Genomic DNA, 403518 nt, shown 5'->3' on the forward strand with positions numbered 1-403518 from the left:
CACGATCACCCAGGCCAAGTCCGACGGCACGTACGAGAAGATCTACGTCAAGTGGTTCGGCAAGAAGCCCGGCGAGCTGGGTTGATCCATGACGGATCGCCTCCCACCACCGGTGGCGGCCGGGGGGGGGGGGGGCGGCCGGCCCCCCCCCCCCCACCCCCCTCGCTGAAAAAGGCAGTGCAGAAAAGACGCTCGATCCGTAGCTGGAACGGAGAAAACTCCAGCCCGTCTTTCCGCGCCTTCGGCATGACCATCGAAGCGCAACAACTGCCATTCCCGTAGCGCGAGCAGAGCGCACGGATGGCGCGTTCACTCACCATTCTTCGGGGGAATTCCATGTTCAAGCGAGCGATGGCCGGCCTCGCGGCCGCCTCGGTGCTCTCCGGCGGCTTCGTCACGCTGGTCGCGGCCACGACCACGTCGAGCGCCAGCGCTTCTGTCGGCACGACCGGCGCCGCCACGTGTGGACACAGCTGGGGCTGTGGCTGCCGCTGGCGTTGCGGCGGGTGGGGCGGCCGCGGCAACGACGGCCGTTCGCGGGTGAGGATCCGCCTGCACATCCACAACAACAACGTCAACAACAACGACAACCGCGCCGACGCCGACGCCGTCGCGGTCAACCGCGAAGAGGACTGACCCACCGGGTCCGGCCCACCGGGACGAGCCCTGAACTCGTCCCCCGAGTGCCTGTGTCCGTCGTGGCTGCCGGGAGGGTCCTGCCCTCCTGCGAAGCAGCCGCGTGGGCGCAGGCACTCGCCTTGTCCGCGCAGATGAGTCATCACACTTCGAGGAGTTCTTTCGTGTCCACGTACAAGCACGCGATCGCCGGTGTCGTCACCGCTCTCGCTCTGACCGGCGGCGTCGTCGCGATCGCCGCCGGCACCATGTCGTCCGCCTCGGCCACGACCCCCGGCTTCCAGGCCGACGGCGGCCACCGCAACCGGGTGAAGGTGCGCATCACGCTCCACAACAACAACGTCAACGACAACGACAACCGCGCCGACGCCGACGCGGTCGCCGTCAACGTCGAACGTCCGCGCCCGACGGTCACGGTCACCACCAAGGGCCCCGGTCAGTAGGAGCCCGACGCACGTCTCCGGAGAGCCCGCGCCCCCACGGCCCAGCTCGCGGGGGCGCGGGCTCTCCCTTTGCCCGGGGGCAACCTGTCATCGCACTTCGAGGAGTCCTTCTCATGTCCGTCCACAAGCACGCGATCGCCGGTGTCGTCACCGCCGTCGCTCTGACCGGCGGCGCCGTGGTGATCGCCACCGGCACCACCACCGTGTCGAACGCGTCGGTCACGACCCCGAACTTCCAGCCGTGGCCGCGCTGGCGTCTCCGCAACGACAACGAGAACTTCGGCCGCATCCGCATCCGCATCCGGAACAGGAACAACAACGTCGCCGTCAACCGCAACGACGCCGACGCCGACGCGACGGCGGTCAATGTCCGGCCGCGACCGACGTTCACGCCGACCCCGCCTCCCGGGAAGTAGGCGGGCCCGGCAACTCGCCCGCAGTCACGGGGCGACACTCCGGCGCGCGAGGGTGAGCCACCTGTCCGCGCCGGGGTGCCCGGCGGCACGCGCCCGGCGGCCGGTGCTCAGGCGGACTTGCGCGCCTTGCGCTTGGGCGCGGCCTTCTCCTCGGCCTTCTCCTCGGCCTTCTCCGTGCCCTTGCGCGTGCCCTTGCCCGCCCCGGACGCGGCCCGGCCCGCCGGCTTGCGGCCCTTGGCGGGCTCGCCGCCGCGTTCCCGCTTGGCGGCCTCCACGCTGGCCCGCAGCGCGGCCATGAGGTCCACGGCCGGGCCGCCCTCCTCCTCGGCCTCCTGCGGCGCGACGACCTCCCTGCCCTCCACCTTGGCCTCGATGACCTGCTGGAGCGCCTCACGGTAGGCGTCGCGGTACTCCGTGGGGTCGAAGTCCGACTCCATCGTCGTGATGAGGGACTCGGCCATCTTGAGCTCCTGTGGCCGTACCTCGATGTCCTCCTCCAGGAACTCGAAGTCCGGCTTGCGGATCTCGTCCGGCCAGAGCATCGTCTCCAGGACGAACACCCCGTCGCGCACCCGCAGCGTCGCCAGCGACTCGCGCTGGCGCAGCGCCACCTTGACGACCGCCACCTGTCCCGAGCTCTCCAGCGCGTCGCGCAGCAGCACGTACGGCTTGGAGCCCTGCGCGTCCGGCTCCAGGTAGTACGCCTTGGCGAAGTAGATGGGGTCGATCTGCTCGGCGGGAGTGAACTGGAGCACGTCGATGCGGCGCGACGTGCTGAGCGGCAGGTCCTCGAAGTCCTCGTCGCTCAGCACCACCATCTCGCCGCCGGCCAGCTCGTACCCCTTGGCGATGTCGGAGTAGGGGACCTCCTCGCCGTCCACCGTGCAGACCCGCTTGTAGCGGATGCGGCCGCCGTCCTCGCGATGGACCTGGTGGAAGGCGACGTCCTTCTGCTCCGTGGCGGAGAAGAGCTTGACGGGGATCGTGACCAGCCCGAAGGAGATCGCACCCTTCCAGATGCTGCGCATGGTCACTCCTCAAGCGGTAACAGATGACTGGCCAAGGAGCACATACCCGTCGCGGGGCGACCAATGCCATACCCGGCGCCACCCCGAAGGGTTAGACCCGATCTCCCCGGGGAGGTGGCCTGACGCGTGCGAGAACGGAGGTCGCCCGGTGAGCAAGGTCCCCGTCCGCGTCGACGGGCGCGAGCTGGTGCTCAGCAACCTCGGCAAGATCCTCTATCCCGAGGACGGCTTCACCAAGGCCGAGGTCATCGACTACTACACCCGCGTCGCGCCCGCCCTCCTCCCCCACCTCCGGGGCCGTCCACTGACGGTCAAGCGCTACCCCAACGGCGTCGAGGGCCCGTTCTTCTTCGAGAAGAACGCCCCCGAGCACACCCCCGGCTGGGTGCGCAGGGTGCGCCTCCCGGTGCCCGGCAGCATCAAGAACCGCGAGACCATCGACTTCGCCGTCGTCGACGACCTGCCCACGCTCGCGTACTACGCCAACCTGGCCGCGCTGGAGCTGCACGTCCCGCAGTGGCGGGTCTCCGGCGACGGCGCGGCGCTGCCGCCCGACACGCTGGTCTTCGACCTCGACCCCGGCCCCCCGGCCACCGTCGTCGAGTGCTGCGAGGTGGCGCTCCTGCTGCGCGACGTGCTGCGCGCCGAGGGGCTGACCGCCCGGCCGAAGACCAGCGGCAACAAGGGCATGCAGCTGTACGCCGACTGGGACTGCCGCGAGGAGCCGTCCGCGTACGCCAGGCGGCTCGCCCAGGTCCTGGAGAAGGAGCGCCCGGACCAGGTGGTGAGCGTCATGGCCAGGAAGGCGCGCCCCGGCAAGGTGTTCATCGACTGGAGCCAGAACAACCCGGCCAAGACGACCGTGGCGCCCTACTCGCTGCGCGCCCGGCAGCACCCGACCGTCTCCACGCCGCTGCTCTGGGAGGAGGTCGAGGGCTGCGAGCACCCCGACGACCTGGTGTTCACCGCACCGGACGTGCTCGACCGGGTCGCGCAACACGGCGATCTGTTCGCCCGGGCGTAGTCTGGTGACGGTCCACACAGTCTGGCCGACGGTCCACATCTGGAAGGGGACTTCACATGTCGGAGATCGACGACGACCGCACCTTCGAGGACGAGGACGAGATGTCGATCGAGGCGCCGGAGGCCGACGCCCTGGATCAGCACCGTCCAGCCCGCGAGGACACCGGAGGCCGGCGCCCCAGCCTTCCGCTGGAGGCCGACCCCGCCGACGCCGCCGACCAGGACCGCGTCGTGGACCTCGATGACGACGACTACCGGTGAGGTCGCCTGACCCGCACGTAGGATGTGCCGACACGGCACACTGAACAGACCCATGGGAGACCCGCGTGACAGCAACCCCGGACGCCAAGCCCCGGGGCACCCGGCTGCCCCGACTCGCCCGCCGCCGGCAGCTGCTCAGCGCCGCCCAGGAAGTGTTCGTCGAGAACGGCTACCACGCGGCCGCCATGGACGAGATCGCCGACCGGGCCGGGGTCAGCAAGCCGGTGCTCTACCAGCACTTCCCCGGCAAGCTCGAGCTGTACCTCGCGCTGCTCGACATGCACGTGGACGACATGGTCAACCGGTGCCGCGAGGCCCTCGCCTCCACCCACGAGAACAAGCTGCGGGTCCAGGCGACGTTCGCGGCGTTCTTCGACTTCGTCTCCAGCCAGGGCGAGGCGTTCCGGCTGGTGTTCGAGTCCGACCTGCGCAACGTCGCGCCGGTGCGCCAGCGCGTGGAGCGCTCGCTGCGCGAGTGCGCGGAGATGGTCAGCGCGGTGATCCAGGAGGACACCGGCTGCACCAGCGACGAGGCCCATCTCCTGGGCGTCGGCCTGGTCGGCATGGCCGAGGTGAGCGCCCGCTACTGGGTCACCACGCACGGCTCCATCCCCAAGGAGGCGGCCGAGCAACTCGTCGCCCGCCTCGCCTGGCGTGGCATCAGCGGTTTTCCGCGTACGGCTTAACCCGTTCGCTGGGCGCGATCACCCCGCCCGCCCGGCCCCCGCAGGGGTGACCATGAGAGTGCCAGCCCCCGTCGAGCGCGAGCTCGGAGCGGCCGCGTCCACAGGCACGAAAGGGAGCATGATGGAAGTCAAGATCGGTGTACGGTCCGTGCACCGCGAGCTCGTCATCGAGACCGAGCTGTCGGCCGAGCAGGTCGAAGAGGAGATCAGGAACGCCCTGGCGGTCGAGCGCGGCGTGGTCGCGCTGACCGACGTCAAGGGCAGGCGCGTCCTCGTGCCGACGTCGTCGCTGGGGTTCGTCGAGATCGGCGAGGACGAGTCCCGCCCGGTCGGCTTCGGCGGCACCCTCTGACATGAGCCACGGGTGAGGGGCTCATCCCCTCACCCGCCGGGCTCTCCCCCGCGCTGTCCCATCCCCTGACCGGGTTTCTGTGCCGGGACGACGGTGTCGCCCGATCGGGCGGGCGCGCGAGCCGAAACGGCTGTACCGTGCCATTATGAGGGCCTGGCGCCGCCACGGCGGTTCCTTGACGAGATGCGGACCCGATCGCTGGACCCCGCGCCCCGTGCTCCGCAGGGAGAGCGCACGCTGCCCAGCCACCGAACCACCGCGGGAGGCGCTGCCCGCCCGCCGGCCTCCCCGGGGCTGCCGCCTCGCCCGCCAGGGCATCCGCGCGCACCATCCCTGACCCGCCCCACCGGTGACCCGCCGCGCCGGCCCCCCAGGGGGCGTCACAGGTCGCAGGAGCGTCGCGGGCTCGTCAGAGGCTCAGGGCCGTCATGCGCAGCTCGTCAGAGGCCCAGGGCCGTCATGCGCTTGCCGTGCTCCTCCGTCAGGCGGGCGAACATCCGTGAGATCTCGGCCTGGTCGTCCGCGTCGGCGGGCACCAGCATGCGCGCCAGCTCCGGCCGCGCCGCCGCCACGCGCTGCCCCTGGCTGAGCGCCTCGCCGACGAGCCGCCGCGCCCACAGCGCCAGCCGTCCCGCCGCGACCGGATCGGCCTCCAGCGCGGCCCTGACCCGCTCCACCGCGAACTGCGAACGGCCCTCGTCGGCGAGCACCACGTCCACCAGCTTGGCGAGCGGCGGGTCCAGCCGCCTGGCCGCCTCCCGGTAGAAGTCGAGCGCGATCCCCTCCCCCACGTACGCCTTGACCAGAGCCTCCAGCCAGTCGCCCGGCGCGGTCTGGGCGTGCCAGCCGTCGAGCGCCGCCACGAACGGCGACATGGCCTCCTCGGGATCGGCGCCGAGCTCGGCGAGCTGGTCGCGCAGCAGCCGGAAGTGCGCGTACTCCGCCACGGCCAGCTCGCTCAGGGCGGCCCGGTCCGTCAGGGAGGGCGCCAGCGTCGCGGCGTCCTCGGTCATCCGCGCGAACGCGCTGAGCTCGGCATACGCCAGGACACCGAGCAGATCGACCACACCAGGAGACTCCTTCATGGAACGCAGCGTACTTCGCGAAATCTTCGGGAACATCCGGAAGCTCGGTCAGCGTTGTGGTATCGAGTACACTGCTCTGTGAAAGTGCGACCGCACTGTGTAAATTCGGGGGATCCCCCGAAAACCCCCGACTCCCCGGGCCCGCGGTCGCTTATGACGCGAGAGGGCTGGCTCTACCGCGAGGACCCAGGCGACGGCGAACGTTACGCCCATCGGTCCCGGCAGGCCCGCCTTCATTTGAGACTGAGGCAGGCCACGCTGACGACTTTCCGAGACCTCGGAGTCACTCCAGAAATCGCCGATGCCCTCGAGACCGAGGGCATCACCACGCCGTTCCCGATCCAGGAGATGGCACTCCCGCTCGCACTGGGCGGCCAGGACCTGATCGGACAGGCCCGCACGGGCACCGGCAAGACCTACGCGTTCGGCATCGCGATGCTCCAGAGCATCGGCAAGCCGCGCAAGAACCGCAAGAAGCCGCGCGGGCTCGTCGTCGTGCCGACCCGCGAGCTGGCCACGCAGGTCAGCGAGGACCTCGTCACCGCCGCGGGCAAGCTCGGCTCCCGAGTCCTGACCGTGTACGGCGGGCGCGCGTACGAGCCGCAGATCGAGGCGCTCAAGGCCGGTGTCGACGTGATCGTCGGCACCCCCGGCCGCCTGCTCGACCTGGTCAAGCAGAAGCACCTCGACCTGAGCCAGATCACCTCGCTCGTGCTCGACGAGGCCGACCGCATGCTCGACCTGGGCTTCCTGCCCGACATCGAGCGGATCTTCAAGCTCATCCCCGAGCAGCGGCAGACCATGCTGTTCTCGGCGACCATGCCGGGCGAGATCGTCGCGCTGTCGCGCAAGTACCTCAACCGGCCCACCCACGTCCGCGCCGAGCACGACAGCGGCGAGGGCGAGGCCACGCCGCAGGTCCGCCAGCTCGTGTGGCGGGTCCACCGGATGGACAAGATCGAGATCGTGGCCCGGCTGCTCCAGGCCGACGGCCGCGGGCTCACCATGGTCTTCTGCGAGACCAAGCGGGCCTGCGACATGGTGTCCGAGCAGCTCGACACCCGCGGGTTCGCGGTGGCGGCCGTCCACGGCGACCTCGGGCAGGGCCAGCGCGAGCAGGCCCTGCGGGCGTTCCGCAACGGCAAGATCGACGTGCTCGTCGCCACCGACGTCGCGGCGCGCGGCATCGACATCGACGACGTCACCCACGTGGTCAACTACGACGCCCCCACCGACGACAAGACCTACGTGCACCGCGTCGGCCGCACCGGCCGGGCCGGGCGCACGGGCATCGCGGTCACCTTCGTCGAGTGGGAGGAGCTGACCCGCTGGAAGATGATCAACCAGATGCTCGGCCTCGAGTTCGCCGAGCCCGAGGAGACGTACTCGACGTCCCCGCACGTCTACTCCGAGCTGAGCATCCCCGAGGGCACCAAGGGCGTGCTGCCGCACGCCAACCGCTCGCGGGCGGGGCTGTCGGCCGAGCGCCTGGAGGATCTCGGTGAGACCGGCCGTTCCCGCACCCGTGGCCGCCGCCGCGACGAGCGCGAGGAGCGCGAGGAGCGCCCGGCGCGCACGCCACGCCAGCGCCGCCGCACCCGTGGCGGAAGGCTGGCCGAAGACGCTCCCGTAGAGACGCCGGAGGTCGAGCTCGTGGACAACCGCTCACGCAAGATCGACGAGACGCCCGCGATCATCTCCGCGGACGAGGTGGAGGCCGTGGCCGCCGAGCCGCGCCGCCGTACGCGCCGCACGGCCGCCCAGCCGGCCGCCGACGCCACGGACACCGCCGACACCACCCGGCGCCGGACCCGGGAGACCGAGGCCGACACCGGCCGGCGTCAGGCGCGGGAGACGGAGCGCGAGACGCGGGAGACTTCGCGCGAGACTCGCGAGACGGCGCGCGGCGAGGTGCGGGAGACGGTGCGCGAGGTGCGGGAGACGGAGCCGGTCGCCGAGCGCGCACCGGAGCCGAGCTTCCTGTCCACCCCGCCGCCTCCGGTCCGCACGGAGCCGGAGCGGATCATCCCGCCCAACCCGTTCACGGTGATCTTCCAGTCGCCTGACCTGGCCACGGACGACGACGACATCGCGCCGTCGGCGGCGACGGAGCGCAAGCAGCAGCGCCGCCAGTCCCGTGGCGGTGGCGGTGGCGGCGGTCGCCGCCGCGCCGGCTGACGCACGGGCACGAGCGAGCAGGGCGCGCACCTTCACGGGTGCGCGCCCTGTCGCGTTTCACCTCAGGGCCCCCCAGGAAGGACAGACGGCGCAAGTCGCCAGAAGTCGCACCAGCGTCCTCAGTTCGCCGGTGTCGGAGCGCTGACCTCGGGGTATTGTTGCCCCACGTGAGTACGCCGCGATTCCTGAACCTGCCACCTGGCGTCACGCCGCTGAAGCTGGAAACGCCCCAGGGCGTTTTCGCGGCGCTGGAGGCGCTACCCGTGAGCGGCGTGGTGGAGCGCTGGCCGGCCCTGCTGGTGCCCGGCCTGACCGGGAGCAAGGAAGACTTCATCGCGGTCCTGCAGACGCTCGCCCAGTCGGGCCGCCGGGTGCTCGCGGTCGACCTGCGCGGGCAGTACGAGACGCCCGGCCCCGACGACCCCGGCGCCTACACGTGCGCCGCGCTCGGCGCCGACATCGACCTGCTGGCCCAGATCGTCGGCGACGGCGAGCCGCTCCACCTGGTGGGCCACTCCTTCGGCGGGCTGGTCACGCGGGAGGCGGTCATCGACGGGCGCACGAAGTTCGCCTCGTTCACGCTGATGAGCTCGGGCCCGGCCGCGATCGTCGGGCGGCGGGCGCACGCCAGCCGCCGGATCATGGAGGAGGTGCCGCGGTTCGGCCTGGAGCAGGTGTGGCACGACAGCTTCGAGCCGGAGGCCCTGTCGGCGGGGGTGCCCGACGACATCCTGGCGTTCCTGCGCAAGCGGCTGCTGTCCAACTCCCCGGTCGGCCTGTCGCGCATGGCGCGGGAGGTCGTGACCATGCACGACCGCACCGAGGAGCTGCGTCAGGTCGAGGTGCCGACGCTCGTCCTGTACGGGGAGCACGACGACGGCTGGCCGGCCGACGTGCAGGCCGAGATGGCCGGAGCGCTCGGCGCGGAGATCGTGGTGGTGCCCGGCGCCGCCCACTCGCCGGCCGTGGAGGCCCCGGAGACGACGGCCGCGGCGCTCATCAGGTTCTGGAACCGGGCCGAGACCCGCCACATGGACACCAGGTCCGCCTCCGTGTAATCCTGCTGCCCATCATGGCCGGCATCGACGAGATCGTCGTCCAACCTCCCGAGAGCGCCACCTGGCGGGTCCACCTCGACCGCGCCATGTGGGTCGGCGGTGTCCGCGGCCTCATGCTCCAGGCGCTGCATCCGGTCGCCATGCGCGGCGTCTGGCAGAACTCCTCCTTCCAGGACGACCCGTTCGGGCGGCTGCGCCGCACGGCCGACTTCGTGGGCCGGATGACGTTCGGCAGCCCCGAGGAGGCGGCCGAGATCGGCCGGCGGGTGCGGGGCATCCACCGGAGCCTGCGCGCCACCGATCCCGTCACGGGCGCGACGCGCCGCGTGGACGACCCCGAGCTGCTGCTCTGGGTCCACTGCGCCGAGGTGTCGTCGTACCTGGAGGTGGCCCGGCGCGGCGGGCTCGGCCTCACGGAGGAGCAGGCCGACCGCTACCTGAGCGAGCAGCGCAGGAGCGCCACGTACGTGGGTCTGCACGCCGAGGACGTGCCCGGCTCGTGCGCCGAGATGGACGCCTACTTCAAGGCGGTACGGCCGTCGCTGCGCGTCACCGAGGAGGCCGCGGCGACCGTGCGGTTCCTGCTGTGGCCGCGGCTGCCTCGCGAGCTGCGGATGCTGTCGGCGGGCAAGCCGCTCTACTTCCCGTTCGGGGCGCTGTGCTACTACTCGCTGCCGGAGTGGGCGCGGCGGATGTACGGCGTGCTGCCCGAGGTGCCCCCCGGCCTGGTGACGGCGGGGCTGCGGGCGTTCCGGCTGCTGTTCAACGGCCTGCCGGAGCCGATGCACGACCGGGCGTTCATGCCGGCCACGCGGGCCATGCTGCGGGGCTGCCGCGAACGGCTCGGCGCGGCCGGCTACGACGTGAGCAGGGGTCTGCGCGGCCTGACCGACCCGCGCCGCCGGCCGATGCGCTGACCGGTGCCGCGCCAGGACGCGTCGGCCCGGCTGTCCAGGACGACATCGAAGGGCCTGATCCTCTCTCCGAGAGATCAGGCCGCGTGATCGACGAAAGTGCCGGCGCTAGTCCTGGGCAGGCTGATCGCGGGAGCTGTTGATCCGCAGCGCCTCGGCGAGCTGGTCCTCCAGGATGATGATGCGGCAGGCGGCTTCCAGCGGTGTGCCCTGGTCGACCAGTTCGCGGGCCCGCGCGGCCAGGCGGAGTTGGTAGCGGGAGTAGCGGCGGTGACCGCCGCTGGAGCGCTGCGGCTCGATCAGCTTGGCGGCGCCCAAGGAGCGCAGGAACGCCGGGGTGACCTGGAGCAGCTCCGCGGCCGCGCCCATGCTGTAGGCGGGGTAGTCCTCGTCGTCGAACCTGTCGTCGGCGCTGCCGTGCCCGAACAGGGCGGCGCCGGCGGTTGGGGGTGTTTGATCCATACGGGCCTTTCATCATGCGACAGGGGGCCCCGGCGCGTGTCGCGCCGGGGCCCCGAAGAGGTTCAACACCATCTACCGGCCATTTGGCCGGCTCACTGTTATCCGCATCGGCCGAAGTGCGCGGCGATGCGGGGATCGCGGATGCGTGACCGTAGACCACCTTCCTATCTGTGGAACTGCGGTACCCGTGCGGCGAGGACTTCAGCCGGCGACGGGCGATCCTGGATGGCGTCCAACACTCCCTTCATTACTTTGTTCTGACCCTTACCAACGGCAGCGCGTCCACGATCAGGGCCCCTTACCACTGCGCTGGCCCGTCACGTCCGACCTTCTGCCCTCAACTTCCACTTCGTACGACATGCCGGGTAGTTCGTCGTGATGCTGGTCTTCCTGTGCTACCCGGTTTTCGTTCCTTACGATGACAGAAACATTAGCCCCGCTGGCCGCGAATGTCTACTCTCGCCACTACAGATTTCCGGCACCCGCCAAAGCAGCTGCTCAGGCGGCGACGCCGTGGTGGGGCGTGAGCAGTTGGAGCCCGAGGGCGCGTCGCACGTCGGCACTCGGCGCGGCAGAGGACAGCGGCAGAGGACATGGGCCACGGGGTCTGAGGGGACGAGGGCGGGCACATGGCCGTCCCGCGGGCCGCTCGCCGGCGGGGACAGCCGGCCGGCTGCGCGTGTATGCACGGACGCTGCCTGGAGGCCGGATGTGCGTGTGTGGCCAGGCGCTACCTGTCGGGGTCCAGCACAGCGCCCGAGCACAGGGCGTCACCCTCGCTCGGGCGGCTGCTGCCACGTACCTGTCCCGGGTCCCGCCGGCCTCGACCGCAGCCTGGCGGTGGCGGCGTCGGCGTCGGCGAACGCCCAGCCGGCTATTCGGCCAGGCCGTCCCAGGGGTTGCGGTCGGGGCCGGCGGTCCGGCCCTCGGGGCAGTGGCGGCGGAAGTCGCACCAGGAGCAGATCGGCCCCGGGTTGGGCGCGAACAGCGCGTCCACCTCGGCCGGCACCTGCGGCGCCTCCTGCGCTGCCCGCTCCTGTGCGGCCTGTCCCTGCCTGGCCCGTCCCCGGGCGGAGCCGGGAGGCGCGGCCACGGCCTCGCGGTAGCGCTCGTCGGCGACCGACGCCTCCTCCGCCACCTCCTCGGCCCGCCGCAGGTGACGTCCCAGCGACTCGTCCGTGTGCCGCCACTCGACGATCTCGCCGGTCGGCAGATGGTGCAGCTCTACCTGGTGGCAGGGCGTGCGCATCATCCGGGACGCCGCGATGGCGTAGACGGCCAGCGCGAGCGACGAGCGGGCGTCGTCCTGGGTGAGCGGGCGCCGCCCTGTCTTGTAGTCGACGACCACCAGCTCCTCGCCCCGCCGGTCGAGCCGGTCGATCCGCCCGGACAGCGCGACGACCTTGGTACGGGTGGCGACGGTGCGCTCCACACCGACCGGGTCGTCGGCGGGGTCGAGGGTGCTGACGTAACCGGAGACGAGGTCACGGGCGCGGCCGAGCCAGCGCGCCGACTGCTCCTCGTCGCGGAAGCCCTCCTTGATCCACCCGTTGGTGAGTAAAAGGGCCGCGGTCAGCGGGGTGCGCCGCTCGTACGGCTCGCGCCACCAGCCGGCCAGCGCGTTGTGCACGCTGGCGCCGACGCTGTTGTGGGCCCACCCCGGCCCCTTGGCCGGCTGCGGCCGGTCGAGGTAGGTGAACCGGTAGCGGCGCCGGCAGTCGAGCCAGGTGTTGAGCCGCGACGGCGTGCACGAGTAGAGCCGCCGCGGCATCCCCTCCAGGGGAAGCTGCTCCATGTTCATGGCCTCCACTCCGCGGAGGCGGCTCGCTCGCTCAGACCCGCCGCCTTCCCTCGTCGCTCTGGTCGCTACGCTCCCGCCACTCCTCAGTCCAGGCGACGGCGCTCCCTCGCGGGCTCATGGCCTCCACTCCGCGGAGGCGGCTCGCTCGCTCAGACCCGCCGCCTTCCCTCGTCGCTCTGGTCGCTACGCTCCCGCCACTCCTCAGTCCAGGCGACGGCGCTCCCTCGCGGGCTCATGGCCTCCACTCCGCGGAGGCGGCTCGCTCGCTGGAGGGTCGCCGCACCCTAGTCGTCGTCCGGGTCGAGTTTGATGCCGGCGATGCGGGTGCCGTCGGTGAGCGGGCCCTGCTCCTCGTCGGCGGCGGTGCGGGTCAGCGAGCCGGACACCCAGTCGTCGAAGTGGGGCTCCAGGTCGCCGATGGTCACCTCGTCACCGTGGACGGGCAGCACCCGGGTGTCGCCCGGCAGGGTGAACAGGCGCCCGCCGATGGCGGTGAGCTGGTCGGGCAGGGCGGGATACTCGCCGCCGAGCTTGCCGGGGCCGTCGGCCTGCAGCGTCTTGCCGGTGAACACCGCGCCCAGGGCCTCGGAGTACAGCGACACGCCGCCGGGGCTGATGCCGGGCGTCTCCATGACGTCGAGCTGGATGTCGGCGACGCCGAAGACGCCGTCGTCCTCCATCTCGATGTCGGGCCACGTCTCGGACCAGGTCTCCCGCCACAGCGGCTTGTCCTTGGGGTGGAGGGCGATGACGGCCTCGTCCCGGCTGGCCACCTCGATGGCCGCACCGACGTGGTCGGGCAGGCCATGGGTGCAGATGACGGCGAGCACCTCACGCTCGCCGACCTTCTCCAGGATCTTGTCGGCGTCACGCGCCGGGTCGATGACGATCACCTCGTCGTCGTCGCCCACGATCCACGTGTTGTTCTCGACCTTGTGCTCGGCGCCGTCGATGTCGACGACGCCCTCGGTCACCACTCGCTCGATACGCGCTGTCACGTTTCCGAAGCCTAGTCCGTCCGGCCGTCGCAGCGTACTGCTCAACGGCCGAGGCGTGGCGAGAACGCGCCGAAAGGCAGGTCGAACTCATGGTCGCGCAGATCGAGAAGGCTCAGGTCGGTGAGGGCGATCAGGCAGCCCGCGTCGGCGGGCCAGGCGATCGTCCAGATCCAGTTGCCGAGCGCCTCGCCGGCGTAGACGGCGCGGTCGGCCGCCCCGCCGACGCACCACAGCGGCGTGGGGTGGCCGAGCACCTCGACCTTCGCGTTCGGCGGCCCCGCGTCGAACCCCGCGCCCGGGTCGGGCCCGCTCAGCCCGGCGAACGCCGCGCCCAGCCCCACGCCCGGCTCCTCGGCGACGACCAGCAGGTCGGCGGGCCCGTGGCTGAGCGACGGGCCGCTGAGCGCGACCACGCTGGCCCGGCCGCCGCTGCGCTCGTCACCCGCCTCGGCGAACCCCGTGACCAGCCACCCGGCGGGCAGCGGCCAGGGCATCCACACGGGGACGACCGAGCTCTTGCGCAGCGCCTCGGCGGCGACGTCGGAGGCCGGATACGGGGGCTGGAAGGGCAGCACGTCGCCGTGCGCGTCGCACCGCCATGCGCTGGACCACACGTTGGGCCCGTGAAGCGGGCCAAAGCACCGTGGGCAGGTCGGAGCCGCTTTCACAGTCATCAACGGTGCGTCGTGGAGCACGGTGCCGTCAAGGCCGTGGCCGTCCTGTCGCCGTAATGTTGGTCAGGTGCGCGTAAATTGTGTGGGCGCGGTGATCACGGACGGGCAGGGCAGGCTGCTGCTCGTGCGGCGCGGCCACCCGCCGGGCGAGGGCCTGTGGTCGATCCCGGGCGGCCGGGTCGAGCCGGGCGAGACGGACGTCATGGCCCTGGAGCGCGAGGTGCTGGAGGAGACGGGCCTGCGCGTGGCCGTGGGCCGGCTCGCGGGCGTCGTGGACCGGCCAGGGCCGGGCGGGGTGACGTACGAGATCCGTGACTATCTGGCCGCCGTGACGGGCGGCGCGCTGGCCGCCGCCGACGACGCGGCCGAGGCGCGCTGGTGCTCGCCTCGGGACGTGGCCCGGCTGCCGCTGACCGAGGGGCTGGCCGAAATACTGCGCGAGTGGGGCGTGTGGCCCCTGCCCGCGTGACCCGCCTGACCGGCATGCCATGACAGGCCGGGCAGGCGCGACGTGACCCGCCTGCCCGGCAGAACGTGACCCGCCTGCCCGGTGGGACGTGACCCGCCTGCCCGGTGGGACGTGACCCGCCTGCCCGGTGGGACGTGACCCGCCTGTCCGGTGGGACGTGATCCGCCTGGCGCCGGCTCGGCGGCCTGTCTCTCGTGTCCCTGACGATCCCCCTGGGCGGTCAGCGGCTGGACGTCAGGGTGGAGGTCCACAGGATCAGGTGGTCGGCGTCGTAGGTGGTGCTGCGGCCGAGGCCCACCACCTCCGATCCGGCCACCGTGACCGCCGCCAGCCACTGCATGCCCGGCCCGCCGAGCCGGTCCTTGGTCAGGTCGGAGCGGGTCCAGGACGTGCCGTCCTGGGAGATCCACGCGGCGCTGTCGGCGTCGCCCGGCGTGCCGTGCCAACCGACCGCCACCAGCCCCTGGTCCGTCGCCGCCAGGTCGTCCACGTCCGCCGCCTTCTCGACCGGCAGCCACGCCGTGCTCCAGGTGGCGCCGTCGTCCCGCGAGACCGCCGCGAAGACCCGGCGCGCGCCCTGCACGCGGGCGGCTCCGATGGCGACCAGTCTGTCCTGGTACGCGGCGACGTGGCTCAGCCCGGCCGAGGACGCCCCGTCCGGGAGGACCCGCTTGCGGGCCTTCCAGTTGAGGCCGTCCTCCGACACCCAGACCACGCCGCGCTCCCCGTCGCCGCCGCCGGCCACACCCACCGCGACGTAGCCGTCCGGGGTGGCGGTCAGGTCGTGCACGCGGACGCCGGCGCCGCCCTGCGGCAGCTTGCGCGAGCGGGTGAACCTGCGCAGGTCGCGGGTGAACCAGAGCGCCGGACCGGTCGCGCCGGAGGCGTTCGTGTCCTCGCCGGCCAGCACGTACCCGTCCGGACCGGCCGCCACGGCCGTCACGGCGAGACGCGGGTGGTCCTGCGCGCGGGCCAGGTCGCCGGTCGCGGGGATCGTCCTCCAGGAGCGGCCGTCGTCGGAGGAGACGAGCAGCGGCTCGGTGACGCCGATGCCCGCCTGCGTGGAGCCGGCCGCGAGCCAGCCCCGGCGGCCGTGGACGACGTCGGCGAGCTGCTGCTCGCGCGGGCCGCCGAGGCTCATCGAGGTCCAGCTCTTCCAGTTGAGGCTGGTCCAGATGCCCGCGTCGCCGGAGGCGCTGCCGACCGCGACGTACCTGCCGTCGTGGGCGGCCAGGCCGTTGGTCTGGCGGGCGATCCGCGACAGGCCCTCCACGTCGGCCAGCCGTACGCGGGACGCGGCACCGCGCGGCGGCGCGGACAGCAGCACGAGCTGGTTGTCGACGTCCGCCGCCGCCCGGTCGCCGCCCGCGAGCAGCGTGCCGGACCGCGTGATCGAGAACCCGCGCAGCGTGGCTCCCTTCAGACCCGACAGGTCCGCCCGTTTCGTCCAGGTGCGTCCGTCGGAGCTGTTCAGCACCGCGTACGAGTCCAGCTTGGCCTGCGCCACCACGGCGACGCCGCCCGGATGGGTGATCACCGATTCGACGCCGGGGCTCTCGCCGTCGAGCCCGCCGATCGAGCCGCACTGCGCCCACTGCTCCCCGGACGGTGAGCAGTAGACCCGTACGGTGCCCTCGATCGTGCGCTGCCGGGTGGGCACGAGCACGAACTGCTTCGGCAGCACGGCCAGCGACCCGGCGCGCGGCAGCGCCTCCGGGAGCTGGAACCCGGTCGCCCGCCAGGTGCGCCCGCCGTCGGCCGAGCGCACCACCCGGGAGCCCTCGCCCTGCGTCGGGCGGGCCACCGCGACGACCGTGTCGCCCCTGGCCACGACCGCCCGCAGGTCGAACGCGTCCAGCTCGCGCAGATCCGTCCGCCGCCAGGCGCGCCCGTCGGCCGACCACCAGGCCACCGGGCCCACCCCGCCGTCCGCCAGTGCCGTGCCGCCCACCGCCACGAACCCCGACCGGGTCACCGCGATGTCGGCCACCACGTCGCCGTTGCGGAACGCCGCGAGACCGCTCTCCTCCACGGCCGTCCAGGCCAGGCCGTCGGCGCTCGTCCACAGGCCGCGTCCGCCGCCGGCCGGGTCGCCGCCGATGGCCAGCCAGCGGCCGTCGCCGCCGACGACCCGCCGCACCGTGGAGGTGGTCGCGCCGCCGCTCACCCGGCCGAGCCGCCAGGTCTTCCCGCTGTCGGAGGAGACGAGGAACAGCGGGCGCGGGGTCGGGCTGGTCGTGTCGCTGCCCACGGCGACCACGGTCGCGCCGGTGGAGGCCATGTCGTTGAGCACCTGGTTGGAGCCGTCGCCGGCGGACGGCACCGTGAACAGGTCGTCGCCGGACCGGCCGGTGCCGGCCGCCAGGCGCAGCGCGGGGCCGGCCGGGGTGCTCCACCGCCACACGATCACGGTGGCGGCGATGATCAGGGCGAGCGTCAGGACGACGGCCACGGGGGCGACCATCCCGCGCCGGCCGCGCACCGGGCCGGCCCTGCGGACGGCCGAGGGGGCGGGGCCCCGGTGGTGGCGGCCGCCGGGGACGCCGGAGCGGGGCGGGCCGGAGGCGACGAGCAGGTCGGGTCGCGTCGGCCGGCCGCCGGGCGGCCTGCCCACCCGCCGCACCTCGGGCTCACGGCCGGACTCGTCCCCGCGCTCGTCCCCGTGTTCGTCCCTGTGTTCGTCTACGTGCTCTTCTCTGGGCGCGTCCGCGCGTTCTTCTTCGAGCGCTTCTTCGGGCTCGTCTTCGGGGTACCCGCCGAGGGCGGCGTGACCGGGCACGCCGTGACCGGGCGCACTGTGACCGGGCGCGTGGTGCGGCGCGTCGGCGCCTTGCTCGTGAGGCGTGGCGTCGCGGTGCAGGGCGTCTGCCCGGAAGGCGGCGTTCCCGTGGACAGACGCGTCACCCTGGGCGGACGTGCCCTCGTGGGCGGACGCGTCCTCGTGCAGTGAGCCCTGGGTATGGGGCGGGGCGTCGATCAGGGGAAAGGGGGCGGCGACGTACGGGCGGGCCCGGGAGGGGAGGCCGTCGGACTCGTCCTCGTCGGGGCCGCGGGCGGCGTCCGGGCCATGAGCGGCACCCGGGCCATGGGTCACGGGCGGATCGATGATCCGGGGAGCCCTGTGGACGTCCTCCGGGCTGATGATCGCATCAGGGTCCCGGGGCGGGTTCGGGTCCGGCGCGCTGTCGTCCTTCTCGAACCACGAGCGCGGCACCACCCCGGTCGGCAGCACCCCCGGATCCACCACCTCGGGCGGCGCCACCCCCGCCGGCACGACGCCGGGCGGCAGGTCGTCCCTCCGCTCCGCCGCATGGGCCGGGCGGCTCTCGTCCTGGCGCGGTGGGCGGGGCGGCTGGGGACGGGGCGGGCCGCTGGCGACGAGCTTGTCGGGCCGGTTCACCAGCCGCCGGGGCCTGCGGCGCGGCTCGGCCTCCGGTTCGGCGGTCGGCGAGCTGTACGGCCGGCGTCCCCGGGGCGGCTCCTGCGGCTCCTCGTCCTCGGGCACGGGCGACGAGAACGGCGGCATGCCCCAGGGCGACGCCAGCGGTAATCCCCTGGCCCGGTCGTCCGTGGGGCCGGGCGGGGAATGCCTGATGCGCGGCTCGTCACGGGCTGACGGGTCCGGGGTGGACGAGGGCGTCACGGACGGGTCGGGGGCAGGGGCCGGGTGAGGGTCGTCGTCACCCGGCGGTCGCCGTGGCGGGTCGCTGGGGCCGGAGGCCACGCGGCGCACCTCCTAGTCGAGCTCGTCGAACGGGTCGAACCTAAGGAACAGGGCAGAAACCACACTTCCGGGATCCGGCCGGGCGATGAGGACCGCTCCAGGGCTTGTGTCCACTTGCAGGTGCCTGTTTCGGGTCCATGCGCCCAGAGCATGGAAGGTTGGCACGCGTCGACAAGTACCCCGCCAGGCAGAGATGATCACCTCCGCTATCCTCGCCTCCCCACAGGATCCAGACCAGCACGCCGAAGCCAGAATGGCGAGACCTCTCTAGCGAGATTCCTCAGACCAGCCACCGGATTCATCCGGAAAAGACGTTGATTGACCGCTTTTTCGCGAGATAGAGAACCCCACCGGCGAACACCCCGAGCTGCACGACGGTCCCCGCGAGCGCCTGCCACGGCACCGCCCCCTGCCGCAGCGCCTGGTCCAGGTTCCCCGCCGCCGCGCTCAGCCCGAAGGCCATCATGTTGTTCACCACGTGCAGCGCGATCGGCGCCTCCAGCCCTCCCGTCCGTACGGCCAGCCACCCCATGACCGCCCCGAACGCGAACACGTCCACGATCCCCGCCCCCGTGTAGCCGTGCAGGGAGGCGAACAGCGCGGCCCCGAGCACGATCGCCCACACCGGGTTGCGCACGTGCGCGCCCACCGCCTGGAGCACCCAGCCGCGGAAGATGTACTCCTCGGCCGCCGCCTGGAAGGGCACCAGCAGCACGATCACCACCAGCGCCGGCAGGAACTCCGTCCAGCCCGCCCATCCGAACATGTCGGAGGTGTCCTCCCCGGTCAGCGCGAGCGCCGCCGCCTGGGCGGCCTGCCCCAGCACCAGGGCGAGCACGGCGAGCCCCGCGCACCACAGCAGCCACGGCCAGCGCAGCCGCCCGGCCACCGACGAGAGCGTGCCGGGCCGGCGCCGCTGCACGAGCGCGGCCGTGCCGAACACCAGCGGCAGCACGGCCGCGATCGACAGCAGCAGCACCGCCATCCCGAAGACCGGGTCGCCGAACGTCTCGTCCGGGGTGATCGGCATGGGCAGCCCGGCGAGCGCCGCGAGCACGGAGCCGGCGAGGACCACCACAACCCCAACGACCACGAACCCGACGGCGACCGTCAGGGTCCCGACGATCTCCCGCCACGGGCGGGCGAGGGGCGTCCTGGCCAGGTGGTCGTAGCGGGCGCCCGACGGCGTGGGCGCGAACCAGGGCACCGGCTGCGGCAGCGCCGCCCCGGGATAGGGCGGCTGGCCGGGATACGGAGAGACACCAGGCTGGCCGGCGTACGGAGAGACGCCGGGCCCGCCGCCGTACGGGGCGTCTCCGGGCCGGCCACCGTACGGAGGAGCGGGTGCCGCGCCGTAGGAGGGGCCTTCCGGCCCGGGCGCCGGGGGCTGGGGTCCTGCGTTCTCCTGCATCTTTACATTCTGTCCACCCGATGCGCATTAGTTCACAGACGGCGCCACGTTTTGGGCGGATGATCGGGCTGTCAGCATGTCGACCCTGGGAGCGGATCCAATGTCAAGGCTGGGACCTGTCCTCACCCTGGCGGCCGGAGCAGTGCTCGCCGCGGGGCTCGGTGTCGCCAGCATCACCGCGACACCCGTGGCGAACCGTACCCCCGCCGCGAGCGACACCGGCGCGTCCGGCGACGCGACCGCCAACGAGACCAACGACACCACCGATACCGGCGCCGAGACCCCCGCGCCGGAGCAGAGCACCCAAAAGGGCACGAAGGAGAGCACCCCGGAGGCCACGCCGTCGCCGTCCCGCACGGCCAAGGGCCCGGTGAAGGCCGACTACGCCGGCCGCGTCGACCGCAACGGCGGCCTCATCGCCATCTCCGTCCGCGGCGACAAGGCCATCGGCTACTTCTGCGACGGCCGTACCGAGGCGTGGTTCAAGGGCGACGCGGCCGAGGGGAAGATCGGCCTGGCGGGCTTCGGCGGCGCGGCGGCCGGGGCCGGCCTGGGCGGCGGCAAGGCCACGGGCTGGCTGAAGGTCGGCGGCAAGCGCTGGACGTTCACCGCGCCGACGGTCAAGAAGCCGTCGGGCCTGTACCGGGCGAGCGCCCAGGTGCGCGGGGCGAAGATCCGCGCGGGCTGGATCGTGCTGAAGCGCCCGCAGGGCGGCTTCACCCAGGTCGGCGCCGCGTTCGCGGGCGAGGAGCAGATCGACGTCCCCCAGCTCAACGGCGACCGGCCGACCGACCCCGTGACCGCCGGTGACACCACGCTCTACCCGAAGGACGTCGACGGCTTCATCGAGGAGATGCGATGACCACCACCGTGCGCCGCCGCCGGCCCACCGGCTCGGCCGTCCTGCTCACCCCGCTGCTCGTGGGCGCGCTCGTGGCGGTGGCGCTGGGCGTGTACGGCCGCCTCCACGCCCCCACGGGCTTCGCCGTCGGACCGGCGGGCTTCTCGGGGGCCCTGCCGATGAAGGCGTGGCTGACGATGGGCGCGTTCGCGCTGGCGATCGTCCAGGTCATCTCGGCCCTGTCGATGTGGGGCAGGCTGCCGATCCCCATCTCGCCGCTCGTGCACCGCTGGTCGGGCCGGCTCGCGTTCATCCTGACGATCCCGGTCGCGTTCCACTGCCTGTACGCGCTGGGGCTCCAGTACGACGTGCCGCGGGTGCTCGCCCACTCGCTGCTCGGCTGCTTCTTCTACGGGGTGTTCACCGCGAAGATGCTGGCCCTGCCCAAGCGGGGCACGCCGGGCTGGACGCTGCCGGTGCTGGGCGGGCTGGCGTTCACGGCGCTCGTGGGGCTCTGGCTGACCTCGGCGTTCTGGTTCTTCACCAGCGTCGGGGTGACGCTCTAACGGGCTTCGCCGGGCTGGAACGTCTTCGTACGGCTCAGCCCGGCGGCGCGCCCCTTGGCGGCGACGACCAGCGCCATCTTGCGCGACGCCTCGTCGATCATCTCGTCGCCCAGCATGACGGCGCCGCGCCGCTCGACCGTCGTGTGGTACTCGTACGCGTCGAGGATCAGCTCGGCGTGGTCGTAGTCCCCCTGGCTCGGCGAGAAGACCGCGTTGGCCGCGTCCACCTGTGACGGGTGCAGCACCCACTTGCCGTCGAAGCCGAGCGCGGCGGACCGCCGGGCCACCCGCGTGAAGCCGTCGACGTCCTTGATCTGGAGGTACGGCCCGTCGATCACCTGGAGGTCGTGCGTCCGGGCGGCCATGAGCAGCCGCATGAGGATGTAGTGGTAGGCGTCGCCCTCGGTGTAGCCGGGCGGCTGCTCGCCCACGACCAGGGTGCGCATGTTGATGGAGGCCATGAAGTCGGCGGGGCCGAACACCAGCGTCTCCAGCCGCCGGGAGCAGCCCGCGATCGTGTCGACGTTGACCAGCCCGCGCGCGCTCTCGATCTGCGCCTCGATGCCGATGCGGCCCACCTCGAAGCCCATGGCCTTCTCGATCTGGGTGAGCAGCGTGTCGAGCCAGATCACCTCGGTGGAGTCCTGGACCTTGGGCAGCATGAGGCAGTCGAGCCGGTCGCCGGCGCCCTCGACGACCTCGATCACGTCCCGGTACGTCCACTGGGTCGACAGGTCGTTGACCCGGACGACGCGGCTCTTGCCGGTCCAGTCGCCCTCGCGCAGCGCGGTCACCACGTTGGCGCGGGCCTCGTCCTTGGCCAGCGGCGCGACGGAGTCCTCCAGGTCGAGGAAGACCGCGTCCACCGGCAGGGTCTGGGCCTTCTCCAGGAACCGGGGGTTGCTGCCGGGCACTGCCAGGACCGAACGACGTGAGCGCATGCCGCACACGCTAGTGGTTCCGCCTGGAGACGGTGACGGCCGGCGCGGTTCCCGGTCGGAATCGACATGTCTTGATCTCAAATGATGACATCATCTAGATTGTCATATCATCTGGAAGGGGTGCGACGGTGAACGTCCCGGAGATCGACCTCACCGATCCCGACGTGGTCGGCGACCCGTTCACGGCGTACGGCAAGGCGCGGGAGCGGTCACCGCTGGCCCGGGTGATCACCCCGGGTCTTCCGCCGCTGTGGACGCTGACCCGGCACGAGGGCGCCCGGGCGATGCTGGCGGACCCCCGGTTCGCGATCACCTCCGGCAGCTTCCTGCGGCCGGACGTGCCCGCGGACTGCCTGCCGTACATGCGGACGATGTCGGAGATGGACGGGCCCGAGCACCTGCGGCTGCGCCGGCTGGTCGCGCCCGCGTTCACCGCGCGCCGGGCCGCGGCCCTCCGGCCCGCGATCGAGCGAGTCGTGGAACGCCTGCTCGACGCGCTGCCGAGCCACGCGACGAACGGCGCCACCGACAGCGGGACGGACCAGCCGGCGAACCGCGCCACCGGCAGCGGGACGGAGCTACCGGCGAACCGCGCCACCGGCAGCGGGACGGAGCTACCGGCGAACGGCGCCACCGGCAGTGGGGTGGACCTGCTGCGGCACTTCGCCGCGCCGCTGCCGATGGAGGTCATCTGCGAGCTGGTGGGGGTGCCCGAGCCGGACCGGGCGCGCTGGCACGAGTACGGCGCGCTGGTCGCGGCGGGCGCGGGCCGGGGATTCGCCGCGGCCATCCCCGGGATCATGGCCGGCGCCAGGGAGGCGGTCGCCCGCCGCCGCGCCGAAGCGGGCCCCGACCTGCTGTCCGAGCTCATCCGCGCGCAGGCCGAGGACGGCGACCGGCTCACCGACACCGAGCTGGTCACGCTGGTCTGGCACCTGGTCCTGGCCGGGCAGACGCCGGCGAACCTCATCGCGAACGCCGTGCACGCCCTGCTGTCCGAGCCGGATCAGCTCAAGGCGCTGCGCGAGGACCCCGCCCTCATGCCCCGCGCCGTCGAGGAGCTGATCCGCTGGTGCGGCCCGATCCTGCTGACGGTCCCCCGCCACGCGCGCGAGGACGTCGAACTGCACGGCGTCACGATCCGGGCGGGCGACGCCGTGACGGCCTCGGTCGCCGCCGCCAACCGGGACCCGCGCGCGTTCGCCGCCCCCGACCGGCTGGACGTCACGCTGTCCCGCGAGGCGACCCACCTGGGGTTCGCCCACGGGGCGCACTTCTGCCTCGGCGCCTCGCTCGCCAGGGTGGAGACCGAGGCGGCGCTGGCCGCGCTGCTGCGCCGCTTCCCGGGCCTCGCGCCCGCCCCGGAGAGGGCGCGGCGCGCCCCCGACCCGGGCACGTGGCGCCTGGTCTCACTCCCCGTGACTCTGTGACAGCTCCAGCAGCCCCTCCAGCACGTCCGCCGAGCGGGTCCACAGCAGCGAGCCGCCCTCGTCGGGCAGCACGCGCAGCCGGGATCCGGGGATGCGGCGCGACAGGACGGCCCCGTGGTCCGGGGAGTGGACGGTCCCGGGGTCGTGCCCGCCGCACCAGAGCTCGACCGGCACGGTGATGCTCTCCACCGCGAACGGCCACGGACGGTAGGCGAGCACCAGATCGCGCGCGTACCCGGCGGCGCCCTGCGCGAAGCCCTCCTCCAGCGCCCGCCGGTAGGCGGGGGCGAACGCCGGGTCGGTGTAGAGCGCGACGTCGGACGGATGGCTCAGCTCGGTCACGAGCCGCCACATCATCTCCGCGCCCGCGTCGCGCGTCATGGCCGCCTCCAGCCCGTCCGGGTCCTCCCCGGCCGCCCGTACGAGCCCCGCCACACCGGGATCCAGGAGCCCGGCCAGCTCGGGATGAGTGAGCTCGTCCAGCCCGGACACCACCGACGCCGCCGTCACGACCCCGGCGGCCGCGCACGCCAGCGCGAACGGCGCGCCGTGCGAGAAGCCCACCACCGCCGCGCCGCCCGTCAGGCCGAGCCCGCCGACGAGGTCGCGGACGTCGTCCGCCCAGGTCAGCAACGTACGCTCCGGGTCGGGATCGGAGGCGCCCAGTCCCGGCCGGTCCACCGAGACCAGCCGCACGCCGAGCCGTGCGAGGTCGTCCGCGCCGAAGCCGAGGCTCCTGCCGGTCGCCGCGCCGGGGAAGAACAGCACCGGCGTCCCGTCCGCCGGCCCCCACTCCGCCCAGCCGAGCCCCCGCCCGTCGCGCAGCGTCACCCGGCCCAGCCGCTCCGGCTCCCGCACCCCATATTTCACGACAAATCCCTCCTAGTACGTTCCCGACCGGCGACTGTAGGCGGGCAGCCGCGTGGCCTGCCACCGGATTACCGGCCTGGACTACAGTCGGGACGTGAGCGACACACGCGCGGCCATCGAGGAGGGCGCGAAGAAGTCCGGCGTCCTCTGGCTCGGCCTCGACCGCCCCCGCCTGGCCTGGCACGCCTGGCACGACGGCGCCGTCTACCTCGTGACCGGCGGCGGCGAGCAGGAGCTGCCGGGGCTCGCGGACCTCAAGCGGGTCCGCGTCACCCTGCGCAGCAAGGACAACGGCGCGCGGCTGGTGGACTTCGAGGCGGCCGTCGAGGTCGTGGACCAGGAAGCGGAGCGGGAGGCGGTCGCGGCGCTGGCCAAGGAGCGGCTCAACGCGCCCGACGGCGCCCATCTGACCGACCGCTGGGCCCGGGAGTCCACGGTCGTCCGCCTCACTCCCCTCGACTCCTGACCCGGCCACCGGCCGCCCCGCTCCGGCCGCCGCGCTCCCCCTGCACGGTCAGGCGAAGGCGAAGTCAGCCGGAGGCGCGGTCGAGGCTGAGCCGTCCCTCCGCCTCGGCGGCGGACGCCGGCTCCCCGGCGGGCGCGGGCGCGCCGCCCCGGGAGGCCGCCGTCTGGGCGAGCAGCGCCCCCGACAGCACCAGCAGCCCACCGACGATCTGGAACGCCCCGAGCGCCTCGCCCACCAGCGCCCAGGCCACCACCGCGCCGCCGATGACCTCCAGCGACGCCACCGTCGCCCCGACGGCCGCCGAGAGGCGGCGCACCGCGTTGACACCCAGGATGTACGCCGCGACGGTGGCGACCAGCACCATCCACAGGTAGGCCGCGAACGCCGGCAGGGTGAGGCCGCCTCCCTCGGGCGTGGCCAGACGGGTGAACGCCTCCCACGGGATCCCCCAGGGCCGGGCGAACGGCACGAGCACCACGGCCGCCCCGAGCATGCCCCAGGCGATGAGGCCCAGCGGGTCCACGTCGTCCCCGAAGCTATCGCTCATCAGGAAATATCCGGCGCAGCACGCCCCGGCGATCAGCGCCAGCAGCAGCCCCAGCGCGTCCAGCCGCAGGCCGTCCCAGACCTCGACGACGATGCCGAGCCCGACGACGGCGACCACCGCGCCCAGGTACGCCGAGCGCGCCAGCCGGATCCTGCGCACGAACCGCACCCACACGACCACCATGACCGGCGCCATGTACTCCAGCAGCAGGGCGACCCCCACCGGCAGCCGGGTCAGCGCGGCGAAGTAGAGCGACTGCACCCCGGCGACGGCCACGACGGCGTACACCCCGAAGAACGGCAGGCGCGAGCGCGGGATGCGCAGCGCCGACGGCTTGACCACCGCCAGCACGGCCACCATCAGCAGCCCCGCCCCGGCCATGCGGGTCCAGACCGCCTCGATGGGCGCCAGCCCCGCCGCGTTCAGGTACTTGGCCATGGGCCCGGAGAACGCGAAGCACCACGCCGAGACGAAGGCCATCGCGAGACCCGAATATCGCATCGCCACACCATCCGTAATTACCGTTCCTACCTTTTGATACTGACATGTCGGGCGCCCGGTGCGCAATGCCTCCCGGCTGTTAGCCTGCTGAATGTGAAGATCTTCGTGGCCCGTCTGGCCGGGGTTTCGGTCTTCGACCCGGCCGGCGACCAGATCGGCCGGATCCGCGACGTCGTGGTCGGCCTGCGCGGCCCCCTGCGGCCCGCCGTCCACGGCATGGTGGTCGAGGTCCAGCCGCGCCGCCGCGTCTTCCTGCCCATCACCCGCGTACGCGGCATCGAGGCCGGGGCGGTCGTCTTCACCGGCCGGCTCAACATGCGCCGCTTCGAGAAGCGCTCGACCGAGACGCTGGTCATCGGCGAGATGCTCGACCGCGCCGTGACCGTCGACGGCGAGCGGATGACGGTCTTCGACCTCGCCATGGAGGAGACCAGGCCGTCGGCCTGGGAGATCACCAAGGTCGCCGCGTACCGGGGCCGGCGGCGGCGCGACCCCCGGATCGTCGCCTGGGAGGAGGTGTCCGGCTTCGACGAGCTCCAGCGGGACCAGGGCGCGGCCGGACTGATCGCCGCGTTCGAGTCGATGCGCGCCGCCGACATGGCCAGCGCCCTGCACGAGCTGCCCGGCAAGCGGCGCATCGAGGTCGCCCGCGCGCTCGACGACGACCGGCTCGCCGACGTGCTGGAGGAGCTGCCGCCCCGCGACCAGATCGGCATCCTCGGCACCCTCGAACCCGCTCGGGCCGCCGACGTGCTGGAGGAGATGGACCCCGACGACGCGGCCGACCTGCTCAACGACCTGCCCGCCGACCAGGCCGCCCACCTGCTGGCGCTGATGGAGCCGCAGGAGGCCGCGCCCGTACGGCGGCTGCTCACCTACCCGCAGGACACGGCCGGCGGCATGATGACCAGCGAGCCGGTGATCCTGCCCCCGAGCGCCACGGTCGCCGAGGCGCTCGCGCACATCCGGCAGAAGGACCTCTCGCCGTCCGTCGCGGCGCAGGTGTACGTGACCCGGCCGCCGAACGAGACGCCCACGGGGGCGTACCTGGGCGTCAGCCACTTCCAGCGGCTGCTGCGCGACCCGCCCTCGACGCTGCTGGGCTCGGTGCTCGACCCGTCGATCGACCCGATCCGGCCCGGCTTCACGCTGCCGGAGGTCGCCCAGTACCTCGCCAGCTACAACCTGGTGGCGGCGCCCGTGGTCGACGAGCTGGGGCGGCTGGTGGGCGCGGTCACGGTGGACGACGTGCTCGACCACATGCTGCCGGCCGACTGGCGCGAAGGCGCGCGCCCATGACCGCCGAGCGGCTGGACCAGCCGCGCGACCTGCGCCGCACCCTGCGCCCGCACTACGACCCGGAGGCGTTCGGCCGCCTGTCGGAGCGGATCGCCCGCTTCCTGGGGACCGCGCGGTTCATCGTCTACATGACGGTGGTCGTGGCGATCTGGGTCATCTGGAACGCCGTCGCCCCGGCCGAGCTGGCCTTCGACCCGTACCCGTTCATCTTCCTCACGCTCATGCTGTCGCTCCAGGCGTCGTACGCGGCGCCGCTCATCCTGCTCGCCCAGAACCGGCAGGCCGACCGCGACCGGGTGCAGTACGAGCAGGACCGCGAGGCCGCCGACCGCAACCAGGCGGAGATCGAGTACCTGACCCGGGAGATCGCGGCGCTGCGGATGGCCCTGAACGAGGTCGCCACCCGCGACTACCTGCGCTCGGAGCTCCAGCACCTGCTGGAGGAGCTCAGGGAGCGCCCGTAGCGCCGGCATCGGGCGCGGGGGCCCCGTAGCGCCGGCGAGGCGGCGTCGGGCTCAGGAGGCGTCCGTAGCGCCGGCGAGGCGGGTCACGAGCTCGCGCACGTGGCCGATCTCGTCCGGGCCCAGGACGTCGAGGAAGTGCGCGCGGACGCCGCGCAGGTAGGTGGGCGTCGCCTCGGCCAGCCGGGCCGCCCCCGCGTCGGTCAGCACCGCGAACAGCCCCCGGGCGTCGCTCTCGCACGCCTCGCGGCTCACCAGCCCGTCGCGCTGCAGCCGGTCGATCAGCCGGGTCAGGCCGCTGCGAGACAGCAGCACCCGGCCCGCCAGGTCGTTCATCCGCAGCCGCCGCTCCGGCGCCTCGGCGAGCTGTGACAGCACGTCGTACGACGCGAGCGGCAGGTCGTGGGCGACCAGCAACTCGGCCTCCAGGTGACGCGTGATCCGCACCTGCGCCCGCTGCAGCATCCGCCAGACCGCCAGCTCCTCGACGGTGAGGCCCTCGTCGCGCAGAAGAGTCACGGAGTAACCTTAGTTTGTTGCACGCACACCTAAACAGTCCGTCGTGCAGCGTGGATTAACCGCGCCGCGCCTCTGGTTCATACCATGGAGGGGCATCCTCACCGGCGTGCAGCGCCTGTCACACAGAGACCACTAAGGAGGGACGGCACTCCCTTCGTGCCGAGACTTCGATGGCACCAACCCAGGAACAGGTGACGGCCGCCCTCGCCACCGTCATCGACCCCGAGATCCGTCGTCCGATCACCGATCTCGGGATGGTCAAGAGCGTCGACATCATGCCCGACGGCGTGGTGCGTGTCGGCGTCTACCTCACGATCGCGGGCTGTCCGCTGAAGGACACCATCCGCCGCGACGTCACCGCCTCGGTCTCCCGGCTCGACGGTGTCACGGGTGTCGAGATCGAGCTGGACGTCATGAGCACCGAGCAGCGCAAGGAGCTGCAGACGAAGCTGCGCGGCGACCGGGCCCCCGAGAAGGAGATCCCGTTCAACCAGCCGGGCTCGCTGACCCGCGTCTTCGCGGTGGCCAGCGGCAAGGGCGGCGTCGGCAAGTCGTCGGTCACGGTCAACCTGGCCGCCGCCATGTCCGCGAGCGGCCTCAAGGTCGGCATCGTCGACGCCGACATCTACGGCCACAGCATCCCCCGCATGCTGGGCGCCTCGGAACGGCCGACCAAGGTCGAGGACATGATCATGCCGCCCGTGGCGCATGACATCAAGGTCATCTCGGTGGGCATGTTCAAGCCGGAGGGCAACACGCCGGTGGTGTGGCGTGGCCCGATGCTCGACCGGGCGCTGCACCAGTTCCTGGCCGACGTCTACTGGGGCGACCTCGACGTCCTGCTGCTCGACCTGCCCCCGGGCACCGGCGACATCGCCATCTCGGTCGCGCAGCGCCTGCCGTCCGCCGAGATCCTCGTCGTGACGACGCCCCAGATGGCGGCCGCCGAGGTGGCCGAGCGGGCCGGCTCGATCGCAGCCCAGACCCACCAGCAGATCGCCGGCGTCATCGAGAACATGGCGTGGCTGCCGTGCCCCCACTGCGACGAGCGCATCGCGGTCTTCGGCGAGGGCGGCGGCCAGACCGTCGCCGACGCGCTGACCCGCACGCTCGGCTCCCGGGTGCCGCTGCTCGGCCAGGTGCCGATCGACCTGCGGCTGCGCGAGGGCGGCGACGAGGGCAAGCCGCTGGTCCTGACCGACCCCGACGCGCCGGCGGCGGCCGAGCTCCGCTCGATCGCGGCCGCGCTGAGCAAGCGCGGCTCCAGCCTCAAGGGCATGCAGCTCGGGCTGTCGCCCAACCGCCGCTAGCTCCGCCGCACGTTCCGGGCCCGCTCGCATGCGAGCGGGCCCGTCGCTTTTCCTCGGACGGGGGCTCGGCTTCTCGGGGCAGGAGCCGGACGGGTCAGGTGGCCTCGGAGTCGTACGGCGGGATCTCGCCGACGCCCAGCTCGTCCACCGGCTCCGGCAGGGCCGGGGCGGTGAGCACCGGCTCCTCCGCCGGCTTGGCGTTCCAGGAGTCCTCGATGTCGTCCAGCAGGTGCTTGCGGACGAACGCACGCGGGTTGAGATCGGCGGGGTCGAAGTCGCGGTACTCCGGCGGCAGGCCGGCCCGCAGATCGTCGCGCGCGTTGGCGGCCATCCGGCGCAGGTTGCGCAGCGTCTTGCCGGCCTGCGCCGCCGCCTGAGGCAGCTTGTCGGGCCCGAAGACGAGAAGCGCGATGACGATCAGCGCCCCGACCTCAAGCCACCCGAGTCCGAACACCGTGAGCTCCTAGCGCAGTCCTGATGCACCGAGGACAACCCCGGCGTATTCCAGACTAAGGGCTCCGGCGGTCGGATCGACCGCCCGCCCCTGACGCCTCGGCCTGCCCATCCGGCCGCCCCTGGATCAGGACGGCGACGGCGTGGGCTCGTCGTCGGCCGTCACCGTGAGGGTCGCCGTGCGCTCCTGCCCCGCCCGCTGGTACTTGACCGTGATGTGGGACCCCGGAGCCTTGCTGCGGATGAGGGCGATCAGCTCGTTGCCGTCCTGCAGGCGCAGGCCGTCGAGCTCCAGGATGATGTCGCCCGCCTTCAGCCCGGCCTTGGCGGCGGGACCGCCCGGGTCGACCGGCTGGCGGCCCTCGGCGGGCTCGGAGGCGATGCGGACGCCCTGGCCCTTGTAGTCGGGGTCGAGCACGATGCCGATCTTGGGGCGCTTGGCCTTGCCGCTCGTCACCAGCTCCTCGGCCACGCGCCGCGCCTGGTTGACCGGGATGGCGAAGCCGAGGCCGATGCTGCCGCTCTGGTTGGTCAGCGAACGGCTCAGCGTGGCGATCGCGGAGTTGACGCCCACGACCTCGCCCTTGCCGTTGACCAGCGGACCGCCGGAGTTGCCGGGGTTGATGGCGGCGTCGGTCTGGATGGCGCTGATGTAGGCGGGCTCCTCGCCGCCGCCGCCGCTCTCGTCGCCGGCGATGACCGGGCGGTTGAGGGAGCTGACGATGCCCGTGGTGACCGTGCCGGTCAGGCCGAGCGGGGAGCCGACCGCGAGGACGGGGTCGCCGACCACGACCTGGTCGGAGTTGCCGAGGGAGATCTCCGGGGTGCCGAAGGTGTCCTCGGGCTTGACCACGGCCAGGTCGGAGCCCGGGTCGCGGCCCACGATGCGGCCGGTCGTGGTCTTGCGGTTGTAGAACTGGATCTTGATCTCGCCACCCTTGGCGGCCATGGCGACCACGTGGTTGTTCGTCACCACGTAACCGTTCTTGATCAGGAAGCCTGAGCCGGTGGCGCCCTCGGTGTTGCTGCCGTTGCCCACCTCCAGCGAGACCACGCTGGGCAGCACCCGCGCGGCCACGCCCGCCACCGAGTCGGGCGCCCGGTTGGTGGCGCCGCTCGGGAGCGGGCCGAGGCTGTAGGACGGGTCTGTGCCGTTGGTACGGGTGAGCAGGTAGGTGCCGACGCTGCCGAGCGCGGAGGCGACCAGGGCGACGACCACGGCCAGCACGACGAGCACACCGGTGCCGGGGCCGCGACGCGGGGCCGCCGTGGCGCCGCCGGAGGGCGGAGGGGCCCAGCCCGGGCCCATGCCGAGCGCGTGGCGCGGGGGCGGCGGGGGCGCGTCGCCGCCGTAGGGCGGGGCGCCCGCGGAGAGGCCGAAGAACGGGCTCTCGTAGGTGCGGGTGGAGGACTGCTCCTGGCCTTCGGCGCCGAACGCGGCCTCGCCGCCGTCGGGCCGGCCGAAGGGGTTGTCACCGGCGCGCGCGAAGGGGCCCTCGCCGCTGTCGGGTCGCCCGAAGGGCGTGTCAGTGCCGTCGGGTCGCCCGAAGGGCGCGTCACCGCCGTCGGGCCGGCCGAACGGCGGGTCGCCGCCCTCCGGCAGGCCGAAGGGCCTGTCGCCGGCGTCGGGCCGACCGGCGGGCTCGCCACCGGGCGCGCCGCTGTCCGGACCCCGCTCGTACGGCGAGCGGCCACCCGCTCCGCCGTCACCATGACCGCCCTCGTCCGGGCCGCCCTCGCCGGGGCCGTGCCCCGAGGCCGCCTGGAACGGCGACCCGCCGGGCCCGCGCCCGTCAGCGGAGCCGGCCCCCCGGTCACCGGACGGGCCCCCAGGAGACGAGAAGGAGGCCGAGGGGCCGCCGGACGAACCCTCCGGAGACCCGAAGGAAGGCGAGGGGCCGCCGTTGGAGCCCTTAGGAGACCCGAAGGAAGGCGAGGAGCCGCCATTGGGGCCCTCAGAAGAGCCGAAGGAAGGCGAGGGACCGCCATTGGGGCCCTCGGGAGACCCGAAGGAAGGCGAGGGACCACCGTAGGGCCCCTCGGGAGGGCTGAAGACGGGCGCGTCGCCCGGCGGCCCCGACGGGGCCCGCCAGCCACCCTGCGAGCCCACGGCACCCACGGCACCCACGGAGCCCTCCGGGCCCTCCGAGGCTCGCGACGGGTCGGAGGGTGAGCCCCACGGTCCCTGGGCGGCCGACGAGGGGGTCCCGGGCCCGCCGCCAGGCCGGTCGGCCTGGCCGTCCGCGGGCAGGAACTCCGGGCGCCCCTGCGGCGCAGGGAAGTCCGACGGCATGCGTCCTTCGCCCGGGCGCGTCTCGTCGGTCATCTACGTCTCACCACTCCTTGCTCGACACCGCAATCCTGGTGCGATCGGCATACGAGAGTCGTAAAGCAATGGTCAGGAACCACGCCTCTACCGGCGGTTCCCCTCCAAAACCCCGAACTCCGATCGTATGCCCCCGACGCCATGGACTACGCCACCGAGTATCCCAGGCCGTCGTGTCCCGGTCAGGGCGTGGCGGTGGGCGGTGTGGCCTGGGAGGAGGCGGGCGTGTTCTGCCGGAAGAGCTCGACCGGGGGCGGCGTGTTGCTCTGCCCGGCGCCGGACACGGCGAAGAAGGTGCCGAGGGCCACGGCGGCGGAGACGACGCCGACGGCCACGTACGTGCCGCGCCGCCTACCCCGGCGGCCGGGGCCGGAAGCGCCGCCGCTCGCGTCCCTGCGGGGACGGTTGTCCAGGGGCGCGATGGTATGAGGGCCCGGCAGCGGGACACCTCCGAAGGTCCGCGCGGGGAAAGGCCGCTCGCGGGGCGGCAACGGGCCGCCCGGCTCGGCCATCCGCAGCAGCGACATCGTCAGATCGGCCGGCATGGCGAGCTCGTCGAGCGAGCGCAGGCGCGACTTCAGCGCCCGCATCGACTCGACCTCCCGCCTGCAGTCGGCGCAGAACGTCAGATGCGCCAGGGCGCGGTCACGCTCGGCGTGGTTGAGCTCGCCATCGACGAGCGCACTCACGCGTTCTCCAAGATGCGACATATCAGACTTCCTCCCCACGGGGCCCCGACGGGAATGCTGGCGGGGGGAGTTGTGAGTGTCGGGGGGCCCGGTGTTCGAGCGCCTCGCGCAACTGCGCCCGGCCACGGTGAATTCGGCTCCGGACCGTGCCCAGCTTGACCCCGAGCGTGGCCGCGATCTCCTCGTACGACAGGCCCTCGATGTCACACAGCACGATCGCCGCCCGGAACTCGGGGGCGAGCGCGTCGAGCGCGGCCTGGATGTCGGGTTCGAGGTGGGCGTCGTCGAACGCCTGCGCCGGTGACGGCTCGCGGCCGCGCAGCCTCTCGGCGGCGTCGTCGGCCAGTCCCTCGAAGCGGATGCGCTGCTTGCGCCGCGCCATGTCGAGGAACAGGTTGGTCGTGATCCGGTGCAGCCAGCCCTCGAACGTCCCGGGCGTGTAGCTCGACAGCGACCTGAAGACCCGTACGAAGACCTCCTGGGTGAGGTCCTCGGCGTCATGGACGTTGCCGGTCAGGCGGTATGCCAGCCGATAAACGCGCGCGGAGTGAGTCCGCACCACTTCCTCCCAGGTGGGAGGTGTCCAATCAGACACGGGAGCATCGGCCTGGTGGTCACTTTCGTCCACCAGAACTCCTCTCTCTGGGACCACCGCTACCGCCATAGTGCCTGGTTTCGTCCCTTCATGCGCACTGCCTGCCTTCCGGACCGGCAAAGCCCGTTTAAACCTGCAACGCCTCAGCGTGCTCCTGAGTTCCCGTCCTGCCGCTACTCCCCTAGGCTGCGATCGGTGACCAATCGCACGAAAGTGGGGGGAGGAGGCCGATGACCAGTCAGGCGGAGGCCACTCTGGCCTATGCGGAGCAGTTCCATCCCGAGGATGAGATCCTGCGCGCGGCGCGGCAGCGCGGGCTGGAGATGGGCGCGGTGCCCATCCTTCCCGGAGGCGGGGCGGCGCTCTGCTTCCTCGCCACGGCGCTCAACGCCAAGTCGGTCGTCGAGATCGGCACCGGCTGCGGCGTCTCGGGGCTCTGGCTGCTGCGCGGCATGCGCCCCGACGGCACGCTGACCAGCGTGGACGTCGAGCCCGAGCACCAGCGGCTGGCGCGGCAGGCGTTCGCGGAGGCGGGCTTCGCGGGTGGCCGGGTGCGGCTGATCAGCGGCCGCGCGCTCGACGTGCTGCCCCGGCTGTCGGACGGCGGCTACGACATGGTCTTCGCCGACGCGGCCAAGCAGGAGTACGCGGACTACCTGGCCGAGTCGGTCCGGCTGCTGCGCGTGGGCGGCATCGTGGCCTTCGACAACGCGCTCTGGCACAACCGCGTGGCCGACCCGGCCCAGCGCGACCCCGACACGGTCGCCCTGCGCGAGCTGGGCAAGCTCGTACAGGGCGACGACCGTCTCCGGTCGCTGCTGATGCCGCTGGGCGACGGCCTGCTCGCCGCCGTCAAGATCGCCGGCTAGCGGTCACCTGCGGGCCAGTCGCTCCAGGCGGCCGGCGGTCACCCGCAGGTCAGCCGTGCCAGACCGGCCGGCGGTCACCCGCGGGTCAGCCACTCCAGCAGGACCCGCACCCCGAACCCCGTGGCGCCCTTGGTCAGGATGCCGTCGTCCACGGTGCTGCGCCCCACCCCGGCGATGTCGAGGTGCGCCCACGGCCGCCCGCCCGCGAACTCCCGCAGGAACAGCGCCGCCGTGATGGACCCGGCGCCGTAGGTGGACCCGCTCTCCACGTTGGCCAGGTCGGCGATCGGCGAGTCGAGGGCGGGCGCGTACTCGTCGATGAGCGGCATGCGCCACAGCCGGTCGTCGCTGTCGCGCCCCGCCGCGAGGAGCCCCTTGGCGAGGTCGTCGTCGGTGGAGTAGACGGCGCCGACGTTGCGGCCCAGCGCGACGCTGATGGCGCCCGTCAGCGTGGCGATGTCGACCACGGCGTCGGGGTCGAGCTCGGCGTCGGCGTAGGCGAGCGCGTCGGCCAGCACGAGGCGCCCCTCGGCGTCGGTGTTGAGCACCTCGACCGTGCGCCCGCCGTAGTGGGTGATGACGTCGCTGGGCCGCTGGGCGGTGCCGGACGGCATGTTCTCGGCCGCGGCGACCAGGCCGGTGACGCGGACCGGGGCGCCCATCCGGGCCAGTGCCCCGATGACGGCGATCACCACGGCGCCGCCCGCCATGTCGGTCTTCTGCGTCTTCATGTTCTCGGTCGGCTTGAGCGACAGGCCGCCCGAGTCGAACGTGATGCCCTTGCCCACGAGCACCACGTGGCGCTCGGCGGGCCCCTCGGGGACGTAGGAGAGCTGGATGAGGCGAGGAGGGTTGGCCGAGCCGCGGCCGACCGCGAGGATGCCGCCGAACCCGGCCGCCTGGAGCTCCTCCTCGTCCCACACCCGCACGGGCACGCCCTGCTCGCCGGCGCGCTCGGCCAGCCAGGCGGGCGTCTTGACCGACGACGGCGTGTTGGCGAGGTCACGGGCCAGCGCCACGGCCTGGGCGACGGTCTCGCCCCGCCGTACGGCCCGCTCGTCGGCGGAGACGAACCGCAGCGCGCGCACGGGCGTCTTGCCCGGGGCGCCGATGCGGAAGGAGTAGGCGGCGAGCAGCGCGGCCTCGGCGAACGCGGTGGCGTCGCCCTCGGGCACCACCACGGTCAGCTCGTCGCGGCCCCGGGCCCTGCGGGTGAGCCCGGCCGCCGCCTTGCGCAGGGCCTTCGGCGAGCCGTCGCCGACGCCGTACAGCAGCACGCGCCCGACGCCGTCCTCCCGCGCCACGGGGACCTCGATGATCTCGCCGACCTCCCCCTTGGCCTCGTAGTGGGCCAGCAGGCCGGGCAGGGGCACCGGCAGGTCGAGCTCGACCGCCGGGACCAGCTCGGACGTGTAGGGGACAGCCAGCAGCTCGGCGCCGTCGGGGACGCCGGCGACCACCGATGCAGTGGTCTCAATGGGCACGGAACCTTCTCCTCGAACGTCGGCGACCCTGGCGCGCGGATACGCCAGGGCCGTGGGACAGGTCTGTCTCGGGAGCTCTCAGCCGACGACGTTCTTCAGCGCCTCGCCGAGCGCCTTCGCCTCGTCAGCGGAGATCTCCACGACGAGCCGGCCGCCACCTTCCAGAGGGACCCGCATGACAATGCCGCGCCCTTCCTTGGTGACCTCGAGCGGACCATCGCCGGTCCGCGGCTTCATCGCCGCCATGCGTGCATCCCTTCCTGCCTTGGGCTCCCGCGGCCCGCGATTTTTTGTCCGCCCGCCAGGGAGGGCGGTATTCACGTCTTCTGTGATGTCCTATTCTCCCGCATCGCGAGCGCTCATGGGTAACGATCTCCTCCCAGAATGCGTTGTCCAGGGTGGCGAAGACGTCCAAACTGGACAGCGTGCACGCACGAGCTGCCCTGTTCGACCTCTATGGGGACCACCTGCGCCCACGCGGCGGACGGGCCTCCGTGGCGGCTCTCGTACGCCTCATGAAACCGCTGGAGATCGCCGCTCCAGCCGTGCGCACCGCTGTTTCGCGCATGGTCCGGCAGGGCTGGCTGGAGCCCGTCAGATTGCCGCAGGGGGCCGGCTACGGGCTCACGCCCAAGTGCGTCAGAAGACTGGACGACGCCGCGTCGAGAATTTACCGAGCGGGAACACCGTCCTGGCAAGGCCGGTGGCATCTGATCGTTTTGGAACCCGTGAAGGATCGGCCGCGTAGAGAGCGGGTCAAGGCCGTTCTCGCGTTTCTCGGCTACGCGCCGCTGTCGGAGGCGACCTGGGTCGGGCCGCGCTCCTCACGCGAGGTGGACCACCTGCTGGCGAGCGAGGGACTGCGGGCCGACCGGTTCGACGCGGCGCTGGAGGGCGACCCCCGCGAGCTGGTCGCGCGAGCCTGGGATCTGGCGGCCGTCGGCGAGGCGTACGAGCGATGGCTGTCGGAGGCTGCCACGCTGGTCGGGGCGCTGCCGGGCGACGCCCCGGACGACCGGGTGTTCGCGACGAGGAGCAGGCTCGTGCACGGGTGGCGCAACTTCCTCTTCCGCGACCCCGGTCTGCCCCCCGAGCTGCTGCCGCCCGGCTGGCCCGGTGAGCGGGCCAGGACGTACTTCGAGCAGGAGGCCGCCCGCCTGCTGCCCTCAGCCGCCGCGTTCGTCGACAGGGAGCTGCCGTGATCCGCTATGACGTGACCGACGCCGTCGCCACCGTCACGCTCGACCGGCCGGAGGCGATGAACTCGCTGACGGCCGAGGTGAAGTCGGCCCTGCTGGAGGCGCTGCGCCACGCGGCCGCCGACGACGGGGTGCGCGCGGTGCTGCTGACCGGCACCGGCCGGGCCTTCTGCGCCGGCCAGGACCTGCGCGAGCACGCCGACAACCTGGAGGCGGGGCGTGGGCTCGCCGGGACCGTGCGCGAGCACTACAACCCGATGGTCGAGCTCATCGCCACCATGGGCAAACCGGTGGTGGCCGCCGTCAACGGCGTCGCGGCCGGCGCCGGCGCCTCGCTGGCCTTCGCCTGCGACCTGCGGGTGGCCTCGGACAAGGCCAAGTTCGCGCTCGCGTTCTCCGGCGTCGGCCTCGCCCCCGATTCCGGCGCGTCGTGGACGCTGCAGCGCCTCGTCGGCGCCGGGCGCGCCACCGAGCTCATGCTGCTCGGCGAGCCGCTCGACGCGGCGCGGGCGCTGGAGCTGGGGCTGGTCACCCGGGTCGTGCCGTCGGAGGACGTGCTCAAGACCGCCACCGAGCTCGCGGTACGGCTCGCGCAGGGCCCCACGCTCGCGTACGCGGCCACCAAGGCGGCGCTGGCCTACGCCGCCACGAACGCGCTGCCGGAGGCGCTGGAGATGGAGGCCGTCCTGCAGGATGCGTGCGCCGCCACCCAGGACCACATCGACGCCACCCGGGCCTTCCTGGCCAAGCAGCGCCCGTCGTTCAACGGCCGCTGAGCGCGCTCTCCCGGGCGCGCGCCACGCACCCCTCGATGTGGTCGTTGACCAGGCCGATCGCCTGCATGAGCGCGTACGCGGTGGTCGGCCCGACGAACCGGAAGCCGTGCCGCTTCAGCTCCTTGGCCAGCGCCTTCGAGCCGGGCGTGACGGCGGGCACGTCGGCCATCGTCCGCGGCACCGGGGAGTCGGGATCGGCGTGGCGCCACACCAGCTCGGACAGGCCGTCGGGCAGGTCGAGTGCGACGCGGGCGTTGTTCACGACGGCTTCGATCTTGGCGCGGTTGCGGACGATCCCGGCGTCGCCGAGCAGCCGCTCGACGTCCTGCTCGGTGTAGGCGGCGACCTTCGGGATGGAGAAGCCGTCGAACGCGGCGCGGAAGTTCTCGCGCTTGCGCAGGATCGTCAGCCAGGACAGGCCGGACTGGAACGCCTCCAGCGCCACCCGCTCGAACACCAGGTCGTCACCGCGGACGGGACGGCCCCACTCGTCGTCGTGGTAGGCGGTGTAGATCGGGTCGGTCAGGCCCGGCCAGGTGCACCGGATCATGTCGGTCACGCGCGCTCGTCCCCGTCCTTGCCCGCCGCCGCCCGCACCGGCCGCCCCTCCCCCTCGTCGTGCCCGTCGATCCCGACCGCCTCGTCGTCCTTCTCGTCCTTCTCGTCCCGCTCGTCCCGCTCGTCGTCCTTCTCGCCGCTCCTGAACTCGGGCCCGGGCGCTCGCTCCGGCTGCTCAGTGTGTATCTCGGCGTGTATCTCGGTGCTCTCCGGCTGCTCGGTGTGCTCGGCGCTCTCCGGCTGCTCCGGGGCCGGGACGTCGTCCGTCGAGACGTCCCGCGCCGGGGCGAGGGCGGCCGGCGCGGCGACGACCGGGTCGCCGTTCTCGGGCAGCATGGGCAGTTCGGCCGGCCCCTCGGGCTCGTGATCGGTGCGAGGACCGCCGCCCGGCGAGGCGTACAGCTCCTGGCGCGCGTACAGGCGGCTCGACATCAGCTCCGAGACCCGCTGCTCCAGCACCGCGATGCGGGTGTCGCGCGCGCTGATCGCGCTGGCGGCCCTGCGCAGGGTCTCGTCGACGCTCTGCGTGTGATAGCCGACGAGATTGACCGGAAGCTGCAGCGCCATGAAGTCGACCGCCGTGAGCTGCCCGGCCTCGGGCAGGTCGAGAGGCGGCACGTCCGGCGGGAACTCGGTCAGCTCCCCGCCCCTGCCGAGGGAGACCAGCACCACGCAGGCCAGGATCGCGAGCGCGGCGATGGCGAGAATGACCAGCACATGGGCATCGTACTCATACCATCGAGGCATGAGTCCCGCAGTTGTCGCACCCGGTGCGCCTCCGGACCCCTCCTGGACTCCCGCGGGCTCGCCCGCGGAGGCCGCCGCGCTGGCGCGCGCGGGCGCGACCGTGCTGGTCACGCTGCCCGCGCCGCTCGACGCGGCGCTGGCCGCCGCGGCCGTCTACCGCTGGCACGGCGCGGGCGTGTTCGTCACCGAACACACCGAGCAGGTACGCCAGGCGCTGGAGATGACCGACTCGCTCGCCGGCCGGCGTCCCCCCGCCCTGGCCCGCCGCGCCCTGGCCTGAGAGCCGGACGGGCAGGCGCCGCATCCTGGTCCGAGAGCCGGGCGTGTCGCGCGGGCGGGCTCAGCCCGTGGCCTCGCCGAGTTCCTCGGCCGTGGGGCGCACCGGGCGGGGGCGGCCCTCGATGTGGTCGAGCGCCTCCTCCACCGACGACGTCCACGCGATGGCGTCGAAGACGTTCGCCCGGGTGAACCCCTCGTCGTACATGTGCTCCACGAGCCCGCGCAGCGAGGCGTAGAGCCCCCACGGGTCGAGGACCACCAGCGGCCGGTCGTGGATGCCGAGGACCCGGGCCGTCCAGATCTCGAACAGCTCCTCCAGCGTGCCGATGCCGCCCGGCAGCACGAGGAAGGCGTCGGACCGCTCGTCCATGGCCGCCTTGCGCTCGCGCATGCCGGGGGTGACGATCAGCTCGTCGGAGTCGCGGTCGGCGATCTCGATGTCCACCAGCACCTGGGGGATCACGCCGACCGTGCGGCCGCCCGCCGCGCGGGCCGCGGCGGTGACGGCGCCCATGCAGGAGACGGTGGCGCCGCCGCTGACCAGGGTGTGACCGCGCCTGGCCAGCTCGGCGCCGACGCTCGTCGCCAGCTCCACGTACTTGGGGTCGATCTTCTGACTGGAGGCGCAGAACACACAGACATTCACGACATGACAGCTTAAATGCCGATTATGCGGGGTTACTGCGGCTCCGCCGGCTGGCTCGCGACCGCCTCCAGCTCCTCCTCGCGCTGCCGGGAGCGCGCCCGGTCGGCGTCGACGATGATCCGCACGGCCTCGTCCACGTCGTCCGTGACGGTGATCAGGTCGAGGTCCTGCTCGGCGATCTTCCCGGTGCCCAGGAGCGTGCTCTTGATCCAGTCGACGAGCCCGCCCCAGAACTCCGACCCCATGAGCACGACCGGGAACGAGGTGACCTTGTGCGTCTGCACCAGCGTCAGTGCCTCGAACAGCTCGTCCAGCGTGCCGAAGCCGCCCGGCAGGGCGATGAAGCCGCACGAGTACTTCACGAACATGGTCTTGCGCACGAAGAAGTAGCGGAACTCGATGCCGAGGTCGACGTAGTCGTTCATGCGCTGCTCGAACGGCAGCTCGATGCCGAGCCCCACCGAGACGGCTCCGTCGACCTCGGTGGCGCCCCGGTTGGCCGACTCCATCACGCCCGGCCCGCCGCCCGTGATGACGGCGTAGCCCGCCTCGGCGATGGCCCGGCCGAGCGCGCGGCCCATGGCGTACTCGGGCGTGCCGTCGGGGGTGCGGGCCGAGCCGAAGACCGTGACGGCGGGGGGCAGCTCGGCGAGCTGGCCGAAGCCCTCGACGAACTCCGCCTGGATGCGCAGCACCCGCCACGGGTCCATGTGGACCCAGTCGGTGGGGCCCTGCCGGTCGAGCAGGCGCTGGTCGTGCGTGGAGTCGGGGACGAGCTTGCCACGGACCACGGCCTGGCCCTGGCGGCGCTCGCGACGCGTCGTGTCCATGCGGATCACGCTAGCCCTCCTTCGGTGCCCCTGCGGCCGGGGCCGTCCCCTCCGGCGCCGGCTCACCTCCCCGTGGACCGGGCCGTGAACGGCCCACGGGCGGGCCGTCCCAGCAAAATAGCAGGTCAACGGCCGTCTGAGGAGCGGCAAAAAATCATGAAAAAAGTAGGGAACCGGATTTCGACCACCCTGCGTCTAACTGCCGAGGGTGCTGCTCGGGACTGAAAGTGGCTTTCCCCGCCAAATGGCCGGCGAGGAAAGCCACTTTCACGTTCCGGGGTCTTCCGAGGGGCCCGCGGGCAGGTCAGGCCGAGAGCCAGGCGAGCATCGCCCGCTCGCTCTCCACGATCTTCGGCAGCGCCACGTACTCCCCCTGCTGGTGCGCCAGGTTGGGGTCGCCGGGACCGTAGTTGACGGCCGGAACGCCCAGCGCCGAGAACCGTGCCACGTCCGTCCACCCCAGCTTGGCCCGCGGCTCGCCGCCCACGGCCGCGGCGAAGGCGGCCGCCACCGGGTGCGTCAGGCCCGGCCGGGCGGCGGGGGCGCTGTCGGTGAACTCCACCTCGAACCCGTCGAAGACCTCGCGCACGTGCTCCCGCGCCTGCTCCTCGCTGAGGTCGGGCGCGAACCGGTAGTTGACCGTGACCACGCACAGGTCGGGGATGACGTTGCCCGCGACCCCGCCGCGCACGCCCACGGCGTTGAGGCCCTCGTGGTACTCCAGCCCGTCGACCACCGGCCGCCGGGCCTGGTAGGCGTTCAGGCGGGCCAGCACCGGCTCGACGCCGTGGATGGCGTTGACCCCGAACCAGGACCGGGCGCTGTGCGCGCGCTTGCCCCTGACCACGACCTCGGCCCGCAGCGTGCCCTGGCAGCCGCCCTCGATCACGCCGTCGGTCGGCTCCATGAGCACCGCGAAGTCGGCGGCCAGCCAGTCGGCGTGGTCGCGGGCGATCCGGTTGAGGCCGTTGCGCTCGGCCTCGACCTCCTCGCAGTCGTAGAAGACGTACGTGACGTCGCGGTTGGGCGCCGGGAGGGCCGCGGCGAGCTTCAGCGCGACGGCGACGCCCGCCTTCATGTCGGAGGTGCCGCAGCCGTAGAGCAGGTCGCCCTCGACGCGGCTCGGCAGGTTGCCGTGGACGGGCACCGTGTCGAGGTGCCCGGCGATCAGCACCCGCTCGCCGCGCCCGAGCGAGGTGCGGGCGACGACCGTCTCGCCGGACCGCTCGACCTTCAGGTGCGGCAGCACGCCGAGCGCCCGCTCCACCGCGTCGGCCAGCGCGCGCTCGCCGCCGCTCACCGACTCGATGTCGACGATCGCCGCGGTCAGGTCGCGGACGTCCTGGGTCAGGTCCAGCATCACGTGTTCACCCCGTGCTCGCGCAGCGCCTCGTTGAGCGCCGCCTTGTCGTGCCGCTGCCCCGGCTCCAGCCGCTTGATCACCAGCACGCACGGCAGGCCGAACGTGCCGCCGGGGAACTCCTTCTGGCGGGTGCCGCCGACGGCCACGCACCAGTCGGGCACCCGGCCGCGCGCCAGCTCCTCTCCTGTCTCCACGTCTATCACCGGCATGGACGCCGACAGGATCGTCCCCGCCCCGATGACCGCGCCGCGTCCCACCCGGGCGCCCTCGACGATCATGGCGCGACTGCCGACCAGCGCGTCGTCCTCGACCACCACCGGGAGCGCACCGGGCGGCTCCAGCACGCCGCCGATGCCCACGCCGCCCGACAGGTGGACGTTCGCTCCGATATGGGCACAGGAGCCGACCGTGGCCCAGGTGTCGACCATCGTGCCGCCGCCGACGTACGCGCCGATGTTGACGAACGACGGCATCAGCACCACGCCGGGCGCCATGTACGAGCCCCAGCGGGCGATGGCGCCCGGCACCACCCGGACGCCGTCGAACGTGGTCTTCAGCGGCACCCGGTCGTTGTGCTGGAAGTCGCCCACCTGTGTCCGGGCCATGCCGAGCACCCTGAAGGCGAGCAGGATCGCCCGCCGGGCCCGCTCGTCCACGACCACCTCACCGCCCGACAGCTCGGCCACCCGGGCCTTGCCGGTGTCGAGCAGGTCGATCGCGCTCACCACGGTGGCGCGCGCCTCCGTGTCGCGGGGCGACAGCTCGGCGCGCCGCTCCCACAGGTCGTCGATCGCCGGAGCTATCGGGGACGGCGGGCTCTGGTCACTCATGGCCACGGAGCTTATCCGGCCGGGTAGGTTTTCCAGAGTGCGCGTCCGCTTCTCCCGCGGTGTCATCACGATCGCCGCGATCGTCGTCGTGCTCGCGGTGGCGATCTCCGTGGGCCTGTACAACCTGCTCAAGAAGGTCCCGCAGCCGCTGGCGATCCCGGAGGCGTACTGCGTCGTCCGCGCCTCCACCCCCGGCGACGACCTCAGCCTCGACATCGAGCAGGCGCAGATGGCGGCCACCATCGCCGCCGTCGCGGCGCGCCGCAGGCTGCCCGAGCGGGCCGTGGTGATCGCGTACGCCACCGCGCTCCAGGAGACGAAGCTCAGGAACCTCGCCTACGGCGACCTCGACTCGGTCGGGGTGTTCCAGCAGCGCGAGTCGCAGGGGTGGGGCAGGAAGAAGCAGCTCATGGACCCGGTCTACGCGACCAACAGGTTCTTCGCTGCGCTGGTCAAGGTCAAGAACTACCGGAAGATCCCGCTGGCCGACGCCGCCCAGGAGGTGCAGCGCTCGGCGGGCGGCTACGCCTACGCCCCGCACGAGGACAACGCCAAGATCCTCGCCGCGGCGTTCACCGGCCGGGTGCCGCGCGCCCTGCACTGCTGGTATCCGCCGGCCAAGGGCCAGACGGCGCCGCCCAAGCCCAGGACCGCCGAGGCGCGCCGTCAGCTCGCGCGGGCCCTCGGCGACCCGGCGGTCACGAGCACGCGCCGGGGGTGGCTGATCGCCGCCTGGTCCGTCGCGTACGCCCAGAAGTACGGGCTGACCCGCGTCGGGTTCGGCGGCGCGGTGTGGAAGAACGAGGCGAAGGCGGAGGGCTGGACGACCGGCGACAAGTCCGGCGCCACCCGGGTGGAGCTGTCGTAGCCGGGCGGGCTCACGCGGCACGGGGCCCCGGGTGCCGATCGGGCGGGCTCAGGGGGCGCCGACCGGGCGGGCTCAGGGGGCGCGGCTGACGACGGCGATGGAGCCGGGGGCCAGCGGGTTGGCGTAGCTGGCCGTCCACGAGCCGCCCTGGATGCGCTCGAACGACAGCAGCCTGCCGTCGGAGGCCCGGTAGTCGGCGAAGTCGAGCAGCCCGCGCTCCGGGAGGCCGGTGTCGCCCTCGCTGCGGAAGGCCGCGGTGCCGCGCTCGATCGGGAAGAACTCGACGCCCTCCATGACGATCATGCTCTTGGCCGGGACCATGCCCTGGGTGGGCACCTCCGTCCACATGAACACCTCAAGGTGCGGCGGATCACCCTGGCGCGTCTCGACCGACAGCCACTGACGGCGGCGGGCGGTGTCGCGCAACAGGAACTCGGTCCACTCCTGGCCCTGCCACGAGATGTACATGGCGCCCAGCACGCGCGCGGGCGAGCCGTGGACCTCGATGCCGTCGCCGACTTTGAGCGTGCGGGGGTCGGCGTAGTCGGATCCGGCATACCCCACCACGCCCACCGGCGCCGGCAGCGGGGTCTCGAGGGGAGCGACCTCGACCGGCGGCTCGGCCGTGCGGCCCTTCCTGTCCTGCCGCAGGGTGGCCAGGAAGGCCCCCAGCAGCAGGAGGACGGTGGCGATGCTCAGTCCGAGTACGACCATGGAGGTCATGCTCATAGATCAGCTCGCTCCACTCGCGGTCTGTCTCGGCGAACGCCCTTATTAACGTGTGCGCGCCCGCCGGGGGTGACGGGCTGTGTCGGGATCCTACTGGAGCCGGCGTACCGCCGCATCGACGCGCTCGTCGGTGGCGGTCACCGCGACGCGGATGTGCTGCGTACCAGCCGATCCGTAGAATTCACCCGGCGCGACCAAAATACCGATTTCAGCGAGCTTGCCGACCTGATCCCACGACTTTTCTCCGTTCGTCGCCCACAAGTAGAGACCGGCTGTCGAATGGTCGACGCGCCAGCCCGCCGCCTCCAGCGCGGGCCGCAGCCGCGCGCGTCGCGAGGCGTACAGCTCGCGCTGCTCGTCGGCGTGCCGGTCGTCGTCCAGCGCGGCGGCCATCGCCGCCTGCACCGGAGCCGGCATGATCATGCCCGCGTGCTTGCGGATCTCCAGCAGGCGGGCGACCAGCGCCGGGTCTCCCGTGACGAACCCCGCTCGGTAGCCGGCCAGGTTGGACCGCTTGGAGAGCGAGTGGACGGCGAGCAGCCCCTCGTGGGAGCCGCCGCAGACGTCGGGATGCAGGATGGAGATCGGGCGCTCCTCCCAGCCCAGCTCGATGTAGCACTCGTCGGAGGCCACGATCGTGCCGCGCTCGCGGGCCCAGGCGACCACCTTGCGCAGGTGCTCGGCCGGCAGCACCCGGCCCGTCGGGTTGCCCGGCGAGTTGATCCACACCAGGTCGGGACGCTCGGGGCCGAGCGCGAGCAGTCCGTCGGAGGCCAGCGCCGAGGCGCCCGCCAGCCGCGCGCCCACGTCGTAGGTGGGGTAGGCCAGTTCGGGCAGCACCACCCGCTTGGCGCCGAGATAGGTCGGCAGCCAGGCCACGAACTCCTTGGAGCCGATCAGCGGCAGCACGTCGCGCTGGTCCACCGTGACCTCGTGCCTGCGCCGCAACCACCCCGCCGCGGCCTCGCGCAACCGCGCGGTGCCGTGGGTCAGCGGGTAGCCGGGACTGTCGGAGGCCCCGGCCAGCGCGTCCTGGACCGCCCGGGGCACCGGGTCGACCGGGGTGCCGATCGACAGGTCGACGACCCCGTCGGGATGGGCGCGGGCGCGCTCCTTGTAGGGCTCCAGCTTGTCCCAGGGAAAGTCGGGCAGGTTGTTCACGGAACTCCAGGTCTCGGTGATGCGCCGCGGGACCGCGGGCACGTCGTCGAACCGGCGCGCCAGGGCGCCGGAGCACGCCGCCGCGCCGGGCCCGGCCGGTCGACCCGCGACGTACGGCGGCTAGTGGTCCTCGCCCTGCGGGGGCAGCGCCGCGACGACCGGGTGGTCCTTCTCGATCTTGCCGACCTTCGAGGCGCCGCCGGGCGAGCCCAGGTCCTCGAAGAAGTCGACGTTGGCCTTGTAATAGTCCTTCCACTGCTCGGGAAGGTCGTCCTCATAGAAGATGGCCTCGACCGGGCACACCGGCTCGCACGCGCCGCAGTCCACGCACTCGTCCGGGTGGATGTACAACATGCGCTCGCCCTCGTAGATGCAGTCGACGGGGCATTCTTCGATGCACGCCTTGTCCAGGACGTCCACGCACGGCTGCGCGATGACGTAGGTCACCTCGAGCTCCTTCTTCTCCGCCACATGGCTGAATCTGACCGCGGTTTGCTAGGCCCTAGTATTGCCGTGCTTGTCGGCTGGCCGAAACGGAGGGTGGCAAAGTCATGGCCGCTCGCCTCGTGATCACCGTCACAAGCGCCGACGTGGGCGCCCGCATCACCACGCGCAGGCGGGTTCCCGGCGGGTTCCGCGACGCGGTGGGTGTGCTGGAGTCGTGGGAGCACGGCGTGTTGCGGGTGCGTAAAAAGGACGGCACGATCGTGGAGATCCCCGAGGAGAGCCTGGTGGCGGCCCGTGTCGTACCGGCCGCGCCTCCTCGACCTGGGCGCTCGTAACGGCGAGTATCGCCGTGTGACCGTACGTATCTGTGCCGCCGCGGCAGCCATCCTCGTCAGCGCCGGGTGCGGCGCGTCGTCCACCACCAGCACGCCGTCCAAGCCGCTCCCGCCGGTGAACGTGCGGGCCCTGTCGCTGAAAGAGGGCTTCGGCGACATGGACCGGCTCGCGGCGGCGGCCCGCCAGGAGGGCTCACTCAACGTCATCGGGCTGCCCCACGACTGGATGAACTACGGCGGGCTCATCGCCACCTTCACCGAGAAGTACGGCGTCAAGGTGAACGAGATCGAGCCCAACGCCAGCAGCGCCCGGCAGATCCAGGCCGCCTCGCAGCTCAGGCCCGACGTGTTCGACCTCACCCTGGACGTCGCGGTGGCCCACGCCAACCGGTTCGCGCCCTACCGGGTGGCGGGCTGGCAGGACGTGCCGGACGACGTCAAGGACCCGTCCGGCTCCTGGTACGCCGCCTACGGGTCGTACATGTCGATCGGCTACGACCCGCGCGTGCCCGCGCCCGCCTCGTTCGCCGACCTCGCCAAGCCCGGCTACACGGTCGCGCTCGACGGCGACCCGCTGCGCTCGGAGGCGGCCTTCGACGGCGTCATGGCGGCCTCGCTGGAGCGCGGCACGCCGCACGTCCGGCGCGGGGTGGAGCTGTTCGGCAAGCTCGGGCAGGCCGGACGGCTCACCGATCCGGCCAGGGCCAACGTGATCGTGACCTGGGACCACGTCAACGCCCGCCGCGCCGCCCAGCGCCCCGACGGGTGGAAGGTGGTCATCCCGAAGGACGCGCCGCTCGGCTCGTACCACGTGCAGGCGATCTACAAGAACGCGCCGCACCCGGCGGCGGCCCGGCTGTGGGAGGAGTTCCTGTTCTCCGACGAGGGCCAGAACCTGCTGCTGCGCGGGTACGCCCGGCCGGCGCGCGCGGAGGCCATGCTCATGCACGGCAAACTGGACACCCAGATGGGCGCCAAGCTGCCCGTGCCGCCCGGCCCGCCGGTTCTCCTCACGATCCCGCAAACCGACGCTGGAAAGTCCTATCTGAAGAGAGAATGGACAAAGAGCGTCCGGTGAGACCGATGTGACTTGGTATGTCATAGCGACGCTCAGCCTCTAAAGTGAACGGGCAGCACGGCCACGGGGGCCCGATGTCTGAGAATGTGAGCTGATCGTCTTGCGATATGACACACCGAGCTTGGAGCGGTGGAGCAGTCGCGCCTACGACGGCAGTTTCGGCTACGTCTCCACCCAGGGCGCTCCCCTGGTCGACCTGCTGGACCCGCGGCCCGGGGAGCGCGTGCTCGACCTGGGCTGCGGCACCGGCGTCCTGACCGCGCAGATCGCCGCGCGCGGCGCCGAGGTGCTCGGCATCGACGGCTCCCCCGCCATGATCGAGAAGGCGCTCGCGCAGCACCCCGGCATCGACTTCATCGTCGGCGACGGCCACGACTTCACCGTCGTCCAGGGGTACGACGCCGTCTTCTCCAACGCCGCGCTCCACTGGATGAGCCGCGACCCCGCCACCGTGATCGCCAATGTCCGCGAGGCCCTGGTCCCCGGCGGCCGGTTCGTCGCCGAGATGGGCGGGGCCGGCAACTGCGCCGAGCTGACCGCCGCCATGCTGACGGCCTGGCGGGAGTACGGACTGCGCGAGCCCGACCTGCCCTGGTACTTCCCCACGCCCGCCGAGTACGCCCGCCGCCTGGAGCAGGAGGGCTTCGTGGTGCGGCTGCTGGAGTACTTCGACCGCCCCACGCCTCTCGACGAGTGCCCCGGCGGGGCCGCCGACTGGGTGCGGATGTTCGCCTCCTCGGTCATCGAGGGCCTGCCTCCGGAGGTCGTCGCGCCGCTGCTCGGGCGGGTCAACGAGCTGGCCGCTCCCGCGCTGCGCAGGGAGACCGGCTGGATGGCGGATTACGTGCGTCTACGCTTCGCCGCTGTCCGGCGCTGATGCGTAGTCCATGATGCGTAGGGCTGTTTTGCCGGACTATGGTCTGTTCCGTGGGCGGTGAGACTGTGCCCGCACCGCGATACGCACGTTTTGATGAGCTTGACGAGCCTTTGCGACGACACGGCGGCGTGAGGGGCCGGTGAACGGAACGGGATGAACTTCAGCCTGAGCGACCTCGTACCACCGTTGAGGTGGAGCGACGCGTCCACGATCACGCTGCTCACCGGGCAGCCGGACCTTCCGGACGCCTGGTGGCGCAGCCTGCCGCTGCCCCGCGTCCTCGCGGTCATCGGGCCGGAGGCGCTGGGAGAGCTGCTCACGGAGGTCGCGCTGGAGCAGTGGCCCGCCGCCGCCGTGGGCGACGTCCTGCCGGCGCTGCACGTCCTCGACCCCGAGGAGGCGGACGAGCCGCACGTCGCGATCGCGCTCGACCGGGCCGGCTCGTGGGCCGGGCTGCTCACGCTGACCGGGCGGGAGCTGGTGGACCAGCCGTTCATCCAGGCGCGCGCGGTGCTGGGGACGCTGTTCTCGGCGGTGTTCGCCCGGCTGTCCCCCGTGCCGTCGGGCCCTCCGGTGCCTTCTGCCCACGCGGTCGAGGCGCCCGCCGCGTTCGCCGCCCCGTCCGTGGCCGCCCCTTCTGCGGCCGCCGTGAGTCACGCGCCAGAGGCCGTGGACCGGCCGGAGCCGGAGCCTGAGGCGGCGCCCGAGGCGGGCGAGCCGGACGACGCCGAGGCCGGGCGAGACGAGGTCGCAGCCGCGCACGCCGAGCCGGGTCCGGCCGCGGCCGAGGACGCCGAGCCCGAGCCCGGCCAGGCCGAGGCTGACTCCGACGAGCCGGAGCGTGCCGAGATCGAGCACGCCGGGGCTGAGCACGCCGAGGGTGGTCAGGACGCGGCCGAGGACGCCGAAGCCGAGCACGCCGAGGGCGCGCGGTCTGAGGACGACGCGCGGCCCCAGGGCGAGGACGCCGAGCAGGCGGAGGCACCGGAGGTCGGCGACGCGCAGGCCGAGCACGCTGAGGGCGCACCGGCCGACGAGGCCGGGGAAGCCGAGGACGCCGGGGAAGCCGAGGACGCCGGGGAAGCCGAGGAGGCCGGGGATGCCGGGGATGCCGAGGCTCAGGACGAGGAGCCCGAGGAGGCCCGCGCCGAGGACACCCAGGACGACGAGGAGCTCGTCGAGCCGGAGCCCGCGCCCGACGGCGCCCCCGAGCCCGAGGACGCCGCGGCCGCCGCGGCGCAGCGTGACCTGTCCGACCTGATCGAGGCCGCCTTCGCCGGGCTCGACGACAAGAGCTGGGCCGTCGCCCAGAACCGCGTGTTCACCGACGAGCCGTCCGCCGTGGATCAGCTCGCCAAGCTGTTCGCCGTCCCGCCCGCCGAGATCGTCGAGACCGAGGCGGGGCTGCGCGCCCTCGTGGACCGGTGGCTGGGCAGCGACGAGGCGGCCCCGTTCCGGGCGCATCTGGACGAGCTACGCAGGACGATCGGCCCGGCCGCGCCGCGGGACGAGCTGATCGGCGCCGCCTCCTGGCACACCAAGGAGATCAAGGCACTGGAGGTGCCGGCCTGGCAGGTCGTGCTGGCCACACTGCCGGCCCGGCCCGCGCAGGGACCTCCGCACGCCGCCGGCGGCGCGCCGGCCGCTCCCCCCGGGCCGCCCGGGAAGGCGGGCCCGTCCGTGTTCCACGCCTTCACCCCGGCCGCGCCGCCGGCCGGGCAGAGCAACGGCGGCTCCGGCGAGCACCACCCGGACGCCGCCGAGCAGCCCGCCGCCGAGCAGCCCGCCGCCGAGGAGCCCCCGGCCGTCGAGCCCGTACCCGTGCAGCACGACGTCCCCCGGGGCGGCGAGCAGCAGATCGGCAAGCCGTACCAGCCACTGAAGGACGTCTCCCAGACGCGGCGCTGCTTCCGCCAGCCGGACGGCAGATGGTGGCTGCGCGTGGACGTGACGGCCGAGCAGCTCGCGGGCGGCGAGTGCCCGCTGCCGACCGGGTTCGCCGCCTACCTGGGGCTCTCGCCCGGCGAGACGCGCACGGTGCGCAGCGCGGCGGGCGAGCTGACGATGACCTGGCACGGCCGGCCGGTGATGGAGTCGGTGGAACGGCTGCTGGTGGACGTCGGCGCGAAGGAGGGCGGCCACCTGTTCCTCACGCTGTCGGACGAGGGCGTGCTGCGGGCCCGGCACCTGCCGGTCGCCGCGCAGGGCGCCGAGAAGATCACCAAGGCGCTCCGCCTGGTCGGCTACACCGCTCCGGGCGGCACGCGTGACCAGGCCGCCCGGGTGATCGCCACCCGGATCGGCCTGACGGGCCCCGTGGCCCTGCCGGACCTGCTGAACCGGCTGCGCGAGCGCGGCGACCGCGACCTGCTCGCCCTGCTGGACTGAGGCGCCGTGCCGCGGCTCGCGATCGGCCCCGGGCTCCCCGGGCGGCTCAGCGCACTGGCACAGCCGGTGCGCAGGGACGCCGTGGTCGCGTTACGCCGCTTCCTGCTCAACGTGGCGGGCGGGCCCCATCCCGAGCGGGTGCGCGGCGCCCGGGACGCCCGGGTGGCGACGCTGCGCCTGGGCGAGGGGCATCGCGGGGTCGTGGTGCGGCAGCGGGACGTGTACTGGCTGCGCACGGTGCTGCCCGACGCGGAGGCGTGGTCGCACGCCCGCCGGCACCGGTACGGGATCAACCCGGTCCTCGGCGTGGTCGAGGAGTGGGACGCCGACGCGCTCGAACGCGTGGAGCCGGCGCTGCGCCGGTCGGCGGGCGCCACCCGGCTGTTCGACCCGATCTGCGACGGCGACCTGCTCGCGCTCGGCATCGACGTGCGCGCCCTGCCCCTGGTCCGGCTGATCACGGCCGAGACGGACGTGGAGGCGCTCGAACCCTTCCTGCCGCCCACCCAGCACGCCCCGCTGTCGGCGCTGGCGCGCGGCGGGTCGCTGTCGGAGGCGTGGCGGGAGCTCGACGGCTGGCGCGCCGTGGACGAGGAACCGCGCCAGATCGACACCGAGGACCTGCACGCGGCGCTGTGCCGCAGCCCGGACCGGGCCGTGTTCGTCGCCGACAAGGTGGAGCTGGACCGGGTGCTGGGCGCGCCGGAGTGGTGCACGTTCCTGCGCCCGCCGCAGCACCGGCTGGCCCGCGCCGGCCGCTACGAGCAGCCGGTGCTGGTCATCGGCGGCCCGGGCACCGGCAAGACGCTCGTGGCGCTGCACCGGGCCGCGCATCTGGCCGCCCGGGGCAAGGGCCCGGTGCTGCTGGTGACGTTCTCCCAGAGCCTGGGCGAGGACCTGGCGGCCCGGCTGGACACGCTCATCGACGACGAGACCGTGCGCAAGCGGGTCGAGGTGGGCAACCCCGAGCGGCTGGCCATGCGGATCGTCAGCGAGGCCGAGGGCCGCCGTCCCGCGCTCATGGGGCCCGGGGCGCGCACGCTGGCCGAGCTGACCGACGAGGCGCTGCGGCTGCTGTCGCGGGCGACGGGTGACCTGCTCGACGACGTGGACCCGGGACGCAAGCCGTACCGGCACATCGTCGTGGACGACGCGCAGGACTACAGCCCGGCGCAGTGGCGGCTGCTGCGGGCGGCGGCGCCGCACGCGCACGACGACCTGTTCGTCCTCGGCGACCCGCACCAGCGGGTGACCGACACACGGGTGGCGCTCGGCGCGCTCGGCATCCCCGCCGAGCAGCGCACGCTGCGGGTCTCCTACCGGCTGTCGCAGGAGGTGCTGTCGTTCGCGGTGCGCCTTCGGGGCGGCGGTCCGGTGGACGGCCTGGTCAAGGGCATGTCCCCGTTGTACGGACTGCACGCGGAGCGGATCGGCGAGCGGCCGGTGGTGCTGGCGTACGAGTCGCCGGAGGCGGAGCTCGCGGGCCTGGCCGCCACCGTCGGCGCCTGGCTGGAGGAGGGCGTGCCGCCCGGCGGGATCGCGGTGGCCGCCCGCACCCCCGCCCTGGTCCGGGCCGCCCGGCGGGCGCTGGGCGACCGGGACGTGCGGGTCTCGACGTTCCAGGGCCTGAAGGGGCTGGAGTTCGAGCGGGTGGCGGTCATCGGCGTGTCCGAGGGCGTGGTGCCCGAGACGCCGCCCGACGATCCCGCCGCGAGAGCCCGCGCGCTCCAGCGTGAACGCGGCATGCTGTACGTGGCCTGTACCCGGGCCAGGTCGATCCTTTACGTCTCGCACTCCGGAAGAGGCAGCCCTTTTCTGTCGTTCTGAACACATAGTCTGAACTGCGGATATCTTCCCATTGCCGGTTGGTTGGACCCGAATGAATCTCAGCCTGAGCGACCTCGCGCCACCCGTGCGCTGGACCTCTCCTGGTCAGGTCGCGCCCATCGCGGAAGATCCCCAGCTGCCCGAGGCGTGGTGGCAGGCGATCCCGCTCGACCGCGCCTGCGCCGTCATCGGCCCCCAGGGCGTCGCCGGCCACCTCGCCGACCTCGCCGTGGCCTGCTGGGGCCATCTGATCCTCGGCGACATCCTGCCGCTGCTGCGCTTCTCCGACCCGGCCGAGGCCGAGCGCACGCCGGAGATGCTGGGCAAGGACGTGGTGCAGAAACTGTTCGGCGGGGTGTTCGAGCGGCTGCTCGAACCCGTCGCCGACGCCCCGGCGACGCCCGCCCGGCGCGACAAGCCGCTGCCCGACCTCATCGACGGCCTCTTCCGGTCCCTCGACGACCGGCAGCGGGCCATCGCCCGCGACCGGCTCTACGCCGCCCAGCGGGTCACGCTCGACGAGCTGGCGCAGCGTTTCTCGGTCACCCGGGAGCGCATCAGGCAGATCGAGCGCGACCTGCGCGACCACGTGGAGGCGTGGCTCGGCGGACCCGACGCGGTGCCGCTCGTCGCGCACGTCACCTGGCTGCGCGGCCGGCTGGGCTCCGCCGTGCCGTCCGACGACCTCGCCGCGGCCGTGCCGTGGCACCGCGCGGAGCTGCGCGCGCTCGGCATCCCCGCCTGGAGGTTCGTGCGCACCCTGCTGACCGGCTACGAGCAGGCCGAGGGCTGGCTCGTCGCGGGCGGCGCCGAGGAGCTGCGGGAGAAGACCCGCCAGCTCTTCACCGACGGGCCCCGCCCGCTGGCCGAGGCCGTCACCATGGTCGCCCAGCTCGGCGTGCGCGAGGACGTCGCCGAGCGCTGGATCAAGTCCGTGCCGCAACTGCGCGTGCTGGAGCAGCACGTCGTGCCGTGGCCGCGCAGCATCAACGAGAAGGCCGAGGCCGTGCTGGCCGTCGCCGGCAAGCCGCTGTCGCCCGAGGAGATCCAGGAGCGCATCGGCGAGGACTACAGCCTCGTCGGCATCCGCAACCAGCTCACCGCCGACGACCGGTTCCTGCGGGTCGACCGCAACAAGTACGGGCTGACCAGGTGGGGCGGCGACGAGTACCTCGGCATCCGGGAGATGATCGCCCGCGAGATCGAGCGGGCCGGCGGCGAGGCGTCCGTCAGCACCATCGTCACCAACCTCACCTCGCGCTACGACGTCAGCGAGAGCTCGGTGCGGGCCTACTCGGGCGGCCCCGGGTTCGAGCGGACCCAGCGCGGGTGGATCCGGGTCGCGGGCACGTCCCCGGCCGGCGGGACCGCCGAGCCGTACCAGCCGCGCAAGGACGTCTCGCTGACGCGGCGCAGCTTCCGCAGCCGCGACGGGCGGTGGTGGCACCGGGTGGACGTCAACGCCGAGCACCTGCGCGGGTCGGGCTCGCCGCTGCCGACCGGGTTCGCCGCCTACCTGGGCATGGCGCCCGGCGGGCAGCTCACCGCCTCGACGCCGTCCGGTGACGTGGTGGTGAGCTGGCACAACCAGCCGACCATGGGATCGATCCGCAACGTGCTGGCCGATTTCAAGGCCGGTGAGGGCGACCACGTCTTCCTGACCGTCTCCGACGGCGGCGAGCTGCTGACGCGGTACCTGCCGGCCGCGCCGGTGGCGATGCCGCCGCTCAACCGGGCGCTCTACCTCATCGGCTACACCGCGCCGGTGACCTCCGAGGCGGAGGGGCTGCGGCTGATCGGCGCCCGCGTCGGGCTGCCCGACACGGCGACGCGTGACGAGGTGCTGGCCCGGCTGCGGGAGCGCGGCGACCGCGACATCCTCGGCTTCCTGGGCGGCTGACCGCCGTTCTCGCGAGCGGTTCGCGGGGGCGGCCCGGTTAGGCTCGGAGCCATGCTGCGGATCCACGACAGCCGGACCGGGACCATCGGGGAGCTCGCGGTGGGGCGGGCGCTGCGGACGTACGCGTGCGTGCCCTCCGTGGACGGGCGGCCCCGTCTCGGCGAGCTGCGGCCGCTCCTGGTGGCGGACCTGATCAGGCGGGTGCTCGAACGCGGGCGTGTCCGGGTGCTGGCCTGCCGGCCGCGCGGCCTCGCGCCGGGCGGCTCCCTGCCTTCGTACGGCGGCTCTCCGGACTTTTCGGGGGGTGGCTTTTCGGGAGGCGGCGGTTCTCCGGGTGAGGCTGGGGAGCGGGACGCCGCCGACCTCAACGTCCGGCCGGCCGAGCACGCGCCGCTCCCGGACGAGACCGTCCCCCTCGCGGTGCGGCTCGTCGAGGCGCTCGTGCAGAGAGGGCACGCGTACGCGGCGCCGGGCGGGCCGGTCTTCTTCGACGCCGGGACGTACCCCGGCCTCTCTGCGGGCGTGCCGGAGGACGGCGAGGAGGCCGGTGGGCGGCGCTCCCCCGGCGACTGGGTGCTGTGGCGCCCGGCCGGCACGGAGCCGTCCTGGGAGTCCCCCTGGGGACGGGGCGTGCCGGGACCGCACGTGGCGTGCTCGGCCGTGGCGCTGGGGCTGCTCCGCGGCCGGGTGGACGTCCACGTGAGTGGCGGCGCGTACGACGATCGTGAGCGCGCGCAGGGCGACGCGGCGGCCGGTCAGGAGGTCGTGCGGCACTGGGTTCGCACGGCGGAGGTGTCGTTCGACGGCGGCTCGGCGGACGGCGGCTCGGCGGACGGCGGCTCGGCGGACGGCGGTTCGGCGGACGGCGTCGTGGAGGCGGAGGCGGAGGCGGACGGCGGGACGTCGCTGTCCGGCGGGACGTCGCTGTCGGGCGTCGTGGAGGCCGGGCTGGACCCGCTGGCCGTGCGCATGGCGTTCCTGGAGCACCATCACCGGCGGCCGATCGAACTCACCTGGGACGCCCTGCGCGCCGCCGACCGGGCCGTGCGTCACTGGCGGGCGCGGGTGGCGCGGTGGTCGGAGTCGCCCAGCGCGCCCATGGCGGCCGAGTACGTCAAGCGCGTCGAGGCCGCGTTCGACGACGATCTCGACACTCGGGGCGCGCTGCGGGTGCTGCGGGAGCTGGAGGACGACGCGTCGGTGTCGCCGGGCGCGCGGTTCGAGACGTTCCTGCACGTGGACCAGGTGCTGGGGCTCGACCTGTCCGCCGACATCGGCCGGACCCCCTGATGCCCCCTCCCGGGCCTGTCCCCCACAGAACGTGATCATGAATGAATGCCCGGTGACGCCGGGGTTCCAGCTCCTCCGGAACCCGGCCGCAAGCGGGCGAGAGGAGTGATCGGGGCCTGTCAGACTAAGGGTCCGGCGCGGGAGGACGCGGAGGATCGGAGGTTTTCGTGAGGTTGAGGCCCTACGCCTGGCTGCCGTGGCCGTTGCGCTGGCTGGCGCGGGCGCTGACCGTTCTCCTCGCCCTCGCGCTGGTGCTGACGGGCGTCGTCGTCCACACCGTCCGCAAGTCGTACCCCCAGGTCGACGGGTCGCTGCGGCTGCCCGGCTTAGCGAGCAATGTAGAGATTTATCGCGATAAGTACGGAATTCCGCAGATCTATGCGGACACCTCCGAAGACCTGTTCATGGCGCAGGGATTCGTCCACGCGCAGGACCGCTTCTGGGAGATGGACTTCCGGCGGCACGTGACCGCCGGGCGGCTGTCGGAGCTGTTCGGCAAGGCCACGCTCGACAGCGACAAGGCGATCCGCACCATGGGCTGGCGCAGGGTGGCCGAGCAGGAGCTGTCCGAGCTGTCCGAGCGCACCCGGCGCTACCTCGACGCGTACGCCAAGGGCGTGAACGCCTGGCTCAGGGCCAACCCCAACGCCTCCGACCGCAGCCTCGAATACTCCGTGCTCAAGCTGACCGGCGTCGACGCCAAGCCCGAGCCGTGGACGGCGCTCGACTCCGTCGCCTGGCTCAAGGCCATGGCCTGGGACCTGCGCTCGAACATGGAGGACGAGATCGACCGCGCGCTCGCCCTCACCAGGCTGCCGCGCGAGCGGGTGGAGCAGCTCCACCCCGGATATCCGTTCGAGGAGCACGCGCCGATCGTGACGCGCGGCGCGATCCGGCAGGAGCAGTTCGACCAGACGGCCTCGCCGCGCCGCGGCCAGGGCACGCGCCCGCGCCGGCCGGCCGCGGCCGCGCTCGCCCAGGCCGCGCGGACGCTGGACGCCGTGCCCGGCACGATGAGCGGCGCCGACCGCGACGGCATCGGCTCGAACTCGTGGGTCGTCTCCGGCGAGCACACCCGGAGCGGCAAGCCCCTGCTGGCCAACGACCCGCACCTGTCCGCCGCGATGCCGTCGGTCTGGTACCAGGCGGGGCTGCACTGCCGCGAGCTGTCGGAGCGGTGCTCCTACGACGTGACGGGGTTCACGTTCTCGGGCGTGCCCGGCGTCGTCATCGGCCACAACGACAAGATCGCCTGGGGGTTCACCAACCTCGGGCCGGACGTGGCCGACCTGTTCCTGGAGCAGGTGTCGGGCGACACGTACCTGTACCGGGGCGAGCGGGTCAAGCTGGAGAAGCGGCAGGAGAAGATCAAGGTCGCGGGCGGCGACACCGTCACCATCGAGGTGCGCTCCACCAGGCACGGCCCGCTGATCAACGAGGTCATGGGCGACGTGCGACCGTCCGACGGCGCGAACGCGGTGGCGCTCCAGTGGACCGCGCTCATGCCCGGCCGCACCGCCGACGCCATCTTCGCGTTCAACGAGGCGGGCGACTGGCACGAGTTCCGCGCCGCGGCGGCGCTGTTCGAGGTGCCCGCGCAGAACCTCGTGTACGCCGACACCTCCGGCAACATCGGCTACCAGGCGCCCGGCCGGATCCCGGTGCGCGAGAAGGGCGACGGCACCTGGCCGGTGCCCGGCTGGACGGGCGAGTACGACTGGAAGACGGCGCCCATCCCGTACGACCAGCTCCCGTCGGTCGAGAACCCGGCCGAGGGCTACATCGTCACGGCCAACAACGCCGTCATCGACCCGCGGCGCTACCAGCCGCTGCTGACCAAGGACTGGTCGTACGGGTATCGCTCGCAGCGCATCACCGACCGGCTGAGGCAGGCGACCGCCAAGGGCGACGTGGACGCCTCCACCATGGCCGCGATCCAGCGCGACACCCGCAACGGCCTGGCCGAGACGCTGGTCCCGGCGCTCATGGACGTGCGGATGGCGGGCCCCGCCGTACAGGCGCGGGACCTGCTGAAGGGCTGGGACGGCTCGCAGGGCGCCGACTCCGCGCCCGCCGCCTACTTCAACGCCGTCTGGCGTCACCTGCTGAGCGACGCCTTCGACGACGACCTGCCCGAGGCAGCCCGCCCGAGCGGCGGCGACCGGTGGTACGTGGTGGTGCGGCGGCTGCTCGACTCGCCCGACGACCCGTTCTGGGACGACACCACCACCAAGGGCTTCCGGGAGACCCGCGACGACATCCTGCGGCAGGCGATGGCCGACGCGTACCAGGAGGTGTCCGAGGCGCTCGGCTCCGACGTCCGCGCCTGGCGCTGGGGCGACCTGCACCGGCTCACGCTCACCAACGCCTCGCTCGGCACCTCGGGGATCGCGCCGGTGGAGGCGCTGTTCAACCGGGGGCCGCTGAGCGTGGCGGGCGGCAAGGACGCGGTGGACGCCACCGGCTGGAACGTCGGCAAGGGGTACGAGGTCACGTCGGTGCCGTCGATGCGGATGGTGGTGGACCTGGCGGACCTGGACAAGTCCCAGTGGATCAACCTGACGGGGGCGTCGGGGCACGCCTTCCACGCCAACTACTGGGACCAGGCGGAGACGTGGGCGAGGGGCGAGCTGACGCCGATGCGGTCGAAGCTGGAGTCGGTGCGGCAGTCTGCGGTCCACACGCTCCGCCTCCGCCCGTGAGCTGCGGGTCTGTGGCCCGTACGACCCTGGTCGTATCGCGGAACCAGCCCTCGGGTTGACGCGCCCGAGCCCTCGCCTTCCGCACCATGGAGGCATGAACAGGCTCTGGTACACGATCGCCGCGGTGATGGTCCTTGCGGGGCTCGCCCATCTCGGCCTGCTCCTCATCGACGGCGGCCCGTGGGACGGCCCCGTGTCGTGGCGCAAGCCGTTCACGTTCGGGGTGTCGTTCGGGCTGAGCGTGGCGACGCTGGCCTGGGTGACCGGGCTGGCCGGGCTGCGCCCACGGCCGCGCGCCGCGCTGGTCGGCGTGTTCACGGCCGCGTCCGCCGTCGAGCTGACGCTGATCACGATGCAGGCGTGGCGCGGGGTGCCGTCGCACTTCAACTTCGCGACGGGCTTCGACTCGCTGGTGAGCGCGACCCTGGCCGCGGGCGGCATGGTGCTGGTCGTGGTGACGATCTGCGCGACGGTGGCGGTGTCGCGCCGGCGGCCGGGGGTGGCGCCCAGCGTGCTGCTGGCCGTACGAGCGGGGTTCGGCACGCTGCTGGCCGCCATGGCGTTCGGCGCCGTCATGATCGCCCAGGGGGTGACCCAGGCGCGCACGGGCCACCAGGACACGGCCTACACGGTGGCCGCGGCCCTCAAGCCCGCCCACGCGGTGCTCATGCACGGCATCCTGCTGCTGCCGGCGCTGGCCCTGCTCGCGGGCCGCGCGCTGCCCGAGGAGGGGCAACGGCTGCGCCTGGTCCGGCTGGCGCTGGGGGCGTACGCGGTGGTGGCGGGGGTGGTGTGCGGCCTGTCGCTGGCGGGCGTCACGGCGGCCGCCCCGGCGACGGCCTCGGTCCTGTCGGCGGGCACCGTCTCCACGGTCGCCATCGCCGCCCTGTTGTGGCCGCGGCTGACGAGGGGACGGCTCGCCTCCGCCGGGGGCGCGCGGGGGCTCCGCCACGACCGCGAAGAAGCCCCCCGAACGGCGTGACCGTCAGGGCCTCAGCCCGTTTCCTGGTTCCGGCTGAAAGGGACCGCCCGTTCCGGTGGCGGTGCGGCGGTCGAACCGGAAGCCGCGCCGGTCACGACGCGCGCCCGACGGCGATGGCCGTCTCCCGGCCCGGCCTGGGCAGCAGGAACGCGTGGAGGCCACCAGGGCCAGGGCCAGGGCCGTGCGCGAGGTGCGGCGGGCGGGCTCATGGGCGATCCTCTGGGGGCGTCCCGCACCGCTTCCAGGGCGGCGGGCCCGGGGAAGGAACCGGACGCGCCCGGCCTCCGACGCCGGAGGGCGAGGAGGGCCTGCAGTTCCTCGCCGGGCAGCACCGGCACGCCCAGCCGCTCCGCCTCGCTGACGCGCTCGTTCGGGTAGACGTCGTCCCGCTCGAACACGGCGTCCACCAAAGGCGACACCTCGTCCACGACGTTCGCCCCGGCCCTCCGCAGCCGCATCTTCACCTTCGCGGCCGGCTGCCCGCGGAATCCGCCCGCCAGGACGAAGGTCTTGCCTCGAAGATCCATAGCTGGGCAGGAGAGGCGCCCCCTACGACGATCCGCGATCGATCTCCCAGCCTCACCCGCCGACCGGCTCACCGGCTCCCATCCGCTCACTCGCCGCCGAGACGCCGGACGTGGCCTCCTCACGCACGTCCCGGTGCGCCGCCGAGGCCCCGGACGTGGTCTCCTCGCTCGCGTCTCGATGCGCCGCCGAGACACGGGCCGAGGCGGGCACGCTCGCGTCCCGATGCGCCGCCGAGACACGGGCCGAGGCGGGCACGCTCGCGTCCCGGTGGGCCGCCGAGGCGCGGGCCGTGGCGACCTCGCGGACGGGCCGGCGCGCCGCCTCCCGGTCACGCCGCCGCCCGGCTTCCCGCGCCGGTTCACGACGCGAGGCGGGGACCGGCACAGGCACCTTGTCCTCCGCCGGCTCGCGAGAGGGAGCGCACGCGGGGGTGAAGGCGCGGGACTCCCCCACCGCCAGGTCCCACAGGTCCTCGCGGGCCAGGCCGTGGGCCTCCCACTCCGCGCGGGCCTGCTCCACCGGCACCATCAACGGCTCGCTCGACAGCACGAACGTCCCCCAGTGCATGGTGGCCATCCGGCGGGCCCCCACGTCCAGGCAGCCGCGCACCGCCTCCGCCGGGTTGACGTGGGCCGCCTTGGCGAACCAGTGCGGGTCGTACCCGCCCACCGGCATGAGCGCCAGGTCGAGCCCCGGGTAGCGTTCGCCGATCTGCGCCAGCCGCTCGCCGTACCCCGTGTCGCCGGCGAAGTAGACGGAACGGCCGATCACCCACCCGCCCCACAGCGTCCTGCAGGTGTCGAAGACGCCGCGCCGGCTCCAGTGATGGGCGGGGACGAAGTCGAGCGTGACCCCGCCGACGGTCGCGGACTCCCACCAGTCCAGCTCGGTCACGTCCGTGAACCCGCGCCGGTCGAACCAGGGCTTTAACCGGGCCGGGACGAACATCGGCGTGTCACGCGGCAGCCGCCGGACCGTGGGAGCGTCCAGGTGGTCGTAATGGTTGTGGCTGATGACGACGGCGTCGATCTTCGGCAGGTCGCTCCAGGCCACTCCGGGAGGAGTGAGGCGACCCCGCACCCCGGGGATCTTGCGTGACCAGACGGGGTCCGTGAGGATCGTCAGCCCCCCGATCTGCACGACGAAGGTGGAGTGGCCCACCCACGTCACCATGGTCCGGCCGGCCTCCGGGCGGGGCAGGCCGCCCTGGCGGCGCACCGGGATGAGGTCGGCGTCACCGAGGCAGGGCCGGACGCCGCCGTTCCAGGTGACGCTCAACAGTTCGCGGTAGGCGGGGAGGGGGGCCGTAAGTCGATCCTTGAAGCCATCTGGCCACTTTCGCGGTGGATTGGGAGACTTCGTCATGATCCGCCCCTGCCCTGGGTGACGGATCAGTCACTTATGCCGCTTCTCACCTGCGCCAGCGCAGGGGCGCGCGCGGATAGCCGCCGTCGTCCAGGCCCGCCAGGCGTTCGAAGACGTTGTACGAGGCCTGATGCCCGCACACGATCACCGACACCAGCATGGACAGCAGATACAGCGGCAGCATCGGCAGCCCGACACACCAGGCCCACTGGGTGGCGTGCCGGCCCTCATGGAGGATGAGCCGCTCGTCCAGCTCGGTCCGGCGGGTGAGGACGACGTTGCCGACGGTGAACGCGCCCGCGATGGGGAAGCGGTAACGGTAGCCGTGGGCGAGGATGAGCCCGTTGGGCCCGGACTGCCTGCTGGCTCCGCCGATGACGGAGATGAGAAGACCGAGCGGAGTGGAGAGATTGACGTAGTTCACCACCCGCCGGAACCGGTAGCGCCCGTTCATGCGTCTCAGCCTTGACCAATCTTGACAAGTCGGAATAATGATCTGGGTCCTGAAATCTCCCCTGAGAGCAGGATTATGAGATTAATGACGCTGGGGGCGCTGCTCGGTGCGCTGGCCTTGGCCGGTGCCGGTGGCATCGCGATCACCCAGACCTCATCCACTGATCCCCTGGGCTTGTCCGATCCCCCTCTTCGGGTCGTGGTCGCGTCGACCCACACACCCACTCCCACGCCGACGCCGACCCCCACGGTCGGGAAGTACACCGCGAAGACGAGGGTCGTCAAGAAGGACGGCGTCTCTCATCTGAACGTCTCGATCGCCTACGACGGCGCGGCGCGCTTCACGGTCAAGCAGCGGGTCTGCAAGGGCAGGTCGTGCAGGACGGCCACCACCGAGCTGCCCGTGACCACCGGCGCCGGACAGACCAGCAAGAAGCTCGGCAAGGGCACGTACAAGGTGCGGGGCAAGCCCCAGGTGAAGGCGCGGGCGCTGCCGTGGCCCACGCGCACCGTGACGGCCACCCCCACGGCGAACCCCACCACGACGGTCACGGCCACCCCCGAGCCCGCCGACACGGTGACGGTCACCACGACGGCGAGCGGCGCCACGCAGCAGGTCACGTCGACCGTCACGGCGACGGCGCCGGCCCAGACGGTCACCGTGACGGCACCGGCGGAGACGGTGACGGCGACGGTCACGTTCATGTGCCGGCCGTCCACGGAGCCGCCCGTCCCGGTGACGCCGGAGACGCCTGTTCCCGGGGCTCCGTCGGACGTCGCCGTGACGTCCACGCCCACGGCGGTGACACCGCCGACCGACACTTCGGCCCCGGAGCCGCCCGCGACGCCGACCTCCACCACGCCACCGGCCGACCCCGTCTCCCCCACCGTCACGGAAACGCCCACGGGCACGCCCACCGTCACGGAAACGCCCACCGCCACGCCCACGGCCCCGCCGGAGCCGATCCCCACCTGCCCACCGACCACGGCCCCGCCGTCCGACCCGCCGTCGGACCCGCCGTCGGAGGCACCCCCTTCGACGCCGCCCACACCGGAGCCGACCACACAGCCGACCACGACCCCACCCCAATAGGCGGGCCCGGGCGATCCTCAGGCCGATCCCGCCACGTCAGAGCCCGGCAAGCCACTCGCCTCGACCGCGAGCCGCCTGCCGGGCTCTCGCATGCGCCGGGCTCTGTGGAAACCACGGCCCCGGCCGACGTCGCGCGCGTCGCGGCGCCCCGCCCCGCGCGCTGGAGGAGCGTGCCCCTGGACAGAGCCGAGCCACGTGCGGCGTCCGGGCCCTCCCGTGCTCCGCCGTAAAAGCAAGAAAAACCACGAACTCAGCGCGAAGTCCCGTACCGGCCGTTGTGGTAAAGGAGGGGGGCGGAGTCGGACGGAGTGCCCAGATGGGTGACCTCGCCGACGATGATCGAGTGGTCCCCCGCGGGATGGACCGCCGTCGTCCTGGCCTCCAGCGTGGCGATAGCCCCGTCGAACAGCACCACCCCCGACGGCGAGCGGTGGTGGGGCCAGCGGGAGAGCGGAGCGTCGAGCGGCCGGCCGCGGTGGGCGAAGAAGCGCGAGACGTCCTCCATGGACGCCGGCAGCACCGAGACCCCCCACACCCCGGCCTCCAGCACCGCCGCGTGGAAGCGCGCCGCCGTCTCGGCGCAGAAGAGCACCAGCAGCGGCTCCAGCGAGACGGACGTGAACGAGTTGACCGTCATCGCGTGATCCACGTCCCCGAGCCGGGTCGTGACGACCGCGACGCCGGTGGCGAACTTGCCGACGACCTTCCGGTACGTCCGCTGGTCCACGGGCCGGCTGAGGGAACCATGGTGCACGGATGTACTTTACGTCGGCTTTCGCGGAACGTGCCCGCGCAGGAGCCAGGAACCGCGCGACGACGTCGGCGACAGCAGGAAGGCCGCCGCGGCCGCCAGGACACCCCCGTACAGGTAGACGTAGCCGGCCGGGCTGTTGGAGATGACCAGGTCGCCCGACGAGAGCTGGACCGAGAACGGCATCGACACCAGCAGCCACCCGGCGGCTGTCACCGCGGCCCCGACCCGGGTCCGCAGCATCCTGCCGGCCCCCAGGCAGACGCCGAACAGCGCCAGCAGCCAGCCGACCGCCGCGACGGGGACGGCGCCGACGTGCCAGGCCGCCTGGGTGAACCCGCCCACGACGCCCATGACGAGCCCCAGCACGAACAACATGCCGTAGACGGCGCCGCCCAGCGCCGAGCCGGGCCGCCCGGGCTCCTCGGTGTCGAACAGCACCGCACCGGCCTGCTCGCGATCCTCCATGTCGAACGAGGTTAGTGGATTCCGGCGAACAGGTCGTTCTCGCGGGTGTGGGGCTCGCCCAGGCCGCCGGCCTCGACGGGGGCGCCGGGCACCGACGGCCCCGGCACCCCGATCGACAGCACGTAGTGCTCGACCCCGAGCGCCTCCTGCCCGACGCCGTTGGACAGCGCGAACCAGGGCTCCCGCACCGTCACCTGCGTGGCGTGGGCGCGCAGGGCGGCCAGCTTGGCCCCCACCCACGGCCGCGCGTCGACCTCGGTGGTGATCGCCTCGTCGGGGCTGCCGAACGGCATGTCGTCCACGTCCTCGACGATGAAGCCCGACCTCGCCTCGCGCAGCGCCTCGGCCGTGCGCCGCATCACCGAGCGGGCCGCGGCCGTGTGGTAGAGCTTGGCGATCTGCCACGGCTCGCCCTCGCCGAAGCCCGGGTCGGCGGCCAGCTCGAACGCCCGCCGCGACACCCGGTTGGCCTGGATGTGGTCGGGGTGCCCGTAGAAGCCGTTGGCGTCGTAGGTCACCAGCACCTGGGGCCGCACCTCACGGATGACCTTGACCAGCTCCCCGGCGGCCTCGTCCAGGTCGGCCTGCCAGAACGCGCCGGGACGCTCGTTGGAGGCGACGCCCATCATCCCCGAGTCGCGCCACCGCCCCGGCCCGCCGAGGAAGCGGTGGTCGCGCACGCCCAGCGCCTCGCAGGCCGCCGACAGCTCCCCGATCCGGTACGGCCCGAGCGCGTCGTCCCGGTCGGCGGCCAGGTGCGCCAGGTGCTCGGGGATGACCTCGCCCTCCTCCCCGAGCGTGCAGGTCACCAGCGTGACGTGGGCGCCCTCGGCCACGTAGCGGGCCATGGTGGCGCCGGTGCCGATCGACTCGTCGTCGGGATGAGCATGCACGAGCAACAGCCGTCGATCGGTCATGAGTCCGAGCGTAACCAATTCCCGCTTCCTGGCAGGATGAGGGCCATGAGTGAGAGCTTCCCGCGTATGTCGGCCAGGACCCGCCGGTTCACCCTCGGTGTGCCCAGGGGCTTCACGATCTCCCCTGACGGATCCAGGGTGACGTTCCTGCGGACCAGGACCGGCACCGACCCGGTCACGTGCCTGTGGGAGCTCGACACCGACAACCACGTCGAGCGCCTCGTCGTCGACCCGCGCGCGCTCGACGCCGACGAGGGCGACCTGCCGCCCGAGGAGCGCGCCCGGCGCGAGCGCAGCCGCGAGCAGGCCGGCGGCGTGGTGGCCTACAGCACCGACGCCGGCGTGACGACGGCCGCCTTCGCCCTCGCGGGCGGCCTGTACGTGACGGAGCTGGCGAGCGGCGCGACCCGCCGCCTCGACGTGCCGGGCGCGGTGATCGACCCGCGCCTGTCGCCCGACGGCCGGCACGTCGCGTACGTCTCCGAGGGCTCCCTGCGCGTGCAGGACCTCGCCTCGGGCGAGGACCGCGCGCTGGCGACCCCCGAGGCGCCGACCGTGACGTACGGCCTGGCCGAGTTCATCGCGGCCGAGGAGATGGACCGGATGCGCGGCCACTGGTGGTCTCCCGGCGGCGACGCGCTCCTGGTGGAGCGGGCCGACGAGGCGCCGGTCCACACCTGGTACGTCTCCGACCCGGCCAACCCCGACCGGCCGGCGACGGCCCAGCGCTACCCGGCCGCGGGCACGCCCAACGCGGTGACCGAGCTGTTCGTGCTGGGCCTGGACGGCTCGCGCGTGCCCGTGCCGTTCGCCGACGAATACCTGACCACCGCCGCCTGGGACTCCCACGCGCTGTCGATCGTGACGATGCCGCGCGACCAGAAGGCGCTGCGCCTGTTCTCGGTGGACCCGGCGACCGGCGCCTCGACGCTGGTGCGCGAGGACACCGACCCCGCGTGGGTGGACGTCGTCACCGGCGTGCCGGCCCACCTCGACGACGGCTCCCTGGTGTGGGTGGCCTCGGCCGACGGCGGCCACCGGCTGTTCGTCGGCGACCGCGCGGTCACGCCGCCCACGCTGCAGGTGCGGGCCGTGCTCGACGTCGACCACGACAGCGTGCTGTTCAGCGCGAGCGGCGACCCGACCGAGGTCCAGCTCTGGACGTGGGACGGCCACTCGCTGCTGCCGGTCTCGACCCGTTCCGGGGTGTTCTCGGGGCGGATGGCCGGGGGCGTCGGCGTGCTCACCGAGCAGAGCCTCGACGCCGAGGGGGTGTCCACGACGGTCGTGCGCCGCGACGGCGTGGCGATCCCGATCCCGTCCGTGGCCGAGCGTCCCGGCCTCGACCTGCGGGTCTCGCTCGGCCGCTCCGGCCGTCGCGAGCTGGCCACCGCCGTGGTGCTGCCCTCCTGGTACGAACCGGGCTCGGGTCGGCTGCCCGTCCTCATGGACCCGTACGGCGGGCCGCACGCGCAGCGCGTGCTCAACCGGCGCGGCGGCTACCTGGAGAGCCAGTGGTTCGCCGAGCAGGGGTTCGCGGTGGTCGTGGCCGACGGCCGCGGCACCCCGGGCCGGGGGCCGGAGTTCGAGCGGGCCGTGCTCAACGACCTGGCCACCCCCGCCCTGGAGGACCAGATCGACGCACTGCAGGGCGTGGCCCAGCAGTACCCCGACGACCTCGACCTGGGACGGGTGGCCATCCGCGGCTGGTCGTTCGGCGGCTATCTGGCGGCGCTCGCGGTGCTGCGCCGGCCGGACGTGTTCCACGCGGCCGTCGCGGGGGCGCCCGTGACCGACTGGCGGCTGTACGACACCTGCTACACCGAGCGCTACCTGGGCCACCCCGACGAGCAGCCGGACGTCTACGACAACTCGTCGCTGTTCGGCGACGCGGCCAAGCTGGAGCGGCCCCTGCTGCTCGTGCACGGCCTGGCCGACGACAACGTGGTGGCGGCCCACACGCTGCGCCTGTCGTCCGCGCTGCTCGCGGCGGGCCGCCAGCACAGCGTGCTGCCGCTGTCGGGCGTCACCCACATGACGCCGCAGGAGGTCGTCGCCGAGAACCTCCTCCTGCTCCAGGTCGACTTCCTCAAGCGCGCGCTGGGCGACTGACCCCGAGCCGGGCACCGGAGGACAGAAGATGGCCGCGATCCTTCCTAGGGTCGCGGCCATGTCCTCACCGACCCCTTTTCACATCGACGTCCCCGAGGCCGAGCTGGACGAGCTGCGGCGCCGGCTGGACGCCACCCGCTGGCCCGCCGACCTGCCCGGCGCCGGCTGGACCCGCGGCACCCCCGTGGAGCACGCGAAGGAGCTGGCCGCCTACTGGCGCTCGGAGTTCGACTGGCGCGCCCAGGAGCGGCGGCTCAACGCGCTGCCGCAGTTCACGACCGTCATCGACGGCCAGAGCGTGCACTTCGCCCACGTGCGCTCGGACGATCCCGGCGCGCTGCCGCTCGTGCTGCTGCACGGCTGGCCGATGTCCTTCGTGGAGTTCCTGGAGGTGGTCGAGCCGCTGCGTGAGCACTTCCACCTGGTGATCCCGTCGATCCCCGGGTTCGCGTTCTCGTCGCCGCTCGCCGAGCCCGGCTGGACCGCGGGCCGCGTCGCCGGGGCGTTCACGCGGCTGATGGAGCTCCTCGGTCACGACCGGTACGGCGTGCACGGCGGCGACACCGGCGCGTTCGTCGCCCCGGAGATGGGCCGCCTGGCCCCCGGCCGGGTCGTCGGCGTCCACCTCACCGGCATCCTGTCGTTCCCGGCGGGCGACGCGGAGGAGGACGCCCGGCTGACGGAGGTGGAGCGCGAGCGGGCCGCCGGGCTGGACGAGGCGACCGCCGGGTACGTCGCGATCCAGTCGCGCTCGCCGCAGACCCTCGCCTACGGCCTGACCGACTCCCCGGCCGCGCAGCTCGCCTGGATCGCGGAGATGTTCCATCGCTGGGCGGGCGGCCCGGTGGACCGCGACCTGTTCCTCACCAACGTCACCCTCCACTGGCTGACGGGCACGGCCGGCTCGGCGGCGCAGATCTACTACGAGCAGGTCAACGACCCGGCGGGCTGGGCGCCCCGGCCGCGCGGCACCGTCCCCACGGGCGTGCTGCTGGCGGGGACGAACGAGTACGGCATCCGGCCGTACGCCGAACGGGACCACGCGATCGTCCGCTGGTCGCAGCAGGACACCGGCGGCCACTTCCTCGCCATGGAGGAGCCGGAGGTGTTCGCCGAGGACGTCCGGACGTTCTTCCACGCGCTCGCCTAGGGCCGATCGCGGCCGGGAACCGGCCGCGATCGGTGGCAGAGTCGTCGTGTGCTGGAGACCTCCGCCCGGCTGCTCCGACTGCTGGGCCTGTTGCAGGGACGCGCCGACTGGCCCGGGGCCGAGCTGGCCGAGCGGCTCGGGGTCAGCCCGCGGACGCTGCGGCGCGACGTCGGCAAGCTGCGCGCGCTCGGCTACCCCCTCGACGCGGTGGGCGGGGTGGGCGGCGGCTACCGGATGGGCAGCGGCGGCGGCCTTCCGCCGCTGCTGCTCGACGACGAGGAGGCGGTGGCCGTGGCCGTGGCGCTGGGCACGGCCGCGGGCGGCGCGGTCACCGGCATCGCCGAGACGTCCGTGCGCGCCCTGGCCAAGCTGGACCAGGTCCTCCCCTCGCGGCTGCGCCACCACGTGGGGGCGCTCGGCGCCGCGATGGTGGCCATGCCGGCCGCCGGTCCCACCGTGGAGCCCGCGACGCTGACCGCCATCGCCGCCGCGGTGCGCGACCGGGAGCGGCTGCGGTTCGGGTACGTCGCGCGCGAGGGCGAGCGGAGCGCGCGCGACGCCGAGCCGTACCGGCTGGTCAGCGGCGGCCGACGGTGGTACCTGCTCGGCTGGGACACGTCCCGGGACGACTGGCGCACGTACCGGGTGGACCGGATGTCCCTGCGGGTGCCGAACGGCCCGCGCTTCGTCCCGCGCCCGCTGCCCGACGAGGACGTGGCGCGCTACCTGGCCCTGGCCACGGCCACCCGGCCGCACCGCCACCAGGCGGTCCTGACCATGCACGCCCCGGCGGCGGAGGTGGCCGGCGAGGTGCCGGCCACGCTCGGCGTGGTGGAGCCGGTCGACGAGCGCACGTGCGTGCTGCGGATCGGCTCCGACAGCCTCGACCACCTGGCGGTGTGGGTGGCCGCGTTCGGGTTCGAGTTCGAGGTGCGGGAGCCGCCGGAGCTGCTGGAGCACCTGCGCGCGCTCACGGGGCGGCTCCGGCGCGCCGCCTGGCCCCCGCACCGGTCCCGCGAAGACGGATGAGGAGATCGATGGACGTCCCGGCGGGCCCTCAGCCGCTCGTACCGGCCGGGACCTCCACGGCGGGCTCTCCACCCTTCCCCCGCCCTGGAACGCCGTGCCAGCTGCTCCACAGCGCCGCGTACGAGCCCTCGGCGGCCACCAGCTCCTCGTGCGGGCCCAGCTCGGTGATCCGGCCGTCCTCCACCACCGCCACCCGGTCGGCGTCGTGGGCCGTGTAGAGGCGGTGGGCGATCGCGATGACCGTACGCCCGTCCAGCACCGCGGCGAGCGAGCGCTCCAGGTGGCGGGCGGCGCGCGGGTCGATCAGCGACGTGGCCTCGTCGAGCACCAGCGTGTGCGGGTCGGCCAGCACCAGGCGGGCCAGCGCGAGCTGCTGCGCGTGGGCGGGCGAGATCGCCGTGCCGCCGGAGCCGACGACCGTGTCGAGGCCGTCGGGCAGGGCGAGCACCCAGTCGAGCGCGTCCACCGCCGTGAGCGCGGCGCGCACGGCCTCGTCGTCGGCCTCGGGCCGGGCGATGAGCAGGTTGTCGCGCAGCGTGCCCTTGAACACGTGGTGCTCCTGGGTGACCAGCGCGACGTGCCCGCGCAGCTCGTCCAGCGGCAGCTCCACCAGCGGCACGCCGCCCACCGACACGGTGCCCTCGCGCGGCCCGTGGATGCCGGCCAGGAGCCTGCCGAGCGTGGACTTGCCCGCGCCCGACGGCCCCACCATGGCCAGCCGCTCGCCCGGCCGCACGGTGAGGGACACGCCGTGCAGCACGTCGCGGCCCTCCCGATAGGCGTAGCGGACGTCGTCGGCCTCCATCAGCTCGCCGGAGGGCCGGACGCCGGAGGGGGCCCGGTCGTCGCGCACGTCGGCCACGCCGAGCAGCCTGGCCATGGCCGCCCCGCCCACCTGCAGCTCGTCGATCCACATGAGGAACCGGTCGAGCGGGTCGATGAGCTGCTGGGCGTACAGGGTGGCGGCGGTGACCTGCGCCAGCGTGACCTGGTCGTCGATGTAGAACAGCCCGCCGACGAGCAGCGTGGACACCACCGGGATGACGTAGCCCAGCTCCACGGCCGGGAACCAGATCGTGCGCAGGCCGAGGGTGTAGCGCTCGGCGCCGAACGAACGGGCGATGTCGTGGTCGGTCCGCTGCCTGCGCCGCTCCTGCAGGCCGAGCGCCTCGACCGCCCGCGCGCCCTCCACGGTCTCGGCCAGGCCCTCGGTCATGTCGGCGTAGGCGGCGTTCTCGCGCAGGTAGCCGTCGCGGGCCCGCTTGAGGTACCAGCGGGTGGAGAACCACAGCAGCGGCGCGGCCACCAGCATCGGCAGCATGAGCATCGGCCCGACCAGCACCAGCGCGCCGAGGGTGATCGCGAACGTGACGACCGCGATCAGCGTCTCGGGCACCGCGTGCCGCACGGTCCTGGACAGCGAGTCGACGTCGCGGGAGGTGCGGGTGATGAGGTCGCCGGAGCCGGCCCGCTCGACCGTCGAGAGCGGCAGGCCCAGCACCCGGTCGACGAACTCCTCGCGCAGCTCGGCCAGGACCTTCTCGCCGAGCCGGGCCGAGGCCAGCACCGCGTACCGCACCAGCAGGCCCTGGACCAGCAGGAACGCGCCGATGCCGGCCGCGACCAGCCCCACGTTCACCGGGGCGCCCAGCTTGACGTCCTGGACGAGCCGGCCGAGCTGCCACGGCACGGCCAGCCCGGCGACGGCGGCCAGCCCGTGCAGGACGAGGGCGGTGGCGAGCCGGCGCGGGTACCTCAGCGTCAGCCGCCGGGCGTAGGCGCGCACCCGCGCCTGGTCGGCGACCGGCAGGATCTCGCGGGCCATCGTCAGTCCTCCCCTCGGGTCACGGTGGCGGCGTAGGCGGGCGAGGACTCCAGGAGCTCCCGGTGGCTGCCCTCGGCGAGCACCCTGCCGTCCTCGACGTAGATCACGTGGTCGGTGCGGTCGAGCACCAGCGGGCTGGTCGTGCAGACCAGCGTCGTACGGCCGGCCCGCGCGCGGGTCAGCCGGTCGGCGATGCGGGCCTCGCTGTGGGCGTCCACGGCGCTGGTCGGCTCGACCAGGATGAGCACCTCAGGGTCGGCGACCAGGGCGCGGGCCAGCCGCAGCCGCTGCTGCTGACCGCCGGAGAACTCCCGGCCGCCCTCGGCCACCCGCGCCTCCAGCCCGTCGGGCAGGGCCTCGACGATGTCCTCGGCGCAGGCGGCGCGCAGCGCCCGGCGCACCTCGTCGTCGGACGCCCCGCCACGCACGTCCAGCTCGTCGCGGAGCCGGCCGGTGAACAGGCGGGCGCCGTTGTCGGCGACCAGGATGCGGGAGCGGACCTCCGCGATGGGCAGCTCGGCCAGGTCGGCCGTGCCGAAGGTGACGTCGCCCGCGGTGTAGCGGCCGAGCCGGTCGGCGATGGCGATCGCGTCCTCGGGCGCGGCGGCGGCCACGGCGGTGAGCGTGCCCGGCTGGAGGGTGACGCCGCTGAACGTGTCGCGCAGCACGCCGCCCGCGCTGGTGCCGGTGCCGCCGGACACCTCGGGCTCCATCGCCAGGATGCGCACCACCCGGCGGGCGGCCACGTGGCCCTTGGTCAGCTTGTCGGCGGCCTCGGTGAGCGTGCGCATGGGACCGATCAGGAAGACCGCGTAGCCGTAGAAGGCGACGAGCTGGCCGGTGGAGATCTGCCCGCCGATCGCGAACGACGCGCCGACGCCGGTGACGGCCGCGATGAGCAGGCCCGGCAGCAGGATCTGCGCCCCTTCGAGCAGCGACTCGACCCCGGCCACGGAGACCCCCGCATGGCGGACGCGCTGCGACTCCTCGCGGTAGCGGTCGGCGAACACCCGCTCGCCGCCGATGCCGCGCAGCACCCGCAGGCCGGCCACGATGTCGGCGGCCCTGGTGGACAGCTCGCCGGTCAGGTCTCGCTGGGCCTTCTGCCGGCGGTGCAGCGGCCTTAACAGCGGCCCGACGGCCACGGCCATGAGCGGGACGCCGACCAGCACCATGAGCCCCAGCGGCAGCGAGGTCGAGATGAGGATCACGGTCACGGTGACGATCGCCACGATCGAGCCGGTGCCGCGCAGCAGGATGTCCATGGAGTTGCCGATGTGCGCGATGTCGGAGTTGCCGACGCTGACGACCTCGCCGGTCGAGAGCCGCTTGGGCAGGGTCGCGCCGAGCCGGGCGGCCTGCCGGGCGGTCACCTGGACCGTGCGGTACGCGGCGGCCAGCCAGTTGTAGACGGCCAGCCGGTGCCGCATGAGCCCGGTGTACGCCTGGAGCAGGCCGAGCCCGAGCAGGACCAGCGACCAGAGCACCAGCGAGCGGGCGTCCTCGGCGGTGACGGCGTCGACGCCCTTCCCGATCACCGCCGGCACGAGGGCCTGCACGAGCCACCAGACGGTGGCGAAGCCGATGCCGCCCAGCAGGGACGGCAACTGGCGGCGCGCGTTCCACCACAGGTAGTGGAGCGGGCCGCGGATGTCGGGCACGCCGGGATCGGCTTGAGGAAGGGAGCGCATGGCCAGTCAAGGTTGACAAACGTCCCGACAGCCCGGCAAACCATTTTCCGGCCCTGGAACGTCCCTCCCTGGGCCGTCATAGTCAACGGCTGTCCACCGGTGCGCCCGGCGTGGCGGTAGGCGAGAATCGGTCTCTGTGAGGCACGGGTACACCAACAGCACGGTGGGCGACGGCGCGCTGGTCGTGAAGTGTTACGAGGGCCCCGAGGCGGAGGTCCGGCTGCGCACGGAGAGCAGGTTCCTGCGCCGGTTGAGGGGGCGTCTGCCGGTGCCGCGCATCCACAAGATCACGCCGACGAGCGTGACGACCCGTTTCGTGCCGGGGGCGCACGGCCAGGACCTCCTGGACGACGGCCGCGCCGCGGAGGTGCTGGGCGCCTGCGGGCGCGCCCTGGCCGGGATCCACCGGCTGGGGATCGTCCACGGCGACTACGGCCCGCAGAACATGCTGTTCGACCCGGAGACGTACGAGCCGGTGGCCATCCTCGACTGGGAGTGGGCGCACCCGGGCCCGCCGGTCGAGGACCTGTCGTGGTGCGAGTGGATCGTGCGCACGCACCACCCGGAGCACGTGGCGCTGCTGCCGCGCTTCTTCGACGCCTACCGCGAGGGGGGCGGCCTCGACGTGCCCGCGTGGGACGCGCGGCACGCGGCGATGCTGGCCCGCTGCCGCGACCTGCTGGACTTCACGGTCCGCCGGGAGCCGGGCGGCGGCGGTGAGAAGCTCTGGCGCGAGCGCCTCGACACCACCTCCGCCTGGACGGCGGCCTGACCCGGGGGCGCGCGGCCCCCGGGCACGGGGTACGGCTACTTCTTGTTGGCCTGGAGGTAGTCACTGTTCATGCGGGCGATCGTGTCCAGCGGGATGCCCTTGGGGCACACCGCGGTGCACTCGCCGGTGTTGGTGCAGCCGCCGAAGCCCTCCGCGTCCATCTGGTCCACCATGGCCTTGGCGCGGGTGACACGCTCCGGCTGGCCCTGGGGCAGCAGGCTCAGGTGGGTGATCTTGGCGGCGGTGAAGAGGGAGGCCGAGCCGTTCGGGCACGCCGCGACGCAGGCGCCGCAGCCGATGCAGGTTGCGGCGTCGAAGGCCGAGTCGGCGTCCTCCTTGCGCACCGGCACGCTGTGCGCGTCCGGCGCCGAGCCGGCCGGCACCGAGACGAAGCCGCCGGCCTGGATGATGCGGTCGAACGCCGACCGGTCCACGACCAGGTCCTTGACCACCGGGAACGGCGCGGCGCGCCACGGCTCGATGGTGATGGTGGCGCCGTCCTCGAAGTGGCGCATGTGGAGCTGGCAGGTCGTGGTGGCCCGCTGCTCGCCGTGCGCGACGCCGTTGATGACCATGCCGCACATGCCGCAGATGCCCTCGCGGCAGTCGTGGTCGAAGGCCACCGGGTCGTCGCCCTCGATGATCAGCCGCTCGTTGAGGACGTCCAGCATCTCCAGGAACGACATGTCGGGCGAGACGTCCTGGACCTTGTACGTCACCATGCGCCCGGCGTCGGCGGGGCCGCTCTGCCGCCAGACCTTCAAAGTCAGGTTCACTTGTAGCTCCGCTGGGTCATCTTGACGTAGTCGTACTCGAGCGCTTCCTTGTGCAGCACCGGCACGCGCTCCGGCGAGTACTCCCACGCCGACACGTGCGCGAAGTTCTCGTCGTCGCGCAGCGCCTCACCGTCGGCGTCCTGCGACTCGGCCCGGAAGTGGCCGCCGCACGACTCGGTGCGCACCAGGGCGTCCAGGCACATGAGCTCGGCCAGGTCGAAGAAGTCGGCGACGCGGCCGGCCTTCTCCAGCACCTGGTTCAGCTCCTCGGCGGTGCCGCTGACCTTGACGTTCTCCCAGAACTCCTTACGGAGCTCGGGAATGCGCTCCAGGGCCTTGCGCAGCGACTCCTCGGTGCGCTCCATGCCGCAGTAGTCCCACATGAGCTTGCCCAGCTCGCGGTGGAAGGAGTCGGGCGTGCGGGTGCCGTTGACCGACAGCAGGCGCTCGATCCTGGACCGGACCTTGATCTCGGCCTCGGCCACGGCCTCCTCCTCGACCTCGCCGAACGGCCCGGCCGCCAGGTAGTCGCCGATGGTGGTGGGCAGCACGAAGTAGCCGTCGGCCAGGCCCTGCATCAGCGCGGAGGCGCCGAGGCGGTTGGCGCCGTGGTCGGAGAAGTTGGCCTCGCCGATCACGAACAGGCCGGGGATCGTGGACTGCAGGTCGTAGTCCACCCACAGGCCGCCCATCGTGTAGTGGACCGCCGGGTAGATGCGCATCGGCACGTCGTAGGGGTTCTCGCCGGTGATGCGCTCGTACATCTCGAACAGGTTGCCGTACTTCTTCTCCACGGCGTCCCGGCCGAGCCGGTTGATGGCGTCGCGGAAGTCGAGGTACACGCCGAGCCCGCCGGGGCCGACGCCGCGGCCCTCGTCGCAGACGTTCTTGGCGGCGCGCGAGGCGATGTCACGCGGGACGAGGTTGCCGAAGGCCGGGTAGATGCGCTCCAGGTAGTAGTCGCGCTCGTCCTCGGGGATGTCGCCGGGCGCGCGGTCGTCGCCCTTGCGCAGCGGCACCCACACGCGGCCGTCGTTGCGCAGCGACTCCGACATCAGCGTGAGCTTCGACTGGTACTCGCCCGACACCGGGATGCAGGTCGGGTGGATCTGCGTGTAGCAGGGATTGGCGAAGTAGGCGCCGCGCTCGTGGGCCCGCCAGATGGCCGTGGTGTTGCAGCCCTTGGCGTTGGTGGACAGGAAGAACACGTTGCCGTAGCCGCCGGTGGCGAGCACGACCGCGTCGGCGACGTGCCGCTCGATCTCGCCGGTCACCATGTCGCGCACGATGATGCCGCGGGCGCGGCCGTCGGCCACGATCAGGTCGAGCATCTCGTGGCGGGTGAACATCTCCACGGTCCCGGCCGCGACCTGCCGCTCCAGCGCCTGGTAGGCGCCGAGCAGGAGCTGCTGGCCCGTCTGGCCGCGGGCGTAGAAGGTGCGCGAGACCTGGGCGCCGCCGAAGGAGCGGGTGTCGAGCAGGCCGCCGTACTCGCGGGCGAACGGCACGCCCTGGGCCACGGCCTGGTCGATGATGTTCACCGAGACCTGGGCCAGGCGGTAGACGTTGGACTCGCGGGCGCGGAAGTCGCCGCCCTTCACGGTGTCGTAGAACAGCCGGTAGATCGAGTCGCCGTCGCCGCGGTAGTTCTTGGCGGCGTTGATGCCGCCCTGGGCGGCGATGGAGTGGGCGCGCCGGGGCGAGTCCTGGTAGCAGAAGGACTTGACGTTGTAGCCCAGCTCGCCGAGCGTGGCGGCGGCCGAGCCGCCGGCCAGGCCGGTGCCGACCACGATGACGTTGAGCTTGCGCTTGTTGGCCGGGTTGACGAGCTTGGCGGCGAACTTGCGCTTCTCCCACCGTTCCTCGATGGGACCCTCGGGCGCCTTGGTGTCCCGGATCTCCGGGCCCTCTACGAACTTCACTTCACGACTCCGAAGGTGATGGCGAGCGGCGGGGCGAGGAAGCCGACGACGAGCACGGCCGACAGGAGGGAGGCGGTCGCGCGCAGCGCCTTGTAGCGGGCGCGGTTGGCCCAGCCGAGCGTCTGGAAGGCGCTCCAGACCCCGTGCCGCAGGTGCAGGCCCACCATGACGACGGCCACGAGGTAGAGCAGCGTCACCCACCAGCGCGACAGGTCGAACCCGGCGATCATCCGGTCGGCCGGGGCGGAGTCGAAGCCCTTGGGGTTGACCACGCCGAAGGTCAGGTCGAGCAGGTGCCAGACGACGAAGAGCGCGATGGTGATGCCGCCGTACCGCATGATGTGGGTGGCGTAGCCGCCGGCCTGCGACTTCTTGGCGACGTATTTCACCGGCCGTGCCTGCCTGGCCCGCCGGGCGAGGGAGATCGCGGCCCACATGTGCAGCACCACGGACGCGACCAGGACGATCTCCAGGATCGTCAGCACCGTCCGGTAGGGAGCGATGGGCTCCAGCAGGGTGCGCAGCGCGTGGGCGTAGTCGTTGAACGACTCGCGCCCGAGGAAGATCTTGAGGTTGCCCAGCATGTGCAGCAGCAGGAAGCCGACCATCACGGCGCCGGTGACGGCCATGACCGCCTTCTTGCCGTTGGAGGAGGCCATGAACGGACGCGGCTTCCGGCCCGCGGGCTTCTGCGCCGGTGGGGCGGACTTGGGGGAACTAACAGGCGCGGTGGCGGAACCGCGCTCTATCGTGGCAGTCACGTTTCCTGACGCTAGGTATGCAGGAATGATCCGTCCAAGTCATCACGGGCCTGGTTTCCATAGCCGCTGGCTATGATGTCTGCTTTGTACGGCTAACCTGCGCGGTCCGGCGCGCGCCGGTGCGAGGAAAATCACATGCAGTTGCAGCAGCTCTCCTACTTCGTCGCGGTGGCCGAGACCAGGCACTTCACCCAGGCGGCCGAGCGGATGCGGGTCGCCCAGCCCTCGCTCAGCAAGCAGATCAAGGCGCTGGAGGCCGACCTCGGCGCCCCGCTGTTCTCCCGGGCGCGCGGCAACGTCACGCTGACCGCCGCGGGCGAGGCGCTGCTGCCCCTGGCCCGCCGCATCCTGGCCGACGCCGAGACCGCCCGCCAGGAGGTCGCCGAGCTGGCCGGACTGCGCAAGGGCCGGGTGCGGCTCGGCGCGACCCCGTCGCTCTGCACCGGGCTGCTGGCCGACGCGCTGGCCCGCTTCCACCGCGACTACCCCGGCATCGAGCTGCTCGTCGAGGAGGGCGGCTCGCGTGACCTGGTCCGGGCGCTGGCCCGCGGGCAGATCGACCTGTCGCTGATCATCATGCCGCTGCAGGGCGACGACCCGGCCCTGGTCACCGAGGAGATCCTGCGGGAGAACCTGGTCGTGGTCACCTCCTCCCATGAGCCGCTGCGCAAGCCGTACCTGCGCATCGAGGACCTGCGCGGCCGGCCGATGGTGATGTTCCGGCGCGGCTACGACCTGCGCGAGGCCACGCTGGCCGCCTGCCGGCAGGCCGGCTTCGAGCCCCGGCTGGCCGTCCAGGGCGGCGAGATGGACGCGGTGCTGCGGTTCGTGGAGGCGGGGCTGGGCGTGGCGGTGGTGCCGTCGATGGTCCTGGACGGGCGTCCCGGGCTGGCCGCCACGCCGCTCGCGCCGCCGGGGCTCAGCCGTACGGTGGCGCTCGCGCACCGCAGGGACGTGGAGCCGACCAGGGCCGCGCAGGCGTTCCGCGCGACGCTCCTGGCGTTCGTGGTCGAGGCGGGGCAGGAGGGGACGCTTCCGCAAGGGGTGGAGCTCATCGCAGAATGAGCTGCGACAGTCCTACTGCTGTGAAGAGGCCCACGTGTGACGGCATCCCTGACCGAACCTCTGACGCTGCTCCTCGTCGAGGACGACGACGGTGACGCCTTCCTGGTGGAGGAGCTGCTCAAGGAAGCGGAGGCGCCGCCGAGGATCATCTGGGTGCGCAGCCTCCGCGAGACCAGGCCGCGGCTCACCGGCGCGATCCAGTGCGTGCTGGTCGACCTGACGCTGCCGGACGCCTCGGGCCTGGAGGCGCTGCGCGAGGTGCTGCGGCTCGCGCCGCACGCGGCCGTGCTCGTGCTGACCGGCCTGCGCGACGCCCACGTGGGCGTCGCCGCGGTGCAGGCGGGCGCGCAGGACTACCTCGTCAAGCAGGACATCGACGCCCGGCTGCTGGCCCGGGCCATCCGCTACGCCATGGAGCGCAAGCGGGCCGACCTGGCCCAGCTCCGCCTGGTCGAGGCCGAGCTGATCGCCAAGGAGAACGCCCGGCTGGAGCGCGGCCTGCTGCCCGTCGCGCTGCTGCGCGGCGACCGGGTCGAGCAGTCCACCCGCTACCTGCCCGGCAACCAGGGCACGCTGCTCGGCGGCGACTTCCTCGACACCGTGCAGACCCCCGACGGCGCGATCAACGTGGTGATCGGCGACGTGTGCGGGCACGGCCCCGACGAGGCGGCCCTCGGCGTCGCGATGCGCATCGCCTGGCGCACGCTGGTCCTCGCCGGGCACAACGGCGAGCGGCTGCTGCACACCCTCGACGCGCTGCTGCGGGCCGAGCGCAAGGCGCCGGAGATCTTCACGACGCTGTGCACGGCCACGATCACGCCCGACCTGCGTCACGCCCGGATGCGGGTCGTCGGCCACCCGCCGCCGCTGCTGGTGCGCGACGGCGTGGTGGACGTGGTCGACGGCACGCCGTCCGGACCGCCGCTCGGCATCTTCTCCGACGCCGCGTGGAAGGTCATCGACGTCCCCCTCGGAGCGGAGTGGTCGATCATGCTCTACACCGACGGCCTCATCGAGGCCGCCCGGGGCGGCCATGACCGGCCGCTCGGCGTGGAGGGCCTGGTCGAGCTGGTACGCGAGCACGGCTCGATCGACCTCGACCGGCTCATCGAGCACGTGGGCACGACCGACGACGACCTCGCCCTGCTGCTCGTGCGCGGGAGGGGCGCGTGAACACCGGCGGGAGGATCCGGCCGCTGCCGTCGCTGCCCGCGCCCACCGGGTTCGGGCGCCTGCCGATGGGCCGCTGGTTCGCCGTCGTGGGCACGGCGTTCACGCTCGCGTTCGTGGTCGGGATCGTGCTCACGGCCATGCTCATCGAGCAGGTCCACGCCGCCCGGCCGCGCCCGGAGGTCGAGGTGCACCTGTCCCGGCTGTACGTGGCTCTCGTGGTGCTCCTGGTGCTCCTGCTGGCGGCCGGCGTGGTGCTGTTCCTCGTCGTGCGGTACGTGGTGCTCAAGCCCATCGCCAGCCTGGCCGAGCAGGTGCGCCGGGTGGCGGCCGGCGACTTCGACCACCGGCCGAGCGTCGAGCAGCCGGCGGAGCTGGCCGAGCTGTCCGGCCACGTCGACGCCATGCGCGAGCGCATCCTGGCCGCCTGGCGCAACGCCGAGGACCAGGCGGCCGAGCTGCGCCGCTCCAACGGCGAGCTGGAGCAGTTCGCCTACGTGGCCAGCCACGACCTCCAGGAGCCGCTGCGCAAGATCGCCAGCTTCACGCAGATGCTGGACCAGCGTTACGGCGACCGGCTCGACGAGCGCGCCAAGCAGTACATCCACTACGCGGTGGACGGGGCCAGGCGCATGCAGCTCCTCATCAACGACCTGCTCGACTTCTCCCGCGTGGGCCGGGTCAGCGGCGGGCGGACCCCCGTCGACGCCGGCGAGGCGCTGTCGGCGGCCCTCGACAACCTGTCGGCCACCCTGGAGGACGCCGGCGCGAGCGTCACCGCGGGCCCGCTCCCCCGCGTGCTCGGCAACAGGCTCCAGCTCACGCAGCTCTTCCAGAACCTGGTGGAGAACGCCGTCAAGTTCCGCGCGGACGATCCGCCCCGGGTCCGGATCGAGGCCGTGCGCCGGGACGGCATGTGGGAGTTCGCCTGCTCCGACAACGGCATCGGGATCGAGGGCAAGTACGCCGACCGGATCTTCCTGATCTTCCAGCGCCTGCACCCGCGCGACGTCTATCCGGGGACGGGCATCGGGCTGGCGCTCTGCCGCAAGATCGTCGATTACCACGGCGGGCGGCTCTGGCTCGACGATGACGCCCCGGGGCCGGGCGCGACCTTCCGCTGGACCCTCCCCGCGGCCGGCGACCCGGCCCCGTCCGAGGACGGTGAGGACGCGTGATGGAGGGCCGTCCCATCGAGGTGCTGCTGGTGGAGGACGACCAGGGCGACATCCTGCTGACGCGGGAGGCGTTCGAGTTCAACAAGCTGCGCAACCGCCTGCACGTGGTCAACGACGGCGAGCAGGCGATGGCCTTCCTGCGCCGGGAGGAGAGCTACGGCGACGCGCCGCGGCCCGACCTCGTGCTGCTCGACCTCAACCTGCCGCGGATGGACGGCATGGAGGTGCTGCGCGAGGTCAAGGACGACCCGGACCTGCGGACCATCCCGGTCGTCATCCTGACCACCTCCGAGGCGGAGGAGGACATCCTCCAGGGCTACCGGCTGCACGCCAACGCGTACGTCGCCAAGCCGGTGGATTTCGAGCAATTTATCCGAGTTGTCCGGCAAATAGATGATTTTTTCGTCACGGTGGTTAAGTTGCCGCACCAGGGGAACCGCCTCTGACGCGTGGACGTGACAGGAATCACAGCGGGTCATCGAAAAAGTGAGTGACCCTTGTCACAAATGCTCACGCGGGCGTCGTAACGTATCCCCCACCAATGCGCGCCCGAGCGGAGACGACGCCCCGCGCCACGCGCAACCAGCGAGCAACCCGGACCCCAGGCGAGCGAAGGGTCCGCGGGAGGTGGAGAGGTCCCCGATGAGCCAGACGACGTCCGACGCGCCCGTCAGAAGGCAGCGCGCGCAGATCAAGGTGCGCACCCTGCGCACAGACCGATGGTGGCTGGCCCCGCTGCTGACCTTCCTCGGACTCAGCGCCTTCCTCGTCTACGGCGTGTGGGCCATCTTCGACACCCCGTACTACGTGCCCGGCGCCGAGTACATCGCGCCGTTCTCCTCCCCCTGCCTGGCGACCTCGTGTCCCGAGGGGGCGCGGCTGTTCGGCCTGGCGCCGTTCGGCGACTGGTACACCCTGCCGCCCGGCCTGCTGATCCTCGGCCTGCCCGGCGGGTTCCGGCTGACGTGCTACTACTACCGCAAGTCCTACTACCGGTCGTTCTGGCTGTCGCCGCCCGCCTGCGCCGTGCAGGAGCCCCACGGCAAGTACACCGGCGAGACCCGCCTCCCGCTGATCATGCAGAACATCCACCGCTACTTCTTCTACGCGGCCATCGTCATCGGCGCCATCCTCTCCTACGACGCGATCCTCGCGCTCGTCCACAAGCCGCTCGGCCTCGGCTCCTGGATCCTGCTGCTCAACGCCGTCCTCATCGTCGCCTACACGCTGTCGTGCCACTCGTGCCGGCACATCACCGCGGGCAGGCTGAACCACTTCTCGCGCCACCCGGTCCGCTACCGCGCCTGGACCTTCGTCTCCAAGCTCAACGCCAAGCACCAGCCCCTCGCGTGGGCCTCGATGTTCTCCGTCATGGGCGCCGACTTCTACGTCCGCCTGGTCGCCAAGGGCATCATCGCCTTCCCGTACGCGTAAGGAATCTCAGTGGAAATCGAGCGTCACGAATACGACGTCGTCGTCATCGGCGCGGGAGGCGCCGGGCTGCGGGCCGCCATCGAGGCCCGTCAGCAGGGCAAGCGCACCGCCATCGTGTGCAAGTCGCTGTTCGGCAAGGCCCACACGGTCATGGCCGAGGGCGGGGCCGCCGCCGCGATGGGCAACGTCAACCCCGACGACAACTGGATGGTGCACTTCCGTGACACCATGCGGGGCGGCAAGTTCCTCAACAACTGGCGCATGGCCGAGCTGCACGCCAAGGAGGCTCCCGACCGCGTGTGGGAGCTGGAGGCGTGGGGCGCGCTGTTCGACCGCACCAAGGACGGCAAGATCAGCCAGCGCAACTTCGGCGGCCACGAGTACCCGCGCCTGGCCCACGTCGGCGACCGCACCGGCCTGGAGCTGATCCGCACCCTCCAGCAGCGCGTCGTCGCCCTCCAGCAGGAGGACTACGAGCAGCACGGCGACTACGAGGCCTACATCAAGGTCTTCGCCGAGTGCACGATCACCCGCCTGCTCAAGGACGGCGACCGCATCTCCGGCGCGTTCGGCTACTGGCGCGAGAGCGGCAGCTTCGTCGTCCTCGACGCCCCGGCCGTGGTGCTGGCCACCGGCGGCATCGGCAAGTCGTACGTGGTGACCTCCAACTCGTGGGAGTACACCGGCGACGGCCACGCCCTGGCGCTGCTCGCGGGCGCCAACCTGATCAACATGGAGTTCATCCAGTTCCACCCGACCGGCATGGTCTGGCCGCCGTCCGTGCGCGGCATCCTGGTCACCGAGTCGGTCCGCGGCGACGGCGGCGTGCTGCGCAACTCCGCCGGTGAGCGCTTCATGTTCAACTACATCCCCGAGGTGTTCAAGGACAAGTACGCCACCACCGAGGAGGAGGGCGACCGCTGGTACACCGACCAGGCCAACAACCGGCGGCCCCCGGAGCTGCTGCCCCGTGACGAGGTGGCCCGCGCCATCAACGCCGAGGTGAAGGCCGGGCGCGGCTCACCCCAGGGCGGCGTCTTCCTCGACGTCTCCAGCCGCCTGCCCGCCGAGGAGATCAAGAGGCGGCTGCCGTCGATGCACCACCAGTTCAAGGAGCTGGCCGACGTCGACATCACCGCCGAGCCCATGCAGGTGGGCCCGACCTGCCACTACATCATGGGCGGCGTCGAGGTCGACGCCGACACGGGCGCCGCCGCGGTGCCCGGCCTGTTCGCCGCGGGCGAGGTGTCCGGCGGCATGCACGGCTCCAACCGGCTCGGCGGCAACTCGCTGTCCGACCTGCTGGTCTTCGGCCGCCGCGCCGGCGCGGGCGCCGCCGCGTACGTGGACGCGCTGCCCGCCCGGCCCAGGATCGGCCAGGAGGAGCTGGACGAGGCCCGCGAGGAGGCACTGGCCCCGCTCCAGCGCACCGGCGAGAACCCGTACGAGGTCCACCACGAGCTCCAGCGCACCATGAACGAGCTCGTCGGCATCATCCGCAAGGCCGAGGAGGTCTCCGAGGCCCTGGAGGTCGTCGAGAAGCTCAAGGAGCGGGTGCGCCTCGTCGGCGCCGCCGGGACGCGCATCTACAACCCGGGCTGGCACCTGGCGCTCGACCTGCGCAACATGATCCTGGTCTCGGAGTGCGTGGCCCGCGCCGCGCTGCTGCGCCAGGAGAGCCGCGGCGGCCACACCCGCGACGACTTCCCCGGCATGAACCCCGAGTGGCGGCGCAAGCTGCTCGTCTGCTCCACGGCCGACGGCTCCTCGATCACCGTCGAGGAGCAGCTCCAGCCGGCGATGCGCGACGACCTGATCACCCTGTTCGACCGCGACGAGCTGAAGAAGTACCTCACCGACGAAGAGATGTCCGAGTTCGACGGGATTTCGAAATGAGCTACAAGGCGAAGTTCAAGGTCTGGCGCGGTGAGGGCGGCGAAGGCAAGCTCGAGGACTTCACCGTCGAGGTCAACGAGGGCGAGGTCGTCCTCGACATCATCCACCGGCTCCAGGCCACCCAGGCGCCCGACCTGGCGGTCCGCTGGAACTGCAAGGCCGGCAAGTGCGGCTCCTGCTCCATGGAGATCAACGGCAAGCCGCGGCTGGGCTGCATGACCCGCATGTCCACCTTCGCGGAGGACGAGACGATCACGGTCACGCCGATGCGGACCTTCCCCGTCATCAAGGACCTGGTCACCGACGTCTCGTTCAACTACCAGAAGGCGCGCGAGATCCCCTCGTTCACGCCCCCGCAGGGGGTGCGGCCGGGCGAGTACCGCATGCAGCAGGTCGACGTCGAGCGGTCCCAGGAGTTCCGCAAGTGCATCGAGTGCTTCATGTGCAACAACATCTGTCACGTCATCCGTGACCACGAGGAGAACAAGCCGGCCTTCGCCGGGCCGCGCTTCCTCATGCGGATCGCCGAGCTGGACATGCACCCGTACGACGTGGCCGACCGTCAGGAGTCGGCGCAGGAGGAGCACGGGCTCGGCTACTGCAACATCACCAAGTGCTGCACCGAGGTCTGCCCCGAGCACATCAAGATCACCGACAACGCGCTGATCCCGATGAAGGAGCGCGTGGTGGACCGCAAGTACGACCCGCTGGTGTGGCTGGGCAACAAGATCTTCCGTCGTCCCAAGTGACCTGACGCGACGAGGCGGCCGATGGAGTTTCCACCGGCCGCCTCTGTTCGTGCGTGGGGTTCTAGCGGGAGCGTCTTCGTGCGTGGATCTAGCGGGTGCGGCGGTGCCTGCCGCCGCCGTCCGGGTCCTGGCCCGGCAGGTGGTCGATCAGCGTCGCGTCGCCCGTCTCGGCGCCCGTGGCCGGGCTCGCCGGGTGTTCCGGCGGCCCCGCGTACGGGGCGGCGCCGCCCGCCGGGATGTCGGCCGGGGGCTGCTCCGGCGGGACCGCCGGCTCGAAGGGCGCCCGGTACGTCCCCTGGGGCTCCTCGTGCACCGGCTCGTTGCTGTAGTCGTCCGGGTGCAGCACCACGGGCTCGGGGGCCGGGTCCGGGCCGGTCTGGCCGGGCGGCGGGAGCACCGGCAGGCCGGACTCGTCGTACGTGGCCGGGTCCGGGTAGACGGCCCCGTACTGGACCGGGCCGCCGGGGTACGCCTGGACCGGCACGAAGCTGAGGATCGGCGCGTACGCGGTGGTCGCCGGGTAGCCGGGGGGCATGCCGGTGGAGGCGTAACCGGGGCCCGCGGGGTATCCGGCGGTCGGGTAGCCGGGAGCACCCGGGCCGGGCGGATAGCCCGGGCCGGCCGCGTGGGCGCCGGGGCCGGTCGGGTACCCCGCACCGGCCGGATAGCCGCCGGGCGGGAAACCGTGGCCGGCGGGATAGCCGGGAGCCGTGGGATAGCCGGGGCCGGCCGGGTCGGGCCGGGGCGGCCCGGCCCGGCGGACTGCCGCCGCGTGCGCCATGCGGCGCAGCCGGCCCTCGAAGATCAACACGGCGAACAGCACCAGCAGCACCATGACCAGCGCCGGGATGCTCAGCTTCTGCGCCATCTCGGCCTGGTCGAACTCCGGCGTGGCCGCGCGCACCTCGAGCTGGACCGACTCGCTGGTCGTGGTGTCCTGCGGCGTGGGGGGCGTGGTCGGCGTCTGCGAGGGCGTGTCCGTGCCCGCGACGCTCGGGAGCTGCACGCTCTGCTCTTCCGTGGGCTCCGTGGCCGGGACGCTCGGCGGCTCCGCCGACGTCTCCGGCGGCTGCACGGGCGGCAGGTTCTGCGTCGGGCTGCTGGGCGGAGGGGTCGGCGCCGCGCTGGTCGCGGACTTCTTCGGCGTCGGCTTGGGCGACTTGGTGGCGGTCGGCGACTTGGTGACGGTGCGGGTGATCGTGGTCTCCGGGTCCTCCTCAGGCGTGGGGAGGGTGGTGGTGACCGTGACCGTGACCTCGGGCGTGCTCTCGCAGGCCTGGTCGTTGTCGCACGGGTCGACGTTCGGGTCGTAGGCGACCACCGACGCGCTGGCGCTCTGGATGACGAACGGCGCGGCGCCGATGCCGGTCAGGCCCAGGGACAGGACCATCGCGGAAACGGCCGTCGCTCGCGTGCGTGCCACCTGTGCCCTCCGCGATCCGGAACCATGGTCAAAGGAATCTTAGTCCGGTAAAAGACACAGTAAAGACGGAATTACCCCATGTTTTCCTGACAAATGCGTGTACTGCCGAGACTGCGCGAACCAGCATGCGAGGTCACCGGGTGCGCAGCACGTCCTCGACCGCCCGCATGACCGGCAGGTCCGCGCCCAGCCACGCCACGTCGTAGTACTCGCCGGGCGCCAGCCACCGCAGCGCCAGATGCTCCTTGGCCACCGGCGTGCCGTCGGCGAGCGAGCACAGCCACACCCGCATGACGTACCCCTCGGCCAGCGCCCAGTCGCCGCCGACCCGCTCGCCCACGGCGACCTCCACGCCGAGCTCCTCGCGGCACTCGCGCACCAGCGCCTCGGCCTCGCTCTCCCCCGGATCCACCTTGCCGCCCGGGAACTCCCACCCGCCGGCCAGCGCGGGCGGCTCCGCGCGCTGCGCGGCCAGCACCCGGCCCCGCGGATCCACGATCACCGCCGCCACCACGACCACCGTCATAGCGACCGCAGTTTCTTGAGCTGGTCGACGACGTCCGGGTTCTGCAACGGCCGGGTGAAGCCCACGATGTTCCCGCGGCCCTCGTACCCCGTCACCTTGATCGGCCCGCACAGCCGGCACCGCGCCTCGATCATCTTTCCCTTCGACACGACCATCCCCACATGACCGGGGTTGTCGGGCGACGTGCCCGGCCCCGCGTTGAAGAACACCAGATCGCCCGGCTGTTCATCCCCCTGCGCCACCTTCACGCCGAACGGCCACTGCTGGAAGGTGGTGCGCGGGATCCTCAGGCCCGCGGCCTGGTAGGCCGCGTAGATGATGCCCGAGCAGTCGAACGCGTCAGGACCCGTGCCGCCCCACAGGTACGGCTTGCCGCGCTGCGCCAGCGCGAACGCGAGGATCTCGCCGACCACCTCGCTCGGCGCGGCCTCCACCAGCGGGTCGTCGCAGGAGTCGTCGGCCTCCGGAGGCGTCTCGACGTCGCCGCTCTTGGCGTAGCGGCGGGCGATCTCCTCCACCTGGTCGACGTACCACCAGGCGCGGTTGTAGACGAACAGCGCCCGCCGCACGTTCTCCGGGGCGCCGTTGCGCTTGAGCATCTTGGCGGCGCCCAGGATCGCGTCGGCCGGGTTGTAGACGTCGGCGATCCCGTCGCCGTCGCCGTCGGAGGCATAGCCGCTGACCGACGACGACATCGGGATCCTCGCCTTGCCGCCCCACGTGCTGATGAGGAACTGCATGGGGCCGGCCGCGCCCGCGTAGTTCGTGCCGCTCTTGACGCCCGGCAGGTCGGACCGGCCGTGGTCGGTCTCGCGCTTGCCGACGGCGGCGAGGATCGTCCACTGCACGCCGATCTTCTCGCCGTTCTTCTTGTACAGCTCCAGGTACTCGGACGGGATGTCGGAGGCGGCCGAGTCGGACGCCTCCTGCGCCTTCCTGCCACCGGCGCAGTCGGGCTGCTCGCCGCCGTTGCCGATGAACGACGGGATCGAGGTGAGGAGCATCGGCGAGACGATGACGAGCGCGAGCAGGACCGCCCCGGCCGCGCCGAGTGCCAGGGCGACGCGCGTACGGGAGAGGTTCACCCCGACTCGTCCCCCTTCTGGCCGTCCCCGGCGGGCTGGATGTCGAAGACCCTCCAGTCGGTGCCCATCTCGCTCACCGTGACCGCGTAGTCGTCGGTGAGCTGCTTCGCGCCGCTCTTGGCGGTGATCTGCTGGGTGCCGGTGACGACCAGGACCACGGACGTCTTCTCGACCGACCTGATCTCCTTGACCTTGGCCGTGCCCGTGGACACCACCTCGTCGGCCTGGTTGCGCTCGACCGTGCCGGGCGAGGTCAGCGTGCGCGCCAGCACGCTGCCGAGGTCGGCCGTGGTGAACGCCTTGACCCGGTCGGCGTACGCGGCCGGCTCCTCGTCGTAGCGGAACGTGCCGTACGCGGCGGTGAACCGCTCGGCCAGGTCGGCCGCCGCCGCGAGCTGCTCCTTCGTCAGCGGAAGGTACGCGTAGATGTCGAACGGGGCGTTGCTCGCCGTGGCCAGCGGCGTGCTGCGCGGCACGGTCACCACGCTGCGCGGCGTGCGCCCGGCGGCCGGCTTCTCCTCCGGGGAGTCGCCGGAGCCGGGCCACATGGTGAGGTAGAGGCCGACGGCGGCGATCACCACCACGATGGCGGCGAACGCCAGCCCCCGCTTGTCACCGGGCTGGGCCATCGTCAGTCCTTGTCCTGACTGCCGGGCTTGAGCCAGAACGGCACGGGCGGCTCGTCACCGCCGGAGCCGTTGCCGCGCCGGCTGGGCAGCCAGAGCGGGGGCGGCTCCTCCGCGCGACCGCGCGACCCATCACGCGACGACCCGCCGAAGATCCCGCCGCCCGACGAGCGCGAACCACCCGAGTCGCCCCACCCGGAACCGCCGGAGCTCCTGCTTCCGCCACCGCGTGAACCTGACCCACCACCGCGCGACCCGGACCCGCCGCCGCGTGAACCGGACCCGCCGCCGAACAGACCGCCGCCCGAACCACCGGACCTCGACCCGCCCGACCCGGACCCGCCCGACCCGGACCCTCCGGACCTGGAGCCGCCGCCGAACAGGCCACCGCCGGAACCGCCCGACCTCGACCCGCCCGACCCGGACCCACCGCCGAACAGGCCACCGCCGGAACCGCCGGACCTCGATCCCCCGGACCTCGCCCCGCCCGACCTCGACCCGCCTGATCCGGAGCCGCCGAAGACCCCGCCACCGGTACCGGAGCCGCCCGACCGGCCGGCGCGCGAGGCCCAGCCGCCACCGGACCGGCCGCCGAACCAGCCGCCGCCCGCCGAACCCGAGCCACCGGAACCACCCGAGCCGCCCGACCCGCCGCCGGACGAGCCGCCATGGCCGCTGCCGCTGCCGCCGCCCGCCGCGGCCGACAGCCGGGACGCCGCCCCGGCGCCGCCCGACACCCGCGGACCGCCGCCGGACACGCGCGGCCCCGCGCCACCCGCCGAACCGCCGGCACCGCCCCGGCCCCCCGAACCGCTCCGGCCGCCTGGAGCACCCGCAGCACCCGCAGCACCCCCAGCGCCGCCGGCCGCGCCGCCCGTTGCCCGGGGGCCACCGGCTGCCCCGGCGCCGCGCGCCCGGGCCGGCGTGCCGCCGAGGTTGAGCGGCGGCGCCGACCCCGGACGCGGCGCGGGCACCTGCCGCGACGCCGCCTTGCCGCCCTGCTGGTCGGTGCCGAGCGGAGCCGCCGTGGCGGGCACCCGCGTGCCCTGCTGCGTCGCGCCGGCCGCTGCCTCCTCGGATCGGACCCGGCCCTGCGCGACCGCGCTCGCCGCGGCCGTCCCCGCCGCCGCGCCGGTCGCTGCGGCCTGGATGAACGGCTCCGCCTTGCGCACGCCCCAGCGCCCGATGCGGGCCGAGGCCACCGGCGGCAGCGCCACGGCCGACCGCTCCAGCGTGCGGGAGCTGGCCGCCTCGCCGAGCATGCGGGTGGCCAGCGTGTGGCCGTTCATGGAGGCGAACAGGTGCTGGAACGGCCTGCGGTAGAAGAACACCGCGATCGTCAGCAGCGCCATGAACAGGATCTGCAGGCCCCACGGCATCGCGGTCGAGATGATCAGCGCGTAGCCGTACACGAGCACGCCCAGCACCAGGGCCAGCACGGCCTGCCGGAGCAGCGTGCCGACGAGCATCTCCACCCAGCGCATCGCGATGATGCGCCCGCTGCCCGGGTGCACGCCGATCAGCAGGAACACCGGGCCGAGGATCAGCAGGAGCAGGAACCCGACCTTGAGCACCAGCAGCGAGACCGCCACCAGGAAGATCAGCACGCCCGCGACCAGGGCCGCGATGAGCGCGCCGATGGCCACGCCGAGCCGGGAGGTCCAGTCCTTGCCCTGGAAGATGGCGAAGCGCGGGTCGTTCTTGAGCTGCTCGGCGATCTCGGCGTACTTGGCCTGGTGCGCCCCCGCGTCGGCCGCCTGCTGGCCGGCCTGCGGCGCGGGGATCGCCTGCGTCTCCAGCATGAGCCGGCCGTAGTCGCGCACCACCGGCGCGTTCGGGTCGGCCGTGCCGAACAGGCCCACCAGCCACGGCTTGCAGACGAGCGTGGACCACAGGGCGTCGGCGTTCTGGTCGACGCCCGGCGTGCCGGTCTGGCCGTAGCCGCCGGCCTTCACCTGGGGATTGGTCTGGCCGGGACCGGGCAGGCAGGACGCGCCGCCCGCGCCGGGCAGGCCGGAGAAGGCGGAGTTGACCACCTCACCGGTCTTGTCCGTGACGACCTTGCCGAGGCCCGTGAAGTCACCCGGCCGGCTGAAGAACCAGGTCGCGACCGTGACCGCCAGCACCATCCAGATGACGCCCTCGGCCGTGGTCGTGGCCCGCTTCCGGATCAGCCCGTACCAGGCCAGCCAGATCGCGCCGAGGATCACGATCGGGCGGAGGAACGGCCAGTACATCGCCTCCGACAGGTTCGTCACGATGTCGTCCACCACGTCCTTGATGGACTGGAGCGGACCTTCCGTGGCGGCGGCCTGGTAGGTGGTGATCGTCACCCGGTCGATCGCCTTGGCCCACAGGAAGACCGTGTTGGCCCAGCCGTTGCCGAGGACGGCGACGATGTCGGAGCAGCCCAGTCCGTAGGTGTGCCAGAACTGGCCGCTCATGCCGAACTGCGCGTAGTTGGTGACCGGAGCGGGAACCGTGCCCTCGGGCTTCGGCGGCTGGATCATGCCGTCGACGCCGCTGCCGATCACCTCGGGGGTGAGCGCCGGCGACAGGTCGCACGGGCCCGCGGCGGCCGGCGACACCCCGCCCACCACGAGCGGGACCACGAGGATGCCCGCGATCAGGGCCAGCGCGAGCGCGAGCCGCCTGGGTAGCCGGACCTTCATGACCGTACCTCCTGCGCTCGGCCCACTCCCCCTTGAAGATCATGCCCGCTGTCGCCGGGTTTGTCGTGGGTCGGATTCGTGTCGAGCCAGCGCAGCAGCTCCTCCGAGATCAGGTCCACTGCGATGCGGCCGGCCCGGCCGTCCAGATCACGGAAGACGCACTCGCCGTTGCCGAGCGAGCGCAGCACCGCCTTGTGCTCCTCCGACGGCTCCACCCCGAGCAGGGACATGACGTGGTCCACCTCGACACGCTCGGTGGACCGGAACGCGAACACCGACGACAGGCAGTTGGTCACCTGTTCGTTGAGCAGGTCGCCGGCGTTCTGCGACACGAGGACGAGCGCGGTGTTGCGGGACCGGCCCATCCGGCTGACCTCGGGCACCAGCTTGGCGCCCTCCGGCGTGGACGTGATCGCCCACGCCTCGTCCAGGAAGATCGCCTTCGGGGCGCGGCGGTCGAGCCCGTTCATCAGCCGCCGCGCGAACTGTGACACCAGGTAGAGCAGCGCCACCGACAGCCGCTGCTCGTAGGAGTAGTCGTCGCGGCCGGTCGCCGCGTCCGGCAGCGTCAGCCCGCCCAGCGTGAACACCGTCGTCCAGCCCTCGCTGTCGATCTGCTCGCCGCCCGACGGGTCGAAGCACAGCCTCGCCAGGTGCATCTCCGACATGGAGCGCAGCACCGCGCCGAGGTTCTTGGAGGCCGCGTCCTCCGACTGCTCCAGGAACTCGACGACCTTGCCCAGCGACGGGTCCGGCTGGTTGGACACGGCGGCGACGGCCTGGATCATCGCCGACTCCCGCTCCTCCGACATGCGCGGCAGCAGCAGGCGCAGCGTCTCCGTGGCCATCGTCTTCTTGGCCGCGATGTCGTCGCCGAACGAGAACGGGTCGAGCAGCCCCGGCGCGGCCGAGCCGAGCGGGATGACGCGCGCCCTGCGTTCCCGCTTCTGCAGCAGCTCCACCAGCGACTCGGCGTCACCCTTCGGGTCGATCACCGCCACCGTCACGCCGCGCAACGCCATCTGGTAGATCATCAGCAGCGCGAGCGTGGTCTTGCCGCCGCCCGGCTCGCCGGTGATCGCGATGGCCGTCGGCCGGTTGCGGGTCGCCGCGACCAGCGGGTCGAAGTGGACGATGCTGCGCGCCCGGCCCACGGTCTCGCCGATGTACGGGCCGTGCCAGCCCTCGCTGCCCTCGCCGAGCCGGTCACCGAGATCGACCGTGGCCGTGAACATGCCGCCCGCGATCGTGCGCAGCGGCTGACGCTGGGCGTAGGCGTTGACCCGTACCTTCTCGCCCGGCAGCGCCTCGCAGAACAGCGAGAACTGGTCGCCGGTCGAGTTGACCACGTCGATGCCCATGTCGCGGTAGTGCTCGACGACCGCCTCCACCCGCTGCACGCAGATGTCCTCGGTCGGGGCCGCCACGATGAGCCGGTGCCAGCCGTACACGAACGGCAGCCGCTCCTTGGTGATGCCGTGCTCCAGCATGCGGGCGGCGTCGATCTGCTCGGCCAGCGCGATCGGCGCCTCGGCGCCCGCCTCCCGGATGTGGATGTCCATGTCGCGGGCGTGCGCCAGCTTGCGCGCGACGTCCTTGGACGCCTTCACCGGCGGGATCAGCCGCATCCGCGACGAGATCTCCACCGGGAACGGGAGCTGGTCGGCGAAGTGCATCCACGGCTCGCCGTCCGGGAACGGCATGAGGTCGGGGAAGCGGGCGAACGACAGGTGCGCCACGTACGAGTCGCCCTGCGGCTGCACGATGCGCAGCAGCGACCGGCCGTTGTGGATCTCCCCCTCGACCAGCGACTCGATCTCGCCCTTGCCCCAGCGCCGCTTCGGGCTGGCCGACGGCGGCGGGTCGCCGATGCCGCCGGCCGCCGCGTGCTGGAACAACCACGCCACCTCGGTCGAGGTGGCGTGCCGGGCGTACAGGGCGCTGGAGGCCAGCGCCCGGCCGAGCCGCTCGGCCTGCTCGGTCCAGCGGGCGATCTCGCCGTCGGGCACGTGGTCGTCATCGATGCCGAGCACCTTCTCGGTGCGCTGGTAGAAGCCGAACAGCTGCGACAGCACGCCGCCGCCGATCTGCCGGCCGCGCGGGCCCAGCCGTACGCCGAGGTAGACCTCCTTCGTCCAGAAGTCCTTCGCCCAGACGTGCCGGTACATCTCCTCCAGGTAGTCGCGCCAGCCCGGCCCCTCGTCGGAGGTGCCGTTCAGCGCCATCGCCCATTCGGCCGCCGGGTACGTGCGGTGCGCCACCCGCAGGTGGACCTCGGCGTCGGGCATCCGGATCGCGGCCAGCGCGATCGTGATGTTGGTGGCCAGCGCCTCGCGTTCGTCGGGGGTGACGAACTCGTAGCTGACCGTCGGCAGCCGGAAGTACGCCCATGCGCTGGTGTCGGTGAGCAGGATGCGGTCGTCGAAGTAGCGGACCGCGAGGCGCTGGTGCGCTCTGGACGCCCGGCTCATGCCACCCCCTCGGCGCATGAGCCGGGCGTCCCCGCTCGCTCGTTCACTTAACGCTCACCGATTCTCGTGCCCGGGGGGTCACTCGCCAACTCCTCTTCGCTCACTCGGACGGACTGTGCCGCGAAGCCCGCGACCACCACGCCGGCGAGAGCCAGGTAGGCCCGGCGCCCGGCCGCGCGCAACTGCCCCGGGTCGACGAGCTCGGCGCCCCCCGGCGCCAGGTCGTCCTCCCAGGGGACCCGGACGATGGCCCGGCACCTGCCACGGGCCACCGCCTCCGCCTGCTCGACGTCGGACATCGAGCGCCTGCTCACCCCGTTGACCACCATGACCGACCGCCTGCGCAGATCGGCGCAGCCGTGCCCGTCCAGCCACTCGAACGTCATCGCCACCGCCTCCGCCGCCTCCTCGCTCGCCGGGACCACGAGGACGAGCTGGTCGGCGTACGGCAGGACGCGGGCGGCCAGCGCGGCGGCCGGGTCGACGACGGTCAGCTTGTAGTGGCGGTCGAGCAGGTGGATGACCTGGCCGAGGCGGTGGTCGGAGAAGAGCGCGCGGTCCGACAGGCGCCGCTCGGCGTCGGCGTCGGTGTCGGCCCCGATCACCTCCAGGCCGGAGGCGGTGCGGGTGGTGTAGCCCCGCATCGACAGGTAGCCGCCGACGTGGTCGAGCCCGGCCAGCAGCGAGGCCAGGGTCTCGGGCGTCTCGGGGGCCACCCTGCTCGTCAGGGTCTCGCCGCCGGTGTTGGCGTCGACGGCGATCACCTTGTCGTCGCGGTACCTGGCCAGGGTGTGGCCCAGCATCAGGGCCGTCGTGCTCTGACCGGCGCCGCCGGTGCAGCCGAGGACCACGATCCTGCGGCTGCCGTTGAAGACGCCCCGCGCCCGGGCCTCGTCGATCTCGGACCCGTCGCTGCGCACCCCGCCGCCGCCGACCACGACCTGGGCGATGCGCCGCCACCCGCCGGAGTCGCGGCCGACCACGGACTCGACCCTGCGCACGCGCCCCTCACGGGACCCGCCCCCGCCGACCCGCTGCACCGGCCGCCCACCGGGCTGCCCGGCACCGCCGGCTCCCTCGGCCGGCGCGCCGGACGCCTGAGGACCGCCCTCCCGGGACATGGCGACCGTCTCACGCTCACCGGACCCGGGGACGACCCGCTCACGGTCATGGTCACTGGGTGAAGCTTGCTCACGGTCACCCGAGGCAACCTGCTCACGATCACCCCGAGCAACCTGCTCACGATCACCCGGAGCAGCCTGCTCACGGTGGCCGGGCGCGGGAGCGGGCCGCTCGCCGTCGCCGGAGGTGCGCGCATTCCGGCGCTCGCTCGTCGTGGACGTGTCGCGCTCGCTCGTCGTGGACGCTGCCTCGCCTCCGCTCGTCGCGGGCGTCCTACGGTCTTCGGGCGCGGACGCGTCACGGCTTTCGAGGGCGGGGCCGTCGCGGTCCACGGGTGCGGGGGCAGCGCGGTTTCCAGACGCCGGGACGTCACGGTCTACGGACGCCGGGACGTCACGGTCTACGGGCGCGGGCGCAGCGCGATTCCCGGACACGGGGACGTCGCGATTCTCGTGCGTGGGGACGTCGAGGCCGCCGGGCGTCGGCGTCACGTTCTGGTCGTCGCCCGGTGTCGGGGCGACAGGCTCGCGAGCGTCCGACTGCTTGGCATCGGGGACGTTGAGGACCGACGGGACGAGCCGAACGGGCTTGGCGCCGGACTTGGTACCGGACCCCTGCGACGGCCGTCCCTGCTGCGTGCCCGGCATCGGCGACACCTGCCGGGGCGGCTGCCCCTTGCGGTGCTGCATGCGCGCCGCCTCGTCGTCACGCCGCTCCGCGCTGCCCGACCGCCCCTCACCACGCGCGGCCGTCCCACCGGACGCCCCAGAAGCTGCGCCCGAGACCGCCCCGCCAGAAGCCGCCGCGCCCGGGACCGAACTGCCCTGAGCAGCCGCCCCGCGAGCGGCGCCGCCCTCGGCAGAGGGGATCACCTCAACAGACGGCGTGACCGGAGCAGACGGGGAGGCGTCGGCGGAGGTGGAGACATCGGAGGGGGTGGAGACGTCGGCGGGAGTGGAGACGTCGGCGGGAGTGGAGACGTCGGCGGGAGTGGAGACGTCGGCAGACGGGGAAGAGCCGGCAGACGGGGAGGCGGCCGCAGGTGCTGAGGCGTCGGCAGGTGCTGGGGCGTCCGCAGCCGAGGAGACGTCAGCAAGCGAGGAGGCGTCGCCACAGGCCTCCTCGGACGGCGTGGCCCCTCCGGCCTCACGGACGGACGCTGGTGACACCTCCTGCGTCTCTGACGACTCCGGCAGACCGATTCGCGGCGAGGCGTCGCCGCGAACCTCCGCAGCCTGCGGGGACCCGCCGGGCTGACCGACGGACCGCGACACCTCCTGCGACACGGACGATGCGGGTGCGTCGGCTTGCGCGCCAGGCACGGACGGACCAGCTTGCGGACTGGGCGCGGACGGAGCAGGTTGCGGGTTGGGCGCGGGCGCGTCGCTTCGCGGGCCGGAAAGCGCGGACGCATCCTGACCAGGCATCGCGGACGAACCCCGACCGGACGGCTCGGACGAACCCTGACCGGACGAGGCGGACGAACCCTGACCGGATGACACGGACGAACCCTGACCAGGCATCGCGGACGAACCCTGACCAGGCCGCGTGGACGAGCTCTGACCGGGCACAGCGGGTGAGCCGCCGCGAGAGGCTGAGCGTTGCGGGTCGGCGCTGGCCGCGAGCTTGCGCAGGCGGCGGAGGGCCTCCGTGTCGATGGGCTTGCCCACCACGGGCTCCTGACGGGCTCCTGAGCGCTCGTCACGCCGCGCGGCGGGCTCGCGTTCCCCGCCGCCTTCAGAGACGTCCCGGTGTGCCGGGTCTTCGGCAAGCTCACCGCGCCCCGGCGCACGGTCGGCCTCTCCCGCGACGTCCTGATCCTTGGGCCGGTCGCCTTCTTCCTCGGGCGCGCCTCCGTCCGCGAGCCGCACGTCCTCACCCGAGGCCCGCTCCGCCCCCTCCTCGCCGTACAGCTCGCCCCACCGCACCGGCGACGGCGTCTCCCCTCGTACGGTGACCTCGCCCTCCACGTGGACGTCACCCCGTACCGTCACGTCACCCCCGACCGTGACGTCGCCCCGGAGGGTGACCGTCGACGCCTCCCCCTGCACGGTCACCGGTTCGTCCCGGTGGCCGAGGGCGGGGGCCGTGCCGCGCCTGGCGGTGACGCCGCGGCCCGTGCGGCCGTTGCCGGCGGCGGTGACGGGGGTGGGCTCGGCCACCGGGGCCTGCGCGGCGGCGGCAGCGGCGGCCGCGACGGCGGGGCGCACGGCGCGCGGCCCGGCGGGCGCCTCGACGGCCCGCGACCTGCGCTGCGCGGCGCCGGCCTTGCGGGCCTTCTTCGGGCGCTTCACGCGTACGGGAGCCGGCGCGGTGTGCCAGATGCGCCCGGAGAAGCTGACGGTCTCGGGCTCGGACATCGGCGACAGGCGGTACCAGGCGCGCGGCTGCCCGAGGTAGCGAAGCTGGGACTCCAGCAGTTCGGTGAGCCGCTTGCCCTCGATGACGGGACGGGTCGACAGCCAGGTGACGATGCCCGGCGGCACCAGGAACAGCACGTGCCAGGGCATGGCCACGGGCACGCCGACCAGCACGAGCAGGAGCGACCACGGGACGAAGACCCCGACGAACACGCCTATCCAGACGATCGGCAGCGGCATCGGCAGCCGTAGGTCGTAGAGCTTGTAGAGCCGCTTCTCGATGCGCCAGATGTTCGTGTACGTGGGCAGGTCCACGCGGTCCTCCTCTCCACCCGCTCGTTCATGACCGCCGTGAAGCGGTCTCAATCCTCTACTTGATGCCTAGCGCGCCCGCGATCGCCTTCGCCGTCACCTCGATGATGTTGGGCACGTAGAAGATCACGCCGATGGCCACGGCCAGGATCAGGAACTGCACGAATCTGGTGATCTCGCGGGTGAAGAGGAAGAACAGCGCGACCACCGACACGACGACCAGGAACAGCGGAGCGAAGAAGGCGCGCAGGAAGTCGGCGAGCCCCTCGGTGTTGACGCCGGTCGGCGCGGGCGACGGCGTCATGTGGATCAGGTTGAGCACTATGGTCTTCAAGATCACTTCTTGTCCTCCCGGGGGGTGCCGATCAGCAGCGCGGTCGTGCGTCTATCCAACGGCCCGACCGGCACCGCGGATGTCCTTGACGTACCACTTGTCGCCCTGCTTCTCGACGGTGAGGCGGTAGGCCTGCTCGATGCGGCCGGCCGCCGCGCTCGCGTCGGCGCCGGCGTCGGCCGACGGCGAGGCGCCGGGCACGACCCACACCACCACTGCCTCGACCTCGCGGGTGGCACCCCCCACAGGCACCACGAGATCCTGCAACCCGCCGAAGGTGAACGCGCCGCCGAAGCTCGGCACGCTCGCCCCGACGGCGAGATAGCGCTGCAACCCCGCGGCGTCCCCCGAGGCGTAGTCCTTGAAGAAGCCCTCCATCTGGGGCTTGAGCTCCGCCTCGGCGACGTCGTCGGTCTCGGCCGCGGCGACCTGGGGCAGGTCGGCGGGCGCGGGCGCGGGCAGGATCGCGGGCCTGCCCGAGACGACGAACCGGCCGCCGGCGTCGTCGCCGGAGTAGTAGATCGGCACGGACAGCAGCATCCTGCGCGTGCCCGACTGGAAGGCGACCGAGACGACGGCGTTGTCGGCGTCCTCGGCCTTGATGTCGTACGGCTGGATGGCGACGGCGGCGAACTTGCCGTTGCCGTCCCACCCGAGCTGCGGCGCCATGCCCTCGGCCAGGAACGCGGCGAGCTTGCCCTGCCTGCTCGTGGCGTCGGCCGGGCTGAAATTCAGATAGACGCCCGCGAACTGGGCGGCGAACGCCAGGCCGCGCTGGGTGGGGAATCCGGTGCCCGTCGCGGGGGACGCATTCGGTGCGGGGGCGTTTTGCTGGGTAAACCGCTCAAATGGTGCACGGACCCCATTGACCACGATTACCACGATAAGCGCCCACAGAATGGCGCGGCCCATCCAGACCAGCCAGCGCCCGCCGCCACCCGACCAGCGCCCGCGGCGCGGCCGCCGCGCGGGCGGAAGGTCGTAGTCGGAGAGCTCAGGGCGCGCCGAAAGCTCGGGGTCGCCAGCGATCCGAGGACCGTGCTGGACGGTTGACCTACGAGCCATCACGCCTCCGCTCGCGCCAATCCCCCCGGCTGGCGCGGTGTCGTCCGTTGCCGATCCCCATCATCCGTGGTGAAGCAGTCACCCTATCCGGTCTCCGCCATTGTTCCAGGAAAGCCACGCCCATGCTGCAGGCATCGCCGCCCGGGGGCAAACCGAGTACGCATGACTGCCCGGAGTGTTGGTTCTTGCGCCGAACGCGCGGAATAGGCATTTGACCAGGCCAGATGCCCTTTGTCGCATTACCCGGCGGCCAGAGGTTCCTGTCCAAATGGCGTAGGGACTGTCGCGACCTGCGTATTTGGTATAAGACGGGCAGGCCGCACGCCTCAACGGGCGTGCGGCCTGATCAGCGCCTATACCGCGGAACGGGGGTCGCGAGGAGGCGTTACGCGCTCCGCGTACACGCAGCCGGCAACCCTTGAGAGAACGGGCTCAGGCGGCCGGCTCGGAGTCTCCCGCGGCGGCCGGGCCGCGCACGGCGCGCATGTCCCGGGCCGCGGTCGGCAGGTCACGCCCGGCCGTGGCGGACAGATCGCGTCCCGCCGTGGCGGACAGATCGCGTCCCGCCGTGGCGGACAGGTCGCGGACGACCGGTGCGGGCAGGTCGCGCCGGGGGACGGTGCGCTCCAGGGTGCCGCGCAGCTCGGCGAGCATGCCGGCGGCGTCGCGCTCGCGCATCCACATCGCCAGCTCCTCCCGCTCGTCCGCCTTCCTGCGCAGGTACGCCTCGCGGTTCACCCGCAGGCCGTACATCAGCTCGACCCTGAGCAGGGCGAGCTCCTCCTCAAGGGTGATCCCCGTGAGCGAGGGTGCGGGACGTCGTTTCCGGATGATGCGACGGATCATGAGGGCCCTCCCGAGTCAGCGTGAACGCCGTGACGATTCGACGCTTAGGTGCCCAAAGTGGTTGACGCCTCATCCTTTTCCCGGGTGGCCGAACCCTCAACCGCGCGCGGCGCCCTCCTCCCGCTCCAGCCGGTGCGGCATCCGCCAGCCCTTGGCCAGGCGCGACGGGCGCAGGTTGGACCCGCCGCCGAAGAACTCGCAGAACTTCATGATCAGCGGGTCCCAGCCCACCGGGTCCACGTAGTGCGTGCCGGGGATGATCAGCTCCTCGTCCACGTGCGCGCGCACCACCCTGACCTCGAAGGCGGTCACGTTCCCGTCCGGGCCACCGTACGGGTGGGCCTGCTCCACGACGCATTCGAGCTGCACCGGGCACTCCAGAACCCTCGGGGCCTTCACCAGGTCGGCCGCCTGCTCGGTCAGCCCCGCCACCGCGAACTTGTTCCGCTCGTGCCGGTAGCCCTGCTCCACCCGGCGCTCGTTGATCACCGCGTTCGCGGTCAGCAACGCCAGCCGGTCCACGGCGTCCACCAGGGACGACGGCACCAGGTTGAGCACGCACTCCCGCTCACGGGCCAGGTTGGCCGAGGTCTGGGAGCTGTTGCCCACACCGAGCATGGCGTGGTCGCCCAGCCACCATGCCGACGACATCGGCATGAGGTTGGACGAGCCGTCCTCGTTGCGCGAGCCGATCAGCACCACCGGCGTGCCGAAGTACAGCACCTTCAGGTCGGAGATCGTGTGCATTCCCGCTGGTCCTCAACTTCCGCATAGGGGTCGGTCGTGACGACTCTCCCCGATCCGGACGCGGGACGCCGGTGGAAATCGGACCTCGCGTACGCGTGCGGCCTCAGACGTTGAAGCGGAACTCCACCACGTCGCCGTCGCGCATGACGTAGTCCTTGCCCTCGATGCGCGCCTTGCCCAGCGAGCGCGCCTTGGCGATCGAGCCCGACTCCATCAGGTCGTCGAACGAGACGACCTCGGCCTTGATGAAGCCGCGCTGGAAGTCGGTGTGGATGACCCCGGCCGCCTCCGGCGCGGTCGCGCCCTTGCGGATCGTCCAGGCCCTGGTCTCCTTGGGCCCGGCCGTCAGATAGGTCTGCAGGCCGAGCGTCTCGAAACCGACCCGGGCGAGCTGGGACAGGCCGGACTCCTCCTGGCCGACGGACTGGAGCAGCTCCAGCGCCTCCTCGTCGTCGAGCTCGACCAGCTCCGACTCGATCTTGGCGTCGAGGAACACCGCCTCGGCCGGGGCCACCAGGTCGGCGAGCTGCCGCCGCAGGTCGGCGTCCGTCAGCTCGTCGGCGTCGAGGTTGAAGACGTACAGGAACGGCTTGGCCGTCAGCAGGTGGAGCTCGCGCAGCCCCTCGCCGTCGAGCCCGCTCTCGAAGATGGTCTTGCCGGTCTCCAGGACCTTCAGGGCGCTCTCGGCGGCCTCCAGCGCGGCCTTCTTGTCCTTGTTGTTGCGCGCCTCCTTCTGCAGGCGCGGGACGGCCTTCTCGACCGTCTGCAGGTCGGCCATGATCAGCTCGGTGTTGATCGTCTCGATGTCGCGCTTGGGCGAGATCTCACCGTCGACGTGGGTCACGTCGGGGTCGCTGAAGACCCGGATCACCTGGCAGATCGCGTCGGTGTCGCGGATGTTGGCGAGGAACTGGTTGCCCCGGCCCTGGCCCTCGGAGGCGCCCTTGACCAGGCCGGCGATGTCGACGAACTCCACCTTGGCGGGCAGGACGCGCGCCGAGTCGAAGATCGCGGCCAGCTTGGGCAGCCGGTCGTCGGGCACGCCGACGATGCCCACGTTGGGCTCGATGGTGGCGAACGGGTAGTTGGCGGCCAGCGCGTTGCCGGTCTTGGTCAGCGCGTTGAACAGCGTGGACTTGCCCACGTTGGGCAGGCCGACGATGCCGATGGACAGGCTCATGCGTGCTCCTTAACCGGCCGCACGAGCCCCCGGCCGCTGCTGGTGATGGTTGCCTGGCTGCGCTCGCTCACGTCCAGCGAGTCTACTTGCTGACGAGACGCAGGCAGGTCACCGGCCGGTAGGCCCCCCGGGCCCGCAGGTAGCGCTGCGAGCCCTTCGGGCAGCTCCGCGGCCTGGCCTCGAACGAGGTCACCCGCGCCCACGCGCCGCGCGACCGGCACCCCACCCGCGTGATCGCGGCGCGGTCCACCGTCTCTCCGGCCGGCCTGGCCACGCACATGCCGCGGTCCAGCACCTGACCGCCGGGCCCCAGGCAGGCGACGGGACCGGCGCCGACCGTGTCGAGCGTGCCGGAGGGGCAGGACGAGGCCCGCGTCTCGATCGCCAGCGCCCTGCCGTACCAGCCGCGCTGCGCGCAGGGCCGCTCGCGGCCGTCGAGCGTGACGCAGTCGCCCGCCCTGAGCATGCCCCCGCCGGCGCCCGGCGCGCCCAGGTGCGGGTCGAGGTAGGAGCGGACGCAGGCCGTGCGGCCGTCGCCGACCCGCACCACGTCGTCGGTCTCGTCGGGACAGCCGCCGTGGCCGGGCGGGTCCGCGGCGATGGCCAGCACCTCGTACTGCCCCCCGTTGCACGGCGTCAGGACGTAACCGGCGTCCGAGCCGTTCACGCAGGCGCCCGGCTCCCAGCGGAGGGGCGCCCTGGTCGCGTCGGGAGCGGACGGCCCCGTGCGCACGGCCGTTCCCGCCAGCACGACCACGCCCGCCACCCCGAGGGCCGCCACGGCGAGCGACAGCGCCGTGCGCAAACCAGTAGTCATGTGGGTACTCTGCGTGACGGTGGAGGGTCGCGCAAGCGTGTCTCGCCGATCGGGCCGGGCGATCCTGCCATCATCGCTGTGATGGACGTCGTCTCGCTTCTCGTCGGACTCACCGCCGGTCTCGCCATCGGCTTCCTGATCGCCCGTACGAGGGCGGCGGTGCGGGTGGCCGAGGCGGAGGCGCGGGCCAGGACCGCGGACGAGAAGCTCGCATACGTCGAGGATCAGCTCACCGAGCGTTTCCAGGCCCTGTCCACGCGTGCCCTCGACGTCAACAACCTGCGCTTCCTCGAACTCGCCGAGACCCGGCTGGCCGCCACCCGCGCCGAGGCCGCGGGCGACCTCGACCAGCGCAGGAAGGCGGTCGAGCACCTGGTCGAGCCGCTGAAGGACGCGCTCGCCCGGGTCGAGGCGCAGCTTCGCGACACCGAGGCGGGGCAGCGCGCCGCCCGCGCCGAGCTGGCCAAGCAGATGGAGTTCGTCCGGCAGAGCAGCCAGGAGCTGCGCTCGCAGACCACGGCCCTCGTACGCGCCCTGCAACGGCCCGAGGCGCGCGGCCGGTGGGGCGAGCTGCAGTTGCGCCGGGTCGCCGAGATCGCCGGCATGCAGCGCCACTGCGACTTCGACGAGCAGGTCACCGAGGGCTCCATGCGGCCCGACATGGTGGTGCGGCTGGCCGGGGGCAAGAACATCGTCGTCGACTCCAAGGTGTCGCTGGCCGCCTACCTGGAGGCCGCGGAGGCGTCCGACGAGTCGCTGGCCTCCGTACGCCTCGACGCGCACGCCCGGCACGTCCGCGAGCACATCGACCGGCTGGCGGGCAAGTCCTACTGGCAGGCGTTCAACCCGTCGCCGGAGTTCGTGGTCCTGTTCATCCCCGGCGAGGCGTTCCTCGCCCCGGCGCTGGAGCGCGACCCGGGGCTGCTGGAGTACGCGATGACCCGGCGCGTGCACATCGCCACCCCGACCACGCTCATCACCATGCTGCGCACCGCGCACTACGCCTGGCAGCAGGCCGCGCTCAGTGAGAACGCCCGTGCCGTGTTCGAGCTGGGCAAGGAGCTGTACGAACGGCTCGCGTCGCTGGGCAGGAACGTCGATACCCTCGGTAAGTCGCTCACCCGGGCCGTCGAGGCGTACAACAAGACCGTGGGATCCCTGGAGAGCCGCGTGCTGGTCAGCGCGCGCAAACTGCACGATCTGGGCGTCGTGGATGGCGAGCTCGGCTCACCCGAGATGCTGGAGGGCCTGCCGAGGGCGCTCGCCTCACCCGAACTGCTGGAAACCCCGTCTCTGATTTCCCCGGTCAACGGTAAGTTGGCCAACGGATCGCAGTAAGGGGGCGGGGGCCGGTGAGTGAGAAGGGCAGGCGCTCGGGCGTGAAGTTGACCGCCCGCGGCGCCATCGTGCTCGCCCTGGCCGTCACCGTGGCCGCGTACGCGCTGGCCGGGCCGCTCGACCTGCCGTTCCTGGTGGGCGCGGTGTTCGTGGCGGCCAGCCTGGTCGGCGTGCTGCTGGTCAACCCGCGCGACCTGCTGTCGCTGGTGGTGACGCCGCCGCTGGTGTTCTTCGCGGCGACGCTCGTCGTCGAGTTCGTCCGCGCGCTCGGCTCCGGCAAGCTGGCGCAGTCGCTGGCGATCGGGTTGTACTCGTCACTGTCGGCCGGCGCGCCCTGGCTGTTCGCGGGCTCGGCCGTGGTGCTCGGCGTGGCCCTGCGGCGCGGGCTGCGCGACAACGTGCGCGAGCTGCGCGAGGAGCTGCGGGCGGGCGCCGAGACGGCCCGCCCGTCACGCAAGCAGGCGTACGAGCCGGAACCCGAGGGCTACTTCGAGCCCCGGGTCTACGGCACGCCCCGGACGCAGACCGAGGACTGACCCCGGGGGGCCGCCCGGTGACCCCGGAGGGCCGCCCGGGCCGCGAGCCGGGTCAGGAGGCGCGCAGGTCCTTGCGCAGCTCGTGGGGCAGCGCGAAGCGCATGCTCTCCTGCACCGACTCGACCTGCTCCACGTCGCCGAACCCGTGACGGGCCAGATGGGCGAGCACCTCGTCGACCAGCTCCTCGGGCACCGAGGCGCCGCTGGTCAGACCGACCGTGGTGACGCCCTCCAGCCACTCGTCACGGATGAACGAGGCGTTGTCGACGAGGTAGGCGGCGTCGGCGCCGTGGTCCTTGGCCACCTCGACCAGGCGCTTGGAGTTGGAGGAGTTGTCGGAGCCGACGACGATGACCAGCTCGGCCTGGGCGGCGATCTCCTTCACCGCGACCTGGCGGTTCTGGGTGGCGTAGCAGATGTCGTCGCTCGGCGGGTCGATCAGCGTCGGGAAGCGCTCCTTGAGCCGGGCGACCGTCTCGGTGGTCTCGTCGACCGACAGCGTCGTCTGCGACAGCCAGACCAGCTTGGACGGGTCCTTCACCTGGACGTCGCCGACCGCGTCGAGGCCGTCGACGAGCTGGATGTGGTCGGGCGCCTCGCCGGAGGTGCCCTCCACCTCCTCGTGGCCCTCGTGGCCGATCAGCAGGATGTCGTAGTCCTGGGCGGCGAACCGCTTGGCCTCGTTGTGCACCTTGGTGACCAGCGGACAGGTGGCGTCGATGGTGCGCAGCCCGCGCTGCCTGGCCTCGCCGTGCACGGCCGGGGAGACGCCGTGGGCGGAGAACACCACGATCTCGCCCTCGGGCACCTCGTCGGTCTCCTCGACGAAGATGGCGCCCTTGGCCTCCAGCGTCTGGACGACGTGGGTGTTGTGCACGATCTGCTTGCGGACGTAGATCGGCGCTCCGTACTGCTCCAGAGCCTTCTCGACCGCGACCACGGCCCGATCGACGCCGGCACAGTAGCCGCGGGGCTTGGCTACGAGGACTCTGCGGGAAGTACGGGGCTCCATACTTGGTAATGCTACGTGGAGGACGGACAGGACCGCGCGTGCACGCCTGCTCGCCGTTTGCCACACTGGCCCTCCGATACAGACCTCCCAGGGAGACGTCATGTCCCTCAGCGACGTGATACGCAACATCGCCAAGACCGTCACCGACAAGGAGAAGGCCAAGGAGCTTCCTCTCATCGTCGTCCAGTCCACGTTGAGCGCATTCGGGCAGGGATTGCTGCTGGTGGACCGGATGAAGAACTCCATCAAGGGGCTGGGCTCCAAGGAGGAGGAGACCGAGACGCGGTCCCCGGCGGCGGCCGGTGAGACGGCCGCGCCGGTCGAGGAGGAGCGGCCCGCCCGCAAGGAGCCGGTCATCTTCGCGCCGCGCCCGTCCGGCGCCGCCGCCGAGAAGACCGGGGACCAGAACGGCTCCGCCACCAAGACCAGGCCCGAACCGGTGATCTTCACCCCCGCCAAGCCGGCCGCGGAGGCCCCCGCCGCGCCCGCCACCCCCGAGCCCGCCACCCCTGAGGCCGCCGCTCCTGAGGCCGCCGCTCCGGAAGCTGCTGCTCCGGAAGCTGCTGCTCCGGAGTCGGGCGCCGCCGAGCCCGTCGCCGCCCCCGAGCCCGCCGCGGCACCCGAGCCCGTCGAGGCGCCTGAGCCGGTCGCCGCGGCCGAGCCCGCGCCGGGCGCGGAGCCCGCCGAGGCCGCCAAGCCGGTCACCGTGACACCCGAGCCCGCTCCCGCCGCAGAGGCCGAGCCGGAGACGAAGCCGGAGGTCAAGCCGGAGACCGTGGACGGGGCGCCGGCCGCGCCCGAGGCGGAGGCGAAGCCGAAGGCCGCCGCGAAGCGCACCGCCAAGCCCAAGGCCGAGGCCAAGCCCAAGGCTGAAGCCAAGACGGAGGCCAAGGCGGAGGCCAAGCCGAAGGCCGAGGCCAAGACCGCCGCGAAGGCCGCGAAGCCGGCGAAGACCGCCAAGCCCGCCGCCAAGCCCGCCGCTGAGCCCGCCGCGCCCGCCACCCCGGCCGCCGAGCCGACCGGCGCGCTCGCGGAGGCCGCCGCCGCGACCCCCGAAGCCGCCGCTGCCGCCGAGGCCGCCGACGGGGCCGCCGGCGCTACCACCCTGGCCGAGCCGCTGCCCGGCTACGCCGAGCTGACGGTGGCCTCCCTGCGCGCCAGGATGCGCGGCAAGTCCGCCGAGCAGATCAGCGGTCTGCTGACGTACGAGCAGGCCACGGCCGGCCGCCCCGAGGTGATCAAGATGTTCGAGAACCGCCTGGCCAAGCTCCAGGCCGGGGAATAGCCGCCGCGGCCCCGTAGTCTTCCGGCATGACCACGAAGACCTCGCCCGAGTCCCCGCTGCCGATCCGCACCGTCCTGCAGATGGTGGGCGGCTGGATCGGCAAGCTGGGCACGGTCTGGGTGGAGGGCCAGATCACCGACCTGAGCGCGCGCGGCGGCACGGTGTTCCTGACGCTGCGCGACCCGGTGGCCAACGTCTCGGCCCGGGTCACCGCTCCACGCGGCGTGTACGAGGCGGCCGTGCCGCGTCCGGCCGACGGCGCCCGCGTGGTGGTCCACGTCAAGCCCGACTTCTGGGTCAACCGAGGGTCTTTCGCCTTCACCGCGCTGGAGATCAGGCCGGTCGGCGTGGGCGAGCTGCTGGCCCGGCTGGAGCGGCTGCGCCAGTTGCTGGCCGCCGAAGGGCTGTTCAACACCGACCGCAAGCGGCGGCTGCCGTTCCTGCCGGACACCGTGGGCCTGATCTGCGGTCGTGACTCCGCGGCCGAGCGCGACGTGCTGGAGAACTCCCGGCGCCGCTGGCCCGCCGTGCGCTTCAAGGTCGAGGAGGTCGCCGTCCAGGGGCCGTACGCGGTGGGCGAGGTCACCGAGGCGCTGCGGAAACTGGACGCCGACTCCTCGGTGGACGTGATCGTCATCGCCCGGGGCGGCGGCTCGCTGGAGGACCTGCTGCCGTTCTCGGACGAGACGCTGGTGCGGGCCGTGGCCGGCTGCCGTACCCCGGTGGTGAGCGCGATCGGCCACGAGCAGGACAGCCCGCTGCTGGACCTGGTGGCCGACGTGCGGGCCTCCACGCCCACCGACGCCGCCAAGAAGGTGGTGCCGGACGTCGGCGAGCAGCTCACGCTGGTGCGTCAGCTCCGCGACCGCGGGCGGCGGGTGCTGAACGGCTGGCTCGACCGGGAGATGTCGTGGCTCACGTCGGCCCGCTCGCGGCCGTCGCTGGCCGACCCGGTGCGCGAGCTCGAACGGCGCGCGGAGCAGGCGGAGGCGCTGCGCGACCGGGCCCGGCGCTCGCTGGCGGGCTCGCTCGACCGGGCCGGTGACTCGCTGACGCACCTGCGCGCCCGGCTCGTGGCGCTGTCGCCGGCCGCCACGCTCGAACGCGGCTACGCGATCGTCCAGCACCCCTCGGGCGACGTCGTACGGCTGGCCAAGGACGTCTCACCGGGAGCGCTGCTGACGATCCGCCTCACCGACGACCGTCTCTCGGTCCGCGCCCTGGGCCCGGACGCGGAGGACTCCCCCGAGAGCCCGCAGGACCAGCCGAAGCCCGCCAGAGCCCGCAAACCCCGCACCAAGCCGGCCGCCGACCAGGGCTGACGCTACGCCTCGGCGGGGCGCCCGCCGTGCGGGGCGTGGAGGACGGCCGCGGTCAGGGCGTCCAGCCCGGCCTTGAACGCGTCCAGCGACCTGCCGCGCTCGACGAGCTGGGAGTGGATCAGGCGGACGTTGACGGGGGCGAGCAGGGCGTCCGCGAAGAAGCCCGCGTCGAGGTCCGGGCGCGCCTGTGCGAGCAGCGCCGCCACGTGCGTGTGGTGGATCCGGTACGGCCCGCTGTACCCCGGCGCCTTGGCCGCCGCCAGTTCGAGCTGCAGGTAGATGTCCTGCTGCGCCACCATCCGGTCCACCAGCGCCCGCAGGAAGGCGCGCAGGCGGGCGTCCGGGGGCGCGCCGGGGCCGACCGGCGGCGGCCCGGTCATGAAGGCGACCTGGAAGCGCCGCTCGTGCTCGTCGATGAGCGCCCACACCAGCCCGGTCCGGTCACCGAAGCGGCGGTAGACCGTGCCCACGCCGACGCCGGCCTCGCGGGCGACCTCGTCCAGGGAGAGCTGGTGGGCGCCGCGCTCGGCGATGAGCCGGGAGGCGACGTCGATGATGCGCCGGCGGTTGCGGGCGGCGTCGGCGCGTTCGGGCTGGGGCTGCCCGAGGACGGGCAGAGGCTCACGTCCGCACACGCGCAGAGCATACCTCCGCCTTCTCCCCGGAACAGCTTGTAACCGGAATTTTCTCCGCTTAGGCTGGGCTGACATACAAACGGAGAAGTTTCCGGTTCAAGGAGCACGGTCATGGCCAACGATTTCAACCAGCAGGTGATCGACGAGTTCCGCGCCAACGGCGGCAAGGTCGGCGGGATGTTCGAGGGCGCCCCTCTGGTGCTGCTGACCACCACGGGCAGGAAGAGCGGCAAGCAGGTCACCACGCCGGTGATGTACCTGAAGGACGGCGAGCGGGTGATCGTGATCGCGTCCTACGCGGGCGCGGACCACCACCCCGCCTGGTACCTCAACCTGGTCGCCCACCCCGAGGCCACGGCCGAGATCGGCACCGAGACGTACCACGCCAAGGCCGAGGTCGTGGAGGGCGAGGAGCGCGACCGGCTCTACGCCCGGATGGTGGAGCAGGCCCCGGGGTTCGCCGAGTACCAGGAGAAGACCGAGCGCCGCATCCCCGTCGTCGCCCTCGACCTTCAGCCCGCCTGACACCGGCCTGCCGGAGGACGGCGGGAGAGGGGCTAGAAGGGGGCGTCGTCGTCGCGGGCGGCGCCCGCCTCGGTGCGGCGGGCCATCGCGGCGGCGAGCTTGACCCTGGCCCCCTGCAGCCACTCCTCGCAGATCGCGGCCAGCTTCTCGCCCCGCTCCCACAGCTCGATCGACTGCTCCAGGGTGAGCCCGCCGGTCTCCAGGCGGCGCACCACCTCGGTCAGCTCCTCGCGGGCCTGCTCGTATGAGGGCGTCTTCTCGTCTGCCACGTCACCACCCTAGAGTCACGGGCGCGCGGACGAGCCAAGCCCCGCCGCTCCGCCTGCCCCGGGGCGACCGGGTCAGCTCTTCGGGCGCTGCTGGAGCGCGGCCGCCAGCTCGCCGAGCTCGGGCCAGTCGGCCGTGCCCGTGACCACGAGCGTCACGTCCGGCAGGACGCGCACCAGCGACCGCTGCTTCTTGTCCTCACGGAAGCGGCGCTCCCACGTCTGCCCGGCGACCTGCTGGCCGCCGATCGCCTTGTCGGTGTTGGCCATGCGGCTGGCGAAGCCGGCCGCCGGCTTCTCGTCGCTCTGCATCAGCATGGCGTGCTCGCGCTTGGCGGTGGCGTAGCCGATGGAAAGGACCTGCGCGCCGCTCTCCCCCTTGGCGATGCGGTTGCTGTTGGGGATCCAGCCGGCCGGGTCCTGCTTGGGGGCCCACACCTGGTACGGCACGGTGCGGGCGAAGTTGGCGACGGTGATCGAGTAGTCGCGCCGGGGGATGTGCTCCTGGCGGCTCTGCGGTGCGACCAGCAGGAACAGGCCCGCCGCCCCCAGGCAGACGAACAGCGCTACCGCGTAGCCGTAGAACCCCTCAGTGAACCGTCGCACACCTGGCGAGATTACCCGTTGGCCGCACCGGTCGCCGAAGCGGCCGGTCGGATCTGGCCGATGATGGCGAGCACGTCCTCGGCCAGGTCGCGGTCGCCGGTGCGCACGACCTCCGACACCGCCGCCGCGAGCGCGCCCGTGATCACCACGACCAGCGCGCCCTCGTCGTCGTCGAACAGGGCGGCGTTGCGCTCGGCCCACTTGCGCAGCCGGTCGCGCATGACCACCTCGAAGCCGGGCGGCCCGTCGCCGCGCAGGAACAGCGCGGCCACCTCGCGCTCCTCCAGGCACCCGTCGAGGTAGGCCCGGGCCGCGCGGATGAACACCTTCATCGGGTCGCTCTCGCCCTCGGCGCGCGCCTCGCGCGCGGCCTGGCTGGTGCGCTGGGCCTGCTTGGCCTGGAACTCCTCGAACAGCGTGAGATAGAGGTCGGCCTTGCCGGAGAAGTGGTGGTAGAGGCTGCCCACGCTGGCCTCGGCCCGGCCCACGACGTCGGTGACGCCGGCCTCGGCGAAGCCCTTGGACACGAAGACCTCTTTGGCGGCCTTGAGTAGCGCGGTGCGCGTGGCAGCGCCCCGCTCGGAGGTGCGGGCTGTGACCGGCTGTTCCACATCGCTGCTCATGGCAGGCACATTATCCTCCGCTGTCCGGGGATACATGGACAACCGGCATCCACCCGGCCGGGGTACACGGACGTGGCCTCCGGGACGGCTCGGCGCCGTCGCCGCGCACCCCCGGCTTGTCGGCACGACGGCGTCACGAGATCATCGGGCGCCAGGCGTTCCACCCGTGGGAGGGGTACCCGTGCCGGAGGTCAAGGCCGAGATCGACGAGCTCATGCGCGCCTTCATGGGGGCGTTCACCAACACGGGCGGCGCGCGGCCGGACGTCGACGTCGTCCGCGAGCTCTTCATCCCGCAAGGAATGATCATCAAGAACGTCGGGGACGAGCTGGTGGTCTACGACCTGGACGCGTTCATCGACCCCCGGAAGAAGATCCTCACCGACGGAACGCTGACCGGGTTCTCCGAGTGGGAGGTCGCCGAGCGGACCGAGATCTTCGGGTCGATCGCCCACCGGTTCAGCGAGTACCGGAAGTCGGGCTTCCTGGACGGCGAGTGGTTCGAGGGCTCCGGCCACAAGACGACCCAGTTCGTCCGGACGCCCGTCGGTTGGCGCATGAGCTCGATGGCCTGGGACGACGTGTAGACGCGTTCACGCGGCCCATTTCTCGGGTGACCTTGGGTACCTGACTACCATCGAGTCAGTTGTCCACGAGGAGGGCCCGCCATCATGTCCGATCAGACGACCGTACCCCCAGCGCTGGCGACGGGTGAGCACGCCCCCGACCGCAACCTCGCCCTGGAGCTGGTACGCGTCACCGAGGCGGCCGCGATGGCCGCCGCCCGCTGGGTCGGCCGGGGCGACAAGAACGGGGCGGACGGCGCCGCGGTCAACGCGATGCGCCAACTGATCAACACGGTGTCCATGAACGGCGTCGTCGTCATCGGCGAGGGTGAGAAGGACGACGCCCCGATGCTGTTCAACGGCGAGCACGTGGGCGACGGCAGCGGGCCCGACTGCGACGTGGCCGTCGACCCCATCGACGGCACCCGGCTGACGGCGCTCGGCATGCCCGACGCCGTGTCGGTGATCGCGGTGAGCGAGCGCGGCTCGATGTACGACCCGTCGGCCGTCTTCTACATGGAGAAGCTGGTCACCGGGCCGGAGGCGGCCGACGTGGTGGACATCGAGGCGCCGGTCGCGGCCAACATCGCGGCGGTGGCCCGGGCCAAGGGCTGCTCGGCCTCCGACGTCACGGTCGTGGTGCTCGACCGGCCCCGGCACGACCAGCTCGTCAAGGAGATCAGGGAGACCGGGGCGCGCATCAAGTTCATCGTGGACGGCGACGTGGCGGGCGCCATCATGGCCGGCCGCGTCGGCACGGGCATCGACCTGATGATGGGCATCGGCGGCACCCCCGAGGGCATCGTGGCGGCGTGCGCGCTCAAGTGCCTGGGCGGCGTGATCCAGGGCAAGCTGTGGCCGCGCGACGACGCCGAGCGCGGGCGGGCCGTCGACGCCGGGCACGACCTCGACAAGGTGCTCACCACCAACGACCTGGTCCGCTCCGACGACGTGTTCTTCGCCGCGACCGGCATCACGCAGGGCGAGCTGATGCAGGGCGTGCGCTACGGCAAGGGCGTGGCGATGACCAGCTCGCTGGTCATGCGCGGGCGCTCGGGCACGATCCGCAAGGTCGACAGCGAGCACCAGCTCTGGAAGCTGCGCGCCTACAGCGCGATCAACTTCGACACCGCGGGCTGAGGCCGCGGGCGACTTCGACACCGCGGGCCGAACCCGCGGGCGCCCGGGCTCCGTCAGCGGCGGCGCTTGCGGCGGGGTGGCTCCTTGACCTTGACGTCGCCGGCGAAGTTGGTGGTGCGCACCTCGACCACGGGCGCGCCCGGCTCGGTGGGCTGCTTGGTCAGCCGTACGGTCTTGTCCTTGGTCACCCGGATGACCTCCAGGTCCTCCGGCACGTGGATCTCCAGCCCGCCGAAGACGAGCGTGGCGTTGATGACGATGCGCCGGTTCTGGAGGATGGCGTCGCGCAGGTCGAGCTTGGTCGTGCCGAACATGGCGGTCACGTCCAGCTCGGCCGGCACCACCCAGCGCCCGCCGCGCTGCTCCTGCTTGAAGAACGCCGACACCGGCCGGCCGTCGAGCCGCAGCGGCTGCTCGTCGGCCGGGAGCAGGTCGGCGGTCAGGTCCACGAGGTCGCCGAGGGTGCGGGCGGAGTAGACGATCCCGAGCCGCTCCTCCAGCTCCTCCAGGGTGATCCGGCCGTCGGCGTGGGCGTCCTGGAGCACCTGCGCCACGCGCTCGCGGTCGTCGTCGGAGGCGCGCAGCTCCTGCGGCTGGGGAGTGTCGGGCCTGGCGGGGCGCCGGGCGCTGATCCACTCCTCGGCCAGTCGCTCGCCGACCTCCTGCAGGCGGGGCAGCCAGGCTCCCGGGCGCTCGTTCACATCTCGACGATATCCGGCGCAAGGCCCGCGTGCTGGCCGCCGCGGGTCCGGCCAAGGTGACGAGTCCGTACGAGTCCTGGTTTCGTACGGTCATGGGCGGCCATGGGCGGCCATGGGCGGAATCCGGCGGCGGGCTCGCCCGTTGACCGGAGCAAGGCACGCCGCCCGGCGGCGGCCCGGAGGGAGGCGGCTGGTGCGGCAGGCGGCGCGATGGGGGCTCGGCGCGGTGGGCGCCGGCGTGGCGGTGGTCGCCGGTCTGGACCTGGCCGGGGCCGGGACCGGCGAGATCAACCCGCTGCGCAGGACCATCAGCGAGCACGGCCTCGGCACGTACGGCTGGGTCTTCGGCCTCGGCGTCGCGCTGCTCGCGGCGGGGTCGGCGGCCATCGGCGTCGCGCTGGCCCGCACCCGGCTCGCGGGCGTGCTCGGCACGCTCGCGCTGATGGCGTGGAGCGTCGGGCTGCTGGTGACGGCCTGGTTCCCCAAGCACGACTGGTCGGTCGGCCCGAGCCTGAGCGGCAGCATCCACCGGGTGGGGAGCCTGGTGGCGTTCCTCAGCCTGCCGGTGGCGGCGCTGGTCATCGCCCGCCCCTGGCGGCACGCCGGGCGGCGCGGTCCGGCGCTGGCCGCCTTCGGCCTGGGCCTGGGCTCGGTGCTGTGGGTCGTGGGCATCGTCGCGGTGGTGCTGGTGGGGGCGCGCAGCGGCCTGGCGTGGTGGCAGGTCATGCCGCTCGGCCTGGTGGAACGCGGTCTGGCCGCCACGGAGGTGGCCGCCGTGGTGGCTCTGGGTGCGTGCGCCCTGGCGAAAGGGCCGGTCGAACGCTAACCTGACCGCGCCTCACGTTTGCTGGACCCCCCGCGCTCAACCCCCCCACATGGAGGCCGCCGTGCCGACCCCCCGTGATTTCCAGGCCCGCATCGCCACGTACGTCGCCTACGCCGTGCAGGGACTGTCGTTCGCCACCCTGCTCACCCAGGTCGCCAACCTGCAGAACCGGCACGGCCTCGACGAGGGCACACTGACCCTCCTCCTGCTGGTCGTCCCGGTCTTCGCGGGGGTCGGCAGCGTGGCCGCCGGCTCCTACGCCGCGCGGCGGGGCAGCAAGCCGCTGCTGCGGGCCGCGCAGCCGACCGTGGCCGCGGGCGTGGTGCTCGCCGGGCTCGCCCCGAACGTGCCGGTGCTGGTGGTCGCGCTGCTGGTGTTCGGGCTGGCGGTCGGCGCGGTCGACGCGGGCATCAACATGCAGGGCGTGGCCGTCGAGCGCAGGTACGGCCGGGCCGTGCTCAACGGCTTCCACTGCGTGTGGAGCGTCTTCAGCCTGTTCGGCGCGCTGTGGGCGTCGGCCGCGTCGGGCCTCGACCTCGGGGTGGTCATGAGCGTGCCGATGGTGCTGGCCGTGGCGGCCTCGCTCTACGCCGGGCCGCGGCTCTGCACGGTCGAGGAGGAGAAGGTCGAGCACACGGAGGCGGCGTCCGGCGCCCGGTTCCCGTGGCGACCGATCATCCCGCTCTGCCTGGCGATGGGCTTCCTGTACGTCGGCGACGCCGCGGTCTCCAACTTCAGCACGGTCTTCATGAAGGACGTCCTGTCCGCCTCCCCCGGCGTGGTCCCGCTGGCCTACGCCGCCTACCAGGCCACGACCCTGGCCGTACGCCTCGGCGGCGACCTCGCGGTGCGCCGGTACGGCTCGGCGGCCATCGTGCGGATCGGAGGGGCCATAGCGACGCTCGGCTTCGTCGGCATCGTGGTCGCGCCCAGCCAGCCGCTGGCCATCGTGGCGTTCGGGCTGACCGGCGTGGGCCTGTCGGTGGTGGCGCCGCAGTCGTTCTCGGCGGCGGGCCGGCTGGACCCGGCGGGCACGGGCGTGGCCATCGCCCGGGTCAACCTGTTCAACTACGTGGGGTTCATCGTCGGCGCGGCACTGGTGGGGGCCCTGGCCGACTCCTTCGACATGCGGATCGCGTTCGCCGCGCCGCTCGTGCTGGCGGGCGTGATCATCGTGCTGGCCAGGGGCTTCGAGCCCGCGGTCAAGGCTGCGGCCTGAACGCCTCAGCGCGGCCTGACGTCTCAGCCCGTGGTCTGACGCCTCAGCCCGCGGCCCCTGCCGACATGCGGAGCTTCAGCTCTCGTACGGCCTCCGCCGCCCGGTGGACCGGCAGCCGGGAGAAGCCCGCCGCCACCGCCGGGCGGCCCGGCGCGAAGCGCATCGGGCCCACGGCCTCCATCGCGAGGCCCAGCTCCCGCGCCACCGCGACCACCCGCTCCTCGTCCCAGCCGGCCGGCAGGTCGAGATGGGCGTGCAGGCCCGCCTCGATGCCCCGGACGCGGACCTCCGGCAGGTGCTCGGCCAGCGCCCTGACCAGGGCGTCCCTGCGCCGCCGGTACTCCCGGCGCATGCGCCGCAGGTGCCGGTCGTAGCCGCCGGTGCGCAGGAAGCCGGCCAGCGCGTACTGCTCGATCACGGGTGAGCCGAGGTCGAACTCGCTGCGCGCCAGCCGGACCGCCCCGGCCAGCGCGGGCGGGGCCACGACCCAGCCGAGCCGCAGCCCCGGCGCCAGCGCCTTGCTGACGCTGCCCACCAGCACCACGCGGTCGGGGGCGAGCCCCTGCAGGCAGCCCACCGGGTCGCGGTCGTAGCGGAACTCGGCGTCGTAGTCGTCCTCCAGCACGACCGCGTCGCTCTCGCGCGCCCACTCGACGAGCGCGGCCCGCCTGCCGGGCGAGAGCACCACGCCCGTCGGGTACTGGTGGGCGGGCGTGACCAGCACGGCCCGGGCCGGGCGCTCGCGCAGCGCGGCCACGTCGAGGCCCCGCCCGTCCACCGGCACCGGCAGCAGGTCGGCTCCGGCGCGGCGCAGCAGGGGGACCTGCCGTTGGCTGGTCGGGTCCTCCACGGCCAGCCCGATCCGGCCGGCGCGTCCGCCCGGCCTGGGCCGGCCACCGTTTCCGGCCGCTCCGGCCCTGCCGGCCCTGTCGGCCGCTCCGGGCCTGCCGCCCCTGTCGGTCGCCCCCAGGCGGCCCTCGCGTTCGGCCAGCACGTGGAGCACCAGGCTGAGGCCCTGGGCGACGCCGCCCACGATGATGAGGTCCGCCGGGTCCACTTCGGCGGCGCGCACCCGCCGCAGGTAGCCGGCCAGCTCCTCGCGCAGCTCCGGGATGCCGCCCGGGTCGCCGTAGTCGAGGGCGTCGGACGGGATGGTGGCCAGGGCGTGCCGCAGGGCCGCCAGCCAGCGCTCGCGCGGGAAGTGGCCGAGATCGGGCGAGGTCGCCCGGCTCTGGTAGTCGCAGTACGACTCCGGGAGCTCCGCCGCGACCGCGCGGCCGCGGGTGGCGGCGGGGGCCACGCGGGTGCCCGAGCCGACCCGCGAGACGAGGAAGCCCTCCGCGACGAGCTGCTCGTACGCCTCGACCACCACCCCGCGCGACACCCCGAGGTCGGCCGCCAGGTCACGGCTGGACGGCAGGCGGTCGCCGGGGGCCAGCCGACCCGAGCCGACCGCCTCGCGCAGGCCGGAGGCCACCTGCGCGGCCACGCCGCCCCGCTCATGGTCCAGCGGGACGTACAGATCGCCCATATTGGTCCCCGTTCACCGCAGAGGATTGGACTGTTTGCGTGGACCATTGTCTCCCTAGCATCCTCGGACATGAGCAACGGAGTCGTCGGCGCCGCGTGCGCGATGTTCCTGGTGGGGACGCTGGCCGGGGTGTCCGGCCTGGTCAAGGACTATCCGGTGTACGGCGGGCAGGCGGTGCGCTACCTGGTCGCCGCGGTCGTGCTGCTGGCCATGGTCCGGGCCACGGGACAGCGGTTCGTCCGGCTGACGCCGCGGGAGTGGGCGCTGCTCGGCGCGCTGTCGTTCACCGGCCTGGCGCTGTTCAACGTGTGCGTGACCGAGTCGGCCCGGGCCGCCGGGCCCGCGCTGGTCGGCACCGTGCTCGGCGCCGTGCCGCTGGCGCTGGCCCTGGCCGGCGGGCGGCCCGCGCCCCGGCTGCTCGCGGGCGCGGGCGTCGTGGTGGCGGGCGCGACGCTGGCCACCGGGCTCGGCAGCGGCAACCTGACCGGGCTGCTGTGGGCGCTCGGGGCGTTCGCCGGGGAGATCGCCTTCTCGTTGCTGGCCATCCCGCTGCTGCCCCGGCTGGGGGCGATGCGGGTGAGCGCGTACTCGACCGCCCTGGCCGTGCCCATGCTCGCGACGATCGGGCTGGTCACGGAGGGGTCCGGCATGCTGAGAGCGCCGAGCCTCGCGGAGGCGGCCGGGTTCGCCTACCTGGCCCTCGTGGTGACCGTGGTGGCGTTCTTCCTGTGGTACTCGGCGCTGCCGCGGCTCGGGCCGGGACGGGCGGGGCTGTTCGCGGGCCTCATCCCGGTGGGGGCCATCGCGACGGGGGCGGTGCTCGGCATCGCGACGCCGTCCGGCTACGACCTGCTCGGCGCGGGGCTGGTCGTGGGCGGCATCGTCATCGGGCTCACCGCCCGCCGTCCCGCGCCGCCCGCCGCGTCCCCGGGCTCGCCGGGGTCGCCGGGCTCCACGCCGCGCGTGGTGACCGAGCGCACCTGACGGCCGGGCGGGAGTGCGCCCCGCGTGGGCGTACGCTTTGGGGGATCGAAAGGATGGGCATGGCCGAGTTCGACTACACCGATCTTCTCCCGCTGGGCGCCGACGACACCACGTACCGGCTGATCACATCGGAGGGGGTGCGGAGAGTCGAGGCGGCCGGCCGTACGTTCCTGGAGGTCGACCCCGAGGCGCTGCGGCTGCTCACCGAGACGGCCGTGCACGACATCTCCCACTTCCTGCGCGCGTCGCACCTGGCCCAGCTCCGCAAGATCATCGATGATCCGGAGGCCAGCGGCAACGACCGGTTCGTGGCGCTCGACCTGCTGAAGAACGCCTCCATCTCGGCCGGCGGCGTGCTGCCCATGTGCCAGGACACCGGCACCGCGATCGTCATGGGCAAGCGCGGCCGCCACGTGCTGACCGACGGCCGCGACGCCGAGCACGTCGCACGCGGCGTGTACGACGCCTACACCCGGCTCAACCTGCGCTACTCCCAGATGGCCCCGCTGACCATGTGGGAGGAGAAGAACACGGGCAGCAACCTGCCCGCCCAGATCGAGCTCTACGCCGAGGACCCCCACGGCCACCCCGACGAGTACAAACTGCTGTTCATGGCCAAGGGCGGCGGGTCGGCCAACAAGTCGTTCCTGTACCAGGAGACCAAGGCGGTCCTCAACGAGAAGCGCATGCTGGCCTTCCTCGAGGAGAAGATCCGCTCGCTCGGCACGGCCGCCTGCCCGCCGTACCACCTGGCGATCGTCGTCGGCGGCACGTCGGCGGAGTACGCCCTGAAGACCGCCAAGTACGCCAGCGCCCGCTACCTCGACTCGATCCCCACCGAGGGCTCGCCCTCCGGGCACGGTTTCCGCGACCTGGAGATGGAGGCGAAGGTCTTCGAGCTCACCCAGAAGCTCGGCATCGGCGCCCAGTTCGGCGGCAAGTACTTCTGCCATGACGTGCGGGTCATCCGCCTGCCTCGCCACGGCGCCTCCTGCCCCGTGGCCATCGCCGTCTCCTGCTCGGCCGACCGGCAGGCGCTGGCCAAGATCACGCCGGAGGGCGTCTTCCTGGAGCAGCTCGAGACCGACCCGGCCCGCTTCCTGCCGGAGACGACTGACGAGCACCTCTCCGACGACGTGGTGAAGATCGACCTCAACCGTCCCATGGCGGAGGTCCTCGCCGAGCTGACGAAGTACCCGGTCAAGACGCGGCTCTCGCTCACGGGCCCCCTCGTCGTGGCGCGGGACATCGCCCACGCCAAGATCGCCGAGCTGCTCGACGGCGGCGGCGAGATGCCGCAGTACCTGAAGGACCACGCGGTCTACTACGCGGGTCCGGCCAAGACGCCCGAGGGCTACGCGTCGGGCTCGTTCGGGCCGACCACGGCCGGGCGGATGGACTCGTACGTGGAGCGCTTCCAGGCGGCCGGCGGGTCGATGGTCATGCTGGCCAAGGGCAACCGGTCGCGGCAGGTGACCGAGGCGTGCCAGAAGTACGGCGGCTTCTACCTGGGCTCCATCGGCGGCCCCGCGGCCCGGCTGGCGCAGGACTGCATCAAGAAGGTGGAGGTCCTGGAGTATCCGGAGCTGGGGATGGAGGCGGTGTGGAAGATCGAGGTGGAGGACTTCCCCGCGTTCATCGTCGTGAACGACAAGGGCGACGACTTCTTCACCGACCGCACCGGCCCGGTGCTGTCGATCGGCCGCCGCTGATCGGGGCGCACGGGCCGATCTGAGCCCGCCGGCCCGACCGGAGTCGTGATCAGGCCCCGCCGGCCCGCCGGCCGGGGCCTCACGACTGCGCCTCCCGGGTTTCTCGTGGGTCAGGCGAGCGCGGGGGCGCGGTGGGGCGCCACGACGGTGCCGTCGGGCAACAGGAGGCCGGTGTCCTCGAAGAGCACGACGCCGTTGCAGAGCAGGCTCCAGCCCTGGTCGGGATGGGCCGAGATCACGTGGGCCGCCTCACGGTCGGGCGATCCGGCGGCGGGGCAGAGGGGGAAGTGACAGCACATCGTGCACCTCTCAGAGGACGCTCCTGCGATGGGGTTTTCAGAAGGGCAGCTTGCGCCCCGACGGCGTGCGAAGGTCGAGGGATGGACCGGCCGGCTTCCTGGGCCGGGGGCGAACCTGGGTCTGGCGCATCCTCATCACGTCCTTCGGGTGAAGCCGTCATGGTCGCTGACTTGGTCGTACCTCCGACGCGTGCTCCCCATTCTGCCGATCGTGGCGAACACTTTCCGGATTCTTGAGGAGTCGCCTCGTAAGTAGCTTCACTCTGCCCCCACCCCCTTACGACACCCTTACAACCGGCCTACCGCACCCCAGAGTTCCCCGCGCGGCCCTTGCCCCGACGGCACGAACCCCTTTATCGGCGTAATAGGCATTTCTCCGCACCTGGGCGAGCCACCGCGAAAAGGGCCTTGGAGCTGGGAGAACGCCATTCCGCTCCGCCCGGAGAGGGGCGGGAGCCCCGGCGGTTCCGACGGGGAAGGGCGGCGGGCGCGGACGAACCGGGTCTCGCGCGTCTCTTGCGGCGAGGCCACCCGGACCCCCACCATGTGGACGGGCACGACAGTTCGCGTGCCCATGGGGGCGCTTGAACAGGCTCGCTGACGCGGCGAGTCAGACGGGTTGACTTGGATTCGCAACATTTTATCGGCCGGGCCTCTACTGGTCGGTTTACACAAATAGGTAAGCTGCCAGGCATGCGTGCGCCCTCCGGTTACCTTCTCGCCGCGCGCTACCGGCTCCTCGAACCGGTCGGACGCGGCGGCATGGGCACCGTGTGGCGGGCGCACGACGAGCTGCTCGACCGCTACGTCGCGGTCAAGGAGGTGCGCCTGCCGACGGTGCTCGACGAGGAGCTGCGGGCCGAGCTGTGCGCCCGCACCGAGCGCGAGGGCCGGGCCACGGCGATGGTGGCGCACCCGTCGGTCATCACGGTCTTCGACGTCGTGACCGAGGACGACCGGCCGTGGATCGTCATGGAGCTGCTGAACGCGAGGTCCCTGGAGCAGCTCATCCAGCAGGAAGGACCGCTCCATCCCCGTCGCGTCGCGGAGATCGGCCGGCAGGTCCTGGGCGCGCTGCGCGCCGTCCACGCCAAGGGCATCCTGCACCGCGACGTGAAGCCCAGCAACGTGCTCGTCACCGACGACCGGGCCGTGCTCACCGACTTCGGTCTGGCGGCGCTGGAGGGCGACGTCTCGATCACGCAGGCGGGCATCGTGCTGGGCTCGGCCGGCTACATCGCGCCGGAGCGCGTCCTCGGCGCCAAGGCCAGCCCCGCCGGCGACCTGTGGTCGCTCGGCGCGACGCTCTACACCGCCGTGGAGGGCCGTGGCCTGCACGGCCGCCGTACGGCCGCCGCCGCCCTGGCCGCGCTGACCAGCGGCGAGCCCATCCCCATGACCAAGGCCGGCCCGCTCGCGCCGGTGCTCGACGCGCTGCTCCGCATCGACCCGCAGACCCGCCTCGACTCCGTGCGCGCCTCGCTCATGCTGGCGCGGGTGGCGGCGGGCGGCTCGGCCGAGGAGCCGCTGGCCTCCCGCCGGCCCGCACGGCAGGCGCAGGCGGTGACCGTGCCCTCTTTCCCACGCAGGCCCGCGCACCGCGGGCTGCACCGGGCCGACGCCATGGGCAGGGCCGACACGATGGCGGCGCCGGTCCCGGTGCCCTCTCCGCGGCAGGAGCGCAGGCCCGGCGAGGGCGTCCATCGCCGGCGCGTGGAGCCCCGACCAGCGGTTCCCTCGATTTATGCCCGCTTCATGACGACGGTGATAAAGTTGTTCCTTCCTCGGCGGTTCTGGCCAAGAGAACTTCGCAAGCGAGGCTAAAGCACTTTCCAAGCGAAATAGATATCTTCTTCTCATGCCGGAACCACAGACACGTGTGCTCGCCGAGCGCTACGAGCTGATCTCGCCGCTCGGGCGGGGGACGATGGGCACGGTGTGGCGTGCCAGGGACCGCGCCCTCGGCCGCGAGGTGGCGGTCAAGGAGATCCGGCAGGACCCCGGGCTCACCGAGGAGCAGCGCGCCGAGCTGCGTGAGCGCATGGTCCGCGAAGGTCGCATCGCCGCGCGCATCAGCCACCCCGCCGTCGCCGCCATCCACGACGTGCTCATCCAGGACGACAGCCCCTGGATCATCATGGAGCTGGTCGAGGCGCGATCCCTGGAGCAGGTCATCGACGAGGAGGGGCCGCTGCCACCCCGGCTGGTCGCCGAGATCGGCGTCGACCTGCTCGGCGCGCTGCGCGCCGCGCACGCCCAGGGCATCACGCACCGCGACGTCAAGCCGGGAAACGTGCTCATCACCGAGACCGGCCGCGTGGTGCTGACCGACTTCGGCATCGCCAAGGCCGAGGGCGACCCCAAGCTGACCAAGACCGGCATGGTGATCGGCTCTCCCGGCTACACCGCGCCGGAGCGGGCCCGGGGCGAGTACACCGGGCCTGAGTCCGACATCTGGTCGCTCGGGGCGACGCTGTACTTCGCGGTCGAGGGACGCCCCGCGTACGAGCGGGCCTCGATCGCCGAGACGCTCGCGGCGCTGCTGAGCGAGAACGCCGACCCGCCCACCCAGGCGGGACAGCTCGGCCCCGTGCTGACCGGGCTGCTGCACAAGGACCACAAGAAGCGGCTGAACGCGGCCAAGGCCGAGACCATGCTGCGGATGGTCGCCGACACGCCCACCCACGAGATACCGGTCATCACCGCCGAGAGCCCGACCGGTCAGGAGACCTCCGTGCCCGACGCCAGCCATCCCGCCAGCGGCTCCAGGACGCCGGGGGCGTCCGGCCCCCAGCAGGGAGCGGGTGCGCGTCCTCAGGGCGGCCGGTCGGCCGCCGCACCGGGCTCCGGCCCGCAGAGCGCCGGACCGCAGGGGGCGCCGGGTGGACGGCCCGCCGCGCAGGGCCCCGGCGGCGAGGGCGGGCAGCCCAGGCACGACCCGGAGCGCACCGTGGCCCTGAAGCGGCCCAAGACCCCGCTCCCTGGCCGCCCGCAGCCGGGCGCGCCCGTGGACGAGGGCGCCATGGCCACCCAGCGCATCCAGACGCCGCGGCCCTACAACGCCCCCGGCCACCAGGTCTACCCGCCGGCGCAGCAGCCCGGCCGTCCCGTGCCGCCGGGCGGGCAGCCTCCGCGGCCGGTGCCCGCCGGGCACGCGGTGTCCCACCCGGGGCCCGCTCAGGGGTATCCGCCGGGCCCTCAGGGGCCGCAGGGCATGTCCACGGAGCGGCCCGACTCCAAGGGGCTCGGCACCGACCTGTTCGCCATCGCCGGGCCCGAGGAGCGTCCCACGGGCAACCGCACGGGCATGCTCGTCCTCATGGGGGTGGCCGCCGCGGCCGCCGTCATGATCGCCATCCTCATCGTGGCCGTCCTGCAGGGCTGAGCACCCGCCGAGCCGACCGCGCGCGATCCGGCTTGAGACGGGCCTCGTGGGACAGACTGGGGGCATGAGCGAGTTCCGTATCGAAACAGACTCGATGGGCGAGGTGCGCGTGCCCGCCGGGGCCAGGTGGCGCGCGCAGACCCAGCGGGCGGTCGAGAACTTCCCGATCTCCGGACGGCCGCTGGAGCCGTCGCACATCGCCGCGCTCGGCCTCGTCAAGGCCGTGGCCGCCGAGGTGAACGCCGAGCTGGGCGTCCTGGACAAGGACCTGGCCGAGGCGATCGCGCAGGCCGCGGCCGACGTCGCCGAGAACGAGCACGACGACCACTTCCCCATCGACGTCTTCCAGACGGGCTCCGGCACCTCGTCCAACATGAACGCCAACGAGGTGATCGCCCACCTGGCCCAGGAGCGGCTGGGCCGGCCCGTCCACCCCAACGACCACGTCAACGCCTCGCAGTCGTCCAACGACGTCTTCCCCACCTCCATCCACGTGGCGGCGGCGACCGAGGTGACCTACCACCTGCTGCCGTCGCTGGAGCACCTGGCGGCGAGCCTGCGGGCCAAGGCGCTCCAGTTCGACCAGGTGGTGAAGTCGGGGCGGACCCACCTGATGGACGCGACGCCGGTGACGCTCGGGCAGGAGTTCGGCGGCTACGCCTCGCAGATCGAGCACGGGCTGGTACGGGTGAAGTCGGCGCTCGGCCACGTGCTGGAGCTGCCGCTGGGCGGCACGGCCGTGGGCACCGGCATCAACACCCCGCCCGGGTTCGCCGAGAAGGCCATCGCCAAGCTGCGCGAGGCGACCGGCATCCCGTTCCGCGAGGCGCTGGACCACTTCGAGGCGCAGAGCGCGCAGGACTCGATCGTCGAGCTGTCGGGCCAGCTCAAGGTGGTGGCGGTCTCCCTCAACAAGATCGCCAACGATCTGCGCTGGATGGGCTCCGGGCCGCGCGCCGGCCTCGCCGAGATCAACCTGCCCGACCTGCAGCCCGGCTCGTCCATCATGCCGGGCAAGGTCAACCCGGTGATCCCCGAGGCCACGGCCATGGTGGCGGCGCAGGTCATCGGCAACGACGCCGCCATCACGTTCGCGGGCGCCTCGGGGACGTTCGAGCTCAACGTGCAGCTCCCGGTGATCGCGCGCAACGTCCTGGAGTCGATCCGGCTGCTCGCCAACGTCTCGCGGCTGCTCGCCGACCGCTGCGTGGCGGGCATCACGGCCAACGTCGAGCGGATGCGCGAGTACGCGGAGTCCTCGCCGTCGATCGTCACGCCGCTCAACCGGTACGTCGGGTACGAGGAGGCGGCGAAGATCGCCAAGCAGGCGCTGGCCGAGCGCAGGACGATCCGGGAGGTGGTCGTCGAGCGCGGCCACGTGGCGTCCGGGAAGATCACCGAGGAGCAGCTCGACGCGGTCCTCGACGTGCTGGCGATGACGAACTCCGACAAGGACGACTGACCGCCCGGGGCTCACCGGCCAGGGTTCGCCGATCGGGGCTCAGCGATCGGTGGCGCGGGCCCAGCGGGTGAGGAGCGCGGCGGCGGCACCCGAGTCGACGGCGTCGGCCGCGCGCTTGCGGGCCGCCTCCAGGGCCGGCGTCAGCTCGGCGGCGGGCGGCGTGCCCTCGGCGGCCACCAGTGCGGCGGCGGCGTTGAGCAGCACGATGTCGAGCACCGGCCCCGGCCGGCCCGCCAGGACCGCGCGGGCCACCGCGGCGTTGTGCTCGGCGTCGCCACCGCGCAGGTCCTCCGTACGGGCCCGCGGGACGCCGAGGTCGGCGGGGTCGAACGGGGTCGCGGTGACCGTGCCCCGCCGTACCACCCAGATCGTGGACGGGCCGGTGGTGGTCAGCTCGTCGAGGCCGTCGTCGCCGCGGAAGACGAGCGAGGAGCAGCCGCGCTCGGCCAGCACGCCCGCGATCACCGGTGCCATGCGGGCGTCGGCGACGCCCACGGCCTGGGCGGCGGGCAGCGCCGGGTTGGTGATCGGGCCGAGGAAGTTGAAGAACGTGGGCACGCCGAGCTGGCGCCGCACGGGCGAGGCGTGTCTCATCGCCGGGTGGAACGTCCCGGCGAAGCAGAAGGTGATCCCCACCTCCTCCGCGACCCGCACGACCTCGGCGGGCGGCAGCTCCACGCGCACGCCCAGCGCCTCCAGCACGTCGGCCGCGCCCGTGGTCGAGGAGGAGGCCCGGCCGCCGTGCTTGACCACGCGGGCCCCGGCCGCCGCGGCCACGACGGCCGCCATGGTGGAGACGTTGACCGTGCCCGCCCGGTCGCCGCCGGTGCCGACGAGGTCCACGGTCTCGCCCGGCACCCTGATCGCGTACGAGCGGGCCAGCATGCCGTCGGCCAGGCCGGTCACCTCGGCCACCGTCTCGCCCTTGGCGCGCAGGGCCACGGCGAAGGCCGCGATCTGGGCGTCGGTCGCCGCACCGGACATGATCTGCTCCATCGCCCAGGCGCTCTCGTGCGCCCGGAGGGAGGCGCCGTCGAGGAGCGTGCCGAGCAGGGAGGCCCAGGTGATCGTCATGTGAACGCCCTTTCGCTGGTCGAGGTGCTCGACGGGGGGCGTCCCGGACATGCGGGCGGCCGCCTCGTCGAGGCGGCCGGGATGCGTATGCGCGTGCGGGTCCGCCTAGGAGGCGGGCCACCACTGGTGCGAATACGCGGTCATGCCGCAGATCGTACCATCCGGGTCCGGCCACATATGTGGATCATGATCTGTGTGGCCCGGCCCCATGCTCCGTGCCGAGCCCCGGGCTTAGGGTCGAGGTATGGCGAACGAAGTGACCGGTGAGCTGTCGGGGCGGACCGCGCTGGTGACCGGGGCCGGCGGCGGCATCGGGGCCGCCTGCGCGCGACGGCTGGCCGCCGCCGGGGCGCACGTGCTCGTCGTGGACCGTGACGGCGACGCCGCCGGGAAGGTGGCGGCCGGGATCGGCGGCACGGCCGTGCTCGCGGACCTGGGCGAGGCGGGCTTCGCCGAGCGGCTGCCCGCCGACGTGGACATCGTGGTCAACAACGCCGGCTTCCAGCACGTGGCGCCCATCGAGGAGTTCCCGCCCGAGGTGTTCTCCACCATGCTGCGGGTCATGGTCGAGGCGCCGTTCCTCATCGCGCGGCGGGTGCTGCCCGGCATGTACGCCCGGCAGTGGGGCCGGTTCGTCAACATCTCGTCGGTCCACGGGCTGCGCGCCTCGCCGTACAAGTCGGCGTACACGACGGCCAAGCACGCGCTGGAGGGGCTGTCCAAGACCATCGCGCTGGAGGGCGGCCCGCACGGGGTGACCTCGACCTGCGTCAACCCCGGGTACGTGCGCACCCGGCTCGTCGAGGACCAGATCGCCGACCAGGCCAGGGCGCACGGCATCGCCCCCGGTAAGGTCGTCGAGGACATCATGCTGAGGCCCGCGGCGATCAAGCGCCTCATCGAGCCGGAGGAGGTGGCCGAGCTGGTCGCGTACCTGTGCGGGCCGGGCGGCTCGTTCATCACCGGCGTCTCGCTGCCCGTGGACGGCGGCTGGACGGCCCGGTAGCGGCCTCCCTGAAGGTGGAGGCGACAAGCACGTGATCACTCGCTACCTGGAGCTGCTGGGGCGTGAGGCTTCGGCGGTGGAGTTCGAGGGGCCGATCATCGAGGCGCGGGCCGCCGGGGCCGACGCGGCGACGATCGAGGAGCTCGAACGCGCCAAGGTCGAGGCGCTCAAGGTGCGCGCCCTGCTGAGGCGGCGGGCCAGGCGCGAGGCGGAGCTGTCCGCCCTGTACGACACGGCCGGCGACCTGGCCGCGCTGCGCGACCTCGACGCGGTGCTGGAGGCGATCGTCCACCGGGCCAGACAGCTCCTGGCCACCGACACGGCGTACATGACCCTGCACGACCCCGAGCGGGGCGACACGTACATGCGGGTCACCGACGGGTCGATCTCGGCGAAGTTCCGGGCGCTGCGGCTGGCCATGGGCGCCGGGCTCGGCGGCCTGGTGGCGCAGTCGGCGACCCCGTACGCGACGGCCGACTACTTCGCCGACGCCAGGTTCCACCACAAGGACCACATCGACGAGGCCGTCCAGGAGGAGGGGCTGGTCGCGATCCTCGGCGTTCCGCTGCGGCTGGGGCAACGGGTGATCGGCGTGCTGATGGCCGCCGACCGCAGCGCCCGGCCGTTCCACCAGGAGGAGGTGTCGCTGCTGGCGAGCCTGGCGGCGCACGCGGCGGTCGCCATCGACAACGCCCGGCTGCTCCAGGAGACGCGCAACGCGCTGGAGGAGCTGTCCACGGCGCACCGCACCGCCCGCGCGCACGCCGAGGCGGTCGAGCGGGCCGCGCTCGCGCACGACCGGATGACCTCGGTGGTGCTGCGGGGCGGCGGCATCGAGGACGTGGCGGCCGTGGTGACCGACGTGCTGGGCGGGTCGCTGGCCGTGCTCGACGACCTGGGCCGGCCGATCGCCGGGCCGCTCGACGGCGCCGTGGGCGAGCTGGACGCGGGCGTGTTCGAGGCCGCGCAGGCGTCGCGGGCGCTGGGCCGTACGGTGCGCAAAGGCGACCTGCGGATCGCGTCGGTGGACGTCGGCGGGGAGCCGCTGTGCACGCTGGTGCTGCGCAGCGACGACGCCGACGAGCGGATCCTGGAGCGGGCGGCGCTGGTGTGCGCGCTGCTGCTGCTGTTCCGCCGGAGCGTGGCCGAGGCCGAGGGACGGGTGCGGGGCGAGCTGCTGGACGACCTGATCTCCCGCCCGGAGACGCCCGGACTGGCGGACCGCGCGCGGCGGCTGGGCGTCGACCTGAGCGCGCCGCACGTGGTCGTGGTCGCGCGGCACGACGGGCAGCGGGAGCGGGCCGCGTTCTGGGCGTCGTCGCAGGCCGCGGTGCGGCGCGGGCTGGCCGCGGGCCGGGCCGGCGAGGTCGTGCTGCTGCTGCCGGGTGAGGACGCGGGCGCGCTCGCGCAGCGCGTCGCCGCCGAGCTGAGCGCGTCGCTGAGCTCCCCCGCCACGGCCGGGGCCTCACGGGCGGGCGGCACGGGAACGAGCGGCGGGGCCGTGCGGGCGGGCGTCGTGGCGGCGGCCTACCAGGAGGCGCGGCGGTGCGCGGAGGCGCTGGTCGCGCTGGGCCGGGCCGGCGACGGCGCGAGCGCCGCCGAGCTGGGCTTCGTCGGCCTGCTCATCGGCGAGGGCCGCGACGTGCGCGGATTCGTCGCCTCGGTGCTCGGTCCGGTCGTCGACTACGACGCCCGCCGGGGCACCGCGCTGGCCGCCACGCTCGCCGCCTACTTCGGCACGGGCGGCTCGCCCTCCCGTACGGCCGAGACCATGCACATCCACGTCAACACCGTCACGCAACGGCTCGACCGCATCGGCAAGCTGCTCGGCGAGGGCTGGTCCGATCCGGAGCGGGCCCTGGAGATCCAGCTCGCGCTCCGCCTGCACCGCCTCGGCCACACATCGGAGCCGTAGACTGTGGGCTTCGCCCCCATATGAGTGACCCCCGTCACTCCCTAGCGTGACGGCATGGCCACTTCCATCAAGAAGGTCGTCGGCGCCAGCCTGATCGGCACCACCATCGAGTGGTACGACTTCTTCCTGTACGGCTCGGCAGCCGCCCTCGTGTTCAACAAGCTGTTCTTCCCCGAGGCCGATCCGCTGACCGGCACCCTCCTCGCGTTCCTCACCTACGCCGTCGGGTTCATCGCCCGCCCCCTCGGCGGCCTGGTCTTCGGTCACTTCGGCGACCGGGTCGGCCGCAAGACCCTCCTGGTGGTCAGCCTGCTCATGATGGGCGCGGCCACGTTCCTCATCGGCTGCCTGCCGACGTACGTGAGCGTCGGCGCCGCAGCGCCGCTGCTGCTCACGACGCTGCGGCTGGTGCAGGGCTTCGCGCTCGGCGGCGAGTGGGGCGGCGCGGTCCTGATCGTCTCCGAGCACGGCGACGCCGAACGGCGCGGCTTCTGGGCCTCCTGGCCGCAGGCGGGCGCGCCCGGCGGCAACCTGCTCGCGACCGGCGTGCTGGCGATCCTGGCCGCCACCCAGTCGGACGAGGCATTCCTGAGCTGGGGCTGGCGGGTGCCGTTCCTGCTGTCGGGCGTGCTGGTGCTGATCGGGCTGTGGATCCGGCTGTCGATCACCGAGTCGCCGGTCTTCCAGCAGGCCGAGCCCGAGCCGACCGCGCCGATCGTCGGCGTGCTGCGCCACCACTGGCGCGACGTGATCATCGCCATCGGCGCGCGGCTGGCGGAGAACATCTCGTTCTACCTGATCACGGTCTTCGTCATCACGTACGCCAAGACCACCGGCATCGCGAACTCGACCGTGCTCAACGCGGTGCTGATCGCCTCGGCCATCCACTTCGTCACGATCCCGATGTGGGGCGCCCTGTCGGACCGGCTGGGCCGCCGCCCGATCTACCTGGCCGGCGCGGCCGGGATCGGGGTGTGGATCTTCGCGTTCTTCCCGCTCGTGGACACCGGCAACTTCCTGGCGATCACGCTGGCCGTCACGGTCGGCCTGCTCTTCCACGGCATGATGTACGGCCCGCAGGCGGCCTTCTTCTCCGAGCTGTTCGGCACGCGGATGAGGTACACGGGCGTGTCGATCGGCGCGCAGCTCTCGGCGATCGTGGCCGGGGCGCTGGCCCCGATCATCGCGGTGGCCCTGCTCAAGGACTTCGGCAGCAGCCTGCCGATCTCGGTCTACCTCGGTGCGGCGGCCGTCCTCACCCTCGTCGCCGTCTTCGCCGCCCGCGAGACCCAGGGCCGCGACCTGGCCGAGAAGGTGCGCGCGTGAACACCGCGCCGGAGGCGCGCGTGAACACCGCGCCGGAGGCGCGCGTGGACACCGCGCCGGTGTTCGTCTCCACGCGGGTCACGACGCGGCGGCTCACCCAGCACGTCGTCACCGTCGAGGGCCGGACCGGCGCGCCGGTGCTGTTCGTCCACGGCAACGTCTCCTCCTCGGCGTTCTGGCACACGAGCATGGCCGCGCTGCCGGACGGCCTGCGCCCGCTCGCGGCGGACCTGCGCGGCTTCGGCGGGACCGACCCGGAGCCGATCGACGCGACCCGGGGTCTGCGGGACTTCTCCGACGACCTGCTGGAGCTGGTGGACGCGCTGGAGCTGCCCGCCGTCCACCTCGTCGGCTGGAGCCTCGGCGGCGGGGTCGTGCTGCAGATGCTGCGCGAGCGGCCCGCCGCCGTGAGGTCCGTCACGCTGGTCAACCCGATCTCGCCGTACGGGTTCGGCGGCACCGAGGGGCCGGACGGCCGGTTGACCCATCCCGACGGCGCCGGGTCGGGCGCGGGCGCGGTCAACCCGGAGTTCGTGGCCCGGCTGAAGGGCGGCGACCTGTCGGACGAGGACCCGGCCTCGCCGCGCTCGGTGTTCCGCGCCGCGTACGTGGCGAGCCCGGTGGACGACGAGGACCGCTACGTCGCCGCCATGCTCACCACCCGCGTCGGCGACGACCACTACCCGGGCGACGCCGCCACCTCGGCCGCCTGGCCGGGCGTCGCGCCCGGCCGGCGCGGCGTGCTCAACGCGCTGGCGCCGACCCGCTTCCGCATCGACGACCTGCACGAGATCACCCCCAAGCCGCCCGTCCTGTGGATCCGCGGCACCGACGACGTGATCGTCTCCGACACCTCCCTGTTCGACCTGGCCCACCTGGGCGCCATCGGCGTGGTGCCCGGCTCCCCCGGCACCCCCGCCCAGCCGATGATCACCCAGACCCGGGCCGTGCTGGAACGCTACGGCCCGTACCGCGAGGCGGTGCTGGACAAGTGCGGCCACAGCCCCCACCTGGAACGCCCCGACGACTTCCGGCGCCTGCTGGCCCGGCACCTCCTGGAGGCCTGATGCTCGTCGCCCTCTCCCTCGTCGCGAGCCTGCTCACGCCCTTACCCGCCGCGGCCCAGGCCCGGCCGCTGACCGTGCCGGGCGCCGAGCGCGCCGTCACGGCCGAGCTGGACGACCTCACTACCGCCGGCACCGTACGCACCGGGCACACCGACCCCGCCGACTGGGCCGGCCTGCACTCGGCCGCCACGGTGAACCCCACCGGCGTCCCCGGCGTCCAGATCGACGGCTACTTCCCCGACACCTCCACCACCAATGCCACCCACGGCTGGAACCACGACGCCCAGTTCGTCATCCGGCTCCCCGAGCACTGGAACGGCGGCCTCGTCGTCACCGGCACGCCCGGCAACCGGGAGCAGTACGCCAACGACTTCACGATCGCGGATTGGGTGCTGGCCAAGGGCTACGCCTTCGCCGCCACCGACAAGGGCAACACCGGCCTGAACTTCCACACCGACGGCCGGCGCCCCGGCGACGCCATCGCCGAGTGGAACGAGCGGGTCACCCAGCTCACGGTCGCCGCCAAGGCCGTCACCGCCCAGCGATACGGCCGGGCCCCGAGGCGGACGTACATGGCCGGGATCTCCAACGGCGGCTACCTGGTCAGGTGGCAGCTGGAGAACCGCGGATGGCTCTACGACGGCGGCGTCGACTGGGAGGGCACGCTCTGGCGGGTCAAGGGCGACAACCTGCTGAACTACCTGCCGGAGGCGCTCAGGGCGTACCCGGACGAGACCGGCGTGCGGCAGGCGGGCTTCGCGGCCGGCTCAGAGTTCCTGTGGCCGTTCCACCGGCAGTACTACTGGGAGCTCACCCAGCAGCTCTACCAGAAGGAGCTCGACCCGTCCTACGACGGCGCCGCGGCCGACTACGACTACGACACGCGCCGCCCCTACGCGGCGGTCGCCCGGATCGCGCTGACCGGGCGCATCACGAAGCCGCTCATCACGCTGCACGGCACGCTCGACTCGCTGCTGCCCATCGAGCGCGACTCCGACGTCTACGCGCGGATGGTCGGCCCGCACCGGCCCTTCCGCTACCACCGGGTGGAGGGCGGCAACCACCTCGACAGCCTGGTGGACGTCCACCCGGACCGGCTCAGGCCGATGCTGCCGGCCTTCCGCGACGCCTTCGCCGAGCTGGAGGAGTGGACCGGCCGGTAGGCGCCGATCCTCGCGGTACGGGCGTCAGTCCTTCAGGTAGGCGTCAGTCCTTCAGGTAGCGGTGCCTGCCCGCGCGTGCCAGCCGTACGAGGTGGCGGGCGCCGGGCAGGCGCCGGCCGATCCGGTGCAGGGCCGTGTCGCGGCCGAGCGGCGAGCGGCGGCCCGGGTCCACGGCGGCGGTGGGGCGCACCATGACGGCGCCCCGCCGGATCTCCAGCCCGAACCGCAGCCCCACCTCGTCCTCGGCGGTGCGCAGCGACGGCAGCCACCGGCCCGGCCCGAGCACGTCCGGCGGCGCGAACATCCGCCGGATCGGCAGCTTGGCCACGAGCTGGCCGGCGATGCGGCCGGCCAGGCCCGGCTCGACGAGGGCGGGCGCGCTCACCTCGCGAGCCCGGCGTCCGGTGCCGCGCAGCACGAGCTCCAGCGGCGGCCCGCCGCTCGGCGGCACGTACGGCACCGGCAGCACGACGTACAGATGGCCCTCCTGCCGCCTGACGGTGACGCCCGGCGAGACCAGCGCGATGGACTCGGCGAACGAGCGCGGCTCGACGGCCAGGCCCAGCTCGCCCTCGTCGGTCCAGCACGGCACCACCAGGCGGGTCTTCGGGCGCTCGGCCAGCACGCCGAGGCAGTTGAGCGGGCCCTCGGAGCGGCGCACGCGGCTGCGGGCCTGGTGTGCGCCGCCGTACATGCGGACGTGGACCTCCCACTGGCCGGAGCGCAGCGGCCGGCCCATGGCGGCCTCGGTGGCGTCCACGCGGGCCTCGCCGACGATGCGCACCCGGATGTGGCGGCGCCCGTCCGCGACCCGCTCCACCCGGTACGCGACGGGCAGGAAGTGGATGACGCCCGTCTCGGAGTGCCGGACGTAGACCTCGATGCGGGCTCGCTCGACCGCCTGGGTGACGTCGGTGACGCCGTCCGGCAGCAGCGCGGGGTCGAGCGAGCGGGGCGGGATCCAGTGCAGCCGGTCGCCGTCGGCGCGGAAGACGGTGGGCCGGCCGTCGCCGCCCAGCACCTCGACGGTGAGCCCGAGCACGAGCACCTGCCCGTCCCAGCGGACCTCGGTCAGGTCGGCGCCCAGGCCCGCGCGGCGGGTGGAGTTGGCCAGCAGGACGAGCTGGTCGAGGCGGCCCGCCCGCAGGAGCGCGGCCACGGCGCGCAGGTGGACCGGCAGATAGCGGTCGAGCCGCTCGGGGAAGCGCTCCAGCACCAGCTCCCTGAGCAGCGTGAAGTGCATGCCGCGGTCGATGGAGGAGCCGGCGAACCTGCTGGTGAGGAACGGGCGCAGCGCCGTGGAGCGGAACCAGTAGGCGTGCATGCGGTCGCGGTGGCGGCCCTCGCCGATGCGGGCGTCGATGCCGTCGAGCAGCTCGCGCAGCTCGGCCACGACCGTGGCGGGGTCCTCGTCGGGCTCGGGGCGCTCGCCCAGGTGGCAGCAGACCTGCTCGGCGAGGACGGCGACGACCTTGGCCTCAAGGTAGGCGCGCACGGAGAACGCCTGCTCGGCGAGCTGGCCGCCGGGCGCGGCGAAGGCGAGGGCGTGCTGCTCCAGGAACGCGCGCCGGTAGAGCTTGTGCGGGGTGAGGAGCGAGAAGAGCCGGTCGCGCAGGACGTCGGCGCGGGCCCGGCTCTGCTGGAAGGCGCCCATGGGCGGCCCGGTGTCGCGGGCGAGCCGCCCGACCAGGACGTCGGCGTCCGTCTCCACGGCCCGGTCGTACATGCGCTCCAGCGCCTCGCGGGCCAGCCGGTCGCCCTGGGTCATCAGGTAGACGTACTCGCCCTTGGCCGCCGCGATGCCGACGTTGCGTCCCCTCATGGGCGAGCCGCTGTGCGGCAGGTGCAGGACCCGGACGTTGCGGCGCACTGCGGCGACGGTGTCGAGCCGTTCGGCGATCCCGTCGGTGGACCCGTCGTCGACGAAGATCACTTCGTAGTCGTCGGCGGGCAGCGTCTGGTCCAGGACGGACCGCAGGCACGCGTCGGCCGAATCACCCGGGTTGTGGACATCGACGATCACACTGACCTTCACAGCCATGGGGCCAGCGTGCGCCCGCCCGCGTGGACGGACGCGGCGGCTTGCCGATTGCTGAGGGAAAGATGACCTGTCAGTACCAACCCGTGGACTGCGAGTGTCCCCAGGCGCCGCACGGCGTGCCGTAGCGGCCCTTGATGTAGCCGAGGCCCCACTTGATCTGGGTGGCCGCGTTGGTCTGCCAGTCGCCGCCGGCCGAGGCCATCTTGCTGCCGGGCAGGGACTGCGGGATGCCGTACGCGCCGGAGTAGCGGTTCATGGCCCGCTCGTTCCAGCCGCTCTCCTTCTGCCAGAGCCGTTCGAGGCAGCCCCACTGGTCGGCGCCGAAGCCGGCGCCGGCCAGCATGGACCGCGCGATGGCCTTGTTGCTGCCCGGCGACGGGGTGCTGCCGGGCGGGAAGTTGGCGGGCGGGAAGCCGTTGCCGCCCGGGGCCTTCTTCTTGACCTCGACCCAGTCGAATCCGGTCTTCGCCCCGGAACGGGAGTCCTTGAGCTTGTCGGCCTTGTACGCCTGGACCGCGGCCTCCTTGAGGGCGTCGGTCTTGCGGTCGTCCCCGCCGAACTGCCCGCTGGCCAGGGCGCCCATGTCGGTGATCGACATGGGCTCGGCGGCGCGGGGCGCGTTGGCGTTCTGGACGGCGCGGTAGGCGGTGAAGCCTCCGCCGCCGAGCACGACGACGGCCGCCAGGCCGATGCCGAGCACCCGCTTCGGGCTCACGCGCGAGGAACGGGCCGGTCGGCTTGCCGAGCGGGGGGATTCGGGGGCGCGGCGCTCACTCAACTGCGGACCTGGGCTCACGAGCAATGAGCTTGCCCTGTCTTGGGGGGTGGTCCGCAACCGAAACGGGACAATCGGCAGGACAACACTGGCCCCACCAGCCACCTGGCGTGGAGTTTCCCGCATGATGTGATTTTCGTCACAGGCTGACGGAGGCTTTTCCCGCGGCTGGGGCGGCTCTGACACTGCCCCGTCTTTTTTGTGGTCGTGTGAGTGAGATGTCACAGTTCTATGACGCTCGTCTGATGCATCCCTCAGCGGGGCGAATAATGTGCAGGTGGCCGGCATCCTCCTCATCGAAGACGACGCCTCCGTGCGCACAGCCCTGGAGCTGGCGCTGACACGGCAGGGGCACTCCGTCACCTCCTACGCCACGGGCGAGGAGGGCCTGGACCACATCAGGTCGCGCCGGCCCGAGATCGCCATCCTCGACGTCATGCTCCCGGGCATCGACGGGGTCGAGGTGTGCCGCCGCATCCGCCGGCTCGACCAGCTCCCCGTCATCCTGCTCACCGCCCGCGGTGACGACCTCGACATCGTGGTGGGCCTGGAGGCCGGTGCCGACGACTACGTGGTCAAGCCCGTCGAGCCGCGCGTGCTCGACGCCCGCATCCGCGCCATCCTGCGCCGCGCCGAGTCGGCGGCGTCCGACCGCATCACCTTCGGCGACCTGGTGATCGACCGGGGCGCGCTGAAGGTCACGCTGGCCGGCAAGGAGATCCACCTGACGCCGACCGAGCTGCGGCTGCTGCTGGAGCTCGTCCGTCACCCCGGCCAGGTGCTCAACCGGCGCTACCTGCTGCGGGAGGTGTGGGACCACACGCACGTCGCGGACTCCCGCCTGGTGGACGCCTGCGTGCAGCGCGTGCGCGCGAAGATCGAGCCGACGCCCGCCGAGCCGGTGTTCATCCACACCGTGCGCGGATTCGGCTACCGGTTCAGCCCTCCATGATCAAGAAGTTGCTCGGACGCGTGGTCAGGCTGCCCACCGGGCTGCGCGCGCGGCTCGTCATCACCTTCACGCTGGTCGCCGTCACCGCGTCGGTCCTCGTCGCCACCATCGGCTTCGAGCTGGCCAAGAGCGCGCTGGTCGAGCGGGCCGAGGACACCGCCGTGGACGTGGTCGAGCGCGAGCTCGACCGCATCGCGTTCCCGATCGGCCGGCTGCGGCCGGGCGAGGCGCCGCCCACCGCGAAGAACCTGGAGGAGCTCGGCCAGTCGCTCGACGGCCCCGGCCGCGGCGTCGTCGTCGAGTACCGCGGCCTGCTCTACGCCGACGGCCCCATGACCATGGACGACGTGCCCAACGAGCTGTACGGCCGGGCCAAGCAGAACGTGGTCACCCAGCGCAGGGTCATCCACAACGAGCTGTGGCTCATCGTCGGCGCCGAGGTCTACCGGCGCGCGGACGCCGTCGTCGAGCCCACCGGGCTGCGCACGTTCGTCTTCTTCCCGCTGCGCGACGAGCAGAGCCGGCTCTCCACCCTGCGCAGCAAGCTCACCCAGGGCGGCGCCAGCATCGTGGCCATCGCGCTGGTCGTGGCGCTCCTGTCGGCCCGGCAGGTGCTGCTGCCGGTGCGCCGCCTGAGCGCGGCGGCCCAGGCGCTCGGCCAGGGCCGGCTCGACACCCGCCTGCCGGTCCACGGGCAGGACGAGCTGGCCGAGCTGACCGCCCGCTTCAACGACGCGGCGGCGGCGCTGGAGCTGAGCGTGTCGGAGCTGCGGGCGCTGGAGGCCATGTCGCGCCGGTTCGTCGCCGACGTCTCCCACGAGCTGCGCACGCCGCTGACCGCGATGACCGCCGTGGCCGAGGTGCTCAACGACGACCTCGAACGGCTGCCCGCCGACACGGCGCAGGCCGTGCGGCTGGTGCTCAGGGAGGTCGAGCGGCTGCGCGAGCTGATCGAGCACCTCATCGAGATCAGCCGCTTCGACGCCGGCACGGCCACGCTCAACCTGGAGCCGGTCAACGTCGCCGAGGCCGTCCACGGCTGCCTGGACGTGCGCGGCTGGGGCGAGAAGGTGGCGGTGACCGCCTCGCCGGGCCTGACCGCCAGCCTGGACCCGCGCAGGTTCGACGTCATCGTGGCCAACCTCGTCGGCAACGCGCTCAAGCACGGCGGGGAGCCGGTCACCGTGAGCGCCAGAGGCACCGAGAACGGCCTGGAGGTGAAGGTGCGCGACCACGGCAAGGGCATACCGCCCGAGGCCCTGCCCCACGTCTTCGACCGCTTCTTCAAGGCGGGGGCCGGGCGCACCCGCAGCCAGGGCAGCGGCCTCGGCCTGGCCATCGCCCGGGCCAACGCCCAGCTCCACGGCGGCACGATCTCGGTGCGCCCGCAGACGCCGGGCACGCTCTTCACGGTCTGGCTGCCGCGCGCATGAGGGACCGTACGAGGAGGACGTGCCACAGCCGCCGCGCGCGGGGCGCCCTGGCCCTGCTGACGGGCGTCGTGCCGGTGGTGGCGGGCTGCGGCATCGCGCCGACCGACGCGCGGGAGGTGGCCAGGCCGCCGACCGTCCAGGTGCCGCCGCCGTCCAAGACCATCTATCTGCTCAAGGACGGCAGGCTGACGAAGGAGCCGGCCGACGTCGAGTCCGACACCGTGGAGAGCCTGCTGACGGCCCTGTTCGCGGCCTCCAGGCAACCGCTCCAGGACGGCCGTGACACCGCGCTGCGCGGCTTCACGCTGGAGGGCATCAAGGACTCCCTGAACCCGATCCGGCGCGACGAGGTGCAGCTCCCCCGCACCTCGACGCTCACGGTGATCGTCAAGGGCGAGGGCACGCTCTCACGGCCCGCCAAGGCCCAGATCGTGTGCACGGCACAGCAGGACGCCGCGTTCGAGCAGGTCAAGATCGTCCGCAGGTACGAGAACCGCCCCTCCACGGTGGAGGGACGGTTCATCTGCGGCGACCTGAAGTGAGCCCGGCTAGAGGGTGATGTCCTCCAGCATCTCGGTCACCAGGGCGGCGATCGGCGAGCGCTCGGATCGCGTCAGCGTCACGTGGGCGAACAGCGGATGGCCCTTGAGCTTCTCCACCACGGCCACGACGCCGTCGTGCCGGCCGACGCGCAGGTTGTCGCGCTGGGCGATGTCGTGGGTGAGCACCACGCGGGAGTTGGCGCCGATGCGGCTCAGCACGGTCAACAGCACCCCGCGCTCCAGCGACTGGGCCTCGTCCACGATCACGAACGCGTCGTGCAGCGACCGGCCGCGGATGTGGGTGAGCGGCAGCACCTCCAGCATCCCGCGGTCGTGCACCTCCTCGATCACCTCGGGCGTGGTGATCGCGCCCAGGGTGTCGTAGACCGCCTGGCCCCACGGGCCCATCTTCTCGCCCTCGGTGCCGGGCAGGTAGCCGAGCTCCTGGCCGCCGACCGCGTAGATCGGCCGGAAGACGATCACCTTGCGGTGCTGGCGGCGCTCCAGGACCGCCTCCAGGCCCGCGCACAGCGCCAGCGCGGACTTGCCGGTGCCGGCCCGGCCGCCGAGCGACACGATGCCGATCTCCGGGTCCATCAGCAGGTCGAGCGCGATCCGCTGCTCGGCCGAGCGGCCGTGCAGGCCGAACACCTCGCGGTCGCCGCGCACCAGGCGCACCGACTTGTCGGGGAGCACGCGGCCGAGCGCCGAGCCCCTGCTCGACAGCAGCCGCAGACCCGTGTGGGTGGGCAGGTCCCTGGTCTCGTCGAGCTCGGCCGAGCCCTGGTCGAACAGGGTCTGGACGCCCTCGTCGGTCACCTGCACCTCGGCCATGCCGGTCCAGCCCGACTCGACGACCAGCTCCGCGCGGTACTCCTCGGCGGCCAGCCCGATCGAGGCCGCCTTGACCCGCATGGGCAGGTCCTTGGACACCAGCACGACGTCGCAGCCCTCGGCGGCCAGGGCACGGGCCACCGTGAGGATGCGCGTGTCGTTGTCGCCCAGACGGAAGCCCACGGGCAGGATGGACGGGTCACTGTGGTTGAGCTCCACCCTGAGGGTGCCGTCCCCGGCCGGCATGGGCTCGTCCAGCCGGCCGTGTCTGACGCGCAGGTCGTCGAGGTAACGCAGAGCCTTGCGCGCGAAGTAGCCCAGTTCGGGATGGTGCCGCTTCGCCTCCAGCTCGGTGATGACGACGATCGGGAGGACGACCTCGTGCTCGGCGAACCGGGTCATCGCCGCCGGGTCGGCGAGCAGGACCGAGGTGTCGAGCACGTACGTGCGCTTACCGGGCTGAGTGGACGGGTTGCTCGAGGACACTGCCACACGTTCTCCCCCGGGCGCCCCTGGCGGGGGGCACCCTGCAGACGAGGTGGGAATCGGACCGGACCCGTGTCCCCGGCCGCGACGTGCCGGCGACGCCGGATTCCGGCCCCCTCGGCAAGTGTTGGCGCAAGGATGGGGCCCTCTCCGGAGTGTCCGGCCCGTGGCCGGACACTTCCAACGTTACGTCTTGGATACCCAGATGTCGGGTCAGGAACCGTAACGCCGGTGCCTCGCGGCGTAGTCGCGCAGCGCCCGCAGGAAGTCGACCCTGCGGAAGTCAGGCCAGTAAGCCTCGTGGAAGTAGAACTCGGAGTGAGCGCTCTGCCAGAGCATGAAGCCGGACAGCCGCTGCTCGCCCGAGGTCCGGATGAGAAGGTCCGGGTCGGGCTGGCCGCGAGTGTAGAGATGCTCCGCGATGTGCTCCACATCGAGTACCTCGACGAGGTCCTCGATGCTGGCCCCCTTGCTGGCTTGCTCCTGGAGGAGTGAGCGCACCGCATCGGCAATCTCACGTCTTCCTCCATACCCAACTGCAACGTTCACAATCAGGCCAGGACGGTGCGATGTTGCTTCTTTCGCGTTTTTCAGGACATTGGCCGTCCGGTCGGGGAGCAGATCGAGCGCTCCGACCGGGCTGATGCGCCAGCCCTGGTCCACGAGCTCCTGCGTGACGTCCTCGATGATCCGCAGGAGCGGCTCCAGCTCCTCGCTGGGCCGGTTGAGGTTGTCGTTGGACAGCATCCACACCGTGACCACCTCGACGCCGCTCTCGCGGCACCAGGTGAGCAGCTCGGAGATCTTGTCCGCGCCCTTGCGGTGCCCGGTGGACACGTCGCGCATGCCCATGGCGCGCGCCCAGCGGCGGTTGCCGTCGATGATGACCCCGACATGCCGGGGGACGCTGTCCTTCGACAGCTTGGCCTCCAACCGGCGCTCGTACAGCCGGTAGACCAGGTCGCGCAGGCCCACGGAGTCCTCCCCAGCGGTGCTGTGCCTTCGGTCGAGTGACCTAACAGGCAATTATCACCGCGATTTCCTGTGTCCGCGCCCTCACGAGCTGAGATCTTCCCCGGAACGCCGTCGTTCCTCAGGGCCGCCGAGACAGCCGTCCGCCTCGTCGACGAGCGCGTGCACGAAGCCCGCGAGCTCCGCGGAGGTGAGCACCGCCCGCATGCCGACGCCTTCCGCGCCCCACGCCTCGACGATGGCGCGGCGGGTCAGCCGCCACCGCCCGGGCCGGTCACGCCCGGGGACCCAGAGCGGGATCGTGCGCAGGCAGCAGCGCAGCTCACCGCCTCCCACCAGGGCCGACCTCGTACGATACCGGAAGGCGAACAGTTCGCTGTCCGGCTCCTCCTCGGGGAACCTGTCGTCCGGATCGGGCCAGCGCGCGGCCTTCCCGCGCCCGGCACGGGCCTCGTCCACGCCGTGCGCCAGGCGCCGCAGCAGCCAGCCGCACCGCTCGCCCACGGTGCCGTACGGGGTGCCGTCGCGCGCCAGCTCCAGGGTGATCTCGTACGGCATGCCGACGCTGTCCGTGCACGCGACGGGCGTGACGGTCAGGAAAGATCCATCGACGCAGCGTAGTCCCCCCACATCGGCAGCTTATCCATCCCAAACTTCCCTAAACCCAGGAAAACGCCCAGCCATAAACCCCCGGGCAAGATCACCCGATTTCGTAAAAACGTCGCGCGGTTTCGCCCAGGACCAGGTCCCGGTCCGTGCCCCCCAGCAGGGACGACGTCACCTCCCAGACCGTCCGGTAGTCGGAGGCGAGCAGCGCCACCGGCCAGTCGCTGCCGGCCATCAGCCGCTCGGGGCCGAACGCCCCCACCGCGTGGTCCACGTACGGCCGCAGGTCCTCCACGGTCCAGTTCGCGTGGTCGGCCTCGGTGACCAGCCCCGACACCTTGGCGTACACGTTGGGCAGGGCCGCCGCCCGCGTGATCTGGGAGGCCCACGGCTCCCACACGTGCTCCCTGACGCGCGGCTTGGACAGGTGGTCCACGACGACGCGCAGCGTGGGGTGGCGCTCGGCCAGCGTGACGACGTGGTCGAGGTGCCGGGGCAGCAGCGAGACCACGTCGAAGGTCAGCCCGGCCGCCGCCAGCAGGCCCAGCGACTCCAGCACGGTCTCCTGGACCACCCAGTCCGGGTCCGGCTCGTCGTGGATGAGGTGCCGGACTCCGCGAAACTTCGGATGTCTGGCGTACCGTTCGATGGCGCGGGCCGCCTCCTCCGGGCGGTCGAGCGGCACCCAGCCGACCACCGCCGCCACGAAGTCGTGGGCCTCGGCCAGGGCCAGCAGGGCGTCGGTCTCCGCGTACGAGTCGGCCGCCTGCACCAGCACCGTGGCCTCGACCCCGGCCACGGCCAGCTCCGGCGCCAGGTCGGCCGGCCGGTAGCTGCGGTACAGCACGCCCTGGTCCGGGGTCAGCCACGGGTAGGAGCCGGTCTCAAGGTCCCAGAAGTGCTGGTGCGCATCCACGATCACGCAGCAAACCTAGGATGTCTGGCTCTCCCGGGCAAGGGCCTCAGGGGGCCACGCGGCCGGCCCGGCGCCGTTGACGGGCCGGCCGCGGAAGGCCAGGGGGATGGCTTTACCTCGTCGCGCGCCCTAGGACAGGCGGTCGAGCAGCGCGTTGTACTCGTCCCACAGCTCCTTGGGCAGGTGGTCGCCGAAGGTGTCGAAGTGGGCGCGGATCTGCGCGGCCTCGTCCCGCCACACCTCGGGCTCGACCGACAGCAGCGTGCGCAGGTCCTCCTCGGGCAGGTCGAGGCCCTCGGTGTCGAGCGTCTCGGGCAGCAGGCCGATCGGCGTCGGCACGGCCGTCGCCTCGCCGTTGAGGCGCTCGACGATCCACTTCAGCACCCGGCTGTTCTCGCCGAAGCCCGGCCAGACGAAGCGGCCGTCGGCGTCCTTGCGGAACCAGTTGACGTAGTAGATGCGCGGCAGCTTCGCACCCTGGCGCCGGCCGATCTCCAGCCAGTGGCCGAAGTAGTCGCCCATGTTGTAGCCGCAGAACGGCAGCATCGCGAACGGGTCGTAGCGCAGCTCGCCGACCTTGCCCTCGGCCGCGGCGGTCTTCTCGGAGGCGACGTTGGCTCCGAGGAAGACGCCGTGGTCCCAGCTCAGCGACTCCGTCACGAGCGGCACCGCGCTGGCGCGGCGCCCGCCGAACAGGATCGCCGAGATGGGCACGCCCTCGGGGTCCTGCCACTCCGGCGCGATGGTCGGGCACTGGGAGGCGGGCGTGGTGAAGCGGGCGTTGGGGTGGGCGGCGGGCTCGGCGTCGCCGGGCGTCCAGGAACGGCCCTTCCAGTCGGTCAGGTGCGCCGGCGGCTCGTCGGTGAGCCCCTCCCACCACACGTCGCCGTCGTCGGTCAGGGCGACGTTGGTGAAGATGCTGTTGCCCCAGAGCGTCCTGACCGCGTTGGCGTTGGTGATCTCACCGGTGCCGGGGGCCACGCCGAAGAACCCGGCCTCCGGGTTGATCGCGCGCAGCGTGCCGTCCTTGCCGAACCGCATCCAGGCGATGTCGTCACCGACGGTCTCGACCTTCCAGCCCGGGATCGTCGGCTGGAGCATGGCGAGGTTGGTCTTGCCGCAGGCGCTCGGGAAGGCCGCGGCGATGTAGCGCACCTCGCCGGAGGGCGGCGTGAGCTTGAGGATGAGCATGTGCTCGGCCATCCAGCCCTCGTCGCGGGCCATGGTGCTGGCGATGCGCAGCGCGTAGCACTTCTTGCCGAGCAGCGCGTTGCCGCCGTAGCCGGAGCCGTACGACCAGATCTCGCGGGTCTCGGGGAAGTGGCTGATGTACTTGGTGGAGCTGCACGGCCAGGGCACGTCCTGCTCGCCCGGCTCCAGGGGCGCGCCGACGCTGTGGACGCAGCGCACGAACTCGCCGCGTTCCTCGATGAGCCGCAGAGCCCGCTCACCCATCCGGGTCATGATCCGCATCGAGACGGCGACGTACGGCGAGTCGGTGATCTCCACGCCGAGCTGGGAGATCTCGCCGCCGAGCGGGCCCATGCAGAAGGGCACGACGTACATCGTCCGGCCGCGCATGCAGCCCTTGAACAGCTCGCCGAAGGTGGCGCGCATCTCCGCGGGCGCGATCCAGTTGTTCGTCGGCCCGGCGTCCTCCTCGCGCTCGGAGCAGATGAACGTGCGGTCCTCGACCCGGGCGACGTCGCTCGGGTCGGACTTGGCGTAGAAGCTGTTGGGCCGCTTGGCCAGGCGGGTGAAGGTGCCCTGCTCGACCAGCAGGTTGGTCAGGCGGGTCCACTCCGCCTCCGAACCGTCGCACCACTCGATCCGGTCGGGCTGGGTCAAGGCGGCGATCTCGTTCACCCAGGCAACCAATTCGGCATTGCTCGTCGGGGCGGGTACTTCGACGGAAAGGGACACGGCTCCGGCTCCTCCACGGTGTTCAGGGCCCAGTCATCATTAACGACGAAGCCGCGGGAAAGCCAATTGGCATAGACCTTTTCGCGTCGGCGTCGCCGCAGGCAGGGGCCTTGACGATTGAGGGAGCCTACCCATCCCGAACGGTTTTAAAAGAAATTCCTCCGGCACCTCCACCGGCCTCCGGAGCATGGTCTAAACCAATTCCCGGAGTGGTATAAACCATTTCCCGATTCGTTTTCGCTGCGTGCTCTCAGTTCTGGACGTCGGGCCCGGAGGAGCGGACGCGGTCGACGTGGCTCAGGGCGTCCCGCAGATCCGCCAGCCACGTGTCGGTGTGTCGGCCGACCAGGCGCACGCACCACGCGAGCGCGTCGCTGCGGCTGCGGGCCACGCCGGCGGCCACGAGCGTGTCGAGGACCTGCCGCTCCGACTGCCGCAGCCGGGTCATCACCGGCACGGACAGAGTGGTGAACATCACAGTGAGGTCGCCACAGGTGACGCCCCAGGACACCTTCTGCCGGAACCTGCGCTCGGCCTCGCGCGCGATCTCGATGCGGCGCTCCCGGGTCTCCTCCCTGAAGCGCAGGGCCAGCCCCTCGACGAGGGCCTCCCGCTCCTCCTCCGGCGTCTCGCCGGACGGCTCGGGCAGCGTGCCGATGACCGCGATCTCCTCGCGGTCGCGGACGATCTCGGGCGCCCCGGTGAACCAGTCCTCGGGCAGGCGGCCGGTGAACCACGCGCGTACCTGTGCGGTGCTTTCTACGCTTTCCATGTAATCAGAATTACACCATTGCTGGGCGCACGCACGCACCGGAGGGTGCGAAGCGGATGACCGCGGGGTTACCTGACCCTGGCCGAGAGGGCAGGGCTGATCCGGACGACGCCGGCGAGGTTGCGGGTGTGCACAGGACTGATCTTGACCACGTCGCCCGTGCGCGGCGCCTGGATCATCTTGCCGCCGCCCCAGTAGATGGCCACGTGCGAGATGTAGCCGGGATTGGTCGGGTCGCTGCGCCAGAAGATGAGGTCGCCCGGCTGCGCCTGCGACAGCGGCACCTGGGGGCCCGTCACCCACTGCTGGTGGGTCACGCGCGGCATCTTGACGCCGGCCTGGGCGTAGGCCCACTGCACCAGGCCCGAGCAGTCGAACGTGTCGGGCCCCTCGGCGCCCCACACGTACGGCCGGCCGAGCTTGGAGGCCGCCGCCTTCAGCGCCACGGTGATCTGCGCGGCCGAGACGAGCGCGCCGGCGGCCCACACCCGCGCCTGCTTCTTGGCCGGCGGCAGCACCGGGTTGACCATGGCCACCTGCGTGCCCTTGGGCAGCGCCTTGAGCAGGGAGTCGCGCAGCTTCGCCGAGTTGGCCTTGGGAGCACTGACGATCAGCGCGTTGTCGCGGGGCAGGCCGAGCCGCTGCCCGGTCTGCCGGGAGACGACGGCGTCCACCGCGCCGAAGCCCGTCGTGGCGTACGCGCCGATGCGCAGCGGGCCGGCCGGGCCGTTCACGCGGCTGTGCAGCGACAGCCCGCCGTCGTTGCCGAGCACGAACGAGACCGCGACGTCGCCCGCCGCGACGTTCTTCCACAGCGCGTCGGAGGCCGCGGTGACCTTCGGCGTGTAGGAGCGGAACGTGGAGGGATCGACCGCGAGGGTCTGCACCCGCTTGCCGTCGAGCGTGATGGAGGCCGCGTCGGCCAGTTCCAGCGCCCGCACGCCGCGTAAGCGCGCCACCTTCTCCAGCAGCTTCGTGGTGAACGGCTTGCGCGTGACGACGAACAGGTTGGGCTTGTGCAGCGTGCCCAGCGGCTTGACCTCGGGCGCCGGGCCGGACTCGGCGACCAGCGTCTGCCGGGGCGAGGGCCGCTCCTGCAGGGGCGCCGTCGCCGCGGCCTGCCCCTGCCGCAGCGGCGTCTTCGGTACGCGGGGCTGCACCAGCAGGAGCACGTCGGCGGTCAGCACCGCGACGAGCGCCACCACGATGACCGGCACCAGCCGCGCGTGGTCACGCCGGCGGCGCGGAGGCGGCGCGTACGGGCCCTGGGGATGGCCGTGCGGGTGACCGTAGGGGTGGCCGTGCGGGTGAGCGTGCGGGTGCTGCGCCGGGGACTTCAGCAGGTAGCTCAGGTCCTGCTTGATGGCCGAGCCGCGGCGCAGCCCCGGGGCAGCAGAAAGCGCCGCCGGGCCGTCGTGGGCCCGGCGGTGCGTGTCTCCGGGGGTCAGTTCCCGATGTACGGCACGGCCTCGAGGATCTCGACCGTGTTCTGACGGCCGTTGGGCATGCTGTACGTGGCCTTCTCACCGATCTTCTTGCCGTTGATCGCCGCCCCGAGCGGGGACTTGGGCGAGTACACGTCGATCGGGGCGCCGCTCTCCTCGCGGGAGGCGAGCAGGAAGGTCACCTCGTCGTCGTCGCCGACGAACCGGATCGTCACGGTCATGCCCGGGCCCACGACGCCCTCGGTCTTGGGAGCCTCCCCGACCTTCGCGTTGTCGATGATCTGGCGGAGGTGGAAGATGCGGGCCTCCATCTTGCCCTGCTCGTCCTTGGCCGCGTGGTAGCCGCCGTTCTCCTTCAGATCACCCTCTTCGCGGGCGGCCTCGATCTTCTTGGCGATGTCGACGCGCCCTGGGCCCGAGAGATATTCGTACTCCGCCTTCAGGCGGTCGTACGCCTCCTGCGTCAGCCATGTGACGTTCTCATCGCGAGAGTCGGCCACGGGTTCTCCTTGCTTGCCTAGGGGCCCTGGAACACTGAGGACGCCTGTGCGGTCGAATTGCGAAAGGCTAACAAGCCGGCCGCGCCAACGCTTCCCCAAACGTCTTATTCTATGAGATTGCAGTACTGGATGTGGACCGAAGCGGCCTCGGCGGTGGTGTCCAGCCGCTCCTTGAGCTGCTTACTACCCTCTCCCGGCCCGATTCTTACGTCCTTGGTGCCCACCTCGGCATGCCCGGCGTCCAGGGCCCTGAGCTGACAGACGGCCGCGCGGTCGTCCGGCTTGGCCACGGTGAAGACGATCTCGGCCTGACTCGGCTCCACGGTGAACGACACCACCTGCGCCACGGCGCCGGACGTGCTGCCGGTCATCGACCACATCACGTAGCCCCATCCGCCCGCGATGATGGCCACCAGCACGCCGATGACGACGTGCACGACGAGACGGCCGCCTCGCTTGGGACGGTCCGGGTAGTCGTCGGGTGTGCCGAGAACTGGCCCGTTCCCGACATCTCTGGTGGCCATGGCGGAATCTCCCTGCACTCCCTCAGCGTTATCCGAGACAATTGTCGCCCGCGGGGGCAGTGCCCTCGCGACCGCCCAGCAGAAAGTAACCTCTCTGGGCGCCTGTTCGGTCCGACTGAGGAGACATCGAGCCCGTGAGTGCACCGCTGAGGCTGATGGCCGTCCACGCCCACCCTGACGACGAGTCCAGCAAGGGCGCCGCGACGATGGCCCGTTATGTCCGCGAAGGCGTGGAGGTGCTGGTCTGTACCCTCACGGGCGGTGAGCGGGGCTCGGTGCTCAACCCGAAGATGGACCGGCCCGAGATCGTGGCCAACATCGCCGAGGTGCGCAAGGCCGAGATGGACCGGGCGCGCGAGATCCTCGGCGTGCGGCAGCAGTTCCTCGGCTTCGTCGACTCCGGCCTGCCGGAGAACGAGGACGAGGCGCTGCCCGAGGGCTGCTTCGCCCTGCAGAAGCTGGAGGACGCCTCCCGGCCGCTGGTCGCCGCCGTGCGCGAGTTCCGCCCGCACGTCATCATCACCTACGACGACGACGGCGGCTACCCGCACCCCGACCACATCATGACGAACAAGGTCTCGGTGGAGGCGTTCGACGCCGCCGGCGACCCCGACCGCTACCCGGGCACGGGCGAGCCGTGGCAGCCGCTGAAGCTCTACTACCAGATGGGCTTCACCAAGGAGCGGTTCGAGGCGCTGCACGAGGCCATGACCGCGCGCGGCATGGGCTCGCCGTACGCCGACTGGATCGCGCGCTGGGAGGACCGCCCCGCCAAGTGGCCGGTGACGACCCGCGTGCCGTGCGCTGACTACTTCGAGATCCGCGACGAGGCGCTCAAGGCGCACGCCACGCAGATCGACCCCGACAGCTGGTGGTTCGTCTGTCCGCGCGAGCTCCAGCGCGAGATCTGGCCGACCGAGGACTACCACCTGGCCCGCTCGCTGGTCGACACCGAGCTGCCCGAGGACGACCTGTTCACCGGCATCCACGCCGACGAGGTCTCGCCCGCCTGCCCCTGAGCGGCCCCCGGGCCGACCTGCACAGACCCGGCCCCTGGGCCGACCGCGGCACCCCGGTGGCACACTGGAAAGGTGACAGTTCTCGCAGCCGGTGACGTGAGCCCGGGCCTGCTCGGTTTCGTGGTGGTCGCCCTCATCGGGGTGGCCTTGTACTTCCTCATCAAGTCGATGAACAAGCAGATGTCGAAGATCAAGGTCCCGCACGAGGGCGACACGGACGACAGGAAAGCCGAGTAGATGGCCATCGAAGTAGTCGACGACCCGGCGCGGAGCCGGTTCGAGGTTCTCGTGGACGGCGAGGTGGCCGGGTTCGCCGACTACCGCCTGCTGCCCCAGAAGATCGTCTTCACCCACACCGAGGTGCGGCCCGAGCTCGAGGGCCAGGGCCTGGCGGGCCGGCTGGTCGCCCACGCGCTCGACATGAGCCGCGACACCGGCCTGCGGGTCGTCCCGCTCTGCCCGTACGTCGCGAAGTACATCGAGCGTCACCCCGAGTACAAGGACCTCGTGGACCCCGAGGGCGCCTGAGCCGGCGACGGTCAGTACTCCTTGGGGGACCACGCGCGTTCCAGGGCCAGCGGAAGCCCCCACCACCCGAGGGGCGTGAGCACGTCGTCGGCGTCCACGATGCCGAGATGCCCCCACAGCGTCACCACGGCCGCGAAGAGCCGCTCGCTGCCGCGCAGCTCGTCGGGGTCGCTCATGTCGACCTCGGTCGTGATGTCCGGGGACTCGGCGATGAGCCGCGCGATGCGCTCCGGCGAGGCCAGCACGCCCGGGCCGAGCCGGACCAGCGCGGCGGCCGCCGCGACCCAGTCGGCGTACTGGATCTCGCACAGGGCGGCGAGCACCTGGTCCTCGTGGCTCACCTCGCCGTCCAGGTCGGTGAACTCCTCGACGGTGTCGTCCTCCTCCGACAGGTCGGAGATGGGCCCCGCGACGCCCGCGGCCACCGACAGCCACAGCTCCATGTCGTCATCGGGCATCGGCCGGCCCTCGAACCCGGCGCAGGCCCGCAGCACGTTGGCCGGGTAGCCCGGCTGGCCGAGCAGCACCCGCAGCCGCGCCGCGGCCACCTCCAGGTCGGCGACCGGCAGCTCCGGCTGTCTCGGCAGGCCGGCGACGATGCGGCGCAGCTCGCTGAGCGCCATCGCCTCCTGCTCCTCGAAGACGGCCATCAGCTCCTCGTTCTGCTCGTCGGCGACCGCGAAGCCCGGCACCCGCCCGTCGGGCAGCGGCGTGTTCAGCCACCGGTCCTGCAGCTCCTCGTACGCGCGGCGGGCTCCCTGGTCGCCCCGCAGCAGCGCGTCGGAGTCGATCTCGCCGGCCCGCACCCGCTCCTCCAGGTGGCGCACGAGCCGGGAGAACATCTCCTCACCCACCGGCCCGCGCTCGTCCTCCTCCGGCCAGATGAAGAAGCCGGGCGTGAGCAGGATCGGCTCGGTGCCGGTGGACTCGACCCAGCGCTGCACCTCGCCCACGGTGGCGACACACGCCTCGATCTGCAGCAGGATCTCCTTGGCAGAGTCCCAGAAGACCGGCGACAGCGGGTTGCCCGCGGCGGCCATCGCGCGCCGCAGGTCGGGCAGGGCCACCAGCGACATGCCCGACGGCACGGACAGCAGCGCCCGCGCCACGTCCCTGCGGGTCAGGTCCGTGACGCGGCGCCCGGCGTGGGCGCGCACGTACTCGAGGTCCACTCTCCGTAACCTACGCCTCCACGCCCCGGTACGCGCGCGAAGCCGGTATGTGACCGGGAGCCGCGGGCAGGTAGGCCCCGTAGGGTGACCCGGGGAGGTCATGATGAACCGCTTGAACAACTCGACGAGCCCGTACCTGCTCCAACACGCGGACAACCCGGTCGAGTGGCACCCGTGGGGCGAGGAGGCGTTCGCCGAGGCGCGGCGGCGTGACGTGCCGCTGCTGATCAGCGTCGGTTACTCGGCGTGCCACTGGTGTCATGTGATGGCGCACGAGAGTTTCGAGGACGCCGAGACGGCGCGGCTGATGAACGCGAACTTCGTCAACGTCAAGGTCGACCGCGAGGAGCGGCCCGACGTCGACGCCGTCTACATGGGCGCCACCCAGGCCATGACGGGCCAGGGCGGCTGGCCCATGACCGTGTTCGCCACCCCTGACGGCCATCCGTTCTACTGCGGCACCTACTTCCCGCGGCGCGACTTCCAGCGGCTGCTGGCGGCCGTCCACGAGGCGTGGACGGACAAGCGCGAGGCGGTGCTGCGGCAGGGCTCGCAGGTGGTCTCGGCGCTCACCTCGCAGACGACGCTGCCCGGCGGGCCGCTGCCCACGGCGGAGACGCTGGAGCGGGCCATGGACGACCTGCGGGCCACGTTCGACCCGGCGCACGGCGGCTTCGGCGGGGCGCCCAAGTTCCCGCCGTCGATGGTGCTGGAGTTCCTGCTGCGTTCGGGCGAGCGGGAGATGAGCGGGAAGACGCTCGACGCGATGGCGCGGGGCGGCATCTACGACCAGCTCGGCGGCGGGTTCGCCCGCTACAGCGTGGACGCGCGGTGGGTCGTGCCGCACTTCGAGAAGATGCTCTACGACAACGCCCTGCTCCTGCGGGTCTGCACCCACTGGTGGAAGGCGGGCGGGGGCGAGCGGGCCCGGCGGATCGCGCTGGAGACCGCCGAGTGGCTGCTGCGGGAGATGCGCACGCCGGAGGGCGGCTTCGCCTCGGCGCTCGACGCCGACAGCGAGGGCGAGGAGGGCAGGTTCTACGTCTGGACGCCGGAGCAGCTCGGCGAGGTGCTCGGCGCGGACGACGGCGCCTGGGCGGCCCGGGTGTTCTCCGTCACCGGCACGTTCGAGCACGGCACGTCGGTGCTCCAGCTCCTGGAGGACCCGGACGACGCCGAGCGCTTCGCGTCCGTGCGCGCCCGGCTGCTCGCCGCCCGGGAGACGCGGGTGCGGCCCGGGCGCGACGACAAGGTCGTGGCCTCCTGGAACGGCCTGGCCGTCGCGGCGCTGGCCGAGACCGGCGCGGTGTTCGAGCGGCCCGACCTGGTCGAGGCCGCGGTGGCCGCGGCCACGCTGCTCGACCGCGTCCACCTGCGCGACGGCAGGCTGCTGCGCACCTCGCGCGACGGCCGGGCCGGGACGAACGCGGGGGTGCTGGAGGACTACGCGAACGTCGCCGAGGGCCTCATCGCGCTCTACGGCGTCACCGGCGACACCCGCTGGTTCCGGGCGGCCGGCACGCTGCTCGACGCCGTGCTGGCCCGGTTCGCCGACGGGACCGGCGGGTTCTTCGACACCGCCGACGACGCCGAGCGGCTGTTCCAGCGGCCCCAGGACCCCACGGACAACGCCACGCCGTCGGGGCAGTACGCCGCCGCGGGGGCGCTGCTGTCGTACGCGGCGCTGACCGGGTCGGAGCGGCACCGGGAGGCGGCCCGCGCGGCGCTCGGCACCGTGTCGGTGCTGGCCGGCGCGCACGCGCGCTTCGCCGGCTGGGGGCTCGCGGTGGCCCGGGCGGCCCTGGACGGGCCGGTGGAGGTGGCGGTCGTGGGGCCGCCGGACGACGCGCGCACGCGGGCGCTGCACCTTGAGGCGCTGCTGGCGGACGCGCCCGGCCTCGTCGTGGCGCTGGGGAGCCCGGACGACGATTCCCCGCAGGACGGGCCCGCCCTGCTGGAGGGGCGCGGGCTCGTGGGCGGGGCGCCGGCCGCGTACGTGTGCCGGGGCTTCACCTGCCGCATGCCCGTCACCACGCCCGAGGAGCTGCGCCGCGAGCTGGCCGGAGGGTGAAGCCAGGCCGTGGGCCCAGGGCTGCGGGCCGGCTAGCCGAAGGGTGACCTCGGGGGGCCGCCCTGGTCGTCGGGCGGGCCGTTCGGGGTCTCCGGCTGCTGGGTGAAGCCGCCGCCGTCGTCGGGGAGGTCAGGCGGGCCCTGCTCGTCCGGTCGCTGCGTCTGGGGCGGGTCGGTGAGCTCGGGCTGCGGGGTCTCGGGAGGCCCGCTCGGCTGGGGGGCGGGCGAGTACCCGTTGTCGTCGGGGACGCGCGGGTCGGGCTGCCCGTAAGGGTTGTCGTACGGCGAGGTGTAGGGGTCGCGGGAGCCGTAGTCGGACGGCTCGGGGAACTCCTCGACGGGCTTGCCGCGCATGGCCTCGGTCATGAACGCCCGCCACACCTGCGCCGGGAGCTGCCCGCCGAACTGCACGCCGTACCCGGGGATGGTGACCGTCCTGTTGTCGGCGCGGAACATGTCGACGGCGACCGCGAGCTGCGGCGTGAAGCCGTTGAACCAGACCGACTTCGACTCGTCCGTGGTGCCGGTCTTGCCGGCGACCGGGCGGTCGTAGAGCCGGGCCCCGGTGCCGGTGCCGTACTTGACGACCTGCTGAAGGGCGTACGTGGTGTCGGCGGCGGCCTGCTCCGCGATCACCTGCCGGGACGACGGCTTGACCACGTTCTTGACGCCCTTGCCGTCGGTGACCGACCTGACCACGTGCGCCTCCACGTGGACGCCCTTGTTGGCGAAGGTGGAGAAGCCGGAGGCGTTCTGCACGGCGCTCACCGAGGCGACGCCCAGCGGGAACGTGGCCGCGGCCTGGTGCGGCCGGAGCTGCGCGGAGGGGATGCCCGCCGCCTCGGCGGTGGCGGCCACCTTGTCGAGGCCGACCTTCTGGCCGAGGTCCACGAACGCCGTGTTGACGGAGTTCTGGGCGGCCCGCACCAGGTCGATCGTGCCGTACGAGCGGCCGCTGTCGTTGGGGATCGGGTGCGCGGGGTCGGAGGCCACGCGCATCGGCGAGTTGCCGTTGACCTGGGTGGACAGGTCGTAGCCGTTGTTGAGCGCGGCGGCCAGCGTGTACGCCTTGAACGTGGACCCGGCGGGCACCTTGGCCGAGAAGGCGTTGTCGTACCCGGTGAGCTTGGGGTTGCCGCCGTAGAAGGCGACGATCTCGCCGGTGGCCGGGTCGACGGCCGCCAGCCCGGTGCGCACGGCCTTCGGGGTGGCGGCGGGCACGGTGTTCTTGACGGCCCGCTCGGCCGCCTGCATGAGCTTCTTGTCGAACGTGGTGACGACCCGCAGGCCGCCGCTGTTGATGTCCTCGTCGCTGTAGCCGCGCCGGTTGAGCTCGGCGGTGACCTGGTCGAGCATGTACTGCGCCTGGCCTCTGAGCACGAACGGCTTCTTCGGCGCCGTCAGCTTGGGGAACGTCTGGGCCGCCGCCTCCTGGGCGCCGAGCGTGCCGGTCTGGCGCATCGCCTCGATCACGGCCTGCCAGCGGGTCCGGGCGGCCTCCAGGTCGGCGCCCTCGGGGTCGGCGAAGCGGCTGGGCTGCTGGATCACCGAGGCGAGGTAGGCCCCCTCGGCCACGGTGAGCTTGCCGACGTCCTTGCCGAAGTACGCCTGGGAGGCGGCCTGGATGCCGTTGGCGCCGCGGCCGAAGTAGATGGTGTTGAGGTACTGCTCCAGCACCCAGTCCTTGGACTTGGACTGGTCCACCTTGATCGAGATCATGATCTCTTTGATCTTGCGGGTGATGGAGCGCTCCTGGCTGAGCCCGCTGTAGTAGTTGCGCACGAGCTGCTGCGTGATGGTGGAGCCGCCCTGGAGCTGCTGCCCCGTGAGCGTGGACCACAGGGCGCGGCCGGTGCCCTTGACCGAGACGCCGGCGTCCTCGTAGAAGGAGCGGTTCTCGGCCGCGATGACCGCGTCGCGCACGTGCTGGGGCACCTTGGCCAGCTCGACGAGGCGGCGGTCCACGCCCTGCCGGGCGAGGACGCTCTTGCCGTCGCGGTAGTAGATGACCGAACCCTGCGCCGTGGCCTGCTTCTGGGTGCTGTCGGGGATCGGCGTCATGGCGTACGCGACACCGAACGCGACGATCGCCAGAAGGAGTCCAGCACCTCCGGCGATCAGCAACCGCCTCAGGACCCGACGTTTCCGCTTGCCCATCCCACCACCGCTCCGCACCTCGCAAACCCCCGTATGCTGGGCGAACGTCAAGGTTAGGCGACCGGCGACGGTGCCTCGTCCCTACGTGGATCGTACGTACTGGTGACCGCTGTGGCGCGGGACATCCTCCACCAGCGGGAGCACCCGGTACGGAACGGGCGTGTCCAGGGCGATGACGGACGAGGTCCGGCGCACGCCCCGCACGTCCACGATCTGGTCGATGACCCGCTGGAGATCGGCGTTGGTGCGGGCCACGACCCGGCAGAGCAGGTCGCTGCCGCCGGTGATCGTGTGGACCTCCAGCACCTCGGGGATGCGCGCGAGGCCGTGCGACACGGGATCGTGCCCGGCCTCCTGCCTGATCTCCAGCGTGACGAACGCCGTGACGGTGTAGCCGAGGGCCACGGGCGACACGTCGGGCCCGAACCCCGTGATCACTCCCCTGGCCAGCAGGCGGTCGAGCCGGGCCTGGACGGTGCCCCGGGCGACGCCGAGGCGGCGCGAGCACTCCAGCACGCCGAGGCGCGGCTCGGCGGCGAGCAGCCCGATGAGGCGGGCGTCGAGATCATCGATCGTCATGGTGTACAGGCACTCCGGCGTTTTCCCGAACTCACTGGGCAGATTGTCCACTGATCCAAGCAACTCTTGCACAACCCGCCCAGATAAGTCGAGATTTAGTGCCATGACTGATGTCTTTCCGGTTAACGGCATGGACGCCGTGGTGTTCGCCGTCGGCAACGCCAAGCAGGCCGCTCACTACTACTCGACCGCCTTCGGCATGCGGCTGGTGGCCTACCGCGGGCCGGAGAACGGCAGCCGCGACGAGGTCGCCTACGTCCTGACCTCGGGCTCGGCCCGCTTCGAGCTGCGCTCCTCGATCAGGCCCGGCACCGACCTGGCCCGGCACGTGGCCGAGCACGGCGACGGGGTGATCGACCTGGCCATCGACGTGCCCGACGTGGAGTCCGCCTACGCCCACGCCGTACGGCACGGCGCGCGGGGGCTCGTGGAGCCGTACACGGTGGAGGACGAGCGCGGCAAGGTGACGCTGGCCGCCATCGCCGCCTACGGCGAGACGCGCCACACGCTCGTGGACAGGTCCAACTACGGCGGCGTCTACCTGCCCGGCTACGAGGCCGCCGAGCCGCTGGTGGCGGCGCCCGCGGTCAGGAACGGCCGCCTGTTCCAGGCCGTCGACCACTGCGTGGGCAACGTCGAGCTCGGCAAGATGGACGAGTGGGTGGAGTTCTACCGCCGCGTCATGGGCTTCACCAACATGGCCGAGTTCGTCGGCGACGACATCGCCACCGAGTACTCCGCGCTCATGTCCAAGGTCGTGGCCGACGGCACCCGCAAGGTCAAGTTCCCGCTGAACGAGCCGGCCGTCAGCCGCAAGAAGTCGCAGATCGACGAGTACCTCGAGTTCTACGGCGGCCCCGGCGTCCAGCACATCGCGCTGGCCACCAACGACATCCTCACCACGGTCGACCACATGCGCGCGGCCGGCGTGCAGTTCCTCGACACGCCCGACTCGTACTACGACGACCCGGAACTACGGGAACGGATCGGTCAGGTGCGGGCGCCCATCGAGGAGCTCAAGAAGCGCCGGATCCTGGTGGACCGCGACGAGGACGGCTACCTGCTGCAGATCTTCACCAAGCCGGTGCAGGACCGGCCGACCGTGTTCTTCGAGCTCATCGAGCGGCACGGCTCGCTGGGCTTCGGCAAGGGCAACTTCAAGGCGCTGTTCGAAGCCATCGAGCGCGAGCAGGACCGCCGGGGTAACCTCTGAGAGGTCCGAGCGTGACCGCGCCGAGGCCGCGGGGCTCCCTGCGCGCTCGTGACACCGCGTAAGCTACGTGTCACGCTACGAAGGGGGAGCGCGACTCCGATGAGGTTCACCCGCCAGGCGACCGCCGCGCTGGTCGCGCTCCTGACCCTGCCCGCCTGCGCGCCGAGCGACGGCGCCGCCGCCACCCCGGCGGCCTCCGGCAAGGGCACGCCCGCCCCCGTCGCCGACGCCGGCGCGGGGGCGCCCGGCATCGGCGACAGCGACTTCCCGCTCGACGGCAACGGCGGCTACGACGTCGGCCACTACGGCGTCACGATCGGCTACACGCCCGCCACCAAGCACCTCGACGGGGTCACCACCATCGACGCCACGGCCACCCAGCCGCTGTCGCGCTTCAACCTCGACCTGCGCGGGCTGGAGGTCAGCGAGGTCACCGTCGACGGCGCCAAGGCGGGCTTCGACCGCCAGCGCGACGAGCTGGTCGTCACCCCGGCCACGGCGCTCGCCAAAGGCGCCCGCTTCACGGTCAAGGTCACCTACGCCGGCGAGCCCAAGCCGGTCAAGGACCCGTCCAACCTCGGCACCTACGGCTTCATCCCCACGACCGACGGCGCGTTCGTGGCCTCCGAGCCGTCCGGCTCCAAGACCTGGTTCCCCAACAACGACCACCCGGCCGACAAGGCCACCTTCGACTTCCGGATCACCGTGCCGCGGGGCCTGACCGCCCTGGCCAACGGCGAGCTGACCGGCAAGACGGCCGCACCGGGCGGGCGCACCACGTTCACGTGGCGCGAGACCCACCCGATGGTCACCTACCTCGCCACGGCGACGCTCGGCAAGTTCGAGCTGCGCCAGGGCAGGACCCCCGGCGGCATCCCCAACGTCGCCGCGGTCGACCCCGCCTACCACGCCGCGCTGGGCAAGCTCTACCGCGTCTCCGGCGAGGTCACCGACTACTGGAGCAAGGTCTTCGGCCCCTACCCGTTCTCCGCGACCGGCGGGGTCGTCGACAACTTCTCCGCGGGCTACGCCCTGGAGAACCAGACCAAGCCGATGTACGGCGGCTTCGACCCCGACACCAGCATCATCGCCCACGAGCTGGCCCACCAGTGGTTCGGCGACAGCGTCAGCATCGAGCGCTGGAAGGACCTCTGGCTCAACGAGGGCTTCGCCACCTACGCCGAGTGGCTGTGGTCGGAGCACACCGGCGAGTCGACGGCCGAGGCGCTGTTCCGCCGGCAGTACGCCGTGAAGAACGACCCGATCTGGAAGTACCCGCCGGGGCGGGCCAGGCCCGGCGACCTGTTCAACCAGTCGGTCTACCGGCGCGGCGCCATGACGCTGCAGGTGCTGCGCCGCGCCGTCGGCGACGAGACGTTCTTCAAGGTGCTGCGCACCTGGGTGGCCGACCACAAGTACGGCAACGCCACCACGCCCGAGTTCATCGCGCTGGCCGAGCGGCTGTCGGGCAAGCAGCTCGACACGCTGTTCGACGCCTGGCTCTTCCAGCCCAGCCGTCCCGAGGCGTGACGGCGCGCGGGGTCAGCTACCGGCCGGCGGCTGACCCTCGCCGTCGACGTCGTTCCAGCTCGGGTTGTCGACCACGACGCACGGCTCGACCGGGCCCTCGACCACGGACCCGCCGAACTGCCAGAGCACGCTCGGCTTCTTGCTCGACGCCGCCTTCGGGTCCTCGGCGTACGTGAGCACCGCGGTCCGGTTCTTGCCGAGGTACTTCGGGTCGAGGTCCACGCCGTCCTTGGTATGGCGGATGGCCTTGCCGGAGATTGACTTGTCCCAATCGTCGGGGTTGTCGCTCCCGAGGACCTTGCCCCTGCCCTCCTTGCACCACGTGCCGGGCTTGAGATAGGTCACGTCGGCCGTGACGCCCATGCGTGCCAGGTCCGCCTCCAGCTTGTCGGCGTCCCTGAACTCCTTGATCTGGACCCGGATCGTGCCGTCGGTGTTCTTGGTCACCGCGTACGCGGGCGACTCGGTGCCGGTCAGCAGCGGCACGGCCACGGCCGCGGCAGCGGCCAGCCCGGCCACCGCCGCCCCCGCGAACAGACGGCGGACGGTCACCCGGCGGCGGCGCTCCACCCCGCGGGCGGCGACTTCGGCTTTCAGTTCCATCAGCAGGCGCTCCTCGAAACTCATCCTGTGGTTCCTTCCATGACGAGGGGAACGTCGCGCAGCACGCGGCGGGCGCGGTGCAGCCGGACCCGGGCGGTGCCCTGCCGGATGCCGAGGGCCTGCGCGGCCTCCGTGACGGTGAGCTGGTCGATGGCGACCAGCTCCAGCACGGCGCGCTCCCCTTCCGGCAGCCCGGCCATGGCCTCCAAGGCCCGCCTGGCCCTGCCCTCCGCGTCGATCCGCTCCTCCAGGCGGGCGACGTCGTCGGAGTCCAGCAGCCGCCGCCCGCTCACGCGGTCGGCCAGCCTGGACTCCCTGAACGCGCGGCGCCGCTCGGCCGAGAGCGTGTTCCGCGCCACGCCGTACAACCACGCGATCTCGCTGCCCCGGCTCTCCCGGTAGGTGTGGGCGGAGTCGAGCACCGCCACGAACACCTCGGCCACCAGGTCGGCGACCGTGTGCGGGTCCTCCACCCGGCGGGCGAGGAAGCGGGTGATCGCGTCGACGTGCCGCCGGTAGAAGGCTTCGAAGGCCACGGGATCCGTGGCGATCTCCACCTGTTTGCGACGCACCGGCCATGCTCCCTTCGTCGATCTACACCCCTGCTTGGAAGGAGCCCGCGGAAGCGTTACAAGCCTGACAGGAGTGACGTATGACACGAATCACCCAGGTGTCGGCCGCCGCGGCGTGCGGACCGTGCGGGAGCCGGGCGCGGGAGCCTCTACCCTGGCCGTCATGCGCAAGATCGTGGCCCTCCTGGGCGTCGCCGTCGTGGGCGTCGTGGCGACCGGGTGCGGCGTGCCCGCCCCGCCTCCGGCGCCGGGCGTACTGGGGCGGCAGCAACAGGTCATGGCCGCGTGCATGAAGGGACGGGGCCTGGCGTACACGCCGGCCGCACCGGGGACTCCCGCGCCGCCGGCCGCCGACGAGCTGCGCCGCCGCGCGGGCGACCACGCGGCCATGCGCGAGTACCGGGCGCGGTACGGCTTCGGGGTCTTCGCCGAGCTCGTCCACCCGGCCGATCCGCTCGCGTACGCACCGGAGACGCTTCCGCCGCTGGCGGCCCTGCCGGACGCCGATCCGCTGCTCGCGACGGCCCCCTCCGAACGGCCCGCCGTCCCCGCCGCCACCCCCACGGGCGCCCGCGTCCCGGAGCCGCCCGCCATCGGCACCCCCACCACGGAGGCGCACGTCCCCGACGGCCCCGCGGGCACTCATCCGGCCATCGGGACACCCGTCGCCGTCGAGCCCGGCACTCCCCCGGTGAGCGAGCGCGGAACGGACGGCGGCTCCGCCGACGCGTACGCCGCGGCCACTGTCGAGTGCTACGTCAGCGCCGTCAGGCAGACCCTCGGCCGGGACGTCACCGACGCGGCCCACCTGCGCCGGAAGTACGTCCGGGCGCTCGGGCTGGCCTGGAAGAACGAGCTGGACACCGACCGGGGGCTGATCGCCCTGGCCGAGTCGTACGCCACCTGCCTGACCGGCAAGGGGTACGAGGTCGACACCACGGCGCCGACCGAGCTGGCCACGCTGGAGCGCGACCGGTTCGCCGCGCTCAAGGAGAAGCTGGAGCAGGCCGCCACGCGCCGCCACAAGGACGGCCAGGGCGAGCGCGGGGACGGCCGGGGCGACCGCAGAGTCGGCCAGGGCGACCTTCGGGACAGCCGTGACGACCTCCGGGGGCCCCGCGACGACGCCAGGACCGGCCGCGGCGACGCCGGGACCGGCAGCAGTGACGCGGAGGCGGGCCGTGACGACGCCAGGGCCACCGACGCAAGAGTGGGCCGTGACAGGCCCGGCGGGCGCGAAGGGGAAGGCCCGTCCTCCGTCGTGGACGTGTCGGCCGAGTCGCCCCCGGCGCTGCCCGCGCGCCTCGCGAAGCCGTACCTGCGCCGGGAGATCGCCACCGCCCTCGACGACCTGGAGTGCGGCAAGCGGTTCTTCGCCGTCTACCGGCCCAGGCAGGAGGCCGTGGCGGAACGGCTGGCCGCGACCTGGGGGCTCGACCAGTAACGGTCGCCCGCGAGGACGAGCGCCGCCGCGCCGACGAGCCCGGCGTCCTGGCCGAGCGCGGCGGGCGTCACCCTGACCCGCCGGGCGAACCCCATCCGGGCGTGCGCGCGCAGCGCCTCCTCCAGCGGCCCGAACAGCGGCTCCCCGGCCTGCGCCAGGCCGCCGCCGACCGTGACGAGTTCGAGGTCGCACAGGTGCGTGGCGGACGCGATCGCGACACCGAGCGCGTGCCCGGCGCGGCGCATGGCCGCCAACGCCACCTCGTCGCCCGCCCGCGCGTCCGCAGCGAGCGCCCGCGCGGTCACCTCCCGGTCCTCCCGGTACGGGTGCGCGTCCCGGCGCGTCCCCTTCTCCGGGACGTCCTGAGGACGTACCGGACGGTCCCCACGACGTCCTCCGGGGTGTCCCTGACGTCCTTCGCCGTCCCCCCGACGTCCTCCGCGTCCCCCAGGACGTCCCGGCACGTCCTCGGGACGTCCTCCTTCACGTCCGCGACATCCCGCGACCTCCTCAGGTTCTCCTGCACGTCCGGGACGTCCCGCGACGTCCACAAGACGTCCTCCTCCACGTCCGACGGGACGCCCCGCGACGTCCTCAGGTGTTCCAGGACGTCCGGCCACGTCCTCCGGATGTTCCTCCCCACGTCCCAGACGTCTCGTGACGTCCTCGGGACGTTCCGCAGGACGTCCGAGACGTCCCGTCCACTCCCCCGGCGGTCCCTCCACGTCCGCGGGACGTCCTTCTTCGTCGTCGAGACGTCTGCCTCCGTCGCCGGGACGTCCCGAGAGGTCCGCCGGTACGCCGCCACCCGGGACCCAGCCGCGGGCCAGCGCCCAGGCCGTCAGGGCCGGTCCACGGGCCACCGCCTCCAGGCAGCCACGCCCCCCGCACCCGCACGGCGGGCCGTCCACGGGCTCCACGACCACATGGCCGATGTGCCCGGCGTTGCCCGTGCCGCCGTCCACGAGCCGGCCGCCCAGCACCAGCCCGCCGCCCACCCCGGTCGAGACGACCATGCCCAGCATGTCGCGGGTCCCCTGGCCGGCGCCTCGCCAGTGCTCGGCCACGGCCACGCAGACCGCGTCGTTGTGCAGGCGTACCGGCACGCCGGGGAACCGCTCGGCCAGCCGGGCGCGCAACGGGAACCCGCGCCACCCCGGGATGTTGAGCGGCGAGACGTCGCCCGCGGGCCAGCGCATCGGCCCGCCGCACGCGACCCCGACCCCCTCGACCGGCCCGACCCCCGGCGCGACCAGCGACTCCACGAGGCCGACGAGCGTCTTCCACAGCGTCTCGGCGTCGGCGCCCCGAGGCGTCGCGACGCGCCGCGCCTCCACCACCACCCCGTCACGACCGACCGACCCGGCGGCCAGCTTGCTGCCGCCGACGTCGATCGCGAGGATCACGCGTCGCCCGTCGCCCCCGACGAGAAGACGAGCACCGACGCCGTGAAGCCGTGCACGTGGTTGTGCCCGCCGACCGGTCCCACCTCCCCCGCCGCGAAGAAGCCGGCCATGCCGATCGGGCCCAGCGTCTCGCGCAGCGCCACCGGGTCGTGGTCGGCGCTGCCGAACATGGCCGAGCCCCGCCCGTTGCAGGAGAACAGCAGCGCCCCGTCCGCCTGCCCGAACTCGGCCTTGTGCGCGTCGAGCAGGTCGTACAGGTCCTCGTCGGCGGTGGCGGCGTCGCGCACCTGGAAGCGGACGGTACGCCCGACCTCCACGATGTCGCCGATGGCCACGGCCTCGCGCTCCGGGTCGATGCCGATCACGCCCCGGATGAGGAAGTCGCCGCGTTCGTGGCGCTCGGCGTACTCGTCGATGGCGATCCCGATCTGCAGGCCGGCGGCCACCAGCTCGCGGTCGTCCTCGTCCAGCTCGCTGACGATGTCCTCCAGGCGGGCCAGCGCGGGCTGCCCGGCGAGCTCCAGCAGGAGGTTGTCCTCGGCGCGAGTGACGACCATGGACGGCCCGATCGGACGGCAGCCCTGGCTGACCACCGTGCGGATGCGCACGGGGCCGCTGAGCACGACGCCGATCGCGCCCTCGGTGTAGACCTCGCCGTCGGCGAACAGCCGGACGGAGCCGCGCCCCCCGACGCCGTTGGCCAGGCCGCCGATCAGCGGGAGGTCGCCGAGCACGTCCGCCGAGCGCTCGACGAACGCGTCGGTGGGGAACGAGTAGGGGTCGGCGAGCAGGATCGCCACGTGGTCGTCGGGGTTGCGGTCCGGCAGGCCGACCACCACGAACCGGTCCTCGGCGTTCAGGGTCTCCAGCGCGAAGGTCGTCAGCCGTGCCTCCCCGAGCGTGGCCGCCCAGGCGCTCACGGAGGGCGTCAGCTCGACCCCCTCCCCGCCGCCGATCACTCCCGTGGCGCTGCAGCCGATCACGTGCGCTTCGGGGGCGAGCGCCATCGCCCGCTGCCCGGCTCTCGCGACGTCGTCGGGGTCGTCGCCGCAGATGAAGAAACAGACCAGGTCGGCCTGCTCGCCGAGTCGTGACAGCGCCTGCCCGACGGCGCGCTCGGCGATCTCCTCAAGGTCCGCACCCACGGCGAGGCCGTCCGCGAAGCGGCTCGTCATCAGGGCCACGCTTCCCGCCTCCCTCGGCAGCTCCAAGTTCCCTAGGCTCCGATTCTCCCCACTAAAGGAACAAGCACGCACACAACGCGTCACTCAATCCTCAAGATCCGTAATCTGCGCCGGACGCGAAACCTCTGCCGCATTCGTGCCGGGCGACGTAGTCTCGATCCCGTGCATCAGCCTCTAAATGTCCGCGAGTTGCGAGAAAGCGGTCACGTTCATCGCACCGTGAAAGCAGAGGTCCGCGAGAACCTGCTGGCCAGGCTGAGGGCGGGCGAGCCCCGCTTTCCAGGCATCGTGGGCTTCGACGAAACCGTCCTGCCCCACCTCGAGCGGGCTCTGCTCGCCGGGCACGACCTGGTCCTCCTCGGTGAGCGCGGCCAGGGCAAGACCCGGCTGATCCGCACGGTGACCGGGCTGCTCGACGAGTGGACCCCGGTCGTCGAGGGCTGTGAGATCAACGACCACCCGTACGCGCCGGTCTGCACGCGCTGCCGGTCCCTCGCCGGGGAGCTGGGCGACGAGCTGCCCGTCGCGTGGAAGCACCGGGACGAGCGCTACGGCGAGAAGCTCGCGACCCCCGACACGTCCGTGGGCGACCTGATCGGCGACGTCGACCCCATCAAGATCGCCGAGGGGCGGCGGCTGGGCGACCCGGAGACCGTCCACTACGGGCTGGTGCCGCGCACCAACCGGGGCGTCTTCTCCGTCAACGAGCTGCCCGACCTGGCCGAGCGCATCCAGGTCGCCCTGCTCAACGTGCTGGAGGAACGCGACATCCAGGTACGCGGCTACAACCTGCGGCTCCCCCTGGACGTCCTGCTCATCGCCAGCGCCAACCCGGAGGACTACACCAACCGCGGCCGGATCATCACGCCGCTGAAGGACCGGTTCGGCGCGGAGGTGCGCACCCACTACCCGCTGACGGTCGAGGACGAGCTGGCGCTGATCCGGCAGGAGTCGATGCCCGACATCGGGGCCGACGTGCCGGAGCACCTGGTCGAGACCATCGCCCGGTTCACCCGCCTGGTCCGCGAGTCCACCTCCGTCGACGCCCGCTCGGGCGTCTCGGCGCGCTTCTCCATCGCCGCCGCCGAGACCGCGGCCGCCTCCGCCGTGCGCAGGGCCGCGATCACCGGCGAGGAGCGGCCGGTCACCCGGGTGTGCGACCTGCCGTGCGTCGTCCACAGCCTGCGCGGCAAGGTGGAGTTCGAGGTCAGCGAGGAGGGCAGGGAGACCGAGATCCTCGCCCACCTGCTGCGCCGGGCCACGGCCGAGACGTTCCGGAGCCGGCTGGGCGGGATGGACCTGTCGGCGCTGACCGACAAGTTCGCCCAGGGCAACCAGGTGGAGTCCGGCGAGCTGGTGCCGGCCGGCGAGCTGCTGCACCGCATCGGCCCGGTCGAGGGCCTCGCCAAGATCATGTCGCGGCTGGGCATGGGCGAGGGCGAGGAGTCGCCGGGGCACGCCGCGGCGGCGCTGGAGTTCGCCCTGGAGGGCCTGTACCTCATGCGCCGGCTGTCCAAGGACGACCTCGACGGGATGACCGTCTACCGGACGTGAACATCTGTGGCCTCTCCCGCGTCAGAGTGGATGATCCAGCACTCTGACCCGGGGGACCATCCCATGCGCCTGCTCGCCCACGCCACAGCCCTGGCCCTGTGCGCCCTCCTCTGCGCGCCCGCGATGCCCGCCGCCGCCAGCGCGCGCGCCGACACAGCCGCACAGGCGGGGGCGACCGCACGAGCCGACACGACCGCACAGGCGGGGACGACCGCACGAGCCAAGACGGAGGTCGTGTTCGGCTACGCCTGGGCCGACGGCGCCGGCACCCTGCGCGTCACGCCCCGCGCCGCCGCGTACCGCAAGCCGCTGCACCGCTTCACCGCCCTCGCCGGCGCCCGGCCGCTCCGGCTCGCCTACACCGGGGCCGCCTACCGCCGCGTCACCGTGGCCTGCGACCTCAAGGAGACCGAGGGCCAGGTCGCGATCGACCGCCAGGGGCGCGGCACCACCCGGTGCACCCCGGACGACCTGGCCGACAGCCTGCGGCGCGGCCCGGTGCCCGTCCGCGTCGAGCACCGCGACGGCCGGGCGGTCACGGTCAGCGAGGTCCTCGCCCAGCCGTCGCCGTCCCGGGTGGTGCGGGGCACGCTCCGCCGGGCGGGGGACTCGGCCGTGCTGTTCACCCGCGCCGGCCGTACCGTGTGGCTCGGCCGCACCGGGGCGGTGTCGTTCAGCCGCGTGACGCGGAGGTGCGGTGACGGGTGGCTCGCCGGCGCCCCGGTCAACGCCGACCGCAATGGCCTCGGCCGCAAGGCGTGCACGGCGGCCGACCTGGACAAGGCGCTCAAGGGCGCCGGGCACCCGGTGGCGGTCCAGGTCGACTACGTGCCGATCACCGAGGAGGTCCAGCAGGTCTGGGAGGTCTACGGGGACGCGTGAGCGGGCTCGTAGGGGTTAGCGTGGGTCCGTGATGGCCTACCGCTATGGCGAGTACCACGACGGCCCCGACCCCCTGGCCCCGCCGTACGACGTGCGGGCGGCGCTGGACGAGATGGGCGACGCCATCCTGTCCGGCTCCACCCCCGTCCACGCCCTGCGTGACCTGCTCAAGCGCGGCCTGCCCGGCGCGCACGACCGCAACGGCCTCGACGACATGCTGCGCGAGGTGCGCCGCCGCCGCCGCGAGCTGCGCGAGAGCGGCCGCCTCGACGGCACCCTCGAACAGGCCCGCGCCCTGCTCGACAAGGCCATCGGCCAGGAGCGGGCCGAGCTGTTCCCCGACCCGTCCGACGACGCGCGGCTGCGCGAGAGCGAGCTCGACGCGCTGCCCGACGACACGGCGAGCGCCATCCAGGAGCTGAGCTCGTACGAGTGGCGCTCGGCCGCCGCCAGGCGGACGTTCGAGGAGCTGCGCGACCTGCTGCGGCGCGAGGTGCTCGACAGCCAGTTCCGGGGGCTGCGCGACGCGCTGGCCGCCCCCGACCCGGCGGCCATGGAGCGGGTCCGGCAGATGATGGCCGACCTCAACGACATGCTCGACAAGGACGCCAGGGGCGAGCACACGCAGGCCGACTTCGACGCGTTCATGGACACGTACGGCGACCTGTTCCCCGAGCACCCGCGCGACCTGGAGGAGCTCGTCGACATCCTGGCCCGCCGCGCCGCCGCCACGCAGCGCATGCTGGCCTCGATGACGCCCGCCCAGCGCGAGGAGCTCAACAACCTCATCAACCAGACGCTCGACCAGGCGGGGCTGTCCGACCAGATGCGCCGGCTCGGCGAGTCGCTCTACGCCCGCCGCCCCGACCTGGCCTGGAACACCCCCGAACGGCTCAGCGGCGAGGAACCGCTGGCCATGGGCGACGCCGTCTCGGCGCTGGAGGAGCTGGCCGACCTGACGCGGCTGGAGTCGGCGCTGCGCCAGGACTACCCGGGGGCTCGGCTCGACGACATCGACGAGGCCGCGGTCCGGCGGGCTCTCGGCCGCTCGGCGGTGGACGACCTGGAGGCGCTGCGCCGGATCGAGCGCGAGCTGGAGGAGCAGGGCTACCTGCTGCGCCGCAGGGGCAAGCTGGAGCTCACCCCCAAGGCGGTGCGGCGGCTCGGCGAGACCGCGCTGCGCCGGGTGTTCTCCTCGCTGGACGCGGGGCGGCGCGGCGACCACGACCAGCGCGACGCGGGCGCGGCGGGCGAGCTGACCGGCTCCTCGCGGCCGTGGCGCTTCGGTGACGAGCAGCCCATCGACGTGGTGCGCACGCTCGTCAACGGCGTCCGCAACGGCGGCCTGCGCCGGACCGAGGAGACGACCGGCTCAGCGGTGCGGCTGTCGGTGGACGACTTCGAGGTGGCCGAGACCGAACGGCGCAGCGCCGCGGCCGTCTGCCTGCTGGTCGACCTGTCGTACTCGATGGCGCTGCGCGGCACCTGGGCGGCGGCCAAGCAGACCGCGCTGGCCCTGCAGGCGCTGGTGGCCTCGAAGTTCCCGCAGGACGCCGTGCAGATCATCGGGTTCTCCAACTACGCCCGCGTGCTGCAGCCGGACGAGCTGGCGGGCCTCGACTGGGACATGGTCCAGGGCACCAACCTGCACCACGCGCTGCTCATCGCGGGCCGCCACCTCGACCGGCACCCCGACTTCGAGCCGGTGGTGCTGGTGGTCACGGACGGCGAGCCGACGGCGCACCTGATGCGCAACGGGCACTCGGCGTTCGAGTGGCCGCCCTCGGCCGAGACGCTGGAGCTGACGCTGGCCGAGGTCGACAAGATGACCAGGCGGCGGGCGACGCTCAACGTCTTCATGCTCGCGGCCGACGAGCGGCTGCAGGAGTTCGTGGACGAGGTGGCCCGCAGGAACGGCGGCCGGGTCTTCTCCCCCAGCGCCGAGCGGCTCGGTGAGTACGTGGTCAGCGACTTCCTGCGGCTGCGCCGGGCCCGCTGAGAGCCGAGGAGCTCTCAGGCGTCGATGAGCCGGGTGTAGAAGTCGAGGGCGACGTCGAAACCGTCGCGGCAGTTGCGGTGGGAGCGGTAGCAGGGGCGCCAGGCGGTGCTGGAGCCCACGCCCTCGCGGGCGTCGGTGAGCGCCGCCGGCACCCGCTCCGGCCGGGGCAGCAGCCCGCCGCCCAGGTAGCGGACGCCCGACAGCTCGGTGTGCCGGTCGGCGCCACCGCCGAGATAGCGGCCGAGCCGCCAGCCGCTCTCCTCGTCCCACACCAGGGCGGTGCCGTCGGCGAGCTGCACGGTGACGGCGCGGGGGTCGCACGGACCCTCCCACCAGTCGGAGACCTCGGTGCCGAGCTGCTCGACGACGAGGCTCGCGTAGCAGGCCGGCTGCTTCAGCCACTCATCGGTGTACGGCTCGACATGCCTGATGGCCACGGAAGACACCCCCATGTGTCCAAAGGGTGAGAAAAGTGGGACGGTCCCCAACCATACCCGGGCCGAACTTATTCCGTTGCCACACCGTCTAGTCATTACGGACGATATTTACGTCCGCAACGGGGAAGGAGGGGAGCCTCATGTTCGCCATGATCGTACTGATCGTCTTCATGGTGGTGGCCGTGGTCACCACCGAGCTCGTCACGCGCTGCTCCCCGGACGGCAAAGACTGCGCCGAGACGCCCCTGGGTGTCGAGCCCACGGTCGAGATCGCCGGGGACTAGTCTCAGCGACATGTCGTCCCTGCTTCTCTGGCTGCACATCGGCTTCGCGATCTTCACCGTGGGCCCGCTCACCGCGGTGACCATGGCCGCGCCTCGCGCCATCCGGGCCAAGAACGTGCCCGTCCTGCAGAACATCCAGCGCACGACCCGCATCTACGGCGTCGCGTCGCTGGGGGTCCTGGTGTTCGGCATCGCGCTCGGCGCGGCCCTGGGCGGCGCGATCCTCGGCAAGTGGTACATGACGGCGTCGATGACGCTGTTCATCGTGGCCATCGTGCTCATCGTGCTCATCGACCGCGACCTGCGCACCGCCGTACGGGCGCTCGCCAGCCCCGACGCGCAGGACGACGCGAAGGTGCAGAACGGCCGGATCGCCGCCATCAGCGGGCTGCTGGCGGTGATCTGGCTCGTCATCCTCTTCCTGATGGTGGTGCCCAGGTAGGCGTCCGCCGCGCCGGGCGCCCGGCTCAGCCCAGCGCCCGGGTCAGGTCGGCGAGCAGGTCGTCGATCGTCTCGATGCCGACCGACAGCCGCACCAGGTCGGCGGGCACCTCCAGCGGCGAACCGGCCGCGGAGGCGTGCGTCATGCGGCCCGGGTGCTCGATCAGCGACTCGACGCCGCCCAGCGACTCGCCCAGCGTGAACAGCTCGGCCCGGTTGCACACCTCGACGGCCGCCTCCTCGCCGCCTTCGACGCGGAAGGACACCATGCCGCCGAACCGCTTCATCTGCTTGGCCGCCGCCTCGTGCCCCGGGTGCTCCTCCAGCCCCGGGTAGAGCACCTGGGTGACCCGCGGGTGGGCGAGCAGGAGGTCGACCACGCGCTCGGCGTTGTCGCAGTGACGGTCCATGCGCACGCCCAGCGTCTTCAGCCCGCGCAGCGTGAGCCAGGAGTCGAACGGCCCGGCGACCGCGCCCATGGCGTTCTGGTGGTAGGCCAGCTCGTCGCCGAGCCCGCGGTCGGCCGCGATCAGGGCGCCGCCGACCACGTCGGAGTGGCCGCCGACGTACTTGGTGGTGGAGTGGACGACCACGTCGGCGCCCAGCGCCAGCGGCTGCTGGAGGTACGGCGAGGCGAAGGTGTTGTCCACGACCAGCAGCGACCCGTTGTCGTGGGCGAGCTGGGCCAGGGCCTCGATGTCGGCGATGCCGAGCAGCGGGTTGGTGGGCGTCTCCACCCACACGACGCGGGTCTTCTGCGTCATCGCCGCGGCCACGGCGTCGAGGTCGCCGAGCGGCACCGGGTCGAAGTGCAGGTCCCAGCGGGAGTTGACCTTGGAGAACAGCCGGTAGGTGCCGCCGTAGGCGTCGTTGGGGATGATGACGTGGTCCTGGGGCTTGCACACCGTGCGCAGCAGGGTGTCCTCGGCCGCCAGGCCCGAGGCGAAGGCCAGCCCGCGCGCCCCGCCCTCGACCGCCGCCAGGGCCTCCTCCAGCGCCGTGCGCGTCGGGTTGGCCGAGCGGCTGTACTCGTATCCGGAACGCAGGCCGCCGACACCGTCCTGCTTGTACGTGGACGTCGCGTAGATGGGCGGCACGACCGCGCCGGTCAGCGGGTCGGGCTCCTGACCTGCGTGGATCGCCAGGGTTTCGAAACCGTTCGTCATAGGCCCCACGGTAACGGACACCCGGCGTCCGGCGGCGGCGGGCTCCGTGCCGCTCGTCCCGGCCCGCGGATCAGGCGGCGGCGGGCTCGTGCCGGTCGTCGCGCTCCTGCTTCGCCAGCCGCAGCACCCGGGCCTCCTCGCGCGGCACCTCGATGTGGCGGCCGCTGCCGCCCTCCGCGTGCTCCCCGTTGATCCGCGAGAGCAGCACCGGGTCGGCCAGCGCGAGCAGCAGCGCGACGACCAGCCCGACACCCAGCAGCGTGAATCCGATGACCACCATGGCCTCGTCCCCCTTTCGGACTCCTCCAGCATCCGTCGCCGGCCCCCGCCGCCGCCTCCGCTGAAGGGCCGGTCCTGGCCTGCGGCGCTCGGCCGAACGGCCGATACGGGCACTCCGACTTCCGGCTTAGGCTCCAGGGCGTGGCGGACGGCAAGCGCATCGTGTACTGGATCAGACGGCTGAGCGAGATCGCCGTGCTCGGCTGGCTGGGCATGATGCTGCTGCTGGACCTGGCCGTCGCGGCCAAGAACGGCGGGCCGCAGTGGCTCGTCCCCGTCACGGGCGCCGGAGGCATGGTGGCGGTGGCGCTGCGCCGCCGGTGGCGGCTGGAGGGGTTCGCGGCGGTGGCGGGCATGTCCGTGGCCGTCACGCTGGTCTTCGCGGTGACCTCCACACCCGGCGTGCCCGGGGCGGCCGAGACCGGCGCGCTGCTCGTCCTCACCATCGGCGTGCTGCGCCACGCGGAGCCGATCCGGCGGGCGGCCGTGCTGTGCGTCGTCACGCTGGTCGTGCTCATGGCCGAGGGCGCCTGGCGGCTGTCCGACGGCACCGGGCTCGCGTTCTCGTTCCTGCTGTTCGCCGGCTGGTCGACGGCCGCCGGCATCGGCGGCTACCTGCGCTTCCAGCAGGAACGCCGCAACGAGGCCGTCCACGCCGTACGCCGGTCCGAGCGCCTGGAGCTGGCCAGGGAGCTGCACGACCTCGTCGCCCACCACATCACCGGCATCGTGGTCCAGGCCCAGGCGGCCCGCACGGTCGCGGAGACCAGGCCGGAGGCCGTGGTGCCCGCCCTGGACGCCATCGCCGGGGCCGGCGGCGACGCGCTCAGCGCCATGCGGCGCCTGGTCACAGTGCTGCGGGCGGAGGACGAGGCGGCCCGCACCCCCGGCACGTCGCTGGTCGACCTGCGTGAGCTGGCCGAGCGATTCTCCGCCAACGGGCCGAAGGTGGCGTTCGACATCGGGCAGGGCATCGACGACCGCACGCTGCCGCCCGAGGTGATGACCACGCTGCACCGGGTGCTGCGCGAGTCGCTCACCAACATCCGCAAGCACGCGCCGGGGGCGTCGTGGATCCAGGCGGGCCTGCGGCTGGCCGGCCGGGTCGCGGTGCTGCGGGTCAGCAACTTCGGGTCAGCGTCGGATCCGCGGCTCGCGCGGCTGGGCGGCGGGTTCGGACTGGTCGGGATGGCCGAGCGGGTGGAGGCGCTCGGCGGCAGGCTGTACGCGGGCCCGACCCCCGAGGGCGCCTGGGAAGTGGTGGCCGAGTTCCCCCTCCCCTGAGCTGTGCGGTTCCCCCTCCCCTGAGCTGTGCGCTCCCTGTTCCCCCTCCCCTGAGCCGCGCCGGCCCGAGGTGTAGGCGTCGTGCCAGACGGCCTCGCCGAGCGCTTCCCGTACCCGGGTGGTGATCCGGTCCACGTCGAGCCGTTCGGCGGCGGGCAGCGGCGCCCCCGCCGCCTCCCGCGTGGCGGCCGCCGCGCCCAGCAGGCGCGCCGCCTCGGTCTGGTCCCCCGCGAGGGACACCGCGCCCGCGAGCCCCTCCAGGGCCAGCGCGACCGCGCGCGGGTCGCCGCTGGCCCGGGCGGCCTCGTGCCCGGCCCGCTGCCGGGCCAGCGCCGTCGCGGTGTCGCCGCGCTGCTCGGCGGCGAAGCCCAGCTCCGCCATGACGAACGCGATGCCGGGCGTCCCGCGCACCTCCCGCAGCCAGCCGAGCCACGGGGTGAGCAGCGCCTCCGCCTCGGCGTACCTGCCCTGCCGCCGGGCGCTCACGGCCAGGCCGAGCACGGCGTACTCCTCGGCGGCCTTGTACGACTGCGCCACGGCCAACCGCCGGGCCCGCTCGTGCCGCTCGTCGGCGGCGGCGTAGTCGCCGGCCAGCAGCGCGATCCGGCCCAGCGCCGACAGCTTGAACGGCACCTCGAAGCCGAGCCGCTCGGCCAGGCGCAGCCCCTCCTCGCGCAGCCGGGCCGCCTCCGCGTGGTCGCCGCGCGCCTCGGCGAGCCGGTCGAGGGCGTCCATGGCCTCCATCCGGCCCCAGTCGTCGCCCAGTTCGGTGAACATCGCGAGGCTGCGCTCGCCGTCGCGCCGCATCGCGTCCAGGTCGCCCCGGACGAGGTCCAGCTTGGCGCGCAGGGCCAGCGTGGCGGCGACGCCCCACCGGTCGCCCATCCCGTCGAACACGGCCAGCGCCCGGTCGGCGGCGGCCCGATGCTCCTCCTGGTCGCCGTACGCCCACCGGACGTGGCTGAGGAACCACGAGGCGAGGGCGTCGGCGTGAGCGTCGAGACCGGCGCACAGGACCTCGGCCGGGGTCTCGCCGCTGAGCAGGGTCATCCCGGCCAGCCACACGGACGCCACGGCCGCCTCGGCCGGGACGGGGGCGGGTGTGGCGGGCGCGCCGGCGCGGGCCAGGGCGGCGGTCAGGGACCGGCGGGCCTCCCCCAGCCGGCCGCGCAGGTACCAGTACCACGTCAGCGCGTTGACCAGGCGCAACGGCTCGGGCCCGGCCAGCGCGAGCCGCAGGTTGGCGGTTTCGAGGTCGAGCCGTTCCAGCCATTCGACCTGGCGCGGCCCGCGCAGCTCCGCCCGTACGGCCAGCTCCGTGTAGTGGCGGGCGTGCCGTTCCCTGACCACGTCCAGCTCGCCCGCCTCGGCGAGCCGCTCGGCGCAGTACGCGGACACCGACTCCAGCAGCCGGTAGCGCGGCCCCGGCGTGACCACGACCAGCGACCGGTCCACGAGCCGGGCCACGGCGTCGAGCACGTCCACGCCGGGCTCGGCGCAGACCTCCTCGGCGGCCTCCAGCGTGCAGCCGTCGGCGTGGACGGACAGCCGGCGCAGGACCACCCGCTCCGGCTCGGTCAGCAGCTCCCAGCTCCAGTCGATCGCGGCCCGGAGCGTCCGCTGCCGGGCGGGCGCGTCGCGCATGCCGGCGCTGAGCAGCCTGAACCGGTCGTCGAGCCGCTCGGCCACGCCCCGTACGCCCAGCGCGCGCACCCGCGTGGCCGCCAGTTCCAGGGCGAGGGGGATGCCGTCCAGGCGGCGGCAGATGGTGGCGACGGCGTCGTCCGGCTCGACACCGGCGCGGGCCGCGAACAGCCGCACGGCCTCGGGCTCCGGCAGCGGGGCCACGGGCAGCAGCCGTTCTCCCGTCACGCCCAGCGGCTCCTGGCTGGTGGCGAGGACGCGCAGCCCGGGCGCCGCCTTCAGCAGCCGCGCCACCAGGCCGGCCGCGTCGGCCACGACGTGCTCGCAGTTGTCGAGCACGATCAGGGCCCGCTTGCCGGCCAGGGCCCGCGCCAGGCGGGGAGGCAGCGGGCCGGCGCCGTCGTCGCGCACGCCCAGCACGGCCGCCACCGCCTCGGCCACGTCCCCGGTCCCCGCCAGCTCGACCAGCCACATCCCGTCGGGGAACTCCCCCGGGCCCGTACGGGCGCGGGCCGCTTCGAGGGCGAGACGCGTCTTGCCCACGCCGCCCGGCCCGGTCAGCGTCACCAGGCGGCTCGCGGCCAGCAGGTCGCGGACCGCGGCCAGCTCGCCGTCCCGGCCGACGAGGTCACTGAGAGCCGCGGGCAGGTTCGTGACCGGCCGGTGGCGGGCGCCGGACGCCCCCGAAGCGGCGACCGCATCGGAAGCGGCCGGCCCACCGGAGGTCGGGGGCACGTCAGGAGCGGCAGGCTCACCCGAGGTCGCGGGCCCGTCCGCAGGGGCAGGCCCGTCAGGAGGGGCGGGGGCGCCCGAGGTGGCGGCTGTCCCGGACGCCGCGCGCGGGCCGGGCGTGGATGCGCCCAGGACGGGCGCGGAGAGAGCCGCGGAGGGCCCCGTGAGGGCGTGCATGCCCAGGGCGGGGTCCTGGCGCAGGATGGCCCCGTGCAGCGCCCTGAGCTCCGGTGACGGGTCCAGCCCCAGTTCGTCGGCCAGGAGGTCCCGCAGCTCACCGTAGCTGGCCAGGGCCTCGCTCTGCCGTCCGCGCCGGTAGAGCGCGAGGATGTGGAGCGCGCGCAACCGTTCGCGCAGGGGGTGGAGCGCCACGAGGCCCGCCAGCTCGGCGTCCTCGCCGAGCGCCAGCCGCGCCTCCGCCCGCTCTTCGAGGGCCGCCAGCCGGGCCTCCTCCAGGCGGGCGATCTCCGGCCGGGCGAAGCCGGCGTCGGCGAACTCGGCGTACGCGGGCCCGCGCCACAGCGCCAGCGCCTCGTCCAGCCGCGCCAGCCGCTCCCGCGGCGGCACGACCTCCGCCTCCCCCGGCGCTGCTCCCCACGACGGGGCCCGTCCGGGGCCGTCGCGTCCGACCAGGGCCAGGAAGCGGGACGCGTCCGTGTCCGCTGGCGCGAGGCGGTAGCCCGCCGGCCCGTACGTGATCAGCCCCGGGACGCCGAGCGCCCGCCGGAGCTGCGAGACCCGCGCCTGGAGCGTGCCCGCCGGGTTGCGCGGCAGCCGCTCGTCCCACAGGTCGTCGATGAGCCGGTCGGCCGGCACCGGGCCGCCTCCGTGCGCCAGCAGGTCGGCCAGCAGGGCGCGCACCTTCGGCTCGGCCACCCGGACCGGGCCGCCGTCGTCCGCCCACACCGCCAGCGGGCCGAGCACACCGAAACGCACCACGATGATGCCAACCCGTAGCGGGCCCGAAGGAATTCCGTAGCGGCCCGGCGCAGGCTGGGCCGCATGACTGATGTGACGGTGATCGGCCTCGGGCCGATGGGCGCGACGATGGCGGCGACCTTCCTCGCCGCGGGCCACGACGTGACGGTGTGGAACCGCACGGCGAGCAAGGCCGAGCCGCTGGTGGCCAAGGGGGCGCGGCTCGCCGCCTCCCCCGGCGACTCGGGCGAGCTGCTGGTGATCAGCCAGCTCGACTACCAGGCGATGTACGACAGCCTCGGCGACCTGCGGCTGGACGGGAAGGTGCTGGTGAACCTCAGCTCCGGCACCCCGGACGAGCTGCGGGCGGCGGCCCGGTGGGTGACCGAGCGCGGCGGCGCGCTCGTGACGGCCGGGATCATGGTGCCGCCTCCCGGCATCGGGCAGCCCGGCGCGTACGCCTTCTACAGCGGCCCCGAGGACGCCGTGGACCGGCACGCCGAGACGCTGAGGGCGCTGGGCGACGTGCACTACATGGGCTCGGACGAGGGCCTGGCGATGATGTTCTACCAGGCCCAGCTCCTGGTCTTCTGGTCGAGCCTGACCAGCTACATGCACGCGCTCGCGCTGCTCGGCACGGCCGGGGTGGAGCCCGCGGTGTTCCTGCCGTACGCCCGGGAGACCTTCACCCAGCTCGGCGGCGACGGCCCGATGGGGTTCGCCAAGATCCTGGCCGAGGAGGTCGCGGCCGGGGTGTACCCGGGCGAGCTCAACAACCTGACCATGCAGGCCGTCGGCATCGGCCACGCGGTCCACGCGCTGCGGGACGCGGGGGTCGAGACCACGGTGCCCGACGCGCTGAAGGCGCTCTTCGAGCGCGCCGCCTTCACCGAGGGGCGCGGCCACGAGGGCCTGGGCACGGTGTTCGAGTCGATCAGGAAGCCGTAGCGCGCCAGGGCTGTTACGTTACGTCCCGATGAGACAACAGGTGCATATCCCCCTGCCGGACGGCGGCTCGCTGGCCGCGACCGTGGCGCTGCCGGAAGGAGAGGCGCCCGCGGGAGGATGGCCGGGCGCCGTGGTCGTCCACGAGATCTACGGCGTCGAGCCGGACATGCTCGACGTGGTGGACCTGTTCGCCGCCCACGGGTACGCGGCGGTCCTGCCCGACCTGTACAGCCACGGCAGCAGGGTCGGATGCCTGGCCCGGGCCATGCACCAGCTCACGACCGGCAAGCCCGGCCAGCCGGCCGCCGACATCGACGCGACCCGGGCCTGGCTGGCCGGCCGCGACGACGTCGACGGCGACCGGCTCGGCGTGATCGGGTTCTGCATGGGCGGCGGGTTCGCCCTCGCGTACGCGGCGAGCGCGCCGCCCGGCGTACGGGCCGCCTCGGTGAACTACGGCCTGGTCCCCCGCGACCAGGAGGAGCTGCGGCCGGTGTGCCCGGTCGTCGGCTCCTACGGCGGTCGCGACCAGGGCTTCCGCTCGCACGGCGCCCGCCTGCGCGAGCACATGCGGGCGCTCGGGATCGAGCACGACGTCGAGATCTATCCGGCCGCCGGGCATTCCTTCATGACCGACGGCCACCACCCGGTCGCGCGGCTCGCGCTGTTCCCCCTGAGCCACGGCCACGTGGCCGCGGCGGCGGACGACGCGTGGCGGCGCACGTTCGCCTTCTTCGACGAACACGTCGCCGGCCACGCGTAGCGCGCCCGGGGAGCCGGCTCAGTGGTTGGCGAGGAAGGCCAGCAGGTCCTGGCGGGTGATGAGCCCGGAGGGCTTGCCGTCCTCCAGCACCACCGCGGCGTCGGCCTTCTCCAGCGCCTCGACGGCGCGCGCCACCGGCTCGCCGCTGCCGAGGGTCGGCAGCGGCGCCGACATGTGCTCGGAGATCGGGTCGTCGGACGACAGCTTGCCGTGGTAGAGCGCCTCCAGCAGGTCGCGCTCGACGATCGAGCCGACGACCTCGGCGGCCATGACCGGCGGCTCCTCCTTCATGACCGGGAGCTGCGAGACGGAGTACTCGCGCATGATCGCGATGGCCGTGCCGACCGACTCGTGCGGGTGGGCGTGCACGAACTCCGGCATGTTCGCGCCCTTGCGCGCCAGCACGTCGCCGACCAGGCCCTCGTCCGAGGTCTCGGTCAGGAAGCCGTAGTCGGCCATCCAGTCGTCGTTGAAGATCTTGGACAGGTAGCCGCGCCCGCCGTCGGGCAGCAGTACGACCACGACGTCGTCGGGCCCGGCCTTGGCCGCGACCTGGACGGCCGCCACCACGGCCATGCCGCAGGAGCCGCCGACGAGCAGCCCCTCCTCGCGGGCGAGGCGGCGGGTCATGGTGAAGGAGTCCTTGTCGGAGACCGCGATGATCTCGTCGCAGATCTCGGTGTCGTAGGTGGCGGGCCAGATGTCCTCGCCGACGCCCTCCACGAGGTACGGCCGGCCGGAGCCGCCGGAGTAGACCGAGCCCTCGGGGTCAGCCCCGATGATCTTGACTCGGCCGCCGGAGACCTCCTTGAGATAGCGGCCCGTGCCGCTGATCGTGCCGCCGGTGCCGATGCCGGCCACGAAGTGGGTGATCCTGCCCTCGGTCTGCTCCCACAGCTCGGGCCCCGTCGAGTGGTAGTGGGAGTCGGGGTTGTTGACGTTGGAGTACTGGTCGGGCTTCCAGGCGTTGGGCGTCTCCCGGGCGAGGCGGTCGGAGACCGAGTAGTACGACTCGGGGTGGTCCGGGGCGACGGCGGTCGGGCAGACCACGACCTCGGCGCCGTAGGCCCGCAGCACCGCGATCTTGTCCTGGGCGACCTTGTCCGGCACCACGAACAGGCACCGGTAGCCCTTCTGCTGGGCCACGATGGCCAGGCCGACCCCCGTGTTGCCGGAGGTCGGCTCGACGATGACACCCCCGGGCCGCAGCTTGCCGGACGCCTCCGCGGCCTCGATCATGCGGACGGCGATCCGGTCCTTGACCGAACCGCCGGGGTTGAAGTACTCGACCTTGGCGAGCACCTGGGCGGGCACTCCCGCGGAGACCTTGTGCAGCCTGACGAGCGGCGTGTTGCCCATGAGCTCGACCAGGGAATCGTGTACGCGCACCGAGGTGTTCACCTTCTTTACCAAAGCTTGATCAGCTTGTCCGTCGCCGAGGACCCGTGGGGGTGGCGGACGCTCGGCTAGTTTTCAAGCAAACGCTACCGCCGAGTTCGGATGAGGGGAGAACCCACATGGTCTGGGCAGCGGGGGTGGCGCGGGCCGCCCGGAAGATCGCCATCGCGGCGGCTCTCGGAGGCGGCGGCCTGACGGCCCTGGGAGCCACGGCGTACGGGCTGCTGCTCGTGGAGGGCCTGGTCGCGCGCAAGGCCATCGGCCGGCCGCACGGGCTGGACGGGCCGCCCTCCGACGGCGTCTACGGCGCCTACACCGGCCCTCCGGTGCGGCTGGTGATGCTGGGCGACTCCACCTCCATCGGGCTCGGCGTGAGCTCCCACGACAGGACGCCGGGGGTGCTCCTCGCGGAGGGCCTGGCGCACGTGGCCGAGCGGCCGGTCCGGCTGGACGTGCTGGGCAAGTCGGGCGCGCCGTCGGCGGCGCTGGCCGAGCAGGTGGACCAGGCGCTGCGCCTGGACCCGGACGTGGCGGTCATCTTCGTCGGCGCGAACGACGTGGTGACGCAGACGCCGCCGGCGATGGCCGTGCGCCACCTGGTCAAGGCCGTGCGGCGGCTGCGGGAGGCGGGCGCCGAGGTGGTCGTCGGCACCTGTCCGGACCTCGGCACCGTGCGCCCCATCGCGCAGCCCCTGCGCTGGGTGACGCGGCGCTGGAGCCGCCAGCTCGCCGCGGCGCAGACCGTGGCGGTGGTGGACGCGGGCGGCCGGACGGTGGCGTTCGCCGACCTCCTGGGGCCGGAATTCGACACAAATCCGGGCGAGATGTTCGGACCGGATCGTTTCCATCCATCTGACCGAGGTTACGCCTCGGCCGCTTACGCGGTGCTACCTTCTGTATGCACTGCGTTGGGGTTGTGGCCCGAACCGCGACCCGCGCGCGGCGAAGGACTGCAACCGATTTACCTCGCGGCGGCCACGGCCGCGGAGGAGTCCGGCACCGAGGTTTCCGCGACCCGGGTCGCGGGGCGGGCGACGGGTCCCCATGGCAGATGGGTCACGTTGTTCCGCCGCCGCCCCGGCGAGATGGTCAACGACGCCTGACACCGGTCACCCTCCGCTCCTGGGCCGTCACCCCTCGTCCCCTTTGGAGTGGATGGACCGTGCTCCGGCCCCTCGCGCAACCCGCCCTCGCTCTCGCCGGCGTCCTCGCCGCGACCACCACCCTGGCCGGCTGCTCCGGCAGCGACGCGGCCACGGCGGCCTTCCCGGCCTGGCACGACACCCAGGCCAACGTCGTCAGCCGGATGGTCACCGCCGGCGGGGTGGTCGCGGCCACGTCGATGAAGCCCGACGGCACGCTGGAGACCGTCGCCACCGGCCTGTCCGACGGCAAGCGGCTGTGGGCGCACCCGGCCACGATGGCGGGCCGGCTGCCGGGCATGGGCGTCTCCGCCCCGGCCCTCGTCGACTTCCCCGGGCAGGGCGGCGGGCGCCAGGCCGCGGTGGTGGCGCTCGACCCGGCGCACAAGGGCCGCTGGACCGCCACGCTCGTCGCCCGTGACGCCCGCACCGGCCGGCAGCTCTGGACGCGGCCGATCCACTCCACCTTCGGTCCGCAGCGCTGCGGGCCGTACGTGTGCCTGGCCGAGAACACCGCCCTGGCGTCGGCGCGCGTGGTCGTGCTCGACCCGGCCACGGGAGCGGTCAGGTGGAAGCTGCCGGGCATCGCCGAGGTCGAGTGGTCCGACGACGAGCGGGTGCTCGTGCTGCGCCTGGCCGCCGAGCCGACGATCGAGTCGTACGAGCTGAAGACCGGCAAGCCGCAGTGGCAGCAGCCGATCGAGCAGGCGCTCGGCCCGGGCATCGACCTGTCGGGCGGGTGGGCGTTCGGCGCGGCGGGCCCCGACCTGGTCGGCTACCTCGCCCCCTACACCAACCCGCGCACGAAGAAGATGTCCACGTTCGGCCTGTTCTCGGTGAAGATCGCCGACGGCACGGTCAACTGGATGCGGCCGTCGGTGGTGCGCGTCTACCCGAGCGGCAGCCCCGGCTTCGCGCCGGTGGTGCGCCCGGTCGACCAGCGGGGCGGCTACGGCGGCTTCGCCCGGCTCGACGCCGGCACGGGGCGGGTGGTCGGCCAGATCACCGCCGCCGAGGTGCCCGGCTCGGGCTGGTGGCTGGCCTTCCCCGACCGCATGGAGAAGCTCGGCTTCCTCAAGCACGGCGCGAAGGGCACGGTCTTCGACCTGTCCGCCGGCCGTCCGGTGCCGGTCGAGGAGGAGCGCGGCTGGTCGTTCTGCGTGACCGACCCCAAGCCGCTGCCGCTGCGCGGGCAGCCGGCCGGGTTCTACTCGGTGGCGTCCCTGTGCGAGTACGACCTCGCGACGGGCAAGCGGGTCTCCGGCGAGCAGCCCCCGCCGTCGTGGTTCACCGGCAGCCAGAACGGCTGGCGGCTGTGGCGCGACGAGAAGGGCGGCATGCACGCCGTCAACGACAACACCGCCCCGACGCCCGGCATGTACGGCTGACCGCCCGGCCGCCTGGCCCCTCCGCAGCGCTGGAATATAGTTCTGGTCAGAGTGCTGACAAAGGAGGGGCCACATGCCCGAGGCAGTCATCGTCGCCACCGCCCGCTCGCCCATCGGGCGTGCCTTCAAGGGGTCGCTCAAGGACCTGCGGCCCGACGACATCACCGTGCAGATGATCCAGGCGGCGCTGGCCAAGGTGCCGCAGCTCGACCCCACGACGATCGACGACATCATGCTGGGCTGCGGGCTGCCCGGCGGCGAGCAGGGCTTCAACATGGCCCGCGTGGTCGCCGTGCTGCTGGGGCTGGACAACGTGCCCGGCACCACGGTCACCCGCTACTGCTCGTCCTCGCTCCAGACCACGCGCATGGCCTTCCACGCGATCAAGGCGGGCGAGGGCGACGTGTTCGTCTCGGCCGGCGTGGAGATGGTCTCGCGGTTCGTCAAGGGCAACTCCGACTCGCTGCCCGAGACGCAGAACCCGGTCTTCGGTGACGCCGTCGCGCGGACGAAGGCGTTCGGCGAGGGCGGCCGCACCTGGCACGACCCGCGCGAGGACGGCCAGGTGCCCGACATCTACATCGCCATGGGCCAGACCGCCGAGAACCTCGCCCAGCTCAAGGGCGTCACCCGGCGCGACCAGGACGAGTTCGGCGTCCGTTCCCAGAACCTCGCCGAGAAGGCGCTGGCCGACGGCTTCTGGCAGAAGGACATCACCCCGGTGACGCTGCCCGACGGCACCGTGGTGAGCAAGGACGACGGCCCGCGGCCCGGCACCACCTACGAGGGCGTGGCCGGGCTCAAGCCGGCCTTCCGCCCCGACGGCACGGTCACGGCCGGCAACTGCTGCCCGCTCAACGACGGCGCCGCCGCGGTGGTCGTCATGAGCGACGTGAAGGCGGCCGAGCTGGGCATCACGCCGCTGGCCCGCATCGTCTCGACGGGCGTGACGGGCCTGTCGCCGGAGATCATGGGGCTCGGGCCGGTGGAGGCGTCGCGGCAGGCCCTGGCCCGCGCCGGGATGGCGATCGAGGACGTGGACCTCGTGGAGATCAACGAGGCGTTCGCCGCCCAGGTCGTCCCGTCGTACCGGGACCTCGGGATCGAGCTCGACCGGCTGAACGTCAACGGCGGCGCCATCGCCGTGGGCCACCCGTTCGGCATGACCGGCGCCCGCATCACCTCCACGCTGATCAACAGCCTCCAGCACCACGACAGGACGATCGGCCTGGAGACGATGTGCGTGGGCGGCGGCCAGGGCATGGCGATGATCCTGGAGCGCCTCTCCTGAGCGCGTGACGGGCCCTGACGGCGCGCCGGCCGCCCGGTCCTCATCGGGCGGCCGGGGCGCCGCCATCGGGCGCCACGGGGCCGGTCAGCCGCGCGCGGGCCGGTCAGCCGTGGACGTCCGGACCGGCGTGGGTGGGCGTGACCAGGAGGACGACCCGCCGCTCGCGCTCCATGGCCGCGCGGTAGTCGTCCCAGTCGGAGTGCTCGCCCGAGATGTCGCGGTAGTAGGAGACCAGGTGGTCCATGGCCTCCGGCAGGCTGACGACCCGCGCCGTGCCGTCCACCTGCACCCACTCGCCGAAGAAGCCGTCGGTGAACGCGCAGATCGACACCTGCGGGTCGCGGCGGACATTCCGTGTCTTGACCGCCGTCTCCCGCGTGCTGATCACGATGCGCCCCTCGGCGTCCACGCCCACCAGCACCGGCGAGAGCTGCGGGCGCCCGTCGGCGTGCCGGGTATGGAGGACGGCGCGGTGCGCGCGCCGCAGGAAATCGCGTGCCTTGTCCAGATCCATCTGTTCATGATGACGCGCCCGAGCCGGCGGCACGGGCGCGTCAGCGGGACTTGGGAGCCTCTAGATGAAGCCCATGCGGTTGCGGCGGTGACGCTCGTGCTCGTGGACGATCGCCGCCGCGTAGCCGTGCGTCAGCCCGTGCTCCTGGGCGAGCCAGTTGGCCCGTTCGTCACACCGGAGGAACGATGGGCCGTTGTCGATGGCTTGGAACCACTCGGGGAGTTCGCGTCCCGTTATCGATGGGACCCTTGCGATCAGCTTCGTTTGCGTCTCCGGTGAGTGGTTCAAGGACATGGGCACCTCCACGGAATAAGGTCCTTTGCTTGACACTGCAACACTCAACCCGTGATCGCAACCCCCAAGTCGCCACCACTTCGTTACGCGGGGTTCATCATCGGACGCTATGCGAAGGGGCCCCGCCGGATCGGCGGGGCCCCTTCGGGTGTTCGCGCGCTCGCTGAGCCGGGGCTCAGTCGCTGTTGGTGAAGTAGCTGATGAAGCGCAGCACCTCGAGGTAGATCCAGACGAGGGTCAGCGTGAGGCCGAACGCGCACTGCCAGGCGAACTTCTCCGGAGCGCCCTGCCGGACGCCCTGCTCGACGGCGTCGAAGTCGAGCAGGAGGAAGAAGCAACCGAGCAGGATCATCGCGATGCTGAAGACCCAGCCGATCGGGCTGTCGGTGCGCAGGCCGAGGCCGGTGCCGTTGAAGATGCCGACCAGGAGGTTGACCACCATGAGGCCGAGGGCGGCGATGCCCGCGGCGGCGACGTACTTCACCAGTTTCGACGTGACGCGCACGATGCGCAGCGCGTAGACCGTCAGGACGGCGCCGAAGGCCAGCGCCGTGCCGAGCACCGCCTGGATCACGATGCCGGGGAAGTACGCCTCGAACACCCGGCTGATCGCCCCGAGGAACACGCCCTCGAAGAGCGCGTAGCCGAGGATGAGGGCGGGGTTGGTGCTCTGCTTGAAGGAGGCGACCAGGCCGAGGATCAGGGCGACGATGGCCGCTCCCACGGCGACACCCGTCGGCACCTTGAAGTACCAGGCCGCGGCGGCCCCCACGACGAGCGTGCCGAGGGTCATGAACCCGCGGACCACCACGTCGTCGAGCGTCATCGTGCGGGGAGGGGCGTACGAGGGGGTCTCGTACATGTCCTGCAACTGCGCGGGGGTCGGGGTGGGCGCGCCCCACCCGGCTGACTGCTGTCGTGTCCTGCTGAAAACCGGGTTCTTGCTCTCCATCGCTGCCCTCCTGTGCGCCGAGCCTAGGGGACGGGTGGCCGCCCGGGCCGGCTCGCGCTCAGATCTATGTGGTTTCGAGACTTCAACGCGATGACAACGAACGTGGGTTCCGGTGAGTTCCCGGACACCGTTCGTGAACGAAAAAGGCATTTCCCGTGGTAGAAGCAGGTGCCCCCGGCGGGATTCGAACCCGCACGTCAACCCTTTTAAGGGGTTTGCCTCTGCCATTGGGCTACGGGGGCGCCGCAATCATACGAAACGGACCATGCTTCCGTTGAGCACAACTTCGCATCATGAGTCACAACTGTGAAGTCTGCTGTGAAGTGATAGGGCTCCTGGCACTGTGTCCAGGAAGGGCAGCCCCATCGCATGGTCCCGTAAGTGCGGAATACCCCCGGCTAAGGAGGCATCGGCTTCGATGGTGACGGGATCTCTCGTTCCTCGCAAGCAGTGCAGGTGAGGGCATCGAAGGCCGGTGCCGCCGGACTTACCGGGCCCGCCTTTCACGACCGGGCCGGTTCGACGGGACGGAAGGTGATCTCGGAGTCGAGGCCGGAACCGATCTCCGCGAGATCGCGCGCGAGCCCGCCGGTGTCGACCGCCCGGGGCAGTTCGACGTCGGCGATGAGCACGTACAGGTGGCCGGTCAGGCGGGTGCTCATGCCGGTGATGTTGCCGCCGACGGCGGCGAGCACGGTGCTGACGGCGGAGATGATGCCCGGCCGGTCGGGGCCGTGGAGGGTCAGCACGTAGCCGTGGCCGTTGGAGGCGCAGCCGAAGTGGCGGCGGGCCTCCACGGCGGCCGCGGTCACCACGAGGTCGTGGGTGCGCAGCCGTTTGGTGATCTCCTCGGCGTCGAGGCCGCCGGAGACCAGGAACATCATCGCGATGTGGCCGCCGAGCAGCGTCATCGTCGAATCGGTGATGTTGGCACCACACTCGGCCAGCGAGCCGGTGACCGCGGCGATGACTCCGGGCCGGTCGATCCCGAGCACGGTCACCGCTGAGAGCGCCACCCGCGCATCCCCTTTCGTTCGGCAGGACGCGGGCGCCGGAACGCCCCGGCGCGAGGGCACCGGGGCGTTGCCGTACATGTGCTCAGTGGCGCATCGTCGCGACGGCGGCGCGGAATCCGTCGCGGGGGTGCTCGACCTCGCCGAGCGAGATCGTCTCCCGCTTGAAGAACAACGCCAGGGTCCAGTCGACGACGACGCGGACCTTGCGGTTCAGCGTCGGCACCCGCGACAGATGGTAAGTGCGGTGCATGAACCACGCAGGGAATCCGCGAAGCTTCACTCCGTAGACATTGGCCACACCCTGGTGCAGGCCGAGACCGGCGACCGATCCCACATACTTGTGGCGGTAGTCGACCAGTTGCTCCCCGCGGAGATAGCGGATGATGTTGTCGGCGAGGACCTTCGCCTGCCGCACCGCGTGCTGGGCGTTGGGGGCGCAGTACTGACCGGGGTTGGTCACGTCGGGCACTCCCGCGATGTCGCCGGCGGTGAAGGCGTCCCTGGTGCCGGCGACGGTCAGGGCGGCGGTGGCCTTGATCCGGCCGCGCTCGTCGAGCGGCAGGTCGGTGGAGTTGGCGACCACGCTCGGCTTGACGCCGGCGGTCCAGACGAGGGTGTCGGCCTCGAACTCCGAGCCGTCGGAGAGCACGACGTGGCCGCCCACGCACGACTCCAGGCGCGTGTCGAGCTTGACCTCGATGCCGCGCTCGCGCAGCTGCTCCAACGTCCACCTGCCCATCTCGGGCCCGACCTCGGGCAGCACCCGGTTGGTGGCCTCGACCAGCACCCAGCGGATGTCGGCGGGGGTGAGGTTGCGGTAGTAGCGCGTGGAGTCCTTGGCCATGTCCTCCAGCTCGGCGAGCGCCTCGACGCCCGCGAAGCCGGCGCCGACCACGACGAAGGTGAGCGCCCGGCGGCGCACCTCGGGGTCGTCGGTGGACTCGGCCACGTCGAGCAGGTGCAGGACGCGGTTGCGCAGCGCGATGGCCTCGCCGACGGTCTTGAAGCCGATGCCGATGTCGGTGAGCCCGGGGATCGGCAGCGTCCGCGAGATGGAGCCGGCGGCCATCACGATGACGTCGTAGGAGACCTTGCGCGCCTCGCCCTCGGCGGGCTGGAAGGTGGCCACGCGGGCGGCGTGGTCCACCTCCGTCACCGTGCCGTTGAGGATCCGCACCTTCGGCAGCACCCGGCGCAGGGGCGCGACCATGTGCCGCGGCGACAGGTTGCCCGCCGCGGCCTCCGGCAGGAACGGCTGGTAGGTCATGTAGGACTGGGGGTCGATGATCGTGATGCTCGCCTCGCCGTTGCGCAGTTCGCGGCCGAGCTTGCGCTGGAGGCGCAGAGCGGTGTACAGGCCGACGTAACCACCGCCGACGATCAAGATGTGCTTGTTCATCGTGAGGCCCATCCCTCGAAGAGCTTGTGAAAGCATTCACAAGCCTATGTCAGGGTGGTCCGAAAACTCCAATCCGTGAGCAATGCAACGCGTCACACCGAGAGCTCGCGGGCCCGCAGGAAGACGTCGTCGAGCATCTGGGCGGTCACGCGGCCGGTGAACGTGTTCTGCTGGCTGGGGTGGTAGCAGCCGAGCAGCGTCACCGGCGTCCCCTCGTGGGCGATCGCGACCTCGGCCCCGTGCCCGAACGGCGGCCTGACCCGCGGCAGGGTGTATCCGGCCTCCTTCAGCGCGGGCCACCCGGCCTGCCAGGCGTAGCCGCCGAGCGCCACGATCACCCGCACGGACGGCGCGGTCAGCTCGATCTCCCGCGTCAGCCACGGGAAGCAGGCGGCCTTCTCCTCCGGGGTCGGCTTGTTGGCGGGCGGCGCGCACCGCACCGAGGCCACCACGCGCGCGCCGATCAGCCGCTGGCCGTCGCCCGCGTGCGTGCTCGTCTCCTGGACGGCCAGGCCGCAGCGGTGCAGCGAGGCGAACAGCCAGTCGCCGCTGCGGTCGCCGGTGAAGATGCGGCCGGTCCGGTTGCCCCCGTGGGCGGCGGGGGCCAGCCCGACGATGAGGATCCGCGGGCGCTCGTCGCCCCATCCCGGGACCGGCCGCCCCCAGTACGTCTCGTCCGCGAACGCGCGCCGCCTCACCCGGGCGACCTCTTCGCGCCACTCCACCAGGCGGGGACAGGCACGGCAGACGGACTGCCGGGCCGTGAGCTCCGCGAGGGTGCTGCTGGTGGCGGCGAGGCGGCGCACGTCCGCGGGGTCCTGGGCGACCGGCGTGTCAGCGGTCGCCGGGTCGCCGGGCCAGCCGGTGCCGGGAGGTACGAAGCTCATGCCTTCGATGGTGCCCGATCAGCGGGACCGCTTCGGCGTGGGCGTGGCGGCGGGCTTGGCGGGGGTCTCCTCGACGGGGTTCTCCTCGCCGGGGGTCTCCTCGGCGGGGGTCGGCGTGGCCGTGACGCTGGCCGTCGCCTCCGGCTGCGTCGGCGGCACGCTCGGCATCGGCGAGGGCGCCGAGGCCGTGGGACACGGGGCCGTCGAGTGCGCGACGCCGGAGTCGTCCACGGTGTACTCCTCGGTGATCAGCGGCAGGGGGTAGCGGTTGAGTATCACCTCGCCACAGGACCGATTGACGGTGTAGCCGTGGTTCTCCGGGTGGGTGATGACCGGGTTGCCGTCCTGGTCGTAGAGGTAGACGTCGGTCAGCGGGGTGCCGTCCTTGGCGTACGGCTTGATGTTGTAGACCTCGCCGTCCACCCCCGAGGCGGTCTCCATGAGGACGCGCGGGTTCGCCCGGATGTTCCGCAGATCCTCCTGATAGCCGGCGAGGTGCCCGGCGGTCACGAAGCCGCCGAACAGCCCCAGCCCGGCCACCACGTTGACGGCGACGGCCAGCAGGCGCGCCGCCCGGTCGCGGGCCCGCCTGCCGAACCACACCGACGCGCAGACCATCGCGACGACCACCACCCACTCACCGGGGTTCGCGGGAGCGATGTGGTCCTCGCCGCGGCCCGCGAGGTTGAGCACCAGCAGGGCGACGACGTAGCCGCGCAGCAGCCACCAGCCCGGCCGTAACTCGGGCAGGAAGGCCACCAGAGCGCGGTAGGGCGCCTGCCGGAGCAGCGTGGCATGGAGGTCGCCCAGCCGCCTGCGCAGTTCCAGGCGGCGTCTCTGACGGCCCGCCGGCCGGCCCCCGTAGGCGGCCGCGAGCTCCTCTGCGTAGGCGGCCGGCGGCCCCAGCCGCTCCTCCAGCGGCACGTCCGACTCCGCCGCGATCTCCGCCAGGTGGTCGTCCAGGTCCTCCAGCAGTTCCTCCCGGTCCGGGTGGTCGGCCAGGGCATCCCGTACGGCCTGCGCGTACGCTGCGATGCTTGTCATGCGTGTCCCTCCTTGACCAGGGATGCCATGGTGGCGGCGAACGAGGCCCAGATCCCGGCGTAGGAGGCGTACATGCGCCTGCCGGTGTCGTTCAGCCCGTAGTACTTGCGGTGCGGCCCCTCGTCGGAGGCCACCACGTAGGAGTTGAGCGCGCCCGCCTTGAAGAGCCTGCGGAGCGTGCCGTAGACCGAGGCGTCGCCCACTTCCTCCAGGCCCGCCTCACGCAGCCGGCGCACGACGTCGTAGCCGTAGCCGTCGCGCTCCGCCAGGACCGCGAGGACGGCCAGGTCGAGGACGCCCTTGAGGAGCTGGGTGCTATCCACGCACCGCACACTACTGTGGTTTGCGCAGTACTGCCAACAAAAGAAAACCGGATGGCGTCACGGGGACGCCATCCGGTTCAGATCACCCGGTGTGCCGAGCCGTTCAGCTGGTCGCCGCCGGCTTCGGGCAGACCGCCGAGAAGGCGGCGTTGCCCGAGGTGACCGAGTTCGGGCTCACCACGACGAGCTCGATGTTGCCCTTGGTCTCGGTGGCACTGTGCGTGCCGCCGACACCCCAGGTCACGTCGAGGCTGCCGTTCACCTCACGGGACAGGTCGCCGCCGTCCTTCTGGCCGTTGACCAGCCAGTAGTACTTGACGGTGGTGGGACCCGTGCTGGTGAGGGTGGCCTTGAAGTCCACGCCGGGGCCGCGCTTGTCGGCGCACATGTCGTTGCGCTGACCGGTCTGGGAGACCGCCGACACCGAGACGGTGGGCTTGGGAGCCTGGCATGCGGCGTACGACTGCGTGATCGAGTCGTGGCTGCCCGCGCCGGACACCGTCAGCGTGATCTTGCCGCCGTTGGCCGCGTCACCCGAGAGCACGCGGTCGTCGAGCGTGACGGTCCGCGAACCGCCGTTGGAGAAGTACGCGGACCCGCTGTCCACGGCCTTGCCGTTCACCCACCACGTGTACTCGACGCGGGCGCGGCCGGTCGAGCTCACGGTGGCGTGGGCGCCGACCTTGCAGCCGTCGTTGTTGGTCGCGGTCACCAGGTTGGTGGCCGAGACCCGGGTGGCCGGGGTCTCGTCCTCGCACAGGACCTTGTAGTAGGCCCGGTTGGAGGACTCGCGGCCCGGACCGAGGATCTCCAGCTGCGCGTAGCCGCGCTGGCTCTCGCGCGGGGAGATGCCGAAGCCGACCCGCTTGGTGTCGTAGACCTTGGCCCGGCCGTAGTCGACGACGCGGCCGTTCAGGACCCAGCGGTACCGGACCCAGGCCGGGTCGCTGACCCGGATGACACCGGTGAAGTCGACCTTGTCACTGGAGGTGGCGCAGGTGCCGACGTAGTTGCTCGGGCTCGCCCAGACGCGCGCCGAGACCTCCGGACCCTGCTCCTCCTCGATGACGATCGGCTTCTGGCAGCCGACCGAGAAGTAGCCCTTCTTGGAGGTCGCCTTGCGCGGGCCGAGGACCTGGACGGCCTCCCAACCCTTGACGTCCTCCTCGAACTTCAGCTTCTCGGACACCTTGACGTACTTGGCCCCGTGGCCCTTGAGCCTGATCGTCTTGATCTTGCCCTTGGACCCGTCCCCGTGCAGCCAGCGGTAGGCCAGCGTGGTCTTGCCCGAGACGGTGACCTTGATCTTGGAGGTCATGGTCACGTTGACCGGGCAGGACCCCTCGTAGTTCCCCGTGGAGGCCTTCGGCGTGGAGATCGAGACCTTGGGCGACTTCGAGGCGGTCGCGGCGGCGGCCAGGGCCGCCTTGCCGGCGGCCGGCGCCGGAGCGGCGGCCGGGGTGGCGGCCTGGGCCGGGCTGGCGACCAGCGCCGCGACCATGCCCGCCAGCACGGTGGCGGAGGCGCCGAACGCCACAGCCTTACGCGCTAAGGGAGAGGACTTCATGTGAGAGTGCTCCATTCCGTGAGGGAAAAGATGCGCTCGGGAACGGTCGCCACGCCGGCACTACCTGTGCACAGCAATATGGCAAAGCCCCCGTTTTGCCCCTTTACCTAAGCACAAAACTGATTGCACGCTCAACACGAACGCGAAGATGAAATGTCCGGATTTACCGGGTTTTCAGATCAGAGACCAGGCAATTCCATCCAGGATGTCGTGCTCACTGACCACGACCTGCGAAAACGCGAAACGCCGCACGATCCGGTCCAGGATGAGCGCCCCCACGCCGATGACGTCCACCCGGCCGGGATGCATCACCGGAATCGCCGCCCGCTCACCATGGGTCATCGCCAGCAGCCGCCGCGTCACCTCGTGGACCTGCTCGGCGTCGATCCGCGCGTGGTGGATGCGGGCCGAGTCGTACTCCGGGAGGTCCAGGACGATGCCCGCGACCGTCGTGACCGAGCCCGCCAGACCCACCAGCGTGTGGGCCCGCTCGACCGGAACCGCCTCGGTCACCTTGTCCAGCGCGTCCTCGATGTCGGCCGTGACGGCCTCCAGCGCGGCCTCGGACGGCGGGTCGCCGGCGTCGCGCAGATGCCGCTCCGTGAGCCGCACGCAGCCGATGTCGACCGACAGGGCGGCCTCCGCGTGCGCCGAGCCGAGCACGAACTCGGTCGAGCCGCCGCCGATGTCCACCACGAGGTACGGCGGCATCGGCCCCTGGGGATGCTCGGTCTCGGGCGACAGGCGGACCAGCCCCCTGGTCGCGCCCGTGAACGACAGCTCCGCCTCCTCCGAGCCGGTCACCACCTCCGGGTCCACGCCGAAGATCTCGCGCACCCCGGCCACGAACTCGTCGCGGTTGGCCGCGTCACGCGTGGCGCTCGTCGCCACGACCCTCGTGCGCACGGCCCCGTGCTGGTCGATCAGCTTGCGGTACCCGCGCATCGCGCCGAACGTGCGCTCCAACGCGTCGGCGGCCAGCCGGCCGGTCCGGTCGACGCCCTGTCCCAGGCGCACGATCTCCATCCGCCGCTCCACCTCGGTGAGCGTGTCGTCGGAGATGTCCGCGATGAGCAGGCGAACGGAGTTGGTACCGCAATCGACGGCGGCTACACGCATGGTCCGTCACTCCACCAATCGGGGAGGGCATCGAGCGCCTCCCTGCCGAACGGGTTGGTCCCGGGGACCGCCAGCTCGTGCGCGACGAGCGCGTGCAGGCACTTGACCCGCAGCGGCATGCCCCCCGTGCTCTGCATGCCACGAGGAAGCGGTTCCATGCCCTCGTCCTCGGCCGCCTTGTCGCGCCTGGCGACGTAGTCGTCATGCGCGGCCTGGTAGGCGGCGGCCAGCTCCGGGTCGTCGGCCAGCCTGGCCTGCATCTCCCGCATCAGGCCCGAGCCCTCCAGCGTGCCGATCGCCGAGGCGGCCCGCGGGCAGGTCAGGTAGTACAGGGTCGGGAACGGCGAGCCGTCGTCCGGCAGGCGCGGCGCGGTCTCGACCACGTCCGGGTTGCCGCACGGGCAACGATGCGCCACCGCGCGCAGCCCCCGCGGCGGCCGGCCGAGCTGCCGGCGCACCGCCTCCACGTCCCGTTCGGCGACCCGGCCCTCGCCGGCCTCGTTCTCAGGGCTTTCCAACGCTCTCCTTCTCTCCTGTCCCCACCTGGTGGCCCTTGCCCGAGTCGGCGGCCTCGACCGACCGCCAGAGCGTCTGGTACCACGGCGGCGGCGCGGCGGGCTGCTTCACCGTCGCGGGCGTCCTGCCCTCGTCGGCGTCCATCACCACGTAGCACTTCTCGCCGGCGCCGCAGTAGTGCAGCCGCTCCTTGGCCGTGCGCTTGATCCAGTTGGGGTCGCGGATCTGCTGCACCCGCGCCTCCAGCGTGCGCCGGTCCGCCTCGACCCGCGCCTTCTCCGCCTGCAGCGCCGCGATGGCGCGGCGCTGGGCGATGTACTCGCGCACAGGGTAGGCGAGGCTCATCGCGATCGCGCACACCACGACCGCGAGAATGGCGGCCCGGCCGGTCAGCTGCGGTCTCCTGGCCATGCTCCCCCTCACATCGAGCCCGCGTGGCGGGCCCGGGAACGGGCCCGCGGTCGATCGGCGGCCGCGGGGACCGTACCCGAAACTAGCGGCGGAAACGCGGGAAGGCCGCGCGACCCGCGTAACGGGCGGCGTCGTCGAGCAGCTCCTCGATGCGCAGGAGCTGGTTGTACTTGGCCACGCGGTCGGAGCGGGCCGGGGCGCCGGTCTTGATCTGGCCGCAGTTGACCGCGACGGCGAGGTCGGCGATCGTCGTGTCCTCGGTCTCGCCCGAGCGGTGGCTCATCATGCAGCGGTAGCCGTTGCGGTGGGCCAGGTCGACGGCGTCGAGCGTCTCGGACAGGGTGCCGATCTGGTTGACCTTGACCAGCAGGGCGTTGGCGGTGCCGCTGCCGATGCCGCGCTCCAGCCGCTCGGGGTTGGTCACGAACAGGTCGTCGCCGACGAGCTGGACCCTGTCGCCGAGGGCGTCGGTGATGGCCTTCCAGCCCTCCCAGTCCTCCTCGTTCAGCGGGTCCTCGATGGAGACGAGCGGGTAGTTGTCGACCAGGTCGGTGTAGAAGGCGATCAGCTCCTGGGCCGACATGCCCTTGCCGTCGATCGTGTAGACGCCGTCCTTGTGGAACTCGGAGGCGGCCACGTCGAGAGCCAGCGCGACGTCCTCGCCCGGGGTGTAGCCGGCCTTCTCGATGGCGACCAGGATGAGGTCGAGCGCGTCACGGTTGGAGGGCAGGTTGGGGGCGAAGCCGCCCTCGTCGCCGAGGCCCGTGGCGTAGCCCTTCTCCTTCAGCACCTTCTTGAGCGCGTGGTAGACCTCGGTGCCCATGCGCACCGCCTCGCGGAACGTCCCGGCGCCGATCGGCGCGATCATGAACTCCTGGATGTCCACGTTGGTGTCGGCGTGGGCGCCGCCGTTGAGGATGTTCATCATCGGCACGGGCAGGACGTGGGCGTTGGGGCCGCCGAGGTAGCGGAACAGCGGCAGCTCGGCGCTGTCGGCGGCGGCCTTGGCCACGGCCAGCGAGACGCCCAGGATGGCGTTGGCGCCCAGCTTGGACTTGTTCGGCGTCGCGTCCAGGTCGATCATGATCTGGTCGATGATGCGCTGGTCCTCGGCCTCGACGCCGTGGATCTCGTCGAAGATCTCGTCGGTGACGGCGAGCACGGCCTTCTCCACGCCCTTGCCGCCGTAGCGCTCGTCGCCGTCGCGCAGCTCCACGGCCTCGAACTGACCGGTGGAGGCGCCGCTCGGCACGGCCGCGCGGCCGCTGCTGCCGTCGTCGAGGACGACCTCGACCTCCACCGTGGGGTTGCCCCGGGAGTCGAGGATCTCGCGGGCGTAAACGACCTCGATGGTAGCCACGGGATGCGCTCCTAAGTCGAAAGGCGATATGCCTTCAGAGCCTATCGGTACCCCTACCGCCCACCCCGCAGGGTCCACGCGCGCATGGCGCCCCCGACGGCCGCGACCAGGCCCGGACGCCCGTCGACCGTTCCCGCCGCCAGGGCCGTGACGGCGCCCTCCGCGTCTCCGCCGCCTCCCGTGTCTGCCGCGTCTCCTGCCGCGTCTCCCGCGTCTCCCGCGTCTCCCGCCGCGTCTCCCGCGTCTCCCGGAGGCAGGAGCGTGGCGACCTGGTCGCACGTGCGCGCGTCCCAGACGCGCAGCCCACCGTCGTCCGACGCCCCGGCGAGGAAGGGGCGGCCGTCGGCCTCGGTGAGTGCCAGCGCGGTCGTGCCCGGCGCCTCGTTCCCGGTGACCCGGCACACCTGCCGCCCCGTCCGCGTGTCGTACACCGTGGCGCCCCCGACCCCCTTGACGCTCGCCGCGACGAGCGTGCCGTGGCTCACGATGCGGGAGACCGGACCGCCCACCCGGACGCTGACCGCCTCCGGACGGTTCCACAGATCGACGATCGTGAACTCCGTCGCCCCGGTGCCGAACGCGACCCGCGACCCGCTCCCGGGCCAGGCCACCCCGGTCACCCCGACGGCGCCGGCGAAGAACCGGCCGGACTTGCGCCCGCTGAGCAGGTCCCACGCCTGCACCCTGCCGTCGGCGCAGCCGACCACCGCCGCCGGGCCCTCCTCGCGGCTCACCACGGCCATCACGGCGGAGGGGCGCTCGCTCGCGCACACCTCGAACGCCCGCACCGCTCCCGACCGCGCGACGGCGGCGAACGCGGCGGGCTGGGCGTATGCGCCGCGCGTGCCTGTGGATGCGCCGGGCTGGACGGACGTGCCGCCCGTGTCTGTGAACGCGGCGGGCTCGGCGAGTGAGCCGGCCGCGGCGGCGAGTGACGGGGTCCAGCGGGAGACGCGGCCGTCCGCGCTCGCCCACACCACCGCGGGCGCCCCGCCGACCTCGGCGAACGCCAGCGAGGTGATGCCTCCGCCCTCCTCCGGCGCGGTGGCGGTCAGCTTCCTGCCCGTGGCGACGTCCCACAGCTCGACGGAGCCCCTCTCCGGGGCGACGGCCACGACGGTCCTGTCGCCGATCCGCCCGACCGCGAGCGCGGCGGCCGCCCGGCCGCCCAGGGGCACGCCTCCCTCCGGGCCGTACGCCTCGGCGACGCCCGTTCCGCCCGTCCGGCCGCTCCCGGCGGCGGGCGGACGCCCTGAAGAGTGCGCGCCACCCCAGTTCAGGCCCAGTGCCACGCCGCCGAGCACGAGCACGGCCAGACCGCCCCCGGCCAGCACCTGCCCCCGCCCGGTCATCGAGAGCCCGCCCCGTTCCCCCCTCCGGCGGCCTCTCGGGTCCGGATGGTCCCGCCTCACGCGCCCCTCGAAGCGCCCGTCCGCTCCCCGCGCGACGTCCGAGCGCCCGTCCGCTCCCCTGGGCGAGCGCCCGTCCGCCCCCCGGGCAACGTCCGAGCGCCCGTCCGCCCCTCTGGGTACGTCCGAGCGCCCGTCCGTCCCTCTGGGCATCTTGGAGGAGCGCCCGTCCCCGCTGCCGGGCGCCTCGGCGGACCACCCGTCCGCCATCCCGGGCGCCTCGTCACGGCCCGTCATCCGGGCCCGCCGCGCGGCCCTCGCGGGCGGGCCCTTCCGGGAGGGCTCAGCCCGCCCGCGCCCGGCCCCCACGAGCCCGCCGTCCTCCCGCAGGTCGTCCTCCAGCAGGTCGCCCGCCAGAGGACCGTCCTCCAGCAGGACGTCCGCGAGAGGGTCGTCCTCCAGCGGGACGTCCGCCGGCCCACAGTCCGCAGGCCCGTAGTCCGCCGGCCCGGACCCCGCGAGGCCGCCCTCCATCAGCACCGACAGCACGTCGGCGGCCGAGGGCCGGGTCTCGGGCCGCTTGTCCAGGCAGGCCGCCAGCAGCGAGCGCAGCGGCTCGTCGATCCCCGACAGGTCGGGCTCCCCGGTGAGGACCCGGTGCATCACCGCCGGGATGGACTCTCCCGCGAACAGCGACCGGCCCGTGGCGGCGTACGCCATCGTGGCGGCCCAGCCGAACATGTCCGAGGCGGGCGTGGCCGGCTCGCCCGCGATCTGCTCGGGCGACATGTAGCCGGGCGTGCCGACCACCGTGCTCGCGGAGGTGGCCGCCTCCATGGCCTTGGCGATGCCGAAGTCGATCACGCGGGGCCCGTCGGGCCCGCACAGGACGTTGGCCGGCTTGAAGTCACGGTGCACGATCCCCGCCCGGTGGATGGCGCTCAGGGCGGCCACGGTGCCGACGGCCAGCCGGTCCAGCGCCCCGCCCGCCCGCGGCCCCTCGTCCGCCACCAGCTCGCGCAGCGACGGCCCGGGCACGTACTCGCTCACGATGTACGGCCGGCCGTCGAGCACCCCCGAGTCGATCACCCTGGCGGTGCAGAACGCGGCGACCCTGCCCGCGATGACGCATTCCTGGAGGAAGCGCCGCGTGGCCCGGTCGTGGCCCATGAGCCGCGCGTGCAGCACCTTGACCGCGACCTGCCGGCCGTCGGCGTCCTCCCCCAGGTACACCGTCCCCTGGCCGCCGTCGCCGAGGCCGCCCAGGAGGCGGTAGCCGCCGATCTCGCGTGGCTCCCCGGCGTGCAACCTGCGTGGCTGAGGCACCCTTGATCACCCCCGTAACCCCGCGATCCTGACATTTCACCGCCACCCGGCGCCACCGGATCGGACGATCCGCGCGAGCGGCGGACCGCGTCAGGACGGGAGGGAGGGCCGCGTCAGGACCGGGAGCGGGGCCGCGTCAGGACCAGGAGGGGGGCCGCGTCAGGACCGGGAGGGGGGCCGGGTCAGGACGGGGAGGAGGGCCGGGCCTCCCAGGCGAGCACCCGGTCGCGATAGGCGCGGGCCGCCGCGCGCAGCTCCGCCTCGGGGTCCACCCCGGCCTCCTGCGCCCGCCGTACCAGGTCGAACAGCTCGTGCCCGAGACCCTGGCCGATCCCCGCGGCCAGCGCGTCCGGGGCGCCCCCGCGCCCGGCGCGCCGCAGGAGCTGGGCCGCGAGCGACAGCGCCGGCTGGCCCAGCGGCACCCCGTCCAGCACGGACGGCTCCTCGTTCCGGGCGGCCCGCTCGGCGGCCTTGATGGCCTCCCAGTTGTCGTTGACCTCGTCGGCGCTGTCGGCGCGCACCGTGCCGAAGACGTGCGGATGCCGCCGCACCAGCTTGTCGACGATGCCGGCGGCCACGTCGTCCACGTCGAAGCCCTCGGCCACCCGCGCGTGGAACACCACCTGGAGCAGCAGGTCGCCCAGCTCCTCGCGCAGCGCCGCGTGGTCGCCCTGCTCGATGGTCTCCAGCACCTCGTACGCCTCCTCCAGGAGGTACGGCACCAGCGACTCGTGGGTCTGCTTGCGGTCCCAGGGGCACTCGGTCCGCAGCCGGTCCATCACCGCGACGAGGTCGAGCACCCGGGCGCCCGGCAGGTCGTACGAGCCGGGCACGACCTCGATCACCGGCGGCTCGTCCAGGGCGATCGCGGCGTGCCCGACCGCCCGCATGAAGTCCTCGTCGTCCTCGGCCAGCCACACCACGGTGTCCGCGACGGCCTCCCGGGCCAGCCGGGCGGCGTCGGGCTCGGCGACCGTCACCTCGATCCCGGCCTCGGCGAGGTACGGGAGCTGGGGGTGGGACGCGGAGGCCGCGAGCACGCGGCCGGAGCGCAGCGCCTGCCACGCCTGGTGGCTGAGCAGCCCCGGGGCGACCCGGGGCGAGCTGGTGACGACGATCAGCGGCACGGGTTAGCCCTGCTGCTGCGCGGCGTCCTGCGTCGCGGCCTTGCCGAAGCGGCCGGCGTCGGCGAACAGGCCGGGGCTCTGCTGCGAGCGCTGCGTGTTGAGCACCCCGTACCGCGGACTGTAAGTGATCTTGATGGCCGCGGCCTCCTTCTGCACCCGCTCGCTGCCGCGCTGCTGCGCCGCCTGGTCGGTGCCGCCGCCGTACTGGGCGAGCAGCTTCTGCAGGCCCACCGAGACGCGCATGAAGCGGCGGCCGTTGCTGGGCGCCATGCCCTGGGAGACCATGTACTGCTCGAAGCTGCCGCCCTGCTGGGTGGCGCCGGCGATCGCCTGGTCCACCTCGGCATCGGTGACGTTGACCTTGGCCTTCTCGACGAGCTGCTCGGCCTGCTCGATGTTGGCGAGCTGGTAGAGCACCACCTCGGTGGTGGAGCCGGGGATGCCGAGCGACTGGGCGCTGAGCCCGGTCTTGGCCAGCGCGGCGTCGTACTCCTTGACGTTGCGCTTGAGGTCGCCCGCCGAGATGCGCTCGTGCCCGACGACGGCCGCGGCGCCGGCCTCCAGGGGCGCGGAGCAGGCGGTCAGCGCGACGAGGCTCGCCCCTGCCGCGGCGGCGGCCACAGCCATTCGAATCGACTTCACTTACGTCCCTTTCCGACAAAAACCCGGCGCTAGCTTACCCGCATGGGCTCCAGGAACAGCGCCTCGACGAGATCACCACACCACTTGAGCAGCTCCAGGTCACGCAGCGGCTGCCCGCCCAGCGGCTTCGTCTTGGGCATGGGCACGAGCAGCGTCTCGGCCGCGTGCTTGTAGACGGCCTTCTTGTAGAGCCGGTCGAGCCGCACCTGCTGCGACTCGCGCAGGCTGACCGGGCCGAACTTGATGTTCTGCCCCTGCAGCGTGACGTCGGTGAGCCCGGCCTGGCGGGCCTTGAGCCGGAAGCGGGCGACCTCCAGCAGGTTGTCCACCTCGACGGGCGGCCGGCCGTAGCGGTCGGTGAGCTCCTCGCGCACCTCATGGATGTGGATCTCCGTGGCGATCGCGGCGATCCGCTTGTACGCCTCCAGCCTCAGCCGCTCGGAGGTGACGTAGTCGTGCGGGATGTGCGCGTTGATCGGCAGCTCGACCTTGACGTCGTGGACCTCCTCGCGGGCCTCGACGCCGGACAGCTTCGCCTTCTGCTCCTCGACCGCCTCGGCCATCAGGCGGACGTACAGGTCGAAGCCGACGCCCGCGATGAACCCGGACTGCTCGGCGCCCAGCACGTTGCCCGCGCCGCGGATCTCCAGGTCCTTCATCGCGACGTACATGCCGGCGCCCATCTCGGTGTGCTGGGCGATGGTCGCCAGGCGCTCGTGGGCGGTCTCGGTGAGCGGCTTCTCCGGCGGGTACAGGAAGTACGCGTAACCGCGCTCCCGGCCCCGGCCGACGCGGCCGCGGATCTGGTGGAGCTGCGACAGGCCGTAGTTGTCGGCCCGGTCGACGATCAGGGTGTTGGCGTTGGGCACGTCGAGCCCGGACTCCACGATCGTGGTGGAGACGAGCAGGTCGTACTCCCGCTCCCAGAAGCCCACCATGATCTTCTCGAGCTGGTGCTCGTTCATCTGCCCGTGGGCCACGGCGACGCGCGCCTCGGGCACCAGCTCGCGCAGCCGCGCGGCCACCTTGTTGATCGAGGACACGCGGTTGTGCACGAAGAAGATCTGGCCGTCGCGCATCAGCTCGCGCCGGATCGCCGCCGTGATCTGCTTCTCGTCGTACGGCCCGACGAAGGTGAGGATCGGGTGCCGCTCCTCCGGCGGCGTGAGGATGGTCGACATCTCGCGGATGCCGGTCAGGCCCATCTCCAGCGTGCGCGGGATCGGCGTGGCGGACATCGCCAGCACGTCGACCTGGGTGCGCAGGTGCTTCATGGCCTCCTTGTGCTCGACGCCGAAGCGCTGCTCCTCGTCGATGATGATGAGGCCGAGGTCCTTGAAGCGCACCTCCGGGCTGAACAGCCGGTGGGTGCCGATGACGACGTCCACGGCCCCCGAGCGGAGCCCTTCGAGCGTGCCCTTGACCTCGCCGTCGGTCTGGAAGCGGGAGACCGGCTTGATGCTCATGGGGAAGCCGGAGAAGCGCTCGGTGAACGTCGACAGGTGCTGCTGCACCAGCAGCGTGGTCGGCACGAGCACCGCCACCTGCTTGCCGTCCTGCACCGCCTTGAAGGCGGCGCGCACGGCGATCTCGGTCTTGCCGTAGCCGACGTCGCCGCAGATCAGCCGGTCCATCGGGACGCCGCGCTCCATGTCGCGCTTGACCTCGTCGATGGCTTCGAGCTGGTCGCCCGTCTCGGCGTAGGGGAAGGCGTCCTCCATCTCGCGCTGCCAGGGCGTGTCGGCGCCGAAGGCGTGGCCGGGCGAGGCCATGCGCGCGGAGTAGAGGCGGATCAGCTCGCCGGCGATCTCCTTGACGGCCTTCTTGGCCCGGGTCTTGGCCTTGGCCCAGTCGGCGCCGCCCATCCGGTTGAGGGTGGGCGCCTCGCCGCCGACGTAGCGGGTGACCTCGTCGAGCTGGTCGGTGGGCACGTACAGGCGGTCGCCCTTGGCGTACTCGATGACGAGGTACTCGCGGGTGGCGCCCTGGACGGTGCGCTGGACCATCTCGACGTAGCGGCCGACGCCGTGCTGCTCGTGGACGACGTGGTCGCCGACCTTGAGCTGGAGCGGGTCGACCATGTTGCGCCGCCGGGACGGCAGGCGCCGCATGTCCTTGGTGGACGCCTTCTGGCCCACCAGGTCGAGGTGGGTGAGCACGGCCAGGCCGGGCGTGACGAAGCCGTGCTCGATCAGCCCCGTGGTGACGTGCACGACCTTGGGCTCCGGCGGCTGGTCGAGGTGGGTCTCCAGCCTGGCCGGGACGTCCACGCCCTTGAGCATCTCGACCAGGCGCTCGGCCGGGCCGTGGCCCTCGCTGATGAGCACGACCGCCTTGTCCTCGGCGAGCCAGCCCTTCACGTCGGCCAGCGCCCGCGCGGTGTCGCCCCGGTACGCCTCGGAGTCGTGCGCGTCGAGCTCGACGCCCTCGCCGAACGGCGCCAGCGACCACCACGGCTGCCCGAGCACGTCGGCGCCCAGACGGATCTCCTCCAGCGTGCGGAACGCCGCCGCGCCGAGGTCGATCGGCGCCTCGCCGCCGGCCGCCGCGTTGATCCAGGACGCCTCCAGGAACTCCTGCGAGGTGTGCACGAGCTCCTCGGCGCGTCCCCTGATGCGCTCGGGGTCGCAGACGAACACCGCGGAACGCGCGGGCAGGTGGTCGATCAACAGGTCCATCTCGCCGGCCAGGACCGGCGCGAACGCCTCCATGCCCTCGACCGGGATGCCCTCGGCGAGCTGGTCGAGCACCTCGGCCAGCGCGGGGTACTGCCCGGCCAGCTCCCTGGCCCGCGCCCGCACCTCGCCGGTCAGCAGCAGCTCGCGGCAGGGCGGCGCGAACAGGCCGCCCTCGGCCGCCTCCAGCGAGCGCTGGTCGGCCACCTTGAACCAGCGGACCTCCTCGACCGTGTCGCCCCAGAACTCCAGCCGCAGCGGGTGCTCCTCGGTCGGCGGGAAGACGTCGAGCAGGCCGCCGCGCACGGCGACCTCGCCGCGCCGCTCCACCATGTCGACGCGGTGGTAGCCGTTGTCGACCAGCCGCGCCACGACGTCCTCGAGATCGGCGTCGTCGCCCGCCCGCAGCCGGATGGGCTCCAGGTCGCCGAGCCCCTTCATGATCGGCTGGAGCAGGGCGCGGACGGGGGCGACGACCACGCTGAGCGGCCCGGCCGCCGGGTCGTCCTTGATCGGGTGCGCCAGGCGCCTGAGCACCGCGAGCCGCTGGCCCACGGTGTCGCTGCGCGGCGAGAGCCGCTCGTGCGGCAGCGTCTCCCAGCCGGGGAAGACGGCGACGGCCGAGGGGTCGATGAGGCTGGTCAGCGCGGCGGCGAGGTCCTCGGCCTCGCGGCCGGTCGCGGTGATCGCGAGCACGGTGCGCTGGTCGTGGCCGGACAGCGCGGCCACGGCGAACGGGCGCAGCGCGGCAGGCGCGACCAGCGCGACGTCGCCGCCCTCGTCGAGGGCGGCGGCCAGCTCAGGGTCGGCGGCAACAAGGTTCAGCAGCCCGGTAAGACTCATCAGATACGCCCACAGCCCCACGACGGCAACACGACTACCCCCGGCCGGGTCTGGTCGCGGGGGTCTCAGCCATCAAGGGTACTTGGCGGCGCCGTCCCCCGGTGACCGCGTATCGGGCGCGGAAGGGGCGCGTCGGCCTCGGTGACCGCGTAGCCGGGCACGGACGGCCAGCGCACGGTCAGGACCTCCGACTCCTCCTCGGCCAGCCACGAGTGGTCCACCCCCGGCCCCCACACCACGTAGTCGCCGCGCCGCTCCAGCAGGACGCTGCGGCCGGGCAGCTCGACCCGGAACCGGCCGCTGATCAGGACGAGCAGCGCCGTGCGGCGCTCGCCGGTCACCCAGGCGGCCCGCTCATGACCGGCCGGGTGGACGCCCCACTTGATCTCGACGTCCTCGCTGTGGCGGGGGTCGCCGTACGGCTTGAAGTGCCCGAGCAGCCAGCCGGCGTCGGCCGCGCCGTCGGCTCCGGCGTTCCCCACGTACACGGATTCACCCATGTGGGGGCAGGCTAGCCCACCACCGCGCCGGGCGCGCCGCCACCTCTGTGCACGGAGGGTCATATAGTGATGACTGTGAGTAGCACGTCTGACTTGCGTCCGGTCGCCGCGCCGCGCGACCTCTTCGTCCAGCGCCTGCGCGAGCAGTGGGCCGAGCAGCTCGGCCGCCGCCTCGACGTGCTGGTCGCCGGCTGCCTGCACGACGAGCCGCGGACCCTCGGCCGGATCGAGACGCTCCTGACCGGCGTCGACGAGGACCTGCCGGCGGTCAGGGCCGCGACGGCGGCACGGGCCGACCTGTCCAGGTGCCTGCTGGGCGACCTGCGCTCGGCGCCGATCCGGCCGAGGTCGTTCGACGTCGTCCAGGTGTCGTTCCTGCTGGAGCGCATCCACCACGCCGAGCTGGTGCTCGACCGGCTGCTCCAGGCGCTGCGGCCGGGCGGGCTGGTCCTGCTGCGCATGCGCGACCGGTGCTCGGCGTACGGGCTGTGCGAGCGGCTGGCCCCGCGGTGGCTGCGCCGCCATCTGACAGGAGTCGACCTGCCGGCCGTGTACGAGCCGCTCACCTCGCGCGACGGCATCCACGCCTTCTGCCTGAGCCGCGGGCTCATGATCACCGATGACGAGACCGCGGCGAGCGCGCCGGCGCCGACCCCGCTCGGGCGCACCGCCGTGACGCTGGCCGACCGGCTGACCCGCGGCCGTTGCCCCGCGACGCACGACGAGATCACCATGGTCATCAGGAAGCCGCACAACCACTTCGCCCGTCTCATCTAGCGACACCCGCGCGACACCCGCTAGACTCCTTTCCTACCAATTCAATCGGAATAGTTGGGATGGCGAGACGTGGAGTGGACCCCCGAGGCGCGGGAGCTGGCCGACCTTGAGCTGCTGCTGTCCGGGGCGTTCGAGCCGCTGACGGGCTTCCTCGGCCACGACGACCTGCACGCGGTCCACGAGCGCGGCACCCTGGCCGACGGCACGCCCTGGCCGGTGCCCGTCACGCTCCACCTGCCCGAGGAGGCCGCCCCGGGCGGCGAGGTCACGCTGCTCGACCCGGAGGGCGTCCCGCTCGCCGTGCTCACCGTGACCGAGCGCGGCCACGACGGCCTGGCCGCCGGTCCGGTCCGCGGTCTCGGCGCGGCCGAGCACGGGCCGTTCGCCCGGCTGCGGCGCACGCCCGCGGAGGTCCGCGACCTGCTCGGCGACCGCCCCGCCCTCGCCGTCACGATGCGCGGGCCGCTCGACGACCTCGCTCTCACCGAGGTGACCGCCACCGCCAAGGAGCTCGACGCGGTCGTCGTGCTCATGCCCCTGTCGTACGGCGAGCCCGGCCCCGCCGTGGTCCGCGCCGCGCTGAAGGCCAAGGACCGGCTTCCCGAGGACACCCTGGTCGTGTCCGTGCCGCTCGCGCCGCGCGAGGAGGCCGAGCTGGACCTGGAGCTGCGCGAGCACGTCGCCACGGCCTACGGCGCGGCCGAGCACCTGGCCGGTCCCGAGCCGGTCAGCATCCCGGGGCCGCCGCACCGGCGCGGGCTCGTGGTGTTCTTCACCGGCCTGTCCGGCTCCGGCAAGTCCACGATCGCGCGCGGCCTGCGCGACGGGCTGCTGGAGCTGGGCAGCCGCACCGTCACCTATCTCGACGGCGACGTGGTGCGCGCCCTGCTGTCGAAGGGCCTGACGTTCTCCAAGGCCGACCGCGACCTCAACATCCGCCGCATCGGCTTCGTCGCCGCCGAGGCCGCCCGGCACGGCGGCCTGGCCATCTGCGCGCCCATCGCGCCCTACGCGGCCACCCGCGCGGAGGTGCGGGAGATGGTCGAGTCGGTGGGCGCCGACTTCCTCCTGGTCCACGTCGCCACCCCGCTGGAGGAGTGCGAGCGGCGTGACCGCAAGGGCCTGTACGCCAAGGCCCGCGCGGGGCTCATCCCCGAGTTCACCGGCGTCTCCGACCCCTACGAGGAGCCCGACGACGCCGACCTGGTCCTCGACACCACGCACATCTCGATCGAGGCGGCCGTCTCCCAGGTGCTGGGGGCGCTGCGGAGCGGAGGATGGGTCCGTTGATCGACCTTCCCCTGATCGCCGGTTCGTTTCTCGTCGCCGTCGTCGTCGGCCTGACCGGCATGGGCGGCGGCGCCCTCATGACCCCGATGATGATGCTGTTCTTCAACGTGCCGCCGCTCGCGGCGGTCTCCAGCGACCTGGTGGCCTCGGCGGCGATGAAGCCGGTCGGCAGCTTCGTCCACCTGCGGCGCGGCACGGTCAACCTGCGGCTGGTCGGCTGGCTGTGCGCGGGGTCGGTACCGGCGGCGTTCTGCGGGGTGTTCGTGGCGCGGGCGTTCGCGGTGGGCGACGGCGTGAAGTACGCGCTCGGCGTCGCGCTGCTGCTGGCCGTGGCGGGGCTGGCCGCGAAGACCCTGCTGGGCGGGCGGGGCGGCGCGGCGGAGGCGAACGAGATCGTCGTACGCCCCATCCCGACCCTACTGGTCGGTACGGTAGGTGGCCTGATCGTCGGCGTGTCGTCGGTCGGGTCCGGCTCGCTCATCATCGTGGCGCTCATCGCGCTCTACCCCATGCTCAAGGCCAACCAGCTCGTCGGCACCGACCTCGTGCAGGCCGTGCCCCTGGTCACCTCGGCCGCCCTCGGCCACCTGCTCTTCGGCGACTTCCAGCTCCACCTCACGGTGTCGCTGCTCATCGGCTCGATCCCCGGCGTCTACCTCGGCGCCCGGATCTCGTCCCGGGCGCCCGGCGGCCTCATCAGGGCCATGCTCGCGGTCGTGCTGCTCGCCTCCGCGCTCAAGCTGCTGAACGTCGGCAACACGCCCACCCTCTGGGCGCTGGCCGGGGCCGTCGCCGTCATCGCGGCCGGCCGGATGTGGCAGGTCAGGGCAGCGGCACGGACGTCGAGCGAAAGTGCGGATCTCGTGCGAGCGCGCTGAAGGCCCGGCCGGCCTCGGGCTCGGCGTCGAAGCGGGTGTCACCGCGCGGCGCCCGCGGCGAGTCGAAGTACACCAGCGCCTTGATCTGCGGGTAGCGTCGCACCTGGGTGTGCACGGACTCGAAGAAGGCCCGCTGGAACGCCCGGTCCTCGCCCCGCAGGAACGCCCCCCACTCGGCCACCATGACGGGCTTGCCGGGGAAGCGGAGCTGCGTCCACCGGTAGAAGCCCGGCCAGCGGGGGTAGTCGGGGCGGGTCTTGTTGACCAGGCCGTCGAAGTCGCGCACCCGGTCGTCGGCGTACGGGTCCATGGCGACCCAGTCGACCACGTCGTCCCCCGGGTACAGCTCCTCGAACCACGGCTTCGACGCCCAGTTCGGCGCCCCCATGTACGTCATGACCGTGACCGCGTTGCGCACCCCCTTCTCGCGCAGCCGCAGCACCACGTGCCGGTACATCGCCGCGTAGTCGGCCGCCTCCATGCCCGAGCCGGGGCCCGGGCGCACGTCGTCCTCGGGCTCGTGGTGGATCGTCAGGAAGAACCGGTCGGGGAACACGCGCCGGATGTGCGCCGCCAGGCGGTCGATCCGGCCGTCGACGGCGCCGTCGGCGATCTCGGCCCACGTACGGTCCACCGACGGCTTCCAGTTGACCAGCAGCAGCCGGGGATGGGCCGGGTCGCGGGCCACGGCGATCTCCCGGCGGGTCGGGAACAGCTCCTTGCCCCGGTGGTAGACGTGGACCACGTCGGCCCGGGCGCCCATGCGGGTCTCCGCGCGATGCAACGCCTTGTCGACGGGGGCGCCGGTGAAGATCTCGGGCGCCACGCCCCACCAGGCGCCGCAGGACGGGATGAGCTTGTCGGTCACCGCACAGGCGGGCGCCGCCGTGCCCGCAGGCATGGACGGGCCCCCTTTCACCCCGGCGGCCTCGTCTCTCCCGGCGGCTTCGTCTTTCCCGGCGGCGTGCGTGCCCGCGCCCGCCTGCGGGCCCACCGTCCCGCCGACGCCACCGCAACCTGTCGCGGCGGCGAGGGTCGCCACGACCAGGAGCGCCACGGTCGCGGCTGTGCGGGTGTGACCCGTTCCCGCGTTCAGCTTCGTTCTTCGCATTCCATGCCGCATTTCATGTGGATGGCGTGAATTGTCAGATGGCAGCACGACCGCCCGCCCCTCTCACCGGAAGACCCCCGACACGTCAAGAACTGAACCATGCCATGTGATTCTCGTGAACGTCAGCTGGTGAAGGTGTTCCCGCTGGTGACCCCAGGTGCAAGCCCGCCATTTCGTGCCGAAATTTCGGTTTATGGGTGGGCAAACCACTTCCCTTAGCGCAGAAAATCTCGCGTATTCGGCTTGGGTGATATCCGTCCCGCCTATAGTGGACACACCTTCCGTCCGTGACGCACCGTCGCCGCATGGCGACGGAACGCACACACCCCCAGGGAGCCTCATGAGCCTGCCGCCGGATCTCCCGGCCCGCCGGTCCGGCGCCGACCTGGGTGACCACCTGTCTCTGCTGAGCCGACGCCGGCTGATCTTCGCCGGGTTCGTGCTGGCCGGCGGCGCGGCCGGGCTGGGGCTCATGCGGCTGACGCCGCCCGCCTACACCGCCACCACACAGGTGCTGGTCGCCGCCGTGGGCGTGCAGGAGCAGGGCAACCAGGTGACCAACCGGCAGCGCGAGCCGCTCAACCTCGACACCGAGGCGCAGGTCGCCGCCTCCGCCGTCGTCGCCGCCCGGGCCGCCCGGCTGCTGAAGACCACCGCGCTGGAGCCGGTCGAGGTGGCCGTGCCGCCCAACTCCGCCGTGCTGTCGCTGTCCGTCACCGCCGCCACCCCGGACTCGGCGGCGGCCCGGTCGCGCGCCTACGCCGAGGCGTACCTCGCCAACCGCTCGGCCACCGCGCAGGCCGCGCTGGCGCTCCAGCAGAAGGCCATGCTCGCCAAGCTCAAGCAGGTCAACACCACGCTCGCCACCGTCACCAGGGAGTTGCAGACGCTCCGCAAGGGCACCGCCGAGCACATCCTGGCGACCCATCGGCAGAGCGTGCTCAACCGGCAGGCCTACAGCCTGACGCTGAAGTACGACGCGCTGAAGACGACGACCGTGACGCCCGGCTCGGTGATCAGCGACGCCGTGCCGCCCACGGACCCGGCGTCGCCCAGCCTGCCGCTGTTCCTGGGTACGGGCCTCATGCTGGGGCTCCTGCTGGGCGCGGGGGCCGCCATGCTCCGCGACCGCCTCGACACGCGGCTGCGCACCCCTGCCGACGTCGAGCGCCTGACGGGCCTCCCGGTCCTCGCCACCCTGCCCCTCGGCGACCACGACGACCGCGGTCAGGTCCTGAGGTCGGGCTCGGGCTCGGGCGACCCGAGTGTCGGCCGGGTAGGGGGCGCGGGGTTCGCGATCACGGGCGGAGAGGGAACGGGCTCTCCGGTCGCGGGCCTCTCGGTCGCAGGGGCGGAGGGCTCGGAATCTCCGCTCGCGGACGGGGGATGGCACAGGAGGACGCCTCATGGCGCGGGCGCGGAGGGCGCGCGACATGCGGGCACGTCCCCTGTCACGAACGCCGAGGTCGGACCCTTCACCGGACCGGCTCGTATCGCGAGCGGCGAGCACAGATCACTCACACACGAGCACCACCGCGCGAGGGGCGAGAGCGGAGAGGGCGGGCGGCGGGCGGGCGCGGCCCGTGGAGGCGACCGGCAGGGCGGGCGGCGCACGACCGCCTGGCGCGCCGGAGCGAAGCGCGCGCGCGGCGATCGGATGGGAGGCGGGCAGGCCGGTGCGGCGTTCGCCGACGCGTTGCACGAGCTGGCCAGTGCGGCGGTCGCGGCGTGCCCGGGCAAGCGGCTGCTGGTCCGCGCCGTGCCCGCCGGCCTCGCCACGACCACGGTGACGTCCTCCCTGTCGGCGGGCACGCTGCTGTCGGTCCTGGACGGGTCCGACACGGCCGACCTGGCCCGCGCCGACGCCGCGCTGCTGATGGTGGAGCTGGGCCGGGCGACGTCCACGGAGGTGCTGGCCGCCGCACGCCACCTGGGCAGGCACCGGGTGCCCGTCATCGGCGTGGTGACGACGTACGGCGAGCCCGCGTCCCCGTCTCCCGCGCCGCCGTCCTCGCAGACCGGGCTCGGAAAGCTGGTGGCCGGTTCCAGGCGCGACCCCGCGGCGCTCACCGACGGCGGCCCCCCGACCGATCCCAACGCGACGCTCCTCCGGAACCCCACGACCGCTGCCTCCGGCCTCACCGGCTCCCGAGGTTCCGGAACGACCGCCCCCATCCCGACCGGCTTCGGCCACCCCGGCTCGACGGGACCAGGGACACCCGGTCCCACGCGGGCCGGAGCTCGATGGCCCCGCCCTCCCGGCACCCCCTCGTGAGAGGACCCGCGTGGCCCGTCGGCGCGCTGCTCCTCGGCTACCCCGTGTGGTGGGCGCTCGGGTTCGGCGGGCTGGCGGTGGTCGTGCTGGCCGTGCCGATGGCGGTCATCCTGTGGCGGCGCAGGCCGGTCCGGGTGCCACGCGGGTTCGGGCTGTGGCTGCTGCTGCTCGCCGGCTACGGCCTGAGCGCGCTCATGCTGTCGGAGTCGCCCCCCGGCACCTACGGCGAGCTGGGCGCGGGCCGGATCGTCGGCTACGCGATGCGGCTGGCCCTCTACGTCTCCCTGCTGATCCTCGTGCTGTACCTGGGCAACCTGACCGATCAGGAGTTGCCGCAGCTCACGCTGGTGCGGATGCTCGGCGTGCTGTTCGTGGCGACCGTGGCGGGCGGGCTGCTCGGCGTGCTCGCCCCCGGCTTCTCCTTCACCTCGCCCGTGGAGCTGCTGCTGCCCGACTGGATCGGCGGCAACCCGTTCGTCCAGAACCTCGTCCACCCCACCGCCGCCCAGACCCAGAAGGTCCTCGGCTACGCCTCCCCGCGCCCGGAGGCGCCGTTCGAGTGGGCCAACGCCTGGGGCAGCAACGTGTCGGTGCTGCTGGTCTGGTTCGTGGTCGGCTGGTGGGTGCACGGCGGGCGGGCGCGCAGGGCGGCGGCCGTGGCGCTGGCGGCGCTGGCGGCGGTCCCCGTCGTGTACTCGCTCAACCGCGGCCTGTGGATCGGGCTCGGCCTGAGCGCCCTGTACGTGGTCCTGCGGGTGGGCGGCCGGGCCCGCCTGGCGCTGTGCGGGGCGGCGGTGGCCGGGGCGCTGGTGTTCGCGCTGAGCCCGCTGGCGGCGCTGGTCGGACAGCGGCTGGACAACCCCCACTCCAACGACATCCGGGCCTTCACGGTGACGGCGACGATCAGGGCCGCCGCCCACTCCCCCGTGATCGGCTACGGCAACACCCGCAACGCCCTGGGCAACCACCGCACGATCACCACCGGCAAGACCGCCTGGTGCTCCGGCTGCGGCCATCCGCCGCTGGGCAGCGACGGCCAGCTCTGGCTGCTCGTCATCACGCAGGGGTTCACCGGGGCGGCCCTGTACGTCGCGTTCTTCGTCGGCGCGATCCGCCGCCACTGGTCCGACCGCAGCCCCGTCGGGCTGGCCGGCGTGCTGGTGATGGCCCTCGTGCTGCTCTACATGCTCGTCTACGACGGCCTGGTCACCCCCCTCATCCTCTATCTCATCTCCTTCGCCCTGCTGTGGAGGAACAGCTCGTGAACGACGCCAAGATCCGCCTGGGCTACCTCGACGACACGGTCCGACTGCTCTATCCCGGCCCGGGCTCGCCCCGGGCCCACAGCCTGCTGCCGCATCCGCTGCTGCCGCGCCGGCTGGCGCCGCGCCGCTGGTGGCATGTCGGCCGCCGGTTCGTGGTGCCGATCGAGGGGTCCATCTCGGCCCATCTGGGCGAGCTGTTCGGCGTCCCCGTCGAGACCGTCCTGCACGTTCGGCCCGCCCGGCGGGCCAACCGCAAGCCGGTCCTGGAGGTCCGCTCCGGCCGGGAGCTGCTCGCGTACGTGAAGGTCGGCGACACCGAGCGGACCGCCGCGCTGGTCGCCAACGAGGCCGCGGCGCTGCGGAAGCTCGCCGCCCTGACGCTCAAGACCGTGATCGCGCCGGCCGTGCTGCACCACGGCCGCTGGCGCAGCCTGGAGCTCCTCGCCGTCTCGCCCCTGCCCGTGCGCCGGAGCCGGACGCCGCGTCCCGGCCGGTCCAGGGTGCCCGCCGAGCTGCTGACGGCCGCCGTGCGTGAGATCGCCGGCACCGGAGAGCCCGGCAGGGCCGCCTGGCACGGTGACCTCGCCCCGTGGAACATCGCGCCGTCCTCCGACGGGCGGCTCCTGGTCTGGGACTGGGAGCGGTACGAAGTGGGCGTGCCCTACGGGTTCGACGCGGTGCACCACTTCTTCCAGCGGGCGCTGCGCCGGATGGACCCGGCGACGGCCGCGCGGGCGTGCCTGGCCCAGGCCGTACGGCTGCTGGCGCCGCTCGGCGTGTCAGGCGCGCAGGCGCGGCGGACGGCGCTGCTGTACCTCATCAAGCTGGCCGACCGGCACGCCGCCGACGGCCACAGTCCGCTGGGCCCGCCGGACGTGTGGCTCAGCCCCCTCGTCGACCACCAGGAGCTGCTGCCGTGAATGCCGGGAAGCACGCGGTGCTGTCCATGTCGCGCACCGCCGGCAGGCTGACGTCCGGGGCGCGGCTGCTGCCGTCGTTCCTGATCACGGGTGCGCAGCGGTGCGGCACCACGTCGCTCTACCGGGCGCTGGCCCAGCACCCGGCGCTGTTCAAGCCGGTGCTGCACAAGGGCGTCCACTACTTCGACGTCGGCTACGGGCGCGGGCTGTCCTGGTATCGGGCGCACTTCCCGCTGCGGGCCGCCGCGTCGCTGCCGGCGAGCCGCCACGGCGCCCGGCCGCAGGCGTTCGAGTCGTCGCCGTACTACCTGTTCCACCCGCTGGCCGGTGAGCGCATCGCCGCCGACCTGCCCGGCGTGAAGCTGCTGGTCCTGGTGCGCGACCCGGTCGAGCGGGCCTGCTCGGCGCACGCGCACGAGCTGGCGCGGGGGTTCGAGACGGAGTCGCACTTCGAGTACGCGGTGGAGCTGGAGGCCGCGCGGCTGGACGGGGCCGAGGAGAGCCTGCGGGCGCGCCCGTACTCCCTGCACCACTCCCACCGCCACCACGCCTACCTGGCCCGAGGCCGCTACTCCGAGCAGCTCGACCGGCTGGAGCCGCTGTTCGGGCGCGAGCGCATCCTGGTGCTCGACAGCCACGCGTTCTTCGCCGAGCCGGAGGGCGTCTACGACCGGGTCCTGGAGTTCCTGGGGGTGCCGCACCTGGGCCACCCGGTCTTCGAGCGGCACAACGGCCGGTCGCGGCCCAAGTCGCTGCCCGAGTCGGTGCGGCGGCGGCTGAGCGACCACTTCGAGGCGTACGACACACGGCTCGTGCGCTGGCTCGGAGGTGAGCCGTCGTGGCGTCGCTGACGCAGGCCGTGCTCCGGCGCCCGCTCCTCGGCGCGGCGTCGCTGACCCAGGCCGTGCTCCGGCGCCCGCTCCTCGGCGCGGCGTCGCCCCTGGGACAGGTCGCGCGGGCGGGCGCCGCCGGGCTCGCCGGGGCCGCCGCCGGCGCGCTGGCCCAGTTCCTCCTCGTGGTGGTCATCACCAGGGCGTTCACCGCCGAGCAGGCCGGGGCGTTCTTCACCACGACCGCGCTCGCGCTCATGGCCGCCGGGGTGGCCAAGCTGGACGCGGGCAACGGGCTGGTGTTCTTCATCGCCCGGGCCGCCACCTACGACTACCGCGGCATTTCCGGATATATCCGGGCGGCGTTGGTGCCGTGCGCGGTGGTCTCCGTGGCCGCCGCCGCGCTGCTGCTCCCCCGGCTGGGGTTCCTGTCCTTGGCGCTCCCGGTCATCGTCGTGGCCGACGTGCTGCTGGCCGCCACCCGCGGGTTCGGCGCGATGCGGCCCACCGTGCTGCTCGACGGGCTGCTGCTGCCGGTGGCCCAGCTCGCCCTGGTGACCGCCGCCGCCCTCGCCGCGGCCCCCGCGTGGCTGCCGTTCGCCTGGGCGCTGCCGTACCTGCCGGTGCTCTTCCTCGCCGCGTACGGGCTGCGAGGGCGGACACCGCGCACCCCCTACCTGCCCGGCACGGCCCACGACCTGTGGCGGCACACGGCCCCCCGGTCGGTGGCCGGGGCGGTCCAGGCGGTGTTCCAACGGCTCGACATCGTGGTCGTCGCCCTGCTCGGCGGTCCCGCCCAGGCGGCCGTCTACACGGCGGCCACCCGGTTCAAGGTCGTCGGCCAGCTCGCCGGCCAGGGCATGACGCAGGCCGTACAGGCTCGGCTCGTACGGGCGCTGGCCGACGGCGAGCACGCGCGCGCCCGGGAGCTCTACCAGGTGACCACGGCGTGGCTGGTGCTGGTGACGTGGCCCGTCTGGCTCGGCTACGCCGCGCTCGCGCCGTGGGCGCTCGGCCTGTTCGGGCCCGGGTACCCGGCGGCGGTCCCCGTGGCGCTGGTGCTGGCCGCCACGATGATGGTGGCGACGGCCTGCGGCCTGGTGGACGTGGTCCTGACCGCCGCCGGGCACACCGCGGCCAGCCTGGCCAACCTCGTCGCCGCCACGGCCGTGACGATCGCGCTCGACGTGGCGCTGATCCCCGGCCACGGAGCGCTGGGCGCCGCGCTCGGCTGGTCGGGCGGCACGCTGGTGAAGAACCTCCTGCCGCTGTGGCGGCTGCACCGCCGCTACGGCCTGCGTCCGTTCGGCCGCCACACGCTGACCGCCTTCCGCGTCCGTTCCTGGGCCGCCGGATGACGGCCGGTCCGCCCGTTCTCGTCACGGGTCTGCCGAGGAGCGGCACGAGCTGGACCGGCAGGATGCTCACGGCCGGTCGTGAGGCCGTCTACGTCAACGAGCCGCTCAATCCCCAGCGCCCGCCCGGCCGCTCCCCCGGCGTCCTGCGGGCGAGCGTGACGCACCGGTTCCAGTACATCTGCGAGGACAACACCGGCGACTGGCTGCCCGCCTTCCGCGACACGGTCGCCCTGCGCTACCGGTTCGGCGCCGAGCTGCGCGCCAACCGCTCGCCGTCCGACCTGGCGCGGATGCTCAAGTACGGCACGTCGTTCACGCTGGGCCGCATGGCGGGGCGGCGGGCGCTGCTCGACGACCCGTTCGCGGTGCTGTCGGCCGGCTGGTTCGCCCACCGGCTCGGCTGCACGGTGATCGCGCTCGAACGCGACCCGGTCTCCTTCGTGGCGAGCTGGCAGCGGCTCGGCTGGACGATCTCCTTCCACGAGCTCCTCGACCAGCCGCTACTGGTCCGCGACCATCCGGAGCTGCTGGAGCTGCGTCCGCTGGCCGGCTCCACCGACCGGGTCGCCACGGCGGCGGCGCTGTGGCGGGTGACGCACCGGATCCTGGCCCGCACGCCGGGGATCCTCGTCGTGGCGTACGAGTGGCTGGCGGCCGATCCGGTGGCCGGGTTCCGGCACCTGTACGGGCACGCGGGGCTGACCTGGTCGCGGGCCGTGGAGCGCAAGGTGCTCAGGGCGTGCACGGGCGGCGCGGGCGAGGGGCGTGGGGGGTTCGCCTGGTCGGGGCTGTCGCGGACGGCGTACCGGCGGATGGACTCCCGTCAGGCTCTGACCAGGGCCGCCCGAGGACTGACGCCCGAGGACGTCACCCGCGTCCGCGCCCTCACCATCGCCCCTTGACCCGCGGTGACGACAGGGCGGGGTGGCGGGTCAGGAGGCTGGTGGCCAGGAGGCGGGCGGCGAAGGGCAGGTCGTCCACGAGGTAGCGGCGCGCCAGCCGTCCCGGCTCCGTCACCAGGCGGAACGCCCACTCCAGCCCGGCCCGCCGCATCCACCGGGGCGCCCTCGGCACCGTACCGGCGGCGAAGGCGAGGGCCGCCCCGCAGCCCACGAACCAGGCGTCCGGAAGCCGCTCGCGCAACACGGCCACGAGCCGGTCCTGGCGCGGGAACCCGAGCCCCACGAACACGATCCTGGGCCGGGCCGCCACCACCCGGCGCAGCACCCGCGCCGTCCCGGCGGCGGTCCGGTCGAAGGCGTACGGCGGGGACTCCACCCCGCACACCCTCAGCGCGGGAAGGCGGCGGACGAGAGCCCGGGCCGCCGACACGGCCACCCCGGGCGGCCCTCCGAGCAGGTACACCGGCCACCCGCGCTCGGCCGCCGGGCCGCTCAGCGACCAGATCAGGTCGGCCCCGGTGACGCGCTCGGGCAGCGGCACACCGAGCAGGCGCGACGCCCACACCAGCGGCATCCCGTCGGCCACGACCAGGTCGGCGGTGTTGACCAGCTCCCTCAGGGCGGGGTCGGCGGCGGCGGCGCGGCAGATGTCGACGTTGGGGGTGACGATGCGTCCGCCGCGACCGGCGGCCAACCCGGCCACCACGCGCGCCACCACCTGCGCCTCGCTCAACGCGTCCACGGTCACCCCGCCGACGAGCACGCGCCGGGGCGCCCGAAGCTCATGACCGCCGTCTCTCACTGGCGCCTCCTTCGCCCTGCTGCCCTTTCTCAGCGGAAGCGCCTCCCCTGGCGGAATCCCGCCCTGTCGGCGCCGATTGCTCTCCCGCATCGCCGCCTCGTCTCGACGGGAACGCCTCCGCCCCGCCACCCCCGGCCTTTCTCAGCGCCGCACCCGCACCGCCACCCACGACCTGCCTCGCCGCCTCCTCCACACCGCCACCCACGACCTGCCTCGCCGCCTCCTCCACATCGCCACCCACGACCTGCCTTGGCGTCTCCTCCGCGCGGCCAGCCCCCGCCGGCGCGTCTCCTGCGTGGCTCACGAGCCGCGCCGATCGAGGCCGATCCGCCGGGGCGCGTACTTCGCTCGGCGAGACAGGGCCGACCGAACCGAGAGCGCCGCCCCAGGCGAGTCAGGGCCGGACCGAACCGCCCGCGCCTCGCCCCGCGAGACGGCATCGGGCCGGGTCAAATGCCGTGTCCCCGGTCGTGGAGCAGCGACAGCACCCTGGCCGCCGGGATGAGCCCGGCCGCCACCGCGAGCGCGATGGGCGCGCGCGGCTCCGAGCGCCGGGCGGCGAACGCGCGCAGCGCCCAGCGTCCCGCCTCGCGCCGGTGGCCCAGCGCGGCGTGGTGAAAGGCGAGCTGGCCGTAGACGCGGGCGGCGCCGCGCGGGTCGTCGGACAGACCGGCGTGCCGGGCCAGCATCCACTCCAGCCCGGCGATGCGCTCGCCCCACCGCGCCACGTAGTGGGACGAGCCCCAGCGGACGCGTACGAGGGGACGGTCGACGTTCGCGAGCGGATGGCGGCGGGCGGCGCGCAGGGCGAGGTCCCAGTCCTCGTTCTGACCGCAGGGGGCGCTCTCGTCCACCCACAGCGTGCCCCGCCGGAACAGGAACGTCGAGGAGTGCACCATCACCATGCGCGAGCGCAGCAGGTCGGCCTCGGTCACGGTGGTGGCGCCGGCCAGCCGCGGCACCCGCCGTCCGCCGTGTTCGACCTCGATTCCGCAGCTCGCGAACTCGGCGCCGGTCTCGGCCAGCGCGGTGATCTGGGCGGCGAGCTTGCCGGGCAGCCACTGGTCGTCGTCGTCGCAGAACGCGATGAGGTCGGTGTGGGAGGCGGCGATCCCGGTGTTGCGCGCGCCGGGGAGGCCGGGGGTGAGGCAGTTGGGCAGCACCCGGACGTCGCGGCCGGCGCTCGTCGGAACGCCGGCGAGCCGGCCGGCCACCGTCTCGTGCGATGTGCCGTCGGCCACCACGACCACGGAGATCCTGCCCGGGTGCTCCTGCGCGAGCGCCGCGCGTACGGCGACGCCGAGGTGGGCGGGCCGGTCTCCGCGGGTGGGGATCACCACGCCGACCGACGGCGCCGCCTCTCCGGCGGGCCCGGTCATGCCGCCACCCCGTGGCGGCCGTACCGGAACGGCGGCCGCCGCGTCATGCCGTCACCCCGTGGTAGCCGTACCGGGATCGCAGTGGCCAGGTGAGGGCGGCGACCAGGCCGCGATGGGCGCCGGAGCGCCACGACTCGTCGAGCGCCAGCCCGACCGGCCCCACCGCGAACCTCATGGGGTTGCCCGACACCGTGTGGGCCGTGGTGATGTGCGCCGTCGAGCCGGTGACGAACGGGAACTCGGCGCGCAGCCCGAGCCGGTGCGCGAGATCGGTCAGCGTGGCCTCCGGCGCGGCGATGAGGTCCTCGTACCGCAGCCGGGTGACCTGGACGTCCGCTCCGCCGCGCCGATCGCGGCGGGCGAGGAGGTCGAGCGCGACGTTCTGGGCGCTCCAGTGGAGCGCGGTGCGGGCGGGGCCCCAGCGGGTCATCGGCCGCCCGTTCTCGGGCCGGCGTACGGCCTTGCGCCAGGAGTGGGCGACGGCCCGCGGGTCGCGCACCACGTGGACGACGTGGATGCTCGCCCCGCCCTCGGCCAGGCAGTGGGCCAGGGAGGCGTGCTTGCTGGAGTCGATGACGACGGAGGCGCCCGCGACCCGTGCGGCGGCGTCGTGGACGCTGCGGTAGGCGCGGACGTACTCGTCGAGGTCGGGGTGGCGGATGCGCAGGACGCGGCGGGTGCGGTCGACCCGGCGGCGCAGGGCGAGGACCCGCTCGGCCAGCGGCCGGGTCCATCCGCCGAAGGCGTGCTCGCCGACGGCCGTCCAGAACGGGCACGCGCCGAACGGCCGGCCGCAGCCGCACGGCTCACCGGCCAGGACGCCGCGGGCCCAGAGGTGTACGACCTCACCGAGGGGCGCCACGCCGGGCAGCTCCCCCAGCAGCCTCTCCAGCAGCGTGGTGCCGCTACGGCCGAGGCCGCCCAGGAAGACCACCCGGGTGGCTGTCGAAGGGTGAGTCACGGGGGATGGGCTTTCCTGTGCTAGTCGTTACACGGAACGTGACGAGACTAGCGCGGTGCGTAATGGGATCGTCAGTGAAACCCCAAAAGATCTAACCGAAAAGCCGCCCGGCCCCACCCCGGAGGGGACGGAGGCCGGGCTGCGACGCGGGCTGACGTCTTGGAGAGGACGGGGACCAGTAGCGACGCGGCCCGCCACCCGAGAGACGACGGAGGCCCGGGGGACGACGCGGGCCGGCGCCCCGGAGAGGCGAAGACCACGCGGCCCCCACCCGAGAGAGGACGGGGGCCGGGCGACGACGCAGGCCGGCGTCCCGGAGAGGGCGAAGGCCACAAGCGGCGCGGCCTCCGGCCCGGGGAGGGACGGAGGCCGGGTGGCGACGCGGCTGGGGTCAGCGGGCTTCGAGGATCATGCCCGCGGCGACGGTGCCGTTGGTGGCCTCGTCCACCAGGATGAAGCCGCCCGTGAGCCGGTTGCGGGCGTAGTTGTCCACGAAGAGCGGCTGCGTGACCCGCAGCGACACGCGCCCGATCTCGTTGAGGCCGAGCGAGGTGGCCTCCTCGTCACGGTGCAGCGTGTTGACGTCGAGCCGGTAGTGCAGGTCGCGCACGAGCGCCCGGGCCGTACGGGTGGTGTGCTTGATGGTGAGCTTGGTCCGCGGCGCCAGCTTGGCGCCGTCGGCCATCCAGCAGACCATGGCTTCGAGGTCCTGGGCCACGTGCGGCCGGTTGTTGGGCCGGGCGATCATGTCGCCGCGCGAGATGTCGAGGTCGTCCTCGAAGCGGAGGGTGACCGACATCGGGGGGAACGCCTCCTCGACGGGGCCGTCGAAGGTGTCGATGGAGGCGATCCGGGTGTTCAGGCCCGAGGGCAGGTGGACGACCTCGTCGCCCGGCTTGAGCACGCCGCCCGCGACCTGCCCCGCGTAGCCGCGGTAGTCGTGGAAGGCGTGGTCGTTGGCCTTCTGCGGACGGATGACGTACTGGACGGGGAACCGCACGTCGACCAGGTTGCGGTCGGAGGCGATGTGCACGTTCTCCAGGTGGTGCAGCAGCGACGAGCCGTTGTACCACGGCATGTTCTCCGACCGGGAGACGACGTTGTCGCCGTTGAGCGCGGAGATCGGGATGAACGTCAGGTCGCCCACGTTGAGCTTGGAGGCGAACGCCGTGAACTCCTCGCGGATCTCCTCGAAGCGCTCCTGGGAGTAGTCGACCAGGTCCATCTTGTTGACGGCGAGCACCAGGTGCGGCACCCGCAGCAGCGAGGTCAGGAACGCGTGACGGCGTGACTGCTCCAGCACGCCCTTGCGGGCGTCGATGAGGATGATCGCCAGGTCGGCGGTGGAGGCGCCGGTGACCATGTTCCGGGTGTACTGGATGTGCCCGGGGGTGTCGGCGATGATGAACTTGCGGCGTGGCGTGGCGAAGTACCGGTAGGCCACGTCGATCGTGATGCCCTGCTCCCGCTCGGCCCGCAGGCCGTCGGTGAGCAGCGACAGGTCGGTGTACTCGGTGCCGCGGTCGCGCGAGGTGCGCTCGACCGCCTCCAGCTGGTCCTCGAAGATGGCCTTGGAGTCGAAGAGCAGGCGCCCGATGAGGGTGGACTTGCCGTCGTCGACACTTCCCGCCGTGGCGAAACGCAGAATGTCCATCGGTTCTAGAAGTAACCTTCCCGCTTGCGGTCCTCCATGGCGGCCTCCGAGGCGCGGTCGTCGGCCCTGGTGGCCCCGCGCTCGGTGATCCGGGTGGCCGCGATCTCCTCGATGATCTCCTCGACCGTGGCGGCCGTGGACTGCACCGCCCCGGTGCAGGTCATGTCGCCGACGGTGCGGTAGCGCACCACGGCCTCGAACAGCGGCTCGTCGTCGCCGCGCTGGACGACCTCGGCGTCGGGCAGCAGCATGCCGTCGCGCTCGAACACCTTGCGCGTGTGGGAGAAGTAGATCGACGGGATCTCGATGCCCTCGCGCCGGATGTAGTCCCAGACGTCGAGCTCGGTCCAGTTGGACAGCGGGAAGACCCGGATGTGCTCACCCTTGCGGATGCGGGAGTTGTAGAGGTTCCACAGCTCCGGACGCTGGTTCTTCGGGTCCCACTGGCCGAAGTCGTCGCGGAAGGAGAACACCCGCTCCTTGGCCCGGGCCTTCTCCTCGTCGCGCCGGGCGCCGCCGAAGACCGCGTCGAACTCGTGCTCCTCGATGGCGTCGAGCAGCGTCGTGGTCTGCAGGCGGTTGCGCGAGGCGCGGCGGCCGGTGTCCTCGACCACGCGGCCCTGGTCGATCGAGTCCTGGACGCTGGCCACGATGAGCCGCGCGCCGAGCTCCTCGGAGCGGCGGTCGCGGAACTCGATGACCTCGTCGAAGTTGTGACCGGTGTCGACGTGCATGAGGGGGAAGGGCATCGCCGCCGGCCAGAACGCCTTCTCGGCGATGCGCAGCATGACGATGGAGTCCTTGCCGCCGGAGAAAAGCAGACAGGGACGCTCGAACTCCGCCGCGACTTCGCGCATGATGTGAATGGCTTCGGCCTCGAGCACGTCGAGCTGCGACGTCGTGTAGTCGCGCTGGAGCATGGGAGCTTCCTCCGGCGGTTAGCGGTGCAGGTCCCGGATCCCGGCGAGCAGGGTAGACGCCAAGTCCGGTAGGGAAACAAGGATATCCGGTAGCGAGGGGTCCGGTCTGTTGTAGGTGAGCGGCGTGCCGTCGATGCGACTGGTGTGAGCTCCCGCGGCCTGTGCGACGGCCACCGGCGCGGCGGAGTCCCACTCGTACTGGCCGCCGGCGTGGACGTACGCCTCGACGTCGCCGGTGAGCACCGCGGAGATCTTCGCACCGGCCGAGCCGATGGGCACGAGGTCGGCGCCGACGAGGTAGGCGAGCTTCTGGACGAACTCCGGCGGGCGGGTGCGGCTGACCGCGATGCGGAAGCGGCCGCGCTGGGCCGGCAGCTTGGGCGGCTCGCCGGTGCTGAGCGTGCGCCCCTGGGCGGGCAGCGCCACGGCTCCGGCGGTGAGCCGGTCGCCCTCCCACAGCGCCACGTGGACGGCCCAGTCGGACCGACCCTCCTCGGCGAACTCCCGGGTGCCGTCGAGCGGATCGACGATCCACACTCTGGGAGCGCTCAGCCGGCGCGGGTCGAGCCGGTCCTCGCGGCTGGACTCCTCCGACAGCACGCAGTCGCTCGGGCGCAGGCGCGACAGCGACTCCATGAGGAACACGTGGGCGGCCCGGTCGCCGAGGGCGCGCAGCCCGGCCGGGTCGGCGAAACCCTCGCGGGCGCGGAGCGCGAGCAGCCGCTCGCCCGCCTCTGTGGCCAGGTCGGCCGCGAGGGCATGGTCGTCGCGAATCGTCATCAGTAAGCTCCTTGCCCGCGGGCGACGGCCGACCAAGTCTTCCACAGGATCTGCAGGTCGAGCATGAGGGACCAGTTCTCCACGTAACGCAGGTCGAGGCGGACGGATTCCTCCCACGACAGGTCGGATCTGCCGCTCACCTGCCACAGGCCGGTCAGACCGGGGCGTACGAGCAGGCGGCGGCGCACGTCGTCGCCGTACCGGTCGACCTCTTCGGGGAGCGGCGGACGGGGGCCCACGAGCGACATGTGCCCGAGGACCACGTTGACGAGCTGCGGCAGCTCGTCGAGGGAGTGGCGGCGCATGAGGGAGCCGAGCGGGGTGACCCGGGGATCGTTGCGGATCTTGAACAGCACCCCGTCGGCGTCGCTGACAAGGGTGATCTTCTGGCGCTCCGAGCCGCGCCGCATCGTGCGGAACTTCAGGATCGTGAACGACCTGCCGTCCCGGCCGACGCGGGTCTGCCGGAACAGGGCCGGGCCGGGGCTGGTCGCGCGCACCGCCGCGGCCAGCGTCAGCAGCAGCGGGGCCAGCAGGACCAGCAGGGCGGCGGCCACGACCCGGTCGAAGGCGTTCTTGACGAGCTGGCGGGCGCCGGTGAGCTCCGGGTGCTCGACGTGCAGCAGCGGGAGCCCGGCGGCGGGCCGGATCGTGGTGCGCGGCCCGGCCACCTCCATCAGCGCGGGCGCCACCACCAGCTCGGTGTGGGTGCGCTCCAGCCGCCAGGCGAGCCGGCGCAGCGCCACGCCGTCCATCTCGGGGCAGGCCAGCACGGCCACGGTGTCGGCGTGCGCCTGGTCGACGACGATGGGCACGTCGCTGAAGTCGCCGCCGACGGGCACGCCGGCCACCCGGCCGCCGGCGGTCTCGGCGGGCAGACAGGCGGCGACGATCTCCATGCCGTGGTACCGCTCACGCCGGAAGAGCTGCACCAGCTCGGCCACCGAGGCGGCGTGACCCACGGCGACGACCCTGCGCATGCAGGCGCCACGGGCCCGGCGGCGGTGCAGCGAACGGCGCAGGGCGTACCTGAACAGCAGCGTGAGGAGCGTCACCAGCGGCAGCGCGAGGACGACGTAGCCGCGCGCGACGTCGGTCTTGGTGAGGTAGGAGCCGATGGCGGTGGCGGCGGTCAGCGCGACGCCGCACTGCACCACGCGGCGGAACTCGTCGGAGCCGATGCCGATCATGCGCGGCTCGTACGCGCGGTTGAGCGCGACCGCGATGATCCACACCACCGGCAGCAGAGCACTGACCAGGAGGTACGGCGCGGCGTAGGGCGTCAGCTCGCCGAAGCGCAGGAAGAAGGCCCCGGCGGAGCCGGCCGCGGCGCCGAGCAGGTCGGAGGCGAAGGCGCGCACGCGGTAGGCCCGCACCCATCCGGGCAGCCGGGGCCGCACGCTCCATGAGGAGTCGGGGCCGAAACCGACGACGGTCAGCAGGCCCTCGCCGTCGCTCACCGCAACGCCCCCTGTGATCAGCTCGTAACCGACAGTCACCAGATAGTAGCGTCAGCCACCTCGGCGTAGTCGCGAACGGACCTATGTGGGGATCAGCGTGGAGGGCCGGAAATCTTGAGATCTGCCCGGTGGAACTCGTTCTGGGTTACTTCGAGCCCGCGCTCCATGAGCGACTCGACCACGTCGGCGGCGCGGTCCACGAGGAAGGGCAGGTCCTTGCGCTCGGCGGTGGCGAAGTCGCGCAGCACGAAGGCGGCCGGGTCCATGCGGCCCGGCGGGCGCCCGATGCCGAAGCGGACCCGGAGGTAGTCGCGGGTGCCCATCGACTTGGTGATCGACTTGAGGCCGTTGTGGCCGTTGTCGCCGCCGCCGAGCTTGGCGCGCAGCGCGCCGTAGGGCACGTCCAGCTCGTCGTGGACGACGATCAGGCGGTCGGGACCGATCTTGTAGAAGTCGGACAGGGCCTTGAGGGGGCCGCCCGACAGGTTCATGTACGTGAGCGGCTTGGCGAGGATCGCGGCGCGCGTCTCCAGCACCTCGGCCCTGCTCTTGTGCGCCTTGAACCGGCCGCCGGCCCGCGCGGCCAGCTCGTCGAGCACCATGAAGCCGGCGTTGTGCCGGTGGCCGGCGTATTCGGCGCCGGGGTTGCCCAGCCCGGCGATGAGCCAGCGGTCCATGAAGTCTCCTCAGGCCGGAGTGGTCAAGACGCGGGGACGGGGCGGCCGGACGTCGCCGGCCGCCCCGTCGTCCGGTGACTACTCGGCGGCCTCGGCGCTCTCGCCCTCGGCGGCGGCCTCGGCGGTCTCGCCCTCGGCGCCCTCCTCCTCGGCGGGGGCCTCGGTCGGCTTGGCGATGACCTGGAGGATGACGGCCTCCGGGTCGGCGGTCAGCGTGGCGCCCTGCGGCAGCTTCAGCTCGCCGGCGGTGACGGCGGTGCCCACCTCCAGGCCCTCGACGTCGACCTCGACGCCGGTGGGGATGTGGGTGGCCTCGGCCTCGACGGCGACGGACGTCATCTGGAGGTCCAGGATGCCCTCGGGGTTGACGTCGCCGACCGTGGTGACCGGGATCTCGACGGTGACCTTCTCGCCCCGCTTGACCAGGAGCAGGTCGACGTGCTCGACGAAGCCCTTGATCGGGTCGCGCTGGACGCCCTTGGGCAGGGCCAGCTCGTCGACGCCGTCGCCCTGGAGGCGGATCAGCACGTTGGGCGTGCGCAGGGCGAGGAGGACCTCGTGGCCCGGCAGCGTGAGGTGCTTCGGGTCGATGCCGTGCCCGTAGAGGACGGCCGGGACCTTGTCGGCGCGACGGATCTTGCGGGCGGCGCCCTTGCCGAACGTGGTGCGCGACTCGGCGGCGATACGGACTTCGGACATGACATCTCCTAGGGATGCTCAGAGAACGGGATCTGTGGCGCTCACCCTCAACCGCCCTAGCGGAAGGCGTTACGAGCGCGACCAACCCATGTTACCGGCTTACGTATCGCCCTCGAACAGGCTGGTGACGGAGCCGTCGGTGAAGACCTCGGTGATGGCCCGGGCGATGAGCGGCGCGATGGACAGCACGGTGAGCTTGTCGAAGCGGGCCTCCTGCGACAGCGGGAGCGTGTTGGTCACGATGACCTCGCTGATGCGGGAGTTCTTCAGCCGGTCGACGGCCGGGTCGGAGAAGACCGCGTGGGTGGCGGCGACGATCACGTTGGTCGCGCCCTGCTCGTACAGGGCGTCGGCCGCCTTGCAGATCGTGCCGGCCGTGTCGATCATGTCGTCGATGAGCACGCAGGTACGGCCCCGCACCTTGCCGACGACCTCGTTGACCTTCACCTGGTTGGCCACGTCGAGGTCGCGCCGCTTGTGGATGAAGGCGAGCGGCGTGCCGAGCGTGTCGGCCCAGCGCTCCGACAGCCGGACGCGGCCGGTGTCGGGCGAGACGACCGTGGTGGTGGCCAGGTCGAGCTTGTTCTTCAGGTAGCTCTCCAGGACCGGCATGGCGAACAGGTGGTCCACCGGGCCGTCGAAGAAGCCCTGGATCTGCGAGGTGTGCAGGTCGATCGACATGAGCCGGTCGGCGCCCGCGGTCTTGAACAGGTCGGCCATCAGCCGGGCGGTGATGGGCTCGCGCCCGCGCCCCTTCTTGTCCTGGCGCGCGTAGCCGAAGAACGGCATGACCACGGTGATGCGCTTGGCGGAGGCCCGCTTCAGCGCGTCGACCATGATGAGCTGCTCCATGATCCACTGGTTGATCGGCGAGGTGTGGCTCTGGATCACGAAGGCGTCGCAGCCGCGGACGGATTCGAGGTAGCGGGCGTAGATCTCGCCGTTGGCGAAGTCGACCAGCTTGGTCGGGGTGAGCGAGACGCCGACGTGCTCGGCGACCTCCTCGGCCAGTTCGGGGTAGGCCCGGCCCGAGAAGAGCATGAGGTTCTTCTCGCCCGGCTGCTTGATGCTGGTCACGTCGTGCTCCCCTGCTGGTGCTGGTCGGCCGCCTCCTGCTCGGCCAGGGCGCGCTGAGCCGCCGCGGCCGACTTGGTGCCCGCGCGCCTGCGCAGGACCCATCCTTCGATGTTGCGCTGGCGGGCGCGGGCCACGCCGATCGCGCCCGGGGGCACGTCGCCGTCGATCACCGAACCCGCCGCCGTGTAGGCGCCGTCGCCGACGGTCACCGGGGCGACGATCATGCTGTCGCAGCCGACGAACGCGCCGTCGCGCACCGTGCTGCGGTGCTTGTTGACGCCGTCGTAGTTGACGAACACGACCGCCGCGCCGATGTTGACGTCGTCGCCGATCGTGGCGTCGCCCGCGTACGACAGGTGGGGCACCTTGGAGCGCTCGCCGACCTGCGTGTTCTTCATCTCGACGAACGTGCCCGCCTTGGAGCCGCGCCCGAGGACCGTGCCGGGGCGCAGGTAGGCGTACGGGCCGACGCTCGCGCCGGGGCCGACCTCGGCGGAGTCGCAGACGGCGTTGCGCACGACGGCCCCGGCGCCGACCCGGGTGGAGGTCAACGTGGTGGCGGGGCCGACCTCGGCGCCGGACTCGATGACGGTGCGGCCGTGGAGCTGGGTGCCGGGGTGGACGACGACGTCGGGGCCGATCTCCACGTCCACGTCGATCCAGGTGCTGGCCGGGTCGACGACGGTGACGCCGGCGCGCATGTGGCGCTCCAGGATCCGCCGGTTGAGCACCTGGCGGGCCTGGGCGAGCTGGACCCGGTCGTTGACGCCCTCGACCTCGGCGAAGTCGGCGGCGGTGTGGGCGCCCACCCGGTGGCCGTCCTCGCGCAGGATGGACAGCACGTCGGTGAGGTACTCCTCACCCTGGGCGTTGTCGGTGGACACCCGTTTGACGGCGTCGGCCAGCAGGGCGCCGTCGAAGGCGTAGATGCCGGAGTTCATCTCCTTGATGGCGCGCTGCTCGTCGGAGGCGTCCTTCTCCTCGACGATGGCGAGGACGGCGCCGGCCGGGTCGCGGACGATGCGGCCGTAGCCGGTCGGGTCGGGCACCTCGGCGGTCAGGACGGTGACCGCGTTGCGGTCGGCGGCGTGGCGGGCCAGCAACGCCGAGAGCGTCTCGGCGCGCAGCAGCGGCACGTCGCCGTAGGTGACGAGGACGGTGCCGTCGATGGCGCCGACCTCGTCGAGGACGGTGCGGACGGCGTGACCGGTGCCCCGCTGCTCGCGCTGGACGACGGCGAGCGCGTCGGGGCTGGTCTCGGCGAGGTGGCCGCCGACGCGTTCGCGCGCGTGGCCGATGACGACGATCAGCCGCTCCGGGCCGAGGTCACGGGCGGCGTCGAGCATGTGGTCGAGCAGGGCTCGGCCGCACACCTCGTGCAGGACTTTGGGGGTCTGGCTCTTCATCCGGGTGCCCTCGCCTGCGGCGAGGACGATGACGGCTGCCGGGCGCGGCACACTCACGGACTGAGGCTCCCTGTGGCTGGACGGATCAGGGCCGGATGCGGGCCACCGCACCGCAACCCTCCCGACACCGCGAGGATACCTGTCCCGCCCCCGCTTCTCCCCGCAGGGGCATGCCTCAATGCTCCCGGAAGAGGACTCGAACCCCTACAAAGTGGACCAAAACCACTTGTCCTGCCGATTAGACGATCCGGGATTAATCAGACACGCGTGGCATCCGACACACCTACGATACCGAGCCCGCGCCCCGTCGCGCGCCCGCATCGGCAACGCGGCAGGGGCTGTGCCGGATTGACGACATCCCGCCCGGGTAGGGCGAGCCGTTAGCAGATGTGCCCAAATCCCGCAAGGTACGGAATGCACTCTGGTCCGGCGGCGAACCGTTGCCCATTGCACATTCGCGGCTTAGGGCTTCCTTACTTACGATGGCGTAGGTTACGGTTGCGTAGCTCGGACATTCATCCTCATACACGACGTGAGAGGTAGCCCATGACCGTTGTCGCCGAACGCCCCGCCCCGGGTCCGAAGCCCGACGCCGAACCCGAACCGCGGAGCAAGGCGGAGCTCGTCACCTTCGCGCTGGTGGTCGGCCTTCCGCTGATCGCGTTCGTGGCCGCCGTGCCGCTCGCGTGGGGATGGGGGCTCGGCTGGACGGACATCGTGATCATGTTCGTCTTCTACGTCGTCTCGGGGCTCGGCGTCACCGTGGGGCTGCACCGCTACTTCACGCACGGCTCCTTCAAGGCCAAGCGGCCCCTGAAGATCGCCCTCGGCATCGCCGGCAGCCTCTCGCTGGAGATGTCCGTGCTGGACTGGGTGGCCACCCACCGCAAGCACCACAAGTTCTCCGACAAGGAGGGCGACCCGCACTCGCCGTGGCGTTTCGGCCCCGGCTTCCGCTCGATGGCCAAGGGCCTGCTGTACGCCCACATGGGCTGGATGTTCGACGCCGAGCGCACCAACCGCGAGAAGTACGCCCCGGACCTGTGCAAGGACCCGGACGTCATGAAGCTGCACAAGTGGTTCGGCCCGCTGGCCCTCACCTCGCTCCTGCTGCCCGGCGTGCTCGGCGGCCTGCTCACCTGGTCCTGGCAGGGCGCGCTGACCGCGCTGTTCTGGGGCTCGCTGGTCCGCATCGGCCTGCTGCACCACGTGACCTGGTCGATCAACTCGATCTGCCACGTGTTCGGCGAGGAGGAGTTCCAGGTCCGCGACAAGTCGCGCAACGTGTGGTGGCTGGCGATCCCGTCCTTCGGCGAGTCCTGGCACAACCTGCACCACTCCGACCCGACGTGCGCCCGCCACGGGGCCCTGAAGGGCCAGATCGATCTGAGCGCCGAGGTCATCCGCGGCTTCGAGCGCCTGGGCTGGGTCTACGACGTGCGCTGGCCGACTCCCGAGCGGCTGGCGGCGAAGAGGGTTGCCTGACAGCGACTCCATGGTGACCGGTCTCGCGTCCGGCACCGCCATTATGGAAACCGTGACCGAACCCCGATCTCGCAGGCGCATGACCGGAAGAGAGCGACGCGAGCAGCTGATCCTCATCAGCCGCACCCTGTTCGCCGAGAAGGGGTTCGACGGGACCTCCATCGAGGAGATCGCGGCGACCGCCCAGGTCTCCAAGCCCGTCGTGTACGAGCACTTCGGCGGCAAGGAGGGCGTCTACGCGGTCGTCGTGGACCGCGAGATGCAGAAGCTGCTCTCCATGATCACCGAGGCGCTGTCCGCCTCCCACTCGCTGATCAAGCTGGAGCGGGCCGCCCTGGCGCTGCTCCAGTACATCGAGGAGAGCAGCGAGGGCTTCCGCATCCTCGTGCGCGACTCCCACGCCGCGTCCGGCACGGGCTCGTTCGCGAGCCTGATCAGCGAGATCGCGAGCCAGGTCGAGGACGTGCTCGCCGACGAGTTCTCCTCCCGCGGCTACGACCCGAAGCTCGCCCCCATGTACGCCCAGATGCTGGTCGGCATGGTCGCCCTGACCGGCCAGTGGTGGCTGGACGTGCGCAAGCCCGGCCGGGAGGAGGTCGCGGCGCACCTGGTCAACCTCGCCTGGAACGGCCTGACCGGGCTCAACCCGCAACCCGCGATCACGGTGGCGACCCGCGCGCTCCCGACCGCGGCCAAGCCCCTCCGGCCCAGCGACAAGGAGCTGCGCGAGCTGGAGAGGGCCCGCGAGAAGGAGCTCAAGGAGGCCGAGAAGGCGCGCCAGAAGGAGCTGCGCGAGGCCGAGAAGGCCCGCGTCCGCGAGCTGAAGGAGCGCGAGCGGCTGCTCAAGGAGGCCGAGAAGGAGCGGGAGCGGGTGCTGAAGGAGGCCGAGAAGGTCCGCGAGCGCGAGGAGAAGCTGCGCCAGCGGGAGGCCCGGCTCGCCGAGCGTGCCGCCCGGTTGGGGCAGGGCGAGGAGATCCGGCCCAACAGTCTTGACCAGCAAGAATAGGTCGTTGCCGAGTAGTTAACGTTCTGTTCAGATAAATAGGGCATATTTCACATATGTCCGTGGAACCGCTGCGTCCGGAAAGCGATCTGACCCTGCCTCAAGAGAGGTTCCTCAACCGCGAGGAGAGCTGGCTGCAGTTCAACGAGCGGGTGCTGGAGCTGGCCGAGGACTCGTCGCTCCCGCTCCTGGAGCGGGTCCGCTTCCTGGCCATCTTCGCCAGCAACCTCGACGAGTTCTTCCGGGTACGGGTGGCCGGGCTGAAACGGCGCATGGCCACGGGCCTGCTGCTGCGGACCAAGAGCGGGCTCAAGCCCCGCGAGGAGCTGGTCCGCATCTCCACCATCGCCGACGAGCTGGCCGGCCGGCACGCGGCCCTCTTCCACGACACGATCGTGCCGCGGCTGGCGGCCGAGGGCATCGAGATCGCGCGCTGGGCGGACCTCGGCCGCGAGGAGCGCACCGAGCTGCGCAAGCTGTTCAGGGAACGGATCAGGCCGGTCCTCACGCCGCTGGCCGTGGATCCCGCCCACCCCTTCCCCTACATCTCGGGCCTCAGCCTCAACCTGGCCGTCGTGGTGCGCAACCCGTCGACCGACCACACCGTCTTCGCCCGGGTCAAGGTGCCCTCGCAGCTCCCCCGGTTCGTGCAGGCGTCGCCGAGCCGGTTCGTCCCGCTGGAGGACGTGATCGCCGCCCACCTCGGGCAGCTCTTCAAGGGCATGGAGATCGTCCAGCACCACGTCTTCCGCGTCACCAGGAACGAGGACCTCGACGTCGACGAGGACGTCACCGAGAATCTCATGCAGGCCCTGGAGAAGGAGCTGCTCAAGCGCCGCTTCGGCCCGCCCGTGCGGCTGGAGGTCGAGGACACGATCACGCCCGAGGTGCTGGAGCTGCTCGTGGACGAGCTGGGCGTGGCGCCGCACGAGATCTACCGCATCGCCGGGCCGCTGGACCTGACCGGCCTGCACGCCATCGCCGACCTCGACCGGGGCGAGCTCAGCTACCGGCCGTTCGTGCCCGCCGAGGTCATCAGCGCCGACGACGACATCTTCAGCGTGCTGCGCGAGCGCGACGTGCTGCTGCACCACCCGTACGACTCGTTCTCCACCAGCGTGCAGCGCTTCATCGAGATGGCCGCCGCCGACCCGAGGGTGCTGGCCATCAAGCAGACCCTCTACCGCACCAGCGGCGAGTCCCCCATCGTGGACGCTCTCATCGACGCGGCCGAGGCCGGCAAGCAGGTCGTCGTCGTGGTCGAGATCAAGGCCCGCTTCGACGAGCACGCCAACATCACCTGGGCCCGCAAGCTGGAGCGCGCCGGCTGCCACGTCGTCTACGGCGTCGTCGGGCTCAAGACCCACTGCAAGCTCGCCCTCGTCGTCCGCCAGGAGCCCTCCGGGGAGTTGCGCCGCTACTGCCACATCGGCACCGGCAACTACAACCCCAAGACCGCCCGGCAGTACGAGGACTTCGGGCTGCTCACGGCCGACCCGCTGGTCGGCGAGGACGTCACCGACCTGTTCATCCACCTGACCGGCTACTCCAACCACTCGGCCTACCGGAGGCTGCTGGTCGCCCCGCACTCCCTGCGCGGCGGGCTGCTGGCCAGGATCGAGCGCGAGATCGCCCACCAGCGGGCCGGCCGCCCGGCGCGCATCAGGATCAAGACCAACTCCCTGGTGGACGAGCCGATCATCGACGCCCTCTACCGGGCCTCGCGCGAGGGCGTGCCGGTGGACCTGTGGGTGCGCGGCGTGTGCATCCTGCGGCCCGGTGTCCCCGACCTGTCCGAGAACATCCGGGTCAGGTCGATCCTGGGCAGGTTCCTGGAGCACTCGCGCGTGTACGAGTTCGGGCTGGGCAGGAGGCCCGAGGTGTGGATCGGAAGCGCCGACCTGATGCGCCGCAACCTGGACCGCCGGGTCGAGGCGCTGGTCAAGGTCACCTCGTCGCAGCACAAGACGTACCTGATCGACCTCATGGACCGGGCCATGGCCGAGACCACCAACGCCTGGTGGCTCGACGGCGACGGCAAGTGGGTCCACCACCCTGGCGTGGACCTGCAGAACCACCTCATCCTGTCGCGTCGCTGGAGCACCGTTGACGACTGACGACCGGCTGCGCGCGGCCGGGGCCGTCGTCTGGCGGGGCGACCCGGCCGCGCCCGAGGTCGCCGTCGTCCACCGCCCCCGCTACGACGACTGGACGTTCCCCAAGGGCAAGCTCAAGCCGGGCGAGCACCCCGTCGTCGCCGCCCTGCGCGAGGTACGCGAGGAGACCTGCCTGACGGTGGTGCTCGGGCGCGCGCTGCCGACGGTCCACTACCTGGTCGGGGGCCGGATCAAGCGGGTGGACTACTGGACGGCCCGGGTCGTGGAGCAGGAGGTGTTCGAGCCGGGCGACGAGGTGGACGAGCTGCGGTGGGTGCCGGCGGAAGAGGCGCGGTCCCTGCTCACCTACCCGTGGGACACCGGCCTGCCGGACGCGCTCACGGCCGCGCCGCTCGACACCACGCCCCTCGTCCTCATCCGGCACGCCACCGCCGGGTCCCGGCGGGACTGGGACGGCGACGACGCCCTGCGCCCCCTGGACGCCGGGGGGCGGGCCCAGGCGGCGACGGTGGCCGGGGTGCTGGCCGCCTACCGGCCCGAGGAGATGGTCAGCTCGCCGAGCCTGCGCTGCGTGCAGACGGTCGAGCCGTACGGTGCCCGGGCACGGCTGGAGCCGCTGCTGAGCGAGGAGGGCCAGGACCCCGAGAAGACGACGGCGCTGGTGGCCGCGCTGCGCGGGCCGGCGGCCGTGTGCAGCCACGGCAAGGTGCTGCCGGAGCTCATCCGGCGGCTCGGCGGCGAGGAGACCGAGCTCGGGGAGCTCGCGGAGCTCGACAAGGGGGAGCTGGCCGTGCTGCACCGCGCGGACGGACGGGTGGTCGCGGCGGAGCGCCACGCCACCTGACCTGTGGTCATGGCGCGAGCTTCTTGAGTGCCTTGCGGACCTTCCTGGACGTGCGGGCCCACACCTCGGGGAAGTCCTCCATGGCCCGGTCGGCGCGGGTGCGCTCCAGGCCGATCAGCACGCCGTAGGTGAAGGTGTCCTCGCCCGCCTCGCGGGCGGCCCCCGACTCCTTCACCAGGGTCTCCTGCGCGACCACCGCGTCCTGGTGCTCGCCCAGCGCGTCCTGCACCCCCTCGGCCAGTTTGCCCAGCCGCGCCGCGCCGGGGCCGAGGACGTCCTGGAGCGCCTCGGCGGTGTAGCGGGCGCGCTTGGCCGCCTTGCGCACGTCGTGCATCGCCGTCTCGTGGCGTTCCGGCTCGGTGATCTCCTGGGCCGCGTCGTACCGGTGCGCCACCCGTTCCCAGTTCGTGGTGGCCACGGCGGGCAGTTCCTCCGCCGCCGGCCCGGCCGCGCGCTTGCCCAGCTCCGGCGCCGCCGTCAGCTCGTCCAGGGCGTCGAGCAGCAGGTAGTAGCGGTCGCCGCTCAGCGCCTCGCGGATCCGCCCGTACGCCTCCGCCTCGCGCCCGTGCAGGCCGTCGCCGAGCCTGCTCCGGATCGGGCCGGTGACCAGCTCGGGCGCGAGTCCCGAGAGCTCCCCGGCGAACCTCTCCCGGATCACCTCCAGGTCGCGGGCCTCGCCGAGGACCATTCCGAGCCACTTCAACTCTTCCTGGACGTGGGCGGTGTTCCCGACGATCTTCTTGAACGCCTTGAGCGCGCTGCGCAGGCGCCGGGAGGCGACCCGCATCTGGTGGACGGCGTCCTCCTCGGCCCGCCGTACCCGGGGATCCTGCGCGAGCAGCGCGCCGACCTGGGAGGCCAGGTAGCCGACCACCACCTCGCCGGCGCTGCCCGGCTCGGTCACGGCCCGGCGCGGCGCGGGCACGTCGAGGAGCCTCAGGAGCTTGCTCGACGCCCCGGCCGGGGTCGCGCCCGCCTTGCGGAGCCGCTTGCCGACCTTGGCGAGCACCTGCGCGTCACCGTCGAGCAGTTCCGCCTCGACCTCGCGCCAGCGGACGATCCGCGACTCCTCGCCGAACACCGTGCCCTTGACGTGGTCGTCGGCGACCTCGACGAGACGCCGCTCGCCGTCGCGGACGACCGTGACGCTCCTGCGGGTCTCCAGCTCGGCCACCGCCTGGAGCGGGGCTCCCCGTGTGTAGGCGCGAACCAGCTCGCCCAGTTCGTCGGGCACGACCCTGACGCTGCGGGTGAGGGGGTGGTGGATCTCCTGGCGGGCGCCCTTGGCCTTGGGCAGCTTGAGGTGCCATCCGGCGTCGTCGCCGCCCCTGCGGCGTCTGAGGGTGACACCGTGCGCGGCCAGCCGCAGGTCGGGCGTGTCGTAGTAGAGCGCCACGAGCGTGTGGGTCTTCGGCCCCACCACCTCGCCGACCCGGCTCAGGTCCGGAATCGCGTAGTCGGGGGGTACGTCGAACTTGTCCTCGATCTCGATGCCCACCGCACCTCACAAAGGTCCTGATTTATAACAATCATGCCACTGTGAGGTGGAGAATCACATGAGTCCTGATCGGTTACTGATCGGCGGCCTTGTGGGCCACCACGAAGATCCTGCGGAACGGGAACGGCGTGCCGTAGTTCTTGGCCGGATAGACCTCGGCGAGCCGCGGCGCGAGGTCGTTGGTGAAGGCGGCGTGCTCGCTCGGGTCGAGCCGGTCGAAGACGGGCCGCAGGGCGGTGCCGGAGATCCAGTCGAGGACGGCGTCCTCGCCCTGGAGCACGTGCGTGTACGTGGTCTCCCAGGCGTCGACCCGGCATCCGAGCGCGGTCAGCAGGTCCAGGTACTCGACCGGCTCGCCCACCTCGGCGCCGCGTCCCAGGTCGCCGAGCCGTTCCGCCCAGCGCGGGGAGGCGCAGACCTCGCGGATCGCGACGTGGCTGGGCGCATCGAAGTTCCCCGGCACCTGGAAGGCCAGCCAGCCGTCCTCGTCGAGCGCGTCCACCCAGTGTTCGAGCACGTCACGGTGCTCGGGCACCCACTGGAGCACGGCGTTGGACAGCAGGACGTCCACCGGGCGGTCGGGCCGCCACATGGTCACGTTCGCGACGGCGAACCTCGGCGCGCCGTCCAGCTCCCGCGCCTTGGAGATCATCGCCGGGGACGAGTCGAAGCCCTCCACGGTCGCCCCGGGCCAGCGGCGGGAGAGCTCCAGGGTGAGCTCGCCGCTGCCGCATCCCGCGTCCACGACGTAGTCGGGCTGCTCTGCGCCCACGCGGGCGAGCAGGTCGTGGAACGGGCGTGACCGCTCGTCGGCGAACCTGGCGTAGGTTGCGGGATCCCAGATATCTCTTGACATAAAGATAATTGATATCGAGATACATATCTCGATGTCAAGACAGTACACTCGGTGTCATGACGCAGGATGCGCAGGACGAGGTGGACCGGCTCGTCGCGGCCTGGCGGGCCGAACGGCCCGACCTCGACGTCGAGCCCCTCCAGGTGCTCTCCCGCGTATCGAGGCTGGCCAAACACCTCGACCGGGCAAGACGTGCCGCATTCGCCGAGCACGGCCTCGAACCGTGGGAGTTCGACGTGCTGACGGCGCTGCGCCGGGCCGGCAAGCCGTACGAGCTGAGCCCGGGGGCGCTGCTGCGCGCCACGCTGGTCACCTCCGGCACGATGACGAACCGGATCGACCGCCTGGCGCAGGCCGGGCTCGTGGTGCGCCGGCCCGACCCGGAGGACCGGCGCGGGGTGCTCGTGTCGCTCACGCCGGCCGGGCTCGACCGCGTCGACGCCGCGTTCGCCGGGCTGCTGCGCCGGGAGCACGAGCTGCTGGCGGGGCTGGGCGCGGAGGATCAGCGGGCGCTGGCCGGCCTGCTCCGCACCCTCCTGGCCCCGTTCGACTCCTGACCCGCGCTCTGTTCGACACCTGACCCGCGCCCGGTCCGGCTCCTGACCCGTCGCGCTCGGGAGGGTCAGTCGCCGAGGCGGTCGGCGAGCTCCAGCCAGGCCGCCTCGACGTCGTCCTTCTGGGCCAGCACATCGCGTAGCTGCGCGTCCAGGGAGCCGAGCCTCTCGTAGTCGGCCGCCGCCTCGGCCATGGCCGCGTGCAGCTTGGCCTCCTGCTCGCCCAGCTTGTCGAGCTGCCGTTCGAGGCGGTTGAGCTCCTTGCGCAGCTCCCGTTCCTCCTTGGCCGAGAGCCCCGCGGGGGTTTCCGCCGGGCTGTCGAGCGCGTCCTTCGCGCCCAAGGTGCCCGAGGTGGTCGCTCCGACGCCGGTACGGGCCGTCAGCGCGGCTCCCGCCGCCCGCCGTTCGAGGTACTCGTCCACTCCACCCGGCAGCATCGACAGCCGCCCGTCGCCCAGCAGGGCCACCGAGCGGTCGGTGACGCGCTCCAGGAAGTAGCGGTCGTGGCTGACCAGGATCAGCGTGCCCGGCCAGCCGTCGAGCAGGTCCTCCAGCTCGTTCAGCGTCTCGATGTCGAGGTCGTTGGTCGGCTCGTCGAGCAGCAGCACGTTCGGGTCGTCCATGAGCAGCCGCAGGAGCTGCAGCCGCCGCCGCTCGCCGCCCGACAGGTCGCCGACGACCTTCCACTGCGCCTCGCCCTTGAACCCGAGGCGTTCGAGCAGTTGCGAGGCCGTCCACTCCTTCTTGCCGACCTGGATGTACTTGCGGATCTCCTCGACCGTCTCCAGCACGCGCCGCGCCGGGTCGAGCTCGGCCAGCTCCTGCGACAGGTGCGCCAGCCGCACCGTCCGGCCGCGCACGACCCGGCCCGAGTCGGCCTCCACCGTGCCGGCCAGCAGGCGCAGCACCGAGGACTTGCCGGAGCCGTTCACGCCGATCAGCCCGATGCGGTCGCCCGGCCCGAACTGCCACGTGGTGCGGTCGAGGACCAGCGGCCCCGCGCCGGGACCGCCGGCGTGCAGGGTGACGTCCTCCAGGTCGTACACGGTCTTGCCGAGCCGCGCCGTGGCGAACTTCACCAGCTCGACGCTCTCACGCGGCGGCGGCTCGTTCGCGATGAGCGCCTGGGCGGCCTCGATGCGGAACTTCGGCTTGGACGTACGGGCGGGCGGACCGCGCCGCAGCCAGGCGATCTCCTTGCGCATGAGGTTCTGCCGGCGCTCCTCGGCGGCCTGGGCGATGCGCGCCCGCTCGGCCTTGGCCAGCACGTACGCGGCGTACCCGCCCTCGTAGCGCTCGACCCGCCCGTCCACGACCTCCCAGGTGCGGGTGGACACGGCGTCGAGGAACCAGCGGTCGTGGGTCACCACCACCAGCGCGCTCCTGCGCCCGGACAGGTGCGCCGCCAGCCAGGCGATCGCCTCGATGTCGAGGTGGTTGGTGGGCTCGTCCAGCATGATCAGGTCGTGCTCGTCGATGAGCAGCCGGGCCAGCGCCGTGCGCCGCCGCTCGCCGCCGGACAGCTCGCCCGCCCTGGCGTCGAGGTCGAGGTCGCCGATGAGGTTGGCGAGGATCTCGCGGACGGCCTGGTCGCCGGCCCACTCGTGCTCCGCGCGGCCGCCGAGCACGATCTCGCGCACCGGCAGGGCCGGGTCGAGGTCGTCGTGCTGGGAGAGATGGCCGATGCGCAGGCCCCGCGTGTGGGTGACGCGGCCGCTGTCGGGCTTCACGCCACCGGCCACGACCGACATCAGCGTGGTCTTGCCACCGCCGTTGCGGCCGACGACGCCGATGCGCTCACCGGCGCTGACGCCGAGGGAGACGTCGTCGAGGAGCGGCTTGGGGCCGTAGGCATGGGAGACGGACTCGAGATTGACCAGATTCATCGTCCCACCAGCGTATCGGCCCCCACGGGGGTGGCGATCCCGTGGGCCGCTTCAGGATCTCCGTGGGCCGCTTCAGGACCTCAGTGGGCCGCTTCAGGACCTCAGTGGACCGCTTCAGGACCTCAGGAGGGGCGTGGGCCCGGGACGGGGCCGTGGGCGGCGAGGGCCGTGCGGCAGGTGGGCAGATGCGACAGTGTGTCGGCCAGGCGCAGGGCGTGGTCGGCGTCGGTGGCGAGGAAGGCGCAGGTGGGGCCGGAGCCGGACACGAGAGCGCCCAGGGCGCCGGCCCGGCGGCCCGCCTCCAGGGTGTCGCTCAGGTCGGGGCGCAGGGAGAGCGCCGCGCTCTGCAGGTCGTTGCCGAGCTGCCCGCCCAGCGCCTCGGCGTCGCCGGTGCGCAGCGCCGCCAGCAGCGGCTCGCTGAGCTGGGGCCACGGCACCTCGACGCCCGCCGTCTCACGCAGCCGGTCGCACTCCGCGTACACCTTGGCGGTGGACAGGCCCTCCCTGGCCACGGCGAACGCCCAGTGGAACTGCCCGCCCGTCGGCACGTCGCTCAGCCGCTCGCCGCGCCCGGTGCCGACCGCCGTCCCTCCGAGCAGCGAGAACGGCACGTCGCTGCCCAGGTCGGCGGCGATCTCCATGAGGTCCTCCAGCGGCAGGCCGAGACCCCAGAGCTCGTTGCACGCCACCAGCGCGCCCGCCGCGTCGGCGCTGCCCCCGGCCATGCCGCCGGCGACCGGGATGGACTTGTGGATGACGAGCTGGGCTCCGTAGGTGCGTCCGGCGTGCTTGGCGAGGGCGCGGGCGGCCTGGATGGCGAGGTTGCCGTCGTCGACCGGCACCTGGTCGGCCCAGTCACCCGCCACCGACACGGTGATGGACTCGGACTCCTTGGCGACGACCTCGTCGAAGACGGACACGGCGTGGAAGACGTTGACCAGGTCGTGATAGCCGTCCTCGCGCAGCGGCCCCACGGACAACTGGACGTTGACCTTCGCGGGCACCCGTACGGTCACCGAACTCATGAATCTTCTGCCACTCTCATCGCCTGCCGGGAAGGACACCCGATGGTATACGGGCGCGTAGCCCGGTCACGCGGTTCTCCGGGAAGTGACCGGGGGATCACCGCGGGAGTGTGCGCCATTGTACGGTTATGTGCTGAACTGGGGTTTTGCGCGCTGGGTGGGCTTGGTGGGCTCGCTGGGCGCGGCGGCTCGCGGGGCTCTCGCGGACTCGGCAGCTCAGCGGGCTCAGCGGGCTCAGCGGGCTCGGCGGGCTCGGCGGGCTAGGTGGCTCGGTAGGGGCTCTGCGGGCTCGGTTGGGCTTTGCGGGCTCGGTTGGGAGGCATGGTGGGGCAGACGGTCGCGGCTGCGGCGAGGTCCGACGTGACGGTCGTCGAGGTGCCGCAGTGGCGTGGCTCCGGCGCGCCCACGGCCGAGCGGCTGCGCGAGGGCGCGAAGCTGCTGGCCGACATGATGCCCGCCACTCACCGCGTACGCGTGGAGGTCGATGACGACGACCTGCCGGAGACGGCGGCGCGGGTACGGTCGGCGGTGTCGGGGGCCGCGGGCTTCGTCGTCACGGCAGGAGGCGACTGCGGGGTCGAGCTGGAGCCCGTGGCGGAGGCGATGCGGCGTCACGGCGACCGGCTGGTGGTCGTGTGGTTCGACGCGCACGGAGACCTCAACACCCCGGCCACGTCGCCGTCGGGCGCCTTCCACGGCATGGTGCTGCGCGCGTTGACGGGCGAGGGCCCCGCCGGCCTGGTGGCGGACGCCCCGCTGGACCCGCGCCGGATCGTCCTCGCCGCCGTCCGCGACCTGGACCCGGGAGAGATCGCGTTCATCGAGGCCACGGGCATCCGGCGGGTCACCGGGCCGGATCCGGCCGCCCTGACGGAGGCGATCGCGGCGGCGACGCCTCCCGGCCGGAGCGCGGCCGTCTACATCCACATCGACCTGGACGTGCTGGACCCGCGCGCCTTCGCCGCCGTCGGCTCCCCCGCCCCCGGCGGCCTGCAGCCGGACCAGCTCCTCGCCATGGTCGAGGCGACCGCGAACCGCTTCGAGGTGGCCGGGCTCGGCATCACCGAGTACGAGCCGTCCCGCCCCGAGGACCAGGCCCTCCTCGCCTCCCTCGTCCCGAGCCTGGTGGAGGCGTGCACCGCCCCGAGAACCTGAGACCGGGGGAGGGTGGAGACGCCAGGCCACCCCGAAAAACTGAGCCCCGGGGACGGCGAAGAGGCCACACCACCCCAAAGACCCGAGACCCCGAAACGACGAAGACACCACGCCACCCCAAAGACCCGAGACCCGAGGCCCGGGGCTTTTCCTCAGTCGTCGGTGTCGAGGCGGGCGTGCATGTGCATGTCGTGCCAGCCGTCGGCATGCAGGGCCTCGCGGCGTTTGACGCCCTCCAGGGCGAACCCGGCCGCCTCTGCCACCCGGCACGACGCCGGGTTGGCCGTGGAGTGGTTCAGCTCCATGCGGTGCAGCCCGAGCGCGGCGAAGGACCACGCGGTCACGGCTGACAGGGCTCGCGGGGCGATCCGACGGCCGCGCGCCGCCGGCAGCACCCAGTACGACACCTCGGCCACCCCGTCGCGGAAGTCCAGCCGGCGCAGGCTCACCTGGCCGACGACCGCCCCCGCGTCCACCACGGCCCATCCGGCGCCGGTCTCCTGACGCCAGCGCCCGGGCCAGGACTGGATCCAGTCGTGGGCCTCCTCGTCGGTCATGGACCGGCAGTGCCAGCGCTGGATGGCCGGATCGGCGTATCCCGCCAGGACGGCGGACCGGTCGGACTGCTGCCAGGGCCGAAGCAGGACGCCTCGGGCATCGATCGTGGGCTGCGCGAGCGTCGCCATCCTGCCGGCGGACAACGAGGGTCGAACGAGCAAGGGCACGCGCCGATTATCCCGGTGAACAGCCTGCCCCGGGGGCGCGGTCAGCGGACCGGGCACACCGCGAGGCGCTTCCGGCCGGGTGTGGCCCGGGAATCGCCGACCGTCTCCTCCCCCGGCCACCGCGTGCGCCGGAGGCGTTCCGATGGGCCGTCCATCGTGCGGACCACCCATCGTGCGGACCACGCTGACCACGCGGTGTCGTGCCAGCGACCACCTCAGCACGGCAACGGCCCAGCACCGCGCCAGCAACCACCACAGCACAGCAACCGCCCAGCACCGCGCCAGCGACCACCACAGCACGGCAACGGCCCAGCGTCGTGTCAGCGACCACCACAGCACGGCAACGGCCCAGCGTCGTGTCAGCGACCGCATCAGCACGGTGACGGCCCTGCGTCAGAGCGGTCGGCGATCGTAAAGGCCATGAACGGAACGGCGACTGAGGCCCTGAGCCCGGGGGCGATCCGCTTTGGCGATCCGACCTGAGCGATCCAGACACCCTGCGGCACTCCCAGGACCTCATTCCACCAACGGCCCGTTCGATCTGAACCTCGTGACAACTTTCGAAGGAGCACCGCCATGTCCGTCACCCTCACCGACCAGAACGCCCAGACCCTCCGGACCGCCGGCTGGGGCGTCGTCTCGCTGGTGGCCGTCGCCGGTGCCGACGGCTCGGCCCACAAGGTCGCCACGGCCGCCTCCATCGCTCTGTCCTCCGCGACCGGGCCGGTCGGGCACGTGCTCAACAAGGCGCCGAAGGGCCTGAAGGGCAAGACCACCGCCGAAATCGCCGACCAGGTACTGCCGGCCCTGACGGCCTCGATGAGCCTGCTCAACCAGCAGGATCCGGCAGAAGCCGACAACTTCCGCCGCACCGTCCTCGTCGCCGTCGATGCCGCAGCCTGGGCCCAGAAGGGCGAGCCCACCCCCATCCTCGCCGAGATGGCCCGCAAGATCACCGAGGCCCTCGACGCTGCCTGATGGATGTCCACCTGCACAGTCACCGCTCGGTCGCAGGGGTCCCGTCCGGACCCCTGCGACGCGACTGCGTGGTGGTTCAGGAGATGACGTCCACGAAAGCGGCCCCGGTCACACCCGGCCGCCCGCCTCCTTACGGCCGCAAGGCCAGGTGAGATCCCCCGACCTGGCCCGACCCGATCCAACCTGGCACGCCCCAATCCGACCTGAGCTGAGCTGAGCTGGGACTGGGCTGAGCTGGGCCGAGCCGAGCCGAGCCGAACTGAGCCTGGACTGAGCTGAGCTGAGCTGAGAACTGGGCCGAGCTGAGAACTGGGCCGAGCTGAGAACTGGGCCGAGCTGAGGCCTGGGCTGACCTGAGCTGACCTGAGCTGACCTGAGCGGAGCTGACCTGAGCGATCACACGTTCATCACCGCGCTGATGAGCGGCAAGCTCCTGCCGACGGCGCTGCTGGCCGATACGTGCACGCCGGAGTCCAAGGCTGGCGTCGAGGGCGCTGGCGCCGCCACGCAGTGGCACCGAGTGACGACCGAATGACATCGGTGGTGCCTTGTGGCGCTGCGTCATGACGCCCTGCGGGGCGGCGTGCTTCGGCTACCGCGTGACATGCAAGAGGGTTTGGTGCGTAGTCATCATGCGTCGCGAGGACCTCAGGCAGATCCGAGCACGTTGTACCGCTTCGGCAGGACCCCGCCCAGCCTGGTCACGCCTTCAAGCACCGCAGGCGTAGTCCCACCCGGATCCCGTCCCGACAGAAGGCTGGGCGGCGCGGCCCCTCCCAGCGGTCGGGTGGGACGTCGTGGGGTCAGCCTGGGCGTACGGCGCCTCGGTAGCGAGGGCGGTAGTGGGATGAGTCGAGGAAGCTGGTCTTGCGTACTACGTCTCCGGTCTTCGGGGCGTGGATCATGATGCCGTCGCCGAGGTAGAGGCCCACGTGCGTGGGGTCTCCCGTGCCTCCGCCGAAGAAGACCAGGTCGCCCTTGCGCAGGGCGGTCACCGGCACTCGGTGGCCTTGGCGGAATTGCGAGCCGGTGTAGTGGCCGAGCTTCACGCCTGCCTTGGACCAGGCGTACAGGGTGAGGCCGCTGCAGTCGAAGCCTGTGGTGCCGGCGCCTCTGCCGACGCCTCTGGTCGGGCCTGTGGAGGCGCCGCCGCCCCAGGAGAACGGGGTGCCGAGTTGGTCCAGGGCAGCGGCTACGGCGATTTCGCCGCTGGTGCGGGTGTCTGCGCGGTCCGTCTTGTCTGCCCGGTCTCTCTTGTCACTGTGCTCTGAGTAGCCTCCGTACTCCGACTTGGCTCCCTGGTCGCGGTTGGTTTCCTGGTCGTGGGTGTCTGCGGGGCGGGGAGGCGTCGGTGCATGCCTGCGGGGCTTCTGGCTTGTCGTGGTGCTCGGCAGGCCAGTGCTCGGCAGCTCTTGGGTGGGGTGGAGATCCGGAAGGGGCTGGCCGTAGGTCGGGGGTATCGGGAGGGCGGGGGGCTGGGGCGTGGGGAGTTCGGGGTGTTGTGGCGGGTTGGGGTTGTCGGGTGCTTCGTTCTGGAAGCTTCGCCAAAGAGGTTGTGGCCTCCATCCCGAAGGCGTGGCCCGGTATGGCCACAGCGGCCACCATGTGGGGAAGGTGGGCGGCGTCGGGGTGGGGTGGGTGATGGTGATGCCTGCTCGATCGAGGGCCGCCGTCAGAGGTGGGCTTCCCTCGCACGCCTGAGGAGGGAGGGTCACCACGAGGCGCACCTCCCCCTGGGCGAGGCTGCCGGGGCGGGCCGCGAAGAGGATCGGCCGGGCGGTGCCCTTGAGGTGGCGGGGTCTGCTGCTGGACAGGGCGTCCGGGTCGGTCAGATGCCGGTCGGTCAGGAGCCTTGCGTACGTCTTGGAGAGCGTGACCGTGCCGAAGCAAGGTGCGGTCGTGGGCGTGGCGGACGCCGGGCCTGGCAGGGCGGTGAGGCCGGCGAACAGGCTGCCGCCGATCGCCACCGAGGCGCGGCAGAGCAGGGACGGGGTGAGGACGGGACGGGGGGACATGGGGGCCTCCGGTGCCGGTGAAGGGTGGAGGCCTCAGGATCGGTCGGGCGGTGGTTGGGTCGGGGGGCCGAGCGGGGTTCTGGGGATAAGGGGGCGGTGGTGGTGGCGGGCTGTGGAAAAGCTCGTTCGGGCTTCGGGCTTCGGGCTTCGGGTTCCGGGCTTCGGGCTCCGGGCTCCGGGCTCCGGGCTCCGGGCTCCGGGCTCCGCAACAGTCACAGGTCACGGGTCACCCCAGTCACGGGTCACCCCGTCACGGGTCACCAGCCGCCAGCCGCCAGTCACCGATCACCAGCCGCCGGTCACCAGTCACCGGTTGGGGGATGCGGCTGGCTCCGGCTTGTGTTCCGCTATGCGGGCGAAGGCGTGGATGTCCAGTTGCTCGCCGCGTGCCGACGGGTCCACGCCCGCCCCTCGCAGGGCCTCCTCCGCCGCCGGCGGGCTGCCCGCCCAGGACGACAGCGCCGCGCGCAGGGTCTTGCGGCGCTGGGCGAACGCGGCGTCGATCACCGCGAACACCTCCTCCCGCGACACCTTCGTCGCCGGCGGGTCGCGGCGCACCAGCGAGACCAGGCCCGAGTCCACGTTGGGCACCGGCCAGAAGACCGTCCGGCCCACCGGTCCCGCCCGGCGTACGTCCGCGTACCAGGCGGCCTTCACCGACGGCACCCCGTACACCTTGGAACCCGGCCCCGCCGCGAGCCGGTCGGCCACCTCGGACTGGACCATGACCAGGCCCTTCTCCAGCGACGGCAGCGCCTCCAGCAGGTGCAGCACCACCGGCACCGCCACGTTGTACGGCAGGTTGGCCACCAGCGCCGTGGGCGTGTAGCCGCCCAGGTCGGCGAGCGAGACGCGCATGGCGTCGGCCGCCACCACGGTCAGCTTGTCGCCGAGGCCGCGCTCCCCCACCGTGAGCGGCAACTGGGTCGCCAGCACGGGATCGATCTCGACGGCCACCACGTGTCGCGCCGACGGCAGCAACGCCAGGGTGAGCGACCCGAGGCCGGGCCCCACTTCGATCACCACGTCTTCCGGCGACAGGTCCGCTGCCCGTACGATGCGCCGGACGGTCCCTCCGTCGATGACGAAGTTCTGTCCCAGCTTTTTCGTGGGACGAAGATCTAGCTTGTCCGCCAAAATACGTATTTCTGTTGGGCCCAACAGCCTCATCATCCAACCAGTCTCCCGCATCGAAGAACGTGCGATGGCGTACGGGGGGACCACAGGGGAGGATGGCGTGGAACAGGAAGGGACGTCCCTGATGGAGCCAACGGGCGCCGCACCCCTTCGCCCGACGGATCTGCGGGAGATCGGGCCTTACCGGTTACTCGGCCGCCTCGGCGAGGGCGGCATGGGCACCGTGTTCCTGGCCCGCGCTCCCACGGGGCGGTTCGTGGCGGTCAAGGTGGTGAAGGCGGAGTTCGCCAACCAGGAGGGGTTCGCGGTCCGCTTCCACGCCGAGGTGGAGAACGCGCGCAGGGTGGCCTCGTTCTGCACCGCCCAGGTCCTCGACAACGGCAACACCGGCGACGGCCGGCCGTACATGGTGACCGAGTACATCGCGGGCACCCCCCTGTCGGCCCAGATCTCGCAGTACGGCGCGCTCGACCCCGGCCCGCTGCACGGCGTGGCGCTCGGCGTCGCGGCGGCGCTGGCCGCCATCCACGTGGCGGGCCTGGTCCATCGCGATCTCAAGCCGGCCAACGTCATCCTCTCCCTGTCCGGGCCGCGCGTGATCGACTTCGGCATCGCGCGGGCGCTGGACCGGGAGACCGGGTTCACGCTCTCCGGCGAGTTGCTCGGCAGTCCGGGCTGGTGGGCGCCCGAGCAGGTACGCGGCGAGACGATCACCCCGGCCGTGGACATCTTCGCCTGGGGCTGCCTGGTCGCCTACGCGGGCAACGGCCGCCATCCGTTCGGCCGGGGTGACGTCATCACGCTGGCCTCGCGGGTGCTGCACTCGGCACCCGAGCTGGGCACGCTTCCCGCCCCGCTCAACGATCTCGTACGGCGGGCCACCGCGATGGACCCCGCCCAGCGGCCGTCGGCTCAGGAGCTCGTGATCGCCCTGGTCGGCGGCGGGCTCCCCGGCGCGGGGGCGACGGTCACGGCCCCGGCCGCCGATCCGCCCACGCTGGTGGCCACCGAGTTGCTGAGCGAGTGGCAGGCGCCGCAGAACGTGGTGGACGAGCCCGACATCACCGCGACCTTCGCCACCCCACCGCCGGCCGACACCCTGGCGACGCCGGGTCAGTCCTCCTCGGGAACCGCTTCCCCACCTGCGTCCCCCTCTTCCACGCCAAGCTCCTCACCCGCCTCGTCCCCGTCAGGTCCCGTCTCTTCTGCGCCCACGTCTTCGTCACGGCCCGCCGCAAAAGGCCCGGCGGCACACACCTCGGCGCCGGGCGGGTCGGCGACACACACCTCGGCGCCGGGCGGGTCGGCGGCGCCGGGCCCCGCCTCGGACGGGCCCACCCGGATGGAGAAGCCGGGCGCCCTGTCGCAGGAGGAGCTGGCGCGGCGCGAGGAGCTGGCCGCCCGCGAGCAACTGGCCCAGTGGGATGTCCAAGCCCAGGCGCGGGTCCAGGCTCAGGCCCAAGCCCAGGTCCAGGCGCTGTCCCAGGGTGAGCCCGCAGCCAAGAGTGATGGCAGCCAGGCCGCCCGCGGTGAGCCGCGTGCCGCCGTCTCGCGCCCGCTGGAGACCTCCGACACCATCCCACCCCAGAACCAGCAGGACCAGCAGGACCAGCAGGCCCGGCGTCCCCGCGGCACCCGCTGGCTCATCGCCGCGGCCGCCGCCGTCCTCGCCATCGCCGTCACCGCGGCCGTCCTCATCACCACCTCGCCCCGCGACGTCGCCTCCCCCATCCGCACCCGCAGCGCCTCCCCGGCGGCGCAGCGGCAGCCGGCCGATCTCGGCCGCCGGTTCCCGCTCGGCACGTCGTTCGACGACCCCGTGCTGGTGGTCGCGACCGCGCCGACGTGCGGGCTGAAGGAGTACGAGGGCGCGCGGCAGACCCAGGGGCAGCTCTGCGTCGTGCGCTGGTCGATGATCAACCCGGGTGGCGCCCTGCGGGAGATCGGCAGCCCGGCCGTGTCGCTGGTGGACGACCAGGGCGGCCGGCACGATCCCGCGCCGGTCCGGCTTCCCGACGTGATCGCGCCGGGTGGCCGCCTCGACCGGGCCTACGTCTTCGACCTGCCTCTCTACCGCACCCCCGTCCGGCTCACGGCGACCCTGCTCAAGGGGGGCCGCCAGGTGGAGGTCAGGCTGTGATCACCCTGCGCGCGGCGCTCCTCACCGCGGTGATGCTGTCCACGACGGCCGCGGGCATGGCGAGCCCCGCGACCGCCGACGCCACGGGCAGCACGAGCACCGCAAGCAGCGCGACCACCGACGCCGCGGGCAGCACCAGCGCCGCAAGCAGCGCGACCACCGACGCCGCGGGCAGCACCAGCGCCGCAAGCAGCGCGACCACCGACGCCGCGGGCAGCACCAGCGCCGCAAGCAGCGCGACCGCCGCGAGCGCCGCGGCCCGCGACAACGCCGCCTGCACCAGTCCGAACGACTTCGACGGTGACGGCGTGGACGACGTGGCCGTCGGCGATCCGTTCGCCGACGACGACAAGGGCGCCGTCCACGTGATCTCCGGGCAGAAGGTCGTGCCCGTCCCGGTGCCCGGTCTGGCGGCAGGAGACGGGTTCGGCTGGTCGGTGCGGCTGGCCAAGGTCAACGCCGACGCCTGCGCCGACCTGGTCGTCGGCGCGCCGTTCACGGACGTGCGCGGCAGCGAGGACGCCGGCGCCGCCTACGTCGTGTACGGCGGCGGCGCGGCGCCGCCCCGGCAGTTCACCGCGCCCGAGCCGCAGCGCGACGCCCACTTCGGCTGGTCCGTGGCCGGCAAGGGCGACCTGGTCGCGATCGGCGCACCGTACGAGGACGAGGCGCGGCTGGCCGACACGGGCGCCGTCTACGTGGCCAAGGGCGAGGGCCGGCCCCGCCGGATCAGCCAGGAGTCGCAGGAGGTGCCGGGCAACGGCGAGGTGGGCGACCAGTTCGGCTGGGCGCTGGCCTTCGGCGCGGGTAACCAGCTCATCGTGGGCGTGCCGTACGAGAACGACGACGGCGCGGGCCGCCAGGTCGGCACCGGCAAGATCGACTCGGGGTCGGTCGTCGTCCTCGCCGACGCGCTCGCGCCCGAACTCTCGGGCGTCAAGCTCGACTCCCCCACCGACGCCGACGGCGACCGGTACGGCTACGCGGTGGCGTACGCCGACGGCGCGGGCCTCGCGGTGAGCGCACCCGGCCCCGGCTACGTACAGCTCCTGAACCCCAAGCTCGCCCCCGTCAGGACCGTCCGGCAGGGCGGCAAGCAGGCGTTCGGCTTCTCCCTGGCCGCCTCGGCCGACGGCAGGCTGGCCGTCGGGGCCCCGTACGGCGGCGGCGTGCGGGTGCTGTCGTTCCGCAACCCGGCCGACGAGCGCGTGCTGCCCGCCGCCGACGACCTGGCCGGCTACGCCGTGGCCTTCAGCGGCAACAAGCTGTACGTGGGCCGGCCCGACGCCGCCCCGTACGGGAAGGTCGCGGTGACCGGCCGCAACGCCGAGGAGCCACAGGACGTGCAGCCCGCGAAGGGCGCGGACTTCGGGATGTCCCTGGGCGGCTAGGTCACCACGCGCCGAAGACGGCCACCCCGTTGGCCTCGATCGCCTCGCACAGCGCGTCCGGCTCGACGCCCTTGATCTCCGCCAGGCAGCGCAGCGTCAGCGGGATCAGGTAGGGCGCGTTGGGCTTGCCGCGGTGGGGCACCGGCGGCAGATAGGGGGCGTCGGTCTCGACGAGCATGAGCTCCACCGGCGCCACCCGGGCCGCCTCGCGCAGGTAGCCGGCGTTCTTGTACGTGACGGGCCCGGAGAACGACAGGTAGTAGCCCGCCGCCGCGCACTCGGCCGCCATCTCGGCGTCGCCCGAGAAGCTGTGGAACACCACGACCGGCGGCGCCCCCTCCTCGGCCAGCACCTTGAGCACGTCGGCGTGGGCGTCGCGGTCGTGGATGACCAGCGCCTTTCCGGTGCGCCTGGCGATCTCGATGTGCGCCCGGAACGAGGCGTGCTGGTCGTCGCGGCTCGCCCAGTCGCGGAAGTAGTCGAGGCCGGTCTCGCCCACCGCGCGCACCTCGGGCCGGCCGGCCAGCTCCTCGATCTCGGCCAGTGTCTCGGGTGTGGCGGCGTGCGCCTCGTTGGGGTGGATCGCCACGCCGGCGTACACGTCGGCGTGGGCGGCCGCCACCTCGGCGTTCCACCGGGACGACGGCAGGTCGTAGCCGATCGTGACGAGCCGGGTCACCCCGACGGCGCGGGCGGCGTCGAGGATGCCGCTCACGGTGGCCGAGGCGGCCTGCGCCGCCTGGGCGACCGGGTCGCCCGAGGACGCCTGCCGGTCGCCCACCATGATGTCGAGGTGGCAGTGGCTGTCGAACACCGGAGCCGGCAGCGGCTCCGGCGCGACGGGAGGCGCGGCGGGGGGCTTGCTCACGGTCACTCGCCCAGCCGGGCCAGCTCCTCGTCGACCACCTTGGGGTCGAGCTTCTTGAACAGCGGCACCGGCGGCGCGAGCGGGGTGCCCGGCTGGATCGGCCGGTGCTCCCAGCGGGCCCCGTCGGCGTAGTCGCCGGTGATCACCGGGTAGGAGGGGCCGCCGTCCTCGTCGACCTCGCGGATCTCCGGCATGCCGGCCCACACGCCCTCGCCGCCCAGCATGGCGTGGACCTTGTTGGACGAGCCCGGCAGGAACGGCGTGAGCATGGTCTTGGCGTCGTCGACGACCTGGAGGGCGACGTGCAGGATCGACTTCTGCCGCTCCGGGTCGTCCTTGAGCTTCCACGGCTCCTGCTCGGCGAGGTAGCGGTTGGCGTCGCGGACCACGTCGAGGGCCTCGGTGATGGCGTTCTTGAACCGCGAGCGGCCCAGCTCGGCGCCCACCGGGCCGAACGCCTCGCGCGAGCGCTGGAGCAGCGCCCGGTCGGCGTCGGTGAGGTCGCCGGGCTCGGGGATCTGGCCGAAGTTCTTGGCGGCCATCGAGATCGACCGGTTGACCAGGTTGCCCCAGGCGGCCACCAGCTCGCCGTTGTTGCGGTTGACGAACTCCTGCCAGGTGAAGTCGGTGTCCTGGGTCTCCGGGCCGGCCACGGCGATGTAGTAGCGCAGGGCGTCGGCGTCGTAGCGCGCGAGGAAGTCGCGCACGTAGATGACGACCTGGCGCGAGGAGGAGAACTTGCGGCCCTCCATGGTCAGGAACTCGCTGGAGACCACCTCGGACGGCACGTCGAGCTTGCCCAGCGACCCCGGCCGGCCGTCGCGCGCCCCCTGGCCGCTGTAGCCGAACAGCATCGCCGGCCAGATCTCGGCGTGGAAGACGATGTTGTCCTTGCCCATGAAGTAGTAGCCGCGGGCGTCGGGGTTCTGCCACCACTGGCGCCAGGCGTCGGGATCGCCGGAGCGCCTGGCCCACTCGATGGAGGCCGACAGGTAGCCGATGACCGCGTCGAACCACACGTACAGCCGCTTGTTGGGCTGGTCGCGCCAGCCGTCGAGCGGGATGGGGACGCCCCAGTCGAGGTCGCGGCTGATGGCCCGCGGCTGGAGGTCACCGAGCAGGTTGAGAGCGAACTTCAGCACGTTGGGCCGCCAGTCGCCCTGCTTGGACTGCAGGTACGAGCCGAGCACCTCGGCGAAGGCGGGCAGGTCGAGCATGAAGTGCTCGGTCTCGGTGAAGACCGGGGTCTCGCCGTTGATCCGGCTCTTCGGGTTGATGAGCTGGATCGGGTCGAGCTGGTTGCCGCAGTTGTCGCACTGGTCGCCGCGCGCGCCGTCGTAGCCGCAGATGGGGCAGGTGCCCTCGATGTAGCGGTCGGGCAGGGTGCGCCCGGTGGACGGCGAGATCGCCCCCATCGTGGTCTTGGGGAAGATGTAGCCGTTGTCGTACAGGCCCTTGAAGATCTCCTGCGTGACCGCGTAGTGGTTGCGGGTCGAGGTGCGCGTGAACAGGTCGTAGGACAGCCCCAGGCCGGTCAGGTCCTCGGCGATGACCCGGTTGTAGCGGTCGGCGAGCTCCCTGGCGGTCACGCCCTCCTTGTCGGCCTGGACCTGGATGGGCGTGCCGTGCTCGTCGGTGCCGGAGACCATCAGCACCTTGTTGCCCGCCATCCGCTGGTAGCGGCTGAAGACGTCGGACGGCACGCCGAATCCGGAGACGTGCCCGATGTGGCGAGGGCCGTTGGCGTACGGCCACGCGACGGCGGTCAAGATGTGCTGGGACATGGTTCCAAGCCTACGGGGCGGGGGCGGGCACCACGAACGGGTTACCGCCCCGCCGGGGTCAACGGGTGGTGGTGTCCTCGCGGGGCGCCTGCTCGGCCTGCTCGCCGGCCGTCTGCCCGGCCTGCTCGCGGGAGACGATCTCGGCGGCCTCCTCGGCGGCCTTGGCGGCCACGTCGGCGGGCGTCTCGCGGGTGCGGCGGATGCCGAGGATGCTGACGAACAGCGCGGCGAAGATGGTCTGGAAGCTCATGACGAGCGCCGTGGCGGAGGGCACGACGATGCGCAGCGACTCGCGCGGGTCGAGCTCGCCGAAGCTGCGGATCTGCCAGTGGACCAGCGACATCACCAGGCCGACGAGACCGGCCAGGGCAAGCAGGCCGCCGGCCACGAGCCCCTTCTCCAGGGTGACGATGTCGATGAGCTTGCGGATGCGCGGCGACTCCGGCAGGAACCCCTCCTCGGCCGCGTAGACCTTGGTGAAGACCGCGAACAGGACCGCCTGGAAGCCGATCACCACCGCGGCCGACGCGCCGACCAGGGTGTCGACGTCGAAGGCCAGCTCGCCGATCTCGACCGGGCCGAAGGTCAGGGCGGTGCCGGCGACCAGGCCGAGCGCCATCATGACCAGGCCGGGGTAGAAGAACAGCCACTTGGGGCTGTACAGCAGCAGGAAGCGCAGGTGGCGCCAGCCGTCGCGCCAGGAGCGCAGGTGCGGCGGCCGGGAACGGCCGTCGGGCGACAGCGTGGTGGGCACCTCGCGCACGTCGAGGCCGGACAGCGTGGAGCGGACCACCATCTCGGAGGCGAACTCCATGCCGCCGGTCTGGAGCTGCAGGCGCAGGATCGAGTCGCGCCGGAACCCGCGCAGGCCGCAGTGGAAGTCACCGATGGCCGAGGGGAAGAACAGCCGGCCGATGAACGACAGCACCGGGTTGCCGAGGTAGCGGTGGAGCGGGGGCATGGCGCCCGGCGCGATGCCGCCCCGGAACCTGTTGCCCATCACCAGGTCGGCGCCGTCGCGCAACTGCTCGACGAACGGCACCAGGGCGGTGAAGTCGTAGGAGTCGTCGGCGTCGCCCATGATGACGTACTTGCCGCGGGCGGCCCTGATGCCGCCCATGAGGGCGTTGCCGTAGCCCTTCTCGTCGACGTGGACCACACGGGCGCCGGCGTCGCGGGCGATCTGCTGAGAGCCGTCCGTGCTGCCGTTGTCGGCGATCAGCACCTCGCCCTCGATGCCGTGCTCCTCCATGCACGCCAATGCCTTGCGCACACAGACTTCCACGGTCTCGGCCTCGTTGAGGCAGGGCATGACCACCGTCAGTTCCACGTCTCAACCCTTCAGTTAGGACACTTCCAGCACACCATCATGCCCTCTGCCCAGACTTGGTCGCGGCAAGTCCTAGAAACGGCTGGCATTCTTTACAGCATGGTGAGCGTCGCGGAGATTACCCCTGTGGACCACTCCGCCCCTGGCCGGACGGCGCGTGCGCTGGCCTTTCTGCGCCGTCATCGGGTGTTCGCCGTGGCCTTCGCCCTGGGCGGGGTGCTGCGGCTCGTCACCATGCTCGGATACGGGCCGGCGATGTGGTTCAACGACTCCTACGAGTACGTCTCGGTGGCGCTGCACCCCCGGCCGCACCCGATCAGGCCGAGCGGCTACGGGTTCTGGATGATGATCCTGAAGCCGTTCCACAGCTTCGCCCTGGTGGTGTTCACCCAGCACCTGATGGGGCTGGCCACGGCCGCGCTGATCTACGCGCTGCTGCGGCGCAGGTTCGCGCTGCCGAAGTGGGGGGCGACGCTCGCGGCGGCGCCGGTGCTGTTCGACGCCTACCAGATCCAGCTCGAACAGCTCATCATGTCCGACTCGATGTTCATGCTGCTGGTCGTGGGCGTGGTCACGATGGTGCTGTGGCACCGGCGGATGTCGTGGAAGCTCGGGGCGGTGGTGGGCCTGCTGCTCGCCCTGACCTGGCTGACCCGCTCGATCGGGCTGCCGATCCTCGCGCTCGTGGTGGCCTACCTCGTGGTCAAGCGGACGAGCTGGAAGGCGGTCGTGGCGGTCATCGTGGCCTGCGCGGTGCCGATCCTCAGCTACATGGGCTGGTTCGCCGCCAGCATGGGCAAGTTCGCCATGACCAACAGCGACGGGCTGATCCTCTACATGCGCACGGCCATCTTCGCCGACTGCTCGAAGATGAACATCGACAAGTACAAGGAGATCCAGCTTCTCCTGCTGTGCATCAACGACCCCGTCGACCAGCGCAAGGACTACGCCCAGTGGTACCTGTGGGGCCAGGGCGGCGGCGGCACGGGCACCGGCGAGGTGCTGCACCGGTGGGGCGCCGGCAAGAAGTTCACCGAGATCACCAACGAGGCGGCGAGCGCGTTCGCCACGCGGGCGATCATGTCGCAGCCGGGCGACTACCTGACGGTGGTGGCGCGCGACTTCTTCCGCGCCTTCCGCTGGGACCGGCGGCAGTTCCCCGACGCGGCCACGTTCAACATGTACGAGTTCCGCCCCTACTACGACCTCGACACCAACGGGCGGCCGAAGCGGCTGCCCAACTGGCCCGCCTACCAGGGGCGCACCGACACCGACGCGTTCTCCTACGAGCAGGGCCCGCCCGAGACGCGGATCGTCTCGCCGTTCGCGGAGATCATGAGCAGCTACCAGGACGTGTTCTACCTGCGCGGCATCATGCTCGGCGGCATCATGCTGGTCGGCCTGTACGGCGTGGCGGTGCGCTGGCGCAGCGTCGGCGGGCCGGTGGCGCTGCCGTGGCTCGGGGCGTTCGGGCTGCTGCTGGCGCCGGCGGCGACGGCGGAGTTCGACTACCGGTACGTGTTGCCCGCGGTGCCGCTGGCCTGCATCGCGGCGGGGATCACGCTGCGCCGCGGCATCACTTGGGGGCGGCCTCGACCCACGAGCGCATCAGCATCCGAGCCCACCACTGTGCCTGCGTGATCGTCTCGCCGGTCAGCACGGGATACAGCCACCAGAAGTTGATCAGCACGACGAGGGCGAGCGCGCCGGCGACGGCGGAGCCCGCCGCGCGCCGCCCGGGCCGGGCGTCCTGGCGTCCGAGCGCCAGCCCGGCGACCAGGGTGAGCCCCAGCACCATGAACGGCACCACCGGGATCATGTAGAACAGGTACATCGTGCGGTGGTCGGCGACGGCGTAGTAGAACCACGGCAGCCAGCCCGCGGCCACGGCGAGCAGCACCGCGCCGGCCCGCCAGTCACGGGCGGAGGAGTACCACACGACGCACCCGAGCAGGGCCAGCCAGGCGGCGAACCAGAGGGCGGGGGTGCCGGCGCCGATCACGGTCTCCGAGCAGTCGCGGGCGCCGCAGCCGGTCCCGCCGGTCTCCTGGGCGAACAGGACCGGCCGGAACAGCACCGGCCACGTCCACGGCTCCGACTTGTACGGGTGGTAGAGGTCGAGCCCGGTGTGGTAGCCGAGCACCTGCACCTGGTACTGCAGCCACGACCGCACCGAGTCGACGACGAAGAACAGCGGCCCGGACGAGGTGGCCTGCGCCCAGCCGCGCCCGTAGCCGCCGTCGCGGGCGAACCAGCTCGCCCACGACGCGACGAAGGTGAGCGCCGGGGCGAGTCCCATCGCGGCGGTGGCCTGCGGCAGGTCCAGCGCGAAGGTCCCCTTGTAGGGCTCGCGCAGCCCGACGGCGCGCCTGGCCCCCATGTCCCACACGAAGCTGAGCACGGCGAACGCGACGAGGAAGAAGATCCCGGACCACTTGACCGCGCAGGCGGCGCCCAGGCAGACGCCCGCGGCGACGCGCCACGGCCGTGGCCCGAGCCGGGGGCCGTACGAGGTGAGCGGGTGGGTCTCGCACCAGGCGGCGAGCCGGTCCCGCGCCCGGTCGCGGTCGACCACGAGGCAGGCGAACCCGGCCAGCACCCAGAACATGAGGAAGATGTCGAGCAGCGCCGTGCGCGACAGCACGAGGTGCAGGCCGTCGAGCGCGAGCAGCAGACCGGCCAGGCAGCCGAGCAGGGTCGAGCGGGTCATGCGCCGCGCCACCCGGGCGATCAGCAGGATCGACAGGGTGCCGACGACCGCGGCCGCGAAGCGCCAGCCGAACGGGTTCATGCCGAACATCCACTCGCCGAGGCCGATCATCCACTTGCCGAGCGGCGGGTGCGCGACGAAGGCGGCGCAGTCGGAGGGCTCCGGGCAGTGCTTCCAGATGTCGAGGTTCCCGGCCAGGATGCGCCGGTCGGCGATCGGGTCCTTGACGTCGCCGAGGGTGTGGCGCTCGACGCCGAAGGTCAGCAGGGAGTAGGCGTCCTTGATGTAGAAGGTCTCGTCGAAGACGACGGCGCGGGGATCGCCGAGGCGCACGAAGCGCAGGATCCCGCCGAAGACGGTGACCAGGACGGGCCCCAGCCATCCCCACAGGGGGGCGCCCTGCATCGGCGGCACGAGCCTGCGTGGTGAAACCCCCCAGTTCTTCACGACCTGCACCCTAAGGGGTGAGAGATCACCTGTGCACTGCGTCGTAGAGCTCCCGCTTGGGCATCCCGGCGGCCTTGGCGACCTCGGCGACGGCGGCCTTGCGCTGCTCGCCTGCGGCCACCCGGCGCTCCACCTCCGCGACCAGCGCCTCCAGGTCGGGCGGCCCCTCGTCGGGGACGTGGCCTCCCACCACGACGGTGATCTCGCCCTTGACCCCGCCGGCCGCCCACGCGGCCAGCTCGGCTAGGCCGCCGCGGCGCACCTCCTCGTAGGTCTTGGTCAGCTCGCGGCAGACGGCCGCGGGCCGCTCGGCGCCGAACGCCTCCGCCATCGCCTCCAGCGACTCGGCCAGCCGGTGCGGCGCCTCGAAGAACACCATCGTGCGCTCCTCGCCGGACAGCGCCGACAGGCGGCGGGCGCGCTCGCCCGTCTTGCGCGGCGGGAAGCCCTCGAAGCAGAAGCGGTCGCTGGGCAGCCCGGACACGGCCAGGGCGGTGGTGACGGCGCTCGGGCCGGGCAGCGCGGTGACCGTGACGCCCTCCTCGACCGCGAGGCGGGTCAGCCGGTAACCGGGGTCCGACACGCCCGGCATCCCGGCGTCCGTGATGACGACGACCGTGCGGCCCTCCTTGAGGGTCTCGATGAGCTCCTGGGCCCGGCCTGCCTCGTTGGCGTCGTAGTAGGAGACGACCCGGCCGCCGATCTCGACGCCGAGGTCGGCGGCCAGCCTGCGCAGCCGCCGCGTGTCCTCGGCGGCGACCACGTCGGCGCTCCGCAGCACCTCGCGAAGCCGCGGCGAGACGTCTCCCGCCTGGCCTATCGGGGCTCCCGCCAGCACCAGTCTGCCGTCTTCTCTCACCCGGCCATTGTGGCAGGACGTCCCGATAGGACGGTGTTCACGGGTGAACATCGGCCTCAGCCCCGTACGATGTCCGAATGGCGGTGACCGATTTCGCGTACCACGCCTTTGGTGAGCCGAAGGCCGACGAGAGCAGTCCCCGTGCACGTTCCGTGCGCGAGCGGATGGTCCCGCCCATGCCCTCCAACCCGCTGTGGGGATGGCTCGGGCCGCTGCTCGTCGCCGCCTTCGGCGGGATCCTGCGCTTCGTCGACCTGGCGCATCCCCGGGCCGTGGTCTTCGACGAGACCTACTACGCCAAGGACGCCTACTCGCTGATCACCTGGCTGGTGGAGCGGGTCACGATCAAGGACGCCGACAAGGCGATCCTGGCCGGCAACCTCGACATCTGGCAGAAGTGCGCGCCCGACCAGCTCGACAAGTGCGCCTCCTACGTCGTCCACCCGCCGCTCGGCAAGTGGATGATCGGCGTCGGCGAGTGGATGTTCGGCATGAACCCGTTCGGCTGGCGCTTCGCGGCCGCGGTCGTCGGCACCCTGTCGATCCTGCTGATCGCCCGGGTGGCGCGGCGGATGACCCGCTCGACCGTGCTGGGCTGCTTCGCCGGTCTGCTGCTGGCGCTCGACGGCCTGCACTTCGTGCTGTCGCGCACGGCGCTGCTCGACATCTTCCTCATGTTCTGGGTGCTGGCCGGGTTCGCCTGTCTGGTCGCCGACCGCGACTGGGCCCGGCGGCGGCTGGTGGAGTGGTACGAGACCGGCCCGCTGTCGCCCGAGGGCCCGTCGCTGGGCCTGCGGCCCTGGCGGATCGGCGCGGCGCTGTGCCTGGCCGCGGCCTGCTCGGTGAAGTGGTCCGGGATCTTCTTCCTGGCCGCGTTCGCCGTCATGTCGGTGATGTGGGACTTCGGGGCGCGGCGGGCGGTCGGGCTGCGCCGGCCGTACGCGGGGGCCCTGGCCAAGGACGTGCCGCCCGCGGTGGCGGCCTACGGCGTGGTGTGGTTCGTCGCGTACATGGCGACCTGGACCGGCTGGTTCGCCACGGCGACGGGCTACGGCCGCAACTGGGCGCAGGCCACCTCGTCGGGGCCGTTCTACTTCGTGATCGACTCGATGCGGTCGTGGGTGAAGTACCAGTGGCAGGTCTTCACCTTCCACAGCGGGCTGGAGACCTCCCACCCGTACATGTCGGAGCCGTGGCAGTGGCCGCTGCTGCTGCGTCCGGTCGCGTTCTACTACGAGGGCAAGCAGAACGTCTGCGGCGCGCGCGACTGCTCGGAGGCCGTGCTCGGCGTGGGCACGCCGGTGATCTGGTTCGGGTCGCTGCTCGCGCTGGTGGCCCTCATCGCCTGGTACGTCGCCTCGCGCGACTGGCGGGCCGGGGCGGTGCTGCTGTCGTACGCGGTGGGCTGGCTGCCCTGGTTCTACTTCGCCATCACCGACAACCGGACGATGTTCCTGTTCTACGCGATCCCCATGGTGCCGTTCATGGTGCTGGCGATCACGCTGTGCGCGGGCTGGCTGATCGGGCCGGCGAAACGCACCGAGAGCGGCGCGCTGCCGATGCGGCGCACGATCGGCGCGGCGGTGGTCGGGGCGTTCGCGCTGCTGGCGTTGATCAATTTCTGGTGGTTGCACCCGATCCTCACGGCCGAGCTCATCCCCTACACCGAATGGAAGGCCCGCATGCTCTTCGACAAACGGTGGATCTGACAGTGCCGGTCCACTTATCAGTTGTTTCGTAGGGTAGATCCGTGCAAGACCCAATACGCACCGGTTTCGGGCATCGTCAGGCCCGGGGTCGATACGGCAAACTTCGAGGCATGAGTGCACCAGACGTCACCGCGCTCCTCGCCGAGCTGGAGCGCTCCGAGCCGGACCTGGCCGAGGAGGCCAGGACGGCTGTCGAGTGGCTGACCGGCGGCGACCCGCTGGAGACGGTGACGCAGCTCGATGTCTGCGAGTTCCTCTGGTACACGCTCCCGCTGAAGGTCGGCGGCGACCACGAGCGGCTGGCCCGCTCGCTCGGCCGCCTGCTCCACCTCGGCGGCCTGCGCCGGTACGCCGCGCTGTGCGTCTCCCCCACGACCCTGCAGATCCTGCGCACGTACGCCCGCGAGGGCGAGGACGCGGGCACCGCCGCCTACCAGGAGGCCCTGGAGGCCACGGGGGTGCTGCCGCCCGACGTGCCGGAGCTCCAGTGGAGCACGATCATGGGCCCGGAGGAGCTGGGCGCGCACGTGGCCTGCTCCGCGGCCCTGGAGCTGGCCATCCTCGCCGGCGACGACGAGCTCGACCGGGTCGCCCTCACCCGGCGCTGGCTCACCGAGCCCCGGACCGACCTGGGCGGCGACAGCTGGCTCAACCGCGTCCACGGCGAGCGGCTCAACCGCTGGGTGCTGGGCCGCGGCCCGGCCCGCAGGGAGCTGGCCCAGCCGTTCGAGGTCCGGCTGCACGCGCCGGTGGCCGCCCAGTCGGTCCCCCCGCTCCACGGGCTGCTGTCGCTGGCGGCCTCCGAGGAGAGCCTGCCCCTGCGTCTCGCGCCCTCTCCGGAGGCGCTGCGCCTGCGCGACCTGGCCGAGCGGGAGCTGAACGCGCTGCGCCGCGACGGGGCGCGGCTGACCATCACCGCCGTGGGCAGGCGGCTGCTGCTGTCGCCCGAGGCGATGTGGGAGGCGGTGACCCGGCTGCTGCTGCCCAAGGGTGAGCAGGAGTTCGAGCTGGCGGCCCGCGAGGCGGCGCTCATGTTGCTGGCCGACGGGTCGCTCATCTCGCCGGCCGAGCTGCGGCGCCGCGTCGCCGAGGTGGTCGGCGACGAGGGCTGGCATCCCGCCACGGAGCCGGGCGACGTCGCCAAGCCGGTGGACGACCTGGTGGGGCGGCTCACGGCGCTCGGGCTGGCGTTCGGCGACGAGCTGGCGGTGCGCATGTCGCGGGTGGGCCACTTCGCGGCCCTGGCCGCGCTGCGCGCCCACGCGCTGCGGCCCCGGCAGTACGTCAGCGCGGGCTGACGCGTCCGTACGCTGCGCCTTCCGTACGTCGGCGCGGGCCTGCGCGTTCGTACGCCGCCCCTTCCGTACGTCGGCGCGGGCCGGCGCGTTCGTACGCCGCCCCTTCCGTACGTCGGCGCGGGCCGGCGCTTCCGCCCTGCCCCTTCGGCGCGTCCTCGAAGGGGTTCAGGGCGCGTCCTCCGGGGCGTTGACGTTCCGGATGGCGCGCTTGAAGTCGGGGCACTCCACGAGCGGGTCGTGGTCGCAGACGGACGCGTGGCGCAGGCTGTCGCGCAGCCGGGTGAGCTGCCGCACCCGCGCGTCCACCTCCCGCTCCTTGGCCGCCATGCGCTCGCGCAGCGTCGTGTCGGACGGCCGGGCCACCAGGAACGCGCCGATCTCGGCCAGCGTGAACCCCGCGTCGCGGGCGCAGCCGATCAGCGCCAGCCGGTCGAGCGTCTCCGGCCGGTACGCGCGGCGCAGGCCGTTGCGCGCGGCCGGCTCGATGAGGCCCTTGCGCTCGTAGAACCGCAGCGCCGAAGGGGCCAGGCCCGACCGCAGGGCCACCTCGCCGATGTCCAGCAGCGCCTCGTCCACCTCGCCGACGTCCAGCAACGCCCCGTCCACCTCGCCGACGTCCAGCAACGCCTCGTCCGCCTCGCCCGTGCCGAGCGGTGTCCCGTTCCGTTCCTCGGTCATGACGCCTCCCCTCGCGCTCGACATGAAGCGCGCTTGACTTGAACCGCGGTTCAAGTCGCATTGTAGGCGTATGAAGATTCACCACCTCAACCTCGGCTCGATGCGTGAGATCGAGTCCACCACCGGCCTGCCCACCGCCCCCGCGGTCTGCCACGCCCTGCTCATCGAGACGCCGTCCGCGGGCCTCGTGCTCGTCGAGGCGGGCCTCGGCCTCGACGACGTCGCGCGGCCCGCCGAGCTGCTCGACACCGAGTGGGTGGAGCAGGTGATGCCCGCCCTCGCCCCCGCCGAGACCGCCGCCCGGCAGCTCCCCGCGCTCGGGTTCGACCCCGCCGACGTGCGGCACGTCGTGCTCACCCACCTGGACGTGGACCACACCGGCGGGCTGCCCGACTTCCCCGGCGCCGCCGTCCACGTCATGGCGGCCGAGCTGGAGGCCGCCGCGGCCGAGGCGCCGAGCCGGCGCTACCGGCCCGGCCACTGGGCGCACGGCCCCCGCTGGGTCACCTACGGCGAGGGCGGCGAGACCTGGTTCGGCATGGAGGGCGCGCGGCCCCTGGAGGGGCTGGACGACGTGCTGCTCGTGCCGCTCGGCGGGCACTCGCGGGGACACGCGGGCGTGGCCGTCAGGGACGGCGACCGCTGGCTGCTGCACGCGGGCGACGCCTACCTCTACCACCGCGAGCTCGAACCGGAGCCCGTCGCGCACCCGCTGATGGACTTCGTCCAGCAACTGGCGCAGGTGGACGCCGAGCTCCGGATCGCCAACCAGGCCCGGCTGCGGACACTGGCCCACGAGCACGGGGTGGACGTGTTCTCCGCCCACGACCCGTGGGAGCTCGCCCGGCGGGTGGGCTAGGCGGTGAGGGTGGCGTGCAGGCGGCGGGCCTCGCGGACCAGGCCGGTCACCCGGCTGCGGCCGGCCAGCTCCGCGACCGGCTCCAGCGCGCCCCGCGCGCCCGCCCAGCCGGCCACGTCGGCGGCCAGCGTCATCATCCGGGTGTGCGTGCTCGTGGCCCGCTCGCCGGGCCCCGGCAGGTACGCGGCCAGCAGCCCCGTCATCACCCCCCACACCTCCCGGTGGGCGCCGCTCCGGGCGAGCTCCTCCAGCGCCCGCAGCACCTCGACGGGGCTGTAGCAGCGGTACTCCCACCGGGTCGCGTCGTCGCGGAGCAGCGCCGCGAGCTGCCGGCCCGTCTCCTCTCCGAGCCCACCGGAAGCGGCCAGATCCAGCAGGAGCGGCACCGCCTCCTCGGGGTGACGGCACAGGTGGTGGGCCGCGAGGCACCCCACACTCGGTCCGGCGGGCCCCTCGGCGGTCGCGAGCGCGGTCAGGGCGTCGGATTCGAGCTTGCTGTACGGGCCGTAGGACTGCATGGCGTGGACGGCGAACGCCGCGGCCACCTCCCGGTGGGCGGGCAGCACCGGGAGGAGCTGGTCCAGCATCTCCTCCGATCCGGCGGACGTCATCTGCCCGTCCAGCACGGTTATGCCGGGGCTGTCCCAGGACAGAACGGGCGTGATCCGGGGGCCGTGCGAGCCCTCCTTCCACCGCAGTTCCACGCGGGGCTCGACGCGCTCGCCGGACAGCAGGCGGGCGACCGCGCGGCCCGCCGCACCGGTCAGCCGGGCGGCGCGCTCGGCCACCTCGCCGGGGGCGGTGCGGGACAGGCGGAGCAGCGCCTGCTCCAGGTCCACGGGCAACGGCTCCATACCGTCGCGCTCGTAACCCTCCAGGCGCTCCACCAGCACGGCCGCGTCGAGCCGGCCGCTGACGTGGGTGGGCGTGGCCAGCAGGTACGGCGGGAGCGCGCCGTCCGTCAGCGCCTGGTAGACCTCCGCGTAACGGCGCAGCGGCATGCGGAGGCTCGGCTTCGCGTGCCCCGCCTCGGGGATCCGTTCCTCGACGGCGGCGGGCCGGTCACCGGCCAGGACGGCGTTCGCGGTCCTGCGCTCGACGCCGGGGTCGCTCAGTTCCTTGGCCATGGCCATGATCCATGGCTCGGTGTCCCACCACGGGCGCCTCCAGTAATCCCGGGTGCGGAAGCGGCCGGCGGTGGTGGCGAGGGCCCCGGTCAGGGCCGGTCGGTCGCCTGCGGCCAGCCGGACGAACCCGTCCAGCCAGCGCTCCGCCGGGAGCCAGTCGCCCCTGAACGGCCACAAACGGAGCAGTTCTGCGGGCGTGGCGACCGGCACTGGCATGGGGGTGGGCTCGGGGGCCGGCGGCAGCGGAGGCGAGGCGAAACGGCTCTCCGGCGCGGCGGGCACGGCGTCGCCCCCGAACGCCTCGGCGAGCGCGACGCCCTCCCCCGGCGGCATCAGCGCGACCGCGTCACGGATCGCCGCCGCCCCGTCCGGGGTGAAGCGGGCGGCGTACCCGAGCACCAGCCGCGCGGCCCGCTCACGCGCCTCGCCCGCCTCGCACATCAGCGCCGTGGCCAGGGCCGGGGCGTAGCCGTCGAGGTCGCCCGGGTGGTCGCGGAGGAGCCGGTCGAGCCAGATCAGCCCGGCGCGCACCAGCTTGCCCTCCGCGCGGAACAGCAGTCCCTCCACCGCCTCGCGGGCCTCCTCGGGCTCCAGCCCGCCGACCGCGCGCAGCCGCCTGAGCGCGAGGTCGGCGACGTTGGCGGGGGCGGCGGGCAGCAGCGCCGCGTAGTCGCGCCGCCGCTCGGCCACCTCGGCCGCCGACGGGGCGAGGGCTTCGTGGAGACGGACGAAGAAGCGCAGGTCGGCGGCCGTACCGCCGCGCAGGAACCGGCTGAGGCAGCCGTCGAGGAGGAGCGCGCGGGAGACCCGGCCGCTCGCCGCCAGAGCGGCCAGCCGGGCCGGGCGCTCCTCGTCGCCGCGCAGCAGCCGGCCCACGCCCTCGGACGCGAACACGCGCGGCAGCATGGCGTCGAGCAGCGGCGCGTCGCCCGGGTCGGCCGGCCAGGCGTCGATCCAGGCCAGGGTGAGCGGGTCATGCTCCGGCGGCTCGGCTCCGGTGCGGCGCAGCAGCTCCAGCACCAGCCGTACGGCCCTGGACCGTCCGGGCTCGGTGCCGCGCAGGCGCAGCGCGAGACGGACGGCGAGGTCGGCCTGCCACTCCGGAGGGCGGGCGGCGACCACCTGAAGGATGTGCGGGACGTCGTCGGGGTCGTTCCAGAAGCGGCGGAAGTCGCGACCGTTCAGCCATGTGACGACGGCGGCGGCCCCGGCGATCGTGCCCGCGCCGGCGACCCGCATCGCCTCCGACCAGCCCAGGTTCTCGTCGGCCGACCAGATCGACCGGGCGCCGGCCCGACCATGGCCGAAGCTCCTGAGTGTGGCCAGGAGGCCGGGCAGCTCGCGGGCCACCTCGCGGCGCTCCTCGTCGGTGAGCCGGGCGACCACGGCCGCCGTGGCGGCGGCGTCCTCCCTCTGGACGGCGGCGCGGACCGCGTCCCAGGCCCCGCTCGGCGCGGCGGCGTGTCCTGACACCTTCATGATCGGGGACCATAGTGGCGGCCACCGACAAGGACCGGGGGCTCAGTCCGCCGCACGCTTCATGAGCTCGCACGCTTCATGAGCTCGTCCGCTTCATGAGCTCCAGCCAGAACCGCCTGGCCTCCTCACCCCGGTAGCGCCGGGCTCGGACGCGCGTGTGGCCGAGATAGAGGATGACCTCGGTCGTCACCGTGACGCCCGCGCCGTCGCCCTCGATCTCCAGGAGGGTGCGCAGGCTCACCCACTCCTCCGGCCGCGGACTCCAGTCCGGGAAGGCCATGCGGCCCGCCTGTATGCGAAACGCCTGAAACCAGCGCTCCTCCCCCGAGGTATGCACATGTCCACAGTCTCAGGACACGAGCGAACACCAGGGGAAAACGCGTGAGTCAGGGCTTACGACCCACTCCACAGACGGCGCTGACCGGGTCGGACGGGTTGTGGCCCTCAGGCCCGGGCCGCCACTGCGGCGTCGGCACCACGCCCGGCTCCACCAGCTCCAGGCCCTCGAAGAACGTGGCGATGTGCTCCGGGGCGCGCAGGTTGTAGGGGTAGGCGGCCCGGGAGTTGTAGCTCTCGACGGCCGCGACGAGGGCCGGGTTGGAGTTCGTGCCGTCGCTGAGCGCGAGGTGGCTGCCGGGAGGCAGGCGGTCGAGCAGCCGGGTCACGATGCCGTTCGGGTCCTCGGCGTCGCTCACCTGCCCCATGATGCTCAGCATGGTCAGGCCGACCGGGCGGCTGAAGTCCAGGACCTTGGCCGCGCCCTCCAGGATCCGGTCCGGGTCGCGGACGTCGGCGTCGAGGTACTCGGTGACGCCCTCGGGCGTGCCGGCGAGCAGGGCGCGCGCGTGGACCAGCACGAGCGGGTCGTTGTCGACGTACACGATGCGGGACTCCGGGGCGACCGACTGGGCCACCTCGTGGGTGTTGTTGGCCGTGGGCAGGCCCGTGCCGATGTCCAGGAACTGGCGGATGCCCACCTCCCCGGCCAGGAAGCGCACCGCGCGGTTGAGGAACTGCCGCTGGAGACGGGCGACCTCGGCGAAGGCCGGGAACAGGTTCAGGATCGTGTCGCCGGCCTCCTTGTCGGCGGCGTAGTTGTTCTTGCCGCCGAGCAGGTAGTCCCAGACGCGGGCCGAGTGCGGCTTGGTGGTGTCGACCCGCTCCCAGGCGGAGTGGGCGCTCTGGTTGTCCATCGGGCTCCGATCGGAGGGGTCAGTCGCCGGCGGGCACGCGGCCGACGCCGGCCAGGATGCCCGGACGGTCGAGGTCGAGGTCGGGGCCGGGCTCCACATGGGGGTCCCAGGCGTCCACCGGCACGATGCCGGGCGGGAGCGGCTCCAGTCCCTCGAAGTACGCGGCGATCTGGTCGTAGCCGCGCCGGGCCAGGCCGCCCGAGGTGGTGCCCGCGTAGACGGTCTGGCCGGCGTGGGCCATGTCGTCGGTGGCGTTGCCCTCGTACAGGTGGGACAGCACGAGGTAGGAGCCGGGGGCCAGCCGCTCGCGGATCCGTGCGACGATCTTGGCGGCCTCGGCGTCGTCGGTGATGAAGTGCAGCACGGCGACGAGCAGGACGGCGCACGGGCGCGAGAGGTCGACGTGCCCGGCGACCTGGGGGTCGTCGAAGATCGCGTCCGGGTCCCTGAGGTCGCCCGCGAGGGCGAGGACGTCGGGGTCGCGGGCGAGCAGGGCCCGGGCGTGGGTCAGCACGATGGGGTCGTTGTCCACGTAGACGACGCGCGATCCCGGGGTGTGGCGGTGGGCGACCTGGTGGACGTTGTCCTGGGTCGGCAGGCCCGCGCCGATGTCGACGAACTGGGTGATCCCCCTCTCGGCGAGCAGGCGGACGGCCCGGCCGAGGAAGCCGCGGTTGGCCTGGGCGATCTGGCGGGCGTCGTTGCCCATGGCCCGGCCGAGCTCGATCATCTTCTCGGCCGCCTCGCGGTCGGACGCGAAGTTGTCCTTGCCGCCGAGGTAGTAGTCGTACATGCGGGCGACGCTCGGGACACGGGTGTCGACTCCGGGCGGTGGCACGCGGTCCAGGTCGCTCACGCGACCCCCTCTCAGGGTGATCATTTTGAGCCTGATTCTAGGAAAGATCTGGACTCCTGCCACAAGATCCGGCCATCCCGTCCGAGTGGGATTCGGCACAGATCATCAAGGTGGCGCGGATCACCCGGACGTGACCGGGTCCGCCGCGGCTCCGGACGCGGCCGGGTCCGCCGCGGCTCCGGACGCGGCCGAGTCCGCCGCGGCTCCGGACGCGGCCGAGTCCGCCGCAGTTCCTGACGCGGCCGAGTCCGCCGCAGGGAGAGGCAGCGTGGCCTCCACGCGGGTGCCTCCACCGGGCTCGGGGCCGACGACGCACACGCCGCCGAGCTCCGCCGCGCGTTCGCGCATCGAGCCGAGGCCGACGCCCGCCCGGTGCCCGTCGGGCAGGCCCCGGCCGTCGTCGCTGATCCGCACCCGCAGCGCCGCCGGGTCCCGCCGCAGCGCCACGCGGGCGTGACGGGCGTCGGCGTGCCGCCGCACGTTCGTCAGGGCCTCCTGGACGATCCGGTAGACGGCCACCTCCGTGGCGGCCGGCAGGCCGCTCAGGTCGCCGTCCGCCTCCACCTCGATCACGGTCTCGGCCGAGGACTGGCCGGCCAGCTCCCGTACGGCCCGGGCCAGGCCGAGGTCGTCGAGCGCCGGGGGCCGCAGGCCGTACACCAGCTCGCGGATGTCGCCCGCGACGGCGTCCATGCCCGAGCGCAGGTCCTGGAGCAGCGCGTCGGCGGAGTCCGGGGAGTTCTTGAGCCGGCTGCGGGCGATGTTGATCGTCATGGCCATGGCCCCCAAGGTCTGGCCGAGGCCGTCGTGCAGGTCCCGGCGCAGGCGGCGGCGCTCCTCCTCGCGGGTGGTGAGGATGCGTTCCCGCGATCGTTGCAGGTCGGCGGCCATGCGGACGGCGTGGGCCACGTCGGCGACGTACGGCGTGAGCGTGGCCAGCACCCGCTCGTCGTGGGCGGCGGGGAAGCGGCGCGGCCCGGGCGGCCCGACGAGCAGCCGGCCGACCCGCTCGCCGTGCCAGACGAGCGGCACCTCGCGCGGACGGTCGCCGACCCGGCCGCTCTCGACGTAGCGGGGCTCGCCGTCGGCCACCTCCACCGCCGCGCCCTCGACCGCGAGGCCGTCGCGCAGCACCCCCACCACCGAGTTCAGCGCCTCGGCCGGGTCGGCCCGGCGCACCTCCTGGGTGAGCCGCGCGGCGAGCAGCCGCGGGTCGCCGACCTCGCCGTAGAGCATGCGGTCCACGGCGCGCTGCAGCGCCCGCCGCAGCGGCTGGAAGAACGCCCCGGCGAACAGGGCCGCGGCCAGGCCCGCGATCTGGTCGTACCCGGAGACCACCAGCCCGGCCAGCGCGCCGACGCCGAAGTACACGGCGCTGACCACGGCCAGCAGGCCCGCCGCCACGAACGTCCGGCTGATCACGGTGTCGATCCCGTAGAGCCGGTACCGCGTCACCGCGAAGGCGACCGCGATCGGGATCAGCGCTGCCCAGGTGATCGACAGCCAGGCCAGGCCGGGCTCGAACGCGCCCGCGACCAGGAAGACGATGTACCCGGCGTAGGCGAACAGCGGCCAGCCGATCTGCCGTCTGCCGACGGGGTCCGCGCGGCGCATCCGCACCAGCAGCGACAGGGCCGACAGGGCCATCGAGGTGTAGATGGCGGTCCAGGCGACCGTGGAGATCGTGTGGTTGTACGGCGCGAGCTCGGGGATCTGGAGCGGGTTCGGGATCACCGCCGGGTACGGGTACCGCGCCGGCGGCGGATCCGGGCGGAACACGTTCCTGAGCAGTTCGACGGAGAGGGCGGCCGTGCCCAGCGCGACGACCGGGCGCCAGCGCGGCGAGGGCAGGCGGCCGTCGGGCGAGAACAGGGGCAGCAGCGTGGTCAGGGTCACGCCGCACACCGCCCAGCCGATGGCGGCGGCGATGCGCAGGTGGCCGGCCGTGACGAGGTCACCGTCGGCGGCCACCCGGAACATCAGCGCCGACGCGAAGTCGCTGACCCCGGCCGCCAGCCCGCCCACGCACATCAGCCAGGCCAGCTTCAGGCCCGGCCGATGATGGATCATGAACGCCCCGACCACGGGGAACGTCAGGGCGGCGGCCGACTGGGGGGTGGAGGCGAGCGAGGGGTGCCAGGCGTCCGGGAGGTTCGCGAGGATCAGCAGCGCGGTGATCTCCAGGACGGGCCCGAGTGCGGCCATCACGGCGGCCCCGGCCTGCGCGACCACGGCCCGCGGGTCCTGGCGCGCGCCTCCGGGGGTTTCGGCGGCCTCGCCGGTCGCGCTCCCGAGGGTTTCGGATGTGTCGCCGGTCGCGCTCCCTCCGGGCTCGGGGGCGTTCCCTGGATCGCCGGTCGTGTCGTCCGTACCGGTCAGTCCGGCCATCCTGTCCCCGCTTCCTCGCCCGGCGTGCCACCGCTGGACAGGATTATGACTCCTACAAGGTGACATTTCGCCCGTCGTGGCCAGGCCGTTACGGGCTCGCCGGGCGAAGGGGGAGTGTGGCGGGGGCCACTACGTAGACGCCACCCCTACTCAGGAAATAGGTACCTATATCGGGATTTCTCACGTCCCTCTGCCCGAAGGTGTGAGGGACGCTTAAGACCTGAGCAAACCGCTCGGGGGAAGCAAGGAGCGAGGGTCCCAACCATGAGTCACCACCGGACCGCAGGCCCGTCAGTGGACCTCCACGGCGGCGACGACGACACCCGTCAGGGAGGCGAGCGATGAACGCGCGTCCCTGGCTCTCTCTGATCGCCGCCATCAGCGGCACCGCCACCGCGGGATGCCGGGTCGCCTCCTGGCGCTTCCCGTCCCGCCCGGACCAGGTCGGCAGGGCACGCCGCCTGGTTCGCAGGAAGCTGGCCGCCTGGGGTCACTCCGCGCAGAGCGAGATCGCCGAGCTGCTGGTCAGCGAGCTGGTCAGCAACGCGATGGAGCACGCGTACGGGCCGGTCGGCGTCAGCCTCACCGAGGAGGAGGGCCTGCTGCGCGTCGAGGTCGAGGACTGCGACCCGGAGCTTCCGCAGGTCCGGCTCTCGCGCCGCCACGACGAGCGCGGACGCGGCCTGCAACTGGTCGACATGCTCGCCTGCTGCTGGGGCGGCGACCACACCCCACGCGGGAAGGTCGTCTGGTTCGAGCTGCCGGCTCCCGTCCCGGAGCCCGCGCCGGAAGGTCCCGACGGCGCGGGCTCCGCCAAGCACACCGAACGCGGCCACTCCTGGGGACTGGCCGCCATGAGCGCCAAGCCATTCTGAGATCCCCCGCGGGACGCCGGGGCCGTGCAGGTCACCGGGTTAAGGACGGCCCCGGCGTCTCGACCTCTCAGTAGCCCGTAAGCCCACGGTCCCCTCCCCGTGGTCCCCCTCCCCCTTCGGGCCGCGGTCCTCGCACCTCTCCCCTGAGGACCGCGGCCCCCTCGGTCGTCCCCCTCCCCGGGGCCGCGGCGCTCCCGCCTTCCCCTTCGCGCCGCGGCCCCGTCCCCTCCCCCTCCTGTCGCGCGAGGGGATCTCCGTTCCCCGATAATCTGCTCGTGCGCGGATACACCCGGCGATCTCTCCTGCTGCTGGGCGGAGCGGCGGCGGCCGGAGCGGTGATCCCGGTGGCCGCCACCGGCCTGTGGGGTGACGCGTTCGACCTCCTGCGCCGCCAGTGGACCGAACTGACCACCGCCCCGGTGTCCCGGGTGGCCGCTCTCCCGCCGTACCGGGAAGGGCTCGCCGAGCTGGGACGCGCGGCGGGCCGGCACCGCGACACCATGGCCCCGGACCGCGCCTCGCTCTGGCCCGGCCTGCCCTACCCGTCCTTCACCGACACCCCGGAACGGCTGCGCGCGATGGCCCGCGCGTACGCGCTGCCCGGCACCGGGCTGACCGGCGACCCGGGCCTGGCCACGGCCGTCGCCGCGGGCATCGACCACTACCGTCGCCACGTGTACGCCGCCGGGGCGCGCCCGGAGGGCAACTGGTGGAACTGGCGGATCGGCGTGCCCAAGGTCCTGCTCGACGCGGCCGTGCTGATCGCCCCGCACCTCACGGCCGAGCAGGCGGGCGGGCTGCGCGACGCCGTGGACCACTTCGTGCCGCCGAGGCGCCTGCACCACTACGGCGGCCTCAGCACCGGCGCCAACCGGGTGGACCTGTGCACGGTCATGCTGCTGCGCGCGATCCTCGGGGCCGACCACCTCCGGGCCGAGCTGGCCGCCTCCGCGCTGTCACCCGTCCTGCGGTACGTCGAGGAGGGCGACGGGTTCTACCGGGACGGCTCCTTCATCCAGCACACGTACGTGCCGTACCAGGGCGGGTACGGCATGGTGGCCCTGGCGGGGCTCGCGGCGCTGTTCACGGTCCTGCGCGGCACGCCGTGGGAGATCCCCGAGCAGCAGCGGCGGGTGGTCCACGACAGCGTGGAGCGCTCGTTCGCGCCGGTGATCCACGACGGGTTCTGCATGGACCTGACCGGCGGGCGCGGGATCGGACGCCGGCCGTTCGGTGACCACCGCAGGGGACGCCTGATCGCAGCGGCGGTCCTGCTGCTCGCCGAGACCGCGCCGGAGGCGGACCGGGCGCGCTGGCAGGCGATGGTCAAGGGCTGGGCGGCGCGCGACACGGCGCGGCCGATGCTCGACGCCGCCGAGAGCGAGGGCGAGTTCGGCTTCCACGCCCGGCTGGCGGCCGTCGCCGCCGACGCGCGGATCCCGGCGGCCCCCGAACCGGCCGGGCACCGGTTGCTGCCGATGAGCGCCCGCGCCGTTCACCGCGCGCCGGGCTGGTGCGCGGGGCTCAGCATGGCGTCGTACCGGATCGGCCACTACGAGCACGGCAACGGCGAGAACCTGCGCGGGTGGCACACCGGCTCCGGAATGCTCTACTGGTGGGCCGAGGGGCACGGCGACCACTACTCCGACGGCTTCTGGGCGACCGTGGACCCGTACCGGCTGCCCGGCACCACCGTCTCCACCAAGCGGCTGCCCGACGGGGCCGGCCCCGGATGGGGCGACACGTGCCCGCCCGGGCGGTGGGTGGGGGGCGCGACCGACGGCGCGTACGCGACGGTCGGGCAGCACCTCAACGGGCTGGAGAGCACGATGGAGGCGTTCAAGTCGTGGTTCTTCCTGGACGACGCCGTCGTGTGCCTGGGGGCGGGCATCACCTCCCGCGACGGCGTCCCGGTCGAGACCGTCGTCGACAACCGGCGCACCGGCGCGCCCCTCACGGTCGAGGCGACGTGGGCGCACCTGGAGGGGCACGGCGGCTACGTCCTGCCCGGCGGCGGCCCGCCCCTGCGCACCGTCCAGGAGCGGCGGACCGGCCCGAACGGCATAGCGCGTGACGCCCTCACGCGTGACTACACGACGCTCTGGCTGGAGCACGGCACCGACCCGCGCGAGGCCGCCTACGTCTACCTGCTGCTGCCCGGCGCCACCGAGGAGCGCACCCGGGCCCGCGCCGCCGACCCCGGCTGGGTCGGCGTCCTCGCCAACACCCGCCGCCGGCAGGGCGTCCACGTCCCGTCACTCGGGCTGACCGCCGTCAACTTCTGGAACCCCGGCACGGCCGGTCCCCTCACCGCCTCCGCTCCCTGCGCGGTCCTCGTCCGGGAACTGCCGGACGGCACGGCCACGCTCACCGTCGCCGACCCGCGCCGCGACCTGGACGAGCTGACCGTCACCTGGCGCCGGCCGGTGGCGGCCCTGGCCCACGGCCATCCGCGGCTGTCCGGCGCCACGGCGGGCCCGGCGCTCACGGCCCGCTTCGACGGCCTCGCCGACCGGCTCGGCGGCTCCTGCACGATCACGCTGCGCCTGGCCTGAGAAGCGAGGGTCGCGAGGGAACGCGCGGCGGTAGTCGCCCGGGGAGACGCCGACCTGCTTGAGGAAGTGGTGGCGCAGGTTGTTGGCGGTGCCGAGGCCGCTCAGCTCGCCCACCTTCTCGATCGGCAGGTCGGTCGACTCCAGGAGGCTCTGCGCCAGGCCGAGCCGCTGGTCGAGCAGCCACCGCAGCGGCGTGGTGCCCGTCGCGGCCTTGAGGCGCCGGTAGAAGGTGCGCGGGCTCATCGCCGCCCGCCGGGCCAGGTCCTCGATCGTGATCGGCTGGTCCAGGCGGCCGCGCGCCCACTCCAGCACCGGCCCGAGCCCCGCGTCGTCGGTGACCGGCACGGACAGGTCCACGAACTGCGCCTGCCCGCCCGGCCGGTGCGCGGGCACGACCATGCGCCTGGCGAGCTGGTTGGCGACGTGCGCGCCGAGGTCGCGGCGCACCAGGTGCAGGCACAGGTCGAGACCCGCGGTCACGCCGGCGCTGGTGAGCACGTCGCCGTCGTCCACGTACAGCACCGAGTCGTCCACCTCGACCTTCGGGTAGCGCGCGGCGAGCTGCGCCGTGTGCATCCAGTGGGCGGTGGCGCGCCGCCCGTCGAGCAGGCCCGCCTCGGCGAGCGCGAAGGCGCCGGTGCACAGCGAGACCATGCGGGCGCCCCCGTCGTGGGCGCGGCGCAGCGCGGCGACGAGGCCGGACGGCAGCGGCGCGCCGTCCTCGACGCAGGCGTCGGGCACGGAGGTCACGATGACGGTGTCCGCGCCGGCCAGGTCGTCCAGGCCGTAGCGGGTCCGCACGGTCAGCTCGTACGGTGAACCGGCGCCGCCCGCGTCCATGGCGCACAGCCGCAGGTCGTACCAGGGGTCGGCGAGGTCGGGCTGCGGCTTGCCGAACACCGTGCACGGGATGCTCAGCTCGTACAGGTCCCAGGAGGGGATCCCGATGCCCTCGGGCACGACCAGGGCCACGGTACCGGCGCTCATCCGGTCGAGGATATGGCAGGTATTTGTGGCAAGGCGTCACCGCTGTCACTGTCCGGGCGCTGCTCCTCCTGCCAGCGTGGTTCCGCCCACCGGCACCCGTACGAGGAGAACAGGCATGAACCCCGCACCGACCACCCCCGACGAGCTCCTGACCGCCACCGCGCGGGAGTGCCTGGCGGTCCTCGGCAAGGGCGCGGGCCAGGACTGGTCGCGGCCCGCCGGCGACCTCGACTGGTCCTGCCGGACGACGCTGGACCACCTCGCCCTCGGCCTGGTGGGGTACGCAGGGCTGCTCGTGGCCCGGCCCGCCGACCGCTACGTCACGCTGTTCGCCTCGCTCGACCCGCAGGCGCCCGTCGCGGCCTGCCTGGAGGGGGTGGGCATCGCCGCCACCCTGCTCGCCACCACCGTCCGGTCCACGCCCGCCGACGCGCGGGCCTGGCACCCGTGGGGGCACTCCGACATCACCGGGTTCGCCGCCATGGGCGTGGTCGAGCTGGCCGTCCACACCTACGACATCACCCGCACGCTGGGCCTGAACTGGACGCCGCCGGACGCCCCGAGCGCGGCGGCCGTCGCCCGGCTCTTCCCGGAGGCGCCGTCAGGGCACGGGCCGGCCGAGACGCTGCTGTGGTGCGTGGGCCGCGTCGCCCTCCCGGGCCTGCCCCGCCGTACCGGCTGGCAGTGGGACGGCACGCTCCGCGGCGCTCAGGAGGAGGGGACCGGGGCCCAGAGGCCGGCGGCGGTGCCGTCCTCGACGTGACGCTCGTAGACGGTCACCTTGCCGTGGATGACCTCCAGGCAGGCGGTCAGCTCGGCGATCCGGGCGCGGACGCCGCGCTCGTGCTCGCGCAGCAGTTCCAGGCGGTCGGGCTCGTTGCCCGGGCCGGAGCGCACCAGGGCGGCGAACCTCTTCAGCGTCGCGATCGGCATGCCGGACTCGCGCAGCCGGTTGCAGAGCAGCAACCACTCCACGTCCGCCGCGTCGTAGACCCGGTGCCCGCCGGCCGAGCGCGGGATGCCGCGCAGGAACAGGCGCTCCCGCTCGAAGAAGCGCAGCGCGTGCACGCTCAGGCCGGTGGCCGCCGCCACGTCGCCGATGGACAGGCTCTCCGCCACCGCCCGCACCTCCCCCTACGACCCGCCGTTTGACCTAGAGCGAAGTCTAGATTCTACGGTCGGACCCATGACGAACAGGCAACACAAGATCGGCAGCGGGTTCGGGGCGTGGAGCACGGCGGAGGAGGTGCTGGCCGGCATCGACCTCACGGGGCGGACCGCCGTGGTGACCGGCGGCTACTCGGGGCTCGGCCTGGAGGTCGTCCGGGCGTTCGCCGGGGCCGGGGCGCGGGTGCTCGTGCCCGCCCGCCGCCCGGACGCGGCCCGCCCGGCCCTGCGCGAGGTTCCCCGGGCGGAGGTGCGTCCGCTCGATCTGACGGACCAGGCGGACGTGCGCCGCTTCGCCGAGCGGGTCGTGGCGGACGGCGCGGCGATCGACGTGGTCGTCGCCAACGCGGGAGTCATGGCCTGCCCGGAGACCCGCGTCGGGCCCGGATGGGAGGCGCACTTCGCGCTCCACCTCGGTCATCACGCGCTGGTCAATCACCTGCGGCCCGCGTTCGCCCCCGGCGGGGCCCGGGTGGTGGCGCTCTCCTCCTCCGGGCACTTCCTGTCCGGCATGCGGTGGGACGACGTCCACTTCCGCGACGGCTACGACGGCTGGCTCGCCTACGCGCAGGCCAAGACCGCGGCCGCCCTGTTCGCGGTCCACCTCGACCGGCTGGGCGGCCCGGCCGGGGTGCGCGCGTACGCCGTGCACCCCGGCAGCATCCTGACGCCGCTGCAGCGGCACGTCCCCGTGGCGCAGCAGTCCGCGCTGGGCTGGATCACGGAGGACGGCACGCCGCCCGCCGGCTTCAAGACCCCGGCGCAGGGCGCGGCCACCGCCGCGTGGGCGGCGACCTCGCCCCTGCTCGACGACCTCGGCGGCGTCTACTGCCAGGACTGCGACGTCGCCGAGCCGGCCACGACCGACGACATGCTCGTCGGCGGGGTCAAGCCGTGGGCGGTCGACCCGGCCGAGGCGGCCCGGCTCTGGGCCCTGTCCGCCGAGCTCACCGGGGTGGACGCGTTCTCCTGATCAGTCGAGGGCCGCGGCGTGGTTGACGGCCGAGACGACGGCGTCCACGGCGGCGGTCAGGACCGAGGCGGCCAGGCCCACCCCCCACGCGGTCGCTCCCGCCACCCGGCACTCCACGTACGCCGCCGCCAGGCTCTCCTCGCCGGCCGCCGCGCGGCCGGCGGCCGGGACGGCGTGCTCCGTGTAGCCGACGATCTCCACGTCGTGGCCCAGCCCGCGCAGCGCCGCGGTGAGCGCGGCCAGCGGCCCCACGCCCGTCCCCTCGCCGCGCGTCCCGCCCGCGCCGTGGACCGCGAAGTCGCCCGTGAACACGTGCTCGCCGCCCGCGTCGTCCACCTTCCAGCGCAGCAGCTCCACCGGGCCGGTCCGGCCGACGTACGCGGCCCGGAACAGCTCCCACAGCCGCTCACCCGTCACCTCGCCGCCGCTCAGCTCGGCCTCGGCCTGCACCGCGCGGGAGAAGTCGATCTGCAGGCCGCGCGGCAGGTCCAGCCCGTGCTCGGCGCCCAGCACGTACGCCACGCCGCCCTTGCCCGACTGGCTGTTGACCCGGATGACGGCCTCGTAGTCGCGCCCCACGTCGCGGGGGTCGATCGGCAGGTACGGCACCGCCCACGGCGCCCGGTCCGGCGTCACGCCCAGCTCGGCGGCCCGCCGCTCGTGGTGGGCGAAGCCCTTCTTGATGGCGTCCTGGTGGGTGCCGGAGAAGGCCGTGTAGACCAGGTCGCCCCCGTACGGGTGCCGGGGGTGGACCGGGATCCGGTTGCAGTGCTCGACCGTCGCGCGGACGACGTCGATGTCCGAGAAGTCGATCATCGGGTCGACGCCCTGGGCGTGCAGGTTGAGGGCCAGCGTGACCAGGTCCACGTTGCCGGTGCGCTCGCCGTTGCCGAACAGGCAGCCCTCCACCCGCTGCGCCCCGGCCAGTACGGCCAGCTCGGCGCAGGCCACGCCGGTGCCGCGGTCGTTGTGCGGGTGGACCGACAGGATGACGCCGTCGCGCCGGTCGAGGTGGCGGTGCATGTACTCGATCTGGTCGGCGTACACGTTGGGCGTGGCGACCTCGACCGTCGCCGGCAGGTTGTGGATCACCGGCCGGTCGGGGCTCGCGTCCCACAGCGCCGACAGCCCGTTGCAGATCTCCAGGACGTAGTCGGGCTCGGTGAGGTTGAACACCTCCGGCGAGAACTCGAACCGCACCCCGGGCCGGCCCTCGCCCAGCCGGGCCACGTGCCCGGCGGCCCGCGTGATGAACGCGCGCAGGTCGTCGCGGTCCTGCCCGAGGACGACGTCCCGCCAGGTGGGGGCGGTCGAGGTGTACATGTGGACGACGGCGCGCGGCAGCCCCTCGATCGAGGCGTACGTCCGCTCGATCAGGTCGCGCCGCGCGGCCGTGAAGACGACGGGGGTGACGTCGTCCGGCACCAGGTCGCGCTCGGCCAGCAGCCGGACGAAGTCGAAGTCGGTCCGGCTGGCCGACGGGTAGCCGACCTCGATCTCCTTGAACCCCATGGCGACGAACAGCTCGAACATGCGGCGCTTGCGGTCGGGGTCCATGGGGTCGGCCAGGGCCTGGTTGCCGTCACGCAGGTCGACCGGCACCCACAGCGGCGCGGCCGTGACGGTGCGGGAGGGCCAGCGGCGGTGGTGCGCCGGGACCTCGACCCGCTCGTGGACGGGCCGGTAGCGGTGGGAGGGCATCGAGCCGGGCCGCTGGGGGTTCCAGTGCGGCTGTCCGGCGGGGATCGGCCCGGAGGGCGTGCGCAGGGTGGGGAACGGAGTGGACACGCGGGGTCCCTCTTCTCTGACGTGCTGGTCTGGGCTGGGCGGGCGACCGGCGGCACGGGACCCCGCGGCGGGGTGCCGATCGCGTCAGGCCCCGCCGCGGCGGCCGAGAAGCAGACCGGGCAGCGTCATGGGCGGTAGACTAACCACACCTCAGCTCCTCAGACAACCTGAGAGGTATGGATGACATCGCTCGGCCCCCTGAGCCGCAGCCCCCTCGTGGACCAGGCCACCCAGCGGCTGCGCGAGCAGATCACCGGCGGGCACTGGCCGGTCGGCACGCGACTCCCCGGCGAGACGACCCTGGCCAAGGAGCTGGGCGTGGGCCGCTCCACGGTCCGCGAGGCGATCCGCGCGCTGAGCGGAGCGGGGCTGCTCGCCGCCCGCCAGGGCTCGGGCGTGTACGTGGTCGCCACCGAGCCGGTGGAGGACTGGCCCGCGCGGCTGCGCCGCGCCGCCGTGGTCGACCTGTACGAGGTGCGGACCATGGTGGAGGTGCGGGCGGCGCGGATCGCCGCGGCCCGCCGTACCGACGACGACCTGGAGGCGATGGACCTGGCGCTGGCGCGGCGGCGCCGGGCGGCGGAGGAGGCGGGCGACGCGGAGTTCGTGGACGCCGACATCGCGCTGCACACGGCGGTGGTGGCGGCGGGGCGCAATCCGCTGCTCACGGGCCTGTTCGCGGACTTCGCCCCGGTGCTGCGGCGGGGCCTGATCGACCTGATGGCCCTGGTGGACCTGCGGGCCCACGATCCGGCGCTCGGCGACGACTCCCATGCCGCGCTGGTGGAGGCCGTCCGCGTGGGCGATCCCGACCGGGCGGGCCAGATCATCGAACGCGAGCTGGAGGGCACCCTGCGCCTCCTCCGGCGGGAGACCTCCTGAGCGCGCGGCCCGGCCCGGCTCAGGAGGAGACGGCCACCGCCGTGCGGTAGGTCGCCGGGTCGTCGAGGTGGTCGAGGATGAAGGCCGCCAGCTCGGCGCGGGATGTGCGGTTTCCGACGCGCTCGGTGGCGCCGATGCTGACGCGCGGCCGGCCGGTGGCGGGCGCGTCGGTCAGCCCGGTGGGCCGCACCGCGGTCCAGTCGAGGTCCGTGCCGGCCAGCAGCCGTTCCATGCGCAGCATGTCGGCGTACGGGTGGCGCATGACGTGGTGGAGCAGCCGTCCGGCGAGCCACGTCGCGGGCCCGGCGCCGGGCGGCGTCTCCAGCCCGGCCGAGGACACGACGACCAGCCGGCGGCAGGCTCCCATGGCCGCGGCGACGGCGGCCGTGCCGGCCGAGTAGACGGTGGTGGGCCCGCGGCCGGTCGAGCCGATGGCCGAGACGACGGCGTCGTGGCCCGGCAGCGTGCCGGCGAGGTCGCCGGGGCGCAGCACGTCGGCCGCGTGCGGGATGAGGCGGGCGTGGCGCGGGCCCAGGGTCTCGGGGCGGCGGGCGACCGCGGTGACCTCGTGCCCGAGCTCCAGTGCCCGCTCGACGAGGGCGCGGCCGGTGCGGCCGGTGGCGCCGATGACGGCGATGGTCGCCATGGGGGTGTCCTGCTCTCCGGGGGGGCGAGGTGGTCAGCGGGTGCGCGGCTTGGTGGCCGGCTGGAACCTGAAGGAGACGGCCTCCATCAGGCCCTGCCGCTTGGTCTTCTGGATGGCGGCGATGCGCCAGCGGCCGTCCTCGCAGCGCACGACCGTGTACGTCTGGACCTTGCCGAGCTTCTTCGGCTTGTCCTTGTAGGTGTCGCCGCGGCTGACGACCACGGCCGCGTCGCGCCCGCAGAAGCGGATGTCGAGGATCTCCATGGCCAGGCGGGTGCCCTTGAGGAAGCTGTCGAACAGCGCCTGGTGGGCCCGGCCGATCTCCTCGCCGCCCTGGTAGACGGTGCCGACGAAGGTGACGTCGGTGGCGTCGTCGGTGAACTGCGCGCCGTAGGCGGCGCCGTCGCCCCGGCCCCACGCCTCGACGGTCTCCTGCAGCAGGGCGCGGATGGCGGCGGTGTCGGCCTCGATGGTGTGCTGGTGGTTCATGGTCATGCCCCTTCCATGGTAGCTTCGCTGAAGAAGTTTCTTCTTTGAAGATTTCTCTTCTCCGAGGAAGAGATTAGGCGGGAGGCATGACGATGTCAACACGTGGGATGCGGCCCGACGCGGGCGCGGTCTACCGGCGTTACCTGAGCGCCGTGCTGCTGCACGGCCAGGCCAGCGCGCGGGCCTGCGACCTCGGGGCGACCGACCTGTACGCGCTCAACATCCTGGAGCTGCACGGCGCGATGACCCCCGGCGAGCTGGGCGAACGCGCCGGGCTGACGACGGGACCGACCACGCGCCTCATCGACCGGCTGGAGCAGGCGGGCTACGTGCGCCGCTCCCCGTCGCCCGACGACCGGCGCAAGGTCATCGTGGAGGTCGTCGGCAAGCCGGCCCGGCTGGACGAGGTCATGGCCCCGGCCCGCGAGAGGGTCGGCGAGATCATCCGCGGCTACACCCCGGAGCAGCTCGACGTGCTGTTCGACTACTTCAGCCGCGCGGCGGCGGCGTACCAGGAGGCCACGGACGACCTGCGCCCGTGACCCGGGCTCACTTCCGCAGCACGACCTGCCGTGTGGACGTCCCGGGATAGACCATGACGAGGAACTCCTGCCGGGCGTCGCCGTCGTCGGCCATGGCCGCGTCGGCTCCGCGCATGTGCACCCGCACCCGGTACGCGCCCTTGCCGCCGATCGCCAGGTCCGGCAGGTCGTCGGCGCCGTCGTCGTCGGTCAGGCGCAGGTCGCCGGTGGTGCTGCGGTAGCCCACCTCCACGACCTGCTCCCAGCCCTTGACCTCGACGGGCGGGCGCCGCCGGTACGCCTCCACGGTGACGCAGACGTGCATCGCCTCGTCGGCCGTGAGGATCGCGAGCTGCCCGGGCGCGCCGCCCACCAGGTGGTTGGCGTACGCGTCGTTGAGCGCGGGGAAGTCCTCCCCTGGTTCCTCCTCGGACGCGTACAGGGCGCCGAACTCCGACCACAGGGCGGCCCGGGCCGTACGGACGGCGGGGACGCGCGGGCGGTGGCGCGGCAGGCGGTCGCAGCGCCGTTTCGCGGTGGCGATGAAGCGTTCGTTCGCGACGCGGGCCTGCTCCTCGTCCGCGTCCTGGCTCCGGGCGAGGTCGGGGCAGAGGTACCTGAGCGCGGCGGTCAACCGCTGATCCCCGAACTCCCCCGCGACGTCCTGCGAGGCGTCGTGCGGGCCGGAGCCGTCGAGGCGGGCGCGGCACAGGCGCCGCCCGATGGCCAGCAACCGGTCGTCGGGGGTGCCGGCGTACTCGTCCCGCAGCACGCCTTCCTGCCGGACCACGCACAGGTACGCCTGCTCGCGGTGCGTGTCGTCCGGCGTCGCCTCGCCGCCGTACCCCATGGTGCCCCACCGCTCGCACAGCTTCGGGGACGCCTCGGTGATCTCGCCGGGGGCCGCGTCCGTCCCGGAGACCAGGAGGACGACGGTCAGCGCCAGGAGAACCCGGACGTACGGGCTCCAGCGGCCGGCCCGCCGCACCCGTACCGCGAGGATGATCAGGACGGCGACCAGCAGGTCCCACAGACACGACCAGAGCAGGTCCGGTTCGTACAGGCCGACAGATCCGGTTCGGCAGCCCATCGCGGTGTCCAGCGCGGCCGGCGCCAGGAACACCACCGTGTTCCACGTGACGAGCGCCACGGTCACCCAGCCCACCGCGCGGCCCCAGCGTCTGTGCCCCCTGCGCGCGAGGAGCGCCCATGCGGCGAATCCCACCGCCACCACGGCCGGGGCGGGCGGCATCCAGGCGACGACCGCCCAGGGCATCAGCCTCATGCTGAGCTCGAAACCGGGACACGAGCCCCCGTACATCGCCACCATGCCGTAGACGGTGTCGTCCGGCGTGGCGAAGAGGGATTCGACGAGAGAGACGGCGTGCGGCACGGCCGTGATGACGAACGCCGCTGCCCACAGCGCCAGCGAAACCCGCCACCGTAACGGGCGCACGGCCCTCCCATTCCCGGAAAGATCAATGCGGAAGCGCCACATTTATCCGGAGAATTCGATCACGTCAAGCCGCGCAATTCTTCTGTACGGTCTGCAATTCCCCGGACATGCCTCGGCGCCCCCGCGCACGGGGACGCGGGGACGCCGGGCACCAGGGAGGGGGCGGTCAGCGGCGCCGCACGCACCTGTCCCAGCGGTCGCTCCAGTACCAGCCCATCGGGCACCGGGGACCGGCGGCGGTGATCGTCTGTTGCGTCGTGGTCGTGGTCTGCGCACCGGCCGCGTTCGCCGAGACGACGAGCGTGGCGGCCAGGCTCAGCGAGCCCAGCAGGACGGCGCATGCCTTGCGGATGAATGTTCTCTCCATGGCCTCATCATCGGAGGCGTGCCGTGACCGCAGCGTGACGTCCGAAAACCGCCACCATTCGGCGGCCCGCCCGGTGTTGAAAGAAGGGAGAGGAGAAAACTCATGCTGAAACCACAGGAACGCGTCGCCCGGGCCGACTGGAAAGGCATCGCCCGGGAAATGGACGCCCACGGCTGCGCGCCGACCGGCCCGCTGCTCACGGCCGAGGAGTGCCGCCGGATCTCCGGCCTGTACGACGAGGCCGCGCTGTTCCGCTCGACGGTCGACATGGAGCGGCATCGCTTCGGACGCGGCCAGTACCGCTACTTCGACCGGCCGTTCCCCGACCTGGTCGAGGAGTTGCGCCAGGCGCTCTACCCCCGGCTGCTGCCGATCGCCCGGGAGTGGGCGGCCCGGCTCGGCCGGCCCGGGCACTGGCCCGACACGCTCGACGAGTGGCTGGCCAGGTGTCACGAGGCCGGCCAGACCAAGTCCACGCAGATCCTGCTGCGCTACCGCGAGGGCGACTGGAACGCCCTGCACCGCGACCTGTACGGCGACCTGGTCTTCCCGATGCAGGTGGTGATCGGCCTGGACGAGCCGGGCGCCGACTACGGCGGCGGGGAGTTCCTGCTGGTCGAGCAGCGGCCCCGGGCCCAGTCGCGCGGCACGGTGACGCTGCTGCCCCAGGGCCACGGGCTGGTCTTCACCACCCGCGACCGGCCGGTGCCCTCGGCGCGCGGCTGGTCGGCCGCCCCGGTGCGGCACGGCGTGAGCACGGTACGGCACGGCCTGCGGCACACGCTCGGCCTGGTCTTCCACGACGCCGCCTGACACCCGCCGAGGAGACCGGCGGTCACGGCGCTTACGGCAGATCCGGCGGTCACAGCGGTTCCGGCGGTTCCGGCAGTTACGGCGGTCACGGCGGGGAGGCGGCGGCGCGGCCGGTGCTCCAGGCCCACGCGGCGATGCCGACCCGGTTGCGGGCCCCGAGCTTGCGCTGGACGGCCGCGATGTGGTTCTTGACCGTGCCGGGCGACAGGAACAGCTCCTCGGCGATCTCGGCGTTGGTCCTGGCCTGCGCGACGAGCCGGACGACCTCCTCCTCGCGGGCGGTCAGGCCCGGGTCCGGGGCGCCGCTCTCCTCGGGCGCGGGGGCGTCCCGGCGCAGCAGGCCGACGGTGAGCTGCGGGCTGATGAGCACGTCGCCGCTCACCGCCGCGCGTACCGCCTCGACGAGCAGCGCGGGCCCGGAGCGCTTGAGCACGAACCCGGACGCGCCGTGCCGCAGCGCGGCCCGCACGTACTCCTCCAGCCCGAACGTCGTCACCACCACGACATGGATGTCCGTGTCCGCGAGCGCCCGGGCCACCTCGATGCCGTCGGCGAGCGGCATCCTGACGTCGGTGAGCACCACGTCGGGGCGCAGGCGGCGCGCCTCCTCGATGGCCGCGAGGCCGTCGGCGGCCTCGGCGACGACCGTCATGTCCGGCTGGGCGTCCAGGATGAGCCGGAAGGCGCCGCGGATGCCCTCCTGGTCGTCGGCGATCAGGATGCGTATCGGCATGTCGCTCATGGTGCCAGCACCCGCGGCGCCAGCGGGATCCGGGCCGACAGGCGCCATCCCCCGCGCACCGGGCCCGCGCTCAGGTCGCCGCCGAGCGACGCGACGTGCTCGGCCAGCCCGGGCAGCCCGAACCCGCCCCGCCCGCCGGAGGTGCCGCCGCCGGTGACGCCGTCGTTCTCCACGGTGACCTGGAGGGCCCCGGCCCGGGCCGTGGCGGAGATCGCGACGCGGGCGGCGTCCGGGGCGTGCCGGCGGACGTTCGTCAGCGCCTCGGCCACGACCCGGTACGCCGCCGCGCTCACCCGGCCCGGCACGTCGAGGTCTTCGTCCACGCTCAGGTGGACGCGGGCGGGCCCGGCGGAGGAGTAGCGCGTCGCCATGTCGGACAGGCGCGCGGCGAGCGCCTCCTGCTCGGCGTCCCCGTCCTCGTCGGCTTCCTCCTCCTCGTCGTTCAGGTGGAGGACGGTGCGGTCGAGGGTCGCCATGGCGCGCTGCCCCGCCTCCTCCACCCGGCGCAGCGCCAGCATGGCCTGGGCGGGGTCGGCGGCTCCGGCCACCTGTCCCGCCTGCGCCTGGGCCAGCATCTCGCTGACGTCGTGGGCGACGAAGTCGTGCAGGTCGCGGGCCAGTCTCCGGCGCTGCGCCTCGCGGGCCGCGGACACCGCGGCGGCGCGACGCTCGTCCAGCGCACGCAGATAGAGGCCGACCCCGGCGGCGCACAGGACGCCGGCGGACCAGAACGCGCAGATGCCCACCGCCTCCAGCGCCGAGACGGGCGGGTAGAAGCGGAACATCCAGGTGGAGGCGGCGATCCCGGCCGGGACGCCGGCGGCCACGGCCTGCCTGACCGGTGACCGGCGGGCGAGCAGGCCGGCCAGGGCGATGAACGTCAGGCCCTCGGCCATCCCCCAGACGTCCGCCCCGGGGGCCGCTCCCCTGCCGGGGAGCTGGACGAGCGTGGCCGCGAGGGAGACCGCCGCCGCGCCCGCCGTCACCACCGCCAACCCCGCGTCCTCGCGCCCCGACAGCCGGAGGCCCATGCGCGCGGTCCCCGCGGATCCGGTCGCGCCGCCCGCCCGCGACGGCCCCCCGCCGCCCGCCCGTGGCGGCCTCCCGCCACCTGGCCGCGAGGTGACCGCCCACACCAGGGCGGCCACGGCCGCCGCCAGCGGCGCCATCGCGGCCGGCCCGTAACGCGGCACGCCGCAGGCCGCCGCCAGGACCACGGCGCCGATCCCGTACCACCGCATGTCGATCGTCGTGCGCTCTCCCACTCTCACGGCCCCGACGATACGCATCCCCGGCACCGCGGCACCCCTGCCGAACGGCACGGTCACGGCCTCCGCGAGCGGCCACGACCTGCCGATCGGCATCTCGTGGCCGCCCCGGCGCGGCTCCGAGACTGGCCGCATGACAACGACTGGCCGTAGGACAACGATGACCGGCCGCATGACGGCGACCACGCGCGCACCGGCTCTGCTCGCCGCCGTCTGGTCGGCCGGGTACGTCGCGCTGGGCGCCGCCTGGGCCCTGGGCGTGCCGGGCTTCCCGTGGGGAGCCGGCGACCCGGACCCGGACGGCGCGCTGTCGCTGCTCGCCGGGCTCGACCCCGGCCCGGGCGGCTGGTGGGTGGCCGCCTTCGCCGCGCTGGCGCTGGTCGTCTCCCTCGCCCTCGCCGGCACGCCGCGACCCGGCGGGCGGACCGGCCGGGTCGCCGTGGGGGCCGCCTGGGCACTGGCGGCGGCGCTGGTGCTGGCGATCCCCGACTCACGGCTCATGATGGGCGTCGCGTACACGCCGCTCCTGATGTTCTCGGGCTTCTTCGACGGGCCGTTCGGCCAGGTCGGGCTGGCGGACGCCTGGCCGTGGCCGGTGCTCAACCAGGTGCTGTGCCTGCTCGGCGGGCTCCTGCTGGCCCGGGCGGCCGTGGCCTGGCGGCGGCGCGCCCGCGCGGCCTGTGCCGCCTGCGGCCGGGACGAGGAGGAGAGCGGATGGACCTCGCGGGAGTCGGCGGCCCGCTGGGGACGCCGCGCGGTCGCCGTGGCCGTCGCCACGCCCCTGGTGTACTGCATGACCCGGTGGGCGTGGGCCCTGGGCATCCCGCTGGGGGTGAGCCCGGAGTTCCTGGCGGAGGGCACCCGCGACACCCCGGGCATCTGGCTGGCCGGCGCGTACCTGGCCACGTTCGGCGCGCTCGGCGGCCTGCTGACGCTGGGGCTGGTCCAGCGCTGGGGCGAGGTGTTCCCCCGGTGGATCCCCGGCCTGCGCGGCCGGAGGGTGCCGCCGCCGCTGGCCGTCGTCCCGGCGTCGTTCGTGGCGATCATCATCGTGGTGGCCGGTCTGACGTACGTGCGCGCGACCGTCGCCGGCCGCTTCTCGATGGCCGAGTGGGGCGCGTGGCTGCCCGAGTGCTTCTGGCCGGTGTGGGGCGCCGCCCTGGGCGCCGCCGCCCTGGCCTACCACCTGCGCAGGCGGCCGGCCTGCCGCCGCTGCGGGCGCGGTTCGGCCGATCTCGTCACCGCGAATGTCACCCAGGGCTGACACAATGCCCGGCATGACCGGACCGGACCCCAAGGCGTTCCTTCGCCGCTACCTCCAGACCGCCCGCGACGCCATGCTGTGGAAACTCGACGGGCTCTCCGAGTACGACGTCCGCCGCCCGCTGACCCCCACCGGCACCAACCTGCTGGGCCTGATCAAACACCTGGCCAGTGTCGAGCTCGGCTACTTCGGCGAGACGTTCGGCCGCCCGTCGGACGAGCCGCAGCCCTGGTACGAGGAGGGCGCCGAGCCCAACGCCGACATGTGGGCCACCGCCGACGAGTCCCGCGAGGACATCGTGGGCCTCTACCACCGGGCGTGGGCGCACACCGACGCCACGATCGACGCGCTCGACCTGGACGCGACGGGGCGCGTGCCGTGGTGGCCGGAGGAGCGGGCCGAGGCCACGCTGCACCTGCTGCTCGTCCACGTGATCGCCGAGACCAACCGGCACGCCGGCCACGCCGACATCGTCCGCGAGCTGATCGACGGCGCCGCGGGCCTGCGCGCCGAGGCCGGCAACATCCCGGCGGCCGACGAGACGTGGTGGGAGGAGTACCGGAACCGGCTGGAGCGGGCGGCCAAGGAAGCCGCCGGGGACCGACCCCGCGTCTAGACTCGTGACCATGGACGCGCCTGTGCGGGTGACGATGGCGGGAGCGGGCAACGCCTTCGGCGACGGGGGCATGCTGCAGACCTGCGTGCACGTCCAGGCGGCGGGCGGCGACGGCGCGCTGCTCGTCGACTGCGGGGCCACCGCGCTGACCGGGCTCAAGCGGCTCGGCCTGGAGCCCGGCGACGTCTCGGTCGTGGCGGTGTCGCACCTGCACGGCGACCACTTCGGCGGGCTGCCGTTCCTGGTCCTGGACGGCCAGTTCACCCGGCGGGTCCGGCCGTTGCACCTGGTCGGGCCGCCCGGGCTGGAGGAACGGCTGGGCCAGGCGATGGAGGTGCTCTTCCCGGGCTCGTCCTCGGTGAGCAGGCGGTTCGAGGTGCGGGTCCACGAGGTGGCGCCCGGCTCGTCCGCGCACGTCGAGGGCGTCGCGGTGCGGGCGTTCGAGGCCGACCACGCGGCCGGGGCGGTCGCGCTGGCGCTGCGGGTCGAGGTGGCCGGACGCACGATCGCCTACAGCGGCGACACCGCCTGGACCGACACGCTGATCGACGTCGCCGCCGGGGCCGACCTGTTCCTCTGCGAGGGCTACACGTACGAGCGGGCCGTGCGCTACCACCTGCACGTGCCGGAACTGCTCGCCCGGCTCGACCGGCTGAGCTGCCGCCGGCTCCTGCTCACCCACGCCGGGCCGCAGGTCCTGGCGCGGCGGGCCGAGCTGGGCCTCGACCTCGCCGAGGACGGCATGGTCCTGGAGATTCAGGGGGTCAGCCGGGAGGCCGGGCCCGCAGGGTGGACTCGCGGATGACCAGCCGAGGACCGATCACCACCGGCCGGCCGGGCCGCTCGCCCCGCAGCAGGCGCTCCAGCATACGCACGGCCGCCTGTCCCGCCTCCTCCAGCGGCAGGTGGAGCACCGTCACCGCGGGCTTCGTCGACTGGAGCAGGATGAAGTCGTCGGCGCTCGCCACGCTGACGTCCTCCGGCACGCGCACGCCCCGGGTGCCGAGGCCGTGGAGGAGCCCGAGGACGGTCGCGCTGTTGTAGCCGATGACCGCCGTGACGCCGGCGGCCGCGACCGTCTCCGCCACCTCGATCCCGGCGTCCACCGTGGGCGGGATGGGCCCGGCCACGACGATGTCGGCGCCGCCCTCCTCCGCCCGGGCGCGCAGGGCCGCGATCCGGGGCGCGTCGGCCCACGACCCCGGCGGGCCGCTGACGTAGCACAGCCGCCGGTGTCCCATGCCGATGAGGTGGTCGGCGATGGCGGCCACGCCGCTCGGCGTGTCGATCAGCACCGAGGCCAGGCGGCCGACCTTGCGGTCCACCAGGACGAGCGGGATCTCCTTGGCCACCTTGCGCAGGAACGCCTCCTCGCACAGGGACGTGGCCACGATGAGCCCGTCCACCTCGCGGGAGAGCCGCTCGACGATCCGCGTCTCACGCTCGGCGGACAGCTCGGAGATCATCAACACGATCTGCCGGTCCTCCTCCTCGGCCGCCTGCTGCGTGGCGGCGACGAGCGGGCCGAAGAACGGGTTGGACAGGGTGGGGACGACCAGGCCGACCAGGCCGGTGCGCCCGGTGCTCAGCGCCCGCGCCACCCGGCTGGGCCGGAAGCCCATCTCGTCGGCGATGCGCCGGATGCGCTCGCGGGTGGGCGCGGCGACGAGCGTGGGATGGATGAACGCCCGGGACACGGTGGACTTGGCGACACCCGCGACCCGCGCCACATCGGAAATACTTACCGATTGTCCCTTTTTATGGTGACCCATTCCATTCGCCCTCGCGCTTTTCTCGGCTCCGGCGCCATTTCTCGTGATTCGGACGTCTGAATGATTGACCGGGCGGTGATATCCCGGCAACCGGTAGCACCGGAACGTCAGCCCCTGACCAGCTCCTCCAGCACGTCCACGGCGACGGTCATCGCGTCCTCGTCGACGTCGAAGCGGGGATGGTGGTGCGGGGCCGGGTTGCCCCCGCCCACCAGGACGAACGTCGCCAGGCCGCCCCTCCCCCGCACCTCGCGGGCCCACAGGCTCACGTCGTCGCTGGCCGAGAGCGTGTGGTGGCGGCGCACCCGGCCGGGGCCGCACCGGCGCAGGGCCGCCCGGACCACGGCGTCCACCAGCGCGTCGTCCGGGACCATGGCGCAGGAGCGCCCGGTGCGCCGGACCTCGGCCCCCACCTCGTACATGGCCGCCGCGCCCGCCACCGCCGCGCGGGCCCGCCGTTCCAGCTCGGCCGCGACGTCCTCGTCGTCCGCGCGCACCTCGCAGGTGAGCTCGGCCTCGGCGGGCACCACGTTGGCCGCCTCGCCGGCGCGCAGCGTGCCGACGTTGACCCGGGTCCGCGTCCCGGGGAAGGGCGGCAGCGCGAGCAGGCGCAGCGTCGCGACCGCCGCGGCGGCCAGCGCGTCACGGCCCAGGTGCGGCGCCGAGCCGGCGTGCGCGGCGACGCCGTGGAACGAGGCGCGCAGTTTCACGGTGGCCAGCAGGCCCAGCGCTCCCCCCACGACGACGCCCGCGGGGAGGTCGTTGCCCAGGTGCAGGCCCACAAGCCGCTCGACGCCCTCCGCCGCGCCCGCCGCGATCATCGCCTCGGCCCCCCGCGCGCCCTCCTCCGCCGGTTGGAACAGCAGCCGGACCCGGCCGGGGAAGCGCCGGTCGGCCAGGCGGTGGGCGAGCGCCACCCCGATCGCCGTGTGGGCGTCGTGGGCGCAGGCGTGCATCGCCCCGTTGGCCGAGCGGAACCCGTGCGCGGCCGGCGGGTGGCCGGGCTCGGCCGACTCGGCGACGGGCAGGGCGTCCATGTCGAAGCGCAGGCCCCAGACCGGGCCGGGCCGGTGACCGGCCAGCTCGGCCACTATCGCCGTGCCCTCGCGGGCCAGCAGGGCGGCGGCGCCCGGGTCCGCTCCGGCGGCGACGGCCTCGGCGGCGGCACGCTCGCGGGCGGCTTGGCCGGGGTAACCGGCGACGACGTCGGCCCGCATCGCGGCGCGCCCGGTCAGCAGCGTGTCGCACACGCCCGCCAGCCGCCGCAGCACCAGGGCGGCGGTGCGGATCTCCAGGAAGGCCGGCTCGGGGTGGGCGTGCAGGTCCCGGCGCAGGGCGACCAGCTCGCGCTCGTTCACGCGCCCGGCCGTCCCACGGCGTCACCGGCGTCCGGGGGCGCCGGGGAGACCACCGCCGGCTCCCACGTGCGGTCCGAGACCCGTACCAGGCCCAGATCGGTCAGCTTGATCTGCGGCGAGACCGGCAGCGGCAGCGTGGCCACGCTCATCAGCGCGTTGCGGTGGCGCCAGCCCCACGCGTGCAGCGCCTCCCGCACGGCGCGCACCCCGTCCGCGACCTCCTCCGCGCCCCGGTCCGACATCACCCCGGCCACCGGAAGCCGCAGCCGGGCGGGCTCGCGCCCGCCGAGCAGCACGCAGATGCCGCCGTGCGCGCCGATGACCCAGTTCGCCGCGTCGCACATCAGGCGCGCCCCGGTGCCCACCACGGTGATGTTGTGGCTGTCGTGGGCGTAGCTGGTGGCGACCGCGCCCCGGCCCAGCTCGAACCCCGTCACCGGCACCATCGCGCGCCGCCCGCTGCGCCGGTGCCGCTCGTAGACGGCCAGCAGCGCCGTGACGCCCTCCCACTGCACCACCCCGTCCCGTACGGCCAGCGTGACGGTGCCCGGCAGCGTGTAGGTGTCCTCCGGGTTGACCTGGATGCAGCGGAAGACGTACCGGCCGTCGGGCAGGTCCACCCGCCAGGCCAGGTCCGCCTCCGTGAGGGGCGCGAGGTTGACCGACGCCCCGAACGGGTTGGCCGCGACACCGCGCGGCGGCGCGTCCCCGACCACCTTCCCGCCGCACACGACCGCCACCGGGGTGAAGTCGGTCATGCTCCGCAGCAGCACCAGGTCGGCGCGCTTGCCCGGGGCGACGACCCCGCGATCGTCCAGCCCGAGCCGGCGGGCGGGGTGGAGGCTGAGGGAGCGCAGCACGGTCAGCGGCGCCATGCCCGCCTCCAGCGCGACGCGCGCGATGTGGTCGAGATGCCCCCTGTCCATGATCACGTCGGCGGCGATGTCGTCGGTCACCAAGCAGAAGTCGGGCAGGACGGGCAGCTCCTGGAGCGCGCGCACCAGCTCGGGGCTCAGGCTCTTCTCCTGGAGCATCAGCGTCATGCCGAGGCCCGCCTTCTCCACGGCGACCGCGGCGCTGTTCTTGGTGTGGTCGGAGTCGATGCCGGCCCACAGGTACTCGTTGAGGTCGTCGCCGGACAGGTTGGGGCAGTGCCCGTCGAGCCGGACGCCGGACCGGCGCGCCTCGTGGACGATCCCCATCGTGCGCGGGTCGCCGCCCACCACGCCCCGGTAGTCCATGACCTCGCCGAGCGTGAGCACGTCGTCCCAGGTGAGCATCTCGGCGATGTCCTCGGTGGTGAGCCGGAAGCCGGTGGTCTCGAAGCCGTCCAGCGACGGCACGCACGAGGGGACGGCCCACAGCATGGTCTGGGCGGTGGCGCGGCCCTGCTCGATCATCCAGGCCATGCCGGCCCGGCCCACGACGTTCACGATCTCGTGGGGGTCGGCGAGCACGGTGGTGGTGCCCCGGGGCAGCGTGACCCGGGCGAACTCGGCGGGCGCCAGCAGCGAGCTCTCGACGTGCATGTGCGCGTCGACGTAGCCGGGGGCGACGAGCAGCCCGGTCCCGTCGATCACCTGTCCGGCCTCGACGGCGGCACCGGGACGGGCCAGCGCGCGGACGAACTCACCGGTGATCATCACGTCGGCGGGACGCGCCTCCCCGGTGTGCACGGAGACGACGCGGGCGCCACGGATGAGGAGGTCGCAGCTATGGGGCAGTGGCATGGTTTCGCACTTTCGGTCACGGCGGGCGCTCTCGCGGCGCCCGCCCTCGCGGACGGGAAGCCGCATGGCGGTGACGCACCGGCCACGGCGGCGGATCGGCTAGCCGGCGATCTCCCGGGCGAAGCGCCGGCTCCAGGTGGTCAGGTTCCGCATGACGAGGTCGAGGTCCAGGGGGCGGAAGCCCGCCCGGATCGGGTCGGCGGCGGCCTTCCCCGTCACCCTGGCCAGCACCGGGGGCAGCTTCGCGGCGCGGTTGACGGGTTTGTCGTTGAACGACGCCGCCGCCCGTTCCTGCGTCTCGCGTGAGAGGAGGTAGTCGATGAACCGCTCGGCGTCGGCCCGGTGCGCGCTGCCCTTGACCAGCTCGGCCCGGTTGGTGACGATGACGCGGCCGGCGTCCAGCGGCGCCCACGCGACGGGACGGCCCCTCGCGACGAGATCGACGGCGAAGATGTCGAGCGAGGGCGCCATGACCACCTCGCCCCGGTCGAGCAGGCTGGCCAGCTCGGTGCTGCGGTTGTAGAAGGTGAGGACGTTCGGCTTCAGCCGGGCCAGCGCCCGGAACGCCGCGTCGGCGTCGGCCGGCCCGCTGCCGTACGCCCGGGCGAGGGTGGTCAGGAACGGCACCCCGGCGGTGATGGCGAGGTCGGGGACGGCGACCTGCCCGCTGTAGGCCGGCTCGCCGAGCCGCTCCAGGCCGGGCGCCGAGGGGAAGCGGTCCGTACGGTACGTCATGCCGAGCAGCGCGTACGTGTAGGCGGGCCCGTAGCCGTCGGGGTTGCGGGCGAACGGGTGGGCCTCGGCCAGGTGGGGCAGGCGGGCCTCGTCCACCTTGTCGAACAGCCCTTCCTTCTCGCCCATGGCGGCGTAGAAGTCGGACATCAGCACGACGTCCACGGTGGGGGCGTTCCTGTTGACGCGCAGCTTGCTCAGCCGGTCGGCGTTGGCGCCCGTCTCCACGACCACGTCGAGGCCGGTCATCCGCTCGAACGGCTCCACCACGGCCCGCTCGACCCGGTCCGCGGCGTACCCGAAGACGCTGACGACCAGCTTGCCCGGTTCGCGCGCGGCCCCTGCCCCGCACGCGGCCGCGACCGGCGCGAGGAGGGCCAGGACGATCAGGAGGACGCGTCGCCGGTGAGCCGTCACGTGGACCGCCCTTCGAGGCCGACCGCCCGTGACAGCGGCACGTACAGGCGGGCCGGCGCGCCGGGCGCGAGGCCGTCGTCCGGGCTGACGGCGACGAGCGAGCGGCCCTCCGCGGTCCGGAAGGTGATCGTGTAGCCGGTGCCGCGGAACCGGACGTCGGCCACGGTGCCGTCGACGACGTGCGCGTCGCCGGGCGCCTCGTCGCCGGGCCGCAGCAGGCCGAGGTGCTCGGGGCGCACCGCGACCGGGCCCTTGCCCGGGATGTCGAGGACGTTCTCGTAGCCGAGGAAGCCGGCGACCCATCGCGTCGCCGGCGCCCTGAAGACCTCCTGCGGCGCGCCATGCTGCACCACCCGCCCCCTGTCGAGGATCGCGATCTCGTCGGCCAGTTCGAGGGCCTCCTCCTGGTCGTGGGTGACCAGGATCGCGGTCAGGCCCGTCTCGCGCTGGACGCGCCGCAGCTCGCCGCGCATCTGGACGGCCAGCCGGGCGTCCAGGCTGGACAGCGGCTCGTCGAGCAGGAGCACCGCGGGGCGGATCGTCACCGCCCTGGCCAGGGCGACGCGCTGCCGCTGCCCGCCCGACAGCTCCTGCGGGCGGCGGCCCGCCTGGTCGGCCAGCCCCACCAGGTCGAGGGCCTCGCCCACGCGGCGGCGCACGGTCTCGCGGGGCAGGCGGCGCATCCTCAGGCCGAAGGCGACGTTGCCGGCGACCGTCAGGTGCGGGAAGAGGGCGTACGACTGGAAGACCATCCCGATGTCGCGGCGCTCGGGCGGCAGCGCGGTGGCGTCCCTGCCGTCGATGAGCACCCGGCCGGCCGCCGGGCGCAGATGACCGGCGACGACGCGCAGGAGCGTGGTCTTGCCGCAGCCGCTCGGCCCGAGCAGCGCCGTGAGCCGGCCGGGCGGCGCGGTCAGCTCGACGTCGTCCAGGGCGACGACGCCGGGGAACGTGTGGCGCACGCGGTCGAGCCGCACTACGGCCGCCATCGGTCGGCCTCCTGCCGGGCGAGGACGTCGGTGAAGCCCGCGAGCCGCTCGGTGACCAGCATGACCACCACGGCGAGGACGAGCAGCAGCGTGCAGACCGCGGCGACGAGCGGGTCGAAGGCGAACTCGACGTGGTGCAGCATCGCGACGGGCAGCGTGGTCGTGCCGGGCCCGTTGAGCAGGAGCGACAGCGGCACGTTGTTGAACGAGGTCACCAGCGACAGCACGGAGGCCGCCGCCACGCCCGGGCCGATCACCGGCAGCGTGACGCGCGTGAACGTCGCCCAGCCGCCCGCCCCGAGGCCCCGCGCCGCCTCCTCCAGCGACCGGTCCGCCTGGGCCAGCGACGCGCCCGTCACCCGCACGGCGTACGGCAGGAGCAGCACGGTGTGGCCGGCCAGCAGCGCGCCGAACGCGCTCACCCGGAAGGTCACCATGAGGGTCTGGAAGAGCGCGTAGCCGAGGACCAGTTCCGGCACGACGACCGGCAGCGTGAACAGCGTGCCGATCGCGCCGCGCGGCCGGGCGCCGCCGCGGTTCAGTGACAGCGCCACCGGCAGGCCGAGGGCCAGCGCGAGGACCGTGCCGGCCACCGCGACCAGCAGGCTGGTGCGCAGCGCTTCGAGAAACGGCCCGTACGAGAGGGCCTGGGCGAACCAGCGCAGCGACAGGCCGCGCGGCGGGAACTCGATCGTGTCGCCCGCCGTGAACGCGACCCCCACGACCAGCAGGATCGGGCCGAGCAGGAAGGTCAGCGCGACGGCCGCGACCGCGCCCACGACGGGATGGCGGCGGGTCATGAGGGCGCCGCCTTCGCCGGCGCGCGTGCCGCGAGCGCGCCCGCGGCCAGCACGATGACGGTCATGAGCAGGGCGACCGCGGCGGCCGACGACCAGTCGACGGTGACGTTGGCGTAGTCGTAGAGCAGCGTGGCCAGCGTCGGCGTGCGGGTGCCGCCGAGCAGCAGCGGCGTGGTGAACGCGGTGACCGCGCCGGCGAAGACCAGGGTCGCGCCGACGAGCACCCCGGGCAGGGCCAGGGGCAGCGCGACGCGGCGGAACGCGGAGCCGGCGGACGCGCCGAGCCCTCGGGCCGCGGCCTCCAGGTCGGGGTGGACGTGCGCGAACGCCCCGTACGCCGTGATGATCACCAGCGGGGTGAAGAGCTGCGTCAGGCCGACGACCACGGCGGTCTCGGTGTAGAGGAGCTGCGTCGGCCGCTCGGCCAGGCCGAGCCCGGTCAGGGCCCTGCTCAGCAGCCCGGTGCGGCCCAGGATCACCAGCCAGGAGTAGGTGCGTACGACGGTGCTGAGCAGGAGCGGGAAGACGGCCAGCGCGAGCAGCACGGCCCGCCGGCGCGGCGGGCCGCGCGAGATGAGGAATCCGACGGGCAGGCCGAGGAGCAGGCAGAGGCCCGTGACCAGGGCGGCGACGCGCACCGTGCGGGCCGCGGCCCGCCAGATGTGGTCGTCGGCGGCCAGCGCGCCGAGCCGGTCGGCCAGGCCGCCGTCGTCCACGCCCGCGGGGGCCGCCACCAGCGTGACGGCGACCGGGTAGAGGAAGACCAGGGCGAGCACCGCCAGACCGGGCGCGAGCAGCAGGCCGGTGGTCCGTCTTCGCCACAACGCGATCGTCCTCCTTCCCGGGTGAGGATGGAGCCGGGGGATGAAACCGGTAGCCGCAACCGGTTCCATCACCCTAGGAACGCCCGGAAAAACGGGTCAACCCGCTCAATTCCGGACACATGGCCGGGGTTGGCAGGCGGCCTCACCTGGCCTTCCATCGCTCCACGCACGGTGATCGCGGCCGCGAAACCGCTGGTCATGGGCCCGGCGAAGGCCGGCGGGAAAAAGAGAAAGAAACGTCCGTTATCTAACCGTTACCAGGACGTCCATTCTTTGGTCATCTCCGATAAATCATCAGTTAACCTCGGGCGACCTCCGGTAACGATCAATTCCTCTTACGTTGGGTGCACCGCCTGCTACCCCGTCGCGGTTGCCGAGCATTCCGCTCATGTGTTCACGTGTCATCCGGAACAGGGGGAGCCTTCAGCCGCACACCTGTCCTTTCTCCGGACCATCAAGGTTGACGTCGAATGTCCATTTCGCGGTTATCGAACGACGCCCTGATCGCCGGTCCCCCTCACGTGCTCATGGGGCCGGGCGGGGTCGCCGACCTGGCGGGGGCCGTCATGTCGGCGGTGAGCGGAACGGCCCGCCCGCCGTGCGCGCTGCTGGTCGTCGGGGGCGGGTTCGCCCGGCGACCGTGGCGGGAGCAAGTGCTCGCCGCGCTGCGCCCGGCGGCGGTACGCGTGGCCGTCCAGCCGGGCATGCCGACTCCCGAGTGTGTCGCGCGGCTGGCCGGCGAGGCCCGCGCGCACCGCGCCGACGTCGTCGTGGCGGTGGGCGGCGGAAGCGTCATGGACGCGGCCAAGGCCGCGGCGGCCCTGTCCGCCGCGCCCCTGTCCGCCGAGCGGACGGTTCAGGCGTGCGAGCACGGCGTCTCCGGCCCCGGCCTGCCGGTGGTCGCCGTGCCCACCACACCCGGCACCGGGGCCGAGGCCACCCCGTTCGCCACGATCTGGGACGTCGAGCGCCGCCGCAAGCTCTCCCTGCGCGGCGAGGCCGTCCGGCCCGCCGTCGCCGTCCTCGACCCCGCCCTGCTGGCCGGACTGCCCGGAGACCAGCTCGGCGCGAGCCTGCTCGACACGCTCGCCCAGGGCGTGGAGGCGGCCTGGTCCACCCGGTCGGACGAGCGGTCCGAGGCGCTGGGCGCAGCGGCGTGGGCCGAGCTGGCCACGCTCCTCGACCGGCCGCGCCCGCTGGGCCCGGCCGAACGCCGCGCCGTCCTGCTGGCCGGCCACTACGCCGGACGGGCCATCGCCATCGCGGGGACCACGATCTGCCACGCCCTCTCCTACCCCCTCACCCTGCGCCACGGCGTGCGCCACGGCCACGCGTGCGGGCTCACCCTGGCGCCCGTCCTGCGCCACAACGCGGCCGTCACCGAGGCCGACTGCGCCGACCCGCGCGGGCCGGAGCGGGTGCGCGCGGCCATCGCCGGCGTGGTCCGCGCCGCGGGCGCCGACGGCCCCGACGACCTGGCCCGGCGGGTGGAGGCGTTCCTCGCCGCGTCGGACCTGCCGCCCGTCACCGGGATCCGCGACGACGCGGACCGGATCGCCGCCGAGGCGCTCGGCTACGACCGCGCCGCGAGCAACCCGCGCCACGTCGACGCCCCGGCCCTGGCGCGGCTCCTGACCACCCTGCCCTGCCCCGATCGACTCCGTGGAGGCGGACATGCGCGTTGACGCGTACAAGGTCATGCACTGGATGAACGTGCGGAAGATGACGGCGGCGCAGGTCGCCGAGGCGTCCGGCGTCGAACCGGAGCGTTTCGCGGCCTCCCTGACCGGCGCCGGCGACGACGAGTGGCCCGACTCCATGGCCGCCGCCGTCGCGCGGACCCTGGTGATCGAGCCGGAGAAGCTGGCCGCCAGCGGCCGGCGCGACCTCACGGTGATCACCCGGACCGCGCGGGAGCTGCACGGCACGCGCCGCCCCATCCAGCGGGACGGCATCCACTTCTACAACTACTACACGATGGCCGCGCCGCCGGGCGCGGTCGCGCCGGTCATCCTCGACATCCTGTGCCCCGCCGACCGGGTCCCCGCGCTCAACAACGGGCACATGGAGCCGGCCATCACCGTGAACCTCGGCCCCGGCGACATCCACGGCCGCTGGGGCGAGGAGCTGGACGAGGCCACCTGGCAGGTGATGCGCGCCAACCGCGACGACGACGCCTGGATCGTCGGCGACTCCTACGTCGAGCCGTCGTTCTGCCCGCACAGCTACTCGCTGGTCTCCGACGCCCCCGCCCGGATCGTGTCGTACACCGGCCACTCCAACCTGGCGTCGCTGGTGGAGGACGTCAACGACTGGGCGGAGCGCCCCGCGCAGGAGCTGGTCGAATGGCTCGGCGACCACGGGCCGGACGGCCTGACCCCGTACCGGCTGGCCGTGGAGCTGCTGGCGCGGCGGGGACACACGCCCGAGTCGGCCGCCGCCATGCTCGGCATGAGCGGCGAGAAGCTGGCCGCCGCGCTGGAGGAGGGCTCCGACGGCGTGCTGCGCGAGCTGGGCTCGGCGCTCGGCCTCGACCACCGGATGCTGCTGCGGCCCGAGCGCAGGCACGACCGCGTGGGCAAGACGTACCGGGACGTGGCGGAGTGCCGGCGCGACGCGCGGCGCTTCCGCGGCTACCGGGCCACGTCGCTGGCCTGTGCCCCGCACCTGCCCGACCTCACCGGTCTCTACCTGCGGGTGGACGGCGACGAGGGTGAGGACCTGCGCGAGCTCGCCGAGACGCACTACCTGGTGACCGGCGGCGAGGTGACGCTCCACTGGACCGCCGCCGACGGCCGCGCCGCCTCGGCCCGGCTGGACGCGGACGGCACCGCGTGGGTGGCGCCGTTCGTGGCGCACCGCTGGACCGGCGACGGCGCGCTGATCAAGCTCGGCTCCGGGCGCCACCTCAGCTACCTCGACCTGTACGAGCTGACCAACACCTACTCCGCCGCCGCCACCCTGCGCCGCGCCCGCCGCGACGGCCGTGGCTGGGGCTACGACTCGTGAGGAGGAACCGCATGCGCGTCGTCTACACCGACGCCGCCTGGTCGCTGGACGACGGCGGCCGGGTGGACCCGTCCCGGGCCGTCATCGAGCACGAGGTGTTCGGCCCTGACGTCGAGCTCGACTTCGGGCTCCACGACGGCCGCTTCCTGCTGGACGGCCCCGAGTTCCACGAGCACGTGCGGGGCGCGTCCGCGCTGGTGATCTACCGCTGCCAGGTCACCCGGGAGCTGCTGGACGCCGTCGGGCCGAGCCTGAAGGTGATCGCCCGCAGCGGCGTCGGCGTGGACAACCTCAACGCCCCGCTGCTCGCCCGGGCCGGCATCGCCGGCTTCAACATCCCCGACTACTGCGGCGACGAGGTCAGCACCCACACCCTGGCCCTCCTGCTGGCCCTGGAGCGCAACGTCTGCGTCCAGGACCGCCTCGTCAAGGGCGACCGGTGGAGCGTCCACGCGGGCGGCCTGCCGCGCCGGCTGGCCGTCCGCACCGCCGGCATCGTCGGCTTCGGCCGCATCGGCCGGGCCACCGCCCGCAAGCTGCGCGCCTTCTACGACCGGGTCGTCGCCTACGACCCGTACGTGCCGGCCGACCTGATGGCCGCGCACGGCGTGTCCCGCGCGGACGACCTGGCGGAGCTGTTCGGCGCGGCCGACGCCGTGGTGGTCCACGCGGCGCTCACCGAGGAGAGCGACCGGCTGATCGGCGCGGACGCGCTGACGCACGCCCGGCCGGGGACCCTGCTCGTCAACACCGCCAGGGGCCGCCTGGTCGACGTCGCGGCCGTGCTCGACGGCCTGGAGCGGGGGCGCCTGGGCGGCTTCGCCTCCGACGTGTTCTCCCCCGAGGACCCCAACGACGACCCGGTGGCCCGCAAGCTGCTCGAACGCGACGACGTGGTCGTGTCAGCGCACCGCGCCTTCCTGTCCGCCGAATCCGAACGCAGCGTACGGCGGCGCGTCGCCCAGGGCGTCGCCGCGGCGCTGCACGACTCCCCCGAGAGAGACCGGACGACATCATGACAATGACCACTTCCCAGAACCGGCGACCACGGCTGAGCGAGCCGGCGGACAGCCCGGGCGCGCAGCTCCGCGCGCTGCTCGCCCTGCCGGAGCCGACGCTCGTGATGGGCGCCCACGACGGGCTGAGCGCGCGCATCGCCGCCGAGGCCGGGTTCCCCGCGCTGTGGGCCTCGGGCCTGTGCATGTCCACCGCGCTGGGGGTGCGCGACAGCGACGAGGCGTCCTGGACCGAGCTGCTGGGGCTGGTCGCCAGGGTCGTGGAGGCCGCCGGCCTGCCGGTGCTGGTGGACGGCGACACCGGCTACGGCAACTTCAACACCGCCCGGCGCTTCGCCACCCAGGCCGAGCGGATCGGCGCCGCGGGCGTCTGCCTGGAGGACAAGGTCTTCCCGAAGATGAACTCGTTCGTGGGCGACGGGCACGTGCTCGCGCCGGTGGACGAGTTCTGCGGGAAGATCGCCGCCTGCCGCGACGCGCTGCGCGACCCCGACTTCGTGATCGTGGCGCGCACCGAGGCGCTGATCGCGGGCGCCGGGCTGCACGAGGCGCTGCACCGGGCCGAGGCGTACTGCGCGGCCGGGGCCGACGCCATCTTCATCCACTCGCGCAAGCCGACCGTCGCCGAGATCGCCGAGTTCGCCCGCGCGTGGGACGGGCGGCTGCCGCTGCTCATCGCGCCGACCACGTACCACGCGACGCCGCTGGAGGAGTTCGCCCGCCTGGGGCTGTCCGGGGTGATCTGGGCGAACCAGAGCATGCGCGCCGCGGTCGCCGCGATGAAGCACGCCTGCGAGTCGCTGTTCGAGGAGGGGCCGGTCTCGCTGGAGCCGACGATCGCCTCGCTCGACGAGGTGTTCAGCCTGATGCGCTACCAGGACCTCGCCGACGACGAGAAGCGGTACGCCGCGCCCCCGGAGAGCCGGGCATGATCGAGGCTCGCGCCCTGCTGGACGAGCTGGCCTCCCGTGGCGTCGCCGACGTCACGGGGGTGCCGTGCTCGTACCTGACGCCGCTGATCAACCGGGTGGCCTCGGACCCGGCCGTGGGGTACGTGCGCGCCACCCACGAGGGCGAGGCCGTCGCCGTGGCGGCGGGCTGCTGGCTGGCGGGCGCGCCGGCGGCCGTGATCGCCCAGAACTCCGGCCTGGGCAACATGGTCAACCCGCTCACCTCGCTCAACCATCCGAGCCGCATCCCGGTCCCGGTGATCGTCACCTGGCGGGGCGAGCCGGGCCGGCCGGACGAGCCGCAGCACGAGCTGATGGGCGCCATCACGCCGGCGCTGCTGGAGGTCATGCGGGTCCCTCATGCCGTGCTGCCGTCCGAGCCGGCCGCGCTCGGCGGCTGCCTGGACGCGGGCTGGGCCGCGATGGAGCGGGAGTCGCTGCCGTACGCCTTCGTGCTGCGCGAGGGGGTCGTCGCACCCGAGCCGCTGGAGGAGCGCGAGCCGCACCCGCCCGCGGTCCCGGAGATCGTCCGGCACGGCGCGGGCGGCCGGCCCCCGACCAGGACCGAGGCGCTGGAGCACCTGCTCGGCGTCCTGCCCGGCACGGCCGCGGTGGTGTCGACGACCGGCAAGACGAGCCGCGAGCTGTACACCCTCGCCGACCGGCCGCAGCACTTCTACCTCGTCGGCGCGATGGGCTCGGCCACCGCGGTCGGGCTGGGCGTGGCCCGGCACACCGACCGGCCGGTGGTGGTCGTGGACGGGGACGGCGCCGCCCTCATGCGGCTGGGCACCCTCGCCACGATCGCCGCCCACCCCGCTCCCCGGCTGGTCCACGTGCTGCTGGACAACGGCGTGCACGACTCCACGGGCGGCCAGCGCAGCCTCGCCGCCCAGGTGGACTTCCCCGGGCTCGCCGCCGCCTGCGGGTACGCCCGCGTGCACGACTGCGGCGACCTGGCCGGATTCGTGGACGCGGTCAAGGACGCGCAGGCCGGTGACGGTCCCGCGTTCGTCCGGCTGCGGATCCGGCCCGGCTCACCGGCCCGGCTCGGCCGGCCGCGCGTCCACCCGTCGGAGGTGGCGCGGCGCTTCCGCGCCTTCGTCACGGGAGGTGACCGATGATCGAGCGGACCCGGGACCCCGTCGGCGTGATCCACGGCCGGTTCCAGCCGCTGCACCTCGGCCACCTGGAGTACCTGCTGGCCGGGGCGGAGCGGTGCGACGTGCTCGTCGTCGGCATCACCAACCCCGACCCCGAGCTCACCGCCTTCGAGGCCACCGACCCGGAGCGGGGCTCGCCCGAGGCCAACCCGTGCACCTTCTACGACCGGTACCTGATGGTCGAGGGGGCGCTGCGCGAGGCGGGCGTCCCCGCGGAGCGGCTGCGGATCGTGCCGTTCCCGCACGGTTTCCCCGAGCGGCTGCGCCACTACGCGCCGGTCGAGGCCACGTACTACCTGACCGTCTACGACGAGTGGGGCGAGACCAAGGTGGCCAGGTTCGGCGCCCTCGGGCTGCGGACCGAGGTCATGTGGCGGCGCACGGACAAGCCGATCAGCGGGAGCCGGGTCAGGCGGGCCATCGCCGGCGGCGGCGACTGGCGTTCGCTGGTGCCGCCCGCGGTCGCCGCCGTGATCGAGGAGAGGAGGCTCGATGAGCGCATCCGGCAAGCTCTATCTGATCGCGCTGTGCGGGGGAGCTGACCGGCCGAGCCGGGCGCTGGGCGGGCGCACGCCGTTCGAGGCCGCGCCCACCCCGCACCTGGACCGGCTGGCCACGGAGGGCCGCAACGGGCTGCTGGAGGTCATCGCCGACGGCGTGCCGCCCGAGTCCGACTCCGGCGCGATGGCGCTGCTCGGGTACGACCCGGCGGTCTACTACACCGGGCGCGGCCCGCTGGAGGGGTACGGCAACCGCTACTGGGACCCCGACGGGCACTCCGTGGCCTTCCGCATCAACTTCGCCAGCCTGAACGAGGAGACCGGCCGCCTCGACCGGCGCACGTCCCGCGACCTGACGGACGAGGAGATGGAGCTGCTCGTCGCGGAGATCCTGGAGCAGGTGCGGCTCGCCCCGGACATCGGCGTCAACCTCACCGGGTGGGGACGGCACCGCGGCATCCTCGCCTTCAGCAGCAGGAACAGGCCGCTGTCGGGCGAGGTGTCCAACACCGACCCGGGGTTCGTCAAGGAGGGGGCGTTCGGCCTGCCGGTCGCCGACCATCCCGACCGGCCGCTGGCCGCCCGGGCGCTGGTGGACGACCCGGCCGCGCACCTGGTCGCCGAGCTGGTCAACTCCTTCGTCGAGGCGAGCGCGCGGGTCCTTCGCGCCAGCGAGGTCAACCGGCGGCGCGCGGCGGCCGGCCGCAAACCGGCCAACGTGCTGCTGGTCCGCGACGGCGGGCACCGGCTGCCCGACCTGCCGCCGGTCAGGGGACGGGTCTCCATGTACGGGCAGGTGCCGGCCGAGCGCGGCCTGGCCCGGCTCATCGGGGCCGAGTTCACCACGGCCAAGCCCGCGCCCGGCCAGCCCGAGCCCGACTTCTACGCCCGGCTGCTGCCCAGGCTGCTCGCCGACCCGGCCGACGTCGTGTTCGCGCACATCAAGGGACCCGACGAGCCGGGCCACGACAACCAACCCGAGGAGAAGACCCGCGCCGTCGCCGACATCGACGCCCACCTCGCAGGGCCGCTGCGGGCGGCGCTCGGCCCGTCCGACACCCTCGTCGTCACCTGCGACCACGCCACCCCGTGCGAGGCCGGCATCCACACCGACGACAAGGTGCCGCTCGCGGTGGCCGGGCCCGGGATCACCCCCGACGGGGTCACGTCGTTCGGCGAGGCCGCGGCGGCCCGCGGCGATCTGCCGATCAAGCGCGCCAGCGAGCTGATGCCCTGGCTGCAGAGCCTGCGGGGATCGCCATGACCCCGGTCAGGAACGCCGTCACCGGGCTGCGGCTGCGCGGCATCCTCGACTCGCGCGGCCGTCCGACCGTGGAGGCCGACGTGCGCGCCGGGGACGCGTGGGGCCGCGGCTCCTGCCCGGTGGCCATCGCGCCGGGCCGCCTGGAGCGCCGCCGCGGGCTGCGCACCGGCGAGCTGGGCGACCTCGGGGACGGTCAGGTGGTCCGCCTGCTCCGCGACAGCCTGACCGGCGTGCCCCTCTCCGGCCAGGACGACCTCGACCGGCGGCTGCGCGACCTGGACGACCGGCACGAGCTCGGCGCCGACGTCACGCTGGCGGTGTCGCTGGCCCACGCCAGGGCGCTGGCGGCCGGGGCCGGGGTGTCGCTGCGCGGGTGGATGTGCGGGCTGTTCCCGCACCCGCCGCGCATGCCGCGGCTGCTGGTGAACGCCTTCTCCGGCGGCATCCACCACGACGGGGCGCCCGACTCGTTCCAGCAGATCATGGTCATCCCGGACACCGGGACGCTGACCGGGGACGTGCGGGCCGCCCTGGAGATCTACGGCACGCTGGAGCGGCGGCTGGCCAGTGGGGTGCTTTCCGGTGACGGCGGGCGGCCTTCCGGCGGCGGCGGGCCGGTGGCGATCTCGGCGTCCAGCGGCATGCTGGCCCCCGGCTGGGACTGCGTGCGGCGGCTGGAGGAGCTGCGCGCGGCGTGCGGGGAGCACCGGGCCGGCCTGGGCGCGGACGTGGCGGCCGAGCACCTGCTCGCGGGCCCCGGCCGCTACCGGTACGAGGGCCGGGAGCACGCCTCGGCCGGGTTCGCGGCGCTCCTGCTCGACCTGGCCGTGGCCCACGGCATCGCGTACCTGGAGGACCCGTTCGACCCCGCCGACACCGAGACCTGGCGGGCGTTCCTGCCCGCGGCGCGCGAGGCGGGCGTGACCGTGGTCGGCGACGACCTGTTCGCCTCCGACTCCCGCCGGGTCGTGCCCGGCCTGGCCGACGCGGTCCTGCTCAAGCCGAGCCAGGCCGGGACGGTCACCGCCACGCTGGAGGCCGCCGCGGCCGCCCGCGCGCTCGGCCTGCGGCTCGTCGTGTCGCACCGCTCCGGCGAGACCGAGGACACCGCCATGTGCGACCTCGCGGTGGCGGTCGGCGCGGAATGGATCAAGATCGGCGGCCCCCGCAGGGGCGACCGCATCGCCAAGTACAACCAGCTCATCCGGCTGGCCGAGACCCTCACGGACGACCCCGTCCAGGAAACCACTCACGAAGGAGCAGCGGCATGTCACGCGCCAAGCAGTTCAAGGACCTGATGCTCGCCCCGGAGATCCTGGTCGTGCCCAGCGCCTACGACGCCCTGAGCGCCAAGGTGATCGAGCAGGCCGGTTTCCCCGCCGTCCACATGACCGGCTCGGGCACCTCCGCCTCCATGCTGGGCATGCCCGACCTCGGGTTCACCACCATCACCGAGATGGCGTGGAACGCAAAGAACATCTGCCTGGCGGTCGACCTGCCGGTGATCATGGACATCGACGCCGGCTACGGCAACGCGATGAACACCTGGCGGTGCGTGCGGGAGTTCGAGCGGGCCGGCATCGTCGGCGGACACCTGGAGGACCAGGTCGTGCCGAAGCGCTGCGGCCACCTGGAGGGCAAGCGGCTCATCTCCACCCGCGAGATGGTCGGCAAGATCGAGGCGGCCGTCGAGGCGCGCACCGACCCCGACTGGGTGCTCATCGCGCGCACCGACGCCCGCGAGAAGCTCGGCCTGGACGAGGCGATCCGCAGGTCCAAGGAGTACGTCCAGGCCGGCGCGGACTGCATCTTCCTGGAGGCCATGCTCAACGCCGACGAGATGAAGCGGGTCCGGGACGAGATCGACGCGCCGCTGCTGGCCAACATGGTCGAGGGCGGCAAGACCCCGTGGATGACCACCCAGGAGCTGGAGGCCCTCGGCTACAACCTGGCCATCTACCCGCTGTCCGGCTGGTACGCCGCCACCGCGATCCTGCGCAAGGTCTTCGCCGCGCTCCGCGACGAGGGCACCACCCAGGACTTCTGGAAGCGGGCCGACCTCCAGATGACCTTCGACGAGCTGTTCGAGGTGTTCGGCTACTCCAAGATCTCCGAGCTGGAGGCGCGCTTCGTGGTCAAGGAGGACGACGGCCGTGTTTCGTGACGGCGCCCTCCAGCCCGCGGACCGGCGGATCGCGGTGCGCAGCCCCTGGGACGGCGAGACGGTCGGCACCGTGCCCGCCGACACGCCCCGGGAGCTCGACGAGGCGATCCGCCGCGTCCGGGCGGCCTGGCGGCCGATGCCGCCCAGGGAGCGGTCGGCGGTGCTGCGCCGCGCCGCCGCGCTGCTCACGGACCGGGCCGCCGAGACGGCCACGCTGATCGCCCGCGAGTCGGGCGTGTGCGTCGCCGAGACCGGCAAGGAGGTCGAGCGGGCCGCCGCCAACCTCACCGTGGCCGCGGAGGAGGCGGAGCGGCTGCGCGGGGAGAGCATCCCGCTGCCCGCGCAGGACCGGCTGGCGGTGACCGTGCTCGAACCCGCCGGGATCGTCGCGGCGCTCACCCCGTTCAACCGGCCGCTGAACCAGGTCGTCGTCAAGGTGGCGCCGGCCGTGGCGGCCGGGTGCGCGGTCGTGCTGAAGCCGTCGGAGAAGACGCCGCTGACGGCCCTGGCCTTCGCCGCCCTGCTGGTCGAGGCCGGGCTCCCGCCCGAGCTGCTGGTGGTGACGACGGGGGCGCCGGGCGAGCTCGGCCCGGCGCTGGCCGGTCATCCCGAGGTGGACATGGTGACGTTCACCGGCTCGGTGCGCACGGGCCGGGCCGTGGCGGCGGCCGCGGCGGGCCGCAAGCTGCTGCTGGAGCTGGGCGGCAACGACCCGCTGATCGTGCTGCCGGACGCCGATCTCGACCTGGCGGCGCGGCTCGCGGCCGACGGCGCCTTCGCCACGGCCGGGCAGTCGTGCCGCGGCGTCAAGCGGGTGATCGCGGTCGGCGAGGTCGCCGACCCGCTGGTGTCGCGGCTGGTGCAGGCGGCCCGGGAGCGGCGGGCGGGCGACCCGCTCGACCCGGCGACCCAGGTGGGGCCGCTCGTGAGCGAGGAGGCGGCGGCCGAGGTCGAGCGGCGGATCCACGACGCGGTCGCCGCGGGCGCCAAGCCGCTGTGCGGCGGCGAGCGGAAGGGCGCGCTGCTCACGCCCGCGGTCCTCGACCACGTGCCGCCCGGCGCGGAGCTGGTGGCCGAGGAGACCTTCGGCCCCGTGGCCCCGGTCATCCGGGTCGGCGACGTGGACGAGGCGATCGCGGTGGCCAACGGCACCGCGTACGGGCTGCAGTCCGGCGTGGTGACCTCGGACGTGACGGCCTTCATGCGGATCGCGACGGGCCTGCGCGTCGGGGCCGTCAACCTGAACGCGGGGCCGCAGTTCGACTCGCCGCACATCCCGTTCGGCGGCGTCAAGGCGAGCGGGCTCGGCCGGGAGGGCGTCCGCTACGCCATCAGGGAGATGAGCGTGACGAAGACCGTCACGCTCCCCCTCCCCTAGGTCCCGGTTCTGCCGGTCTCCTCGCCGGGCCGGCGGGTCAGCTCTGACCCGCCGGCCCGGCCAGCTCGACGATGGCCGCCGCCGCGTCGTACGTGATCAACTGCACGCCCATGCCGCCGCACCCGCACCGGACGTAGATGACCCGTCCGAGCGAGGTCGAGTGGCCGGACAGGATCTCCTGCTCCGCCGCCGAGCCGCAGACTTCGCACGCCTTCAGGTCCATGACCCCACCTTCACAGAAGGGCGTAATGTCATTCCCGCCGTATTTAGATTACGATGGATTCATGGCGAGAACCAGCCCCACCGAGGTGACCGGCTACCGCAACGACGGCGTGGGCACGGCCGTCGCGCTGGTCAACGCGGTCACGGCCGACGCCGGTGACCCCTCCCCCGAGGCCCTCGGCGCGCTGCTGGCCTCGTACAACTTCAAGGTCGACGGCCCGGTGAGCGACGACGAGGCCGAGGCCCTGCGCCGGTGGGCGCGGCGGCTGCGGCCGGTCTTCGCCGAGACCGACGAGGCGCGGGCCATCGACCTGCTCAACGGCGTGATGGCCGAGGTGCCCATGCACCCGCACATCTCCGACCACGGCGAGGGCCCGCACCTGCACTACGGCCCGCCCGGCGCCGTGCTCGTCGACCGCATCCGGGCCAACACCGCGGTCGGGCTGGCGTTCGTGATCTGCGAGCTGGGCGCCGCCCGGCTCGGCGTCTGCCTCGACGCCGCGTGCGAGCGCGTCTACGCCGACGTCTCGCGCGGCCCGCGCCGGCGCTACTGCTCCAAGACCTGCCTCAACCGCAACACGGTCGCCGCCTACCGGGCACGCCGGGCGTCGGCCCCCGCCTGACCAGCCGATGACGGCGTCCGCTCGGGACGCCTCGCCCCAGAAGGGACCGGTCCCGTGAGCCGTCCGGACGCCCGCCGCAACCTGCTCATCCTCGCGGGGACGCTGCTGCTGCTGAAGTCGACCTGGTTCTCCGCGACGGCGGTGATCCCGCAGGTGCGGCAGGAGTGGCAGCTCACGCCCGATCTCGCGGCCTGGCTCACCATCTCCGTGCAGTGGGGGTTCGTGGCGGGGGCCGTGCTGTCGGCGGTGTTCGTCGTGTCCGACGCGCTGCCGCCGATCCGGCTGATCTTCCTGAGCTCGATCGGCGCCGCCGTCGCCAACCTGGCGCTGCTGCTGACCCACGACGCGCTCACCGGCAGCCTGGCCCGCTTCGCCACCGGGCTGTTCATCGCCGGCGTCTACCCGCCGTCGCTGAAGCTCATCTCCACCTGGTACCGCGACGGCCGCGGGGCGGCGATGGGGCTGCTGGTCGGGGCGCTGACCGTGAGCTCCGGCGTCCCGCACCTGATCAACGGGCTCGGCGGGCTGAACTGGCGCACCGTCATCGTGGCCACCTCGGTGCTCACCCTGGCCGGCGGCCTGGTCACGCTGACCGTGGTCAAGGAGGGGCCGTACCCGTTCCCCGCCGCGGTGCTCGACCCGCGGCAGGCCCGGCGCATCCTGCGCGACCGCGGCACCCGGCTGGCCATGGTCGGCTACCTGTGCCACATGTGGGAGCTGTACGCCATGTGGACGTGGTTCCTGCTGTTCTTCTCGGCGGCGCTGCGCCTCCACGGCATGGACGGCTCGCTCCTCGGGGTCTACGTCACCTTCGCCGTCTTCGTCATCGGCGGCGTGGCCAACTACACGGGCGGCGTGCTCGGCGACCGCTTCGGCCGCGAGCGCACCGCGATCGTCATGATGGGCGCCTCGGCCGCCTGCGCCGCGTTCATCGGGCTGCTCATGGGGGCGCCGCTCTGGCTGCTCATCCTCGTCAGCCTGGTGTGGGGGTACGCCGTCGTGGGCGACTCGGTGCAGTTCTCGGCGCTGGTCACGGAGCTGGCCGACCAGAGCTACGTGGGCACGGCGCTGACCCTGCAGATGGCGTTCGGGTTCCTGCTGACCGGGGCGACGATCTGGCTCGTCCCGGCGGCCGAGCAGGCGGTCGGCTGGCGGTGGGCGTTCGCCGTGCTCGCGGTGGGGCCGCTGGTGGGCATCCTGGCGATGCGCCGCCTGCTGCGCGTACGCGGCGAGCGCGTGCCGGCCTCAGCGGGAGCGGCCGGGACGTCCTGACTCGTTCAGGGCACGTTCCTGGGAGAAATCGAGGTGCCGGAACGGGCGCGCATCCTTACCGTGGGCCCCATGCGCGACGACTCCCCCCTGCTGAATGTCATCGATGTGGAAGCCACCTGCTGGGACGGACAGCCACCGCCTGGTTCCGTGCACGAGATCATCGAGATCGGTCTCACCGTCGTGGACGTATCGGCACGGCGCCGCGTGTCCCGGCACCGGGTCCTGGTCCGCCCTGTCCGGTCGGCGGTGAGCAACTTCTGCACCGAACTGACCGGACTGACGCAAGCCGAGGTGGACCGGGGCGTCACCTTCGCCGAGGCTTGCCGGATCCTCGTCGAGGAACACGAGGCGGGCAGACGCCCCTGGGCGAGCTGGGGCGAGTACGACCGGCGGCAGTTCGCTCGACAGAGTCAAGCCGACGGGGTGGCCTACCCGTTCGGCCATCCGACCGGACGCACCCACACCAACGCCAAGGCTGTGTTCGCCGAGGCGTACGGGCTGCGCAAGAAACCCGGCATGCACCACGCGCTACAGATCGCCGGACTGCCGCTCGAGGGGCGCCATCACCGCGGCGAGGACGACGCGTGGAACATCGCGGCGCTCGTCCTCGACATGGTGGCCCGCGGGGCATGGCCGGTCACGGCGTGAGCGCCCGGGACGTCATGGCCTCGACGGGGAGCGGCCGAGTCCGCCCAGTGACGCCGCCATGAGCAGCGCGGCGATCCCCCCGCACACCATGGCCGCCGAGACGGAGACCGCGTCCACCACGACCCCGCCGAGCAGCGCCCCGAGCGCGAAGGTGGCCTGGAACGACGAGGTGAACACCACCGTGGCCGCCTCCGGCGCGTGCGGCGCGGCCCGGGCGAACCACGCCTGGGAGCAGACCGGCACCGCCCCGTACGCCAGCCCCCACACCACGAGCAGGGCGAACGCGCCGCCGGCCCGCGTGCCGATCAGGGGCAGCAGCAGCGTCGCGGCGGCGATCAGGCACCCGGCGGCGGCGAACGTCGCGCGCGGGGCCGCCCCGACGGTCCGGCCGGCCAGGAAGTTGCCCGCGATGCCCGCCACCCCGTACGCGAGGAGCGCGGCGCTGACGGCCGCGGGGTCGAGCCCCGTGACGTCCCGCAGGAACGGCGTCACGTAGGTGTAGGTGCCGAAGTGGGCCAGCACGATCAGGGCCGTGGCCAGGAGCGCCACCTTCGTGTCCCGGCCGCGCAGCAGGTCGCGCAGCACCCGGGCGCTGGTGACCTGCCGGGCGGGCAGCGGCGGCACCACCACGAGCAGCGCGGCCAGGACTGCCGCCGACAGGACCGCCAGCGCCAGGAAGGCCGTCCGCCACCCCGCGACGTGGCCGATGAACGTGCCGGCCGGCACGCCGAGCACCGACCCCAGCGGCACGGCCGAGAAGATCAGCGCCGTGGCCGTGCCGACCGCCGCGGGCGGCACCAGGCGGGCGGCGAGCCCGGCCCCGATCGACCAGAACCCGCCGATCGTGAGCCCCACCAGGACCCGGGAGACCAGCATGACCTCATACGCGGTGGCGACCGCCGCGAGTACGTCGGCCACGGCGAGGATCCCCATGAGGACGCCCAGCATCACCCGGCGGTCCAGGCGCGCGGTGGCCAGGGTGACGACGGGGGCGGCGACCGCGGCGACGACGCCGGGCAGCGTCATGGTCAGGCCCGCGGTGCCGTCGGACACGTGGAAGTCCGCGCCGATGGTGGTCAGCAGGCCGATGGGCAGGATCTCGCTGGTCACGATCGCGAAGATGCCGAGGGCGATCGAGGCGACCGCGAACCAGGCGGTGAGCGGCGGGCGCGTGCGGGGCTGGAGTGTGGTGGGCATGGGTTTCCGTTCGAGGGCGTGGCTTGGGTGTTCTCAGCCAAGCAGGGGCGCCGGGACGGGTACCGGCGCCTTTCAGACTTCACCAACCGCCCGGCCATCGCGGAACGATCCTTTCCGCGATGCCTGTCACGCTTCAGATATGGACGACACGTTGACCGGGGCACGGGTGGACCGCCGGACGCTCAACCGGGCCGCGCTCGCGCGGCAGTCGCTGACGGCGCGCGCGGACCTGCCCGCCCTCGACATGGTCAGGCACCTCGTCGGGTTACAGGCGCAGGCCGCCGACCCGCCGTACATCGGCCTCTGGACGCGGCTGTCCGGCTTCACCCACGACGACCTGACCGGGCTCCTGAACGACAGGAGCGTCGTGCGGTCGTCGGTGCTGCGCGGCACCCAGCACATCGTCACCGCGGCCGACTTCCCCTGGCTGCGCCCGCTCATGCGGGACCCGCTGGGCCGCGCCCGGCAGGCCGCGTTCGGACGGGCCACGGCCGGCATGGACCTCGACGAGCTGGCCGCCGCCGGCCGCGACCTGCTCCGGGGCCGCACGCTCACCCGGCCCCGGCTGCGCGACCTGCTGGCCGAGCGCTGGCCGGACCGCGATCCCGAGGCGCTGGCCTGGTCGGTGCAGACGCTCGTGCCCGTGATCCACCGGCCGCCCAGCGGCACCTGGGGCAAGGGCGGGGCGACGCCGTTCACGCTGGCCGAGGAGTGGCTCGGCGTCCCGATGGCCGCCGAGCCGCGCGTGGACGACCTGGTGCTGCGCTACCTGGCGGCGTTCGGGCCGGCCGGCGTACGGGACCTCCAGATGTGGTCGGGGCTGCGCGGGCTGGAGGCCGACCTGGAACGGCTCCGGCCCCGGCTGCGGGTCTGCCGCGACGAGACGGGCAACGAGCTGTTCGACCTGCCGGAGGCCGAGCTGCCCGACCCGGGGACGCCGGTCCCGGTCCGGTTCCTTCCCGCGTTCGACAACCTCGTGGTCGCCTACGCCGACCGTACGCGGATCATGACGGACGAGCACCGCAGGCGGGTCTGCGTCGGCTCCATGGTCTTCCCCACCGTGCTCGTGGACGGGTTCGTCCGTGGCACCTGGAAGGTCGCGAAGGACCGGGACAGGGCGGTGCTGGCGGTGGAGCTGTTCGAGCCGGTGACGGACGTGGCGGCGATGGAAGAACTGGTGGAGGAGGGAGAGCGCCTCCTGGACTTCGCCGCGGCGGGCCTCGCCCACGACGTCCGCGTCACGACCGCGCAGTGAGCCGGGCGATCGACTGAAGCGTCCCACGAGTCGCCGGAGAAGATCCTTCTCACGTTCCGCCACCACCATGCGATTGCCAGCCGGGTCTTCGCCCTGATCGGCTGCGGCTTCAGCGGAAGTCGTCGGCGTGGTCCGCGGCCCACTGGGCGAAGGTGCGCGCCGGGGCGCCCGTGAGCTCCTCGACCGTGGAGGTCACCAGCCCGGAACGCGGACGGGTCCCGGCGGCGGCCAGCAGCGCCTCCACCAGCGCGGGCGGGCGGCCGTCGGCGAGCATGCGGGCCCGCGCCTCCTCCACGGGCACGCTCTCGAAACGCACCGGCCGCCCGAGCGCCTCCCCGATCGCGCGTACCTGATCGGCCCGGCCGATCACCTCGGGCCCGGTCAGCACGTACGTCGCACCCGCGTGCCCGTCCCCGACGAGGACCCGCGCCGCCACGGCCGCGACGTCACGCGGGTCCACCACCGCCGTCGGGGCGATCTCGGGACCGCGCACGACGCCCGCGGCGCGGATCTGGGCGGCCCACCCGCGCGCGTTGGACGCGATCGTGTCGGCCCGCAGCACGGCCCACTCCAGGCCGGACCGGGCGATCAGGGCCTCCATGTCGGCGTGGAGCTGGTTGATCAGGTCCGTCTGCCGCTCGGCCTGGTCGTCCACCCCGGACGACGAGAGGTAGACGACCTTCCGGACCTGGCGTCCCAGGACGTCGAGAACGGGCGGGGCGCCCTCGGCGGTGAGGAACGGCCAGATCAGGAACACCGTGTCCACCCCGGCCAGCGCCGGCGCCAGCGTGACCGGCTCGGCCAGGTCGCCTCGCGCCGCCTCGGCGCCTTCGGGGAGCCGGGCCGTGCCTGGGTCCCGCACGAGGGTCCGCACGGAGGTTCCGGCGTCCAGGAGCCGGGCGACGACGTGGCGGCCGACGTTGCCGGTGGCGCCGATCACGAGAATCTTGCTCATGCCCCAGGGCAGCCGTCCCTTGAACGCGGATATTCCGGACACGTTCCGAGCGAAGGGTCGAACCCCCGTTCCCCGGAACGGGGAATCCCCAGGACACGCAACTCCCAGGACACGGAACCGCCGTGCGCGGCCCCGCCGTGCGTGCCCCCCATACGCGGAACCCTCTGTGCGCGGCCCCCGTGCGCGGAACCCCCGAAACGCGTCGCCCCGGACGCCCGACCCCAGGACACAGAACCCCCAAGACGCAAGGCCCCCAGGAGGCGGGCCCGAAGGCGGGATCACTGGAAAGGCGGGCTCACCGAAAATGCGGCCGGAAGGTCGGGCCCACCGGAAGGTCGGGCCCACCGGAAAGTCGGGCCCACCGGAAAGTCGGGCCCACCGGAAAGTCGGGCCAGAAGGACGGAGTCACCAGAAAGGCCGGATCGCCGCCGATCACCGCCGATCACCGCGTCGCCGCTGATCACCGCCGGATCACCGCCGGATCAGCTGATCACCGCCGGATCACCGCCGGATCATCGGAAGGACCCGGCGATCTGGCGGGTGGCCACGTTGATCCGGTTCCAGGCGTTGATGGAGGCGATGGCCATCAACAGCGCCGCCAGAGCCGCCTCGTCGAACTGCGCCGCCGCCTCCTCCCAGACCTCGTCCTCCACGCCCTCCGGCCGGTCGGCGATGCGGGTGACCGACTCGGCCAGGGCGAGCGCCGCACGCTCGGCGTCCGTGTAGAACGGGGCCTCCCGCCAGGCGGCGACCGACCACAGCCGTTCGTCCGCGACCCCGCCGTCGCGGGCCTCGCGCGCATGCATGTCGACGCACAGGGCGCAGCCGTTGATCTGGCTGACCCGCAGCCGGACCAGGTCCAGCGTCTCGCGCGGCACGCCGCTGGCCCCCACGAACGCCTCCATCGCCGTCAGCGCCTGGTAGCCGCCGGAGGCGAGCTTGTACACGTTCGGCATCCGAGCCTGCATCTCTGATCTCCTCTACTTGGATATGCAATAACCAGAATTCGGCCACACGTCCGCGCAGCCCTCACGCACGACGTTCCTACAGCTCGCCGAACCGCTGCCGGGTCATGGCCGGAGTGCGCGGCGACCTGCTCTCCACCCGCGCCTGGAGGTCGGCCAGCGTCTGACCCGCCAGTTCCTTGCGCCAGGCCAGCTCCGCCCCGCGCATCGTCTGCGACACCACGCAAGCCTTGCGGTAGTCGACCGACTCGCTGCCGCCCGGCCCCCGCCGCAGGATCTCCTGGCACCGGAACGCCTCCTGCGGCCCCTCGATGGCCGTCACCACGTCCAGCACCGTGATCTCCTCGGGCGCTCGCGCCAGCCGGAACCCGCCGCGCGGCCCCGAGACCGACGTCACGATCCCGGCCCGCGCCAGCGCCTGCAACTGCTTGTTCAGGTACGCCGCGGGGAGGTCGTAGAAGGCCGCCAGCTTGGCCGCCGGCACCGCCTCGCCGGGCTCGGCCCAGGCCAGGTTGAGGCAGCTGTGCAGCGCCCACTCCACGCCCTCACCCATCTGCATATCCTGGATAATACACGTCCAGGATTACCCGCGCGAGCGCGCGGGCCGATCGCCGGCCCGCGGCTCGGCCGACGAATCACTACGAGAAGGACGAAGCCGCCGCCGGCCTCGTCCCCAGCGCCGCCTGCACGATGCGGATCGCCTCGCTCGCGTCGATGCCGACACTGGCGATCACGGCCGCGTACTCGGCGGCCGCCCGCCGGGCCCGTTCGCGGCCCTCCTCCCCCGCCGCCGACACGAACGAGCCCGCCCGCCCACGCGTCTCGATCAGCCCCGCCTCCTCCAGCTCCCGGTACGCCCGGCCGACCGTGTTGACGGCCAGGCCGAGGTCGGCCGCCAGGTGCCGGATCGTCGGCAGCCGGGATCCCACGGGCAGCGCGCCGTCCTGGATCTGGCGGGCGAGCTGGGCACGAAGCTGCTCGAACGGCGGAACGGGCGAACCCGAGTCGATGACGATCATCGGACGCCCATCACCCTCCGGGCCACCGCCGCGCTCGACGGGGTCCTGGCATGGATCGCGGCGCAAGCGGCCAGGCCCGCGAACATGAACAGGAGCGAGGCGACGTTCCACCATCCGGGCGCGGACCCGAACAGCAGCACCACGGGCAGCGCCCACAGCACGGCCGGGACGGCGACCTCCCGCGCGTCCTCGATCCGCATGATGACGTCCGCCGTCAGCGAGACCTCGTCCTCGGCCACGACCGGGCGCGCCAGCAGCTCACGCAGGTGCACGACGACGCCGGCACCGACACCGGCCAGGCCGATCAGCAGGACGGAGGCCGCGTGACGCACGGCGTCGTCCTGAATCGTCAGAGCGCTCACCGCCAGCACCAGCGCGCCGGCGAAGGTGGCGAGCGCCAGGGTCGCGAAGGGCCGGCCCAGCACGGCGCGCCAGCCGGGCTGGACGGGGTGGGCCGCCCGGCGCGACAGCGCCGCCCCGGCACGCCGGTCGACGCGCCGCACCCACCAGTCGAGCAGCGACCGCACGAGGAGCAGCCCGGCCATCACCGCCGCCAGGATCAGCAACGGCGCGGACCGGTGCGGCTGGAACCCGCCGAAGGCGGAGGTGGCGAGCCGGTCGCCCGCCTGCGCGAGCGCGGCCACCATGATGAGCACGGCGATGGCGACCTGATCGGCCAGCCGCGCCCGCCGCCGTACCGCCAGCCGCGTGGCCAGCAGCGGCGTCGGAGAGGCGTCGGGCAGACCGTGCCGCGCCAGCCAGGAGCCGGTCAGCCTCAGGTCGGCGGGGCTCACCACCGCTCCCGGCCCTGCCGACGGACCGGGTCCCGGCGACGATGTGCTTGCCATACCTCCCCCTTACGTCGCAACCTTTGTCTCAATAGGATGCGTCATTGCTTGCGACAAAGTCAACGCCGAACGCAGTCCTGAAGATCAGATGACGGACGCCATAAGCCCGGAGGAAGGAAACCGTAAGAGCCCACCGCCATCGTGGAGTCATCGGAAGCGAACACCGCCGACACCCGAATCCGGAAGGAAGCACCCCATGCGCAGGCTCATCCTCCAGGTCCAGACCACCGCCGACGGCTACATGTCCGGCCCGAACGGCGAGATGGACTGGCTGACGTTTCCCTGGACCGACGACATCAGCACCTACATCACGGACCTCACCCAGTCGGTCGGCTGCATCGTGCTGGGCCGCAAGCTCGCCGAGGGATTCATCCCGCACTGGGCGTCGCGGCCGGCGGGCGAGAGTCAGGAGGCCGTCGACTGGATGAACGACACGCCCAAGGTCGTGATCTCCGACAGCCTCGCGGAGTCACCTTGGGAGAACGCCGTCGTCGCGGGCGGCGACCTCGTCGAGACCATCGCCAAGCTCAAGGCCCAGCCGGGCGGGGACATGATCGTCTACGGAGGCGGCACGCTCGTGTCGAGCCTGATCGCCGCCGACCTGATCGACGACCTGCACCTGTTCGTCAACCCGACCGCGATCGGCTCCGGCATGCCCGTCTTCCCCGGCGGGGCGTACCAGCGGCTGCGCCTCGTGGACGCGCGGCCGTTCGAGTGCGGCATCGCGATGCTCCACTTCGAACCGAAGCGCTGAGGCGCACCGGCGTGGCGATGTCGACGGATCCCGCACGGCACAATGGCGGCTGTGACCCCCTTCGACGCAGTGCTCTGTGATCTCGACGGCGTGCTTCGCCAGTTCGACCACGCCGTGCAGGCCGACATCGAGGCCCGGTACGGCCTGCCCCTGATGCGCACGGCCTTCGACCCCGCCCTCATCAAGCCGGCCGTCCTCGGCGAGACGACCGAACGGGAGTGGGCCGACGCGATCGCCGTGGCGCTGGGCGACGACGAGCGGGCCCGGCAGGCGGTGGCCGAGTTCATGGAGGTGCCGTTCTGGGTGGATGAGGAGGTCAGGGCGCTGCTGGCGAAGGCGCAGGAGCACGTGCCGGTGGTGCTGGTGACCAACGCCATGGACACCGTGGAGGAGCACCTCGACCGGCTCGGGCTGACCTACTTCGCCGATGCCCTGGTCAGCAGCGCGCGGGTCGGAGTGGTCAAGCCGGACCGCCGCATCTACGAGATCGCCGCGGAACTGGCCGGTGCGGCGCCTGAACGGTGCCTGTTCGTGGACGACCGGCTGGAGAACGTGGAGGGCGCCAGGTCGCTCGGCATGACCGGTGTCCACTTCCGCACACCGGCCGACCTCGCGACCGCCCTGACCTGGTAGCGCCGCCCCTTCAAGCCGTACATGGCGCTGATCGCGGGTGCGCCTTACCGCCCGCGCTGTAGTTGCGGGGATACCCTTCCCGCCCGGCTGTTGTCGCGGGCCCGCCCGCGCTGTCGCTGCGGGCAGGGGCGGCGACGCTCGGGTGAGCGACACTCGGGTGAGCGACACTCGGGTGAGCGACACTCGGGTGAGCGACATTCGGATGAAGCTGCTTCGGGGATGCGCTCGTGAGGCGTGGCCGGAACTCATGGGGCCGGGCGAGTACGGGGGGAGCGCAGCAGCAGGACCGGCTGCAGGACAGGTGTCACGAGCTGACCTGCGGCACGGGTGCTCCTCCCGGTAAGGGGAAGGAGCCCCCTATGCTCATCGATCTCACCGGTAGGACAGCGCTGGTCACGGGGTCAACCCAAGGGATCGGGGCGGCCATCGCCACCGGCCTGGCCAGGGCGGGCGCCCGGGTGGCCGTCAACGGCCGGACGGCCTCGACCGTCGAGGAGGCCGCCGACCGGATCCGGAGTGACGTGCGGAAGGCGGACGTGGTGCCGCTGGCGGCCGACGTGGCCACCGAAGACGGTGCCGCCCACGTCGCCGAGGTCCTTCCCGAACTGGACATCCTGGTCAACAATCTCGGCATCTTCGGATCCCGGCCGGCGCTGGAGATCACCGACGAGGAGTGGCGGCGCTACTTCGAGGTGAACGTGCTGGCCGCCGTCCGTCTCACCCGCGCCTACCTGCCGGGGATGAAGGCCCGGTCGTGGGGGCGCGTGCAGTACGTCGCCAGCGACTCCGCGGTCGTCACGCCGGTCGAGATGATCCACTACGGCATGACGAAGACGGCCCTGCTGGCCGTGTCGCGCGGGTTCGCGAAGGAGGCGGCCGGTAGCGGCGTCACCGTCAACTCCGTCATCGCCGGTCCGACCCACACCGGTGGCGTCGAGGACTTCGTGTACGAGCTCGTCGACCGTGACCTGCCCTGGCCGGAGGCCCAGCGCGAGTTCATGCGGCTGCACCGGCCGCAGTCGCTGCTGCAACGACTGATCGAACCTGAGGAGATCGCCAACATGGTCGTCTACCTCAGCTCGTCGTACGCCTCGGCCACCACCGGCGGCGCGATCCGCGTCGACGGCGGCTACGTGGACGCGATCCTCCCGTAGGGTGACGCATCTTGCCCGCACTTCTCGGCGAAGCCTCACACGGTGCCCCCGCATCACCCCGAAGAGCCTCATGACGTGAAGGATCCGCCCGCGTTCAGCCGCGTGATCAGGGACAGGAGCCCCTGGCGGCCGTCGTGGGAACGCAGCCAGCGGTGCACCTGGCACGCGGACTTGGCGTACGTGGTGGCGTCCTTGCCGGCCGCGGCCAGCCATTGCTCCAGCGTCACGGGCAGCGGCCCCGTCGGCGGGGTCGTGCAGCGGTCACCCGCGGCCTCGGGACGCAGGTAACGAGGGTCGTCCGAGACCACCACCGCCAGCCCTTCGTCGAACCACTGCGGCACCTCCGCACCGGAGGCGAGGCGGGCGTGCAGCTCGACGTGGGACATCTCGTGGGACGCGATCACCGTGTCCAGCCCTCGGGGCGACAGCATGACGGACCGGTTGAGGATCGCGATGCCGCGCTCCTTCTTGCCGCCTATGCGGGCATAGCAGGCATCGGTCACGCAGACGAGCAGGCGGGGCGAGCTGAGCGGTGTGCCGTAGAAGCCCTCGATCCGGTCGCGGGCGGCCGCCACGGTGCGGTGGATCTGCTCCCGCTGCTCGCCGGACAGGCCCTTCTCCGCGTACACGCCGGGTTCCAGCTCGGTGAGGCCGTAGCAGCCGGGACAGGTGGTCGCGGCGACGGAGGGGTAAGCCACGGCGACCCCGGCCACGGCGGCGACGAGCAGCGTCGCCAGCGCCGCGGCGATCCGTGCCCACATCCTGCGGGACCTCTTGCGTGGGGCGTGCACTCCAGCCTCCTCCGTTCGACTCCTGGGCGGCGGATCCGGCTCAGATCAGGCCGGTCCGCCGGTGACACTCTCGCGTGTTTCCCCGGTCCGCGCGTCAGACCCTGGGCTGACATACCGAGGGCCGACAGGAGAAGGCTCGCTCTGAAGATCGTCCCGTATCCGCCACACCGCCGGGACCAGCAACGTGGCGACCGTGAGGACGACGCCCAGCCCCGCGCTCAGCGCGAGCACCGTGCCACCGCCCCACGCCGCCGCCAACGGCCCGGACACGCCCATGCCGATCGGCGCCGCCACCAGCGCCCCCAGCATGACGACCGAGCCGGCCCGCGCCACGACCCCCTCGGGCAGGCGGCGCGCCCGGGAACCGGTCGCCGAACGCGCCTCCCACCAGGGTGAGCGCGATCACCGGGACGCGGGTGCTCAGCACGACGATCCCCAGGTCCGCCGGGGACCCCGTGAGGTCGAGCACGGCGAACGCGAGGGCCAGCGGCGTCAGCGCGTCCCCGAAGGCCGAGGCGGTCTGGCCGAGGTAGTAGTGGCGGAAGGCCCGTACCGCGAGGGGAACCGCCATCGTCCGCAGCGACCTACGGCCGGGCTCGGTCACGAAGCGCCTCGTTCCCCCCGGCAGGCGTGGGCGACCGCCGGGTCAGGAGCTGGATCGGGATCTGGACGGCATCGTGACAGGCCCCACCGACACTTCCGCACGCGCGCCGCCGGTTCGCGGGGCGAAGAAACACGGAGCGTCATAACCGCCATCGAGCCGCATAGCAGGACATCCACCTGTCAAGGGGGACAAGATGCGGCATCGTCGTCAGCGCTCCGTCAGATGAGGATCGCTCCTCGTTAAAGCCCAAATTTCCCCACAAGTTATCGGCGGCCACTACCATCACTCAGCGTGTCACCTGAGCCGCACCCCACCACCGCCGTCTTCGTCGACCAGAGCGGCCGTCGCCGACGGCTGGTCATGGTGCTCGGGATCGTGTCGAGTCTGCTGGCCATCGGGGTGCTGGCCGTCGTGATCGGCGGCGCGTTCTCCCGTACGACGCTGTCGGTCAGCGGATGGCCGGGCGACCAGCCGGAAGGCGTCGGCGCCTCCGCCTCGTCCCACCGCTCCCCGACTCCTCGCACCGGCTCGACCAGGCGCCCGACGCCCTCGCCCGTCCAGGCACGGGCCACTCCCACGCCCACGAGGACCGCCACGCCGTCCCGGCGGCCGACGCCCAAGCGGAGCGAGACGCGGCGCCCCACCCCCCGCCAGGAGCCGACCGAGCGGCCGGAGCCGTCCGAGGAGCCCACCACCGAGCCGACGCCCACGCCCACGCCCGGCGAGTCGACGGCCGACCCGACGCCCACCAGGCGGATCCCGCCGGGTCTCGACCCGGACCGGACGAAGGGCCCCAAGAAGTGACCGCCCAGGACGTCCGCGTCTGGCCCCCTCCGCCCGTCCCCGCCTGGCAGGACCCCGCCTCGGCCCGGCGTCCCGAGCGGCCACCGGGCCCCTTCCCGGAGTCCGCCGCCTTCCCGGAGTCCGCCGCCGGACGTCCCGAGCGCCCGCACGTCACCCTCCCCCAGCCCGCCGCCGGACGTCCCGAGCAGCCGCACGTCACCCTCCCCGAGGCGGCGGCCGCCAGGCGTCCCGCCGACCCGCGCGGCCACTGGTTCATGCTCGCCGTCGGCCTGCTGCTCGTCGCCGCCGCGCTCACCCTCAACGGGTACGTGACCGGCGTCACCGGCGAGACCCACGCCGCACCGCCCGCCACCGGCCGCCCCTCCGCCGAGCTGGCCAGGGCCCGGCGCGGCGGCCCCGTGCTGAACCTGACCGCCGGCGCCCCGTCCAGCGCCCGCCCGGCCGGCCGGACCGTCGCACTCACCTTCGACGACGGCCCCGACCCCACCTGGACCCCGCGCGTCCTGGACGTGCTGAGGAAGCACGGGGCCAAGGCGACGTTCTTCACCGTCGGCTCGAAGGTCGCCCAGTACCCCGAGCTGGCCCGGCGCATCGTCGCCGAGGGCCACGAGCTGGGCAACCACACCTACACGCACGCGGACCTCGCCTCCGTGCCCGGCTGGCGGCTCAGGCTGGAGCTGTCACTGACGCAGAAGGCGCTCGCGGGCGCCACCGGCCTGCACACGACGCTGGCCCGCCCGCCGTACTCCTCGACGCCGGCCGCGATCACCGTCCCGCAGTGGGACGGCATGCGGTCGCTGGCCGCCGAGGGGTACCTGGTCGCGCTGACCGACCTCGACACCCGCGACTGGGCCCGGCCCGGAACGGACCGGATCGCCGCCTCCGCGCTGCCCTCCCAGGGACGCGGGGCGATCGTCATGATGCACGACTCGGGCGGCGACCGGCGGCAGACCGTCGAGGGGCTGGACCGGGTCCTGACCGAGCTGTCGGGCAGGGGGTATCGGGCGGTCACGGTGACGGGCGCGCTCGGCATGCCCTCCGCCCACCGGCAGGCCGACGCCATGGACCGGTTCGCCGGCACCGTGCTGAACACCGCCCAGCGCACCGCCGGGGCCTTCACCGGGGCGCTGTCGTGGGTGCTGTTCGCCGCCGGCGCGCTGACGCTGGCGCGGCTGACGTTCTTCGCCGTCCTGGCGTGGGTGCACGCCCGCCGTACGCGGGGCGGGAAACGGCGGAAGGGACGCGCCCCCGTGTGGTCCGCGCCACCGCCCGTCACCGTGATCGTGCCCGCCTACAACGAGGCGGCCGGCATCCAGGCGACGGTGCGCTCGCTGGTGGAGACCGACTACCAGGGCGAGGTGGAGGTGCTGGTCGTCGACGACGGCTCCACCGACGACACCGCCGCCCTGGCCGCCGCGCTCGGGCACGCCGGCGTGCGGGTCATCCGGCGGCCCAACGGCGGCAAGCCCGCCGCGCTGAACACCGGTATCACGCAGGCCCGGCACGAGCTGATCATCATGGTGGACGGCGACACCGTCTTCGAGCCCCCCACCATCGGCCGGCTGGTCCGCCAGCTCGCTGACCCGTCGGTCGGGGCGGTCAGCGGCAACACCAAGGTCGGCAACCGGCGCGGCATGATCGGGCGCTGGCAGCACATGGAGTACGTCATCGGGTTCAACCTCGACCGGCGGGCCTTCGAGCTGCTCGACTGCATGGCCACCGTGCCCGGCGCGATCGGCGCGTTCCGCCGCTCGGCGCTGGTGGCGCTCGGCGGCGTCAGCTCCGACACGCTGGCCGAGGACACCGACCTCACCATGGCGCTGTGCCGGTTCGGGTGGCGCGTGGTCTACGAGGAGCGGGCGCTGGCCTGGACCGAGGCGCCCACGTCGCTCGGCCAGCTCTGGAAGCAGCGCTACCGCTGGTGCTACGGCACGCTCCAGGCCATGTGGAAGCACCGGCGCGCGGTGCTGGAGCGCGGGCCGTTCGGCCGGCGCTGCCTCGGCTACCTCGCGATGTTCCAGATGGTGCTGCCGCTGCTGGCCCCCGTCGTCGACCTCATGGCGGTCTATCGCACCGCTCTGGGCGACCCGCTGCCGGTGGTGGCGGTGTGGGCGGGGTTCGTGGTGGCCCAGGCGCTGACCGGCTGGTACGCGCTGCGTCTCGACGGTGAGCGCGCCTCCGCGCTGTGGGTGCTGCCGTTGCAGCAGTTCGTCTACCGGCAGCTCATGTACCTGGTGGTGATCCAGTCGGTGGCGACGGCCGTCCTGGGCGTACGGCTGCGCTGGCACACCATCCGCCGCGAGGGCACCTTCGGCGGCGCCGCGTCCGTTCCCCAGGGCTGACCCGCAGGGCCCCAGGGCTGACCCGCAGGGGCGCCAGGGCTGAGCCGCAGGGCCGGTCAGGGGACGGGCAGGCCGGTGGACGGCTCGACCACGGCCACGAAGACGTCGCCGTTGCCGGGCGCGGAGCCGTCCGCCGGGGCGCCGTAGGTCAGGCCCGAGACGGCCACCTTCCCCGCGGGGGTGGCCGCGGCGTACAGGTCGGGCTCGGAGAACGGATCGACCGCGTCGTCGCGCGCCGTGCCGAACTGCGCGGCGGCCCGCCGCTGTCCCCTGCCGTCCAGGCGTACCGTCAGGACGTCGGCGCCGCCCGCCATCACGCCCACCCGGCCCCTGGTGTAGCCGACGACCTCGACCTCGCCGCCGGGCAGGGACACCACGGCGGCCCCCTCGTCGGCGGCGGGGGTGGCGAGGGCGGCGGTCCAGCGCTGCCGGCCCGTGCCGGTGTAGGCGGCGGTGAGCAGGTCGCCGCCACTGGCGCCGGTCGCGACGGCCAGGCCCGCGGTCGTGACGGTCACGGCGTTCAGCCGGTCGTCACCCGGGCCGCCGGCGCTCGTCGCCCACCGCCTGACGCCGTCGGGCGCGTACCCGGCGATCCAGCCGTCGAGGCCGCCCAGCGCGCTCGTGCCCGGAAGGGAGGCGGTGGTGCTGCCGGTGACGTAGACGCCGGAGGTGTCCGCAGCCACGCCGTACGCCTTGTCCTCGCCCGCCCCGCCGTACTGGCGGACCCAGGAGAGCCGGCCGTCGGAGGTGAGGCGGGCGAGCAGGGCGTCCTTGTCGCCGCTGTTCGGGCCGTCGAGCGTGCCCTTGGTGTAGCCGGCCACGTACGCGCCGCCGTCGGGCGCGGCGGTCAGGCCGTAGAGCCGGTCGGCCACGGCGGGATCGCCGAACTGGGTGATCCACCGTACGGTCCCGTCCGCGTCGAGCCGGGCCACGAACGCGTCGTCGGCGGCGTTGCCGGGATGCCGGCCGTCCAGGTCGCCCTTGGTGTACCCGGCGGCGAGCACGCCGCCGTCGGGCAGCGCCGCCACGCCGTACAGGCGCTCGTCGGCGGCGGTGCCGAGCCGGCGCGTCCAGCTCCGCGTCCCCGTGCTGGCGAGCACGGCGTCGAGGCGGCCGCCGTACGGCTGGCCCGCCACCGGACCGCCGGCCGCGAACCCGGTGGTGACCGTGCCGTCGGCGTGGGCCGCGACGCCGCCGGCCCAGTCGGCGGCGGCCGTGCCGAGCAGCGGGCCGGGCAGGCCCGCCGGGGGCGTGACGCTCAGCGCCGGGCCCAGCTCGGCCATGGCCTGTTCGAAGGCGGGCGACCAGACGGTCCAGTCGTGGCCGCCGTCGAGGACGCGGAACTGCGCGGAGACCGCCGGTGACCTGCGGGCGGCGTTGTAGAGGGCGGCCGACTCGAAGTCCAGGTCGTGGTGCGCGTCGGCGGGCGCCGGATTGGCGTACTCGTCGTCGCCGACGGCCACGAAGAGCCGCACGGGCCGGTCGGGGTCGAGCTTCGGCAGCAGGGCCGGGTAGTTGAGCCCCTGGTACACCTCGTCGGCGAACTTCTCCTCGCCCCGCCCGAACGCCCCGTAGTCGCGCGCGGAGGAGTCGGACGGCGGCAGCGGCGTGTAGACGGCCGGGCTGAGGACCATGGCCGAGCCGAACAGGTCCTGGTGGGCCAGGGCGAGGCGCAGCGCCCCGGCGCCGCCCATCGAGTAGCCGCCGACCAGGCGGGCCTCGCGGATGGGCGCCGTGCGGTAGGTCGCGTCCACGTACGCCACCAGGTCGCGCGTCAGGGCCGTCTCCACCGGGCGTCCCGGCAGGTCGGAGCCGGTGTACCGGCTGTCGACGTACCAGCTTCCGCGCTCGCTCCACGGGGCGTCCGGCATGACCGCGATGACGGGCGGTATCCGCCTGGTCCGGATCATCTGGTCGAGGGTGTCCTTGACCCGGGTCCACGCCTGCATGGTGTCGCCCCGGCCGTGGAGCAGGTACAGCACGGGGTGACGCTCGCCGCCGGTGTCGTAGCCGTACGGCAGGTAGAGGTTGAAGGCGATGTCCTCGCCCAGGGCCTCGGACGGCGCTGACCCCGTGGTCAGGGTCCCGCCCTTCGGCGCCGTCACGTCGGCCTCGCCGGGCACGGCCAGCAGGAGGACCAACACGAGGGCGGCCAGCATCCCGGCGCCGCTCCACCTGGGCATGAGCATCTCCCGTAAACGTTTACAGCTCGGGCGTTCACTGTTGCAGGAGAGTTTCATGGTGCCGGAGGTACGGTGTCAACGCCGTGGATCGTCCGACTTGCGCAGTTTGGAGAGCCCGCTGGGGCACAATGGGGCCGAGTGAGCACCCCCCACACCAGCGTCCGAGGGCACCAGGACTTCCGCCGGCTCTGGACGGGCTCCGCGATCAGCCAGCTCGGGTCGGCCGTGGGCATGGTGGCGCTGCCCGTCGTCGCCGTCACGGTCGTGAACGCCTCCGCCTTCCAGGTCGCCCTCCTCACGGCGCTGACCGCGGCCACCACCGCGCTCCTGGCCTTCCCCCTCGGCGGCCACGTCGAGTACCGGCGCAAGCGCCCGACGATGATCGCGACCGACGTCACCAGGTTCGCCTGCCTGGCGAGCGTCCCGGTCGCCGCGTTCGCCGGCGTCCTGACGTTCGCGCAGCTGTGCGTGATCGCCGTGGTCAACGCCGCGTGCCAGATCGCGTTCACGGCGGCGTCGCAGGCGCACCTCAAGGCACTCGTCTCCGCCGACCGTCTGGTCGACGCGAACAGCCGCCTGGAGTCGACGCGCTGGCTCAGCGTCTCGGTCGGCCCGTCCGTCGGCGGCGCGCTCGTCGGAGTGCTCACCGCCGTGGGCTCGCTGGCCGTGGACGCGGTGTCCTTCCTGTTCGGCGCGCTGGCCGTCAGGACGCTGCGCGGCCCCGAGCCCGCCCCGCCGGTACGGGACCGCCGCGCCTCGTGGCGGGAGGAGCTGTTCGCCGGCTGGCGCTTCGCCCGGGAGCATCCGGCCATCCGGCTGATCCTGATCAGCTGGGTGACCTTCGCGGGCGCCAGCTCGATGGGGGCGGCCGTCTCCGCCGTGTTCTACCTGCGTGAGCTGCGCTTCGAGGCCTGGCAGTACGGGCTGCTGATGGGCGTGCCCTCGCTGGGCGGCTTCGCCGGCGCCAGGCTGGCGCCGCGGCTGGTGGCCCGGCTGGGCGCGGTGCGCGCTCTGTGGTGGGCGAGCATGCTGCGCGGCCCCTGGTACTTCCTGATCCCCGCGGCCGTGCCGGGGCCCGTCGGCCTGCTGATGTGCGGGTTCGGCTTCGGCATGGTGCTCCTGTTCGCCGGGGCGGCGAACTCGACCATGACGAGCTACCGCCAGGCGCAGACCCCCGACCACCTGATGGCCCGGGTGGCCGCCCTGTGGTCGTTCGCCACGACGGTCACCCAGCCCCTGTTCATCCTGCTCGGCGGGCTGGTCGCGACCTGGGCGGGCGCGCGGGCTTCCCTGTTCGCCGCCGCGGGCGTGATGGCGGCGGCCGCGCTCGTCCTGCCACGCGAGTGAGTCGCGCTCGTCCTGCCACGCGAGTGAGCCCGTGCCGCGGCGCGGCTCAGCCGGAGCCCCGGTCCGGCGCGGTCGCGGCGCGGTCGAGGCGGTCGCGGACCTCCCGCAGGACCGGGACCAGCTCCGGCGGATCCAGCACCTCGAAGTCGAACCCCTTCACCGCCACGTGCACCGCCAGCTCGCGCAGCGAGTTCGAGCCGGCCGTGAACAGGCACGTACGCGCGTCCACGGCCTCCAGCCGTCCCGCGGCGGGCGACGTGCGCGGCGCCACCGCCTCCAGCGGGGCGTGGAAGAGGACGCGGGCCTGATACCGGTAGGGCGCCGAGGTGATGGCGTGCGAGACGTGGGCCGCCGCGTCCTCGCCGGACGGCATCCGCGGGGTGAAGCGCGCCCCCGGCGGCCCGAGCGGCTCCTCGATCCGGTCCACCCGGAAGGTACGCCAGTCGTCCTTGGCCACGTCCCAGGCCACCAGGTACCACCGGCGCGGCGTGTGCACCAGCCGGTGCGGCTCGACCTCGCGCGAGGTCACGCCGTCGCGCCCCCGGTGGCGCAGCCGCAGCCGACGCCGGTCGCGGCACGCGGCGGCGATCGCGGCCAGCAGGTCGGCGCTCACCTCCGGATCGGCCGCCCCCGGCAGCGGTACGGTCGCCGCGCGGAACGCCTCCACCCGGTGCCTCAACCGTGAGGGCAGGAGCTGCTGGAGCTTGGCCAGCGCCCGCACCGCCCCCTCCTCCAGGCCGGCGACGCTGCCCGTCGCGGCCGTGCGCAGGCTGATCGCCACGGCCACGGCTTCCTCGTCGTCGAGCAGCAGCGGCGGCAGCGCGGCCCCCACCCCGAGCCGGTACCCGCCGGCCACCCCCGGGGTGGCGTCCACCGGATAGCCGAGCTCGCGGAGCCGTTCGACGTCGCGGCGCACGGTGCGCAGGCCGACCCGCAGCCGGTCGGCGAGTTCGGCGCCGGTCCAGTCCGTACGCGCCTGCAGCAACGACAGCAGGCGCAGCAGCCGCGCGGAGGTCTCCAACATGACCATCATTGTGGCCGCCATTGGTGCCCGAACCTGACACCAATGGCTCCTACCGTGACGGGCATGACGAACATGGAGATCCAGCCGTACCGCGTCGAGATCCCGCAGGCCGACCTCGACGATCTGCGGGAGCGGCTGCGCCGTACCCGCTGGGCGCCCGAGGTGCCCGGCACCGGCTGGGAGCGCGGCGTTCCCACCGGATACCTCCGGGACCTCGCCACCTACTGGGCCGACGGCTTCGACTGGCGCGGCCAGGAGGCGGCGCTCAACGCGTACCCGCAGTTCACCACCACCGTGGACGGCGCGCAGGTGCACTTCCTGCACGTGCGCTCCCCCGAGCCCGAGGCCACCCCGCTCCTGCTCCTGCACGGATGGCCCGGCTCGGTCGTCGAGTTCCTCGACCTCATCGGCCCGCTCACCGACCCCGTGGCCCACGGCGGCGAGGCCGCCGACGCCTTCCACCTGGTGATCCCGTCGCTGCCGGGGTACGGCTTCTCCGGCCCGCTCCCCGGCGCCGGCTGGACGGACGGCCGCACCGCCGCGGCGCTGGCGGAGCTGATGTTCAGGCTCGGGTACGACCGGTACGGCGTGCAGGGCGGCGACGTCAGCGCGTTCATCGCGCCGCTGGTGGGACGCGCCGCGCCGGACAGCGTCATCGGCGTGCACGTCAACGGCCTGCTCACGTTCCCGAACGGCGATCCGACGATCATGGGTTCGCTGACCGAGGCCGAGCGTGGGCGGCTGGCCGCGATGAAGGAGTGGCAGGAGAAGCTGGGCGCGTACATGCAGGTGCAGGGCACGCGTCCGCAGACGGTCGCGGCCGCGCTGCACGACTCCCCCGCCGGTCAGCTCGCCTGGATCGTGGAGAAGTTCAAGGACTGGACGGACCCGGCCGCCGAGCTCCCCGAGGACGCGGTGGACCGGGACCGGATCCTCACCGACGTGAGCGTCTACTGGTTCACCGGCACGGCGGGCTCGGCGGCGCACACCTACTACGAGCGGTTCAACGACCCCACCATGTGGGCGCCCAAGGAGCGCGGGACGGTGCCGACCGCGGTGGCGGTGTTCCCCACGGACTTCTCGGTCCGCCCGCTGGCCGACCAGGTCCACGACGTGGTCCGGTGGACGGAGTTCGACCGGGGCGGCCACTTCGCGGCCCTGGAGACCCCCGACCTCGTGGTCGCCGATCTCCGGGCGTTCTTCCGCGCCCAGGCCTGAGGACGCGCTCCGAGCCGGGCTTCACCGGGGACGGCGGGCGCCGAGGCCGGCGTCGCGGGCGCGGGCCACCGCCGCCGACCGGTCGGAGACGTGCAGCTTGGCGAAGATGTTCGACACGTGGTTGCGCACGGTCTTCTCGCTCAGCACCAGCCGCTCGGCGATGGCCTGGTTGTTGAGGCCGGTGGCGACCAGGTCGAGGATCTCCACCTCGCGCTCGGTCAGCTCGGGCAGCGGGCGGGCGCGGGCGGACGGCGCCGCGAGGGCGGCCAGCACGCGGCTGCCCGTCGAGGCGCCGAACACCACCTGGCCGGCCGCCACCGCCCGCACCGACCGGACGATGTCCTCCCCCGTCGACTCCTTCAGCAGGTAGCCGCGGGCGCCGGCGCGGATCGCGGCCATGACCGTCTCGTCGTCGCTCAGCATGGTCAGCGCCAGCACCGCCACCCCGGGATGCCGCGCGACGATCCGGGACGTGGCCTCGACACCGCTGATGCCGGGCAGGTGCAGGTCCATGAGCACCACCTCGGGCGCCGTCTCGCCGGCCAGCTCGACGGCGGCCTCGCCGGTGCCCGCCACGGCCACGACGTCCATCTCCGGCAGCTCGCCCAGGAGCGCGACCAGCCCCTCGGCGAACACCGGATGGTCCTCCACCACCAGCACCCTGATCATCAGGCCGCCAGCGGGAGCCGGACGAGCAGGTGCGTGCCCGGACCGTCGCCGGTGAGCAGCTCGAAGGTGCCGTTCAGCTCCTCCGAGCGGCGCCGCATCGAGGTCAGGCCGAAGCCGCGCCGGGCGGGCGCGCCGACGCCCACGCCGTCGTCGCGCACCCGCAGCTCCAGGGTGTCCGTGGCGCTCAGCGTGACCGTGCACCGGGAGGCCATGGCGTGCCGTACGGCGTTGGTCAGCGCCTCGGCCGCGATCCGGTAGGCGGCCAGCTCGACCGGGGGCGGCAGCGCGGGCAGGTCGGGCGGGACCCGCACCTCGACCGTGAGGTCCCCGGCGAAGCCCCGGCCCAGCTCGGCCAGCGCCCCGGCCAGGCCCAGGTCGTCCAGGGGCGGCGGGCGCAGGTCGTTGACGATCGTGCGGACGTCCTCCACCGTGGCGCGGATCCGCTGGGACAGCTCGCTCATCACCTTCTTGGCCTTCTCGGGGTCGGTGTCCACGAGCCGGCGTCCGCGGTCGGTCTGCAGCGCGAGGGCGGCCAGGCCGGGGCCGAGCCCGTCGTGCAGCTCGTACAGCAGGCGGTCGCGCTCCTCCTGGCGGGCGGCCAGCATCCGCCCGTGGGACCGCTCCAGGTCCGCGCCGAGACGATGGGCGTGCACGGCCACCGCCACGTGCGGGGCCAGCTCCCCCATCAGCCCGCGGTCCTTGGGGCGCAGCCGCTCGCCCAGCAGCAGCGTGCCGACGCGCTCTCCCCGATGCAGCAACGGCATGCTCTCGGCCACCTCGCCGGGACGGCCCGAGGACGCCACGACCACGCCCGACTCCTCGACCGCCACGTAGTGGACGCGCAGCACCCTGCCGACCTCCGCGGCCATCCGGTCCAGCAGCTCGCCCGGCGAGCCCGCGTCGGACAGCCGCGTGCCGAGCCGCCGCAGCGCCCGCGCCGGGTCCTCCCGCTCGCCGTACACCAGGCGGTTGGCCGCGGCCAGGACCCGTACGTACAGGGGATGCACCACGAGCGCCACGAGCACGGCCGACACGCCCGGGCCGAGCACCCCGCCGAGCGTGAAGGCGACCAGCGCGTACGTCCCCAGCAGCGCCACGCTGAGCGCCCCGAACGCCAGCGCCCGCGACAGCAGCAGGTCCAGGTCCCACAGCCGGTGCGCCACGATCGCCACCGACACCGCGACCGGCAGCGGCACGGCCGCCGACGCGATCACGACCGCGCCCCAGGGCGCCGCCAGGGCCACCCCCGCCAGGGCGACCGTCAGCAGCGCGGCGGCCAGCACCCACTGGAGCCTCCGGCGCACCTCCTCGCCGGAGGACCGGTACCGGACGGTGAGCGAGGCGACCGCGGCCACCACGGCGCCGGCCGTGCACACGGCGACGGGCGCGTCCAGGACGTCGGGAAGGCCGCGCAGACCGGCCAGCACTCCCGCGTAGCCGGCGGGGAACATGCCCGGGACGTTCTCGTAGGGCACCGGGCGCAGCATCCAGTCCAGCGTGTTCGCCACGATCGCGACGACCGCCACCGCCATCGCGGGCCGCCAGCGGCGCGAGGGCAGCCGCCCGTCCGGGAAGAGCAGCAGGAAGACCGTCGGCACGACGAGGTAGGCGGGCATCCACAGCCAGTTGGACACCCACATCGCCCAGTCGTCCCCCGGCAGGCCCCCGCTCTCGTTGATGCCCAGCAGCCCGTACGCCCCGAGGGCCACCCCCAGACCCTGGGCCGCTCCGGTGAGCACCATCACCCAGCCCACCCGGCATCCCGGCCGCTGCGCCACCACGAACAGGCCGGGCACGCCGAACGACAGCGCCGCCACGGCGCGGAAGGCGTCGAAGCGTTCCACCATCCCCGTGACGCCCAGCGCGCGCAGCCGCGGCTCGACCGCCAGCGCGGCGACGACCAGGACGACGAGCAGTCCCGCCGCCACGGCGGCACGCCGAACCGACCTGTCCTTCATGAGGTGCATCGTCGCATCCGGCTGTCCCGCCGTCACGGGACGAGAAGTCCCGTCCGGCTCGGGACCGGCGGCTCATGACGCCCGGCGCCCGCCCGCCGCACCCTCGTGCTGAAGCGATGAGAGGAGAGAACATGTCCACCACCACTCACCCCGCCGGCCGGACGCTGAGGACCGCGCTGCTCGCCGGGGTCGGCCTGCTGCTCACCATGGACCTGGTCGGCGCGTTCGTCTCGCTGTCGGCCGGGCTGAACGCCACCTTCCTGGACGCGCTCGGCCCCCAGGCCCGCCTGTCCGCGCCGATCCCGATGATGGTCGCCCAGGTCGTGCTGGTCGTCGCGGCGACCGGCCGCCGCCGCGCCCTGGCCGTCCCCGCCGCGGGTCTGATGGTCGTCGCGGGAGTGCTCGCCTTCGTGTCCGGGTTCTACGACGGCGGGTACGCGGCCGAGCTCACGGCGGGCCAGCGGGTGTACCAGATCGCGCTGGTCTCGGCGCACCTGGGGGTGAGCGCGCTCGCGGCGGTCCGGCTGGCACGCCTGCTCCGCACCCGACCCTGAAAGTGGGCCACTAGCCCTGGGAGTCGGCCAGGAGGGCTCCCCGCCGTGCCCCGCGCGTGGAGACGAGCCCTCCCGCCAGGCCGCTCACGGCGCAGACCACCACCAGCCCGGCGTACTGCGGCAGGGAGTACGCGAACCACGCCTCGCCGGTCAGCGCCTTGCCCAGCGCGGCGAGGGACGCGGCGGCGATGCCCGTCCCGAGCAGCGCCCCGGCGGTCGTCACGATCAGCGTCTCCCAGCACACCATCCGGACGAGCTGCCCCGGCCCGGTCCCCACGGTCCGCAGCAGCCGGATCTCCTCGCTCCGTTCGTCCATCGTCATGGCCGTCGCGTTGAGCACCGAGATCACGGTGTAGACCACCGCGGACCCCACCAGCAGCGGCGCCGCCCACGCCGCCGGTCCGCTGCGGGTCACGCCCTCCGCCGCGTCGCTGGTCGCCACGGCGAACATGAAGGTGCAGGCGAGCGCCACGGTCAGCATGACCGGGGACGCGGCCGACATCGCCCGGCGCGGCTGGGTCACCACCGAGGACCCGGCCAGCATCCCGGCGCCCGGGTCGAGCACGGCCGCCACGGCTCCGAGCAGCAGGCCCAGCAGCCGCATCGCGACCGGCCCCAGCGCGGACGCGCCCACGCACAGCGCCATCGTCGCCCCCAGCCCGGTCGGCACCGCGTCCTTCGGCGTGAGCTCCGGCACCAGCCACAGCAGCACGACGCCCCCGGCCAGCGCCACCACTCCGGCGACCGCCCTCGGCCAGGGCAGCAGCCGCCGCTGCGCCGCGCTCTCCCGCAGCACCTCCAGCGGGCCCACCCGCACCGCCTTGCGCGCCGCGAGCCGCGCCGCCGGCAGCGTCACCGCCACCCCGACCACCGACGCCAGGACGAACGGCACCGCCGTGACCTCCACCGGGATGCCTCCCGGCGCCAGCCCGGCCATCCGCATGAGCGCCGCCATGAGAGCGGCGTACGGCACGGCCAGCGCGCAGCCCGCCGCGCTCGCCAGCACGCCGACCACCAGCGCCTCGACCGTGATGAGCCGCCGCACCTGACGCGGCGTCATGCCGACCGACCGCAGCAGCGCCCACGTCCTGCGCTGCCGCAGCACGTGCATGCTCAGCATGCCCGCGACCACGAAGACCGACACGAACCCCGACACCAGGGCGGACAGCACCAGCAGCCCGATGATGTCGTGCAGCTCGTCGCGCGTGCTCGCGCCGGCGACCACCAGGCCGTTTCCGCCCACCAGCGTCACGGCCAGCAGCACGGCCACGAACGAGGCCGCCAGGCCCGTCCGGTTGGTCCGGACGTTGTTCCAGGCGAGGACGAGGGTCACCGGCGGCCGCCCAGCCGCGCGCCGATCTGCTCGGCCGAGGGCCGGTACAGGACGTCGACGATCCGTCCGTCGGTCAGGAACAGCACGCTGTCCGCGCGCGCGGCGGCCTCCGGATCGTGCGTGACCATGACCACCGTCTGGCCGAACGCGTCGACCGCCTCGCGCAGCAGCGCCAGCACCTCGTGCCCGGTGCCGCGGTCCAGCGCCCCCGTCGGCTCGTCGGCGAACAGCACCTCCGGCCTGCCGAGCAGGGCGCGGGCGATCGCCACCCGCTGCTGCTGGCCGCCGGACAACTGCGCCGGCCGATGCCCTTCGCGCCCGGCCAGGCCGACCCGGTTCAGCAGCTCCCGCACGCGTGCCGGGTCGGGCCGCCGTCCGGCGAGCCTGCTCGGCAGGATCACGTTCTGCCAGGCGGTCAGCGACGGCACCAGGTTGAACGCCTGGAAGATGACGCCGACCTGGTCCCGCCGGAGCGTCGCCAGCTCCTTCTCCCCGAAGCGGGTGATGTCGCGCCCCGCGACCCGGACGGCCCCCGCGTCCGGCCGGTCCAGCCCCGACGCGCACTGCAGCAGCGTGCTCTTCCCCGACCCCGACGGGCCCATCACGGCGGTGAAGCTGCCGCGCCGGAACCCGACGCTGACCTGCCGGAGCGCGGCCACCTCCGTGGCGCCCTTCCCATATGTCCTGGTCACTCCCTCAAGGAGAACCGCATGATCATCCATGATCAGCAGCGTGCCGGACCGCCGCCGGGCCGCCCATCCGGCATCTCCCCGATGGGCCCCTGAAACCCACCTGACGCGCGGCCGGGAACATGGCACGGCCGGGCGGGCAACAACGGGTGTACCGATCCAGAGCCGAGAGGCCGCAGAATGAGCGAAGAGAGCCGGGCGGAGGCGGATGACGCCTCATGCATCGAACGGTCCCGGCGCGACCCCGAGGTGTTCGCCGAGGTCTTCCACCGGCACGCCTCGGACATCACCCGTTACGTCACGCGCCGGCTGGGTGAGGACGCCGCGGACGACGTGGTGGCCGAGACCTTCCTGGCGGCGTTCCGGCAGCGCCACGGCTACGACCTGTCGCACCCGAGCGCGCGTCCCTGGCTGTACGGGATCGCCACCAACCTGATGCGCCGGCACGTGCGCACCGAGGTGCGGCAGCTCCGCCTCGTGGAGCGCACCGGCGTCGACCCGGTGACGGCGTCGTTCACCGACCGCAGCGACGAGCGGCTCAGCGCCGAGGCGTCCCGGCGCCGGCTGGCGGGGGCGCTGGCCTCGCTGCCCAAGGGGCACCGCGACGCGTTGCTGCTGTTCACCTGGGCCGGGCTCAGCTACGCGGAGATCTCCGAGGCACTGGGCGTACGGCTCGGAACCGTGCAGTCGCGCATCAACCGGGCCCGGAACCGCCTGCGCGAGGAGCTCGGCGGGATCAACCCCCTGGCCACCGTCAGCGAGGAGACCGTCTGTGAATGAGATGACCCAGCTTGAGAGGTTCCGCGCGGAGGTTCCGCAGCCGGGCCCGGCACGCGTGCGCCGGCACGAGGAACGGCTGCTGGCCGCCATCGCGCGTGACGCGGGAGGGGCGCCGGAGCGCGGGCGGCGCACGCCCCGCCTGCGCCTGCTCGGTCTCGCGGCCGGCCTGGCCGCCGCGGTGACGGCCGGGGTGGTGGTCGTGGCCAGGCCGGGAGCCGAGGCCCCCCAGATCATCCACCCGATGCCGGTGGCGGCCTCCGAAGTCCTGGAGCGGGCCGCGGAGCACGCGAGCCGGGCGCCGGAGCTGCATCCCGAGCCCGGTCAGTTCCTCGTCTTCGAATCGCGGACCATGAACCCCTCCTACGGCACCGACCGCTACCTGTACCGCACCTGGCGCAAGGTCTGGCTGCCCGTGCGGGGCGACGCGACGGGCGGGGTCATCGACGGGGAGAACCTGCCGCCCGAGCCGTTCCCCGGATGGCCCGTTCCCGCCGAAGCCTACGAGGGCGTCGGCCGCCGCAGCGGACCGGAGAAGCTCGCCGACTTCGACGATCGCGTCGAGTACCTGCGCTCGGACTACGACTACGTGAGCCGCCTGCCCACCGAGCCGCAGAAGATGTACGAGCACCTCTACACCGAGCTCGGCAACGGCCCGCGGGACGACGCCGAAGCCTGGAACCGGGTCCGCGGCCTGCTCACGGAGGCGTACCTGCCCAGGGCGCAGCGCGTCGCGCTGTTCCGCGCGGCGGCGGCCATCCCCGGCGTCACGACCGTCCGCCACGCCGTGGACGCCGCGGGCCGCACGGGCATCGCCGCCGCCAGGACCGACCCCGTCGCCGGCCGGCGCGACGAGTTCATCTTCGACCCGAAGACGTACCTGTATCTCGGCGAGCGGAGCGTGGTCACCGACGCCGCCAAGGCGGAGGCCCCGGTCGGCACGGTACTGACCTCGTCGGCACAGCTCAGCGTCTCGGTCGCCGACCATGCTCCGGCGGTGAAGGGGGACTGACTCAAATTGAGAGCGTGCTTGCAAAATATAGTACGCTCTCAAAATACGATCGATCCAGGACAACGGAGGTGGCCCGTCATGGGTGACGACGTCAGCGGCCTGCACCATGTGGGGCACATCGTGCGGGACATGAGCCAGGCGACGGAGCGGTACCGGCGGCTCGGCTTCACCGTGTCGGCACCCGCCTACCCCGTCCTGCCGCGCGTCGCGGGAGGCCCCGCCGAACCGTTCGGGGTGGCCAACAGCCACGTGCACTTCCCCGGCAACTTCGTCGAACTGGTGGCCGTCGTCGACGACGCCGGGGCCATGCCGGACGACGCCCGCCCGATCCCGCTGCAGGTCCCCGACAACAAGCTGCCAGGGCTGAGGGCGGCCATCGCCGCGACCGCCGCCAACATCACGGCCTTCCTCCAGCGCTTCCAGGGCCTGCACATCATGATCGCCGACACGCCGGACATCGACGGCGTCGCCGCGCGGCTGACCGCGGCCGGCGTCGGCCACGGCGGCGTGCACGCCGTCCAGCGGCCCGTCGAGACCGAGACCGGGACCGTGATGGAGCCCGCCCGCTACCTGGAGATCTCCGATCCCGAGCTGCCCGCCGGGCGCGTGCCGGAAGGCAGGATCGGCTTCGCCCAGAACACCCCTGCCGCGGCACCCCGGAACCAGCGGCACGCCGACCACCCCAACGGCGCCACCGGGCTGGTCGCATGCCTGATCTGCGTCGCCGACCCGGCGTCGCCCGAGCTGGAGCGCCGCTACGGCGCCTACTTCGGCGAGCCGCGGGACGGCCGCGAGACGGGTTTCGAGCGGACGACGGGTTTCGAGCGGGCGACCGGTTTCGAGGGGACGACCGGTTTCGAGGGGACGACCGGTTTCGAGGGGACGACCGGTTTCGAGGGGACGACCGGTTTCGAGGGGACGACCGGTTTCGAGGGGACGACCGGTTTCGAGGGGACGACGGGTTTCGAGCGGGCGGGCGTCGCCGTCGTGGCGGCATCGGCGCTCGCCGAGCTGCTGCCGGGCGAACGTCCGGCGGCCCTGCCGGCGTTCGTCGGCTACGCGGTGTCCGTCCGGGACATCGCGGTCACCGAGCGGCTTCTGCGCGACAACGGCGTCCCGGTCGCCCGCACCGGGTCAGGAGAGATGTTCGTGCCGGCCGACGCCGCGCTGGGCGCCGCGATCGTCTTCCGCCAGGAGACCTCGGTCTGACGTCGCCGGGCCGCGCACCATGAAGACGTCCACCGGGTCCTCGGCCTCGACCGTGAACCCGTGCCGCTCGTACAGCCGGCGGGCCGGGCTGCCCTGCAGCACGTTCAGCCGGACGACGGCGTTCTCGCGGTCGCACCGCTCCAGCAGCCGGCTCATCACGGCGGAGCCGATGCCCCTGCCGTGCAGATCCGGGTCCAGGTAGAAGTGTTCCAGCCAGTACGCGTCCTCGGCCGGCCGCAGCGCCACGCAACCGGCGAAGGCGCCGCCCACCTCGATCGTCCAGGTGTGCTCCGGCTCGAACGCGTCCCGCAGCCGCTGCCGTACCCGCTGCTCGTCGTACCTCCCGAGCCGTTCGAGATCCGGCCGCATCACCACGGCCCGCAGCTCCACCACCGCCTCGACGTCCGACAACAAAGCCGGACGAAGACCCCAATCCGCCATGATCGCGATGATATCGCCAAGTCTCATCGTCCCAGGCGGCCGGCAGGGCCCGTTCAGCGCTTGCGGGCCAGCGTGACGCCGTCACGGACGGGCAGCATCACGCAGTCCAGCCGGTCGTCACGGGCGAGGGCGTCGTTCACCCGGCGCATCGCCCGCTGGTCCTCCTCCTGGAACGCCGGGTCGAGCACCGTGCCCCCGAGGAACACGTTGTCGAGGACGAGCAGACCTCCGGGGACGAGCCGCGGGACGATCTCCTCGCAGTAGGCGGGGTAGTTGTCCTTGTCCGCGTCCACGAAGGCGAAGTCGAAGGCCGGCTCCTCGGGCAGCGCCCGCAGCGTGTCGAGGGCCGGGCCGATCCTGAGGTCGATGCGCTCCCGGACGCCCGCGCGTTCCCAGAAGGGCTGGGCGATGTCGGTCCACTCGGTGCTCACGTCGCAGGCGAGCAGGGAGCCGTCGGCCGGCAGCGCGCGGGCGATGCACAGGGCCGAGTAGCCGGTGAACACGCCGACCTCGATGGCCCGGCGGGCGCCCGCGAGCCGGACCAGCATCTCCAGCAGGGCGCCCTCGTCGGGCGAGACCTGCATCCCGGCGGAGCGGCCGGTCGCCTCCCGCGTCGCGACGGCCAGCTCGGTCAGCACCTGGTCGGCCGGGGTGGAGTGCGCGAGCAGGTAGTCGCCGACGGCCGGGGTGACGATCTCAAGGGCGTCCCCGGCGGTCGGGGCGGTCCACTCGACGTGGATCTCCTCCTGGGTGGCGAAGCGCACCAGGTGCCGGGTGACGACGTCCTGCACACCGGCCAGGGAGTCGAGCTCCGGGGCGGCGGCGATCAGGATCAGCTCGTCCCGGGTGGAGGTCAGCGAGCAGGTGCCCTGGCGGAAGGTGACGGTGCCCCGGCCGGCGCCGGTCAGCTCCGCGGTGGCCTTGTGGCCCATGTGCGAGATGAGCTGCTTGACGTAGCGGGCCGGGCGATCGGTCGCGACATGAGCTGTGGACAGGGGCATGCGGGGGTCCTTCCTCAGGCGTCAGGCGTCGAAGCGTCGAGAAAGCTCGACGCTTCGGTGCGCGACGGCAGTCTGCCGCGAGGCTTCCCGGTTTGTCAAAAGCGTCGAGATTCCTAGACACTTACGTCATGGACGACCCCCTGACGTTGAGCTCGCCCGCGCAGTTCAAGGCACTCGGACACCCGCTGCGCCACCGCATGGTGAACCTGCTGCGCCAGCGCCCCGCCACGCTCGGCGAGCTGACCGCGGCCCTCGGTTCGACCAAGGGAACGGTCGGCTACCACGTGCGCGTCCTGCGCGATGCCGGGCTGGTCCGCCTCGCGGGCACGCGGCGGGTGCGTGGCGGCACCGAGCAGCGCTTCGAGCTGGTCAGCAGGGGGTTCCGGCTGGCCGAGGAGGCCGGCGTCGGCGCCGAGTTCCTGGTCGGCGCCGCGCTGGCGGAGATGCTGCCCGCCCGTCCCGGCACCCGTGACCACACGTCGCTGCGCCACCTGTGGCTCACCCCCGACGAGGCCCGCGCCCTGGCCGAACGGCTGGAGGCCCTGGATCCCGGCCGGCACGAAACCGCGAGGCCCGGAACCGAGGCGTACGGGCTGCTCCTCAGCCTCTACCGCGCCGACATCCCCCGCCTTCCCCCCGAGGAGTGACCGCCCGCCCCGCAAAGCAGGGCCCCACTCCGCTCACACGCCATGACCGTCGCGGCCGTCAGAGCAGGCCCCGCTCCATGGCCGTGGTCACCGCCGCCGTACGGTCCGACACTCCGAGCTTGCCGAACACGCGCAGCAGGTGCGTCTTGACCGTGGTCTCGCTGATCGACAGTGCCCGGCCGATCTCGGCGTTGGTCATGCCCTTGGCGGCCAGCGCCAGCACCTGGCCCTCGCGGGGCGTCAGCGACTCCGCGACGGGGGCCCGCATCCTGGTGACCAGCTTGGTCGCCACCGACGGCGACAGCACGGTCTCGCCGCGCATCGCCGACCCGACGGCGGCCAGCAGGTCCGCCCTGCTGACGTCCTTGAGCAGGTAACCCGCCGCGCCGGCCTCCACCGCGCGGACGATGTCGCCGTCCGTCTCGTACGTGGTGAGCACGATGACCCGGGTCTCCGGACGCTCGGTGAGGATGCCGGGGATCGCACCCACTCCGTCGCCGCCGGGCATCCGCAGGTCCATGAGGACGACGTCCGGCGCCAGCCGCAGCGCCCTGACCACGGCCTCCGCCCCCGAGGCCGCCTCGCCGACCACCTCGATGCCCGGATCCGACTCCAGCATGCCGCGCAGCCCTTCACGGACCACCGGGTGATCGTCCACGATGAGCAGCCTGATCACGTCGGCACCTCCACCGTCAGCTCGGTCCCCCGGCCGGGAGCGGTGGAGACCCCGACGGATCCGCCCGCCTGCTCGACCCGGCTGCGCATGTTGCGCAACCCGTAGCCCTCGACGCCCCGCGAGCCATCGCTGTCACCGGGGTCGAACCCGTTGCCGTCGTCGGCCACCCGTAGGGTCACCTCGCGCCTGCCGTACCCCACCGTGACCCGCACCTCTCGCGCGTCCGCGTGCTTGCGCACGTTCGCCAGCCCCTCCTGCAGCGCTCTGACCAGCGCCACCTCCACGTGCGGCGGCAACGGCCGCGCGTCGCCGTCCGTGGCGAAGGCCGTGGCGACGCCGGTCTCCTCACCCGTCCGCCTGGTGATGCGCCGCATCGACTCCAGGAACGGGGACGAGTCGAGCGGCGCGGGGGCCAGGGCCGCGACCAGCGCGCGGGCCTCGGCCAGGTTCTCCCGCGCGGTCTTCACGGCGAGCCGCACGTTCCTGGTCGGGTCGGGCGCCTGCAGCAGCATGATGATGCTGCTGAACCCCTGGGCGAGGGTGTCGTGGATCTCCCCCGCCAGGCGTTCGCGCTCCTGCTGCGCGCCTCGCTCGGCCGACAGCCTCGCCACCTCGGCGCGGCTCCTCTCCAGTTGCTCGATCAGGTCCGAGCGCATCCTGCTCTCCGTGGTGACCCGGTCGGCCCAGCCGCCGAGGACGGCCGAGAAGAAGACGGCGATGGTGATCACCACGATGACGTTGAAGAACTGCCTGGGGTGCGAGGAGACCGCGACGACCCTGGCCACCGGCGGCACGCACAAGGCCAGGACCGCGGCGGTCGCCCACTTCGACGGCAGCACGATGAAGCACTGCGCGCAGAGCCCGAAGAGCGTGAAGAGGCTCTCCTGCGAGGTCAGCGCCACGGGGACGTAGAGCACGACCATCAGCGCCACATAGACCGCTCCGCGACGCGCGTCGTCGCGGATGACCGCGGGACGTCCCAGGAACACGTACAGCGGGGCAAAGGCCGCCAGGCAGGCCGCGGCCGTCGCCTTCTGCCATCCGGGCTGGTCGCCGAGGAGCAGGAAGACTCCCGGGACGGCGACGGACACGGCCAGCAGGAGCTCCCAGCCCCACAACTGCCGCCACGCGTCGAGATCTCCGCTCTTCACCGGTCGCGGCGGCTCTTCCACCGGAACGTCAGCAGACACAGCACCAGGCCTCCGATCACCCAGGCTCCCAGAACCAGTGCCACCCGGTCGAGCTCGTACGAGCCCGTCACCTCCAGAGCGGCGCCGCCCTCGCCCAGGAAGACCGCTCTGAACCCCTGGCACATCCACCGAAGCGGGAAGACGGAGGCGACGCCGACCAGCCAGCCGGGCAGCTCGGTGAAGGGGATGAACACCCCTGAGATGAACTGCAGGACGATGAAGGGCAGGGTGATGACGGCCGTGGCGCTCTTGGCGGATCGGGGCAGGCTGCTGGCCGCGATGCCGAGCAGGCTGCCCGCCGCCAGGCCGAGGATCCCGACCCAGCCGAAGGTGAGCCAGCCGGTGACGTCGTCCGGCAGCCTGAGGCCGTACAGGACGACGGCGACCGTCAGCAGCAACGTCACCTCGGCGACCGACATCACCATCACGCTGAGGATCTTGCCGAGGAAGTAGGCGGACCTGGGCATGGGGGTGCCGGCCAGCCGTTTGAGCACGCCCTGCTCCCGTTCGACGGCGATGCTGACGCCGAGGTTCTGCAGGCTCACGGAGAGCACGCCCGCCCCGATCAGGGCCGCGGTGTACACCTGGGCGACGGTGACGCCGCTGCCCTCGAACCGGCCGCGGAAGATCGAGCCGAACAGCACCAGGAGCACGATCGGCAGGGAGAAGGTGAAGATCACCTGGTCCCGTTCCCTGAAGAACTGCCGCAGTTCGAAGAGCGCTCGCCCCGCCCCGATCTCCAGGGCGGAAGGCAGCCCGCGGGCCGTGTCGGTGGTCGTCATGGTCCGCTCCGCTCCTCGATCAGCCGCAGGTAGGTGTCCTCCAGGGACGGGCGGGTCACGGTCAGCCGCGGGACCTCGCCCCCGTACCGCCGGGCGAGCTCGACGACCGTCGCGGCCGGGGTGTCGGTCTCCACCTCGCCGTCGGCCCAGGCCACCGTGGCCCTGGCGCTCGCCCTGCCGCCCAGGGTCCGCGGGTCGCCCTCGGCCACGATCCGGCCGTGGACGATCACCGCCACCCGGTCGGCCAGCGCCTCGGCCTCTTCCAGGTAGTGCGTGGTGAGCAACACCGTCGTGCCTTCCAGGCCCCTGATGAGGTCCCAGAACCGCCTGCGCGCCTCCGGGTCGAACCCGGTGGTGGGCTCGTCGAGGAAGAGCAGCTCGGGGTCGCCGACGATGCCGAGGGCGACGTCGAGCCTGCGCCGCTGGCCGCCGGACAGCGCCGGGATCCTCGCGTCCGCCTTCCCGGCCAGCCCGACCTGCTCGATGACCTCGTCAGGGTCTCTGGGACGCGGGTAGTACGTCGCGAAATGCCGGACGACCTCCCTGACGGTGACCTCCGCCATGTCGTCGGCCGCCTGCTGGACGATCCCCGTCCTCGCCCGCCACCGCCTGGTGGGCCGCCGCGGATCCACTCCTAGCACGCTGACCGTGCCCGCGTCGCGATCGCGGTGCCCCTCCAGGATCTCGACGGTGGTGGTCTTGCCCGCGCCGTTGGGGCCGAGGATCGCGAACACCTCACCGGGCCGGATCTCCAGATCGACGCCCCGCAGCGCCGTCACGTCGCCGTAGCGCTTGGTCAGTCCCCGCACGCTCACCGCTGCGTTCATGCGACGATCGTCCGGCGCGCCGGGCCCCTCCCGGCACCTCCGAGTGATGGACGCGTCCGTCCTCCGATCGGAGGACGGCGCACCCCTCCTTCGACGAGAACCAGGTGCGGGCTGACAACCTTTTCCCACCGCCTCCGCGTCGTGGCCATGTGAGTGATCCAACGGAAGAAGCCGCGTACGCCGCCTTCGTCGAGGCGGCCTGGAACAGGCACATGGCCGTCGCCATCCTGCTCACCGGCGACCGCCATCGGGGCGAGGAACTGCTCCAGGACTGCCTGGTGCGGCTGTACGTGCGGTGGCGGCGCGCGGCCCTCACCGACCCGCACGCCTACCTGCGACGCATGCTGGTCAACGGGAACGTCAGCTGGTGGCGGCGGCGTCAACGGGAACTGCCCACCGCCGAGCCGCCCGACCACGCGGATCCCCGGTCCGGGCCGTACGAGCGGGACGAGGACCTGCGGCGCGCGCTGCTGTCCCTGCCGCGCAGGCAGCGCGCCATCGTCGTGCTGCGGCACTACGAGGACCTGACGGAGAAGGCGGTCGCGGCCGCCCTCGGCTGCTCGGTCGGCACAGTCAAGAGTCAGCACTCCAGAGCGATGGCGCGGCTGCGCGCGGCTCTGCGGGAGAACCAGGAGGCAGCACGATGAACGACGATCAGGAACACCTCGCCCGGGCGCTGCGGACCCTCGCCCACCGCGAACCGGCCACTCCGGCGCCGGTGTCGGAGCTGGTGCGCCGGGGACGCCAGGCCAGGCGGAGGCGCACTGTCGCGGGCGCCGTCGCCGGAACGGGCCTCCTCTCCGCAGCGCTCGTCGTGGCCCTCGGCACGGCCGGACTCGGCCCCGCCGCCACGCCACCGGCCTCGACCGCGGTCGCCGTCGCGCCGCACTCCCGAGCCTCGCATCCTCCCGGTTCGCGATCCCTCGACGCCAGGTCCGTCCTGCTGGCCGCGGCCGAGACCGCCGCCCGCGAGCCGGCGACGTCGGGCCGTTTCTGGTACGTCCGTGAGCGCACCACCAAGCCGGCGCGCTACCTGCCGAAGGGCGGGAACCCGATGCGGGGGACGCCGTTCTCCGCGACCGTGGCCACCACCCAGGACACCTGGTACCCGAGCGACAGAGGAGCGTCCAGCCGGACGGTGACCGGCCAGGACCCGAAGGTCGCCTTCGCCTCCGCCGCGGACGAGGCGAGGTGGCGGCGACTGGGCTCCCCCGCCCTGGCCCCGGAGAAGCCGTCGACCAACGACCACGACATGGACCTGTCCTTCCTGATCGGCAACCACCGCTTCCCGATCGGGAAGCTGCTGGAGCTGCCGACCACGAAGGACACGCTGGAGAGCCGCTTCCGGCGGCTGTACGACGAGGAGTCCCCGAGCGACTGGTCCCCCGCCAAGCCGGAGTTCGGGGAGTACGTGTGGTCGGCGGCGCGGGACCTGCTGGCCGGCCCCATCAGTCCCGGGACCCGCTCCGCCCTCTACCGGCTGCTCGCCGAACAGCGCGAGATCAGGTCACAGGGGCAGGTCACCGATGCGCTGGGCCGCACGGGAGTCGCCCTGGCGCTTCCGGGGACCGGGACCGGGGAGAGCGCGGGCGAGTTCCGGCTGATCGTGGACGACGGCACGGCCGAGCTGCTCGCCTACGAGTTCCGTTCGCCGGGGGAATCGGAGCCGACGCTGCAGGTCTCCTACGAGGACATGGGCTGGGTCGACGACCTGGGCGATCGCCCGCGCGACTAGCCCGGTGGACAGGTGGTCATTTGACCACCCGTCCCGTCGTCTTCCGGCCGTCCGGGGGCACGGCCAGGCAGTACACGGTTCTGTACCGCGGCCAGTCGTCCTCCGCCGGCCCGAGTCCCCACAGGCCGACCGCGTCCCGTTCCGACTCCTTGATGCGCATCCTGGGAAGGCACCCGTTCTCCATGAGCCGGTTCATGTCCGCTCCCGGCCACGGCCCCTCGGGAAGGACGTAGGTCGTGGCGAACTCGGCGGAGTGCGGCACATCGCAGGGGACGACGGTCACCATGAACGTCTGGGGCAGGGGCTCGACGCAGTCGCCGGGCCGCAGCTCGGCGGCGTGGAACTGCTGGGAGCCGGGGATGGCGCTCTGCTGGGACGGCGTCTGCGGGGCGGCCGCCGATGTCGGCTCGGCACGCGTGGAGGACCCCGGCAGGGCGGATTGCCCGGCGCAGCCGGCGAGCGACAGCAGCACCCATAACGCCGCGAATGATGAACGGATCATGGAAACGAGGATGGCACCTCGTGATCACATCAGAAGCGGTAGTGCTGGACGGCGGTGCCCTTGCGCGACAGGAAGGTGCTCCAGGCGGTCAGGAAGCTTGCCAGGCGGGTGGTCCACGGATAGCGGGCGACCTCGGGCTCGCGCCCCAGGAAGATCTCGCGGACCAGCTTCATGCGCGGCTCCAGGCGCTCGATGTCCTGTGGGGTGTCGAAGCCGGGAGACCTGAGGTAGGGGGCGACGGACCGGGTGCCGGCGTACTTCCTGGCCGCCCACACGTGGAAGCGCGTGTAACCGTTGAAGCAGATCTCCCCCGAGGGGAAGTGGCTGATCAGACGGTCGAGGAGGGTGGCCAGCTCCTCCTTGGACAGGAACCCGATCAGGCCGTCGGCGACGATCACGGCGGGGCGGTCGGCGGGGATCTCGTCGAGCCAGTGGGCGTCGTTGAGGTCGGCGCCGATGGTGTGGGCGTGGGGGCGTTCGGGGAGCAGGAGCCGCCTGGCCGTGGCCGCGCCGGGCAGGTCCACGTCGTACCACTCGACGGTGGCGGGCGGGTCGACGCGGTGGACGCGGGTGTCGAGCCCGGCGCCCAGGTCCAGCCCGACCGCGCCGGGATGCCTGGCGACGAACCGCCGCACGATGTCGTCCATCACCAGCGAGCGGTGGGCGATGCCCACGACGGGGCTGGCGCTGAGCTTGAACTGCCCGGCGTCGTAGCCGAGCTTCGTGACGACGTCGTAGGCGGTCTTGTCGCGCAGGATCGGGTGCTCGGCCTGGTAGTCGAGCGCCTTGCCCGCGAGGGTGAGCCAGAGCGTGTTCTCCAGCGGGGTGAGCTCGGGAAGGGTGATCATTCTTCCTCCTGCGGGGACTCGTCCTGCGGGGACTCGTCCAGCGCGGCCCTGGCCGCCTTCAGCGCCGCGTCGTCGGCGAACAGCCCGTGGGTGTAGAGCTCCAGCGTGGGCAGCGCGAGGCGGCGCAGCACGTCGGGGCCGAACCGCTCGTGGCCCAGCGCGCGCGCCAGGGCGGGCGGCATGGTCAGCGTGGCCACGCTGTGGAGCACGCTCAGCACCGCCAGCGCCCGTACGTCGGAGGACGGGCGCATCGTGCCGTCGGCGATCCCGGCCCGCAGGATCTCCTCCGACTCCTCGACCAGCGTGTCGACGAAGGTGGCCGCGGCGGGCGTGTCCTCCTCGATGGCGCGCAGCATGTACTGCACCTGGAGGCGGTACTCCTCCGGGTTGGACAGGTACTCGCGGAACAGGTCCCGCATGCCGCTCGGACGGGCGTCGCCGGCCCGCTGGACCAGGATGCGCAGGACGTGGTCGTCGCAGACGCTCCGGAGCCTCTCCTTGCTGCCGAAGTGGTGGATGACCAGGCCGGCGCTCACTCCCGCGGTCGCCGCGACGGCGCGCAGGTTGGTCTTCTGGAAGCCGTCCCGGGCGAAGTGCGCGATGGCCGCGTTGCGGATCCTGGCCTGGGCGGTCAGGTCCGACGATGCTGAACACATGTTTTGGATGCTAAACGCACGTTCAGTATCACGCAAGGGCCGTGGAGACCTCAGACGCCGGACGGTCGGCGTCCGTCGTCGCCGAGGGAGATGAGCAGAAGGCGCAGCAGCGCCGCCAGTTGATCGCGCTCGGCGGCGGGCAGGTCCTCCAGGAGCCGGTGCTCGTTGGCGAGGTGATGCTCGACGACCTCGTTGACGAGGCGCAGCCCCTGGTCGGTCAGGGAGATCAGGACGCGTCGCCGATGGTCCGGGTCCACGCCCCGGTCGACCAGCCCCTTGCTCACCAGCCGGTCGACCCGGTTGGTCAGCGCGGCCGAGCTCACCATGACCGCCGCGCTCAGGTCTCCGGCACAGAGGCGGTGCGGCGGACCCGAGCGCAGCAGCGTGGCCAGCACGTCGAACTCCCAGGACTCGAGCCCGTGTCGGGCGAACTCCTCCTTGATCGCGCGTTCGAGCAGCCTCGACGCCCGGGAAAGGCGGCCGATGACCCCCATGGGCGAGCTGTCGAGGTCGGGGCGCACCGCCCGCCACTCCTCGATGATCACATCAACTCCGTCCTGCCGGGTCGCGTCGCTCACGCCAGGCCCCTTCCTGTGAGGCGGTTCGCTCCGCAGTCTAATCTCTCGACATCGAAATGTTTGACACTTGGGGGATCCTCGCTCTAATGTTTCGACATCGAAATTTTTGAGGGAGATGACATGCGTATCTTGATCGTCGGAGCGCGCGGCTACCTGGGTTCGGCCGTCACCGAAAGACTGTCGGCCGCGGGACACGAGGTGGTGGAGCTCGTCCGCCCGGGTGGCGCCCATCCCGAAGGACCGTACGAGCGGCGTGTAGGCGACCTGACCGACCCCGGCTCGCTCACCGCGGCGGTCACGCCCGACATCGACGCCGTGATCAATCTGGCCACCCCCACCGGTGACGCCGACACCGACGCCGCGGCCGTCGCGGCGCTGACCGGCCCGCTGCGCGGCACCGGGCGCGCGTTCGTCTACACCAGCGGCATCTGGGTGCTGGGCGCCACCGGATCGGCGACCGCCCACGAGGAGTCGCCGACCGACCCGATCGCGATCGTGGGCTACCGGCCCGGCATCGAACAGCAGGTGCTCGCCACCGCCGAGGAGGGCGTCCGCGCCACCGTGCTCCGTCCGGGCATCGTGTACGGCCGCGGCGGCGGCATCTCCGCCCTGCTGGTCGCCCTGGCGCGCAAGAACGGCACGCCCCTGGTCGTCGGGGACGCGGCGGTGCGCTGGCCGATGGTGCACGTCGACGACCTGGCCGACCTCTTCGCCAAGGTGGTGGAGCAGGCGCCCGCGGGAACGCTGTGGCACGGCGTGAGCGAGCCGGCCGTTCCGGTGCGGGAGCTGGCCGCCGCCGCCGGTCAGGCCGCCGGGGTCACCGGCGAGCCGCGGGTCTGGCCGCTGGAGCAGGCGCGCGAGGCGCTCGGCGAGCTGTTCGCCGACGCCCTGACGCTCGACCAGTCGGTCAGCGGCGAGGTGGCGCGCGACCGGCTGGGCTGGCAGCCGCGCCACCTGGAGGCCACCGCCGACCTTCGCGACGGTTCCTACCGCTGAGCCCGCCGCGATTCCGTCGGAGCTGTCATGATCTTGATGACGCCTCACCGATGGGATCCGCGATGCCCACTCGCTCACTCGTGCTGCTGGCCGCCTCGCTCTGCGCGGGCGGCCTCGGGCCGCCCCCGTACCACCGCCACCCTCAACTGCTGAGGATGCCGCGTCGTCACGCGGCCTGACGTCTTCTCGGCCGCATGTCGAAGAAGAAAAAGATCATCAGGAACACGTAGCAGCAGAGCGCGGCCACCGCGCTGAAGGCGCCGATCACGGTCGGCACCAGGTAGGAGACCGGGCCCATGCCCCACCGCAGGCGCAGGGCGCGCGCCTCCGCCGGGGTGATGTGGGGGCCCAGGTGGCGGTGGCCGAGCGAGGCGTACCACCACACGGCGTTGTAGAAGATCCCGCCGACCACCAGCACGAGCCCGTAGAAGACGGCCGCGACCCGCTGCGCCGCGACGTCGCCGCTGTGCAGGGCCTCGGCCAGCACGTGCGTGGGGAACGGCAGGAAGGCCACGTCCATCAGCAGCAGCACGTTGAACCCGAGCAGCATGCCATCGGTCCTGCGGATGAAGTGGAACATCCGGTGGTGGTTCATCCAGACCATGCCCACGAGCAGGAACGTGATGGCGTACGCCACGTACGACGGCCACAGGCCGACCAGAGCGCCCCGCAGGTCGTGCTCCCAGCCCTCGGGCAGGTGGATCTCGATCACCAGCAGGGTGATGGCGATGGCGAAGACGCCGTCGCTGAACGCTTCAAGGCGAGATGTACTAATTGCGGGGGAATCGTCCGTCACGGCCCCAGATCGTAGCCTGCGGACGGAGAAGCAGGCCGTCTCCCCGCACCGGCGGTCCTGACGAGGTCATCGCCCGACGGCGAGCCGGCGGGAGTGCTCCTCCCACGCCGCGGTGAGCCGGTCGACCGCGGCCTCCAGGGTCGGCGGGGCCTCGGCGAAGGAGAGACGGATGCCGTGGTGGTGCCTGCCGTCCACGCAGGCGGTGGCTCCCGGGGCGACGATGACGCCGTAGCGGGCGGCGGCCAGGTGCGCGAAGCTCTCACTGTCGCCGACCGGCAGGGAGACCCAGGTCGACAGCCCGGCCCGCGGCATCTCGGCCGGCCAGGCGGGCAACTGCCGCTCCAGCAGCGCCAGCAGCAGATCCCGCCGGTCACGCAGGGAGTGGCGGAGCCCGTCCTGCCAGGTCGTCCCGGCCGCCCCGAGCAGGCGGGCGGCGATGAGCTGGGACGGCACGCCAGGAGCGGGATCGCTCGCGCAACGCAGCAGCAGGACGTCACGCGACCGCTCCGGCGCCCGGATCCAGCCGACTCGAAGCCCTGCCCAGAACATCTTCGACAGGGATCCGAAGGCGATCACGGACTCGTCCCGCGCCGCCAGCGGGATCACCGGCTGTCCCTCCTCCCCCAGGTCCAGCCCCGCCTGGGTCAGGTCCTCCACGAGGAGCGCGCCGCCTCGCCGTACCGTGGCGAGCAACGAGTCGCGGCGTGAGGCGCTGAGGACCGCGCCGGTGGGGTCGTGGGCCGCGGAGTCCACGTAGATCACCGGCGTGCGGACGGCCAGGCGCCGCACGGCCTGCGCGTCGATGCCGAACGGATCCACCGGCACCGCGATGGGGCGCTCTCCCCGCATGGCCGACACGAGTCCCGGACCGGTGGGGCAGCCCGTGATCACCGAACGCCCGGAGGCGGCCGTCGCGGCGAGCACCAGCGACAGCGCGTGCCGGGCACCGGAGGTCACGATCAGCTGATCCGCCGTGGTCGGCAGGTGCAGTCGCTCCGTGAGGTGCGTGGCGAGCGCGGCGCGCAGCGCGGGGAGCCCGGCCGGGTGCAGGCCATGTCCGCGCAGGTCGTACGGCAGGATGCCGCCGTCGAAGGGCGGCAGGTGATCGACGCCCGCGGGCACCGACAGGGACAGATCGATGACCTCTTCGTGGCCGGAGGAGCCGTCCTGGGCCAGCCGGCGGCGCAGCAGCGCGGAGGCCGCGTCCTCCAGCGGTGCGGGCGTCGAGGTGGGACGCGGGCGGACGAAGGTGCCGGCGCCCTGGCGGCGTTCCACCAGGCCGGCGTCCGCGAGCTCGCTGTAGGCGCGGACGAGTGTGCCGCGGCTGACCCCGAGCGCGTCCGCCAGCGGCCGCTCGGCCGGCAGCCGCTCTCCCGCGTCCACCAGCCGCCGCTCCATCGCGTCGGCGATCCCCTCCGCGATCCGCCGGTAGTGGGGCCCGGTACGGCGCCGCCACCCGTCAAGGGCGATACGCACCCACCACCCCAGATCATGGTCCATTTTCCAAAATTGGCACTGTCTCGCGCGATCGGCAACGGACATGCTTGCCGTCGGCGTTCACGACCCGGGGAGACATCATGGATCCGAGCCCCACGCTGGCCCGGCGGTTCTGGGAGGCGATCGAGCCCATCCACGCCGTCGCCTACTTCACCGTCGAACCGGCGGAAGCGGCCACGGCGATCGGACTCACCGGCTGGTGGATGGGCTACTTCGCGGGCCGGGTCGCCCCGGTGGGGCCGGTCGACGAGGCCGCCGCGGCCGCCCTGTTCTTCGCGTTCGCGCCGGCGAAGGTGGCCCGCGCGCTGCCCGAGGCGTGGGAGCGCGCCGGCCCGGAGAAGGTGCTCGACAGCCGTCTCGCCGCGGTGCGGGCGGCCCTCGACCGCGTCCTCCCGCCCGTCGGGCCCGACACCCTGCTACGCCTCGTCGGCCTCCTCGAACGGGCGGCCGAAGGGTGCGCCTACGAGGGACGCGCGCTGGCCGCCGCCTGGTCCCGGGTGTCCCGCCCGGCCGACGTGGCCGGACGGCTCTGGCTCGCCACCACGATCCTGCGCGAGCATCGCGGCGACGGTCATGTCATCGCCGTGGTGCATGGCGGGCTCTCCGGGCTCGAAGCGTCCCTCACCCATGTGGCCACCGGCAACGTCTCCAGGGAGCTCATCCAGCGGAGCCGCGGCTGGACCGACGCCGAGTGGGAGGAGGCGCGACGCAGGCTGGTGGCCCGTGGCCTGCTCGACCGGGACTCCCGGCTCACCAGGACCGGCGGGGTGCTGCGGCGCGAGATCGAGAACGCCACCGACCGGCTCGCCGCCGACCCGGTCGCCACGCTCGGCGAGACCGGCGTCGAGGAGGCGATCCGGCTGGCCGCGCCGATCAGCCGCCACCTCGTCGACACGAACGTCATCCCGGTCCCCAACCCGATCGGAGCCCCCCGCCCATGACCACCATCAGGTGCTCGCACCAGGATGCCGTCACCACGATCACCATCGACCGCCCGGCCAAGCACAACGCTCTGGACTACGCCACCATCGACGCCTTGATGGCCGCGCTCGACCGGGTGGAGACCGACGAGGGTGTCCGGGCCGTCATCCTCACGGGCGCCGGGCGGCGCGCCTTCAGCGCGGGCGCCGACATCGGCGATCTCGCCGAGAGCATCGCGGGCGGCGTCGACCGGGCTCTGCGGGACGTCGTCCGGAGGGGGCAGGGACTCACCCGCCGGATCGAGACCTTCCCCAAACCCGTCGTCGTCGCCGTCAACGGCCTGGCCTACGGCGGCGGCTGCGAGATCACCGAAGCGGCGCCGCTCGCCGTCGCGGCCGACCACGCCACCTTCGCCAAGCCGGAGATCACACTCGGCTTCCCGCCCCCGTTCGGGGGTTCGCAGCGGCTGCCCCGGCTCATAGGCCGCAAGCGCGCGCTGGAGATGATCCTCACCGGCGATCCCATCGACGCGGGGCGCGCCATGGACCTCGGTCTGGTGAACAGGGTGGTCCCGGCGGACGACCTCCTCGACGCGGCGCACGACCTGGCGGCGCGCGTCGTCCGCCACCCCGCCTCGGCCGTGACGGCATGCCTGGCCGCGGTGACCCGCGGTGTCAACGTGCCGATCGACGAGGGGCTCGCCGTCGAGGCGTCCTGGTTCGCGGTGACCGTGCCCACGGAGGGTGTCGCCTCCGGCCTACGGCGCTTCCTCGCCCGCGACAGGCGCCCCGATCGCGGGCGCTGAGCCGTACCGCCGGCCGAGCCAGGAGCCGGGATCGGGGCGCCGCGGCAGGCCGCCGGAGACCGGCAGCCGCACGTCGATCCGCGTGCCGGCGTCCTGCTCGGCCACCACGACGCCGCCGCCGTGCAGCGTCACCTGCTGGCGGACGAGAGTGAGACCGAGCCCGGAGCCGGGACTCCCGGTGCGCCGGTGGAAGCGGGCGAAGACCGTCTCGCGGTCGGCGGGCGGGATGCCGGGGCCGGCGTCCCGTACGGACAGGACGGCGTCGTCGCCCTGCGCGGACAGCTCCACGGTGATCAGGGCCCGGCCCTGGTCACCGGCGCCGTGGATCGCGGCGTTGTCCAGCAGGTTGTCCACGATCACCCGCAGCCCTTCCGCCCGTCCGCGCACGGGCAGGCCGTCCGGGACCGAGGCGGAGATCGTGGCGTGCGGATGGCGGCGGCGGGTGTCCTCGACAGCCGTGCTGACGATCTCGGCCAGGTCGACCTCGACGAAGGTCGCCCGGTCGAGCAGCTCGCCACGGGCCAGCCCGCTCAGCATGGTGATCAGCCGCAGGATCCGGGCGTGTTCGGCGTTCAGGTCCGCGACGACTTCCGCCCGCTCCGCCGGATCGAGGCCCGGGTGGTCCAGCAGGCTCAGGTTGGCGCCCATGCTGGTCAGCGGGGTGCGCAGCTCGTGCGCGGCCGAGGCGGCGAAGGCGCGCGCCGTCTCCAGCGCCTCGCCCGTGCGCGCCACCGCCGCGTCGCGCCGGTCCAGCAGCTCGTTGACCAGCCCGGCCAGCTCGTCCACCTCGACGGCTCGCGAGGTGGTGGCCAGCCGGGTCGCCGTGCGCGACGGCCGGTCGATCGCCCGCGCCTGCCGGTGCAGCACCGCCACCGGCCGTACGGCCAGCCGCCCGAGAGCCAGGCCCGCCGCCACGCCCACTCCGGCCGCGACGAGCGTGGACAGCACCACGCGCCGGGCGAGCTGCCGGCGTTGCGCGTTCACGTGCGCCGCCGGCTCGAACAGCCACAGCCGGGCCCGTCCGCCCGGCCCGAGGTCCGCCTGCACGAACCGCCACCGCCGCCCGTCCCGGACGAGATCGGCGGGCCCGTCCGCGCCTGCCGGGTACGGCCCGCGGGGCAGGTCTCCTGCGGCGAGCGGCTCGGTCCCGGAGACCTCCAGATACACGCCGCCCGGACCGCCGCCGGTGGCCGCCGCGGCCAGCCGCTGCTTGAAGACACCGGGCGTCATCCCCGGATCGGTCCGCGCCGCGTACAGGGAGGCCATCGGCGTCAGCGCGTGCAGCCGCGCCGTCAGCTGCCTGTCGCGCTCCGCGTACAGGTCCTCGGACATCAGCCGCAGCACGAACAGCCCGGACAGCAGGACCAGCAACGGGACGAGCACGGCGAAACAGACGGCGAACCGGGTGGACAGCCTCATCGCATGGCTCACAGTTCCGAGGGGAGCATGGCCCGCAGCACGAACCCGACCCCGCGGACCGTGTGCACCATCCGGGGCTCGCCGCCGGCTTCGAGCTTGCGACGCAGGTAGCCGACGAAGGTGTCGACGGCGTTGCCGGTCACCTCGAAGTCGTAGCCCCAGACCCGTTCCAGCAGCACCTGCCGGGACAGCACGATGCCGGCGTTGCGCGCGAGGGTCTCCAGAAGGTCGAACTCGCGCCGCGTCAGGTCGACCGCGCGGCCGTCGAGGGTGACCCCGCGAGTGGCCGGGGCGACCGTCAGCGGACCCACCCGGATCGTCGTGCCGGGAGCGCGACCGGCCCTGCGCAGCAGCGCGCGCAGCCGCAGAACCAGCTCCTCCAGCGCGAACGGCTTGACCACGTAGTCGTCCGCGCCCGCGGCCAGCCCGGCCACCCGGTCGGCGACCTCGTCCATGGCGGAGAGCATCAGCACCGGCACCTCCGAGCCGTGGCCGCGCAGCCGCGAGCACACCTCGATCCCCGACAGGCCGGGCATCGACACGTCGAGCACGACCGCGTCCGGAGGCGCGCCGTCGACCAGGTCGAGGGCCTGCCGTCCGGATGCGGCGGTCGTCACGTCGAAGCCCTCCAGCCGCAGGCCGCGGCGCAGGGAGCGGAGGATCGCCGCGTCGTCGTCGACGGCGAGTATCCGGGGCGCGGTCATCGGTGCTCCTTGGGGATCAGCGGTCTCACGAATTTGCCAGAGAGGTTCTGTTCACTGCCGGAGGTCGTTCACCGAGGGAAAAGAGATTCGCGCATGTGGAGGATCCGCACAAGTGTGGCGGTGTTACTCGCCGTTCTGGCCACGGCGTACGCAGCCGGGAGCGGCGTCGCGGCGAACGCGGCGGCCACCGGCAGGACCACCGTCCACACGATCACCGTTGACGGGCGGCAGCGGAGCTACCGGCTCCACCGGCCCGCGTCGCTCCCGGCGAAGGCGCCGCTGGTGGTGATGATGCACGGCGGCTTCGGCTCGGCGAGGCAGGCGGAGAGGTCGTACGGCTGGGACGCCGAGGCGGACCGGCGGCGCTTCGCCGTCGCCTACCCCGACGGTCCGGCGGCGTGGGACGTCGGCGACGGCTGCTGCGGCAGGCCGGGCAGGGAGCAGGTGGACGACGTCGCCTTCATCACCCGGATGATCGCCGACGTCGGCCACCGGCTGGGGATCGACTCCGGGCGGGTGTACGCCACCGGCATCTCCAACGGCGGCATGATGGCCTACCGGCTGGCCTGCGACACCAGGATCTTCGCCGCCGTCGGCCCGGTGGCCACGACCCGGCTCGGCGACTGCCCCGCACCGGCGCCGCTGTCGGTCATCCACATCCACGGCCTGGCCGACGAGACCGTCCGCTTCGACGGCGCCGCGGGCACCGGGATCGCCGAGATCGACGGGCCGCCGGTGCCGGAGGTCGTCGCCGGCTGGCGGGCCGTCGACCACTGCGGCCGCCCCACTGTCACGAGGTCAGGACCGGTCACCACCGAAGCGGCCCGCTGCGCGCGGGGCCGCGCCGTCACTCTGATCACTGTCGAAGGCGCCGGACACCAGTGGCCCGGCGGGCAGGTCGTCCGCGAGCGGGCCGATCCCCCGTCCAAGGCCCTCGACGCCACCGCGGTCATCTGGGACTTCTTCGCCGCCCACGCCAAGCGCTGAGGCAGGGCGCGAGATCGGCCGGCCAGGCCCGTCACCCTATTCCGGCGGTCTTGAGCCGAGCTCGACGCAGCAGGCGCCCGGCCGGGGGGCCAGTGTTGCTTCCACGGTGGTCGCCCTGAGTCCTTCGCAGTAGGCGGCGAGGAAGGCGTGGTTGATGCCGCACACCAGGTCGGGGTCCTTGGCCGCGAGGGGGTGGAAGGGGCAGTTGTCGAGCCGGAGGCGGGTCGGCGCGACCCGGGCCGGCTCGAAGCCGTGGTCCTCCAGCATGTGGGCGATGTAGGTGAGGGCGCGTTCGGTGCCGAGCCGGCCGGGCTTGAGCCGGTCGTGCTCCGCCTTCCCGAGGGCGTGCCCGCGGTCGGCCGCGACGCGTACGGCGGCCTGCGGCCCGCTCTCGTCCGGCCGCTGGTGCCGTACCGCCTCCAGCAGGATCTCGGCGAGCAGGCCGTGTTCGCGCGGCGGGATGCTGACCTGAACGTGCAGGTCGGTCGGCTGGTACAGCTTCGGGGCGCGGCCGACCCTGCGGATGCCGTCCGGTTGGGCGTACGTGGCCTTGAGCAGGCCCACCTCGACCAGCTTGTCGAGGTGGAAGGCCGCCAGCTTGCGGGAGATGCCGACGCTCCGCGCGGCCTCGTCGCGGGTCACCGGAGCAGGCGACTGCCGGATGAAGGCGTGCATGCGGCGTCGCAGCTCGTCGTCGAGCGCCGCCACGGCGCGCACCGCGTCGTCCGTCACCTGTTCACGATAACACTCGTCTTCCACGGGGAAACCCCTTCTCCTCGTGCGCCTCGGCGTGATAAAGCTAAGAGTTATTAGTGAAATTGGAAGGGGAGGCCGACATGCTCAACGGATCGACCGTTTCCACGGGAGGCGTCGACCTGGCCGCGGCCGAGCTGGCGGCCGGCCAGTTCCTCGAAGCCCTGGGCATCCACCTGGACAACGAAAGCCTGCGCGGGACCCCCGGGCGGATGGCGCGCGCCTACGCCGAGCTCTTCTCGCCACGTCCCTTCGAGCTGACCACCTTTCCCAACGACGAGGAGTACGACGAGCTGGTCCTGGTCCGTGACATCCCGCTCCGGTCGGTGTGCGAGCACCACCTGCTGCCGTTCACCGGCGTCGCCCACGTCGGGTACCTGCCAGGACCGCGCATCGTCGGACTGTCCAAGCTCGCCCGCATCGTGGAGCACTTCTCCTGCCGGCCACAGGTCCAGGAGCGCCTCACCAAGCAGGTCGCCGATTGGCTGCAGACGAACCTGCGGCCCCGAGGGGTCGGCGTGGTCGTCCGAGCCGACCACACGTGCATGACGCTGCGCGGCGCGCAGTCCCCGGGGGCTCAGACCATCACGTCCACCTTGCTCGGCGTGCTGCGCGACGACGCCCGCTCACGGGCCGAGTTCCTCTCCCTGGTCAACCCCTGACCGCAAGGCGCGCGGCTCGCCTGACGGGCGCCCCCGGGCGGCCAGCACCTCGGCCAGCAGCTCCGCGAGTCCCACAGGCCGCAGAGTCTCCGTGGTCTCGGCCGCGACGAGCTCGGCCGAGGACCACCATCGGTGATCAGTGATCGCCTCCTGTTCGCCCGCCTCCAGGCGGGCGCGGGTGACGGCCTGCGTGCCGCGCGCCCGCGCGAGGAAGTACCGCTCGTGCATGTGCACGGGCTCGCCGCCCCACCGGACGTCCGCGTCGAGCGTCCACAGGCACGGCCCCCACTCGACCTCCGTCAGCCCGGTCTCCTCCAGCAGCTCCCTGCGGGCGGCCTGAAGGAAGTCCTCGCCCTGCTCCAGCCCCCCGCCCGGGGGCACCCAGAAGAACTCCCGGTCCGGAGCCCCGGGAACGACGATGACGCCGTCGTACCGGTGCCGGATCAGCAGGATCCGATCGTCCTGATCCAGCAGCACAATCCGGGCACCTCGTCGGGTCCGCATCGCTCGCTCTCCCTTTCGGCGTGGTCGCTCAGCCGGCCACCCGGCACCGCCGGGCGGCCTCGCACGTCAGGCGTTCAGCGATCTTCGCACGGCGGCGTCCACCAGCTCGTGGATCTCCTGCTCGGTGAAGATGTCGGGCAGCGTCAGCCGCTCCACGATGAGCCAGTTCAGCGTGAGATAGAGGAGCACCACCGAGGTCGAGTCGCCGGGCAGACCTGAGGCGGCGTGGTAGGCGATGTTGGCGTCGATGTCCTCGCGGATGCGCTTGGTCAGCACGGCGCGCAGCTCGGGGCGGCGGGTGGACTCCAGCCGGAGCTCCAGCAGGGCCAGATAGCCGGAGTTGAAGGCGGAGATCCGATCCACCAGTTCGTGCATGAGCTCGGCATAGCGGGCTTGATCCTGCACGCCTTCCCGGCTGCGGGCGATCGTGGCCTCGTCGGGCAGCAGCCGCTCATAGATGCGTCCGCCGACCTGGGTGAACAGGTCGTCGCGGTTGGCGAAGTAGTTGGAGGCCGTGCCCGGGGGCACAGCCGCCTCCGCGTCTACGGCCCGGAAGGTCAGCCCCCGCGCTCCCTCCCTGGCCAGCACCTCGATGGCCGCGTCGATCAACGCCAGCCGCCGCTCGGGATTCCGCCGCACTTGACACCACTCCATGTGTAGTACTACGTTCAAACCACTCCAAGCAGAGTACTACATGAGGAGCTGGTCGGTATGCGAAAGCTTGTCTACTACGTCGGCGTCTCGCTCGACGGCCGTATCGCGGGCCCCGAGGGCGAGTTCGACTTCTACCCGGTGTCCGACCAGATGTCCGCCTGGATCAACGCGCGTTATCCCGAGACGCTCCCCACCCACATCCGCAAGCTCGTCGGCCTCGACGGCGTGCCCAACAAGGTCTTCGACACGCTGGTGATGGGCCGCGGCACCTACGAGCCGGCCCTGGACGTCCCCACCACCAGCCCGTACTCCCATCTGCGCCAGTACGTCGTCTCCAGCACGCTGACGATCGACGACCCCACGGTGCAGGTGGAGACCGGCGACCCGATCGAGCTCGTCCGGCGGCTGAAGGCCGAGGACACCGGCATGGACATCTACCTCTGCGGCGGCGGCAAGCTCGCCGCCTCCCTGCTCCCGGAGATCGACGAGATCATCCTCAAGAGCTACCCGGTGGTGGCGGGCGCGGGCATCCCCATGTTCGCCGGCCGGTTCCGCCCCACCCTGTTCACCCCCACCCGGCGCGAGTCCTTCGACAACGGCGCCCAGGTCACCTGGCTCACCAGGGCTTAGAACCACAAGGAGGAAGCATGCATATCAAACTCCCCGCCTCGATCACCCAGACCAGGACCGACCACCGGACCCCGTCGTCGCACCGGGACGAGCACCCGGCGCGCGACCTCAGGCCCACGGGCCGGACCCATCCCTCCCGCCGCCCGACCGCCGCCCCGCGCCGCGGCGGGTACTGACCGGACCGACACGGCGCCGAACACCTTGCGGGACCGCCGCTCTCATCAGTCGCCGGACACGATCGCGTCGGGCAGCTTCGGGCTCGCGCTCGTCCAGCCGGACGCGGTCACAGCGGTCCACGCGGTGACCGTCCCCGGGTGATCGGGAGATCGTTCCTGCACGGCCAGCAGCCGGCCCGAGGACTCCTCGATGACGAGCCGCCTCGCCGGGGAAAGCTCGATCCCCCTCCCGACTCGTCCAAGGGGATCCGTGATGGTCCCGATGTTCCTGACGCCGGGGAAACCCGCGAGCATGCGGTAGAGCGCGGCGCGTACGCGAGGAGTCGTCGGCAGCTGGGAGAGCAGGCTGGTGGCCCCGGTACACAGAAACTCCTCATCGGCCTGGTAACCAGCTCGCCGGGCCCACCCCTGGAGAACCTCCTTGATCCGCACCGGGTCCGCCGGCAAGGCCATGACCTCCTTCGTCGTGACGTGGATGGATGCGACCTGGGGATAGGAGAGCTCGGCGGCGCGCCGGTCGTCGAGTCGCACGGCGAACGGCGCTCGCGGCACCACGCCGCCGACGCCGGGAACGCCGGGCCCGTCACAGGCGCCCAGCCGGTACGCGCCCTGGTGCCGCCAGATCTCCTCATCGGCCGCTTTGAGCGGTACGCCTGACTGAGCGGTGACCAGGAGCCAGCTCGGCTCCCGCTCCGACTTGGCCATCCAGACCTCATGCGTGCAGGTCGCCCGGTAGGTGAACGTCTTGGGTGTCGTGCCGGCGGGTCCGCGTCCTTCTCCACCCGTTGCCATGCTCTGGCCGACGCTGTGCCAGTAGCGGCCCGTCGCCGCACCAGTGGTCTCGATCCGGTTCGCGGCGGCAAGAAGGACGGTACGGGCGGAGACGAGATGAGACGCTGGGGGTTCGGGGTTCGTGCTCCGCACCAGCAGAATCGTCACGACCGTGACGGCCATCGCGGCGGCGGCCACGCGAAGGGCGGTCATGACGTTCCGTCTCGGCCGTGACGGCCTGAAATCCGGTCTCGTCCGCGACTCGTCGCCGGCCTTGGTCAGCACGTCCTCGGCGGAAAGGCGCGATCCGCGATCCAACGACTCAGGACGAGCCATGGCGAGCAGTCGCATCTCGTCGGGCTTGCGGCTCATCGAAGCTTCCCTCCGAGGATGATCGCGGGTGTGGGAGACGGGGCGCTGCCCGCGGTGTCGATCGCCGACTGCAGCCGACGGCGCGCGCGGTGCAGCCGGACGAAGAAGGTGGCCTTCGTGCAACCCAGCACCTCGGCCGCTTCCTCGGCGGCCAGGCCATGCCACGTCGTGAGCGTCAGGAGCTCCTTGTCGTCCTCGGAAAGAGCGGCGAGCGCGCGAAGGATGGTGAGTCGTTCCGTGGCGTGCTCGCCCACGTCGGCGACGGCCTGCTCCATCCACGTCCGCAGGTCGGCTTCCAGGGACTCACGACGAGCGGCCTGCCGGAAGTTGTCACGCAGGATGTTGCGGGCGACGCGGAAGAGCCATGGCAACTGCGCTCGGTCGGGGATGTCGTCGAGTCGTCGCCAGGCGACGAGAAAGGTCTCGCTGACCACTTCCTCCGCGAGTTGATGTCCGGCCCGGCTCACCGCATAGCCGTACACCCGCGTCTGGTAGGCATTGTAGAGCGTGGTGAAGCGCTCGTGGGGATCGGGCAAGCCGTTTCCTTCGATCGGGAGGCACGTTGTCCATGGAGCATGTGGTCCGCGGGACGGCTTTCTTACATCTCGATTCCGACCTGTCCGCGCAGACCTCGCTGACGTCGTGCGGCAGGGCAGCCCCAGCCGAAAAGAATGTCGCAACCCTGGCTTGCGATCGGAGGGGGCGACTCACTCATCGAGGTGATGCCCGAATCCATGAAGTCGTCGGCGGCAGAGATCGCCGTCGACACCCGCTACTCCGGGTGGGGGAGCAAGGTGTCGGTCAAGGCCCCGGCCCCCAGGACCGTGACCCACACGCTGCCCGAATGAGCGCTCCCCGGCCGGGAGCCGGCCGGGAGCCGACTGGCCGGGAGCCGACTGGCCGGGAGGAAGGCTCGGCGGCTGAGTGACCTTGCAGGCCCATGGGGCCTGTCTGGAATCGAACCAGGAGAAGGAAGCCGCCGAATGGCCTCCCGACCAGAGTGCGAGGAAAGCGGGAGGACTGACGTTTTCTTTGGGAAAGAAGAGAGAAGGAAGCCCTCCCATAGCCTCGCGATCTTCACATTATCAGGCAGGGATCAGCTCATGCAGGGTCGCCGGCGTGTAGACCCGCGCGCCCTCCGGCAGATCCGCCGGCGCCTGCAAGCCGATGTACGTGGTGTGCTCGCTCGTCGCCTCCTTGCTCCGCAGCAGGTCGGCCAGGTACCGGACCCGCAGGTGGTCGCGTTCGACGATCGAGCGCACCAGCAGCGATGACGTGACGCGGTTGGCTTCCACCTGGTTGAAGCTGGGGTCCCCCTTCAGGTAGAGGTGCAGCCACTTCACCCGCCAGGCGCCGTCGTCGTCGCGCAGGAAGGCGAGCGGCAGCGCGACCCGACCCGCGCCGCGCAGGTCGGACTTCATCCGCACGGTACGCGGCTCGAAGGGCATGCCCTCCTGCTCCGCGTCCCTGGTCATGTACCCGAAGAACGCCTCCGCCGCCTCGTCGAACGCCTCACCGGCGTAGATGTGGACCTGCGGGATGATGATCGGCCGGGTCGCCCGGGCCAGGCGGATGTTGATGAACTCGCTCGCGCCGTCGGTGGCGTCGGTGAGGTCGCCGGAGTACTCGGCGAAGTCGTTGCCGTAGTTCGTCCACGAGACGTGCTCGGCACTGCCGTAGGAGGCGTCCAGCATCAGCGCCGACAGATCGTAGTCGGTGCGCCGCGCCGCCTGGCGCCAGTGGACGAAGAAGCGCAGCAGGTCCCCGTCCACCCTCGACAGCGAGCCGCGCGGGAGCATGCCGAGGCCGGGCGCGACGGGCTTGCCGGACAGCGGCAGGGCGACGTCGAGCACCTCGGGATCGACGACCAGCGCGCCCGGGGCGGGCAGGCGCCGGGTGATCTCCTCGTCCAGGATGGCCACCGCCCGCGTCACGACCTCCTCCCCCAGCCGCGCGCGGGTGTCGGCCGCCGTCCAGGCCCGGCCGCGGCGGTTGACGAAGACGCGTCCGGGGGCCAGGGCGAGCCGGTTCTGCAGGTGCTCCCGCAAGGACAGCAGGACTCGGCCGGAGGCGGCCGCCGCGGCCTTCTCGGCGGCGTCGAGCACACCGCCGGGGTCGGCGCCGGCCCGCAGCAGGTGATCGAGACGGCGCAGCAGCGCGCCGGGCGTCCTCTCCAGCAGTTCCACCGCCTCGCTGGTACGGCCGGCCGACAGGGCCGCCTCGACCCGGCTGTCGAAGCTGCGCGCCCGGCGTACGCCCCGCGCGACCTCGAAGACGTGCGCGGCCCGCGGGAACTGCGGGTACTCGTGCGGGTGCAGCCGCTCACCGAGCCGCTTCCACTGCTCCCGGTGACGCGGCACGTCGGCGAGCTTGACCGGCGACGCGACGCTGTCCAGGGCCCGCAGAAGGGCGCGGCGCTCAGGCCGCCGGAACGAGCGGAACCTGGTAGGGGTGGTCAGCGTGACATCGCCGCCGGAGGCTTCGCAGGCGAGCCGGAGCACGTCGGTCACCGTGTCCACGAGCAGTGGCCGGCCCGCGGCCAGGCGCACGTCGTTGATGACCGCGCGGTTCTCCCGCACCGGGATGCGTTCCGGCTCGTCGGCGCAGAAGGCGGCCAGCGCGTGCAGCGCCCGCAGGTCTTCGGCCGCCAGCGGCGCCTCCGAGCCCGCCAGCGAGAAGTAGAGCTCGCGGGCCTCCGACTCCAGGCTCGCGCCCAGTTCCAGCACGGTCACCCGGTCGCCGGCCAGCGGGACCAGCTCGGCGTGCGCCGCCAGCAGGTCGGCATAGGTGTGCTGGTAACGGCCGTAGCCGGGGAGAACGAGCAGGTTGAGCGTCGCCGGCCGCAGGCGCGTCACGGCGACCGGGTCGAGCAGCGCCTCCCGCAGCAGGCCGACCCAGAACTCCATCGTGTCGGGCACGTTGCGGGGGAAGTCGATGAAGTAGGCGTTGTGCTGCACGTGATCGCCGACGAGGTGGCGGACGGCGGCCAGGACGCGCACGCCGAGATCGACCACGGTCTCTCCGGGCAGCTTCGCCAGTCGGTTGAGCAGGGCCGCCGAGCAGGTGAAGCCGACGCTCAGCAGTGCGGCGTCGAGCTGGCGGGCGGCGGCCTCTCCCCACCCCGGCTGGGAACCGGTGGGGGCGTCGCCCATGGGGACACGCAGCCGTCGGGCGATGACGAGGCTTTCAAGATTGTCCACGAACCGCACCCTATGGCCAAGAACGTGCCCTCGGTGGCCACGGCGTACAGGGGCCCGGCGGCAATCACGGTGCGGGCCCCTGCGCGCCGTCACCAACGAGCGCGAGCCAGCACGCCGGCCAGTTCCGGATTGTTCCAGCCGTCCACGACAAGGACCTTCGCCTGGGGGAGGTACCACTCGCGCTGGGTGAAGCGCTTGACCGTCTTCTCGGTCCCGAAGGTGTAGCACTCCCCCGCCCACTCCCTGTACTGGGCCTTGCGCGCGCCCACCGGGCGGAACCCGTTCACCAGGGGCTTGTCCGACGGGAATCGCTCACCGTGGTCAGTGTCCGACCTGAAGCGGCAGGGGCTCACGCCGGTTCCGGGCGCGAACTGCCGGTCGGTGCGATACCCCTTCATGTCGCCCACGCCCTTGATCACCGTGGCGCCCACCAAGTCGAACCTCGGGCAGCCGGCCTTGTTCTTGCCGCACTTGGTGGTCGTGACCGTCAGCCAGTCCTTGCTGACGGTGAGGTGACGCACGGTCCAGCTCGCGGGGACGGTCAGGGTCATGCCGCCGAAGGTGATCGTCTTGGTCTGCGCCGCAGCCGGAGCAGCGGGGGTCGCCGCGAGGAGTGTCACCAGGGCCCCGGCTACGGTCATCGTCTTGATCATGCCTAGTTGGAGTGCCGACCTGCCCGAAAAGTTGCGACTTACCGCCGGCACCTCGCCACCGATGAAAGGAACGCCGGGCCCCTCAATGTCGTGCGGTCGCCATCTGCGTACGCGCTTCCTCGGCCGCGACACCGGCCGGCAGTCCGATCTTCTTGCGCAGGCGCACCGATTCCTCCAGCCGCTCCCGCGCGGCCTCCAGATGACCCGCGAAATGCTCCGCGATTCCCAGATGCCGGAGCGCCTCTGCTTGTGTGTACCGGTCTCCGGCCTGCGTCGCCAATGCGTAGGACTGCTCCAGGAGAGGAACGGCTGTATCGGCATCGCCCTGTACGACCTGATGAAAATATTGCGCCGTGGACGACACTTTACGTCGGCGATCTCGCGCACGCGACCACCTGCCCGAACCACTCAAGAGAAAAGGACAGCCCGAACGCCTCAATTGCGAGTGAGTCAGCTGCTCACGCCTGGATGGTCATGTACACCACTTTGCCCCTGGGCAGCCCTGTCGCTGCAACCGCCTCGCGCAGCTCGGTGCTTACGTAGCGTGCCTCTTCGAACCGCTCCACCCCGACGAAGACGGAAGGCCATGTGACCGATTGCAGATTGATCTCACGCGGCTGTCTCCGCCCTACCTGCCAGCCACTCCTGCTCAGCCGTTGCTCGGCCTCCGCGAGGATGTCTTCCTTCACGCCGCCGTCGAGGTAGACCGCGAGGTGCTTGAATTCGACGTAGGAGTTCCTCCACTCGTGACCCAGGCTGTCTTCCTCGCCGACGACCCGACCGACAGCGCGTAACTCCGACAGCGCCGCCGGGTCCACGCGCCGAACGTCGGGCCCGAAGAAGAAGTGCAGCGCGGCCCACCCCAAGCCGACTGTCAGGACGACTGTCGTCAGCACCGTCACGATCGGGAGCACGCCGGCGTTCAGCTGGACGCGTCTGCGCGATGGTGCCATCTCCCCCTCTTCCTCAGGACCCACGTCAGCCATCGAGCTGATCGGCCGTCCCGCGGACCGCGACCGCGATGCCGTCCAGGAGCATCTTCAGCCCGAACTCGAATTCCTCCTCGCTGCCCACCCCGGCGATGTCGGCGGCATGCCGCACCATCCGGGGGTGGGTCCGCGGGTCGAGACGTTCGTAGAGCGCTTGCCGGGCCTGCTGTTCCCCGGGATCGGTGGCGTCGAGGTAGAGGTTGAACTGTACAGAGCCGATGATCAGTGTGGCCAGCGCGCCTGCGGCCGCCGCCGCGTGTCTCGGGCTCAGGCCCGCGCCGATGAACCGGTCGACCGCAGACTCCACTCCCAGCAGCGAATTCGGCCCCAGGCGCTCGGTGCCGCGCAGGAGCAGGGCGACGGAGGGATGACCGAGGAGGAAGCCGCGGAAGCCGCGCGCGAGCCACTCCGCCTCGGACCGCCAGTCCAGACCCGGGGGCGGTGCCTGCATCCCCAGCCGGATGGCCTGGTCGGCCACGATGATCGTCAGCTCGTCCCGGCTGCGGACGTGCCGATAGAGCGAGGACTGGCTGCACCCCAGGTCCTCGGCGAGTCGCCGCATGGTCATCGCCTCGATGCCGTGCTCGTCCAGCAGGCGTAGCGCGGTGTCGGCGATCGCCTCCAGCGAGAGCATCCGATTGCGCCGCCTGCGCGTGGACGGCTCGCCGCGCGCGAGCCACCAGGACGCGGAGCCCGGCCGGTCCGGCGACGAGATGCGGGCGCGGTTCGGTGAGCTGGGCTTCTCTCGTGTCATGGCGAAGTCCAGCCTCCCATGCCTTGCACAAGCAGAACGAGATCGCCTAGCTTAAGCGAACATCGTTTGCTTAAGAGATGGCTCACGTCCGGCAACCGGGCGGAACCACGGGGGAGGAAAGAGAGTGCTGGCTGTCAGGAACACGGACGAGGGGATCCAGGTGCAGGACGTGGCCGGCCCGGAGGGGTCGGGGGTTCGGCTGGACGTCGCATCGGCGGGGATCTGCGGCACGGACGTCACGTTCGTCGCGAGCGGACTCCAAGGCTTCACGTACGGCCACGAGTTCGCCGGAACGACGGCCGACGGTGCCGCCTTCGTGGTCGAGCCGTCCATCTACTGTGGCCGTTGCCCGGAATGCACGGCGGGCAACACCCAGCGCTGCGCCGACCCGGCGCACGGCACGCTGGGCATCTTCCGGGATGGCGGAATGACGGAATCCGTGGTGGTCCCGGAATACACCCTGCTGCCGCTGCCCGCAGCCCTGCCCGTGCGGGACGCCTGCCTGGTGGAGCCCGCCGCCGTCGCGTGGCACGGGGTAGGGAAGGCCGAGCCGCGGCCCGGCGAGCGGGTGGTTGTCGTCGGCGGGGGATCCATCGCGCTCCTCGCGGCGGCCGTCGCGCGCCATCTGGGCTTCGACGTCGACGTGGAAGCTCGTTACGAGCACCAGAGGGCAGCCGCGGAGCGCCTCGGCGCCGGACGCCCGAAGGGCGACTACGACGTCGTCATCGACGCCGCCGGCAGCCCGTCGGGCCTGGCCCGATGCGCCGAACTGGCCGCGGTGGGCGGACGGGTCGTCGTGCTGGGCGTCTACGACGACACGATCGGCATCCCGGCGACGCACAGCCTGATCAAGGAGCTGACCTACGTCAACGCCATGGCGTACGGCCGGCCCGACGGCGTGCGGGAGTTCGGCCAGGCCGCGGACATGCTCGCCGCCCGGCCGGAGATCGCGGAGACCGTCATCACTCACCGGTTCCCGCTGAAGGACGCCGCCGAGGCGTTCCGCGTGGCCCGCGACAGGTCCGCAGGAGCGATCAAGGTGGTGCTGGAGCCCTCCCGATAGGGCCCTCCGGGCGGGCGTCGCGACGCGGTGATCCGCTCAGAGAAGGCAGAACGTCGTGCCACCATGATCGCGTCGTTCCGACGAAGGAGGTTGCTTGGTCGTTTTCGCCTGCGCGGGGTGCGGCGCCGTGCTGACCGCGAGGGTGGCGCGGGTGGCGCTTCCCGACCATTCCGGCCAGAAGTACGGCCATGACCTGCTCCCCGGTCTCCTGGAGCCAGGAACGTACGCGGTCGACCCCGGAGACGGCCGGCCTTGGCGACCATGGAAGCCGGCGCCGGAAGAGCACGGCGTCCGGCTGCTGACGTACTGCATCTCGGGGCCCCCGAACAGGATCGGGATCGCGCCGGGTGACGTCCGCGGGACCGTCTTCATCCCGGATCGGCTGGGCGGCTGCTGTTGTGGCTGGGACGGCCAGTACGGCCCCAACCTGGCGTGCGCGACGTGCGGCTGTCCGGTGGCGACTCGCGTCGACGACTGCGGGTTCTGGCAGGTGGTGTGGCTGGAGCCGGAAGCCGTGCGCCCTGTCTCCGTCGACGGCCCCGTCCAGCGGGTGATCGACTGGACGGAGCTGCCGAGCACGCCGCCCGTCGATCCGTGTGGTTACTGGAGCCCGCAGTGGGAGGCCGCGGTCGCGGTGGCACTGGCGCACCTGCTGGCGGTCTCGGGTGGACAGCGGGTGTCCGTCCCTGAGGGACCAGTCGCAGAGGTGTTCCGCCGGGCGATCGACAGCCTGCTCCCTCCGGGGCCACCGGAACGCCACCTCGTCCTGGCCGGGCCCGGCCTGTCCGCCCCGATCACGGACATCGCCCTGGTGCCACGGCACCCGCAGACCGGCGAGGTATGGCCGTGCAATACACCCGCTGAAGACCAGTGACGACTCCGCCCCCGGCACGGTCTTCGAGACCGACGCGCACGGCGAGCGGACCATCTGGGTGGTGGTCGAGCGCGAGCCTGCACGGTACGGATCACGTACGGCCTGACCGCACTCACGCCAGAGGACCGGGAACCGCTGCGCGAGTTCGCCGAGCGCCATCCGGACTTCCTGCGGACGTGGGAGGAGGAGATCGCCCGCCATCTCGGAGCCAGTGGCGCCACATCCGCGAGAGCGGCTACCGATGACGGTGACACACGCTTTGCCGGGGGCTCGTCTTGGCGCGGCGGTCTCGATCGTGGCTACGAGGTCCGAAGCCGATCTTCTTGAGGGTCGAAGTAGTGCAGGCCGAGTTGGGCTGCGACTTGGACCGCGGGCCTCGGCCCATCAGGTTCTGCGTGAGATGACCATGATGTATTCGCAGGGAGCGTTCGTTCGGTTGGCGAAGCCGTGGTCCGCGTCGGCCTGGAAGAACAGGGAGTCGCCGGCGTTCAGGGTCTCGTTGATCCCGCCGATCGCGACAGTGAGGGCGCCTTCGAGCACCACGAGCTGTTTTTCCGTACCCGGCGGATAGGCGGGCAGCAGCCCGGTGGAGACCTGCGCCGGGAGGTAGTGAACGATCATCTCGGCTCCTCCCGCGCCCGGGGCCGCCGACACCATGTGCCGCTCGAAGCCGGTTTCCGGGTCACGGAAAACGGGGCGATCGCTCTTGCGCATGACAACGGCCACACCAGACGCGGCAGCGGCCGGCGCACCGATCAGGTCCGAGAGCGACGCGTCGAGCGCATGGGCGATCCGGGACGCGACGCCGATCGTCGGGCTCTTCTCACCGCGTTCGACCTTGGACAGCATCGCCCGGCTGACCGACGACTGCGTGGACAGTTGCTCCAGCGTCAGGCCCGCCTCTTCGCGGCGTCGCCGCACGTTGCCGCCGAACGCGCCGGCCAGGTCGTCACCGTGCTGTAGTTCGGCCGCGTTGCCGTCTCGCTCGACCACCGTGCTCCTCGATCGCTGGGTACCTCGCTGCCCATAGTGTAGGGTTTCTCCCATAGAAGAAATGATCTTCTATGGGAGACATGACGGAGGATCCCATGCGCTTGATCTCAAGTGGCCAGCTCCATGCCACGTTCGAATTCGGCGATCTGCAGGTGGTCTCGTTGCGAGACGGGTACATCGACATGCCGCCGACACGGCTCCGCGACGAGGACGGGCGCCCGCTCGATGAGCTGCCGGCCGCCGTCCCGCTGGCCGGCGACAACCTGCGGCTGTCGGTCAACGCCTTCTTCGTCACCGACGGCACGCGGTCGCTTCTCATCGACACCGGCGCGTCCAACGTCTGGCACGACCCCACCATGGGATTGATCTACGACGCGCTCGCCGAAGCGGGAATCGACCGCGCGCATGTCACCGATGTGGCCATCACCCACAACCACGAAGACCACGTGAGCGGTCTGATCACGCCGGACGGTTCGGAGGCGTTCACCCAACTCGAACGCGTGTGGATCGGCGCGGGCGACACCTCGGTGTTCACGGGGCGGCTGGAGCCGATCCGCGACCGGGTCGTACCCGTGCCGGAGAAGGTCGCGATCAACGACTGGGCCACCGCGATCCCGACACCCGGCCACACACCCGGTCACACCGTCTACGACGTCAGGAGCGGCACCGGCCACCTTCTCGTCTGGGGCGACACCGTTCACGTTCCCACGCTCCAGTTCGATCAGCCGAACGTGTCCTGGGAGCTCGACGGCAACCAGACCCAGGCGCGCGCCGCGCGAGCGGCCCTCCTCCGGCAACTGACCGGACCACACCACTTCGTAGCCGGCGCCCACCTCGACTCACCCGGCATCGCCCGGGTAACCCCCTCCGGCGACGGCTATGCGCTGGAATACCTCGCACCACCGATCGGCTGATCGAGCCTGCCGGCTGCGGGCCGCGCCACCAGGTGGGTCATCGACCCGGCGGGCGCGCCCACCATCACGGCGTACTTGCCTCGCCGGGATTCTCGGCGCGAGTTACGGAAGCGAGGGCCAGGAACACACCCCACGCGGCGACCAATACCGCGACCGACGAGTTCCACCAGTTCGGTGTCAGCCAGGGGAAGGAGCCGACGACGAATGCGGCGGCGGCAAAGATGCCGACAGCTCGCCCGACCAGTCCGGCGCGTGTCGACCAGCTGAGCGCGACCGCGGCAACGGCGAAACCCAGGAACGCCAGATGCAGGGCGCCGAACGCCGAGCTGACGACCAGTGCCAGAACCTCGGCCGACAGCCGTACCTCAAACACCGGGTAGACCAGACGCCCCACCGCGAGCAGGAGGACGACGAGGGCGACGAGGGCGGTCGTGAGGGCGGTCACTCCCAGGTTGATCCGCGCCGACGGTCCGGCCTTACGCTCGCCGAAGAGGCCGCGGGCACCGGCTCCCCAGCAGATGACCGCGAAGAACAGCAGTTCGTCGCTCCACGACAGGAGCGAGCGACCGCGTTCGACCCACGCCGTCATTGCGACCGCCTCGGAAGGCGCGCCGGGGAGCAGCGACAACAGCAGCAGGGCGACGCCGGTGAGGAGCGCCCCAACGATCATCAGCCAGCGGTGCACCCGTAAGTCGATCGCTTGGCGGGACGTCGTGTCTCGTGCCATCGGACCGCCTGCCGTACCCGTCATCCGTTCACCGTGCCCTGCGCCCTCCGCCTCCCGCGAACGGGTCGCGGAGCGGATCTTAGGCGGCCTCGGTCACAGACGCCAAGGCCGGCCCGTCGGTCGAAGCCACCACCGGCGTCGATGCGGTATGTACTCGACCGATTACATCAGAGGGACAGAGCGGTGGACGGTCTCAGCCGTGTCGGCCCGTCCTGGGCCGCATGGCTGCCTGCCACCTTCCGCCTCGACCACAGGACTGGACATGACCGATGTCCTCGTCATCGGCGCCGGACCGGCAGGTGTCTTCGCCGCGCATCGCGCCGCGGACCTGGGCGCTCGTACCACTCTGGTGACTCGCGAGCAGTTCGGTGGAATGGCGGCCAACGACGGCCCTGTACCGGTCCGTACCCTCGCGCATGCGGCCCGTCTCATGCGGGAGGCCCGACAACTCGGTCGGTACGGCATCACCACCGGCGACTTCCGGCTGGACTATCCGCGGCTTCTCGACCGCGTGCGCGAGGTCGTTCACGACATCGGGACCCATGCGGCGCTGCGCGCCCGTGTCGACGGCATGGGGGTTGCGCGTCGACGCCTGACAGAGGGGAAGGCCCGCCGAGACCACGACGTGGTCGTGGCCACCGTCCCCCTCGATGCGGCCGCGCGTCCCGTCATCGACGGCCGGACCGTCGGGTTCTGCAAGCTCGTCGTCGACCGGATCAGTCATCGCATCCTCGGCTGCCACGTCGTGGGAGAGCGTGCCGTGGAGATCACCCAGGTGGCCGCCGTGGCGATGACGGCTCAGCTGCGGGTCCAGGACCTCGCCCGGATCCACTCTCCTTTCCCACGTACGCCGCCGTCGTGGGCCGGGCCGCCTACATCGCCACCCGCCGCCTGGGCCTGGGCCCGGACGCGGACGGACCTCGGTACGAGCCGCCCTGCTGAAGCCGTTCGATCGCGGTGACCTGCGGTTTCGGACTGCCGATCGCCGCCACGTTGTGGAAGAATTGCCGCAGCTAGGCGGCTTCAGTCCCCCCCGCGAGCAGGACGAGGGAGAGGGACGAGCATGGAGATCAGGCCGCAGGCGGTCGTCATTCCGAAGGAGACCGACCACCTGGAGCAGGGCAAGTACGGTCCCGTCTATCCGCGGACCCCGGCCTGTTACGGGTTCACCATCATCGCCGACGTCAAACCCGGCCGTGCCGAGGCGATCCGCGGCTACGGCTACACGCTCGCCACGGCCCTGGAAAGCGATCCGGATCTTCTCGCGCCGCTCAAGCTGCACTACCTGCGCTGGGTGCTGTTCGACGATGACAAGCGTTTCATGTACCAGGGGATCTTCGACACGGACTTCGACAAGTACACCGAGGATGCCATCGCCCTGTTCACCAGGGCGGGGGTGAACACGGTCTTCGAGAACCTCGAAGGCTTTCCCGAGGACTGGAAGACCAACCCTGAGGCGTTCGTCAAGTTCGTCCGCGAACACCACTGCCCGAGCTTCATCGAGTACGGCGAGTACCCGTACGTCTCCGCCGACGAGATCAAGAAAGCTCTGAAGGTCAAGAGCGCTCTGTCGGAGATGCTCGACCAACTGCAGTGACACCCGCTCGCGCCCGCCACAGGGGGAGATGAGATGAACGAGCCCAGAACCGCGCGCACCTACAACCAGAACCATGTGCCGCGCCCGTACGACCCCGGCCGGCGCCGGTTGAGCATCTACGTGGCCTGGAGCTTCCCCGCCGAGGCGGGCAGGAACCCGGCCGAGCTGGACAACCGGTTCTCCACGATGACCGAGGTGCGCCGCGTGACGTGGCCCGCCTACGAGGACCCGAAGTGGTCGGACCCGATGCGCTTCCAGCAAGGCATCGCGGGCGGGCTGGAGTTGTTCTTCTGGGGCTGGCTGCCCTTCCAGCAGTTCGTCCAGGAGACCACCGGATACCAGGTCCCCGTGTACCAGCGCGTCGACCAGGCGGGCTTCCACACCCCGCTGGACGAGCGCGTGCTGGCGGACACGGACACCCTGTTCGTGTGGGGACTGGACCACATGATCACCGGTCAGGACGCCACGCCCGCGGAGATCGAGGCGGTGCGTGACTTCCTCACCCGGGAGGGAACCTGCCTGGCACTGGGACCGCATCACGACGTCGGCGCATCGGACGACATGACTGTCCGCAACATGGAATATCACCATCACGGCGACGCGCTGGTCCCCCGCCAGCAACGTTTCGGCAGGTACACCCGATCGCTGATGGAGGGTCTGGGGATCCCCGTCGAGAACCGCTACGGACTGCGGCCCGCCGTGACGGACGGGAACAAGAGCGCGCCCCTGTCCATCGCCAGGGACCTGGACACCAAGGGATGGCTGGACGGCGTGACCAGCTTCAATTTCCACCTGCACCTGCCGCACTACGCCGTGACCACCGACGCCCCGAACGTCATCCACGTCCTGGGCAGGCAGCCCATCGACATGTCCAGACCGCCACATCCGTTCACCGAGGCGGGGAACACCGAGTTCAACATGTTCCTGTGGATGCCACCCGCCGGTGACCGGGCGGGGGACGTCATCTTCGCCGACACCACGATCTTCAGCTCGCTGTTCGGCGTGGACGAGAGCCTGCGCACCTTCTGGCACAACATCGTCTCGGTGAAGTAGCACGGCGGGAAGGCGGGTTCCGGTGAGTGAGCACACCCAGGCCCAGGTCAAGCTCGACCTCGACGACATCCAGCGCGGCGTTCTCAGCCCCAGGCCGACACCGTACGCGGCGACCTACATCCTGTTCCGCATCGACGACCGCGAGCACGGACGGGAGCTGATGCGCCGGGTGAGCGCCGTGGTGACCTCGGCCGCCGACACGGTCAGCCCGTTGGGTGAGACCTGGGTCAGCGTCGCCCTCACCTACCACGGGCTCAAGGCGCTCGGCGTCCCTGACGAGTCACTGGACACCTTCGCCTGGGAGTTCCGGCAGGGCATGGCCGCACGGGCCGCCACGCTGAGCGACATCGGGGAGAGCAGCCCCGAGAACTGGGAGCCGCCGCTCGGCACGCCGGACGTCCACGTGGCCCTGGTGGCGCTCGCGCCCGACAGCGCGCGGCTGGAAGCCGCCATCGACCGGGCCCGTCCCGCCTACGACGCGTTGACCGGTGTGACGGCGATCTGGCGGCAGAACTGCCACGCGCTGCCCACCGAGACCGAACCCTTCGGCTACCGCGACGGCATCAGCCATCCCGCCGTCGAGGGCAGCGGCATCGCCGGGTCCAACCGGCTGGAGGCCCCGCTCAAGGCCGGCGAGTTCGTGCTCGGATACCCCGACGAGCTCGGCGGCGTCCAAACCCCTCAGCCCGACGTACTGGGACGCAACGGCACCTACGTGGCCTTCCGCAAGCTCCACCAGCGCGTCGGCGCGTTCCGGCGCTACCTGAGGGACAACGCCACCGGCCCCGAGGACGAGGAGCTGCTGGCAGCGAAGATCATGGGACGCTGGCGCAGCGGCGCCCCCCTGGCCCTCAGCCCATCGCACGACGATCCCGGCCTCGACGCCGACCCGTACCGCAACAGCTTCCTCTATCAGCAGGACGACCCGGCGGGATTCATCACTCCCGGCGGCAGTCACATCCGCCGGGGCAACCCCCGGGACGCGGCGGTGGCGGGTGTACCGAGGCTGCACCGGATGATCAGGCGCGGCACCGTCTACGGCCCGCCCCTGCCCGAAGGCATCCTGGAAGACGACGGAGCCGACCGCGGCCTGATGTTCGCCTTCATCGGGGCGCACCTGGGGCGGCAGTTCGAGTTCGTCCAGTCCGAATGGATGAACGACGGCGTCTTCTTCGGCTCAGGCGACGCGAAGGACCCGATCCTCGGATCCCGCGACGGCTCCGGCGACTTCATCGTCCCCCGGCGACCGGTGCGGCGACGCTTGTGCTCGCTGCCCCAGTTCGTCGTCACGCGCGGCGGCGAATACTGCTTCATGCCAGGACTCACCGCACTGCGCTGGCTCGGCGACCTCACCGACTGACCATGGCGACGCCACTCTGGCACGATGACCGGAGATCCACATGGACACGCTCCACCTGCTGTTCAACGCCGTCACCGTCATCTTCATAGCGGCCACCATGCTCGCCGCCGGCCTCGGCGCGACGCTGCCGGCGCTGCTGGCCGTCCTCGCGAACCTTCCGCTGCTCCTGCTGGTACTACTGGCCAACCTGGTGGTGATCCCGCTTCTCGGCTGGGGCGCCGCCGCGCTGTTCGGCTTGCCCACGGCAGCGTTCATCGCGCTCCTCCTGGTCGCGTCCTCGCCCGGCGGGCCGTTCGGGGCGAAACTCGCCATGATCCAGAGGGGGGACGTGGTCGCGGGTGCGGCGATGCAGGCGCTGCTGGCCGCGATCGGCAGCATCACCTTCGGTCCGACGGCGAACCTCATGCTCGAAACCGCGAACGTGGGTGGCGGGGTTTCCCTCGACGTGGCGACACTGATGCTGACCGTGGCGATCCTCCAACTCGCACCGTTCGCCGTCGGACTGGTCGTGCGCCATTTCGCTCCGTCCACCGCGCTGTCATGGCATCCCGTGGCCGGCGCGGTGTCCAACGTGACGTTCCTCGTCGTCCTGGTGGGCATGCTCCTCGGCAGCTGGCGTGACGTCGTCGCGCTGATCGGCTCACTCAGCCTGCTCGCGGGCTTCGCCTTCGCCGTCGCCGCATTCGCTCTCGGCACGCTCCTGGCCACCGGGCCATGGGTACGCCGCAGCACCATGGGCGGGGTCGCGGCCGTGCGCAACGTGGGACCGGCGCTCGCCGCCGTCGGCATTGCCTTCGGCAACGAGCCCGCCATCCTGGGAGCACTCGCGGCCGTCCTGCTGAGCGGCCTGGCAGGCAGCCTCCTCATCGCGGCGAGACTGAGCCGCCATCGCACGGCTGAGCGCCGTCGTCAGGACCTATAAGTCACTCAGCAACGCAAAAGGCCGCTTCCAACACCCTGGAAGCGGCCTTTGACCTAGGTGGGGAGTTCACGAGTGGGGTCAAGCAGCGGGAATAGTCGTCGGCTGACGATCGCTTCCCATGGCCGCGTTGATCGTTTCCCGGCTGTAATGGCCGGAGGCCGATGTGGTTTTCCCCGGCCCCTCAGCCTTGACCGCCCATTACGATCTTGAAAGCATGCCCGTCATGAGTGTCGGCCTCATGATCGCGATGTCCCTCCGTCAGTGGGGGCTCATCGACGCCTGCATGGACAACGACGCCAGTGTCGAGACGGTGGACGGCGATCCCCAGCGGGCCGACCTTGCGCGCAGCGTCCGAAGGGCCGGTTGGGATCAGATCGCCCAATGGAAACCCGGCGTTCCCGGCTCCGGCACGTGGCCGCCGCCGGACGAGATCGTGAAACCCAGACTCACGCTCGCTCAGTGGCTTCTGACTGTTGACGTCCTCGAGTGCTGGGCTGGAGCCGGTGACCGGGTGGGACATCACGACAAAGCCGCGCAGGAACGTGAGCTTCGAGGCCTGATCGTTTCTCGGCTCCAAGCCCATGGCATCCACGTTCCCTCCCTGTCGAATGAGCAGGTGTAGCACACAGGTACAGAACGCGGACGGACGGCGGCTCACCGAACCAACCCGACCCGGCACCCGGGCCGTTCACACCGCCGGGGCGCGGGTGAGCAGTCGCTCGCCGAGTTTGGCCGCCTGCATGGCGGTCAGCCGGCGGACATAAAGAGCCGCCACGACCGTCGTCGGCACAACCAGCACCTGCAGGGCCAGACTGATCCAGGCCAGCGACTCGAACTCGTACCAGGAGGGCTGGGCCCCGCCGGAAATCCTTACATTGGCCCCCTCCGTCCATGGGGTCCAGTAGAGAGGCCAGGTCAGGAAGGTGGCCAGCAGCCGCGATCTGCTTGGGAAGGAAGAGGTTCCCCACCGGGACGAACCAGCCGATTACCGCCATGGACTCGCGGTACCGCAATTGGCCGGGCGCGAGCCGCTCGGCGACGGCGCGCACCCGGGCGAACCAGATCAGCCAGCCCACCACCAGACCGACGCCGATGAAGATCGTCTGCTCCTTCGACAGCGACAACGAGCTGCTGGACGGCTGTGAGCACGGAGACGAGGGCGAAGAGGGCGAGGAGCCAGTAGACAGCGGCCCGGTACTCGTCGGCCGGGAGCGCCTGCCCGCGTGCGCGGCGGCGTTCGTCGACCAGCCGGGGCTGTGTTCCCTCCGGCTGCCCGGCCCGGGCAGCCTGCTGATGCGGCTGGTCGCCGGTGACAGGCGCCTCAGGGGCAGCCAACGACATGGTGAGCCGGGCTGTGAGCGGTTGCGGTGAGGCGGCCGGGGCCACGGCCGTTGCTTCGGTGACCGGGTCCACGCCAGGTGCGGCGCCCGCGGCGAGGATCATCCGGGTGCGCGGATCCTCCTGGTCCAGAAGTTGCACCGCTTCCTGGCCCAGCCTGGCCAGCACCCCCGACGGCAACCACGGCCCCAGCGAGCGGTACTGCGTCTCTTCCCGCGCCCGCAGCTCGTCCAGGGTCGGCCGGCCGGGTCCTTGGTCAGGCAGTCCTTGATCAGCCCCAGCAGCGGCTCTGGCACACCGGTGAGGTCCGGCGGCTCGTGCACCGCCCGGTACATCAGAGCGTGTAACTGGCTGTCCTGCGCATCGAACGGCAGCCTCCCGGCAGCGGCGAAGGCCAGCACCGTGCCCAGCGAGAAGATGTCGCTCGCCCCGGTCAGTTTCTCGCCCCGGATCTGTTCCGGCGACATGAAGCCGGGAGCGCCGATCACTGCCCCGCGGAGGTGAGACCCCCGGTGGTGGAGGCGTCCAAGGCGCGGACGATGCCGAAGTCGATCACCTTCGGGGCCGTCGATGGTCACCATCACGTTCGACGGCTTCAAGTCACGATGGATGATCCCTGCAGCGTGGATGTCGCCCAGCGCCCGGCACACCCAGGGCAATGCCGCGTCGGGGTCGGCGGCCAGCACGGCTGCCGTCCACTCCCCGCCTACCTGCTGCGCCACGACGATCTCCTGGGCGAACCGACGGCGGAAATCCGGAGCCGCCGCCAGTTCAGCGCGGATGGTCTTCACCGCCACCATCCGGCCACGCGGCGAGCGGGCGAGGTAGACCACGCCCATGCCGCCTTCCCCCAGTCTGCCGATGAGCCGGTAGTCGGCGATCCGGTCGGGGTCCTGTGCAGAGACTGCACCGCTGATGGCTCCGTCCCCTTGAGTATCATGCGGCTGATCAAGACCAGCCTCGGCTCTTCAGGAGAATCGGGTGGTCTGCCGTACAGGACGCATCGGCCTGACGGTGCGGCAACGCCTTGATGCGGTCGAGGACAGAGCGCTGGCGGTGTGGTCGAGCAACGCCGACTCGCCGATGCCCGCATCACCTCGCACGACCAGCGCTCCGGCCGGCTGTCGCGAGCGTCACGGAGCAGGCGGCGATGACCACCTGCTCGTTCTCGCCCGTACGACATCGGCCTCTATGCCGCGACCCCGGCGAAGGTGAGCCGAATCGAGTACAGGTCACCGGCCGAGTTGGTGATGAACAGGTTGTTGCGCTTGGCGCCGCCGAATGTGAGGTTCGAGGCCGACTCGGGCAGCAGGAGTTTGCACAGCAAGGTGCCATCGGGGTGATAGCAGTGCAGGCCGTCGAGGGCGGCGGCCCAGACGCGGCCGTAGCAGTCGAGCCGGATCCCGTCGAACCAGGCCTCGGCGAAGATCTTCCCACCGGACAGCGTGCCGTCGTCGTGAACCTCGAAGACGCGCATGTGCCGCTTACGGGAGTCAACGATGTACACCTGGCTCTCGTCCGGAGAGAAGGCCAGCCCGTTGGGGCGGACGAAGTCGTCGGCGACGATCGTCAGTTCGCCGGTATCTGGATCGAGCCGGTACACGTGGTCTGCGCCGATCTCGCTGTCGGCCGGGCCGCCCTCGTAGTAGCCGGTGATGCCGTAGCGCGGATCGGTGAACCAGATCGAGCCGTCAGAGCGGACGACGACGTCGTTCGGACTGTTGAGCCTCTTGCCCTGGTAGCTTTCGGCAAGCACGGTGATCGAGCCGTCGTGCTCGGTCCTGGTCACCCGGCGAGTCCCTTGCTCGCAGGTGATCAGCCTGCCCTGGCGGTCGACCGTGTTGCCGTTGGCGTTACCGGACGGGCTCCTGAACACGCCGACGGCACCGGTCGTCTCATCCCAGCGCAGCAGTCGGTCATTGGGGATGTCGCTCCACACCAGGTAGCGCCCGGCCGGGAAGTAGACCGGTCCCTCGGTCTTGCGGCTGCCGCGATGCAACACCTCCACGTAGTCGTCGCCGCCATCAAATCCGAACCGCTCGTCCAGCACTTCGAACTGTGCCTTGAATCTGTCCATGACTGGACCTCCATTCGCGAACGCCATGTCAGCCAGACCTGCCCAGCCGCCGATCAACTCTGCCGCATGCACCGCGGCCGCGAGTGCCCGGCCCGCCCGTCCAGCGATACACGTCAAGTGCGGTGTCGGTGAATGTGAACGCTGCGTCGACGCCTTCAAGATCCCCCACGAGCGCCAGGACGTGGCCCGCTACGCGGCGGCTGCGAACTGGCAGGACAACAACCTCGTCTTCGCCTCCGAGGTCGGCCCCGAACTCGGCACAGCTTCGTCTCGCTGCTGTCCGACTCCGGCATCCCGCTGGAGAACATCTCCCGCCTGGTCGGCCACCGCAACACCTTGGCGAGGAGACGGCCTGCCGCAAGCAGCTCCGCCCGACGCTCCTGGAAGGAGCCGAAGCGATGGACCAGCTCTTTCCCGACTGATAGTGCATGTCACCTCATAACTCCCTCCCGATCCAAGGATGATCATTTAAGCGTGTACGAGCAGCCCGGCGCAGCGGAGCTCGTGGGCTCGTAGTCGCCGGTTGGCTGGTTTGCGGGACGCTCGCCCTCCCAGGGGCGCAGACCAAGTACGCCGGAAAGGGCCGATAGGGCTGGTCAGGCACTGGAGGCGGAGCAGGGGTTTCGGCTGTGGACAGCGGTGTCCGGTGTGGCGCCGGATTGGTTCCCCAGTGGTCTCGCTGCGCTGACCTGGTCAGAAGCCGTCTCGGGAACCGGAAAGAGTGGGCAGTTATCTGCTGGACGGCACGGTCCCCGTGCAGTACTGCCTGCTCAGAACGTTGGCGCAATCGCAGCAACGTCCCCTCGTCGCGTCGCGGCGGCACCCGCGGCTCGGTCATAAAAATGCGGCCCCTCGCGGGGCCGCCCTGCCGGCCGTAACCGACGTCGTATAGGGAACTCCTACCCAGTGTTCTCGGCTTCGATACATGAACGCGTCGCGCCGGCACTCTGGTCCAGGGTTGTCACAATTCGGGCATGCCGGCCGACCGGGCCGACGTGCTTCGCGCGAACAGCCGATCGGTGTTCCGCATTTCGTGCGCGGGTCCCGCCGCCCGCAGGACGACGTCCAGGACACGGTCGGCGTCCGCAGCGTAGGCGTTGCTGAACCATGCCTCATTGGCCTCAACGACCGCGAACCGACCGCTGTCAGAGAGGATTCCGACATCGACCACGACAGCGCTCGGCAGCCCGGTCGCCAGGTGGTTGACCAGCTCAGCGCCGAAGCCGAGCGCGGGATGCCGGAGCGGCAGCGGTGCGCTGTCGAGAACCCCGAAAACGGCGTAGCGGCTCGCGGCGCGCACCTCGCCATCCAGGATGTGGAGCCGGTACTCCTCAGCGAATGCGACCGGTTCGGCGGACAACACGGGAAGTTCCGCGGAAAGGTCCGATGGCAGACCGGTGCCGTCCGGACGCACTCCAGCCGGAAAAAGCTTCCCGGCGGCCGGCTTGACGAAGCGAGGGACGCGGTGCCGCCGAGCCTGCCCCAGAGTGATCAGCTCGATCCCTTCAGGTCGGCAGGGATCGGAGGTCCGGGCAGGGTGCGCACGTCCAGGCCCCGCCACACAGCCGCCTCTGCCAGAAGCTGTCCCGTCGTGGTCGCGCGCGGCGGCAGCATGAACGATCGACGTGTGGTCACCCCAGGATTCTCCCAGCGCGAAGAGCACCGAGAGGCGATGGTGACGTCACTGTTGGAACGCGTGGCCCAAGCTGGCGGCGTAGCCGTTAATCCCGGGGGCGATCGCATAGAGGCCGTCGGCTTCCCGGCACAGCCACCGCCATGCCCAGCGACGCGAACGCCGACCTCCACCAGCGCCCTGACACCACCCGCGCCTTCCAGGACACCTGCTCCGCGGCCCCAAACCGGGACGAACCCGATTCGGAAACTCCTGAAACGACAAGATCCCGCCTGATCTCGATGATCAGACGGGATCCCGTCAACTTCAGTCCAGCCGTTTCAAGAACGGCCCTAGGTGGAGATGAGGGGATTCGAACCCCTGACCCCTTCGATGCGAACGAAGTGCGCTACCGGACTGCGCTACATCCCCAAGAACCTCGACCAGATTAGCAAACCTTCAGAGGTCCTCGCGCCACCCACGGCCCCCACACCCCGAGTCAGTCCCCCACCGCGCGCCGCGGCGGCTCCGCGTACTGGTCGAACAGGACATCCTCCTGCCGCGCCGACAGGTCGATGATCTCCGCCCGTTCCTCCTCGGCCGCCAGGCGGGCGGTGCGTTCGCGCTGGTCGCGGAGGCGGCGGGCGCGTTCCGCGCGGCCCCGGTCGGCGCGCTCGCGCCGTTCCCGATCCACCTGTACGGCGATCCGCAGGAACCCCATGTACGACAGCGCGATGACCACCGAGGGCGCGACCCCCCACCACGGCATCATCTTGACCGCGGCCGTCACCACCGAGGCGATCACCAGCAGCCCGGTGAAGAAGAGCAGCCGGCGGCGCCGGGCGACGATGATGGCGCGGCGCTTGGCCCGGAACTGGCGCGGGTCCACCCGCTCGCCCTCCACCACCCCGGGCGGCGGGGTGAAGGCGGCCCCCAAGGCCCCCAGGGCGGCACCCGAGCCGCCCCCCTCCTGGGCCTCCAGACGCTCGAGATCGGGCAACTGGTGCTCGCCGGTGTAGTACTCTTCGAGCTCCGCCAGTTCGGCCAGGTTGGTCTTGTCGCGGCGCAGCCACATGGGCACGAGCACGCACAACCACATGACGACGATGGCGAGATAGAGGAGGACGCTGCTCACGGCCACCTCCGGGCACGACGAAGACACCCGTGTGTCGTCGGCGTCTTCGATGTGCTCACGTCACGCACCGTAAGACCGCGTGTCACTGATTGACGAGCATTCGGTGCGGTGTGTCGCGAGATCGTCAAACCTCTTCTACCGGAGACCCGCCGTGAGAGGCCGACTCGCGAGCGCGCCGCCACTGCACGAGCAGGCCGCCGGGACAGTCCTCGACGGTCAACGCGTAACAGATGTGATCGCGCCAGGCTCCGTCGATGTGGAGCTGGCGGCGACGAATGCCTTCTTCCCGGAATCCGAGCTTCTCAACCACCCTGCGACTGGCCTGGTTCTCGGGGCGGATGTTGGCCTCCAGGCGGTGCAGGCCGGTGGTGAAGAAGCAGTGGTCGACGGCCATGGCCAGCGCCGTGGGCGTGATGCCCCGGCCGGCGAGGGCGCCGTCGATCCAGTACCCCACCTGGGCCGAGCGGGCCGAGCCCCAGACGATGGCGCCGACGGTCAGTTGTCCGGCGAACCGGCCACCGTACGTGATCACCCACGGTAGCGCCAGACCCTGCCTGGCCTCGCGGCGAAGGGTGCCGACCATGGAGACGTACGGGCCCAGACCGGTACGGAACAGCGGCGTCTCCGGGTTGCTGGGCTCCCACGGGCGCAGCCAGTCGGCGTTGCGCACCCGCGTGTCACGCCACACGCGCACATCGGCCAGCCGCAGCGGCCGGAGGCCTACGGGCCCCTCTTCCAGGGTCGCCGGCCAGCCACGAAGTCGATCCACCCCCTCATCATCCCCCCATCAGGGACGCCGCCGCCACGGATCAGGGCGAGCCCAGGTGATCGTGATCAGAGCGCGGGTGATCGTCGCCGGAACGCGGGTGATCGCCGCCGTTGATCTGCTCCACCGCGTGCCGGAGAACGGGAGCGAGGACGGCGACGCCGTCGCGCACACCTCCGGTGGAGCCGGGGAGATTGACGATCAGCGTACGTCCGGCCTGTCCGGCGAGGCCGCGGGACAGAATCGAGGTGGGAACTTTGTCGCGGTTCGCCTGCCTGATCGCCTCGGCTATGCCGGGAATTTCCCGAGAAATCACTCGGGCGGTCATCTCCGGCGTGCGGTCGGTGGGCGTCAGTCCCGTCCCGCCCGTCGTCACGATCACGTCGTACGACGCCGCGACCCCGTCACGCAGCGCCGCCTCCACGGGTTCGCCGTCCGGCACCACCACGGGCCCGTCCACGGCGCATCCGGCCTCCTCCAGCAGGGACACCAGCAGCGGCCCCGACCGGTCCTCGTACACCCCGGCCGACGCCCGGTTCGACACCGTCACCACCAGCGCTCGGGTCATCGCCGCACCCCCCGGACCACCGTCACCACCAGCGCACGGGTCACGGCCGCGTCCAGTGACCGGTCTTGCCGCCCGTCTTCTCCTCCACCCGCACATCGGTGATCACCGCGGCCGGGTCCACCGCCTTCACCATGTCGATCAACGCCAGCGCGGCCACCGACACCGCGGTCAGCGCCTCCATCTCCACACCGGTACGGTCGGCGGTCTTCACCCGGCAGGTGATCGCCACGCCCTGGTCCTCGACGTCGAGCGTCACCTTCACACCGTGCAGCGCGATCGGATGGCAGAGCGGGATGAGATCGGGTGTCCGCTTCGCCCCCATGATGCCGGCGATGCGCGCCACGCCCAGCGCGTCGCCCTTGGGCACCTCGCCCGACCGCAGCAGCGCCACGGCCTCCGCCGACAGCAGCACGCGTCCCGTGGCCACGGCCGCGCGCGCCCCGACGTCCTTGCCCGAAACGTCCACCATGCGTGCCGCACCTGTCTCGTCCAGGTGCGTGAACTCACTCGCCAAAGGTCACCTTCTCACAGGGGGATCACCTCGACGGCCGTGCCCGCCGGCACCTCCGTCACGTCCTCGGGCACCACGATGAGCGCGTTCGCCGTGGCCAGCGCCGCGAGCTGGTGCGACCCCTGTCCGCGTACCGGCGTCACGGTGCCGTCCTCGTCGAGCACGCCGCGAAGGAACGAGCGCCGTCCCGCCGGCGACTTCAGCGGGCCGACGACGTACGCGGTCTCGGTCCTGGGCGGCCCGGCCTCCAGGCCGCGCATCTTCCGCAGCGCCGGCCGTACGAACAGCATGAACGACACGAACGACGAGACCGGATTGCCGGGCAGCGCGAAGATCGGCACCTGGTCCTCGCCCACGACGCCGAACCCCTGCGGCATGCCCGGCTGCATCGCGACCTTCTCGAACCGGACCGTGCCGAGCGGCGAGAGCGCCTCCTTGACCGGCTCGTACGCGCCCATGGAGACACCGCCGCTGGTGATGACGGCGTCGGCGCGCAGGAGCTGCGCGTCGAGCTGGTCGATGAACGCCCCCGGGTCGTCGCCCACGGTGGGCGCCCGGAAGCCCTCGCCGCCGGCGGCGCGTACCGCCGCGGTGAGGGCGAAGCTGTTGGAATCCCAGATCTGGCCGGGCTGGAGCGGGGTGCCCGGCTCGGCCAGCTCGGCGCCCGTGGACAGCACGACGACCCGCGGCAGCGGGCGCGCCAGCACGCGCCGGCGGCCCACCCCCGCGATGATGCCGAGCTGGGCGGGGCCGATCACGGTGCCCTGCTCCAGCACGACCTCGCCGGCGTTCACGTCCTCGCCGGCCCGGCGGATCGCGTTGCCCTCGGGGGCCGAGCGCTGGATCGTGACCGTGACCGTGCCGCCGTCGGTCCACTCCACCGGTACGACGGTGTCGGCGCCGGCGGGCACGGGCGCGCCCGTCATGATCCGTACCGCGTGCCCGGGCCCGACGGCCCGAAGCTGGTCGGACCCGGCGGCCACGTCGTCGATCACCGGCAGCGTGGCCGGCACCTCGGCGAGGTCGGCGGCCCGCACGGCGTAGCCGTCCATGGCCGAGTTGTCGAACGGCGGCAGCGGCACCGGCGCGATCACGTCCTCGGCCAGCGTCGCGCCCAGCGCCCGTTCGAGCTCCAGCTCCAAGGGCGCCAGCGGACGTACGGTGGCCAGGATCTCGGCCAGATGCGCGTCAACCGACTTCATCGCGATCCCCCCGCTCGGCCGGCTCAGCCGACCTCGTTGAGGAACTCGCGCAGCCACGGCACGAACTCCGGCGCCAGGTCCTCCCGATCGGCCGCGAACTTCACCACGGTGCGCAGATAGTCCAGCTTGTCGCCGGTGTCGTAACGGCGCCCGCGGAACAGCACGCCGTGAACCGGACCGCCCTCCCCGGAGCCGCGCCCGGCCAGCGTGCGCAGCGCGTCGGTGAGCTGGATCTCGTTGCCGCGCCCGGGGGCGGTGTTCTCCAGCACCTCGAACACGGCCGGGTCGATGACGTACCGGCCGATGATCGCCCAGTTGGACGGCGCCTCGTCCACCGGCGGCTTCTCCACCAGGTCCGTCACGCGTACCACGTCGGACTCGTCGGTCGGCGCGATCGTCGCCACGCCGTACAGCGAGACCTGCTCCTTCGGCACCTCCATCAGCGCGATCACGCTGCCGCCATACGTGTTGCGCACCTCGATCATGCGCTTGAGCAGCGGGTCACGGTAGTCGATCAGGTCATCGCCGAGCAGGCAGGCGAACGGGTGGTCGCCCACGTGCTGCTTGGCGCACAACACCGCGTGGCCGAGGCCCTTCGGCTCGCCCTGCCGTACATAGTGCAGCGTGGCAAGTGAGGCGGGCTCGCGAACCTGGGACAACCGGTGCTCGTCACCCTTGGCCTCAAGCACCTCCTCCAGCTCGAACGCGCGGTCGAAGTGGTCCTCGATCGACCGCTTGTTCTTGCCCGTCACCATGAGGACGTCGAGCAGACCGGCGGAGGCGGCCTCCTCGACGACATACTGGATGGCGGGCTTGTCGACGATGGGCAACATCTCCTTGGGTGTCGCCTTGGTCGCCGGAAGGAACCGGGTGCCCAGACCCGCGGCGGGCACGACGGCTTTCGTCACAGGGTCGAAGTCAGCCATGAGTAGACCCTAGTGGAGGGACCTGTGGACAAGCTGAACCTGCGTCGCGAACTGATGGCGTCACGTGCCTCACTCTCCCCCGAACAGCTACGGACGAACGCCTCCAAAGTACGCGAAACACTGCTCGACCAGCCGTGGGTCCAGATGGCCGGGCTCGTCGCCTGCTACTGGTCGATGGGCACGGAGCCGGAGACGCACGGGCTGGTGTACGCGCTGTGGAAGCACGGGGCGACGGTGATCCTGCCCGTGCTGAAGGAGGACAACGACCTCGACTGGGCGGTGTACGACGGCCCCGACACCCTGGCCCCGGGGCGGTACGGGGTGATGGAGCCGGTCGACACCCGCCGCGGCGTCGACGCGATCCGCACCGCCGCGCTGGTCATCGTCCCGGCGCTGGCCGTGGACCGGCTGACCGGGGTACGGCTGGGCCGCGGGGGCGGTTCGTACGACCGCGCCCTGGCCCGTGTCGGCCCCAACGTGCCCACCGTCGCGCTGCTCCACCCCGGAGAGCTCGTCGAGGGCGTCCCCGCCGAGCCGCATGACCAGCGGGTGCGCTGGGCGATCACCCCTCGGGAACTCACTAGGCTTATGTGACCGAACGTGCGAGAGGGGGCCAGATGCCACTGGATGTCTGGCTCCTGATCGGTGCGGCGATCGTCATCGCCGCCATCGCGTCCGTACGGGTCGCGCACCGCAGCGGACTGCCCAGCCTGCTCCTGTTCCTGGGGTTCGGGCTGGTCCTGGGCGAGGCCGGGGTCGGCATCCCGTTCGACAACCCCGACCTGGCCAAGCAGATCGGCATGACCGCCCTGGCCGTGATCCTGGCCGAGGGTGGTCTGACCACGACCTGGAGCCACGTGCGGCGGGCGGTGCCGCTGGCGCTGATCCTCGCCACCGTGGGCGTCGCGGTCAGCATCGTGGTACTGGCACTGGCCGTCCACCTGCTGCTCGGGTTCGAGCCGATCACGGCGCTCATCCTCGGCGCGGTGCTCGCGCCCACCGACGCCGCCGCCGTCTTCTCCGTGCTGCGCCGGCTGCCGCTGCCGCCCCGGCTGGCGGGCGTGCTGGAGGCCGAGTCCGGCTTCAACGACGCCCCGACCGTGATCGCCGTCGTCTTGCTGAGCGCGACGGCCCACACGACGCCGTCGATCGGCACGTTCCTGCTGCAGACCGGGGTCGAGCTGGTCATCGGCGCCGCCGTCGGCCTGGCCGTGGGGCCCGCCGGCGCGTACGCGCTGCGCCGCGTGGCGCTGCCCGCCTCGGGCCTGTACCCGATCGCCGTGCTGGCGCTGACCTTCGTCTCGTACGGCGGCGCCGTGCTGCTGCACGGCTCCGGCTTCCTGGCGATCTACCTGACCGCACTGATCCTCGGCAACTCCCGGCTGCCGCACCGGGCGGCGACCAGGGGTTTCGCCGAGGGGGCGGCGTGGCTGGCGCAGATCGGGCTGTTCGTCATGCTGGGACTGCTGGCCAGCCCCTCGGAGATGCCGTCGTCGATCATCCCCGGCCTGATCGCCGGGACCGCGCTGGTGCTGCTGGCCCGGCCGGCGTCCGTGCTGGTCAGCTCGGTGCTGGCGCGGGTGGCGCGGATCGCGAAGGTGAGCCTGCGGGAGCAGGCGTTCCTGTCGTGGGCGGGGCTGCGCGGCGCCATCCCGATCGTGCTGGCGACCATCCCGTGGGCCGAGGGCGTGTACGGGTCGAAGGACATCTTCAACGAGGTGTTCATCATCGTGATCGTGTTCACGCTGGTGCAGGGGCCGACGCTGCCGTTCGTGGCCCGGGTGCTGGGCGTGGCCGCGCCGGGCGAGGCGCACGACCTGGAGGTCGAGGCGGCGCCGCTGGAGGAGCTCCAGGCCGACCTGCTGCAGGTACGGATCCCGCCCGGCTCCGGGCTGCACGGTGTGGAGGTGTTCGAACTCCGGCTCCCGGCCGGGGCCCAGGTGACGCTCGTGGTGCGGGACGGCAAGTCGTTCGTCCCGTCGGACACGACCCGGGTCCGGACCGACGACCAACTGCTGGTGGTGACCACGGCGGCCTGCCGGGACCAGGTGGAGCGGCGTCTGCGGGCGGTCAGCCGCAGGGGCAAGCTGGCCGGCTGGTACGGGGAACGCGGCCTGGAGTAGGCGCACTGTCCGGGACGTTCGCTGACGGCACCCCAGGCAAGGCGCAGGGAAGGCGATGCCCAGGTACTGGAATAGCCGATTGACCGGATCGGTTACCATTAGCAGTCGCACAGCTCGAGTGCCAAAGCAAGCCTGAAGGAGGAGCGCGTGCCGACCTACCAGTACGCCTGCAACGACTGCGGTGAGCAGCTCGAGGTCGTCCAGAAGTTCACCGATGACGCGCTGACCGTCTGCCCCGCCTGCCAGGGCAACCTGCGCAAGGTGTTCTCGGCGGTGGGCATCGTGTTCAAGGGCTCGGGCTTCTACCGTACGGACAGCCGCTCGTCGTCGTCCTCTTCCCCCGCCTCTTCGTCGTCGTCCTCTACCTCGTCGTCCTCGTCGAGCAAGAGCGAGTCGTCTGCGGGCAAGAGCGAGTCGTCGTCCTCGTCCTCCTCCAGCTCGACCCCGGCAGCGTCCGCCGCCACGAACTGACCGGAGCTCCTTCCGCAGCGGTGCGCCGGCCAGCCCGGCGGCCGCCGCCACGAACGGCCCCACCCTCGCGTCCGAGCCACCGCCCTGCACCGACAGGGCTGGGGGACGTCCGGCACGGCATCCTTGTCGAGACGGATCCCCGCCTCGAGACCACCTGGCATCAGGGTCGGGCCTTCAGTCCGCGTCCACGAGGTCTCCGCGTCCGAGGATCATATCGACCGGAGACCTCTTGGCTTGTGCCGCCAGGAAGGCGCGGACGCCACGCCCCGTCGGGGTTGTCGGCGGCCGAAGCCGCCTCCAGGTCCATGGAGAATGACCTGTTCGCGACTCCCGCCTCGCACGAGATCTTGTCCCCAGGGAGAAAGAACCTGAGCTGCGGGACAAAGAACTCCACTCCTGTCAGCAGCTTCGCCTGACACGAAGGCCAGCCATCTGTCACTGTTCGCTCACAGTGGGTCCTGGTTAGTCATGACCGCAGGAGACCCTTCCTCGTTTCTGCAAAGGCAGGAATGCATGGACACAGAAGCGCACCTCCACGACCTGGCGTCGCGCGTGCAGGCACTCGAAGCGGGCGCACTCATCACCGACGTGACGACGACGCTCGGCATCATCCACGTGGCGGACGATGTCGCCCAACTCCGCAACGAGGTCCTGCAAGATCTCGCAGCCCTCGGCGACGAGGTGGCCGCCCTTCGACGGCATGTGGCCGTCCTGTCCAGCTCCATCCCCCCGAGAAACCACGCACATCCGGGCCACCCCCACCCGGATCAACCGTCTGACAGCTGAGAGCCCTCTCCACTGCCACATGAGGGGTCAATCGATCCCTCGACCCCACGGGCTCAGCCGAAGCCATCGACCCTCGTATCAAAGCCGAGGCTGAGCCCACCCCTTGAGTCGGTGTGTGCGACCACGCCCCGTGGATCAGAGGAAGTCCCCAACCTCGCTGCTGCGACGGCGCGGTGAGCGCGGTGGACCGGTGGGCGGTGCGCGTCGATTCGACCATCGTGCGGACCCACAGGCGCCCTACAAGGCGAGAAGCCAGCGGAGCCGAACCCTCCCACCAAGGCGGACAGGCGCTCAGGCACTCACACGGCGGACTGACCACCAAGCCACACCTAGTCGCCGACGGCAACATCAACGACTGCCCCAGCTTCTGCAGGTGACGGCAGGTTCGTACCTTCATACATCTCGCCTTGGCCATGTATCTCGCCTTGGCCGGGCCGCCCGCCCCTTGACCGGAGCACGCCTACATCCCGCTCTGCCGCCGACGATCCTCAAGACGCCCCGTCGGACAGGGACGTACTCACGTCTTCCCCTCACAAGAAATCTTGTCCCGGAGGAGAAAGAACTTGAGCTGCGGAACAAAGAACTACACCCGCAGCCAAGGGCGGCGCCTGCCACAAGAGCCAACTATCTGTCACTGTGCGCTCACAACGGATCCCGAGGTCCACAGCCGCAAGAGACCCTTACTCGTTCCCGCAAAGGCAGAAATACGTGGACATAGAAGCCCATCTCCTCCGCCTGACGTCGCGCGTGGAGGCCCTCGAAATGAGCGCGCGTATCACAGACGGCATCACGGCAACGATGATCGGCATCACCCAGGTGATGGACGACGTCACTCAGCTCCGTAACGAGATCAGGCAAGATCTCGCAGCCCTCAGCGACGAGGTGGCCACCCTACGGCGGCACATGACAGAGCGATCCACCTCCATGCAGGCCCGAGATGCCCCGCAGCCCCGCTCACACCAGACCGAGACACCACGCACACCCAGCTCGCCCCCACCCGAAACACTCACCTAACAGCTCCAAGCCGATCCATCTCCAACGGACAGCTCCGAGCCGATCAATCTCAAACCGCCTCGATCTCCAACCGCCAAAGGCACCCGTCAACCTCCCAACCACCGAAGACCCTTCTCGCTTTCCGGTCACCGAAGAGGGCCGGGGCCATCAATTTCTAGCCCCCCGAAGGGCTCAGCCGAAGCCGCCGAAGATCTAAGCGCACAGCACGCCACGCTGAGCCCAGCCCTTGTCAGCAAGACCAAAGCCCTGAACACGGTCAGGCCCCGAACGCGCTCCAAGACTTCGTGAGCGGCATCATGGCGGCTTCCCGAGCAGCATCATCGCTGCTCCCCGATGGCATCATCGCGGCTCCCTGAGCGGCATCATCGCGGCTCCCCGAGCGGCACCATCGCTGCTCCCCGAGCAACATCATGGCGGCCGATCAACATGAGCCCCCAGCAGCTCAGGCGTGATCCGCTCACACAACTGCTCCAACTGCGGACTGTGCCCCCAATCCGCCACCAACCGCCGCCAGCCCTCCAGCGACGACCGCACGAGCCGCACCGCCGCAACCCGCCCCTCATCCGTGAGCCGCAACTGGTCCCCATCGGCCGACCGTTCGACAAGCCCCCGTTCGATGAGCTGATCCGCGTACGGCCGCCCACTGGCCCTGCTCACGTTGGCGCGCCTGGCCAGTTCCTCAGCCGGCACCCACCCCTCCCCGTCGAGCCTGGCGATGATCCACACCCCCTGCGGCGCGATGCCGCTCAGCCCGGCCACCGCCCCGAGCCGGGCGTAGAAGCCCCGGCGCAGCTCGACATCCGCCAGCCGTACCAGCCCTCGCTCCACCTCGGCCAGTGACGAGCGCTCCGCGGACGTCGCGCCGAGCCCCTCGCCCAGGTCGGCGGCCTTGGTGGTCTCCCTGAGCCGCTGCTGCGGGATGAACCAGGTGAGCGTGAAGGCCACCAGCATGATGGGCGCCGCGACCCTGAACACCGTGGCGATCGCGTCGGCGTAGACGTGCAGGAAGTCGGCCGCGAGCTCCGGCGGCAAGCGCTGGATGACCGTCGGATCCTGCTGGACCTGGGCGGGCTCGAACCCCGGCGGCAGTCGCGTCGTCGCGAGCACCCGGGACAGATCCTCGTTCAGCCGAGCGGCGAAGACCGAGCCCAAGGTGGCGACACCGAACGCGCCGCCGATCGACCGGAAGAAGGTCGCGCCCGACGTAGCCACACCGAGATCCTTGAAGTCGACGGCGTTCTGCACGATGATCACCAGCACCTGCATGGTCATGCCGAGCCCCGTGCCGAGCACCAGCAGCTCGACGCCCATCGTCGTCAGACTGCTGTGCTCGGTCAGCGTGGACAGCATGAGCAGGCCGGCCGCGGCCAACGCGGTGCCCGTGATGGGCAGGAAGCGGTACTTTCCGGTCCTGCTGATGATCTGCCCCGAGATGACGGACATGGCGAGCATGCCGGCCATCATCGGCAGCAGGTGGACGCCCGAGAGGGTCGGGCTGACCCCATGGACCGCCTGCAGGTAGAGCGGAAGGTACGTGAGCGCGCCGAACATCGCGAACCCGACGACGAACCCCACCATCGACGCCATCGTGAACGCCCTGAGCCGGAACAACTCCAGCGGCAGCACCGGCTCCCGCGCCCTCCGCTCGGCCGCCGCCCAGAGGACGAGCAGACCTGCCGCCGCCGCCCCGAGCCCGACGATCACAGGATCGGTCCAGGCGAACGTGGTGCCGCCCCAGGTCGTGACCAGGACCAGGCACGAGGTGGCGCCGCCGAGCAGCACCACTCCCGCGAAGTCGATGGTGTGCCGGGTCCGCGACTTGTCGTTGGGCAGGACGGCGACGATCACGACCAGCGCGACGGCGCCGAGGGGCAGATTGATGTAGAACACCCAGTGCCAGGACAGATGGTCGACGAAGAGCCCGCCGAGCAGCGGCCCGACCACGCTGGCGACGGCGAAGACACCGCCGAACCATCCCTGGTACCTCCCCCTCTCGCGCACCGAGACGACGTCGCCCACGATGGCCTGCGCCAGCACCATCAGCCCACCGCCGCCGACCCCCTGGAGGAAGCGGAAGGCGATGAGCTCCCCCATGCTGCGACTGAGCCCGCACAGGGCCGAGCCGACGAGGAAGATGACGATCGCCGCCACGAACAGGTACTTGCGTCCGAACTGGTCGCCCAGCTTGCCCCACAGCGGCGTGGAGACGGTCGAGGCCAGCAGATAGGCCGTCACGACCCAGGACAGCTCCTCCAGGCCGCCCAGATCGCTCACGATCGTCGGCAGGGCCGTGGACACGATCGTCTGATCGAGCGCCGCGAGCAGCATGCCGAGCATGAGCGCGATGATGATGATCGCGATACCTCTTCGCCGCATGGGCCGATCCTACTGACCGTAATTCCATGATCACTCCACGCTACGACACTTATCCCCAGAACCCCGTTCCACCGCCTCCCTCATCCACAGAACGCCGTTCCACCCACCTTCCCCACCCCCCCACCCCGGCTAATCTCAGCGCCATGCTCACTCGCGCAGACATCGGCGTCATCGGCGGTTCCGGCCTCTATTCCCTGCTGGACGACGCGGAGGAGATCCAGCTCGCCACTCCCTACGGCCCGCCCAGCGACGTCGTCACCGTCGGACGGATCGGATCGCGTTCCGTCGCCTTCATCCCCCGGCACGGCCGCGACCACCGCTTCCCGCCCCACCGCATCCCCTACCGGGCCAACCTGTGGGCGCTCCGCTCACTGGGCGTGCGGCAGGTGCTCGCCCCCAGCGCCGTGGGTTCCCTGCGCGCCGAGCACGGCCCGGGCGCGATCGTCATCCCCGACCAGCTCGTCGACCGCACCTCCGGCAGGGTGCAGACCTATTACGACGCGGGCGGCGCGGTCCACGTCTCTTTCTCCGACCCGTACTGCCCCTCGGGCCGCGCCGTCGCCGTAGAAGCAGCCAGGTCCGGCGGCTGGGAGACGGTCGACGGCGGCACCCTCGTGGTCATCGAAGGACCGCGGTTCTCGACGCGGGCGGAGTCGCGCTGGTTCGCCTCCAACGGCTGGACGATCGTCGGCATGACCGGCTTCCCCGAATCCATCCTGGCCCGGGAGCTGGCGCTCTGCTACACGTCCCTGTCATTGGTGACCGACCACGACGCGGGGGTCGAGGCCGGTGAGGGCGTGACACACGAGGAGGTGCTGAAGTTCTTCGCGCAGAACGTGACCCGCATGCGCACCCTGGTGGCCGACACCGTCGAAGCCCTGCCCACCGAACGCACATGCTCCTGCGGCTCCGCCCTGGAAGGCCTCAAGCTCCCCTTCGAACTGCCATGACCACCGCCTCTCCCGGCAACACCACCGCACAACCAGACGAGCGCGCCAGCACCGAAAGCCCACAAGCCGACTCATGGGCACGGAAGTCCGGCAGACGAAACCTCGGCACGGACGACCGAAGCATCGACACCGGCAAACAGCACCACAAGAGCCACGGATGGCGCCAGAAGACGGACGGAGGGAGCCGGAAGGCCAACGGATCGGGCGGATCCGGAGGATGGGGCAGGCGCAGCCGGCGCCGCCTCATCTCGGCCGCCCTGACCGGTCTCGCCGTCCTCCTCGGCTACGCGGCCATGCGTCCCGAGACCTCGCCTCCCATCCTGGTCGCCGCCCGCGACCTGCGGCCAGGCGTGCTGCGTCCAGGTGACGTGCGCGCCGTGCCCCTCACGCCCGCACCGGACGGAGCACTGAGAACGGGAGCGGTGGGCCGCGTGCTGGCCGGCCCCATGCGCCGTGGCGAGCCGCTCACCGACGCCCGCCTGCTCCACTCTCTCCGGCTCCCGGCGGGCACGGTGGCGACCCCGGTCCGTATCGCCGACGCCGACGTGGCAAGCCTGGTCTCCCCCGGCTCGACCATCGGCGTACTGGTGGCCTGGGAGAGCCAGCCGGCCCAACTGGTGGCGGACGACGTCACGGTCATCACCGTCCCGAAGACCACGGACGACCACGACGCCCTACTGGTCCTGGCCACCACACCCGATCAGGCAGGCCGCCTGGCAGCAGCCCAGGCATCCGGCCGCCTCTCGATCACCATCAAACCGCCCTCAGACCACCCCACGCCGAGCTGACCCCGCCCAAACCGGCCCACACGGGAGCGCCCCCGCCCCTCAAGACACCAGCAATCAGAAGCCGCACGAAGGCACCCGAGCAGCAGCGCCCCCACAAGAGAGCACCACGACCACACAGAGAGAGCTACAACAGGGAGTCGATCTTCGGGTCGTACTCCCAGTGCCACGGCTCGAACGGGCTGCTGTAGGCCCAGGCCGGATGGAACCACCCGTACTTCTTGGAGTTCTGCTCCATCCACACGAACTCCACCGACTTGAATCTCTCGACCCCACCACAGAGATCGACGGCCAGGCCAAGCCCATGATTACTACGCCCAGGCACCGCCGCGAACCCAGGACGCCGGTAATACACCGACTGCTGCGCCGCCAGGCTCCGATAGGCGTCGGTCACGCACATCTGCCTGCCGAACCGCCGCCGGTACGCCTCGTTCAGGCTGACGAACGCGATGGCGGCGTCGGCCCGCAGACTGTGCCCCTTCTGCTGCAACGGGCACAGCATGGCCTTGGGGATCAGCCCGTTCGGGAAGGAGTTCGCCGTCGCGGCCCGCAGCGGGTTGCAGCCCAGGGCCGCCCGCCCCACCTTGTCGATCTTGATGCCAAGCTTCACCAGCGCGCCGGTCAGCGACTTCACGATCTTGTCGGAGCGCTGCCGCAACGTGTCCACCTCGGCCGCCATCTGCGCCTCGGCCAGCAGGTTGTTCGCCCTGATCTCCTGCGCCTCGGCCGCCAGCCGCTGCGCCTCCCTGGCGAGCACGGCGGTCTTCTCCACCGTCTGCTGCTTGATCTCGACCATGTACGTCGCGTACGTCATGGCCCGCAACGTGTCCGGACTGGCGTCGCCCGACAGGAACGGCATGACCCCGTCCCCACCCACAGGCTGCTGGTAGAGCGACTCCGCCATCTGCGCGACCGGCTGCCGGATCCGCGCGAGATTCCGATCGGCTTCCTGGAGCGTGTCCAGCTTGGCCTTCAGATCCTTCTCGGCCGCGGCGATGTCAGCCCGGCGCTTCTCCAGCGCCTTCGTGGCGTCCTCAAGCTCCTTGGCCGACTTCTCGGCCTCCTTCCGCAGCGCGGTGAGATCGGCCGGGTCCTTGTTCTCCACCCGTTCCGTACGGCCGGCGCGCCCGGCAGCTTCGGCCTGAGCAGAAGACGTCGCGGTCAGAGAAGCCATCACCATGACGACCGCGATCAGACCCGCTGATCGAGGGGATGGCACGTCCGACTCCTCCGTTTGCGAACTCGTTACCCGGGTCAGGCACGCACGTTACTACAGCCCCTGGACTGCCCGGACCGAACTCCGGCGACCCGCTATGTCACAAAGGCGCACTTTGTACGCCCACCCGGCCTGGACCGGCACGAACACCGCCCACCGAGATCAACACCCACATCGTGAACTACGCTCACGCCCCCCACAGGGTTCGTCCTACCTGGCAGCCAGGCGCCCCACCAACGCAAAACACACGCACACGCGCTCGAATCGGCGCGAATCATAAAGACCTCAAGAGCCGCGATCTCGGGACCCCGCCCCCTGCCCCTATCGGCCACCCCGGCCGCCCACACGTCCACCCGGCCCCGCACACACATCCGCGACCCGACGATCGGACACGCGAGTACAACCGCCTACAACCGAGCAGCGACAACCGTCACCGACCGCACGACAGGGCAACGCGACGGGACGGCGCAAGCCGCACGCAGGTCGGCGCCCTGACCGGACGCTGCGACGCGGCTGGAGCATCGCGGCCATACAGACCAAATTCGACAACACGGCCAAGGGCGCACGACCGCACACCACAAGCCGGACGGCACGACCTTGTGACGCGATGGGGCGAAGGGGCCAGCGCTGGGACCGAACCCTGCGCCCGACAGGGGCGCCCCAGAGGCAGGATCGAACAACGCAACAAGATCACAGCCACGCACGCACGGCCGCAGCAGTCTGTAGCCACATGCATCGGCGAACAAGCTCGATCACGACGCGTCCGTGGAGGCCCCATCGTCGCCCTCCTCAGCCGCCACCGCCCGCTCCTGCTCCCGCTCCCGGCAGACCTCCCACAACCAGGTGTCCACCCACTCCCCCGGGCACTCCTCCCCCTGAGCCGCGGCCACGCCGTCGACAGCCTCCCCAGAGCTCCGCCGCTCAGCGATCCCCGGAGACATCGCCTCCGCCCCAACCGCATCCGCCCGAGCCCCGCGCGAGGAACGCCCCACAACACCCAGATCCGGCACAGACGAGACCGACACGACCTCAGGCGCACGAGCAACCCCCGCCCCGGAACGAGCGCGCTCCCGCCCAGCAGAAGGCGGCGGAACAACCCGCTCGTACCGCCGCTCAGCACGCGCCGGAGCCGGCATCAGCACCGCCTCCATCGCCACGTCACCGCCGTCAGCAACGGTTCTCATCTCCCGCCGCACCCCGGCATGCTCGTACCCGGTGAGCTCGCCGGCCAGTAACCCACCCGCCAAGATCACAGGCGCCACCAACGCCGCCCCCAACACCACGGGCCGTCGATGCACGTCCTGCCGCCGCCTTCTGGTCACCCGCCCGACGCTAGCCAGCCCTGCCCCCACCCGCCCCAATCCCCGCCATCCCTTTACGCCCCCTCACACCACCCATGACCCCACCGCCCACGCACCCCGATTCCAAGCGGTCCAAGAGAACAACCACACAGGATCGACACACGCGATCCAGCAGCGGATCCCCCAACGCATGCTCACGCCCCCAAAGTCACGTGCCCCCAAGGCCCACACAGTGCCGGACTTTCGCTAGGCTTACGGGAGTCCGCCTCCGTAGCTCAGGGGATAGAGCACCGCTCTCCTAAAGCGGGTGCCGCAGGTTCGAATCCTGCCGGGGGCACTTACCTGAACAGGCATTTGGGCCCCTGACCTGCGGTTTATCAGCCGCAGGTCGTTTGCTTTGTGGACCTTGATAGGCAGCCGAGGGCGCCCTGATGCAGCCGTAGGACCATGATCCGGGGATATGGTCGGGATGATCTTGAGGACGCCATGGGTCTAGTCGCCCGCCCCTCGCTAGAAGCACTCCGGAGAAAGAGTCCTCAAGTCGGCACTGAAGGACGCCCGCATGAGAGCCTGGCTGTTCAGTTCCCGAGGGAACAGAAGCGAGCGTGAATGGTCGACCAGGAGCCGTACCGCTCAGGCACGTCCCACAAGCGCTGGCGCTGCGTCACTTCCAGACAATGCTGTCCTCCCTCGGAGCAACGCCACGATTGCGCGGCCGCGGTGCTCACCTAAGGCGCCTGGGAACGATCTTCCCTGCCACATTCCTGGGCAGTTCTGCAACGAACGTGATCTCCCGCGGAACGTACTGTGGAGCCAACTGCCGCCGGATGTGATCGCATACTGTGTCGGCATCGAGTACCTGGCCTGGGCGCAGGGCGACGTAGGCGCGGAAGCGCTGACCGTATGTCTTATCCGGAACGCCTATCACTGCCACCTCGCGGACCTGAGGCAACGCCTCGATCAACCGCGTCACTGGGGCGGGGTAGATGTTTTGTCCGCCGGACACGATCATATCGTCCTCGCGCCCGTCAACATGCAGTGTGCCATCCTGAGCAAAGTGGCCAAGATCGCCAGTGGCTAGGAGACTACGTTGGGTCATCCTCCCATGGTGCCCCGTGGTATAGCCGGAGAACGGCATACCGGTAGCGGCGAAGATCTCTCCAATCTCGCCGGGCGCCACCGGAATGCCGTCCTGGCCGAGCACAGCCACCCGTGTCCCAGGCAACGGCCGTCCTGCAGTCGTCGGTGCGCGGCGAAGATCACGCGGAGTGGCAATCGAGATACACGATGCCTCGCTAGAGCCGTACACGTTATAGAGAATGTCGCCATAGGCGTCCATGAAGGCGGCTGGCAACCCCACAGGCAGAGCCGAGCCTCCCACAGCCACTACGCGCAGGTCGGTAGTCGCGGCAGGGATCTCCAGGAGACGTAGCAAGGTAACCGGTACGGTGACTAGCGCGGTGCACCGATGGGATACCAAAGTGTCCAAGAGATCGGCCGGGTTGTGCGGCGGGAACACGATCGTGGCGCGCAGCGCAAGGCAGGCGTGGAGCGCGCTATGGCCCCAGGTATGGCAAAGCGGGGTGGCGATAGCGACACGATCACCAGCGCGCAGCGGCAGCCGGGAGAGCGGGCTGGCGAACGCGGCCAGGCTCATACGGGCCGGACGAATGGCGCCCTTGGGCAGTCCCGTCGTCCCGGCTGTCAGGACGATTATCTGTCCTCGACGTATGGGCGGTGGCGGAGGCGGGCTCGACAGGGGAACTAGCTTTGTCACGTCCATCCATATTGCGTCATCGGACTTCATGAGGTCGGGCCGAATGGATTCCGCATCATGCAGCACCACTCCGATGTTCTGGGTGGACATCAACTCTCTCAGCTGCAGGTCCGGCAGTCGCGTGTCTAGCAGGACGGCATCGGCGCCGACAGTGAGAGCGGATATCAGCGCCACAACTGCTTCACGGCCCTGCCCGCACAGCACGCCTAGCCTGCCCCGATGGGAAAGGCCGTTCAGCTGAACCGCCAGCGAGTCGCACTGGTTGAGCAGGGCTTCATAGGAGAGCACACCTCGCCGCTCAATGATCGCCGGCCTCATAGGGGTGAGTGCAGCCGCTGCCCTCAGGCATCCCGCTGGTCCCAGACCCCAGCGTTGCAGCGCCATACAGGCGCGCAACGCCTGCCCCGGCGGGGCGGGCTCTATCGCCTTTCTGACTACGGTCCAGATCATCCTCACTGGTCATCTCCCAGTCGCAGCCACGTTCCGTACTCGTCCACGTATGGCCTGCCGGAAAGGCGCTGCAGTGCGCACATTACTTCGTCGGTGACGATCCGCGCGGCTACCGGCTCCGGTGCCGCATCGAGGACGTGGCCGAAGGTCATCGACGGTCCGCAACGCAACGTCGCACGTTTGATCGCCGGATATCTCCGCACGGCAGCTTGGATCTCATCGGTGTTTAGCACAGCAATAGGCACTATGGGCGCACCACTGCGCAGGTGTAGGCGGCCTACACCAGTGCGCCCCCGATGCAGCTTGCCGTCGCGTGAGCGGGTACCTTCTGGGAAGATGCCGACCAGGCCGCCGCGTCGCAAGACGGCAAGGAGGATGTCCAAGGCATGCTCCGCATCTGACCCGCCGCGTCGGTCGATCGGGACCATGCCGGCCGCACGCAGAAACACGCCTATGGCAGAGGGTCCGCTGAAGTACTCTCGCTTGGCCGCGAATACGATCCGCTGGCGGGTCGCCAGCTGGATTAGCACTGGATCCCAGAACGATAGATGGTTGGCTGCAATGATCGCCGGTCCATCCCGCGGTAGCAGCTCACGGTCGATGACCTGAGGCCCGAAGGCAAGTCTGATCGCCGGACCGGGGAAGAGATTCCGCGCCACGTGATAGGCGATCGGGTTCCGCATTGGATCATATCCTCAGGCCCACAGGGGCGGTGTGGAGCACAGGCCTACGCAGCGCAACAGGCACCAGCATGAGGTCGCACGCGAGCCGTAGCGGCGGCGAGGTAACGCATCGCCGGTGCTCACGCAACAGATCGCAATGCCGTTCGAAGCTAGTCGGGCAGGTTGCTCGCCACCATCTCAAGCCGGCTGCCCTCCGGGTAGCCGCGCAGGCCATGACCCGTTCATGCTCCGCTGCGTTCTCGCGAAGCAGCCCATGGAGGATGTTTAGCCGTCCATGGGCTATATCATCCCAGAAATCGACGATATCGTCGATTAGCTTAGCGATCATACCCATATGAGAGAACTGAGCGAGTACCCGTTCGCGCGGCGGCTTGCCGTGGAAGGCGCCTACTACCTCGGCGAAGACTTTTGCGAAGCCAGCAGAGTCCAGGACGATGCTCTCCAGATCCGCAGTCACCGTACGGCTAGTCGCCTCCTGGGTGGTGATCTCGACATAGCGCGGGTACTGGGCGGATGTCCTGGTTAGCAATAGATCCCTGATGGCGTACCTTTCACGGTGCGGACGTAGAAACTCGCTCAGCACGGTCAGCCGTTCTTGAACCTCGAGTTCGGCAAAGACTGCTCCGAAGTCAAGGGAGGCGCCGCTCGCCAGACGCTCTTCGTACTTGTCGTCGAACGCACTGATCAGTCTGTTCAAACGGACTACAAGGGGGCCAGTCTCTGTTCGCAAGGCGTGCTCGGCGAGCTCGGCGTAGCTGTCCAGGAAGAGGTTGAGCGTCGCGTCGTAAATTGCCGCGCGCAGCCGGACTTGCAGTCGCCCGCCGGGCGCCGCCGAGGGAAGGCCCCTCCGGTAAGGCCGGAGCGCTAGGTGCTTGGCAAAGTGTGCAGCGAAAGGAGTAGATCGCGTCGCAAGCCGGACCCCCTTCCCCCAGCCCCATAGTTCGGGCGCGCGGATCATGAGCGTCCGACCGCTCGGGCCAACAGCTCTATTCCTGGCACCTCGCCAGGAATGTGCTCGCCGGCCGCCAGGTTGTGGGCTTGCTCCAGAAGTCGCTCCGCCATCTGGCTGAGCCGTCGCTGAAGCCGTTCGGCCACACCGTGTTCTGCCAGCAGCCGTACTATCCACGCAGTGTCCTCATCGGCCTGCCCATGCATGCCAGAGAGCCAACGTGTGATCCGCAGGATGTCCCGTGCATTACCGGTTTCTGCGAGTACGGTCAGCAGGGTCAGAATGGGCGCGGTGGGCTTTTGGTAGCGAAGGTCCTGCGAGTCGCTGTGCACGTCCCCATCCCTGGTGAAAACGTCGTCGAAGTCATCAAAGAGCTGGTAAAGGATTCCCGCGTGAGTGCCAAACGACTCTGCCAACCGAGGGTCGCCGCCCGCTGCGCAGGCTCCGATCCAGGCAGCGCACCCAAAGAGCGCGCCCGTCTTGTGGGCGATCATCTGGTCATACGGGAAAACCTCGTACGTGGGATACCAGCCCTCGTGCCATCCGAGGTCGATGGACTGCCCTATGTACAGGCGGATGGCGGTAGTGTCCAGGCAGCGATGGATCCGCAGCTTGTCCTCCGCGCGAAGTTCTGGGGAGCGGTCTACGACGTGATATGACATCGAGCGGATGATTCCGGCTACGTTGAACGCCATGCCGACACCCACGGTCGTATGGATTGTCCGCTCACCGCGGCGAAAGTCGGAATTATCCTGGATGTCGTCGAGAATCAGTGACGCGCGATGATACAGCTCCACAGCTGCAGCGACCGGATGAACCCGCGCACGCGGACCGCCAGTCAGGTCAGCCACAGCGAGCGACAGCAATGGCCGTAGTTGCTTGCCCTCACCATCAAGCTGGTGGCGGACTAGCTTCTCCAACTCAGGGAGATCAGCCAAAGGTGAACGAGCGATTTCTTCGGCGACCAAGTGCTCCATCGCCGTGAGGTCTTCGGCGTAGCGGTCACTTAGTGCGGCATACATGTCTAGATTCCTTTCAGCATCAGCAGAACCGCGGATCGGGACTCAGGGAACAGCGCCGGGATGGCGGCGCTGACGTGTCGGGCGTGGCGCACAGCCAGCTCACGCGCCATGACGGTGCCGGTAGCTGACGGACTCGCGTACTGACGCACGAAGGCGGCACACCGGGCCAGCTCGGCTGGCGGATCATCGAGCGGCGCGTGAAGCACGCTCATGGCATGGGTGACGTACCGCCAACTACTAGAGGCAGCCGTTTGTTGCCCACCAGTGACCAGCGAGGGCGCAAGCGCAATCATCCCGCCGACGAAGCGCAGGTAGCTGGCATGCATGCCGGGGAGGCGGACATGCCTTGCCGCAAGATCGCGGGCGAGGGCGCGTACACGGGGATTACGGATACCGTCGCACCATGCGGGCTCCTCGGTAAGGCCAAGCAATCTGAGCAGGAAGCGGCGCTCGGCATGGCCATCCAGGGTGGAGCGGGCCATCGTGCCGCTGTCCCCCCGTACGGCGAGCAGCACAGGCAAGCCTAGATAAGTCAAGAACACCAGGACACCCGCAGTCTCCACGATCAGGGGCACTTGCCAGAGTGACCGCACAGCAGCAAGATCGCCGTCATAGTTCGCGGATTCGATGTAGTCGTCGAGGACACGCATCGCGCTCACGATTGCACCGCCACGCGAGGCAGGAACTTGGTGACCGTGCTGTTGAAGCAGAAGTTCCGAATCTTCGTCATGTCGATCGGCAAATCTCGGTCATCCAGCGTCGTAAGATCGATGGCCCAGTACATAAACATGGCGTGGATGCTCCTGGCAAGGGAGGCGTCGATAGACGATTTATGGATAATCCTCCGCTCTTCGAAGAACTCGGCGAGCGTGTCGCCAGCCCGGATGCAGAACGAATCACAGCAACGGTGGCGTCGGCCGTACTGCTTGCTCCTGCCGCGCTTCTTGATAATGCCCTGGTGAGTGCCGTTTGCCCCTGCTGCGACGTGAGGTGTTGGTTGATACATATACGGTTGCCCCCCTCAGTGGAGATGTGGGTAGACGTCCTGGAATCACGGCCATCCTTGCTCGCACTTACAGTCCAGGTGGGGTTCCTGCGATTCTCGCCGTGGAAGGCCCAACTCGCGGATAGGCAGCCGGAACTGGCCGAGAAGTGGCAAATGCTGCCGGTTACGTCGCCGTGGCCGCCCTCGCAGAAATCGGCTCTACTCCTGCTCTCTTCGCTTCCAACTACTGGGGCCATGCCGATCTCCCTTCATTGACATGAGCCCAGGAGAACCCAGCGAGCCAAGGAAGAGAAGACTGCCACGCAATAGCCGGACAAGGCCGAACGCAAACCTGACAGTTTCCTGGTCTTAGTAACCGGCAAAAGTAATCACGCAATCAAATATGTCAACTAGAGGCGCATTGGAGGAACAGGGAGCGAACCATACTTAACTTGGCGTGCCACGGTGGCAGGGGAAGCGATGCTCGCCACCATCACCATTCCTGATCTCCGCCACGCTGCCCGAGCAGGCGCACGCCTGGTCGACATGTCGCAGGCACTCACCCAACCGCCGATGTGAGCAAGTCCGTCTCCCTTAGCACGGCTTCCTTACGCAACCCGCAAGATCTACTGAAGTCGCAGAGTGGGACTAAATAGAACAGAATCGGCAGCGTTGCTCTGCCCTCAGCGCAGTACGTCGGCTGCAGCCTTCCCTCGGAACGAAGGGAAGGCTGCCACCGTCACACCACCCGACGCTTCAGACCAATCCCGGCGATTCGGTTGCTGCGGCAAGTGGAGCGCAGTCCAATGGCCTCACGCCTTGGTACCAAGCTTGACCATCGCACCCGAAGGAGTCACGTATGACCCGGGAGCAAGTGGAACAGGCCTTACGTCGAGCCGAGCAACTCACCGATCAAGCCAGACCCGGTCTCGACCGCGCCATCGCGCTCATGGCGCAGAACATCTGGACCGGCCCCGCCTCGCAGCGCTTCGCCAACGAACTCACCGCTCAGCGCCAAGCCCTCATCGGGGCATGCGCCGGTGCCGTAGAAGAACTCCGGGCGTTATTGGCCCGTACGCCGGCGGACAGCCCTGGCTAGGCCATGGGCCAGTTGGAGGGCATGGTCCCCGAGGGAGTCCGCAGCCTGAAGGACGCACTGCGCCAGGCCGAATCGGCGCTGGACTCCATCGGCGAGGAGTTATGGACCTTACTGCGCGGAGCTCTGCTGTCGCCTGCCTCGGCCGACACGATCCGTCGAGTAGCGGCGTGGGCCGGCACCCAGGGCCCGGAGATCAATAAGCGGTTGCTGCTTCTGGAGCGCATGGAGCTGGACAAGCCGGAGCTGTTCGGCGCTGGCAAGCCGCCGATCTCGGTCGACGACTCTCTCTTCGCCCCCGGAGCGGTTCTGCCCACCGCAGGCGGCTTCTGGGACCGCATCGGCCAGCAGCTCCAGGACGCCTTCGACCCGAACCTGACCTCCGGCAACCCGATGACGGAAACAGCCAAGGGCACCGTGGAGAGCCTGGCCGGCCTGGGGAAGATGGCGATCGACTACTCCCCCGTCCGGATGCTCGTCGACCACATGGGCTGGCAACGCAACGTCAACGACCTGTCCCAAGCCCTGGCCTACGGCATCGATAACCCGGCCGAATTCGCCAAGTCGGCGCTGGACTGGGATACCTGGGCATCGAATCCTGAGCGGGCGTTCGGTCGCCTCCTCCCGGACATCGTGGCAGCCGTCACAACGGCCGGCTCCAGCGGCGGGACCTCAGCCACCACCCGAGCCATGGGAGCACTGGGCAAGGCTGCCAAGAACGTGATCCGCCCCAAGCCTTCGGAATCTCTCATGCCCTACAACCTCGGACGGAGCATCGAAGACCACCTCCCCGGCGGCCCAATCGCTGCCTTGAACAACAAGCCAACAGTGACTGGCGCCAATCCTCTTGACGATGCCGTACGGCACAGCAGCAACGCCGAAGGGCGCGCATGGGCGCGGGACAACCTGCCGCTACCGGACCTGACCGATGAGGAGATGCGCGCATTAGAGTTCTACGGCGGCCCCGGTTACATGGAGATCAACCCGGCCCTGCGGGCAAAGGACGCTGATCCCGGTGTTGTCTGGTCTCCCAAGGTCGCCGACGAGATCGCCGCCATGGACCGGGCGATCGCCAAGTCTCATCTGCCATCCGACGTGGTCCTACACAGAGGCGTGGGCAAAAAGTTCTTGGAGTCGCTGGGGGTCGATATCAACTCACCCGCCGAAATGGAGGGGCTGGCAGGCCGCGTCATCACCGAACCGGGATACTTAAGCACGAGTGTAGGCCGGCGAGCCGGTTTCGACGGAGACCTCCGCGTGATGTTACGGGTACCCAAGGGACACGAAGCGCTCAACATGTTCCCGATCACGAAGCTGACCGGCGAACGGGAGATCCTCTTGCGCCGCGGCACGTCGTACGTCGTACGTCGTACGCGATGTGTACCGTAAGGACGGCCATTGGTACATGGAAGCGGACGTCGTACCGGATGGCTGGACCAAGCCACCCGATTGGGACGCCCGACCATCCATGGACGCTGACACTGGTTGGAAAGGGCCCTTCGATGACTGACACCCCGAATCCTCGTTTCCACGACGTCACAGCCAGGTTCGTCTCGGAGAACGACTCCTACGATTTCAAGGCCGCTGGCCCGGTACGGCGGGCCGCTGTGCACGATCGCCATGGACGGTTGCTGGGACATGTGTGGACCGACGATCGTCAAGCCGCGGGGTTCACCCGCATCAATGACCCTGAGCCGGACATGGCGTATGTGAGGGGACAAATCAATCGGATTCTCACCAAGGCCTATAGGGCGGGAATTCCCGCTAGCGAGCTTCTCGACCCCGCCTTGTACGCACCGGACTTAGAGTTGCGCGTTACGTCGTGACGCGGAATCCGTGGAGCCGACAGGAGCGAGCAGCCACCCGTCCCTAAAGCCGCTGGTGATCCGTGCGGCCAACAATAGACGGACTGGACCAATCATAAGCTCAGTATCTGTTGACAGGCAGGATTCCGACAATCGACGAATTTCGGGGGTCGCGTTTGTCATTCGCGCCGGAGGGTGCCCATCAACCACCCAGCCGCGTCATGCCCGCAGGCGCCCACCAGCCGAGAACGCTTCAGCCCTGTCGCCCAGCACTCTCCGTTCGATGGGAAAGCCAAGCGTATCAGCTTCCGTCCCCTCTTCGCCCATGCCATGAGAAATCCCAGTGCAAGGTCAATCAGAGGTCCGGCAAGGGCGATATCGAGGCCGACGCAGGTCGTTTACGCCTGGGTTTAGCTGCTGGGAATACTCCCTCCTCATGGAGGTTCTCAACAGTGACGAGCGGGCCGGAAATCACCCGGTCAAGTAGATCGGTTTGGGGAAGCTCGAGCGCAACGCAGCGCCCCAGGACGTTGAGTAACGCGAAGAGGTCGTCGTCGAACTCGGCAATCCACCAAAGTGGATTGTCGTCGTCTAGGGGAGAAGTGCGTTTCTTACGCCGGGCTGAACGCTGCCGATACCCGAACCAATGATCCACTACACGTACGCCGCCAACGGTGTAGTTCCATACTCTTGGGTCCACGGGGGCGATTCGTCCGGCAGGGCCCAGCAAAGCGTCCTCGCCGACAAGAACTGTTTTCGTTGCCTCGTCATAGGAAATCTTGCTCGGCATCTGTTCAGTGTCCACGGAAATGGCTGAAACTACTTTTGGTCGCTCAGACTCTGGCAACAGAGGGATACCGCGCGGTCGACCCGCTGCTGGGTCGACGAACGATTCCCCATAGGTGTGCACCCATACCACTTCCCGTCCAAGCGTCACGGCTTCTCGCCAGAGCCCGATATCAAGGCTGAGCGGTACCCTGATGCCTGGGACTTGCAGTTCCTCACCAAACCTCCGGGTGTAGGCCGGATGCGCAACGACGGCAGCCACGTAGGCAAGTAGATCTTCAGGGGTTACGGTCATCCCGACAAGACGGGCAAGGCACTCAAGCAGGCCAGGAACCAGATTCGACAATTTGGCCGCCGGGTCCTCATAAAGCGGCAGAACGCGACCTCCTCGTCCATTGAAGTGGTCAACACCTGGCACCAGTGCGGAGAAGATCAGTCCTGGCCCAGCGCCAAACTTATGCGCATGCTGCTCGGATATATAGACCTGGTTATTGGCTTGAGTGTGCCAAAGCTCGGCTCGAGGGCGATCGATGACGCGCCGGTCATAGATCAGGTATTGGCGGTCGAAGCTCCGAAACGCGGCTCGCACTATCCGCGGTTCCTCGGCGGTCTCCTCCCTGAGTGGCACGTGACTGGACGGAACTCCAGGAACCGGCGGGTAAACACCGTCCAGAGTCCGGGCGTCCGATTCTTTGAACAGCACGGCTTTATAGTCGCCAGAAGCATGGACCATCCGGGCCCAGCGACGTCGGAGCGTATGGGGATCAGGCGCCCACACCCAGTTCCGGTTAGAGTTCACTCCTGTCTGCTTCCAGCGGAAGAGATCTGAGAGTTTCGGGTAGGCATCCCATCCTGCATGAGCTGCTGGTCGAAGCGGGGCTGTCCAGCCCGCCGGAACCTCAACCCAGGTAGGCCCGTCCGGCGTCACCTCAAGAAGTTCGGTTATCTTTTGATCTCGAGTACCGTGGACGGCGAGGTAGTGCACCTTAGCTGGTCGCTTCCGGTTCCCTGCCTGATAACGCGCGAAGATGCCTATGCAAATGGGCTGTTGGACGCCTGGAAACAAACGTGTCGGCCCCTCTGGCCGAAAGTCCTCAGGTGACACGTCGATGATCCAGCCTTCATCGGCAGTTTCCCGCAGGTACCGCCGCATGCCGGCGTGAGAATCAGATGTTATGTATGCCTTCGGTGTGATCAGGATGACAACCCCAGGCTGGTCCTCGGCATGAGCGTCGAAGACCTTCCAGGTTGACCACCGCCAGAAGTAGGTCCACATGTTGCTGAGGTTGAAGGTACGACGTTCCTGCCCGGGCTCGCGGAACTCATCTAGAGAAGGGCGATAGCGCCGATCAGAGATTTGATGTCCGGGCTTGCGACGCTTCTCTATCCATGGCGCGGCCCCTCGCGCCCGCTCACGCCAAGGTGGATTTCCGATGACCACCATTACCGGCTGCTGCCGTTTGATCCTGTTAGCGCCTTCTCGCGCCTCCTTGAGGACCCCATAGAGCTGACCAAAATCAAGCGGCAAGGCATCTGGATCGTCTAAGGCGTCGCTGAGGAACCTTACTTCGTCTCTTGGGACTTCCACTCCATATCTATTCTTGAGGAGGTGATGTAGCCGAAGCTCCGCCACCGCGTAAGGTGCCGCCTGAACTTCGAAGCCCACCAGGCGCTCGGCAAATAGCTCCCTCAAGTGTCCTTGAGGAACAAAGTCTGGTCCGCGCTCTGTTCTTAAGGTGGCAACCACACTCTCAACGATCTCAACGAGGAAGGTACCCGCACCCATTGCGGGGTCCACAACGACTACATCTCTCGCCGCAAGTCCATGTGGCTTGCGCATCCGTGTTTTAAGTATCTGATCGGCAAAAGTTACCATCGCGCGAGCGACGAGATCTGGCGTGTAGTACGTTCCACTCTCTCGCCGCAACCGTGGTTCGTATTCCGCCAAAAATGTCTCGTACAGCAACGTGTACGCATTCGAATCGTCTAGCCGAACCTCAGCCCAGTCGACATTGCCGATCACGTGTCTGAGCATCTCGACAATGCTGAGGTGCTGCGCCCAACGGGGATGGGTAAGAATAGCGAGCGCTTCGCCCATCAGTGAGTGTTGCTTGCTCAACTGTTCGGCAATAGCGGTAAGCGATCTTCCTGCCTCGAAACTTATCCCGTCAAGCCTCGCCAACAATAGCGAGAAGGTCACCGTCTGCGCGTACGCGTCGGCGAACTCGTCGTCGGAAAGATTTGGGAACAAGATACCGCGCCACTCGGCTGCGAGCATGACCAGTGGCCTTCTCCGCCCATGAGAGCGCTCAAAGGTCATGGTTTCCGCGACCTGATCACGGAGAAGCCTACAGAGAGGGGCGATGTCTGCGACTAGCTTCCTCAGACTGTCGGGTCGCGCGGGTCGCCATGCGAAGAATTTCTTCAAAAGAACTTCGAAATCGCTGCCCGCGTACCGAAGGCGTTCACCAGCATGATGGAGATCACCCTCGAGTTCAACTACCGGCCCGATACGAACACCATTTCGATAGAGGGCCCAAACCTGACCATCGGTATAGATCAGGTTAGGCAATGCGCCGAGCTTCTCCCACTGCTCCCTATCATGCTGACTCACCGGGACGCGCCAATCCCCCGGTACGCCCTTGCCATGTCTCTTGAGCTCGACATAACCGAGCCGACCAGCTGGCCCATCTACAGCCAAATCGGGGCGTGAACGCAACCTGGCTATAGTGACTTCGTCATGCACTACGGCCCGAACACCCAAGACTTGTGCAACATTGGTGATCAGATGGTGAACTGGAGCGCGAAGCCGATCCTCCGCACGTCCATCCCCACGCATTCGGGGTCCCAGTTCCGCACCGTAGCGGGCCACCGCCAGGCGTACTTTGTCTGATTCCGATAGTGGCGCATCCCTCTGCGGCTGCGGAAACGCCACTGTACCCCCCTGACGGACATCCAACTCTTTCCTCGAAAGTCACACCGCATGTGCATTCCGTCAAGGTGAGATACTTCGCACCTTTCGATCTCCGGCACTAGCCACGCACTCAGGCCTGGTAACTCTGGGAGGAACATGGGAAGTTGACGATGCCACATGCCCAGTAAGCGCGTTCTGTGCCACCGACGGCGGCTAGCAAGCCGTGCTGGTCGGGAATGAGAATGATGCGGCCGGGCATCACCATGCTGAAGCGGCGTAACAGCAACAACACAGGTCTCAGAAGATTCAATAGTGATCGCCTGTCGCGTTTAATAATGACCGCCATGCTGGCGACCGACCACGCTTAGGACGTGTCTCAAAGAATGACGAGCCAGTCGTTGATGGCAGCGATGTGGATGGTGGCTTCGTAACGGACGGCGAGTTTGTCGAACCGGGTAGCGATGCCGCGGTGCCGTTTGAGCCGGTTGATGC

375 protein-coding genes, 4 tRNA genes and 3 pseudogenes are annotated in these 403518 nt (G+C 72.1%); 170 read left to right on the forward strand and 212 right to left on the reverse strand.

Going from position 1 to position 403518, the window contains the following annotated elements; translation table 11 throughout:
- Positions 1-336: 336 nt before the first annotated feature.
- The 3 genes from HTZ77_RS27795 to HTZ77_RS27805 all read left to right on the forward strand — a co-directional run bounded on the left by HTZ77_RS27795 (position 337) and on the right by HTZ77_RS27805 (position 1495).
- Positions 337-636, forward strand: coding sequence for a hypothetical protein (locus HTZ77_RS27795; RefSeq protein ID WP_175592662.1), 300 nt, complete (start codon positions 337-339; stop codon positions 634-636).
- A 164-nt stretch (positions 637-800) separates the two neighbouring features.
- Positions 801-1079, forward strand: a complete 279-nt coding sequence (locus HTZ77_RS27800; protein ID WP_175592663.1) for a hypothetical protein — start codon at positions 801-803, stop codon at positions 1077-1079.
- A gap of 113 nt (positions 1080-1192) precedes the next feature.
- On the forward strand, positions 1193-1495 hold the full coding sequence (locus HTZ77_RS27805; protein ID WP_175592664.1) for a hypothetical protein: 303 nt from the start codon (positions 1193-1195) through the stop codon (positions 1493-1495).
- Positions 1496-1602: 107 nt separating this feature from the next.
- Here HTZ77_RS27805 and ku read toward each other — a convergent pair whose 3' ends face one another.
- Positions 1603-2523 carry a non-homologous end joining protein Ku gene (gene ku, locus HTZ77_RS27810; protein WP_175592665.1) on the reverse strand — a complete coding sequence of 307 codons (921 nt, stop codon included), beginning with the start codon at positions 2521-2523 and terminating at the stop codon, positions 1603-1605.
- Positions 2524-2671: 148 nt separating this feature from the next.
- On the opposite strand from ku, the gene ligD reads away from it, so the two are divergent.
- The 4 genes from ligD (at position 2672) to HTZ77_RS27830 (ending at position 4845) form a co-directional block, all read left to right on the forward strand.
- On the forward strand, positions 2672-3547 hold the full coding sequence (gene ligD, locus HTZ77_RS27815; protein WP_328808801.1) for a non-homologous end-joining DNA ligase: 876 nt from the start codon (positions 2672-2674) through the stop codon (positions 3545-3547).
- 56 nt (positions 3548-3603) lie between these two features.
- Entirely contained in the window at positions 3604-3807 is a 204-nt protein-coding gene (locus HTZ77_RS27820) for a hypothetical protein (RefSeq protein WP_175592666.1), read from the forward strand.
- A 65-nt stretch (positions 3808-3872) separates the two neighbouring features.
- Positions 3873-4493, forward strand: coding sequence for a TetR/AcrR family transcriptional regulator (locus HTZ77_RS27825; protein ID WP_175592667.1), 621 nt, complete (start codon positions 3873-3875; stop codon positions 4491-4493).
- A gap of 118 nt (positions 4494-4611) precedes the next feature.
- Complete coding sequence (locus HTZ77_RS27830; protein ID WP_407940565.1) at positions 4612-4845, forward strand: DUF3107 domain-containing protein; 234 nt, start codon at positions 4612-4614, stop codon at positions 4843-4845.
- Positions 4846-5285: 440 nt separating this feature from the next.
- On the opposite strand, the gene HTZ77_RS27835 is transcribed toward HTZ77_RS27830, so the two are convergent.
- Positions 5286-5930 carry a ferritin-like fold-containing protein gene (locus HTZ77_RS27835; protein WP_175592668.1) on the reverse strand — a complete coding sequence of 215 codons (645 nt, stop codon included), beginning with the start codon at positions 5928-5930 and terminating at the stop codon, positions 5286-5288.
- 348 nt (positions 5931-6278) lie between these two features.
- On the opposite strand from HTZ77_RS27835, the gene HTZ77_RS27840 reads away from it, so the two are divergent.
- From HTZ77_RS27840 to HTZ77_RS27850, 3 genes are all read left to right on the forward strand, one after another.
- Complete coding sequence (locus HTZ77_RS27840; protein ID WP_205303693.1) at positions 6279-8108, forward strand: DEAD/DEAH box helicase; 1830 nt, start codon at positions 6279-6281, stop codon at positions 8106-8108.
- Positions 8109-8275: 167 nt separating this feature from the next.
- Entirely contained in the window at positions 8276-9166 is an 891-nt protein-coding gene (locus HTZ77_RS27845) for an alpha/beta fold hydrolase (RefSeq protein ID WP_175592670.1), read from the forward strand.
- A 14-nt stretch (positions 9167-9180) separates the two neighbouring features.
- Positions 9181-10083 (forward strand): oxygenase MpaB family protein, encoded by a 903-nt coding sequence (locus HTZ77_RS27850; RefSeq protein WP_175592671.1) that lies wholly within the window; start codon positions 9181-9183, stop codon positions 10081-10083.
- A gap of 105 nt (positions 10084-10188) precedes the next feature.
- On the opposite strand, the gene HTZ77_RS27855 is transcribed toward HTZ77_RS27850, so the two are convergent.
- The 4 genes from HTZ77_RS27855 to HTZ77_RS27870 form a co-directional block, all read right to left on the reverse strand.
- On the reverse strand, positions 10189-10542 hold the full coding sequence (locus tag HTZ77_RS27855; RefSeq protein WP_175592672.1) for a helix-turn-helix domain-containing protein: 354 nt from the start codon (positions 10540-10542) through the stop codon (positions 10189-10191).
- Positions 10543-11416: 874 nt separating this feature from the next.
- On the reverse strand, positions 11417-12337 hold the full coding sequence (locus HTZ77_RS27860) for a RecB family exonuclease (protein ID WP_175592673.1): 921 nt from the start codon (positions 12335-12337) through the stop codon (positions 11417-11419).
- 290 nt (positions 12338-12627) lie between these two features.
- The gene (locus HTZ77_RS27865; RefSeq protein WP_175592674.1) at positions 12628-13341 is read right to left on the reverse strand and encodes an MBL fold metallo-hydrolase; all 714 of its coding nucleotides are present in this window, start codon (positions 13339-13341) and stop codon (positions 12628-12630) included.
- Positions 13342-13382: 41 nt separating this feature from the next.
- Positions 13383-14015, reverse strand: coding sequence for a DUF6758 family protein (locus HTZ77_RS27870; RefSeq protein ID WP_205303697.1), 633 nt, complete (start codon positions 14013-14015; stop codon positions 13383-13385).
- Between the two features lie 67 nt (positions 14016-14082).
- Between HTZ77_RS27870 and HTZ77_RS27875 the strand changes: the two genes are divergently transcribed.
- Positions 14083-14484, forward strand: coding sequence for an NUDIX hydrolase (locus HTZ77_RS27875; protein ID WP_175592676.1), 402 nt, complete (start codon positions 14083-14085; stop codon positions 14482-14484).
- A gap of 220 nt (positions 14485-14704) precedes the next feature.
- On the opposite strand, the gene HTZ77_RS27880 is transcribed toward HTZ77_RS27875, so the two are convergent.
- Positions 14705-18208, reverse strand: a complete 3504-nt coding sequence (locus tag HTZ77_RS27880; RefSeq protein ID WP_175592677.1) for a hypothetical protein — start codon at positions 18206-18208, stop codon at positions 14705-14707.
- A 298-nt stretch (positions 18209-18506) separates the two neighbouring features.
- Positions 18507-19619: a CPBP family intramembrane glutamic endopeptidase gene (locus HTZ77_RS27885; RefSeq protein ID WP_175592678.1), complete on the reverse strand. Its 1113-nt coding sequence runs from the start codon at positions 19617-19619 to the stop codon at positions 18507-18509.
- 100 nt (positions 19620-19719) lie between these two features.
- On the opposite strand from HTZ77_RS27885, the gene HTZ77_RS27890 reads away from it, so the two are divergent.
- On the forward strand, positions 19720-20481 hold the full coding sequence (locus HTZ77_RS27890) for a hypothetical protein (RefSeq protein WP_175592679.1): 762 nt from the start codon (positions 19720-19722) through the stop codon (positions 20479-20481).
- Positions 20478-21026 (forward strand): DUF6529 family protein, encoded by a 549-nt coding sequence (locus HTZ77_RS27895; RefSeq protein WP_175592680.1) that lies wholly within the window; start codon positions 20478-20480, stop codon positions 21024-21026. The genes HTZ77_RS27890 and HTZ77_RS27895 overlap by 4 nt, the downstream gene beginning before the upstream one ends.
- Here HTZ77_RS27895 and HTZ77_RS27900 read toward each other — a convergent pair.
- Positions 21023-21967, reverse strand: coding sequence for an HpcH/HpaI aldolase/citrate lyase family protein (locus HTZ77_RS27900; RefSeq protein WP_175592681.1), 945 nt, complete (start codon positions 21965-21967; stop codon positions 21023-21025). The genes HTZ77_RS27895 and HTZ77_RS27900 overlap by 4 nt on opposite strands.
- A gap of 128 nt (positions 21968-22095) precedes the next feature.
- Between HTZ77_RS27900 and HTZ77_RS48400 the strand changes: the two genes are divergently transcribed.
- A complete protein-coding gene (locus HTZ77_RS48400) occupies positions 22096-23397 on the forward strand; it encodes a cytochrome P450 (protein WP_328808802.1) in 1302 nt (433 codons plus the stop codon).
- Here the strand turns inward: HTZ77_RS48400 and HTZ77_RS27910 are convergent.
- The gene (locus HTZ77_RS27910; RefSeq protein ID WP_175592682.1) at positions 23377-24267 is read right to left on the reverse strand and encodes an alpha/beta fold hydrolase; all 891 of its coding nucleotides are present in this window, start codon (positions 24265-24267) and stop codon (positions 23377-23379) included. The genes HTZ77_RS48400 and HTZ77_RS27910 overlap by 21 nt on opposite strands.
- Positions 24268-24361: 94 nt before the next feature.
- Here HTZ77_RS27910 and HTZ77_RS27915 point away from each other — a divergent pair, with 94 nt between their 5' ends.
- Positions 24362-24733: a hypothetical protein gene (locus HTZ77_RS27915; protein ID WP_175592683.1), complete on the forward strand. Its 372-nt coding sequence runs from the start codon at positions 24362-24364 to the stop codon at positions 24731-24733.
- Between the two features lie 64 nt (positions 24734-24797).
- On the opposite strand, the gene HTZ77_RS27920 is transcribed toward HTZ77_RS27915, so the two are convergent.
- Positions 24798-25781, reverse strand: a complete 984-nt coding sequence (locus HTZ77_RS27920) for an EamA family transporter (RefSeq protein WP_175592684.1) — start codon at positions 25779-25781, stop codon at positions 24798-24800.
- A 93-nt stretch (positions 25782-25874) separates the two neighbouring features.
- On the opposite strand from HTZ77_RS27920, the gene HTZ77_RS27925 reads away from it, so the two are divergent.
- Together HTZ77_RS27925 and HTZ77_RS27930 are read left to right on the forward strand one after the other, a co-directional pair.
- Complete coding sequence (locus HTZ77_RS27925) at positions 25875-27080, forward strand: magnesium transporter MgtE N-terminal domain-containing protein (protein ID WP_407940567.1); 1206 nt, start codon at positions 25875-25877, stop codon at positions 27078-27080.
- Positions 27077-27544: a DUF1003 domain-containing protein gene (locus HTZ77_RS27930; RefSeq protein ID WP_175592685.1), complete on the forward strand. Its 468-nt coding sequence runs from the start codon at positions 27077-27079 to the stop codon at positions 27542-27544. Before HTZ77_RS27925 ends, HTZ77_RS27930 begins: the two co-directional genes overlap by 4 nt.
- Before the next feature lie 51 nt (positions 27545-27595).
- Here the strand turns inward: HTZ77_RS27930 and HTZ77_RS27935 are convergent, their stop codons facing one another.
- Positions 27596-28060 (reverse strand): MarR family winged helix-turn-helix transcriptional regulator, encoded by a 465-nt coding sequence (locus tag HTZ77_RS27935; protein WP_328808803.1) that lies wholly within the window; start codon positions 28058-28060, stop codon positions 27596-27598.
- Positions 28061-28230: 170 nt separating this feature from the next.
- Between HTZ77_RS27935 and HTZ77_RS27940 the strand changes: the two genes are divergently transcribed.
- On the forward strand, positions 28231-29370 hold the full coding sequence (locus tag HTZ77_RS27940; RefSeq protein ID WP_175592686.1) for an Mrp/NBP35 family ATP-binding protein: 1140 nt from the start codon (positions 28231-28233) through the stop codon (positions 29368-29370).
- Between the two features lie 94 nt (positions 29371-29464).
- Here HTZ77_RS27940 and HTZ77_RS27945 read toward each other — a convergent pair whose 3' ends face one another.
- From HTZ77_RS27945 to sigE, 4 genes are all read right to left on the reverse strand, one after another.
- Entirely contained in the window at positions 29465-29824 is a 360-nt protein-coding gene (locus tag HTZ77_RS27945; RefSeq protein ID WP_175592687.1) for a sec-independent translocase, read from the reverse strand.
- Positions 29825-29950: 126 nt separating this feature from the next.
- Positions 29951-32149 carry a S1C family serine protease gene (locus tag HTZ77_RS27950; RefSeq protein ID WP_175592688.1) on the reverse strand — a complete coding sequence of 733 codons (2199 nt, stop codon included), beginning with the start codon at positions 32147-32149 and terminating at the stop codon, positions 29951-29953.
- Between the two features lie 182 nt (positions 32150-32331).
- A complete protein-coding gene (locus HTZ77_RS27955) occupies positions 32332-32838 on the reverse strand; it encodes an anti-sigma factor family protein (protein WP_312888810.1) in 507 nt (168 codons plus the stop codon).
- Positions 32839-32860: 22 nt separating this feature from the next.
- Entirely contained in the window at positions 32861-33502 is a 642-nt protein-coding gene (gene sigE / locus HTZ77_RS27960; protein ID WP_175592690.1) for an RNA polymerase sigma factor SigE, read from the reverse strand.
- A 161-nt stretch (positions 33503-33663) separates the two neighbouring features.
- Between sigE and HTZ77_RS27965 the strand changes: the two genes are divergently transcribed.
- Positions 33664-34302, forward strand: coding sequence for an O-methyltransferase (locus tag HTZ77_RS27965; protein WP_175592691.1), 639 nt, complete (start codon positions 33664-33666; stop codon positions 34300-34302).
- A gap of 74 nt (positions 34303-34376) precedes the next feature.
- Here HTZ77_RS27965 and HTZ77_RS27970 read toward each other — a convergent pair whose 3' ends face one another.
- Both HTZ77_RS27970 and HTZ77_RS27975 read right to left on the reverse strand, forming a co-directional pair.
- Positions 34377-35786, reverse strand: coding sequence for a leucyl aminopeptidase (locus HTZ77_RS27970; RefSeq protein ID WP_175592692.1), 1410 nt, complete (start codon positions 35784-35786; stop codon positions 34377-34379).
- A 78-nt stretch (positions 35787-35864) separates the two neighbouring features.
- On the reverse strand, positions 35865-36032 hold the full coding sequence (locus HTZ77_RS27975) for a DUF3117 domain-containing protein (RefSeq protein ID WP_020545024.1): 168 nt from the start codon (positions 36030-36032) through the stop codon (positions 35865-35867).
- Between the two features lie 179 nt (positions 36033-36211).
- Between HTZ77_RS27975 and HTZ77_RS27980 the strand changes: the two genes are divergently transcribed.
- Positions 36212-36988 (forward strand): PaaX family transcriptional regulator, encoded by a 777-nt coding sequence (locus tag HTZ77_RS27980; RefSeq protein WP_175592997.1) that lies wholly within the window; start codon positions 36212-36214, stop codon positions 36986-36988.
- A complete protein-coding gene (locus HTZ77_RS27985) occupies positions 36985-37761 on the forward strand; it encodes an enoyl-CoA hydratase/isomerase family protein (protein WP_175592693.1) in 777 nt (258 codons plus the stop codon). The genes HTZ77_RS27980 and HTZ77_RS27985 overlap by 4 nt, the downstream gene beginning before the upstream one ends.
- On the opposite strand, the gene HTZ77_RS27990 is transcribed toward HTZ77_RS27985, so the two are convergent.
- Entirely contained in the window at positions 37748-38311 is a 564-nt protein-coding gene (locus HTZ77_RS27990) for a DNA-3-methyladenine glycosylase I (RefSeq protein WP_205303790.1), read from the reverse strand. The genes HTZ77_RS27985 and HTZ77_RS27990 overlap by 14 nt on opposite strands.
- A 5-nt stretch (positions 38312-38316) precedes the next feature.
- Positions 38317-39036 carry a hypothetical protein gene (locus HTZ77_RS27995; protein WP_175592695.1) on the reverse strand — a complete coding sequence of 240 codons (720 nt, stop codon included), beginning with the start codon at positions 39034-39036 and terminating at the stop codon, positions 38317-38319.
- 28 nt (positions 39037-39064) lie between these two features.
- On the opposite strand from HTZ77_RS27995, the gene HTZ77_RS28000 reads away from it, so the two are divergent.
- Positions 39065-39346 carry a hypothetical protein gene (locus HTZ77_RS28000; protein ID WP_175592696.1) on the forward strand — a complete coding sequence of 94 codons (282 nt, stop codon included), beginning with the start codon at positions 39065-39067 and terminating at the stop codon, positions 39344-39346.
- Between the two features lie 60 nt (positions 39347-39406).
- Here the strand turns inward: HTZ77_RS28000 and HTZ77_RS28005 are convergent, their stop codons facing one another.
- The 4 genes from HTZ77_RS28005 to HTZ77_RS28020 form a co-directional block, all read right to left on the reverse strand.
- Positions 39407-39991, reverse strand: a complete 585-nt coding sequence (locus HTZ77_RS28005; protein ID WP_175592697.1) for an LOG family protein — start codon at positions 39989-39991, stop codon at positions 39407-39409.
- Between the two features lie 32 nt (positions 39992-40023).
- On the reverse strand, positions 40024-40821 hold the full coding sequence (locus HTZ77_RS28010; protein ID WP_175592698.1) for an LOG family protein: 798 nt from the start codon (positions 40819-40821) through the stop codon (positions 40024-40026).
- A gap of 304 nt (positions 40822-41125) precedes the next feature.
- Positions 41126-42181 (reverse strand): succinyl-diaminopimelate desuccinylase, encoded by a 1056-nt coding sequence (gene dapE / locus HTZ77_RS28015; RefSeq protein WP_175592998.1) that lies wholly within the window; start codon positions 42179-42181, stop codon positions 41126-41128.
- Entirely contained in the window at positions 42181-43014 is an 834-nt protein-coding gene (locus tag HTZ77_RS28020) for a 2,3,4,5-tetrahydropyridine-2,6-dicarboxylate N-succinyltransferase (protein ID WP_175592699.1), read from the reverse strand. Before HTZ77_RS28020 ends, dapE begins: the two co-directional genes overlap by 1 nt.
- A 37-nt stretch (positions 43015-43051) precedes the next feature.
- On the opposite strand from HTZ77_RS28020, the gene HTZ77_RS28025 reads away from it, so the two are divergent.
- Complete coding sequence (locus HTZ77_RS28025) at positions 43052-43882, forward strand: hypothetical protein (protein ID WP_328808804.1); 831 nt, start codon at positions 43052-43054, stop codon at positions 43880-43882.
- Between the two features lie 72 nt (positions 43883-43954).
- Here the strand turns inward: HTZ77_RS28025 and HTZ77_RS28030 are convergent, their stop codons facing one another.
- The 3 genes from HTZ77_RS28030 to fdxA form a co-directional block, all read right to left on the reverse strand.
- A complete protein-coding gene (locus tag HTZ77_RS28030; RefSeq protein WP_205303701.1) occupies positions 43955-44596 on the reverse strand; it encodes a DUF4178 domain-containing protein in 642 nt (213 codons plus the stop codon).
- 105 nt (positions 44597-44701) lie between these two features.
- On the reverse strand, positions 44702-45772 hold the full coding sequence (gene dapC, locus HTZ77_RS28035) for a succinyldiaminopimelate transaminase (RefSeq protein ID WP_175592701.1): 1071 nt from the start codon (positions 45770-45772) through the stop codon (positions 44702-44704).
- 120 nt (positions 45773-45892) lie between these two features.
- A complete protein-coding gene (gene fdxA, locus HTZ77_RS28040; RefSeq protein WP_175593000.1) occupies positions 45893-46219 on the reverse strand; it encodes a ferredoxin in 327 nt (108 codons plus the stop codon).
- 104 nt (positions 46220-46323) lie between these two features.
- Between fdxA and HTZ77_RS28045 the strand changes: the two genes are divergently transcribed.
- The 9 genes from HTZ77_RS28045 (at position 46324) to HTZ77_RS28085 (ending at position 59598) form a co-directional block, all read left to right on the forward strand.
- Positions 46324-46554: a putative acetyltransferase gene (locus HTZ77_RS28045; RefSeq protein WP_175592702.1), complete on the forward strand. Its 231-nt coding sequence runs from the start codon at positions 46324-46326 to the stop codon at positions 46552-46554.
- Between the two features lie 16 nt (positions 46555-46570).
- Entirely contained in the window at positions 46571-47632 is a 1062-nt protein-coding gene (locus HTZ77_RS28050; protein ID WP_328808805.1) for an ABC transporter substrate-binding protein, read from the forward strand.
- A gap of 100 nt (positions 47633-47732) precedes the next feature.
- Positions 47733-48509, forward strand: coding sequence for a class I SAM-dependent methyltransferase (locus tag HTZ77_RS28055; RefSeq protein WP_175592703.1), 777 nt, complete (start codon positions 47733-47735; stop codon positions 48507-48509).
- Positions 48510-48662: 153 nt separating this feature from the next.
- Complete coding sequence (locus tag HTZ77_RS28060) at positions 48663-50897, forward strand: ICP22 family protein (RefSeq protein ID WP_175592704.1); 2235 nt, start codon at positions 48663-48665, stop codon at positions 50895-50897.
- A 6-nt stretch (positions 50898-50903) separates the two neighbouring features.
- On the forward strand, positions 50904-52724 hold the full coding sequence (locus HTZ77_RS28065; RefSeq protein ID WP_175592705.1) for a UvrD-helicase domain-containing protein: 1821 nt from the start codon (positions 50904-50906) through the stop codon (positions 52722-52724).
- 52 nt (positions 52725-52776) lie between these two features.
- Complete coding sequence (locus HTZ77_RS28070) at positions 52777-54624, forward strand: sigma factor-like helix-turn-helix DNA-binding protein (protein WP_175592706.1); 1848 nt, start codon at positions 52777-52779, stop codon at positions 54622-54624.
- A gap of 51 nt (positions 54625-54675) precedes the next feature.
- Positions 54676-55914 carry a cysteine--tRNA ligase gene (locus tag HTZ77_RS28075; protein WP_175592707.1) on the forward strand — a complete coding sequence of 413 codons (1239 nt, stop codon included), beginning with the start codon at positions 54676-54678 and terminating at the stop codon, positions 55912-55914.
- Between the two features lie 167 nt (positions 55915-56081).
- Complete coding sequence (locus HTZ77_RS28080; RefSeq protein WP_175592708.1) at positions 56082-58616, forward strand: penicillin acylase family protein; 2535 nt, start codon at positions 56082-56084, stop codon at positions 58614-58616.
- A gap of 94 nt (positions 58617-58710) precedes the next feature.
- Positions 58711-59598: a hypothetical protein gene (locus tag HTZ77_RS28085; RefSeq protein WP_175592709.1), complete on the forward strand. Its 888-nt coding sequence runs from the start codon at positions 58711-58713 to the stop codon at positions 59596-59598.
- A gap of 11 nt (positions 59599-59609) precedes the next feature.
- On the opposite strand, the gene HTZ77_RS28090 is transcribed toward HTZ77_RS28085, so the two are convergent.
- From HTZ77_RS28090 to mshB, 7 genes are all read right to left on the reverse strand, one after another.
- A complete protein-coding gene (locus HTZ77_RS28090; protein WP_175592710.1) occupies positions 59610-60125 on the reverse strand; it encodes a BRCT domain-containing protein in 516 nt (171 codons plus the stop codon).
- 52 nt (positions 60126-60177) lie between these two features.
- Positions 60178-61404 (reverse strand): MBL fold metallo-hydrolase, encoded by a 1227-nt coding sequence (locus HTZ77_RS28095; RefSeq protein WP_235995266.1) that lies wholly within the window; start codon positions 61402-61404, stop codon positions 60178-60180.
- A 133-nt stretch (positions 61405-61537) separates the two neighbouring features.
- Positions 61538-61945 (reverse strand): hypothetical protein, encoded by a 408-nt coding sequence (locus HTZ77_RS28100; protein ID WP_175592711.1) that lies wholly within the window; start codon positions 61943-61945, stop codon positions 61538-61540.
- 320 nt (positions 61946-62265) lie between these two features.
- Positions 62266-63021, reverse strand: a complete 756-nt coding sequence (locus HTZ77_RS28105; protein WP_175592712.1) for a hypothetical protein — start codon at positions 63019-63021, stop codon at positions 62266-62268.
- A gap of 266 nt (positions 63022-63287) precedes the next feature.
- The gene (locus tag HTZ77_RS28110) at positions 63288-63791 is read right to left on the reverse strand and encodes a flavin reductase family protein (protein ID WP_328808806.1); all 504 of its coding nucleotides are present in this window, start codon (positions 63789-63791) and stop codon (positions 63288-63290) included.
- Positions 63792-63800: 9 nt separating this feature from the next.
- Complete coding sequence (locus tag HTZ77_RS28115; protein ID WP_175592713.1) at positions 63801-64256, reverse strand: DUF6113 family protein; 456 nt, start codon at positions 64254-64256, stop codon at positions 63801-63803.
- An 11-nt stretch (positions 64257-64267) separates the two neighbouring features.
- Positions 64268-65173 (reverse strand): N-acetyl-1-D-myo-inositol-2-amino-2-deoxy-alpha-D-glucopyranoside deacetylase, encoded by a 906-nt coding sequence (gene mshB / locus HTZ77_RS28120; RefSeq protein ID WP_175592714.1) that lies wholly within the window; start codon positions 65171-65173, stop codon positions 64268-64270.
- A gap of 45 nt (positions 65174-65218) precedes the next feature.
- Here mshB and HTZ77_RS28125 point away from each other — a divergent pair, with 45 nt between their 5' ends.
- Genes HTZ77_RS28125 through HTZ77_RS28135 form a run of 3 tightly spaced genes read left to right on the forward strand, consistent with a single transcriptional unit; the run spans position 65219 to position 69464 of the window.
- Positions 65219-67285: a S9 family peptidase gene (locus HTZ77_RS28125; RefSeq protein ID WP_175592715.1), complete on the forward strand. Its 2067-nt coding sequence runs from the start codon at positions 65219-65221 to the stop codon at positions 67283-67285.
- A gap of 58 nt (positions 67286-67343) precedes the next feature.
- Positions 67344-68435, forward strand: coding sequence for an epoxide hydrolase family protein (locus HTZ77_RS28130; RefSeq protein ID WP_175592716.1), 1092 nt, complete (start codon positions 67344-67346; stop codon positions 68433-68435).
- 48 nt (positions 68436-68483) lie between these two features.
- Positions 68484-69464 carry a helix-turn-helix transcriptional regulator gene (locus HTZ77_RS28135; protein ID WP_175592717.1) on the forward strand — a complete coding sequence of 327 codons (981 nt, stop codon included), beginning with the start codon at positions 68484-68486 and terminating at the stop codon, positions 69462-69464.
- Between the two features lie 28 nt (positions 69465-69492).
- Here the strand turns inward: HTZ77_RS28135 and HTZ77_RS28140 are convergent, their stop codons facing one another.
- Both HTZ77_RS28140 and HTZ77_RS28145 read right to left on the reverse strand, forming a co-directional pair.
- On the reverse strand, positions 69493-71289 hold the full coding sequence (locus tag HTZ77_RS28140; protein WP_175592718.1) for an ABC transporter ATP-binding protein: 1797 nt from the start codon (positions 71287-71289) through the stop codon (positions 69493-69495).
- Between the two features lie 2 nt (positions 71290-71291).
- Positions 71292-72980, reverse strand: coding sequence for an ABC transporter ATP-binding protein (locus HTZ77_RS28145; protein ID WP_175592719.1), 1689 nt, complete (start codon positions 72978-72980; stop codon positions 71292-71294).
- A gap of 136 nt (positions 72981-73116) precedes the next feature.
- On the opposite strand from HTZ77_RS28145, the gene HTZ77_RS28150 reads away from it, so the two are divergent.
- Positions 73117-73752, forward strand: coding sequence for a phosphotransferase (locus HTZ77_RS28150; protein WP_175592720.1), 636 nt, complete (start codon positions 73117-73119; stop codon positions 73750-73752).
- A gap of 35 nt (positions 73753-73787) precedes the next feature.
- Here the strand turns inward: HTZ77_RS28150 and HTZ77_RS28155 are convergent, their stop codons facing one another.
- From HTZ77_RS28155 to HTZ77_RS28165, 3 genes are read right to left on the reverse strand one after another with little or no spacing between them, the layout of a single operon-like run.
- Positions 73788-74528 (reverse strand): succinate dehydrogenase/fumarate reductase iron-sulfur subunit, encoded by a 741-nt coding sequence (locus HTZ77_RS28155; protein ID WP_175592721.1) that lies wholly within the window; start codon positions 74526-74528, stop codon positions 73788-73790.
- Positions 74525-76450, reverse strand: coding sequence for a fumarate reductase/succinate dehydrogenase flavoprotein subunit (locus tag HTZ77_RS28160; protein WP_175592722.1), 1926 nt, complete (start codon positions 76448-76450; stop codon positions 74525-74527). The genes HTZ77_RS28155 and HTZ77_RS28160 overlap by 4 nt, the downstream gene beginning before the upstream one ends.
- The gene (locus HTZ77_RS28165; RefSeq protein ID WP_175592723.1) at positions 76447-77109 is read right to left on the reverse strand and encodes a succinate dehydrogenase cytochrome b subunit; all 663 of its coding nucleotides are present in this window, start codon (positions 77107-77109) and stop codon (positions 76447-76449) included. Before HTZ77_RS28165 ends, HTZ77_RS28160 begins: the two co-directional genes overlap by 4 nt.
- A gap of 237 nt (positions 77110-77346) precedes the next feature.
- Between HTZ77_RS28165 and HTZ77_RS28170 the strand changes: the two genes are divergently transcribed.
- The 7 genes from HTZ77_RS28170 to HTZ77_RS28200 all read left to right on the forward strand — a co-directional run bounded on the left by HTZ77_RS28170 (position 77347) and on the right by HTZ77_RS28200 (position 84703).
- Positions 77347-78276, forward strand: a complete 930-nt coding sequence (locus HTZ77_RS28170; protein ID WP_175592724.1) for a LysR family transcriptional regulator — start codon at positions 77347-77349, stop codon at positions 78274-78276.
- Positions 78277-78312: 36 nt separating this feature from the next.
- Positions 78313-79449 carry a PP2C family protein-serine/threonine phosphatase gene (locus HTZ77_RS28175; protein ID WP_175592725.1) on the forward strand — a complete coding sequence of 379 codons (1137 nt, stop codon included), beginning with the start codon at positions 78313-78315 and terminating at the stop codon, positions 79447-79449.
- Entirely contained in the window at positions 79446-80624 is a 1179-nt protein-coding gene (locus HTZ77_RS28180; protein ID WP_205303710.1) for a sensor histidine kinase, read from the forward strand. Before HTZ77_RS28175 ends, HTZ77_RS28180 begins: the two co-directional genes overlap by 4 nt.
- The gene (locus HTZ77_RS28185) at positions 80624-81070 is read left to right on the forward strand and encodes a response regulator (protein WP_175592726.1); all 447 of its coding nucleotides are present in this window, start codon (positions 80624-80626) and stop codon (positions 81068-81070) included. The genes HTZ77_RS28180 and HTZ77_RS28185 overlap by 1 nt, the downstream gene beginning before the upstream one ends.
- 196 nt (positions 81071-81266) lie before the next feature.
- Complete coding sequence (locus HTZ77_RS28190; protein ID WP_175592727.1) at positions 81267-82058, forward strand: hypothetical protein; 792 nt, start codon at positions 81267-81269, stop codon at positions 82056-82058.
- Between the two features lie 9 nt (positions 82059-82067).
- Positions 82068-83954 carry a fumarate reductase/succinate dehydrogenase flavoprotein subunit gene (locus HTZ77_RS28195; protein ID WP_175592728.1) on the forward strand — a complete coding sequence of 629 codons (1887 nt, stop codon included), beginning with the start codon at positions 82068-82070 and terminating at the stop codon, positions 83952-83954.
- The gene (locus tag HTZ77_RS28200; RefSeq protein WP_175592729.1) at positions 83951-84703 is read left to right on the forward strand and encodes a succinate dehydrogenase/fumarate reductase iron-sulfur subunit; all 753 of its coding nucleotides are present in this window, start codon (positions 83951-83953) and stop codon (positions 84701-84703) included. The genes HTZ77_RS28195 and HTZ77_RS28200 overlap by 4 nt, the downstream gene beginning before the upstream one ends.
- A gap of 88 nt (positions 84704-84791) precedes the next feature.
- Here the strand turns inward: HTZ77_RS28200 and HTZ77_RS28205 are convergent, their stop codons facing one another.
- The 13 genes from HTZ77_RS28205 to HTZ77_RS28265 all read right to left on the reverse strand — a co-directional run bounded on the left by HTZ77_RS28205 (position 84792) and on the right by HTZ77_RS28265 (position 102289).
- The gene (locus HTZ77_RS28205) at positions 84792-86126 is read right to left on the reverse strand and encodes a hypothetical protein (RefSeq protein ID WP_175592730.1); all 1335 of its coding nucleotides are present in this window, start codon (positions 86124-86126) and stop codon (positions 84792-84794) included.
- Positions 86127-86259: 133 nt separating this feature from the next.
- Entirely contained in the window at positions 86260-86652 is a 393-nt protein-coding gene (locus tag HTZ77_RS28210; protein ID WP_175592731.1) for a (deoxy)nucleoside triphosphate pyrophosphohydrolase, read from the reverse strand.
- Entirely contained in the window at positions 86649-87737 is a 1089-nt protein-coding gene (locus HTZ77_RS28215; protein WP_328808807.1) for a C40 family peptidase, read from the reverse strand. Before HTZ77_RS28215 ends, HTZ77_RS28210 begins: the two co-directional genes overlap by 4 nt.
- Complete coding sequence (locus HTZ77_RS28220) at positions 87734-88366, reverse strand: hypothetical protein (RefSeq protein ID WP_175592732.1); 633 nt, start codon at positions 88364-88366, stop codon at positions 87734-87736. The genes HTZ77_RS28215 and HTZ77_RS28220 overlap by 4 nt, the downstream gene beginning before the upstream one ends.
- A gap of 2 nt (positions 88367-88368) precedes the next feature.
- Positions 88369-91035, reverse strand: a complete 2667-nt coding sequence (locus tag HTZ77_RS28225) for a type IV secretion system protein (RefSeq protein WP_175592733.1) — start codon at positions 91033-91035, stop codon at positions 88369-88371.
- Positions 91032-93506, reverse strand: a complete 2475-nt coding sequence (locus HTZ77_RS28230) for an ATP-binding protein (protein ID WP_175592734.1) — start codon at positions 93504-93506, stop codon at positions 91032-91034. Before HTZ77_RS28230 ends, HTZ77_RS28225 begins: the two co-directional genes overlap by 4 nt.
- 47 nt (positions 93507-93553) lie before the next feature.
- Positions 93554-97303, reverse strand: a complete 3750-nt coding sequence (locus HTZ77_RS28235; RefSeq protein ID WP_175592735.1) for a TcpE family conjugal transfer membrane protein — start codon at positions 97301-97303, stop codon at positions 93554-93556.
- A gap of 55 nt (positions 97304-97358) precedes the next feature.
- Positions 97359-97604: a hypothetical protein gene (locus tag HTZ77_RS28240; RefSeq protein WP_205303807.1), complete on the reverse strand. Its 246-nt coding sequence runs from the start codon at positions 97602-97604 to the stop codon at positions 97359-97361.
- Positions 97605-97685: 81 nt separating this feature from the next.
- Positions 97686-98507, reverse strand: coding sequence for a conjugal transfer protein (locus tag HTZ77_RS28245; protein WP_328808808.1), 822 nt, complete (start codon positions 98505-98507; stop codon positions 97686-97688).
- Between the two features lie 624 nt (positions 98508-99131).
- Entirely contained in the window at positions 99132-99545 is a 414-nt protein-coding gene (locus HTZ77_RS28250; protein WP_175592737.1) for a hypothetical protein, read from the reverse strand.
- A gap of 96 nt (positions 99546-99641) precedes the next feature.
- On the reverse strand, positions 99642-100292 hold the full coding sequence (locus tag HTZ77_RS28255; protein ID WP_175592738.1) for a flavin reductase family protein: 651 nt from the start codon (positions 100290-100292) through the stop codon (positions 99642-99644).
- Between the two features lie 103 nt (positions 100293-100395).
- Positions 100396-101472 carry a redox-regulated ATPase YchF gene (gene ychF, locus HTZ77_RS28260; protein WP_175592739.1) on the reverse strand — a complete coding sequence of 359 codons (1077 nt, stop codon included), beginning with the start codon at positions 101470-101472 and terminating at the stop codon, positions 100396-100398.
- Between the two features lie 82 nt (positions 101473-101554).
- Complete coding sequence (locus HTZ77_RS28265) at positions 101555-102289, reverse strand: hypothetical protein (protein WP_175592740.1); 735 nt, start codon at positions 102287-102289, stop codon at positions 101555-101557.
- Between the two features lie 81 nt (positions 102290-102370).
- On the opposite strand from HTZ77_RS28265, the gene HTZ77_RS28270 reads away from it, so the two are divergent.
- Positions 102371-103627 (forward strand): DNA recombination protein RmuC, encoded by a 1257-nt coding sequence (locus HTZ77_RS28270; RefSeq protein WP_175592741.1) that lies wholly within the window; start codon positions 102371-102373, stop codon positions 103625-103627.
- Between the two features lie 41 nt (positions 103628-103668).
- Positions 103669-104163 (forward strand): DUF6542 domain-containing protein, encoded by a 495-nt coding sequence (locus HTZ77_RS28275; protein WP_328808809.1) that lies wholly within the window; start codon positions 103669-103671, stop codon positions 104161-104163.
- Between the two features lie 52 nt (positions 104164-104215).
- Here the strand turns inward: HTZ77_RS28275 and HTZ77_RS28280 are convergent, their stop codons facing one another.
- Positions 104216-105175, reverse strand: a complete 960-nt coding sequence (locus tag HTZ77_RS28280) for a 4-hydroxy-3-methylbut-2-enyl diphosphate reductase (RefSeq protein WP_175592743.1) — start codon at positions 105173-105175, stop codon at positions 104216-104218.
- Between the two features lie 100 nt (positions 105176-105275).
- On the opposite strand from HTZ77_RS28280, the gene HTZ77_RS28285 reads away from it, so the two are divergent.
- Both HTZ77_RS28285 and xseA read left to right on the forward strand, forming a co-directional pair.
- The gene (locus HTZ77_RS28285; protein WP_175592744.1) at positions 105276-106460 is read left to right on the forward strand and encodes a hypothetical protein; all 1185 of its coding nucleotides are present in this window, start codon (positions 105276-105278) and stop codon (positions 106458-106460) included.
- A gap of 26 nt (positions 106461-106486) precedes the next feature.
- Positions 106487-107782 (forward strand): exodeoxyribonuclease VII large subunit, encoded by a 1296-nt coding sequence (gene xseA / locus HTZ77_RS28290; RefSeq protein ID WP_235995268.1) that lies wholly within the window; start codon positions 106487-106489, stop codon positions 107780-107782.
- A gap of 2 nt (positions 107783-107784) precedes the next feature.
- Here the strand turns inward: xseA and HTZ77_RS28295 are convergent, their stop codons facing one another.
- Positions 107785-108417 carry a TetR/AcrR family transcriptional regulator gene (locus tag HTZ77_RS28295; RefSeq protein WP_328808810.1) on the reverse strand — a complete coding sequence of 211 codons (633 nt, stop codon included), beginning with the start codon at positions 108415-108417 and terminating at the stop codon, positions 107785-107787.
- A gap of 111 nt (positions 108418-108528) precedes the next feature.
- Here HTZ77_RS28295 and HTZ77_RS28300 point away from each other — a divergent pair, with 111 nt between their 5' ends.
- Positions 108529-108942: a nitroreductase family deazaflavin-dependent oxidoreductase gene (locus HTZ77_RS28300; RefSeq protein WP_175592746.1), complete on the forward strand. Its 414-nt coding sequence runs from the start codon at positions 108529-108531 to the stop codon at positions 108940-108942.
- 32 nt (positions 108943-108974) lie between these two features.
- On the opposite strand, the gene HTZ77_RS28305 is transcribed toward HTZ77_RS28300, so the two are convergent.
- From HTZ77_RS28305 to HTZ77_RS28315, 3 genes are all read right to left on the reverse strand, one after another.
- A complete protein-coding gene (locus HTZ77_RS28305) occupies positions 108975-109211 on the reverse strand; it encodes an exodeoxyribonuclease VII small subunit (protein WP_175592747.1) in 237 nt (78 codons plus the stop codon).
- Positions 109212-109283: 72 nt separating this feature from the next.
- Positions 109284-109814 (reverse strand): DUF4245 domain-containing protein, encoded by a 531-nt coding sequence (locus HTZ77_RS28310; RefSeq protein ID WP_175592748.1) that lies wholly within the window; start codon positions 109812-109814, stop codon positions 109284-109286.
- An 11-nt stretch (positions 109815-109825) separates the two neighbouring features.
- Positions 109826-110437 carry a TetR/AcrR family transcriptional regulator gene (locus HTZ77_RS28315; RefSeq protein WP_175592749.1) on the reverse strand — a complete coding sequence of 204 codons (612 nt, stop codon included), beginning with the start codon at positions 110435-110437 and terminating at the stop codon, positions 109826-109828.
- 181 nt (positions 110438-110618) lie between these two features.
- Here HTZ77_RS28315 and HTZ77_RS28320 point away from each other — a divergent pair, with 181 nt between their 5' ends.
- Complete coding sequence (locus tag HTZ77_RS28320) at positions 110619-111023, forward strand: DUF4440 domain-containing protein (protein WP_175592750.1); 405 nt, start codon at positions 110619-110621, stop codon at positions 111021-111023.
- 84 nt (positions 111024-111107) lie between these two features.
- Positions 111108-112142: a class II fructose-bisphosphatase gene (glpX, locus tag HTZ77_RS28325; RefSeq protein ID WP_175592751.1), complete on the forward strand. Its 1035-nt coding sequence runs from the start codon at positions 111108-111110 to the stop codon at positions 112140-112142.
- A 53-nt stretch (positions 112143-112195) separates the two neighbouring features.
- Here the strand turns inward: glpX and HTZ77_RS28330 are convergent, their stop codons facing one another.
- On the reverse strand, positions 112196-112843 hold the full coding sequence (locus tag HTZ77_RS28330; protein ID WP_175592752.1) for a DUF1707 SHOCT-like domain-containing protein: 648 nt from the start codon (positions 112841-112843) through the stop codon (positions 112196-112198).
- Between the two features lie 193 nt (positions 112844-113036).
- Here HTZ77_RS28330 and HTZ77_RS28335 point away from each other — a divergent pair, with 193 nt between their 5' ends.
- The gene (locus HTZ77_RS28335; protein ID WP_175592753.1) at positions 113037-113669 is read left to right on the forward strand and encodes a DUF998 domain-containing protein; all 633 of its coding nucleotides are present in this window, start codon (positions 113037-113039) and stop codon (positions 113667-113669) included.
- A 61-nt stretch (positions 113670-113730) separates the two neighbouring features.
- The gene (locus HTZ77_RS28340) at positions 113731-114888 is read left to right on the forward strand and encodes an MFS transporter (RefSeq protein WP_175592754.1); all 1158 of its coding nucleotides are present in this window, start codon (positions 113731-113733) and stop codon (positions 114886-114888) included.
- Between the two features lie 43 nt (positions 114889-114931).
- On the opposite strand, the gene HTZ77_RS28345 is transcribed toward HTZ77_RS28340, so the two are convergent.
- A complete protein-coding gene (locus HTZ77_RS28345) occupies positions 114932-116419 on the reverse strand; it encodes an aminotransferase-like domain-containing protein (RefSeq protein ID WP_175592755.1) in 1488 nt (495 codons plus the stop codon).
- A 69-nt stretch (positions 116420-116488) separates the two neighbouring features.
- Between HTZ77_RS28345 and HTZ77_RS28350 the strand changes: the two genes are divergently transcribed.
- Positions 116489-117403 (forward strand): DMT family transporter, encoded by a 915-nt coding sequence (locus HTZ77_RS28350; protein ID WP_175592756.1) that lies wholly within the window; start codon positions 116489-116491, stop codon positions 117401-117403.
- Positions 117404-117462: 59 nt separating this feature from the next.
- The gene (locus tag HTZ77_RS28355) at positions 117463-119115 is read left to right on the forward strand and encodes a fumarate hydratase (RefSeq protein ID WP_175592757.1); all 1653 of its coding nucleotides are present in this window, start codon (positions 117463-117465) and stop codon (positions 119113-119115) included.
- Positions 119116-119225: 110 nt separating this feature from the next.
- Here HTZ77_RS28355 and HTZ77_RS28360 read toward each other — a convergent pair whose 3' ends face one another.
- Positions 119226-119414 (reverse strand): DUF5999 family protein, encoded by a 189-nt coding sequence (locus HTZ77_RS28360; protein WP_175592758.1) that lies wholly within the window; start codon positions 119412-119414, stop codon positions 119226-119228.
- 693 nt (positions 119415-120107) lie between these two features.
- Here HTZ77_RS28360 and HTZ77_RS28365 point away from each other — a divergent pair.
- The 3 genes from HTZ77_RS28365 (at position 120108) to HTZ77_RS28375 (ending at position 124261) form a co-directional block, all read left to right on the forward strand.
- Positions 120108-121238, forward strand: coding sequence for a serine/threonine-protein kinase (locus HTZ77_RS28365; RefSeq protein WP_175592759.1), 1131 nt, complete (start codon positions 120108-120110; stop codon positions 121236-121238).
- A gap of 34 nt (positions 121239-121272) precedes the next feature.
- Positions 121273-122799, forward strand: coding sequence for a serine/threonine-protein kinase (locus HTZ77_RS28370; protein ID WP_175592760.1), 1527 nt, complete (start codon positions 121273-121275; stop codon positions 122797-122799).
- A 64-nt stretch (positions 122800-122863) separates the two neighbouring features.
- Positions 122864-124261, forward strand: a complete 1398-nt coding sequence (locus HTZ77_RS28375) for a class II fumarate hydratase (RefSeq protein ID WP_175592761.1) — start codon at positions 122864-122866, stop codon at positions 124259-124261.
- 39 nt (positions 124262-124300) lie between these two features.
- On the opposite strand, the gene trpD is transcribed toward HTZ77_RS28375, so the two are convergent.
- Entirely contained in the window at positions 124301-125335 is a 1035-nt protein-coding gene (gene trpD / locus HTZ77_RS28380; protein ID WP_175592762.1) for an anthranilate phosphoribosyltransferase, read from the reverse strand.
- A 244-nt stretch (positions 125336-125579) separates the two neighbouring features.
- Here trpD and HTZ77_RS28385 point away from each other — a divergent pair, with 244 nt between their 5' ends.
- Genes HTZ77_RS28385 through HTZ77_RS28405 form a run of 5 tightly spaced genes read left to right on the forward strand, consistent with a single transcriptional unit; the run spans position 125580 to position 131812 of the window.
- Entirely contained in the window at positions 125580-126341 is a 762-nt protein-coding gene (locus HTZ77_RS28385; protein ID WP_175592763.1) for an SDR family oxidoreductase, read from the forward strand.
- 31 nt (positions 126342-126372) lie between these two features.
- Complete coding sequence (locus HTZ77_RS28390) at positions 126373-128256, forward strand: helix-turn-helix domain-containing protein (RefSeq protein WP_328808812.1); 1884 nt, start codon at positions 126373-126375, stop codon at positions 128254-128256.
- A gap of 54 nt (positions 128257-128310) precedes the next feature.
- Positions 128311-129582, forward strand: a complete 1272-nt coding sequence (locus HTZ77_RS28395) for an MFS transporter (protein WP_175592764.1) — start codon at positions 128311-128313, stop codon at positions 129580-129582.
- Positions 129579-130649: an alpha/beta fold hydrolase gene (locus HTZ77_RS28400; RefSeq protein ID WP_328808813.1), complete on the forward strand. Its 1071-nt coding sequence runs from the start codon at positions 129579-129581 to the stop codon at positions 130647-130649. Before HTZ77_RS28395 ends, HTZ77_RS28400 begins: the two co-directional genes overlap by 4 nt.
- Positions 130649-131812 carry an alpha/beta hydrolase family protein gene (locus HTZ77_RS28405; RefSeq protein WP_175592765.1) on the forward strand — a complete coding sequence of 388 codons (1164 nt, stop codon included), beginning with the start codon at positions 130649-130651 and terminating at the stop codon, positions 131810-131812. Before HTZ77_RS28400 ends, HTZ77_RS28405 begins: the two co-directional genes overlap by 1 nt.
- A 43-nt stretch (positions 131813-131855) precedes the next feature.
- Here HTZ77_RS28405 and HTZ77_RS28410 read toward each other — a convergent pair whose 3' ends face one another.
- Both HTZ77_RS28410 and HTZ77_RS28415 read right to left on the reverse strand, forming a co-directional pair.
- Positions 131856-133853, reverse strand: a complete 1998-nt coding sequence (locus HTZ77_RS28410) for a glycosyltransferase (protein ID WP_175592766.1) — start codon at positions 133851-133853, stop codon at positions 131856-131858.
- A gap of 70 nt (positions 133854-133923) precedes the next feature.
- On the reverse strand, positions 133924-134568 hold the full coding sequence (locus HTZ77_RS28415) for an aggregation-promoting factor C-terminal-like domain-containing protein (protein ID WP_328808814.1): 645 nt from the start codon (positions 134566-134568) through the stop codon (positions 133924-133926).
- 337 nt (positions 134569-134905) lie between these two features.
- Here HTZ77_RS28415 and HTZ77_RS28420 point away from each other — a divergent pair, with 337 nt between their 5' ends.
- The 3 genes from HTZ77_RS28420 to HTZ77_RS28430 are packed head-to-tail and all read left to right on the forward strand — an operon-like array spanning position 134906 to position 137555.
- Positions 134906-135580, forward strand: coding sequence for a response regulator (locus HTZ77_RS28420; protein ID WP_175592768.1), 675 nt, complete (start codon positions 134906-134908; stop codon positions 135578-135580).
- Positions 135577-137013 (forward strand): sensor histidine kinase, encoded by a 1437-nt coding sequence (locus HTZ77_RS28425; protein ID WP_205303714.1) that lies wholly within the window; start codon positions 135577-135579, stop codon positions 137011-137013. Before HTZ77_RS28420 ends, HTZ77_RS28425 begins: the two co-directional genes overlap by 4 nt.
- On the forward strand, positions 137010-137555 hold the full coding sequence (locus HTZ77_RS28430) for a hypothetical protein (RefSeq protein WP_175592769.1): 546 nt from the start codon (positions 137010-137012) through the stop codon (positions 137553-137555). The genes HTZ77_RS28425 and HTZ77_RS28430 overlap by 4 nt, the downstream gene beginning before the upstream one ends.
- A gap of 6 nt (positions 137556-137561) precedes the next feature.
- On the opposite strand, the gene HTZ77_RS28435 is transcribed toward HTZ77_RS28430, so the two are convergent.
- The 9 genes from HTZ77_RS28435 to HTZ77_RS28475 all read right to left on the reverse strand — a co-directional run bounded on the left by HTZ77_RS28435 (position 137562) and on the right by HTZ77_RS28475 (position 146533).
- Positions 137562-138881, reverse strand: a complete 1320-nt coding sequence (locus HTZ77_RS28435) for a PhoH family protein (protein WP_407940568.1) — start codon at positions 138879-138881, stop codon at positions 137562-137564.
- 207 nt (positions 138882-139088) lie between these two features.
- Positions 139089-139850, reverse strand: a complete 762-nt coding sequence (locus HTZ77_RS28440) for an isoprenyl transferase (RefSeq protein ID WP_175592770.1) — start codon at positions 139848-139850, stop codon at positions 139089-139091.
- An 81-nt stretch (positions 139851-139931) separates the two neighbouring features.
- Complete coding sequence (locus HTZ77_RS28445; protein ID WP_175592771.1) at positions 139932-140477, reverse strand: hypothetical protein; 546 nt, start codon at positions 140475-140477, stop codon at positions 139932-139934.
- Between the two features lie 70 nt (positions 140478-140547).
- Positions 140548-141375, reverse strand: a complete 828-nt coding sequence (locus tag HTZ77_RS28450) for an amidohydrolase family protein (RefSeq protein WP_175592772.1) — start codon at positions 141373-141375, stop codon at positions 140548-140550.
- Positions 141376-141498: 123 nt separating this feature from the next.
- The gene (locus tag HTZ77_RS28455) at positions 141499-143292 is read right to left on the reverse strand and encodes a phosphoenolpyruvate carboxykinase (GTP) (RefSeq protein WP_175592773.1); all 1794 of its coding nucleotides are present in this window, start codon (positions 143290-143292) and stop codon (positions 141499-141501) included.
- A 250-nt stretch (positions 143293-143542) separates the two neighbouring features.
- Positions 143543-144064, reverse strand: coding sequence for a hypothetical protein (locus HTZ77_RS28460; protein WP_175592774.1), 522 nt, complete (start codon positions 144062-144064; stop codon positions 143543-143545).
- 68 nt (positions 144065-144132) lie between these two features.
- The gene (locus HTZ77_RS48405; RefSeq protein WP_328808816.1) at positions 144133-145281 is read right to left on the reverse strand and encodes a C40 family peptidase; all 1149 of its coding nucleotides are present in this window, start codon (positions 145279-145281) and stop codon (positions 144133-144135) included.
- 227 nt (positions 145282-145508) lie between these two features.
- Complete coding sequence (greA, locus tag HTZ77_RS28470; RefSeq protein WP_175592775.1) at positions 145509-146009, reverse strand: transcription elongation factor GreA; 501 nt, start codon at positions 146007-146009, stop codon at positions 145509-145511.
- A gap of 104 nt (positions 146010-146113) precedes the next feature.
- The gene (locus HTZ77_RS28475) at positions 146114-146533 is read right to left on the reverse strand and encodes a DUF4307 domain-containing protein (protein ID WP_175592776.1); all 420 of its coding nucleotides are present in this window, start codon (positions 146531-146533) and stop codon (positions 146114-146116) included.
- Between the two features lie 134 nt (positions 146534-146667).
- Here HTZ77_RS28475 and mca point away from each other — a divergent pair, with 134 nt between their 5' ends.
- From mca to HTZ77_RS28490, 3 genes are all read left to right on the forward strand, one after another.
- On the forward strand, positions 146668-147552 hold the full coding sequence (gene mca, locus HTZ77_RS28480) for a mycothiol conjugate amidase Mca (RefSeq protein ID WP_328808817.1): 885 nt from the start codon (positions 146668-146670) through the stop codon (positions 147550-147552).
- Positions 147553-147624: 72 nt separating this feature from the next.
- A complete protein-coding gene (locus HTZ77_RS28485) occupies positions 147625-147789 on the forward strand; it encodes a hypothetical protein (protein WP_175592777.1) in 165 nt (54 codons plus the stop codon).
- On the forward strand, positions 147790-148080 hold the full coding sequence (locus HTZ77_RS28490) for a GNAT family N-acetyltransferase (RefSeq protein WP_175592778.1): 291 nt from the start codon (positions 147790-147792) through the stop codon (positions 148078-148080).
- A gap of 11 nt (positions 148081-148091) precedes the next feature.
- Here HTZ77_RS28490 and HTZ77_RS28495 read toward each other — a convergent pair whose 3' ends face one another.
- Entirely contained in the window at positions 148092-149252 is a 1161-nt protein-coding gene (locus HTZ77_RS28495) for a hypothetical protein (RefSeq protein WP_175592779.1), read from the reverse strand.
- A gap of 103 nt (positions 149253-149355) precedes the next feature.
- On the opposite strand from HTZ77_RS28495, the gene HTZ77_RS28500 reads away from it, so the two are divergent.
- Positions 149356-151323, forward strand: a complete 1968-nt coding sequence (locus HTZ77_RS28500) for a thioredoxin domain-containing protein (RefSeq protein WP_235995338.1) — start codon at positions 149356-149358, stop codon at positions 151321-151323.
- 32 nt (positions 151324-151355) lie between these two features.
- On the opposite strand, the gene HTZ77_RS28505 is transcribed toward HTZ77_RS28500, so the two are convergent.
- Positions 151356-153446, reverse strand: coding sequence for a transglycosylase domain-containing protein (locus HTZ77_RS28505; protein ID WP_235995273.1), 2091 nt, complete (start codon positions 153444-153446; stop codon positions 151356-151358).
- Positions 153447-153560: 114 nt separating this feature from the next.
- A complete protein-coding gene (locus HTZ77_RS28510; RefSeq protein WP_175592782.1) occupies positions 153561-154058 on the reverse strand; it encodes an Lrp/AsnC family transcriptional regulator in 498 nt (165 codons plus the stop codon).
- Between the two features lie 103 nt (positions 154059-154161).
- Here HTZ77_RS28510 and hppD point away from each other — a divergent pair, with 103 nt between their 5' ends.
- Both hppD and HTZ77_RS28520 read left to right on the forward strand, forming a co-directional pair.
- Positions 154162-155271, forward strand: a complete 1110-nt coding sequence (gene hppD / locus HTZ77_RS28515; protein WP_175592783.1) for a 4-hydroxyphenylpyruvate dioxygenase — start codon at positions 154162-154164, stop codon at positions 155269-155271.
- Positions 155272-155370: 99 nt separating this feature from the next.
- Positions 155371-156801 carry a M1 family metallopeptidase gene (locus HTZ77_RS28520; RefSeq protein WP_175592784.1) on the forward strand — a complete coding sequence of 477 codons (1431 nt, stop codon included), beginning with the start codon at positions 155371-155373 and terminating at the stop codon, positions 156799-156801.
- 12 nt (positions 156802-156813) lie between these two features.
- Here HTZ77_RS28520 and HTZ77_RS28525 read toward each other — a convergent pair whose 3' ends face one another.
- Together HTZ77_RS28525 and HTZ77_RS28530 are read right to left on the reverse strand one after the other, a co-directional pair.
- The gene (locus tag HTZ77_RS28525; RefSeq protein ID WP_175592785.1) at positions 156814-157428 is read right to left on the reverse strand and encodes a hypothetical protein; all 615 of its coding nucleotides are present in this window, start codon (positions 157426-157428) and stop codon (positions 156814-156816) included.
- Complete coding sequence (locus tag HTZ77_RS28530) at positions 157425-157976, reverse strand: RNA polymerase sigma factor (protein WP_328808818.1); 552 nt, start codon at positions 157974-157976, stop codon at positions 157425-157427. The genes HTZ77_RS28525 and HTZ77_RS28530 overlap by 4 nt, the downstream gene beginning before the upstream one ends.
- A gap of 163 nt (positions 157977-158139) precedes the next feature.
- Here HTZ77_RS28530 and HTZ77_RS28535 point away from each other — a divergent pair, with 163 nt between their 5' ends.
- Positions 158140-159420, forward strand: a complete 1281-nt coding sequence (locus HTZ77_RS28535) for a hypothetical protein (RefSeq protein WP_175592786.1) — start codon at positions 158140-158142, stop codon at positions 159418-159420.
- On the opposite strand, the gene HTZ77_RS48410 is transcribed toward HTZ77_RS28535, so the two are convergent.
- Together HTZ77_RS48410 and HTZ77_RS28550 are read right to left on the reverse strand one after the other, a co-directional pair.
- Complete coding sequence (locus tag HTZ77_RS48410) at positions 159357-160826, reverse strand: ROK family protein (protein WP_328808819.1); 1470 nt, start codon at positions 160824-160826, stop codon at positions 159357-159359. The genes HTZ77_RS28535 and HTZ77_RS48410 overlap by 64 nt on opposite strands.
- Complete coding sequence (locus HTZ77_RS28550; RefSeq protein WP_175593013.1) at positions 160823-162001, reverse strand: FIST signal transduction protein; 1179 nt, start codon at positions 161999-162001, stop codon at positions 160823-160825. Before HTZ77_RS28550 ends, HTZ77_RS48410 begins: the two co-directional genes overlap by 4 nt.
- Before the next feature lie 141 nt (positions 162002-162142).
- Here HTZ77_RS28550 and HTZ77_RS28555 point away from each other — a divergent pair, with 141 nt between their 5' ends.
- The 3 genes from HTZ77_RS28555 (at position 162143) to HTZ77_RS28565 (ending at position 166445) form a co-directional block, all read left to right on the forward strand.
- On the forward strand, positions 162143-163564 hold the full coding sequence (locus HTZ77_RS28555; RefSeq protein WP_407940572.1) for a sigma 54-interacting transcriptional regulator: 1422 nt from the start codon (positions 162143-162145) through the stop codon (positions 163562-163564).
- A 63-nt stretch (positions 163565-163627) separates the two neighbouring features.
- The gene (locus HTZ77_RS28560; RefSeq protein WP_175592788.1) at positions 163628-164446 is read left to right on the forward strand and encodes a hypothetical protein; all 819 of its coding nucleotides are present in this window, start codon (positions 163628-163630) and stop codon (positions 164444-164446) included.
- A 31-nt stretch (positions 164447-164477) separates the two neighbouring features.
- Positions 164478-166445, forward strand: a complete 1968-nt coding sequence (locus tag HTZ77_RS28565) for a vWA domain-containing protein (protein ID WP_175592789.1) — start codon at positions 164478-164480, stop codon at positions 166443-166445.
- A gap of 14 nt (positions 166446-166459) precedes the next feature.
- Here HTZ77_RS28565 and HTZ77_RS28570 read toward each other — a convergent pair whose 3' ends face one another.
- A complete protein-coding gene (locus HTZ77_RS28570; protein WP_328808820.1) occupies positions 166460-166882 on the reverse strand; it encodes a DUF6292 family protein in 423 nt (140 codons plus the stop codon).
- A 140-nt stretch (positions 166883-167022) separates the two neighbouring features.
- Here HTZ77_RS28570 and HTZ77_RS28575 point away from each other — a divergent pair, with 140 nt between their 5' ends.
- Positions 167023-167166 carry a hypothetical protein gene (locus tag HTZ77_RS28575; RefSeq protein WP_175592790.1) on the forward strand — a complete coding sequence of 48 codons (144 nt, stop codon included), beginning with the start codon at positions 167023-167025 and terminating at the stop codon, positions 167164-167166.
- 10 nt (positions 167167-167176) lie between these two features.
- Entirely contained in the window at positions 167177-167608 is a 432-nt protein-coding gene (locus tag HTZ77_RS28580; RefSeq protein ID WP_175592791.1) for a DUF2269 family protein, read from the forward strand.
- Between the two features lie 25 nt (positions 167609-167633).
- Here HTZ77_RS28580 and HTZ77_RS28585 read toward each other — a convergent pair whose 3' ends face one another.
- Together HTZ77_RS28585 and HTZ77_RS28590 are read right to left on the reverse strand one after the other, a co-directional pair.
- Positions 167634-168773 (reverse strand): cystathionine gamma-synthase, encoded by a 1140-nt coding sequence (locus HTZ77_RS28585; RefSeq protein ID WP_175592792.1) that lies wholly within the window; start codon positions 168771-168773, stop codon positions 167634-167636.
- Between the two features lie 70 nt (positions 168774-168843).
- A complete protein-coding gene (locus tag HTZ77_RS28590) occupies positions 168844-169053 on the reverse strand; it encodes a hypothetical protein (protein WP_175592793.1) in 210 nt (69 codons plus the stop codon).
- Positions 169054-169568: 515 nt separating this feature from the next.
- Between HTZ77_RS28590 and HTZ77_RS46690 the strand changes: the two are divergent.
- Positions 169569-169910 (forward strand): annotated as a pseudogene (locus HTZ77_RS46690) (histidine kinase); the annotation flags it as partial.
- Between the two features lie 276 nt (positions 169911-170186).
- Here the strand turns inward: HTZ77_RS46690 and HTZ77_RS28595 are convergent.
- Complete coding sequence (locus HTZ77_RS28595) at positions 170187-173648, reverse strand: AfsR/SARP family transcriptional regulator (protein ID WP_175592794.1); 3462 nt, start codon at positions 173646-173648, stop codon at positions 170187-170189.
- A 66-nt stretch (positions 173649-173714) separates the two neighbouring features.
- Here HTZ77_RS28595 and HTZ77_RS28600 point away from each other — a divergent pair, with 66 nt between their 5' ends.
- Together HTZ77_RS28600 and HTZ77_RS28605 are read left to right on the forward strand one after the other, a co-directional pair.
- The gene (locus HTZ77_RS28600) at positions 173715-174578 is read left to right on the forward strand and encodes an NAD(P)-dependent oxidoreductase (protein ID WP_175592795.1); all 864 of its coding nucleotides are present in this window, start codon (positions 173715-173717) and stop codon (positions 174576-174578) included.
- 28 nt (positions 174579-174606) lie between these two features.
- Positions 174607-175341 (forward strand): dienelactone hydrolase family protein, encoded by a 735-nt coding sequence (locus HTZ77_RS28605; protein WP_175592796.1) that lies wholly within the window; start codon positions 174607-174609, stop codon positions 175339-175341.
- An 18-nt stretch (positions 175342-175359) separates the two neighbouring features.
- On the opposite strand, the gene HTZ77_RS28610 is transcribed toward HTZ77_RS28605, so the two are convergent.
- Positions 175360-176730, reverse strand: a complete 1371-nt coding sequence (locus HTZ77_RS28610) for a cystathionine beta-synthase (RefSeq protein ID WP_175592797.1) — start codon at positions 176728-176730, stop codon at positions 175360-175362.
- A 128-nt stretch (positions 176731-176858) separates the two neighbouring features.
- Between HTZ77_RS28610 and HTZ77_RS28615 the strand changes: the two genes are divergently transcribed.
- From HTZ77_RS28615 to HTZ77_RS28625, 3 genes are all read left to right on the forward strand, one after another.
- Positions 176859-177842 (forward strand): SGNH/GDSL hydrolase family protein, encoded by a 984-nt coding sequence (locus HTZ77_RS28615; protein ID WP_175592798.1) that lies wholly within the window; start codon positions 176859-176861, stop codon positions 177840-177842.
- A gap of 59 nt (positions 177843-177901) precedes the next feature.
- Positions 177902-179269 (forward strand): outer membrane protein assembly factor BamB family protein, encoded by a 1368-nt coding sequence (locus HTZ77_RS28620; RefSeq protein WP_328808821.1) that lies wholly within the window; start codon positions 177902-177904, stop codon positions 179267-179269.
- 73 nt (positions 179270-179342) lie between these two features.
- Complete coding sequence (locus HTZ77_RS28625) at positions 179343-180560, forward strand: acetyl-CoA C-acetyltransferase (RefSeq protein ID WP_175592800.1); 1218 nt, start codon at positions 179343-179345, stop codon at positions 180558-180560.
- Between the two features lie 103 nt (positions 180561-180663).
- Here HTZ77_RS28625 and HTZ77_RS28630 read toward each other — a convergent pair whose 3' ends face one another.
- The 19 genes from HTZ77_RS28630 to HTZ77_RS28720 form a co-directional block, all read right to left on the reverse strand.
- Positions 180664-181074, reverse strand: a complete 411-nt coding sequence (locus HTZ77_RS28630; RefSeq protein ID WP_175592801.1) for a PPOX class F420-dependent oxidoreductase — start codon at positions 181072-181074, stop codon at positions 180664-180666.
- A 60-nt stretch (positions 181075-181134) separates the two neighbouring features.
- Positions 181135-181368, reverse strand: coding sequence for a DUF4287 domain-containing protein (locus tag HTZ77_RS28635; protein WP_175592802.1), 234 nt, complete (start codon positions 181366-181368; stop codon positions 181135-181137).
- 175 nt (positions 181369-181543) lie between these two features.
- On the reverse strand, positions 181544-182320 hold the full coding sequence (locus tag HTZ77_RS28640) for a Bax inhibitor-1/YccA family protein (RefSeq protein ID WP_175592803.1): 777 nt from the start codon (positions 182318-182320) through the stop codon (positions 181544-181546).
- 169 nt (positions 182321-182489) lie between these two features.
- Positions 182490-182562: transfer RNA gene (locus HTZ77_RS28645), tRNA-Leu, on the reverse strand.
- A 261-nt stretch (positions 182563-182823) separates the two neighbouring features.
- The gene (locus HTZ77_RS28650) at positions 182824-183336 is read right to left on the reverse strand and encodes a glycine cleavage system protein R (protein WP_175592804.1); all 513 of its coding nucleotides are present in this window, start codon (positions 183334-183336) and stop codon (positions 182824-182826) included.
- Between the two features lie 82 nt (positions 183337-183418).
- Positions 183419-184735 (reverse strand): NAD(P)/FAD-dependent oxidoreductase, encoded by a 1317-nt coding sequence (locus tag HTZ77_RS28655; protein WP_175592805.1) that lies wholly within the window; start codon positions 184733-184735, stop codon positions 183419-183421.
- 92 nt (positions 184736-184827) lie between these two features.
- Entirely contained in the window at positions 184828-185622 is a 795-nt protein-coding gene (locus HTZ77_RS28660; RefSeq protein ID WP_175592806.1) for a uracil-DNA glycosylase, read from the reverse strand.
- Positions 185623-185640: 18 nt separating this feature from the next.
- Positions 185641-186666: a hypothetical protein gene (locus tag HTZ77_RS28665; protein ID WP_175592807.1), complete on the reverse strand. Its 1026-nt coding sequence runs from the start codon at positions 186664-186666 to the stop codon at positions 185641-185643.
- On the reverse strand, positions 186663-186989 hold the full coding sequence (locus tag HTZ77_RS28670; RefSeq protein WP_175592808.1) for a PadR family transcriptional regulator: 327 nt from the start codon (positions 186987-186989) through the stop codon (positions 186663-186665). Before HTZ77_RS28670 ends, HTZ77_RS28665 begins: the two co-directional genes overlap by 4 nt.
- 103 nt (positions 186990-187092) lie before the next feature.
- Positions 187093-188556 carry a hypothetical protein gene (locus HTZ77_RS28675; RefSeq protein ID WP_175592809.1) on the reverse strand — a complete coding sequence of 488 codons (1464 nt, stop codon included), beginning with the start codon at positions 188554-188556 and terminating at the stop codon, positions 187093-187095.
- Between the two features lie 174 nt (positions 188557-188730).
- Complete coding sequence (locus HTZ77_RS28680; RefSeq protein WP_175592810.1) at positions 188731-189675, reverse strand: Ppx/GppA phosphatase family protein; 945 nt, start codon at positions 189673-189675, stop codon at positions 188731-188733.
- Entirely contained in the window at positions 189666-190193 is a 528-nt protein-coding gene (locus tag HTZ77_RS28685) for a DUF501 domain-containing protein (RefSeq protein ID WP_175592811.1), read from the reverse strand. Before HTZ77_RS28685 ends, HTZ77_RS28680 begins: the two co-directional genes overlap by 10 nt.
- Positions 190180-190602: an FtsB family cell division protein gene (locus HTZ77_RS28690; protein ID WP_175592812.1), complete on the reverse strand. Its 423-nt coding sequence runs from the start codon at positions 190600-190602 to the stop codon at positions 190180-190182. The genes HTZ77_RS28685 and HTZ77_RS28690 overlap by 14 nt, the downstream gene beginning before the upstream one ends.
- Positions 190603-190684: 82 nt before the next feature.
- Complete coding sequence (eno, locus tag HTZ77_RS28695) at positions 190685-191962, reverse strand: phosphopyruvate hydratase (RefSeq protein ID WP_175592813.1); 1278 nt, start codon at positions 191960-191962, stop codon at positions 190685-190687.
- Between the two features lie 53 nt (positions 191963-192015).
- Positions 192016-194637, reverse strand: coding sequence for a WD40 repeat domain-containing serine/threonine protein kinase (locus tag HTZ77_RS47690; RefSeq protein WP_175592814.1), 2622 nt, complete (start codon positions 194635-194637; stop codon positions 192016-192018).
- 182 nt (positions 194638-194819) lie between these two features.
- A complete protein-coding gene (locus HTZ77_RS28705) occupies positions 194820-195764 on the reverse strand; it encodes a MazG family protein (protein ID WP_175592815.1) in 945 nt (314 codons plus the stop codon).
- A 3-nt stretch (positions 195765-195767) separates the two neighbouring features.
- Positions 195768-196406, reverse strand: a complete 639-nt coding sequence (locus HTZ77_RS28710) for a SurA N-terminal domain-containing protein (protein WP_175592816.1) — start codon at positions 196404-196406, stop codon at positions 195768-195770.
- A gap of 29 nt (positions 196407-196435) precedes the next feature.
- Complete coding sequence (gene mfd / locus HTZ77_RS28715; RefSeq protein WP_175592817.1) at positions 196436-199924, reverse strand: transcription-repair coupling factor; 3489 nt, start codon at positions 199922-199924, stop codon at positions 196436-196438.
- A gap of 65 nt (positions 199925-199989) precedes the next feature.
- Positions 199990-200424 (reverse strand): signal peptidase I, encoded by a 435-nt coding sequence (locus HTZ77_RS28720; protein ID WP_175592818.1) that lies wholly within the window; start codon positions 200422-200424, stop codon positions 199990-199992.
- Positions 200425-200499: 75 nt separating this feature from the next.
- Between HTZ77_RS28720 and HTZ77_RS28725 the strand changes: the two genes are divergently transcribed.
- From HTZ77_RS28725 to HTZ77_RS28735, 3 genes are read left to right on the forward strand one after another with little or no spacing between them, the layout of a single operon-like run.
- A complete protein-coding gene (locus HTZ77_RS28725) occupies positions 200500-201201 on the forward strand; it encodes a class I SAM-dependent methyltransferase (RefSeq protein ID WP_328808822.1) in 702 nt (233 codons plus the stop codon).
- A 54-nt stretch (positions 201202-201255) separates the two neighbouring features.
- Entirely contained in the window at positions 201256-202491 is a 1236-nt protein-coding gene (gene cysC, locus HTZ77_RS28730) for an adenylyl-sulfate kinase (protein WP_205303720.1), read from the forward strand.
- On the forward strand, positions 202488-203369 hold the full coding sequence (locus HTZ77_RS28735) for a sulfite exporter TauE/SafE family protein (RefSeq protein ID WP_235995274.1): 882 nt from the start codon (positions 202488-202490) through the stop codon (positions 203367-203369). Before cysC ends, HTZ77_RS28735 begins: the two co-directional genes overlap by 4 nt.
- On the opposite strand, the gene HTZ77_RS28740 is transcribed toward HTZ77_RS28735, so the two are convergent.
- A complete protein-coding gene (locus tag HTZ77_RS28740; protein WP_235995275.1) occupies positions 203314-204270 on the reverse strand; it encodes a glycoside hydrolase family 26 protein in 957 nt (318 codons plus the stop codon). The two genes, HTZ77_RS28735 and HTZ77_RS28740, sit on opposite strands and share 56 nt — an antisense overlap.
- A 550-nt stretch (positions 204271-204820) precedes the next feature.
- Here HTZ77_RS28740 and HTZ77_RS28745 point away from each other — a divergent pair.
- Genes HTZ77_RS28745 through HTZ77_RS28770 form a run of 6 tightly spaced genes read left to right on the forward strand, consistent with a single transcriptional unit; the run spans position 204821 to position 212030 of the window.
- Positions 204821-206755: a Wzz/FepE/Etk N-terminal domain-containing protein gene (locus HTZ77_RS28745; RefSeq protein ID WP_175592822.1), complete on the forward strand. Its 1935-nt coding sequence runs from the start codon at positions 204821-204823 to the stop codon at positions 206753-206755.
- Positions 206752-208020, forward strand: coding sequence for a hypothetical protein (locus HTZ77_RS28750; RefSeq protein ID WP_175592823.1), 1269 nt, complete (start codon positions 206752-206754; stop codon positions 208018-208020). Before HTZ77_RS28745 ends, HTZ77_RS28750 begins: the two co-directional genes overlap by 4 nt.
- Complete coding sequence (locus HTZ77_RS28755; protein WP_175592824.1) at positions 208017-208940, forward strand: hypothetical protein; 924 nt, start codon at positions 208017-208019, stop codon at positions 208938-208940. Before HTZ77_RS28750 ends, HTZ77_RS28755 begins: the two co-directional genes overlap by 4 nt.
- Positions 208941-208966: 26 nt before the next feature.
- On the forward strand, positions 208967-209791 hold the full coding sequence (locus HTZ77_RS28760; RefSeq protein ID WP_175593015.1) for a sulfotransferase family protein: 825 nt from the start codon (positions 208967-208969) through the stop codon (positions 209789-209791).
- Positions 209779-211128 carry a lipopolysaccharide biosynthesis protein gene (locus HTZ77_RS28765; RefSeq protein WP_328808824.1) on the forward strand — a complete coding sequence of 450 codons (1350 nt, stop codon included), beginning with the start codon at positions 209779-209781 and terminating at the stop codon, positions 211126-211128. The genes HTZ77_RS28760 and HTZ77_RS28765 overlap by 13 nt, the downstream gene beginning before the upstream one ends.
- A complete protein-coding gene (locus tag HTZ77_RS28770) occupies positions 211125-212030 on the forward strand; it encodes a sulfotransferase (RefSeq protein WP_175592825.1) in 906 nt (301 codons plus the stop codon). The genes HTZ77_RS28765 and HTZ77_RS28770 overlap by 4 nt, the downstream gene beginning before the upstream one ends.
- Here HTZ77_RS28770 and HTZ77_RS28775 read toward each other — a convergent pair.
- The 12 genes from HTZ77_RS28775 to HTZ77_RS28830 form a co-directional block, all read right to left on the reverse strand.
- The gene (locus HTZ77_RS28775) at positions 212014-212832 is read right to left on the reverse strand and encodes a WecB/TagA/CpsF family glycosyltransferase (RefSeq protein WP_328808825.1); all 819 of its coding nucleotides are present in this window, start codon (positions 212830-212832) and stop codon (positions 212014-212016) included. The two genes, HTZ77_RS28770 and HTZ77_RS28775, sit on opposite strands and share 17 nt — an antisense overlap.
- Positions 212833-213281: 449 nt before the next feature.
- A complete protein-coding gene (locus tag HTZ77_RS28780; protein ID WP_175592827.1) occupies positions 213282-214211 on the reverse strand; it encodes a glycosyltransferase family 2 protein in 930 nt (309 codons plus the stop codon).
- A 43-nt stretch (positions 214212-214254) separates the two neighbouring features.
- Entirely contained in the window at positions 214255-215172 is a 918-nt protein-coding gene (locus HTZ77_RS28785) for a sulfotransferase family protein (protein ID WP_175592828.1), read from the reverse strand.
- A 391-nt stretch (positions 215173-215563) separates the two neighbouring features.
- A complete protein-coding gene (gene cysN, locus HTZ77_RS28790) occupies positions 215564-216826 on the reverse strand; it encodes a sulfate adenylyltransferase subunit CysN (RefSeq protein WP_175592829.1) in 1263 nt (420 codons plus the stop codon).
- Positions 216827-216831: 5 nt separating this feature from the next.
- Positions 216832-217746 (reverse strand): sulfate adenylyltransferase subunit CysD, encoded by a 915-nt coding sequence (cysD, locus tag HTZ77_RS28795; protein WP_175592830.1) that lies wholly within the window; start codon positions 217744-217746, stop codon positions 216832-216834.
- A gap of 18 nt (positions 217747-217764) precedes the next feature.
- Positions 217765-218526 (reverse strand): 3'(2'),5'-bisphosphate nucleotidase CysQ, encoded by a 762-nt coding sequence (locus tag HTZ77_RS28800; RefSeq protein WP_175592831.1) that lies wholly within the window; start codon positions 218524-218526, stop codon positions 217765-217767.
- Entirely contained in the window at positions 218526-219986 is a 1461-nt protein-coding gene (locus HTZ77_RS28805; protein WP_328808826.1) for a sugar transferase, read from the reverse strand. The genes HTZ77_RS28800 and HTZ77_RS28805 overlap by 1 nt, the downstream gene beginning before the upstream one ends.
- A gap of 92 nt (positions 219987-220078) precedes the next feature.
- Complete coding sequence (gene pth / locus HTZ77_RS28810) at positions 220079-220663, reverse strand: aminoacyl-tRNA hydrolase (protein ID WP_175592832.1); 585 nt, start codon at positions 220661-220663, stop codon at positions 220079-220081.
- A 78-nt stretch (positions 220664-220741) separates the two neighbouring features.
- Positions 220742-221362, reverse strand: a complete 621-nt coding sequence (locus tag HTZ77_RS28815) for a 50S ribosomal protein L25/general stress protein Ctc (protein WP_175592833.1) — start codon at positions 221360-221362, stop codon at positions 220742-220744.
- Positions 221363-221461: 99 nt separating this feature from the next.
- Positions 221462-222439, reverse strand: a complete 978-nt coding sequence (locus HTZ77_RS28820) for a ribose-phosphate diphosphokinase (protein ID WP_175592834.1) — start codon at positions 222437-222439, stop codon at positions 221462-221464.
- Complete coding sequence (glmU, locus tag HTZ77_RS28825) at positions 222436-223902, reverse strand: bifunctional UDP-N-acetylglucosamine diphosphorylase/glucosamine-1-phosphate N-acetyltransferase GlmU (protein WP_175592835.1); 1467 nt, start codon at positions 223900-223902, stop codon at positions 222436-222438. The genes HTZ77_RS28820 and glmU overlap by 4 nt, the downstream gene beginning before the upstream one ends.
- A 124-nt stretch (positions 223903-224026) precedes the next feature.
- Positions 224027-224098: transfer RNA gene (locus HTZ77_RS28830), tRNA-Gln, on the reverse strand.
- Positions 224099-224391: 293 nt separating this feature from the next.
- Here HTZ77_RS28830 and HTZ77_RS28835 point away from each other — a divergent pair.
- The 4 genes from HTZ77_RS28835 (at position 224392) to HTZ77_RS28850 (ending at position 229294) form a co-directional block, all read left to right on the forward strand.
- Entirely contained in the window at positions 224392-225330 is a 939-nt protein-coding gene (locus tag HTZ77_RS28835) for an acyl-CoA desaturase (RefSeq protein WP_175592836.1), read from the forward strand.
- A gap of 79 nt (positions 225331-225409) precedes the next feature.
- A complete protein-coding gene (locus HTZ77_RS28840; RefSeq protein WP_205303725.1) occupies positions 225410-226336 on the forward strand; it encodes a TetR/AcrR family transcriptional regulator in 927 nt (308 codons plus the stop codon).
- Positions 226337-226389: 53 nt separating this feature from the next.
- Positions 226390-228450, forward strand: coding sequence for an RNA degradosome polyphosphate kinase (locus HTZ77_RS28845; protein WP_175592838.1), 2061 nt, complete (start codon positions 226390-226392; stop codon positions 228448-228450).
- Entirely contained in the window at positions 228440-229294 is an 855-nt protein-coding gene (locus tag HTZ77_RS28850) for an NUDIX hydrolase (protein WP_235995276.1), read from the forward strand. The genes HTZ77_RS28845 and HTZ77_RS28850 overlap by 11 nt, the downstream gene beginning before the upstream one ends.
- Before the next feature lie 7 nt (positions 229295-229301).
- On the opposite strand, the gene HTZ77_RS48415 is transcribed toward HTZ77_RS28850, so the two are convergent.
- Together HTZ77_RS48415 and HTZ77_RS28860 are read right to left on the reverse strand one after the other, a co-directional pair.
- Positions 229302-230792 (reverse strand): CYTH and CHAD domain-containing protein, encoded by a 1491-nt coding sequence (locus HTZ77_RS48415; protein WP_175592839.1) that lies wholly within the window; start codon positions 230790-230792, stop codon positions 229302-229304.
- A gap of 73 nt (positions 230793-230865) precedes the next feature.
- Positions 230866-231648, reverse strand: coding sequence for a trans-aconitate 2-methyltransferase (locus HTZ77_RS28860; protein WP_205303727.1), 783 nt, complete (start codon positions 231646-231648; stop codon positions 230866-230868).
- A gap of 56 nt (positions 231649-231704) precedes the next feature.
- On the opposite strand from HTZ77_RS28860, the gene HTZ77_RS28865 reads away from it, so the two are divergent.
- Positions 231705-232205, forward strand: coding sequence for a MarR family winged helix-turn-helix transcriptional regulator (locus HTZ77_RS28865; RefSeq protein WP_175592840.1), 501 nt, complete (start codon positions 231705-231707; stop codon positions 232203-232205).
- Positions 232206-232270: 65 nt separating this feature from the next.
- On the opposite strand, the gene HTZ77_RS28870 is transcribed toward HTZ77_RS28865, so the two are convergent.
- Both HTZ77_RS28870 and HTZ77_RS28875 read right to left on the reverse strand, forming a co-directional pair.
- The gene (locus HTZ77_RS28870; RefSeq protein WP_175592841.1) at positions 232271-234088 is read right to left on the reverse strand and encodes an ABC-F family ATP-binding cassette domain-containing protein; all 1818 of its coding nucleotides are present in this window, start codon (positions 234086-234088) and stop codon (positions 232271-232273) included.
- 122 nt (positions 234089-234210) lie between these two features.
- Entirely contained in the window at positions 234211-235113 is a 903-nt protein-coding gene (locus HTZ77_RS28875; RefSeq protein WP_175592842.1) for a 4-(cytidine 5'-diphospho)-2-C-methyl-D-erythritol kinase, read from the reverse strand.
- Positions 235114-235434: 321 nt separating this feature from the next.
- Between HTZ77_RS28875 and HTZ77_RS28880 the strand changes: the two genes are divergently transcribed.
- Positions 235435-236268, forward strand: coding sequence for an arginase family protein (locus HTZ77_RS28880; RefSeq protein ID WP_175592843.1), 834 nt, complete (start codon positions 235435-235437; stop codon positions 236266-236268).
- Between the two features lie 152 nt (positions 236269-236420).
- Here the strand turns inward: HTZ77_RS28880 and HTZ77_RS28885 are convergent, their stop codons facing one another.
- Complete coding sequence (locus HTZ77_RS28885; RefSeq protein ID WP_328808827.1) at positions 236421-236993, reverse strand: GNAT family N-acetyltransferase; 573 nt, start codon at positions 236991-236993, stop codon at positions 236421-236423.
- Positions 236994-237569: 576 nt separating this feature from the next.
- Between HTZ77_RS28885 and HTZ77_RS28890 the strand changes: the two genes are divergently transcribed.
- The gene (locus tag HTZ77_RS28890) at positions 237570-237971 is read left to right on the forward strand and encodes a hypothetical protein (protein ID WP_175592844.1); all 402 of its coding nucleotides are present in this window, start codon (positions 237570-237572) and stop codon (positions 237969-237971) included.
- A gap of 803 nt (positions 237972-238774) precedes the next feature.
- Here HTZ77_RS28890 and HTZ77_RS28895 read toward each other — a convergent pair.
- A complete protein-coding gene (locus HTZ77_RS28895; RefSeq protein ID WP_175592845.1) occupies positions 238775-239986 on the reverse strand; it encodes a C40 family peptidase in 1212 nt (403 codons plus the stop codon).
- Positions 239987-240292: 306 nt separating this feature from the next.
- The gene (rsmA, locus tag HTZ77_RS28900) at positions 240293-241177 is read right to left on the reverse strand and encodes a 16S rRNA (adenine(1518)-N(6)/adenine(1519)-N(6))-dimethyltransferase RsmA (protein WP_175592846.1); all 885 of its coding nucleotides are present in this window, start codon (positions 241175-241177) and stop codon (positions 240293-240295) included.
- 70 nt (positions 241178-241247) lie between these two features.
- Here rsmA and HTZ77_RS46705 point away from each other — a divergent pair, with 70 nt between their 5' ends.
- Positions 241248-243263 (forward strand): serine/threonine-protein kinase, encoded by a 2016-nt coding sequence (locus HTZ77_RS46705; protein WP_235995277.1) that lies wholly within the window; start codon positions 241248-241250, stop codon positions 243261-243263.
- Here the strand turns inward: HTZ77_RS46705 and HTZ77_RS48420 are convergent.
- Entirely contained in the window at positions 243253-243543 is a 291-nt protein-coding gene (locus tag HTZ77_RS48420; protein WP_175592847.1) for a hypothetical protein, read from the reverse strand. The genes HTZ77_RS46705 and HTZ77_RS48420 overlap by 11 nt on opposite strands.
- A gap of 28 nt (positions 243544-243571) precedes the next feature.
- On the opposite strand from HTZ77_RS48420, the gene HTZ77_RS28915 reads away from it, so the two are divergent.
- A complete protein-coding gene (locus HTZ77_RS28915) occupies positions 243572-244654 on the forward strand; it encodes a hypothetical protein (protein WP_175592848.1) in 1083 nt (360 codons plus the stop codon).
- 1 nt (position 244655) lies between these two features.
- Here HTZ77_RS28915 and HTZ77_RS28920 read toward each other — a convergent pair whose 3' ends face one another.
- From HTZ77_RS28920 to HTZ77_RS28930, 3 genes are read right to left on the reverse strand one after another with little or no spacing between them, the layout of a single operon-like run.
- Complete coding sequence (locus tag HTZ77_RS28920) at positions 244656-245522, reverse strand: TatD family hydrolase (protein WP_328808829.1); 867 nt, start codon at positions 245520-245522, stop codon at positions 244656-244658.
- Positions 245523-245524: 2 nt separating this feature from the next.
- Positions 245525-247306, reverse strand: a complete 1782-nt coding sequence (gene metG, locus HTZ77_RS28925) for a methionine--tRNA ligase (protein ID WP_175592850.1) — start codon at positions 247304-247306, stop codon at positions 245525-245527.
- A 58-nt stretch (positions 247307-247364) separates the two neighbouring features.
- The gene (locus HTZ77_RS28930; RefSeq protein ID WP_175592851.1) at positions 247365-248636 is read right to left on the reverse strand and encodes a glycosyltransferase; all 1272 of its coding nucleotides are present in this window, start codon (positions 248634-248636) and stop codon (positions 247365-247367) included.
- A 195-nt stretch (positions 248637-248831) separates the two neighbouring features.
- On the opposite strand from HTZ77_RS28930, the gene HTZ77_RS28935 reads away from it, so the two are divergent.
- Positions 248832-250277, forward strand: coding sequence for a hypothetical protein (locus HTZ77_RS28935; protein ID WP_328808830.1), 1446 nt, complete (start codon positions 248832-248834; stop codon positions 250275-250277).
- Here HTZ77_RS28935 and HTZ77_RS28940 read toward each other — a convergent pair.
- Both HTZ77_RS28940 and rsmI read right to left on the reverse strand, forming a co-directional pair.
- Entirely contained in the window at positions 250213-251793 is a 1581-nt protein-coding gene (locus tag HTZ77_RS28940; RefSeq protein WP_328808831.1) for a dolichyl-phosphate-mannose--protein mannosyltransferase, read from the reverse strand. The two genes, HTZ77_RS28935 and HTZ77_RS28940, sit on opposite strands and share 65 nt — an antisense overlap.
- A 25-nt stretch (positions 251794-251818) precedes the next feature.
- A complete protein-coding gene (rsmI, locus tag HTZ77_RS28945) occupies positions 251819-252652 on the reverse strand; it encodes a 16S rRNA (cytidine(1402)-2'-O)-methyltransferase (protein ID WP_328808832.1) in 834 nt (277 codons plus the stop codon).
- A gap of 77 nt (positions 252653-252729) precedes the next feature.
- Here rsmI and HTZ77_RS28950 point away from each other — a divergent pair, with 77 nt between their 5' ends.
- Complete coding sequence (locus HTZ77_RS28950; protein WP_175592854.1) at positions 252730-254361, forward strand: dolichyl-phosphate-mannose--protein mannosyltransferase; 1632 nt, start codon at positions 252730-252732, stop codon at positions 254359-254361.
- 110 nt (positions 254362-254471) lie between these two features.
- The gene (locus HTZ77_RS28955; RefSeq protein WP_175592855.1) at positions 254472-255659 is read left to right on the forward strand and encodes a hypothetical protein; all 1188 of its coding nucleotides are present in this window, start codon (positions 254472-254474) and stop codon (positions 255657-255659) included.
- A 165-nt stretch (positions 255660-255824) separates the two neighbouring features.
- On the opposite strand, the gene HTZ77_RS28960 is transcribed toward HTZ77_RS28955, so the two are convergent.
- On the reverse strand, positions 255825-256337 hold the full coding sequence (locus HTZ77_RS28960; protein ID WP_175592856.1) for a MerR family transcriptional regulator: 513 nt from the start codon (positions 256335-256337) through the stop codon (positions 255825-255827).
- A 70-nt stretch (positions 256338-256407) separates the two neighbouring features.
- Between HTZ77_RS28960 and HTZ77_RS28965 the strand changes: the two genes are divergently transcribed.
- Positions 256408-257196: an MBL fold metallo-hydrolase gene (locus HTZ77_RS28965; protein WP_175592857.1), complete on the forward strand. Its 789-nt coding sequence runs from the start codon at positions 256408-256410 to the stop codon at positions 257194-257196.
- On the opposite strand, the gene HTZ77_RS28970 is transcribed toward HTZ77_RS28965, so the two are convergent.
- From HTZ77_RS28970 to HTZ77_RS28990, 5 genes are all read right to left on the reverse strand, one after another.
- Entirely contained in the window at positions 257193-259802 is a 2610-nt protein-coding gene (locus HTZ77_RS28970) for a DUF7824 domain-containing protein (RefSeq protein WP_175592858.1), read from the reverse strand. The two genes, HTZ77_RS28965 and HTZ77_RS28970, sit on opposite strands and share 4 nt — an antisense overlap.
- Before the next feature lie 76 nt (positions 259803-259878).
- The gene (locus tag HTZ77_RS28975) at positions 259879-260082 is read right to left on the reverse strand and encodes a hypothetical protein (protein WP_175592859.1); all 204 of its coding nucleotides are present in this window, start codon (positions 260080-260082) and stop codon (positions 259879-259881) included.
- A gap of 106 nt (positions 260083-260188) precedes the next feature.
- Positions 260189-260995: an SAM-dependent methyltransferase gene (locus HTZ77_RS28980; RefSeq protein WP_175592860.1), complete on the reverse strand. Its 807-nt coding sequence runs from the start codon at positions 260993-260995 to the stop codon at positions 260189-260191.
- A gap of 19 nt (positions 260996-261014) precedes the next feature.
- Positions 261015-261851, reverse strand: a complete 837-nt coding sequence (locus tag HTZ77_RS28985) for an SAM-dependent methyltransferase (RefSeq protein ID WP_328808833.1) — start codon at positions 261849-261851, stop codon at positions 261015-261017.
- A gap of 120 nt (positions 261852-261971) precedes the next feature.
- The gene (locus HTZ77_RS28990) at positions 261972-264239 is read right to left on the reverse strand and encodes a sensor histidine kinase (RefSeq protein WP_235995278.1); all 2268 of its coding nucleotides are present in this window, start codon (positions 264237-264239) and stop codon (positions 261972-261974) included.
- A gap of 341 nt (positions 264240-264580) precedes the next feature.
- On the opposite strand from HTZ77_RS28990, the gene HTZ77_RS28995 reads away from it, so the two are divergent.
- Together HTZ77_RS28995 and HTZ77_RS29000 are read left to right on the forward strand one after the other, a co-directional pair.
- On the forward strand, positions 264581-265114 hold the full coding sequence (locus HTZ77_RS28995) for an ATP-binding protein (protein ID WP_175592862.1): 534 nt from the start codon (positions 264581-264583) through the stop codon (positions 265112-265114).
- Positions 265115-265389: 275 nt separating this feature from the next.
- Positions 265390-267669: a polysaccharide lyase 8 family protein gene (locus HTZ77_RS29000; RefSeq protein ID WP_175592863.1), complete on the forward strand. Its 2280-nt coding sequence runs from the start codon at positions 265390-265392 to the stop codon at positions 267667-267669.
- 3 nt (positions 267670-267672) lie between these two features.
- Here the strand turns inward: HTZ77_RS29000 and HTZ77_RS29005 are convergent.
- Positions 267673-268656: pseudogene (locus HTZ77_RS29005) on the reverse strand (GlxA family transcriptional regulator); the annotation flags it as partial.
- Positions 268657-268771: 115 nt separating this feature from the next.
- Here HTZ77_RS29005 and HTZ77_RS29010 point away from each other — a divergent pair.
- Positions 268772-269419, forward strand: a complete 648-nt coding sequence (locus HTZ77_RS29010; protein ID WP_175592864.1) for a maleylpyruvate isomerase N-terminal domain-containing protein — start codon at positions 268772-268774, stop codon at positions 269417-269419.
- Here the strand turns inward: HTZ77_RS29010 and HTZ77_RS29015 are convergent.
- The gene (locus tag HTZ77_RS29015; protein WP_328808834.1) at positions 269365-269775 is read right to left on the reverse strand and encodes a MerR family transcriptional regulator; all 411 of its coding nucleotides are present in this window, start codon (positions 269773-269775) and stop codon (positions 269365-269367) included. The genes HTZ77_RS29010 and HTZ77_RS29015 overlap by 55 nt on opposite strands.
- Positions 269776-269842: 67 nt before the next feature.
- On the opposite strand from HTZ77_RS29015, the gene HTZ77_RS29020 reads away from it, so the two are divergent.
- Positions 269843-270796 (forward strand): oxidoreductase, encoded by a 954-nt coding sequence (locus HTZ77_RS29020; RefSeq protein WP_175592866.1) that lies wholly within the window; start codon positions 269843-269845, stop codon positions 270794-270796.
- Here the strand turns inward: HTZ77_RS29020 and leuA are convergent, their stop codons facing one another.
- On the reverse strand, positions 270797-272497 hold the full coding sequence (gene leuA, locus HTZ77_RS29025; protein ID WP_175593023.1) for a 2-isopropylmalate synthase: 1701 nt from the start codon (positions 272495-272497) through the stop codon (positions 270797-270799).
- Positions 272498-272764: 267 nt separating this feature from the next.
- Between leuA and HTZ77_RS29030 the strand changes: the two genes are divergently transcribed.
- A complete protein-coding gene (locus HTZ77_RS29030) occupies positions 272765-273466 on the forward strand; it encodes a FadR/GntR family transcriptional regulator (RefSeq protein ID WP_175592867.1) in 702 nt (233 codons plus the stop codon).
- Positions 273467-273485: 19 nt separating this feature from the next.
- Here HTZ77_RS29030 and HTZ77_RS29035 read toward each other — a convergent pair whose 3' ends face one another.
- Together HTZ77_RS29035 and HTZ77_RS29040 are read right to left on the reverse strand one after the other, a co-directional pair.
- The gene (locus HTZ77_RS29035; protein ID WP_175592868.1) at positions 273486-274112 is read right to left on the reverse strand and encodes an NAD(P)-dependent oxidoreductase; all 627 of its coding nucleotides are present in this window, start codon (positions 274110-274112) and stop codon (positions 273486-273488) included.
- 33 nt (positions 274113-274145) lie between these two features.
- Positions 274146-274607 (reverse strand): SgcJ/EcaC family oxidoreductase, encoded by a 462-nt coding sequence (locus HTZ77_RS29040; RefSeq protein ID WP_235995280.1) that lies wholly within the window; start codon positions 274605-274607, stop codon positions 274146-274148.
- An 86-nt stretch (positions 274608-274693) separates the two neighbouring features.
- Here HTZ77_RS29040 and HTZ77_RS29045 point away from each other — a divergent pair, with 86 nt between their 5' ends.
- On the forward strand, positions 274694-275143 hold the full coding sequence (locus HTZ77_RS29045) for a MarR family winged helix-turn-helix transcriptional regulator (protein ID WP_235995281.1): 450 nt from the start codon (positions 274694-274696) through the stop codon (positions 275141-275143).
- A gap of 7 nt (positions 275144-275150) precedes the next feature.
- Here the strand turns inward: HTZ77_RS29045 and HTZ77_RS29050 are convergent, their stop codons facing one another.
- Positions 275151-276578, reverse strand: coding sequence for a hypothetical protein (locus HTZ77_RS29050; protein ID WP_175592869.1), 1428 nt, complete (start codon positions 276576-276578; stop codon positions 275151-275153).
- Between the two features lie 166 nt (positions 276579-276744).
- Positions 276745-276945 carry a hypothetical protein gene (locus tag HTZ77_RS29055; RefSeq protein WP_175592870.1) on the reverse strand — a complete coding sequence of 67 codons (201 nt, stop codon included), beginning with the start codon at positions 276943-276945 and terminating at the stop codon, positions 276745-276747.
- A 102-nt stretch (positions 276946-277047) separates the two neighbouring features.
- Between HTZ77_RS29055 and HTZ77_RS29060 the strand changes: the two genes are divergently transcribed.
- Positions 277048-277758, forward strand: a complete 711-nt coding sequence (locus tag HTZ77_RS29060) for a 2OG-Fe(II) oxygenase (protein ID WP_175592871.1) — start codon at positions 277048-277050, stop codon at positions 277756-277758.
- A gap of 85 nt (positions 277759-277843) precedes the next feature.
- Here the strand turns inward: HTZ77_RS29060 and HTZ77_RS29065 are convergent, their stop codons facing one another.
- Together HTZ77_RS29065 and HTZ77_RS48425 are read right to left on the reverse strand one after the other, a co-directional pair.
- Positions 277844-278491 (reverse strand): response regulator, encoded by a 648-nt coding sequence (locus HTZ77_RS29065; RefSeq protein WP_175592872.1) that lies wholly within the window; start codon positions 278489-278491, stop codon positions 277844-277846.
- Between the two features lie 5 nt (positions 278492-278496).
- Positions 278497-279771, reverse strand: coding sequence for a sensor histidine kinase (locus HTZ77_RS48425; RefSeq protein ID WP_175592873.1), 1275 nt, complete (start codon positions 279769-279771; stop codon positions 278497-278499).
- A gap of 169 nt (positions 279772-279940) precedes the next feature.
- On the opposite strand from HTZ77_RS48425, the gene HTZ77_RS29075 reads away from it, so the two are divergent.
- From HTZ77_RS29075 to HTZ77_RS29085, 3 genes are read left to right on the forward strand one after another with little or no spacing between them, the layout of a single operon-like run.
- On the forward strand, positions 279941-281032 hold the full coding sequence (locus HTZ77_RS29075) for a hypothetical protein (RefSeq protein WP_175592874.1): 1092 nt from the start codon (positions 279941-279943) through the stop codon (positions 281030-281032).
- Between the two features lie 13 nt (positions 281033-281045).
- Positions 281046-281648 carry a DinB family protein gene (locus HTZ77_RS29080; RefSeq protein ID WP_175592875.1) on the forward strand — a complete coding sequence of 201 codons (603 nt, stop codon included), beginning with the start codon at positions 281046-281048 and terminating at the stop codon, positions 281646-281648.
- 10 nt (positions 281649-281658) lie between these two features.
- Positions 281659-282453 (forward strand): MBL fold metallo-hydrolase, encoded by a 795-nt coding sequence (locus tag HTZ77_RS29085; RefSeq protein ID WP_205303729.1) that lies wholly within the window; start codon positions 281659-281661, stop codon positions 282451-282453.
- Here the strand turns inward: HTZ77_RS29085 and HTZ77_RS29090 are convergent.
- The 7 genes from HTZ77_RS29090 to HTZ77_RS29120 all read right to left on the reverse strand — a co-directional run bounded on the left by HTZ77_RS29090 (position 282413) and on the right by HTZ77_RS29120 (position 290270).
- Complete coding sequence (locus tag HTZ77_RS29090; RefSeq protein ID WP_175592876.1) at positions 282413-283378, reverse strand: LacI family DNA-binding transcriptional regulator; 966 nt, start codon at positions 283376-283378, stop codon at positions 282413-282415. The two genes, HTZ77_RS29085 and HTZ77_RS29090, sit on opposite strands and share 41 nt — an antisense overlap.
- Before the next feature lie 149 nt (positions 283379-283527).
- Positions 283528-284778: an amidohydrolase gene (locus HTZ77_RS29095; RefSeq protein WP_175592877.1), complete on the reverse strand. Its 1251-nt coding sequence runs from the start codon at positions 284776-284778 to the stop codon at positions 283528-283530.
- Positions 284775-286508: an adenine deaminase gene (locus tag HTZ77_RS29100; protein ID WP_175592878.1), complete on the reverse strand. Its 1734-nt coding sequence runs from the start codon at positions 286506-286508 to the stop codon at positions 284775-284777. The genes HTZ77_RS29095 and HTZ77_RS29100 overlap by 4 nt, the downstream gene beginning before the upstream one ends.
- A gap of 99 nt (positions 286509-286607) precedes the next feature.
- Entirely contained in the window at positions 286608-287657 is a 1050-nt protein-coding gene (locus tag HTZ77_RS29105) for an ABC transporter substrate-binding protein (protein ID WP_175592879.1), read from the reverse strand.
- Positions 287654-288646, reverse strand: a complete 993-nt coding sequence (locus HTZ77_RS29110; RefSeq protein ID WP_175592880.1) for an ABC transporter ATP-binding protein — start codon at positions 288644-288646, stop codon at positions 287654-287656. The genes HTZ77_RS29105 and HTZ77_RS29110 overlap by 4 nt, the downstream gene beginning before the upstream one ends.
- Positions 288634-289446, reverse strand: a complete 813-nt coding sequence (locus HTZ77_RS29115; RefSeq protein WP_175592881.1) for an ABC transporter permease — start codon at positions 289444-289446, stop codon at positions 288634-288636. The genes HTZ77_RS29110 and HTZ77_RS29115 overlap by 13 nt, the downstream gene beginning before the upstream one ends.
- Positions 289443-290270: an ABC transporter permease gene (locus HTZ77_RS29120; RefSeq protein ID WP_235995283.1), complete on the reverse strand. Its 828-nt coding sequence runs from the start codon at positions 290268-290270 to the stop codon at positions 289443-289445. The genes HTZ77_RS29115 and HTZ77_RS29120 overlap by 4 nt, the downstream gene beginning before the upstream one ends.
- A gap of 470 nt (positions 290271-290740) precedes the next feature.
- On the opposite strand from HTZ77_RS29120, the gene HTZ77_RS29125 reads away from it, so the two are divergent.
- Genes HTZ77_RS29125 through HTZ77_RS29170 form a run of 10 tightly spaced genes read left to right on the forward strand, consistent with a single transcriptional unit; the run spans position 290741 to position 301714 of the window.
- Positions 290741-291955 carry an iron-containing alcohol dehydrogenase gene (locus HTZ77_RS29125; RefSeq protein ID WP_175592883.1) on the forward strand — a complete coding sequence of 405 codons (1215 nt, stop codon included), beginning with the start codon at positions 290741-290743 and terminating at the stop codon, positions 291953-291955.
- Positions 291945-293279 (forward strand): cupin domain-containing protein, encoded by a 1335-nt coding sequence (locus HTZ77_RS29130; RefSeq protein ID WP_175592884.1) that lies wholly within the window; start codon positions 291945-291947, stop codon positions 293277-293279. The genes HTZ77_RS29125 and HTZ77_RS29130 overlap by 11 nt, the downstream gene beginning before the upstream one ends.
- 11 nt (positions 293280-293290) lie before the next feature.
- Entirely contained in the window at positions 293291-294298 is a 1008-nt protein-coding gene (locus HTZ77_RS29135) for an NAD(P)-dependent oxidoreductase (RefSeq protein WP_175592885.1), read from the forward strand.
- 2 nt (positions 294299-294300) lie between these two features.
- A complete protein-coding gene (gene aepX / locus HTZ77_RS29140; RefSeq protein ID WP_175592886.1) occupies positions 294301-295227 on the forward strand; it encodes a phosphoenolpyruvate mutase in 927 nt (308 codons plus the stop codon).
- Positions 295224-296369, forward strand: a complete 1146-nt coding sequence (gene aepY, locus HTZ77_RS29145; RefSeq protein ID WP_175592887.1) for a phosphonopyruvate decarboxylase — start codon at positions 295224-295226, stop codon at positions 296367-296369. Before aepX ends, aepY begins: the two co-directional genes overlap by 4 nt.
- Entirely contained in the window at positions 296366-296950 is a 585-nt protein-coding gene (locus HTZ77_RS29150; protein WP_175592888.1) for an adenylyltransferase/cytidyltransferase family protein, read from the forward strand. The genes aepY and HTZ77_RS29150 overlap by 4 nt, the downstream gene beginning before the upstream one ends.
- Positions 296901-298172 (forward strand): CMP-5'-phosphonoformate--3-phosphoglycerate phosphonoformyl transferase, encoded by a 1272-nt coding sequence (locus tag HTZ77_RS29155; protein WP_175592889.1) that lies wholly within the window; start codon positions 296901-296903, stop codon positions 298170-298172. The genes HTZ77_RS29150 and HTZ77_RS29155 overlap by 50 nt, the downstream gene beginning before the upstream one ends.
- Positions 298169-299470, forward strand: a complete 1302-nt coding sequence (locus HTZ77_RS29160) for a hypothetical protein (RefSeq protein ID WP_175592890.1) — start codon at positions 298169-298171, stop codon at positions 299468-299470. Before HTZ77_RS29155 ends, HTZ77_RS29160 begins: the two co-directional genes overlap by 4 nt.
- A complete protein-coding gene (gene bcpA, locus HTZ77_RS29165; RefSeq protein ID WP_175592891.1) occupies positions 299440-300336 on the forward strand; it encodes a carboxyvinyl-carboxyphosphonate phosphorylmutase in 897 nt (298 codons plus the stop codon). Before HTZ77_RS29160 ends, bcpA begins: the two co-directional genes overlap by 31 nt.
- The gene (locus HTZ77_RS29170) at positions 300326-301714 is read left to right on the forward strand and encodes an aldehyde dehydrogenase family protein (RefSeq protein ID WP_175592892.1); all 1389 of its coding nucleotides are present in this window, start codon (positions 300326-300328) and stop codon (positions 301712-301714) included. The genes bcpA and HTZ77_RS29170 overlap by 11 nt, the downstream gene beginning before the upstream one ends.
- A 37-nt stretch (positions 301715-301751) precedes the next feature.
- Here the strand turns inward: HTZ77_RS29170 and HTZ77_RS29175 are convergent, their stop codons facing one another.
- On the reverse strand, positions 301752-301937 hold the full coding sequence (locus HTZ77_RS29175; RefSeq protein ID WP_175592893.1) for a hypothetical protein: 186 nt from the start codon (positions 301935-301937) through the stop codon (positions 301752-301754).
- A 61-nt stretch (positions 301938-301998) separates the two neighbouring features.
- On the opposite strand from HTZ77_RS29175, the gene HTZ77_RS29180 reads away from it, so the two are divergent.
- The 3 genes from HTZ77_RS29180 (at position 301999) to HTZ77_RS29190 (ending at position 304479) form a co-directional block, all read left to right on the forward strand.
- Positions 301999-302559 carry a CGNR zinc finger domain-containing protein gene (locus HTZ77_RS29180; protein WP_175592894.1) on the forward strand — a complete coding sequence of 187 codons (561 nt, stop codon included), beginning with the start codon at positions 301999-302001 and terminating at the stop codon, positions 302557-302559.
- Positions 302560-302613: 54 nt separating this feature from the next.
- Positions 302614-303831, forward strand: coding sequence for an MFS transporter (locus HTZ77_RS29185; protein ID WP_175592895.1), 1218 nt, complete (start codon positions 302614-302616; stop codon positions 303829-303831).
- A gap of 69 nt (positions 303832-303900) precedes the next feature.
- Positions 303901-304479: a 3'-5' exonuclease gene (locus HTZ77_RS29190; protein ID WP_175592896.1), complete on the forward strand. Its 579-nt coding sequence runs from the start codon at positions 303901-303903 to the stop codon at positions 304477-304479.
- A 12-nt stretch (positions 304480-304491) separates the two neighbouring features.
- On the opposite strand, the gene HTZ77_RS29195 is transcribed toward HTZ77_RS29190, so the two are convergent.
- Positions 304492-305676: an MFS transporter gene (locus HTZ77_RS29195; RefSeq protein WP_175592897.1), complete on the reverse strand. Its 1185-nt coding sequence runs from the start codon at positions 305674-305676 to the stop codon at positions 304492-304494.
- Positions 305677-305815: 139 nt separating this feature from the next.
- On the opposite strand from HTZ77_RS29195, the gene HTZ77_RS29200 reads away from it, so the two are divergent.
- Positions 305816-306931: a winged helix DNA-binding domain-containing protein gene (locus HTZ77_RS29200; protein ID WP_175592898.1), complete on the forward strand. Its 1116-nt coding sequence runs from the start codon at positions 305816-305818 to the stop codon at positions 306929-306931.
- 109 nt (positions 306932-307040) lie between these two features.
- Here HTZ77_RS29200 and HTZ77_RS29205 read toward each other — a convergent pair whose 3' ends face one another.
- The 5 genes from HTZ77_RS29205 to HTZ77_RS29225 all read right to left on the reverse strand — a co-directional run bounded on the left by HTZ77_RS29205 (position 307041) and on the right by HTZ77_RS29225 (position 310664).
- Positions 307041-307886: an NAD(P)H-binding protein gene (locus HTZ77_RS29205; RefSeq protein WP_175593027.1), complete on the reverse strand. Its 846-nt coding sequence runs from the start codon at positions 307884-307886 to the stop codon at positions 307041-307043.
- A 512-nt stretch (positions 307887-308398) separates the two neighbouring features.
- Positions 308399-308854, reverse strand: coding sequence for a carboxymuconolactone decarboxylase family protein (locus HTZ77_RS29210; protein ID WP_175592899.1), 456 nt, complete (start codon positions 308852-308854; stop codon positions 308399-308401).
- Between the two features lie 76 nt (positions 308855-308930).
- Entirely contained in the window at positions 308931-309410 is a 480-nt protein-coding gene (locus HTZ77_RS29215) for an RrF2 family transcriptional regulator (protein ID WP_175592900.1), read from the reverse strand.
- A gap of 79 nt (positions 309411-309489) precedes the next feature.
- A complete protein-coding gene (locus HTZ77_RS29220) occupies positions 309490-309870 on the reverse strand; it encodes a GntR family transcriptional regulator (RefSeq protein ID WP_175592901.1) in 381 nt (126 codons plus the stop codon).
- Positions 309867-310664 carry a hypothetical protein gene (locus HTZ77_RS29225; protein ID WP_328808836.1) on the reverse strand — a complete coding sequence of 266 codons (798 nt, stop codon included), beginning with the start codon at positions 310662-310664 and terminating at the stop codon, positions 309867-309869. Before HTZ77_RS29225 ends, HTZ77_RS29220 begins: the two co-directional genes overlap by 4 nt.
- Positions 310665-310914: 250 nt before the next feature.
- On the opposite strand from HTZ77_RS29225, the gene HTZ77_RS29230 reads away from it, so the two are divergent.
- From HTZ77_RS29230 to HTZ77_RS29240, 3 genes are all read left to right on the forward strand, one after another.
- On the forward strand, positions 310915-311472 hold the full coding sequence (locus HTZ77_RS29230; protein WP_175592902.1) for a dihydrofolate reductase family protein: 558 nt from the start codon (positions 310915-310917) through the stop codon (positions 311470-311472).
- Positions 311473-311523: 51 nt separating this feature from the next.
- Positions 311524-312105: an HAD family hydrolase gene (locus HTZ77_RS48430; RefSeq protein WP_205303731.1), complete on the forward strand. Its 582-nt coding sequence runs from the start codon at positions 311524-311526 to the stop codon at positions 312103-312105.
- A gap of 359 nt (positions 312106-312464) precedes the next feature.
- Complete coding sequence (locus HTZ77_RS29240) at positions 312465-313259, forward strand: SDR family NAD(P)-dependent oxidoreductase (protein ID WP_175592904.1); 795 nt, start codon at positions 312465-312467, stop codon at positions 313257-313259.
- 68 nt (positions 313260-313327) lie between these two features.
- Here HTZ77_RS29240 and HTZ77_RS29245 read toward each other — a convergent pair whose 3' ends face one another.
- Positions 313328-314020: a hypothetical protein gene (locus tag HTZ77_RS29245; protein WP_205303733.1), complete on the reverse strand. Its 693-nt coding sequence runs from the start codon at positions 314018-314020 to the stop codon at positions 313328-313330.
- A gap of 925 nt (positions 314021-314945) precedes the next feature.
- On the opposite strand from HTZ77_RS29245, the gene HTZ77_RS46720 reads away from it, so the two are divergent.
- Positions 314946-315458 carry a hypothetical protein gene (locus tag HTZ77_RS46720; protein WP_175592906.1) on the forward strand — a complete coding sequence of 171 codons (513 nt, stop codon included), beginning with the start codon at positions 314946-314948 and terminating at the stop codon, positions 315456-315458.
- Entirely contained in the window at positions 315455-317800 is a 2346-nt protein-coding gene (locus HTZ77_RS29255; RefSeq protein ID WP_328808837.1) for a bifunctional polysaccharide deacetylase/glycosyltransferase family 2 protein, read from the forward strand. The genes HTZ77_RS46720 and HTZ77_RS29255 overlap by 4 nt, the downstream gene beginning before the upstream one ends.
- Positions 317801-317856: 56 nt before the next feature.
- Here the strand turns inward: HTZ77_RS29255 and HTZ77_RS29260 are convergent, their stop codons facing one another.
- Complete coding sequence (locus HTZ77_RS29260) at positions 317857-319983, reverse strand: alpha/beta hydrolase-fold protein (RefSeq protein WP_235995284.1); 2127 nt, start codon at positions 319981-319983, stop codon at positions 317857-317859.
- 138 nt (positions 319984-320121) lie between these two features.
- On the opposite strand from HTZ77_RS29260, the gene HTZ77_RS29265 reads away from it, so the two are divergent.
- On the forward strand, positions 320122-321330 hold the full coding sequence (locus HTZ77_RS29265; RefSeq protein ID WP_175592908.1) for an MFS transporter: 1209 nt from the start codon (positions 320122-320124) through the stop codon (positions 321328-321330).
- A 46-nt stretch (positions 321331-321376) separates the two neighbouring features.
- On the opposite strand, the gene HTZ77_RS29270 is transcribed toward HTZ77_RS29265, so the two are convergent.
- The gene (locus HTZ77_RS29270) at positions 321377-322354 is read right to left on the reverse strand and encodes a helix-turn-helix transcriptional regulator (RefSeq protein ID WP_175592909.1); all 978 of its coding nucleotides are present in this window, start codon (positions 322352-322354) and stop codon (positions 321377-321379) included.
- 63 nt (positions 322355-322417) lie between these two features.
- On the opposite strand from HTZ77_RS29270, the gene HTZ77_RS29275 reads away from it, so the two are divergent.
- Positions 322418-323572 carry an epoxide hydrolase family protein gene (locus tag HTZ77_RS29275; RefSeq protein WP_175592910.1) on the forward strand — a complete coding sequence of 385 codons (1155 nt, stop codon included), beginning with the start codon at positions 322418-322420 and terminating at the stop codon, positions 323570-323572.
- A 21-nt stretch (positions 323573-323593) separates the two neighbouring features.
- Here the strand turns inward: HTZ77_RS29275 and HTZ77_RS29280 are convergent, their stop codons facing one another.
- Positions 323594-324241: a response regulator transcription factor gene (locus HTZ77_RS29280; protein WP_175592911.1), complete on the reverse strand. Its 648-nt coding sequence runs from the start codon at positions 324239-324241 to the stop codon at positions 323594-323596.
- A complete protein-coding gene (locus tag HTZ77_RS29285) occupies positions 324241-326199 on the reverse strand; it encodes a sensor histidine kinase (RefSeq protein ID WP_175592912.1) in 1959 nt (652 codons plus the stop codon). Before HTZ77_RS29285 ends, HTZ77_RS29280 begins: the two co-directional genes overlap by 1 nt.
- A gap of 131 nt (positions 326200-326330) precedes the next feature.
- On the opposite strand from HTZ77_RS29285, the gene HTZ77_RS29290 reads away from it, so the two are divergent.
- Positions 326331-326753, forward strand: coding sequence for a hypothetical protein (locus tag HTZ77_RS29290; protein ID WP_175592913.1), 423 nt, complete (start codon positions 326331-326333; stop codon positions 326751-326753).
- Positions 326754-326763: 10 nt separating this feature from the next.
- Here HTZ77_RS29290 and HTZ77_RS29295 read toward each other — a convergent pair whose 3' ends face one another.
- Positions 326764-328086, reverse strand: coding sequence for an FtsX-like permease family protein (locus HTZ77_RS29295; protein ID WP_175592914.1), 1323 nt, complete (start codon positions 328084-328086; stop codon positions 326764-326766).
- The gene (locus HTZ77_RS29300; RefSeq protein ID WP_175592915.1) at positions 328083-328808 is read right to left on the reverse strand and encodes an ABC transporter ATP-binding protein; all 726 of its coding nucleotides are present in this window, start codon (positions 328806-328808) and stop codon (positions 328083-328085) included. The genes HTZ77_RS29295 and HTZ77_RS29300 overlap by 4 nt, the downstream gene beginning before the upstream one ends.
- Positions 328809-328955: 147 nt before the next feature.
- Here HTZ77_RS29300 and HTZ77_RS29305 point away from each other — a divergent pair, with 147 nt between their 5' ends.
- The 3 genes from HTZ77_RS29305 (at position 328956) to HTZ77_RS46725 (ending at position 331773) form a co-directional block, all read left to right on the forward strand.
- Positions 328956-329555 carry an RNA polymerase sigma factor gene (locus HTZ77_RS29305; RefSeq protein ID WP_175592916.1) on the forward strand — a complete coding sequence of 200 codons (600 nt, stop codon included), beginning with the start codon at positions 328956-328958 and terminating at the stop codon, positions 329553-329555.
- A gap of 1 nt (position 329556) precedes the next feature.
- Positions 329557-330564 carry a CU044_5270 family protein gene (locus HTZ77_RS29310; protein WP_175593030.1) on the forward strand — a complete coding sequence of 336 codons (1008 nt, stop codon included), beginning with the start codon at positions 329557-329559 and terminating at the stop codon, positions 330562-330564.
- A 78-nt stretch (positions 330565-330642) separates the two neighbouring features.
- Positions 330643-331773, forward strand: a complete 1131-nt coding sequence (locus HTZ77_RS46725) for a VOC family protein (RefSeq protein WP_235995285.1) — start codon at positions 330643-330645, stop codon at positions 331771-331773.
- Here HTZ77_RS46725 and HTZ77_RS29320 read toward each other — a convergent pair.
- Together HTZ77_RS29320 and HTZ77_RS48435 are read right to left on the reverse strand one after the other, a co-directional pair.
- Complete coding sequence (locus HTZ77_RS29320; protein ID WP_175592917.1) at positions 331699-332214, reverse strand: GNAT family N-acetyltransferase; 516 nt, start codon at positions 332212-332214, stop codon at positions 331699-331701. The genes HTZ77_RS46725 and HTZ77_RS29320 overlap by 75 nt on opposite strands.
- Positions 332215-332267: 53 nt before the next feature.
- Positions 332268-333215: a DUF2218 domain-containing protein gene (locus HTZ77_RS48435; RefSeq protein WP_175592918.1), complete on the reverse strand. Its 948-nt coding sequence runs from the start codon at positions 333213-333215 to the stop codon at positions 332268-332270.
- 128 nt (positions 333216-333343) lie between these two features.
- Between HTZ77_RS48435 and HTZ77_RS29330 the strand changes: the two genes are divergently transcribed.
- Positions 333344-333862 carry an ArsR/SmtB family transcription factor gene (locus tag HTZ77_RS29330; RefSeq protein WP_175592919.1) on the forward strand — a complete coding sequence of 173 codons (519 nt, stop codon included), beginning with the start codon at positions 333344-333346 and terminating at the stop codon, positions 333860-333862.
- 58 nt (positions 333863-333920) lie between these two features.
- On the opposite strand, the gene HTZ77_RS29335 is transcribed toward HTZ77_RS29330, so the two are convergent.
- From HTZ77_RS29335 to HTZ77_RS29350, 4 genes are read right to left on the reverse strand one after another with little or no spacing between them, the layout of a single operon-like run.
- A complete protein-coding gene (locus HTZ77_RS29335) occupies positions 333921-334538 on the reverse strand; it encodes a response regulator (RefSeq protein WP_175592920.1) in 618 nt (205 codons plus the stop codon).
- Positions 334535-335689: a sensor histidine kinase gene (locus HTZ77_RS48440; protein ID WP_175592921.1), complete on the reverse strand. Its 1155-nt coding sequence runs from the start codon at positions 335687-335689 to the stop codon at positions 334535-334537. Before HTZ77_RS48440 ends, HTZ77_RS29335 begins: the two co-directional genes overlap by 4 nt.
- A complete protein-coding gene (locus HTZ77_RS29345) occupies positions 335686-336510 on the reverse strand; it encodes an ABC transporter permease (RefSeq protein WP_175592922.1) in 825 nt (274 codons plus the stop codon). The genes HTZ77_RS48440 and HTZ77_RS29345 overlap by 4 nt, the downstream gene beginning before the upstream one ends.
- A complete protein-coding gene (locus HTZ77_RS29350) occupies positions 336507-337337 on the reverse strand; it encodes an ABC transporter ATP-binding protein (RefSeq protein WP_175592923.1) in 831 nt (276 codons plus the stop codon). The genes HTZ77_RS29345 and HTZ77_RS29350 overlap by 4 nt, the downstream gene beginning before the upstream one ends.
- 149 nt (positions 337338-337486) lie before the next feature.
- Between HTZ77_RS29350 and HTZ77_RS29355 the strand changes: the two genes are divergently transcribed.
- Positions 337487-337984 carry a SigE family RNA polymerase sigma factor gene (locus tag HTZ77_RS29355; protein ID WP_175592924.1) on the forward strand — a complete coding sequence of 166 codons (498 nt, stop codon included), beginning with the start codon at positions 337487-337489 and terminating at the stop codon, positions 337982-337984.
- Positions 337981-339072: a CU044_5270 family protein gene (locus tag HTZ77_RS29360; RefSeq protein ID WP_175592925.1), complete on the forward strand. Its 1092-nt coding sequence runs from the start codon at positions 337981-337983 to the stop codon at positions 339070-339072. The genes HTZ77_RS29355 and HTZ77_RS29360 overlap by 4 nt, the downstream gene beginning before the upstream one ends.
- Before the next feature lie 16 nt (positions 339073-339088).
- Here HTZ77_RS29360 and HTZ77_RS29365 read toward each other — a convergent pair whose 3' ends face one another.
- The 4 genes from HTZ77_RS29365 to HTZ77_RS29380 are packed head-to-tail and all read right to left on the reverse strand — an operon-like array spanning position 339089 to position 341656.
- Positions 339089-339574 (reverse strand): hypothetical protein, encoded by a 486-nt coding sequence (locus HTZ77_RS29365; RefSeq protein ID WP_175592926.1) that lies wholly within the window; start codon positions 339572-339574, stop codon positions 339089-339091.
- A 29-nt stretch (positions 339575-339603) separates the two neighbouring features.
- A complete protein-coding gene (locus HTZ77_RS29370) occupies positions 339604-340422 on the reverse strand; it encodes a class I SAM-dependent methyltransferase (protein ID WP_175592927.1) in 819 nt (272 codons plus the stop codon).
- Positions 340419-341078 carry a TetR/AcrR family transcriptional regulator gene (locus HTZ77_RS29375; protein ID WP_175592928.1) on the reverse strand — a complete coding sequence of 220 codons (660 nt, stop codon included), beginning with the start codon at positions 341076-341078 and terminating at the stop codon, positions 340419-340421. The genes HTZ77_RS29370 and HTZ77_RS29375 overlap by 4 nt, the downstream gene beginning before the upstream one ends.
- Before the next feature lie 50 nt (positions 341079-341128).
- Positions 341129-341656: a MarR family winged helix-turn-helix transcriptional regulator gene (locus HTZ77_RS29380; RefSeq protein ID WP_328808838.1), complete on the reverse strand. Its 528-nt coding sequence runs from the start codon at positions 341654-341656 to the stop codon at positions 341129-341131.
- Between the two features lie 120 nt (positions 341657-341776).
- On the opposite strand from HTZ77_RS29380, the gene HTZ77_RS29385 reads away from it, so the two are divergent.
- Positions 341777-342652: an NAD-dependent epimerase/dehydratase family protein gene (locus HTZ77_RS29385; RefSeq protein ID WP_175592929.1), complete on the forward strand. Its 876-nt coding sequence runs from the start codon at positions 341777-341779 to the stop codon at positions 342650-342652.
- Positions 342653-342818: 166 nt separating this feature from the next.
- Here the strand turns inward: HTZ77_RS29385 and HTZ77_RS29390 are convergent, their stop codons facing one another.
- Positions 342819-343448: a TMEM175 family protein gene (locus HTZ77_RS29390; RefSeq protein ID WP_175592930.1), complete on the reverse strand. Its 630-nt coding sequence runs from the start codon at positions 343446-343448 to the stop codon at positions 342819-342821.
- Positions 343449-343514: 66 nt separating this feature from the next.
- Entirely contained in the window at positions 343515-344924 is a 1410-nt protein-coding gene (locus HTZ77_RS29395) for an aminotransferase-like domain-containing protein (RefSeq protein WP_175592931.1), read from the reverse strand.
- Between the two features lie 101 nt (positions 344925-345025).
- Here HTZ77_RS29395 and HTZ77_RS29400 point away from each other — a divergent pair, with 101 nt between their 5' ends.
- Both HTZ77_RS29400 and HTZ77_RS29405 read left to right on the forward strand, forming a co-directional pair.
- Complete coding sequence (locus HTZ77_RS29400; RefSeq protein ID WP_175592932.1) at positions 345026-345886, forward strand: SCO6745 family protein; 861 nt, start codon at positions 345026-345028, stop codon at positions 345884-345886.
- Positions 345883-346671, forward strand: coding sequence for a crotonase/enoyl-CoA hydratase family protein (locus HTZ77_RS29405; protein ID WP_175592933.1), 789 nt, complete (start codon positions 345883-345885; stop codon positions 346669-346671). The genes HTZ77_RS29400 and HTZ77_RS29405 overlap by 4 nt, the downstream gene beginning before the upstream one ends.
- On the opposite strand, the gene HTZ77_RS29410 is transcribed toward HTZ77_RS29405, so the two are convergent.
- On the reverse strand, positions 346624-348090 hold the full coding sequence (locus HTZ77_RS29410; RefSeq protein ID WP_175592934.1) for a sensor histidine kinase: 1467 nt from the start codon (positions 348088-348090) through the stop codon (positions 346624-346626). The two genes, HTZ77_RS29405 and HTZ77_RS29410, sit on opposite strands and share 48 nt — an antisense overlap.
- Before the next feature lie 8 nt (positions 348091-348098).
- Positions 348099-348794, reverse strand: a complete 696-nt coding sequence (locus HTZ77_RS29415) for a response regulator transcription factor (RefSeq protein ID WP_175592935.1) — start codon at positions 348792-348794, stop codon at positions 348099-348101.
- A 114-nt stretch (positions 348795-348908) separates the two neighbouring features.
- On the opposite strand from HTZ77_RS29415, the gene HTZ77_RS29420 reads away from it, so the two are divergent.
- Entirely contained in the window at positions 348909-349781 is an 873-nt protein-coding gene (locus tag HTZ77_RS29420) for an alpha/beta hydrolase family esterase (RefSeq protein ID WP_205303737.1), read from the forward strand.
- Between the two features lie 36 nt (positions 349782-349817).
- Here the strand turns inward: HTZ77_RS29420 and HTZ77_RS29425 are convergent, their stop codons facing one another.
- Complete coding sequence (locus HTZ77_RS29425) at positions 349818-350513, reverse strand: helix-turn-helix transcriptional regulator (protein WP_175592937.1); 696 nt, start codon at positions 350511-350513, stop codon at positions 349818-349820.
- A 104-nt stretch (positions 350514-350617) separates the two neighbouring features.
- Here HTZ77_RS29425 and folE point away from each other — a divergent pair, with 104 nt between their 5' ends.
- Complete coding sequence (gene folE / locus HTZ77_RS29430; RefSeq protein WP_175592938.1) at positions 350618-351196, forward strand: GTP cyclohydrolase I FolE; 579 nt, start codon at positions 350618-350620, stop codon at positions 351194-351196.
- Here folE and HTZ77_RS29435 read toward each other — a convergent pair.
- The gene (locus HTZ77_RS29435) at positions 351161-351700 is read right to left on the reverse strand and encodes an NUDIX hydrolase (protein ID WP_175592939.1); all 540 of its coding nucleotides are present in this window, start codon (positions 351698-351700) and stop codon (positions 351161-351163) included. The genes folE and HTZ77_RS29435 overlap by 36 nt on opposite strands.
- Positions 351701-351766: 66 nt before the next feature.
- Complete coding sequence (locus HTZ77_RS29440; RefSeq protein WP_328808840.1) at positions 351767-352339, reverse strand: TetR/AcrR family transcriptional regulator; 573 nt, start codon at positions 352337-352339, stop codon at positions 351767-351769.
- Positions 352340-352411: 72 nt separating this feature from the next.
- Here HTZ77_RS29440 and HTZ77_RS29445 point away from each other — a divergent pair, with 72 nt between their 5' ends.
- Both HTZ77_RS29445 and HTZ77_RS29450 read left to right on the forward strand, forming a co-directional pair.
- Positions 352412-352984: a dihydrofolate reductase family protein gene (locus HTZ77_RS29445; RefSeq protein ID WP_175592941.1), complete on the forward strand. Its 573-nt coding sequence runs from the start codon at positions 352412-352414 to the stop codon at positions 352982-352984.
- 17 nt (positions 352985-353001) lie between these two features.
- Positions 353002-353160, forward strand: coding sequence for a hypothetical protein (locus HTZ77_RS29450; protein WP_175592942.1), 159 nt, complete (start codon positions 353002-353004; stop codon positions 353158-353160).
- Between the two features lie 45 nt (positions 353161-353205).
- Here HTZ77_RS29450 and HTZ77_RS29455 read toward each other — a convergent pair whose 3' ends face one another.
- Entirely contained in the window at positions 353206-354303 is a 1098-nt protein-coding gene (locus tag HTZ77_RS29455; RefSeq protein ID WP_328808845.1) for a CU044_5270 family protein, read from the reverse strand.
- Positions 354300-354839 (reverse strand): RNA polymerase sigma factor, encoded by a 540-nt coding sequence (locus HTZ77_RS29460; protein WP_175592943.1) that lies wholly within the window; start codon positions 354837-354839, stop codon positions 354300-354302. The genes HTZ77_RS29455 and HTZ77_RS29460 overlap by 4 nt, the downstream gene beginning before the upstream one ends.
- A gap of 186 nt (positions 354840-355025) precedes the next feature.
- Between HTZ77_RS29460 and HTZ77_RS47710 the strand changes: the two genes are divergently transcribed.
- Positions 355026-355151 carry a hypothetical protein gene (locus tag HTZ77_RS47710; protein ID WP_268960142.1) on the forward strand — a complete coding sequence of 42 codons (126 nt, stop codon included), beginning with the start codon at positions 355026-355028 and terminating at the stop codon, positions 355149-355151.
- A gap of 237 nt (positions 355152-355388) precedes the next feature.
- On the opposite strand, the gene HTZ77_RS29465 is transcribed toward HTZ77_RS47710, so the two are convergent.
- The 5 genes from HTZ77_RS29465 to HTZ77_RS29485 form a co-directional block, all read right to left on the reverse strand.
- Positions 355389-357503, reverse strand: a complete 2115-nt coding sequence (locus HTZ77_RS29465) for a TerD family protein (protein ID WP_328808841.1) — start codon at positions 357501-357503, stop codon at positions 355389-355391.
- 89 nt (positions 357504-357592) lie between these two features.
- A complete protein-coding gene (locus HTZ77_RS29470) occupies positions 357593-358144 on the reverse strand; it encodes a hypothetical protein (protein WP_175592944.1) in 552 nt (183 codons plus the stop codon).
- Between the two features lie 94 nt (positions 358145-358238).
- A complete protein-coding gene (locus tag HTZ77_RS47715) occupies positions 358239-358520 on the reverse strand; it encodes a tetratricopeptide repeat protein (RefSeq protein ID WP_205303740.1) in 282 nt (93 codons plus the stop codon).
- Between the two features lie 94 nt (positions 358521-358614).
- Entirely contained in the window at positions 358615-359142 is a 528-nt protein-coding gene (locus HTZ77_RS29480) for a hypothetical protein (RefSeq protein WP_175592945.1), read from the reverse strand.
- Positions 359135-359779: a TetR/AcrR family transcriptional regulator gene (locus tag HTZ77_RS29485; protein WP_175592946.1), complete on the reverse strand. Its 645-nt coding sequence runs from the start codon at positions 359777-359779 to the stop codon at positions 359135-359137. The genes HTZ77_RS29480 and HTZ77_RS29485 overlap by 8 nt, the downstream gene beginning before the upstream one ends.
- A 244-nt stretch (positions 359780-360023) precedes the next feature.
- On the opposite strand from HTZ77_RS29485, the gene HTZ77_RS29490 reads away from it, so the two are divergent.
- A complete protein-coding gene (locus HTZ77_RS29490) occupies positions 360024-360962 on the forward strand; it encodes a zinc-dependent alcohol dehydrogenase (RefSeq protein WP_175592947.1) in 939 nt (312 codons plus the stop codon).
- A gap of 94 nt (positions 360963-361056) precedes the next feature.
- Entirely contained in the window at positions 361057-361836 is a 780-nt protein-coding gene (locus HTZ77_RS29495; RefSeq protein WP_175592948.1) for a hypothetical protein, read from the forward strand.
- Positions 361837-362220: 384 nt separating this feature from the next.
- On the opposite strand, the gene HTZ77_RS29500 is transcribed toward HTZ77_RS29495, so the two are convergent.
- Complete coding sequence (locus HTZ77_RS29500; RefSeq protein ID WP_175592949.1) at positions 362221-362829, reverse strand: helix-turn-helix domain-containing protein; 609 nt, start codon at positions 362827-362829, stop codon at positions 362221-362223.
- An 80-nt stretch (positions 362830-362909) separates the two neighbouring features.
- Here HTZ77_RS29500 and HTZ77_RS29505 point away from each other — a divergent pair, with 80 nt between their 5' ends.
- Positions 362910-363743, forward strand: a complete 834-nt coding sequence (locus HTZ77_RS29505) for an MBL fold metallo-hydrolase (RefSeq protein ID WP_205303742.1) — start codon at positions 362910-362912, stop codon at positions 363741-363743.
- Positions 363744-363807: 64 nt separating this feature from the next.
- Here the strand turns inward: HTZ77_RS29505 and HTZ77_RS29510 are convergent, their stop codons facing one another.
- Positions 363808-364428 carry a hypothetical protein gene (locus HTZ77_RS29510; protein WP_205303744.1) on the reverse strand — a complete coding sequence of 207 codons (621 nt, stop codon included), beginning with the start codon at positions 364426-364428 and terminating at the stop codon, positions 363808-363810.
- 304 nt (positions 364429-364732) lie between these two features.
- Here HTZ77_RS29510 and HTZ77_RS29515 point away from each other — a divergent pair, with 304 nt between their 5' ends.
- The 6 genes from HTZ77_RS29515 to HTZ77_RS46740 all read left to right on the forward strand — a co-directional run bounded on the left by HTZ77_RS29515 (position 364733) and on the right by HTZ77_RS46740 (position 370024).
- Entirely contained in the window at positions 364733-365431 is a 699-nt protein-coding gene (locus HTZ77_RS29515; RefSeq protein WP_175592951.1) for an FAD-dependent oxidoreductase, read from the forward strand.
- Positions 365432-365533: 102 nt separating this feature from the next.
- Positions 365534-366067, forward strand: coding sequence for a hypothetical protein (locus HTZ77_RS29520; RefSeq protein WP_175592952.1), 534 nt, complete (start codon positions 365534-365536; stop codon positions 366065-366067).
- A 33-nt stretch (positions 366068-366100) separates the two neighbouring features.
- On the forward strand, positions 366101-367120 hold the full coding sequence (locus HTZ77_RS29525; RefSeq protein WP_175592953.1) for a hypothetical protein: 1020 nt from the start codon (positions 366101-366103) through the stop codon (positions 367118-367120).
- 22 nt (positions 367121-367142) lie between these two features.
- Positions 367143-368480, forward strand: a complete 1338-nt coding sequence (locus HTZ77_RS29530; RefSeq protein WP_175592954.1) for a Dyp-type peroxidase — start codon at positions 367143-367145, stop codon at positions 368478-368480.
- 40 nt (positions 368481-368520) lie between these two features.
- On the forward strand, positions 368521-369402 hold the full coding sequence (locus HTZ77_RS29535) for a bile acid:sodium symporter (protein WP_175592955.1): 882 nt from the start codon (positions 368521-368523) through the stop codon (positions 369400-369402).
- A 223-nt stretch (positions 369403-369625) separates the two neighbouring features.
- Positions 369626-370024, forward strand: a complete 399-nt coding sequence (locus HTZ77_RS46740; RefSeq protein WP_235995288.1) for a chromo domain-containing protein — start codon at positions 369626-369628, stop codon at positions 370022-370024.
- 370 nt (positions 370025-370394) lie between these two features.
- Here HTZ77_RS46740 and HTZ77_RS48800 read toward each other — a convergent pair.
- A pseudogene (locus tag HTZ77_RS48800) lies at positions 370395-370481 on the reverse strand (hypothetical protein); the annotation flags it as partial.
- Between the two features lie 13 nt (positions 370482-370494).
- Between HTZ77_RS48800 and HTZ77_RS29545 the strand changes: the two are divergent.
- On the forward strand, positions 370495-370773 hold the full coding sequence (locus HTZ77_RS29545; RefSeq protein WP_175592957.1) for a hypothetical protein: 279 nt from the start codon (positions 370495-370497) through the stop codon (positions 370771-370773).
- Positions 370774-370841: 68 nt separating this feature from the next.
- Here HTZ77_RS29545 and HTZ77_RS29550 read toward each other — a convergent pair whose 3' ends face one another.
- From HTZ77_RS29550 to galU, 10 genes are all read right to left on the reverse strand, one after another.
- A complete protein-coding gene (locus tag HTZ77_RS29550; protein ID WP_175592958.1) occupies positions 370842-371579 on the reverse strand; it encodes a serine/threonine-protein kinase in 738 nt (245 codons plus the stop codon).
- Between the two features lie 350 nt (positions 371580-371929).
- Positions 371930-372817 (reverse strand): SMP-30/gluconolactonase/LRE family protein, encoded by an 888-nt coding sequence (locus tag HTZ77_RS29555; protein WP_175592959.1) that lies wholly within the window; start codon positions 372815-372817, stop codon positions 371930-371932.
- 961 nt (positions 372818-373778) lie between these two features.
- Positions 373779-374480, reverse strand: coding sequence for an ATP-grasp domain-containing protein (locus tag HTZ77_RS29560; RefSeq protein WP_175592960.1), 702 nt, complete (start codon positions 374478-374480; stop codon positions 373779-373781).
- 307 nt (positions 374481-374787) lie between these two features.
- Positions 374788-374861 (reverse strand) — tRNA-Ala (locus tag HTZ77_RS29565).
- 67 nt (positions 374862-374928) lie between these two features.
- On the reverse strand, positions 374929-375564 hold the full coding sequence (sepX, locus tag HTZ77_RS29570; protein WP_175592961.1) for a divisome protein SepX/GlpR: 636 nt from the start codon (positions 375562-375564) through the stop codon (positions 374929-374931).
- A 124-nt stretch (positions 375565-375688) separates the two neighbouring features.
- Positions 375689-376333 carry a GNAT family N-acetyltransferase gene (locus HTZ77_RS29575; RefSeq protein ID WP_175592962.1) on the reverse strand — a complete coding sequence of 215 codons (645 nt, stop codon included), beginning with the start codon at positions 376331-376333 and terminating at the stop codon, positions 375689-375691.
- A gap of 40 nt (positions 376334-376373) precedes the next feature.
- A complete protein-coding gene (locus HTZ77_RS29580) occupies positions 376374-376898 on the reverse strand; it encodes a MogA/MoaB family molybdenum cofactor biosynthesis protein (protein ID WP_175592963.1) in 525 nt (174 codons plus the stop codon).
- A 40-nt stretch (positions 376899-376938) separates the two neighbouring features.
- Positions 376939-377412, reverse strand: a complete 474-nt coding sequence (gene moaC, locus HTZ77_RS29585) for a cyclic pyranopterin monophosphate synthase MoaC (RefSeq protein WP_175592964.1) — start codon at positions 377410-377412, stop codon at positions 376939-376941.
- Positions 377413-377423: 11 nt separating this feature from the next.
- Positions 377424-378611: a molybdotransferase-like divisome protein Glp gene (glp, locus tag HTZ77_RS29590; protein WP_175592965.1), complete on the reverse strand. Its 1188-nt coding sequence runs from the start codon at positions 378609-378611 to the stop codon at positions 377424-377426.
- A gap of 23 nt (positions 378612-378634) precedes the next feature.
- On the reverse strand, positions 378635-379537 hold the full coding sequence (gene galU, locus HTZ77_RS29595; RefSeq protein WP_175592966.1) for a UTP--glucose-1-phosphate uridylyltransferase GalU: 903 nt from the start codon (positions 379535-379537) through the stop codon (positions 378635-378637).
- A 24-nt stretch (positions 379538-379561) separates the two neighbouring features.
- On the opposite strand from galU, the gene HTZ77_RS29600 reads away from it, so the two are divergent.
- The 4 genes from HTZ77_RS29600 (at position 379562) to HTZ77_RS29615 (ending at position 382917) form a co-directional block, all read left to right on the forward strand.
- Positions 379562-380131 (forward strand): 5-formyltetrahydrofolate cyclo-ligase, encoded by a 570-nt coding sequence (locus HTZ77_RS29600; RefSeq protein ID WP_175592967.1) that lies wholly within the window; start codon positions 379562-379564, stop codon positions 380129-380131.
- Between the two features lie 23 nt (positions 380132-380154).
- Positions 380155-381660 (forward strand): potassium/proton antiporter, encoded by a 1506-nt coding sequence (locus HTZ77_RS29605; protein ID WP_175592968.1) that lies wholly within the window; start codon positions 380155-380157, stop codon positions 381658-381660.
- Between the two features lie 147 nt (positions 381661-381807).
- Positions 381808-382131, forward strand: coding sequence for an FmdB family zinc ribbon protein (locus HTZ77_RS29610; RefSeq protein ID WP_175592969.1), 324 nt, complete (start codon positions 381808-381810; stop codon positions 382129-382131).
- Between the two features lie 513 nt (positions 382132-382644).
- Complete coding sequence (locus HTZ77_RS29615; RefSeq protein ID WP_175592970.1) at positions 382645-382917, forward strand: hypothetical protein; 273 nt, start codon at positions 382645-382647, stop codon at positions 382915-382917.
- A gap of 1422 nt (positions 382918-384339) precedes the next feature.
- Here HTZ77_RS29615 and HTZ77_RS29620 read toward each other — a convergent pair.
- Positions 384340-386307, reverse strand: coding sequence for an MFS transporter (locus HTZ77_RS29620; protein WP_175592971.1), 1968 nt, complete (start codon positions 386305-386307; stop codon positions 384340-384342).
- 143 nt (positions 386308-386450) lie between these two features.
- Between HTZ77_RS29620 and HTZ77_RS29625 the strand changes: the two genes are divergently transcribed.
- On the forward strand, positions 386451-387257 hold the full coding sequence (locus HTZ77_RS29625; RefSeq protein ID WP_175592972.1) for an S-methyl-5'-thioadenosine phosphorylase: 807 nt from the start codon (positions 386451-386453) through the stop codon (positions 387255-387257).
- 293 nt (positions 387258-387550) lie between these two features.
- Positions 387551-388045: an SAF domain-containing protein gene (locus HTZ77_RS29630; RefSeq protein WP_205303746.1), complete on the forward strand. Its 495-nt coding sequence runs from the start codon at positions 387551-387553 to the stop codon at positions 388043-388045.
- Between the two features lie 124 nt (positions 388046-388169).
- On the opposite strand, the gene HTZ77_RS29635 is transcribed toward HTZ77_RS29630, so the two are convergent.
- Both HTZ77_RS29635 and HTZ77_RS29640 read right to left on the reverse strand, forming a co-directional pair.
- Complete coding sequence (locus HTZ77_RS29635; protein WP_328808843.1) at positions 388170-389261, reverse strand: D-alanyl-D-alanine carboxypeptidase family protein; 1092 nt, start codon at positions 389259-389261, stop codon at positions 388170-388172.
- A gap of 749 nt (positions 389262-390010) precedes the next feature.
- Complete coding sequence (locus HTZ77_RS29640) at positions 390011-390148, reverse strand: hypothetical protein (protein WP_175592973.1); 138 nt, start codon at positions 390146-390148, stop codon at positions 390011-390013.
- A 675-nt stretch (positions 390149-390823) separates the two neighbouring features.
- On the opposite strand from HTZ77_RS29640, the gene HTZ77_RS29645 reads away from it, so the two are divergent.
- A tRNA-Arg gene (locus tag HTZ77_RS29645) sits at positions 390824-390896 on the forward strand.
- Positions 390897-391283: 387 nt separating this feature from the next.
- Here the strand turns inward: HTZ77_RS29645 and HTZ77_RS29650 are convergent.
- The 6 genes from HTZ77_RS29650 to HTZ77_RS29675 all read right to left on the reverse strand — a co-directional run bounded on the left by HTZ77_RS29650 (position 391284) and on the right by HTZ77_RS29675 (position 396446).
- Entirely contained in the window at positions 391284-392786 is a 1503-nt protein-coding gene (locus HTZ77_RS29650; protein ID WP_328808846.1) for an AMP-binding protein, read from the reverse strand.
- A gap of 2 nt (positions 392787-392788) precedes the next feature.
- Positions 392789-393469, reverse strand: a complete 681-nt coding sequence (locus HTZ77_RS29655; RefSeq protein WP_175592975.1) for a lysophospholipid acyltransferase family protein — start codon at positions 393467-393469, stop codon at positions 392789-392791.
- Between the two features lie 4 nt (positions 393470-393473).
- The gene (locus tag HTZ77_RS29660) at positions 393474-394166 is read right to left on the reverse strand and encodes a hypothetical protein (RefSeq protein ID WP_175592976.1); all 693 of its coding nucleotides are present in this window, start codon (positions 394164-394166) and stop codon (positions 393474-393476) included.
- A 257-nt stretch (positions 394167-394423) separates the two neighbouring features.
- Positions 394424-395440 (reverse strand): polyprenyl synthetase family protein, encoded by a 1017-nt coding sequence (locus tag HTZ77_RS29665; protein ID WP_175592977.1) that lies wholly within the window; start codon positions 395438-395440, stop codon positions 394424-394426.
- A gap of 2 nt (positions 395441-395442) precedes the next feature.
- The gene (locus tag HTZ77_RS29670) at positions 395443-396090 is read right to left on the reverse strand and encodes a hypothetical protein (protein ID WP_175592978.1); all 648 of its coding nucleotides are present in this window, start codon (positions 396088-396090) and stop codon (positions 395443-395445) included.
- A gap of 5 nt (positions 396091-396095) precedes the next feature.
- Positions 396096-396446, reverse strand: a complete 351-nt coding sequence (locus tag HTZ77_RS29675; protein ID WP_175592979.1) for a hypothetical protein — start codon at positions 396444-396446, stop codon at positions 396096-396098.
- A gap of 838 nt (positions 396447-397284) precedes the next feature.
- Here HTZ77_RS29675 and HTZ77_RS29680 point away from each other — a divergent pair.
- Both HTZ77_RS29680 and HTZ77_RS29685 read left to right on the forward strand, forming a co-directional pair.
- Positions 397285-397524: a hypothetical protein gene (locus HTZ77_RS29680; RefSeq protein WP_175592980.1), complete on the forward strand. Its 240-nt coding sequence runs from the start codon at positions 397285-397287 to the stop codon at positions 397522-397524.
- A 3-nt stretch (positions 397525-397527) separates the two neighbouring features.
- A complete protein-coding gene (locus tag HTZ77_RS29685; RefSeq protein ID WP_175592981.1) occupies positions 397528-398910 on the forward strand; it encodes an ADP-ribosyltransferase in 1383 nt (460 codons plus the stop codon).
- 771 nt (positions 398911-399681) lie between these two features.
- Here HTZ77_RS29685 and HTZ77_RS29690 read toward each other — a convergent pair.
- The gene (locus tag HTZ77_RS29690; RefSeq protein ID WP_175592982.1) at positions 399682-403047 is read right to left on the reverse strand and encodes a type ISP restriction/modification enzyme; all 3366 of its coding nucleotides are present in this window, start codon (positions 403045-403047) and stop codon (positions 399682-399684) included.
- Positions 403048-403518: the final 471 nt, after the last annotated feature.

Origin of the sequence: Nonomuraea montanisoli (assembly GCF_013363975.1) — a bacterium.
Lineage (GTDB): Bacteria > Actinomycetota > Actinomycetes > Streptosporangiales > Streptosporangiaceae > Nonomuraea > Nonomuraea montanisoli.

What these genes read in the sequence shown, in the direction of transcription:
- HTZ77_RS27795 (WP_175592662.1), top strand. Translation starts at nt 337, where the DNA reads ATGTTCAAGCGAGCGATGGCCGGCCTCGCGGCCGCCTCGGTGCTCTCC.
- HTZ77_RS27805 (WP_175592664.1), top strand. Translation starts at nt 1,193, where the DNA reads ATGTCCGTCCACAAGCACGCGATCGCCGGTGTCGTCACCGCCGTCGCT.
- ku (WP_175592665.1), bottom strand. Translation starts at nt 2,523, where the DNA reads ATGCGCAGCATCTGGAAGGGTGCGATCTCCTTCGGGCTGGTCACGATC.
- HTZ77_RS27820 (WP_175592666.1), top strand. Translation starts at nt 3,604, where the DNA reads ATGTCGGAGATCGACGACGACCGCACCTTCGAGGACGAGGACGAGATG.
- HTZ77_RS27830 (WP_407940565.1), top strand. Translation starts at nt 4,612, where the DNA reads ATGATGGAAGTCAAGATCGGTGTACGGTCCGTGCACCGCGAGCTCGTC.
- HTZ77_RS27835 (WP_175592668.1), bottom strand. Translation starts at nt 5,930, where the DNA reads ATGAAGGAGTCTCCTGGTGTGGTCGATCTGCTCGGTGTCCTGGCGTAT.
- HTZ77_RS27840 (WP_205303693.1), top strand. Translation starts at nt 6,279, where the DNA reads ATGGCACTCCCGCTCGCACTGGGCGGCCAGGACCTGATCGGACAGGCC.
- HTZ77_RS27850 (WP_175592671.1), top strand. Translation starts at nt 9,181, where the DNA reads ATGGCCGGCATCGACGAGATCGTCGTCCAACCTCCCGAGAGCGCCACC.
- HTZ77_RS27855 (WP_175592672.1), bottom strand. Translation starts at nt 10,542, where the DNA reads ATGGATCAAACACCCCCAACCGCCGGCGCCGCCCTGTTCGGGCACGGC.
- HTZ77_RS27860 (WP_175592673.1), bottom strand. Translation starts at nt 12,337, where the DNA reads ATGGAGCAGCTTCCCCTGGAGGGGATGCCGCGGCGGCTCTACTCGTGC.
- HTZ77_RS27870 (WP_205303697.1), bottom strand. Translation starts at nt 14,015, where the DNA reads ATGACTGTGAAAGCGGCTCCGACCTGCCCACGGTGCTTTGGCCCGCTT.
- HTZ77_RS27885 (WP_175592678.1), bottom strand. Translation starts at nt 19,619, where the DNA reads ATGCAGGAGAACGCAGGACCCCAGCCCCCGGCGCCCGGGCCGGAAGGC.
- HTZ77_RS27890 (WP_175592679.1), top strand. Translation starts at nt 19,720, where the DNA reads ATGTCAAGGCTGGGACCTGTCCTCACCCTGGCGGCCGGAGCAGTGCTC.
- HTZ77_RS27895 (WP_175592680.1), top strand. Translation starts at nt 20,478, where the DNA reads ATGACCACCACCGTGCGCCGCCGCCGGCCCACCGGCTCGGCCGTCCTG.
- HTZ77_RS27900 (WP_175592681.1), bottom strand. Translation starts at nt 21,967, where the DNA reads ATGCGCTCACGTCGTTCGGTCCTGGCAGTGCCCGGCAGCAACCCCCGG.
- HTZ77_RS27920 (WP_175592684.1), bottom strand. Translation starts at nt 25,781, where the DNA reads ATGCGATATTCGGGTCTCGCGATGGCCTTCGTCTCGGCGTGGTGCTTC.
- HTZ77_RS27930 (WP_175592685.1), top strand. Translation starts at nt 27,077, where the DNA reads ATGACCGCCGAGCGGCTGGACCAGCCGCGCGACCTGCGCCGCACCCTG.
- HTZ77_RS27940 (WP_175592686.1), top strand. Translation starts at nt 28,231, where the DNA reads ATGGCACCAACCCAGGAACAGGTGACGGCCGCCCTCGCCACCGTCATC.
- HTZ77_RS27950 (WP_175592688.1), bottom strand. Translation starts at nt 32,149, where the DNA reads ATGACCGACGAGACGCGCCCGGGCGAAGGACGCATGCCGTCGGACTTC.
- sigE (WP_175592690.1), bottom strand. Translation starts at nt 33,502, where the DNA reads ATGGCGGTAGCGGTGGTCCCAGAGAGAGGAGTTCTGGTGGACGAAAGT.
- HTZ77_RS27965 (WP_175592691.1), top strand. Translation starts at nt 33,664, where the DNA reads ATGACCAGTCAGGCGGAGGCCACTCTGGCCTATGCGGAGCAGTTCCAT.
- HTZ77_RS27975 (WP_020545024.1), bottom strand. Translation starts at nt 36,032, where the DNA reads ATGGCGGCGATGAAGCCGCGGACCGGCGATGGTCCGCTCGAGGTCACC.
- HTZ77_RS27990 (WP_205303790.1), bottom strand. Translation starts at nt 38,311, where the DNA reads ATGATCCGGTGCACCTGGCCGGGCCTGACCGACCCGATCTACACCGCC.
- HTZ77_RS28000 (WP_175592696.1), top strand. Translation starts at nt 39,065, where the DNA reads ATGAGTCCCGCAGTTGTCGCACCCGGTGCGCCTCCGGACCCCTCCTGG.
- HTZ77_RS28010 (WP_175592698.1), bottom strand. Translation starts at nt 40,821, where the DNA reads ATGGACACGACGCGTCGCGAGCGCCGCCAGGGCCAGGCCGTGGTCCGT.
- dapE (WP_175592998.1), bottom strand. Translation starts at nt 42,181, where the DNA reads ATGCTGGACCTGACCCAGGACGTCCGCGACCTGACCGCGGCGATCGTC.
- HTZ77_RS28020 (WP_175592699.1), bottom strand. Translation starts at nt 43,014, where the DNA reads ATGAGTGACCAGAGCCCGCCGTCCCCGATAGCTCCGGCGATCGACGAC.
- HTZ77_RS28030 (WP_205303701.1), bottom strand. Translation starts at nt 44,596, where the DNA reads ATGGTCGTACTCGGACTGAGCATCGCCACCGTCCTCCTGCTGCTGGGG.
- HTZ77_RS28045 (WP_175592702.1), top strand. Translation starts at nt 46,324, where the DNA reads ATGGCCGCTCGCCTCGTGATCACCGTCACAAGCGCCGACGTGGGCGCC.
- HTZ77_RS28060 (WP_175592704.1), top strand. Translation starts at nt 48,663, where the DNA reads ATGAACTTCAGCCTGAGCGACCTCGTACCACCGTTGAGGTGGAGCGAC.
- HTZ77_RS28070 (WP_175592706.1), top strand. Translation starts at nt 52,777, where the DNA reads ATGAATCTCAGCCTGAGCGACCTCGCGCCACCCGTGCGCTGGACCTCT.
- HTZ77_RS28075 (WP_175592707.1), top strand. Translation starts at nt 54,676, where the DNA reads ATGCTGCGGATCCACGACAGCCGGACCGGGACCATCGGGGAGCTCGCG.
- HTZ77_RS28085 (WP_175592709.1), top strand. Translation starts at nt 58,711, where the DNA reads ATGAACAGGCTCTGGTACACGATCGCCGCGGTGATGGTCCTTGCGGGG.
- HTZ77_RS28090 (WP_175592710.1), bottom strand. Translation starts at nt 60,125, where the DNA reads ATGGATCTTCGAGGCAAGACCTTCGTCCTGGCGGGCGGATTCCGCGGG.
- HTZ77_RS28100 (WP_175592711.1), bottom strand. Translation starts at nt 61,945, where the DNA reads ATGAACGGGCGCTACCGGTTCCGGCGGGTGGTGAACTACGTCAATCTC.
- HTZ77_RS28115 (WP_175592713.1), bottom strand. Translation starts at nt 64,256, where the DNA reads ATGGAGGATCGCGAGCAGGCCGGTGCGGTGCTGTTCGACACCGAGGAG.
- mshB (WP_175592714.1), bottom strand. Translation starts at nt 65,173, where the DNA reads ATGACCGATCGACGGCTGTTGCTCGTGCATGCTCATCCCGACGACGAG.
- HTZ77_RS28125 (WP_175592715.1), top strand. Translation starts at nt 65,219, where the DNA reads ATGAGTGAGAGCTTCCCGCGTATGTCGGCCAGGACCCGCCGGTTCACC.
- HTZ77_RS28130 (WP_175592716.1), top strand. Translation starts at nt 67,344, where the DNA reads ATGTCCTCACCGACCCCTTTTCACATCGACGTCCCCGAGGCCGAGCTG.
- HTZ77_RS28140 (WP_175592718.1), bottom strand. Translation starts at nt 71,289, where the DNA reads ATGGCCCGCGAGATCCTGCCGGTCGCCGACCAGGCGCGGGTGCGCGCC.
- HTZ77_RS28145 (WP_175592719.1), bottom strand. Translation starts at nt 72,980, where the DNA reads ATGCGCTCCCTTCCTCAAGCCGATCCCGGCGTGCCCGACATCCGCGGC.
- HTZ77_RS28165 (WP_175592723.1), bottom strand. Translation starts at nt 77,109, where the DNA reads ATGGCCTCCTCCAACGGCAAGAAGGCGGTCATGGCCGTCACCGGCGCC.
- HTZ77_RS28170 (WP_175592724.1), top strand. Translation starts at nt 77,347, where the DNA reads ATGCAGTTGCAGCAGCTCTCCTACTTCGTCGCGGTGGCCGAGACCAGG.
- HTZ77_RS28185 (WP_175592726.1), top strand. Translation starts at nt 80,624, where the DNA reads ATGGAGGGCCGTCCCATCGAGGTGCTGCTGGTGGAGGACGACCAGGGC.
- HTZ77_RS28190 (WP_175592727.1), top strand. Translation starts at nt 81,267, where the DNA reads ATGAGCCAGACGACGTCCGACGCGCCCGTCAGAAGGCAGCGCGCGCAG.
- HTZ77_RS28200 (WP_175592729.1), top strand. Translation starts at nt 83,951, where the DNA reads ATGAGCTACAAGGCGAAGTTCAAGGTCTGGCGCGGTGAGGGCGGCGAA.
- HTZ77_RS28210 (WP_175592731.1), bottom strand. Translation starts at nt 86,652, where the DNA reads ATGACGGTGGTCGTGGTGGCGGCGGTGATCGTGGATCCGCGGGGCCGG.
- HTZ77_RS28220 (WP_175592732.1), bottom strand. Translation starts at nt 88,366, where the DNA reads ATGGCCCAGCCCGGTGACAAGCGGGGGCTGGCGTTCGCCGCCATCGTG.
- HTZ77_RS28225 (WP_175592733.1), bottom strand. Translation starts at nt 91,035, where the DNA reads ATGAAGGTCCGGCTACCCAGGCGGCTCGCGCTCGCGCTGGCCCTGATC.
- HTZ77_RS28230 (WP_175592734.1), bottom strand. Translation starts at nt 93,506, where the DNA reads ATGAGCCGGGCGTCCAGAGCGCACCAGCGCCTCGCGGTCCGCTACTTC.
- HTZ77_RS28240 (WP_205303807.1), bottom strand. Translation starts at nt 97,604, where the DNA reads ATGACGCCGTCGCCCGCGCCGACCGGCGTCAACACCGAGGGGCTCGCC.
- HTZ77_RS28250 (WP_175592737.1), bottom strand. Translation starts at nt 99,545, where the DNA reads ATGATCCGTCGCATCATCCGGAAACGACGTCCCGCACCCTCGCTCACG.
- HTZ77_RS28255 (WP_175592738.1), bottom strand. Translation starts at nt 100,292, where the DNA reads ATGCACACGATCTCCGACCTGAAGGTGCTGTACTTCGGCACGCCGGTG.
- ychF (WP_175592739.1), bottom strand. Translation starts at nt 101,472, where the DNA reads ATGAGCCTGTCCATCGGCATCGTCGGCCTGCCCAACGTGGGCAAGTCC.
- HTZ77_RS28265 (WP_175592740.1), bottom strand. Translation starts at nt 102,289, where the DNA reads ATGACTACTGGTTTGCGCACGGCGCTGTCGCTCGCCGTGGCGGCCCTC.
- HTZ77_RS28270 (WP_175592741.1), top strand. Translation starts at nt 102,371, where the DNA reads ATGGACGTCGTCTCGCTTCTCGTCGGACTCACCGCCGGTCTCGCCATC.
- HTZ77_RS28280 (WP_175592743.1), bottom strand. Translation starts at nt 105,175, where the DNA reads ATGGAGCCCCGTACTTCCCGCAGAGTCCTCGTAGCCAAGCCCCGCGGC.
- HTZ77_RS28285 (WP_175592744.1), top strand. Translation starts at nt 105,276, where the DNA reads ATGTCCCTCAGCGACGTGATACGCAACATCGCCAAGACCGTCACCGAC.
- xseA (WP_235995268.1), top strand. Translation starts at nt 106,487, where the DNA reads ATGACCACGAAGACCTCGCCCGAGTCCCCGCTGCCGATCCGCACCGTC.
- HTZ77_RS28300 (WP_175592746.1), top strand. Translation starts at nt 108,529, where the DNA reads ATGGCCAACGATTTCAACCAGCAGGTGATCGACGAGTTCCGCGCCAAC.
- HTZ77_RS28315 (WP_175592749.1), bottom strand. Translation starts at nt 110,437, where the DNA reads ATGAGCAGCGATGTGGAACAGCCGGTCACAGCCCGCACCTCCGAGCGG.
- glpX (WP_175592751.1), top strand. Translation starts at nt 111,108, where the DNA reads ATGTCCGATCAGACGACCGTACCCCCAGCGCTGGCGACGGGTGAGCAC.
- HTZ77_RS28345 (WP_175592755.1), bottom strand. Translation starts at nt 116,419, where the DNA reads ATGGGCGATCTGTACGTCCCGCTGGACCATGAGCGGGGCGGCGTGGCC.
- HTZ77_RS28350 (WP_175592756.1), top strand. Translation starts at nt 116,489, where the DNA reads ATGAGCAACGGAGTCGTCGGCGCCGCGTGCGCGATGTTCCTGGTGGGG.
- HTZ77_RS28355 (WP_175592757.1), top strand. Translation starts at nt 117,463, where the DNA reads ATGGCCGAGTTCGACTACACCGATCTTCTCCCGCTGGGCGCCGACGAC.
- HTZ77_RS28360 (WP_175592758.1), bottom strand. Translation starts at nt 119,414, where the DNA reads ATGTGCTGTCACTTCCCCCTCTGCCCCGCCGCCGGATCGCCCGACCGT.
- HTZ77_RS28365 (WP_175592759.1), top strand. Translation starts at nt 120,108, where the DNA reads ATGCGTGCGCCCTCCGGTTACCTTCTCGCCGCGCGCTACCGGCTCCTC.
- HTZ77_RS28370 (WP_175592760.1), top strand. Translation starts at nt 121,273, where the DNA reads ATGCCGGAACCACAGACACGTGTGCTCGCCGAGCGCTACGAGCTGATC.
- HTZ77_RS28375 (WP_175592761.1), top strand. Translation starts at nt 122,864, where the DNA reads ATGAGCGAGTTCCGTATCGAAACAGACTCGATGGGCGAGGTGCGCGTG.
- trpD (WP_175592762.1), bottom strand. Translation starts at nt 125,335, where the DNA reads ATGACGATCACCTGGGCCTCCCTGCTCGGCACGCTCCTCGACGGCGCC.
- HTZ77_RS28385 (WP_175592763.1), top strand. Translation starts at nt 125,580, where the DNA reads ATGGCGAACGAAGTGACCGGTGAGCTGTCGGGGCGGACCGCGCTGGTG.
- HTZ77_RS28395 (WP_175592764.1), top strand. Translation starts at nt 128,311, where the DNA reads ATGGCCACTTCCATCAAGAAGGTCGTCGGCGCCAGCCTGATCGGCACC.
- HTZ77_RS28405 (WP_175592765.1), top strand. Translation starts at nt 130,649, where the DNA reads ATGCTCGTCGCCCTCTCCCTCGTCGCGAGCCTGCTCACGCCCTTACCC.
- HTZ77_RS28410 (WP_175592766.1), bottom strand. Translation starts at nt 133,853, where the DNA reads ATGGCTGTGAAGGTCAGTGTGATCGTCGATGTCCACAACCCGGGTGAT.
- HTZ77_RS28425 (WP_205303714.1), top strand. Translation starts at nt 135,577, where the DNA reads ATGATCAAGAAGTTGCTCGGACGCGTGGTCAGGCTGCCCACCGGGCTG.
- HTZ77_RS28430 (WP_175592769.1), top strand. Translation starts at nt 137,010, where the DNA reads ATGAGGGACCGTACGAGGAGGACGTGCCACAGCCGCCGCGCGCGGGGC.
- HTZ77_RS28460 (WP_175592774.1), bottom strand. Translation starts at nt 144,064, where the DNA reads ATGGAAAGCGTAGAAAGCACCGCACAGGTACGCGCGTGGTTCACCGGC.
- HTZ77_RS28475 (WP_175592776.1), bottom strand. Translation starts at nt 146,533, where the DNA reads ATGGCCACCAGAGATGTCGGGAACGGGCCAGTTCTCGGCACACCCGAC.
- HTZ77_RS28490 (WP_175592778.1), top strand. Translation starts at nt 147,790, where the DNA reads ATGGCCATCGAAGTAGTCGACGACCCGGCGCGGAGCCGGTTCGAGGTT.
- HTZ77_RS28500 (WP_235995338.1), top strand. Translation starts at nt 149,356, where the DNA reads ATGAACCGCTTGAACAACTCGACGAGCCCGTACCTGCTCCAACACGCG.
- HTZ77_RS28510 (WP_175592782.1), bottom strand. Translation starts at nt 154,058, where the DNA reads ATGACGATCGATGATCTCGACGCCCGCCTCATCGGGCTGCTCGCCGCC.
- hppD (WP_175592783.1), top strand. Translation starts at nt 154,162, where the DNA reads ATGACTGATGTCTTTCCGGTTAACGGCATGGACGCCGTGGTGTTCGCC.
- HTZ77_RS28520 (WP_175592784.1), top strand. Translation starts at nt 155,371, where the DNA reads ATGAGGTTCACCCGCCAGGCGACCGCCGCGCTGGTCGCGCTCCTGACC.
- HTZ77_RS28525 (WP_175592785.1), bottom strand. Translation starts at nt 157,428, where the DNA reads ATGAGTTTCGAGGAGCGCCTGCTGATGGAACTGAAAGCCGAAGTCGCC.
- HTZ77_RS28535 (WP_175592786.1), top strand. Translation starts at nt 158,140, where the DNA reads ATGCGCAAGATCGTGGCCCTCCTGGGCGTCGCCGTCGTGGGCGTCGTG.
- HTZ77_RS28550 (WP_175593013.1), bottom strand. Translation starts at nt 162,001, where the DNA reads ATGACGAGCCGCTTCGCGGACGGCCTCGCCGTGGGTGCGGACCTTGAG.
- HTZ77_RS28560 (WP_175592788.1), top strand. Translation starts at nt 163,628, where the DNA reads ATGCGCCTGCTCGCCCACGCCACAGCCCTGGCCCTGTGCGCCCTCCTC.
- HTZ77_RS28565 (WP_175592789.1), top strand. Translation starts at nt 164,478, where the DNA reads ATGGCCTACCGCTATGGCGAGTACCACGACGGCCCCGACCCCCTGGCC.
- HTZ77_RS28575 (WP_175592790.1), top strand. Translation starts at nt 167,023, where the DNA reads ATGTTCGCCATGATCGTACTGATCGTCTTCATGGTGGTGGCCGTGGTC.
- HTZ77_RS28580 (WP_175592791.1), top strand. Translation starts at nt 167,177, where the DNA reads ATGTCGTCCCTGCTTCTCTGGCTGCACATCGGCTTCGCGATCTTCACC.
- HTZ77_RS28585 (WP_175592792.1), bottom strand. Translation starts at nt 168,773, where the DNA reads ATGACGAACGGTTTCGAAACCCTGGCGATCCACGCAGGTCAGGAGCCC.
- HTZ77_RS28590 (WP_175592793.1), bottom strand. Translation starts at nt 169,053, where the DNA reads ATGGTGGTCATCGGATTCACGCTGCTGGGTGTCGGGCTGGTCGTCGCG.
- HTZ77_RS28600 (WP_175592795.1), top strand. Translation starts at nt 173,715, where the DNA reads ATGACTGATGTGACGGTGATCGGCCTCGGGCCGATGGGCGCGACGATG.
- HTZ77_RS28605 (WP_175592796.1), top strand. Translation starts at nt 174,607, where the DNA reads ATGAGACAACAGGTGCATATCCCCCTGCCGGACGGCGGCTCGCTGGCC.
- HTZ77_RS28615 (WP_175592798.1), top strand. Translation starts at nt 176,859, where the DNA reads ATGGTCTGGGCAGCGGGGGTGGCGCGGGCCGCCCGGAAGATCGCCATC.
- HTZ77_RS28625 (WP_175592800.1), top strand. Translation starts at nt 179,343, where the DNA reads ATGCCCGAGGCAGTCATCGTCGCCACCGCCCGCTCGCCCATCGGGCGT.
- HTZ77_RS28630 (WP_175592801.1), bottom strand. Translation starts at nt 181,074, where the DNA reads ATGGATCTGGACAAGGCACGCGATTTCCTGCGGCGCGCGCACCGCGCC.
- HTZ77_RS28635 (WP_175592802.1), bottom strand. Translation starts at nt 181,368, where the DNA reads ATGTCCTTGAACCACTCACCGGAGACGCAAACGAAGCTGATCGCAAGG.
- HTZ77_RS28640 (WP_175592803.1), bottom strand. Translation starts at nt 182,320, where the DNA reads ATGGAGAGCAAGAACCCGGTTTTCAGCAGGACACGACAGCAGTCAGCC.
- HTZ77_RS28655 (WP_175592805.1), bottom strand. Translation starts at nt 184,735, where the DNA reads ATGAACAAGCACATCTTGATCGTCGGCGGTGGTTACGTCGGCCTGTAC.
- HTZ77_RS28660 (WP_175592806.1), bottom strand. Translation starts at nt 185,622, where the DNA reads ATGAGCTTCGTACCTCCCGGCACCGGCTGGCCCGGCGACCCGGCGACC.
- HTZ77_RS28665 (WP_175592807.1), bottom strand. Translation starts at nt 186,666, where the DNA reads ATGACAAGCATCGCAGCGTACGCGCAGGCCGTACGGGATGCCCTGGCC.
- HTZ77_RS28675 (WP_175592809.1), bottom strand. Translation starts at nt 188,556, where the DNA reads ATGAAGTCCTCTCCCTTAGCGCGTAAGGCTGTGGCGTTCGGCGCCTCC.
- HTZ77_RS28680 (WP_175592810.1), bottom strand. Translation starts at nt 189,675, where the DNA reads ATGCGTGTAGCCGCCGTCGATTGCGGTACCAACTCCGTTCGCCTGCTC.
- HTZ77_RS28690 (WP_175592812.1), bottom strand. Translation starts at nt 190,602, where the DNA reads ATGGCCAGGAGACCGCAGCTGACCGGCCGGGCCGCCATTCTCGCGGTC.
- mfd (WP_175592817.1), bottom strand. Translation starts at nt 199,924, where the DNA reads ATGAGTCTTACCGGGCTGCTGAACCTTGTTGCCGCCGACCCTGAGCTG.
- HTZ77_RS28720 (WP_175592818.1), bottom strand. Translation starts at nt 200,424, where the DNA reads ATGGGTGAATCCGTGTACGTGGGGAACGCCGGAGCCGACGGCGCGGCC.
- HTZ77_RS28740 (WP_235995275.1), bottom strand. Translation starts at nt 204,270, where the DNA reads ATGCCTGCGGGCACGGCGGCGCCCGCCTGTGCGGTGACCGACAAGCTC.
- HTZ77_RS28745 (WP_175592822.1), top strand. Translation starts at nt 204,821, where the DNA reads ATGAGCCTGCCGCCGGATCTCCCGGCCCGCCGGTCCGGCGCCGACCTG.
- HTZ77_RS28760 (WP_175593015.1), top strand. Translation starts at nt 208,967, where the DNA reads ATGTCGCGCACCGCCGGCAGGCTGACGTCCGGGGCGCGGCTGCTGCCG.
- HTZ77_RS28770 (WP_175592825.1), top strand. Translation starts at nt 211,125, where the DNA reads ATGACGGCCGGTCCGCCCGTTCTCGTCACGGGTCTGCCGAGGAGCGGC.
- HTZ77_RS28780 (WP_175592827.1), bottom strand. Translation starts at nt 214,211, where the DNA reads ATGACCGGGCCCGCCGGAGAGGCGGCGCCGTCGGTCGGCGTGGTGATC.
- cysN (WP_175592829.1), bottom strand. Translation starts at nt 216,826, where the DNA reads ATGGACATTCTGCGTTTCGCCACGGCGGGAAGTGTCGACGACGGCAAG.
- cysD (WP_175592830.1), bottom strand. Translation starts at nt 217,746, where the DNA reads ATGCTCCAGCGCGACTACACGACGTCGCAGCTCGACGTGCTCGAGGCC.
- HTZ77_RS28800 (WP_175592831.1), bottom strand. Translation starts at nt 218,526, where the DNA reads ATGACGATTCGCGACGACCATGCCCTCGCGGCCGACCTGGCCACAGAG.
- pth (WP_175592832.1), bottom strand. Translation starts at nt 220,663, where the DNA reads ATGGACCGCTGGCTCATCGCCGGGCTGGGCAACCCCGGCGCCGAATAC.
- HTZ77_RS28815 (WP_175592833.1), bottom strand. Translation starts at nt 221,362, where the DNA reads ATGTCCGAAGTCCGTATCGCCGCCGAGTCGCGCACCACGTTCGGCAAG.
- HTZ77_RS28835 (WP_175592836.1), top strand. Translation starts at nt 224,392, where the DNA reads ATGACCGTTGTCGCCGAACGCCCCGCCCCGGGTCCGAAGCCCGACGCC.
- HTZ77_RS28840 (WP_205303725.1), top strand. Translation starts at nt 225,410, where the DNA reads ATGACCGGAAGAGAGCGACGCGAGCAGCTGATCCTCATCAGCCGCACC.
- HTZ77_RS28845 (WP_175592838.1), top strand. Translation starts at nt 226,390, where the DNA reads ATGTCCGTGGAACCGCTGCGTCCGGAAAGCGATCTGACCCTGCCTCAA.
- HTZ77_RS28860 (WP_205303727.1), bottom strand. Translation starts at nt 231,648, where the DNA reads ATGTCAAGAGATATCTGGGATCCCGCAACCTACGCCAGGTTCGCCGAC.
- HTZ77_RS28865 (WP_175592840.1), top strand. Translation starts at nt 231,705, where the DNA reads ATGACGCAGGATGCGCAGGACGAGGTGGACCGGCTCGTCGCGGCCTGG.
- HTZ77_RS28870 (WP_175592841.1), bottom strand. Translation starts at nt 234,088, where the DNA reads ATGAATCTGGTCAATCTCGAGTCCGTCTCCCATGCCTACGGCCCCAAG.
- HTZ77_RS28875 (WP_175592842.1), bottom strand. Translation starts at nt 235,113, where the DNA reads ATGAGTTCGGTGACCGTACGGGTGCCCGCGAAGGTCAACGTCCAGTTG.
- HTZ77_RS28880 (WP_175592843.1), top strand. Translation starts at nt 235,435, where the DNA reads ATGGTGGGGCAGACGGTCGCGGCTGCGGCGAGGTCCGACGTGACGGTC.
- HTZ77_RS28890 (WP_175592844.1), top strand. Translation starts at nt 237,570, where the DNA reads ATGTCCGTCACCCTCACCGACCAGAACGCCCAGACCCTCCGGACCGCC.
- HTZ77_RS28895 (WP_175592845.1), bottom strand. Translation starts at nt 239,986, where the DNA reads ATGTCCCCCCGTCCCGTCCTCACCCCGTCCCTGCTCTGCCGCGCCTCG.
- rsmA (WP_175592846.1), bottom strand. Translation starts at nt 241,177, where the DNA reads ATGCGGGAGACTGGTTGGATGATGAGGCTGTTGGGCCCAACAGAAATA.
- HTZ77_RS46705 (WP_235995277.1), top strand. Translation starts at nt 241,248, where the DNA reads ATGGAGCCAACGGGCGCCGCACCCCTTCGCCCGACGGATCTGCGGGAG.
- metG (WP_175592850.1), bottom strand. Translation starts at nt 247,306, where the DNA reads ATGTCCCAGCACATCTTGACCGCCGTCGCGTGGCCGTACGCCAACGGC.
- HTZ77_RS28950 (WP_175592854.1), top strand. Translation starts at nt 252,730, where the DNA reads ATGGCGGTGACCGATTTCGCGTACCACGCCTTTGGTGAGCCGAAGGCC.
- HTZ77_RS28955 (WP_175592855.1), top strand. Translation starts at nt 254,472, where the DNA reads ATGAGTGCACCAGACGTCACCGCGCTCCTCGCCGAGCTGGAGCGCTCC.
- HTZ77_RS28960 (WP_175592856.1), bottom strand. Translation starts at nt 256,337, where the DNA reads ATGACCGAGGAACGGAACGGGACACCGCTCGGCACGGGCGAGGCGGAC.
- HTZ77_RS28965 (WP_175592857.1), top strand. Translation starts at nt 256,408, where the DNA reads ATGAAGATTCACCACCTCAACCTCGGCTCGATGCGTGAGATCGAGTCC.
- HTZ77_RS28970 (WP_175592858.1), bottom strand. Translation starts at nt 259,802, where the DNA reads ATGAAGGTGTCAGGACACGCCGCCGCGCCGAGCGGGGCCTGGGACGCG.
- HTZ77_RS28975 (WP_175592859.1), bottom strand. Translation starts at nt 260,082, where the DNA reads ATGGCCTTCCCGGACTGGAGTCCGCGGCCGGAGGAGTGGGTGAGCCTG.
- HTZ77_RS28980 (WP_175592860.1), bottom strand. Translation starts at nt 260,995, where the DNA reads ATGGACAACCAGAGCGCCCACTCCGCCTGGGAGCGGGTCGACACCACC.
- HTZ77_RS28990 (WP_235995278.1), bottom strand. Translation starts at nt 264,239, where the DNA reads ATGGCCGGACTGACCGGTACGGACGACACGACCGGCGATCCAGGGAAC.
- HTZ77_RS28995 (WP_175592862.1), top strand. Translation starts at nt 264,581, where the DNA reads ATGAACGCGCGTCCCTGGCTCTCTCTGATCGCCGCCATCAGCGGCACC.
- HTZ77_RS29010 (WP_175592864.1), top strand. Translation starts at nt 268,772, where the DNA reads ATGAACCCCGCACCGACCACCCCCGACGAGCTCCTGACCGCCACCGCG.
- HTZ77_RS29020 (WP_175592866.1), top strand. Translation starts at nt 269,843, where the DNA reads ATGACGAACAGGCAACACAAGATCGGCAGCGGGTTCGGGGCGTGGAGC.
- leuA (WP_175593023.1), bottom strand. Translation starts at nt 272,497, where the DNA reads ATGCCCTCCCACCGCTACCGGCCCGTCCACGAGCGGGTCGAGGTCCCG.
- HTZ77_RS29030 (WP_175592867.1), top strand. Translation starts at nt 272,765, where the DNA reads ATGACATCGCTCGGCCCCCTGAGCCGCAGCCCCCTCGTGGACCAGGCC.
- HTZ77_RS29035 (WP_175592868.1), bottom strand. Translation starts at nt 274,112, where the DNA reads ATGGCGACCATCGCCGTCATCGGCGCCACCGGCCGCACCGGCCGCGCC.
- HTZ77_RS29040 (WP_235995280.1), bottom strand. Translation starts at nt 274,607, where the DNA reads ATGACCATGAACCACCAGCACACCATCGAGGCCGACACCGCCGCCATC.
- HTZ77_RS29045 (WP_235995281.1), top strand. Translation starts at nt 274,694, where the DNA reads ATGTCAACACGTGGGATGCGGCCCGACGCGGGCGCGGTCTACCGGCGT.
- HTZ77_RS29055 (WP_175592870.1), bottom strand. Translation starts at nt 276,945, where the DNA reads ATGGAGAGAACATTCATCCGCAAGGCATGCGCCGTCCTGCTGGGCTCG.
- HTZ77_RS29060 (WP_175592871.1), top strand. Translation starts at nt 277,048, where the DNA reads ATGCTGAAACCACAGGAACGCGTCGCCCGGGCCGACTGGAAAGGCATC.
- HTZ77_RS29065 (WP_175592872.1), bottom strand. Translation starts at nt 278,491, where the DNA reads ATGCCGATACGCATCCTGATCGCCGACGACCAGGAGGGCATCCGCGGC.
- HTZ77_RS29075 (WP_175592874.1), top strand. Translation starts at nt 279,941, where the DNA reads ATGACGGCGACCACGCGCGCACCGGCTCTGCTCGCCGCCGTCTGGTCG.
- HTZ77_RS29080 (WP_175592875.1), top strand. Translation starts at nt 281,046, where the DNA reads ATGACCGGACCGGACCCCAAGGCGTTCCTTCGCCGCTACCTCCAGACC.
- HTZ77_RS29085 (WP_205303729.1), top strand. Translation starts at nt 281,659, where the DNA reads ATGGACGCGCCTGTGCGGGTGACGATGGCGGGAGCGGGCAACGCCTTC.
- HTZ77_RS29100 (WP_175592878.1), bottom strand. Translation starts at nt 286,508, where the DNA reads ATGCCACTGCCCCATAGCTGCGACCTCCTCATCCGTGGCGCCCGCGTC.
- HTZ77_RS29110 (WP_175592880.1), bottom strand. Translation starts at nt 288,646, where the DNA reads ATGGCGGCCGTAGTGCGGCTCGACCGCGTGCGCCACACGTTCCCCGGC.
- HTZ77_RS29115 (WP_175592881.1), bottom strand. Translation starts at nt 289,446, where the DNA reads ATGACCCGCCGCCATCCCGTCGTGGGCGCGGTCGCGGCCGTCGCGCTG.
- HTZ77_RS29125 (WP_175592883.1), top strand. Translation starts at nt 290,741, where the DNA reads ATGTCCATTTCGCGGTTATCGAACGACGCCCTGATCGCCGGTCCCCCT.
- HTZ77_RS29130 (WP_175592884.1), top strand. Translation starts at nt 291,945, where the DNA reads ATGCGCGTTGACGCGTACAAGGTCATGCACTGGATGAACGTGCGGAAG.
- HTZ77_RS29135 (WP_175592885.1), top strand. Translation starts at nt 293,291, where the DNA reads ATGCGCGTCGTCTACACCGACGCCGCCTGGTCGCTGGACGACGGCGGC.
- aepX (WP_175592886.1), top strand. Translation starts at nt 294,301, where the DNA reads ATGACCACTTCCCAGAACCGGCGACCACGGCTGAGCGAGCCGGCGGAC.
- aepY (WP_175592887.1), top strand. Translation starts at nt 295,224, where the DNA reads ATGATCGAGGCTCGCGCCCTGCTGGACGAGCTGGCCTCCCGTGGCGTC.
- HTZ77_RS29150 (WP_175592888.1), top strand. Translation starts at nt 296,366, where the DNA reads ATGATCGAGCGGACCCGGGACCCCGTCGGCGTGATCCACGGCCGGTTC.
- HTZ77_RS29155 (WP_175592889.1), top strand. Translation starts at nt 296,901, where the DNA reads ATGAGCGCATCCGGCAAGCTCTATCTGATCGCGCTGTGCGGGGGAGCT.
- HTZ77_RS29160 (WP_175592890.1), top strand. Translation starts at nt 298,169, where the DNA reads ATGACCCCGGTCAGGAACGCCGTCACCGGGCTGCGGCTGCGCGGCATC.
- bcpA (WP_175592891.1), top strand. Translation starts at nt 299,440, where the DNA reads ATGTCACGCGCCAAGCAGTTCAAGGACCTGATGCTCGCCCCGGAGATC.
- HTZ77_RS29175 (WP_175592893.1), bottom strand. Translation starts at nt 301,937, where the DNA reads ATGGACCTGAAGGCGTGCGAAGTCTGCGGCTCGGCGGCGGAGCAGGAG.
- HTZ77_RS29180 (WP_175592894.1), top strand. Translation starts at nt 301,999, where the DNA reads ATGGCGAGAACCAGCCCCACCGAGGTGACCGGCTACCGCAACGACGGC.
- HTZ77_RS29190 (WP_175592896.1), top strand. Translation starts at nt 303,901, where the DNA reads ATGCGCGACGACTCCCCCCTGCTGAATGTCATCGATGTGGAAGCCACC.
- HTZ77_RS29195 (WP_175592897.1), bottom strand. Translation starts at nt 305,676, where the DNA reads ATGCCCACCACACTCCAGCCCCGCACGCGCCCGCCGCTCACCGCCTGG.
- HTZ77_RS29200 (WP_175592898.1), top strand. Translation starts at nt 305,816, where the DNA reads ATGGACGACACGTTGACCGGGGCACGGGTGGACCGCCGGACGCTCAAC.
- HTZ77_RS29205 (WP_175593027.1), bottom strand. Translation starts at nt 307,886, where the DNA reads ATGAGCAAGATTCTCGTGATCGGCGCCACCGGCAACGTCGGCCGCCAC.
- HTZ77_RS29210 (WP_175592899.1), bottom strand. Translation starts at nt 308,854, where the DNA reads ATGCAGGCTCGGATGCCGAACGTGTACAAGCTCGCCTCCGGCGGCTAC.
- HTZ77_RS29215 (WP_175592900.1), bottom strand. Translation starts at nt 309,410, where the DNA reads ATGCAGATGGGTGAGGGCGTGGAGTGGGCGCTGCACAGCTGCCTCAAC.
- HTZ77_RS29220 (WP_175592901.1), bottom strand. Translation starts at nt 309,870, where the DNA reads ATGATCGTCATCGACTCGGGTTCGCCCGTTCCGCCGTTCGAGCAGCTT.
- HTZ77_RS29230 (WP_175592902.1), top strand. Translation starts at nt 310,915, where the DNA reads ATGCGCAGGCTCATCCTCCAGGTCCAGACCACCGCCGACGGCTACATG.
- HTZ77_RS29240 (WP_175592904.1), top strand. Translation starts at nt 312,465, where the DNA reads ATGCTCATCGATCTCACCGGTAGGACAGCGCTGGTCACGGGGTCAACC.
- HTZ77_RS29245 (WP_205303733.1), bottom strand. Translation starts at nt 314,020, where the DNA reads ATGTGGGCACGGATCGCCGCGGCGCTGGCGACGCTGCTCGTCGCCGCC.
- HTZ77_RS29260 (WP_235995284.1), bottom strand. Translation starts at nt 319,983, where the DNA reads ATGCCCAGGTGGAGCGGCGCCGGGATGCTGGCCGCCCTCGTGTTGGTC.
- HTZ77_RS29270 (WP_175592909.1), bottom strand. Translation starts at nt 322,354, where the DNA reads ATGTTGGAGACCTCCGCGCGGCTGCTGCGCCTGCTGTCGTTGCTGCAG.
- HTZ77_RS29275 (WP_175592910.1), top strand. Translation starts at nt 322,418, where the DNA reads ATGACGAACATGGAGATCCAGCCGTACCGCGTCGAGATCCCGCAGGCC.
- HTZ77_RS29280 (WP_175592911.1), bottom strand. Translation starts at nt 324,241, where the DNA reads ATGATCAGGGTGCTGGTGGTGGAGGACCATCCGGTGTTCGCCGAGGGG.
- HTZ77_RS29285 (WP_175592912.1), bottom strand. Translation starts at nt 326,199, where the DNA reads ATGAAGGACAGGTCGGTTCGGCGTGCCGCCGTGGCGGCGGGACTGCTC.
- HTZ77_RS29290 (WP_175592913.1), top strand. Translation starts at nt 326,331, where the DNA reads ATGTCCACCACCACTCACCCCGCCGGCCGGACGCTGAGGACCGCGCTG.
- HTZ77_RS29300 (WP_175592915.1), bottom strand. Translation starts at nt 328,808, where the DNA reads ATGGATGATCATGCGGTTCTCCTTGAGGGAGTGACCAGGACATATGGG.
- HTZ77_RS29305 (WP_175592916.1), top strand. Translation starts at nt 328,956, where the DNA reads ATGAGCGAAGAGAGCCGGGCGGAGGCGGATGACGCCTCATGCATCGAA.
- HTZ77_RS29310 (WP_175593030.1), top strand. Translation starts at nt 329,557, where the DNA reads ATGACCCAGCTTGAGAGGTTCCGCGCGGAGGTTCCGCAGCCGGGCCCG.
- HTZ77_RS46725 (WP_235995285.1), top strand. Translation starts at nt 330,643, where the DNA reads ATGGGTGACGACGTCAGCGGCCTGCACCATGTGGGGCACATCGTGCGG.
- HTZ77_RS29320 (WP_175592917.1), bottom strand. Translation starts at nt 332,214, where the DNA reads ATGGCGGATTGGGGTCTTCGTCCGGCTTTGTTGTCGGACGTCGAGGCG.
- HTZ77_RS48435 (WP_175592918.1), bottom strand. Translation starts at nt 333,215, where the DNA reads ATGCCCCTGTCCACAGCTCATGTCGCGACCGATCGCCCGGCCCGCTAC.
- HTZ77_RS29330 (WP_175592919.1), top strand. Translation starts at nt 333,344, where the DNA reads ATGGACGACCCCCTGACGTTGAGCTCGCCCGCGCAGTTCAAGGCACTC.
- HTZ77_RS29345 (WP_175592922.1), bottom strand. Translation starts at nt 336,510, where the DNA reads ATGACGACCACCGACACGGCCCGCGGGCTGCCTTCCGCCCTGGAGATC.
- HTZ77_RS29350 (WP_175592923.1), bottom strand. Translation starts at nt 337,337, where the DNA reads ATGAACGCAGCGGTGAGCGTGCGGGGACTGACCAAGCGCTACGGCGAC.
- HTZ77_RS29360 (WP_175592925.1), top strand. Translation starts at nt 337,981, where the DNA reads ATGAACGACGATCAGGAACACCTCGCCCGGGCGCTGCGGACCCTCGCC.
- HTZ77_RS29365 (WP_175592926.1), bottom strand. Translation starts at nt 339,574, where the DNA reads ATGATCCGTTCATCATTCGCGGCGTTATGGGTGCTGCTGTCGCTCGCC.
- HTZ77_RS29370 (WP_175592927.1), bottom strand. Translation starts at nt 340,422, where the DNA reads ATGATCACCCTTCCCGAGCTCACCCCGCTGGAGAACACGCTCTGGCTC.
- HTZ77_RS29375 (WP_175592928.1), bottom strand. Translation starts at nt 341,078, where the DNA reads ATGTGTTCAGCATCGTCGGACCTGACCGCCCAGGCCAGGATCCGCAAC.
- HTZ77_RS29385 (WP_175592929.1), top strand. Translation starts at nt 341,777, where the DNA reads ATGCGTATCTTGATCGTCGGAGCGCGCGGCTACCTGGGTTCGGCCGTC.
- HTZ77_RS29400 (WP_175592932.1), top strand. Translation starts at nt 345,026, where the DNA reads ATGGATCCGAGCCCCACGCTGGCCCGGCGGTTCTGGGAGGCGATCGAG.
- HTZ77_RS29405 (WP_175592933.1), top strand. Translation starts at nt 345,883, where the DNA reads ATGACCACCATCAGGTGCTCGCACCAGGATGCCGTCACCACGATCACC.
- HTZ77_RS29410 (WP_175592934.1), bottom strand. Translation starts at nt 348,090, where the DNA reads ATGAGGCTGTCCACCCGGTTCGCCGTCTGTTTCGCCGTGCTCGTCCCG.
- HTZ77_RS29415 (WP_175592935.1), bottom strand. Translation starts at nt 348,794, where the DNA reads ATGACCGCGCCCCGGATACTCGCCGTCGACGACGACGCGGCGATCCTC.
- folE (WP_175592938.1), top strand. Translation starts at nt 350,618, where the DNA reads ATGCTCAACGGATCGACCGTTTCCACGGGAGGCGTCGACCTGGCCGCG.
- HTZ77_RS29435 (WP_175592939.1), bottom strand. Translation starts at nt 351,700, where the DNA reads ATGCGGACCCGACGAGGTGCCCGGATTGTGCTGCTGGATCAGGACGAT.
- HTZ77_RS29445 (WP_175592941.1), top strand. Translation starts at nt 352,412, where the DNA reads ATGCGAAAGCTTGTCTACTACGTCGGCGTCTCGCTCGACGGCCGTATC.
- HTZ77_RS29450 (WP_175592942.1), top strand. Translation starts at nt 353,002, where the DNA reads ATGCATATCAAACTCCCCGCCTCGATCACCCAGACCAGGACCGACCAC.
- HTZ77_RS29455 (WP_328808845.1), bottom strand. Translation starts at nt 354,303, where the DNA reads ATGAGCCGCAAGCCCGACGAGATGCGACTGCTCGCCATGGCTCGTCCT.
- HTZ77_RS47710 (WP_268960142.1), top strand. Translation starts at nt 355,026, where the DNA reads ATGCCCGAATCCATGAAGTCGTCGGCGGCAGAGATCGCCGTCGACACC.
- HTZ77_RS29470 (WP_175592944.1), bottom strand. Translation starts at nt 358,144, where the DNA reads ATGACCGTAGCCGGGGCCCTGGTGACACTCCTCGCGGCGACCCCCGCT.
- HTZ77_RS29480 (WP_175592945.1), bottom strand. Translation starts at nt 359,142, where the DNA reads ATGGCTGACGTGGGTCCTGAGGAAGAGGGGGAGATGGCACCATCGCGC.
- HTZ77_RS29485 (WP_175592946.1), bottom strand. Translation starts at nt 359,779, where the DNA reads ATGCTCTCGCTGGAGGCGATCGCCGACACCGCGCTACGCCTGCTGGAC.
- HTZ77_RS29505 (WP_205303742.1), top strand. Translation starts at nt 362,910, where the DNA reads ATGACGGAGGATCCCATGCGCTTGATCTCAAGTGGCCAGCTCCATGCC.
- HTZ77_RS29515 (WP_175592951.1), top strand. Translation starts at nt 364,733, where the DNA reads ATGACCGATGTCCTCGTCATCGGCGCCGGACCGGCAGGTGTCTTCGCC.
- HTZ77_RS29520 (WP_175592952.1), top strand. Translation starts at nt 365,534, where the DNA reads ATGGAGATCAGGCCGCAGGCGGTCGTCATTCCGAAGGAGACCGACCAC.
- HTZ77_RS29525 (WP_175592953.1), top strand. Translation starts at nt 366,101, where the DNA reads ATGAACGAGCCCAGAACCGCGCGCACCTACAACCAGAACCATGTGCCG.
- HTZ77_RS29535 (WP_175592955.1), top strand. Translation starts at nt 368,521, where the DNA reads ATGGACACGCTCCACCTGCTGTTCAACGCCGTCACCGTCATCTTCATA.
- HTZ77_RS46740 (WP_235995288.1), top strand. Translation starts at nt 369,626, where the DNA reads ATGAGTGTCGGCCTCATGATCGCGATGTCCCTCCGTCAGTGGGGGCTC.
- HTZ77_RS29545 (WP_175592957.1), top strand. Translation starts at nt 370,495, where the DNA reads ATGAAGATCGTCTGCTCCTTCGACAGCGACAACGAGCTGCTGGACGGC.
- HTZ77_RS29550 (WP_175592958.1), bottom strand. Translation starts at nt 371,579, where the DNA reads ATGGGCGTGGTCTACCTCGCCCGCTCGCCGCGTGGCCGGATGGTGGCG.
- HTZ77_RS29555 (WP_175592959.1), bottom strand. Translation starts at nt 372,817, where the DNA reads ATGGACAGATTCAAGGCACAGTTCGAAGTGCTGGACGAGCGGTTCGGA.
- HTZ77_RS29580 (WP_175592963.1), bottom strand. Translation starts at nt 376,898, where the DNA reads ATGACCCGAGCGCTGGTGGTGACGGTGTCGAACCGGGCGTCGGCCGGG.
- glp (WP_175592965.1), bottom strand. Translation starts at nt 378,611, where the DNA reads ATGAAGTCGGTTGACGCGCATCTGGCCGAGATCCTGGCCACCGTACGT.
- galU (WP_175592966.1), bottom strand. Translation starts at nt 379,537, where the DNA reads ATGGCTGACTTCGACCCTGTGACGAAAGCCGTCGTGCCCGCCGCGGGT.
- HTZ77_RS29605 (WP_175592968.1), top strand. Translation starts at nt 380,155, where the DNA reads ATGCCACTGGATGTCTGGCTCCTGATCGGTGCGGCGATCGTCATCGCC.
- HTZ77_RS29615 (WP_175592970.1), top strand. Translation starts at nt 382,645, where the DNA reads ATGGACACAGAAGCGCACCTCCACGACCTGGCGTCGCGCGTGCAGGCA.
- HTZ77_RS29620 (WP_175592971.1), bottom strand. Translation starts at nt 386,307, where the DNA reads ATGCGGCGAAGAGGTATCGCGATCATCATCATCGCGCTCATGCTCGGC.
- HTZ77_RS29625 (WP_175592972.1), top strand. Translation starts at nt 386,451, where the DNA reads ATGCTCACTCGCGCAGACATCGGCGTCATCGGCGGTTCCGGCCTCTAT.
- HTZ77_RS29630 (WP_205303746.1), top strand. Translation starts at nt 387,551, where the DNA reads ATGCGTCCCGAGACCTCGCCTCCCATCCTGGTCGCCGCCCGCGACCTG.
- HTZ77_RS29650 (WP_328808846.1), bottom strand. Translation starts at nt 392,786, where the DNA reads ATGATCTGGACCGTAGTCAGAAAGGCGATAGAGCCCGCCCCGCCGGGG.
- HTZ77_RS29655 (WP_175592975.1), bottom strand. Translation starts at nt 393,469, where the DNA reads ATGCGGAACCCGATCGCCTATCACGTGGCGCGGAATCTCTTCCCCGGT.
- HTZ77_RS29665 (WP_175592977.1), bottom strand. Translation starts at nt 395,440, where the DNA reads ATGTATGCCGCACTAAGTGACCGCTACGCCGAAGACCTCACGGCGATG.
- HTZ77_RS29670 (WP_175592978.1), bottom strand. Translation starts at nt 396,090, where the DNA reads ATGCGTGTCCTCGACGACTACATCGAATCCGCGAACTATGACGGCGAT.
- HTZ77_RS29675 (WP_175592979.1), bottom strand. Translation starts at nt 396,446, where the DNA reads ATGTATCAACCAACACCTCACGTCGCAGCAGGGGCAAACGGCACTCAC.
- HTZ77_RS29680 (WP_175592980.1), top strand. Translation starts at nt 397,285, where the DNA reads ATGACCCGGGAGCAAGTGGAACAGGCCTTACGTCGAGCCGAGCAACTC.
- HTZ77_RS29685 (WP_175592981.1), top strand. Translation starts at nt 397,528, where the DNA reads ATGGGCCAGTTGGAGGGCATGGTCCCCGAGGGAGTCCGCAGCCTGAAG.